Source organism: Alteromonas sp. NFXS44 (genome assembly GCF_040148705.1).
Taxonomy (GTDB): Bacteria; Pseudomonadota; Gammaproteobacteria; order Enterobacterales; family Alteromonadaceae; genus Alteromonas.
The window spans coordinates 1-461,373 of the sequence record NZ_JAGDEA010000012.1; the positions used below are offsets into that span (position 1 = coordinate 1).

Consider the following 461,373-nt stretch of genomic DNA (forward strand, 5'->3'; position numbering starts at 1 on the left):
ACTCTTCAATTAAATATATCGAAAAACTTTTATGAATCGTCGGTTGACACTCTTAACGAGTGCCCACACAGATTGTCTTGTTATAAATTTTTAAAGAACAATTGCTAACCTCGGCTAGCTGCTTCAGCGTTTCTCCCTGAAGCGGGACGCGCATTCTACGCGTTTCGTTTTCAGTGTCAACATCTTTTTTGAAATTTAATTTCTCAAGTATTTTCAGTGAAAACCGTCATAAACAACCATTACTAAGTCCTTATAACGACTTCTTCGTGAACCGTTTGACGTTCCCCGTCGAAGTGGTGCGCATTCTACGCATCAGAGATTTTTCGTCAACCCCTTTTTTATCCTTTTTGACCTTTTTATTCGAATTCAAAGTCAAACGCCTGGTTTTCCAACAAAAGTCTATTTTTTATTGGTCTTTCGTCTACTATTTCATCAGACCATTGTTCAATTTGTTACAAATGAGTAAACTATGAGCAGCCTCCAACGTTTCACTAAAATAATTAAAGGTAGGTTTATGAAAGTAGGCTTTATTCAATGCGCAGTAATTAGCGCGGTATTCGCAATCGCAGGTTATCTCATCGTTTCTTCCGCTAGTCTGGAAGCGAGTCTTCCTGTCACCGTTGCAGTGTCTTTGCTTATTAGCGGTATCGTTACACCCTGGCTTGCATCTCTGCTGAGTTCGTCTTCAACGTCCTCTACAGTGAATGCTGATGTGACTTCTGAGACTTCTGAGACTTCCGGAGAAACAGCCACTTTATATGTAGGTAATCTTCCATATAAAGCGAACGAAGATGCAGTGAAAGAATATTTCAAGGATTACATCGAAGTTCAGAGTGTTCGTCTTATGAAGGACCGTCGTACTGGAAAACGTAAAGGGTATGGATTTATCGAAGTCATTACCCGCGACGTAGATTCAGCTATTACGGAACTGAACGATAAAGTATTTCTGGAAAGAACGTTGAAAGTACGTGCTGCAAGGGAGAAAGGAGAAACCGAGTAGTCGTACTACACAAGCATTAAAGAACCCCGGCATGCCGGGGTTCTTTTTTATCTGAATATTGAATTGGGCATCACTACTTTAATAGTCCGCCCGTATCTTTCAGCTTTCGCTTGCCGGAGGCTCTACTGGCTGAGTTTTCTGCTGCTCGCCCGGCATTGCGTCAAGTAAACGCTGATTAAAGCTATGGAAACGATTTATAGCAGATACTAAATCAGGCACCTGCACATCCTTCATTTCGTTGATCAGGCCATTTATCAGAGTGTTGAAGTCTTCACCTGAAGCCAGTTGTTGTCTCGCCGAATCAAAGACGTTAAGCATCTTATTCAGATATTGTGCAACAGGCTTCGCTTCATCGCCGTGGGAACCGGACTCGCTGCCGTCTCGATAATGCTGAATAGCACCGTAAGTTTTCACAACTTCCGTTTGCTGCGTTCTGTTCAGTTGCAATGCGTAACCCGTAAGTTCCTGATCATCAAAACCCAGTTCCAGCGCTTTCTCAAACGCCTTATCCAGATCGCCACCAAAGAACGTATCAGCCAGATCGTTAACGGATTCCACTAAATCTGCAATGGCCGTTAATTCACCTTCATCCAGCTCGCCTTTCAGAGAGAAACTGATCCCCTGACGATCAAAGTACGAGTAAGAAGTGCTATCTGTAGCGACGACATTCTGATAACCATTACCGTCACCACCCTGCCCCTGCTCAGTCGTATAAGCGACGGTTTGCTCGCTGGCATATTGATAAGCCCTCAGACTCTCAAAGCTCAACTGCACTTCATCACCATCTCTGGTACGAATTGTCAGACTGGCAGATTCTGAGTTGCTGCTGTTAACGTTCAGAGCTGATGCAACACCACCTGCAGCAAGTTGATCTTCATTCTGAATACCGAGCAGATCAGACTCCAGTGCATTAATGCGGTATTCGATGAGACTGCGGCTCCTGTCGATGCCTGTTGAGATATCATCATTCATCAGGCCTCCCAGATCTTTTTCTGCCATGGCAATTCCCCGGGAAACCCCTTCTCTCGCCTGCGAAAAAAGATTACCGAGTTTCTCTTCATCCGCACCACCTCTTGCAGCGCCCTGAATGACACCACCGACAAAACGCAAAACGTTTTTTGCCACTTCCTCAAAATCAAATAAAGAGGTTTCCTTCTCTTTATCTGACGTATCATCTTTTGCAAACTTACCACGCTGTCCGTCAACGGTAACCTGTTGCTCCATTGACGAACTGTAGACTTTCAGGCCAATGGTCGTCTGCGAACTACTGACGCTTACCATTGCGATTTGCCGCTGCTGAAATTCAGCAGCCTGACGAAGTCCATCCTGCTGTAACTGCTTTTTGATTGCTTTATTAGGGTCTTCAGGTGCCTTCTGTTCTGCAACAGCCGGCTTCTGCTCACTAACAAATGCCTTAATTTCACCCACGTTCATAATGTTGTCCTCACTAACCTCACATTAGTTATCGGCAGACTTAACGAATTGTTTAATTTTAATGCAATCTCAGAACAGTGTTTGCACAAATAATTTAAGACACTACAATGCGCAGCCCGGCAAACAAGATGAAGCTATAACCATGACAACTCAGACACACAGTCAGCAATATACCGCGCAGTTAGACGAGAAGATCTCGCGACTGTCACAACTACTTGATCAATATGGTCAAACTGAGATGTCTGTGTTTGCCTCTGAAGAAACCGGCTACCGCATGCGGGCAGAATTTCGGGTATGGCATGATGGCGATGACTTGTATCACATCATGTTCAACAGCGAGACGAAAGAAAAGTATCGCGTTGACACCTTCCCGCCGGCAAGCGATACCATCAATGCTGCTATGCAAACTTTAATGACAGCACTTCGTCCCAGCCGGGTACTGAGAAAGAAGTTATTTCAGATTGATTATCTGAGCGGGTTGTCAGGTGAGCTGGTGATAAGCCTTTTGTATCACCGTCAGCTGGATGATGAATGGGAAACGGCTGCGCGGGCGATGCAAGATACGATGTCTGACACCTTCGGTACAGTGAATGTTATCGGCCGTGCACGTAAGCAGAAGAAAATTCTGGGCAATGACTTTATCATCGAATCGCTGCCGGTAAACGGACGACACTATCAATTCAGGCATATCGAAAACAGCTTTACCCAGCCGAATGCAAAAGTGAACTGCCGCATGATCGAATGGGCATTGTCTGTGTGTGAAAACACCAGCGGCGATCTGCTTGAAATGTACTGCGGAGCCGGTAATTTCTCACTGCCTATGGCCAGCCAGTTTCGCAAAGTCATCGGCACTGAAATCGCCAAACCTTCAGTGAACGCTGCGCAATTTAACATTGAAGTGAACAACATAGACAATGTGGAGATTGTTCGTCTGTCTGCTGAAGAATTTACGGAAGCATTAAGAACCGGACGTCAGTTTTCCCGCCTTAACGGCATTGATTTATCAGGTTACAACTTTACGACGGTGCTGGTTGACCCGCCAAGAGCCGGTCTTGATGAAGAATCACTGAAGATGATTCAGGACTATCCGGAAATTATTTATATTTCCTGTAACCCCGACACGCTGGCAGCGAATCTGGCGACATTGTCGCAAACCCACGATCTGGTGGCGTCTGCCTTGTTCGATCAATTCCCTTTTACGCACCACATTGAGGCCGGCGTAAAACTGGTGAAGAAAAACCGTTAATTACTCACTTCTGACTTTCCGGGGGCGATAGACTTTTGCCCCCAACTGTACAAAACGCAATTGCGCTTTTACCCTGTGGCCAATTTCCTGCCTCAACGGCACATCCACTTCTAATGCTTCAGCTCCGGCACTGAATACAAGCCGGACCATGGCTTCTGCCTGAAGACTTGCCAGTTGATGCTCTGCGCCCTGACTTTCCACAATATAATCAGCCAGTTCTTCAATAAAATGCTGAATTTCCCTCAGTACTGCCATCCGGTACGCAGTTGAAGTGCCGGTGTGTTCACGGAGCAGTAATCTGAACACGTTTGTATTGGCGGTAATAAATTCCATGAAGGTATCGACCGACGTATCGATAACCCCGCCGCCACTGGCGATACGGCGTCTTGCCTGACGCATCAGTTGACGGAGTGCAAGACCCGCCTCGTCCACCAGCGTCAGACCGAGTTCGTCCATATCTTTAAAGTGACGGTAGAAAGAAGTCGGCGCAATACCGGCTGCACGGGAAACTTCACGCAAACTGATAGCAGACAAACTGCGCTGCTCATCGAGCAAACCAAAAGCAGCATTGATAATATTCTGGCGGGTTTTTAATTTTTGCTCCTGACGACTCACCGCCAACTCCTTCTTTTCATTCCGGATACCTGTAAACGGTAACGATTGTACCTTACCCCGGCGATGACGGCACATCAGTTTCACAAAATCTTCACTATACTTAAAGCTGAAAATGTCGCTTTTCCCTTGCCTGCGCCCGGTGAAAACGATAAATTAGCGTACAGTTGTAAGCCGAGTTGTTATCATGAAAAAACCACCAATTATCCTGACCAATGTTCTGGTATTTATTATTACCGGTGCAATTGCGTTACTGGCAGTGCCCCTTTGGGCGGTCACCATGGGATTCGACACCACGGAAGTGGTGACGGCTGTCGTATTATTTTATTTCACCGGTATGTCTATTACTGCCGGCTATCACCGTCTGTGGTCTCATAAAACCTATGACGCCAATATTGTTGTACGGGTCATTCTCGCCATCGGCGGTGCAATGGCATTGCAAAACAGTATCCTGCACTGGTCTTCCGATCACCGTATCCATCACCGTCATGTGGATCAAAACGACAAAGACCCGTACTCAGCTAAAAAGGGCCTCTGGTTCGCCCATATTGGCTGGATGCTGAGAGAATATCAGTCTCATCGCTATGACGATTACAGCAACTGCCGGGATTTACAAAAAGATCCGGTGGTTGTGTGGCAACACAAGTATTACCTGCCTATCGTGCTTGTCGCAAACTTCGGGATCACAGGTTTGCTTGGCTGGTTGAACGGCGATGTACTGAGTATGATTCTTTTTGCCGGTGTATTCCGTTTATTCATGGTCCACCATGTCACTTTCTTTATTAACTCGCTGGCTCATTTCTGGGGCAGTCAGCCTTATACCGATAAAAACACAGCCCGTGATAACGGTATCCTGGCATTTTTCACTTTCGGCGAGGGGTATCATAACTACCATCATATTTTTGAATATGATTACCGTAACGGTATTTACTGGTGGCAATTCGATCCTACCAAGTGGCTTATCCGCGGCCTGTCTTATGCCGGATTGACTACAAATCTGCGCCGGGTTCCGGAAGAGCGTATTGAAAAAGCCCGAGCAGCCATGCAACTTCAGCAAGCCAATGCCAGACTTGCCGCCCTGCCGGATGCCGATGAGTTATTACAAAAAGTGCAGGCTGAGTATGAGTTATTAGTACAGAAGATGTCTGCCTATTATGCCGCGAAAAAACGTCTTATGAATGTACGTAAACGGTGCCTGAAGCGCTCGGTTGAGCGACTGGAAATTGACTTCCATTATAAGGAACTCAAACACGCACTGGCCCTTCAGAAAGAAAAGTGGCTCCAGTTACAGACACTTTCACCACATCTGGTCTGAACTCAGCCCGAAACGCCGCTATTTAGCGGCGTTTCTGTTTCTCCTTCTTGCAAAATCAATAATATAGGCAACACTTAGGTGATGGATTGCTCTTGCTGTTTTCTCTGCATTTTTTGAAATAAGAGTCCTCGCTTTTCCTTTATCAGTACGGACGGATGCATGAGTGATGAACAGCTTTTTACCTTTTCCCCGGAGCCTGAACCGGACGACAGTAATATTCAGTCAGGAGAATGGTTAGTTCTTAGTGTTGAAGACGATTTGGGCTATCAACAATCCCTTAAACTGGGCTTAAGCGGCCTTAAAGTGCGGGGCAAACCGCTTAAGTTTCTGACCGCAAACTCTGCGGCCCGGGCCTCCACCATTCTGGCAGAAACCGACGATATTGCGGTGATCCTGCTGGATGTTGTGATGGAGCAGGATAACGCAGGCTTGTTCCTGGTAAACACCATTAGAACCGTGTTAGGTAATTCCCGTGTGCGGATTATCCTGCTCACCGGTCAGCCCGGTATGGCTCCCCGTCAGGACACATTTAAAGAATACGATATTGATGAGTACTGGAACAAAGTTGAACTGACAGAAGAAAAGCTGAGAGGCATTGTTTCCAGTAACATTAAAACCTGGTCCAATCTGAATGAATTGTACGTGGCCAAACGCGGACTGCAAATGATTGTGGATGCCTCCAGGGCCCTGACGTCAAAGCAGGATGTCGGAGAGTTTACGTACACCGTGCTTAATGAAGTATCCCGGGTCATTGGCATTCCTGAAACTGGTGGTGTGGTGTGCGCCTACCGTCCGACCATGGCGTCTATGGAACAATGCGAAGTGGTAGCATCAAGTGGTGACTTCAGCCGGTCTGACGCCAGTATGCTGTCAGACCTATTAGGTGAATATCAGGCTCACGCGAGTTCCGGATTGCTGAAGGCCATCGACACTGCTCTGCACACCCATGAGCATCAGTTTTATGAAAGCTGGTCAATTCTCTACTTCAATACGGCAGATGTAGACAACAATCACTATCTTGTCATCGTCCAGTCTCCCAAACCTCTGGAGCAAAGCCACATTACACTGCTGATGGTGTACAGCGAAAACATCGGCAATGGTTTCGTTAACCTGGCATTGCTCAATAAACTGTCCATGCTGGCTTATTTTGACGAAACTCTGCAAATTCCGAACAAAAACTGGCTGCACCGCGAAATAGTGAATATGTCACTGTCTGATTTGCATTCAACCTCGCTGGTTTTGGTGAATATGACAGATTTCTCAACCAGTGAAATCACTCTGGGCACAGATTTCAGCCATGCCCTGCTTGCCGGTTGCCTGAACGAAATGAAAAAGCGCTGTCAGAAAGCGATGACGATTTGTTATCTGGGTGATGGCTTTTTTGCGCTGCTTTATAAAACGGAAAAAGTGTCTCAGGAACCATCATTAAGCCAGTTAGCCGAACTGTCGGTGTATGTCGATAATGTTGAGCAACGGGTCACGAACCGAATCAGCCATCTGGCAGTGAAAGATTTAGAGCTGGACGATTTACGTAAGTCATTGAAAACGGCGCAACTGGTGCATAACTCACGGAAACGGCGGGACCATTCCGTACAGACCATCACACGACAGTTGCTTGACGAAATGGGCACCCGCCACAAGCTGCTGAAATCTTTGTCTGATGCCATTGCCGACTCTCACCCGTTCTTTCTGGTTTTCCAGCCGAAAGTGGATCTGAAAACCGGTGTGACAACCGGACTGGAAGCGCTTATCCGCTGGCGCACCGGAAGTAACGAAATAATTCCGCCGAATGTATTCATCCCTCTTGCTGAAGCATCCGGATTAATCACCCGTCTGGACAGCCTGGTGATGGAGCTTGCTGTCTACGCTGCAAAAGTGCTTAAAGAGTCAGGGCATAACTTCTCTGTGGCGTTTAATGTGACCCATGCCGATGTGATAGCACCAAACTTCATTCCTGCACTGGAAAACGCACTGGCTACCCATAATGTGCTGCCGGAGCAGGTAGAGATAGAAATCACTGAAACTCAGGCCATGGAAGATTATGAGGATATTAACCCGATACTTAATACGTTGATGAAAATGGGGATCAAAGTCAGTATTGATGACTTTGGTACAGGCTATTCTTCGCTGGCTCACCTCAGTACATTGTCGGCCTCAGCACTGAAAGTGGATAAGAGCTTTGTTGATACACTAAATACCGCGACCCCGAACTCTCCTGATCATATTCTGGACATGGTACACAGGCTATCAGAACAATGTCATTTTCAGGTTGTTGCTGAGGGCATTGAAACTGAAGGACAACGGGAAGCGTTGTTGAGTAAAGGTTATGAAACCGGACAAGGTTTTCTGTTTGCCCGTCCCATGGCATTACCCGACCTTATCGACTGGCTTAACGGACAGCGGCGATGAGTGAGAAAAAACACTGGCAAAGGGCCTGCTGGTTATATCTGTGCAACTTTATTTTGTCTGTACTGACTGGCTCACTGGTGTATCAGTGGTTTTATGAAAAGTCCATGCAAACACTAAGATTGGAGCATGCAACCGTCATATCTTCAGTCAATACGGCTTTAAGTCAGGAACTTGGCGATTTAACTAACGTCGCACGCCTCGCTAATGAACACCTTGTAGATGTTTTATCAAACGGTCAGCAAGAAGAAACGGAAGCTCAATTGTTTCTGCGCATCGGCCGGGTGCTTAACAATGTATCGCAAATGCGATGGCTAAGCCCCGAAGGGATTGAGACCGTGCGGGTAAATTTTCTTGACGAAGGTATTCAGATTGTCCCGCCGGAACAGCTCCAGGATAAATCCACACGATATTACTTTAAGCAGGCACAGCAAAAGCCGGCAGGGAGCATGACGCTTTCTTCCATCGATCTGAATATGGAAAATGGTGTGCTGGTCACGCCCTTTCAGCCAACTGTGCGGGCAATCCTGCATACATTTCCTTCTCATCCTTTGGGAGAAGGTTTTCTGGTTTTTAATTTTGACCTGACGTCTTTATTCGATCACCTGAAAACCTTTGAAGAAACACAAACGCAGCTTTTGATTTCCGAAGGTGCCATTCAATGGATGCTGCACCCTGATGCAGAAAAAGAATGGACCGCCAGCCGCGGGATCACGCCTGCGAACATTAAGCTGGCTCAACCTGATATTCTCGAGAAACTAAAAAACAACAAAGCTGTTTCCCTGGTCTCCGGAGAAGAAGATGCGTTGTTCAGCGGTGCAGCCTTGCAATTAAGAATGAAGCATACGCACACGGTTGACCCGTACTTCATTCTCACCCGCACACCCGCCAATTACCACGGTTTGCTGGTAAAAGATGCGCTGTTACCGGGATTAATTTCTTTCGTTTGCTGCTTTTTTATTGCCGGCTTACTGATTACCCGGGACCTGAAACAATTATCCCATGTTACCCATCTGACAGATCAGCTGTTAACGGAGAAACAGGATTTGAAATCCGCTCTGGATAAGCAAACCCGTCTCCGTGACGAACTGGTCGAGTCAGAGAAAATGGCGTCTCTGGGCATGCTGGTAGCCGGTGTCGCCCATGAGCTGAGCACCCCCATTGGCGGCACAACCATGTGCGTATCGGCCATTGATAACCAACTCGACGCGCTGGAAAAGAAAATCAGTACCGGACTGACCCGCTCAGATCTCGATGCTTTCGTGGCATATACCAGGGAAAGTGTGGCCCTGTCTAAGCATAACCTTGAACGTGTAACCGAGCTCATTAAGCGGTTTAAACGGCTGGCGGTGGACCGCGGAAGCGAAACGCCGGTGAAGTTTTCTCTGCACAGAGTAGTGGGTGATCTGGTCCGCACACTGGAAGCTCAGGCAAGCGCCAAACGGGTAAAACTAACAGCAGACATACCGGAAACGCTGGAAATTGTGAGCTTCCCCGGCCTTTACTCTCAAATATTACAGAACCTTATCACCAATGCCTTTGAGCATGCTTTTGCGAATAAACGTCTTGGGGAAGTATGCATCACCGCCCGTGAGAAGGGGAACAGTTTCGAAGTCAAAGTCAGAGACGATGGCTGCGGCATTCTGGATGAAATTCAGCACACTATTTTCGAGCCTTTTGTGACTTCAGCCCGCAACAAAGGCAATACCGGTCTTGGTATGCACCTCGTCCACCAGTGGGTCACTAATTTGCTCGGCGGCAGGATTGTGTTTACGTCTAAAGAAGGCAACGGCACAGAATTTATCATGACCTTTCCGCTGGCGTTGCCTGACGCTAAAAATGCATGATGAAACCGGAAATGGGCAACGGAAACTTTGTCTTTCTTATCAGAATGTTGCTAGACTTTGCATGACACTATTCCAGTCCAGCAACGTATCTACCGGTTCCCGCCGGTACAGCAACCATTGAGTATTTTCGACCATGACAAAGAAAACAGCGAAAGTCGCAGAACCTTCTTATCAGTTTGACGCCATTGTGATCGGCACCGGACCCGGTGGTGAAGGTGTGGCCATGCAGCTGGCCAAAGCCGGTCAGAAAGTCGCCGTTATTGAGCGCTACGAAGCCGTCGGCGGTGGTTGTACTCACTGGGGCACAATTCCATCAAAAGCTCTACGTCACTCTGTCAGTCGTTTGATTGAATACAATACCACTTCACTGTTCTCGGAAAATCAGGTTGCCCGCCACGTTACTTTTCAGGACATCATGAGTCATGCAAGCGGCGTGATTAAAAAGCAATCCCGTTTGCGTACATCGTTTTATGACAGAAACCGGGTAAGCCTGATCCACGGTGAAGCCAGCTTTGTTGATAAAAATACAATACAAATTGTGCGTCCCGACGGCTCAAAGGATCTCATCACTGCACGTCAGGTTGCCCTTGCAACCGGTTCACGCCCTTACTCACCTAAGGATATAGATTTTAATCACCCCCGTATTTATAACTCAGACACCATTTTGTCGCTTAAGCATGAGCCGCAAAACATCATTATTTACGGTGCCGGTGTAATCGGTTCTGAATACGCCAGCATTTTCCGGGGTATGGGTGTGAAAGTAGATCTGGTGAATATGCGGGATCGTCTGCTGTCATTCCTTGATGCAGAGATCTCTGACGCCCTGAGCTATCACTTGTGGAACAACGGTGTGGTTATCCGTCACACTGAAACCTATAAGAGCGTACAAGGCCATGACGACTGTGTGATCATGGAACTGGAGTCTGGTAAACGCATGAAAGCAGACTGTCTGCTGTTTGCTAACGGCCGTACCGGTAATACTGACATGCTCAATCTCGATGCGGTTGGGCTCAAAGCCGACTCCCGGGGACAACTGCGGGTAGATGAGAATTACCGTACCGAAATCGATAATATCTTCGCGGTCGGTGATGTGATTGGTTACCCGAGTCTGGCTTCAGCAGCCTACAATCAAGGCCGCTCTGCCGCAGAAGCAATGATTTCCGGTAAAGCAAACTCTGGCCTGGTTGAAGACATACCCACCGGTATTTATACAATTCCTGAAATCAGCTCTGTGGGTAAAAATGAGCAGGAACTGACTGCTTTAAAAGTGCCTTATGAAGTAGGCCGCGCCCAGTTTAAGCACCTTGCCCGCGCGCAAATTGCATCCACCACCGTGGGCAGCCTTAAAATACTCTTCCACCGTGAAACCAAAGAAGTATTGGGTATTCACTGCTTCGGAGAGCGGGCATCTGAAATCGTGCACATCGGCCAGGCAATCATGCAGCAAAAAGATGGCGGGAATACGATTGATTACTTTGTAAATACCACCTTCAATTACCCTACCATGGCAGAAGCATACCGGGTGGCAGCATTAAACGGGCTCAACCGGATCTTCTGAATCCGGTTTCTTTACACATCTGCCCGCTTTTGCGGGCACAAAAAAACCGGCGTAAAAAGCCGGTTTCTCAGTCCAGAACAAATTAGCGGTTCATTGCTAAGCTATTTTTAGCCTGAAGCACGTCTCTGTGAGCTACGATATCGATTTGCATTTTTTCAGCATCGAAAGTCATTGTAGCAATGGCATAGTCGCCAAAGTTTTCGCTCGCCTGCTCTGTTACTTGTTGTTGTGCATCGCGGTAACGAATGTTGTTGCTGATTTGATCAGTCATACATTGGTTATTCATTTCGAATGTTTTCGCATCCATACAATCGAAAAGCTGGCTTTCACCAGACTCCGCATGCGCAACACCAAACGACGTTAAGAGCGCGAGGCCAATAATTGTTTTACGCATGTGATTACTCCTGTGATACAGTGGATACTGTTATGGTAAAGCATACTGTATAAACGGTGGTCAGTCAAATTCAGATCACATCAATATGACAATAATGTGACACAGTGAAATATTTCCGGATTTAATTGGAAGTAGCAGAGGAATCCCTCGGTGGTACTGAGTTCAGCTATCGCCTGAGAAGCCTGAAGAGCAGCAAAATCAGGCATCTGATAACATTATAGTCACAATGTGATAAACCCGCGTATACGAAGATTAGCCGTTCCCAATCTTTTCAGAAGTGACAACCAGCCATTTCCCGTCATTATTTAGTATTAATCTGAATACCAAAAATAGCGAAAATATACGTAATTTACAGGGTCAGGCAGGGACGATGCTATTCATCGTCACTCTCATTATTTTTAGCAATCAGAAATGCTTTCAGATCATCAAAGGGCATGGGTTTGGCAAACAAAAAGCCCTGAGCTTCGTCGCAACCGAGCTTAATCATAAAGCTGGCCTGCTCACGCTTCTCCACGCCCTCAGCAATAGTCACCAGACCAAGCTTGTTGCCCAGTGTCACTATAGTTTCTGCAATGACTGCATTTTCGCCGGGCTTTATGTCCTTCACGAATGAGCGGTCGACTTTGAGCCGGTCCAGCGGCAGTTTCTGCAGATAACTCATGGAGGAGAAACCGGTACCAAAATCGTCAATTGCAATGGCAACGCCAAACTCTTTAAGCAGGGTCAGTGCGTCTATGACAATTTGCGGTTCATCCATCACCACGCTTTCAGTGATCTCCAGTTCCAGTCGTTTAGGTGAACAGCCATAGCGTGTCAGTGCACTTTTCACCTTATCCACAAACAAACGATCTCTGAACTGCGGAATAGATACATTGACCGCTACGCGGATATCATCAAAGCCACTGTCTGTCAGCTCTTTTATGCGCCGGCATGACTCTTCTACCACCCAGTGACCGATATCGACAATTAAACCGGAATACTCAGCCATGGGCACGAACTCGGCTGGCGAAATATATCCGCCCTTACCGTCAGGCCAGCGTAGCAGGCCTTCAACACCGATAACCTTTTCACTGACAAGGTCCACCTGAGGCTGAAACCACAATTGCAACACCCGATCCTGAAAATCGGTGCGTAATTGCCTGATCATATTTAACTGGCGGGTTGTTCGCTGTTCAAACTCAGGCTGATAATACTCAAAGTTATCAGCCAGCTTTTTCTTCGCCCGGTTGAGGGCAATATTGGTTCTCTTCAGCGTATCGATACCAATGCTCTTGTCAGAGCCAATCCGGTAGAGACCGATGGTCACATTGACAGGTAAAGTATGGTCGCCGGCGGTGAAGCTTTCAGAGAACACAGCGTTTATCGCCTGCGGTGTGACCTGCAACTCAGAACCAATTAAACCGAAAACATCTCCCCCGATCCGGCTTTTAATCACCCGCTCGTCAAAGCCCGCTTCCAGTCTTTCACCAATGGCCTTCAGCAGCATGTTGCCCGCTTCCTGACCCAACCCGTCGTTGATATCTGAAAAGTGATTCACATCCACCAGTGCCACACACAGATCGGCGGCACCGGATACAGAGGGCCGGTCCAGCATATTGATAAATTCATTCCGGTTGGGCAACCGGGTCAGCCAGTCACGGAAGGCTGCATTTCTTAATTCGTGGAAAAGGTTAACGTTCTCGTAGCCCACCGAGATACTGGAAAGAAATACCTCGAGCAGTTGCCGGTCGACCTGAGTCAGCTCTTTATTCATATTCATATAAACAGCCGCTTCAAAACCGGAACTGTTCAGATACAAAATAGAGCTGTGATTTTCAAGAATGTGTTTTTTAAGGCGTAAACTGCGATTGATATTCTCAACAATGGCAGGGTCTTCAATGGTTTCTACAGGCTCATTGATAAAGCTGGCAAAGTTACCCGCTGCACCGAGTATGTAGACACCATTGTCGTCTCTGTCGAGGACTGAGCCCGCCCGCGCGCACACCACACCTTCAGCTTCCAGTCCGAGCAAGGAACTGATTTGGGTCACGATTCCCTCACAGAATCCCTTCACCGAGTGTTCTTCAAGCAAGTTGGAAGCAGAGGCGATGATTTTCTGCAGGCCCAGACGGCTTTGGTTGATGGTCAGAATTTGCTGGTACGAGCGCACTGACGACAAAACGGTAGTCAGCAGCTTACTGCGGGTCAGCTCTGTTTTCGTTTTATAATCGTTGATGTCATAGGTGCGGATCACGTGCTCTTCCGGGGCGTACCCGGGCTGTCCGGTACGCAGTATTATGCGGGGCTCCGGAAGGTCAAGATTTTCACGGAGATATTGCACAACCTGCAAACCGGCATCATCGGTTTCCATCACTACATCCAGCAGGATAATAGCCACGTCCCTGCCATGTTCTTCAAGTAACGCTTTAGCCTGCTCACCGGAATAGGCGTGCATAAAATTCAGCTTTCTGTCACTGACGATTAAATCTGCCAGCGCCAGTCTTGTAACTGTATGAATTTCCTCATCGTCATCGACAATAAGTACATTCCACACCTTGTGGATCTGAGGCTCTAACTCCGGATGTGCTTCTTCATCTAAGAAAATAAGCTCATCATTTTCATAACCAGCCGATGACATCGAATATCTATCCTTATATACCGCCTCATTTAATCGTACTCGCTGGCTGTCTTTTTGCAAGTTATTCGACAAGTTGCTTAACCTTTGCGGCGGGCGTACAGTACCAGCAGACTTTACAAGAACGCTATCTCTATGAAAGTAACGGATTCCGGTCAATCCCCTCCTCTTCAGCCGGCTGTCACGGTGAAAACTGAAAAGTCCTCCGGGACGCAGGCAGAACCCCGTAAAAGCAGCACGGCTTCACGCTCTGCCAGTGACAATGCGCAACGTATACAGTCGTTGTTTGCCCGTGCAGGCATAGGTCACAACATGATTCTGCCGGATGAAGCTGCCCGTCAGCAGGCGATAAAACGCAGAAATGATATTCTGGCGTTGTCGCGCATAAAAAACCTGCAGGCCATCATGGATGTTGCATTGAGTGTCAGCTTAACGGAGACCAGCAATGAACCGGTTGATCCCGACTGGTTTTATGCATTTTCCCGTCTGGCAGAGAATATTCACTCCCCCGCGATGCAGGGACTATGGGGAAAAATTTTTGCTGTTGAAGTCAGTAAGCCAGGCGCTTTTTCCCTGCGTACACTGGAAACACTAAAAGTGCTGACCCAACGGGATGCAGCAATGTTTACCAGAGCAGCCTCTTTGTCCTGCTTGCGTCAGGGAGATACCGTGCCCCGCCTGATCACCGGCTATCACCGTAAGCCCGGTTTCTGGCGTTTATTTGGTCACCGTCAACCCGAGGCTGTAAACCTGGCTGCCTATGGTCTGAGTTATCCGGATCTGCTTGCCCTTATCGACATGAAACTGATATTCGCCAGCGAAATTGAAAGTGGTGAATTACCGGTGTCTGAAAGTATTAAATGGCGTTGCGGTAACGACACGTTTACTGTAACCCCATCCGGTCAGGGACTTGCCTTTGTATACTATAAATTTACCAGTACCGGTGCAGAGCTTGCCAGACTCATAACCAGACATAATGCATCGGCATATGTGGATGCACTTAAGCAACGCCTCAGCCAGGCTTTCATTATTGAATAACCGGGTAAATAAAAAAGGGCGGCATACCAGCTGGCAGCCGCCCTTCCTGATCCTCTGTAAACAATCAGATACCGTCACCGAATTCGTGCAGGCCACATTCCCGCTTCAATCCGAAGAAGCGTGTATCCTGCTCACTCATGCCCTCTTGCAGAGACTGAGTAGTATGCCAGTCACCAATGGACACATAGCCTTCTTCCCATAACGGGTGATACGGCAAATCGTTATCTTTCAGATAGTAGTGCAAATCTTTATTCGACCAGTCGATGATCGGATAAACCTTGAACTGATTGCCAACTTTCTGCAGTACGGGTAACTTTTCCCGGGTATCAGACTGACTTCTGCGTAAACCGGCAAACCATGTACCCGCACCGAGCTCTTTCAGCGCCCGTTGCATCGGTTCAACTTTGTTCATCCGGTTGTATTTCTCAATGCCTTCGACACCCTGTTCCCACAAACGGCCAAATCGGGCTTCCTGCCAGGCGGAGGTCATGTCAGAACGATATACCTTAAGGTTCAGATTAAGCTTTTCGGTGAGCTCATCAATAAACTTATAGGTTTCCGGAAAAAGATAACCGGTATCCGTCAGAACCACGGGAATATCCGGCATTGCTTTAGTCAGCAAATGCAGCATCACCGCAGACTGTGCGCCAAAACTGGAAGACAAAATCGCGTTGCCGGGCAGCATTTTCAGTGCCCGGGCAATACGGTCAGCCGCATCCATGCCTTCCAGCTCTGCATTAATTGCTGCAATCTCCGCCGCACTGGTATCCAGTGACAGCGGTGATGTGGTGTCGATTAAGGTATCAGTCATAGAAATCTCTTGCTGAGTCAACAACAGGCGCAATGATGCCTGCTCTGACGACGTAGTCACCGAACGCTTCACCGCTTTCACGTTCTTTCGCCCAGCGACCAATCAATGTATCAAGTTCCGAGAAGATCTCATCTTCACTGATGTTCTCCTGATACATTTTCGGAATACGCGTACCTTCACGGTTACCGCCCAGGTGCAGGTTGTATTTACCCGGACCTTTACCCACCAGCCCAATTTCGGCCAGCATGGCGCGGCCACACCCGTTAGGACATCCGGTAATACGGAAGATAATGCTGTCATCTGCAACGCCATGTTGTGATAACAGTCCTTCCATGCGGTCAACCGCTTCCGGCAGATAACGCTCAGCTTCAGCCATCGCCAGCGGACAGGTTGGCAACGACACACAAGCCATGGAGTCGAGCTTCTGGTTAGATGTATCGTCTTCAATCAGCTTGTGATCGCGGGCGATTTTTTCAATCACAGCTTTCTGATCCGCCGGTACACCTGCAACAATCAGGTTCTGATTTGCGGTCATCCGGAAGTCACCTTTGTGGATCTTCGCGATTTCCTTACAACCGGTTTTCAGCGGACGGCCCGGGAAGTCAAGAATACGGCCATTCTCGATGAACAGAGTCAGGTGGTACTTACCATCGATACCTTCAACCCAGCCAAAGCTGTCACCACGGGTAGTAAATTCATACGGGCGGCTGTCAGCAAAGCTCACACCTGCACGTTTTTCCACTTCCGCTTTAAAGTTTTCAACGCCCACACGCTCAAGGGTGTATTTGGTTTTCGCGTTCTTACGGTTAACACGGTTACCCCAGTCACGCTGAGTCGTTACCACTGCTGCCGCTACATCCAGCGTATTTTCCAGCGGGATGAAACCAAAATCAGTTGCTTTACGGGGATACGTTGACTTATCACCGTGGGTCATAGCCAGACCACCGCCAACCAGTACATTAAAGCCCACCAGCTTGCCGTTTTCAGCAATAGCGACAAAGTTCAGATCGTTAGCGTGAACATCCACATCGTTTTGCGGTGGGATCACAACGGTAGTTTTGAACTTACGTGGCAGATAGTTATCACCTAAAATCGGCTCAACCGGCTTCTCAGTAGATTCAACTTTCTCGCCATCCAGCCAGATCTCGGCATAAGCACGGGTTTTCGGCAACAGGTGCTCGGAAATCTTCTTCGCCCACTCATAAGCTTCTACGTGAAGCTGAGACTCTACCGGATTGGAAGTACACAGTACGTTACGGTTCACATCACCGGCAGTAGCAATAGAGTCGATACCGGTACTGTTCAGCGTCTGGTGCATCAGCTTGATATGCGGCTTCAGTACACCGTGAAACTGGAACGTCTGACGGGTAGTAAGGCGAATACTGCCGTACATGGTGTGCTCTTCAGCAAACTTGTCGATAACCAGCCACTGCTCAGGAGAAATAATACCGCCGGGTAAACGGGCACGCAGCATCACGTTATGCAGCGGCTCAAGCTTCTGTTTTGCGCGCTCAGGACGAATATCGCGGTCATCCTGCTGGTACATACCGTGGAAGCGGATCAGCTGAAAGTTATCAGCCGTGAAGCCACCGGTGAGATCGTCTTTCAGATCCTGCTCAATGGTGCCACGTAAATTATTACTTTCACGCTTCAAACGTTCGTTGTCGGCCAGTTTGCCTTCAACAATAAAAGGAGACTTTTCGTTACTCATTAATAAACATCCTTCTGATAACGTTTCGCTTTGCGCATGGCAACTAAATACTCTTTGGCGTCGTCTTCAGACTTGCCGCCGTGCTGCTGAATAATTGATAACAATACAGCTTCAACATCTTTTGCCATGTGGGTTGCATCACCACACACATAGAAATGTGCGCCGGCTTCTAACCATTCGAATACGTCTTTACCGTTTTCGATCAGACGGTGTTGCACATAAATCTTTTCTTTCTGGTCACGGGAGAATGCCAGTGTGATCTTGTCAACCAGACCCGATTTCACGTAGCCCTGCCACTCAACCTGATAGAGGAAATCCTGAGTAAAATTAGGATTACCGAAGAACAACCAGTTCTTACCGTCTGCACCTTGTGCGTCACGCTCTTGCATAAAGGCACGGAACGGCGCAATACCGGTGCCCGGCCCAACCATAATAACTGGCGTATCCGGGTTTTCTGGCAAACGGAAGTTGTCATTTTTCTCAATGTACACTTCCACTTCTGCGCCTTCTTCCAGACGTTCACAGAGGAAGCCGGATGCGCCGCCCTGATGGCGTTTGCCAAAGGCTTCATAATCAACATGAGCGATGGTCAGATGCACTTCGTCTTCCACTTCATCCTGACTGGAAGCAATGGAATATAAACGGGGCGTCAGCGGACGCAATGCATCAGTCAGTACCTGCGCATCAACCTTTGCAGGATGTTCCCGTACGATATCGATGATCTGACGCTCAGCCAGATAAGTCCGTAACTGAGCAGGATCTTCGATCAGCGCAGCCAGAGCATCAGAGCCGGTAGCCTGCTGATAAGCCTTGACGAAAGTCGGATAACTCAGCGTCAGTTCCAGCTTCCCGGCGAGGGCATCTGCGATAGTCGTTGTAGCATCTGCCACTTTCACTTCTTCACTGCCGCTTAAGCCGGTGAGAGATAACATCTCTTCAACCAGTGCCGGAGCGTTTTTAAACCACACGCCCAGTGCATCACCAGCACGGTACTGAATACCGGAATCTACCAGGCTGATTTCAACATGACGGATGTCTTTAACAGAATCGCGGCCGGTAATTTTTTGCGACCCGATAAGCGTAGCTGCAAAAGGCGCCTTTTTCGTGTAGGTCTGCTCTGCACTGCCGGCGACTGCCGAACCTGACTGCACAGCAACCGCAGCGCCTGCCGGGGCACCGGCGAAGTCGTCCTTCAACGCAGCAATTAGCTGCTCACCCCAGCTCTTCGCTGACTCTTCGTAATCAACATCACAGTCCTGACGTGCAACAACAGCCGAACCGCCAAGTTTGCCTAAACGCTCGTCAAAGTCTTTGCCTGTCTGACAGAAGAACTCGTAGCTACTGTCACCCAGACCCAGTACCGCATATTTCAGACCATCCAGCTTAGACGCCTTTTTGCCACCTAAAAATTCGTGGAATTCCACTGCATCATCAGGAGCATCACCTTCACCGTGTGTGCTGACAAAAACAGCCACGTGGGTTTCAGCTTTGATCTGGCGGGGCTTGTAATCAGCCATGCTAATCAGTTTACTGGTATACCCTGCCGCTTCGGCCTGCGCCTGAAACTGCCGGGCAACACCTTTTGCATTACCCGTTTGCGAGCCATAGAGAATGGTGAGCACCGGGGCATTGCCCGCTGCCGCCGCCGGCGCTGCTAACTGAGGTGCAACAGCACCACCCTGCGCGGCAGCCATTCCTGCTGCGTAACCACTTACCCAGGTAAGCTGATCACGGTTTAAGCCTGCAATGGCCTGCGTAATCGCATTCCATTGTTGCTCATTGAGCACCGCACCGGGTGCTTGATTTTGATTCGAATTCGCTGACATAACTCATAAGCCTTATTGAGATAGCGTAAAGGTATCGACTTTTTTTGAGAAGAGAAAAGAATAAATCACACTTTTTTATGCTCTAAAGTTTCTAAAAAGCACTCTTGAAATGTGATCACCCTCTAAAAGACAACTGCCGCAAGCAATGCTTACGGCAGTTTTACAATCGCAGATTAGTCCGGCGGTTTTATCTGACCAGCCGGTCAGCGGGATCAGAAGTGGATTTCAATACCCGCAAACGGACCATCCCAGCTCATATCAGCATAGGCACCGTCAAGATCATCCAGATCCACTTCCACATTCCGGTAACCAGCCTGAATCGTCATGTCTACTGCCAGGCTTTCAATAAAGGAATATGTCAGCGCAATCTGATAGTCACTGAAGGTATGATCGCCAACCGACAGATAATTCCCTTCGGCATAAGCGCCCAGACCGGTAAACGGCAGGCCTACAGCAACCCGTGAATAAGCCATGGGGATAACACCGGAAAAAGGCAGCTCGCCGCTGGTCTGTGTATCAGCATCATTGACAAACAATGTACCGTCGATGTATTTGCCTGTCAGACCCAAATCAAAACTGACCAGGTCGTTGTCAAACAGCTCGTAATACAGTGTCAGATCGGTGGTGGACATTTCTACCTGTGTATAAATATCACTGCCGGTGGTGTACAAGTCGCCATCAAAGGTGAAACTGGTTTGTAGCGCAGTGGTGCCATCTGAGTCCAGCGTAGTGTAGTTCACCTTCACGTTTGGCAAAAACGGCACCGGATGTTCAACAGCGATATATAAGGAAGAGTTTGCCTGACTGTCAAAGTTGAAGTCAGCCATTGTGCTGTCATTGGAAAATGTGCCGTCATCAGCAAAGCCGCCTGACGTACTTGTGCGCCATCCCTGACCACCGAGATAAAGACCGGCCAGTGTGTCTGCCATTACAGGCGATGCAGATAAAGCTGCAGCGGTAGCTACTGCCATAATGCATTTTTTCATGAATTATCCTTGATTGAGAAGTTCAGTCAGTTCGATTAGTGCTGCATTAGCACGGGAAATATAATTCGCCATTACCAGTGAATGGTTCGCCATCATACCGAAACCATCCCCGTTTAAAATCATCGGACTCCACACTGTTTGTTGTGTAGCTTCCAGTTCACGGATAATTTGACGCAAACTGACCAGCGCGTTTTTGTCTTCCAGTACATCCGCAAACTCAATTTCCACCGCTTTTAAGAAGTGTAGCATTGCCCAGGTAGCACCGCGGGCCTCATAAAAATTATCGTCCAGCTTCCACCAGCTGGTTTTCACCACTTTTTCATTCACAGTCGGTGTAGATTGTCTGGCATTTTTATCACCGGCAAGATCTGTATTCATCCGCGATGAACCTACACTGGCGCTCAGACGTTGAGAGTAAGACCCCAGACGTTTTTCAACCTGTTTCAACCAGTCCCGCAGGTTATCGGCGCGGGTATAGAACTGACCGTCGCCGCGGGTCGGGTCTACCAGTTCTGCTCTGTAGGCTTTTAATGCCTTAATACCGTTGCGGTAAGATGACTCTGCAGACGGTAACGCCCAGCTCCGGCTGTTTACGTTAAATTCCGGCTGTGCTTTTGTCAGATTCGGGCTTTCAATAGACTGGGACTGAGAACGGCTGAAATCTTTGCGCATGGACAACGACAAATCACGGATCATTTCCAGTGCACCATATTCCCAGGCAGGCATATTGTCTAAAAAGAGACCGGGAGGCATGACATCATTTGACAGATACCCGCCAGGCTTATCCAGCATACGTTCAGTAACCAGAATCAACGTGGTCGTTACAGTGTATCCGGGCACTTCAGTTTGAGTGGGGTTTTCTGCTGTTGCAGCGACAGACTGTCTTACATCAAATGTGTCAGGCTCGACACTCCAATACACGCCAATTAACCCAAAGAGTAAAAACAGGATCAGCACAGTTGCTGAGATCGTTTTGGTGTTTAAGTATTGTTTAATGCTCAACGTTAATATCCTTTTCTAATGACAAAATGGGCGTTGTAAACGCCCATTTATTACCATGTACCTGCACTTTAGCATCATGACGGCGAATTTTCGCCTTAATTTACTTCGCTTTTCCATCACTTAATGATTCGGATACACCGTTCGGGATTGACGGGGACGGCGGAACAGCCAGATGACGGCTGCCACCAGTAACACTGGCCATAGTGCACTCAGCCCCATCACCAGCAGTGCTGCCACACAGGCAAAGACAGCCAGAGCGAGCGTCCCGAACACACTCAGTGCGACAATGAACCCGATTGCAACAAACACCAGACCCACCGCCGATGCTGCGGCAAAATTTTCTAACGGCGACAACATATCGTCACCCATCATCAAATGAATACCCCACCAGTCATTAAACAGATTGCCAAAGGCGTAAACAAGGATCAGTGCAATGATGACAGCCATAAATGCATTTTTCATTACGCCCACCTTGGTAACAGAAATGTTGCTGCGATATAAGCTATTAATACCGGCACATGAAACAGGATCAATCCGGCAACAGCGGCAACTCTTACCCAGGTCGCATCCACATCAAGGTATTTTGCCAGGCCTGCACAGACGCCACTTATCACGCCGTTGCCGGTATCGCGGTAGATTCGTTTATCAGTTTGCGGAAATTTCATCATATTCTCCTGTATGGCCGGTACGCGCCACCCGGCGCATAGCCGTATCAATTTCAGTTATCGTTCAGGCTGCGCGTTTTTTCTTCATGGCCGCCAGTTCAGCATCTATGGCATCGCTGGTTTCCAGCGCTTTAAACTGAGCTTCCAGAGACTGCCCGCTGCCATCGGTGACATCATAGGCATCAACCTGCGCTTCCAGGTGCTCAATACGCTGTTCGTAGCTGTCGAAACGCGCCATTGCCGATTCAATTTGCTCGCTGTGAGTAACACTGCGGGCTTTCAGACGCACGCCGGCATTCTGTTTTCTTGCCACCAGACTCTTTTGCTTCTGACGGGCTTCAGCCAGCTTTGCGTGCAGACGACCGGTGTCTTCCTGAATACCGCTTAACATTTCAGTTAACTGCACTTTTTGAGATTCAATGGCTGCCAGCTTGTCGTTGAAAGCGTTTTTCTGTACCAACGCTGCCCGCGCCAGATCATCCTTGCCTTTATCCATCGCCAGCTCAGCTTTTGCCATCCAGCTGTCAACATCCTTCTGAAGCTTTTCAGCCTGACGATCGAGATACTTTTCTTCAGCCAGATACTTCGCAGCCACGGAGCGCATTTCCACCAGCGTTTCTTCCATTTCCTGAATGATCAGGCGAATGACCTTCTCAGGATCTTCCGCCTTATCTAACATGGCATTGATGTTCGCCTGTACGATATCTGACATTCTTGAAAACATACCCATTGTGTTTCTCCTTTAACTGTCTTGTTTGTTCGGTTACACAATAGTTATTACAATGCCCGTGCCAGATATTTAAGACATTGTTTTAATTAAAATTTATATATTAAAGGATCATTATTCGGGGAAATTATTTGAAACCATGAACACAGAATGGCGAATATGACTATAGGGAGTGGTTAATTTGACCAGGCAAAGAAACGCTCTGTTAAAGAACGCTTCTTAGCCGGATGTTCGCAGGTTTGATCAGAATTTAAGACTAAAATTGACACCATATGTGACAGGGTCGCCGGGATACACGGCACCATTACTGGTTGTCGCTACCGCTGCATACTCTTCATCCAGCAAGTTTTTCGACCACAGCGCAATGCTGCACTCTGTTTCACTACCCCAGTTATATCCCACGCGCAGATTAACGATATCTGTTTCGTCTCTCACAAGCGCCTCAGTATTGGCAAGATCATTATATTGTTTGTCCGTGTAAGCATACTGCACGTTCACAATCAGCTCACCTGTTCTCAATGCTTTGAAATACTTAGCATTGACTCCGTAGCTTAACGGCGGTGCCTGTTTTAATTCCATTGAGCTGTTAATCAACATGGCTGCAGCGGGAGAAACGCGTTTGTACTTACCTTCTGTGGTACCAAGATAGGCATCAAAGGTCAGATCTTCAGTCGCAAGCCAGGTCGCTGCAACTTCAATACCGTAGGTTTCCACATCTCCGGCATTCACCCGCGTGACGCCATTCTCAGTAGTACCATTTATCTGGAGGTCGGTGTAGTCGTTATAGTAAAAGTTGGCGTTTAATCTAAATGACTTTGTCAGATCACTTTTAAACCCTGCTTCGTAAGTTTCTACGGTTTCCTCATTCACCGGCTGAAAGCCATCGGTAGACCAGCCTCCGGATTTGAACCCGGTTGTTATGGAAGCATAGAGCATAGTGGCCTCATTTAAATCATAGGCTGCCACCAGTTTCCACGACAGATTACCCCAGTCTTCTGACTGTTCTCCGGTGTTCGCTCTTCCCTGCGCACTCCAGTAATCCTCACTCGCCTCTGCTGTATAATGCTTGTCTTCAAATGTATATCGTAATCCACCAGTGAGCTTTAAGGCTGATGATACGTAGTGCGTATACTGACCAAAGACAGCCGCTGATTCGGTTATCAAATCAACATCACTGCTTCCGAAAAAGAACTCTGAATACTGAGAAGCATCCTCTCTGTACAAATAGAGTCCTGTGAGCCAGTCATAATTGTCACCTTGTTTAGCAAAGCGGAACTCCTGGCTGATCTGGTCCTGATTAATTTCCTGCAGAAACGGCGCGATCACGATAGTCAGCATTTCATGCTCAAAAGCACGGTATGCGGTGATTGAATCAAACGTCACATCACCAAATTGCCGGTGCGCTTTGAAACTGCTTCCTCTTTGATGCAGCCTGTTATAAAACTCGCCCAGCTGAGTATCGCCATTAATCAAAGCACTGACCGGAAACTCCGACTGCGATGTTGTAAACCAGTTTCCGTCTTCATCGTCTCTTAACACCGGATAGCCCGGCTCAGACAAGTCACGGAGAAAATCAGCCTGCCAGGCTAAATCCCAGATATCGCCATAGTACTTCAAAGCAACCCTGGCCCCGGATTTATCCACATCCCCCAGCCTTTCGCCATTATCCAGATTGGTAATAAAGCCATCGCGGTTTTTAGAAAACACCGAAACTTGTCCTGCCAGATTAGCAGACAAAGCCTTGTTCACCAGCAAATATCCGTTAACGATACTGTCTGAGCCGGCAGTGAGGTTAATTGTAGTATGATCATCAAGAGAAGGCTGGCGGGTCGTAATTCTGATGGCTCCCCCGTTTGAATTCCGGCCGTAAAGGGTGCCCTGAGGACCGCGCAGAATTTCAATTCCCTGTATATCCGCAAGATCAGTTAATGCTGCTGTCTGGCGGCCAATATAGATATCGTCGATATAAATGCCGACAGCAGGATCGGCCCCCACTCTCGACTCATCCTCTCCGATCCCCCTGATGAATACTTTCATCCCTCCGGTGGAACCGGGATTTTTGGCAACATTAATATTCGGAACAGTCTCGTTTATCGATAATGTGTCTGTCATGTTTCGCAGTGCAATATCCTGTTCAGATAATGCCGTAATAGCGATAGGAACTTCCTGCAAATTTTCTTCACGGTGTTGTGCCGTAACCGTAATTTTCTCAAGTTCCTGAGCATATGCGTTTTGAAGGCAAAGTCCGACAGATAAAGAGAGAAGTGACTTAGCAAAAATTGATGGCCGGGGATACTGTTTGGCTGACTTCATTTATCTTCCTTTTCAATGAATTAAGATATATCTATATATCATTAAAACACTGATAGCAATCAACCAGGGTACTGATTTGATGGAATATTATTAGAACCAGACTGAAAGGTCAGCTATAAAACACTGATTGTTCTGTTTTAATCCGGAAGATAAATTTTTACAAAAAAACAGGCAACCGTTTAAGATTGCCTGCAACTTCGTTCTGATAATTTTTGATGCTGAATTCGCATCTTACAGCAAGCCATAAGCTTACTCTTCTTCAGATTCAGCGTGTTCAGGTTTTGATTGTGTCCCGCTTGCAGCAAGATCAGTCACACTCACTGACCCCGTCTTTGTTTCATCCGACAAACTGAAGTTATACGTTGCGTTAGCAACAGACTGGCGTACGCCATTACTGATTTCTTCGCCCGCCATAGACACGGCCTGATCAATCATGCGACCAAGGAACGATTCAACAGCACTTTCCTTTGCCATCGCCTGTGAGCTTAACATCGCAGCAGTTAATACAAGGCTGGTTAATAGTGTTTTCGCTTTCATGGTGTTTCCCTCTGGTAATGTTTTAAATAAAGCCGTACCCACTGCGACGACAAGTTACCTGAGAGATAGCGAGAGACGTGCCAACCTCCAAAAAAATTTTATACCATTGATTTATTTAACATTTAAACTAGCCCTTGGAAAAATCCGATCAGTTCAAAAAACGAACAACACTACAAGTTAGCGAAATAAACCACCCACGTTGGTCTATTCCGCTACCCGTTCTGACTGAGATTCAATATCTCAGTCATCCCGCTTATTGCTGGAAACCGGTTTATGCGATTCGCTTACCGGCCATATTCTGAAGCATGTCAGGATGGCTTTTTAAATATGCCGGGCGCTGGCGAAGACGGGAGATATAATCCTGCATCTTAAGAGACGGAGTAAACCACCCCACTTTAGATGCAAAGTTCAGCAAACCGCCAAAGATCACATCAGCCGCAGTAAATTGCTTACCGGTTGCCCAGTCAGAATCTGGCGTTAATGCTTCAATAGTATCGATGATCCTCGGCATATCCCCCCAGCCGGCCATGGAAGCATCGGGATACTCAATATTTGCAGCGGCCAGCGTAAACGCGGGTTCAATAGCGCTGCCTGAAATAAACAGGATCCGGTAATACAATCCGCGCTCAGCAGACCCGGCAGCCGGCGCCATATCCTTCTGCGGATATTTATCCGCCAGGTAAGCGCAAATAGCAGCGGTTTCTGTAACAACAGTATCGCCATCAACCAATACAGGCAGTTTCTTCATCGGATTGATACGGTGCAGCTCATCCAGTTGCGGATTCTGTATGCCAAAATCAATACAAACCCGTTCGTGCTCAACGCCCAGTTCTGCAAGCATCCAGTCGGTCATGGCACTTCTGCTTCTTGGATTATAAAAATGTTTCATGATTTTCCTTCCCTATAATGTAATTTAACTGCTACCAAACTCAGGTCTCATTACGCGGCCTGAAGGCCCCGCACTCGCCATACCGGAAAGTGTATAGATAATTATGCCGTTAAATGGCATATTAAAAATATGGCGAATAAAAGCTTCACTAACCGGACTGACAGGCGGAGCCGCCTGATTGGCTTATTGCAGTCTGAGGAATACTGGAAAACCGCGGACTTACGTGAACAGTTGGGGGTCAGTCAGCGCACACTTATGCGGGAACTGTCAGAACTCAGGGAGGCCGGTTACCCGGTGGAATCCGACCGCGGAAGGGGCGGCGGCATACGGCTGTCTGGTCGCTGGGGCATAGACAGGCTGAATCTGACTCACCGTGAAGTCATTGAACTTATCCTCGCGCTGGCCATTATGGAGAACCTTCAGTCGCCGCTGCTTACGGGAAATTTAAAACACATCAAACAAAAGTTGTTTCAGGCGTTTCCGCAAAAGCAGCGTCATGTGGTCAGTGATATCCGCAAAAGAATTATGGTGGGAAATAACGCAGCGGCCAACATTGCATCGCACTATGGCGCACCGGCGCCTGATATGTCGGAAGAAATAGCAGAAGCGTTTCTGGGTCGTCACTTACTGGAAATCGACTATCAGGCAGAAAGCAGCGACATGACCAGACGGGTTATTGAAATCCACTACGTTCTGCTGAACTGGCCAATCTGGTATGTCATTGCCTGGGATCATTTAAGGGATGCCACCCGTGTATTCCGCATCGACCGGATAAAACGGGCCTGCATTGTAAAAGGTCATTTCAGGCCCCGACCGAAGGATACCTTCGCGACCATTTACGCGCCGTTTTTTAAAACAATTTAGTACTGCTATTCCGTTACACGGGAATCGAAGGCTTTTGCCTGCGCCTGCTCTACCTGCTCCAGCGCATTCATCAGAAGGTTTGGATCACGCTTTTTGCCCGTGCCATTCTGGCTTAAATAACGGCGCCAGATGCGCCCGCCGGCCTGTCCCTGGTACAAACCCAGCATATGACGGGCAACGTGCCAGGGCTTAAACCACTCATCGGTTTGGCGTTCAATGTACTGCTGCATAATGTGAACAATTTCGCTGCGGGATTTCACCTGTGCATCGTCTCCAAAAACCTGTTTATCAACGGAAGAAAGCAAATAGGGATTAGAATAGGCTTCCCGCCCCATCATCACGCCATCAACTTTATTTAAGTGTTCCAGGGTATCGCCCAGGGTTCTCACACCACCGTTAATACTGATATTAAGATTGGGGTGGGTTTCCTTAAGCTGGTAAACACGGGGGTAATTCAGCGGTGGAATTTCACGGTTTTCCTTGGGGCTCAAGCCCTTTAGCCAAGCTTTACGGGCGTGCACAATAAAGGTATCGCAGCCTGCATCTGCCACAATATCAACAAACCTGGCAAAACCTTCGTATTCGTCCATATCGTCAATGCCAATACGGCATTTAACCGTTACCGGAATATCCACTGCCGCCTGCATAGCTTTCACACAGTCAGCCACCACTTCAGGTTGTGCCATCAGGCACGCACCGAACGCACCGTTCTTGACCCGGTCGGAAGGACACCCTACGTTAATATTGACCTCATCATAGCCACGTGCCTGCGTCATTTCAGAACACCGCGCCATATCGGAGGGATCACAGCCGCCCAGTTGCAGCGCCACCGGATGCTCATCTTCGTTGAAAGCCAGATAATCGCCTTTACCGTAAATCAATGCGCCGGTAGTGACCATCTCGGTGTACAGCAAGCTGTGTTTTGAGATCTGACGCAGGAAATAGCGGCAATGTTGATCAGTCCAGTCGAGCATTGGAGCGACTGAGAATTTTCTGTTGTTTGAAATGTCAGACATGGAACTTACAACCTTGATTTATATGTGAAAAAGTAAATCTCATCGCATTTTTACCAGTTTCAAAATGTATGACATTTCCGTCGTATTCCGATGATTTTTCCCCTTCAAGTAAACAACAGGAATACAAAAACATGGCGTTTTACTCAAAAAACAAACGGCTTCGCGGAGATCGAGCCGTGTATTCTACTTCTGTAAAGCAGAAAAACAAAGGCAAGATAGTCAGCCTGCGAACAGATGTAACCTTAACAAAAAAATAGAGTAATAAAGCAAAACAAGGGGCCTTTTCCGGCCCCTGATGATTTCAAATTAAAACTCTTGTACTGCAGGGCGTAACACAATTTCGTTGATATCCACATCGAGTGGCTGCTCAATAGCATACGCAATCGCTCTGGCAACTGAATCTGCCGGGATAGCCTGTTTGTAAAAATCCACCACAAAATCAGAACTTGCCTGGTGTGAAGAGCCGTATTTTAACTCAGAATCTACAGCGCCCGGTTCAATTGACGTGGTACGAATGTTACCGCCAACCTCATGGCGAAGCCCTTCGGATATAGCACGCACCGCAAATTTAGTTCCGCTGTACACGGTTCCGCCAGGGCTGAATACTTTTAAACCGGCAACTGACGAAATATTGATAAAGTGGCCTGATTGCTGATCTTCAAATACTGGTAACGCAGCGGCGATCCCGTTGAGTACACCTTTGATATTAATGTCGATCATGCGATTCCATTCATCCACTTTCAGCTCTTGCAAAGGTGCAATAGACATCAAACCGGCGTTATTAATAATAACGTCCAGCTTGCCATAGGTTTGCACAGCCAAATCCACCAAGTCCTTCACGCTTTCTAACAACGTAACGTCCATTGTGTTGAAAGTTGCTTCACCGCCTGCACGCTGAATATCCGCACAGATCGCCTGCAGCTTTTCGGTTCGTCTGGCACCCAGCACCACCTTTGCACCCCGGCTCGCCAGAAGACGGGCGGTCGCTTCACCCAAACCACTGCTGGCACCAGTAATAACAACGACTTTACCTTGAATTGAATCACTCATATTTATCTCCGGATAAATTGTTAAATGCACGATGCAGACAAATTATCTGGTATGGCTGTATTCCAGCATATGAATTTGATACGCTTTCAGAATTCCAAAAACAGGAATAATAAGAATGAATAACAAACTGGAAATGTTGCGAATTTTTAGTGTTGCGGCAGAAAATCAGAGCTTCAAAGAGACAGCGGTAAAATTAAGTATTTCGCCTCAGGCTGTAACCCGCGCCATAAAGGAGCTCGAAAACTTGCAGGGCGAATTACTGTTTCACAGGAATACACGCCACATGCAGCTGACTCACTTTGGCCACCGCCTGTTCGATAAAGCAAAACCGCTTATCAGAGAATTTGATGCTTTATTTGCGCACAACGCCAAAGAGGCAAATGAAGGACTTGCAGGAAAAGTCAGAATTGCTGCTCCTCTTGGTTTCGGGCGCTCGGTTGTTACCCCGATTGTGGTGCAATTACTGAAAAAATACCCAGACATCAATATAGAACTTATGCTCAGTGACAAGCGTGCTGATGTTGTAGAAGAACGAATCGACATTGGCTTGCGGATTGGTTTTATCCGTGACAATCGCTTCATCGTCAAGACTCTGGGGCAAATAGAATTCTTTGTTGTGGCAGCGCCGGAACTCATTCAACAACAAGGGAGACCGCAAACGCCGGGCGATTTACAACACCTTCCCACTTCATCAGTATCAGACCCCGGCACAGGTCGCACATGGCCCTGGTATTTTAATTTGGCCAGTGAACAGTATTCTTTCAACTCACGTATTGTTTTTGACGATGCAGAAGCGGAATTCAAAGCAGCACTGGATGGACTGGTCTTTGCTCAGGTTCCCGGTTTTCTGGCAAATAAAGAAATCCGGAGTGGCAAACTGATGCGGGTATTGAACGAATTTGACCCTGAACCCTGGACGCTGTTTATTTACCGCCCCCAGAGAGGTCCTGTGCCTAAACGGGTAAGGTTAATATACGACGAGCTGGTAACAGAGATTACTGCCAGCCTTAACTGAATCCTGCCGGCCACACCTACGATTCAAACGCCCGTTCAGCCGGCATAACTGTTTTCTTTCTACGTTTAGATTGCCCCAGCACCACACCACTGAGAATAAGGCCGCAGGCCATTAGTTGGGTTTGTGTGAGGGTTTCGTCCAGCAACCAGTACGCAAAGCCAATTGTATAAACGGGAATGAGGTTACTGAAAATGGTGGCTTTGCTTAAATCCATTTTGGTAATGGCGATGTTGTAAAGCAGATAGGCGCCTAAGGTCACGCATACGCCGAGGAAGACGATAGCGTAAAGCGCAGGGCCGGCGTGTAATGGCGGCACATCCTGACTGAATGCCAGCGGCATGAAGAATATCGCACCGGAAAACGCCTGTAAGGACGTTAGTACCAGCGGAGAGTAGCGGGTAGACAGTTTCTTCACACAAACACAGTACACCGCAGAACATGCCATAGCAGCCAGCTCAAGGGTATTGCCCAGCACAGGATTACTGGCGTGAGCATTTTCTTCAGCCGCCCAGCTTAGCCAGACTAAACCGGCAAAAGCGACAACAAAACCTGCCTGAGCCGTGATAGTCATACGCTCTTTTAAAAAGATAAACGCCAGTGCTGCCGCCATAGGCGGTAAAACCGCTGTGACCATCCCGGCCTGTGCAGCCGAGGTGTACTGTAATGCCATGGCTTCAAAAACGAAGTACAAACAAGGCTCTGCGGCAGACATCAGCAGCAGTAACTTCCAGTCGCCTTTCTGATAAGTAAATCGGCTCAGGCCCTTCCACATCAGCAGAAAACAAATGCTTGCCACCACCATACGCAGAAAAATTACCCACATAGGCGAGTATTCGGCAAACGCGATTTTCAGCGCAATGAAAGAGCTACCCCACAACATGGTAGCAATGAGCAGCAGAATAAAAGGAAGCATAGAGAAACGGTCCGGTAAAAACAGCGGCAAGTTTAACAGAGGACGAAGATAAAACCTCTAACCGGACCGCAAATATTAGCAGTAACCAGTTACGGTTTCTGTGTCAACCGGAACTGCATATTCACCTGCAAACCACCTTTATCTGACAAGCTGAATGACATATCGCCGTCGTTCAGACGAACAGCTTCTGCAGCAATAGCGAGGCCAAGGCCAAGGCCGCCGGTGTCGCTGTTACGGGCGCTGTCAGTGCGGTAGAATGCATTGGTCAGCTTTGATAAATCTGCCGGTTCCACACCCGGCCCGTCATCTTCAATTACAATAGTCAGTTGACTACCGGCGACAGTACAAGCCAGAGAAACGGAAGAGTTTGCGTATTTAAATGCGTTTCGCACCACATTCTCGATGGCAGTGAGAAAGGGCTCTTCGTAAATACTGAGCGTGCCGTCAGCAAGAGCATGCTGCCACGTGATCCCAAGTTGTTGCGCCTCGAATGCAGCATCTTCACACAAATCATCCAGTAATGCTTTTACCGTAATGTCTGCTTTGCCCTGCGAGATAGCCCGGGATTCCATGGTGGTGAGATCGGATAAACGCTGAATATGCAGGTTGAGCAGTTCATTTTCTTTTTCTGCCCGTTCCAGCAGCGGGATCAACGAGGGGTCCGCGCATTTTCTGCGAACCAGTGCCAGTGTCATTTGCAGCCGGGTAAGCGGCGTGCGCAATTCATGAGAAATGTCGGCGCTCTGGCGTTTCTGATTCTGAATGAGTGCAGCTATTTTGCCGGTCATATCATTGAACTGGGCAAACAAGCGGGTAAAAGGTGATTCCCCGCTTCGACGGCCGCCTTTGTCCACAGACTGACTGTATTCGATGCGGTGATTCAACTGCCCCTGCCCCACCGCAGTGAATGCGTCACCCAGCCGGTTCAGCGGTCGGGCAATAGAACGTACCAGTAACCAGCTCATCAAGCTGGTCACTACCATAAAAATACCCAGCATCAGCCACCACGGTACGGCTCTGAAAACATCCAGAGGCCGTGGTCGTTCCGGACGCCATAACACCAGTTTCCAATCTGGCCTGGCGGTCAGAGAGACCGGACCTACTAGCCGAGTCCACTCCAGATTAATTTCCCTTTGCTGTTCTTTTTGAATGAAATACCAGAAGCGCTTGCTGTTGAATTCTTCGGTGAGGGAGCGCCGCAAAGGCATACTGCTTTGCACCACGTTAAGCTGTTTATCAACAATGAGCCATTGATAAGATGTGCGGGTTTCCAGTTGTTCCAGTTGCCGGGGGATACCATGAGGATCTGCCGGGCGGCTGAGAAGAATGTTATCAATTCTCTGTGCCACATTATTCAGCAAACGACTGTCCCGGCCTGACAGCGGCTCGTTTTCATTGATTTCCTGCAGGATAAACGCCGGAATGGCGATGGACAGAATACACACCAGTAGGGTAAGCCAGAACCAGCCCAGTACTTTCAGATTAAAATTGCGGACAGCACCGGTCATCAGGCAAAAATTCCGTAACCGCGCCCGCGCTGACTTTTAATGTCTACCTGTGAATTTGCGGCAGTGAGCTTTTTACGCAGGTTACTGATGTGGGTGTCGATACTGCGGTCGAAAGCCTGCAGGCGTCGTCCGAGACACGCCTCGGATAGCTCTTCTTTGGTGATAAGTTCTCCGGGCTGCAAGCACAGATGCTTCAGTAATGCATATTCGCTGCCGGTGAGATCCAACACTTGCGACTGACAGGTCACCACCATTTTCTGCACATCAATGCTGATATCGCCAATCGGGATAACAGACTTTTTCGACAAACTGGCCGGTTCGTCTGTTGCGGCTTTATCGCCGGTACGACGGATAATTGCCCGGATACGCGCCAGTAATTCGCGGTCGTTAAACGGTTTCGCCAGATAATCGTCAGCACCCAGTTCCAGCCCGAGCACTTTATCAAGGTCGTCCCCCCGGGCTGTCAGCATGAGCACCGGTAATTCACTTTTCTGGCGGATGGCTTTAAGCACGTCCAGCCCGTTGAGGCCGGGCAGCATTACATCCAGCAATACCAGCTCGATATCGCTGCGGGCCAGAGCTTCCGCAAGGCCAGACTCGCCATCGGCACAGTGAGTCACGTCGTAGCCGGACATTCCGAGAAACTCAGTGAGTAACTCTGCCAGCCCTTTATCGTCTTCGATTAATAGAATGCTCATGTCAATACGTCGTCTGTCAATGCTATGTCAACTTGCTTAATACAGGGTCAATAATGCCTGACTTTTCATATGTTCACACGAGATTTGCACTTCTTAACGTTACGTGACATTCAGCGCGATAGTATGTATTCGTCCTCATTGTGAGGTAGCAGATTTTCAGGAGAACTTTATGAAACGTTCGATTAAAAAATTAAGCATTGTAGGCGTTGCCGCTCTTTTCATTGGTGCGGGTGTAACAGGCTTCGCGTTAGCAGCAACCGACGCAGCAGCAAAAACTGAGCGAATGGAGAAAATGGATCCCCCGCTGGTACCGCCGCAAATGCACAGAATGATGAAAGATGTTGAGTTAACGGCTGATCAGGAAGCAAAACTTGAAACGCTGAAAGAAAAGCAGAAAGCATTGCGTGATGAATTCTGGGCTGTATTCACAGAAGAACAGAAAACACAGATGCTGCAGGATATGATGCACAGACCACATAAAGACATGCGCGGACCCCGTGGCGACAAACGTGGTAGTGACAAGTTTGACAGAGGCGACCGTAAAAAACGTGGCGAAGGTAAAGAGGTTGAAGCACCGGCAGAGCCGCAATAAATCCCCCTTTTATCATGTATCGAGAGGTCGCGGTTGCGACCTCTTTCATTTCAACTTCTTAAATAAGAATTATTCTCAACCTTTCACTTAATGCCCGGTGCAGGTAAACTGCACGTTCTTCATTTACAGAGTCTCGCCACTGACATGGAAAAAATCTTTATTATCGCAGCGCGCATTGAAGCATTTACCTGGTTCGGTCTGATCACCGGTATGTACTTCAAATACAATCTTGAAGTCACTGACCTGGGTGTCTGGTTATTCGGCCGTCTCCACGGTATCGCCTTTCTGATTTATTTTGTGGTTGCCATTGTTGCAGCGGTCCGCCTTCGCTGGAGCGCGCGGCACAGTATCCTGGCCATTCTTGCTGCTGTTCCGCCACTGGCAACTTTGCCGCTGGAAGTCTGGTTTACAAAAAAGGGGATTCTGTCCGCCCCTGCAGCGAAACAATCTGAAGCTGCCTGAATTTTAAAAACCGGGGTTTAGAAACAAAAAACGCGCCGGTGCATTGCTGCACGGCGCGCCTGAAATGCGGTGAAGTGCTTTACATCAGCCTTTAGCGACCCGCTCAGCGTCGAAAATTTCAATCCAGTATCCGTCCGGATCTTTAATGAACGCGATATTGTTCATCTTTCCGTCAGACAACCGCTTCTGAAACGCAACACCCAGTGACTCAAAACGCTCGCAGGCAGCCTCCAGATCCGGTACGTGAAAGCCTATATGACCAAAACCGCGGGGATCGCTATTACCATTGTGATAGGTGGTTTCTGTGGCGGTGTCGCCCCAGTTGTGTGTCAGTTCGAGCATGGCCGGACGACCGAAAGTTTGTGCTGTGCGTCTGGTGTCATCCTCACTGATATCAGAGAAGTCTTCTCCGTGGGTCAGGAAGTACAGACTGAACTCCATGTCGGGAAAATCGAGCTTTTTGAGTAAAGTCATACCCATAACACGGGTATAAAAGTCCAGCGAACGGGCCGGATCCGCGATGCGCAACATGGTCTGATTAAATACAAATCCGTCAGTTGCGGGATCTTTACGTTCACACAATCCGTCTGCCTGTTCGAAATGTCGGCTCATAGCAGTATCCTTAATTTACCGGTAATTGAAGTATTCAAAAGTGGGGCTGCGACACGGTTTACCAAGGGGCAGTCACCGCAATTTCAAGTGCATTCAGCATCACCACCACTTACTGATTTACGGGATAACTGGCCAACAGTTCACCTACGAGTTCGGTCAGGGATTGCTGAATAGAAATACTGTCACTTTTCTCCAGTTCGGCGCTGCCGGTGGCGCTGTAAATAAACTGCCCGTCTTTAATCACATCAATCTGCAAATTCTGATAAACAGACACCTGTTCACCTACAGGCACAGTAAAAATACTGCCCAGGGATATTCCCCCTGAACGGCCAAACGAACCGGTTCCCAATCCGAAACTCACAGACTTACCGTCCTCCTTTCTGGCTGTGGAAGGCAGAAATGCGACTTTGACGTCAGCGTTATCCGGGCTTGCCGCTGTCAGTCCTTTTGCGGTCATCACATCAGTAATAGTGGTACGCAGATAATTCTCTATGGTGGGATTCATAGCGTTCAGCGGCGGTTCAACAGAAAAAGTGCGGATAGCAGAAAAGTTCTGTGCTTCGTCCATGTTGATTTGCGGTTTATTGGATGCACAACCCGACACCAGAAATACAAAAACGGCACAAAGTAGTAAACGAAGTGCCGGATAACGACTCATTAAGGATTTATCCATATGGAATCTGCCAGTTAACCATTTTAAATTTTAACGTGTGCGGTGTAAAAACCGATCGCTTTTAAGACCCTGCCCGGCGGCAGTTGACTTAACACCGCCAGACGAAATCAAACAGAAACAAGACGAACGGTATTCGCTGACCGGCGTGATGCTGTATGTTTTCATTAGCCCGGCAGACAACGAGCTTAAGGCTTGTACCGTTGCCGGTATAATCATAAGAACGACAAGGAACTCACTATGCTCATTCGTCCACTCGCCCTTGCAGGCGGTCTGGTTTCGGCGTTGACCTTTACTGCACATGCAGCGCAACTGCCCGACACACTGCAATATAAAGACACCTTCAATCTTGAATACGCCGCGTCTCCGTTTTTCAGTAAAGACGGAAAATCAGTTTACTACGAACGCCGTGCTATGGATATTATGAAGGACCGCACACACAGCACACTGTGGGAGGTCAGCACTGACGGTAAAAAGCATCGTCCGGTGATTGCCGGCAGCGCGAATGTACGTCAGGTTACATTGTCCCCTGACGGCACCATGCTGGCTTATCTTTCAGATGAAGATGGCAGCAATCAGCTTTATGTGCGCTATCCCGACTCCGGCCAGCAGGCCAGACTCACAGAAGTATCAAAGGCCCCCGGTAACCTTACCTGGTCCCATGACAGCAAACATCTGGCGTTTACTATGTTCACACCGGTAAAAGCCAAACCGCTGTTTACAGCTATGCCGGAAAAACCCAAAGGTGCAGACTGGGCGCCTGCCGCCAGTATCATACAGAAAACAGGATACCGTGCTGACGGCAAGGGGTATTTACCTGACGGATTCAGTCAGATTTATATTCTGCCGGTATCCGGCGGTACGCCCCGCCAGCTGACTACGGGTAATTACCCTAATGACGGTCGCCTGGCATTCACCCCTGACGACTCGGGGATCTATTTTTCTGCCAACCGTTCAGAAGACTATGAATTGTCTCCTTTTGACAGCGACATATACCGTGTTGATATTCAGTCTGCTGACGTCACAGCGGTTACTGATATGGCCGGGCCGGAAGAGTCACCCATGCTGAGCCCCGACGGCAAGTATCTGGCCTTCAAACAAATTAATGATAATAAAAAAGCTTACCAGTTCAGCGACATTGTAGTTTTGAATCTGGAAAGCGGAAAACTGAGCCGTCTGACGGGCTCTCTTGACCGTTCAGTACAACAGGTCGAATGGGCAGATAACAGCAGGTCACTGTATTTCTCTTACCTTGATCACGGCGAAACCCGCCTGGCCAGTGTCAGTCTGAAAGGTGATGTTACCCGTTTCGATGCCACCACCGGCGGTCAGTCTCTTGGCAGACCCTACACGTCAGGAGAATTTGCTGTTTCTGCCAACGGAGAGCTGGCGTTTACTCAGGATGACCCGTTAAAACCGGCGGATCTGGCACTGCTTAAGAAGAAAAAAATCACTACCCTGACTAATCTGAACGATGATGCGCTGGGACATCTGAAGCTGGCGCAGGTAGAGACATTGCCGGTGAAGTCATCTGCCGATGGCCGTGATATTGATGCCTGGATTGCATTACCTCCGGGTTTCGATGCAACCCAATCTTATCCGCTGATCCTCGAAATTCACGGTGGCCCCCACGCCGCTTACGGCCCGCACTTCTCAATGGAAATCCAGCTCATGGCAGCGCAGGGTTACGTTGTTGTATGGTCGAATCCCCGTGGAAGTTCGTCTTACGGTGCAGAGTTCGGCAACCTGATTCATCACGACTACCCGTCTGACGACTTTACTGATCTGATGGATGTCACTGATGCTGCAATCGCAAAAGGCTTTATTGATGAAAAGAACCTGTTCATCACCGGTGGCTCCGGCGGCGGTGTACTCACGGCGTGGTCAGTAGGAAAAACCGATCGCTTTGCTGCAGCCGTGGTAGCCAAGCCGGTGATCAACTGGATCAGTTTCGGCCTGACTGCTGACGCGTATCCGTATTTCACTCAGTACTGGATGCCGGGTAAACCCTGGGAAGCCTTTGACCATTTATGGGCACATTCACCGCTTTCTCTGGTGGGCAACGTGAAAACCCCCACTATGCTACTTACCGGCGAATCAGACTACCGTACGCCAATCAGTGAATCAGAGCAGTTCTATCAGGCACTGCGCCTGCAAGGTGTAGACTCGGCGATGGTCAGGTTACCGGGGGCGTCTCACGGTATCGCTTCCCGTCCTTCGCGCCTGATCCAGAAAGTGGGTAACATTCTGGCCTGGTTCGACAAATACCGTAGCGGCAAACCTCAGGAATAAACGCCTGCGGTTTCCTGTCAATCACGCCCGGCTCGCCGGGCTTTTTTGTCTTTTTTAGCCGCTTTTAAAGAACAATTTAACGGGAAATCACGTATTGTAACTTCTGATAGTCATACTAATGATTTATAAAGACTTATTACATTGATATGAAACATAGATTTAGTTAAATTCTGTGATACCCGACGTTTTCCTTTTTAGCCTCTGAGAGCACCATGGCAGCAACAAAAGACTTACGCCGCACCAAAACGCTTCTGTTTGATATTTTAAAGCCGGAAGCAAGCTTTTTTTACCTGGCTATCGCTTATGGCCTGATGATTGGTTTACTGACCCTCGCCGTACCGTTTGCGGTACAAACCCTTATCAACACCGTGGTTTATACCGCTTCAGTCAGCGCGGTTCTGGTGATCAGTACAATCCTGTTCTGTACCCTGCTGCTGTACGGATTATTCAGTGCCCTGAGAACACGGGTTATGGAATATTATGAGCGCCGGATCTACAGCCGGCTGACTGCCGATCTTGTACTGAAAACCATTCAGGCTCCTCATCAGTTTTTTGAAGGCCGGAAAAACAGCACGATTACCCATCGTTTTTTTGAAGTAATGACCTTTCAGAAAAATATGCCATCACTGATGGTAGACGGTTTCGCACTTCTGCTTCAGATGCTGGTAGGTATCACACTGGTTTCTTTCTATCACCCGTTCCTGTTTGTCTTTAACGTAGTGATCATCATTTCTATGTATTTTATCTGGCGGATGTTAAGTACACCTGCGAAAAATACAGCTATCGACTTGTCTGATTCTAAATATGCCACCGCAAAATGGCTCAGTGACATTTCCTCTGCTCACGTATTTTTCAAATCCAGCCGGCATCTTGACCATGCTGCTGAGAAAACGGAGGCTATCATCAGTCGTTATGTGAATTGTCACGCCGGACATTTCACTTTTACCTTTTCCCAGGCCGTACTCTTCCTGATCGTCTATGCGCTTGCCAGCTCCGCCCTTCTGGGACTGGGTGGTGTACTGGTTGTGCAGGAGCAATTATCTGTCGGTCAGCTTGTTGCAGCCGAACTGATCATGTCAGCGGTGTTTCTTGGTATTTCACGGTTCAGTGTATATTTGAACCTGTATTATGAATTGTATGGTGCGGCAGAGAAGCTTAGTGCCGCACTGAATATTCCTCAGGAAGATGTACAGTCTTCCGATAACGAAACCTTTACCCGTAACGATCTCCACTTCCGTCAGACTGTGCTGGTTCAGCAAAACGAGTCTGTGGAAATTGATATGGCCTTGCGGGAAAACGGAAAATACTACGTCGTCACCGGGCAGGCATGGCAACAACGAAAACTGATGACGGTACTTAAACGTTATGAAACGCCGGAGTCTGGCTGGGTAGAACTGGGAGGCCTTGCATTAACGGATTACCAGACCAGCGAGCTGCGTCAGGCCATTGCCATTGTTGACCGCTCTCTCATTATTGAATGTTCAATTCTTGAATATTTGCGCATGGATGCCCCGGATGCTTCCGAAAAAGCGATTCGGGAAATCTTTCGCGAACTGCAACTGGAACCGACACTGGCGAGGCTGGAAGACGGCTTGCAAACCAGCCTGTCACAGTTGGGCCATCCCCTTCAGCCCATGGAGTTTTTGTTATTGAAACTGGCTGCCGCCCTGTTGTCAAAACCGGGGGTAATTGTGCTGAACCAGCACTTTGATGCCATTCCTGAAGCATACAGATATAAAATTCTGAAATACCTCGATACCCAGCCGGTCACGGTGATGTACTTCACCAGCAGTCCGATTCAGGAAGTCTTTGATGCCACCATTGTGTTAAATGGTGATTCACAGTTGCTTTCCCATGATGTGCTCGCTGACAAGGAGGAATTGTGATGAATTACTCTGATCAGCAGGAATTCATGAGCAAAATGAAGACGCTTTCGCAACAGACTGTGCCGACCTGGTACAGAAAAGTGGCGTATATGCTCTTTCTTCTTATCGCAGTCACCGCCGCAATATTGTACTTCGCGCCCTGGCAACAAACGGCTTACGGTACGGGAACTGTAAGCACGCTTAATCCGGCAGACCGCGCTCAGCCCATATCCGCACTGGTCCCCGGGCAAATAAAAACCTGGCATGTACGGGAAGGACAAAAAGTAAAAGAAGGCGATCCCATTGTAACCCTTGTCGATACAGATAAAGCGCTGGTTGAACGCCTTCAGGCCCAGGTAAAAGCCGCAGAGCTTAAACTGGATGCTGACCTGATGGCCGTGGAAAATGCCCGCATAAACCTGGATCGTCAGAAACGGTTAAATAAAGAAGGTCTGGTCTCGGTCCGCGACATTGAAGTGGCGGAAAACACGTTACAGGAAAGACTGGCGACAGCCGCTCAGTCTGAGCAAAGCCGGAACTCACTGAACTCGTCGCTGGCAAGGCAATCCACTCAGACCAAGTACGCTCCTCAGGACGGTACAGTAACCCAGTTGCACTCCGGTGGCTTATCCACGCTGGTTAGTGCGGGCGCGGTGCTCGGATATTTCATTCCCGAAGGTGTCGAGCGTATGGTGAGGGTAAAAGTAAACGGACTGAATGCGCCGCTGGTCACAACGGGCCGGAAGGTGCGGCTGCAATTTGAAGGCTGGCCAATCTTCCAGTTCAGCGGCTGGCCGGGCACATCTATAGGTACATTCGGTGGCCGGGTGGCGATTGTTGAACCGGTGGCAGACCGCAACGGACTGTTTAATGTATGGATTGGACAGGATCCGCAGGAAAAGCCCTGGCCGGAAGAAACCTTTGCCCGTCTGGACAGCCGGGTCAATGCCTGGATCTTGCTGGAAGAAGTCAGTATTGGCTACGAACTCTGGCGACAGCTGAATAACTTCCCGCCTGAAAATGTCAGGTCAGATACAGAACAAACACCACGGTAAGTATGCATGTTGAGGTATTTTTCTTTTTTTACTGCCAGTTTTCTGCTGCTGTGTCTGAACGCTCAGGCACAGCAACAACCAACGACTGCAGAAACAGTACTGCAGTCTATTCTGCACAATCATCCTAAGTTGCTCGAGCTTGAAGCCAAAGGTGGTCAGCGCCGGCAGGAACTGGCTTACGCTGAAGCGGCATTTGATGTGCAACTTGAGCAGGATACAGCCCTCCGCACCAGCGGTTACTACAGCGGTGATTATCTGTCTCAGCGGGTTGTCAATCCGCTGGGAACCGCCAATGCTAAGGTGAAAGCAGAATACCGTATCGGTAACGGTACTTTCCCCTATTACGAGCGTTATTATGAAACGCTGACCGGTGGTGAAGCCAGTATCGGTTTTGCCATGTCGTTGCTGCAAAACCGGGAGACTGATAAAAAACGGATGGCCATCGAAGATGCCAGAGTGAGTATGTCTCAATGGGATGCAGAAGCCGCCCTGGCCCTGAACGAACTGGTTTACAACGGCTTATCGGCTTATCTGGACTGGTACGAAAGTCATCTGAATGAACAGATATACGCAGCCCTGGTGAAGACCACCGAGACCCGTGGAAACGCCATTAATACCAGGGTTGAAGAAGGGGATCTTGCGCGCATCACCCAGACAGAATTTGAGGTCACGGTGATGCAGCGTAATCTGGCTTTACAGGATGCCAGAAGGAAGGCCGCACAGGCGAGAGAGAAGCTGGCTTACTATTACCGCGATGCGCAATTCCGTCCGGTCAGCACAGCAACCCTGAATACTGTCCCCGGTGATATTCAGTGGCCCTGGATGAGTGCTGCGGTTAAGCCCGCGTTGCTGCAAAGCCTGATTGCACAGCATCCTGCTCTCACCAGTTTGCAGGCAGAAATGCAACTGGCGAAAAACAAGCTGCGACTGGCAAAGAACGCGCTCTTACCCACGCTGGATGTTGAAGCAAAGCTGGCGCGGGATATCGGCAGCGGACCGGAGAACCTGACCGGTACAGAAACAAAAGTCGGCCTGCAATTTTCCATGCCGCTGGGCCGTCGCCAGGCAAAGGCTGATGAGGCAAAGGCATCGTTAAAGTTACGTGAAATTGAAGCCGTGGTGCAGACCACACAGGATGCACTTGAACGGGATATGGCAGTGGGTTTACAGGCACTGCAATACGGCAAAACCATGGCTGAACTGCAACAGCAGCAGGCGGTATTAACGGAAAAGCTGTTCAGTCAGGAACAAAAACGGTTTGAAATGGGTGACAGTGACCTGTTCTTGCTAAACAGCCGTGAATCACAGGCAATATCAGCACGTCTCAATGCAGTGAAAGCAGAAATAGAAATTAAGCGGATTGTACTGGGAATATACTATCAGACCGGTTTGCTCGCCCAAACGCCTGATACCTCGCTGTAAAAAAGAAAAGCCACCCCGCAGGGTGGCTTTGAAGTTGCAGGAAGAAGGGCATCACTTCCTGCAAGAGGTTACTGTACAGACAGCTCCCTCAACCGTGGTGCAGGATTCATCGCTACACTCACTTTTTCAGCCACTACAGGCGAGTCAAGGGAATAACTGGCACCAGACTGAATATTGTCAGAGGCAGCGCCAACGTGGATATTGTATTCACCCGCATCGGCCACCCATGCCCGTTGTGCTTCATTAAATGAAGCCAACAGCTTAGGTGTTATCGCAAACTCAAGGGTTTGCGACTGTCCCGGTGCAAGCTCGTTTGTTTTCTCAAATCCCTTGAGCTCTTTGACCGGTTTTTCACTGCCCGGCGCAGAGATATAAAGCTGAACCGCTTCCTTCCCTGCTGCTTTTCCTGAATTAGTGATGGTCACCGAAACGGTGAACTCACCAGCGTTCTTTCCGGCCTTCACAATCGCATCGCCATAATCAAAACCGGTGTAAGATAAGCCGTAACCGAAGGCATAAGCCGGTTTCACATTGAATGCGTCGTAATAGCGGTAGCCAACATAAATGCCGTCGTTATAGTCGAGTTGTGACTCTTTACCCACGAACAGACCAATGTAAGGGTCTTTCACGTCCTCTTCAGATGTGGGGAAGCCCGGAAATGTGCTGGCTGATGCCAGGTCGGCATATTTAACCGGAAAGGTCGTTGCCAGTTTGCCTGACGGATTGACTTTACCGGTGAGCACATCAGCCAGTGCATTACCGGCTTCCTGACCGCCCTGCCAGGGCAACACAATCGCGTCGGCCTTGTCACGCCAGCTGGCCGTTTCAATAACGTTTCCGATATTCAGCGCGACAACCACTTTCTTGCCATTAGCATGAAACGCAGCGGAAACACGGTTTATCAAATCCTGTTCAGTCGCATTCAGGTCAAAATCGTTATCAACGATACGATCCTGGAACTCACCGGAATTCCGGCCAATGGTGATAAGCGCCACGTCGTTTGACTCTGCCATGCTGGCAATCTGTGCATCAGACGGCGTGTATTCCGGTAAAGGAGGTTGCAGCTCGAAGAAATTTTTCTTCGGCGGACGTTTGGCGTCTTCCGCTTTCATGAATGCTTCGTAGTCTGCCTGTAATGCTGCATCTACTTTCAGGGAGCTGTTTGCCAGCCCTTCCACCAGCGATACGGTATACGCTTCGTTCACGTCGCCGCTGCCCGTGCCGCCGGCGATAAAGGCATAAGACGTGTTACCGAATGCGGCTACATTCTGAGCACCGGTAAGCGGTAAGGTTGCCTGCTCATTTTTAAGCAGAATAACCCCTTCTGCAGCAGCACGGCGGGCCACTTCAGCATGCGCTTTCAGATCAGGCTTATTGCTGTACTCATATTCATTAAAGGTGGGAGACGACAGCATTACAGTAAAAATTTTGCTGAGGTTGCGATCAAGCACGGCTTCTTCAAGCTGACCGCTTTCCACCGCCTGTTTAATGTTTTCACGCTGATCCGGCATGCCGGGCATAATCAAATCATTGCCCGCCTGCATTTGCGCTGCAGCATTGTCACCGGCGAACCAGTCTGTCATAACCAGGCCTTCGAAGCCCCACTCTCCGCGCAGAATATCTGTCAGCAGCTTTTCGTCCTGAGAGGTGTAGACGCCATTCAACTTGTTGTAGGACGTCATGATCGCCCACGGCTGTGCCTGTTCAACGGCGATCTCAAATCCACGCAGATAAATTTCGCGTAATGCACGTTCATTGACGTGGGAGTCCATCCACATCCGGCTGGTTTCACCGCTGTTCGCCACAAAGTGCTTGATGGTTGCACCCACACCATTAGACTCAATACCGTTAACAATAGACGCGGCCATATTGCCGCTCAGAAACGGGTCTTCAGAATAATATTCAAAGTTCCGGCCACCCAGCGGGTTATAGTGAATGTTCATTCCCGGTGCGAGAAACAGGTCGATACCATATTCTTTAACTTCTTCCCCCATGGCCGTGCCAACGGCGTTCAGCAGCTCTTTGTCCCAGCTGGAAGCCAGCAGAGTTGCAATAGGAAAGGCAGTGGCGTAGTACTTATTTTCATCCCCATCACGCTCAGGAGAAATACGCACACCGGCAGGTCCGTCGGCCAGTACCAGTGCGGGAATACCTAATTCATCGATGGCGAACGTTGAACCGGCAGCGCCCGGCACTTTTTCCGATCCGCCAATATTGTCCACTCTGAAGCCCGTGCCGGTAACCAGCTTGATTTTCTGATCCAGCGTCAGCCTGCTGATCAAATCAGCCACACGCTGTTCAACGGGCAGACTGGCATTTTCATAGACGTCCTTCTGACCGTTACCATTTAAATCACGGAATGCTGCTGTTGTTGATGCAGAGTCTGCAGGTTGCTCATTTGCACAACCTGCTAAAGCTGCAATCGCACATGCCAGCACAGTTTTCTTCAGATTTATTTTCATTTCACTCACTCATGGTTAAAAAAGGGAGCTGCGGAACAGCCCCCGGTTAGCCATTACTGAAACTTGTACCCGAAGCGGACACCAACAAGACGGGGATCAGCAAAGGTTGCTGTTCCTGTGTTGAAATCGCCGCTCGGGCCAACGTTTGACAAAGTAATGTTGTTTTCAAGATTCTTAACAAAAGCCTGTGCGTACCAGTCTCTGTCAGGACTGTTGTACGTCATGGTCAGGTCTGTTTTGGTAAAGCCGGGCTGTCGGAAATTTGCACGCAGTGCACTGCTTAAGATTTCATACTCTGCACTCCAGCGGGTGTTCAGAGCGAAACTCAGCTCACCACCGCTTTGCATTTCCATGGTGTACTGATAACCGGCAGTAACGGTCCATTCAGGAGAACGCGACAACCGTTCGCCGGCGAAGCTCACACCTGCTTCCTCATCTAAAATCCACTCATCATAAGAAGCATCCAGTAATGTCACTGCTGCATTAAAACGGTGATTTACATCCGGGCGATAGAAAGTATCCAGTTCTGCACCGTTGATGGTGGCTTCTGCCGCGTTAGTGGTTACCTGACAAGGGCCGCCACATACATAACTTAACTGCGAAAGCTGCAGATCCTGATAGTCGTAACTGAACACGTTGGCGTTAATAGTCATCTTGTTGTTCAATACGCGGGTTTTGATACCCAGCTCTGTAGACGTCAGCGTTTCCGGGTCATAGTAGACTGCGGCTTCAGGCAGCGGACTGTTACAACCTGTTGCGCCTTCCACACAGCCGTCATTAAATCCGCCGGCTTTGTAGCCTGTGGCAATACTCCCGTAGAGCATGGTGGCATCACTGATATCGTAATCTACGCCAAGCTTCCACGTAGTTTTTGAATACTCACGGTCTGCGTAATTAAGCGAATCAGGTAGCGGATTGTCGTCGCTGGCCTCGAAGTTCAGCTCTTCGCCAAGGTTTTTGTGAAAAATCGTGGCACCGGCACGGGACTTTTGATCCTTCGTTGTGCGGATACCGGCAGTCAGGCGTAAGTCATCAGACACGTTGTAAGTCGCCTGACTGAAAAAGCCCAGCGAATCAGCTTTGGTAGGGTTTTGCGGAAAGCCGAAAATATAGCCGTCTTCACCCGGCGTCGGGTTGATCAGACCGATAATGTCGAGGCGGATCCCGGACTGTTCTTCAAAATAGTACAAACCCGCCTGGGCCAGCCACTTGTCGCTGTTATACGCTATACGGAATTCGTGAGACTGCTGCTCATAAGTACCTGAGAAAGGCCCGTCAACCCAGTAATCGGTTTTGCTTGCCGCATCGCCACCCAGCAATAGAGGTAACATTTCGTCACGGTCAAACTCGCGGTAGCTGCCAAGGTAGTTGAAGGTCAGCGCATCGTTTAACAGCCAGGTGAAATCCCCCATCACACCCCAGGTAGAGTTATCTGCATACACATCAGGGAAGTATCCGGCAGCCAGTGTTTGCTGATTATCTGTGCCGCGGTTTACATAGACAGGCGATACGCCCTCGCCGGTTTCTGTCGTCGACGGATCGGTGAAGGGTGTTTCAAAAAAATTGTGTACCGGTACAGATGCCATATTGTTGCCTTTCATCTGCGAGTAATCACCGCGAATCAGCAAGGTCATATCTTCGGTGAAGTTGAACAACCCTGACAGACGGATTGACCGGTTATCTTTGAAATCGGAGATATCGACAGCCTCAGTACCATCAAATGCTTCGTATTCGACATAGTTGTCGCGTTGATCGATATTCACTGCAGCACGGAAAGACACGCTGTCGTTTACCGGCATATTCACAATGCCGGTGAACTGGCGGGTATTGTAATTACCCAGCGTCATGTCAGCAGAGGCCTCAAAAAACTCATGGGGTTTGGCCGAAATAACATTTACCAGACCAGCAGTGGTGTTCCGTCCGTAAAGCGTGCCCTGCGGACCACGCAGTACTTCTACGCGATCTATATCGAAGAACGACACTTCCTGCGCCTGAGGTCTGGCAATGTAAATGCCGTCAAGCATAAATGCTGCAGAAGGATCTCCCTTCTCGGTGTTATCCGTACTGGTAACACCACGGATAGTAATTTGAAGTCCGTTGGTCCGGTCAATAGAAACGTTCGGAACCGTTTCTGCGAGCTGTGTAGGGTTGGTTATCCCCTGGTCACGCAGTTGTTGCGTGCCTAATACCGACAACGCCACCGGCGTTTTCTCTGCGGCAGTGGCGGTACGGTTCGCAGTAACCATAATTTGTTCGTATTCAGGCTCTTCCTCAGCGGTTACCGGCGCTTGCTGTGCAAACACCTGGGAATGGAATAAGCCGCCGGCGATAACTAAGCCAAGTGTTATTTTGTTTAATTGTTGTGGTTTCATTGTGTGTCCCTCAATCCTGTAACGGTTGTTTGATTGAGCAACGGCAGGAACGCTAACCGGCAGTTTGACTACCCATAACACTTTGCCGGTTGAAATCACTGCTGTTTTGCACCCGATATCCGCAGACAGTGAACATTTCCCGAGTCGTTGCCCTGAATAAAATACCACCAAAAGAGACATCGATGTCAATATTAAAAATAACATTTTTTTAACCAAAAACGATTGAATTAAACATTATTTATGTGCAATAAATAGCAAAATATCGCGTACAAACGCTTATACATCGCAGATTATGCAGTATTTTACATTCACATTCATTCTTTAAAAAATACGATTGTAAATTTTCTTAAAGAATTATGACATCGATAGACATTCAACTTCCGGCTAATACCGGAAGCAAGAAGTAGGGAGAGTTCATGTTAAACCGCATCTTACTGCTGGCATGTTTGCTGGTCATTCCTGCCGCACAGGCTGATGTACCTGAAACCCTTAAGCAGGATGCTATCTGGTACGGGGTAGCATATTACGATGAGTACATGCCCTACGATCGTCTCGATAAAGACATTGCCATGATGAAAGCGGCCGGGATAAATATGGTGCGCATAGGCGAGTCGACCTGGGGCACCATGGAGCCCCGTGAGGGTGAGTTTGATTTCAGCCATCTCGACAGAGTGCTCGATGCCATGCACAAAGCTGGCATCAGCGTGATTATCGGTACACCGACTTATGCCATTCCGGCATGGATGGCAAAGCAATACCCTGATGTGCTTGCAACCACCGCAGCCGGTAAGAATAAGTATGGCGCACGGCAGAATATGGATATTACCCATTCTGATTTTCGCCGGCTGGCTGAGAGAATGATAAGGGCCATGCTGACCCATGTCAGCGATCATCCGGCGATTATTGGCTATCAGGTCGATAATGAGACCAAGCATTATAAAACCAGCGGAAAACATGTTCAGGCGGTATTCGTTGAGCACCTGAAACAAGAGTTCGGCACTCTTGAAGCAATGAATGACGCCTTTGGCCTGAACTACTGGAGCAACCGCGTAAACAGCTGGGATGAATTCCCTGAGGTTCACGAATCGGTATACACCGCACCGGTAACATCAATCAACGGCAGTGTGACTGCCGCCTTTGCTGCTTTCCAACGCTCTCTGGTAACAGAATATCTGGCCTGGCAGGCCGGTATCGTAAATGAGTTTAAGAAGCCGGGCCAATTCGTCACACAAAACTTCGATCTCGACTGGCGTGGCTACTCTTATGGTATTCAGTCTTCTGTCGATCATTTTGAGGCAGCAGCAGCGATGGACATTGCCGGTGTGGATATTTACCACCCCGGCCAGCATCAGCTTACGGGCAACGAAATTGCTCTCGGGGGTGATCTTGCCCGCAGCATGAAAGACGGACAAAACTACTTTGTCATCGAAACCCAGGCGCAGGGCTTCCCGCAGTGGACGCCCTATCCGGGGCAGTTGACATTGCAGGCTTTCAGTCACATTGCCAGCGGTGCCAACATGGTGGCTTACTGGCACTGGGCTTCGACCCACAATGCCATTGAAACCTACTGGAAAGGCCTGCTAAGTCAGGACTATGCAGAAAATGCCACTTACAACGAAGCCCGCACCGTAGGCAACACACTGGCAAAACTGGGCGACAAAATAACCTCACTGAATAAGCAAAACGAAGTTGCCATCTTGTTCAGCAACGAAGCCCTCACCGCATTCAATGAGTTTTCCTTCGGCTGGGGCGCACCGCAAAAATACAATGACGTACTGCGCCCTTTCTATGACAGCCTTTACCGGGCCAATATCGAAACAGATTTTATTGATCCGTCAAACTTCGCAGACAAAGCCGCGAACTACAAAATGATTGTGATCCCCGCCCTGTATTCTGCCAGCGATACGCTGCTGGAAGCCATTTCGGACTACGTTAAAAATGGCGGTCATATTGTGGCGACGTTTAAACATGGCTTCACCGATGAAAATGTGAAAGTGCGTGCTTCAGTCCAGCCTGGCAACATGACTGATATTTTCGGCATCCGTTACTCGCAGTTTGTTCACCCTGAGCGCGCCTCACTGAACACCGCCATCATACCGGAAAGCATCGCCGTTGAACCACTGAAATGGTGGATGGAGCTGATTACCGCTGACACAGCTGACGTACTGGCAACTTATGAACACCCTGTTTGGGGCGACTATGCGGCTGTCACACGTAATCAGGCGGGAAAAGGAACGGCAACTTACATAGCAACGATGCCGTCAGACAACCAGATTGATGCTCTGTTACGCCAGGCGGCAAACGACGCCGGCGTCATTTTGTCAGACAACCAGTTCCCGGTAATTGAGAAAAAAGCAGTAAATCAGGCAGGCAACACGCTCCACTTTGTTTTTAATTATTCTGAAAACGAAAGTGAAGTGAAGATTGATAACCTGAAAGGTATGGATCTGCTGACCGGCTCTTCATTGTCAGGCCAAAGCCCCGTTACCCTGCCCCCCTGGGGAGTTGTGATAATCGAAGAAAAGCGTTAAATTTTGCCCTGAATGCGCTTACAATTGCTCAGAACAATAAGAAAAGTGGTCGGGCGCATTGTTTACCCGGGCATCCCGTACCCTACACGCGGAAGTGCAAAAGATGAGTAAAGCAACAATTGGTGATGTGGCAAAAGCCGCCGGTGTTTCAAAGAAAACGGTCTCCCGGGTGTTAAATAACGAACCCGGAGTGCGCAAAGAAACCCGTGATGCCGTTACCACCGCGATCAAAAAATTAGATTATATTCCTAACCTGAATGCCCGAAGGTTAAGAACCAATCAATCTTATCTGATTGGTGTACTGTATATCGATTATCCTACCAACTTTTACGGCAGCCTTATCCTGAACGGCGCGATAAAAGCCTGCGATAAGCTGGGCTACGATTTATTGATTCGTCCCTTTGCATCAGAAAATCCCGCAGGTGAAATTGCCACTACCTTGCGGCACATGGTTGAACGTTCCAACGTTGACGGATTCATTGTCGTACCGCCTTTGTGCGAAGATCAGGCTGTTATCGCAGCATTGGAAGAAACGGGCACGCCTATTGTCAAAATTGCATCTCTGGATGATACATCCTCGTATTGCCTGCACAGTGATGAGGTAGAGGGCGCACAACTTGCTGTGGAACACCTGATTAATCTGGGTCACAGCAAAATCGGCTTTCTCAACTACCTGGTAGGTCACGCAGCCGGTAAATGGCGTTACGAGGGCTATCAGCAGGCGCTGACAAAATACGGCATCAAAGAAAATCCGGACTGGGTTGCACAGTTTGTATACGGTGAGAATACGTTGGAACAGGCCTGCCGGAAATTGCTGTGTCAGGAAAACCGCCCCACCGCTATTTTTACTGCCAACGATGCCTCTGCGGCCGTGGTATACCGGATTGCCTCCCAACTGAAATTGCGTATCCCGTATGATCTGAGTGTAGTAGGTTTCGATGACGACCCTGCGGCCCTTAACCTGTGGCCACCGCTTACCACTATTAAGCAACCTGTTGCCGAACTTGGCTACAATGCGGCGACTATACTGATAGAACAAATCATCCGTCACCAGGCGAAACGTGAATTACCCCTTTCACCTTCTGAACTGGTCGTCCGTAACTCAACCGGTCCGTTGCTGGAGTAAGCACAATCAGACAACAACCTTCGGAACTGGAAAATGCATTAAGCCGCAAGTCCCGCTGTCAGTACCGGCTGATATGGATTCAGCTATTCACGTTACTGACTCTGGCGGTAGTGTTCGGTTACACCTGGCTGAATTTTGATGATTTGTATGTGCCTTACCGCAGCGCCTACCCTAATCTCAGCACGCTTTTTTCACCTCTTAACATGGTGGTAATTACTCTGCTGGTTGCGGTAAACGGATTTGCTGTCTATCAAATCCGTCATGCCCGTGAGCAACTGGCGATCAGCGCTTATGTTTTACTTAATAAAATGGTTGAACAGCAACAATCGTCTCATCCCGACTGGCTGAATGCTTTTCTTGCCGCTGCAGGACTTCCTGCAGACTATTCATTTGTTCTGCTTAAGAAAATGAAAATGCGGCATTTTATGACGATGTCCGGCGCTATCAATAAAGCGGTCAGCGAACACAAAGCCGCCTGGATTGCACTCAGCCGCCAATATTGACGTCGTCTGACCGTCTCAAACTTATCCATTAGACTAATATATTGCTACCGGTGGGCGATGCTGCTGGATCAGGTTTTTCTTTCAGGGTACATTTGTACCAGGTAAGGACGCCGCACTGTCAGGAGGAGCGGACAAATGGCAAAAGATAAGAATAATGATGCACCTCAGGCATCAACAGCTGACAAATCAGAATTAGGTCAGCTCCGTGAAATTTTGTTCGGCCAGTCCAGCCGGGATTTTCAGCAGCAACTCGCATCTCTGGATGAAAAACTGGAAAGTAGTTTTTCAGCATTGAATAAAAAACTGGAAAATCATGTGGCTTCGCTGAATAAAACCATTGAAACACAGTTTGCTGCACTGTCTGAACAACTCTCAGCCGACAATACGCAACACCAGCAAGCCCAGGAAAACCTGAAAGGCCTTCACGATACGCTGAAATCTGAGCTTGAGATGGCTGAAGCCGCCGCGCAGGACGACACCAGTAAACTGGAAAGCAAGCTATCCAAAGAAATGGATGCCATGGAAACCTTGTTCAACAAACGTCACGAAGCGCTGTTAGAGCGTTTGCAGCAAGTGACCGAAGAATTGTCTTCCAGCAAAACCGACCGCAAAACCCTGGCAAGCCTGCTGTCTACCATGGCCTCGAATCTTGCCACTGATCAACCCTGACGCCCATGAGCAATTTTGTGCCGCCAACGGATGAGGATGCGCACACAATGGACGACGTCAGGTCGTTAATCATTGGTGGGGATGAAAAATTCGTAGAAAATATTGTCAGACGCAATGCAAAAGGCATGGTGTCTGATGTGGTATCTGAAGCACTGAATGAGCGTGAGAGTCAGGATGGCTCAGTGAACAAAGTGCTGGTCCCCCTGGTCGAAAAATCACTGCACCGCTCAGTGGAAGCCAACAGTGATAAAATTGTCGGGGCACTCTACCCTCTTGTCGGCTCGCTGATCAGAAAAGCCGTATCAGCGTTTCTCATCGAATTCATTGAGCGTACAAACACCCTTATAGAACACAGCTTTTCAGCTAAAAGTGTGAGGTGGCGCTTTAAAGCCTGGCGCTCAGGTGTCCCCTATTCTGATTATGTTGCTTCGCAAATTTATCAATATCAGGTGCATCAGGTGCTGGCTATTCACCGTGAAACCGGCACCCTGTTAAATAGTGTCACCAGTCATCCGGGAAATGCGAAAGACGGTGACCTGATTTCTTCCATGCTGGTTGCTATAAGCGATTTTGTCGCTGATGCATTCAGTCAGGATAATCAGGCAGAAGAAACCGAACTGGGAGAAATTAAAACCGACGATTTTACCCTGCTTATTAAGGTCGGTCCCCAAGTGATTCTTGTCGCTGCTGTCAGCGGCCATGTGTCGCCACGCATGCGACATAAACTGCAGGACACTCTGGAAGAGTTTCATCGCTTTTATCAGTCACCACTGCAAAAATACCAGGGCGACAACGGTCCGTTCGCCACCAGCGATGCCATGCTGCAGGAATGCCTGATCAGTGAGCAAAAAACGACGCAGGAAAAGAAAAAACGGGCCGGTGCCGGTGCATTTATTCTCGCCGGACTATTGGTTGTTGCCGGCTATCTGGCATTTTTACGCATCGACCTTGCCATCACGTCATCCACCATCGCTAAGAGTGAGCCTCCGGCCGGCATTGTGATGCTGAACACACAAACAGACGGCAATCAGATTATTCTCTCAGTATTAAGAGATCCGGCGGCCACCGGGGTCGCGCAATGGCTTACAGGGCTCGACATTGACTCTTCCGTTGTCGACATCAAAGAAACGTCGTTTGAGTCAAAAGATGATCGTCTTATCCCGGCGAAAGTACAACAGCTGGCCTCGCGTTTTCCTGCACTGACGTTCACCAACGATGAACAGCTGGCACTGTCCGGCACAATCAGCACTGGTGAATGGCAACGATTCCTCCGCGCTCTGCACAGCATTGCGGGCATTGAAACCGTATTCCCGGATACCACCAAAGTAGTTCTGGAAGAAAGCACTCCCGTTAACGATGCATTAGCACTTAATGCTCTGGCCGGGTCTCTGGCAACCACACTGTCAGGTTACACGTTGTTCTTTGATATGAACCAGTCCCGGTGGTCGAAAGCGAATGATGCGACTATTGGCGATATTGCCCAAACTATCATTAACCTGCAAAATATCGCTGAACAATCAGGGCAAACCCTCAGTGTATTTATTCTCGGTGGCAGCGATAATTCGGGTACATCAGTCAAAAATATGCTATTGAGTGAATCACGTGCCCAGTCAGTGAAGCAAGCTCTGACTGAAGCGGGCGTGGAACACGCTGTGCTGCACACCAAAGGTTTGGGACAACTGGATTTAGCCCGCGGCAGTAATAGCCGGATGGTATTCTTTCATGCTCTGTTAACACCTGCAGAGGCTGGTAAAGGGAAGAAAACAGGATCAGAAGAAGGTAACCGTCAGTGATACAAAAAAAGATCTGTCTGCTAGGCCCGACCGGAGTGGGTAAAACCAGCCTGGTAAGACAGTTCGTCGATGGCATTTTTTCAGAGAAATATCTCACTACTATCGGCGTAAAAATCGACAAAAAAGAAGTCACCGCGCGCGATAAAACGGCCCAGCTGCTTATATGGGATATTGAAGGCGTTGACCGCTATTGTGGTTTTAATCCACGCTACCTGCGTGGTGCCGCAGCCTTTGTCATTGTGGTTGACCAGACCCGCTCCCAGTCGTTGCTTGAAGGTATGGATATTTATGAGTCGGCGCGGGCAGAATTTCCTGATACGCCGGCCTTTTTTGTCGTCAATAAAGCAGACCTTCCCAGTGAATGGTACTGGAGTGAAGACGAAGTCGCTGAACGGGAGAATTTGTTCAGTGCCGCCATTAAAACCAGCGCCAAAACAGGCGAAAATGTTGAGCGACTCTTTCAGGAGTTAGCGGAACTTACGGTGTAGATATGGACATTTTCCACCTCAATGCACTTGGCATCACGGACTGTGCATTATTTGAGCTGAATGAGCGTGATGAGCTGAATTGCCTCACACCAACGGTGCATTGGGTAACCGACCTTGTGAAGGTCAACGAACTGTCACTGGATATTGAATCCGTGCGCAGTCTGTTTCTCGAAGATTTTCTTATTGATGCCTGCGATTGCTGGGCAACTTCCCTTCCTGCAAATCTGACTTCAGGCTTCTGGACCGAAACCACAGAACATGAATCCCTGCGCCTTGAGGCTATCGCTATCAACGATGGAAAAGGCGGACGATTCCTGGCCATCAAGAACGTCAATAAAGAATTTGCCTACCGCCAGCAATCCCTGCAATCTGCCAGAGAATTACTGCTAACCCACCATGCGGTGATCAGCCAGCAGGATTACCTTACTGAAAAATTACAGAAAGCGCTGAAAGAAGCGCGGGAATGTAAGGGCCAGCAGCAGGCCATACGCCAGACAATTCACCATCTCAGTACAGGCGTGGTGATACTGGACGCCAACAAACAACTGTTTCTGGATAATGGCGTGGCACGACAGTTTTTCCGTGCACAGAATGCAGATGTCTGCGTTCACCGTTTGTTGCAACTGATAAAAGATGTTCAGCTGGATGAGATGTTTTTATCGACGCTGGAAGAAAGACAAACCGCCTGGCGCGGCGAAGTATTCTGGATGAACTCTCCTGATGGTGGCCGGTGGCTGCAACTTACCATCGCCCCGGTGATGCAGCATATTCATGTTTCTCACTGGGTATTTTTGCTGACCGACATGTCACATATCCAGCACACCAGTCAGTACAGTCCTGTGCAGCTGGACAAAGATTCACTCACTCAAACCCTTTCCCGTCAGGCATTGAAAAAAGAAATGACAGCCTGGGTCGAAAAGGACGAAAACTTTGGCCTGTTTGTCATTGATATCTGTGAATTCAGAAAGGTCAATGAAAGCCTGGGCTACCGCTCCGGCGACGATATTTTAAAGAGTGTGGCAAAGCGTTTACACGGCTTTGTTGGTGAAGAGGGCCGTCTGGCCAGAATTGGCGGCAACGAATTTGCGGTGATGACACCGGTGAGCGCAGGTAATGAGACTGCGTTGTACGATATCGCCAGAGGCATAACCGGTGTTCTCGAACACACCTACCTGTCTTTAGGCAGTATTCAAACCACCTTATCCACCAACATTGGCATGGCGACGTTCCCTGAACATGCCAAATCGCCCGAGGGTTTGATGCAGAACGCCGGCTACGCTCTGCAATTTGCCAAATACGCAGGTAAGAATAAAGTCACACTCTTCCACCCCATGCACAAGCAAAAACAGGTTGAACTGGCCGAAATGGAAGCCGCGTTTGCCAGAGCGATTGTAGAAGATACGCTGGATATTTACCTTCAGCCTATTGTCGACTTATCTTCCGGCAAGCTGCTCAAGTATGAAGCTCTCGCCCGCTGGAAGAGAAACGATGAATATGTGCCGCCGGATGTATTCATTTCGCTGGCGGAACGTTCTGAGCTTATTTTCCCCTTTGGTGAATGGTTGCTGGATAAAGTGTGCAGCACGGCCAGACGAATGATTCGCTATGTGCCTGATGTACGTATTGCCATGAATATTTCCGGCCGCCAGATCATATCGCAGGATTTCACCGGCAACATTCAGGCAGCGATTAAAAGACACGGTATTTCAGCATCTAACCTGGCCATCGAGATTACTGAAACCTCGTTCATCAACAATTTAAATACTGTTGCAGCGGTGCTGAAAACCTTGCGGAATATGGGTGTTACCATATCGATTGACGATTTTGGTACAGGATTCAGTTCGCTAGTTTACTTAAAACAGTTGCCTCTGGATGAGCTGAAAATTGACCGCTCATTTATCCGGGATGCCATGACCAGTGAAGGCGACCGGGCGATAATCAAAGCCATTTTAGGGCTTGCCGGTAATCTGAATTTGCAGGTGGTGGCTGAAGGTGTGGAAACCGGCGAACAACAACACTTCCTGCTTGATGAACAGTGCGTGTCCGGTCAGGGCTATTTATTCGACCATCCCTTACCGGTAGAAGAGATTGAAAAGCGCTTCGCAGCCGGCTGATCTGCCTGCTGCGAAGAACTGACTATACCTCTTTATAACCCGCCTATGCCCAAATGGCTGGCATGAAATTGCAGGTGTTCTTCGATAAAAGACGCGATGAAGAAATAGCTGTGGTCATAGCCTTCATGCATATTCAGCGTCAGTTGCGTATCACTCTTCTGAGCTGCATTAATCAGAGCCTGAGGCTTTAATTGTTCTTCAAGAAACTGATCGGCACGTCCCTGCTCCACCAGTAACGGAATGTAGTGTTGCTTCTCAGCAAGCAGAATGGCTGCATCATAAGCTTGCCAAGCTGATTTATCGTCACCCAGATAGCCGCCCAGCGCCTTTTCACCCCATGGGCAATCTGACGGATTCGCAATCGGACTGAACGCTGATACAGACACATACTGCTGCGGATTACGCAAGCCGATAACCAGCGCGCCATGTCCGCCCATGGAATGCCCGCTGATGGCCTTCTCACGTGTCACCGGCAGGTTTGCTTCAATCAGAGCAGGTAACTCCTTCGTGACATAGTCATACATCTGATAATGTTCATTCCAGGGTGCCTGTGTCGCATTAACATAAAAGCCGGCCCCTTTACCCATGTCATAGGCTTTGTCTGCATCGTCAGGCACATCATCTCCCCTGGGGCTTGTGTCCGGCGCCACAATCGCCATACCCAGCTCAGCAGCCATCTTCATTGCGCCGGCTTTCTGCATGAAGTTTTCATCAGTACAGGTTAATCCTGACAGCCAGTATAAAACCGGAACGGGATTTTCTGCGCTGGCAAAAGGCGGCAGATAAACCGCAAAGGTCATTTCACAATTTGTTGTTTTTGCTGCATGGCGGTAGCGGCAATGACGTCCACCAAATGCACGATTTTCACTGATTAATTCCATATTTTTCTCTATTGTGCTGCCAAATTACGTGTAAATCCTTATTTCCCGGTATAGGGTGTATCGGATTTTAGATCAACATCGTTTACACTAAGCACCAAAATTCAGAGGTGAATGACGATGCTTAAAGCTGTTGGCTATCATTTGCGTGGCACTGTGTCAGTGCTGGGCTATTTTTTCAATACGGTTTTCTGGTTTATCCCTATTTTTATACTATCCCTGTTAAAACTGCCACCGGTGCAGTGGTGGCGGCGAATAGTGTCTTATCCTCTGGATGCCTGTGCGACAGCATGGATAACCGTTAACAATCTCAACCAGCGTCTGCTCAGCCGCACCCGCTGGTCTGTTAACGGGATCAGCAGCCTGGCCCCTGACGACTGGTATCTGGTGCTCGCCAATCATCAGTCCTGGGTCGACATTCTGGTATTACAGCGTATTTTTAACCGTAAAATACCGTTTCTCAAATTCTTTCTGAAACAGGAACTTATCTGGGTTCCGGTACTGGGTCTGGCCTGGTGGGCGCTGGATTTTCCGTTTATGCGCCGCTACAGCAAATCGTTTCTGGCGAAAAACCCGCACCTTAAAGGCAAAGATATGGAAACCACCCGTAAAGCCTGCGAGAAGTTTAAGTCGAAGCCGGTAAGCATCATGAATTTTGTAGAAGGCACCCGTTTTACAAAAAGTAAGCATGACAGACAAGCCTCGCCTTTTATCCACCTGCTCAAGCCGAAAGCCGGCGGTGTTGCCTTCGTACTCAGCGCCATGGGCGAACAACTGCACAAGCTGATCGATGTCACTATCGACTACCCTGCAGGCGTACCAAGTTACTGGGATTTCGTGTGCGGTAAAGTAAAAGAAATTCGCGTAAATGTGTCGGTAATGCCTATCAAAGATATTGTGCAGGGCGGATTTTTCAACGACACCTACTTCACTGATCCCGCGCAAAAAGCCCGTTTTCAGCAATGGCTGAATGAACGCTGGCAACAGAAAGACCAGCACCTGGCTGCATTAAACTCAACACAGGCTCCGTTATGAGAAAGTTACTGGCGCCCCTGATATTTGTTATTCACACGCCGTTGCAAATTATCAATCTGGGGTTCTGGGCGTCGATCATTATCAGTTGCGGATTGCTCAAGCTGGTGCTTCCGGTACCGGCCATACGTCATTTGCTGATGGGCTTTATGCATTTTGCTATGCAGTGTTTTGGTTTCATCAGTGTGTTGCTGATCAAATTGTTTAATCCGGTAAAAGTGATTTACCGCATCGACGGCACATTATCAGTGGAGAACTGGTATCTGCTGATTGCTAATCACTTAAGTTACCTCGATATCATTCTGCTTATCGACTTTTCCCGTAAACGTATTCCGCCGCCCAAGTTCTTTCTTAAACAGGAACTGATTTGGCTTCCTTTCGTCGGTCTGGGCGCATGGGCGCTGGATATGCCGTTTATGAAACGGTATTCGCGGTCTTATCTGGAGAAATATCCTCACAAAAAAGGGCAGGATATTGATACCACCCGCCGCTCCTGTGAGAAGTATAAAACCTCGCCCACAACGGTCATCAATTTCGTCGAGGGCACACGCTTCACCCGCGCGAAACACCAGCTCAGAAAAAGCCAGTTTGCCCATTTGCTGCCACCAAAAGCTGGGGGAATTGCCTTTACACTTGCTACCATGGGCGATCTTTTTACCAATCTGCTGGATATATCGTTATTGTACCCTGATAACGAAGCCCATCCGATGATGTCCATGCTGAGCGGCCAGATGACCCGCATCATTATAGACGTCAACGTACTGACTGTACCGGTGGAAGCGCAGGGAGATTACTTTGCCGACGATTCATTCCGGAGCCGGTTTCAGCACTGGCTGAATGAGTTGTGGATAAATAAAGACAGCAGGATTAATCAGTTACTGGAGCCCTGAACGTGCAGATTGCATCTTCAATCAGAGACACCTTTGTACACACTATAAAAGACATATTTCCGGACCTCACCACAGATACCCTTTTATACAACACCCTTGCGATCTCCGGCATTCTGCTGGTTGCAGCGGTGTTTTATATTGTCAGTCGTATACTGCTGAAAGTGCAGATCGCCATGCTGGTGAAACGCAGTAAAAACAGCTGGGACGACGCATTACTGAATCACGGTTTCTTCCGGCGATTAACGCACCTTGTTCCGGCCATTGTGATTTTTCTGCTGACGCCGGTACTTATCAATGAAGAAAACCTGTTACACGGGTTCATGATAAAAACCTCCATGCTGTACATGATGATTACAGCGCTTATCGGCTTATTTGCCCTGCTGAACACGGTTCAGGATGTGTATAACGCATCTTATCTGGCCAAACGGGCATCAATAACCGGCTTCATTCAGGTCGCCAAACTATTCTTCTCAGTCATCGTATTGTTGCTGTGTGTTTCACTGATTGTCGACAAGAACCCGCTCCTGATCATGTCAGGCCTGACTGCACTGGCCGCGGTACTGTTACTCATTTTCCGTGACACCATTTTAGGCTTTGTGGCAGGTATTCAGATTGCAGCGAACCGGATGTTTAACACCGGAGACTGGATCCAAATCACCAAATTTGAGGTGGACGGAGAAATACTGGAAATCGGTCTGACAAATGTGAAAGTGCAGAACTGGGACAAGACCATTTCTACGCTGCCCAGCTATTCACTGACAACAGAAGCGGTCAAGAACTGGCGGGGTATGCAGGAGTCAGGAGGTCGCAGGATCAAGCGCTCGGTTTACATCGATATTCATTCCATCAAACTTTGCGACAGCAAGATGATGGCCCGCTTTAGTAAGATCCGCTACATCTCAGAGTATATCGATAAGAAAGTAAAAGAACTGCAGGCGTATCACAAAGACTATTCCATTGATGAGTCGGACCTGCTGAACAGCCGCCGACTTACCAACATTGGCACTTTCCGCGCATATCTGGAAGCCTATTTACAGAAACACCCCAATATTAATCAGTCACTGACTCTGATGGTAAGACAAATGCCCCCTAACGAGTTGGGGTTACCACTGGAAGTTTACTGCTTCAGTGCGAAGAAAGAGTGGGTTGCCTATGAGAAAGTACAGGCAGATATCTTCGATCATATTATGGCAATGCTGCCCATGTTCGATTTACGGGCTTACCAGCGGGACAGCCATTTAATGCTGGCCAGTCACTATGACGATGCCCCGGAAGCCATTTATGAAGGCAAAAGGGAATCAAAGGATAACGCTGACGGAGAAGAAAGCTCAGCGGGAGACCGTCCGCAATAGCAGAGACAGTTAAGGCTTGCCGTCACCGGCAAGCCTTAATCAATGGGAGTATCTGAAAGGATTTTCCGGCACAGAGTAAATCTGCCGGAAACATCAGGAAAGGGCGTATGCCATCAGTACGCAAACTACCAGGCCTGACACGCCGAAGAAACCATATTCAATTTTCTCCTGCATACCTTCCGCCCCGGCTTTAGCACTCATGAATCCCATGATAATACTGGACATACCCAGTACAAAAGCAATCAGGCCGGCGCCAAAACCAACAGCACTTATCCACTCACTCATCACATTACCCTTCACTGTTCTTTTCATTTTTAAACCTGCCTGTCGTACAGAGGACAAAGATCAGGTTTTCAGTCTGCTTGTATTATGCAACAAAATCCTGAAAATGCGTAATTAATCATCACTCAGTGCAAGGTCTGTTTGATCCTGGTCAATTACGCCACTTTATCGGATTTTACACTAATCCACAGAGTAAAAATGCGATCTCACTCTATTTAAAACATAAGCAAACCATTGATAAATAATGATTTTTAAAGTTGGCCTCAGGGTTGCTATATCAGCACAAACGTTACTGAATCATTCAGGCTGTTTACCGGAACATCACCCGCCGGACAAGCTGCCGCAACCGACAGATTTTAAAAAGGAAGAGACATGAAAACTTTAGCTGTCCTGACAATGACCGCTGCCCTCTGTGCTTCACCCGCCTTCGCAGGCATGGACTCTGAGCACTGCGATATGAACCTGCAGGGCGATGTTAACTGGCAAAAAGGCGTACTGACGCTCTTTACGGCCAACGACGAGCATGTGGTGATTAATGGTTCAGGCCAGATGACTGTAAACAACCGCTCAGTGTCACTGAGCAGCGAGCAGCAACAATGGGTGAATGACTATTACCACAACATTGAAACGGCAATTCCAATGACACTGGAAATTACCTACGACGCACTGGAACTTGCCGGCAACTCCATCAATGAAGCCTTCGGTGAACTGCTGGGAGAGGACAACGGCATCGTGACGGATTTAAATGGAATGTTTGCCGGTTTGCGTACTGAAATGGACGGCCATTTTTATGATGCTGACGGTGAAGTCCGTATGAACAGTGAGGATTTCGAAGAAGATGGCTGGATTTCAGAACGCTGGGAAAACAAATTTGAAGACCAGGTAGAAAACATCATTGCCAATTCCACCGGCCGCCTGCTGATTGCTATCGGCAAGGCCATGCTAAGCGGTGACGAAGACTTTGATAACTTTGAACAACACATGGAAAACTGGGAAGAAGATTTCGAACAGCGTGTTGAGGCAAAATCTGCGGCTATCGAAAAACGCGCTGACGCCCTGTGTGAAGTACTGAAAAAAGCCGATTACGCCGAGCTTAAAATGCAAAAACATATTCCGGGCCTCGAAAACCTGAATGTGCTGACCATCAACAGTGACTCTGATTTAAAGATGTAAAAAAACGTATCGTGCTACACTGCCGGAAACTTGTTTTCCGGCTTTTTTATGTCTGACATATCTGCAAACTCAATTCACTCCCTTAACCTCACACTGTGTGGCTGTGGGTGGCTGGGTCAGTTCCTGGTTGATGCATTGCCTGAAGCAACCATTACCGGTACAACCCGTTCACAGGAAAAGGCAGACGCGCTGCTCGAAAAAGGCGTGACCCCGGTGTTGTTCGCGCTGGGTGATGATGCCACATCACTGATAAAACAGAGTGCTGACAACGCAGTAATACTGAATATTCCGCCGGGACGAAAAAAAGCGGTGGGTGATGACTTTACCCGCGCAATGACGGCTCTGGCGACTGACTTCCTGAACGCAGGGGCAAAGAAGCTTATTTTCATCAGCACCACTTCTGTGTTCGGGAATGCTGAAGGAGAGCTGACAGTCAACGCCCCTGTAGCGCCGGCTACAGATTCAGGCAAAGTGCATTGCGACATCGAAAGGTTCTTACTGGCCGGGCAGGATCCCCGCGTTCATGTGGTTCGTCTGGCCGGACTGGTGGGAGGTTCCCGTCATCCGGCAAAATTCCTGGCCGGTAAAACGCTGGATAAAGGCGAGCAGGCGGTAAACCTGGTGCACGTGTCTGATGTGGTTAAAGCCCTGACTTGTATTCTGAAGGAAGATGACAGTACCTCAACGTTTCCCCCGTTGATGCAGCTCTGCAGTCTGGTGCATCCCCGCAGGGATGACTACTACCGTTGGGCAGCAGAGGCTCTGACGTTGCCTGCACCGCAATTCAGTGCTGAACATAATAATGCTGCTGACGGGAAGAAAATCCTCAGCAAAGACTGCTGGGAAGCACTGGGACTGACGCCGGAATACGCCAGCCCCTTTGACATGCTTTGAATCGTTAGCCGAACAGGCTGTGACCGAAATACTTCACAGCCACGGTATTGATAAATACCAGCAACAGGATAACGGGAATGAAAGTCCCCACTGACACATCAACATACTTCTCGAAGAAGCTGCCTTTGTAATTCTCTGCACCTTCATCCAACGCTTTGTTGAAGTTATGTTTCTTCCAGCGATAGATAACGAAGATACAAATTAAGAAGCCGTTCAGCGGTAGAATGGTGTCGTAAAACACGTCATACACCACATCAAAGAACGATTTCTTCGCACCGGCATAGCTGACGAACTCAGTCAGAAACGCGTTGTAACCGAACGACAGTGCACACAGCACCGCAAGCACAACCATCAAAACACCCAGTACAAACAGTGCAGGCTTCCGCCCCATGTCTTTCTCGTCCATCAGCGCTGCCACAGGCACTTCGAAAATCGAAACCAGTGAGGTGATAGCAGCAAAAAACACCTGCAGGAAGAAAATCGCAGCCACAATACTTGCGCCGGTATAGCCAATGGAGTCCTGCAAAGCGAGGAATATCTTAGGCAAGAATGTGAAAATCATACCGATTGACGATTCGCTGAGTTCGTCCGGATTGGTATTCGGATCGAATGAGAAAATTGCCGGCAAAATCATCAGGCCCGCCGTAAACGCCACAGCCGTATCAGTCAGGGCCACCAGCTTGGCAGACCCGGGCACATCAGCACGCTTATCGATATAGCTGCCGTAGGTGATCATGATCCCCATACCCAGTGACAGGGAGAAGAATGCCTGAGACAGGGCCCCGTTAATCACCGATGCATTGATTTTAGAAAAATCTGGCACCAGGTAGAACTCTACGCCTTTCATGGCGTTGTCCTGCATAAGTACGAAGCCCACCAGCAACAGCAGCATGATAAACAATGTTGGCATCAGCAGCTTGGCCGCTTTCTCGATACCTTCTTTGACACCACCCTGCAAGATCAGATAGACCACAGCCACAACACCGGCCATGTAAACAAAGATTTTTTCGCTGTTTATAAAGGTGCCGAAGGTATCCGGGTTAGCCAGAATATCTAAATCACCGGTGATGATTTCATACAGATAGCCGAATATCCACACCGTGATCACCAGATAAAACACGGCAATCATAAACGGCGTAATAATCGATAACCAGCCGGCCAGCTTCCAGTGCGTGGCGTTATTACTCAAATCCCGGTATGCACCTAAGGGGTCTTTTCTGGCATGACGGCCCACTGACATTTCTGCCAGCATTACCGGCAAACAGATAGCCACAACGAAAATGGCGTACATCAGCAAGAAAGCGCCACCGCCATTTTTTGCAGCGCCCACCGGGAACCCGACCAGGTTACCGATACCTACCGCAGACCCGGCTGCGGCTAGAATGAATCCGATGCGCGATCCGAACTGTTCTCTCGCCCCGCTCATATCATCTTTCCTCTTCACTTATTGTTATAATCGGGTGGTGATGATTTTATATTCTTCCAACGAAGATTATTGTCGTTCACACGTGCGACAACCGGATTACCCTGAGTCATTCCGGCTGTCACCTTCCCCACACTACCTGCACTTTTAGCTGTGCCTGGGCAGTTATATCGTTGTCATTTTCACGCGGATATAAGGGCGAATAGTATCAGCGTCCCTGCCGAATGTCCCGTATTTGAGCGCTGGAATGGCCTGTTCCGGCCCGGTTCAGTGTAGTGATCTCTTACCAGGGAACAGGTTTGTGCGCCCAGTCGATGAAATGCGGATTATTTTCCGGCGTCGCTTTGTCAATGAAATCAAGTAACTGTGAAGCAGTAAAGGCAGGCGTAAAGAGTTTTCCCTCAGGTACGTTGCCCTGAAATGGTTCTGACAACGCACTGTCCACTGTGCCCGGATGGTAGCTGATAAGCACCGTATTTTTACTCCGGCGGGAAAATTCTGCAGCCGCGGTTTTCAGCATCATATTCAGTGCCGCCTTTGAGGCCCGGTAGCCATACCAGCCGCCCAGCCTGTTATCACTGATACTGCCCACCCGGGCACTTAAGCATGCAATGGTACTTCTCTCTTTATCCAGCACATTCACCAGTGCTTTCAGCCAGATTGCCGGTACCACAGTATTCACCGAAAAGTATGCCAGCAGTTTATCTGCACTGATGTCTTCGATTTTCTTTTCAGGACTTACCGCCGTGCCGCATGCGTCGCCATGCAGGACCCCGGCGGTACAAATGACTGTCGAAAATACGATGCCACGTGCTTTCTGTTCAGCCGTCCATTGGTTTACTGCTTCTTCATTTGCAGATTCCAGCGTGATTGCTGTCACATTGTCGGCTTCAAAACTCTGCTGGTGTTGCCTTGCGACGGCAAAGACACGGCTTTGAGGCTCTCTGGCGGCCAGTGCTTCTGTCACTGCCCGCCCGATAGCACCACCGGCGCCAATAATCAGGTGGGTATGTGCCATATTATTTGTCCGTCCTGTAACCGCACTGGCCATCATCACAGGTCCGGCGGCGGCCGGTGAGCAAATAGGAAATGGTATAACGGTTTCTGGCGAAAAGGTTGTAGGCCATGTCGGCAACAATGCGGATCACCGGCCAGCGAAGAGGCGCGTAAAGCCAGCCCAGCCCTACAGCCTGCCAGGCTGCGTGGGTAGCGTCCAGTCCGGTAACCATTTCACCGTTATCCAGCTCTACGTGAATTCTGGCATCCAGTTGTGCTCTGTCCAGCCCGGGATAATGCTCACTAAAGGCAGGATCCTGAATATCTACCAGTTGGATCCTGTCATGCTGATCACGCTTTTTGATATGAGACATTTCAGCACAACATAATGGGCAGTAACTGTCATAAAAGATTTTCATGATTTCTCCGTTTACCGGGGCCTGAATCACCGCCGGCCCGATGTACCACTTTACCTGTATAATAGTACGCGGTTGCACATCATTCAGAGATTAAAAAAGCGTAACTTGAGGTTGAAGTCAACGACTAACGTAACCACATTACAGGAAATCTGATAACAGGAGCTTTAATAATGGCAACGACAGAAACTGCGACACTCGGCGGAGGATGCTTCTGGTGTATTGAATCGGCATTCAACAGTGTGGAAGGCGTAATAAGCGCTATTTCCGGATATGCCGGCGGACACGTTGAAAATCCTTCCTATGAGGCCGTCTGTAAAAAAGATACCGGGCATGCTGAAGTCGTGCGGGTTGAATTTGATCCGGCCAGCATTTCTTACCGTGAAATCCTCGAAATTTTCTTTGCTTTGCATAATCCCACGCAGGTTGGCCGCCAGGGGAACGACACTGGCCCGCAGTATCGCAGCGCAATCTTTTATCATTCCGAAAGCCAGCGGGATGAGGCACAGAAAATTATTCAGGAAATTAATGACGATCAGATTTGGCCGGACCCCGTCGTTACTGAGGTAACGGAAGTTAATAATTACTATCCGGCAGAAGACTACCACCAGAATTACTTCAAAAATAATCCGCAGAATCAATACTGCGCAATGGTAGTGGCACCTAAGCTGGCTAAGTTTAAAAAGACGTTTGCTGCCAGATTGCGTTAACTCTGCATCCCGGCACATTCATTTATCAGGCAGCCTTCAGGGCTGCTTTTTTTTGCACAATTTACAGATGTCTGCATGTTTTTCTTACCCGCCAGCCATTTTGCCTCTGTCGCAATCCGTTAAAAATCCTCTGCAGCCCGCTTTCTAAAAGGCGAAAAGAGAAAAACGTTACAGCCGGTACGTGGTTTGCAGCTATTAATTCACTAACTTAGAGGCTGCCCGCTCAGAGAGTCTGCAGCCGTAAACGACTAAAGCAGGAGAAATCATGAGTAAGAGTAATGTTGCTGCATTTACTGCACCGGGTATGAAAAAAGACGCTGCGAAAAAAGCTGTTGCTGTGCTTGAACAACGTCTGGTGGCACTGCTGGATTTACAGCTTACGCTGAAGCATATTCACTGGAACGTGGTTGGCCCGAATTTTATCGGTGTGCATGAAATGCTGGACCCGCAGGTCGATGCCGTGCGCGGTATGACAGATACCATTGCAGAACGGATTGCTACCCTTGGCGGAGTACCTCACGGTACGCCTAAAGCGATTGTTGAAGGTCGTTCATGGGAAGACTACAAGATTGGCAAGGCACTGGTCACTGATCACCTGGTAGCGCTGGATGCCGTGTACAACGGTGTGAATGGCGACCACCGTAACGCTATTGAAGAACTGGGAGAGCTGGATCCTGTATCTGAAGATATGATCACCGGCCAGTTGGCTGATCTGGAACAGTTCCAGTGGTTCGTAAGAGCGCACATTGAATCTGCCAGTGGTGAACTGAAAAGTTAATCAGCTTTTAACCCGTTGGACTTATTAGTCAGGGCAGTGCCGCAGGACGCGGCACTGCTTTTTTATTTGTTACTCAGTTAAACCATGCCGGATCTAACGGCAACGAAAACAGCAAAGGTGCCATTGCTTCATAACTGGCTCTGTTACTGTCACACTGAATGTTCTTCAGATAGTTTTCCTTCCAGGGATCGTTTACCAGATAAAGTGTGTTACCCAGAACCGTTAAACCTTCTATGGATGCATTGTCCATCCGCTCTTCCGTACTGCAGTTATCACCTGATGCCGGAGCGGTGAAATGTAACGGGATGCGTTTTGTTTCTTTTTCAGGATCAGTACTGAGCACCCACAATTCATTATCATTACGCGCAGAAGCCAGCAAGTAACCCTGTTCACCTTCCCCGGCATACCATGCCAGACCATTCAGAGGATGATTTCCGCTGTCAAAAACAGGTACAGCGAGTCCGGGATCCTCCACCGGAACAAAATCTGTGGTATCCCAGAAGTCGTCATTCAGGGTTAATGAAAAGATACGGGGCTGTCCCGCTGCGTCCTTTTCCAGTCCGAGATACAGGGTGTTATCTGCGCTCATCGCCAGTCCCTCAATGCCGTCGTTGGGGTAGTCCCCCACTTTCAGAGACAGCGGGAATTGCAGCGGCCTGACACCTGTCATTGTGGTGCCGAACTCATGGCGCTCAAGCCGCACCAGCAATGACGGATAATCTGTCGAACCGGTATTCTGATAACGCTGCTGGCATCTTACCGACAATGCGCCGGTGCGGGTGGCATCTTCGGTTACGGTATAGAAAACGCCTGGCTGAGCGGGGTCAGCGACCAGCGCCTCAAGATCAGGCGCATCTGCCAGATAACCTGAAAAACAACTGCGTCTGACAGTGGTGCCAATACGCATTTTTTCTTCATCACTGGTTACCGTTGCAGTTTGAGGGTCAATAAAATGCAACCTGCGCTGCATGTCTGCGCCGGCACTGGCATCAGACAAGGACACCAGTTTCCCTTCCCACGCGGTAAGGGCAGATGTTTGCGGATCGGCCATTACATTCCCGCTTTCATCTTTTATCCACGTGCCCTTAGCCTCCGGCGACGTGACTTTGGTAGCCGTGATTACTTCAACTTGCTCCGGCGCTTCGCTGCATGCACCAAGTGCAAATACCGCCACACCGGCCAGGCCAATAATTTGTTTCATTCTTTTCCTTTAACCCGTTGAAGAATTGCGAAATAATTTAAAACGTTTATGAGTATATCACTGTAAGAAACTCACCCGCGAATCTCATCAAAACACAGGAGCTTTACATCGTCATGTCATCTTTACCACTGGTAGTGGCGGGGCCGGTTCTCAGGCACACCCACTCGCAGGGCTTCACACTTTGGCTTGTTACCAGTGAACGGGTTGATGCACAACTGATATGTAATCAGCAGCAGACAGAATGCGCTCAGCATACCGTACAGGCCGGTGAACGGGCATTCGTTACTTTGCTGGAAGCCAACCTGGCTTCACCACTCACCGCCGGCAGTTTAAACGAATACGAACTGCGTTTTGCGTCTCAGTGTCAGCAAAGTCAGTGGGATAATGAAAAGCAGACCGTGTTGTTTGAAGGGCAATCAGCCCTGTCTTTTTACTGGCAACCGGCACTGACAAACGTGTTACACGGCTCCTGCCGGAAACCTCATCATGATGAAAAAGATGCGCTTACCCGTGTTCACGGATTAATTGAAGAGGAATTCAGTGGCGGAGCCTGCCGGCCTGACATGCTGCTGTTGACCGGTGATCAGGTATACAGCGACGATGTCGCCGGTCCAATGCTTCAGGCGATACAACAAGTCAGTACTGCGCTGGGACTTTTCGGTGAGCCCCTTGAAGGCGCAGTGGTGGACCACAGTGATGCACTGACCTCTCACTCACTGAATTACTATCAACGGGACGAAATACTGCCTAAGATCGCCATGAACACGGCACTGTCGAAGCTCTTTTTCGGCGCCAAGAAAAAGCCGGTGTTTACTTCAGTAAATGCAAAAAACCATTTGATTTCATTTTCAGAAATCATGGCCATGTACATCCTGGTGTGGTCACCGGCGATGTGGCGCGACATCAAATTTTCAGACAGTGACATCCCTGAGCCCTACAAAGCTCAGTTTAATCAGGAACTGACAGTGATTCAGGCTTTCGCAGCCACCTTGCCGGAAGTACGCCGTTCCCTGGCACATCTGCCTGTCTATATGATATTCGATGATCACGACGTGACCGATGACTGGAATCTGACCCGTGGATGGGAGCAGGAAGTGTATGGTCATCCCCTGTCAAAACGTATGGTGGGTAACGCACTGATGGGTTACTGGCTTTGCCAGGGCTGGGGTAACCAGCCGGATAAATTCACAGACATTATGGAAACTGCTGCCGGCGTTTTCACTCCCGCCGGCCTGAAGGAACATGATGCCTTCATTGATACACTGCTGGATTTTGAAGAATGGCACTACACCCTGGAGACGTCACCGCCGGTGTATGTGATGGATACCCGAACCCGCCGGTGGCGTTCAGAATCCAGTCTGAATAAGCCATCCGGTTTGATGGACTGGGAAGCACTTTGTGAATTCCAGCAGGCATTAATTGGAAAGGAAGCGGTGATTGTGGTGTCTGCCGCCCCCATTTACGGCGTAAAGATGATTGAAGCCATCCAGAAAGTATTTACGTTTTTTGGCAAAGCACTCACCGTAGATGCAGAAAACTGGATGGCCCACCGTGGCACGGCCAACGTCATTCTGAATATTTTCCGCCATTATAAAACGCCGCCGGAATTTATTATTTTGTCCGGCGATGTGCACTACTCTTTCGTGTATGATGTGCGCCTGCGGTTCCGCCGGAACAGCCCCCATATCACTCAGTTTACCTGCAGCGGTATTAAAAATGCGTTTCCTGAAGGACTATTGCGCTGGCTGGAAAGATTAAACCGGTGGTTTTATGGTCATAAATCGCCGCTGAACGTGTTTACACGGCGCCGGAATATGTCGGTAAGATCACGCTCTCCCGATGGCATCGACGGTAAAACCTTGTTGAACCGCTCTGCAATCGGCCAGCTTGTTTTAAACAAGAATGACACCACTGTAATTTGCAAAGCGTTGTGCAGTAACGGGGATACGGTAGAATTCCCGCCCAGGAAAGAAGAATAGAGGTAAAAGAATGAGCGATGAAGCCCTGTCCATCGGTTTGTTTTATGGTTCCACCACCTGTTATACCGAGATGGCAGCCGAAAAAATTCAGGCTCAGCTGAACAGTATTTTTGATGCGCAGGTCGTCAGCGTTTTTAATATCAAAGATACTGCGCTGCAACAGGCAGAAGCTTTCGACATTCTTATATTCGGCATCTCCACCTGGGACTTTGGTGAGCTGCAGGAAGACTGGGAGTCCAGTTGGGAAGACGTGCACAAGCTGAACCTTGCCGGTAAAACTGTTGCCCTGTTCGGACTGGGTGATCAGTTCGGCTATGCCGACTGGTTCCAGGATGCGCTGGGCATGCTGCACGAAGCCCTTGAGCCGTCAGGTTGCCGCTTTATCGGTTTCTGGCCCAATCAGGGCTATGAGTTTGCCGAATCAAAGGGACTGACGGAAGATAAGTCTCAATTCGTCGGCCTTAGCCTCGACGATGAAAATCAATTTGATCAAACCGATGAGCGCATCAACACCTGGTGCCTTCAGCTGTTAGATGAACTCGCCGGCTAACGCCTCTTCAGGCAGACTCCACCGCGAGTTCTACCGCAACGGTCCATCCCACCGCGACGGTGCGGACGTCAGCTTTAATGACATCCGCAAGTTATTTAATTTCTCTGCGATTACCATTGGTAAATGGGTCACGGCTGAAGAACAGCAGCTTGCCGCCAATTTGTTCTTCGATGCACTGTACGATCTGATCGAAATATTACAAATAAACGAACAGGTGATCTCACTGAACGGCTCATTATCGCTGGCGTTTGGCAGTGGCGGCCAGAAACACGCCAGCGCCCACTATAACAGTGCTAAGCGTCAACTGGCTCTGGCAAAGAATGCCGGTGGCGGCGCACTTGCGCACGAATGGTTTCATGCCTTCGATCACTACATTGCATCCCGTGTTTTTAGTGATCTGCCGCCGGGATCATTTGCCTCTAAAGCCTGGCTGGACAGTGCGCCAATGCGTGCCCATCCCTTAAATGATAAGCTCTGCGAGTGTTTTCAGGCTATGTTCCTGAACGATCAAAAAGCACCGAATGATTATCTTTTGCGATCAATAGAGGCTGATCGCGCGTTAAAAATGTATTACTATGCTATGCCACAAGAGATGGCGGCGCGGGCATTCGAAGCTTGTATTCAGGATCATCCCGTGAAGAATGCGTTTCTTGTGCAGGGAACAAAAAAGTCTGCTGAGGCTAGACTTGGTATTTATCCTCATGGTAATTTGCGTAAACAGCTTAATGATGCATTAATGTTGTATTTTTACCAGTTGGGTAAGGCCCTGACTAAAAAATCATCGTAATAATATAACTCACCGGTGATTTTGGCTAAAAAGCCAGCAACAAGTGTTAAGAATGGTGTCTGTTTATTACAAAATGCTACCAGTTTTGATAACAAACAGTATACTAGGGTGCTCGAACTTAAAGAGAAGAATGACTACGAGATGAAAAGAAAAAAGCATACCAGTGCCGATGACGAGGCTCAGATTGACATGACCCCCATGTTGGACATCGTGTTCATCATGTTGATCTTCTTCATTGTTACCACCTCTTTCGTGAAAGAGAAAGGTCTGGACGTAAACCGTCCTGATGACAGCCAGGCAAACAACAACAAGCCTTCTAAATCACTGTCTATCCGTATCGACGCGAATGGCGTGATTACAATGGGTGGCCGTGAAGTTGATATCCGTCGTGTTGTTGCGAACGCGCAAACGTTCCTCGCAGAAAACAACACTGACTCTGCAGCGATTCAGGCAGAAGAAAATACTGAACACGGTATCGTTGTTGAAGTAATGAACCAGGTTAAAATTGCAGGTATTGAAAAGGTATCTGTTCTGGTGAAAGAATCCTGATCATCAGTATTTCTTTTCTATCAAATTAAAAACGCGGCTTTTGCCGCGTTTTTTGCGTCAGTATTGTTCAACATACTTTCCTTTGCTGGTGTTGACCGGCCAATTAACATACAATCTTTACGTTATCTTTATTCATGCCTGAAATCATAAAAGGGAAGCATTCGGGCAAGCTTAGCGGAGCGTTTATGCGTCATTTACGTTTAAAACATCTTTTCATCGGATTGTTATTCGGCAGCCAGCTGGCCAGTGCCGCGCCTGTGTATCTGAATGAAGCTTTTGATTTCAACGCGTACATCATGGAAAACATGACAGGCACTCAGTCTGATGTAGAGGGTACGCTGGCTGTAGGTGGCGACTTAAACCTGCAGCATTATGGTATTGGTCTCGAACTGCCGGAAAATGGTCAACAAAACACCCTTACAGTGGGCGGCAACGTCACCATGCGGGATGCCCGTATTTACAATGGTGACGCCGTTGCCGGTGGCACCATTGATATCGACAGTTCTGTTGGCCTGTATGGCGTTAATGCAACGAATAATACGCACAGTTTTTATAATGACAGCTCCTTTGATTTCACCAGTATCAATCAGGATCTGCTGACCACGTCTTCGTTGTGGGGCGCTTTATCAGACAATGCTACCACCACGGTAACCGGAAACGGCTCAGACGTGTGGAGTATCAGCTTTGATGGCAACAGCGATTTTAACGTGTTCTCTATTGATGCCCCGACCCTGTCTGCAGCAAACAAAAGCATTTATCTGAACGTTGATACAGACAGCTACAACATCATCAATGTGACCGGTACAGATGTATCTTTGTTTAATACCGGTTTTTATGGCGCAGACGGTAATAAGATTGCAGATAATCAGCCCGGGGTTTACCGTCACGACGGTACGTACGCGAATAATGTGTTATTTAACTTTGTTGATGCCACATCACTGACCCTGAACGCCATCGGCTTTAAAGGCAGTATTCTGGCTCCGCTGGCAGACACCGTGTTCTATGACGGGCATATTGATGGCAATTTTATTGTGAAAAGCCTGACATCGCCTGTGGGCACGCTGACAGGCCAGATTAATAACTACCAGTTCGGTAACTTTACAGTCAGCGAGCCTGGTGGCGCGTTGTTTTTCGTCATCCTGATGGCATTTGGTCTCCGCCAGTATTTATTAAAAAGCAAAGCCTTTTAATTCCACAGACGACCCTATCAATGTTTCGCTGGTTACGCCCTTTCGCGGGGCGGCATACCAGCGAAGCTCAATACCAGCATACGTTGCCTGATACGCCACAGCATGTGAGCGGCTGACATAACCCGCCAGCGACCAGTGATTACCAAACAGATACTGACCTTCAAGCAACAACTCTCCGTTGACGCCTGACACATTGGTTGACGGTAACACCGTGACTGAATCTTCAGTTAACGGAAAGCGCGGCCCGCCATTCTGGTTGATAGAAGACCAGCCAAGACTGAAACGCCCTCTTAACTGCCACAATTTACCTTCAGCGGTCAGAAGGTCAGTGCTGACCCCGGTACTGAGGAATCCCTGCGGACTGAAATAGCCGCCATGTCCGGCCGTAAAACCACTTAAATCGTGATCATACTGCTGCCAGCCGAGATACGGTGCCACACGGAAATAGTCCAGCCAGTGTTTCTTATCACCGGATAACTCCCTGCTTACTTCAAAACGCAGGCTGTGCATGGTGTTATCCTTCACCTGCTCCCCGTCAAGCATAGCGGTTTCTGCTGACAAAGATGCTGACCACACATCGTTCAGCGCCATAACCCCCAGTCCTCGCAGACCTGTTTGCATAACACCGCCCCACGCTGCGCTACTGTCACGTAATAAGGTATCAAACCAGGTGCCGGTTTGACTGAGAACACTGTCTTTTCTGCGTTCTCTGTAAGCCAGACCTGATACTAAGAAATCAGCCTGATACCAGGTAGTCCCTAAGGCACCGGTCAGACGGGTGGAGACAGGCTGATCAAGCTGCAAGTACCCGGCCTGACCATACCAGGTCCAGTCCTGTTCCTGACGGCTTAAGGAAACATTGATGCCCTGCCCGGCCTGCTTTGCCTCACCGGCAAAGTCAGCATCAGATAAGCCAGTCCCAAACCAGCTGCCGGCATCCGGTGTCCCGCTGAACACCTGCTCGTGACGCACGCTGACATCGACACGGGTATCTTTAAAGACATCAGTGAAGCCGGTATAACCGGCATGCTCATCAAGATGACCAAGCCCCCTTTCACCGCTACGGTGACGGGCTGATAAGCCGGCATAAACCTGCAAATCGCCGGCGGTTGATTCCTTTGCCGGATTAGCATTGTAACGGTCAGCCAGGTCGAACTGTTTTCTCCCGAATGCCTGTCCGCCTTCCTGACGGCTGATAAACGTGGCAATAAAGGGGTACTTTGCTGACAGCGGCATCAGCGCTTCAGCATCGTAATCAAAACTGTGAATAACGGCAGACTGAACCTCTTCATCAGCCGGGGAATCTCCCAGCACAGACAGAAACACCTTCGAAGCAGCCGCTTTATTACCACTTTCATCCAGTGCCCAGCCGTACAGCATTGCCTGGTCACGGCTGAGAAGGTTACGATCTTTGAGGGATTCTGCAGCACGGATGCTGGCTGCATAATCTTTCGCTTCCCATGCAGCAGTTTGCTGTGAAGACAGTCCGTCACGGCACCAGGTTGTTAATTCAGTCGTGGCAGGCGTCGTGCAAGCCAGTGCAAGTGCATCTTCACTGTGTCCCTGCCCGTCGAGGCTCAATACCTCACCGTAACGGTTACCGGTTATCCTGAATAAAGATCCCGAGCGGATAAACTCACCGGCATCAAAAGCCTGCCAGGCAGCACCGTTTATCAGTGCGGGAACTTGCTGTGGCCATGCATCATAAAGCGCTTGCAACCCGTTAAAATCGTCTGCGGCCATAGCCTGAAAGCTGAGTGCATCCACAGCCGCACCAATGGCATCTTTTTTCTGTCCGGCACTGCCTTCATTGACCAGAGAGAACAGGGACATGGCTTCGTTATATTGCTGCCTGGCCATATAAATCCAACCGGTCAGTAACAAGTCCGCGTCATTGTGTTTGCTGCTAGCTATGGTTGCAGCACGGGATACTGCAACGACAGAAAGCCTCTGCCACTGCTTTTCTTTCATCGCTGCCAGCCGGCCCATAAATGCCGCATCGGGGTCTTCTTTAACGGTCTCTTTTTTTCTTTCAACGGGGACCACCGGCTTTACCGGTTTATTCAGCAAGCTGATAGCCTGCTTAAGAGACTCTTCCGGCTGCCAGTCAGGATAACGGTTTTGTAAACGCTGATATTCAGCGTTCGCCAGCGTCACTTGCTTATGTTTAATGTGATACCACACGCCGGTGAGATCCGGCGCTTCAGCCGCTTGAAGAGGCGCATTCAGGCCCAGAGTCGTCAGTACTGCTACGGTTAAAAGTGACAACTGCTTAACGGCCATGCCGGTTTCCTTCTTGTATTGCCAGACGGCTAAGCATAATGAGACTTGCTGAATAGTAATCAAGCTCACCGTTAAGGGTAAATACACCGGCGGCGTTATCCCCCTTCACCGGCTCACCATAAAGCTGTGCCGTCGCGGCACTTGCCGCTTTCATGCCCGGCGTCAGGGGATATTCAGCCACCGCACCGGTAAGTAAGTTTTTAGTTGCCGGTGCAGCGGTATCTGCCCAGTAATCCAGAAAAGGCTTCGCTACCTGCTTATCAATATTTTGCCAGCCAAGTTGCAAAGGAATACGACAGGCATTGAACCCGAACTCAGGGTTTACTACACCTTCAAGACTGATGCCATCGTCTGTCACTCTTAACCAGTCCGGGGTTAATGACCATTGGTTATTACTCTGCTGTATAAGTGAAATGCCCGATACGGCCAGATCGTCCCAGGTTTCATCGCCGGTAGCATCAGCGGCAGCATTCAGCGCAGGAAATACCCAGTAGGATAAATTCACCTGCACATCGCCGTTGGGGTAAACAAAACCATTTTCCCCCGGCAGCAACAGCACGTAAGGATGCTTAGCCACGACCATAGTGGCCCTTACAGCCTCCAGAATCGCCATGGCTGATTTGCGGTACACAGGTTCCTGCCATTTATCTGCCGCTTTAATTAACGCCCAGGCGATAAGTATATCCCCGTCCGAGGCGTTATTGGGATCATCCACACAGGTTCTGTCCTGTTGAGGACACGGCGTGTACCGCCAGCTGAACAGCTTATCGGCCCGCTGTAAGGTAGTGGCTGTCCACTGCCATAATTCGTCAAACCGTGCCTTGTCGTCAGCCGCCACAGCGAACAACATACCGTACCCCTGCCCTTCACTGTGGGACACATTATTGTTACCGGTGTCGACAATACGACCCTGGTCGTAAAATCTGGCCGCGTAGGTGTCCCAGGCGAGGGCGAACTCACTTTTGCGTGCAGGAGAGCAAGCAGTCATCAGCACCGCCACAGAAATAAAAACAAAGCCAAACCGTCTCATCACCATTGGTCCTGCATCTTGTTATTCCGGCGGCGTAACAACCAGTAAGCAATGAATGAACAGAACAGGACCAGCACAATAAACGCAATTAGCCAGTACCAGGGATGGTTCGACAGCCACATGCGGGTTTGCAGCCAGCTATCTTCAAATTTTCCGACCACGTAAACATCGGCAACCTGCATCACCAGCGCCGGCTGCTCAGGGTTTTCCCAGGCAAAGAAGTCTCCCCCCAGTTGCCCCCAGATGGAAGGTGAAATCAGATCCTGCACACGGTCATTGAGTTGTAAGGGGGTATCAGCGGCCATCATAAATATTGTGCCGGTACCGTCACTCTGCGGATTCTTTTGAGCAATCAGGACTGCCAGATCGCCCAGCCCGCTTTGCTGCACCGTCACACCGTGCATAATCAGATTCTTATGCTGTTTGTCTTCTGCCGCTTCCCGCAGACGGTTGTGCAGCATGTTTTGCAGGCGGTAGGGCCACTTTTTGGCACTCTCCAGCGACGCGCCGAACGCAGTGGCATACCCCTGCGGTACAGAGTCCGGTGTGGTCATCAAAAATGCGGTATCGGTTGTCGTGCCGGGCACGCCTTCAATAACGTGAATATCGGGAAGCAGCGTACCTGCTGTCTGCGCCAGTTTACCGGCCAGTGTCAGTGCACCACCGGTCATGTCCGGCCGGGTCACGTAAATATCAGCAGACTTGCGCACAACAGATGCCATGGGGTAAGCGGTTTCCCCAAACAATCGCAGATCAGGCTGCCTCGCCACATGTCCCGCTTCCGGCAGCTCTATTCGGCTGTCAGGTAACAACTGGAAGTAAAGATGACGCCCTGCCACATCATCACACACCACATCCGTAATAGGTGCACGCATCGCCACGTCGAAATCGAGACGGTTGCGGCCTCCTTTCAGGTGCCTTGCAGGCACATTTAACTGATACTTGCGGAAGGAATCACCATTGGGATTTGATAACGGCAATCCATGCACCAGTTTGCCGTTTATCAGTACATTCATCATTGAACCCTGACCAAACTCAGCACCGTAGGCAAAATCCAGCAACAAGGTTACCGTGGCATTTTCAGGCACATAGAAATCCGCCGGTAAATTGAATTCAACTCGCTTGGTAGTAGCAGTTTCTCCGCGGTATTCCGCACCACCGTCGCCCATATCCTGAAAAGAGTAACTTTCCCCGGGTGTCAGGGTGTCGGCCTCCAGCGGTACCTGATTGCTGGCAGTCTGGAAGCCGTCAATAAGAATAAAGGGATCCGGATTCAGTGCATCATCCATCAGAGCCAGTGTGGTTGCAGCACGCTGCACCTGCCCCTCATTTGTACCGGACACAATCAGGCGCTGCCGCGCCGGCACCAGCACCTTGTCATCCACCACAATGGCTGGTGTGGACTCGATACCTAAATATGCATCTCCGATTTGATTGAAGGTTTGCTCAGATAAAAACGGACGCAAAGAAGACGCCGTTCCCACTACCACATGTAAGGCTTCCATCAACCTGTTATCAAGATAAAAACTGCTGATGCGATAGCGTTCCGCCTGTTCATCACTCCACGGGGTCAGATCATCTCTGGCCGGCAGCGCACGGGTATTGTCCAGCTCGCCATGGCGGATTGCCAGATTTTGGTAATCTGCACGTAGCGCCAGCGCCTGAGCGACCAGTGGCAATGCAGTGGTGAGAGTAGATTGTTCAGCTCCGGACGCAGTAAACAATGTGACGCCCTGTTGCCGGCCGATACCGGGATTAAACCGGTTCTTTAAATCAGCCAGCACGGCCGGGCCATTAACTGCCGATGTTTCTACAGACAGCACCGAACGGTATAAATCGATTTCACTCCACAATTCCGGCGCGGCGTTATCAACACACTGATTGGCATAATGCTGACTCACAGCAAACGTCAGGGTATTGAATCCTTCACGCCAGAGTTCAGCAGGAATATCAATTTCCGGACGGAAATTCGGCGCATTAGGATCCAGCGCAATCTGACTGATGGTGGCATTGTTAAACCGGACTGCCAGAACCGAACGCTGCCGGATGAGAGCGATAGAATTCACCGCCCGCATGTCCAGTGTGGCTTTCTCCACCTTCAAACCACCGGACAATGGCACAGATAATTCAAATTCTGCCACTGCCCCTTCCATTCTCAATGTACTGTCACCTGCATACAAATCAGACAGTCGCACTTTGTGGGTTTCTGCTGCTATTGCCTGACTTAGCAGACTCAGGCCAAATAACAGGACGAAAACCATTTTTTTCATTATGTGCTTCCTTTAGCTGTGCGCATCTTTTGCCAGTAGCGGCGGCTGTTCAGATACAAATGCTGAAATGCCGGTCTGACACTTACCCTCAGTACATGTTTAACGCCGAACCAGTAGGACACCGGGCGGGTTCTGCGACGCTGGAAACTCTGCCAGCGCCGGCTGTCACCCAGAACAAAACGGACGATCTGGTCAATATTACCTTCGTCCTGAACAAACTGAAATCGTACAAATTTATTGTCAGGAGATACAGACAGCACCTGACACGGCAGGCGGACCTTGCCTAAGTCACCTTCTCTGTCTGTGATCAGCGTCACTTTCTCCGGCAATCCGGCAGTGTCGCCGCTCAGCCTGAGCTTTGCGCCCCCCATAGACAAATCAATCAGGTGACCGGTCCAGGCATTCCCATCAGAGCCGATAAGGCTGATGTAATCATTGGCCGGCAAGCGGGCCTGTTCCCGCACTTGCTTACGCTCTACCAGCACACCCATTACACTGACAAGCAACAACAGATTAAATGCGTTCCAACCCAACACCACGGCGGTGAGTTCACGGGTAAGGGGTTCATTCACCATTTTCACCACACCGGCTACCATGGCAACGCCCACCAGCAACAGCAATGCATAAAATACACCGGAAAGAGGCGAAATAAAGGTTTGAGTCAGGTTCTCCCCTTTCGGGGTCACTACAAACGATGGCGCTCGGGGATTCCTGAACACTTTAGTAAGCGCCCTGAGAGTGAAGATACACTGCAGGATCTCATAAAGCTCTGATACCAGCGGCCATCGGGTTTTACCGAATAACATGGTGGAAAGCATGTAAGTCGCAATAACGTGGGGCATGGTGTAAGCCATGATCTCAGTCATAGAGGCGTGGTAAACCTGCATGCCGAAAACCAGATAGGCCAGCGGCATTAAAAGAAAAATAATACGTGCGAAGGGAAACAGCCAGAACAGAATTGAACTCATATAGCCCATACGCTGATGCCAGCTCAGCTTCTTTTCCATAAACGGCTTTTTCAGCAACAGGATCTGTGTCATGCCCTGCGCCCAGCGCATACGCTGCGTCACAAAAGCGTCGAAAGTCTCCGGCGCCAGACCGCTGACCATCGGGCGGTCTACATAAACGGACTCGTAACCCATAGCGTGCAAATCGAAGGCGGTCTCAGCATCCTCTGTGATCGACTCTCCGGACAGCCCTCCGACCATTTCAAGATGACTACGCCGGAGTACCGCCGCAGAGCCGCAGAAGAAGGAGGCTGACCAGAAATCCAGCCCCCGCTGAATGGTGCCGTAAAACATGTCGTTTTCTGAAGGCATTCTGCTGAATGCAGAGAAATAGTTCCGCTCCACCGGGTCGGGGTTCGCCATAAAGTGTGGCGTTTGTACCAGAAAAACTTTTTCGTTTTCCACCAACCAGGGCACGGTATGATCAAGAAAATCCATGGTCGGCACATGATCAGCATCCAGCACAACGATGAGTTCACCATTGGTTTCCAGCAGAGCATCGTTGATGTTCCCGGCTTTAGCATGATGATTCAGTTTGCGGGCATGATAATGTACGCCAAGCCGTTCACACATGGCCGACAGTTCAGCTTTGCGTGCCCCGGCGCGGTTTGCCGCTGCGACATCCTGCTGCGTGATTTTCTGCTCTGTACTGCCATCGTCAAGCAGATGCACAGCCAGTTTTTCCTGCGGATACTTCAACATCAGCGCCGCGCGCAGGGTCACTTCCAACAGTTCCGCAGGCTCATTGTAAGTGGGGATAAGCACATCAACGGTGGGTAACTTTTCTTCAGGAATATTGCGGATGGTTTTGAGAGGACGGCTCAATGGCAACGAATTCACAATACATCCCATTACATGGGTAATGCCGGCGTAAATTTCAGCCAGATAGAGCAACCATACAGCCACCAGCGACAAAACGTCTGTTGCCGTAAGGGTATACAGCCCGCGCCAGATCAGGTACCGGACAGTAAGCGCCAGGCCGAGGAAAATAGCCACCATGCGAAAAAACTGCTGATACTTGTGATAGGCCCGTGACTCCTGGGAACAGAGGTGCACGGCAATAAGGAGTACGGCGGAAACCAGTAACTGAGACCAGGCATCCATAGGCACCAGTAACAGCAAACCCAGCAGGCTTAAACCGGCAATAAAAACAATCACCAGCCCCCCGGAACGGGGACCGGAAACAGAATTTGAAAACAAATCAGCGCTCCAAAATGGGAACGCGGGTAACTGCTGAATAATTCCCGCGGTTAATCAGTACAAGGTGACTGTCAGTGACTTCAACTTCATGATTACTCTGGTAAAAACGTTTTGACAAAGCATCTCTGTGACGACGTTGCTCTTTAACCAGCAGATAGCATACCGGCTGCACCACACAACCGCTGAAGAAAGCAATAAACTCCAGCGTAAACAACCATACCGGTGATACGGGCGAGACAAACAGTGAAAAACACAGCATACAAAGGCTGATCACCACCACCACCAGCCAGATTGACATCATACGTTTAGCCCGTTGCAGGGCTTTCTCTGCCGCACAGAACTGCCGTAAACGGTTCTGCCATAAGTTCTCCAGTTGATAAACCGTGTTATCACCGAAGTGTTCAGTGCCGGAAAAACTCTCAGACTCACTGCTAAAAGCTTCGCCTTCACTGACCTGCAGCGGAAAATTATCAAACGACATTACACAAGGCTCCCGGAAATGTAGCGCCTTCCCGGATAACCGGAAAACCTGCTGATTTCTTAGATCATAGTTTAAAGCCGTGCCCTGGCAGGATAAATTCAACTTATGGCTGATACTTATATGAAGTTATAACACCAGAAAAATGGATTCAATGATGCGCTAAAATTTTAAGTAGAATTCACGACATAAGCGGCGAAATTCTGACGTGTACTCTCCGTTACCGTCCCGAATCGCCAGTTGCTTACTATCTAAGCAATTTCTTTGCCGTTTAAAACGCCAGGCGATCAGATAAGGCTGCTTATCAACCTCTGCACTGACGTACAGCCTTTGACTGGCGTACAGTCCGGCCTTTTCTGCAGTTTCAGTAATCAATGTTTCCCGGGAGGCAGGATATACGCAGTAGAAGATGCCGTCGTCAGTCAATTGACGGGAAACAACATCAAAAAGTGTAGCGGGCGACAAGCTGTCGTCAATTCTGGCGGTTGCCCGTTCTGTGGTCAGCGTTGTGTATGCCCGGGAGCCCCCGGACACTGATTCAAAGTAAGGCGGGTTCGTTATAATCACATCAAAACGGCCAGAGAATGCAAGGGAAGTGATGTCACCGGTTAACGCCTTTAACTGAGTTGACCAGGGGGATGCGGCAAAATTCTGTGCAGCCTGTGCGGCTGCCGGCCCGTCAATATCCACCGCCGTTATTTGTGCAGCAGAACTGGCCTTTTGCGCCATCATCAGAGCAAGTATGCCGCTGCCCGTGCCAATATCCAGCACCCGCTTTGCATTGCCGGGCTGCGCCCAGCTTCCCAGCAACATACTGTCAGTATTTACTTTCATGGCGCAGTTATCCTGGACCACCTCGAACTGCTTACAGCGAAATCCCCTTCCCATTACTGGCTGTCAAACTCCTGCAGAGTAATCATTTTATGGGCAACTTCCGTGGCAGACACAGGGCGGTATTTCTTCAGTGGCCCGGCCATAAACACACCCAGAGCAGGTGCTATCATTTGCCCGAAAGCTTCCAGCGGACGGCTTTCATTTCGCTCTCCCAGCAGTAATGAAGGTCTGACCGCGGATGCGTTTGGTAGTTGGGGCATCCGCATTAACGCATCTTCCAGTTCTCCTTTTACGCGCAGGTAAAAGTTACTGCTTTTCGCGTCTGCTCCCACTGAGGATATCCACACAAAACTGTCGGCGCGCTGCGCCCTGGTGAGCTGCGCGGCAACGTGGATATACTCGAAATCGACTTTACGGAAAGCCGCCTTTGAACCGGCCTGTTTAAGGGTTGTGCCTAAACAACAATAAACATGGTTAACACTGAAATAGCCCTGATAATCCTGTAACTGCTCAAAATCGATAACCAGCGGTGTCAGCTTACCCAGAGGATCGCTGAACAAGCTAGCAGGCACAGGTCGCCGGACCAGGATAGTAATAGAATCATATCTGGGATCGAGCAATAGCTGGCGAACTAACGCCTTTCCCACCAATCCTGTCGCACCCAGCACTAAAGCGGTTTTATTGCTATTCACCTTGTGTCATCCTTTAAATATCCGACAGACTTATATAACTAACGATTGCCAAAGATAATAATGAAAAAAACGTTACTACTCGGAGCCCTTATGCTCAGTTCACTCGTTCACGCCAAAGATCTATCCATCGAACGTATATTTGAATCACCGTCACTGGACGGAAACGCCCCGCGGAATTTGCAGGTCTCCCCTGACGGACAACGGGTAACCTTCCTGCGCGGAAAGCAGGAAGATTATGATCAGCTGGATTTGTGGGAATACCACATCCAGTCCGGCGAAACCCGCATGTTATTCGACTCAGCCACCCTTGCACAAGGCGACGGTGAACTGTCTGACGAAGAAAAGGCCCGCCGTGAACGTATGCGCTTATCCGGCAGCGGTATTGTCAGCTACCAGTGGTCAGCCGACGGCAAAGCCTTACTGTTTCCTTTAGGTGGTGACGTGTTTTATCACGAACTGGGAAAAGCAGGCGCCAGACAACTGCTTGATACGGACGCATTTGAAACAGATATCACTTTGTCTCCGAAAGGCAATTTCATTGCTTACATCCGTGATCAGAACCTTTATGTGAAAAACATTGCCAGTGGCAAAGAAACGGCGATTACCCGGGGCGGTGGCGGCAACATCAAATATGGTATGGCCGAGTTTGTTGCACAGGAAGAGATGGGTCGTATGACCGGTTACTGGTGGTCACCCGATGAAAAATACATTGCTTTTACCCGTGTAGATGAAAAGCCGGTAGACATTATTACCCGCTCTGAAATTTATGCGGACAGCATAAAAATGATTGAGCAGAAGTATCCCGCCGCCGGCACCCCGAATGTGGAAGTGACGCTGGCAATTCAGGAAATTGGCAGCGGTGCCCGTCAATGGGTGGATTTGGGCAAAGATAAAAATGTTTATCTGGCCCGCGGAGCCTGGATGCCATCCTCCGGCGTTTTCACCTATCAATGGCAAAACCGTACCCAGCAGGCGCTGGAGTTACGCGCTTATGATCTGAACAGTAAAAAACAGACTGTACTGATTAAAGAAAACAGTAATACCTGGGTTAATCTGAACGATGATTTGACCTTCCTGCCAAAGCGCAATCAGTTCATCTGGGCATCAGAGCGCGACGGCTACAAACATCTTTACCTGTATAACAATGATGGTTCTCTGGTAAAGCAGCTAACTAAAGGCAAATGGGTCGTGGATGAGCTTGAAGCCATCGATCCTGAAACGGGCAACATTTACTTTACCGGCAGGAAAGACACGCCTCTTGAGCGTCACTTATACAGTGTTTCAATTGATGATGGTGACATTCAGCGTATCTCAGAGAAAGACGGCTACCACAGCATCACTTTCTCTTCCGACGCCTCGATTTATGTAGACAGCATGTCAACGGTGAATCACCCTGCTCAGGTGAGTCTGCACAAAGCCCGTGGCGAACAAATTACCTGGCTTGAAGAGAATGCTGTAGACGAAAATCATCCTCTCAGTGCCTACATGGACAGCTGGACAAAACCTGAATTCGGCACCATTACCACTGACGATGGCGCAGAGCTTTACTATCGTCTGTACAAGCCGGAAAACCCGGAAAAGAAACACCCCGTAATTGTTTATCTTTACGGCGGCCCTCATGCACAGGTTGTGACTAACAGCTGGGGCGGAAACCGCGGCCTGCTGATGCAATATTGGGTAGATCAGGGTTATGTGGTGTTCAGCATCGACAACCGTGGTTCAAACTATCGCGGCAAAGCGTTTGAAGATCCTATTTTCAAGAAAATGGGAACGGTAGAAGTGGACGACCAGGTGGCGGGTGTGAAATTCCTGCGCACACTGCCGTATGTGGATGCTGACCGCATTGGTGTTCATGGTCACAGCTATGGCGGCTACATGACACTGATGTCGATGTTCAAAGCCGGTGACTACTTTGCTGCCGGTGTCTCCGGTGCGCCTGTCACCGACTGGCGTTTGTACGACACGCATTACACTGAACGCTACATGGGCAATCCGAAAACTGATGATGATGCTTACACAGCCTCCAGCGTCTTTCCTTACGCGAAAGACTTAAAAGGCGATTTGCTGATTTACCACGGTATGGCAGACGACAACGTACTGTTTACCCACAGCACTAAACTGTACAAGCATCTTCAGGATATGGCGATCCCATTTGAAACCATGGATTACCCGGGTAAGAAACACAGTATCCGCGGCAAAGAAACCGGTATTCACCTGTACAAGACCATCACCAACTTCTTTAACCGTAATCTGCAACCATCGAAAGCGGATTAAACAAAAAACGGGCTGCAATTGCAGCCCGTTTTGATTTCCATGCAGTCCGGATTTAACCGAACATCTGATTAGACAGTGCGTTCTGTACGCCCTGTGCGGCATTTTTGCCCAGCTCAATTTCAACTGGCGCATCCTGACCCGACACCCAGATTTTCAGTTCAGAATCCGTATCGAAGTGTCCCGCCGTTTCCACTACAAACTGGGTAATGGATTTGTAGGGAATTGAATGGTAATTCACTTTGCGGCCTGTCAGTCCTTGCTTATCAATGAGGATCATACGCCCTGAAGTGAAGACGATTAAATCTCTGACAAGTTTGTAAGCACTTACAACAGATTCACCTGCGCCCAGTACCGGTGCTAATTCTTCAGCCACAGCCTGCGCATCAGTTTCACTGGCATTACCTAACAACGCATCAAACAATCCCATGGGTTCTCCTTAAAATGACGTTTATGCCCGAAGCAGATTAACATTATCACGGGTATGCAGACGATTCATCAATGGTAGTGGTTTACCCAGAGCAAAACCCTGACCGTAATCGACGTTCAGTTCCCGTAATGCATCACAGGTAGCCTGATCAGTGACGAACTCAGCGATGGTTTTCTTGCCCATACTTTGCGCGATAGCACTGATCGCTTTCACCGTTTCATGATCGATACTGTCTCTGGCCATATTTTTCACGAAAGAGCCGTCAATTTTCACAAAATCGACTTCCAGATTTTTCAGATAGGTAAACGATGACATCCCTGCACCGAAATCATCCAGTGCAAACAGGCAACCTTTACTGCGTAAAGTCTCAATGAAATGTCTGGCTGCATTAATATTGGTTACTGCGGCAGTTTCCGTTATTTCAAAGCAGATTTTGTGTGCAGGCACTGTTGAGCGCATTACCCTGTCGACGATACCCGCGAGCCTCGACGGGTCGCCCAATGTCAGGCCGGACAAATTAATTGCCACTTTACCCAGTCTTTCCAGATGAGCAGGATGTGCTTCCAGTACCGACAAGGTGCGGTCAACCACCCAGCCGTCAACCTGATTCATCAGGCCATGTCTTTCAGCCAGCGGAATGAACAATGCGGGACTAATCAGCCCGCCATTGCCATCCGGCAGCCTGAGCAATATTTCGTAGTGTTCCAGCGCCTGCTCTGCTTTGTGCATTGGCACTATGGACTGACTGTGCAATTCAAACAGCCCGTGCTGGATTGCCCGTTGCAGTGCATGTAACACACTGCTTTCTTTATTCAGCCCGCTTCCGCAGCCATCAGGCTGATGCACCACATAGCGGTTGCGGCCCTGATATTTTGCCTGATAGCAGGCGTTGTCAGCCGCCTGGATCAGTTCTGCTGCTGAACCGCTGTTTTGATCTATAGAAATAACGCCGATACTGGCGCCTACATAGAAAAGCCGGTCTTCATAGATGAAACGGTATTCAGACACGGCTCTGATAATTTCATCAAGCTTTGCCGTAACTGCTTTCAGCGTTTGATTGGAAAAAATAATGCAGAACTCATCACCGCCAATGCGTGCCAGCAATTCATTTTCAGTAAGATGGCGGGCAAAAATACCGGCGACTTCTTTCAGTAAACGGTCGCCGGCGGGATGACCGCAGCTGTCGTTCACCAGTTTAAATCTGTCCATGTCGATAAAACACATCACACCGGTTTGCTCTCCCCGTTTAACGCTTTCAAGCAACACGTGCAGTTCGTTGTCAAAAGCATACCGGTTCACCAGTCCTGTGAGCTGATCATGACTGGCCTGAAACACCACCTCTTCCTGCAGAGCCTGCTCTTTTGTCACGTCCCTGGCAATCCCTTCCACGGCAATGAGTTTGCCGTTGTCGTCACACACCGGTGTGTCGGTGAATTCAATGACAAAAATCTCTCCGTCTTTTCCCTGATAATGAACAAGATACGGTTCAGGCTTAACCCCCTTTGCGATAGCATCTGTAACAGCGTGAATATTATCCGGTACGCGGTAAGTCAGACTGGCAGACTGTTCACAAAACTCGTCTGCACTCAATCCGGTGATGACGCTGAGTCCGGCACTGACAAAAACAAACCGGTGATCAGGTGTTCTGGTGTACACGAAGTGACGCTGCATGTTGTCCAATAAACGCCGGTAACGCTCCTCGCTTTTCTTTAAATCAATTTGTGCACGGAACCGCTCTGATACATCCCGCATGGTCAACGCCAGGGTTTCTCCCGCCTTCACCATCTGAATTTTCAGCCATCCTGCCGCCGTTGCATCTGTATCGACTTTTACGTAGGTCTCGTAAGGCACTCCCGAGTCTGACACTTCCTTTGCTGCGGTTGTCAGTTCCGGATGACCAAGAAATGCCATCAGGTAGTGCAGTGTGTGTGGCAATTGCCGGTTTTTCAAAGAGGGAAACAGTTCATAGCTAACGGTATTGGCTTCAAGCAGTACAAAGCCACCGGACGCGGGCTGGTAAATCATAAGTGCATCCAGACCGGCTTCGCTGGCTATCTGATAGCGTTTCTGGCTGACAGATAACCTGACTGCACCTTTTAACTGTTTATGGAAAATCCAGCTGACCAGCAAGGACATCAGCACACCCGCCGCGCCCAGCAACCATCCGGCGTCGAACCTGGCGGGCCGGCTCTGTATCTGCAGTGACCAGTTGCGGCCCAGAAAAGCAATATTGCCGGTTTCGACAATTGAACCGTCATCAGCAAAGTCACCGGCTTCCAGTAAGTGTGCATCGATATCGCGGATCATGAAATTAAACTGAGGCCCCACCAGCTCCCCGACCATGGCGTCGAGAATTTCACTGACATCGAAGGTGGCTACCAGGTAGCCCAGTTCAGGCTCCTGCGTACTGATGGCGCGGGCGTATACTAAGAAATAATGGCCACTTGTCTGCGACCGCACCAGCATACTCTGAAAATCATCAGACAGGTGCAGTGAAGGAAGCCTTAGCGGCGATTCTTTCCTTTCAGGCTTTGCAAAGCCGGTAGCTTCTGCCCCCTGCCCTTCCGGAATAGTCATCCAGCGGATCTTTCCGCTTCTGTCTGTCACCGACAATGATGTATAGCCGTGCTGAATATTCATCAGCGACACAGCCTGAACGTTGAACCAGTCAATTTCATTGGGAGAGAAAGCAGGCCAGGTTTGCATCAGGCTAATCATTGCCTGACGACGTTCTGCAGAAAACAGCTCCAGGCTGTTTTTCAGCTGACTGGCCAGTGAGGTGGCCTTGGATATACGTGACTGGCGTTCATCGTTTATGAGGTAAAAGCCTGCCGCCACGAACAGGAGACTCAATAACAAAAAGAGCATGAACGGGAGCAGGTAAACCCTGCTTTTCTTTCTTTCTGGCATCACATCACTACCCGGCTATGTTGAAACCGGGAAAAATACTACAAAAGTATGAAGTTTTTATTAAGTCGCAGCATCACAGAAACAGTGATAGTGTAGAAGGTTAAAATAGCGAAGACTATCAAGGAACAAAAGTGACAGATATCCGCCTTCCCACCTTTGATGACGTGCATGCGGCGTCATTACGACTTAAGGGAAAAGTAAGCCGCACGCCTCTGCTGGAATCCTCATTATTAAACCGCTGGCTGGGTCAGCGTATTTTGTTTAAGGCAGAATGCCTGCAAACTACCGGCGCATTTAAAATGCGCGGTGCAACAAACTTTATCAGCAAACTGGCAGAGCAAAATGCTCTCCCTTCACGCATTGTGGCAAACAGTTCAGGTAACCATGCCCAGGCTGTGGCTTATGCTGCTGCACAACAAAATATTCCGGCAACGATTTACTCCACTGAAAATATCTCTGCGGTAAAAGCCGCTGCGACTAAAAGCTATGGCGCGACGCTGGCTTTGTACCCCACCCGGCCTGAAGCCGATGCAGCGGTGGCCGAAGCAGCAAAAGAAGAAGGAACAGTATGGATCCCGCCCTTTGATCATCCGGATATTATCGCCGGTCAGGGCACAGCATGTATGGAAGCGCTGGAAGATGCCGGTAAAGTGGATGCCGTATTTGCGCCTTGCGGCGGCGGTGGCCTTATCAGCGGCACTTTGCTTGCTGCCAGAGCCCTGCAACCGGATGCTAAAGTCATCGGCGCGGAACCTCAGGCAGCCAACGATGCATCACGTTCTCTGCAAAGCGGTATTATTGAATCACTTCCGGGGCCGGCAAACACGCTGGCAGACGGTGCGGCCACACCTTCAGTTGGCTTGCATACCTTCCCGCTTTTACAGCAACTGGATGACTTTTACGAAGTTGATGAAATCCAGATTGCCTACTGGACCCAATGGTTACAACATTTGCTGAAACTGCATGTAGAACCCACCAGTGCCATGAGCATGGCAGCGGTAACTTCATGGGCACTGGAAGCGCCAAAAGGCCAGACCGCCCTGGTAATACTTACCGGCGGTAATATCAGCCAGCAGAGCATGCAAAAAATCTGGGCGACAGACTATTTACTTCAGCCACCTAACTTAACTGAACAGGAGCAGAACTAAGCCATGTCATTGTTTAAACGTTCATTACGGTGGAGTGCCGCCGTATTGCTTACTGCCTCATTTAACTCCCTCGCCGGTACGACATTAATCAATAATATCAGCGGCTACACCCTGAATAAGAAAGGCGAGCTGATCGCCTTTTCTTCTGTGCTGATAGAAAACGGCAAAGTGAAAAAGCTTGATCCGGAGTCTCCCCGCGCCGATGCAGTTGTAGATGGCCATAACAATGTCTTACTGCCCGGTCTTATTGATGCCCACGGTCATCTGCTTGGCCTTGGCAGCAGTTTACTGGAAGTGGATGTCCGTGAGAGTAAAAGTGCGCAGGATGCGGCAAAGCTGGCTGCTGCCTACGCATTTGCCAATCCGGAACAGCACTGGATCACTGGCAGTGGCTGGAATCAGGAAATGTGGCCGGATCGCAGCTTCCCGGACGCAGGCATTCTGGATAAAGCGATCCCGCGTCGCCCGGTGTGGCTGACCAGAGTTGATGCCCATGCAGGCTGGGCCAATTCAGCCGCATTAAAACTGGCCGGTATTACCCGTGATACGCCAGACCCGGTGGGCGGAAAAATTATGCGTGATGCCGGTGGTAATCCCTCTGGCGTGCTGATTGATAATGCCATGGGACTGATGGAAAAAGTGATGCCAGCCCCGGGCGCAGAACTTTACCATCAGCAGTTAAACGCCGCCGGTCAGCATTTGCTGTCCGTGGGTGTTACCGCCATGCATGATGCCGGTGTACCTCATCAGGTTTACGATTTTTATCTGGCCCGTGCAGCAGAACAATCGTTGCCGGTACGTATTTACGCCATGGTCAGTGCTACAGACAAAGACCTGGACGTCATGCTGGATAACGGACCGGTTCGCAGCAGTGACGATTTTCTGTTTATCCGCAGCGTAAAAGCTTATGGTGACGGCGCACTTGGAAGCCGTGGTGCGGCTTTGCTGGCTCCCTATACCGACGATCCGCATCAGACAGGTTTACTGCTTACCCAGCCTGAAGAAATGGCTCCCCTGTTCAGTAAAGTCATGAACGCCGGATTTCAACTTAACTTTCACGCCATTGGCGACCGCGCAAACCGTATGGCGCTGGATCAATTTGAAAAGGAAATGAAAAAACATCCTGATGCTGACTTCAGAAACCGTATTGAACATGCTCAGGTGATTCATCCCGACGATCTGCCGCGGTTTGCGAAGCTGGGTGTACTGCCTTCCATGCAGCCCACCCACGCTACCAGCGATAAGAACATGGCAGAAGACCGCCTCGGAAAGGAGCGCATGGCCGGAGCATATGCGTGGAAGACTTTGCTGGATTCAGGGATCCCCATTCCGCTGGGTTCAGACTTTCCTGTAGAGCTGGCCAATCCGTTTTACGGTATTCATGCTGCCGTTACCCGTCAGGACAGAAACAACCACCCGGTAAAGGGCTGGTATGCCCATGAAGCGATGACCGTTCAGCAGGCTTTCAGAGGCTTTACGCTGGATGCTGCCTACGCAGCACATATGGAAGACAGTCTGGGTACGCTGACCCCGGGGAAATGGGCTGACTTTATTCTTGTGGATCAGGACATCTTCGATGTGGATCCGAAAGATATCTGGCGCACCCGGGTGCTGCAGACCTGGACAGCGGGAATTAAGGTATTTGATGCTGAGCGCAACCAGTAACGGAAAACAGCGGATACAAGTAATTTGAAAGGGGCGCTTTGCGCCCCTTTTGTGATTTTATTCTACCGGATGATTAATCCCGGTCCTGCTCTTCAATATGTCTGAAGCGGGGAACCGTTTCTCCGTTCACTTCCACCTGCTCAGTGAACATAGTCAGCGGACGGACCCAAAGCCTTTTTTCACCATAATCCGGCCGGTACACCACCAGTTCCGATTCATCTTCCGAGTGTTTAGCCACACCGATGACAGTATAAAAGTTGCCTTTGTAATGTTGATACGTTCCTGGCACAACCGACTTTGACATATTATTCATCCTCCAGTGGCAATAGCAGCTGCTCTGCCGGCAAACCGCCGGCTAATCCAATGTGAATGCCCACCAGCCTGACACCCCGGCCTCTGGCCCGCTGCCACGCTTCATCCAGCAATTCATAAAAAAATGCTTCTTCGATATCGTGATGACGGTGCTCAACGGTGGTTTGCTGGAAGTCCTGAAACTTGAGCTTCACGCCCTGAGATTTTATCAGACATTTCCGCTCACCGGTCTTTTTTATATGCCCTTCAATGCGTTGCTGCATCTTCTCCCACAGTACAGGCAACACCGCCTTGCATTCACCAATAGTATGCAGATCGCTGCTGAAGGTACGTTCCACTCCGATTGATTTTCTTACCCGGCTGACATTAACATCCCGCTCATCCACACCGTGAGCACGGTTCCACAGCACTGAACCGAATTTTCCCAACTCCTTCTGCAGACGTTCAAAGGGATATTGCCGGACATCATTACAGGTATTCAGGCCCAGACGCTGCAACTTCTGCTGAGTGACTTTGCCCACGCCGGGAATTTTTGCCAGCGACATATTTCTGACAAACGCATCCAGCTTATCCGGTGTGATCACACATAACCCGTCCGGTTTATTTTCGTCACTGGCTACCTTAGCCACGAATTTGCATGATGCCACACCAGCCGAGGCAGTCAGATTCAGTTCTTCTTTAATTCGCCGGCGGATATCCTGTGCAATGAGTGTGGCACTGCCGTTAAACAAAGTGGTGTGAGTGACATCCAGATAGGCCTCATCCAGTGATAAAGGCTCGATGAGATCGGTATAGTCATTGAAAATTTCACGGATACGCTGACTCTCGCGGACGTACATATCCATTCTGCCGGGTACAAGAATAAGCTCAGGGCATAAACGCTTTGCGTATGCTGTTGCCATGGCAGAGCGCACACCAAATTTTCTTGCCGGATAGTTACACGTTGATATCACGCCACGGCGATCGGCGCTGCCGCCAATCGCTATGGGCTTATTGATCAATGACGGATTGTCGCGCATTTCAACTGCAGCGTAAAAGCAATCCATATCAACGTGAATAATCTTTCGCACTCTGCCACCACACTGTATATATGAACAGCATTTTAGCGGATTATGTCAACTATGCCAGTGCAAAGTTCAACACTGAATAAAAGGTCAAAATATTGCAAAAAGTTAATACAACAGGATTGTAAAACCTTATTGAAAAGATAAACTGGTAATAAGCGTAAAATTTAACCATTCATCAGGGAGGATGTTATGGCTGCTTTTTTACCCGCCTTTGAAAAAATGATTGATAACGAAGGGGGCTATACACTTCATCGTGTGGAGGGTGATCGCGGTGGTGCTACCTACGCCGGTATAGCCCGCAATTTTCATCCTGACTGGGAAGGCTGGCCACTACTTGATGCCGGCGTACCCGACAGTCAACTGATGCCTCATGTCGCAGCGTTCTACCAACAGCACTTTTGGGAACGGATCCGCGGCGACTTTATTGATTCTCAACGTGTAGCTGAAACCCTCTTTGATTTTGCCGTTAATGCCGGCCTGTCTGCAGCATCGAAACTGGCCCAGGAAGTTGCTGATGTGTATGTTGACGGGATCATCGGTACAAAATCCTTAAAGGCCATCAACAACATGCCACCGGAAGTATTTCTGCATGGCTATGCACTCAAGAAAGTCGCCCGTTATGCGGAAATTGTTAATCATAATCCCTCGCAAGCCAGGTTCCTTCTTGGCTGGATAAACCGGACGCTGAAAGGTATTGCATAGCAAACCTTTCCGGCTCCGCCCCCAGACACGCTATCGTCCCTTTTTCCTGATTACATCTTTACACAAAATTTAAGTTGGATTTGGGGATAAATTTGTTTTTATTTATCTTTTTCTTAACTTAAATTTTAGTCAGTTTTTGTTTCTCCGCTGCCCGTCATGCCTGGCTGGCACACCAATACCCTCATTTTTTATACGTATTAATTACTATTCATAGTTATGCGGCTATATGCGTAACTCACAATAGACTTAAGTAGTATGGATTTCGAGCTGCAGAAAAAAGCAGCGTTTACAACGTTTGTGCATAGCCGGTTTATTTCTCCTGAATGACAAACTGACGGAACAGTTTTTGTCATCACTAAAGCAGATAAACCGATGTGTACAGACCCGGTAAAAATCCCCCGTAGTAACACGCCACAGAGCGGGAGGGGATAACAACAAGACAGGAAAAAAATAATGTCCATATTACGCACATTACCATCCAAATCGTTACTCGCTACATCGTTAAGTTTAATCACATTAACCGCTACTGCAGCGTCTGCCGGCAACGGGCCGGTCAGTGTTACCCCTGAACCACTTACCTTTGAGCAGTTAAAGAACCTGCGCCAGGATCTGCGTTTACAGGAAAGCAATGAACGCTACATTGTCACCTTTAAAAATGGTAAAGGCGCAGTGGCGGGCAAAGGCAGCATTAATGCCAGTGATAAGGCGATGGATGTAGCATCAGTGAAATCTGCCATACAACAGGCAGGTGGCAAGACACTTAAAGTGATGGAACGCCATGGCATGGCTGTCGTCACATTAAATAAGAAAGCACTCAACGACCTGCGCAAGAATAAGGACGTTGATATCGCCCCTGATCCGGTGCGGGAGTTAATGGCCCAGTCCACGCCATATGGCTACACCATGGTACAGGCGAATCAGCTGATCCAGTCTGATACCAGCGCCCGCAAAGTCTGTATTATTGATACCGGCTATAATCTGGGTCATCCGGATTTACCGGGTACCAATGACGGGGTAACCGGAATTGGCAATAACAGTGCAGTGGGCAACTGGTATAACGATGGTAACGGCCACGGAACGCATGTTGCCGGTACGATTGCCGCCTATGACAATTCAGAGGGTGTGATCGGTGTCTATCCCGGTGCCAGCCTGCATATTGTGAAAATATTCAACGACAACGGTGACTGGACTTACGCCTCTGACATCATCACTGCTATCGACCAGTGTCAGGATGCCGGCGCTGATGTGGTTAACATGAGTTTAGGGGGTTCAGGCTCGTCTTCGGCAGAAGCGTCTGCCATGCAGGGTTTCACAGACGATAACATGCTGCTGGTCGCCGCAGCCGGTAACGCCGGCAACAGTTCATTGTCTTACCCTGCCTCCTACGATGCCGTAGTATCTGTTGCAGCAGTTGATTCCGGTAAAAACCGCGCCAGCTATTCACAGTACAACTCGAAGGTGGAAATTGCCGGCCCCGGCAGTTCAGTCTACTCCACCTATCCGGACAGCACCTACGCCACCCTGAGCGGCACATCTATGGCCACGCCACACGTCGCCGGTGCGGCGGCCCTGGTGTGGAGCTTCCATCCCCAGTGCAGCGCCACGCAGATTAGAAACGCGTTAAATGCCACAGCAGAAGATCGTGGCAGTTCAGGCAGAGATAATCAGTACGGTTACGGTATTGTCCGTGTAGCGGAGGCGAACAGCTACCTGAATAACAACGGTTGTGATGGCAGCGGTAACGGCGGTGGAGACCCGACCGATCCGGGTGTGGAACCGGTATCAGGACAATTAACAGGATTATCAGGTTCACGGTCATCCTGGGATCGCTACACCTGGGATATCCCGGCTGGCGTTTCCACGATGACAATTCAAATCTCCGGCGGCAGTGGTGATGCCGATCTGTATGTGAGATACGGCAGCCAGCCTTCCACATCGGCCTATGATTGTCGTCCTTACAAGAACGGCAACAGTGAGGTATGCACGTTTACTGCACCGGCTGACGGCACCTGGCATATCGGCCTCAGAGCTTACAGCACTTACAGTAACGTAACGTTAAGTTACAGCTACGAGTAGAAACAAAAATGGCCGGACATTCGTCCGGCCATTTTCATCATCACAGAGTGTATGCTGATAAACCTGAGTATTTACAGGATCTGGTTATCCTTCCACTCAGCAATTTTTTTCTGTCTGGCTTCTTCACGTTCCAGGCGCATCTTCTTACGATCACACGGCTCAGGACAATCACAGGCTTTCTCAATACCCAGTGCGCCTAAACCGCCGCAACTACCGGAAATGGACTTCTTCTGGATCAGATAACCCACAGCCATTGCCAGTACCATGGCAAGAAAAAACACAAACGCGAGGATAAATGTAGACATCATCGTCTCCTAATTCTTAACTTCAACCATAGTATCAAACTCAGGAGATGCATACTCCTCAAAGCCATCTGCTGTGCGACGAATTAAGAAAACGGCAAGATGTTCTTTCTCCGCCAGCGCTTTAGCTTCATCCCACCCCATCACATTGAACGCAGTGGCAAGGCCATCAGCAGTCATAGATGACGGGTCCACCACCGTTACCGATACCAGATTATGAGTAATGGGTTTACCGGTTCGGGGATCAATCAGATGAGAATAACGCTTACCGTCCATTTCATAGTAATTGCGGTAATCCCCTGATGTGGCAATGGCATTCGTACCAATAGAGACAATTTTCTGCACCGAGCGTTCCGTTGAGACCGGCTTCTCAATGGCTATTAACCATTCCTCACCATTCCCCCGCTCGCCTTTAACACGCATCTCACCGCCTATTTCCACCAGATAGTTGTGCAGATCATTTTCTTCCATAATCGCAGCAACCTGATCTACACCGTAGCCTTTGGCAATAGTCGACAGGTCGACATAAACCATTGGATGCGTCTTCTTCAGGCCCTGTTCTGAAATACTGATTTTATCCAGCCCGACATACTCACGGACCTCGGAAATTTGCTCTTCAGATGGCACCTTTTCAGGACGTTTGTTCGGACCAAATCCCCACAAATTCACCAGCGGCCCCACAGTTACGTCCAGCACGTTATGACTCAGCTTGCCGAGCCTGATAGCTTCAGTCACCACCAGTGAAGTTTCATCACTTAACGGAAATGGCGTGGTGTAACGATTCTGGTTAAAACGGGATAATTCTGATGTGGGGTCATAGGTCGACATCAGTTTATTAATTTCCACTAACCGGGCATCAATAGCCTCTTGCAGACCATCAACCTGACCACGATCATCCACTACATACTTAACATTGTATGTGGTGCCCATGGTATTTCCGTGTAAATGCACAACCTGTTTGGCTTCCTCACCACAGGCACTAAGAAAGAGTACAACGAAAGCAAGTACACTAAAACGCAGATACTGATTAATCACTTCTTATCCTTATCTATTAAAAAAGGGGGCGATGCCCCCTTTTTTAATTATACCGCTTGCTGATTAACCACCAAAGTCATCAAGCAGGATATTTTCGTCTTCTACCCCAAGATCTTTCAGCATGTTGATAACAGCTGCGTTCATCATGGGAGGACCACACATGTAGAACTCACAATCTTCCGGAGCAGGGTGATCTTTCAGATAGTTCTCAAGCAAGACATTGTGGATGAAGCCAGTGTAGCCATCCCAGTTGTCTTCAGGTTGAGGGTCAGAAAGAGCAACATGCCATTCGAAGTTTTCATTCTCGGCAGCCAGCTCATCGAAATCTTCTACGTAGAACATTTCGCGCAGTGAACGGGCACCGTACCAGAATGTGATCTTACGATCGGTTTTCAGACGACGAAGCTGGTCGAAGATGTGTGAACGCATAGGTGCCATACCTGCACCACCGCCAACAAACACCATTTCTGCGTCAGTTTCTTTCGCGAAGAATTCACCGAACGGACCAGAAATCGTGGCTTTATCACCTTCTTTCAGGCTCCAGATGTACGAAGACATTTTACCGGCAGGCAGAGTCAGGTTATTAGGCGGCGGCGTAGCAATACGCACGTTCAGCATAATAATACCTTCTTCTTCCGGGTAGTTCGCCATGGAGTAAGCACGGATAGTTTCTTCGTCGACTTTAGACTCGATGTCGAAGAAACCAAAACGCTCCCAGTCACCACGGAACTTCTCAGGAATGTCGTAATCTTTGTACTTCACGTGGTGAGCAGGTGCTTCAATCTGAATGTAACCACCAGCACGGAAAGGTACGCTTTCACCGTTAGGAATTTTAAGCTTAAGCTCTTTGATGAACGTGGCTTTGTTGTCGTTAGAAATAACTTCACAATCCCACTTCTTAACACCAAAGATCTCTTCTTCCAGTTCGATTTCCATGTCCTGCTTAATAGCAACCTGACATGATAAACGGCAACCTTCACGGGCTTCACGCTTGCTGATGTGGTCCAGTTCAGTCGGCAGGATCTCACCACCACCAGAGTGGATTTCCACCCGGCACTGACCACATGAACCACCACCACCACACGCGGATGATACGAAGATACCAGCATCAGCCAGGGCGCCAAGTAACTTTCCGCCGGGCTGAGTTGTGATGGCCTTTTCAGGGTCACCGTTGATCATGATGGTTACATCGCCGCTTGGCACAAGCTTAGACTTGGCAAACATGATGATGAAAACCAATGCCAGAACGATGACAATGAACATGCCAACGCCAAGTAACATTTCTATACTCATTTATATGCTCCTTTGCGTTATTACAGTGCGATACCAGTGAAAGACTGGAAGCCTAACGCCATCAGACCTGCGATCATGAACACAGAGCCCAGACCACGTACACCATCTGGCATATCAGCATATTTCAGTTTTTCACGAACAGCGGCCAGCAAAACGATAGCTAACGCCCAGCCCATACCACTACCTACACCGTAGACAATACTTTCAGTGAAGTTATATTCACGTTGAACCGCGAATGCCACACCACCGAAGATTGCACAGTTAACTGTGATAAGTGGCAGGAAGATTCCCAGTGCGTTGTATAACGCAGGGAAGAATTTATCTAACGCCATTTCCAGAATCTGTACTAACGCAGCGATAACGCCGATGAACGTCAGGAAGTTCAGGAAGCTTAAGTCTGCATCCGGGAAACCGGCCCACGCCAGCGCACCAGGAGCAAGAATGTTTACATAGATGATCTGGTTTACCGGTACAGAGATACCCAGTACCACAATAACGGCTACACCCAGACCCATCGCTGTTTTTACTTTCTTAGATACGGCCAGAAACGTACACATACCCAGGAATAAAGACAGCGCCATGTTCTCGATAAAGATCGAGCGAACGAATAAAGACAGATAATGTTCCACGAATTACTCCTTAGGCTCGACTTGTTCCGGACGGAAAGTACGGATAATCCACACCATGCCACCGATCAGGAAGAATGAGCTGAATGGCAGGATCAACAGGCCATTGCCCTGATACCAGCCACCGTTTTGTACCAGCGGCAGAATTTCGAAACCAAGAATGGTACCGAAGCCAAACAGTTCTTTGACTGTGCCAATACAAACCAGAATAAGAGAGTAACCCAGACCGTTACCAATACCGTCCAGGAAGCTCATCAGCGGAGGACTCTTCATCGCATACGCTTCTGCACGACCCATTACGATACAGTTGGTAATAATCAGACCTACGAATACCGAAAGTTGCTTAGAGATCTCATACGAGTAAGCCTTCAGGATTTGGTCTACCACGATTACCAGTGAAGCGATGATGGTCATCTGAATGATGATACGTACGCTTGACGGAATCTGGTTACGGATTGCCGAGATAAACAAGTTAGAAAACGCAGTTACGCTGGTCAGTGCCAGTGCCATAACCAGAGCCGTTTCCAGTTTTGTCGTAATCGCCAGTGCAGAACAGATACCCAGTACCTGCAGGGCGATCGGGTTGTTGTCTAAAATCGGTCCAAAGAGGACCTTTTTCATTTCTTTAGTGTCAGCCACGATAAGACCCCTTTATGAACGCCATGCTTGTTTCTTAAGGAACGGACCGAAGCCCTGCTCGCCTACCCAGTACTGAATCGTGTTTTCAACACCATTACTGGTCAGGGTTGCGCCGGAAAGTGCATCTACAGAGTAAGGATTATCAGGGTTAGCATTTTTCTTAACCTCGATAGCAACATCGCCGTTATCATACAGCTTCTTGCCATCCCACTTTGCCTGCCATGCAGGGTTTTGCACTTCACCGCCAAGTCCCGGCGTTTCTTTCTGCTGGTAGTAAATCAGTTCTTTCACAGTTTCACCGTCGGCATCAACTGCCAGGAAACCGTACATCAGATCCCACAGACCGCTACCGTGTACCGGCAGGATCACGCGGGTAACATCGCCGGCGTCATTGTGTACCAGATAGACACTGGCAACATTAGGACGACGTTGGAAGCCAACATTGCTGTTTACCACTTTCGTGCTTGTCTCAGTTACTTTTGCAGCTTTGTACATGTCGAAATCAGGTGAAGGCATTTCAGTGAATTCACCAGAGTCTAAGTCGACAAAACGGCGCTCAACAAACTCATCAAATTTTGCATTGATAGTGTCGTTGTTCATGCCAGTCTCGTACAGACCTGCAGCAGTAAGAATGTTTGTTTGCTTATCCAATTGGGCGTTTGTTTGTTGCAGTGAGCGCAGACCAACAGCCGCACCCGACACCACAATTGAACAAACCAGACAGACGGCAACTACTACGCCAACTGTTTTTCCTAAAGATTCTTTCTTAGCCGACACGAGCTACCCTCCGCTTGATATTGCTTTGCGCGACGAAATAGTCGAACAGTGGCGCCCACAGGTTGGCAAACAGAATGGCCAACATTACACCTTCAGGGAAGGCAGGGTTGAGGACGCGGATCAGTACCGTCATGAAACCAATGAAGATACCGTATGCCCACTTACCTTTATTGGTAAACGACGCTGATACAGGGTCAGTTGCCATGAAGAACATACCAAAGGCAAGACCACCTACAACGAAGTGCCAGTGAGCAGGCATTGCAAACATCGGGTTAGTGTCGCTGCCAATCATGTTAAGCAGAGTAGCAAAGAAGGCTACACCTACTGCAACACCGGCAACAATACGCCAGCTAGCAATTCGCATATACATGATGAACAGACCACCAATCATGATAGCCAGTGCAGAGACTTCACCCGCAGAACCTGAAATGGTTCCGATGAAACTGTTCATCCACTGATCCATGTTGCTGTAATCTAAGTTACCGGAAGCCGCCTGGCTTAAAGATGTAGCACCTGAGAAACCATCGGCTGCTACCCATACCTGGTCACCTGAAATTTGAGCAGGGTACGCAAAGTATAAGAAAGCACGGCCAGACAGTGCTGGGTTAAGGAAGTTACGGCCAGTACCACCAAATACTTCTTTAGCGATAACAACACCAAAAGTAATACCCAGAGCAACCTGCCATAATGGAATCGTTGCGGGCAGTGTCAGTGCGAACAGAACAGAAGTAACAAAGAAACCTTCGTTAACTTCGTGCTTACGAACTGATGCAAAAAGGACTTCCCAGAAACCACCTACTGCGAATGTTACTGCGTAGATTGGTAACCAGAAGCAGGCACCGTAGAAGAACAGGCCTAATCCGCCGGCACTGGCCAAATCACCACCTAATGCAGTGAAAATAGCTGCCTGCCAGCTGTCTGGTACAGTTGCACCGGCACCCAGCGCGTCTTGCGCTTGCAAACCGATGTTGTACATACCGAAGAACATGGCCGGGAATGTTGCCATCCATACCATAATCATAATACGTTTCAGGTCGATGCTGTCACGAACATGAGTACCGGCTTTGTTTACTTTACCGGGAGTATAGAAAACCGTTGCCGCTGCTTCATACAGTGCATACCACTTTTCATACTTACCACCCGGTTCAAAATCCGGCTCGATTTTTTCCAGATACGCTTTCAAACCCATGACTTAACCCTCTTTCTCAATGGTGCTTAAACAACTGCGCAGGATTGGACCGTAGCTGTATTTGCCCGGGCATACGTAAGTACACAGAGCTAAATCTTCTTCGTCCAATTCAAGGCAACCCATTGCCTGAGCACTGTCCGTATCGCCCGCAATCAAATCACGTAACAACAGTGTAGGAAGAATGTCTAATGGCATAACACGCTCATAGTTACCGATTGGTACCATTGAACGCTCTGAACCATTAGTGGTGGTTGTCATGTCGTAATCTTTCGACGACAGGTGACCTAAATAAGCACGGGTTACAGAGTGCTTATCAGAACCCGGCGTGATCCAGCCGAGGAATTTCTTCTCACGACCTTCTTTTAACGCAGAAACCTGTAAGTGATAACGGCCTAAGAAACCGTGAACACCTTGCGCTGTAGTACCGTTCAGGACAGAACCTGACACTGTACGTACTTCACCTTCAACCAGTTCACCGGCTGTCAGCTCTGCAATGTCAGCACCCAGAAGTGTTCTGACCAGGCGAGGATTTTTCGCAGCAGGACCTGCCAGCGAGACAACGCGACGGTTATCCAGTTCACCGGTAGTCACGGTAGCACCAAACGCAAGAACATCCTGGTAATTAACAGACCAGACTGTTTTCTTAGCGCCAACCGGATCAAGGTTATGAATGTGCGTACCCGCAAGACCTGCAGGGTGCGGCCCACCAAACTCAGCAACGTCTACAGTCGCATCACCGGTAGACACTGACGCGCCTGCGGCTTTACAAACGTAAACCTTGCCACCACTCAGTTGCTTCAGCACTTTCAGGCCGGCAACAAAGTCATCACTGCGCTCAGCGATGATTGCCGCAGGATCTGCAGCAAGGGGGTTGGTATCCATTGCATTCACAAAAATGGAAGCTGGTACAGAACCTAAAGCAGGTACTTTACTGAACGGACGCGTGCGTAACGCAGTCCACAGACCGGAGTCTACCAGTAAGGTTTGCAGTTGTTCCTGAGAAGCGTTTGCGATCTGGTCTGCAGCAATTTTCTCAAAAGTAACAGCTTCGTTACCTTCGATTTTTACTACTACAGATTGAAGAACACGTTTAGCACCACGGTTTACCTCTACCACTTCGCCCGCAGCTGGTGCAGTAAACTTAACGCCCGGATTCTTTTTGTCTTCAAAAAGAATCTGGCCTTTAGCCACTTTGTCACCAACCTGGACATGCATGGTAGGACGCATGCCAACATATTCTTCTCCCAGAACGGCAACGCGCGTGACAGCAGATCCATCGGAGATTTGCTGTTGCGGCGCTCCCTTAATAGGGAGGTCGAGACCTTTCTTGATTTTTATCATACGTAATCGCACTACTCTAATAGAAGAACCCTTATGCATGACTGCAGCATCCGCTGCCTGCATGCAGAAGCGCACTTACTAAATTAGGTATCCGTCACCTAAACTATTTATTGATTTTCCGTTGCAGCGTTCATGCACTCACCTTGCGGCGTTGCAAACCTCGATACGTGCCGGGATATTATCGTTATATTTTTATAGGGCCGGACATCAGCTGAAACCTGCACACATGCTATTGCCGGTGCAGTACTGAAGCGTGAGCCGGAAGCAGGGATATAAATACCCTCTACTTAACTACGGGATTTTAGCATTATCGCAGCACTTTAGGCTATGCAAATAATGGATTATCCACAATTTTTGTTAATTTTTAATATAACCACTGTGTGTTTTTCGCTATGTAATCGTTACATCCGCCTAAGCCAAAACTCTTCTATTGTAGTCTATCTTTGGTCTGACGCTTAACGGGGTCACACATTGTAATGCCATGACATAAGTCACTGGTTGGGATTGGCGGCGAAAGTCTACCACAAAGTTTTTCGAAACTGACTAAGACTTAACGCCTAATTACTGCGTGTTAACCCTTATTGCATAAATTTCATCCACATTGTCAAAACACACTTTGCAGATACATTAAAAAATGTATAAAAAAGCCGTCTGTCACGACGGCTTCTGCAAAATATTAATGAATTACCACTTCACCAGCGGATCTACATCGGCGTCGTAGTCAACACCGGTAATGTCAAAACCGAACAGTTTCAGGAACTCATGATGATAACCGGCATAATCGCTTAACTCGTGGAAGTTTTCCTGCGTTACCTGATCCCACAGGGCTTTAATTTTCGCCTGTGTTGCATCATTGGTTTCTTTACCGTCCATGCGGTAACGGTTCGCTTCGTCCAGTGTCGGGCTGTCGCTGTACAAGCACTCACTGAACAAGCCGGCGATTTGTTCGATACAGCCTTCGTGGGTACCTTCTTCTTTCATCACTTTGTAGATCAAAGAGATATACAGAGGCATCACGGGAATAGCAGAACTGGCCTGAGTGACCAGCGCTTTCAGTGAAGATACATTCGCTTCAACCAGTTTTTCTGTGTGCTTGCCAATAATCGCAGCAGCTGCGCGATCGAGGTCTTCTTTCGCTTTACCGATAGTCGCCTGACCATAAATAGGCCAGGTAAGCTCTTTACCGATATACGTATAGGCAGTGGTTTTACAGCCTTCAGCCAGAACACCGGCTTCGCCGAGGAAATCCATCCAGCGTTCCCAGTCTTCGCCACCCATCACTTTGATGGTGTTGTGAATTTCTTCATCGTTGGCAGGCTCTAACGTCACATCATGAACTTTGTCTTTATCTGTGTCGTAGGTTTTAGTGGTATACGCCTGACCAACAGGCTTGAGCGTAGACTTATAGGTTTCGCCTGAAACAGGATCGGTACGGCGGGGAGATGCCAGTGAATAAATGACCAGATCCACAGAACCCAGGTCTGCCTTAATTTGCTCAATCACCTGCGCCTTCATCTCGTCAGAGAACGCATCGCCATTTAAGGTTTTTGCGTACAGTCCGTTACTCTCTGCCTGCTGATGAAATGCAGCAGTGTTATACCAGCCAGCAGTAGCTGTTTTACGCTCAGACGGCTCTTTTTCGAAACAAACACCTAAGGTTTTAGCACCATAGCCAAAGGCGGAAGTGATCCGCGATGCCAGACCGTACCCTGTTGAACAACCGATCACTAAAACATTTTTCGGGCCTTCACCCTGAACGCCCTGCTGGCGAACGTATTCAATTTGCTCAGCTACGGAAGCTGCACAGCCTGCCGGGTGCGCATTTGTACAGATGAAGCCTCTGACTTTAGGCTTGATAACCATAGTAGTTTTTCCTTTATTAATTGTGCGCGTATTGTAATAGCGTCTGTCGGGATAACAACTCTGAGCAGATCCAGCTCTGAATTATTAAAGAGAAAAGTCGTCAAAGATGCAAAGAGCGGCAGTCAGATGACTGCCGCAGCAGGCAGTTAGCCCAGAATATCCAGCAGTTCTACATCAAATACTAATGTAGAGTACGGTGCAATTGCGCCACCCGCACCTTGTTCGCCGTAGGCCAGCTCGTAAGGGATAAACAGTTTCCACTTAGAGCCAACAGGCATCAGCTGCAGTGCTTCAGTCCAGCCACGGATAACACCGTTAACAGGGAACTCAGCAGGCTGACCGCGTTTGTAAGAACTGTCGAAAACAGAACCGTCAATCAGTGTACCGTGGTAGTGAACACGCACGTTGCTGTCAGCAGCAGGCTTGTCGCCTTCACCGGCTTCGATGATTTCATACTGCAGGCCGCTTTCAGTCACAGTGACTTCTTCACGCTCGGCGTTCTTTGCCAGATATGCTTCACCTTCTTCGATTACCGCTTTGCTCTGCTCAGCTTTAGCAGCCTGCATACGCTGATGGATTTCACCGAACGCATTACGCAGGGTATCGGTGTCAACCTGTGCAGCCTGGCCGTTAAACGCATCGCTTAACCCTTCTACAACTGCTTCTAGCGCAAGGCCTTCGAATGGGTTAGATTTAAGTTGCTCTCCCATTTGGAAACCAACACCGTAACTTGCTTGCGTTTCTACGCTGGTATATTTATCGGTCACATTGACTCCTGAAATTAAATTACAAGATTTGTTTATTTTTTGGGCTAATTATGACTACATTGAAGGCCAAGAAATAACCTGCCGGCAAGTTTACCATATCGGGCTGCAACATGCTTGGGGCTTGGGATTTGTTAAATGAACTTTTCATTAAGGTTTAATTTATAACTCAAAGTGGTTAGACAAGTTTAACAATTTTGAAGTAAGGTTATGGGCATATACAGTAGGAGGATGCTATGCAATCACACTATGATGCCGAACTGAAAGACACAGTCCGGTACTTGGGAAAAGTCCTTGGCGAAACCATTAAAGCTGAATTAGGTCAGGAATGGTTAGACCGCATTGAGACCATCAGAAAAGATGGTCGTTCTTCATTTCAGGGCGATGCAACCCGTAGCGAAAATCTGAAAGAAATTTTCAAAAATCTGACGGATTCTGATCTTTTGACGGTCGGACGAGCTTTCGCACAGTTCCTGACACTGGGCAATATTGCCGAGCAGGAATACAACAGTGCAATGAGTGTTGATGCATCTATGGATGCATTGTTCAAACACCTCGATAAAGCTGATCTGTCAGTTGAAAACGTACAAAAAGCAGTGTCGAAGCTGAACATCGACCTGGTACTCACGGCTCACCCTACAGAAGTGACCCGCCGTACGTTAATCCATAAGCAGAAAGAACTCGCCCAATGCCTGCAAAGCATTCACCAGGAATCTCTGGATGATCACGAGCGTACGCGTATTGAAACCCGTATCGCTGATCTGATTAGTCAGGCATGGCATACCGAAGAAATCCGTTCAGTTCGTCCGACGCCTGTTGATGAAGCACGCTGGGGTTTCTCCGTCATCGAAAACTCTTTGTGGGAAGCCGTACCGGATTTCCTCCGTGACCTGAATGAGCGCTTAAAAGCCGATTACAACGTTAGTCTGCCACTGGATGCAGCACCTGTGCACTTCAGTTCCTGGATGGGTGGTGACCGTGACGGTAACCCATTTGTTACCGCAAAAGTGACTGAGCAGGTTCTGCTACTGGCCCGTAAACGCGCCGCAAAACTGTTTGCCTCTGACCTAGACCGCTTACAGGTCGAACTGTCCATGTTCGATTGCAGCGCTGCCCTTCGTGAAGAAGTGGGCGAAGAAGCTAACGAACCATACCGCGCTCTGTTGCGTCCGCTGGTTCGCCGCTGTGGTGCTACCCGCGACGGTATTGCAGATTATCTGTCCGGCAAAAAAGTCGACCAGTCTGACTGGGTACAACATAACGATGAACTGCTGAAGCCTCTGTTACTGTGCTACGACTCACTGGTTGAGTGTGGCATGAGTGTAACCGCCAACGGTTTACTGCTTGATACCATCCGCCGGGTGAAATGTTTCGGTATTCACCTGCTGCAACTGGATGTGCGCCAGGATTCTGAGCGTCATGCTGATGTATTCAGTGAGATTACCCGCTATTTGGGTCTGGGTGACTACGCGCAGTGGAGTGAAGCTGACAAACAGGCATTCCTGTTACGTGAACTGAGCTCGAAGCGTCCGCTGTTCCCTGCCGAGTGGGATGCCTCTGCCGACGTGAAAGAAGTGCTGGATACCTGTAAGGTTATTTCCCAGCACGGCAAAGAAGGCTTCGGCATTTACATCATTTCCATGGCCAGTGAACCGTCTGACGTTATGGCTGTTCAGTTGCTGCTTCAGGAAGCCGGTGTAGACTGGCCAATGCCGGTGGCGCCGCTGTTCGAAACGCTGGACGATCTGAACAACTCTCCTGCCGTCATGCGCAAGCTGCTGTCCATCGACTGGTACCGTGGCTACATCAAAGGCAAACAGTTTGTCATGATTGGCTACTCTGACTCAGCAAAAGATGCCGGTGCACTGGCAGCGGGCTGGGCACAGTATGAATCCCAGGAAGCGCTGGTAAAAGTGGCGGACGAATTTGAAACCACACTGACACTGTTCCACGGACGCGGCGGTACAATTGGTCGTGGTGGTCTGCCTGCACACGCAGCTATTCACTCACAGCCTCCGGGCTCATTAGACGGTGGCTTCCGCGTGACTGAACAGGGTGAAACCATCCGTTATAAGTTCGGTATGCCTAAACTGGCGAAGCAAAGTCTGGGCATTTACGCATCGGCCATTATTGAAGCGATGCTGTTCCCGCCACCGGAGCCAAAACCGGAATGGCGTGAGCTGATCACCAAAATGGCAGCAAATGGTCGCGATAACTATCGCGGTACCGTTCGTCAGGACAAAGACTTTGTGCCGTATTTCCGTGTTGCCACACCGGAACAGGAACTGGGTAAGTTACCTTTAGGTAGTCGTCCTTCCAAGCGCAAGCCGCAGGGCGGGATTGAAAGTTTACGTGCGATCCCGTGGATTTTCGCCTGGGCGCAAACCCGTCTGGTACTGCCGTCATGGCTGGGCGTAATGCGTGCCATAGATGCAGTTAAAGCGGAGAGCGACCCGAAAGTGGTTGAGGAAATGTTCGCTGAATGGCCATTCTACCGGTCCCGTCTTTCTATGCTGGACATGGTATTCAACAAAGCCGATCCGCGTATCAGTGAAGCTTATGATGAGCGTCTGGTACCTGCGGAACTGAAACATTTCGGTAAAGCACTGCGTGATGAGCTGCAGGAGAGTATTGACTCGCTGCTGAGTCTCACGGGCCAGGAAAGCATCATGGATAAAGATCCTATGGGTAAAGAATCCATGAACATCCGCGCCGGTTACTTACAGCCTCTGCACTATCTGCAAATTGAGTTACTGGAACGTATCCGTGCCGCTGGTGACGACGCGCAAAACCCTGTGCTGGAACGTGCAATGATGGTAACCATCGCCGGTATCGCAATCGGTATGCGTAATACCGGTTAATCCGCCGTCAGCGTTTCCAAATGCAAAAGCCGTCATTAAGACGGCTTTTTTGCTTCTGTTACGGCTTGTCCGCCACACACACTTATAACGATACGGTTATGTCACCAATCTCCCCTTTACCGGCTGTATGGAAGGGCTGCTTAATCAGGGCATTCAGGTCCAGCGGGATTTTCTGATAGTTACGGCCGCCATCTTCCCGGGCAACTTCTACATTCAGCACAAGTTTCTTATCCGTAACCGGCCTTCCCTGTTCGTCAAATCCGTCCCAGTGTACGTGCAGAGGCTTGTTCTTGCGGGTCGCACCGGCAAAACCGTCAATGAAATCTTCATGTGTACGTCCAATTTTACGCCACCACACTCTTAATTCTGTCAGCCAGCGCTGGCTGTCTCCGCGAATTAATAAGCTTTTAACCAGCTGAGCATCTTCACCGGTAAGCCATACCGACGCATAGGGGCCATGATAATTACTGACATTAAAACGGGGCAGCGTCACATCGATATCCAGCGCAGTCACACCAGCATCATCCTTCCCCTGCCAGAAAGCAAAGTAGCCGTCTGACGTATTCACCCTGCCTTTCTTATCGGTGGTTTTTACCAGCACATCCTGTTTGTCGCTGAGTAAATCCTGCATCTGTGTTGTCGTGGTTATCACCGCAAGCTGAGCGGCCAGAGCCGCATCAAACACATTCTTCGCCACCACATGAGACGTTAAACCGGAGGAAGGCCAGCCATCACTGCTGTCCAGCACGCCGGCTTCCTTTGCACCGGCAACAACTTTTCTCGTGACAGTATTTATGACCGAACCGGAAAACGGCTCGTTATGATCAGCCACAGGTTCACCAAATAGCATACGCTCCTCCGGCGACGCCCCGTAAAAGGACACTGTGTCGTTCACCTGAACGGAAAACGCAGCCCCGGCACCGGCTTTCTCAGTGAGATAACCGGAAATCCGGTTAACCATCAGTGCATCACCGATAATGCCCACGTTCCAGAATGGTCCGTCAGGCATTGCCCCCGGCATAGTAAGTTGTGCCGGCGCAGTTAATGACACTGCCGTAACTCTGGATGCTCTCGCCAGTTTCCGTGCATCCCGCCGTTCCGGGGATACGTTCCCGGCAACGTACTGCTCCCAGTAGCGGTAAAGCGCACCATTACGGCAACTGACTTTCCCTTCTGTCAGTTGAAACCAGGCTTCACACTTTGCGATGCCCCCGTACAACCAGGATGGCAATTCATGTGTTCCCCCGCGGGAGAGTTCCGTCAGTAAGCTGCCTTGCGGGTCGACAGCCTCTGCGGTGTCGTGCATCAGTGCACTCAGCGCTTCCTGCTCAACCTTTGCATCGCCACTTTCCATGATAACCGTGACATCGTAGCCGGGCTGCTGAATGTGAAAAGATTGCTTTGCCGGCTCAGGTTGAGCTGAACCGGCGGCCTGAACAGTTGTCGCTGTCCAGGCACTCAGAAGGCAGATAATGAAGCGACGTTTCATGGATTACTGACACTCGCAGTTTGTGTTGCCTTGTCGTCATTATCGTTGCTTTCTCGTTCAAATACCGGGGCCGGATCGTCGATGGTGATGAAACCATCGCCGGTGGTATCGTAGCGGCTGAAGGAACGGAAGCCGGACTGCATGTATTCGCTAAATGTCATGTGTCCGCTCTCGTCTTTGTCCAGTACACCAAAACGCACGTAAGTCTGTTTTACCTGCCCCTCGTAGGTTTTTTCATACTGAGCGTCCAGACGATCTTCAAACTCCAGCACATATTCCTGCTCAGTCAGCACCTTATCGCCATTCTCGTCAGTACGGGCAAATTGTTCATCTCTTACAGCCTGAAATTCAGCCTTATCGACTTTGCCGTCACCGTTGGTGTCATATAAATCCATAAAGCCTTTGATATTATGCGTGGTCGGCATACGCAGCATGGGGCGCTGCTCAAGCTTTGGCTTTTCATCACTGTCTGCACTGCGGCCTTCGCGCACCGGGTCAGCATCAGACGCCAGAATCAGCCCGTCTTTATTCTGATCCATGAAGTCAAAGCCCCGTCCGCCCACTGCGTCCATTTCTGCTTTGGTGATTTGTTTATCGTCATCTTTGTCTATGGCGTTGAAACGAATATGTGTTTGTTTCACCGATGCTTTTCTGTCATCCGCCATGCGTGTTTTCATATGACCTTCCCACTCGTAAACATACTCATCTTCTTCGATGGTACCGTTGTGGTTGGTATCCGTTGCGGCAAAACGCTGTCTGCGGGCATCAACAAACTCTTCCAGAGACAGCTTTTCGTTGCCGTCCAGATCGTAGGTTAAAATAATACCGCTGGCACTGTGAGGGGCGGCCAGTGAGCAGGTGCTGGTAAGCAGGGTTAAAGCAGTAGCAATAAGAGACATACGGGTTTTCATGATGGTTTCCTTAAAAAGCTTCTAACGTCAACGTGGTTGTGTAGCTGTAAAGTGGCACCGCTTCGCCTTCAGGTGCAGCTTCTCTCACCCGGACCTGCAACAAGTACAGTCCCTGTTTATCCAGGATGGCCGATGCAACACCTTTTGAGTTGGTCGTTAGCTTTTGAAAATCTGCTTCTTCGCTGAACTGATCATTGGCCAAATACACCGTTACCGTCTGCTCAGCCAGCGGTTTACCTTCGTATTGCAACGTGAACTCAAAACTGTCCCCTGCAAACAAACCATTTGGGTGGGTCGCAGGCACGATCTCCAGTCCTTTGCCCGTACCGGCTAATACTTTTTCAGTAGGACCTTTCTTCGTCACATAAGCAACCGCGCTGGTCACCGACTGGAAGTGCTCTGTCAACACAGCCCCTTCCGGTAAAGGTTCTTCATTTCCTCTCACCGAACCGCGCTCACCATTCAAATCGTAAACGCGAAAAATCGCCCCCAACCGCTTACCGGTGGAAAACTTATAGGTCCCTTCCTGTTCCAGTGTCTGTTCAAGGACATTACGGGTTTTCAGATTCACCACCGTTTCTACAGGTACAATACTGCCATCGGGTTGCTCAACCTCGAAAGGTGCATTACTGATGGCCACTTCGGGCACAAAAAACTGCTCTGCGAATGACGCATCCAGCGTCATCGAGTCACGGCTAACCGGCTCAAAACTAAGCGGTTTCAGGTAAGGAGTGTGGGCGTTCGCTATGGGTGCAAGCATCATCATTGTACTTGCCAGTGCTAAGGATTTTATTTTCATTTTTTAGTACTTAGGTTGTAAAAAGTTTCCCGATCTTATTGCAAATAGGAATAGTTATCAATATCATCCTCAATCAAATCTAAGCGGCGATAGTGTTAAACACCTTTTCTGCGCATCGCATAACTCTCCCCTTTTCGCCACTTAGATCTAAATACTAATCATTTGCACTTTTATTAATATTGCACGGAGCCACTCATGAACTTCAAACGGTCAGCCCTGTTTTTTGCAGTCACGGCGATCTTGTCTGGTAATGTTTTCGCACAAGAAAAAGAACAACTCGCCACAACCAAAGTACAGAGCGAAGACAGTAAAGAAATGACATCCACTGCGGTTACTCTGGATGCTAAAACGCTGGCAGAACAATCAATTACCAACATCGAAGATACCGCCCGCTATGAAGCCGGCGTTCAAATTAATGATTCTGGAAACCGCTTCGGTGACGATGGATTCAATATCCGCGGTCTGGAAGGCGATGCTGTTGCCGTAACCGTAGACGGTATCTCTCAGGGTGAAACCCTTAACCCGTCAAGCTTTGCTGCTTACGGCATGTTCGGTTCGAGCCGTGGTCAGGTAGAACTTGAACACGTTAAAACCGTAACAATTTCGAAAGGTCCAAGTGCTGTCGCAAACGGCTCAGGCGCACTGGCCGGGGCAGTAACCTATGTCACTAATGATGCCGCAGATTTTCTGCCTGTGTCCGGCGATGCAACCGGCGGCAGAGTCAAAACCGGTTTCGATTCACGTTCAAACGAATGGTTGATCAACGGCTCTGTTGCAAACCGTACCGGCAATTTTGAAAGTCTGTTGCAATACACCCGTCGTGACGGCAATGAAACAGAAGCCCACGGCAACGGTGCAGATATTGCCGGACCAGCACGTGGACAGGCCGATCCGATGGATAACACTTCAGATGCCGTGCTGCTGAAGCTGGCCTATAACTTATCTGAAGATGCACAAATTGGTGTGGTTTACGAAAAAACTGACCGCTCTTCAGATGGCACGCCGTTATCCCGTGAACCGGCCGAAGGTGAAACTGCCAGCTATTACAATTTCAGCAGTAATGATGAAAATAACCGCGAGCGCGCGGGTATTTTCTATAAACAGGACAATGCCGGTAACCTTTTCTTCGACAGCATTGAAGTGAAAGCAGATTATCAGCAACTGTACACATCCGGCCTGACCTCTTTTCTTTACTCAAGCCAGGGTGCCGTGATCCTTCGTCAGGAAGATCGCAGCTTTGAACAGGATTCCACCAGTCTGAATATCGACCTTAAAAAGTCGGTTGAAGGGGATATCAACCATGACTTTGCTTACGGTGTGAATTATCAGTCTGTGTCCGTAGAAAACATCATGTACGACCGCCGCTACGATGGTGAAACCACCAGCGACCCGGTACTCGATGGTTACCCAATTCTGGATCAGGGTTTTGTTCCTGCATCAGATAAACATGTACTGTCTGTGTATGCTGCCGACACCATGGCACTGAACGAAGTAGTAAAACTGTATGTAGGTGCACGCTACGACAAAACAGACTATGAGCCGGAATTAAATGACAGTTTTTCCGATCCGCTGGGCCAGAGCGTTTCCGATGCACAGTTTAACGCGCTTATCGGTGAAGTAGGATTAAGCTATGAATTCGTTCCCGGTCAGGAAATTCAGGCAAAAATCAGTCAGGGCTATAAAGCACCGACGCTGCAGGAACTCTATTTTGGTACTAACTCCGGCGAAGAAATTACGGATACAGTTACCGGCACGGTGTATCAGGACATTGACGAAATATCGAATCCGAACCTGGATGCGGAAAAGTCTGTTAACTATGAAATCAGCTACCTGGCTCAGTTCGAACGAGGCTTTATCAGCCTGACCGCGTTCAGAACAAACTATACAAACCGCATCCAAAGCGAAACGTTTTCTACCCCTTATGATGCTGAAGTAAATATTGAAACCTGCAGTTACTACACCGGTACCTGTACAAGTGAAGTACTGACCGAAGACGTCTATACCCAGGCACAGAACTCCGGTGAAATAAAAGTAGAAGGGATTGAATTCAGTGCCTTTTATTTATTCACAGACAATATTACCGGTCGCCTGACGTATTCCGCCCTGGACGGTGAATACCTGTCTGAATACACACCGGCCAGCGAAGGTGATTTCGACTTCTACGATAAAGGGGACGATCTTGAGACTCTGGCACCTGACTCTGCGACGGTGAGCCTTGGTTACCTTTCAGACGAGCGCAATTGGGGTATTAAAGCCCACATTGTTTATTCAGCCGGAATGGATGAGTCTGATCAGAAGAGTTTTACCTCGCTGAACAATGGCAGTGGCCCTTTCTTCTACCCGCAAAGCTATACCGTGTTTGACCTTACCGGTTTCTATGCGATCACAGAAAACCTGACACTCACAGCAGCTATCTACAACCTGACAGATAAGGAATTCTACAACTGGGGTGTTGTAGACAATCTTCGCTCAGGTAATGGTGGTTTCTTCTCAGGTGTCAGCGGTACCGGTTACCAACGGTTCTCTGAACCGGGACGAAGCGCAAGTGCCTATATCACTTACACTTTCTGATAACCAAATTACTCTGATATGACGATAACCGGCCTGCTATGTGGGCCGGCTTCACTTCAAAAAATAATAATTCCCATTATCATATCCCTATCCTGCTTTGAATTATGTTACAAAGCCTGTATTCCCGAATTTGAGTAACACTATGCGATTTTCCCTTGGCAGTGCCCGGCAATGGCACTGGATTTCAGCCGCCATCTGTATGATTGGCATGTTCATGTTCGCCATAACCGGTATCACGCTTAATCACGCGGCGGATATTGAAGTCGCCCCGCAGGTAAGAAATGTTGAGGCGGAATTACCGGATAATGTGCTGTCTGATATCAGTGAGTTGCCTGAAGGCTCTGTCGCCCTGCCCGCTTCATTAAGAAATTGGCTGGCTGACCCTCAGCGCATCACGCCGCCGTCTGATAAGGAAGGAGAATGGGATGGTGTTGAGCTGTATGTTTCCTGGCCCGGTCCCGGTCAGGATCACTGGTTGTCGGTGGATACCGAAATGGGTGAATTAGTTTACGAAGGCTCAGATCGCGGCTGGATAGCTTATTTTAACGACTTACATAAAGGCCGGAATACCGGCACAGTGTGGCAATGGTTTATTGATATTTTTTCTGTGGTAGTGATTATTTTCACCGTCACCGGACTGCAATTACTGATAAAACAGGCGCCTCACAAAGCCTCAACCTGGCCGGTAACGGCACTGGGTTTCCTCATCCCTGTTTTCATTATGCTGGTTTTTATTCATTAAGGTATTCTGGTTGTGACCGAGTTTGAACGACTACTAACGGGGCTTTTCATGGTAGCGGCCTATTCCCTCTGGGTTGGCTATCTGTTCTGGAAACACAAAGGGAAGCATTTGCTGAGGCAGCACACTCAGGAAAGCAACATTCTGATTGCCTGGGCAAGCCAGACAGGTACCGCACAGGCACTGGCAAAAGCATATGCTGCAAACCACAGTGAATTTAAACACGGTTTACTGATGCCATTATCAGCCATCACACCGGAGCGTCTGAAAGAATTCGAAAGGGTTTTATTTGTAGTAAGTACTTACGGTCATGGTGAGCCGCCCGATAACGGACGTTCATTTTTCAAAGCCCTGAACCGCACCCGCAGGAACGAAACTGAATTATCTCATCTCGAGTATGAAGTCATTGCGCTGGGAGACAGTAAATATCCGCATTTTTGTGCTTTCGGTGAACATATCGATAAGCGTTTGAATGCATTGGGTGCCAGCCCCGTTGTGCCACTGGTTAAGCTTGATCACAGTAAAGGTGAGGAGACTGCCGCACTGGCACAATACTCATCTGCAAGTGTGGCTGTACCCGCGTATGAGGATTTCACGCTTATCCGCCGGCGACAACTCAACAGTGGTCCCCGTCACCCGCTTTTTGAAATCGATCTGCACGCCGGGCACAATGCTCAGCAATGGCAAGCCGGTGATATTCTTGATGTACTGCCTTTGAATACATCAGGGGAAATCGCCCGCAGCTACACTATCGCCTCTGTAAGCAGCGAAAGTAACATCATTAAATTGATTGTAAGGCTGGCGATAAAAGAGGACGGCCGTCAGGGCCTGACCTCAGGGTGGCTGACACAGCAGTTGAAGATGAACGACACAATTAAAGCCAGGTTGCATGTAAACCCCGCCTGCCACCTTACACTTAACAACAAACCACTACTTCTGATAGCTGCCGGCAGTGGACTGGCAGGTATCCGTGCTCAGTGGATGCAGGCAGCAGAGCAGCAACATACTGCGCCAGTCTATGTGTTATTTGGTGAACGCACGCGGGAACTTGATGACATTCTGTCAGAGGTTATTCCTGCACAGGCGCTGAACGCAGCCAATGTTAACGTGAAACGGGTATTTTCGCGTTGTCCGGACCACCCTATGTATGTGCAACAAGCGCTGCAGCAAAGCGAAGACGCGCTTCGTGATGTGGTAAACAATGACGGCCAGATATACGTCTGCGGCAGCTACGATGGTATGGGTGAAGGCGTACACCACACATTAATCAGGATGCTCGGAGAGGAACAGGTGCAACAGTTAACCGACAGTCACCGTTATCACAGGGATGTGTATTAAGTCTCTCTGATATCGTTCAGGAGCGCTGTCATCGTTAAATCATCCTGTACTTTCAAACAATTCATTCTGTGCCTGAAATCAGGGCATAAAAAAACCGGCTTTTGAGAGCCGGTTTTTCAATACATTATCGAAACGGGATTAGCCGTTTACGAATTCAACACCAATTTTGATGTCGCCACGCAGGCCTTCCAGCATGTCGTCTTTCGCTTTTTGTTCGAAAGCGCTCAGCTCGCCGTATGGCAGAATTTCTTCAACGCCGTTAGGACCTAAACGTACAGGGTGTGCGAAGAATGCCGCGTCATCGCTGTCGTCAGTTTGTACATAAGTGTACTCAACAACGTTTTCACCTTGCATTGCAGCAACCAGAGACAGACAGAAACGTGCTGCAGCCTGACCCATAGAAAGCGTCGCAGAACCGCCGCCAGCTTTCGCTTCAACAACCTCAGTACCTGCATTCTGGATGCGTGTAGTCAGGCTTGCTACTTCTTCGTCAGTGAAAGAAACACCTTCAACCTGGCTCAGCAGAGGCAGGATAGTCGTACCGGAGTGACCACCGATTACAGGAACATGTACGCTTGATACGTCCAGACCTTTCAGTTCAGACACGAAAGTCTCAGCACGGATCACATCCAGAGTAGTAACACCGAACAGCTTGTTCTTGTCGTAAACGCCTTTTGCTTTCAGCGTTTCAGCAGCGATAGCAACAGTAGTGTTTACAGGGTTAGTGATAATACCAACACAAGCAGAAGGACAGCTATCAGCAACACCTTCAATCAGGTTCTTAACGATACCGGCATTGATGTTGAACAGGTCAGAACGGTCCATACCAGGCTTACGCGGAACGCCGGCCGGAATAAGAACAACGTCACAACCGGTAAGCGCATCAGCCAGATCATCTTTACCATGACCGGTAACTTTCACCGCGGTGGGGATGTGGCTCAGGTCAACAGCAACACCAGGAACAACTGGCGCAACGTCATATAACGCTAATTCAGAACCTGCTGGCAATTGTGTTTTCAACAACAATGACAGCGCTTGACCAATACCACCGGCAGCACCTAACACGGCTACTTTCATACCATTTCTCCTATGGAATAGTTACTCGTCAAAAAAACGGAGCGTCACAGTAAATCAACGCGTAAAAAAACTCAATCACCCAATGGTCTTATGCATGCATAATGGGTATAAGCCGCAAGATTATGCAATAATTTGAATGGATATGCATAAATATTGCTTAAATGTGATGACTACGGCACAATAATAGCGGTTTGTACCCTTAAACACCAAATACGACAGGAAAATATGGCTAACGTAAAACAAGAAAAGATGATCAAAGCCTTCAAAGAGATCCTGAAAGCAGAAAGCTTCGGGTCTCAGGGTGAAATCGTTGAAGCACTGAAATCACAGGGTTTTGATAACATCAGCCAATCAAAAGTGTCCCGTATGCTGAGTAAATTCGGCGCGGTAAGAACGCGAAATGCCCGCGGTGATATGGTTTACTGTCTACCACCTGAACTTGGCATGCCTACGGCGAAAAGTCCGCTTAAACAGCTCGTGCTCGACATTGTACACAATAATGTGATGGTAATCATAAGAACCAGCCCCGGTGCCGCACAGCTTATCGCAAGATTGCTTGACTCTCTGAGTCAGAAAGACGGCGTGCTGGGTACCATTGCCGGTGATGATACGATTTTTATCGCCCCGGCTGACGTCACCCGTATTGAAGAAATTCGTCAACGCGTAGAGAACCTGTTCGAAAACGTCTGACACAGTTGCTATTGCACAAAGCACCTTTTCAGGTGCTTTTTTTATTCCTTCAGCATTGTACCCCCTTTGTAAATGGCGCGTTCATTCACGTCAAAAACGCCGGTGAATGAGTAAATTCGTCCCGCTTTTTCGCTTATCTGCCTTCTCATAAAACCGCGTTAACCCGACCTTAACCCACCTTGTCGTTACACTCTGCTTCAGCAAACTGACGGGAAAGCGCTTAGCGCCGTCAGCTCCGGATTAAACAAGGAATCACCATGAAGATCGCCACCACCCTCTGTGTTCTCACCAGCCTGCTTTCCCTTTCAGCCTGTAGTGACACAACACAAAATCAAAGCTCTGCGCCCCGCGCCACCGCCGTTAGCGCAATTACGATAGCCGCACAAACATTCCCGATTACCCGTACGCTGCAAGGCCGTGTTGTGGCACAACAAACCGCTCAGGTCAGGCCACAGGTGGGCGGCGTGCTCGAACAGCGTTTGTTTGAAGAAGGCAGTTTTGTAGAAAAAGGGCAACTACTCTATCAGATTGACGATTCGACCTATCGCGCCAGCGTGAACGAAGCGAAAGCAGACTTGGTGAGTGCCAAAGCGTCAGTGGAGTCAACCCGGCTTATTGATGAGCGCTACCAGAACCTGTTAAAGATAGAAGGTATTTCCCAACAGGATGCCGATAACGCCCATGCAGACCATCTGGTTGCGCAGGCCTCACTGGCTAAAGCGCAGGCAGCACTCGACTCTGCTAATGTGAATCTTGCTTTTACCCGCATTACTGCCCCCATCAGTGGCCGTACCGGTATTTCTAATGTGACCGAAGGTGCGTTGCTTACTCAGGGGCAGGACACTGCATTAACCACCATTCGCAAGCTCGACCCGATTTATATTGATATGACAGAAACCAGCGAAGGCGTGCTTGAACGCCGTGCGATGATGCAGCGTGAGGGCGTAACATCCGGCCCGGGTGATGTTATCGCCATGCTGGAAAACAATACTGAATATGATGAAACCGGCTCTTTCACTATGCATGAAGTGGCTGTTGATGAAGCCACCGGCTCTATTACCTTACGGGCGACGTTTCCCAATCCGGACGGCATTCTGATGCCCGGCATGTTTATCCGCACCAAAGTCACCATAGCGGTAGACGAAAACGCGATTCTTGTACCCCAGCAAGCCGTGCAGTTTGACAATAAAGGCAATGCTTTTGCGTGGGTAGCTTCCGGGAATAAAGCAGTGAAAAGGCCGCTGACATTGCAGGAAGCCACCGGGAATAAGTGGCTGACTGAATCCGGCATCAAGGCCGGTGAGAAAGTGATAGTGGAAGGCATCGACGGTTTGCAAGACGGTGCAGACATTACCGTTACCGAAGTCACGCTGAACGAAGATGGCAGAGTGGCAACGCCGAAAGCGAAAAATCAGGGAGGAAATGAGTAATGTTCGCCCGATTCTTCATAGATAAGCCCGTATTCTCCCGGGTTGTCGCCATTATTATTATGCTGGCGGGAACCGCTTCCATACTCTCTTTACCCATTGCCCAATATCCTGACATTGCACCACCTACTGTGAGCATCAGTGCCAACTACTCCGGTGCCGACGCCCAAACCGTGGAGAACAGCGTCACGCAGGTACTGGAACAGCAGCTCACGGGCCTGGATGGACTATTGTATTTTTCATCCTCCAGCTCATCTGCAGGTAGCGCCAGTATCTCACTCACATTCGAGCAGGGAACTGATGCCGATTACGCCCAGGTACAGGTGCAAAATAAAGTGCAACAGGTGAACTCCCGCCTACCCTCTGCCGTGCAGTCTGAAGGCGTGACGGTAACCAAATCGCAAAGCGACATGCTGCTTATTGCCGCCGTTTACGATGAAACCAACGCGGACTCAGAATTTGATATTTCTGATTACATCGCCTCAAACATGCAGGACACCATTGCCCGTACTGAAGGTGTGGGTGACATCAACGTGTTCGGTTCCCAGTATGCCATGCGCATCTGGCTCGACCCGGCAAAGCTGGCGGCATATGAACTGATGCCTTCAGATATTACCTCTGCGCTGAGCGCTCAGAACGTGCAGGTGCCCGCCGGTAAAATCGGTGACATGCCTTCGCCGGATACGCAGGAGCTGAATGCTACCGTAACGGCTCAGTCGATGCTGCAGAGTGTTTCCGATTTTAAAAACATCATAGTGAAGTCAGATCGTCAAGGCACCGATGTACGATTATCTCAGGTTGCCCGTGTTGAAATGGGCAGTGAATCGTACACGGCTGTTCCCCGTCTCGATGGTCATCCTGCATCCGGTATTGCCATTATGCTGGCTCCCGGTGCCAATGCACTAGATACATCAGAACGGGTTAAAGCGGTATTGAGTGATATGGAAAAGAATTTCCCGGACAACTACAAAATGGCGTTTCCGAAAGACGCTACCCCGTTTATCAAGTTATCAATTCTGGAAGTCGTGGAAACCCTGATCATCGCCATTGTTCTGGTGGTATTGATCATGTGGCTGTTCCTGCAAAACTGGCGGGCCACGATTATTCCTACCATTTCCGTGCCCGTGGTGCTTTTGGGTACATTCGGCATCATGGCCGCAATGGGCTACTCCATTAATACCCTGACTATGTTTGGCCTGGTGCTGTCCATCGGCCTACTGGTAGATGACTCCATCGTAGTAATTGAAAACGTGGAACGGTTGATGTCAGAGGAAAAGATGTCGCCCCGGGATGCCACTATCAAATCAATGAAAGAGATCACCTCTGCCCTTATCGGTACCTCCATTGTGATCTGCGCCGTATTCCTGCCTATGGCTTTTTTCAGTGGTTCAACCGGCGTTATCTACCGCCAGTTTTCGGTAACCGTGATTTCCTCCATGCTGTTATCGGTGTTTGTGGCGCTAACGCTGACCCCCATGTTGTGTGCATCACTGCTTAAAGATACTGGCGCAAGCCGTCAGACCGGTGGCTTTTTCGGCTGGTTTAACCGCATGTTCGATAAGTTTGCCGACAAATACAACCTGCGTGCAGTATCGGCGATTAAGCGACCTAAATTCTGGCTGGCCGGTTATGTGGTAATTATTGCGGTGATGGGCTTGCTGATGGTGAAACTCCCCTCCAGCTTTCTGCCGGAGGAAGATCAGGGTGATGTGATGGTGATGTTTAACTTACCTGCCGGCGCATCGATTACCCGTACCACCGCCATTGCCGATGAAATTCAGACTTATATTCAGGAAGAAGAGTCTGATCTGGTTGATCACTTCTTTACGGTTTCCGGCTTCAGCTTTTCCGGCAGCGGCCAGAACGCAGGTATGGGCTTCTTATCACTGAAAGACTGGGACGAAAGAACCGGCGACGGTGAATCGGCATCAGACATTGCTGGCCGCCTGATGATGAAGATGAGCGAGCTCCGCGACGGCAGTGTTATTGCTATGCTCCCACCGGTGATTCAGGGTTTAGGGCAAAGTAACGGCTTTACCTTCGAGTTACAGGCAGCGGCGGGCACGACCCGTGACGAACTGACAGAAATAAAGAATGCTATTTTACAACAAGCCCGTACCAATCCGCTGCTGAGCGGAGTGCGTGAAGGTACGCTAAGTGAAACCCCGCAACTGGATATCGATATTGATAACGAAAAAGCCGTTGCCATGGGGTTAAGTTTGTCAGATGTGGCCGACACCTTGTCTACAGCCTGGGCCGGTTCCTATGTTAACGATTTCCTGGACCGTGGCCGGGTGAAAAAAGTCTACATTGAGGGCGACAGTAACTATAGCGCCAAACCTGAAGATTTACGCCAGTGGCACGTGCGCGGTACTGACAGTGACGGCAATACCACTATGACCCCGTTCAGTGCTTTTTCCAGTTTCTCCTGGTCGCAGATGCCACAAACATTGAGCCGCTTTAACGGTCTGGCTTCCTACGAAATTCAGGGCAGCGCAGCGTCGGGCGTCAGTTCCGGCGAAGCGATGGCTGAAATGGAACGCCTTGCTGATGAAGTGGGCAACGGCAAGGTGACCTATGCCTGGTCCGGATTGTCCTATCAGGAAAATCTGTCCGGCGGGCAATCTGTTTACCTGTACGCCATTTCTATTCTGGTAGTCTTTCTGGCACTGGCAGCACTTTACGAAAGCTGGTCTATTCCATTCTCGGTAATGCTGGTTATTCCACTGGGATTAATTGGTGCAGCTCTGGCTGCCACTTTCCGTGGCCTTGAAAACGATGTTTACTTTCAGGTTGCGCTGCTGACCACCATCGGGTTATCCGCTAAAAACGCCATCCTGATTGTTGAGTTTGCCGAAGCCGCTTATGAAAAAGGGCAAAGCGCCGTGGATGCCGCTATTCACGCAGCAGCTCAACGACTGCGCCCGATCATCATGACGTCGCTCACCTTTATCTTTGGTATTTTCCCACTAGTTATCGCATCGGGTGCGGGAGCAAACAGCCGGATTTCCATCGGAACAGGCATTTTGGGCGGCACGCTTACCGCGACCTTGCTGGCCATATTCTTCATTCCCATGTTTTTCGTACTGGTAAGAACCGCGTTTCCAGCAAGAAAACCTGTTTATGACACTGCTGCGGATAAGGAGTAATCAATGCAACCTACACGTCATTTTAGCAAGTTATCTCTGTGCGCCGTCGTGGTCGCCCTGTCGCTGAGCGGGTGTGCAACTCTGGCGCCGGACTATGAGCGCCCTGCATCACCGGTGCCCTCTGAGTGGCCGACAGGCGAGGCTTACACTGATACAACGAATACTGAACAAAGTACGATTCAGGATGAAAATACCCCAGAAGATAACGCCATTTTGCAGCTTCCCTGGCAGTCGTTCATTACTGACGACAGAATGCAGAAAGTGATTCAGACGGCACTGGATAACAACCGCGATTTGCGACAAACCCTTGCAGATGTAGAGGCAGCAAGAGCCAACTATCGCATTCAGCGGGCTGAATTGTTTCCTACTGTGAATGCGAGTTTAACCGGTACGCGGGCGAAATCGTCAGACGGTTCGGTAAGTACCAGTTATGAAGCGGATGCTGGCTTAAGCGGATACGAAATTGATCTGTTCGGCAAAAACCAGAGCGCAACAGAAGCCGATAAGCAAAGCTGGCTTTATTCTGTGGAGACCGCCAGAGCGGCGAAGATCACGCTGATAGCCGAAACCGCCAATGCATGGCTAACGCTGGCGTCGGATCAGAGCTTGCTGAAGTTGGCAGAAGAAACCGCAGAAAACGCGCAGAAAGCCATGGAGATCACCCGCCGCCGTAATGAGCTGGGCGTCGACTCAAAAGTGGATGTGCTGGATGCGCAAACCACCTACCACACCGCAATGGCAGATATTGCCAGCTACACCACGCAGGTCGCGCAGGACATTAATGCCCTTATGCTGCTCGCAGGCAGTGGCGTAGATAAGCAATGGTTACCTGATGGTCTGCCGGAGAACGATGATTTCATTAGCGTGATCCCGGCAGGGCTGACGTCCGACATTTTACTCAACAGACCGGATATACTTGCCGCTGAGCATAACCTTAAATCAGCCAATGCAGATATCGGTGCCGCCAGAGCAAACTACTTCCCGTCTGTCACGCTAACCGCAACCGGCGGGCTGGCCAGTAATGTGCTGGCAGACATTTTTAGCGGTGGCGCGTCCACAATCTGGAGTCTTATACCTTCAGTGTCGGTGCCTATATTCACTGGTGGCGCCAACGATGCTCAACTTGATTACGCGAAGGCAAATCGGGACAAAATGGTTGCCGCTTATGAATACAGCATCCAAACCGCATTTTCTGACGTGGCAGATGCACTGGCAAGACGGGGCACCATTGCCCGTCAGCTTGGCGCGCAGCAGGATTTAGTCGATGTCGCATCAGACAGTTACCGCCTGTCACTGGCCCGCTATGAAAATGGCGTGAACAGTTTTCAGGATGCCCTCACCTCACAACGAACTCTTTACAGTGCTCAGCAGTCGCTGATTTCTACGCAGCAAATTGATTTAAGCAACCGCATTACCCTTTACCGGGTGATGGGTGGTGGTTTAGGAAACGTTGATGATGGCAGCGCAGAAACTGCCAGTGAGTAACTACTGAGGCTGGTTGTTTAACACGTATAAAAAAACCGCCGTAAAAAACGGCGGTTTATATGCTTTGTTTCTGAGTTAAGAAGCTGAGCTTTCTGTCGTCAGATTAGAAGTTGTAGTTAACACCTACACGTACTTCCCACAGAGACGCATCACCCATACGGGCTTCAGGTTCTGAGGCACCGACTTCAACAGTGTTGAAAAGCACACGCTCAGCGACACCCCAGTCGTCGTTCAGGAAGTTAGTGAAGTTATCAAATACGATAAATGCACTGGCACTGTGACCATCTGTGAAACCAGGCAGTTGCTGAGTTAGACGCAGGTCAATCTTGTTCCACCATGAACCGTCTTCACCGTTACGCTCTCCGCCAACTGGCAGCACGTTGTTACTGTCAAGATACACAGAACCGAACGTTGCATTTGAGTCTCCGCGAGACAACGTATAGCTGAAAGGCTTACCAGACTGGATAAGACCGAAAGCACCCAGAGTTGTGGGGTAACCGTCAATCAGTTCGATGTCATAGCTCACATTCAGCGTGAAACGGTGTTCAATGTTGTAGTCAGACAGCGAAGAAACCTGCTCATTCGGCGAGGTAAATGCACGGTACTGATAGTTAGAGAACGCCACAGAGCTGGTCATAGGCTGAACGTCTTCAGCATGGTTATACGCATAACCACCGGCCAGGTTGATGCCGTTTTCGTACTGCTTCATTACACCGAAAGATACCGTGTAAGAAGTAGACTCAACATCAGAGTTAGTCAGTACAAAAGAAGCGAGACGGTTACTTTCATAAATGGCATAACCATCATCTGTAGTACCAACCTCGTCCAGATCACCACGCAAAACAATTGCCTGGTTTTGTGTGCGGGACACTAACAGGTCGGCCTGAAGGATATAGTTGTCTTCAGTCTGGTGAGTCACGCCCAGTGCCATTTTAAGCTCTGACGGAATTTCGAAATCAGGGTCAAGATAGTTAATTTCGTTATTCGCTCCGGTACCTGCAGCAACGGCATTGTACATTTCAGATGGGATACCGTAACCGGGACCGGCTGGTACACCGTCTTCTACGCCAAGATACACCACGTCTGCGTCAAACAGTGAGCGTGAGCCGTCTGTGTAACCGTAGTCCCGGCCACGGGCACCAAACTGCAATACGTTGTTGTTTGAGAAGTTGTTAGATAACCAAACGTTAGGGTTACCACCTGAGAACAGACCCAAACCACCACGCAGTTCAGTGCTGTCGTTCAGGTAATAGTTAAAGCCGATACGTGGCTGCAGCAGACCTTCGCCATCCAGCGTTTCGCTGTTAGAGAAACCGTAGCTTTCTACGAATTCTGCATTTTCTTCCGGCGCTGAATCTGTGGTGTACCAGTCATAACGTAAACCGACTGTCAGAGTCAGGTCATCGTTAAAGGCAAACTCATCTTCCAGATACAGTGCGTTAATTTCATAGCTCCAAACCGCTGCTGCATCGTTAGGATCGCCGGATGGTGCGTTGTTGTAGTAAATCGCACCCGGTAAACCCGCTTCAAATGCTTCAATACCGCCGTAGAAACGCATTTCTGTTTCAGTGTGCTGAACGAACACGTTAAATACATCGAGGGCTTCGCGCTCGTAACCGAATGTAAGGTCATGACCATTATCCAGAGCGTAATAACCACGAAGAATAAGACCCGTCACATCGTAGTTCAAATCGTTAGCCTGACGGCTGTCGTCACCACCGATATACACAACAACGTCTTCACCGGTATCCGGGTTCTCAACGTAAATCTGCATTTCACCGAAGTTCATACCACCAACAGCACCGGTCTGGTTTTCCAGAGAGTTCTGACGGTTATCAACATCAAGGTAAGAGTAACGGATTTCGGTAGAGAATTTGTCGTTCCAGTCAGAGTACAGTGACAGGACGTGAGATTGTAATTCAGTCCCTACTTCGTACAGGTGGTTTTGCAGTTCAAATTCATCCAGATCACCATCGGACTCAGCAAAGAAGTTACCGTCGTTATAGTTGTAGGTATAGCTTAAACGGTGTGCATCATTGATGTTCCAGTCAAGACGAACAAGCAGCTTTTCATCTTCTTCAGGAATGCTGGTAGGCACCGGGCCCGGGTCATACTGGTACAGCTCGTTAGAAATACGGACGATTTCATCCAGATCTTCCTGACGCAGGCCAACTTCATTAATGGCACCGGAACCAATTGCGCCACGGGTAAAGATGCTTGAACCTTCATACTTTTCATATGAAACGAAACCGAACACAGTATCTTTAAGCAGCGGGAAGCCTACATTAAAGCCGTAACGCTTATCGCTGTAGCTTGGAGAAGCAATAGAATCACCTTCCAGTGAGTCACCTTGCAGAGAATCAGAACCGTAATCATAGAAAGCACCACCGTGGATTTCGTTGGTACCGGTCTTCGTAACGGCGTTGATATTACAACCTGTAAAGCCAGAGTAGATTACATCAAAAGGTGCAATTTCTACGGTAACCTGACTTAATGCGTCATAAGAGAAAGGCATACGGATAGTCGGATAACCGTTTGAGCCTAAACCAAAGGAGTCATTCATTTTTACGCCGTCAACAGTCAGGCTGTTGAAGCGGTTAGATTTACCCACACACTGAACAGGGTTCGAGTCACCACGGGTTTCGTCAACGTAAACCCGCGGGTCAATACGAATGATATCCGTGATGTTACGGTTAATAGCCGGCGCACTTTTCATCGACTCAAGATCGAAGCTGGCTGACGGTCCCATTTTACCGAATGCAGCAGCACCCAGCTGAGAAGCTGTAATTTGAATAACTTCAATGTTACTGGATTCTTCCAGCTGGTAATTAAAGTTAAGTGGTTCACCCAGAGTCAGGTAGATGTCAGAGACTTTGGTGTCATTAAACGTGTCAGAATCCACAGTAATTTCATATGGACCACCAACACGCAGACCACTCAGTGAGAACTGACCTGCAGAGTTGGTAGAAATGGTTTTCACAGCACCTGTTGGGATGTGCTTCAGGGTGATAACCGTGTCAGGTGCAGGGTTCCCCATAGGACCAACAATGCTACCTTTAATGGATGACGACGTCTCTTGTGCAACGGCTGCTGCGGTAAGACCAACAGACAATGCCACTGCAAGCGCAATGCGCGTGAGTTTGACGGGTGTGTTCATGTGTGTTTTCCCTTGAGTATTTTAATTTATCCGCATTCAGGATGCCTGCAGGCATATCGTGCTGAGCGGTTAAGACCTGAGTACCACACAGGATGACACTTTTATGACAAAAACAGCTTGCCGTGTTGGTTCCTGTACAGCGTATAGGCCAATCAGACCAACTGGTCTGAAACTGCCAAGACAACGATTAAAGTCCTTTTTTACTAAAATGCTTTTTCTGTCGTTTTCGACGCAAATCTATGGTTCTTTCCAACCGGTTCCGTACAAATAATAAAGTACGTTGCCAGTTTGCCGGAAAATTTTGGCATTTCATGCGCCGACCCCGTTTAATATTACTGGACATTATTTGTGCTATCCAGCAGAAATTTACGGTTTACTGACATAAAACGGTCCTAGTGAAGCAATATTTTGTGTCAGATTTATTACAGGAAAGAATTTGGATCGAAGTGTTATATTGCGGTGGTAAAAAACTAAAAAGAAAAAAGCCAGCTATCCGGAAGAAAGCTGGCTCTGAATGGACTGTCGTCAGGTTATTATTTTTATAATCCGTTAGTCATCTCTTATCAGAAGATGTACTTCACGCCTACCTTGATTCGCCAGGTTGACTCAATAGAATCAAACGAGTCGAAGTTGCTCAGGTTAGTACCGCCAAACGCTTCATCGTAAACGTACTGACCATTTTCGTTGATGTCGTAGTCATACAGCAGGTTCTGCGGATATGACAGGTCATATGTTTGACCCCACTCATCGTTCAGCAGGTTAGCAAAGTTGTCGATGTTCAGGTAAAACTTACCTTTATGACCTTCAACAAAGCCCGGGATTTCCTGAGAAATAGACAGGTCCATTGTCGTTACCCAAGGCTGAGTAGAAGTATACTTATCAGGGTAACCACCCGCCGCACCGGCAATACCGGCAGCTTCAGCATATTCCATCACTTCTTCGTACGTCAGAGTACTGTTCGCCCAATCTACCGCCGTATCATCTGCACCAGTTGGTACATAAGGCAGATAGGTGTCTGAACCAGCGAAGGTGTACTGATCACCCAGACCAACATCGTTGTACGCGCCCAGAGTCCAGGAGAAAGGACGACCTGAACGACGTTCAAAGAACATGGTTACGTTAGTGTTGTAACCACTGAAGAACTCGTGATCGTAACCTAAAGTCATAACCAGACGATGCTTGATCTCGTAGTAAGCAGTTCCAACCATCGGAACGTTACGGTTAACACCCACTTCGTACTGGTAGTTTGACTCAGCGGTAGAGCTGGTACCCGGGTTTGCTTCAGTGATATCAGTGTAAGTGTAAGCTGCGCTCCACTTGATACCGTTATCCCATGATTTGTTCAGCATGGTAGTCAGCAGAATATTACGACCGCCATCGTCTGAGTTAGTCAGCTGCAGATCATAGTTACCTTCGTACTCAGTACCGTCATACACGCTGTCCCAGATAATACGACCGCCATCAGCAGTACGTCTGCCGTTGTCTACGCGGGACAGGTCAACCCAGTATGCTGCGTTTTGCTTATCAGTATAGGTAAACTCAGTAGTCCACGCGAAGTCTTCGCCTACACCCGGAATATCAAAGGTGTAATCAGCGGCGATGTTATAACGCCAGTCTGAAGGCAGCTCGAAATCAGGATCGATCTGGTTAGTGCTACCAGCGCCTTGCGCAAGCTCAGCCTGCAGAGATGCTGGTACAGTAGTGAAATCAACTTCTGATGCATCGATGGAAGAAGATGTCGCGCCGTCTTTAGTTACACCATCGTTGGTGTAAGCATTGGATACCCAAACCAGAGGCATACCACCGGTAAAGCGCCCAATACCACCACGAATTGTCAGGTTTTCTGTGACGTCGTAGTTAAAGCTTACACGCGGCAGGAAGATGTTGAAGCCGTCCATGTTCTCTGTGTTAGAGAAGCCGTAAGTATTTACGAAGTTAGCGTTTTCCTGTGGCGTATCGTCAATTGTCAGATATTCATAACGCAGACCGGCAGTCACTTCAAAGTCGTCAAACAGTTCGAAGGTCGCATCACCGTACAATGAGTACTGAGTGCTGCTTACGTCGTAGGCAATATCCTGCACGTTGTTGGTGTAGGCATTGGAGTATTCAACATAAGAAGGCGCTTTGTTCTCAAAGTCTTCAATACTGTCGAAGGACCAGGTACCGGCAGAGTCACGACCGTACAGGTTGTAGTTCCAGGTATCTTCAATTTCAACACCGAACTTGTACTCTACGTCGCCAGCCAGATAGGTAGCGTGCAGACCGAAGTTCCAGACTTCGTTAGCCAGTTCGTTGGCCTGACGGTTTTCGTCCTGACCGGCAACTACAGTACCGCCTTCGGTCTGAATGTTAATTTCACCCCAGTTGGAGTTGGTATTAGAAGCTTGCTTGTATTCTTTGTAAGACAAAGAGGCTTCAGTCTGGAAATCCGCAGACCAGTCTGAATACAGGTGACCGGTGTAGAAGCGGTTGGTCTGTGCCATAGTCCATTGATTAGATAACAGACTTACTGTGTCTGAATATTGGGTATAACCATTGAGTTCAGAGGTGTCCTGATCGCTGTAGGTGAAATCAGCACGATGGTCGCTGTTGATGTTCCAGTCCAGTTTGATCAGGATTTTTTCATCTTCGTTTGGCGCTGGTGCACCACCGATTGAATCAGTCAGACCATAGGTATTTTGCAGAATGCTAACAACCTGATCCACTTCGGCATTAGTCACATCATGACCAGAACCTTCAAGATTGCTGAGGTTATAATCGAAGGCTACATCTTCTTCCCAATGCTCATAGGCACCAAAGAAGAACAATTTGTCTTTCAGGATCGGACCACCAACAGTAAAGCCGTATGACTCTTCGTCGTTGCTCACTTCAATTTCGTTGCCCGGATTCAGGCGATTGTCTTTCGCATCACCAGTCCATGGAACATTCTCAATGAAGGCTGTACCGTGGAATTCATTAGTACCTGACTTAGTGACTACGCTGATGTTACCGCCACCGAATTTACCGGCACGGGCACTGAACGGAGAGTAATCGATAGAAACCTGAGATACCGCATCCAGAGAAATTGGCGGACGGTTAGTCGGGTAACCATTGCCTTGCAGACCAAAAGTATCGTTTACGCCCACACCATCGATTGTCAGTCCGTTGTACTTAGGGTTTGAACCGGCTACTGACAGTTCGTCACCGTCTACGACTGCCAGCGGGTTAGCACGCAGTACGTCTTTGATATCACGGTTAAAGGTAGGCATTTTGTTCAGTTGTTCCTGACCGAACACTGAGCTTGAACCTTTATTAGCGAAGAAATCACGTGCACCGGTAACAGTGATACGTTCTACGTCGCCCTGGGCTTCCAGAGCCTGGTCAAGAACGAACGCATCGTTGATGTCCAGATAGACATCTTCAATAACGGCACTTTGAAACTTATCAGACTCGATAATAATTGTGTAAGGACCGCCAACACGCAGACCACGGGCAGAAAACTGACCGTCAGCGTTTACAGTCACTTCCTTTACCGTACCGGAAGGCTGGTGAAGAATAGTAATAACACTGCCCGATGCAGGATTACCCTGAGGACCCGAAATTACACCACGCATCGCAGAAGACTGGCCTTCGGCTGCAACTGCAGCAGATGCTACGCCTACTGAAAGCGCAACAGCCATCGCAATGCGATTGAACTTACTTTTAGTGAACATGTGTGTTTCCCTATCGTTTTTTAAAAACTCTCTGAACGTTGGGTTTTTATTTTTGTCCAACGGATCAAGATAACTACTTTCCCGTGATGCTGACTGGCCATGACCTCAGAAATATGACAGTTCATGACACTTAGGTTTTCAACTTCACGCACATCACGATTCAGAGTGAACTATCCGGCGACTTAACCCGGAAGAAACATTCACTCTAAAGAAATACTATCCAGTCTTATTTTTCACAGATAAACCGCCACTTCCCTCTGATACAACGGAAAGGAACCAGCCAACAATTGCTTGTTGGCTGGTAAGTTTTCTGACGCCAGGTGACCGCAAATTTGACCACTGTGGCTGCAACAACCTGCCTTCTTATTCTTCTTACAGGTATGTTTTTGTGATTCTGACCGGGGAAAAGCCATGCACTTTGGAGATTTGGCTTTTCCCCTGGTCATAATCGACAAACGGTAGCAACATCAAAACAGAGAAAATGGCGCTACCGGCATTAACTGGAAACGGCTGCAATTCTTCGCGAGTTTTATGTCAGCTTTATGACAGCAATGTAAACGAAGGAACGTCTAACACACTGACCATGCTGATTTTTTTATTATTATCCGGAACAAATGGTCCGGAAAATTTACGCAAAAACTTCAGAACGTGCAGCTTATCGCCAGCCCGACTATTCAACGCAGATTTTTTTCAGATAAACACCGCTTATTTGAATTCAGCTTCATTGATTTAAAGTTATTTAATTACAAATATTTACACGATTAAAATAAACTTACCTATTGCATTAAATAAGCTTAACTGGTGAAATTGCGCCAACAAATAAACCTACGTAAACTTATTCAAGTGGTCAGTTTTTCATTTTTGAAACAATACAGGGTCATCATCGTCGTGCTTATTGCTGCATGCTGCCTTGCCACAGGTTTTTTTCAAAAATTTAGAAATCTGCCCTTAATTGCGCCGCAAACTGGTCAGGTTTTGAGCTGCGAGGACCGTTTTTCGTCAAATGCAGACGATTTCGACATCTATCTGACAGAGCAAACCTTTTCAGAAAGTGCGCTTAAAGCTTTCTGTCAGAACCCGGTGATTAAACGTCAGTTTGGTAATGTGAGAATTACGGTGGGACAAAATGACTACGATACCTACCGCTACATTAACCACGGCGTGAGTGACCTCGCCCTCGTAAAGAACAATGTTGTCAGTGCCTTTGGTGCCAGTGAAATTTATGGCTATGAAGAAGTTGCCTCCCACCAGGACTATGCAGCCTACTTTATCGCTTTAAAGGAAAAGCCGGTGCTGTCTAAAGAGTATTTGCTGGGTAAGCGTATTGGCATACTGGATTATCCGAGCAGCCGCTCAGGCCATATTGTGCCTAAGAAGGTACTGAAAACTCTAGATTTGAATCCGAATAATGTAGAGCTGCATTATTACAGCTCTCATAAAGAGATGCGCAGAGCCCTGCTTTCCGGTGACGTCGATATTATTTCATCCTACTGGGATAAAAATGACGGCGAGATCCTGTCGCGCACTTATATCACACCGCTGGAAAACAGCGTAAAAGGCATGCGCTGGTACCTGAAAATGCAGACCCGCAACACAGATTTAAAATGCGCCGTGCAAAACGTAATTCAGGCCATTTCTGCCGCACAAAATAAAAAATACTATCAGCAGGTAGAACTGAAGGAGCCTTGTGTAAATGCAAACGCTCAGTGAAATGACAGCCTCTCAGTGGGGACGAACAGCAGCAGCCGCGCTCGGACTGTTTGCTCTGTTTCAAAGCTGTATTTTCGCGGGTCAGTTTGCCGGTGCCTGGCTTGATCGTCACCAGGCTATTGATAATGTTGAACGACGGATAAGTCTTGATCTCGCCTATCTGGATGTGGGCAACGAAACGCTGAAAACACCGGTGAATGATGCCGCGGTCCGCCATTATATGCGCCGCATTAATGCAACTCTGGCGGAGCAGTCTTACCCTCTTACAATCAGTGAAATCCAGCACGTTACTGCCACTGCAGAGCCGGTGGAAGAAACGGTTGAAACCGCCACATTCACGTTATCCACCGCAGAGCAAAATATCGACATTGGTTTGAGTCTTACCCCGCTATACTTTTCGGTGCAAGTCCATCCGCTGGCCATTCTGGCGGCTTTGATTGCTGCCCCGGTGTTAATTGGCTACAAACCGCGGGCCAGAAGTAAGCGTAAGTCTGCGAAAGAAGAAGCACCGCCACCGCCCCAACCTAGACTGGTTATCGACCTTAACACGAAATGTATCGGCAACGGCGCGGACGGCCGGGCTATCCTGATGCAAAACAAACCGTTCTGCTTTTACGCAGCGCTGGTCAGATATTGCATTGAAAATCCTGATGCGACCTTGCCGCAAAATAAAGATGTGCCCCAGGAACTCATAACCATTGCTAACCGGGTTTTCCTGCGCCTGATCGAACTGGGCCATACCAAACGTAAAAGACCGGACTTTAATGCCAATCTGGATAAAACCTTAAGTGAGATCCGTGCGGCGCTGGATGAAACCTTTGAGCCTTTCCCGGTGGAAAAGGAAAAATATTATCCGCCCAGAGCACAGGGTGAAGGCTCCAGATCCAAACAGCATTCTTACGCACTTCCCCCGATTACTGATGAGGACATTGTTATACTCGGAAAATAAGCCTGATTGCTCCACCAGCCCAGAGAAAACGCCGTATCCGGTACGGCAAGTATTAGCTCAGCCAGTTGTGTCCGGTCTGCAAAGACTGAACCACTTTTTGACTGTTCGTGAATTATACGTTGATTCGCGAGGGCCAAATGCGTATCTTTGCAGGAGGAATATCAGCCGTCCAGAGTTATGCAGTCGCCATTAATTATCGCTATATCCGGAGCTTCGGGCTCCGGGAAATCACTTTTTACTAAAAATCTGTTAAATGCCTTCAGTGCGCAAGGTCGCCCTGTACAAATATTACGGGAAGACCACTACTACCGTGCGCAGGACCACCTGCCAATGGAAGCGCGGGAGAAGAACAACTACGATCACCCTAATGCATTCGAACACGAATTGCTTAAGGCGCACCTGCAGGCATTGCGCAATGGCGAACCCATTGATTACCCGCACTATTGCTTTAAAACCCATACACGTTTACCGGAAACAGAGCGTCTGAACCCGGCTCCGGTAATCATTCTTGAAGGTATTATGCTGCTGGCAAGACCAGAGCTACTACCTCATTACGATGTAAAAATCTTCATCGACACACCTCTCGACATTTGCCTTATGCGCCGCATGATGCGTGATGTTAAAGAGCGTGGCCGTACCCTTGAATCCATTGCCAAACAATACGAATCAACAGTTAAACCGATGTACCATCAGTTTATCGAACCAAGCAGGTTCACAGCAGATGTCGTCGTTACACAAGGTGGCAAAAACCAAATCGCCCTGGATGTGATCAAGTCACATATACAACAGGCATTACAATAACAAAGGAACGTCATTATGGTGAGTTTACTGGGCATACTGCTATTGCCCGGAATTGCATTCTTATTGTCCTCTGCACGCCGGAATATTAACTGGCGCACAGTGGGCGGAGCATTCGCGATTCAGGCATTGATCGGCGCTTTTATTCTTTATTTTGAGCCGGGCATTCAATTACTGCTCAGTATGACTGACTTCGTGGGCAACATCATCGGCTACAGTCAGGAAGGTATCAATTTTGTTTTTGGCGTGGTCGGTGATAAATCCCTCGGCTTCATTTTCGCCTTCAACGTACTGCCGGTCATCATTTTCTTCTCATCATTAATTGCCGTCCTGTATTACCTCGGTGTGATGAGCTGGGTCATCAAACTCATTGGCGGCTTCTTACAAAAAGTACTGGGTACCAGTCGTCCTGAGTCCATGTCCGCCGCTGCCAACATTTTTGTCGGCCAGACCGAAGCCCCTCTGGTAGTACGCCCGTTTATTCCCCACATGACAAAATCTGAATTATTCGCTGTTATGGTCGGCGGCCTGGCGTCTATTGCCGGCTCGGTCATGGCGGGTTACGCCGGCATGGGTGTAGAGCTAAAATATTTGTTGGCGGCCAGCTTCATGGCAGCTCCCGGCGGCCTGTTGATGGCGAAAATCATGTTACCGGAAACTGAGAAAGCGAAGGACGGACTGGAAGAAATCGATGCGTCTGAAACCGGCTATGCTAACGTGTTCGACGCAGCTGCCAGCGGCGCAGCATCAGGCTTGCAACTGGCCCTGAACGTTGGTGCTATGTTGCTGGCATTCGTGGCACTTATCGCCATGCTGAATGGTCTTATCGGCTGGACAGGCACATTGTTTGGCTATGAAGATGTGACCTTCCAGGGCATTTTAGGCTACTTATTACAGCCGCTGGCCTGGATCATCGGTGTTCCCTGGGAAGAAGCCCGTCTGGCAGGCAGTTTCATCGGTCAGAAGTTTGTGGTGAACGAATTCGTGGCATACCTCGACTTCCTTAAGCATCAGAGTGAATTATCCGAAGTGTCTCAGGCAATCATTACCTTTGCCCTGTGCGGATTCGCGAATTTCTCCTCTATTGCTATTCTCATGGGAGGCATCGGTGCAATGGCACCAACACGCCGTAAAGAAATTGCACAACTGGGTCTGAAAGCGGTTTTCGCCGCAACACTGTCGAACCTGATGAGTGCATCACTTGCCGGCTTTTATCTCTCGCTTGGCTGAGCCGGATACACCCGGCACCGTAAAAAAGTGAGCGCGGCTCACTTTTTTAACCAGACAAACCAGACTAAATGGTCAGCTTTGTAACGAAAACTGACCACTTAACCTAACGGTAATTGACGTATATCAAAGGCCGTTACTTTTACGAAGACGCAGGATTCCCTATAATTCTCCGGTCATTTAATTAAGGTATCGTTATGCAATTAGAAGCTGTTGACTATCAGGCTCCCGGTGCACAGGAAGCATTCGTAGAATCCCTCCGTGAGACAGGATTTGGTGTACTGAAAAATCACCCAATCAGCCAGGCAATGGTGTCCGGCATTTATCAGTCCTGGCAAACTTTCTTCGACAGCGAAGAAAAAAATAACTACGTCTACAACAAAGGGACTCAGGACGGATTCTTCCCGCAAAGCGTATCTGAAGTGGCAAAAGGATTTACCAAAAAAGATATTAAAGAGTACTTCCACTTCTATCCCTGGGGTCAGTGCCCGCAAGCGTTGCGTCCTCAACTGGCGGAATACTACGCAAAAGCTAACACGCTGGCAGAAGAGTTACTGGGCTGGATTGAGAAGCATTCGCCGGCCGAAGTCAGTAAGCTGTACAGTCAGCCTTTGTCGAATATGATCAAAGACAGTGATCAGACCCTGCTACGGGTTCTGCACTATCCGCCGTTCCAGGGTGATGAAGAACCGGATGCTATCCGTGCGGCAGCCCATGAAGACATTAACCTTATCACCATTTTGCCCGCCGCGAACGAGCCGGGTTTACAGGTTAAAGGTAAAGATGGCAGCTGGATTGATGTACCTTGTGACTTTGGTAACCTTATCGTCAACATTGGCGACATGTTGCAGGAAGCATCAGGGCATTATTTCCCGTCAACCACTCACAGGGTGATTAATCCTGCCGGAACGGACATGACTAAGTCACGAATTTCATTACCCCTGTTCCTACACCCGCGCCCGGATGTGGTGTTGTCAGAAAGACATACTGCACACTCCTATTTGCAGGAACGTCTCAGAGAGCTTGGCGTAATTTAACGGGCGCTTTGTAAGTCAGACAGCTTACTCATATAACGATATTCATCCTGGCGGTTTTGCGCATGCTTAGCCGCCAGCTTCATGAAGTCAGCGGCGCGGTCTATATTGCCCAGCTCGTAGTGCGCCTTCCCCATTCCGAAGAAAATTTCATGGCGGCTGTTATCCAGCCTGCGGGCCCGGTTGTAATGGATAAGCGCCTGTTCCGCATCACCGAAATCCAGCGCCTCTTCACCCAGTATGAAGTGATAGAAAGGGTTACTTTCCCGTTTATTACGCACACTCCTGGCAATGTCTCTGGCTTGCGCTGTACGACCTTCGAGTTCATGCAGTAACGCCAGGTTTTCCCAGGCGGTTAAATTTTCACTGTCGAGCTTCAGTGCCAGCTCATAGCTTTCACGGGCGCTGTCCACTAATCCGTGGCGCCGGTACAACACCCCGAGGTTCACCCATGTGGAACCGAACTCAGGATAAAGCAAAGCAGCTGCACGTAAATACGCATAGGCTTTTATGTCGTCCTTGTTGAGCAACGCATCAGCACCTTTGTTGTTATAAAACATAGCTGTGATTTTCTCTTTGCTGATAGAATTACGGGGAAAGTGGGAGCGGATGGTCTGCGGATCAAAGTCCACATCGATGAAATGCGATGAAATCTGGTTCTTTCTCAGCGTGTCCGCAACGGATACCCGTAAATTAATATGACCATTGAGTAAATTTACTCCGCTGCGGCGGGTCCAGTACTCGGGAATATCCACTTCGTAGAATACTGCATTAAACCCGGCATAATCCGCCATGGCTTTCGCCATGATGGTCAGCGACAGGCAATTCGCGGCACGGTTCGCAAATGTCTCAGAAGCGATAGTGTTCGCATTGGTGATATAGCGGATCCCCAGTTCTCCGCCATCGAAGATTTGTCGGATCAAATTCTTAAGATTGTCTCCGTCGCCGGATAAAGGTGACTGTGAATTATCGACAAATTCTCTGGCAGCAGCATCAAGCTTAAAGATTTCGTCTGCGGATTCCGGCGTATACTCATGGTACTGAGTGAAGACGTCATCGTTGAGGGGCAATTCGCTGGCGGTAAAGGATTCCGGTAATGATGTACAGCCGGACATGAGGACAACAAACAGCATACCGGTTAAAAGTCGAATCTGCTTCATATCGTCACCCCTGCTCAATTGGCGTGACTTAAGTATAACCTATAACAATTACTTTACATTTAATTCACACTGTATATTCAACCATTCATCGCAGAGCAGGAAATCTCACCGGTAACCCTGATTATTTTCAATGTGAAGCGCAGATCCCTTTACAACAGTGACCAAAATCGGACATATTTTAACCTTACCGTCGAAATCTCACCGGAGATCTAATGAAACGTGTCGTGTTCAATCAGAAAGGGGGCGTGGGAAAGTCGACTATCAGTGCTAATTTAGCCGCGGAAAGTGCCAGAAACGGGCTCAGAACGCTGCTGGTCGATTTAGATGCCCAGGGAAACAGTACGTATTACTGCGGGGTGGATATAAACGATGACAGCCTCACTGTTGCAGATATGTTTAAACAGGTTGTTGGCTGGTTTTCCAAACCTCAGCCGCCATCGGCTTTTGTCAGACCAACAGCATTTGAAAACTTGTCTGTTTTACCCGCCCATCCCAGCCTTACCGAGCTGGAGCGGGAACTGGAAACCCGTTATAAGATGTTTAAGCTGAAGGAAACACTGGCAACGCTGGAGGAAGATTTTGACCGCGTGTACATTGATACGCCGCCCAATTTCAACTTCTATTCCAAGGCTGCATTAATTGCTGCAGACAGCTTCATTATCCCTTTTGACTGCGATGACTTCTCTGTTCAGGCCATCGACCGTCTGCTCGACAACGTTCTGGAATTGCGTACCGATCATAATCCGGAACTGGAGCTGGAGGGCATCATCATTAATCAGTTTAACCCGCAGGCAAAGTTACCGGGGGAACTGATTGCTTCACTCAAAGAGAAATCCTTACCTGTGCTGGACAGCAAAATTAACAGTACAGTAAAAGTGAAAGAGTCCCATTCTAAACGTATTCCGCTTCCGTACCTCGCGCCTTCACATAAAGTCAGTCAACAACTGGCTGCATTGTGGCAGGAACTGGAAGGACAACGCTGACCGGGTTGCCCCCTGCCCGTCGCTTTTCTTCTTTTTAAGGCTGACGACGCGATCTGTTCCTGCTTATCGTCAGCCCTCCCGGGACGGCGAACTTTTTTCTGTGCTGCCCGTAAATACCGGTAGTAGTATTAATTAATATACGGTATCACGTCGAATAGCCGCTTGTTTGCCGTGTATTGACAGAAAAATCAAACTTAAAGAAGTATCATTCTCAATATAGTCTACAATTAACTACCGGATTACGGAGTAACAATGCCTACACTACATCAGTACCTGCACTGCCCCTACTGTGTCCGCGCAGACATGACCGCTAACTATCTGGGTATAGAGCATAAAAAGTCGTATTTGCTTAACGATGATGAAGCGACCTGTCACAAACTTATCGGCGCAAAAATGGTTCCTATTCTGGAATTTGACGACGGCACGGCCATGGGTGAAAGCCTGGATATTGTCGAAAAGCTGATTGAAATGGCTCCTGCGGGGAAAAAGTTGTTACCGAAGACAGAACCGGAAAAATATACCAAACACACGGAATCCGTTTCGTTTGAAATAAACGCGCTGCTGTTTCCCCGTAATGTCATGATTGAGCAGCCGGAGTTTGCAACAGAAGAAGCCCGCGAGTATTTCAGGAACAAGAAAGAGAAATCCCTCGGTATGTCATTTGAAGAGGCTTTCGATAATACAGAGCAGTATAAAAAGGCAGTTGAAGTGGCACTGGCAGATATGCCCGCGCCCCCTTTGCCGGCTCAGCAAATGAACCAGTTGGGATGGAATGATATCTTTGTTTTCCCGGTTTTAAGAAACCTGACAATGGTAAAAGATTTGGCGATGCCCGATGAACTGGCTCAATATGTTGCTGCAGTGGCAGACTTAACAGATATAAAGTTGTACACGGATTTAGCTAAATAATCCGTTCATAGGAAATAAAAAAGTTGTACTTAAATTTGGCTTGCCGTTAATGTGGCATTTATAGTGGTCGAATGAGTACAACTAAAGGAGTAATCAGGTGGTAATCCGGTCGACTTCCCGCACACTGGCAGATTGTCATGTTCTTATCGTTGATGATCAGGCGTCAAGTCGTCTGGTCATGTCGACGTTGCTGGAGGACGTGGCCCGTTGTGATTCTGTTGCCAGTGCAGAAGAAGCCATGGAGTTTTGCAGCAGAACCCTTCCTGATTTAATCCTTATGGATGTGTTTATGCCAGATATGGATGGCCACGAAGCGTGCCGCCACCTGGCTAACAACCCCAAAACCCAGCATATTCCCGTCGTCTTCGTTACTGCTTCAGTGTCAGATGAGGAGCAGGAAAAGTGCTGGAATGCAGGTGGCGTGGATTTTGTGCAAAAGCCGGTTAATGCCACCACTCTGATTAATCGCGTAAAGTCTCACCTGGCCCATAAACTAAAAACTGACCTGCTTGAGCAGCTTATTTATACCGACAGGTTAACAAGTTGCTTTAACAGGCATTATCTTGAAGAAAGGTTGCCGGATATTGTCAGAGAGGCCGACCGCACAGGCACACCGCTCTCGATTGCGATTTTCGATATCGATTTATTCAAGCAGTACAACGACAAGTATGGTCACATTGAAGGTGACACCTGCTTGTGGAAAATCGCCAAAGCCTTAAAAAGCTCACTGCTAAGACCGATGGACAGATTAATACGGGTTGGTGGTGAGGAATTTCTGATTATCCTGCCGGGCACCCATGAAGAAGGCGCGCAAACAGTATGTGAGCGCATACTTCAGACAGTGAGTACTGAGCGTATAGTTCACGTCAGGTCTCCTTCCGGTTTTTTAACCGTCAGTGCCGGTGCTGCAACTTATCACCCGAATTCTGCAGACATGATTGATGAAACCATGCTTGCGGCCGATAAGTGTTTATATCTGGCAAAAGAAAACGGCCGTAACTCCTATGCGTTTGTCGGTCCGGACGGAGAATCACGGGTAGGTGCAGGATGAATGACTTTCCGGTATTAGATAAAGAAACCGCATTATCGCGGCTGGCAAATAATCACAGCCTGTATAACAAAGTGCTGGTCATGTTTACTGAGCAGGCCGGGGAGATGCTGACCATGCTGGAAGCATTGCCGCAAGACCAGATAGCAGATCAGCACCTAGCACTGCATTCACTGAAAGGATCTGCCGGAGAAGTGGGTGCCACCAGACTGTTCTACACCCTGCAGCAAGTTGATCAGACCCTGAAAACAGCGCCGGAGCATGTCACTGCAGATCAAATTGAAGATGTGATTGCGGAAATCCGGCGCATACTGAACATAACGGCTCCCGGTAACCCCGCCGACTGAATTCCGGCATCAGGATACCGCTAACCGGTAGCCCTTATTTTCTGAATCATCGCAGGGCTATGCCGTACTTCATGACAAAAGCGCAACAGTGCATCCAGTGAGTCCGGTTTTGCAATCAGGTAACCCTGGAAATAACGGCAACCCAATGCAATAAGTTTATCCAGTTGTTCTGCGGTCTCCACCCCTTCTGCGACCACGTCATACTGACATATACGGGCAATCGACACGATAGCATCCACAATCACTGCACTTTTCTCACTCTCCAGCGTCCACACAAAACTGCGGTCGATTTTAATTTCATTAACCGGCATATTCAGCAAATGTTGAAGAGAAGCATGACCAGTACCGAAGTCATCCAGCGATAACTTAACACCAAGATTGCGGATGGCCTGAATAGACTCAAAACAAATAGTGTTTACATCAATAAAGAAGGTTTCTGTGACTTCCAGACACAGACTGCCCGGCCTGACGTGATACTGCTCAATCAGCCTGCTGAGTTCTTCCGTAAACCGGGTATCCATCAGCTCTTTTGAAGAAATGTTTACCGATAAGACAAAATCCGGCTGCTGGATCTTCTGCAATGCCAGAATAGCCTGCTCAAGCACCCAGAAGTCTATTTCACGAATGAGACCAGCCTTCTCTGCCACTCTGATATAAACTTCGGGAGAAAAGCTCTTAAGGGGCAAATGGGACGTTCGCAACAACACTTCTGCACCGGCAATCCGGTTTTCCTCACTGTCGTAAACAGGCATAAATACAAGATGAAAGGCTTTGTTCGCCAGTGCGATCCGCAGCTCCTGCTCAACAAATCTCGCCTGACGATATTCCTTCTTGAGCTCAGGCTGATAAATTTTATAGCCCGGCTCATTGTCCATGATCGCGTCGATGGCAATGGTCGTCTGAGCGAGTAGTTCATCAACGGTCATCCCTCTTTCACCACGGGCAATCCCCAGCTTTACATCCAGTCTTAAATGCCCCAGTGAAGGAATATTCACCCCTTTCTGGGAAGCCGAGATTAAATTCCCGAAAAAAGCCTCGTTGAAATCTTTCAGTACCAGCAGGATATTCTCATCCTGCTTCCGGACCAGAAACGCTTCACGGTGTTTGTCCTGAGTGAATGGGCCAAATGTGGCTTTAATCAATGATGTGACCGTTTCCTTAGAAAATTCCCGTTGAAGGGCAAGGTAATTTCTCACCCTGATATTCACTATGGTCAGCGGACTATTCAGCTTACCCGGATACAGTCGCTTAAGACCATTCAGGTTAATAAATCCCGAGTCGGGGTCTCTGTCTGCGAGCAGTTGGAGCTTTTGCATCTCTACCCGCTTGACGACGACAAAGTGACACAGAAAAACCAGCATTACCGCAGGCCATATTAATGCGAGGAAAAGATTCACCGATGCAGGTGTAATAATGTGGTGTTTCAGCAACAAACTATTGAGATACAGTTTATAGCGACCGGGATCCAGTTTATTCAACGTTTCAACCGACACCAGAATACTGGCCACCGCAGACAAATCACTGGCCGCGATATCGTAGGGAACCTGATAAAGCTTTTCCCACCAGGCATCCACCACGATGCGCTCACGGTTAATGAGCTGTACACCGTCATCAGGTAAAAAATAAACGGACTGAAAGCGCTTGGTACTGAGATCGTTTTCGTCGTACTCAACGTCATCCCTCAGAGAAATAAATGTCACACCGGCTCGGTGCTGTGCCCCCGGGTTATCTGACTCAATGAATGCATCGACTTCAACTTCATCCAGATTCGCATATGAAGGCAGTGATAACGTGTTATCTGCACCGGTGTATTTGAATTTTAAACCGCATAATTCAAATAACCTTGGCTCAGACACAGAACAGTCGAGAACATAACCTGATTTCGTTTTTTCAAATTGACTTTCTTCCCGGTAGCCGGCGACATCTACCACGCTTCCATTTGCAAGCACATCTTCAATCACCAGATTAAACGGCGAATAGCTGAACGTCACCAGCATCAGACTGATAAAAGCAAGGCCGGAAAAGGCATACTTATACAGATGCAGTGAAAAGAGTGCTGAATGTAGTGAAGAAGGAGTTCTGCTGACCATTACCGGCAAATTTGTTAACTATTTATAAATCCAATAACCCATTGGTTAATGTCAATAATTTTACCGATATGACAGTTTTATAAAGTATAGTTTTCGATAAGCTGTTATGACCAACATGACGAAAAACTAAACTTTCGTTTAATAATACGGCGGGGAATCAAGCGTTTCCGCTAACAGAGCAAAAGGATCAAAATAATAAATTTATAAGCAATTTGCGCTGAAACAGCCAAAAGAATAACTAAAACAGAGAAATAATGAATATTTTGCGGATTATCAGCGGTTTGCTGAGAATATAGATTGTACTGCTTTGAAGTTTACTACAGAAGAGTATAAAAGAATGGTGCCCAGGGGCGGACTTGAACCGCCACGCCCGTTAGAGCACTAGCACCTGAAGCTAGCGTGTCTACCAATTTCACCACCTGGGCATAAGAGACTTTGTGTATCGGGCGTTTGCCCCGTCTCATTGTGGATGCGCAATTTACGGATGTTCGGTGTCTTTGTCAATCAACAAATTCAGGTTTTTTCCATTTTTTTGCAAGAAATGGCCTGAGTGTGCAGTAAATCGCCAACATTGACTACTTTCCCGCCATTCAGCACCTGATTTTGCGCAAACCAGAGTTGCAAGGTTGCCATGGCATCATCCAGCGCATTGTGAGCTGGTGCTGCAGGTAACCCCAGGCGCTGCCGGCAAACCGCTAACGTTGCACTGTTTGGCGGCAGTACTTCGTGGTGCTTTTTAAGTTGATAGACTGCCAGCTTTAACGTATCCAGTACCACCACCGGCGGACAGGATATTTGCTGAGCCGACAATGCCGCCTGTAACACGCTTAAATCCAGATTAGCGTTGTGACATACCCACAGATGCGTTCCGGCATAACCGACCAGTTGCTCCAGTACCTCTTTAATATGCGCCCCCTGCGCTATGTCGGCACCGGTAAGACCGTGGATGACCGGGCTTTGGGCAAGATCCGCACGGGTTCTGACAACTGAATAAAAGCAACGGCTGATATCTATGTGACTTCCCCGTCCTTCTACCCAGCCGGCAGAGGTAATTTGCGCTTCACGGACATCCAGTGATGTCAGTTCCAGATCAACGGCCAGCAACGGCAGTGTTGCCAGCGACTTCTCCGCCCAGCCTTCCGGCAGTGGCGGGGCTCCTGCCAACCAGCGCTTTAACATACTCAGCATGGTCAGCTCATGCCTCCGGAGAAATTCATCACCGCACCCTGCTGCGCTCTGTCGATAGCCTTAAACGCGGCTTTAAGCTGATGCTTTTCTATGGATGACAATGAAGAGACTGATACCCGGTTGTCTGTGACATTGCCGGACAACTGATGACGCCAGCGCAGACGGTTCAGAAACAGCCAGATATCCCGGAGATTTTGCGCATCTTTAGTCGACAATCCGGAACCTGACGGCAATGCCGCCAGCCGTGCCAGTGTAGAGGGCATGGTTAAGCCGTTTGCCAGCGCATAAATGCGGGCAAGATTATTGATGATTGCGATGGCCTTAACCTTCAAATCAATCACATCCTTTTCTTCGTAACCTTTCTCGTAAACAAATTTTTGAAACATCGAGAGAGGGACGGGAATATCATTATTGTGACGCGCCAGCGCAGCCAGAAACATCTTTTGCTTCAAAAGCGGCACTCTGACAAGTTGCATCTTTCTGAACAGCTCTGCGTCTCCCGCAGCACAGCGGGCATCCAGAAAAATATTAAAATGCATAATCGCTTTAGGCGTAGGTTGCCTGACCCATTCACCGGCTTCCTTCTCAGCCTGTGCCAGTGACAAACGCAATTCCGGATTCGATGCCATGATATTGCCGTCACATAACTTAATACCGCACTTCGCCAGACCATTGCACACATAATCCGCTATGCCTGCAAAGTAGTCTGCCTGACTGTCTGAGGGCGTGGTTTCCAGTAACAGACCATTATCCTGGTCTGAGCCCATTGTTTGATCTTCACGGGCCTGAGAACCATACACCACCCAGCTGTATCGCAACGGTGCCGGTCCATGTTCCCGCTGGTAATAATGTATCAGTTTGCGGGTCATAATATCCGTTGCCTGAGACAATACTTTACCGGCAATATCAAAGTCACCGGGCCGTTTTGCATGGGTGGCAAAGTAGTGTGGCATTTGCCAGGACAGGCGGGTAAGTTCATAAAGATTATCGGCTTTCGACAATTCACCGATGATATAAAGCACGTTACCCCGCTGGTGACGGACAATATCTGATGCGGTGATCATTCCCAGTGGTTTACGGCTGTTCCTGTCCACCACCGGAAGGTGATGGATATTACGTTCACTCATCAGTGCCATAGCGTCAAACATCGTCCGGTACTGATGAATCATGGCCGGCGTAGCCGTCATAATGTCAGCAACAGACAGAGAAATATCAGCGCCTTTTGCCACTACACGGTTGCGGAGATCTCTGTCGGTTACGATGCCTACCAGCTTTTCGTCACGGGTGATCAGCAAAGAAGACACCTTGTTTTCCGACATGATTTGCGCGGCCTGCTGAATACTGACAGATTCTGCCGCCTGAACAGGCTCATGTTCAATGACCTCATGCAGTGCCTTGTAGAGCCACATGGAGTTAGATTCCACGACAGCCTGATTTTGCAATGCGCCGGTACGGGTACCGTGAAAGAAATCAGCAATCGCAGGGAAACTCAGGGCACGATGAAACGCAGCGGCGGTGAAACAATACACCAGCCCTGGTTTATCGACTTTTACCGACAAGGGGTAATCTATGTTATCCTGCAATTTGGGATAACCGAAATAGTCTCCCTCGCTGAGGTGACGTTCACTCTGCTCTGCGTCTTTCACCGAAAACTGACCATTCTGGATCAGAAACAACCGCCCTTCATTTTCCTTCAGCAACGTCTCTGTGTTGTCAGCAGTGAGGTAAATCAGGCTGGCTTGTTTCGCCAGATTAATCATCTCCTCTTCGTTTAACTGATCAAAAGGTGCAGAGGTTTTCAGAAAGTCTGTGACTTGTTGTGGCACAACGCTCATTGTTTAATCCTCAAAAAGAATAAAGCTCACCGCTGAGGATGAGCTTTACAGTTTCTGTCGTCAGTAGTTAAGTGCAACAGGTTTTAGTGCGCTGACGCTTCACCTGCACCTTTCGGATAACGGATATCCTCTACCATTTGCTGGATTTCTTCAGGCGCTTCACCGGTCATCTTGAAGACAACGAAGGCAACCACGAAGTTAACAATCATACCCAGCGTACCGATACCTTCAGGTGAAATACCGAACCACCAGTTATCAGCCGTATTCGCTGCCGGATTCACAAACTTGAAGTAAATGATATAGGCCGCAGTGAACGCAATACCCGCCACCATACCAGAGATTGCCCCTGCACCATTCATGCGCTTGCTGAAGATACCCATGATAATAGCAGGGAAGAAACTGGAGGCAGCAAGGCCGAAGGCAAAGGCGACCACCTGTGCTACGAAGCCCGGCGGATTAATACCGAAGTAACCGGCAATTGCAATCGCCACACCGGCAGCCAAACGGGCATAGAACAGCTCAGCCTTATCGGTAATATTCGGTGCAAAGTTACGTTTCAGCAGGTCGTGGGACACTGAAGTGGAAATTACCAGCAACAGACCCGCAGAGGTAGACAGCGCCGCAGCTACCCCTCCAGCAGCAACCAATGCGATAACCCATGCCGGGAGATTCGCAATTTCAGGATTAGCCAGTACCATGATGTCACGGTCAACATTCACTTCGTTCTTGCTTGTTGGGTCATCAATGCTACCCGCTGCATAGAACATTTTGCCGTCACCGTTTTTATCTTTAAAGGTGATCAGGCCGGTTTTTTCCCAGTTCTTAATCCACGCCGGAGCCTCGGCATAATCAGTACCCGCCATATCAGGGCCGTTGATGGTTTCAATCATGTTTACACGACCGAAGGAAGCCAGTGCCGGCGCAGTGGTATACAGGATGGCGATGAACAGCAGCGCCCAGCCAGCGGATTTACGGGCATCACGTACTTTAGGTACGGTAAAGAAGCGAACGATAACGTGTGGCAGACCGGCTGTACCTACCATCAGGGCGAAGGTGATAAAGAACACATCAATGGTACTCTTAGTGCCGCTGGTATACTCGTTAAAGCCCAGTTCCACCGAGAGACTATCGAGTTTCTCCAGCATATATATCCCCGACCCGTCGGCCAGTGTGGCGCCGAATGCAGTTTGTGGCAGGATATGACCGGTAACCATCATGGAGATGAACACACAAGGTACAAGGTAAGCGAAAATCAGAACGCAGTACTGAGCAACCTGTGTATAGGTAATGCCTTTCATTCCACCCAGTACGGTGTAGAAGAATACGATTGCCATACCAATAACCACGCCGGTTACGATATCTACTTCGAGGAAGCGGCTGAATACCACACCCACGCCGCGCATCTGGCCTGCTACATAAGTAAAGCAAACGAAGATGGCACAGAATACCGCCACGGTACGGGCAGTCTGCGAGTAGTAGCGGTCACCGATGAAATCCGGTACAGTGAACTTACCGAATTTACGCAGGTAAGGTGCTAAACAAAGTGCCAGCAGTACGTATCCACCGGTCCAGCCCATCAGGTAAACGGCACCGTCGTATCCCATAAAGGAAATCAAACCGGCCATGGAAATGAATGAGGCAGCAGACATCCAGTCAGCAGCTGTCGCCATACCATTCACGACAGGGGGTACACCACCACCTGCTACGTAAAAGTCAGTAGTTGAACCGGCACGGGCCCAAATCGCAATGGCGATATACAGGGCGAAAGATGCGCCGACGATGATAAAGGTCAGTAATTGAACATCCATGGGCCTACTCCTCGTCTACGCCGTATTTTTTATCCAGTGCATTCATCTTTGCCATATAAACAAAAATAAGTACTACGAATACATAAATGGAACCTTGTTGTGCAAACCAGAAGCCCAGTTTGAATCCAAAGAATTGGATCTGGTTAAGTGCATCGGCAAAAATGATGCCTGCGCCAAATGACACAACAAACCAAATCACCAACAATTTGGCGAGGAGGGAGAGGTTCTCCTTCCAGTACGCCTGCTTGTCGTCTTCATTTCTAAATGCCATCTTTCCGTCCTCATGTCAGGTTAAGTGGATGTTTTATTTTTACATTTATCTAACGACCGGATTTTTGTGTGGCCTCAGTAATCTTTTTTCTGTTTACTTTTGTCAAAAACCACGCAAAAACCCTGTCGGGTCTCGCTTTTTCTATACTCTAGTCGCGGCTTGGCTTTCGAGGAATGAGACCATGGTCGTAGGTAGGAGGATTATAGAGTGAGTATAATACATACAGACATGTTAAAAGGATGTATATAAAACCATGACATTCGCCTGGGTTTCACTTGCACTGGTTTATCTGTTTTTTCTTTTTTATATTGCCAGTTGGGGAGACAAGAACTCACCCACCGCACGCTGGCTGACGTCTCATCCCGCTATCTATTCCCTTGCTCTGGCCATTTACTGCACCGCCTGGACGTTCTTTGGTGCGGTCGGATCTGCCAGTCGCGACACCTGGATATATCTGCCTATTCTTTTAGGGCCGGTACTGGTTTACGTGCTGGGCTATAAGTTTATTTATAAAATGACGCTGGTCAGTAAAAAGCAGCACATCAATACCATTGCCGACTTTATTGCCTCGCGCTACGGCAAACGTCAGGGTGTGGCGCTGCTGGTGACACTCATTGCACTGCTGGCGACCATTCCTTATATCGCGCTGCAACTTAAGGCCATCGGTTCAACATTTCAGCTACTGACGCAGCAACCGAACAGCCACTTCATCATTATTGTGGCAACCCTGTTTATCGCGATCTTTGCGATTTATTTCGGCACAAAACAAACCGATGTTACAGAGTACCGCCGGGGATTGATGCTGGCCATTTCGTTCGAATCCAGTATCAAACTGACCGCGCTGGTGCTGGTGGCCATTGTGGGTTACAGCGCCTGGCAAGCCACTGATAATCCTGAGCAGTTCAATACCTTTTTCAGCGACGAAGCCCTGTCGCAGTTCGGCTCTTACTCCTTTATATCCCAGACAATCATGGCCGCCGCGGCGGTAGTGTGCCTGCCAAGACAGTTTCACGTGGCAATTATAGATAACCTGAGCCTGGGCCACCTGAAAACAGCACGCTGGCTTTTTCCCCTGTATCTGGGGATCACCGCCGCTGTAATACCCGTCATCGCCATTGCCGGTAATGCCATATTTGCAGGGCAGAATGTGGAGCCCGATACCTATGTACTGAGCATGGCAATTTACTCGGAGTCAGCGCTGTTGCAGATCATCGTCTTTATTGGCGGGCTGTCGGCCGCCACCGCCATGATCATTGTCGCCACACTGACCTTAAGTACCATGCTGACAAACGACGTGATCCTGCCGCGGGTTCTGCTAACCAAACACAGTAACCCGGGCAATAAAGATTATGGGCGGCGTATCCGGCTGATCCGGCGTATTGTCATTGGCCTTATTCTGTTGCTGGCTTTTCTGTACCACCAGCAAATGACCAACAGCCGTTCGCTGCACTCCATCGGTCTGATTGCCTTTTCACTGGTGATCCAGCTCATTCCTGCCATTGTTGGCGGGCTTTACTGGAAACGTGCTCATGCTCACGGTGTGTATGCCGGTCTGGTTGCCGGACTGGTTACCTGGGTACTGTGGCTGGTGCTGCCGCTGGTGAATGACAGCGCGACCACGTTGCAACAAAACGAGCAAATCAGCCAGGGAGCACTAATCAGCCTTGCTGCAAATTTTGCTGCCTATATCGGCTTCTCGCTCTTTGCCCCTGCAAGATTAGTTGACCGGATCCAGGCTGAAGCCTTTGTTTCTCCGGCAGATAACAGAACGGCATCGAACCGCCGGCACAACACCCATGTGACCATTGCTGACCTCATTACTCTGTTGTCCACGTTTATGGGCAGCGGCCGGTGTGAGCAACTGGTGGAAGAATATCAGCAACTGAATCACTGCAAAATTAACCGTGACGAAACGCCCGATGAGTCCTTTATGGCATTTTCCGAACGGGCATTGGGCGGCGTAATCGGTGCATCCAGTGCTAAAGCGTTAATCGACTCCATCCTGAAAGGAAAGAAGCTGGATTTCACCGAAATCATTAACTTCTTCGACGATACGACTCAGGCAATGCAGTTCAACATGACTGCCCTGCTCACTTCGCTGGAGAATATGGATCAGGGGATCAGTGTGATAGACAAGCACCTGAACCTGGTTGCCTGGAATAAACGCTATACCGCGTTATATAACTATCCTGACGGCATGCTGGCAGTGGGTACGCCGATTGAAAAGCTGGTGCGGTATAACGCCGAAAAAGGTGAGTTCGGTGCCGGTGATGTGGAAATCCAGATAGAAAAACGGCTGGAACATTTACGCTCCGGTACGCCTCACCGGTTTACCCGCCAGCGCAGTGATGGCCGTGTGATTGAAATGGTCGGCAACCCGTTACCCGGCGGCGGCTTCGTAACCAGTTTCAATGACATCACCGGTCACATCGAAATTCAGCAGGCGCTGGAAGAGTCGAACATCAACCTGGAAGCCAGAATTAAAAAGCGTACGGAAGAAGTGCACTCCATCAATGCCGAATTGCGACTGGAAATCGAGCGCCGTTCAGAAGCAGAAAAAGAACTTATCCGCGCAAGAAAAGCCGCAGAAGATGCTAACGCCAGCAAAACCCGTTTTCTGGCGCTGGCCAGTCATGATGTTCTGCAGCCACTTAATGCAGCGAAGCTTTATGTGACCGCGCTGGAAGAAGCTGAACTTTCTGCACCGGTGAAAGATATCGTTACGAAGCTGAATCATTCTGTCACCTCCAGTGAAGCGCTTATCGGCACCCTGCTCGACATATCCCGTCTGGACCAGGGGGAGCTGAAACCTTCTGTGGAAGCCGTAAACCTTCCCGCCCTCTTGTCGCAGTTAACTGACGAAATGGGTATGCGGGCCAGGGAAAAAGGTCTCCAGTTGCGGGCCAGGATCCGGGACTGCTGGGTACTCGGCGACAAAACCTTCTTGTACCGTATTGTGCAAAACTTGCTGTCAAATGCAGTGAAGTATACAGAATCCGGTAAGGTACTGCTCACCGTGCGCCCAAGGGGTGATCGTGTGTTGATTGAAGTCAGGGATACAGGTATCGGTATCTCGTCTGAGCAACAGGGCATGATTTTCAGTGACTTTTACCGTACCCACGAATCCGCAGAACACGGTGTTGGCCTGGGTCTGGGGGTAGTCCGCAGACTCAGTCAGCAGATGCAAAGCAAGATACAGGTGTCCTCTGTGCCGGGCAAAGGCAGTTGTTTCACCCTGACCATGGGCCGTGCGTCGCCCCGCCGTCAGACTGACCCCGCCAAGCTGAGCCGCTCTTCGACCTTCAGAGGGGTCCGTGTATTGTGCGTAGATGATCAGCAGGAGAACCTGGATGCGCTTCAAACCTTACTGGAAAAATGGGGAGTAACAGTCGTGCTGGCGAACAACTGGGACGACGCCATACGTCAGGCAGATATATTCTCGCCACAAATTCTGTTAATGGATTATCAGTTAGGGCCGGGCCAGAACGGGCTTGATCTGATTGAGGCTATCCGCCGGCATCTGGATATCGTCGTGCCGGCATCCCTGGTCACGGCTAATCATGAAGAAAGTCTGATTGCACAGTGTAAAGAACAGGGCGTGAACTACCTCACCAAGCCTTTAAAACCTGCCAAACTGAGAGCGTTATTACAAAGTTTGACCCGGCATATAAAAGATAGCCGCAGGGAGCCACGGCAGCAGTAGATTGCCGGCTGGCTCCGGAGAAAAAATTTACGCTTTGGGCGGGGTTTGCACCTCGCCCTGAACGGGTGAAGTGGTCTGAACAGGCTGTACCGGCGTCTGGCTGTCGGCTGATTGCACGTTCGTACCATTAGCGGCAGTAACCTTACCTAATGTTCCCCAGCGCCCCTTCGGATTAACCAGAACAGGCCGGGTAAGGATAAGGTTATTCGGATACAGCACCGTTTCTCGATCTTGCGTGACCAGACGGGTGTTGAACAAATTGATGTCGGCTATGTAACCTTCAATGAAGTTGTCGCCATCGAGAATACGCACATAGTTCCCCCGCCGGTATGTCACATTCGTCAGCAGAATAAAGTATGCGGTAACGTTACTGATCAGCGACCAGTTCGCGAACAGGGCGACACCCAGTAAGGTAAGAATTGACGTAGACAGTACCAGCAGGCCGGAAATATCCACACCCCAGGCAATCAGTATTAACGCCAGGGTGACGGTGGCACTTAAAATCCTGGCAGTAAACAACCCTTTCAACGCACTGGAAGATTTGAGTTTACTCTTTTCTACATTCTTTTCGAGACGGGGGATGGCAAAACGGGTCATCAGCAAATAAAGCAACAGCATGACCGCTGTCCAAATCACGTTGGTCTGGTAAGTTTCCAGCCAGCGCGTCACTTGTTCCAACCACTGCATGGTAAGTTCCTGAACAGATGTTAATTGTCGCGTTTTCGCGGGCACAAAAACCGGAAAAAAAGTAAACCGGACAACCCCTGACCGGGTAACCTATACTGAGTTATCGACACGACAAAAAATGAAAATGGCAAAGAGGCAAAATTATATCACCTCTTATGTCCGGTTCGTATTATATTATTAACTAAAGCTTTGGTCTGTCTGTGTTTTCATCCGCACCTGTTCGCCGGATGCAGCAGCCCTTATTTTACCATTACAGGTGTAATAAAAATTATGCGTATCGCAATTTTGTCCCGCAATCCTAAACTTTACTCCACCCGCCGGCTACTGGAAGCAGGCAGAGAGAAAGGCCATGAAGTCGATATTATCGACACCATGCACTGCTACATGGATATTACCAGTGCCAGGCCTTCAGTAAGGTACAAAGGTAAGCGGTTGCCGTTCTATGACGCAGTAATACCCCGTATCGGTGCATCAGTCAGTTTCTACGGCACCTCTGTTGTCCGTCAGTTCGAAATGATGGGGACTTACAGTATTAACGAATCGGTTGCTATCAGCCGTTCGCGGGACAAATTACGTTCATTGCAGCTGTTATCCCGTAAAGGCATTGGTTTGCCACGTACAGGCTTCGCCCATCATCCGGATAACATTGAAGATCTGATTAAAAACGTGGGTGGCGCACCGGTGGTGATTAAACTACTGGAAGGTACTCAGGGTATTGGCGTGGTACTGGGGGAAACCCAGAAAGCCGCAGAGTCAATCATTGAGGCCTTTATGGGTTTGAATGCCAGCATTCTGATCCAGGAATACATCAAAGAAGCCGGTGGCTCTGATATCCGTTGTTTCGTTGTCGGTGATAAAGTGGTTGCGGCCATGAAACGCCAGGCGGCGCCCGGTGAATTCCGCTCTAACCTGCACCGGGGCGGCTCAGCCAGTCTGGTGCGCTTGTCACCGGAAGAAAGAAAAACGGCTATTGCAGCGGCAAAGACCATGGGTCTGAATTGCTGTGGTGTAGATATTCTCCGCTCTAACCATGGACCGGTGGTGATGGAAGTAAACTCGTCACCGGGTCTGGAAGGTATTGAAGCAGCCACCAAAAAAGATGTGGCGGGCATGATTATCGACTTTATTGCCAAATCAGCAAAACCGGGCAACACCCGTACACGAGGTAAAGGTTAATGGCAGAAAAAGCACTGGAAATTGGTGGTCAGCGTATTCTGCCCGGCGAAAGCAAAAAGATTGAGCTTGAAATGCCGCCGCTTTATACCGCTACCAACATGAGTATTCCGGTCTATGTAAAACGTGGTAAACGACCCGGCCCGACTATGTTCGTGTCGGCGGCTATCCACGGTGATGAACTGAATGGCATTGAAATTGTAGGCCGTCTTATTCACTCCAAAGCGATTGAAAGGCTTCGCGGAACACTTATCGCTGTTCCTATGGTGAATGTGTACGGTGTACTGAACCAGTCGCGTTACCTGCCTGACCGCAGAGATCTGAACCGCAGCTTTCCCGGCAGCAAAAAAGGCTCTCTGGCAGGCCGTCTGGCGAACCTCTTTTTTAAAGAAGTGGTGAGTAAGTGTGATATCGGCATCGACCTGCATACCGGTGCCATACACCGCAGTAATCTGCCGCAGATCCGCGCGAACCTGGACGATCCGGAAGTGCTGGGGATGGCGAAAGCATTTGGTGTACCGGTATTACTGAACGCAGATTTGAGAGATGGCAGTCTGCGTCAGGCCGCCAGCGAAGATGGCGTAAAAATTCTGTTGTACGAGGCTGGCCAGGCACTGCGTTATGACGAGTTTTCTATCCGCGCCGGCGTAAGAGGCATTATTAACACCATGCGCCACGTGGGCATGCTGAACAAGAGTCGCAGTAAAGGTCACGACATTAAACGCTTTATTGCCAGAGAAAGTGGCTGGGTGCGGGCACCGGAAAGTGGCCTGGTGAATCATATCGCCCAGTTAGGTGACCATATTGTTAAAGGTGACAAGCTGGCGACGATTTCCAATCCTTTCGGTGAGGTACTGGAAATTATGTACAGTCCTATGGATGGTGTAATTGTAGGTAAACAGAATATTCCGCTGGCGCAGGAAGGCGAAGCGATTTATCACATCGGCTACTTCAAACAACCGGACACGGTGGCTGAACACGTAGAATTACTACAGGATAACCTGGTAACAACCGAACAATCCCAACCCTAGGTTGACTACTTTTGTTAGAGGATCACTGATGCAAGAGCAACAAAAACGCTTGATAGGTGCACTGGAATATTGTGATTTACCCGAGCTGACCATTAACGACCTGACAATCCGGGTCGATACGGGGGCGGCAACGTCGTCATTACATGTCGATAATATCGACGAGTTCGACCGTGACGGCGATTTATGGGTGAGTTTCGATATTCATCCTGACATTCACAATGTAGACAGCATTGTGCGCCGTGAGGCGAAAGTCGTCGCCCGCAAGAAGGTGAAAAGCTCCACGGCAACCCTGGAGCGCAGATATGTTATCGACACGGAAGTGGTGATGTCCGGTGAAGCCTGGCGAATCCAGTTAACACTCACCGACCGGCGTGAAATGACTTATCTGATGTTGTTTGGCAGAGAAGCCATGAACGGGCGCTTTATTGTAGACCCGGAACATGAATTCATACTGACGGAAAAACGTCCCGCCGGATAATTATTTCGGCGGCTCAAGCTCAAGCTGGGAGGCAATCAGTACCGCCTGTGTACGGTTGTTAATGCCCAGCTTCTTAAAGATAGCGGTAACGTGTGCTTTTACTGTTGCTTCTGCGATATCCAGGTTATAGCCAATTTGCTTATTCAGCAAACCATCCCGCATGTAACACAGCACCTTGTACTGAGAAGGTGTTAACGAGGCCACTTTGTCGGCCAGTTCAGAAAACGCTTCGTCGACCTCTTCAATCTTTTCACTTACCGATTCCGGTAACCAGATATCACCGTCAAGAATAGACTGTACAGCATTAGCGATATCACCGGAACTGGCTGTTTTCGGAATGAATCCCAGCGCGCCTACGCCGACAATTTTAGAGATAATGGCAGCGTCCTCTGTACCGGACACAACGGCCACAGGAAGCTCGGGATAAAGTTTACGGATGTGCACCAGACCAAACATGTCATGGCTGCCGGGCATATGTAAATCGAGAAGAAGCAGGTCGATATCTTCTTTTTCGAGGATATCGACCGTGGTAGTCAGATCGCCGGCTTCCCGTAGAATGAGATCCGGCAGGGTTAACGATAACGCTCCCCGCAGTGCATCCCGGTACAGCGGATGGTCATCAGCAATCAGCAGCGTTATCATTCTTTTCCCTTATTTGTTTAAGCGCTCCTCGATGAGTGTATCAACAACGGAAGGATCCGCCAACGTTGAGGTATCACCAAGTTGCTCATGCTCGTTAGCGGCAATCTTACGCAGAATGCGGCGCATAATCTTACCTGAGCGAGTTTTAGGCAGTCCGCGGGACCACTGAATCATATCCGGTGTGGCAATCGGGCTCAGTTCCTGACGTACCCACGCACGCAGTTCTTTCGTCAGCGCCTCGTCTGGCTCAATACCTTCGTTAGGGGTAACGTACACATAGATACCCTGCCCTTTGATATCGTGGGGATAACCCACCACCGCAGCTTCAGCCACTTTAGGGTGAGCCACCAGCGCACTTTCAATTTCAGCAGTACCTAAGCGGTGACCGGAAACGTTCAGTACATCGTCCACGCGACCAGTGATCCAGTAGTATCCGTCTTCATCACGACGGGCACCGTCACCGGTAAAGTACACGCCTTTGTAGGCACTGAAATAAGTCTGGATAAAGCGCTCATGGTCACCGTAAACAGTACGGGCCTGGCTCGGCCAGCTGTCTTTAATCACCAGGTTACCTTCAGCGGCACCTTCCAGATCATTACCGTCTGCATCAAACAGCGCAGGCTGGATGCCAAAGAACGGACGGGAAGCCGAACCCGGCTTAAGTGGCGTCGCCCCCGGCAGCGGAGTAATCATCATGCCGCCGGTTTCTGTTTGCCACCAGGTATCCATAATGGGACAACGGCTCTGACCAATCACGCGGTAATACCATTCCCATGCTTCCGGGTTAATTGGTTCACCCACAGACCCTAACAGACGCAGAGAAGACAAATCGCAACCTTCCACCGGCGCTTCACCATGGGCCATCAGAGCGCGGATTGCAGTAGGTGCTGTGTACAGGCTGTTCACCTTGTACTTTTCTACTACCTGAGCAATACGGCGTACGTCAGGGTAAGTAGGCACACCTTCAAAGAATACCTGAGAAGCACCGTTGATCATTGGTCCGTAAACCATGTAGCTGTGACCTGTGATCCAGCCCACATCCGCTGTACACCAGTAAATGTCATCTTCACGATAATCAAAGGCGTACTTGAAAGTCATGGATGAATACAGCAGGAAACCACCGGTTGTATGCACTACACCTTTAGGCGTGCCGGTTGAGCCGGATGTATACAGAATAAACAGCGGGTCTTCCGCATTCATGACTTCCGGTTCGCACTGAGCTGAACAGTCTTCAGTAAGCTCGTCCCACACCACATCAACGTCGCTGTTGTAGTTAACATCGCCGCCGGTCAGCTTGTGTACAATGACATTAGTGATAGACGGGCACGCACCGTTGGCCAGCGCTTTATCTACATTCACTTTAAGAGGGACAGAACGGCCTGCACGGCGGCCTTCATCACAAGTGATAACAACTTTAGCTTTACTGTCGTTAATACGGTCAGCGATTGCATTAGGCGAGAATCCGCCGAAGATAACAGAATGCACCGCACCGATACGGGCACAGGCCAGCATGGCATAAGCAGCCTGCGGTACCATAGGCATGTATACCGCAACGCGGTCGCCTTTACCGACACCCAGCTTTTTCAGGCCGTTTGCCAGTTTACATACTTCGTAATGCAGTTCCTGATAAGTGATTTCCTGGCTGTCTTCAGGGGAATCACCTTCCCAGAACAACGCCGTTTTCTTTGCATTCTTCGCCAGGTGACGGTCGATGCAGTTGTAGCTGGCGTTGATTTCGCCGTCTTCGAACCACTTGATTGAAACGTTATCTGCGCCAAATACCGTATTCTTGGTTTTAGTTGGTTTCTTGTACCATTCTAACGTTGAAGCGTACTCTGCCCAGAAGCCTTCCGGGTCTTCTACAGAGCGCTTATACATCTGATCATACTGCTCTTGCGTCAAATGCGTGTTTTCCAGAATGTTGTCCGGTACAGGATACGTCTTGCTGGCAGTCATGGATAATGCCTCCGATGTCATGTTAATCCAGTAATAATTGTCTGTTAAACAGGGTAGCCATTCTAAGGTAAAGCAAAATGAGACTTTGGTCTTAGCGATTTTGCTCTTTTAAGACAAAAAGATACAACCTTAGTCTCATAGACCAACAGCCAGTTTGTTAATTCAGAGGAATACATCCTCTTTTGAAAAAATAACGAAAAAATCACAATTATCTTACCTTTAACCTGACTGCGTAAAAGAAGATAATCCGGATAAATTGCTTAACAGACCCGATGAACAAAAGCTGAAAGAATTCAGATAAACAGTGCCACCCTCAACGGCTATTTGCGCAACTGATAGTGAATATCACGCAGACAGCAGACGGGGTGGCAGGATGCCGCTAAAATTGCCTCAGAACTTAAAGATCACACCGGCACGTGCAACCACGGTTGTAAAGCTTTCAAAGTCAGAACCATACTCAGTATCAAAGTGAGTTAACTGAGCAAAAGTGGTCAAGCCTTCTGTAGCCTGATAGCCATAGTTAATATAGGCAGTCGTGTTTTCGTTCAGGCTGGTTGCAGACAGGCGATCACGGTCACCGGAGTCTACCGACGCACTACCGTAACCTACTTTCACGTTATGCCCTGCTGCCGGCGTCCAGCTTGCGTACATCATATAGCCACTCTCTGAGAAGCTTTCGCTGACCACACCGCCACTTAATGTCACTGCCGGCGCTACACCCAACGCATTCTGGTTGTTCAGTGCTTCACCGGTGTAGTATTCACCATTCAGGCTGACCGCTCCGAAGTTCAGTGTTGTGTACACCTTAAAGAGGTTGGCATCCTGGTTACTGCCTTCAACATAGCCCGGCTCATCTTCAAACTGCAGTTCGGCTACGTGTGCCGCAAAACCGATGACGTGGCCGGATATTTTGTAGTTAGCATCAACAGCGAAGCCCGGCATACCACCCAACTCATTATTATTTACACCACTGCTGCTCAGGTTACGGCCCTTACCGGTGATTGCGCCGGTCAGCGTTAAGTTATCAACCTTGTAAGTTGCACCCGCTTCCATGGCGAGGAAGCCGGAATTACCTGCGCGGTAACCATTACCAACCCAGTTGTAGCTGCCGCTGGATTTGATCCCTGATGCAGTAGACCATTTCTGGCCGGCAAACAGCGTCAGGTTATCGCTGTAATCGTAATAAAGCGTTGCCAGACGAAGTCTTGGCTCCTGCGCCTGCAATGCGGTTTGGTTAGTAAAGCCGTCTTCACCGTCAATGAAATCCAGCTCAAGCACACCGCGAATTTTATCGTGCTTCATATTCAGGGAGAAACGGGACTGGGAAGCCTGGAAAGATGTAGACTGGGATTCCAGATAATTCGTTTCTTGCGCAGTTGCAGGGGCACCGCCGAAAATATCCGTTCTCAGTGCATGTGTTGGTGCAACATGACTGTAAGTACTTCCGTAACTGCCGACACCCTGACTGGATGTCACGACTTCCGTTTTGATCATGCCTTTGAAGCTGAAATCATAAGCGTAGACAGGGCTACCCGCCAGGATAAGTGCGCACGAGGCTGCAATGCGTGTATACATGTGTTTTCTCCCGATTCATTTTTAAAATCAGATTTGGTTTTTAAATGGTGTTCTTTTTTCTTATTGAGGATAAAGCGAAGGGACGAACAGGTACGTCACCCTCAACCTTCTAACGAAAAATTAACATTAACAAAACAATTTCATTGTGAGACAAATTACAGCGGATTACCCTATAAATCGTGAATGTTGCGACCAAAGTCTTACGATTCAGGGAGGATACGAACTTTTTCCGGCTCATTTGTTGTTTTTGCTGTGACTTAATAAAATCAGTCACTTAATTATTGTTGATGAACCCGGATTCTGCGAGTTTTTTGCGGTGTAATCTGCATTTTCCGGCGGGGATGACAGGGCCGCTTCAGTTTGATGTGAAGCGGCGGAATGTAAATCACTGTGAAATGAAAATCACGGACAGCGGCATAATAAAAAACAATCCGGCAATATAAGCAGCACCGTAAATTTTACGTTCTGCTGCCAGACCGGCCAGTGATGATGACAGACTGAGTGGAATGTTACGCAGAAAGGGCAGACCAAATATCAGCAGCACTGAAAATATATTAAATAACAGATGCACCAGCGCAATCTGCATGGCAACACCACCCATCGGGCCGGTCACCGCCAGCGCAGCGATAAGCGCAGTAATACAGGTTCCGATATTTGCACCCAGTGTGAACGGATAAATATCACGGGCTTTCAGAATGCCACTACCCACCAGCGGAACCATCAATGACGTGGTGGTAGACGATGACTGGACCAGCACTGTCATTACAGCCCCGGAAGTAATGCCTGATACCGGCCCTTTGCCGATACTGGTGTGCAGAATATCTTTCGCCCTGCCTACCATAAGCACTTTCATGACTTTTCCCATCAGTGTGATTGATGCCACGATCAGCAAAACACCCAGCAGGATTTTAACGACCCCGGGATACACAGACGGCAGGAACATCAGGCCCTCTGTGACCCAGTGTACAACCGGTTCAGTGACCGCCTTTACCGGATTCACGCCGGACATTGCCACACTGTTGTCCATCTGCAGCAGCGAAACAAGATACTGACTGCTTTTTTCTAATATCCCTGTCGCCATTTCCAGCGGCAGGAAAATCATCACCGACATAACATTAAAGAAATCATGAATTGTCGCGGCATGGAAAGCCCGTCTGAACTCATCTTTGCGGGCTACATGCCCCAGGCTCACTATGGTGTTGGTAATACTGGTACCGATATTCGCTCCCATTATCATCGGCACAGCAATAGGTACGGGCAACCCGCCTGCAACCATGGCAACTATGATGGAGGTCACCGTGCTGGATGACTGAATGAGGGCGGTACTGACCATGCCGATGATCAGGCCCATCACCGGATTTGAGGCAAATTCGAATAAACCCCGCGCATGGTCAGCGGTGGCGAATTTAAAGCCACTGCCAATCATCGATACTGCCAGCAGCATCAGATAAACCAGGGCAAGGAGTACAAACCAGTTTTTTATTGAATGACGTGGCGTTCCTGCCGCAACCGTCGGTTCCATGTTGGTATGGGATAGCGTCATAATAAAGCATACACTCACTTATGTTCAGATAAGCAAGTGTATGGCGGATTTATGACAGCGAAATGAACGCGGCAGTCATGCCTCAGAAAGGAACAGGATACGCTCTGTAAACGTCTTCGATTTGGCGCAGTACGGCAGAATCCAGCGTTAAATTAAACGCATCAATGTTCTCTGCCAGTTGCGCTTCAGTGGTGGCTCCGATGATAGTTGCAGTGACTCCCGGTACCTGCTGACACCAGGCCAGCGCCAGTTGCGAAGGTGTAATCCCTGCACGGGAAGCAATTTCCACATAACGTCGTGTTGCATCGTGGGCCGGCTGCTTATCACGGAACAGCCCCTGACGCTGAACATACGTCCAGCGGGATCCTTTCGGTCTCGCATCGTCCAGATATTTACCGGCCAGCATTCCCGTTGCTAATGGTGACCATGGCAAATAAGCAATATCTTCCAGGTGACACATTTCAATCAGATAGGGTAAATCCTTTCCGTGCAGCAGGCTGAACTCGTTCTGAATGGATACCGGTTTAGGTATGCCCATCTCATCACATAAACGCAGGAAAGTATGAATGCCCCAGGGCGTGTCGTCAGACAGTCCCCAGTGACGGATTTTACCGGCATCGATGGCGGTTTTCAGACCGCTGAGGATATTGCGCATTCCTTCCGTTTCTTTTTCTTTATCGATGGTGGTGGGATCCACTTTGCCTGGCCAGTGCTTACCGAAATGCGGCGAGGTACGGTTCGGCCAGTGCAGCTGATAAACATCAATGTAGCTGGTCTGCAAACGCTTCAGCGAGCCTTCAATGGCTATGCCAATATTCTCAGCGTTGATAATATCGCCGTTACGGATCCAGCTGATACCGCTGCCTGCGATTTTAGTCATGATGATGAGCTCTTCACGCTGGCTCTGGTTGCGACTCAGCCAGTCGCCCATTTGACGCTCCGTATCACCGGATGTCGGCTCGTTCGGCGGTATCGGGTACATTTCAGCGGTATCAATGAAGTTTACGCCTCTGGACAGTGCCAGAGCCATTTGCCCGTCAGTATCCTGCTGGGTATTCTGAATGCCCCAGGTCATCGTACCCAGGCACACTTCAGAGACTGACAGCCCGCTGCTGCCCAACGTTGTATATTTCATATTGCAGTTAACCTGTTTCTTATTCATTTTGGTGTGGCAGTCTGCCGCTTAGCCTCATTTCGCCACAGAATTCTGTTCCTGAAGCCGGGCTTCGGCTTTCGCCAGCTTTTTCTCGATATCCCTGCGGGATTCCACCATCTCGTTTGCCAGCTCAGCCAGCGACTTAAATTCCGCAAACCCGAGCTGCCGGGTATCAATTTTCTGATATTGCCTTTTACAACGGTAAAAGAACATCACGAAATTAGCAAAAGCACGGTGAAATGTAGCGAAGCTTTTGACCAGCAGTAAAATCAATGCGATGGATGTCACTGCCGCAATCGACAAACTGTACACCCTGACTTTGTTTTGCTGATCGGTGATCAACGGCTGCAATGCGGTTTCCACACTTCGCAGCTTGTCCTCCACATCATGGGCCTGACGCCTGAAGGCTCCCTGCAGGCCATCATTGTGGGTGACGCCCATTGTCGTAACAGCGTCAGCCAGTTGATTAAATACCCGTGTGTAATCTGCCGTCAGAGTTTGTGCCTGCCCGTCATTACTGATCACCGCCGCATGCTGCAACTTTTCAAGGGCCTGACGTACAGCCTGACGGTGAAAGCTCTCACGGGTCAGCAGATAATTACGGGTAGCCAGTTGCAGGGCGACTTTCAGCTGATAAGCCTCACTACCATAGGCAAAAAATGGCACCCGCGACATGTCATCCTCAATGCCAGTGAGTTTGCCCTGAAAACCGGACTGGCGGGTTAACCCCAACTGACTTTGCAGGGTAACCACTTCACGGAACAGGCGCTGGTAATCATGCATGCTTTGCGCAAGTTCGCCGGTTTGCTCTACCGGCAACGCATAGTCGGCCAGCAACGGCGACAACCCGGCAAGATCATTATTAAATCGCTCAGAGCGCGCCGTGAACCGGTGATAGTAGTCCATCTGATGTCGCAGCAGGAAGTCTTTTTCGTGACGTCTTAATTGCAACAATTCCTGCTCCAGATGCAGCAATAAATTGTGTTGCTCATGCAAATGGAAGAGGCGCTTAGTGAATAAATGCTGGTTTACCACCAGCAAACTCATTCCTGACACGCAGATCAGGGTCATCAACATCAGGCGGGACTTAATGGAATCAAATTTCATGGCGAACACCATTTTTGTGGAAACATCTCAGGGTAACGCAGCTATGTGAAGGGATTGTTGCATTCGTCTGTCACTACCCGGCATTTTGCGATTCAACATAAGCATATGGGGGTAACCCCCTATAGCGGCGCAAAAAGCAAACAGCGACACTGTGTTTACAAAAGCAAAAAGCCGGAACCAATACTGGCTGGTAAACAACAAAGTGACGGAGCGACAAAATGAAAAAATTCACCCTCTCGGCCTTAGCGGCGGCGATGATAACACTTCCGGCAAAAGATGCACTTGCTGATGCGTACATTGGCGAACAAATGCAAACTACACTGACAACACTGGCTGAAAATACGCCTGTGATGGCTGTAGTCACCTACGAACAGCTGGACCCGCTGGCAGAAACCCAAATCCGCCAACTGCTCGATTTAGGCATTACAGAGGGTGTGCAGTTTAAAACGCTCCCCATCATCGGTGTACTGGCAACCAAATCTCAAATCGAACAGATTGCCGCGATGGACGGAGTGCGCTCTGTATTTGCCAACCGTCCGGTGAAATTTTTCAATGAAGTTTCCCGACAAATCACAGGCGTTGATCAGCTACAAAGTGACGACTTTATTACCCGCAACGGTATGAGCTTCACGGGTAAAGGCGTCACCATTATGGTGAACGACTCAGGTATTGATGCTACCCATCAGGATTTGTTTTTCGGCGATAAAGTCGTGGAAAACGTGCAGGCAGCCACCCATGCTCAGGCGCTGTCTCTCACCGGTGTCACCAACGGATTTACATTAACAGGTCAGCCAAATACAGATCTGAATTCAGGTCACGGTACCCATTGCGCCGGCACCATTGCAGGCAACGGCGTTATGTCTGACGGCAAGCACAAAGGGGCCGCACCGGATGCGGATCTTGTGGGTTACGGTTCAGGCGGCGGAGTGCTGATTCTTGATTCACTGGGCGGTTTTGATTTCGCTATCAGCAATTTATACAGCTATGACAGTCCGATTAAAGTTATCAGCAACTCATGGGGTTCCAGCGGCAAGTACGAACCGCTGGGGCCGGTTTCCATGGCAACTTATAAAGCCCATAAACTGGGGATCCTGAGTGTATTTGCTGCCGGTAACGATGGTCCCGGTGAAGACTCTCACAACCCTTACGCCCAAATCCCCTGGGGAATGTCAGTGGGTGCAGGCGACAAATCAGGCAAACTTGCGGACTTCTCATCACGGGGCCTGGCTTCAGAGTCCGGCTCATTCACGATGCCTGACGGTACGGAATGGACATACAACAATGATGTGACCATTGTTGCTCCGGGCGTGGACATTATCTCTGCACGGGCATCTACCAACCTTGTTGCCAATGGCGGCGATGCCGACCTTGGCGCAATGGAAGCCGAGTACGTGCCCTTCTACACCATGATCTCAGGTACGTCCATGGCCACACCCCATGTTGCCGGCATTGTTGCACTCATGCTGGAAGCTAACCCTGAACTGGATAATCTGACGATCAAAAAACTGCTTCAGGACACAGCAACGAATATGCCGGGTTACGAGCGCTGGGAAGTAGGTGCCGGCTATGTGAACGCAAAGGCCGCCGTGGCTGCTGCTCTGGATTACGATATGGACTACAGCGTTACCGTTAACAACCTGGCAGAAAAAACCTTTAATACGAATTCCCTCACCACTGAGTCTGATGATGTGACCACTCTGGATGTGTTCTATTCACCGGTGGGTGAACCTGATATTCAGTATTTTGAAGTGGGTGACGATGTTGCGCTGGTAAAAGCAGCCGCATCCACGCTGGCGAATCTTACAAAACTGGTTCTGGTTGCCCCTGACGGTACGGAGTATTTCGGCAATCTCACCACACCGGTACTGAGTGAAAACATGCGTGTTTCTGCCCCCGGCATGGCCGGCACCTGGGGCGTCTATGTATACGGTCTGACGTCATTATCCGGTGTGCAGGCTGACCCTCTGGGCCTGACCAACGGACCCGGCCTGCCGGAAAGCTTTTCTGTTGATGTGACTTACCAGCTGTCAGGCGGGTTTCAGGGCATGGATGATGTGGAAGGTCACCCTTACGCCGGCGCCATCGAATTTGCCGTCAGCGAACGCTTAATGGATGGTCTGAGCCCGAATAAGTTTTCTCCTGACAGCCAGCTTAAACGTCACGGTTTCGCGACTTACGCTGTTATGGGCGGTGCCGTAAGACAATATCGTGATTTGTTAAACGAACCGGCTCCGGGGCATTCGGGTATCCCGAAATCGAAAAAACCTTATATGGAATCTGTTCTGGTGAGTGGTGGTGCACTTAAAGATACCGACGGCTCCCAAAACCCCGTTTTGTTGGCTGACATGGATGTTGCCAACACTTACGGGACCTACAAGCGACTGGATGCTGCGTATTCCTTTGTTCAGATGCTTGGTCTTCAGGATGTGGCGACCGCTTTTGATCCTGCTGACGATATCATCGTTGAATATAAAGGAGAGCAAATTGTGCTCGCCGATCAGGATTCAATTCCTGATGAGCTGAAAGGCTATGTGCAACTGGCAATCACGTTGTCGCTGGTCAATGTTGAATTCGGTCTGACTCAGGGTCAGTTCGACTTAACACCGTCACTGACAGCCAGCTTTGATCCGGATGGCATGATAACACGGGCGCACTACGCAGTATTGGCTTCACGTTTCTTCACCCAGTACTACCAATAAAGTACCAGAAGCGTGGTAGTTATACTTGCTGCCACGCCACATCTGGTTTATTTTTAATCAATAGTTATGAGGTGACAACATGAAAGCAAAAGTAGTTCGCACGCTGGCCATCGCAGCTGCACTGTGTTTAACAATGGCACCAATGGCGAACGCCGTTGCTGTACTTCCCGATACCATTACCGTAACAGACAACCAGTTAAAAGCATCTGTTCAGGTGAGTAATACCATTGCCGTTGACCTGACCGTCAGTTTCGAAAAAGTCATTGGCCTGAATGCCAATACATTATCGGTCAGTGCAGAGTTACTCTCGCCGCTGGACAGTGCCATCACAGACAGGCTGGGTTCGGCTCTGATTGCACCGGCTGCTGCATTTCCGGTTATCGTGTCGCTGACACCGGATCCTGGCAGTGGTTTTGCCTTCGAAGGCATGGCCACCGTAGAACTATACACCAAAGCAATTCATTACACTCCGGATTTGCCTTTGCGTCTGTTTACTTCACACGCAGACGGCACTTTCGAAGATATCACCACGCTGGTATCTGCCGGCAGTATCCGTGCCCGTGGTAACACTGGTAAGTTTTCTGACTTCATGATCCTGCTCGACACCCGCACACCGGCAACCATTGTGGCAGACAAAGCCGCAGCACTGGATGCCTTCGTCAACGCGCAGAGTCATTCAATTTCAGCCCCGCTGCTGAGCACCGTGGAAAGCTTACTGTCTTCTTTGTCACTGGCCGTGTCCTCGCAGGATTACGATACCGCCCTGGACGAGACTGACGCCTTAATTACCGTGATTGAAAACAGTGACAAAGGTGCCATGCCGGATGTGTGGCAGGCATCAGACAGCCTGACAAATGTAAAAGGCGATCTGTTGTCCTCGCTGACCAGCCTGCGCTACGCGTTGCGGGTAATGTAAGGACCGGAATCATTTCACTATGCCTTTACAGTTAGCCATTGCCGGGCAAAGCGGAATTGTGACTGAACACAAGCTGCTGCCCGGCCGCCGCTATGTTCTCGGACGCAGCGAGCAGGCCGATATCATTATTCCCCACCCCCAGGTGTCACGGGAGCATGCACTGTTATGTGCTGAGAACGATGACAACTGGTCGCTGGACGATACCAGCAGTACCGGCTGCTACCTTAACGGACAACCGGTGTCGTCAATGCGTCTCGGCGATGCCCAGGTGCTGCACTTCGGCCCGGTAGCCTGTGAAGTGAAGCGGTTGAGCGACGACATCACCTTGCGCACTGATTCCGTTTCCGTATGGCGGCAACAACGATTAAACCAGCTGAAACAGGATCTGTCAGATTGCGACGACACCCGTTCACTGATTGAGATGGTGCAGAACTGCTTTACTCAAACCCTGCATTGCGAAAGGGCTGCCGTCATCTTTTGCGACAGTCAGGCCAATATCAGCTTTGCCGACGGACATCCCGAATGGATGAACGAAAACCGCTTTACCGGCAGCCGCACTGTGATCCGCAACGCCATTACGCAAGGTGAACCGCTTGCCATCGGCAATATCAGTGCAAAGCCTCACTATAATCAGCTAGCCAGTGTGGTGAACAATCATATCTGCGCGGCTGTATGTATTCCTCTTATCAGTGATCACGGTGTGACTGGTGTACTGTATGGAGACAACACAAGCGGCAGGCAGTATTTTACCGGCACAGAAGTGGCTTTTGCCCGCCAGATCGCGGATATTTTGTCATTACGTTTGTTATTCCTTTCTATCGAACATAAACTAACCTTGTTACGTCGTTCCTGAATTTATCCTTTTTCAGGATAATAAGGCTGGTTTTGCAGAATAATAATAATGGTGCGGCCCATGGTGACGCACTGGCTACTCAGCAATTGCAGAACGCTTCTCTTCTCGAGGCAGGTACAGTCCTGTCTGATCGTTTCCGTATCATTTCACACTTAGGTCAGGGCGCTCAGGCCAGCGTTTACTTCGCCTTTGACATGCTTCTGGATACACAGATTGCACTGAAATATATCCCGGGTGCAAACCGCCATCCTGAAAAAATGGAAGTATTGCGCAATGAAGTCCTCACAGGGCGGAAATTGCAACACCCGAACATTATCCGCATCCATGACATCTACACCCATCACGCTGATGCTTTTTTTACCATGGCTTATGTTGCCGGTGAACCGCTTTACGTGCGTCTCAATCAGCCGGTTACTGCCCGCCAGTTTGAACAATGGAAAGTGTCGTTATTGCGGGCTGTGGCGGCCTGCCATCACAGCGGGATCCGCCACGGTGATTTGAAGCCTGATAACATTCTGATTGATGAGGAAGACAATCTGGTACTGATTGACTTTGGCATTGGTCAGTCGGTAAACAGTGCGGAGCAGACCAGCGGTCATGAAAGCTTTACTGCACCGGAAATTCTTCAGACCGGCATACCGGCAGCCACATCAGATGTTTATTCAGCTGGCAAAGTGCTGGCGCTGGCGCTGGATGCGGTAATTTTCTCAGCGAAATCTATTCAGGACCGACGATGGGAACGGCGACAGCGGAATATGCTCAAAGCCATGACTGCCGTACCACCGCTGAAAAGGCCGGACATTGATACCCTGTTAACGCAGACGGAAGAAAAAAACCGGGGCAGAACAGGCAGAACTCTGCTTGTGGCTTCTGCGGTGCTGCTCATTGCTTTGGCCGGCCTCTACGCAGGAACCCGCTCCGCAGCCCCGATGCTCACAGGCACCCAACGGGTTGTGATTGTCTCCGCGCCGGATGTACCGGTTCTGAGTGTGATAAGTGCAATGACTGCCCTCCCCATCAGCACTTCACCTCAGTTTGATGTGCTGGACCCCGGAGAAACGGCTGAGATCAGCCGGAACTTGTCGTTAAAGCCGCTGCAAAACCGGGACGACCGTGCTGACCTTGCCATCACTCTGGATGCCGGAGTCGTTATTGCCCTGAATGCCTCAGAAGCATCATCATCCACCTGGCTTATCAGAGCGACCGGTTATGCCGGTATCTCTGACGACGTATTGTTTGATCTGGCTACCCCCTTCTCGGCTGACACACTGGCCCGCGATGCCGCCAGGTTTGCCGGTGAGTTATCTGAAGCGCTGGCCGGAGTGACAGATACACCGTCAGACGTACCGGACATGGCGTTTATAAGTGATGTAATTGCAACTATGTCACCATCATCCCCGGGTACCGCGGCAGAAGCACTCGCCAGTCTCCGGCAATCCGCACCAGACTATCCGGCAGCCTGGGTACTGTCAGCAGAGGAAGCGCTGAACGAAAACGATCTGGCCTCAGCCCGCACCTATCTGGACAGATTGTCAGAACTGTCAAACTCTGAGCCTTACTGGCAGTTGAAAGGCCAGTATATCCGCGCATTGCTCAACGATGATGCCAGTCTTGCACTGGAAGCAATTACCTTGCTGACTGACCGTTTTCCGGGTCGTGCAGAGTTACTGGCAGAAAAAGGAATGGTGCTGGAATGGAACGGTGATGCCGCCGGCGCAATGCAAGCCTGGCTGCAGGCAACAGAGAAAGCCCCCGGCAATGGTCAGTACTGGTTTGAACTTGCTCGCCTTAAAATCATTAACGGAAATATTAACGAAGCGATTAATAACGAGCTGACCAAAGCCCTCGTTGCATTCCGTATCAGGGGCGACAAAGAAGGCGAGGGGCTGGTATTAAATGCCTTTGGCGTGGCACACCTCAGACTGGCGGAATACGAAGCTGCCAGCCGTTATTTTATTGATGCACTCATGCTTCGCACAGCAGATACTTTTCCTGCTCAACGGGCAACTACACTCGCTAACCTCGCCAATGCATCGGCAGTACTGGGGAACTACGACACAGCAGAGGAAGCTTTGAATGAAGCATCAGATATCCTCGCCGATTTGGGTGACGACGAAGAGCTTGCTCACGTGCTTGATACACTGGGGTTCCTGTTCGAAGAGCAGGGACAGTACGCCAGGGCACTGATAAATTACAAAAGAGGCCTGGATATCCGTGCGTCCGGTAACAATCAGGGTGAAAAAGCGGCCAGTATGAGTAATGTGGCCTACATGCATTTTCTCACCGGCGACTTTTCACTTGCAGATATTTACTGGCAGCAGGCGCTGAACCAATTCATGGAAGCGAAAGATAAAGCCCATACGATCCGTACGCAGCAAAATATGGCCCAGTTGTCGCTGGTAAAAGGTGACTGGATAGCAGCAGGAAGGTTGCTGACCCTTACAGACGGCGCTTTGTCTGAAACAATGCACCACGAGCAGATGATCAATCACCTGCTCTATAGCTACCTGAACTTTGTTAAAGGTGATCTTGAGCAGAGCTTTACCCGCCTGGCAGAGGCCGAAGCGCTGGCAGTAGATACGACAGACGCCCGCTCGCTGGCTGAAATCACGCTGTGGCACGGTGAGGTTTGCCTGCTGATTGCAGACTTTACCTGCCTTAACCAACAAATCAGCAAAGCCACAGGTTCAGTCACCCATGAGATGACCGAACAGATGGCGGTGCTGAACTGGCTGAAGCTGGCCAGCTCACCACAACCAGCCGGCAATACTGCGACACTGACCGGTGATCAGCTTACAACGCTGTTTCCCGGCAATATTCCGGTATTGACAGAAATAAAAATTGCACTGGATCTGCAACAACGCCTGAACCTTGATAAAGACAGTCCGCTGATGCAACGGGCAGAAGCCTTGGTGAAGCCTGTTTATTATCAGTATTACCTACAACTGCTTTACTTGCAGGCTGAAGCCGGAGAAGACGTCACCGGGAAGCTGGAACAGGCGCTGGCCGCACACCCCGATTACTGGCGCAGCCACCTCTATTACCGGGAGCTGAAAGGTGAGCACAATAAGCAGCTTGCCAGCGAGTCTCTTGAGATTTGGTTGTCCCGTCTGACAGAAGATCAGGCCAGACAATACAGGATGACGTATCTTGAGCAGTGAACAGCAAACACTCATTGACGATATTCTCCGTCAGCAGCAATACCTCAGAAATCGTCTGGACGAGGAACAGCAGCAGCTAACCCTGATGGCCAAACGTTTGTGGGCACAGCAGGAAGCGGATAAGGCCAATCTGTCCCGTGAACTCCACGATGGTGTGGGCCAGTTGCTTACCGCCCTCACCCGCCGTCTGCATACATTGAGTGCCGCTGATCCGAAAATGGCAGAGCTTGCTGAACTGGCTAACCTGGCACTTGAAGACGTAAGGCAGCTGTCACGCATGATGAGTCCCGTCATTCTTGATGATCTGGGGCTCAAACCGGCGCTGAAATGGTTATGCCGCTCCCTGTTTGAAGAAGAGGCTATCCAATGTCGCTGTGAGATAACGATAAATTGTGATATCAGTAAAGATATCAGCACCCTGATTTTTCGCATCGCTCAGGAAGCATTGACCAATACCCTGAAACACAGTGAAGCTGAACTTGTAACGGTGCGGCTGCAAAACAGTTACAACACCATCCGCCTTGAAATCAGTGACAACGGGAAAGGCTTTCAGACCGGCCGCGTAAAGCAGGGTGTAGGCTTAACCAGTATTGCCGATCGTGCCAGGGCCTTTGATGCTACTCTGGAAATAGCATCCGCCTCCGGTGGCGGTACAACAACCACAGTGGTGATCCCTCTATGACTATAAAAATCGTGCTGGCAGATGATCATGTCATTATGCGTCAGGGGCTTATTCAGATGCTCGAAGCAGACGGTCAGTTTACTGTCACCGGCGAATGTGGTGACGGCGTGAGTCTGATCAACCTTGTGATCACACAAAACCCGGATGTAGTGATTATGGATATCTCCATGCCGGAAATGAGTGGCCTGGTTGCTATTGATAAAATCCTCACCCAGCGGCCGATGACACGGGTACTTGTGTTGTCCATGCACAATGAACGTGAATACATGGAAGCCATGTTTGATGCCGGTGCAAAGGGCTACCTTCAGAAGGAAACCTCCGCTGACGAACTGCTTTGTGCTATTAAGCAGATTGCATCAGGAAAAAGCGTATTTCCCGGCCTGGAAGGTGCAGCAGCCCCCGCATCAGGCAATATTGTGAATCCACTCAGTGTGCTGACCCGCAGAGAACGGGAAGTGTTTTTCCTTGTGGCGGCGGGAAATACCAGTAAGAAGATAGCTGAATTGCTGACGATGAGTCTCAAAACCGCCGAGAATCACCGTAGCAATATGTATAAAAAATTGAATGTCACCAGCTCTGCAGAATTAATCCGTCTGGCCGGCAAAGCCGGCCTGCTGGAATAATTAAAGCTGATCTCTGAGCGTGATACTGAAGGCGGTGTCAGCCCGCGTAACCGCGTTTGCAGGTACGAAGGAGGCAGATATGACCGGTTCCAAATCGAACCGCCCCTGTGTCACAGATAACTCAGGCTGCATAAGACCAAGTGCCAGAGCCTGCTGAACATAACCCCGCATTGACGGGCTTATCTCACCGGCATCGTCTATCTCCACCGCTTCCCCGAATACAATCGCCACTACCGGAGAGTCCGGGTCAAAGGCTTCGGCTTCCGCCTGCAATCCCAGTCCCTGTACCAGTGAGTAAGCCAGTTCTTCGCGGCTGACCAGATCACTTGCCCCAAATACCGTGGCAGAGTCATTCAGCATCACCGGTTTCATAGTTTGTTCGCGGTCTGATAGCAGTGTGCCTTCAGCTGACACGCTGTTTATTGAAGCACCATAACTGCCGGCATCAGCAAAATAAGACGCATTCCCTGACAACGTCTGACGCAGACTGGTTGCCAGCGTAAGGGTATCTGCCAGTTCAGCCCTGGTAATGAAACTGTCTGGTTTAAAGCCATTAGCAGTGGCGTCCATCAGGTGCCTGCTTACCACGTACTCAATAAAGCTCTGAGCGCCGTGCCCTTCGCTGTCTTCAATGCCCGTATAACCTGCCGTTTCCAGCAAACGGATATTGACGTCCACCGTACCGGGTACACCAACACCATTGGTGACGCCAAGCGGATCAAGAGACACTCCGCTTACACTGCCAATTCCGCGACTGTAAAGCTTCCATGTACCGGCCATACCCGGAGCCGCTGCGCCAACCGCTGAGCCTAATACCGGTAAACCAATACCAGACCCGTAACGGTTTCCGGCCGGGTCTTCCAACACGAATGCCGTACCGGTTTCAATAATCGCGGAAGCCAGTACCATTGACACATCCGCAGAAACATCGAAGGTTTCCGTCGGGCTCTCTCCCACCGGGATGTATGTCGTTTGCATAGTGAAACTGTCACCTTCAGTCACATTGGCAAATGCATTGAAGCTGCGGTTAAGTTTGACGGTATCACCGTAAACCTCTGTGCCATTGACAACAGCATTGACCGCAGCGTGGGCATTGACGTAACCGGCACCTGCTTCCCACGCACTTCGGCCCGCCATGGGCGTCGCTGTTTCCTGTAAAATATGTTTGACGTCATACCACTGCAAATCCGGATCTGCTTCCAGCATCAATGCCACAATTCCCGAAACATGCGGCGCAGCCATTGAGGTACCGCTGGACACTGTATAAAACGGCAGATGCTGCGGTTCAATCATATCTGCGTCATCCTGAGCACTCAGCCCTCCCAGGCTTGACGTTGACGCACGGGCAGAAATGACGTCTACACCGGGTGCTGTTACCGTGGGCCTGTCTTCCCAGGTAAATACCTCACCGTCAACAACCACTTCCCCTCCTTTGCCGTCAACGCCGCGGGAACTGAAATCAGCCAGCTTACCGTCTTTGTCGCCGGCAGCGACGGTTATCACCCAGGGGGCCTTCTTAAAGTTGCCGGTAATGGTGGATTCACCGGCACCGGAATTACCGGCAGAAAAGACGGTAATAATGCCGCGGTCTGCCAGTGCTTTGGTTGCTACGTTAGTTGGATCATCCGGATTAAAGGGCGTTCCGATATCACCGGTATTGCCAAAGGAGTTAGAAATAACGCGGATGTTATAATCGTACTGATGGGTCAGCGCGTAATCGAAGCCGCCGATGGTATCTAAAATAAATAAGGCTGCTCCTGAGCCGTAGCCGATGATATCAGCCCCGGGTGCCACACCGGCATGCAGTCCGCCACTTTTGGCCCCATTTCCGCCTACAGTGCCTGCTACGTGGGTACCGTGACCACCTCCGATGTCACTGTTGGCAACATTTTCCTGATATGTGACCGGCAGGATACTGCTGAAAGACGCAAGGTTGGTCTGCGCCAGAACGTTTTGAACAACATGATCCGGATAAGCGATATCTGAATGGGTGCCGTCTACACCGGAATCATTAACCACAACACCAATGCCACGACCGGAATACGGTACGCCACCGTTCCGCAAGCTACGGTCAGCCCGCATGGTCTGTACACCAGTAATTTGCGTGGACTCGTAATTTTCAAAATCCAAAGGAGCGTTGTGATAAACCGATACTACATCATCGCGGCTATACAGTGCATCTACCTGAGCTTTGGTCGCAAGAATGCCAACAATAGGCAAATTCTGCATTGAAACGCCGGTAGTGATACCAAGGGATTTAAGGGCATTAAGCTGCAGTGCTGATACCGGACCGGAACCGTCAAAGGTAACGATAACTTCCTGTAACTCAACAGGCGCTTCGGCAAGTTGTGCAGCGAGAGCGGAATCGAAAGTTTTTGCATTAACTACGCCGAAGGGCAAGGCACAGGTAACAGCAACGGAAAGCAGTGTTTTCTTATTTAATATTTTCATGGGTAACCTCACTTGTTTACACAACGAGTATTGCCCATTGACTATTTTACCGACATAGGGGATTACCCCTAATAATTTCAGTCTGGCTTGCAACTGACTCAGCCGGATAACAGATATAAAAAAGGCCGCTTGCGCGACCTTTTTCCGGACTAGTGTGTAGTCATCAATTACTTGATGATTTTAGCTACAACACCAGCACCTACTGTACGACCACCTTCACGGATTGCGAAGCGCAGACCTTCTTCCATCGCGATTGGAGCGATAAGGTCAACGACGAATTTCAGGTTGTCACCAGGCATTACCATTTCTACGCCTTCTGGCAGCTCAACGGCACCAGTTACGTCAGTTGTACGGAAGTAGAACTGTGGACGGTAACCTTTGAAGAATGGAGTGTGACGACCGCCTTCATCTTTAGACAGTACGTATACTTCCGCTTCAAACTGAGTGTGAGGAGTGATTGAACCAGGCTTAGCCAGTACCTGACCACGCTCAACGTCATCACGCTTAGTACCACGCAGCAGAACACCAACGTTCTCACCTGCACGACCTTCGTCAAGCAGCTTACGGAACATTTCAACACCGGTACAAGTAGTTTTAGTCGTATCTTTGATACCAACAATTTCTACTTCTTCACCAACTTTAACGATACCTTGCTCAACACGACCAGTTACAACAGTACCACGGCCTGAGATTGAGAATACGTCTTCGATTGGCAGGATGAACGGCTTGTCGATAGCACGCTCTGGCTCCGGGATATAGCTATCTAAAGCTTCGCCAAGCTCAACAATTTTCGCTTCCCATTCTGCTTCACCTTCCAGGGCTTTCAGTGCAGAACCTTTGATTACTGGCAGATCGTCGCCAGGGAATTCGTATTCAGTCAGAAGTTCACGAACTTCCATCTCAACCAGTTCCAGCAGCTCTTCATCATCAACCATGTCACATTTGTTCATGAATACGATGATGTAAGGGATACCAACCTGACGACCCAGCAGGATGTGCTCACGAGTCTGTGGCATAGGGCCATCAGTCGCAGCAACTACCAGGATACCGCCGTCCATCTGAGCCGCACCAGTGATCATGTTCTTAACGTAATCAGCGTGTCCCGGGCAGTCTACGTGCGCATAGTGACGGGTAGGCGTGTCATATTCTACGTGTGAAGTAGAGATGGTGATACCACGCGCTTTTTCTTCAGGCGCGTTATCAATTTGATCGAATGCCTGAGCTGAACCACCGTAAGTCTTTGCAAGAACAGTAGTGATTGCTGCAGTCAGAGTGGTTTTACCGTGGTCAACGTGGCCGATAGTACCCACGTTTACGTGGGGTTTCGTACGTTCAAACTTTTCTTTTGCCATTTTTCTCGTTTCCTAAGTTAAAAGTCCGACCCAATACAGACCGGACCGAACCTTCATTAAGATTTAGTTTCTTGATTCGATAATCGCTTTTGCAACATTGCTAGGCGCTTCAGAGTAATTGAAGAACTCCATAGAGTATGACGCACGACCCTGCGTTTGTGAACGCAAGTCAGTCGCATACCCGAACATTTCTGAAAGCGGTACTTTCGCGCGAACAATCTTGATCCCGCCTACACCGTCTTCCATACCTTCGATCATGCCGCGACGACGATTCAGATCGCCTACAACATCACCCATCCAATCTTCTGGAGTTGTTACTTCAACTTTCATAGTGGGTTCGAGCAATACTGGATTTGCCTCAGCACAACCTTTCTTGAAACCCATAGAGCCGGCGATCTTAAACGCCATTTCAGAAGAGTCAACATCATGATATGAACCGTCGAACAGTGTAACCTTTACATCAAGTACAGGATACCCTGCCAGCACACCATTTTGCAGCTGCTCCTGAATTCCTTTGTCTACCGCAGGAATGAATTCTTTAGGCACAACACCACCCACGATTTCGTTCACGAATGCGTAGCCTGCACCTTCTTCCTGTGGCTCGATACGTAGCCAGACGTGACCAAATTGTCCACGTCCGCCTGACTGACGGACAAACTTTCCTTCCGCTTCAACCTTGCTGCGAATAGTCTCACGATAAGCAACCTGTGGTTTACCTACATTACATTCAACTTTAAATTCACGCTTCATACGGTCGACAATAATATCGAGGTGCAGTTCACCCATACCGGAAATGATTGTTTGTCCGGTCTCGTCATCTGTGTGTACTTTAAACGACGGGTCTTCTGCAGCCAGTTTACTCAGTGCCATGCCCATTTTTTCCTGGTCAGGCTGAGATTTTGGCTCTACGGCGATGGAGATTACCGGTTCCGGGAACTCCATACGCTCAAGTGTAATAACATGATTCGGATCACACAAGGTATCACCGGTCGTCACGTCTTTCAGTCCGATGGCAGCGGCAATATCGCCGGCACGAACTTCTTTCAATTCTTCACGATCTTTTGCGTGCATCTGCACGATACGACCAAAACGCTCACGTTTTTGCTTCACCGGGTTATAAACAGTGTCACCTGTATTGACCACACCGGAATAGCAACGGAAGAACGTGAGGGTGCCCACAAACGGGTCTGTGGCAATTTTGAATGCCAGGGCAGAAAACGGTTCGCTATCGTCAGCATGACGTTCTGCTTCAGTTTCTTCCCCGTCGTCTAACACACCTTTAATGGATGGAATATCAACGGGTGCCGGCAGGTACTCAACAACCGCATCAAGAACGGCCTGAACGCCTTTGTTCTTGAACGCACTACCACAGGTAGCCAATACGATTTCATTGTTCAGTACGCGGGTACGCAGACCCAGACGGATTTCCTCTTCAGTCAGCTCTTCGCCTTCCAGGTATTTTTCCATCAGATCTTCGGACGCTTCAGCAGCCGCTTCGATCATCTCTGTGCGGTATTTTTCTGCTTTAGCAACCAGTTCAGCCGGAATGTCTTCATAGGTAAAAGTCATACCCATGTCTTCTGCATTCCAGTTGATGGCCTTCATCTTGATTAAATCGATGACGCCACGGAATTCTTCCTCTGCACCTATATTCAGTTGAATCGGTACACAGGTTGCGCCTAAACGTTTGCGGATTTGACCCACAACACGTTCAAAATCGGCACCGGCACGGTCCATCTTATTGACGAAAACCATGCGCGGTACACGATATTTATCAGCCTGACGCCAGACCGTTTCTGATTGAGGCTCAACCCCGGAAGACCCACAAAATACAACCACCGCACCATCAAGCACGCGCAGAGAACGTTCAACTTCAATGGTGAAGTCAACGTGCCCCGGCGTATCAATAATGTTGATACGGTGTTGATCGTACTGCTGCTGCATTCCTGACCAGAAGCACGTGGTAGCAGCAGAAGTGATCGTGATACCACGCTCCTGCTCCTGCTCCATCCAGTCCATGGTGGCTGCGCCATCATGCACTTCGCCGATTTTGTGTGATAATCCTGTATAGAACAGGACACGCTCAGTAGTGGTGGTTTTACCCGCATCTACGTGTGCGACAATACCAATATTACGATAACGTTCAATTGGGGTCTTACGAGGCATACGACTCTCTCAGTTTAAACTTTAATTACCAACGGTAATGTGCGAACGCTTTGTTCGCTTCGGCCATACGGTGAACGTCTTCACGTTTCTTAACCGCAGAACCTTTGTTGTCTGCTGCATCTAACATTTCAGCTGCAAGGCGTTGTGCCATGGACTTTTCGCCACGTTTACGTGCGGCTTCAACCATCCAACGCATACCCAGCGCGTTACGACGAACAGGACGAACTTCTACAGGTACCTGGTAAGTAGAACCACCCACACGGCGTGATTTAACTTCCACTGTAGGACGGATGTTGTCCAGAGCATCTTCGAACACGTCTAAGTGTGCTTTGCCGGTTTTTTCAGCAACAATATCAAGCGCACCGTAAACAATCTTTTCAGCAACTGATTTCTTGCCGTCGAGCATTACGACATTCATGAATTTAGCAAGCAGTTGTGAACCAAATTTTGGTTCTGGTAGGATTTTACGTTGACCTACGACTCTTCTTCTTGGCATTTTACAATTCTCCGTATGAATTCAGGGAAATCCCAAAACTCTGATTACTTCAGTTTGGCCTTACTAACGGAGAACCGTTAAGATTTAGGCCGCTTCGCACCGTACTTAGAACGGGCTTGACGACGATCGTTAACGCCTGCGCAGTCCAGAGTACCGCGAACAGTGTGATAACGAACACCTGGTAAGTCTTTAACACGACCACCACGGATAAGAACAACGCTGTGCTCTTGCAGGTTGTGGCCTTCACCACCGATGTATGAAGACACTTCGAAACCGTTAGTTAAACGTACACGACATACTTTACGCAGTGCAGAGTTTGGTTTCTTAGGCGTAGTGGTATATACACGAGTACATACACCACGACGTTGTGGGCAAGCTTGCAGTGCAGCTACGTTGCTTTTTGCAACTGGCTGACGACGTGGCTTACGCACTAACTGGTTAACTGTTGCCATTAACTAGCTCCTGTTAGTAAAAAATGAAAACCCGATCCATGGTCGGGTCTGTTAAACGGCTTATTGAATCTGAAGTTTGTTGTAAACGTGCTCTACATTTACCCGCCCCGAAAACAAAAAAACCGCGGCCCTTTTTCAGTATGTCTTCGCTAAATTAAGCAGACTTACCAGAAATTGGGTCGCGGAATTCTAATGATCTCATAAGCCAGTGTCAAGGTGTACAAAGGATAACCAGGCGATTATTCACGTTTGCATACCCTGAAAGCACTGAACGGCGAAATATCCACCGTTCAGTGACAAGCCTTACTCGTCTGATGCGTCTCCACCACTCACTTCAGCATTCAATGCTTCAGTCAGTGCCTGTTCTGCTTCTGCAGCGGATACAGACATCTCTTCAATGGCTTCAGCACGTTTCTGCATACGACGCTCGTGGTATGCGAAACCGGTACCGGCAGGGATCAGACGACCAACAATTACGTTTTCTTTCAGACCACGTAAATCGTCTTCTTTGCCCTGTACCGCAGCTTCTGTCAGTACGCGAGTTGTTTCCTGGAACGATGCTGCAGAGATGAATGACTCTGTAGACAGTGAAGCCTTAGTAATACCCAGCAGCTGTGTTTCATACAGAGCAGGCAGTTTACCGGCTTTTTCCATTTCACGGTTCGCGATCTTAACATGTGCCACTTCAACCTGTTCGCCTTCCAGGAACTGAGTATCGCCGGCAGCAGTAATAATACACTTACGCAGCATCTGACGGATTACCACCTCGATGTGCTTATCGTTAATTTTTACGCCCTGCAGACGGTAAACTTCCTGAACTTCGTTCACGATGTAGTTAGAAACCGCACTGATACCACGCAGACGCAGGATATCATGTGGAGACTCTGGACCATCGGCCAGAACTTCACCGCGTTCTACAGATTCACCTTCGAATACGTTCAGCTGACGCCACTTAGGAATCATCTCTTCGTAAGCATCGGCACTGTCTTTTGGTGTGATAACCAGACGTTTCTTACCTTTGGTTTCTTTACCGAAACCAATGGTACCGGAGATTTCAGCCAGGATTGCAGGTTCTTTAGGCTTACGCGCTTCGAACAGGTCAGCAACCCGTGGCAGACCACCGGTGATATCACGAGTCTTCGAGCTCTCCTGCGGAATACGTGCTAACACGTCACCGGCGTGAGCCAGTTTTCCATCTGCGGCTTCAATAGTTGTGAAGCTTGGCAGACGAATTTCCTGCAGGCCAGTCTCTTCGCTTTCCAAAATCAGCTTAGGCTCTTTGGCGTTAAATTTAGACAGGTCTTTAACAACAATACGTGTCAGACCGGTCAGTTCATCCTGCTGCATTTCAGTGTTGGAGTCGTCGATATCGGCAAACGAGATCTTAGACGGACGCTCAACAATGATTGGGTGACTGTGTGGATCCCAGTTTGCAACGATTTCGCCGGCTTCAACCGCCGCGCCATCATCAACAGACAGGATTGCACCGTAAGGCACCTTATAACGTTCTTTCTCACGACCATGACTGTCAATAACAGTCAACTCGGTTGAACGTGAAACGATAACCACTTTGTCGTCGGTGTTACGAACGAACTTAGCGTTATGCATTTTCAGGCTACCTGCAGTTTTAACCTGCACGCTGTTTTCTGCTGACGCTCTTGATGCCGCACCACCGATGTGGAATGTACGCATGGTAAGCTGTGTACCCGGCTCACCGATTGACTGAGCAGCGATAACACCAACAGATTCACCTTTAGCCACCATGTGTCCACGGGCAAGATCACGACCGTAACAGTTTGCACAAACACCGAAGTCGTTATCACAGGTGATTACTGAGCGAACCATCATCTGGTCAACTGAGTTCTGCTCCAGCATGTCTACCAGCGCTTCGTCCAGCAGCGTATTACGCTCAACCAGTACTTCATCAGAACCCGGCTTGATTACGTCTTCTGCTACCACACGACCCAGTACACGCTCGCGCAGCGGCTCAACAACGTCTCCACCTTCGATCAGAGGTGTCATTTTCACACCTTCGAATGTGCCACAATCGTCATTGGTGATAACCAAATCCTGTGCCACGTCTACCAAACGACGAGTCAGGTAACCGGAGTTCGCTGTTTTAAGTGCTGTATCGGCAAGACCTTTACGGGCACCGTGCGTGGAGATGAAGTACTGAAGTACGTTCAGACCTTCACGGAAGTTAGCCGTGATTGGCGTTTCAATGATTGAGCCATCCGGCTTCGCCATCAGACCACGCATACCAGCCAGCTGACGAATCTGTGCGGCACTACCACGGGCACCGGAGTCGGCCATCATGTAAACAGAGTTAAATGAGGACTGCTCTTCTTCTTCGCCTTTGGCGTTAATAACGGTGTCCGTTTTCAGATTATCCATCATCGCACGGGCAACTTTTTCGTTGGCGTTCGACCAGATATCGATAACTTTGTTGTAACGCTCACCGGCTGTTACAAGACCGTTCTGGAACTGTTCCTGAATTTCGATAACCTCAGCTTCTGCAGCTTCGATGATATCTTTCTTCGCATCAGGAATAACCATATCGTCGATACCAACAGACGCACCCGCGATCATCGCGTAGTGGAAACCGGTATACATGATTTGGTCAGCTGCAATAACAGTGTCTTTCAGACCCAGCGTACGGTAACACTCGTTAAGCAGTTTAGAGATCTGCTTCTTACCCATTGCCTGGTTGATGATTTCAAACGGCAAACCCTTAGGCAGGATCAGAGAGAAGATCGCACGGCCGACAGTGGTATCAGTCAGTGTTACTTTCTCAGTTTTTGTGCCGTCTTCAGCAATGTCATACTCAGTAATACGTACTTTTACACGTGCATGCAGTTCAGCAGCATCGGTACGGTACGCTTTTTCAGCTTCGTGCGGGCTGGTAAATACCATGCCTTCGCCGCGGCCGTTTACTTTGTCACGGGTCAGATAATACAGACCCAATACAACGTCCTGTGAAGGTACGATGATTGGCTCACCGTTCGCAGGAGACAGGATGTTGTTGGTAGACATCATCAGGGCGCGTGCTTCTAACTGTGCTTCAATAGTCAGAGGTACGTGAACCGCCATCTGGTCACCGTCGAAGTCAGCGTTATATGCCGCACACACCAGTGGGTGCAGTTGGATCGCTTTACCTTCGATCAGGGTAGGTTCGAATGCCTGGATACCCAGTCTGTGCAGTGTTGGTGCACGGTTAAGTAATACCGGGTGTTCGCGGATGACTTCATCCAGAACGTCCCAAACTTCCGGTGCTTCACGCTCTACCAGCTTCTTAGCAGCTTTGATGGTAGTCGCCAGACCACGACCTTCCAGTTTGCCGTAGATGAATGGCTTGAACAGTTCAAGTGCCATTTTCTTAGGCAGACCACACTGGTGCAGACGCAGTGTAGGACCAACTGTGATTACAGAACGGCCTGAGTAGTCAACACGCTTACCGAGCAGGTTCTGACGGAAACGGCCCTGCTTACCTTTAATCATGTCGGCAAGAGATTTCAGAGGACGCTTGTTAGAACCGGTAATTGCACGACCGCGACGACCGTTATCAAGCAGCGCATCTACCGCTTCCTGAAGCATACGCTTTTCGTTACGTACGATGATATCCGGCGCAGCCAGATCCAACAGACGCTTAAGACGGTTGTTACGGTTGATAACACGACGATACAGATCGTTCAGGTCAGAAGTCGCAAAACGACCGCCGTCCAGTGGTACCAGAGGACGCAGGTCCGGTGGCAGAACTGGCAGCACAGTCATGATCATCCACTCTGGCTTGTTGCCAGATTGCTGGAATGACTCAAGCAGCTTCAGACGCTTAGTGATTTTCTTACGCTTGGTTTCAGAGTTGATTGAAGGCAGCTCTTCACGCATTGCAGCAACATCTGCGTCTACGTCGAGGACTTTCAACAGATCGAAAACGGCTTCTGCGCCCATTTTCGCTTCGAACTCGTCACCGTGCTCTTCGAGTGCATCCAGATATTCTTCTTCGTTCAGAAGCTGGCTGCGCTCTAACGTTGTCATACCAGGTTCGGTAACAACATAAGATTCGAAATACAGTACACGTTCAATATCACGCAGAGTCATATCCAGCATCAGACCGATACGTGACGGCAGTGATTTCAGGAACCAGATGTGGGCAACCGGACTGGCCAGTTCGATGTGACCCATACGCTCACGACGTACTTTGGTCAGTGTCACTTCTACGCCACACTTCTCACAGATAACACCACGGTGCTTCAGACGCTTATACTTACCGCAAAGACATTCGTAGTCTTTTACAGGTCCGAAAATACGCGCACAGAACAGACCGTCACGCTCAGGCTTGAACGTACGGTAGTTGATGGTTTCAGGCTTCTTAACTTCACCAAATGACCATGAACGAATCATGTCAGGTGATGACAGACCAATTCGAATATTATCGAATTCTTCTGTCTTGTTTTGTTGCTTTAGAAACTTTAATAAGTCTTTCACATTACTCTCCCGGCGGAGTCAGTCTCTATAGCCCGGCGAACCGGGCCATCAAATCATACAATGGCGTTAGCCGTATTACTTTTCTTCCAGCTCGATGTTGATACCGAGTGAACGAATTTCTTTAAGCAATACGTTGAAGGATTCTGGCATGCCAGGCTCCATTCTGTGATCGCCATCAACAATGTTCTTGTACATTTTGGTACGGCCGTTAACGTCATCCGACTTAACAGTCAACATTTCCTGCAGGGTATAAGCAGCACCGTATGCTTCCAGTGCCCACACTTCCATCTCACCGAAGCGCTGACCACCGAACTGTGCTTTACCACCCAGAGGCTGCTGTGTAACCAGGCTGTAAGAACCGGTAGAACGGGCGTGCATCTTGTCGTCTACTAAGTGGTTCAGTTTCAGCATGTACATGTAACCTACCGTTACCGGACGTTCGAATTCGCGACCGGTACGGCCGTCGAACAATTGAATCTGTCCGCTTTCTGGCAGGTCAGCCAGTTTCAACATTGCTTTAATTTCTGCTTCTTTCGCACCAGAGAATACTGGTGTCGCAACAGGAACACCTTTACGCAGGTTTTCTGCCAGGCGACGTACTTCGTCATCGGTGAAGCTGTCGATGTCTACTTCCTGGTGATTCTCACCTAAGGTGTAAACTTCTTTCAGGAACTCACGCAGCTTAGCCAGTTCTTCCTGTTCTTTGATCATGCGATCAATCTTCACACCCAGACCGTGAGCCGCCATACCTAAATGGGTCTCAAGGATCTGACCGATGTTCATACGCGATGGTACACCCAGCGGGTTAAGTACGATGTCTACCGGCGTACCGTTAACATCGTAAGGCATATCTTCTACAGGGATTACTGTTGAGATAACACCTTTGTTACCGTGACGACCAGCCATCTTATCACCAGGCTGGATGTGACGTTTAACCGCGAGGTAAACCTTAACAATCTTCAGCACGCCCGGAGCAAGGTCGTCACCCTGGGTGATCTTGCGACGCTTGTTCTCGAACTTCTTATCGAAATCTGATTTGATTTCAATGTGCTGTTCAGCGATTTGATCCAGTTCGTTCTGTACATCTTCGTTAGTCAGAGGGATCTCTAACCATTTTTCACGAGGCATGCTGTCTAACTTCGCTTCATCAACGCCAGCGTTGATCAGCAAGTTACGTGCACGGGCAAAGATACCGTCGGCCAGGATATTGAATTCGTCAGACAGGTCTTTCTTAACCTGACGTAACTGCATGTCTTCAATTTCCAGTGCACGCTTATCTTTTTCAACACCGTCACGGGTAAAGACTTGTACGTCGATAACTGTACCGTGAACAGAGTTAGGTACACGCAGAGACGTGTCTTTAACGTCAGACGCTTTCTCACCGAAGATGGCACGTAGCAGCTTTTCTTCAGGGGTCAGTTGGGTTTCGCCTTTAGGCGTTACTTTACCAACCAGAATATCGCCGCCTTTCACTTCCGCACCGATATAAACAACGCCGGATTCATCCAGCTTGCCCAGTGCAGCTTCACCCACGTTAGGAATATCAGAAGAAATTTCTTCTGGCCCAAGCTTGGTATCACGGGCGATACAGCTCAGCTCCTGAATGTGGATAGTGGTAAAACGGTCTTCCTGTGCAACACGCTCTGAGATCAGAATCGAGTCTTCGAAGTTGTAACCATTCCACGGCATGAACGCGATACGCATGTTCTGACCAAGTGCCAGTTCACCTAAGTCTGTAGACGGACCGTCGGCCAATACGTCACCGGCAACAATCGGGTCACCAACGTTACAGGTAGGTCTCTGGTTGATACAGGTGTTCTGGTTAGAACGGGTGTATTTCGTCAGGTTGTAGATATCGATACCCGCTTCACCCGGAAGCATCTCGTCTTCATCTACTTTGATTACGATGCGGCTCGCATCTACGTAATCAACCATACCACCACGTTTAGCAACAACAGTTACACCAGAGTCAACCGCAACGGTTTTCTCCATACCAGTACCAACCAGCGGCTTATCAGCACGCAGTGTAGGTACTGCCTGACGTTGCATGTTCGCACCCATCAATGCACGGTTAGCGTCATCGTGTTCCAGGAACGGGATAATGCTGGCAGCAACAGAAACGATCTGTTGAGGCGACACGTCCATGTACTTGATTTCTTCTTTTGGCATCAGCGTGGTTTCACCACGGTGACGTGAAGGGATCAGGTCATCAATCAGTGCGCCGTTTTCATCAACTGCAACGTTTGCCTGTGCGATCTTGAACTGACCTTCTTCGATAGCTGACAAGTAATCAATCTCGTCAGACACAACGCCGTCAACGATGCGACGGAAAGGTGTTTCAAGGAAACCGAAGTCATTCGTACGGGCAAAGCTCGCCAATGAGTTGATCAGACCGATGTTCGGACCTTCAGGCGTTTCAATTGGACACAGACGACCGTAGTGAGTCGGGTGTACGTCCCGTACTTCGAAGCCTGCACGTTCACGTGTCAGACCGCCCGGGCCTAATGCAGAAATACGACGCTTGTGCGTAACTTCTGACAGCGGGTTGTTCTGGTCCATGAACTGAGACAGCTGAGAAGAACCGAAGAACTCTTTAACTGCTGCAGAGATAGGCTTCGCGTTGATCAGATCCTGAGGCATGACGTTGTCGAGGTCGCCCAGAGACAGACGCTCTTTAACCGCACGTTCAACACGTACCAGACCTACACGGAACTGGTTCTCGGCCATTTCGCCAACAGAACGGATACGACGGTTACCCAGGTGGTCGATATCATCAACTTCGTCCTTACCGTCACGGATAAGGATAAGTTGCTTCATTACAGAAACGATATCGTCTTTGTCCAGCGTACCTGAACCAACCAGTTCTTCACGACCTAAACGACGGTTGAACTTCATACGGCCAACAGATGACAAGTCATAGCGATCTTCAGAGAAGAACAGATTGTCAAACAGCGTTTCAGCAGCATCTTTAGTTGGTGGTTCACCAGGACGCATCATCCGGTAGATTTCTACCAGTGCTTCGAGGCGATTTGTTGAGCTGTCGATACGCAGTGTATCTGAGATGTATGAACCGTGATCCAGTTCGTTGATATACAGAGTTTCAAACTCTTTAACACCGGCCTGGCTTAACTCAGCCATCAATTCCAGTGTTACTTCATCGTTCGCATTAACCAGTACTTCGCCAGTTTCTTCGTTCACGTAAGTACGCGCGAATACACGACCGATGAGGTATTCTGCAGGTACTTCTAACTCAGTGATACCCGCTTTTTCAAGCGCACGGGTGTGACGTGCAGATACACGACGACCGGTTTCAACGATGACTTCGCCTTCGTTGTCTTTAATATCAAACTGTGCAGTTTCACCACGCAGACGATCAGGCACAACTTCCATCAGAAGCTTATTGTCCTGAATGCGGATTTGTACTTTATCGAAGAACAGATCCAGAATTTCTTCTGTCGTCATTTCCAGCGCACGTAAGATAATCGTTGCAGGCAACTTACGGCGACGGTCAATACGAACAAACAGGTTATCTTTAGGATCGAATTCAAAGTCTAACCACGAACCACGGTAAGGGATAACACGTGCGTTATACAGTACCTTACCGGAAGAGTGAGTCTTCCCTTTGTCGTGATCATAGAACACACCGGGTGAACGGTGTAACTGAGAAACGATTACACGCTCAGTACCGTTGATGACGAACGTACCGTTCTCTGTCATCAATGGAATTTCGCCCATGTACACTTCTTGTTCTTTGATGTCTTTAACCGTACCCGGCGCAGCATCTTTATCGAACAACACTAAACGAAGTTTTACTCTTAATGGGGCTGAATACGTGACGCCTCGAATTTGACATTCTTTAACATCGAAAACCGGTTCGCCCAGACGATAACTCACATACTGCAGCTCTGAACTGCCAGAGTAGCTCTTAATTGGGAAGACAGAACGGAAAGCAGCTTCCAGTCCGTACTGACCATCTGCATCGATTTCAATAAATTTTTTGAATGAATCTAGCTGAATTGAAAGGAGGTATGGAATTTCCAATACCTGTGGGTGTTTGCCAAAATCCTTACGGATACGTTTCTTTTCGCTATAAGAGTAAACCATGGGTTCCTCAGCCTGCTGATTTTTGACCCAACCTGCTGTCTGAACTAGTCAAACAACAAACTTCCACGACCCTTTTTCGGGGTAATTAAATAGCATACACCAAAATTTAACCAAATAGTTAGTTAAGACTTTGGTTTTCTGCTCATTTATTTAATTTCCGATGTGCTTTTGGTGGATACAGTAAAGGGTTAAAAACTGTACACCCTACAGCGCAAAAAGGCTGGTGGTCAATATTAACCACCAGCCTTGCCGTTTCAGGCAGGTAATCTAAGCAAATTAGATTACTTGATTTCTACTTCTGCACCAGCTTCTTCAAGCTCTTTCTTCAGTGCTTCAGCTTCATCTTTGTTCACGCCTTCTTTGATAGCTTTAGGAGCTGATTCTACCAGTTCTTTAGCTTCTTTCAGACCTAAACCAGTCGCGCCGCGAACTGCTTTGATTACTGCAACCTTGTTGCCACCGAATGAAGTCATTACAACGTCGAATTCAGTTTTTTCTTCAGCAGCAGCTGCTTCACCAGCTACAGCAGGACCAGCAACAGCAACAGCCGCTGCAGATACACCGAATTTTTCTTCAGCTGCTTCGATCAGTTCAACCAGTTCCATTACTGGCATTTCAGCGATCGCGTTTAAGATATCTTCTTTAGTCAGAGCCATTTCTCTAAACTCCCGGGATTAAATAGTTAAAAAAATCAATATGCCAAAAACGCCAATTACTTGGTGTCTTTGACCGCCGCCAATACACGCACAAATTTGGCAGGAACTTCGTTGATTGTTTGAACGAACTTGCCAACTGGTGCTTTGAAGGTCGCAAGCAATTTCGCAAGCGCTTCGTCGCGGGTAGGCAGAGCTGCTACTGCATCCAGTTTATCTGGACCAAGTAGACCACTACCGATTGAAAGTGCAGTTACTTGCAGTTTCTTATTCTCTTTTGTGAAGTCTTTGAACAAACGCGCTGCGCCGCCCGGAGCTTCAAGAGAGAAACCATAGATAAGCGGACCGGTTAAGGCGCTATCTAAATCTGCAAATTTACTGTCAGCCAATGCACGCTTAGCCAGAGTATTACGTACTACCTTCAGGTATACGCCTTGCTCACGGGCTTTAACACGCAGGTCAGTCAGTTCTGCAACTTCCATCCCACGGTATTCAGCAACGGCTACGGATAGAGCGCGAGTCGCAACTTCAGAAACTTCTGCTACGATCTCTTTTTTTGCTGCTAAACCTAGTGCCACTGAGTTCACCTCATAAAATCTGATGTTTGTTCAGGTTTTCCATCACGCCCATCAGTGTTCACAGATTGATATAACTTCTTGTGAAGTTATACCGCTCTACGGTGTTCGTTATCCCAGAGAGTCTGAGTCGAAACCACCGTCTGCGCAGGCTGTTGTATTAAGTTAAGCGTTGTTGCAAAAGTTCTCTTACCTCTTTTGCCGCTTAGCGCCTGCGGTCTTGGACGGGAGCCATAGTTATTCGCTTTTGGCGATATACAACAGCTCCAACCCATAACCTTCAAGAGACAGATGGACTATGCCACCTGTAAAAAGTCTTACAGACCTACAGTACCTTTATCAATAGATACGCCAGCGCCCATAGTGGTGCTCAGGCTGACCTTCTTGATGTACAGGCCTTTAGCTGAAGAAGGCTTAGCTTTCTTCAGTGCTTCCAGAAGGGCTTCCAGGTTCTCTTGAATCTGGTTAGCTTCGAAAGCAATTTTGCCGATGCTGGCATGGATGATACCATTCTTATCGTTACGGTAACGTACCTGACCCGCTTTAGCATTTTTAACTGCAGTTGCAACGTCAGGCGTTACAGTGCCAGTTTTAGGGTTAGGCATCAGGCCACGCGGACCCAGGATTTGACCCAGTTGGCCAACAACGCGCATGGCGTCAGGGCTGGCAACAACTACGTCAAAGTCCATCTCACCGGCTTTAACTTTCTCAGCCAGGTCGTCCATACCTACGATGTCCGCACCCGCTTCTTTAGCAGCTTCAGCGTTTGCACCCTGAGTGAATACTGCAACGCGAACATCTTTACCAGTTCCGTTAGGCAGTACAGTAGCACCACGTACGTTCTGATCAGATTTCTTCGCATCGATACCCAGGTTGATTGCTACGTCTACGCTTTCTGCGAATTTGGCAGTTGCCAGTTCTTTCAGCAGTGCAACTGCTTCGTTGAAATCGTAATCTTTAGTCGTGTCTACTTTTTCGCGGATCACACGAGCGCGTTTAGTCAATTTAGCCATTCGATTAACCCTCTACTTTCAGACCCATGGCACGGGCAGAACCCGCGATAGTGCGAACAGCAGCGTCCAGAGAAGCAGCAGTCAGATCAGGCTCTTTAGTCTTGGCAATTTCTTCCAGTTGAGCGCGGGTAACTGTACCAACTTTCTCAGTGTTAGGACGGCCTGAACCGCTCTTAATACCAGCCGCCTTTTTCAGCAGGTAAGAAGCAGGAGGAGTCTTAGTAACGAATGTGAAAGAGCGGTCTTCGTATACAGTAATTTCTACTGGTACCGGAGCGCCTTTCTCAAGACTTTCAGTTTTTGCGTTGAAAGCCTTACAGAATTCCATGATGTTCACACCTTTTTGACCCAGTGCAGGACCAACAGGTGGAGAAGGGTTAGCAGCACCTGCTGCAACCTGAAGCTTAATTAAGCCAGTTACTTTCTTAGCCATTTTAATGCTCTCGTTAGTGGGTATAACGCCTCGTAAATACTCGAGAATATTTACTCAATCGGCTTCCCGTTCGGTTTCGAAGGGCGCGTAATGTACAACAAATAGCCGCCTCATGCAACCCTATTAGCCACTTTTGTTCAAAGAATCAATCTCACCGCGCCAACGCTTCGGAGATAAACGCCTTCGCTATCGGTGACTTTTCAATTTCTCCTTTCACAAGGCTATTATGCCACCAGATACCTTCACTGTTAGCGAGTGCGACAAAAGCCAGCGCTTTTTCGGGAATTCTGACAATTACGCCTGAGAAGCCGTTCTCCGGATCCCAACCGGAATGCCACATGACCGTATGCCCCTTTATTGTTTGAAAGTACCATCCGTAACCGTAAGGGGCATCGCTCCCGTCACTGAAAGCAGGTTGTTTATTGAATTCCTGATCGACAGGAGCGGGTAAAATTGATTTGGTGTACAACGCATTTTCAAACTTCGCCAGATCCCGGATTGTCGACACCATCCCGGCGCCCCCTGCAATATACTTCGACGGTTGGGCTAACTTTGTTTTTTTTTCATCATCTGACACCTTAAATCCATCAGACATTCTCTGGTACACACTGGTTTTTGATGGGTCAAACATACTGGCCATTGTGTCGTTCATTCCTGCGGGAGCTAACACGTACTTATCTATCGCCTGAGCAAGCTGGTTGTGATATCCCTTCATCCCCTTTATGGTGCCCGCTAACGTATATTCTAAATGTCTGGATAGCCGTGAGTACATGATGGGATTGTACATAAATTCGCTTCCCGGCGTTCCGTTAATCTGGTGATGCAAAATGTGGTCAATGGTAATAGCGGCGTCGCACTTCATGCCTTTTGCGAAGGGAATTGACGTCCCTTTTAACCAATTACAGGTATCAGAAAAATCCGGGGTGCTGCTCGCAAGTTCATTAAGATTTACCTTCCCCGCACTGGCAAGGTGAAGATAAGCCAGCCCGACGAAAGGCTTTGTAATTGACGCTATCCAAAAGGGCGTATCAATGGTAACGGGTACTGCCCGTGATTCGTCAACAAATCCTGCTTCATATTTCCATACGATTTTGCCTTGCGACACCACCGCTGCTGACATTCCCGGTACGTTTTGTGTGGTGAAAAGTCCGGTAACTTCCGACTTGAGCGCTGACCAACCAGCGCTATTCTCAGCGCCATAAGCAGAAGAGATAGCTACGCCCGAAAGTGCTAATATTCTGAAAAATTTATTCATAAGCGAATTTCCAATTTTCTGACCAGCCTTTTCCGTGCAACCTTTAGGAAAGCGATGGCGTGACAAACATGTTCAATATTTAACCACACAACAGATACAAAAAAACCTGCCGGAGCAGGTTTTTTTCAAATACGCTTTGTGCGATTAACCTTTTTCTACCTGACCAAATTCCAGGTCGACAGGGGTAGAACGGCCGAAGATCAGAACCGATACTTTTACGCGGCTCTTTTCGTAATCCACTTCTTCGACAACGCCGTTGAAGTCTGCGAAAGGACCATCGGTAACGCGAACCACTTCGCCCGGTTCGAACAGAGTTTTTGGTCTTGGCTTGTCTGTATTTTCTTCCAGACGGTTCAGGATCGCATCTGCTTCACGCTTGGTGATAGGCATAGGACGGTCAGAGGTACCACCGATGAAGCCCAGTACACGAGGTACGCTCTTCACTAAGTGCCATGACTGCTCGTTCATTTCCATTTCTACCAGCACGTAGCCAGGATAGAACTTACGCTCTGACTTACGTTTCTGACCAGCACGCATTTCAACCACTTCTTCAGTAGGTACCAGTACCTGACCAAAGAACTTTTCCATTTCGTGCATTTTGATGTATTCAAGCAGCGTTTTCTTTACGCGGGATTCGTACTGCGAATAAGCCTGAACAACATACCAGCGCTTTTTATCTTCTGGTGCAGCGCTTTCTGATGCTGCCTGATTTTCTTCTGGTGTTTGATTCTCTTCAGACATCTTACACTCCAATTCCGGTGATGAAGGCAACTAAACGTACGATAATGCCGTCAAGGCCCCACAGCAGCAGTGCCATGATTAACGTCGCAGCCATTACGATTAGTGTTGTCTGGTTAGTTTCCTGACGGGTTGGCCAGATAACTTTACGCACTTCCATGCGGGATTCTTTGGCAAATGTCAGAAACGCACTGCCCTTTTCAGTCGTGGCCGCAATAAAGCCGGCTACAGCAACGACTGCAACGGCGACAAGCGCACGTACCAACACTGAAACCTCACCGAACATGTGGTTTGCAGCAATCAAACCGGCCAGTAATGCAAAGATCACTAACCATTTCATCATGTCCAACGGATTGGACGTACTTTCCGTTTTTTCGCTCATTTCACGATCCTAGCAATACTGCGTCGTCAGTCGCTACAACGTTCGCTATAGCATTTTAATTCTGGCAGGGGTGGAGGGACTCGAACCCCCAACCATCGGTTTTGGAGACCGCTGTTCTACCAATTCGAACTACACCCCTGTTGTCTGTACGGACAAATTTCAGTTGCACTACCCTTGTGAATTCTGAGGCGTTTCTTTAAGGAAAATCGCGGATTCGCAAGGGAGGGACGCGTATTATACCCATCCTCGCTACAGATACAACACTGGCTGTCATCAAAATCCCTCTGATGCAGTCAGTTTTGAATTACAAGGCCACTTACTCTTCTATCAACGGGGCGCTTTACTCTGTCTTTCCGGTACGGTTTCAATCCGTCTTTTTACCCTATTCAACACCGATGAAGCCACCGGTTTGGTGTGCCCAGAGTTTCGCATAAATGCCGTTACGGGCAACAAGCTCACTGTGTGTACCCGACTCCACAATCTCTCCCCTGTCCAGCACCAGCAGACGGTCCATTTGTGCAATGGTAGACAGCCTGTGGGCAATTGCCAGTACGGTTTTATTGTCCATCACTGAATTAAGACAATCCTGTATCGCCGCTTCAACTTCTGAATCCAGCGCCGAGGTCGCTTCATCAAGGATCAGAATGGGCGCATCTTTTAGTAGTACACGGGCAATGGCGATACGCTGTCTTTGACCGCCGGAAAGTTTCACGCCCCGTTCACCCACGTGGGCGTCATAACCGGTTCGCCCTTCACTGTCGGATAATGAAAGAATGAAGTCATGGGCTTCAGCTTGCTTCGCCGCTTCTATCATTTCTTCTTCTGTGGCGTCAGTACGCCCGTAGATGATGTTATCCCGCACAGAACGGTGCATCAGAGATGTATCCTGGGTCACCATGCTGATTTTTTCTCTTAACGTCTCCTGGGAAACAGACTTTACCGGTTGTCCGTCAATGCGAATTTCACCACTATTGGTATCGTAAAAACGCATCAGCAGATTAACAAGGGTTGATTTTCCGGCCCCTGAACGCCCTACCAGACCGACCTTTTCACCCGGCTTGATGGCAATATCTAATTGATTAAATACGTTAATGTCGCGGTTATCACTACCGGTATAGGAGAAGTTCACGTTATCAAAACGGATAGCGCCTCCTTTCACGGCAAGGGCGTCTGCATCCCCGGCATCTTTAACCTCAACGGGCTTCGCCAGCGTATTCATTCCGTCCTGTACCGTACCGAGATTTTCAAACAGCGATGACACTTCCCACATAACCCAGTGAGACATGCCGTTTAAGCGCAGTACCAGACTGATGGCCACAGCGATATCTCCCGGTGACACGATTTCATGCATCCACAGGTACACAGACAGTGCGCCGATAGCAAAGATGAGTATGGCATTAGCCAGTTCCACACAGTTTTCCAGAATGGTGACCAGTCGCATTTGCGGATAAACCGTTTGCAGGAAACCATCCATACTTTCTTTAGCGTAATCCGCTTCTCTGCGGCTGTGAGAGAACAGTTTCACGGTGGTGATGTTGGTGTAGCTATCGACGATACGCCCGGTCATTACGGCTCTTGCATCTGCCTGAGCTTGCGATACCGCTTTCAGCTTCGGTACCAGAATGCGCAAAATACCAATGTAAACGAAGAACCAGATGATGAGAGGCATGGCCAGACGCCAGTCCGTTGAGAAAACCAGTACCACCATTGATATGAAGTACACACAGATGTACACCATCAGATCCAGCAGTTTCATTACGGTTTCACGGACAGCCAGTGACGTTTGCATCACCTTGGTGGCGACACGGCCGGCAAATTCATTATGAAAGAAACTTAAACTCTGTCCCAGCAGATAACGGTGTGCCTGCCAGCGGATCCGCATGGGATAGTTTCCCATCAGCGATTGCCTGTTAAACAGAGAACGCAGCAAAATACAGCCGGGGATTAATACCAGAACCACAACCCCCATTCCCGCCAGGGTCCATATTTCGTCCTGCAGGAATGTGTCACGGTCATGGGCTGTAAACCAGTCTACCAGCTGACCCAGAAAGCCGAACAATGCTACTTCCAGCGCAGCAATAATTGCACTCAATAAGGATACAACAGCAATAATGCGCCACATTCCCCGTGAATAATGACGACAAAAAGCAACGAGCCCCTCTGGTGGTTGGGTCGGGGCTTCGTCAGGGAACGGCCTGGTCAGCCGTTCAAAAAATGAAAACATATGAGGGTCCGGGTTATTCTTTAAACCCTAGCTTAGTGAGGATGGATTCCACTTTTTCAAGATGATCATCTTGCCATTGTGCTAATGACACTGATGAATCCTTTTCATTTCTCTTTTTGGCGATATCCAGAACACTTGCTGCATCAGCCAGAGGAATAACCGCGATCCCCTCTTCGTCTGCAACAATGATGTCGCCTGGGTTCACAGTAACCCCACCGCATTCAACCGGCTGATTAAGGGGAGATAATACCTTCTTCGCGCCGGGTTTCGGACATACGCCTCTGGCAAAAACAGGAAATTCCATCTCCCGCACTTCCTGCACATCACGGATTACACCGTCGATAATAAATCCGGCAACACCCCGCTGCTGCGCGATGGCACATACGTTCCCGCCAGCCAGCGCGTACATATCATCGGCCTGCGCGACGATGATATCGCCCGGGTTTGCACGGTATATTGCGGCATGAAGCATAAGATGGTCGCCGGGTTCACACTTAACCGTAAAGGCAGGTCCGGCAATGCGTGGCACGGGTTGCCACAGTGAATGGATATCGTAGTGTAAAAACTGACTACGCGGCAATGCATCAGCATAATCGCACACAGAAACGGATAAAAACTCATCGTACATGGAGCCTCCTTTTCAGCCTGAGTGGTGAGTTGCTCTCCTCACTATATCAGGCTGAAAAAATAACCGCTGCCAAAAGCGGTGAATGTCCGCCATATACGAATCAGTGTGTAGTTTACCATCTTCTTAACCCAGTTTGCGGGCACGCACACGCTTGCCTTTAATCTTCCCTTCCCTGAACAGTTTTAATGCACGCTTCGCACTGCGCTCTTTCACCGATACGAAACTCTGAGAGTTCTGTACCTGAATCTTACCAATATCATCAGCAGCAATATCCGCGTCTTTCACCAGCGAGCCAAGGAAGTCACCGGGACGTAATTTTTCTTTTTTACCTGCATTCACATGCAGACAAACATATACAGGGCTGGTGATACGGTTTGCATGAAAACGGAGGCTCTGTGAGCCTTTCAGAGGAATTTTCATTTCCGCGAATGCTTCAATCTTTTCGAAGTGATCCTTCTCGCGGTCACTGACCAGTGAGACCGCCAGACCTTTCGCTCCGGCCCGGCCGGTTCGCCCTACACGGTGTGTATGGGTATCTGCATCTTCACTGACATCCACGTTAATCACACAGTCGACTTCCTTGATATCCAGACCACGGGCAGCGACGTCCGTTCCCACCAGCACTGACAACGCCTCAGCAGCGAAACGGGCCAGTACGTCGGTACGCTCACGTTGTTCCATTTCCCCCTGCAAACCGGCTACGGAAAATCCGGCAGCGGTCAGTTCATCCACCACTTCGGTTACGCGTTTACGGGTATTACAAAACAAAATCGCTTTGGTTGGCTGAATGGTGGTCAGCACGGCTTTTAAGGCATTGAGGCGGGTATGCTCTTCTACCGAATACGCCTGTTGCTCAATATCCGGATTCGCTACCACATCAGCCTTAGCAGTGAAGGTAAGAGGATCAGCGAGATATTTATTCGCCATCCGTTTGATACCGTCGGTCCAGGTAGCAGAAAAGAGTAATGTCTGCACCTGCTCAGCGGTGTAGGAAAAAATTTCATCTACATCGTCTGCAAAACCCATGTCGAGCATGCGGTCAGCTTCATCCAGCACCCGCGATGTCACGCCGCTCAAATCAATCCGGTTTTTCTGTAAATGATCAAGGATACGGCCCGGCGTACCCACTATCACATGAGCGCCATGTTTCAGAGACTGAATTTGCGGACCCATGGGCTCACCGCCGCACAATGTAAGCACCTTCAGATTCGACATACACTGCCCCACTGCACGGTATTGCTCAGCCACCTGTGCAGCCAGTTCCCGTGTGGGACACAGCACCACAACCTGAGTAGTAAATTCCGTGACTTCAACCCGGTTAAGTGTTGCCACCGCAAAAGCCACGGTCTTGCCGCTGCCGGTTTGCCCCTGAGCCATGATATCGCGGCCTTTCAGCGCCTGCGGTAGCGTACCGGCCTGAACCGGCGTCATTGACGGGAATCCAAGCCGGCCCAGAGCGTCCTGAAGCGGGGTGGAAATTGCGTGTAATTCTGAAAATTGTGTCATTGTGTCTTATCGATACTATATAAATACATGATGCCATCCCTGACCGAATAGCGGGTATTGCTGCGCTGGTTAATGTCTCTCGCCCAGCGCTCAGCCCACTGCAAATATTTCTCTGATTGTTTTAACCGGCTGGCAGCTTCTGTGAATTTTTCTACCAGCATCGGATCTGTTCCGGATTTCGACAATACCACCCAGGTAGTCACTTCACTGTGACGGGTAGCTAATTGTATGTGCTTACAACCGGCTGCACTTTGCCTGCATCCGTGGTCCATGGCGCCGGGCGATGCAAATGCCAGGTCAATATCTCCCTGATGCAGAGCTTCAACCACTTCTCCCCATGAATCGAACTCCACCACAGGCAGTCCCGCTTTACGGGCTATATCGCTGCGAAAGTCACGTTTGATTGTTCCTGTGACCTTACCTTTCGGAATATCGTCTATATTCTCCCAGGTTTCGTCGTCCAGCCCGAATAGTCCGTAACTATTGCGGGTTACCGGCGTTATCCAGTGGAAGAGTTCTTCACGCTCCGGGGTTCTGGCCACGGTAAATGCCAGCACATTAGGCTTTTGCAGAGATTCCCGTATTAACCGCTGCCAGGGCACTGGCAGCAAGGGGGCATCGACATCAGCTTCAATTAACAGTGCGCGCACTAAATCAGCATTATATCCCACCAGTTCCTGCCGCGAATTTAGTTTCGCGAAATCACCGGAGAGCTCCCCTAACACCCAGATATGCTCTGCTTTGTCGATACTCCGGGAGTCTGACAAATACAACACACCATCATCGGTACGGGCGATGAGACCGAAAGCCGTTAATTCACCCTGCACCTCATCGACGAGCTGGCGAAATGCCGGGGTTTGCCTGAACCGTTCTGCCGCCTGCGTGAGGGTCAAAGCCAGCGCTTCACTGCCCTCTGTCTTCGGCAGAACCAGGTAACTGACAGGTGTGCCGGTGGTGTAAGCCGGGATAAGTTCATCGCAATCCATCAGGGCTTGCGCGCACACCAGACGGACACCGGCCGAAGAAAAAAGCACACCTTCAACCCGGTCTCTCAGCAATGTGCCGATTGCCTGTTCCCAGGAATTCACCGCCAGTACGCCGGACACATTGGCTTGTCTGAGCAACTCATGACGGTAGTCATCGCGCATAACTGCAATGGAAGAAAGCTGGTTCAGCGACGATACCCCTGACCGGGCAAAAACACTTTCTTTTTTAATGTACAGTTGATTGGGCGTCGCCGTTACCGGCATGATCCAGTGATATTGGGATTCTCTTTGTGGCGTGCGTACCACCGAGGCCCCCAACTGATGCGGATTCTTTTTCAAATCCGCCAGCATGCGGGCAAAAGGTTCCGGTCTGATACTGTCTTCCAGCCCTGCTTCTGACAACACTCCGCGGATAAGACTGACCGTATACCCGCGTAATTCGCCATCCTGCATTTCCTCAGAAAACACAGGCACAGGACTGACAATAACCGACAATGGCTCAGCGTTAACAGAAACGAGAACGCTGGCCAGAAGACTCAGACCGCCGGTGAGCCATCTTAAGAAAGAGACTGCTCCAGCTTCCATTTAAGTGTCTTCCCTGCATGAAACGGTACCATTTCAGTGCCGTCCGGTAATGTAACCACTTCAGGCACCTGCCACGGAGAATTAACCAGCGTGATGGTGCCTTCATTTAATGGCAAACCATAGAAGTTCGCACCGTGAAGACTGGCAAAGCCCTCAAATTTATCCAGAATATTCAGCTCATCAAAAATTTCTGCATAAAGCTCAATAGCACTCCAGGCACTGTAACAACCGGCACAACCGCAGGCATTTTCTTTACGGTGTCGGGCGTGAGGCGCAGAGTCTGTGCCCAGGAAAAATTTAGGCGAGCCGGTGGCTACCGCTTCCTGCAACGCCTTCTGGTGAGCATTGCGTTTCAATACCGGTAAACAATAGTTATGGGGACGTACACCGCCAACCAGTAAATCATTACGGTTCAGCAGAAGGTGCTGGGGCGTAATGGTCGCAGCCACGTTATCACTGGCCTGCATCACGAATTCAGCGGCATCGGCCGTAGTAATGTGCTCAAATACAATCTTCAGTTCAGGAAAAGCTGCAACAATAGGACGCAGATGGGTATCGATAAACACTTTTTCACGGTCGAAAATATCGATGTGATTTTCCGTGACTTCGCCGTGGATCAACAGTAAAAGACCGTGTGCCTGCATGGCTTCGAACACTGGATAAAGTGCTTCAATGGCAGAAACGGCTGCATCAGAGTTAGTCGTTGCACCCGCCGGATATAATTTACAGGCAACCACCCCGGCTGCTTTTGCCGCTGCAATATCTTCAGCAGTCGTCTGATTGGTCAGATAGAGCGTCATTAACGGCTCAAACTGACTACCCGCAGGTCGCGCTGCTTCAATGCGCTGCTTATACGCAGTTGCCATTTCAGCATTGGTGACCGGCGGAACCAGATTCGGCATGACAATCGCTCTGGCGAAGCAACGGGCTGTTGCCGGTACGGTCTCGCCCAGCATATCGCCGTCGCGGAAATGTAAGTGCCAGTCATCGGGGGTGCGGATAGTTAACGTCTGCATCGGGTGTATTTTGCCTGTGTTGTCTGTTTCTCTGGCTAATTATGCCTGATAAGACGCCACTGTGCACGAATGTCGCGCACCTTGCTCAGGTAAAATGCGCGACAGTCTGACCCGGGTTTCAGGCTTTCTTTGTATAGGCGGCAATAATGACGATGCGGGTACCGTTTACACGGCCTTCGATATGAAGCGGGTTATCACTTAAGCCAATATTACGTACAGCCGTTCCCCGCTTTGCAGTGAATGTGGCGCCTTTCACGTTCAGATCTTTGACCAGATGAACGGTGTCACCGGCAGCCAGCGCGGTTCCGTTGCAATCCAGTGTCGGCTCACGGTTCAGATCCACCAGACCGGCCTCGCCCCAGGCACGCACATTGTCTTCCAGATACGCAATGTCCAGCAAATCCTGAGCCCAGGTCTCTGATTTCAGCTTATTCAGCATGCGCCACGCCGTCACCTGTACCGGTGCAACAGGCGACCACACGGCTTCGTTCAGGCAGCGCCAGTGGTCTGCATTTAATTCACTTTCGCCATTTAACTGGTCACGGCAAACCTGACACGCAGCGATATGCGTATCCGCTTCACTGTCAGGTGAAAAAGGCACTTCGTACAGTGCAACCAGGTCCTGACTGCCACACAACTCACATGCGCTGCCCGCACGGCTCATTACACGATTTTCCACAATTTACTCCGGTGAGGAAAAACCGCAATTGTAGCAGGGTTTTATTTTCCGTGCCGCTCATTCAGCACGGTGCACATCCTGTTTAACGTAGATCAACTTACCGGTGTCGTAACCCATTCCCTCTGCTTTACTTACCAGAGATCGCAGCAAATCCTCCTGCATCGACGGATTACGGGACAAGATCCACAAATAATCGTGGTCGGGACCGGTCACCATGGCGTACTGGTAGTCTTCATCCAGCGCTATCACTACATAGCTGGCATAGAAGGGCCCGAAGAAAGACACTTTAAGGTGCGCGGTTTGCTCATCTTCTACGAACAGGGCCTTACCTTCAGCCTCGTCCCATTTGTTATCTTCGCCGTCAAATCCACGGTTGATAACTTTCACACTGCCGTCTTCAGCCAGAGAATAAGTCGCCGTTACTTGTGTAAGGCCCTCTTCAAAGGAATGGGGTAATCTTGCAATCTCGTACCAGGTACCCAGATATCTGTCGAGCCGGAAATCTTTTACCGGCTGTATGCCCTCCGGTTTCGATGTACAACCGGAAATCGCAAAAAAAGCGAAAATGAAAAAAGTGAATAAACGCATAGCTGGCACTCTTACAATCAAATTAAACATGTTTAGCTTACATACGATTGCAAACCCGATCCGGATACCTGAAAACATGTTAATCTGGCAAAAATAAACAAAATCAATTCAGGACTTTGCATGTTATCTCACTACTTTCCTAACGCGAGTAAACTGGTCTACGGCTGTATGGGCCTCGGCGGTGACTGGGACAGCTCCCCGGTCACCCGTGAACATTACACGCAGGCCAGAGACGTCATCGAAACAGCGCTTGAAAATAACATCACCGTTTTCGATCATGCCGATATTTATACACTGACCAAAGCGGAACAGGTATTCGGGCAAGTGCTAAAAGATGCACCATCGCTGAAAGAGAAGATGATTCTACAATCAAAATGCGCCATCCGCTTTGAAGATGAAGCAGGTCCCAAGCGCTATGACTTTTCTGCCAAATGGATAACGGAATCTGTAGACGGTATTTTGTCCCGTTTAGGCATTGAGCAACTGGATATTTTACTGCTGCACAGACCTGACCCGCTGATTGAACTCAGCGAAGTTGCACAAACCATTCATGATTTGCAGGCTTCAGGCAAAATTAAACACCTCGGTGTGTCTAACATGCACGGTCATCAAATTGCATTTTTGCAAAGTGCACTGGATACACCCATTGTCGCCAATCAGCTTGAAATGAGCCTGGCATTCCGCGACTGGGTAGAAGATGGCATTACCACTAACAGTGTCCACAACCGCAACAAGGGCTATGCGCCCGGAACCATTGAACATTGTATGCTGAATAAGGTGCAGCTGCAGGCATGGGGAAGCCTGGCACAGGGCCGGTATACCGGCGGCAATGCTGAATTTGAAGAAGATGTTGCCACGGCGGCGCTGGTTACCAAACTGGCAGCAGAGTATGGTGTGTCACCGGAAGCCATTGTACTGGGCTGGCTGATGCGCCATCCTGCCGGCATTCAACCTGTGATCGGTACCACAAACCTGCAACGTATCAGGCAGTGCACAGAGGCAACTAACGTCACCTTAAGCCGTGAACACTGGTACGCTCTGCTTGAGTCAGCCCGCGGCAGTGATGTGCCCTGAGCAACTGACACCACCTATGTAAGGAGAGACCCGCCGGTGTCTCCTTTTTTAAGGACATTGTCCCGCTGAGGAACACCATGCTAAACGGCTTTCATCATGTTGCGATAATCTGCAACGACTATCAGGCTTCAAAAGCCTTTTACACAGACATACTGGGTTTCAGTGTTATTGACGAAAATTACCGTGAAGCACGGGATTCATGGAAGTGCGACCTCGCCCTGCCAGATGGCTCTCAGATAGAGTTATTTTCCTTTCCCGGCGCACCGGCAAGACCTTCACGCCCCGAGGCGCAGGGATTAAGGCATCTGGCTTTTAAAGTCAGTGATATTGATAAGGCTGTGGCGCAGCTGACAGCACATGATGTCAGCTGCGAAGATATCCGTACCGATCCCTACACACAAAAACGCTTTACGTTCTTTCAGGATCCCGATGGTTTACCACTGGAACTGTACGAAATTAACTGACACGTTATGCGTCATGGTCCAGCAGCGCCAGCGCGCCATAAATGCCCGAGCGGGTACCCAGCCCCGGCAGACAAATAATGTCGTCCAGACTCTTGCCCTGAGGGAAGACAATGTAGTCCTTCAGGCTGGCTGACGTTTTATAAACAATACGCTCCATCATGCCCGTTTTCTGCATTACACCGCCACCGAACACGATTTTTTTGGCGCTGAAACCTACCATCAGGTTATGGCACAATTGCGCCAGCACGTCGGCAAGTTTATCCCAGGCTTCGTGATCATCCGGCAGCGTATCAGACGGCTGACCCCAGATTTTACCCAGTGCCGTACCTGATGCCAGACCTTCCACACAATTACCGTGGAAAGGGCACACACCTTCTATGCCCTTTGGCGGGATGACTTTAAAATGGCCCATTTCAGGATGCACCAGACCATGCAGGGGCTTTCCGTTAATCACCACTCCGCCGCCGACACCGGTACCTACGGTTACATACACAGCCACGCTGGCTTCCTGCGCTGCACCCCAGCGATATTCCGCCAGCGCTGCAGCATTCACGTCGGTATCAATTTCAACCTCACAATCCAGTGCGCTGGCAAAGTAAGGCGCCAAAGACGCGAAGCTCCAGTGAGGTTTCGGCGTTTTGGTAATGAAGCCCCAGGTATCGGAGCTTTTATCCAAATCCAACGGACCAAAACTGGCAATTCCCACCTTCGAAAAGTGGTAGCCTCTGGCCCGCTGTGCTTCAAAGAAACTGACACAGGCAGCCAAGGTTTCTTCCGGCGTCGTAGTGGGTATGCGGATTTCTTCAACGATATGCCTGGCAGCATCCACAATAGCGCAATTAAACTTTGTTCCGCCGGCTTCAATAACCGCATAATACTGATCAAGCAGCGCCATATTCACTAGCCTCAATTTTTTCTAACTGACGTTGAGTCGGGTTCTTCAGATAATTAAATAACAGACCGGCAAACAGCAAACTGGCAAACACGGTGGCAACCATAAAGCCATATTTAGCATCGCCACCATTTGCGTCACTGACCAGTCCCATAATGAACGGACCGGCCGCTGCTCCGGCTGCAGTGAAAAAGAGTATCACACCCGCCACCGATCCGTGCTGATGTTTAGGAAAGCAACTGATGCCTTTGGAATTAAACGTCGGATAAATTACCGACATAAAGATGCCGGTAAGCGGGAACAGATAAAGTGCCACCTGCTTGCCTCCCATCAGACCGCCGGCAAAGCATACAACAATGGCGCCACTGAATAACATCAGTACCAGTGCCCAGTTAAAATGACTCATCATCCAGATCCCGACAAAACGTCCGGCAGCACGGAGAATGAAAAAAGCAGTAACAGAATAAATGGCCAGAGTTTGCGCCGTGCCGCCGGCATAACAATCATAAGTCGCTTTTAACGAGGCTGCGTCGCACACCAGATAACTTGGCATCCACACATAAATCGCACTTTCCGCAGCAACATATAAAAAGGCACCGGTGGAAAAACCCAGCGCATAGGGATTTTTAACCAGAGACAAACTTTGACGGACTGAGACTTTCTCAGCACTGTCGTCCTGATTGCGGGTATAAACCGGATATTTCACCCACACCGCAACCACTATCAGAAATGTACAGATCCCGCCGGCGATGATGTACAGGTATTGCCAGGGCACACCTTTATGGATAAGCCAGGCAACAATCAGCGGGCCGATTATCGCCCCCACTCCAAAGAAGGCCTCAGCACCGTTCATGGTAGCGGTATGCTGTTTCGTTGATGAGGAAATATCACCGATAAGCGCCAGCGCACCTGTTTTAAAAATACCCACCGCAATGCCGGATAAGGTCATCAGGCTGACAATAAAAACAAAGTTGTTGGCGATAAAGAAGCTGTAGCACGCCAGACCGAACACACTTAAGCCGATTATGATGGTGGTTTTACGACCAAGACGGTCAGCAAGAAACCCCAGTAACAACCCGGACATTGCAATACCCAGCATGGGCAGGGAATGCATCAGACTTGCCTGAGCATTCGTGACATCAAACGCCACTTTCACTTCTTTAATTATTTCGCCCACAGAATCTGATGTCATTGCGAACATCATAAACATTAAGTACGTAAGCCATCGAATGAACTGGCTGTTCGACTGTTGCATACGGCTGCCTCATAAACTGCAGATAAGGCAACCTGTGGCCCCTCACCTGAGGATTAAATTTCAACTATTAACATTTTTTTATCATCACCTCGTCTAAACTTAACCATTTAAACGTGTGAGACTTTTTCGATTAAGTGTAGATAATTTCTCCTGAGACACTAGAAATAAGTCATACAGAATGTTTTGCAAAAATCACTTAATCGTTTAAGATAAAGTAACAGAACGTACAAACTCTGTAAACATCATTGTGAATCAAATGTGAATTCCAAACCGCCATCTTCCGGTGTTTACAGTGAAAGGCAGGAGTATAAAATGAATTATGCCGCAGACAGTGAACAGTGTTTAAGCCGTATTCTGGCTTCTGTGGATCTGTCCATGCTCAGTAAGCGCGACAGTGCAACCTTTGTCAGTCGTCTGGAAGCCCACTTCCCCACGTTATTCCAACGTTATACCTTTGTGTATGGTCATCAGTATGACTGTTATTACCATCTGCAAAAACTGGTAGAGCTGCTGCGAGACGGACTAAAAGCCCGTAAGCCAAAGTTAAAACAGCAGGATGCTGCCAAGCTGAAGGATCCCCGCTGGTATAAAGGTCAGGAACAAACCGGACTCGCCTGTTACGTCGATCTCATGGGTCCGACACTGAAAGATTTGCACCATAAAATCCCCTACTATAAAGCGCTGGGGATCACCTACATTCATTTAATGCCACTGTACGATTCACCCGAAGGTGACAGCGATGGCGGCTACGCAGTTTCCGATTACCGCAAAGTGAACCCGTCACTGGGTAATATGAAAGATCTTGAAGCTCTGTCAGATGCGTTGCAGGCAGAAGGCATAGACCTGGTGCTGGATTTCGTTTTTAACCACACCTCAGACGAACACGCATGGGCAAAAGCTGCGCTGGCGGGGGATAAAACCTGTCAGAACTATTATTACCTGTTTGATGACCGTACCATTCCTGATCAATATGAGCGGGATTTACGGGAAATTTTCCCTCAGGTCCGCAGGGGCAGCTTCACCTACAACGACACCATGGAAAAATGGGTGTGGACGACGTTCAACAGTTTCCAGTGGGATTTAAATTACAGTAATCCGGAAGTGTTTAACGCCATCACTTCAGAAATGCTGTTTCTGGCAAACATAGGTTGTGCAGGACTGCGTCTGGATGCCCTCGCCTTTATCTGGAAGGACATGGGCACCAACTGCGAAAATCAGCCCAATGCCCACCGCCTGATCCAGGCATTCAACGCCTGCCTTCAAATCGTTGCGCCGGCCGTTGTATTCAAATCAGAAGCGATTGTGCATCCTGACGAGGTGGTGAAGTACATCAATAAGAAAGAGTGCCAGCTGTCTTATAACCCGTTATTAATGGCATTATTGTGGAACAGTCTCGCCACAAGAAAAACACGCCTGCTGACACAATCTCTGAAGAAGAGCTTTGTCATTCCTGACGACACCACATGGGTGAACTATGTGCGTTGTCACGATGATATTGGCTGGACATTCGATGACGGCGTAGCCCATGAGATTGGTGTTAACCCTTATGATCACCGTTACTTCCTGAACCAGTATTTCACCGGTCGTTTTGAAGGTTCGTTTTCGTCAGGTGTTCCTTTTGCAGAAAATCCGTCTAATGGTGATTGCCGTGTATGTGGTTCACTGGCTTCACTTTGCGGACTGGAAAAAGCACTGGTCAGCATGGATCAGAATGCCATCGACACAGCCATAGAACGTATGCTGTTGCTTTACGGCATTACCTTTTCTATCGGCGGTATTCCGCTTATTTATTCCAGCGATGAACTCGGTTTACTGAACGACTACAGCTACCGCGACAACCCGGCGAAGCGTCATGATGACCGCTGGGTAAACCGTATAGCGGTTACTGATGCGCATATTGAAAATGTGATGAACCAGGACAAAGCGCCGGCCGGCCTTAATGAAGCCTGCCAACGAAAAGTCTTTAATGGTCTGAAAACAATGCTGAATATCCGCAGGCAGCATGCCGTTTTCGGTGATGCCCGTACGGAAATTCTGGATACCGGTAATCACCATTGCTTTGGTTTTGTCCGCTACAACCAGCAGGGCCAGAAAATGCTGGGCCTGTGCAATTTCAGCGAGCATCCACAGCAGGTAAGCGGCAATATTTTGAATACTATCGAACATAAACCGGCCCGGGACTTGTTAAGTGACAGCAAGCTCAGTGGTCACGAACAGGCTATTTCACTGCGTCCCTATCAGTTAAGCTGGTGGCTTATCTGACCCTCATGCGCCGGCTTCCCCTATGCCGGCGCTTTTTCAAACCTTTTTAAGTTATTCATCGTAGTTATTTGAAAACCGGTGGTGAATAGTTCTTTACAATTCTGTAATTGGACTATAATCCCGTAAATGCTTTCATCTGATCCTCCTTATATGTCTTTTGCGGTTTTAGAAGTCCCGGCAACAGACGTGGAGAATTTAGCTGTTAATAACACTGTTAGTTGCAGATGCGACTGATATATCGATTTCTACGGAACAGAAATCGCGACTTCACTTTAAAATAAGGAAACGTTATGAATGCTACCCTGGAGCAAGAATATCTTTGCCCGCATTGTAGTCATATCAATGCCATTGAACTGGATACGCACCGTGAAATGTACCGTGAAATGTACACCACCTGTGACAAGTGCGGTTCTCATCTGGAAGTGGTACCCGCCGATGGTATCGGCGAGAAAATCAATCTTATTGTCTCTTTAGCATCTTCTGATATCGCGCTGCGATAATCTTCTTAAACATGCAAACTGCCTGTGTGCGCAGGCAGTTTTCTTAACCTTATTTAGTCTCTGAAGAATTCCTGACGAAGTAACGGGTCGGTAGTAAATTGTCCGCCGAGTGCAGAGGTTTTCGTGTAGGAATTGGTATCTCTGATCCCGCGGGCTTTTACACAGTAATGTGTTGCATCAATAGATACCGCCACATCCTCAGTGCCCGCCAGCGTCTGGATAGCCACCAGCACTTGCTGCGTGAGTCGTTCCTGCACCTGAGGTCGCTGGGCAAAAAAGCTCACCAGACGGTTCAGTTTCGACAAACCAATCACAGTATCTTTCGGGATATAAGACACTCTTGCCGTGCCGTCGATGGTGACAAAGTGGTGTTCACAGGTACTTGTCAGGCTGATATCTGTAACCTGTACGGGTTGATTGAGCTGCATCTTGTTCTCAATCACAGTGATCTTAGGAAAATTCCGGTAGTCCAGACCGCCAAATATTTCATTGACGTACATTTTCGCAATGCGCGCCGGCGTTTCAGCCAGACTGTCATCGGTACGATCTAACCCGAGCGTATCCATGATGTCTGTCATCGCCGCCTGAATGCGTGCGCGCTTCTCATCATCAGACAGACCATTCCGCACCAGGGGTGTTTCCAGTCCTTTCGCTTCAAGTGCATTTCTTACCTTAATTGCCGCAGGGGACAATCCGGGTTCGATTGCGTCACGTACAACTACTGCTTCATTTGATAACATTAGAAAAATTCCGAACAACCTGATTTTCATTTAACGAAAAAGGCTATACTTACAGACCACTTTTTTCGTCAGATGATAAAAATTTAATGACGAAACCAGGGGCGTTAACCTGATCATCCAAGGAGTTTGCTTTGCCCAGTCCAGTGCTGATAACCGGTGCTTCGCAGCGCGTTGGCCTTGCCATCGCCGAAAACCTGCTCACAAACAACTATCCCGTAATTGTAACATACCGTACTCATAAAGCTTCCATTGAGCGCCTTGAAAAAGCCGGTGCGGTGGCAATTTGTGCAGATTTTAGCACCGATGACGGCATCCTGCGATGTATTGAAGCGGTGAAAAGTCACACAACCAGCCTGCGGGCGGTCATTCACAATGCATCATCATGGGACTCAGAAAAACACAGCAAAGATTATGCGGCCCTGTTTGATGCCATGATGCAAATCCACGCGAAAGCACCTTATCTGATGAATATGGGATTGAAATCGTTACTGACAACCAAAGAAGAAAAAACAGATATCATCCACATAACCGATTTTGTGCAGGACATTGGCAGTGAAAAACATCTGGCTTACGCAGCCAGCAAAGCGGCACTGCATAACCTGACCTTATCATTTGCACAAATGCTCGCGCCGGATGTAAAAGTGAACACCATAGCACCGGCACTGCTGGTGTTTAACGAAGGCGACGATGAAGCCTATAAGCAAAAAGCGCTGGCGAAGTCGCTGATGCAGAGTGAGCCCGGCGCTCAGGCTGCGGTTGATGCAGTGAACTATCTGCTCAATGCATCGTACGTGACCGGAGAGACGTTGCAGGTCAACGGCGGACGCCATCTAAAATTCAACTGATTTCACCGTCTTTTATTTATCGCCATTTTGGGACGGGGTATACTTGCGCCGTCTACTAACTGATTCAACGGAACCGCAATGACGAACACATCTTCACCACTTATTCCTGAGTGGGAAGCCATCGATGCAGTGATCCTCGCCTGGCCCCATGACCAGACTGACTGGGCCCCCTGGCTTGAAGAAACAAGAGCCACTTATCTGCAGGTGATTGAGCAGGTGAATGCCGCCAAAGCCGGTGTCATTCTGCTGTGCCGTGAAAGTGATATTGCCGGCGTGCAAAGCCGCTTACCTGCCAGTGCGCGGGTTTTAATTGTGTCAGCTGAATTCAACGATACGTGGGCACGGGACTATGCTTTTTTAACATGCAGAGCCGCGGGCGATACAACCAGCCCCGGACAACCCGTTGAGTTTCAGTTTAACGGCTGGGGCAATAAATTCGATGCATCACTGGATAACCGGGTAAACCAGCGTTATCTGGCGGATATGTGTCAGCTTCCGCTGAAAGCCAGCGATATCGTTGCCGAAGGCGGCGCACTGGAAATTGATGAGAACGGCCACTTACTGTCAACGGCACAGTGCCTGCAAAATCCTGAGCGCAACGGCATAATGACCCTGGCACAATATGATGATGAATTCCGCCGGATGCTGGAGTGCTCTGCAGTGACCATTTTTCATCAGGGACACCTTGAAGGCGACGACACCGACGGTCACATTGATACACTGGTGCGTTTTACACCGTCACAAGGTCTGGTTATTCAGGCCGCGGATAACTGCCCTGAAGACAGTCATTTTGCCGGTCTGGCTGCGTTGTGTGAAGAGTGCGCGGATGCGTTCCCTGCCCATGAGCAATTCAGATTGCCGTTACCGGAAATGTATAACGATGACGGTGATCGCCTGCCAGCATCCTATGCGAATTTCCTGATTTGCAATGATGCGGTTTTACTGCCTGTGTATCAGCAGCCTCAGGACGCAGAAGCCATTGCTGTCACGCAGGCTGCCTTCCCTGATCACACCATCGTACCGGTGAATTGTGACACCCTGGTAAGACAATACGGCAGTCTGCATTGTATTTCCATGCAGGTTCCGGTTAACACATTGAAGCCTGCTGTACTGGCTCAACTGAATAAAGGAGTGACCCTCTATGCCTAAGAAATCCCTTAAAGTAGGTCTGGTTCAGCAGGCCGTTGCCAGCAACGATAAAGCCACCAACTGGAACAAAAGTGCAGAGCAGGTTGCTAAACTGGCCGCTGAAGGTTGTGAATGTATTTTATTACAGGAGCTGCATTCAACACTGTATTTCTGTCAGGAAGAAGACACGAATGCATTTGATTTGGCAGAGCCTATTCCCGGACCGGCTACAGACTTCTTTGGCGAGCTGGCAGAAAAACACAATATTGTGCTGGTAACCTCTTTGTTCGAAAAGCGGGGCTCCGGGCTATATCACAATACCGCCGTGGTGTTTGACCGCAGCAAAGAAATTGCCGGCAAATACCGTAAAATGCATATTCCTGACGATCCCGGTTTTTACGAGAAGTTTTATTTTACGCCGGGCGACATGGACTTTAAGCCAATTGAAACCAGTGTGGGTAAACTCGGTGTGCTGGTTTGCTGGGATCAGTGGTATCCGGAAGCAGCCCGCCTGATGGCAATGGCCGGTGCAGATTTATTGTTCTACCCCACCGCTATCGGATGGGATATGACCGATACGGAAGAAGAGCGTCAGCGTCAGCACGGTGCCTGGCACACGATCCAGCGCGCCCATTCTGTTGCTAACTCGCTACCTGTCATTGTGGCAAACCGTACCGGTTTTGAAGCCTCCCCGGTAGAAGGCGATCCGGGCATTCAGTTCTGGGGACAGAGTTTTATTTCCGGCCCGCAAGGTGAAGTGCTAGCACAGGCATCCGCCGACAAAGAGGAAACGCTGGCGGTAGAACTGGATATGGAAAGAACTGAAAAGGTAAAACGCATCTGGCCTTATTTCCGTGACCGTCGCATTGACGCCTATGAAGATTTAACTAAACGCTGGCGGGATTAATCCTCCGCCAGCCCGCAGGCTGCCGTCTTGCCTTCAGCGCAAACGGTGGCTTTTGCACTTATCCAGCTCATTCCCTACAAAATCACTGTCTTTAAATCTGGTCAGCGGAAACCACCTCACCGCATAAATATCATTCCCCGCAAGCAGCATCAGAGAAGGGAAAAATAATACTGCCCCGGCGAAGCGGAATGTAAACTGAAACAGCAGGAATGTGCTTACCAGCATGAACAAGGTTGCACCGTGTCGCCATAACCGGCTGACTCTGACAGGTTGCCAGCATTCACGGCACATAAACTTACCGCTGTTAGCGAGGGCTTTCATGCAAATACTGCGACTTTTGCAGCAGGGACAGCGACGATGTGTGTACATAGTGGCAGCATTCCGGTAGATAACTGCGTGCCAGTGTAGTACACCCGAAACAACAGGATAACTGTACTTTCAGTCAGGTTTACAGCGATATATCTTATTTTCGTACAGTAAAAAACATTGTCTATCACCGCGCTTAAGCAACGCGGTGAGCACCCCGCTGCTGACATCCAGGCCACCGGTGTACTGCCCGAAGGCAGGCATAATAAACAAGCCGTCATCGCTTACAAAACACTTACCGGAGAAACGTTTTCTGCCAACACAGGTGCGGGTTTTAGGGTGAAAATGGCCGATGATTTGCGCGGCCGGAGTTCTTGCACCGGAAGGCGTGTCTGCGGATTCATCCGGTTCGTGCTGCAGCCTGATATTGCCCCAGTGCAAAACATCGATTGTGCGGCCACCGGCACCGGCCGGGATCTCAGGGTCATGGTTGCCGGCTATCCATACCCAGTCTTTATATTGTGCCGTTAAACCAGCCAGCAGCTTTCTTTCTGCAATGCCCATGCGATCAAAGCCACCGGCATCATGGAAACTGTCCCCCAGGCAGATAACCTGTGCCGGCGCATAGTCTGACAGTATTTTCTGCAGGCGCTGCAATGTCGCCAGACTGTCCAGTTGTGGCAACGGGTTGGCAAACCGGCTCAGATAGCTTCCCTTTTCGAAATGCAGATCGGATACCACCAGCGCGTCCCTGGCCGGGCAATACAGCACGCCCCTGCCATCGGCAATAAACACCTGCTGCGCAAACCTTACCGGCACGGCCCTGTTGTGCGCTACCAGACGGTTAAGCTGTTCTTCTGTTATCGCCACTTAATTCCCTGCACTGTTTACCCGTTTCCGCCTGCTTCACCCGGCGCGTCACCACTTAACAAGGCTCTGATGTCTGCCATCATGTCTTCTGCTTCCTGATACAAACTGGCCTGCTCTATCACTGCATGTGAACCGGCGCCTTTCACCTGTTCACTGCGAACATCCAGCACAATGGGAATGGCCATGGGAGACACTTTGGGTAACGACACAAAGTGCAGTTTGTCATAAAACCGGATCAGCATGTCAGCCAGCCGTTTCAAATCCAGTAGTTCCCTCTCTGCGTCCGCACGGGTAACAGTCAGTAAAATATGGTCGGGTTCATGTTCCCGCAAGGTATCGTAAATCAGATCAGTGGAAAAGGTAACCTGCTTCATGGTTTTGTTGCTGCTGTGATAGCGTTGTTCTGTCAGGCCGCTGACCACGGCAACCTGCCTGAATGACCGTTTCAGCATCGGTGCATGCAGCATCCAGTCTTCCAGTTCGTCACCCAAAATATCCGGCCGGAACAATTGCTCCAGTTGCGCTTCTGTCACCTGCTCCAGCAAACACACAGACAAACCATAGTCGGTGACAGAAAAGCTCAGCGGTTTTAAACGCATTTTTTCCATGCGCCTCGTCATCAGCATGCCGAGAGTCTGGTTCGCCTTGCGGCCCTCGAAGGTATAAAACAATAAGTAGTTTGTCTTGCGGTAAGGAAACTGCTCAATCAGCACCCGCTTTTTGTCTGGCAGGGCCGAGAATGCCTGCTGTAATTCCAGCCACTCTCTCACCTGTGCCGGCAACGATGACCAGTCTGCCGGCGTATCCAGAATCTGCCTTACGCCCTCTGCCAGAAAAGTCGACATGGGCATTTGCCCGCCGGCGTAGGAAGGGATTTTCGGCTCTCCGCCTTTGGCGGGCTTTACGTGCAATTGCATGTCCCGGATGGCTTCGAATTTAAGGATTTCTCCGGCAAACATAAAGGTGTCGCCGGGCACCAGTTGCTGGGCGAAGTACTCTTCCACCTCACCAATAATTTTGCCCTGATTGCCCCGGCGGATGCGCTTTACTTTCAACCGTCCGGCTTCCACTATGGTGCCGATATTTTGCCGGTGACGCTGAATAACCCGTTTGGATGCGGGGCTGTACGTGCCGGCCTCCCGTTTTTCCATCCGCTGGTAACGCTCGTGTGCACGCAGGGCATACCCGCCGTCAACAGTGAACTGCCACAACTTCATGAAATCGGCGTAATCGATACTTTGATACGGTGCGGCGTCCAGTACCTGCCGGTAAATATCCTCCGGGTCTGCGGGCTGACTGCAGGCGCAATTGAGTATAAATTGCGGCAGGATATCCATCGCCCCGGGGAGCAGTGGCTCGCCATCCAGTTCACCTGCAGCAATGGCGTTCATCGCCGCCCTGCATTCCACCGCTTCAAACCGGTTAGCCGGCACCAGCAACGCCTTACTGGGTTCATCCAGCCGGTGATTTGCCCTGCCAATTCGCTGCAATAGCCGGCTGACACCTTTGGGTGCGCCAATCTGTATGACCAGGTCGATATCACCCCAGTCAATCCCCAACTCCAGCGCTGAGGTACTGACAATAGCCCGTAAACTCCCCTGCCCCATCAGGCTTTCGGTTTTGCGGCGTTGCTCTTTCGATAAAGAACCGTGGTACAACGCAATAGGTAAACCTTCACGGTTTTCTTCCCACAGCATCTGAAATACCAGTTCAGCCTGTGCACGGGTATTCACAAACACCAGTGTGGTGCCGGCCAGTTTAATCGCGGTGTAGACTTCTTCCATGGCGTAGCGTGCCATAAAGCCGCCGAACGGCATACGGTGCTCTGATTCCAGAAGGGTAATTTCAGGCTTCACCGCCTGCGGTACCTGAATCACTTCAGCCGGTTCCCCCGTCCGGCCAAGCCAGCCGGCAATAACCTCAGGGTGTGCAACCGTTGCTGATAACCCGACACGGTGCATATCAGGCGCAAGGGTTTGTAACCTTGCCAGTGCAAGAGAAGTGAAATCGCCACGCTTATTGGCAACCAGGCTGTGAACCTCATCAATGATCACCGTCTTCAAGTTTTTGAATATGGCCGGTGCATCAGCATACGACAGCAAAAGCATCAGTGATTCCGGTGTGGTAAGCAAAATATTCGGCGGTTTGCGCCGCTGACGCTGGCGTTTATGGGATGGGGTGTCTCCGGTACGGGTCTCAATGGTTACCGGCAGATCCATGGCCTCCACCGGTGCCATCAGGTTGCGCTGAATGTCGTTTGTCAGGGCTTTCAAAGGAGATATATACAAGGTGTGCAATCCTGCTACGGGATGGCGGTATAAATCAGCCAGAGAAGGCAGAAAACCGGACAGGGTTTTTCCTGCCCCGGTAGGAGCAATCAGCAATGTGGCGTTATTGTCCGCGACAGCCGGCAGCATACGACGTTGATAGTCGCGCAGTTGCCAGCCTTTACTTCTTAGCCACTGATAAAAAGGAGGTGGAAGTCTTTTTGCCATAAACCAGTTAGTTACGCATGAACAGCCCTGGCGGTTTCAGTCGCCCGGTATTAAATCAATGTCATGTTCTGCTTTGCTCACCGCACATCTGTTTAAGCGCCCGGAACGTACAACTTAACCAAACAGGTTTACGGAGTACAGAGTGCACCCACAAGACTGGATATCGGTAGAAGAGGCAGGATTATATTGTCATCCTGCGAAGCTCTACATCGACCCGATGCAACCGGCGGAAAACGCCGTGGTTACTCATGGTCATGCTGATCATGCGCGGGCAGGTCATCAACATGTATTCGCTTCAGCTGAAACCCTGGCGATTATGAAAACCCGCTACGGTGAGGAGATGGCAGAACGCACCACTGCGCTTAAGCCGGGCGTTCCCGTGTCATTGGGAGACAGTGCAGACCCTGTCACAATGACCCTCTATCCTGCCGGTCATATTCTTGGCTCTGTCCAGGTACTGCTGGAGTATCGCGGAAGCCGCCTGGTGATATCCGGTGATTACAAGCGTCGTCACGATCCTACCTGTCCGCCCTTTGAAGTGGTGCCCTGCGATGTGTTCATTACTGAAGCCACCTTCGGTCTGCCGGTATTCACTCATCCGCCAATCAGTCATGAAATCGAGAAGCTACTCACATCACTAAGCGTTTTCCCTCACCGTTGCCATCTGGTCGGCACTTATGCGCTGGGAAAATGCCAGCGGGTGCTTATTGGTTTGCGGGAAGCTGGCTATCACAAACCTGTCTATCTGCATGGCGCGCTGCTCAAATTATGCGAACTCTATCAGCAACAGGGTATAGCACTGGGAAAATTGATTCCGGTCAGTGACGTTGAGGATAAGGCCTCCCTTGCCGGCGAAATTGTTTTGGCCCCGCCGTCAGCACTGGCTGATCGCTGGTCCCGTTCCCTGCCAGATGTACGCACCGTGATGGCATCAGGCTGGATGCAGATTCGTGCCCGCGCCCGGCAACGCCAGGTTGAACTGCCCCTGATTATTTCCGATCACTGTGACTGGCCGGAATTGCTGCAAACCATCGAAGAAGTCTCTCCCAAAGAAGTGTGGGTGACTCATGGCCGCGAAGATGCACTGATGTATCAGGCAAATCTGATGGGTTTTAAAGCCAGAGCGCTTTCTATGGTCGGCTACGATGACGATGAGGAAACCGGCTGATGGAAGCATTCAGTGATTTACTTGAACAGCTTTATTTTACCAGCGGCACCAACGCCAAAGCCGCGCTGATTTCCCATTACATTGCTACCACTCCGGATCCGGACAGGGGCTGGGCAATCGCGGCCATCGCCGGTGAACTCAAATTCGATTTTTTTAAGCGCAATACAATAAAAACCTTGATGCTTGAACGCATCGACGAAAATCTTTTTGCCATGAGTTACGACTATGTAGGCGAGATGAGCGAAACGGTGGCGCACCTGTGGCAACCTGAAACTCAGCCCTCAGGCGATGTTGTGCTGCCCGGTCTGAATGAGATTGTCGAATCATTCCGCGAGGCGAAGCGGACAGAAGTAAAACCATTGCTCACCGCCCTTCTCGATAATATGACAGCCTCACAGCGCTGGGCGCTGATAAAACTGGGTACACGGGGGTTGCGTATAGGGGTTTCTGCCCGCAGCATTAAGCAAATCCTTGCCAGCTACGGTGAAGTGCCTGTAGAAGAAATTGAAGCCCTCTGGCATGGCGTCGAGCCACCTTACACTGAATTGTTGAACTGGCTGGAAAATAAAGGGCCGAAGCCGGATATTTCTGACCGGGTTACCTTTCATCCTGTGATGCTTTCCCACCCTATCGATGATGATACACGGGAAAAACTTGCCGCGGGCGAATGGCAGATTGAACCCAAGTTCGACGGCATCCGTGTGCAACTGGTATCGGCTCCTGCGGGCAAAGCCCTGTTCAGCCGCACCGGTGACGATATCAGTGGTTCGTTTCCGGATCTGCTGGACACCATCGATCATAACCTGGTACTCGATGGTGAATTACTGGTGATGCACGGCGATAAGGTCGATACCTTCAATCAATTACAGCAACGATTAAATAAGAAGAAACCATCCGCAAAACTTATGCAATCACTGCCGGTAGCAATCATGGCCTATGACCTGCTGGAACTTAATGGCGAGTCACTGATGGCCTTGTCATTAACTAAGCGTCGTCAGCGCCTGGCGGATTACATTAAAAAATATCCGGTGGAGCGCCTGCATTTATCTCCCACCTACAGTGTGAGTGATGTGGCTGAACTGGAGGCACTGCACAGGGATATCACAGAAGACACCTCCATTGAAGGACTGATGCTGAAACGCAAAGACAGTACCTATGTACCCGGCCGCCCAAAAGGGCTGTGGTATAAATGGAAACGGGATCCCCTGTTAATTGATGCAGTCGTTATGTATGCCCAGCGCGGACACGGCAAACGTTCCAGCTTTTATTCAGACTTCACCTTCGGTGCCCGGGAGGGCGATACACTGCTCCCGGTGGGCAAAGCTTATTCCGGCTTCACTGATGAAGAACTCAAGAAGCTGGATAACTGGGTACGCCGCAATGCAACGGGTCGTTTTGGTCCGGTAAGGGAAGTAAAAAAGGAGCTGGTGGTAGAAGTCGCGTTTGATGCTGTACATCCCTCAAGCCGGCATAAATCAGGGGTAGCTTTACGCTTCCCCCGCATTCACCGTATCCGCTGGGATAAACCTGCCGCAGAGGCCGATACGCTGGAAACCCTCAAGGGCCTGATTGAGAAAGCCCCTGAGCAACCAAAGTAAATACTATCAGGAATCAGCAGGCCGTCTGGCGTTTCTTACCGCTTTCGGGTGCATCAGCTTTTCCAGTTCCGACAAGTATCCGGCGATGTCGCTGTGCGTTTTTTTGTCATCTGTTACTGCGTTATACAGCCAGTGATAGGTATCTTCATAATCGTAAGGGCTGCCGTGTCCATCGAGAAACAGTTGCGCAAGTTGCATTTGTGCTTTTAAGTTACCCAGTGCTGAGGCTTCACGGAGATAAATGACTGCACGCTGTTTATCTGTTTGCACCAGGGTGCCTTTGGCATAGTACCGGCCCAGTTGCTCAAGCGCAGCCGGCAATCCCTGTTCCGATGCATCACGGATAAATCCAATCCCGCGCTCAGGTTCGGCATCCACACAGACCCCCCAGGCCAGCATATCGCCCCAGAGAAACTGATAAGCGGGCTCCTTCAGCACTTCTGCGTGGGCTTCAATATCCTGTACCAGCTGACAACGATCGGTGACCACCCGTGTAAGGTGCTCATTTTTGTTGATCATGTTGATAAGTTCATCCTGTGTGTACAGTTGCACGGCTTTGATCTCCTGAGCAGAAGACACATTAAGCCCGGCAACACACAGCAATGATGTAAACAAAAGAATTACGCTATTTTTCATGTGAAAACCTGAACTGTCATTAACCCCGGTGCCGGTGAACGATGCCGTCAGTATCAGGCATCGCACCGCTATGTTTAATTTATCGGCGGGGGACGGTAAAGCTTAAGCTGCAAGCTTAGTTCAGTTTCATCGATAATGCTGACTGGATGTGCCGGGCATGCTCTGCCAGGTCTACGCCCAGGTCGGTAAGATAGCCGCCGTCAGGCTGAGTAATGATCCCTTTTGAGTAAAGACGTTCTGCGGCGTGAACAACTGACTGGCTGGCGTCGTGATGAATTTTCAGTCCCTGCATGAGACTGGACGCCGGAAATTTAAGAAGAAGATTTAACTCGTCGACCATATCCTGATCTACTAACACCATTACACTCTCCTGACACTGTTATTGTTTGAGTGCACCACAGCAGGGTTAATTGTAAGGCAAATACTGCGGGTACATCCGCTATAACACTACCATTTGCAGCCGCTGTCCAGATTAATTTGTATCAACAACCTGCTGCTCAATTAAGTTTATGACACAAACCGGCATCCCCTGAAACGGATCCGGCCGTTAAGTGATATACTCCGGCTACCATTCTCAGGATGCAATAAACACGGAAACGATGAAATACAAAGATCTACGGGATTTTATTGAGCAACTTGAAGCCAGAGGCGAGCTGAAACGCATTACACAGGAAATCGACACCGACCTGGAAATGACGGAAATCGCCGACCGTACATTGCGGGCCAAAGGTCCGGCCCTGTTATTTGAGAACCCGAAAGGGTCAGACATGCCGGTACTGGCAAACCTCTTTGGTACGCCGGAACGTGTAGCGCTGGGAATGGGCCAGTCATCAGTATCGGCGCTCCGGGAAGTAGGTAAATTACTTGCCTACTTAAAAGAGCCCGAGCCGCCTAAGGGTTTGAAGGATCTCTGGGAAAAATTACCGGTGTTCAAACAGGTTCTGAACATGCCGGCCAAAGAAGTGAAGAAGGCGCCCTGTCAGGAAGTGGTGCTCAGCGGTGATGACGTCGACTTATCTAAGCTGCCGGTTCAGCGCTGCTGGCCGGGCGATGCCGCGCCACTGATCACCTGGGGATTAACGGTTACCAAAGGTCCGCACAAAAAACGTCAGAACCTGGGTATTTACCGTCAGCAGGTAATCGGGAAAAACAAAGTCATTATGCGCTGGTTATCCCACCGTGGTGGTGCACTGGATTTCCGTGAATGGTGTCAAACCCATCCCGGCGAACCTTATCCGGTGTCTGTAGCGCTTGGCGCCGATCCGGCCACCATTTTAGGTGCCGTAACCCCTGTGCCGGATACGCTGTCGGAATATGCCTTTGCCGGCTTGTTACGTGGCAGCAAAACGGAAGTGGTTAAATCAGTCAGTAATGACTTGCAGGTGCCGGCCAGTGCTGAAATCGTGCTGGAAGGTTATATCGCTCAGGACGAAGTAGCACCGGAAGGTCCCTACGGTGACCACACCGGCTACTATAACGAAGTCGATTCTTTCCCGGTGTTCACTGTTACCCATATCACCCACCGTCAAAAACCCATTTATCACTCTACGTATACCGGCCGTCCGCCGGATGAGCCTGCGATTCTGGGTGTAGCACTGAACGAAGTGTTCGTGCCTATTTTGCAAAAGCAATTCCCTGAAATCGTCGATTTTTATCTGCCGCCGGAAGGGTGTTCTTACCGCATGGCGGTCGTCACCATGAAGAAGCAGTATCCCGGCCACGCCAAACGGGTGATGATGGGCGTCTGGTCGTTCCTGCGTCAATTCATGTATACCAAATTTGTGATTGTGTGTGATGACGATGTGGATGCCCGCAACTGGGAAGACGTGATATGGGCCATTACCACCAGAATGGACCCTGCAAGAGACACTGTTCTTATTGAGAACACACCCATTGATTACCTGGATTTTGCCTCTCCGGTTTCCGGTCTGGGGTCTAAAATGGGTATGGATGCCACTAATAAAATGCCCGGTGAAACAGACCGCGAGTGGGGCACGCCTATTGTCATGGATGAAAACGTGAAACAGCGCGTGGATGACATCTGGGACAGTCTTGGTATTATGGACTGATTAGCGGTTGGGCGAATCTCAGTCTCCTCCGCCGCTTCGCCCACTCACAACACATTTAAACTACAGTGATAGGAAAATATGTCGGAATTTCAGTGTAAGGTTACGGCCATCACGCCGTTAACTGAGGTCGTTTATAAAGTTGAGTTAACGCCTGCGCAGCCGGTGGATTTTAAAGCCGGTCAGTACATCATGGTGCATATGGGCGGAAAAGATAAGCGTCCGTTTTCCATCGCTAATCCGGCTTATGACAATGGTCGAATCGAATTGCACATTGGTGCAGATGAGAAAAACGCTTACGCCACCGAAGTCCTCGACAAAATGCGTAATGAAGGTGAAGTCACCTTAAGTGGCGGTCACGGAGAAGCATCATTACAAAGTGATGGTTCAGACATGATTCTTATCGCCGGTGGTACCGGTTTTTCTTATACCTGGTCTATTTTGCAGCAGGCACTGAAAGATCATGCAACTACGCCGGTGACCCTTTACTGGGGCGGACGCAATCAGTCAGATCTCTATCTATTCGATGAACTGACAGCATTAGCGGCTAAGCATGACAATTTCACCTTCGCTCCGGTAGTAGAATTTCCTGAAGAAGGCTGGCAGGGTAAAACCGGTTGGGTTCACAAAGCTGTGATGACTGACTATCCGGATTTATCTGACAAACAGGTTTATATTGCAGGGCGTTTCGAAATGGCCAAAGTGGCACGGGATGACTTTGCAGCATGTGGCCTGTCCACCGGTAAACTCTTCGGTGACGCCTACGCCTTCATATAAAGCCACGCAACCATAAGCGTGGCACTTACAACAGGCTTGAAGGAGTGTTTATGCTACCACGCACACTGGTTGCTACTACCATGCTGCTGTCCGCTTCAGCGATAGCAGCCCCCACCGCTAATGACGATCCGCGCCTGCACGATATTGCTAAAGCAATTTCCGCAGACCGTATTGAAAAAGATATCACTACATTAGTTAATTTCGGTACCCGTCACACGTTGTCTGAAACCAAATCAGACACCCGTGGCATTGGTGCCGCCCGTCGCTGGATCCAAAAAGAATTCGAACACATCTCCGCGGAATGCGGCGGCTGCCTTGAGGTTATCACGGTCAGTGACACCATCAGTGGTGAAAAGCGAATTCCTGATCCGGTGGAGGTGGTCAATGTCATTGCTATTCAACGGGGAACCACCGATCCGGACCGCTACGTGATCATGTCCGGTGACATTGATTCACGGGTATCAGATGTGATGGATTTCACATCTGACAGTCCCGGCGCAAACGACAACGCCTCAGGCGTTGCCGGTACACTGGAAGCGGCACGGGTACTGAGCCAGTACAAGTTTAACGGCACCATTGTCTACGCCGCACTTTCCGGTGAGGAACAGGGTTTATTCGGCGGTAAAATTCTTGCCGCAAAAGCACAGAAGGAAGGCTGGCGCATCAAGGCCGTGCTGAATAATGATATGATTGGCAATATCGAAGGGGTGAACGGCGTTATCAATAACAGTACCGCCCGCCTGTTCGCTGAAGGAACCAGAGTCACTGAAACTGAGGCAGAAGCCCGTACCCGGCGTTTCACCGGCGGAGAAGTGGATTCCCCCAGCCGCAATCTGGCCCGTTATATTGATAAAATTGCTGATCAGTACATCGAAAATTTAGACACCATGGTGATCTACCGGCTCGACAGATTCGGCCGCGGCGGACACCACCGGCCATTCAATGATTTAGGCTATCCCGGCATCCGCATCATGGAAACCAACGAGAATTACACCCGCCAGCATCAGGACTTACGCACGGAGGACGGCATTGTATACGGCGACACCCTTGACGGCGTTGACTTCGACTATGCAGCCAAACTGACCGGACTGAATGCAGTAAGTCTGGCTGCTATGTCCTGGGCACCGTCACCACCGGCAGAGGTATCCATTGAAGGGGCGGTACAACCTTCCACCACGCTGAAATGGAAAGCCGCCGACAGCAAACAAAACCCTCAGTTAGCCGGTTATAAATTGTACTGGCGCTATACCGATGCACCGCAGTGGCAATACAGCAAATTTGTTGGTGACGTCACTGAAGCCACACTGGAAAATATTGTCATCGACAACTACTTCTTTGGTGTTGCCAGTGTCAGCAAGGACGGCATTGAAAGCCCGGTGGTCTACCCGGGCGCAGCCGGCAGTTTCGGCGAATAAGCCTGAAGTACAGCTTGCGACCCGTCTTTGCAAGCTGTCCTCACACTATCGTCAGGTTAAAAGCGTGACAGGTTGTCACGCTTTTTCTGTATTAATCCCCCCGGGACGCTACACTTTTTTAATAAAGCCGGTTACGGTAGACGACTCTGCCCGAATGACTCCGTACTGGCAGACGTATTTAGGAAGTATTTGATGATAAAGGTATTTAGCGGTTTAATTTTGACGACCCTGTTTTGTATGACGGCGCAGGCGGAAATCAAACTGGGCGCCTCTCCTCTCGCCACTTACATTGATAACGAAGGTGAGCCTGCCAGGCTGAACAGTATTGTCACTGAGGCCTTCAGGCGTATGGACACGGACGTGTCGTTGCAAGTGATGCGCAGGGCCTTTTTAGGCGGTGCACTGACTACCGGCCAGCTTAACGGAGAATATGCGTTTATCAGTCTTGATGGCAAACAGAGTAATGCCCTCTATTCAACGCCGTATCTGCCTTTATATCTGTATGCAGCCAGCAAACGTCCTGCGGTAAAAGAAATTAAACTGCTGCCTCAGTTACAGGACAGCCGCATTGCTATTGAGAACCGTTTTGCCAATACCACGCAGATCCGCGCTGTGCGCGAGGTGAAATGGTCCCGTACGCCCACTACATTCGATGCCTTTAAACAATTTGCTGATGATCGTACGCCCCTGCTGATGACTTCAGCTTTACTGATTGATGAATTTAACCTTTTACTGCTGGCAGATAACGAGGAACTGGTCTCCCGCTCGGCTGACGCCCTCATTACCAGCGGCTTCCACCTGATGCTGGCAGAGGATACAGCCGCTAACAGAGGCCTGATCTCAACATTTAACGACACTATTTCGCAAATGCAATCTGACGGCACCTACAACACCCTGTTAGGAAAGAGCTGGCTGAGTAAAGACATCAACAATGACGGCATTGCCGATTACATCACGTCAGAATCGGTTTTCCACAATACCACCCCGCCCTCTGCCGCAACGGCGTATCCACTGGACTCAACCCGCCCCGCCGCAGCCAGTGTGTATATGATTGACGGCAACCGTTACGATAACTGGCAGGATGCAGTAAACGCATTACAGGCACTGACACCGTCGGCGACGCAGCTCAGCCTGCTTGATGCCGATATATACAAAAAAATTATCCGGCAGTGGTAGTAAGAAACATTTTATTCTATAAAAAAATTAAACTAGCAAATTCTAACGGAACGCCTATATTTAAAGGGAGTCACCCGATAAATTTATTTTATCGTGGTGAACTAAATTTCTCTGTAACACGTTAGACATATTACTGTCATAATTATATGATAGTGACGGGTAAACCACAGGAGGGCTCATGAATATGCATGCATTAACCAAGTCATTTACGCGGTTTTTTGAGCGGAGCCATCCATATACAGTTGCATACTATATTGGAAGGAAAAATGCTGAGAAGATTTTTGATTGCAAGATCAAGAAGAAATCCAAGCTACTCGCTGACTCAAATCACTAGCGTCAACACCCGATAAACAGGCCTTGTTCACAAGGCCTGTTTTTATTTGTGCCGGAAAAAATTAAAAGAACGCCTGCAGTCCGGTTTGCGCCCTGCCCAGAATTAACCCGTGAATATCGTAAGTGCCCTCATAAGTATTCACTGTTTCCAGATTCAGCATATGCCGCATAACGTGGAACTCACCGGCAATCCCGTTGCCTCCGTGCATATCTCTGGCTTTACGGGCAATATCCAGTGCCTTTGAACAGTTATTCCGTTTAACCAGTGAAATCATCACGGGATCAAATGCGCCGGCGTCAATCAGTTGTCCCACCCGCAAGCTCCCCTGCAAGCCCAGCGCAATTTCCGTCTGCATATCCGCCAGCTTTGTCTGGAAAAGCTGAGTCTGTGCCAGTGGCCTGTCGAACTGCTTTCTGTCGAGACCATACTGCCGCGCAGCGTGCCAGCAAAACTCTGCCGCCCCCATAGCTCCCCAGGAAATACCGTATCTGGCCATATTCAGGCAACTGAATGGTCCTTTTAGTCCCCGTACTTCGGGAAACATGTTCTCCTGCGGCACAAATACGTTGTCCATAACGATTTCGCCGGTAACAGAGGCATTCAGCGACAACTTGCCCTTGATTTCCGGTGCCGACAAACCGGCCATGCCTTTTTCCAGCACAAAACCGCAAATCTCACCGTCCTCATCAGTATTTTTCGCCCATACCACAAAGATGTCGGCTACCGGTGAATTGGTGATCCACATTTTATTGCCTGTCAGTCTGTATCCACCCTGCACTTTTTCCGCGCGGGTTTTCATTCCCGCCGGATCCGAACCCGCATCCGGTTCAGTTAAACCAAAGCAACCAATAAATTCTCCGGTGGCCAGTTTGGGCAGATATTTTTCTTTCTGATCAGTGGTACCAAATGTCGCAATAGGGTGCATGACCAGTGAAGACTGCACGCTCATGGCGCTGCGGTATCCGCTGTCGACCCGTTCCACTTCTCTGGCAATCAATCCGTAAGAGACATAATTCACCCCGGCGCAGCCATAGCCATCAATGGTTGCGCCCAACAGCCCCGTTTCGCCGAACTGGCGCATGATGGCCGTATCGAAAGTCGCTGTCCGGTTAGCCTTGTCGATGCCCGGCATCAGTGCCGTCTGGCAGAAGTCCCTGGCCGCGTCACGGAGCATACGCTCTTCGCCGGTTAGCTGCGTTTCAAGATGAAAAATATCATTCCAGTGAGGATTAGCAGAGGCTGTCACGATGAATTCCTGTTGTACATTTAAACCTGCACACAGTATCACACGGGGGGCACCAGCGGATCACCTGTGAATCGAAAGACGGATCTGATTGCTGTCAACCTGATACAACACATGGTATTGCACGTTTTCAGCCTGCGCTCACAGATGAGTCAGGGGCATTTCAGTGGAGTATTTGATTTGTTCCATGGCAAAACTGCTGGTGACATCGCTCAAATCGATGCCGGATACCAGCCGCTTGTAGAAGTGATCAAAGCTTTGCATGTCAGTAACCAGCACTTTAAGCAGATAATCATACTCGCCGGACATGCGGTAAAATTCGACCACTTCTTCAAAAGAGGAAGCATGGCGGGCAAACTTGTCCAGCCACTGCGCATCGTGACGGGATGCCTTTACCTGCACGAACACTGTCATGGTTAAGCCAAGATGCATAGCACTGAGCAGTGCCACACGCTTGCTGATCAGCCCGTCGTTTTGCAGTCTCTGGATGCGGCGCCAGCACGGTGTCGTCGTCAGCCCCACCTGTTCTGCAATATCGCTTACCGGTGTTTCGCTGTTATTCTGTAACGCCGCTAAAATGGCCTTGTCGGTTTTATCCAGTACTGCTTTTTTCATCTGTGGCGTCCCGTATGCGCTGCTTTCGCCTATTATGTCAACCACAGCGCAATTGCCAAGCCTGAAAGCATCACTGCCAGTGAAGTAAAGAAGCTGTAGCGCATTTTCGGGACTTGCAGATATTCGTGGATCACGCTGCCAAGTACCGTCCACAAGCTGTTTGCTGCCAGTCCGCTTAAGCAAAACACAATGATGAGGGCCAGACTGTCTGTGACCACACGGTCGGGTGACACAAACTGGCTGTAGGCGGTGATCAACATCAGCCAGGCTTTGGGGTTCAGCGGGTGTACCAGTATGCCTTTAAAGAATCCGGGGGCAACAGCGCTGGCCCTGCGGGCTTCGGCGTGTCTGACCCGCCACAAGCTGTAAGCAAGATAGAGAATGTAGAACGTACCGGCCACTTTAATGAACGTCACCATCACAGGAAACTGCTGAAAAACACTGCCTAACCCGACGCAAATCGCCAGAGCATTAATCACAAACCCTGTTACCACCCCTGCCATTAGCGGCAGCGTGCTGCGTATGCCCAGTTGCACACTGGTGCCCAGCAAGGTCAGATTAGCCGGTCCCGGGGTAAACGTCATACTGACAGCAAACACCACCAGCAAACTCAGATTCTGCAATTCCATTTTCTTTTCTCTTAAACAACGTACTTAACATTACCAACATGATTGATATACTGATTGAGCAATCAATAAACACAAAAATATAAATTGTTACCCTATCAATGTGAGAGCAGAAAATGTGGAAACCGACAATTGATGCCACCAGCGACAAAAAGCTTTACCTGCAAATTTGCGACGGTGTGGCACAGGCTATTGTCAGCGGAGAGCTGAAGCGGGGCGAGCAGCTTCCCACCGTACGGGCACTGTCAGCGCTGCTGAATGTTACACCGGGAACCATAAACCGCGCCTTTGATGAAGGCGTACAGCGGGGAATCATTGAAAAAACACAGGGAAAAGGGACGTTTGTAAAACAGCAAAAACAAGGACGGACGATCAGTGCAGCGATGCTGCCCGGACGCAAAGATGTTTTCGACTTCACATTGAATCAGCCGGCCTGCCTGAATATTGAACCCATTCTTTCAACCCACCTTCAGAACCTTGCCCGTCAGAATGATCCCCGCCTGTGGTCGGTGTATGGCGATACCCGCGGACTGCCGGAACACCGGGAGAGTATGGCGGACTGGCTGAATCTGAGAGGAAATAACGCAGACCCGGAGAATCTCTTCCTCCTTTCCGGAGCCCAACAAGGCTTGTTGTCTTCCCTGATGTTGTTATGCAATAAAGGTGACACGGTAATGGTTCAGGAAACCACTTTCCCCGGGATCCGTGCCGTGGCAACACTGCTTGGATTGCAATTGCAGCCAGTGGCCATGGATGAGTACGGACTCGATCTCAACGACTTCAAAGCACGGTGCAAGCAGGCCAGCAGCCAGGTGCTGGTTATTCTGCCGACAGCGCACAATCCCACCGGAAAAACCCTCTCTCAAAGTCACAGGGAAAAGCTGGTGAAAATTGCCCGCAAATACGACATTTATCTGGTGGAAGACGATATCTATCTGCATGCAGAACCGGTTTTGTCACTGCAACAGCTTGCGCCTGAGCGCACTTTTCACGTATCGGGGTTTTCCAAGTGTGTCGCACCGGCGTTAAGGGCCGGCATGCTGGTTTGCCCGCCACAATTTACCGGTAGTCTGGCACGGGTGATACAGGCACAGAACTGGTTTACACCACCGGTAACTACCGAACTGGCTCACAGGCTTCATACAAGCGGCGATGCCGTTACCATTGAGCAGGCCAGGCGGGAAGACTGCATAGAGCGTATTGCGCTGGCCAAAGGGATTCTGGGCGAAAGACGTATTCAGTACGACCCGGTGAATTTGCACATCTGGCTGAAACATTCTCCGCGGCTTGATAATGCCGCCGTGATCAGCCGTCTGAACCAGCTGGGTGTTGATGCACTGCCATCGGTATTCTTCCATGTAACAGAAACGTCTTCGGCGCATTTACGTCTTTGTCTGGGCAATCTCAATCCTGAGAACTTACAACAAGGTCTGGAGATTATTGCCAGAGAGCTGAACCCGTCCTTGCCGGAACGGGCAATCATCTGATCGCCGTTTGCAGCCCGTCAAAGAATGGCCCGGGCAGTTTCCCGGTTCTCTGCTAACTTTATGTGGTCGAAAATAATACCTCAGGGGGAGAAAGAAACTTAATGAACCGGCTTTCTGCACGGAGTTTTCTGCTGGCACTGATTGCAGTAGCGTCACTGGCCAGTATTGTCCTGTTTGTTCCCTGGACTTTCCTGGGCTCCAAAATGGCGCCGTTACCCGCCAGCATCTCAGGGCAAGTCGACAATTCTCCGGCTCTTGGCCTCGACGGCATGATTGTATACATCGACGAGCAGGGGCAACCACCGGTTACGCTTACCGCCGGCTGGCATAACAAAGAACTCAGACAGCCGGCCAGTGGCGATGCCTATTTTAAGATTGCCAGTATCAGCAAGCTTTACCTGGCGGTTGTTGCAGTAAAACTGGCAGCTCAACATCACCTGAAGCTTGATAACACTCTGATGGACTATCTGCCGGAAATGGCCGCAGATATCCCGGGCGCAGCAAATATTACCGTTCGCATGTTACTTCAGCACCGTTCAGGCATACCGGATTATATTGATGCTGACGGCTTCGACTGGTTTTCCCCGCCAACGTCACCGGCAGATTTGCTCAGCTTAGTAAAAAATCGCCCTTTAGCGTTTACACCCGGCACGCGCTACAGCTATTCGAACAGTAACTATGTCATCGTTGCCGCCATAATCGACCGGGTGTCCGGCAAAAGTTACCGTGAACTCATTGATGATAAAATCCTCCGGCCGCTTAAACTGGAAAATACCTTTTTTTCGTCAAAAGAAGTGAATATGGCAAGACTGATGAGCGGCTACATTAAAGGGCTGGATGTAGACGTGAAACCCGTGTGGTTTACCGGTGCAAGCAGCGAGATGGTTGCCACTGCGGCTGACACCGGCAAATTTATCAGGGCTCTGAACAACGGTTCGCTGCTCACATCACAGGAGCAACGCATTTACGGCTCAGTCTATGAATTCGGCCATACGGGTTTACTACCCGGTTACAGCAGCATTGCAAGGTATCATCAGGATATCGATACCGTGGTGGTTCAGTTTGTCAATAACAGCGGCGATGACACATGGGCCTTAAGTGAAGCCAATTACGACCGTGTGGTTGCGATCATCCGTAAGCGGCGCAAAGAAAATTAAGCCTTCACCACCGCTGCCCGGTACCTTTACCCCGCCAGTAGTATGGTCAGCTCCTGGGCACCGAACATCACAATTTCAAATGCAATCAGAATGATGATGATCCATTCCAGAAACGAAGAGTGCTTGTGCTTCAGCTCATCAGCCAGCATCTCAAACAATTCATGAATCACATTCAGTTTGTTCGACAGTAAATCGACTCTCGGACGAATATCCAGATATTTCATTGTGGCATTATAGGCGTCTTCGAACTCAGGGTATTCCCAGAAAAATTCCGGCGTATCCAGCAAACCATAGTGCAGAAAAATATCGCTTTTGGTACTGAAAAGATGACCACGAATACTGGCCAGCTTCTGTCTGCTCAGATTAATTTTACCTGATTCAGCCAGTGCCTTAGGCAAATATGCATATTGCTGAATGGTCTTTTCCGCCTGATATTCATACTGATTCAGTTTGGTCGACTGCGCCAGCGCATGACTGACAGCCAGTCGCATCAATGCCTCACCGGCCGGAAGGGAAATCAGGTCGCCCTGCAATTTGAGTGACTCAGCCCCGGTGTTAAAACGCACATGCTCCTGATGCTCACAGGAAAGGGCATCACTGCTGATTTGCAGGCGATGCAAGAACGCCAGACGTTCGTCTTCGTCCACGCCCCAAAATACCAGCACGCCGTAGTCAAACAGCCATCCTTCTCCGCCCGGCAGCGGCAAATGTACAGCATCCCGGTAGCGTGTTCCGTGCTGAGACTGGCTTATTGTTGTGGCGTCAGATTCTGATAATACATACACTGAAACCCGATCATTTGAGAAATCCATACTGGCTTCCGACAGGTTAAAAAACGGGCTGATTATGCGCTCAATTTCAGTTATCACCTAGAAATATAAATTATTAATTTTCATAAAGTTACGATAATTACAACTCATATCTGGCATGCTTTCTCTGGCTCCTCATTGCACGGTCACCTTTTTCTCAGATAATTGATTTTGTCACCGTCACTGACTTACTATGAAATACCTGAAAAATTACGAGCGTTAATTATGAAAAAAGCTGTTTTCGCATTGATTGTATTAACTTTTACCCTGGCCGGTTGCGCCCCTGAAGTTGGCTCAAAAGCCTGGTGTGCTGATATGAAAGAAAAACCTAAAGGCGACTGGACGGCAAACGAAGCCGGCGACTTTGCCAAACACTGTCTGTTCAGCGACGACGATTAATCGTTACTCCCTTTAACCAGCGGATTGCTGAGCGGTCTCCGGCAATCCGATGTCATCCTGTCGGGCCGGTATCTGACACTGTCCGGCCTTATCCCCTGCGTTTACGTTCTCTGTCTATACTTAACTCTGGCATGGTTCGTGGACTATTTACTCCGGAATATGAGTATTTCTGAATACCGTTTTTACCGGATTCCGGAAAACTGTTTATTCCAATCAAAGGCTTAGCCTTATGCATCACAATTTATATTTTGCAGTAACCGGCGCAGATTTTTTCCGGTTTGTTTGACATGTGTCGCTAAACACCGACAACGTCACAACGGAAACAGCACCGCGAACGGTATTTGGGGACACGATGGCAAGGATCAGGGTTATTGACGGCGATATTACGCAACTGGAAGTGGATGCCGTCGTAAATGCAGCTAATCCAACGCTGCTGGGCGGTGGCGGCGTTGATGGTGCAATCCACCATGCTGCAGGACCGGAGCTTTTTGAGTATTGCAAAGCAGTTGGCGGATGTAAGACCGGTCAGGCTGTTTTAACACCGGGTTTTAATCTTAAAGCGCCGTATATTATTCATACCGTGGGGCCGGTATGGCGCGGCGGCATGAACCATGAAAGTGACTTGCTTTCCAAGTGCTACCGGAACAGCTTACGGCTGGCGAGTCAGCATAACATTCAAACCATTGCTTTTCCGGCGATAAGTTGCGGCATTTACGGATATCCGGTGAATTCAGCCTGCGAAGTTGCGTTGGGTTCCATCCGCTTTCACGCCAGCGGAACAGCACTGCCTCACACTATTTATCTGGTGTGTTTTGGTGAGGAAGTTAAATCCGGGTTTCGTCAGCTTCTGGGCTGACTATGACTGGCTGGTAAGACTGGCTGGTACGACTAAATACGCCTTGGAAAACACGCACTGGTAACATCGCATTCACACAAATGCTAAAAGTCGTAAAGATTGCGCACCAGCACCAGCCCCACCAGGCTGTACAAATAACAAACAACCCCTTACTTCCCTTTTCCCCCTCCGTATAATACGCGCTCTTCAAAAACGGAGGGCTTTCACATGCAAAAACCAAAACACAGTGTGGTTGAAGATATTTTTGCTTTAGTCAGTGCAGGGCTGTTCGTTGCCTTTGGCGTTTATTTATTTCAGTCGCAGGACCTGATGGTCGGTGGCGCTGCAGGGCTTGCACTGTTAGGAACTTATGCGTTACCTGTAGACTTCGGGGTGCTGTTTTTCCTGATCAACGTGCCGTTTTATGCCCTTGCGTGGACCCACATCAGCAAACGCTTCACCATAAACACGTTTATCTCCGTCTCTACCGTCTCAGTACTTACTGATCTTATCCCCCGCTTTGTGGATGTCAGCAGTGCTAATCCGGTTTTCACGGCAATATTCGGCGGGATCCTCATTGGCGTAGGCATGCTGATCATGTTCCGTCATACCTCAAGTCTGGGCGGTCTTGGTATTCTGGCGTTCTATCTTCAGCAACGTTTCTCCATCCGTGCCGGTACTTTTCAGTTGTCAGTAGACACCGTTATTTTGCTGTCTTCACTGCTGGTACTCGACTGGCGTCTGGTACTGATGTCGGTGCTGGCAGCGTTCTGTCTGAACATGGTGCTGTCCTTAAATCACCGGCCGGAAAGATATACTCTGCCGTCGTTATCCAAACAGGATGACAAACTGCCGGGTGCCGGCGAAGCCAGTTAGTCCGGGCGGACGTGCACCGCCCCCCACTCGGGACCATACATAGCTTCAATGATCTTCGCCCGGATATCTTCGGGCAGGAATGGTCTTATAGTACCGGCAAGTCCGCCGGCCAGTACCAGTTTCCCCTGACTTTTTTCCATGGCAATACGCGCTATTGATGATAAATAGTCCGTGCCGGAGCGGACAATATCTGAAGCATACACATCGCCCTTTGCCGCACAGTCAAACACAAGTCCGGCGGCGCCGGCAAACTCAGCCGGTTGCGCATAATTAAGTTTGTTCACAAATTCCCGGGTGGTGTCTGCGCTGAAATGTGCACAGACCGTTTCAGACAGCAGTGAGACCGGCAACACACCATCCAGCGCTTCCAGCGTATGCCGCACCGCTTCGCGGCCAAACCAGGCACCACTGCCTTTATCGCCAATATTAAAACCGTGGCCACCATACTGAATACAATCATTGCCACACAGTGCGGCTGCGCAGGAGCCGGTACCGGCAACCAGAACAGCACCGTTCTCACCACCGTGCGCCCCCACCAGCGCAGTATGCAAATCACTGGTGAAACGAAATGATGCAAAAGGATGCTGCCATTGACTGAGCAGTTCTGCGGCTTCTTTCACCGTTGCACCGGCCAGACCCGCACTCACATGACACTTTGCGAGCACCGCAGCGTCATTCTCATTAACCGCAACGCCTGCATTTTGCAGGGCAAAAAAAACCGACCGGATAATGGCCGGCAGGGCTTCTTTGCCAATCCGGGCCACATTAGCAGGACCGCTTATTCCCTCGCCCGCCGGTTCACCGTTTTCATCAAACACAACGGCCTTACACTTGGTGCCGCCGCCATCGACTCCGGCAATATACTGCTGGTTATTCATTTTAATTATTATTCTCCTGACATCTGGTCGCTGAAATCCGGCACCACGGCTAATATTAAAAGGTTGGGTTTGATATTTACCATTTATCGTTAATAAATGTCACTGCAAGGTTCCCGTTCAGGATTAAATTTCATTATAGAACAATACAACAATGATTTTTATGGCATGATGGCGTTCATGTCCAACGGACTGACAGGATTTTCTGATTGAAAACAACGATCAAGGATGTCGCTGAACTCGCAGGCGTATCCTTTAAAACCGTTTCACGGGTTGTGAACAAAGAACCCAACGTGAGCGAAGAAACCGTTGAAAAAGTGCAGGCTGCTATCAGGCAGTTGAATTACCGTCCCAATCCGGCAGCAAGAAACCTTGCCAGTGATAAGTCCTATTCTATAGCCTACGTCTATGACAATCCGAACGCTTATTACGTTATCGACATGCAAAAAGGCTTGCTTGCCGAATGCCACCGGAAAGACTACGAATTACTGATCCACCCCTGCGATGCTGGCGGAGAAGACATCGTTCAGGACATTCTTCATATGGCTACCCGGTCGAACCTGGCAGGTCTCGTATTATCTCCGCCTTTATCTGAAATGCCGGAACTGCTTACACAGATAGCCAGTTACGGATTACCGTTTGTCGGCATAGTTTCCGGTGAAGTACCTTTTGGTATTCACGGCAAATGGCTGTGTATTGATGATTTTCAGGCTTCCTGCGATATCGTGAATCACCTGATTCACCAGGGCCACAAACGCATTGGCTTTATCTCAGGCAACAGAAATCACCGTTCTACGCTAGAACGGGAACGGGGTTATCTGGATGCACTGGAAAATTATCGCCTGAATACCAGTGCAGAACTTAGAATAGACGGCGAGTATAATTTCGAAAGTGGTGTATCGGCTATGAAGCAGTTTCTCGCGCTGGAGAACCCGCCGACAGCGGTGTTTGCCTGTAATGATGAACTCGCCGCAGGTGCTTTGCTGGAAGCAAGACTGAATAATATTCAGGTCCCTCAGGACATGGCGATAGCAGGTTTTGAAAACAGTCCCTTTTCGCGGCAAACTTCTCCGGCCATAACAACTGCAGAACAGGATACCGTGGCCATAGCCCGTAAGGCCGCCGGCTTGCTCATCGACACCATTTCACAAAGCAAACGACACGCTAAGCCGGTATTTGAAGAAACGGACAGTATTTTTTATTGTCCGGAATTGATAATCAGAGATTCCACAACGAAAAAGCCCGGCAACTGAGCCGGGCTTTATGTCATTTCGCTTTAGGCGGCGTCGCCTTTGGCGCAGATCCTTGTTGATTAACGGGACGTGAATACGCACCTCTGTTCACTCTCGCTCTACTATAACCTGTTCTCATAACTTACCTCTTAATTGGTCAGAAACAGACTCCTTCTCCAGCAAGGCATCCGGCATGTATCAAAAATAAACTATAGGATGTGATAACAAACCTGGCCGTAATCCTTTCGGCTAACCTTGCTGACACCGCAACCCGCAGGAAGAATAGACAGAACTTGCAACGAATCTTAAATACTTTATTCTAAAGAATGGAGATAATTAGAATAAAAAAGCAGTCCGGAAGATGGAAATGAAAATGTGGAATCACTACCTGCTTGCGATATCAACGGTATATTGCGGCCAAACTGAAGCAAACACAAGCGCAATGTGCTCAACCCGCTTAAATTATCGCCGGGTAACAAAAGCCGGTTCTTTATGATCACCGGTGCATTCGGATACGTCAGTGCCCTGCTCGCTATCGCCGGCGTGCTTTACTATCTTGAAGCCTTCAGAAAGTGGCGTGTTTTCAGGTATCTGCCTGCCATTGTGCTGCTGTACTTTGTGGTAATGGTGTGTGCCAGTGCCGGGTTATGGGAAAAAACCGCTGCCATCAATGATACTTATAAAATGCTCAGGAATAACCTGCTGCCCGCGATGATCTTCCTGATGTTGCTGGAAGCCGACCTGCGCCAGATTAAGCGGCTGGGCTGGCGGATGATTTTCGCCTTTCTGCTTGCCAGTTTCAGTATTGCCGCCGGCTTCATTGTTACGTTTGCTCTGTTTCAGCACGGGCTGGCAGATAACGCATGGAAAACCTTCGCCGCGTTGTGCGGCAGCTGGATGGGGGGAACAGGTAACCTCGCAGCCATACAACTGGCGCTGGATGTGCCCGACTCCGCTATGGGATACACCTTGCTGATTGACTCCATTGATTATGCCATCTGGGTAATGGCATTACTGGCACTGGTGCCCTATGCAGCTCATTTCAACCGCTGGGTAAAGGCCGACAGCCGTGCGCTGGATGATGTGAGTGCAAGGCTGGCAGAATCCAAGGCGAACCAGACTCAGGTGTCAGGCGGCAATGTACTGATGCTGCTTGCCTTATCCTGCGTTGTCTCATCACTGTCCCAGTGGCTCGCGGCGATGTTGCCGGCCTCCGCTTATTTTTCTACTACCGCCTGGACTGTTGCACTGGTCACCCTGGCCGGGATCGCCGGCGCTGTTACTCCCCTTCGCCGCGTGGGCGGTGCAGATGTGGTGGCTACTGTACTGCTGAACCTGATTATTGCGCTTATTGCATCCAGAGCCAGTTTTTCAGAATTGCTGGAAGCGCCAGTGTATATACTGGCCGGCGGTTGTATCTTACTGACTCACGGGGTGATTATGGTTATTGCAGCGAAACTCTTCCGGCTGGATTTGTTTACCTGTGGCCTGGCGTCACTGGCGAATATTGGTGGTGTTGCCTCTGCCCCTGTACTGGCGGCCTCATACTCAAAAGCGCTCATCCCGGTTGGCGTATTAATGGCAATGCTGGGGTACATCGTTGGTACCGCCGGAGGACTGGCCGTGGGCAAGGTATTGTCAGTGATTGCCGGCGCGTGAATGACGCCGGCGGGTATTCACTAGACGTGTTTAACTATGCGGGGCACCCGCTGGGATAAGCGGGTGACAAGATCGTAAGAAATTGTCCCGGCGTGGCGGGCAACTTCATCCACTGACAGTTGATGTCCCCACAGTTCCACCCGGTCACCGGGCGCCGGAGCAGGAATATCAGTCACATCAATGGTAACCATATCCATCGACACTCTGCCCGCCAGTGCCGCACGGTGTCCGTTAACCATCACCGGTGTACCGTTGGGACATTGTCTGGGATATCCGTCGGCATAGCCGATACCCGCTGTGGCAATCACAGAACGGCGCTTCGCCTGCCAGGTATCACCGTATCCCACCGTTTCACCGGCTTCTATAGTGCGCAGAGCAATAATACTCGCCTGAAGCGTCATCACCGGCTGCAGATCCAGCCCGCAGGGTGTGTCCAGAGGCTCGGCGCCGTACATGGCAATACCGGTACGGTTCCAGTTTCCCCGCGCTTGCGGCCAGCCCACGGTCCCCGGGGAATTGGCAATACTGACTGCAAATCCGGTAGCTGCCCGAACCTGCTCAAAGGCATCCAGCTGCTTTTGTACCGACTGACTGCCCGTTTCATCACCGCATGCCAGATGCGTAACCAGCACGGTATCGTCAGTTAACATATCCCGGTACTTTGCCACCATGGGTAATACCTCATCACAGGCAAACCCGAGACGGTGCATGCCCGAATCCACTTTTAACCATATCGCCGGGCGACGATCAGAAGGGCACGCTTTCAACCAGCAAAGTTGCTCTTCGCTGTGAACAACCACAATGCAATTTTCCCGCGCAGCCACAGCGCATTCAGCCGCCTGGTGAGGGCCCTCAAGGATAACTACAGGAGCCTGAATGCCGCCTTCCCGTAACGCCAGCGCTTCTTCTGTAATAGCAACCGCAAACGCAGGAGAGACTTTACGTAATATCCGCGCCACATTGACTGCCCCGTGTCCGTAGGCATCAGCTTTCACCACCGCCATATTCTGTCCTTCACCGGCCAGAGAGGAAAGTACACGGAAGTTATGCAAAAGTGCGTCGGCGTGGATAACAGCCTGGGTTTGTCTGCTCAACGGCGGGGGCTCCTGATCTAAAATTTGCGCTGAAAGCTATCTTACAACGACGGGATAATTCCAGCTATACAAATTAATTGGAATAATCTATTCTGGGATTTCAATTGAATTAAAATAATGTAACAGGGCAGCATGTTAGAGCACTACGCGTTAGCAGACTTACTGGTTTTCGCCGCTTACGGTTTGCTTCTTATCGCCAGTGGCTGGCTGTTTAACCGCTCCAGCCGCTCAGCCAAAGATTACTTCCTCGGTGGCAACAGCATGCCGGTCTGGGTTGTAGCGATTTCTGTACTGGCAACGTCCCAGTCTGCTGCCACGTTTCTGGGAGGCCCGGATCAAGGTTACCGGGGCGATCTGACCTACCTTTCAACCAACATCGGCGCATTCATCGCCGCTTTCTTTGTTGCCGCATTTCTCATCCCGCGGTTTTACAAACACAATGTCTACACTGTTTACGAACTGCTGGAACAGCGCTTTGGTGAACAGGCTAAACAGCTGGCCGGGGCCATGTACCTTTCCGGCCGCGTGTTCGCCAGTGGCGCAAGGCTGTATATGGCAGCACTGGCTGTCGCCATGATTCTGTTCGGCAACATTGATGCATCCAGCGTCATTCTTGCCACCGTCATTATTACAGTCGCCGGGCTTGTGTATACGGTTTATGGCGGGATCCGCACAGTTATCTATTCTGACGTGTTACAGGCTGCGGTGTATATCTGTGCCGCGGTAGCCGTGATTGTAGCACTGTTAAATGCAATTCCGGCTTCTCTTGCTGATATCGTTAACGCCCTTCAGCATCCTGCGCCGGATACACCTTCAAAATTAAGGTTGTTCGATACACGGCTTGATTTCACTAACAGCGGCGTTTTTAGTTTGTTCTCTGTTTTTACCGGGTTTGTGCTTCTGAACATCGCCGCTTTTGGACTCGACCAGGATATGACGCAACGGGTGCTGACCTGCAAAAGTGCCAAAGAAGGCAGCAAAGCCATGCTGCTTTCGGTGGTGATGGTGATTCCGGTGATGTGCCTGTTTTTAATCATCGGTTTATTGCTGTTCGTTTACTATCAGCGTCCCGATTTAATGGCCGGAGGCAGTGGTGAAAACCCCGTTCCGGTATTTGCCGGTGAACCGGTCACCATATTCATGTACTACGTGCTCAGCGAAATTCCTGATGGTGTTCGCGGCCTGGTTACCGTGGGCATTCTGGCTGCCGCACTGTCTACGTTAAATTCCGGCCTGAACTCCATGTCCAGTGTTCTGATCCAGGACATGTACCGCCCCTGGCTGGCCCGCCGGAACACGCAAAAGAACGACGCTCACTTTGTCAAAGCAGGACGCTTCGCTATGTTATTAATGGCATTGTCATTAGGATTTATGGCGTGTCTGTGCTATTACTGGCAACAACATACCGACATGCCGCTGCTGCAATTTGCACTTGGCGTCATGGTTTTCTCGTACAGTGGTTTACTTGGCGTTTATTTCGTCACGCTATTTTCCCGCCGTGGAAGCCGGCGCTCGGTGATAGCAGCGTTGATCACCGGTTTTCTGGTACCCTTGTCCATGCAACCCTATATTATTGAGAGTATTTTGCCGGCCCGCCTGCAGTTTGAACTCGGGTTCACATGGCAACTGGTAGCCGGTACGCTCATATCCACGCTTATTTGTGCTATGGGTAATACGCCCGCAGGCTATAATAAAGATACGCAGCAACCGGAACCGGTTCAGTAACAGAACGCTGCCGTTAAAAATAACAACAAAACAATCCAAAGCAATAAAGCAGAGCAACAGAACTAAGGCAAATTATGCAGGCAAAAACAATCACCGGGACGTCAGACTTACTGGCACAGTTAAATAAAATTGTGTCAGAGGGCAGAAATCCCGCCACGATGGATATCGATTTGCTGTCGACAGAATCCATCCTGCATAAAATCAATCAGGAAGATGCCAAAGTAGCCGCAGCAGTGGCGACTGAAATCCCCCACATTGCCCGCGCTGTGGATGCAATAGTGGAAAAGCTGCAACAGGGCGGACGGTTAATTTATATCGGTGCCGGCACCAGCGGCCGTCTGGGTATTCTTGATGCTGTAGAGTGCCGTCCGACCTTCAGCGTGCCCGATACACTGGTGATGGGCATTATTGCCGGTGGCGAAAAAGCCATACAGCATGCTGTAGAGGGCGCAGAAGACAACAGCGCTCAGGGTATCAAAGACGTACAGGCCGTGAATCTTTGTGAAAAGGATGTACTGGTAGGTTTGTCTGCCAGCGGACGGACGCCCTATGTGGTCAGTGCACTGGAATATGCAAATGAGCTGGGCGCGGTCACCGCAGGTATCGCCTGCAGCCCGGGCGCGCCGGTGCTGACCACCGCACAAATTGCGATTTGCCCGGTGGTTGGTGCAGAATGCCTCACCGGCTCCACGCGGATGAAATCCGGCACGGCACAAAAGCTGGTGCTGAATATGCTGAGCACTGCCAGCATGATTCGTCTGGGTAAAACCTATCAGAACCTGATGGTCGACGTTAACGCCACCAATGAAAAATTAAAAGCCCGCGCTATCCGCATAGTAATGCAGGCTACAGACTGCTCCAGAGAAGAGGCATCAGAAGCACTCGATGCCGCCGGACATAAAGCCAAAGTGGCGATCATGATGATCCTCACCGGCAATGATGCCGCCAGCGCTGAGTCCATGTTGTCAGATCATAATGGCTTTTTACGCCGCGCTGTTGAGCAACAATGAAAACAGTCCTTTTTCTGCTGTGCCTCATCTCTGTAAAGGCACTGGCGGTGACTACAGGGGCTGAGCAACCCGCCGCTTTCCTCGGATTACTGAAAGACAAACAGGTTGCGCTGGTCGTTAACCAGACATCGGTTACCAAAGGTCAGCACCTGGTAGACGACCTGCTGTCCCGTGGCGTAAACATCACCAAAGTTATGGCGCCGGAACATGGATTTCGTGGTGATGCCGGCGCCGGCGAAACCATCAGCGACGGCGTGGACACACGAACCGGCCTGCCCATTTTGTCCTTATACGGCAGCACCAAAAAGCCCACGGCCACCATGCTCGAAAATGTGGATGTGCTGATTTTCGACATTCAGGATGTAGGCGCACGTTTCTATACGTATATCAGTACGTTACACCTGGTCATGGAAGCTGCTGCTGAAACAGGCAAAACGGTCATCGTACTCGACAGACCTAACCCGAACGGCAAATTTGTGGATGGCCCTGTGCGGGAAGCTGCCTTTACTTCTTTCGTAGGTATGGATCCTATCCCCCTTTTGCACGGCATGACCACAGGCGAACTGGCACTGATGATCAAAGGGGAAGCCTGGATTGAGCAGGCTGAGTCACTTGATTTGCACGTCATCCCCGTTAAAGACTACCGGAAGTCCATGCCATGGCACCTGGCTGTGCCTCCCAGCCCGAATTTGCCAAACGATACGGCAATCCGGTTGTATCCCTCACTGTGTTTATTTGAAGCAACAACTGTCAGTATCGGCCGCGGAACACCTTTTCCGTTTCAGGTTGCCGGACATGACCGGGTGGCACTGGGTACATTTACGTTCACGCCGCAAAGCCTGCCCGAAAGCGCCCCTCACCCGAAACTGGAAGGCAAAACACTGAAGGGGCTGGACTTACGCTCTTCTGCTACGGAGGGGTTTGATATTGCTTTGCTCCTTGAGGCGGAAAAGCAGTTTGAACAGCAGGACGAAACCTTTATCGACCGGCCGGATTTCTTCGATAAGCTGGCCGGTACTGACGCATTAAGAAAAGCCATCGAAAGTGGCCTGTCTGAGCAGGAGATCAGAGCAATGTGGCAACCTGCGTTAGCAGAGTTTAAGCAACAAAGACGTCCGTATCTGCTGTATCCTGAAGAATAATTTAAAGCGCTCAGTGCTGCTGCTTTTTAAATTCAGACACCGCTTCGTTAGTTTTCTCCAGCAGCTTTCGTCCCTGACGTGAAGCCTGGGTAAGTGCAATAAATAACATATCGATTATCAGTTCCTGCGCAGTACGGGCAAGAATCGACGCCAGTCGTAACGAGGCTTCTTCTGCTACCGAATACAGTTTTACTTCTGCCTGATCGGCAATGGTGTTCTGTCCGTACTTTGTGATGGAAATAACCGGAGTGTGATTGCGTTTTGCTTCAGTGACCACATTGGCCACTTCGCTGGTCGTGCCGGATTCACTGATCGCCACAACCACGTCGTTTTCACCGAAAGTGGCAGCCAGAGCAAGCTGAACATGTCCGTCAGCTTCGGCAATAGCAGAGATCCCCAGCTTCTGTAGTTTGTAGGCAAAATCTTTGCTCACCAGCGCCGAACCACCTACCCCGCAAATCATTACCCTTCTCGCATTCTTCAGCAGTTCAACAGCACGCTCAAAAGCCAGCATTTCATTCAGATTGCGGGTTTCATTCAGCACACTGATTTTACTCGCCACCAGCTTATCCGCCATTTGCTCAAAGCCATCAGATAGTGTGATTTTGCCGTGAATTTGCGTATTCGGCGTTTCTTTATTCAGCGAATCAATCACCGCCAGCTTGAATGCAGGATACCCCTTGTAACCCAGCTTCTGGGCGAACTTCACCACGCTGGACTGGCTGACACCCACGACGTTAGCCAGTTCCTGTGATGATAAGTCCCGCACCGCATTGGGCGAGTCCAGAGTAAACGTTGCCAGCTTAGACTCACTGGAAGAGAGCGCGTGTTTAATCGCCTTAATTTTAGTAAATGCAGACATCCGGAGTTTCACTTCTTAACAGGGTCTGTTGACCTTTGAATTACAGGGCGACAAACGGGCATCAGGAACGTTGCCATTCGTCTCAAAGAATTAATTATTCAAATATAAACCAGTTGAAGCGAATATCAAAATACCATTAAATAATAGCTATCTCTGAATCAATCTGACCACGGGTAAGATGCTTCAGTTCACCGACAAATAAGGACGTACCATGACCGCACACCCTCATCTGCCAGTTGCTGACATAGCGGCAAAATTTGATGAAATGCACTGGCCGTCTCTGAACAAAGCCCATCTGACAGCAGAGGATATTTCGCCGGTCATCAACCAGATAGCGGAACAATCCGGTATTGCACTGACGCAGATAGGTACATCTTATGAGGGTCGTCCGGTTTCCCGCTTTACGCTGGGCTCAGGAAAATGCGTCATCCTGGCCTGGACACAAATGCACGGTGATGAGGCAACCGCTACTGCCGCTGTTCTTGACTGGCTGCACATCTTACTGAACGGGCAGTTAAACGGGCTGCCGGAAAACTGGCAATCTCAAGTTACCCTGCACGTGATTCCCATGCTTAATCCCGATGGTGCGCAGCGACGCACCCGGGTTAATGCTCAGGGCATTGATATCAACCGGGATGCCAGAACGCTGCAGAGCCCTGAAGGTCAGATCCTGCAACAGCAGGTAGCCACATTATCGCCGGATATTGCTTTTAACCTGCATGATCAGAACCCCTATTACACCACAGGGGTATCAACGAACCCTGCAACCATTGCTTTTCTGGCCCCGGCGTACCATGAGGATAAGCATGTAGACGGGCCGAGGCTTCGTGCCAAACAGCTTATCGCCCATATGGCCGGTGTGCTCTCACACTTTATTCCTCAGTGCATAGGCCGCTATGACGACACTTATTCTTTCCGCTCATTCGGTGACAATATCGCTGCTTCCGGCGCCAGCACGATTTTGATAGAAAGCGGTGCAGCAATTAACGACCCCCACCGGCAGATTGCAAGGAAGATGAACGTCATCGGACTGCAAACCGCGCTGGAAAGCCTGCTCACCAACCAGTTCACACAATATTCGCTGGCAGACTATTACCGCATTCCGGACAACCGCGAGGACGGCCTGTGCGACGTAAAAATACATGACGTGACGCTGGGTAATGACAAGCCTTATGTAGCTGACATCAGCATAGTGACAGACCGCAAATCCGGAAAAAGCCGCATAGAAGCTATCGGTGATTTGCGCACGGTTTACGGCTTTGAAAACATTGACGCAACAGGACTGGCAACCCTTCCGCCTAAAGCCTTCACAGTCCACTCGGCTCTGACGCTTAACGATCAGAGTTATAAAGCCTTGCTGTCACAAGGTTACAGTTACTTTGTCGATGAAAAGGCATTACTTAATATCGACACTACCCTGCCTGTGCAGGTGTCAGACACCGATGAAAATGCCCCCGCAATCATGCCCGGGGAAGTGCCAAACTTTGTTCTGCAGCATGGAGCTACGGGTGAGATCAAAGAGGCCGTGATTCTTGGTGAGCGGATTGTTCTTTAAATAAACAGGGGCGCGAATGGCCAGTCACAGCGACTTGTTTTCTGCGCCCGCCCGCTGAATTAACTGAGATATTGCAGCGGCGTAAATCATAAAGAACAGAAAAAACGCGACTAACAAACCTGCTTGTGCAGCCCAGTTCTCCTTCGATGAAAGCTCACAAATGAGATACACCGATACAAGTAAAGTCAGTAATTGTTTTTTGCTTTTGACAATTGATTTTTCACAGTAAGTAACAACCCTGTTAGCAAGGTTCGCAGAAGAATACAGCGCTACAGGAATTACCAGTAAGCCCACAAACAATACGTCTATCACTATCTCTTTCAGTGTTGAAACTCCATTTTCATACCCATTTTCAGCTCTCGTGTTTATGCCGCGGCGACCGCCCCTGCTGTTATAGTTTTGTGCGCCGTGTTAGCTGATTATTGGCTCAGGAGTACAATTAACTCGTCAGGATTTGACACTATAAATTGGTATGTACTGCCATCATGTAATGAAACTTCGATTGCATCTGATGTTATAGGAAGAATACCCGCACCTTTACCAGAGCATTTTTCCACTTTTGAAATAAAGCTCCTTTCAATTTTGAGAGGCCCGGGCCCGAAATCTTTATTATATGGGGCAAAATGAACATCAGTTTCAGTAATCCAAAATTTCCCATCTGCTTTTGCAACACCATTTTGAATTGTTGCTGTAATCGACTTTAGAGTGGCATCTTGCATATATATTCCTTTATAAACGGTTGGATTAACCAGCTAACACCAGCGCAACGCGCAAAAAACGTAAGCTACAATATCAAGCGAAACGCAGGGAGCCCACGTGTTACTGTACCTGCGAGCCTGCGAGCGGCTTAATGTGATTGTTATACGCGCCTTTATACCGCCGCCAGATTATAGGGTGAGACATGTAAAGAACTTTGATATTGCCGCGTTTGCCATAAATCAAAAGCATTCTGCAAACGTAACCAATGGTCAGCTGAAGGCTTACCAAAGACCAGTTCCAGACGAAGTGCCATCTCTGGGGTGATGGCTCCTTTGCCATTAAGAACTTTTGACAGTGTTTTGCGGCTAACATCTAAATGCTGAGCGACATCAGTGATAGTGAGTTCCAGAGCTTCAATAACAAGTTCTTTGAGTATCTCACCGGGATGTGCTGGGTTATGCATATTCATTAGTGATAATCCTCGTAGTTAACTATTTCGACATCTCGTCCAACAAAGCGATAAGTAACTCTCCAGTTACCACTCACTCTGACAGACCAAATATCATTTCTGTTACCTTTGAGTTTATGCATATAAAGACCGGGCAAATCCATGTCATCAGACGTTTCAGCTTGATCGAGATTGGACAGGATAAGACGAAGCTTATTTTCATGCTTCTTTTGAATTCCTGATGTGGTTCCTTTAGCGTAAAACTTCTGAAGGCCTTTATGTATAAAACTCTTAATCATGCAGTTATTGTAACCTTATGGGTTACGGGTTGCCAGTGGAATTTTCGACGCGTATAGCGCCCTGCTTAGGGGCAGTTTACAGAAACATATGGACTAAAATTAGGAGCGAAGCGACAGAGCCCATATGTTACTGCTCCAGCGAGCTTGCGAGAGGCTTAATGTGATTGTTATTTGCCGTAAACCCAAATTCCGTGCTAACGTTTGTGTGTACACCTAGACGGAGTTGAAAATGGATACCCGCATACAATTCAGAGTAGACGAAGAAACGAAACGCCTTGCTCAATTAATGGCTGAAAGCCAGGGGCGCACTTTAAGTGATGCCTGTAGAGAGCTTACTGAAGAACTAGCTGAGCAACAACGCAAAGTTATGACGCATGACCAATGGCTTACCGAACAGGTTAACGCCGCGTTTAGCAAATTGGATAGTGGGAAAAGTGAGTTTGTTACTCATGAAGAAGCTTCCTTGGACATGGAAGCGCGAAAGATGAAAATTAGGAATATAGCCAAAAAATGATCGTTTGGGAAAAAGACTCATTGGACGATCGAGAAGTGATTTTCGAATTTTTATACGAATTTAACCCACTTGCTGCTGAAAAAACTGACACCATTATTGAGACTAAAGTTGAAAACTTGATACAGCAACCCTTGATGGGCGTAGAAAGAGAAGGAATACCTGGACGGCTTTTAATTATTCCAGAGGTGTCAATGATTGTTTCGTACTTCATAAGAAAAGACGTAATTCATATTCTAAGGGTTTTACACCAGAAGCAAAAATTCCCTGTAGGCAACTAACCCCCTAATAAGGGGCGAGTGACTTAATTTATTTGTTAGGGGCATGCAGATCTATTGGCTGCACGTTATCCAAGTTGATGTTTTGCTTTGCCTGCCAAAGTTCATAGTTGTCTTGCATACTAAGCCAACTTTCAGGGCTGCGACCTAATACCTTTGACAGCCTCAATGCCATTTCTGGCGTTACTGCACTTTTTCCCTTAACGACACGGTTTAGTGTTGAAGCGGCAACACTAAGATGGGTCGCAAGTGTCCTACAACTTATGCCGTGAGGTTCCATGTAGATGGACTCAATAAATTCACCGGGATGAGGTGGGTTATGCATATTCATTATGATAATCCTCGTAAATTAAGATGTAAGCATTACCATCCGTGAACTCGAAAGTTATTCTCCGGTTGCCGTTAACTGATATCGACCAAATATTTGACTTTTCTCCTTTGAGCTGGTGAAGAGAAAATCCGGGCAAATTAATGTCATCAATATCTTGTGCGGTGTGGATAGCAGCTAACTGCATGCGAAGTTTTTTCGCGTGCTTAGTCTGTATGCCTGGAGTTTTCCCTTTTTCGAAAAACAGCTTCAGGCCCTTATGTTTAAATGAGTTAATCATGGAAAGAGCGTAGCGCATTGCGCAACGCGGTACAACTTAACGCCTAACACCCACATAATGGGCAGTAACACATGGGCTAAAATCCGAGCGAAGCGATAGAGCCCATGTATTTTTGACCCCTGCGAGCGAAGCGAGTGTTAATGCGTTTATTATACGCAATTTGCCACATCTGTAGCGCATTGCTACAATGTAATGCAGAACCATTAGGAGACATATTATGGCAACCGCGAGCGTAAGACTAGACCAAGATCTAGTTGAGAAAGCTACAATTATGGGCAAAGCACTAAACCGAACTATGCCAAAACAGATAGAGCATTGGGCTAAGATAGGTGAAATGATGGAAGATAATCCAGATTTGCCTTACGAATTCGTAAAACAGGCAATTATCTCCAAAGCTGAAAAAGAGGCTGGAAAATTGGAGCCTTACGACTTTGGCTAAGATTACCAGTGTTTTACAGACAGCTAATTTTAAGAGAGCAGTAAAGAAGTTACATCAGAATCAGAAAAAAGACTTGGATAAAGCTGTTAAGGAACTAATGGCCGATCCTCTTCTAGGTGAGCAGAAAAAAGGCGACTTAGCCTTTCTTCGTGTGTACAAATTCAAGATGGTCAAGCAGTTAACTTTACTTGGTTACAGCTACGAGGATGGCACTGTAATACTTGAATTGATAGCACCTGGCTCTCATGAAAACTTTTATCGCGATGTTAAAAAGTTATTCTGACCAATTGCGTATAACGATCACATCACAGGAGGCAAAAGCTGAGCGAAGCGGTGCTTTTGACTTCCTGTGAATGTGTTTGTTAGCTCGTTTCCGCAAAGATTGATGGCCGGGCATTCGAATAAGCAACAAACAGCGAGTCTTTAAATCGATAATAGCGCTCTCTTATTTTAACAATTTCTGCACCGTAATCGTCTGTTACCAGATGGCCAACAAATTGACTTGGGTTATCGACACCATTGTCAATAGCTTTTTTATATGCATCTGCTGTATGTATCTCAAGCTCACCCGCTTGTACTTCAGCTAGAGCCTTCAATACAATTTCCCTTTGGTTTGAGGATGCAACTGCTTTTTTATATCGCCCCTCTAAAACAGGGTCTGTTCCTGATGCCGCTATTCCAGCAAGTGTATGATCTATATCGGTCACAGAAAGGTCTGTTCCTTCTTTTTTATAGGCCATTCTCAATGCGTACTTTCCAATGAGGTGGACCATATATGGGTGTCCCTGAGCTAGGCCAATTACTTTATCTGTAGCGTTGTCATCAAATCGTATAAAGTCATTAATACTCGCTTCTGCTCCCCGAATAATTTCTTTCAGCTCATCGTTATCCATAGCAGGCAAATGAATAATCCCGCCTGCAAAAAGCCTGTCGGACGATGCATGCTCTTTCATTAATTCCTGAATATCGTGAGCCACACCAACGATACAAAATTTAACGCCTGGTACGTTTGTTGCCAGAGCTTTTAAAAACGATGCAAACCCAGTCTTGTCTTGTATCTGATCGAATTCATCGATCACAAAAAGAAGTCCATTCTTGGCCATTTTTTGTTCAACTATGGCACTAACTACATTTGTAAAAACAGTCTCTACATCATGATCTGGTTGGGACGTTTCTGCTGCTGTTTCAGTAGCCTTCTCCCCACCTAAAGATGTAATCCCTATACTAAATTTCGGCTGATACTTCTCTAGAGATTTTCTAGCCTTGGGAATATCGTAAGACCAGTCTGATAGGCAGTCTTTATTGGTGAGAAGCTTTTCCAATAGTTCTTGGTGCGTAGAAATACTTTTTCCACACGCAAAGTATATTGGCAAAAAATCTAGCTTTTCATCAACATCAAGGCCAACTTTAGCTAGCAGCTCATTGTTACCAGTTGATATGTTTATGACTTGTCGTGAAAGCGACGACTTTCCAATTCCTCGATTTCCTATAATCGCGATATTTGTTCCTTCAGAAATCAAAGCGTAGTAGCAATCTTCAACTGGCTTTGTTCTACCTGCAAATCTATCGGCATCGGTTATTTCTTTTGCAGGGAAGAACGCGTTCTCCACTTGGGTAATTGTTGGTTTTCTTGCCATATTTTAGCCTTAGTAGTCCATTTGTTGAAATTACACTCTCGCAGAGCTAACACCCGCATAACGGGCAAAAGCGTGGTGCGAAAATGGCGAAGCCGCGCCACGTTTTTGTCCCAGTGACCGCAGGGAACGAGTTAATGCGTTTGATACTTATTGAGCCTTCTCCCCAGCTTAGCCAATTTCTTGGCTAAGCTGGAAGGCGACCAAACCAAAACGGAGAAGACTCAATGCAATTTTATACTAACTTACATCCTTTTTACTGCGGAATCGATCTTCATACCCGAATGCTCTACGTTTGCATTCTTGATGAGCGTGGAGACATTCTGGTTCACAAGAAAATTAAGGACTCACCTGAACAGCTTTTTACACTACTTTCTCCCTATCTGGGGAATATCGTAGTCGGTGCCGAATGTATGCATTGCTGGTATTGGCTCAGTGATTTTTGCGAACAGCACAACATCGACTTTATTCTTGGCCACGCCCTGTACATGAAAGCTATTCATGGCGGCAAAACCAAAAATGATAAAATTGACGCGTATAAGATTGCCAAGCTTATGCGGGGCGGCAATTTCCCTCTGGCTTATGTTTATCCGAAGGAAAAACGGGCTATCCGGGACTTATTACGAAGACGAACCCATGCCATGCGCCACAGTGCTGAATTAAAAGCCTTTGTTAAGAATGCGCTTGCCCAGTACAACCTGCCACTTCCCGAAAAATCAGATTTAAGTTACACCACCGGCCGGGATTCTATGCGCGGCTATTTTCCTGATCCACTGGTACAACGCAGTGTGGATATGAATCTGCGTCTGATTGAAATTTATGACCATGAAGTTAGCAGTATCGAATGTTATGTAGAGAAGATAACTAAAAATGACAACGGCCGTGACTATCATCTGCTACGTTCATTGCCGGGTGTCGGACGGGTTCTGGCTCTGACAATTCTTTACGAGATTGGCAATATCCAACGCTTTGAGAGTGTTCAGAAGTTCGCCTCCTATTCACGGCTGGTCAAATGCAAAGAGGAATCAGCAGGCAAAGCATACGGTACTCAGGGCAATAAAATCGGTAATGCACATCTTAAGTGGGCATTCTCGGAAGCAGCGGTGTTGTTCTTGAAAGGCAACCCGCGTGCACAAGCATATCTCGCTAAGTTACAAAAGCGCATGAGTAAAGCAAAAGCACTCTCGGCCCTGGCCCATAAACTCGGGCGATGCATGTATTATATGTTGAAGAATAAAACGGTGTTCGACAGTGAACGCTTTTTAGCAGGGTAAGTCGCGCAGGCGGATGAGCTGAAAATCTAACTGGTCGAATGGCGAGTATCATGTTTATCACTTATTTAGGCAGTAAACCTGCAATGTGATGAACTATACCGGTGTCCACAGCCACCACGCTTTGATTAGACATCCGCCTGTTGCGCAACAATACCCTGTGCTAAATCGCTTGCACCTGCACTGAGCCTTCCACTAACTGGCGAGAATAATCAGCCATTACGTTTTGAATAGTGCCAGCATCAGGTTAACCGATGAATGTCTAGTGCCCCCGCTCCCGCCACGGATTGCCCGGCAGCAGGCAGCGATGAGATCGCATTAAGAGAGCCTCTATATGTGTTTGCCGCAGGCGTTGCCTGACGATGACCATGACAGATGAAGTTAAGAGGTTTAGCACAGGGATTTGAACTGGCTGCTCACGCAGCCAGAGAATTGCTATTACCTATTGACCGGAGTTGGGCTCATATGTGTTAGATGCCTAAGTCCAAATAGTACCTGAACGATGACTTGATAAAACCACTGCGCTCGTAATATGCCTGAGTTGCTTCGCGAGCCAAAGATGTCGTTATTTCCAGCTGCGCGCAAGAACACCCCTTAGCTTTCTCTAATGCATGGTCAATTAGCCTTTTCCCGACACCATTACCTCTAGCGTATTCATCTACAACAAGCGAAGTTATACGGCAATTCTGCTTTTGAAGAGGAAAATAGAAAAAGTAAATAAGTGACATAAAGCCAACTACTTTGCCACGACATACTGCAACAAATAAGTCTGAATTAGGTTCTGGAGAGTCTATGGCTGATATTACTTCTGCAATATTGCAACGATATCCAAGCTGATCTAACAAAACTCGGATACTGTCCGCATGTATTGAACTTGCTTTTAAAATATCTACCAACGCCAATTTTCCCTCTGGCAATCTAACACCCACATAAGGGGCAGTAACACGTGGGCTAAAATCCGAGCGAAGCGACAGAGCCCACGTGTTACTGTCCCAGCGAGCCCGCGAGCGACTTAATGTGATTGTTAGGCTACGCTGCAGCATTCATTGACTGAACATACTCTTTTCTATACTCGATGTAGTTACCCAAAAAGCCTAAAGCTGCAAATAAGTAGTAGGCGACCCAGTATAATGATAAGAACTTTGATTTATCATCAGCAACCCGTTTTTCATTATCAATTGCACCACTTAACCTTTTGTCTTGATATATACCTTTTTTACAGTCGTGAGTCGTAGCTTGTTGTCCAACTAAGTCACAAGTTAATCTTTTAATGTCGTAATACATATGCTCGACAATAAATTGTGTCTGCTTCCTTTTATAATCGTCTTCAGCCCCCGAAAAGTTGTTAATTTGATTTTGCAAGATTGGAATTAGAAAAAGAACCCCGTAAAGACCGAATAACTGAAAATATCTATGTAGTTTTAATTTAAACACTTTCAATACCTCTAACTCTGTTGAAGTGTAGTTTGATCGAAGAGTAGCCTAACGCCCCACTTAGGGGCTCAAACACGGTGGCTATAATCGGAACGAAGTGACACAGCCACCGTGTTTGTGTCCCAGCGAGCCCGCGAGCGGCTACAGTGGTTTGTTAGGCTTGGTTTCTAGCTGTTCTGTATTTAATTTCATTTTAGATTGCTTAAAGTAATATGAGGTATCATAACCTGTCTGCCCATTCAAAATTTGACATATAGCTAAATCGAACTCTGTCGTTTCGAGTAATTCTCGTGATTTTGGTAACGGCAGAAATACTCGGCCTCCATCTACTAAAAGAATAATTTTTTCGAAGAGTTCCCCACCTTTGTAAGTAATGGAGACTTGGTGGCTAGATACTTTGGGATCGGGGTAAAGGTTACGGAGCCAACCTTCATTAAAATTATCTACTACAGGGTCATAATGTAGAGTCAGAATTAACGCTGGATCTTTCCTATACACTGCTATTTTCAGGTTTTCTTGCGATTTATCGTTAGTGTACCAATCACTAATTGGCTTAGAACGTGAAATTACTTTCTCAAGGTCTTCATCCACATTACCTTTGATGATTATTTTCTTAAGTGCTAGAGCAGCGAAAATTACCGTTAGCAGTACGATAAGTGGTTCGGGCCAATTACTTTGATTATCTATATTCCAAATTACTGCTATCGTTCCTATCACAAGCATTTGGTATTTTTCGATATGTACTAAAATATGTATACCACACTTCTTCAAGTATACACCTTTCATTAGCTCTAACGTTTTTACAGTTAATTTTAATGCATCCATGCTAATTCCTAGCCTAACACCCGCATAAAGGGCGCTAACACATGGGCTAAAATAGGAACGAAGTGACGCAGCCCATGTGTTAGCGTCCCAGCGAGCTTGCGAGCGATTTAATGCGATTGTTAGGTTTGCCCCAATACAACCTCTTTTTTACGAAGCCAATAAAACTTATTCTTTGGGTATATCAATGGACTCATTGTACTTACGCTTGAGATATTTAACGCTAGCATTTAGTTCTTTGAGTTCCTTGCCATACTCAATCCCCATGTCCCTGATGTTTTTTACTCTCTTAGATATAAGAAAGACAAATATGGGCACAGTAATCCATAGCAAAATGAGTATAAAATAAAATAGCGCACCGAGCGCGCCAACACCTGCAAATAAAGAATCCATTTAATTTATCCTCCCTAAAAACCTAACGCCCAGCTTAGGGGCACAAACACGTGGGCTAAAATCGGAACGAAGTGACACTGCCCACGTGTTTGTGTCCCAGCGAGCCTGCGAGCGACTATAGCAGTTTGTTATGCGATTTTGTTAAGATAACCTTGGATAGCCTGCTGGTGTTGCTGAAGGTTAAATTCATCTGGACAGCAACAATACAGAGGTTCGCGATAGACCAGCCCAAGGTAGCCAGAGATTAGCTCGAATTGACTTTTGAAACTAGCAGGCAATTCCGCATCTGTACCTGTAGCAACTACCGATATTGGCATACCCCGAAGCTTTCGACCTAGTTCTTTATTTACTGTTAGCAAATCAGTCATGCGGTCAAAGAAGGTTTTCATCTGTGCCGACATGGAATACCAGTATACAGGCGTAGCGAATACAACAAAGTCTGATGACACGATGCGTTCAACTAACGGAATGAAGTCATCAGATTTATTGCGATTTTCGTAATCAAAATATGAAATTGATAAATTTTGAAGATCAACTGTCTGGGCTTGCAGGCAATCTGCAATCACATGGGATAACTTTGCAGTATTACCATCAGATCTAGAGCTTGCTAAAACTACCAGAAATTTCAAATCGATATCCTTATCGCATAACGCCCCGCTAAAGGGCACAAACGCGGTGGCTATAATCGGAGCGAAGCGACACAGCCACCGCGTTTGTGTCCCAGCGAGCTTGCGAGCGATTTGAGCGGTTTGTTATTCGCGCGAGACACCTGCCCCACGCGGCTTTGCCGCCACCGCCTGCTAATACAAACTGTTGATTTAGATAATAACAATTACCTTAAAACAACAACCTGCCAAAAGCCAGATGATAAAACGGCAGTTTGATAAATGAGCGAGCCAGCAAAACTTGAGATGCCGATTGCTGGCGTTGCTGAGCTTAAAAGATAGGGGTGATTAAGTCGCTTTGAAAACCTAAACCGGCAGGCACTAGGACAACCTAGCGAAACTACCTTGCCCTAAACAGTTACCGCGACACTTTACATTTGAGGAAGACAACGGCGTATAACACCCAAATAAGGGGCACAAACATGGCGGCTACAATCGGAGCGAAGCGACACAGCCGCCATGTTTGTGTCCCAGCGAGCCCGCGAGCGACTTAATTTTTTTGTTATGTTCAATGCTAATTAGTCAAATATAAGACGTACAGCCCGCCTAAGACGGTAACAAACAAACCAATTCCGATAAGTCCAATAGGTTTTTCATACCATGATTTTTCAGCCTGTTTCATTTGAATAACTGCTTGTGTATTTTCAATAGCCACACGTAAATCCTCACGAATGAAAGTACCGGGTTTGGTTTCCTGAAGATGCTTACGGAGTACATTTTCAAACTGGTACAAGTCTTTCAAATTTGCTTCGTTTAGATCATTTCCCTTTGTTAAAGCAATAAGTTGATTTCGCTGAATTGAGGTTGGTTCAAAAGAAAGATGTTCCATTCTATCTCCTTGCACATAACACCCAAATAAGGGGCGCAAACACGTGGGCTAAAATCCCGAGCGAAGCGAGTCAGCCCACGTGTTTGCGACCCAGCGAGCGGAGCGAGTGACTTAATTTGATTGTTAGCTGCCATGCAACTTAGTGGCCTCGTATTATCCTAGACAAAAAATCGAAAGGATCTCCAATATGAAATTCCCAACTGCCGTAAAAGAAAAAATAGAGCATAGCGCCCAACGTAATCAGCAATATGATTTGACCTGGTCGAATTACGTACCATGGGGCAATTGACTCTCCCTCTCTATCGCTGAAATAGTGTATAAATTCCGCGATTAATCCAATGGTTGAAAATATCGCGTAGGCTAAAAACAAACCGCTAAAACGTGAATCTTGCTCAATAACTAAAAAATAATCGGTAAGCGCTACCCACCAACAAAGACAAATACCTGCGAATATACCCGATGGCGAATAGTCTGTTGTTTTACGAAATTCAAAAACTCCAACTTTATCGCTAGCTACTCCATAGGTAAACCATAAAATAAACAAGAGAGAAAAAACAAATGAACGCTCGTCTTCTTTGCTGAGATCAAACCCAACAAAACTCAAAAAAAGAACAGCAAAGAAAATAAAAATGAAATGAAAAAAGTTCGTTTTATCTAATGTGCTTTTATGTATGTATTTTTCCAATGTAACCTCAATTGCTTCCTTGCTGGCAGCTAACACCCGCATAAAGGGCGATAACACATGGGCTAAAATAGGAACGAAGTGACGCAGCCCATGTGTTAGCGTCCCAGCGAGCCTGCGAGCGTTTTAATGCGTTTGTTAGGTCTCAACTTGCGTTGCAAGAACTTCACATTGCATTTTAGCGCTCTCGTATTCTTTGATGTTGCCACCGTCAATAAATCGGTTTAGAGATTGAATTTTTAGTACTTGATGAGCCTTGATGGTAATATCTTTTTCCCATTCAACATAGTCGCCGAACACCTTATCTTTATAGCGTTTGGGAAACTGAAAATTTAACTCGATGTAATATTTATTACTACCAGCTATATCAGCACTTTCAAGTTCGGCGATATCGTAATGTATCGTTTTCCCCCTTTTGAAAACTAGATAAAAGTGAGAATCGGAATTGCATTTTGCTTCCCAGCTTTTCAACTCGTTGACAAGTTCATCTCCATACTCCTCGCGATCTTCTTTTTCAAATTTCCTTTCGCGCTCTAACTGAATAGAATCATAGATTGCTTTATATTTTTCTTGCTGAAGTGCTTCGCCTAGAAGTTTAGACACATCAGCCTGCCCCATTTTTGGGGATATCTTCAGTCCTAGCTGTTCACAAAGTTTAACCTGATTTCTGCTAGGAGGTTTTTTTTGCTTTCTTTTAAAGATATTAAACATACAAAGTCACCTCCCTTGTGACCTAACACCCACATAAGGGGCAGTAACACGTGGGCTAAAATCCGAGCGAAGCGACAGAGCCCACGTGTTACTGTCCCAGGGAGCTTGCGACCGACTTAATGTGATTGTTATGTTCGCTTATGCACTTCCTAGTCTTTTTCGCTTAAAATAAAAGACAAGGCTTCTGAGATTACACCTATGGAAGTGACCGCGCTTAACGTTAAATCCTTATCTAAAACGATATATTTATCAACGTTTTTGCCGAAGGACTTGAGCTGCTTATTAATACTTCCTTTGTTGAATTCCTTGATAAATTTTTTGCAGGAAGGTGAAGCTGTATCCTCTGACTCTGTGCATTCATCTGCAATGATTGCCAACTTACCTGAGTTTTCTGCAAGCTCTTTTAGTTCGGTCTTGTCGTTAGTGGCACTTGCTTGAGAGCATACGAACAGAAAGGTTATCGGTAATAACAATATAAAGAGCTTTTTCATAAACAATTCCTTGTAGAACATAACGCCCTGCTTAGGGGCGGAAACACATGGGCTAAAATTTAGGAGCGAAGCGACGCAGCCCATGTGTTTGCGTCCCAGCGAGCCTGCGAGCGATTACAGCAGATTGTTAGCTTTCAATGCTCAAATAGATTAGGGCGGCTAATAAAAACAACACTAATAGCATACCGATAACAATTGAGTAGGTAGCAAATCGTCTAATGTTTTGATAGCGTTTTTCTCCTTCTTTCACCCGTTCCCATTCATCTTTTAAAAACGGAGCCGCAATGTCTGGAATGTCATTTGCTTTCTCCATTGCCTCTTTATATTCCTTAGCATTAAAGGAAGCGTGTGTGCTTTTAATTGCTGATAGAAGTTTTGCCTCATGACTATCAGGCTCATTTGCCGCGTGCACAGGATTTAAACGCAGACGAATTTTGTTGTAGGTATTTACCGCTTTGAAGTAGAGCGGAGAGCTTTGTTCGAGGTAGTTTTCAACCTTACCTTTGTCGTTATGAGCTCGTAATCGAACTACTTCACGCATAGAAGCAGAATATTCTGAAATTTCTTCTCTTATTCCATTTATCCAATTTTGTCGGAATTCTGAAACTTTGTTCTCTTTTGAGCTAACAAGGTTCAAAAATGAAAAGAAGCCAGCCACGATTGCGGCTATTACTGCACCAATGCCAATATAGATTGAAGCTGGTATGTCCAAAAAATCCTCCTTGAAAGCTAACGCCCTGCTTAGGGGCGGAAACACATGGGCTAAAATTTAGGAGCGAAGCGACGCAGCCCATGTGTTTGCGTCCCAGCGAGCCTGCGAGCGATTACAGCAGATTGTTAGCTTTCAATGCTCAAATAGATTAGGGCGGCTAATAAAAACAACACTAATAGCATACCGATAACAATTGAGTAGGTAGCAAATCGTCTAATGTTTTGATAGCGTTTTTCTCCTTCTTTCACCCGTTCCCATTCATCTTTTAAAAACGGAGCCGCAATGTCTGGAATGTCATTTGCTTTCTCCATTGCCTCTTTATATTCCTTAGCATTAAAGGAAGCGTGTGTGCTTTTAATTGCTGATAGAAGTTTTGCCTCATGACTATCAGGCTCATTTGCCGCGTGCACAGGATTTAAACGCAGACGAATTTTGTTGTAGGTATTTACCGCTTTGAAGTAGAGCGGAGAGCTTTGTTCGAGGTAGTTTTCAACCTTACCTTTGTCGTTATGAGCTCGTAATCGAACTACTTCACGCATAGAAGCAGAATATTCTGAAATTTCTTCTCTTATTCCATTTATCCAATTTTGTCGGAATTCTGAAACTTTGTTCTCTTTTGAGCTAACAAGGTTCAAAAATGAAAAGAAGCCAGCCACGATTGCGGCTATTACTGCACCAATGCCAATATAGATTGAAGCTGGTATGTCCAAAAAATCCTCCTTGAAAGCTAACACCCGCATAAAGGGCGATAACACATGGGCTAAAATTAGGAACGAAGTGACGCAGCCCATGTGTTAGCGTCCCAGCGAGCTTGCGAGCGATTTAATGCGTTTGTTATGTGACGGCAGATGCAAATTAGTCCGGAACTGAGCTAACAAAGGCCTTCAACCGTGCTATAGATTGTTTAGAATCGATAACGCCATCTGCAAGATCTTCGCATATTCTAATTATTTCATTTCTAGAGCCAAATGGAACGGCCTCAAGAGAGTCGATGTCCCCACCAAGTTCTCTATGTGCATCATGGATACTATCGTAATCTCGTTTCTCTATAGTCTGGAGAATGAGTTTTTTTCTATCTTTGTTGTTCATTTATTCAAAGTCACATAACGCCTTGCTAAGGGGCAAATCGCCGGAGCGGAGCGCAGGTAATTTGTCCCGCTTGAGCAATTTGTTATGTTTTGATTACTCAAAAATGTTACCCCAGCCTGATTCGTGTTTTGATTCGAGAATATAGCGCCTGAATATTAAACCATGCCGTTTAACTCGAACCTCTTGACTGAAGAATTTATTGGGTATGGAGCGGACGTATTGAACGAATTCTCGCTTATCCTCGGACTCCATACACTCAAACCAATCTTGATAAAGGTCCTCGCCATCCTGAATGAAGGTCATCCAGACCTCTGCTAAATCGTGTTTTGGCCACTCTATGTACATTTCCTTTCTGCCGCTACAGAGTTTAATAGTGATATTTTCTGGATGCTCAATTAACTCGCCAGTGTATTCTGAGGCGATATCTGATGCTATTTCTTTTACTTCGCTCTCTGAAAACATCTATGGGCCACCGGAAACATAACACCCCACTTAGGGGCACAAATACGCAGGCTATAATACGGAGCGAAGCGAAGGGAGCCTGCGTGTTTGTGTCCCAACGAGCGCCAGCGAGTGACTACAGTGGTTTGTTAGCAGCCGACTTAGGCAAAACCCAAATAGATTACAAAAATAGCCACCGCAATAGGAAGTATTAAAAAGTTGATTGCGGTTTTTACGTCCTTTTTAAGCGCGGCACTTACCCCAATCAAACAATGAAATATTGTGATTAACGCTGAAAAAAAGCCAGTGATAATAAGTTTCACAGGGTAATCAATACCAGGATGAAACAAATAGGCAACTATAGCTGGCGGAACCAAAAGCGGTATCTCAGCCACAACCCAAGATGCTCGATTTAAATATTGAATGTATTTTTCGGTTAATTTCATCTAAGGCTGCTAACTACTAAATAGACACCAACACGGCGTGAACAACCACCCCACATTGGTGTAATTGTCTGTTTTCATTTCTCCAGAATATCTCAGAAGCCCCACCTTTAAAAGCTTGTGCGGTTTTGGTGCATTTTCGCGGGAGCAAAATGCACCGTTTGTGAAGTGAAATGTTAAATGGTGTAAAACCATCCCTCCAGCCAGTTTTCACGACTCTCACATATTCTTAAGCTGTTTTTATTTTGATAAGCATTATGAAATCAAAGTTTCTGCGGGAAGTGTATGAATTTATGTTGTCGAGAGGCTACGCCAAAAGAACCATAGAAACGTATTTAACGTGGATTACAGACTTTATCCGGTACCACAACTATGCCCGGCCTCAGGAGATGGACGCTCAGCATGTTGAGAGTTATCTGACTTATTTAGCTATTCAAAAACAGTGTGCGAAAAGCACTCAGGCAATCGCCCTTAACGCGCTGCTCTTTCTTTACAACAAATATCTTGATTTACCGTTGCCGGAAGACATGAGCTTTTTGAACAGTAAACGGGAGCGTAAGCTACCCGTGGTACTGACGCAATCCGAAGTCCGGGCCTTACTCGGGCGTGTCAGCGCACAACATTACCTGGCAGTTGCTCTGCTTTATGGTAGCGGTCTGCGGCTTATGGAGTGCGTAAGATTACGCACCGGAGATATCGACTTTGATTACAAATGTCTAAGGGTATGGTTCGGAAAAGGAGGAAAACATCGCATCGTCACACTTTCTGAATCTCTCATTCCGTTACTGACGTCACAAATCGGGCAAGTCGACCAGTTATTATCCCGTGATCTGACTGTACCGGAATTTTCCGGTGCCTGGATCCCGCAGGGGCTTCGCAAAAAATATCATTCCAGAAATAAAACGCTGGAGTGGCAGTATTTATTTCCTTCCAGGCGACTTTCCGTTGACCCCGAAACTAAACTGCTACGACGTCACCACATTGATGAAAAGCAGTTGCAGCGAAATGTAAAGCGGGCAAGTCAGGAGGCAGGCATAAAGAAACACGTTACGCCGCACACGTTAAGGCATTCATTTGCCACGCACCTGTTGGCGGCCGGGGCTGATATCAGAACTGTCCAGCATCAACTGGGGCATTCCGATGTGCGAACAACACAAATCTACACGCATGTGCTGCAACAAGGAGGAAATGGCGTGATCAGTCCGCTGTCACGCCTTATTTTATAGAATGAAGTGAGCACTTCCGGCAGTGCAAAACCTGTCGTCCGGTCAGGAGATGATGATGCGCTTGTAGGCCAGCAGGGAGCCGTCGTCATTTTGTTCGAGGTTGAACACATACTCGTTGTAATCACTGCCGAATACCGTGTCGTTGGTCAGGTATGTGTCTGGCGCACCGTGATTGATATAATCAGAATGGCTGGTACAGATATCTGTACAGAAATCATCATCAAAGCCAAACTGGGAAATCAGCTCGTCGTTGTTATTATTCTTCACTCTGAAGTGAATGTGAATGGCACGGCTGGCATACCAGCCCGGGAAGCAGGTCTTAAAGTTCACACGGCCACTGCTGTCTGTTACTGCAATGCCGCGAAACCAGCGCGATTGCAGCGCTTCACTGTCGTTCCCTGTACAAAAATAAGAATTGAACCCGTTGGTGTCACTGCTTCCTGTCGTATCGCCGGAATAAATGCCTTCCACATCGCAGTGCCACACTTCTATTTCATAGCCTGACAGCGGATTACATTGTTCGTCTATGAGTTGCAGGCATAACTGCATGGGCAAACCAGTTTGACCTTCTGAGATATCATCAAGATAGTCAGAGTCGAAATAGCATGGACCTTCCGTTTGCTGTCCGGTCAGTTCAACAGAGCAGGTACTGCTGTTTTCAAAAATGCTGTCAGCGGGGAAATCCGCTGTCATTGAATCTGTACCGCCACTCAGCCAACTGCCGTTGTCAGCCACAGTCGTTGTGCCTGTGCCGCTGCTGCCGGAGGAAGAACCGGTTGATGTACTGCCTGTTGATGTGCTGGTTGAAGACGAACTACTACCGCCGCTGCCACCGCAACCGGTGAGCAGGATCACCGGTGTCGCTACTGCCAGTGAAGCCAGAGATTTAAGGGTTTTTCGCCGCCCGTTAAAAAGAATAGGTTTGGTCATGGTATTTGCCTGCCTGAATAAAATGCATGAAATATAATATGCATCTTCGACGTCAATGGCCCGTAAACGTCATAAGCTTTACTTATCATTTACATAACAAAATGATTCAGCGTTACAGCCGGATAAACCAGTGCTTCCGGTACATCCACCATACCGGTAAAAACATCACACAAAGAAAGCTTACCGCAAACAAAAAAGAAGCATTGAAAGGCGAAAAATAGGGCAGGAACACAGACTGGTAAATCGCAGCTTTCAGGGAACCGGAGCCCGCCGGAATCATAAAAAGCAGGCGCGCAGCAATACCTGATAACATGAAAAATACAATACTGTTTGCCCCTGCGATAATAAAGGGCTGCGCCCAGCGTTGATAACCGCGCAAGTCTGTAATCCAGTGCAACAACGCCAGACACCCCATTGCGCAGCCTGCCGTTAATGCGGTAAAGCCCGGTGACCAGAGCGCTTTATTCACCGGCACCCACAGCGCCATGACGCCCCCGGCCAGAATGAGAATGATGCCTGCACCCGCCATTTTAAGTGCAGGCATTTCCGCTTCCCGTTGTAAACACAGGCCACACATTACGCCGCAGAGGCAGGTCGATACTGCAGGCATGGTGCTTAACAAACCTTCCGGATCAAAAGGAAATGGCATTGCAGTAGAATAGTAAACATGGTGCTTTCCCAACACGCCGGCATCTATCCATGCTGCGAGACTGTTGCCGTATGCCCACTGCCCCTGATGTAAGGTGCCGGCTGCATCAGCATAGGGAATAAACGTCATCGCCGCCCAGTACGCCGCTACCAGCAACACGGCGACAAACAGCAGTCCGCGAATACGCAGGCACATCGCCAGTATCGCAGTAAAAAAGTAAACCAGTGCCAGTCGCTGCAGAACCCCCATCACCCGGATATTTTCCAGCCGGTCCCGGACCCAGTCGAAATCCGGATTATAAGGATTGTAATAAAACAGCGCGAGGAACAGGCCACATAAGAACAGCAATACGCTGCGTTTCAGTATTCTTACCAGCATTGCTCCGGCTGAACCGCCTTGCTGACGATAAGAAGAAAAAGGGATTGCCACGCCCATGGCGAAAATAAAGAAAGGAAATACCAGATCTGTCGGTGTCAGTCCATGCCATTGTGCATGCAATAACGGCCAGTAAACGGTTTGCCAGCTTCCGGGATTATTCACCAGAACCATTAACACAATGGTAAGCCCCCGCAGTACGTCCAGGCAAATCAATCTCTTCATTGGCTATTCTTTAAGTTCGACATTAAATGATACACACCCGCCATTGGAATATTTTATTATTTACTTAGGAAATAATTGTGATAATTTGGTTATTTCATGCAGCATTAACCGGTAATAACATGTCACTCTTATCCCGACACTTTCGCTTTCTGGTCGCTACCTGCGCGGTTGCCACACTGATTGGCTGCGCCGGCGGTTACACCAGTATGCCATCGAAAAATACCGGTGAACGGGTGAAAGTGCTTGTTATGCACTTTACCGCGATAGATTACCAGAAAAGTGTGCATGCGCTGGTAGATGAAGGCGGGCTGAGTTCGCATTACCTGGTCACCGATCCGTCTGACCCCACGTTTCCGGGTGATGAGGCATCTGTGCTGCAGCTTGTACCTGAATCGAAACGTGCCTGGCATGCCGGTAAAGGTGAGTGGCAAACACGTAACCATTTGAATGATACATCCATCGGCATTGAGATTGTGAATGTACCTCAATGTCAGCGGGATAATGAGACAGCGGCCAGCCGGTCAGAACACGGCAGCAACCGCCTTTGTGTATTTCCTGATTATCACCCGGAACAAATTCAGGTGCTCATTGCGCTGGCAAAAGACATACTCGCCCGCAACCCGGACATTTCTCCCACCGCTGTTGTCGGCCATGCAGATATCGCATTTAACAGAAAAAATGACCCGGGCCCGCGTTTTCCATGGTATCAGCTGTATCTGGAAGGGATAGGCGCCTGGTATGACACCGGTACATTAACGACATACTGGCAACGCTTTAACCGCGCCCTGCCATCTGTTTCTTTAACGCAGGCTGCGCTGCGCACTTACGGATACGGCGTGGTGGAAACCGGCACACTGGATGAGCAAACCATCAATGCGTTGTCGGCGTTCCAGATGCACTTTGTGCAGGATAACGTAACCGGTGCGATTAACAGCCGCACAGCAGCCGCACTGTTCGCTTTGCTGGACAAGTATTTTCCGCAAAAGCTCAAAGCGCTGAATACCCGCTACGCCCGTGAAACGGCACTGAAAGCCGCACCTGCTGAAGAGAAGCGTCCTCAGTCAGGACATATTGACAGTGATTTCCCCCAACAAGAGCGTTCCAGCCGGGAAGAGGTGAACGACAAGGTCGCGTTTAAAGCGTACAAAGGACGCGGCGAAATCTTACTGACGCCGGCTACAACCATCAACGCCACGGTGAAGGTAAATGGCGAAACGCTGAACATTGCCTCTCCCCTGGAGGCCGGTCATACCTACAGTTATTCTCTGAAAAAGCGTACGCACAACGGTACGAACACCCTTGAGGTGCAAAGCGATTCAGAAAGCGACGCTTTGCACGTCACCATTCCCTGGCCTTCATTGACAGACGAAACGCAAAAATGGCAACAAGCCTTCAGACCGGTTGATGCGTTAATTCAGCAGGACATTGAGGATGGATTTCCCGGGGCCGTATTACTGGTTATCAAAGACGGCGCTGTGATTAAACGTACAGCCTATGGCAATGCGCTGCTTTACGATAAAACAGGCACCCGCCACGCAAAGCCGGAGCCGATGACACCGGGCACGCTGTTTGATGTAGCCTCTAACACGAAAATGTTTGCTACTAACCTGGCACTGATGAAACTGGTGTCTGAAGGGAAATTGAGTATAGATGCGCCGGTGTATCAGTACCTGCCGGAGTACGCCGGCGGTGGCCGTGAAGCCCGCACTGTCAGAGATTTACTGAGTCATCAGTCCGGCTACGGTCCTGAGGTGCGCTTCTTTGCCCCCGGCGAACGCTACGGTGAGTCTTTCCGCTCACGGGATAAAACACATACATCAACCTTATTAACCACTGTGGTACCTTTTCAGATAAGCAAAGGCACGCAGGCTACGTACAGTGACACCAACTTTATGCTGCTGGGACTGCTGGTTGAGCGGATAACAGGCATGTCTCTTGACCGTTACTGTGAGCAGTTTATTTACGGCCCGCTTCAGCTTAATCACACGGTGTTTAACCCGCTGAAAAAAGGGTTTGCACCCAATCAGATCGCCGCGACAGAAATAAATGGCAATACACGCAGTCACAATATCGATTTCCCCGGCATCCGCACGCACACGCTGCGGGGAGAAGTGCATGACGAAAAGGCCTGGTACAGCATGGGCGGTGTGTCGGGGCATGCAGGACTGTTCTCCACGGTGGATGATTTTGCCGTGCTGATGCAAACCTTATTAAATGGCGGTGGCTATGGACAGGTTGCACTGACCAACCGGGACACTATTTCACTGTTTACCGCTCCTTCCCCGCTGAATCCCGGTTTCGGACTTGGCTGGCGCAGGGGCGGCAACGGCAGTAATCGCTGGCATTTCGGTCCCTATGCCAGTTCACAAGCTTTTGGTCATACTGGCTGGACAGGCACGGCAACGGTTATCGACCCGGCGCAGGATCTCGGTATTGTGCTGTTTACCAACGCCAGACATACACCGGTTGAGAAACAAAGTACCGGCAACCTGCAGTTTGCCGGCAGCGAATTTGAAACCGCCAAATATGGCAGTGTGATAACCCGGGTTTACGAAGCAATACTCAATCACTGAGGTAAAAGTACTGGCAGAACCGGTAAGTTCTCAGTTAGGCTATCGCCACGCTTTTTTATAAAGCGTCACACTGCCCCGCGGACATAGTGCACTGAATCTCAGCGCCTGATTTGCGATCAATCATTAGAATAAAAGCAGGAACATTTTTCATGGATTGGGTTTCAATTATCCCGCCTCTCGTCGCTATTTTTGTGGTGTTCTGGAAAAAAGAAGTCATCATGGCCTTGTTACTGGCCGTTCTCTCATCAGAAGCGTTGATTTTATTGAGTGTGACCGGTGACGGCGTATTGCTGGCGCCGGTGAATGCTATCGAAAGAACCATCGACGTTGCCGCCAGTCCGGGTAATACCCGGATCCTCATATTCTCTATTCTGGTGGGTGCGCTGTTAGCCTATATCCGCGACTCAGGCGGTGTCACGGCTACCGTAAACTGGCTCACAGGCAAAGGCATTGCCAGAAGTAAGCGGCAGGTTGGCAGTCTGACGATGATCACCGGTGTTGCAGTATTTATCGAGTCTAATTTAAGTGTACTCACCGCCGGCATATTCGCCCGGGGTTTATTTGATAAATTCAAAATGAGCCGGGCACGCCTGGCCTACATCATCGACAGTACCAGCGCGCCGGTCTGTATTCTTATCTTACTGAACGGATGGGGTGCATTCGTCCTTGGCCTGCTGGACGGTTACGAGCTGGAGCAGTCTTCCGCCAGTATTCTGTGGGGCACAGTACCACTGAATTTCTACGCCCTTATCACTCTGGCAATTGTGGTGTACACCATAGTGAAAGATAAAGTGCACGGTCCGATGGCAAAAGAAGATGCCGCCATGACTCATACCGGTACTGTCATTGAGTCAGAACCGGCAACCAAAGTACGCTTTATGGTGGTGCCGCTGGTGCTCATGGTTGTCAGCATGGTGGGCTTTATGTTGTGGACCGGTGATGGCGTGCTGGCTAACGGCAGTGGCAGCAAATCTGTATTGTACGCCACCATTCTTGCTACCGTTGTCGCGTACTTCCTGTTAATTCTGCATAAGCGTTTTACCCACCACGAAGCTGTAGAAATTGGCTTTAAGGGGATGGGCGAACTGCTCCCGCTGGTGTCCATTGTATTACTTTCCATGACACTGGGAGCCAGCTTAAAAGTGCTCGGCACCGGTGTCTTCGTTGCCGGTATTGTGGGTGAGTACCTGCCTCTGGTATTAATTGTTCCCATGCTGTTTCTGGCCGGCGCGGTCATGTCGTTTACCACCGGCACCAGTTGGGGCACGTTTGCTATATTGATCCCCATCGGTGTTCCACTGATCCAGTCGTTAGGACTGCCACCCTCTCTGGTCATAGCCGCTATTCTGGGCGGCGGCGTATTTGGTGATCACTGCTCCCCTATTTCCGATACCTCAGCGGTATCGTCTATCGCGGCCGGGTGCGACCTGTTAACGCACATCCGTACCCAGCTTCCCTATGCACTTACCGCTGGCGGACTGACACTCGTTGCCTATGTCATCGCCAGCATCATTATGATTGGATAGCCATTATGCGATTACTTTTACTCTCGCTATTTTTGTTTGTGGCGGCAGGATGCTCCGGTGAAAAACCAACGGTATCTGCACCGGCTACGGAGGTTGAAACCAGCCTGCAGGCGGTGTCTATGCCTGATACCTTTGCCGCCGATGCTGCCATGGCAGTATTAAACGAAGGCGGTAACGCGGTTGATGCGGCCATCACGGCGCAATTTGTCCTGGCGGTGACCTTCCCTGAAGCGGGTAACATCGGAGGCGGTGGTTTCATGACCATCTTTTTCGACGATGAAGCTGCTTTTATGGATTATCGTGAAATGGCACCGGCGGCAGCCCACCGTGATATGTACCTTGATGAAAACGGTGACGTGAAAACCCTGGAATCGCTGTTTGGGGCAAAAGCCTCCGGTGTGCCCGGTTCAGTTGCCGGCATGTGGGCGGCACATCAGCGCTACGGTAAATTACCGTGGAACCGTCTGGTGCAGCCTGCTGTAGACCTGGCAGAAAAGGGATTTAATGTGCCGGCGAAACTGGCTGATCATATCACCCGCTACATGGCCAGACAGGAAAAAGAAGGGATCACCAGCAACTTTGGCGACTATTTCGGTGAAGCCCGCACTGCAGATGTGCTGTTTAAGCAACCTGAGTTAGCCGCAGCGCTGACCCGCATTCGTGACGAAGGTGAAAAAGGCTTTTACGAAGGCGAGACCGCCCGCATTATCGCCGGTTTCATGGGTGAAAATGGCGGCCTGGTCACAGAAAAGGATTTACAGGGTTACGAAGCTAAATGGCGCACACCGGTTGTTTATCCCTGGCAGGATTACAAACTCATCACGGCACCGCCTCCCAGCTCTGGCGGTGTGGCCGTTGCCCAGTGGATCAGTATGCTCAATGAAGTACTGAAAAATCAGTCTCTGCCTGCACAAAACAGTAAAGAGTATATTCATCTGATGTCTGAAATCGGTAAACGTGTGTTTGCTGACCGTGCCGAATACATGGGCGACCCCGACTTTGTCGAAGTGCCTGTAAAAGCGTTATTAGAACCGGCCTACATTACTGCCCGTGCCGGAGAAGTGGATCCTGAAGCCATTTCAGCGACAGAAGACGTGAAACCCGGCTTATATGAAAGTCCGGACACCACCCATTTCTCGGTTATGGACAAATGGGGCAATGCGGTAGCGAATACCACTACCATTAACCTGTCCTTTGGCAGTGGCGTGGTGGTAGAAGGTGCCGGCTTCCTGCTGAACGACGAAATGGACGACTTCAGTGCCAAGGCCGGCGTGCCTAACTTCTTTGGAGCCATCGGCGGTACCGCTAACGAAATCCAGCCGGGTAAGCGCATGCTGTCTTCCATGACGCCAACTATTGTGCTGAAAGGCGATAAAGTAAAACTGGTCACCGGCTCACCGGGCGGTACCACGATTATTTCTTCAGTGGCACAGTCCATACTGAACGCGCTGTTTTTTGATATGACAGCAGACGAGTCGGCAAACAGCCCCCGCTTCCATCATCAGCTCTGGCCCAAAGATACCATTGCGTATCATGCAGGCATGCCGGCGGACGTCGTAAAGGCGCTTGAAGCGATGGGTTACACCATGAAAGAAAGTAACTTTGGGGATGTGCACCTGATCAAGCGCACTGAAACAGGCCTGGATGCAGCCTCTGAAGCCAGAGGACGCGGTAAGGCAATTGTTGAAGAAGTGGAATTGTAGTCAGCTTACACGGGCTCAGTGGCCCGGTTAATGAGGCGCAGCACAACGCTGCGCTTTTTTATGTCTGTTACACAGCGAACAACTGAGAAAGCGATTTAAACGCCTTGAACTCCAGCGCATTGCCTGCAGGATCATGAAAAAACATGGTCGCCTGTTCGCCTGGATCCCCTTTAAAACGCACGTAGGGCTCTATAACAAACGATATTTCTGCCGCTTTTAACCGTTCAGCCAGTTTGTGCCAGTCTGCCATATCCAGCACCACACCGAAATGGGGCACCGGCACCGCGTGGCTATCTACTTCATTGTGCTGTGGTGCAGAGGGCATGGCATCAACGCAATGGGTTACCAGTTGATGGCCATAGAAGTTCCAGTCAATCCAGCGGGTATCGCTGCGCCCGCGCTCGCAGCCCAGTAAGTCTCCGTAAAACGCAGCAGCAGCGACTAAATCGTCAACGGGAATTGCAAGATGAAACGGTTGAGGCATGTGCTCTCCTTTATAATAATTTTTTCAACAGCCATAATTTAAATCGGGAATACGGGGCGTAGCGTACCGCTACGTCAAACTTCGAGGCTCTTACCATCACAGATTTAAGATGACTGAACGTATCAAAGCCATATTGTCCGTGATAGCGCCCCATACCACTGCTGCCGACCCCGCCAAAAGGTAAGTTGGCATTGGTCATAAACATCATCGTGTCGTTCACACACACGCTGCCCGCACTGGTTTGCGTAAGTACTTTGTCACGAAAGCCGTGATCTTCACTGAAAAGATACAGCGCCAGAGGTTTCGCCCGCCCGCGGATAAAGCCAATGCTGTCTTCTATGTTCTCCAGTTCGATGACCGGCAACACCGGGCCGAATATTTCTTCCTGCATCAGCGTACTGTCTGCCGGAGGATTTAACACCACAGCCGGGGCCAGCTTGCGTGTCCCGTCGTCCCGTTCGCCACCAATACGACATTGCAGATCCGCAATGAGCTGACACAGCCTTTCGTAATGACGGGTATTGACGATATGCCCGTAATCTTTGCTTTGCAAAGGTTCAGGCCCGTACTGCTTAGTGATTTCCCGTTCAAGGGCGGCAAGAAACGCTTCAGCAAACCCCTTCTCAATCAGGATATAGTCCGGGGCGATGCAGGTCTGGCCGCAGTTCATCCATTTACCCCACACTATCCGCCTGGCGGTGACGTCCAGCCTGCAACTGGCGTCAACAATACAGGGGCTCTTCCCGCCAAGCTCCAGCGTAACCGGCGTAAGGTGTTTCGCCGCTGCAGACATTACAATTTTGCCTACCGCTTCGCCACCGGTATAAAAGATATGGTCGAAAGGAAGAGCTAATAAAGCCTGCGTCTCCTCTTTAGCGCCTTCAACAACTGCCACGGCATCGTCTTCCAGATACTGAGGCAACAAGCTGGCCATTAATGCTGATGATGCCGGGGCCAGTTCTGACGGTTTGACAATGGCACAATTACCCGCTGCCAGTGCCGCAATCAGCGGCGCTAAAAGCAATTGCACGGGATAATTCCACGCCCCGATGATCAGCACTACACCCAACGGCTCCGGTTGCAGATAGCTGCGGGCCGGCTGCGCCGCCAGGGGCGTAGATACGTGACGTAAATCTGCCCAGCTGTCGATATGTTTGAGTGTGTGCTTGAGGTCAGAGAGTAAAAAGCCGGTTTCCGAAGTACGGGCTTCTGTTTCACATTTGCCTAAATCCTGATTCAGGGCGCGGTGAATGTCCTGCTCATGGGTAACAAGCATGGTCTTAAGGGCCAGCAACTGCTGTTTGCGCCAGCTGATATCACGGGTTTTATTGGCGAAAAAGGTGCTTCGCAGCGCTGCGAACGTTGCAGCATAATGCCCGGTGTCCTGAGAGGGCGCGTTACCGGTATCGATTACAACTTGTATAGATTCACTCCGCTGTTCAGCATTCAGAAGTTTACTTTACCGACAAAAAAGCCTGCTCGGAAGCAGGCTTTTCAGGTATTTATCTTTTCGCTTACGCGTCGTAAGGATGACGTAACACGATAGTTTCGTTACGGTCAGGCCCCGTTGATACGATATCAACAGGCACGCCGGTAATGGCTTCAAGGCGGGCAATATAGTTGCGCGCTTCCTGAGGTAACTTATCGAAATCAGTGACGCCGAAAGTCGTCTCTTTCCAGCCCGGCATTTCTTCGTAAACCGGAGTAACCAGGTCGTAGCCGTCAGCAGCCATAGGCGGAACGTCTTTCACGTTACCGTCTGCGTCTTTATAACCCACACAGATTTGCAGAGTTTCCAGACCATCCAGTACGTCCAGCTTGGTTAAGCAAAAACCGGTGATAGAGTTAATTTGCACAGCACGTTTCATCGCTACGGCATCGAACCAGCCGGTACGACGCTTACGGCCGGTGGTCGCACCAAACTCGTGACCTTTTACGCCCAGGTGCTCACCCACATCGCAAGCCAGTTCTGTAGGGAAAGGACCGGAACCAACACGGGTTGTGTACGCTTTAACAATGCCTAACACGTAATCCAGGTTCAGCGGACCAAAACCGGCACCGGTAGCAACGCCACCTACTGTGGTATTAGAAGACGTAACGTAAGGATACGTACCGTGGTCAATATCCAGCAGTGTACCTTGCGCACCTTCAAACATAATTGGCAAACCCGCTTTGTGGGCTTTGTCCAGTTCGTCGGTTACGTCAACAACCATGGCTTTCAGGATATCTGCCACAGCCAGCGCCTGCTTGAGGGTTTCATCGAAATCCACTGCCGGCTCTTTGTAGTATTGCGTCAACGTGAAGTTATGTACGTCCAGAACTTCTTTCAGTTTTGCCGCGAAATCTTCAGGATTGAAAAGATCGCCTACGCGCAGACCACGACGTGACACTTTATCTTCGTAAGCCGGACCGATACCACGACCGGTTGTACCGATTGCTTTGCTGCCACGGGCCTTTTCGCGGGCCACGTCCAGTGCAATGTGATAAGGCAGGATAAGCGGGCAGGCTTCACTAATTTTTAAACGTTCCCGCACAGGCACACCACGTTCTTCCAACATGGTGATTTCTTTCATCAGTGCTTCCGGGCTTAATACCACGCCGTTACCAATGATGCAGGTAACGTTGTCACGCAGAATACCGGACGGGATTAAGTGGAGGACGGTTTTCTCACCGTCGATTACCAGTGTGTGACCGGCATTGTGACCGCCCTGATAGCGAACCACGTATTTTGCGCGATCTGTTAACAGGTCTACGACCTTACCTTTACCCTCGTCACCCCATTGAGTGCCGAGTACCACAACGTTCTTTGCCATGAATCTAGTGTGTAAAAAAATTAGGCGGGGATTCTACCAAAGATTGCGACCTTTGATCATCTGTTTTATGCGCAAAAATAAGACAGACATAGTCTGAGCCATATTATTTTTTTATAAATTAACGATCGTTCAACGGGATAGATACACCAGGCTGACAACGCCAATCACCACCAGCACTCCTCCGACTTGTCTTAGACTATTGCTCGATTGCTGGCTTACAGAAAGCAGGTATAATCGCCAACGGTCAGGCATAATTAACGGTCCCAGCCCTTCAACAATGCAAACAATAGCCAGTGCCGGCCATAACCAGTCCATGCATTTCTCCTCATTAAGTTTGTTTTGGTTGCTGATGCACAACCCTGATGACGCCTGATCTTTTGACCGGAGACAACGTTAACACATTTGACCAGTTATATTTTGTCACAAAACCTCAAAATATCTGCTATATCAATACTGTAGTTATGCATTAAAGGATAACCAATGAGATTTCCTCTTCAGGGACACTATGCACTCGACGTTTCAGGCAACCTGCTTGAAGTGTTTGCAACGGGTGCCTGGAATAAAGCCACAGCAGAGGCCATGACAGAGGATATTCACCGGATGGCGCAAGGGTTTAACAATGAACCCTGGGGAGCCATAATGGACGGTCGCCGCTGGGTATTGTCTACACCTGAATGTCAGAATGTGCTGGCAAGGGGAATAAAGAAGAACATCACCATGGGTCTGACGCGATCTGCCTATGTGCTTGATGCGGGCATGGTGAAGCGGGCACAAATTGAACGAACCCATCCTCACCTGCGGGAAGACATTCGCGGAACAAATTACGAACGGGCTTACTTTTCCAGCTACTTCGAAGCGCTGTGCTGGCTTGCTGAAGGCGGTTTTACACCCTACCCGCAGCAAACCCCGCCGTCAGACAACGATTAATAGAGCAGGCTGTAAACCTTACGGCGGTACTCAGACTTCAGATTGTCGCCATCCGGCAATGCATTAATCATATCCAGCATCAGCTTTTTCGCTTCACCGAAATTCAAGTCTGTCTTTAGCACAGTAAATAACAATGCCAATGCTTCGGCAGATTTATGGGCCTGCTGTAACTGCACCGCTAATTCCACTTTCAATTGCAGATTATCGGGTTCAGCTTCTACCTGTGCGGTTAACTGCGTAATTTCCGGAGACTCAGCGGCCTGTTCTGCCAGTTCAACTTTACCGGTCAGCGTTTGATAGCGACTATCCTGGTCGACCAGAGTAATCGTTGCCAGCAGCGCCTTTGCAGCATCTACCGAACCGGTTTCCACCAGGCAGTCGATGTACATATAACGGGCGTTAATATTACCTTCGTTCATTTCAAAGGCTTGTTTGGCAAACGGGAATGCCGTTGCATAATCACCTTCGTAAATGGCTTCACCGGCTTTCGCCAGTAATTCATCTTCCGGGCTTGGCAGGTACTTACTCAGGAACTCGCGGATCTGGTCTTCACCCTGAACGCCGGCAAAGCCGTCCACCGGCTGGCCGTCTTTCACTACCATAACAGTGGGCAGACTGCGAATACCGAACTGCGCCGCGACTTCCTGCTGCTGGTCACAATCGACGCGGGCAAGAATTAAATTATTACCGTATTCAGACGCGATCTTTGCCAGTGTGGGAGAAACACTTTTCGACTCCTCGCTCCATTCTGCCCAAAAATCCACAAGTACCACTTTTTCCCGTGAATCCATCAGAATGACCTGCTGAAAATTCTCCGGAGTGATATCAACGGTATTGTTCGCAACTAAATTATCCATGCGTTTTTGCCTGTTCTGAATATTTGTTCAATGATATGGGTGCGTTAGCTGCAAAAGCAAGACTGACAAGCCCGCACTTCGGCGTTACACTGATAATCTCATTTTCTCAACCGGTACTTGCCTTTATCTATGTTGCCGCAATTAAAAATTCTAATCATTGAAGATTCAGCCGAACTGCTGGAACAGCTAGCCGGCAGTATTCGCTCAACCACAGAACTGTTTGACCGTCCCGACATCGAACTCACGGTTGTTGAGGCTGACAGGGTCCAGAGCGCACTGGAAATTGTTCACAACGACGGTGATATACAGGCTGTTGTTTTCAGTTGGGATACCGAAGTTAAAGCTTTTGAGATCGGCGAGACCGGCAACAGCAAAGTACAGAACAATGCAGTGGTTATCGAGGCGATAAAAAACATTCGTCCTGAGCTGCCCGTTTACGTGCTGGGTGATGCCATTAAAGGACTGGATATCGTTAACCAGACCACCGGCATGGAATCGTTCTTTTATCGCAACGATATTATCTCCGATCCTGAGTCTATTCTGGGTTATATCATTAATGATTTTGATGACCGCAACGAAACCCCGTTCTGGACTGCGTACAAAGAGTATGTACTTGAAGCCAACGATTCCTGGCACACGCCGGGACATAGTGGCGGCGCGAGCTTCCGTAACTCGCCCTACATCAGTGATTTTTACCGCTTCTTCGGCCGCAATGTATTCGTCAGCGACCTGTCAGTAAGCGTTGATTCGCTGGGTTCATTGTCTGACGGCACCCACGCCATTGGTCGCGCTCAGTCAGCACTTGCGGCTACTTTCGAAGTACGACATTCGTACTTTGTTACCAACGGTTCATCCACATCTAACAAAATCATTCTGCAAACCCTGCTGCGTGAAGGCGATAAAGTGATCGCTGACCGTAACTGCCACAAATCCGTGCACTACGGTATTGTGCAGGCACGCGCAATGCCGGTATATCTGGATAGCGTGTTTAATCCGGATTTCGGTATTTTCTCACCACCTCGCCTGTCACAGCTGAAAGAACTAATTGAAGAGAACCAGGACGCCAAACTGGTGGTGCTCACCGGTTGTACTTATGATGGTCTGCTTACAGACCTGCGTCAGGTGGTGGAACTGGCCCATTCCTACGGCATCAAGGTATTCATCGACGAAGCCTGGTTCGCTTATTCCCTGTTCCATCCGCAGCTGCGTCCATACTCAGCCATCTATGCTGGTGCGGACTACGTGACACACTCGGCGCACAAAGTGGTTTCGGCGTTCTCCCAGGCATCGTTTATTCACGTAAATGACCCGGATTTCGACGAGGATTTCTTCAAAGAAATTTACAGCATTCATACCAGCACATCGCCGAAGTATCAGCTGATTGCCTCTTTGGACGTGTGTCGTCAGCAGCTGGAAATGGAAGGCTACAAAATTATTAACGAACTGCTGAGCAATGTGGCGGAACTGAAAGAGCAAGTTGCACGCTTTAGCCGCATTCGCATTCTGGAAGCCAAGGATTTTGCCCGGGCATTTGACCATTTCGAGCAGGATAACATTGGTCATGACCCGCTGAAAATCCTGATTGATGTCTCGGCGCTATCCTATTCCAATCAGGAAATTCACCGTTTCCTGATGGATGAAGTGGGTCTGGAAATCGAGAAGTTCACCCACAGCACCATTCTGGTACTGCTGACACTCGGCGGTATGCGTTCGAAGATAGTGCGCCTGTACAACGCGCTGAAGAAACTGGATCAAGGCAAGGCAAGCCTGAACCGCAGCAAGAGCCGGCCGGCTATCCCTTCGAGCATTCCGGCGATTAATCTGGAAATGCTGCCTTCGACGGCGTTCTTTGGAAAGCGCGAACCGATCCCCTGGCAGGAAAGTGCGGGTCGAATTGCGGCAGGTCTGGTAACGCCTTATCCCCCGGGCATACCGCTTATTATTCCGGGCCAGCGTATAATGCAGGAACACATTGATTATCTGCGCTCACTGGCCAATCAGAAGCTCACCATCCAGGGCTTATACGACGGTGAGTTATACGTGCAGGCCGAATAGCGCTGCAGACAATAAAGCTCACTGTCCGGTGAGCTTTTCACTTTAAAGGGTAATGCCGGTAACAGCAGTCAGCCGGTTTACTCCGGTGATACCTTGAGCAACTTACCTTCCGGCGTGTCGGTCAGCAGATATAAATAGCCATCAGGCCCTTCAATCACATCACGGATACGTTCGTTTCTGTCACGGAGATATTCTGTCTGCTCACCAGGTTTTCCGCCCTCCATGTCAATGTGGCGAAGGTGTGTAAACTTGAGTGAACCCACCAGCAAATCACCTTTCCACTCAGGGAATTTGTCACCGCTGTAGAACACCATGCCGGACGGTGCGATAGACGGATCCCAGTAAACAACGGGCTGCTCCATGCCTTCCATTTCTGTTTTGTCAGAAATAATGTCACCACTGTAATCAATACCGTAAGTGATCAGCGGCCAGCCATAATTGTTACCTTTGCCCAGCAAATTCACTTCATCTCCGCCTTTCGGACCGTGCTCCATTGCCCAGACTTCACCGGTTTGCGGATGAACTGTCAGGCCCTGCACATTGCGGTGACCGTAACTGTATACCTGCGGCGCGTCACCTTTGGTGAACGGATTATCTTCCGGTACAGAACCGTCAGGCCAGATCCGCACAACCGTGCCCAGATGATTATCAGTGTTCTGCGCCTCTTTCATGTACTTGTAACGATCGCCCAGAGTGATGAACAGATGTCCCTCATTATCAAACGCTACGCGGCACCCAAAGTGAAAACCGTTATCCACCAGCGGTGAAGCTGAAAAGATGGTTTCGACATCAGTCAGGCTGTCTCCGGCGATCTTGGCTTTGCTGACACTGCTGCTACTGCCACCTTCACCCGGTTTGCTGTAACAAAAGTAAATGGTCTGGTTGTTTGCAAAATCAGGATCAGCGGTGATACCCAGTAATCCGCCCTGATTCACAGCAGCCACTTCCGGTACATTCTTCAGCGGAGCACTCAGGCCGGCAGTCTTGTCAAAAATACGGATGTTTCCTGCCCGTTCGGTAATCACCATTTTACCGTCAGGCAAAAAAGCCATTCCCCAGGGGTGAGAAAGACCGGTGGTCAGTTCTTCTACGTTCAGTTCTGTCGCCTGAGCAGAAAAAGCTGTGCCCAGCACAGCGGCCAGACACAGCGATTTAGTCCATGATGTCGTCATGTTATTTTTTATACCTTATTGAGGCAGCATCGCCCGTAACATCCATGCGGTTTTTTCATGTACACGCATGCGGTCTGAAACAAGGGCAGCTGAAGATTCGTCATCGGCATCCTGTGCCAGCTTCAGCACACTGCGGGATGTTTTCACAACGGCCTCATGACCGTGTGTTAACAAGCGTACCATCTCAGACGCTTCCGGCACACCCTCAACTTCTTCAATTGAAGACAACTCAACAAATGACTTATAAGTACCCGGCGCTGCAACACCTAACGTTCTGATGCGCTCGGCAATATCATCCACAGCAGTTGCCAGCTCGGTGTAATGCTCCTCAAACATAAGATGCAGTTCGCGGAATTGTGGTCCGGTGACGTTCCAGTGGAAATTATGCGTTTGCAGGTACAAGGTATAAGAGTCTGCCAGCAATCTTTTCAGTCCTTCGGCAATCTCAAAACGATCGTTTTCTGAAATTCCAATATCAATCTTGCTCATCGTACACTCCTTAGTGGAATAAATTGTTTTTGAATCGTTATGATTCAATAATAGCAATCGATAAAAATAAATAAAATCTATTTTATAGATTAGTCAGTTCAATTGTTTCTATCCGTTCTTCACGGTCAGTGATGATTACCATGATGATGATGATGCATTGTCTCCGAAGCATTGACTACCGGCACTGTCACCTTCTGTTCAGACCCGTCGCTGAAATATAAGGTCATGGGAAAAGCTGAACCGGCTTCCAGCCCTGAGACTAACCCGGTCAGCATAAAATGCGTACCGCCGGATTGCATAGCCACAGACTCTCCGGGAGCGACGGTTATCCCGTCTTTCAACTGACGCATTTTCATCATCCCGTCCTGCATGACAGTTGAATGTATTTGCACCTGTGCGGCCAGATCTTCACTGACACTGGCGCGGACAAGGATAACCGGCTGATCTGAGTGATTCGTGATTGTGGTGTAGACAGCGGCTGTTTCAGCCATCGGAAAGGTTGCTCTTGCCTGCGTGTTTGTCAGTTCAAACTGTGATGCCGCAGACGCTGCAGAAGTTAACAACAATGCCAGGAAAGAGACTGACAGTCTGAAAAACACAGACACGTTTTCGCTCCGGTGAAAGACGTTGGTTTAACACCATCTTAGGAGAGATAACCTGATTTAGGAAGTGTGCAGTTTGATTTACTGCAAGAAAACGAAGAATTTTCAGCGGATGCAGAGAGAATGGTGCCGACTGCCGGAATCGAACTGGCGACCTACTGATTACAAGTCAGTTGCTCTACCAACTGAGCTAAGTCGGCACACTCTCTAAAGCTTGCTGCGAACAGCGGATGCGTATTCTAGCGACAGAATTATTTCTGTCAAGACTCTATCTGCTTAAGTTTACGCGCTTCTTTTCCCAGTTTAGGGAAATACTCTGACGGTACATACTGGCCAAGCTCTTCAAGCTTACTTCCCAGTTCAGCATAGGATGCTGCCGTCACGTTAATATGGCCCATTTTGCGCTTTTCACGGACGGTCTTACCGTACCAGTGCAAATGACAGCCGGCTATCTTCAACAGATCACGGGAAAAGCTGCTGCAACCAATAATGTTAACCATGGCGCTGGGCCCGCGGGCTTCTGTATCCCCTAACGGTAGGCCGGTGACTGCGCGCAGATGATTTTCAAACTGACTGGTGTCGCTACCGCTCATCGACCAGTGGCCGGAGTTATGTACCCGCGGCGCCAGTTCATTGACCAGCAGTTCATCTCCGCACTGGAACATTTCCACGGCCAGCACGCCCACATAGTTCATGCCTTCAGCCAGCACACGGAAAATCTCTCCGGCTTTTTTCTGCAACGCTTCAGAGACGAACGGAGCCGGTGCCACAGACACATGCAGCTGCCCCTGGTGGTGCAGGTTCTCAGCCAGAGGGTACACCTTGATGTCACCGTCTTTATCCCGCACGCCAACCAGCGACAATTCGCGATCAAAGTTCACCATGGCTTCAACCACCAGAGGCACTTTTTTAAGATCAAGATTGCTCAGCGCCTGTTTGATTTCGGGAAGTTGCTCTTCGCTCATTAAACGCCACTGGCCATAACCGTCGTAACCGTCACGGCTGGCTTTGATGATCAGCTTATCGCCGAGTGCCGATACACAGTCTTCCAGCTCGTCGATATACGTGACTACCTGATGGGCTGCATTGGGTACATTCAGCGCATCAAGCAAACGCTTTTCTCTGACACGATCTGCCCCGACCAGGATGGCATTCATGGACGGATAGAGTTTTTCTGTTTTGCTGGCCTGTTCGAGCAGCCTTTCCGGCACGTGCTCAAATTCAACTGTCAGGGCATCTGAAGACTCTATGGCCTGCGCCAGACTGATATCCAGCGGACGCTTGCTGACAGGGTGTACAACCGTGTCATTACTGACTTCAACAGCCTGCACTTCAATACCCAGCGGACAGCCCGCAAGATACATCATTTGCGCAAGTTGACCTGCGCCGTACACCAATACTCTCATTCATCAAGCTCCAGATTACCGTTGCTCAGTACTGTATCTGTTTGTGTTTTTCTGAATGCAATGACAGCGTCCCGTACCGCTTCGTCCTGCAACGCCACAACCTGAGCAGCAAGCAAACCGGCGTTAGCGGCACCGGCATCACCAATGGCCAGTGTACCTACAGCCACACCTTTAGGCATTTGTACGATGGAAAGCAAAGAATCAATACCGTTCAGCGCTTTTGATTTCACGGGGCAGCCAAAAACAGGCAGATGGGTATGGGCAGCAATCATGCCGGGCAAATGCGCGGCTCCGCCCGCGCCGGCAATAATACAGCTGAAACCTTCGTCATGTGCAGTTTCGGCAAATTCCACCAGCAGATTAGGTGTACGGTGGGCAGAGACCACCTTTGCTTCAAATTCCACTCCGAACGATTTAAGCATCTTCGCCGCGTTTTGCATTGTCGGCCAATCAGACGTAGACCCCATGACAATAGCAACTTTAGCCATCGTGTGACTCCCCATGGTTTGAGACGTTGGTAAGACCCGCTGTTTGATGTGAAATTAATCAGGCGGATCAGAAAGCACGCGATTTTAGCATAAAATCTGATAATACCCACATTACCTGCGATGATAAGACTGTAATAAATAGATCCTTCGTTATATTTTATTACTATCAATAGTGAATTATTTATATTTGCATGAACCAGGGAGTCTTTATGCAATCTTTGACATTTCGTCTTCTGGAGGTCTTCCAGAGTATTGTCGATCACGGTTCTATCACTGCGGCATCCTCGGCGCTTTCTCTTTCTCAGCCCACCGTTTCGTTACAACTTAAAAAGTTGTCCGGTATTGTAGGCATGCCATTATTTGAACAGACATACGGCCAGTTGAAAATGACAGAAGCCGGAGAAGCCGTTTATCAGTGTGCACAGGAAGTGCTGGGCTCTCAGTCCAGACTGGAAAGTCAGATCCATGCGTTGAAAGGGGTGGAAATCGGTACCCTGAAGCTGGCAGTCGTAACGACAGCTAAATATGTGGTTCCACCCATTTTAAGCCCGTTCTGCCGGCAACACCCTAATATTGAAGTGCGTTTCACCGTGGGCAACCGCGCGGATATTATTGAGCGCATGCGCCACAACCGGGATGACGTGTACATTTTCAGTCAGCCGCCCCAGGACGACAACCTGATCTGTACGCCATTTTTACAAAACAAGCTGGTTGTTATCGCGCCGCCTGATTATGACGGCCCGGATAACTGTGATCTAAAAGACCTCATCAATCATAAATTCTTACTACGGGAATACGGCAGCGGTACGCGTCGGGCAATTCAGGATTACACTGACAACAAAGGGTTGGTGTTCCGGAATTCCATGATTATTGAAAGTAACGAAGCGATTCGTCTTGCGGTCACATCGGGGCTGGGTCTGGCGATTCTTTCCGAACACACTCTGGCGCACACGCCGCCGGACAGTGTGAGAATCCTCAACATCAATGACTTCCCGTTAGTAAACCACTGGCAAGCTGTGACCGTAAAACACCGTCAGATAAGCCTGGCAGCTCAGGCATTTCAGAAGGCTTTATTAAACGTGGAGTAATCACATGGCAAAAACGGGCGTAGAGAATGTCCTTGAAGAAATTGTTTCTGACGTACAGTCATTTCTGAAAAGGGACGCGTCAGCAGGCATCATCCTGATGGGAGCCACCCTTCTCGCGCTGATCATTGCCAACACGCCGTTAAACGGCGTGTATAAAGATTTTCTTGATATGAAGGTGACGGTGGCCGCCGGCAGCTTCGAAATCGACAAAGCCCTGCTGCTGTGGATTAACGATGGTCTGATGGCAGTATTTTTTTTCCATGTCGGGCTGGAACTGAAGCGGGCCGTGTGTGAAGGCGGCCTGTCTGATCCTAAAAATATTGTACTGCCGGCTGCCGGTGCTGTAGGCGGCATGATTATACCGGTTGCCATTTACCTTGCGCTGACCTTTGGTGCTGAAAATGCCATGGAAGGATGGGCCATTCCGGCTGCCACAGACATCGCTTTTGCACTGGGAATCATGGCACTGCTCGGCAGCAGAGTACCCGCCAGTTTAAAAATATTCCTGGTCACGCTGGCCATCATTGATGACATCGGCGCCATTGTCATCATCGCCCTTTTCTACACAGATAATATTTCTTTATCTGCATTGATCGTAGCAGCTGTTTGTTTACCCGTACTGTTCTGGATGAACCGCCGCAACGTTACCGACATTCCCCCTTATGTATTAATCGGACTGGTACTGTGGGCTGCCATGCTTAAATCCGGCGTGCATGCCACCCTTGCCGGTGTTGTTCTGGCTGCATTTATTCCGATGCGCGATAAAAAGGATACGGAATATTCACCGGTCATTCATCTGGAGCACAGCCTGAACAGCAGTGTCAGTTTTGTCATCCTGCCCCTTTTCGCTTTTGCGAACGCCGGCATTAACTTTAGCGAGATGGAAGCAGACGCACTGACACATCCGGTAACCCTGGGGGTATTTTTTGGTCTGGTTATCGGTAAGCAGCTTGGCGTGTTCTTGTTTTCATGGCTGTCGGTGAAAATGAAGTTTGCCAATCTGCCGGAAGATTTGTCATTCAGACATATTTATGGCTGTGCCCTGTTGTGTGGCGTCGGCTTTACCATGAGTCTGTTTATCGGTTCACTGGCATTCGGCGGCTCGGAAAAAGCCTTTGATGAACGTCTGGGCATTCTGGCGGGTTCACTCGTATCCGGCCTGCTTGGCTACCTGGCACTGCGGTTTATTGGTAACCCGAATCAGAAATCAGCCAAAGATGTTCAGCCGCCGGTTGAGCCATAGTGCGTCTTCCAGGTTTGCGCCAGCATGCTGAGTAATTGCCGGCGCTTAACCGGCTTACTCAGATAAGCATTCATACCGGCAGTCAGACAAGCCTGTTGATCATCCACGAAGGCATTGGCTGTCAGTGCAATCACGGGAATGCCCGCTTTCTCTGACTCAAGCCCGCGGATAGCTCGGGTTGCTTCGAACCCGTCCATTTCCGGCATCTGGCAATCCATCAACACAATGTGAAACTGCATCTGACGCACCGCCGCCACGGCCTGTTTACCGTTGGCCACACGTACGCACCGGATCCCTTTATTTTTCAGCATATCCACTACGATATGGGCGTTAATATCATTATCTTCCACCACCAGCACTTTCAGATTATCCGGAATAAACGCATCCGGCTCACTCTCTGCTTCAGGCTCCGCTTCAGCGATGTCAAAGGGAATGGTAACGGTAAAACTGGTGCCTTCACCGGGTTCTGAAGCAACCTCTATGGTTCCGTTCATCAGTTCAACCAGCTTTCTGGTGATGGGTAAGCCAAGACCCGTGCCACCATAAAGACGGGTCGTAGACGCATCTGCCTGAGCAAACTGCTCGAAGATATGTTCCAGTTTTTCAGTTGCGATGCCGGTGCCGGTATCCTTAACGGTGAGTGTCAGTTGCCTGTTTTCAAAGCCGGCGAGAACGGTGATTTCGCCTTCTGTAGTAAATTTCACCGCATTGCTCAGCAGGTTATTCAGCACCTGACTCAGCTTACCCATGTCACCACATAACATGTCGGGAAGTGGCGTAAGGTAGGTCATTGATGACGTCACACCATTATTAATGGCTGCATCCTGGTGAAGATGAAATGATGCTTCCAGCACTTTTTGCAATGAAAAATTCACCGACTCGGTTTGCATTTTGCCGGCTTCAATTTTCGACCAGTCGAGAATACTGTCGAGGATCATCAACAAATTGGAGGCAGACTGGGCAATCATGCCAATGCGCCTTGCTGCACCCCGCGGTAAGTCATCTTCCAGAAGATTATCGCAGGAGCCGATAATACCGTTCATCGGTGTACGGATTTCATGTGACATGTTGGCAAGAAACTGAGATTTCGCCACATTTGCAGCTTCCGCCTGTTTCACCGCAGCTTCCAGGTGCAGGGTCTTTTCCTCGACCCGTGAAGCCAGTGTCCGGTTCAGCTCTGCCAGTTCCAGGTTGAGCTTTCGTTGGGATTCCCGCGAGCGTTCTAAATCATCAAAGGCACCGAACAGCCGTCGCTGCATAGAATCAAACGCTGACTCCAGACTTCGTAATTCTGTTACCGGCAAACTCTCAGAGGGGACGATTCCCCCGCCCCGGTTATTAGGATCAAAGGCTTCAAACTGGCCGATAAGTTTTTTAAGGGGGCGGTTAACAACAGAAGCCAGGGCGAAGCCGGCCAGTAAACCGGTCACGGCAAATACCGCCAGCAATTCAAGCACGGTAATCAGCGATGAGTTGGTGAGTTGCAAAAAGCGCTGCCAGCTGTAAAGAATACGTACGTGCCAGCCGCTGCCCTCTATCTGCACACTTCTCACAAACCACGTTTCGTTATTAACCTTAGTCAGTGCATCGCATCCGGTGCCGCAATTGCCCAGAAGCGAAGGCATTAACGGCTGGGCACTGAGCACCTCTGAGCCATACACCAGCTTTCTTTCACTGTCTTCCACCAGCAACATAAAGCCATTAATGTTACTGCTCTCGAAACGACTGAAAGATGACAGCGATAATGACCCTTCCAGAATGCCGGTGACTTCACCGTCTGCTCCGGTTACCGGTGCCGACAAGGCGATAATCGGGTCCTGTCCGAACCCCCGACCACGAAACGCATCTGACAGATACGGTGTCCCGCTGGCGACGACCTGTGAAAAATACTCACGGCCGGACACGTCAAGCATGCCCGCATCAGTAGCTTTCGCAAGCAGCGTTTCAGGCCATGCATGGGTAATTTCCCCCTGCGCATTGGCCGTCAGAAAGGTAAGAAAAGCCGGACTGGATTCAGCCAGCCCGCTCAGTAAACGACCGGTTTGCACTGCGTCGGGTTGTGTAGCACCGGGCACGGCAGAGAGCGTACCGGCAGCAAAATTAATCGCCCGCTGATGGGTGTCGAGAAAATCTTTTACCTGCCCGGACAAAACATGAAGCCGCTGAGCCATATAAAGCTCTATCTGACTTTTCTGACGCTGCTGATATTGATGGATAAACGAATAGCTGACGCACAGCACCGCCAGAAAGAATAACGCGCTGAAGCAATAAGCCAGCAAATATTTAAAGTTAATGTCTTTTTTGAATGTGCCGGGATGCCAGGCCAGCCGGGTAAAAAGGTAGGCAAGGTGCGCTGATAGCACCGAAGATAACAGGCAAAACCAGGTCACTGAGACGGTGGTAAACGCCGCGGTATTAAAGCCGTTTTGCTCACTCCACTGCTGAAAAGCGAGGACAAGTACCGCCAGCGAACTGTAAACCCCGATGCCGGTTTTCAGTGGTTCGCAGGGCGATTGCCGCCTTTTGCAGAGCACTAAAATAAAAGGCAGTCCGGAGCAGAGAATAACAGGCAGTGTGACACCGTGAATAAACCACACCGGCGCCACAGCCAGAACGATGCCCGGAATGGACAGAGCTGCAGGCATTCGCAAAGCCATGAACACGGCAACAGGCAAACCGAATGCTGTTAAGCCGCCACTGATAAATGGCGGCGGTATCAGGTTAAGGCCGGCACTGAACAGTACCAGCAATAACCACTTTACAGTTTCTGATGTGCGCATACCGCATGAACTCTACGCATTAAGGGAAACTTAAAAGTTTAATCAGCCTTTGCCATGTAATCCAGTGTTAAATTAGTCAGCAATTTAACACCCAGCTTCATACCCTTGTCATCGACGTAGAAATCCGGAGTGTGGTGAGCAGGAGAATCCGCTTCCGGCACATCAAGAGGCTTACCGCCAACCCAGAGGAAAAGACCGGGGATCTGTTCCTGATAGAACGAGAAGTCTTCTGCGCCGGTTACTGCTTTGGCCAGTACCGCGCCGTCTTTTCCGGCAGTACGCTGCAGCGTAGGCAACATGTCCATCGTCAGTTCAGGATCGTTATAAGTAATGGGATAACTGTAATCCAGTGGCAGAGTCAGTTCAGCTTCAGCGCCCATGCTGTCAGCGATACCTTTAACCTTACGCTCCATCGCTTCATAAACATGTTCACGGGCAGCTTTGTCTAACGTACGGATAGTACCGACCAGTTCCACTTCACGGGGAATAATATTCGAGCGGTTACCACCATGAATGGCACCCACTGTTACTACAGCAGCATCATCAATCAGCTTGATCTCACGGGACACGATGGTTTGCAGTGACATAACCATTTGCGCCGCTGTCACGATGGGATCCACACTTTTCCACGGGTACGCACCGTGGGCCTGCTTACCGTGGATCACAATTTTGAACGGGTCAACCGCTGCCATGGCACCGCCCGGCTTGTAGCTGACTTTGTCGATGTCCAGATTCGAGCTGATATGCAGACCAAAGATCACGTCCACGTCAGGACTCTTCAACACGCCCTCTTTCACCATCACTTCAGCACCACCCAGTTCACCCGGAGGCGCACCTTCTTCAGCGGGCTGAAAAATGAATTTCACTTTGCCGCGCAGCTCACCTTTCATTTCTGTCAGAATTTTTGCAGCGCCCATCAGCATGGCCATATGGGTGTCGTGACCGCAGGCGTGCATTACCGGTACTTCTTTACCGTTATACTCACCTTTGGCTTTTGAACGCCATGGCAGTTCGTTCTCTTCCGGCACCGGCAGGCCATCCATATCTGCCCGCAGGGCAACCACGGGTCCGGGCTTGCCACTGTCAAGCACAGCCACCACACCGGTTTTGGCAACACCGGTTTCAACCTCCAGTCCAAGAGATTTCAGGTACTTTGCAACGTATTTTGCCGTTTCAAATTCGCGGTTTGATAACTCAGGATTTTCGTGCAGATGGTGGCGCCATTTGATCACTTCAGGCTCGATTTTATCTGCCATCGCAGCCACATCAGTTTGTGCTTGTGAAAATGAAGAAAACGCCAGCATGACTGCGGCGGAGAGGAGTCGTGTGTGCATGTTAATATTCCTTATTATAAGAATATTTACCCTATCTGAATCTGCACCAATTTAAAATCAGTTTTACAACACTCCCGCCGGTATGCGGCTGAGGCGGGATAAACAACAAACAATGCGGAATAAAAAACGGCGCCATGCAGGCGCCGCTTTTCGTATCCGGAAGGATTTAGCTCTTCTGACGCTTCATCGCATCAAAGAACTCATCATTGGTTTTCGTCATCGACAGTTTGTTGATGAGGAATTCCATGGCGTCAACTTCAGACATTTCGTGAACAATCTTACGCAGGATCCACATTTTCTGCAGTTCGTCCTGACTGGTCAGCAGCTCTTCACGACGGGTACCTGAGCGGTTAAAGTCGATAGCAGGGAATACACGTTTCTCTGCAATCTTACGGTTCAGGTGCAGTTCCATGTTACCTGTACCTTTAAACTCTTCGTAGATAACTTCATCCATCTTAGAGCCGGTATCGATAAGCGCGGTTGCGATGATAGTCAGACTACCGCCTTCCTCAACGTTTCGGGCGGCACCGAAGAAACGCTTAGGTTTGTGCAGCGCGTTGGCATCCACACCGCCGGTAAGTACTTTACCTGATGAAGGAATAATGGTGTTATATGCACGGGCCAGGCGGGTAATTGAATCAAGCAGGATAACAACGTCTTTCTTGTGCTCTACCAGGCGCTTGGCTTTCTCGATAACCATTTCCGCAACCTGTACGTGACGGCTTGCTGGTTCGTCGAAGGTTGAAGCAACCACTTCACCACGTACCAGACGATGCATCTCGGTTACTTCTTCCGGACGCTCGTCGATAAGCAGAACCATCAGCTCACACTCGGGGTGGTTTGCTGCGATAGACTGGGCAATATTCTGCAGTAACAGCGTTTTACCGGCTTTAGGCGGTGCAACGATAAGGCCACGCTGGCCACGGCCAATTGGCGATGCCAGATCCAGAACCCGGGCGGTAATATCTTCAGACGAACCATTACCACGTTCCATACGCAAACGGTCGTTAGCATGCAGAGGAGTAAGGTTTTCGAAGAGGATTTTGTTACGGGAGTTTTCTGGCTTGTCGAAGTTAACTTCACGGATTTTCAGGAGGGCAAAATAGCGTTCGCTATCTTTGGGTGGTCTGATTTTTCCTGAAATCGTATCACCGGTGCGAAGATTGAAACGTCGAATCTGGCTGGGCGATACATAAATATCATCCGGCCCGGCAAGATAAGAAGAGTCAGCTGAACGCAGGAAGCCAAAGCCGTCCTGCAAAATTTCAAGCACACCATCACCGAAAATGTCTTCACCGCCTTTGGCGTGGCTTTTCAGAATAGAGAAAATGATGTCTTGTTTTCTGGCGCGAGCCATATTTTCCAGGCCCATTTCTTCGGCCAGGGCAACCAACTCGCTAATTGGTTTATTCTTCAGTTCGGTTAAATTCATGTTGGTGGGTCTTTGTGCTTGGACTTCGCTTACGGGACGTTAGCCCCTAAATTAAAAAAAAAAGTTGGAATAGATGTTTGTCCGGGTCGGACTTAAGCAGAACGCTGCTCGGTTTGAGCATATATCCAAACGTTAGCACCTTAATTGAGGAGCGTCCACTTTTTTTGCCGCAATTGTTAAAAAAACTTTAATGCCCGATATTTACTTTGCACTAACCGGCACATACAGCAGCATCTGACAGACAAAGTTGTCACACGTTCACTGATGTGAAGGTTTACATTGTCAGCTTATATAAGTGATAGCGGTAATATGCTGTTATGTCCATTACCGGTTGTTGAGATGGATCAAATTGCAGAAGAACAGAGTATAAAAAAACCTGCCGGCAGACCGGCAGGTTTTTCTGATTCGGATGTTCCGTTAACGATTAAAGGTTTTCGTTCAGGAACTCTGTCAGTTGAGTTTTTGACAATGCGCCAACTTTTGTAGCGGCAACATTACCGTTTTTGAACAGCAGTAAAGTTGGGATGCCACGAATGCCATATTTTGGTGGCGTTTCATTATTTTCATCGACATTCAACTTACCAACTGTTAATTTGCCATCAAACTCGGTCGCAACTTCTTCGAGAATTGGTGCGATCATTTTACAAGGGCCACACCACTCGGCCCAGAAGTCAACCAGCACAGGACCAGCAGCATTGATAACATCTGCTTCAAATTTGTCGTCAGTTAACTTGATAATTTTGTCGCTCATTCTTTTCTCCAATATTTGGTCTGCTGCTGATTTGTCTCAGCTTTACCATTAGTGTTATAAGAAACCGTTTTTTAATGCAAGCACAGATAAGCTATAAGCTATGCAAACAACACATTTAACTGAAACACATTTTTCCGACTTGCCCATCAATACCAAAGTTGTTGAGGCATTGAAGTCTGCAAACTTCACTCATTGTACTCCAATCCAGGCACTTGCTTTGCCGCCCCTGCTAGAGGGACTGGATATCGCCGGTCAGGCACAAACCGGTACGGGCAAGACAATGGCATTTCTTGTCGCAACTTTCCACCACCTGTTGGAAAAAGCGCAAAATGACGCCAGTAGTCAATCCGGACCGCGCGCCATCATCATGGCACCTACCCGTGAACTTGCGGTTCAAATTTATAATGATGCCAAGCCGCTCAGCGAGCACTCCGGACTGTCACTTGGTCTCATTTATGGGGGCGAAGGATACCAAAGTCAACGCGAATCGCTAGAAGAAGGGGTAGATATTATTATCGGTACGACAGGACGCATTCTTGATTACTACAAACAAGGTGTGTTCTCGCTGGATAATATTCAGGCTGCCGTACTCGATGAAGCGGATCGCATGTTCGATTTAGGCTTTATTAAAGATATCCGTTTCCTGTTCCGCAGAATGCCTGCTGCCACTGAACGCCTGAGCATGCTGTTCTCAGCAACGCTGAGCTACCGCGTACAGGAACTGGCCTATGAGCATATGAACAACCCTACTCACGTGCAGGTTGAACCGGAGCGCAAAACAGCCACCCGGGTGTCTGAAGAACTGTTCTACCCGTCAGATGAAGACAAAATGCTTCTTCTGCTTACCCTGCTGGAAGAAGAATGGCCGGATAAAGCCATTATTTTCGCAAACACCAAGAGCGGTTGTGAGCGGGTTAACGACTGGCTGGCAGCAGATGGTTACCGTGTTGGCCTGTTAAGCGGCGATGTTCCGCAGAAAAAGCGTCTGTCGATCCTTGAAGACTTCACCAAGAACAATCTCGATATTCTGGTTGCCACTGACGTTGCCGCCCGTGGTCTGCACATTGATAAAGTGACCCACGTATTCAATTACGACCTGCCGGACGATGCGGAAGATTACGTGCACCGTATCGGTCGTACAGGCCGTGCAGGAGCCAGCGGTGCCGCTATCAGCTTCGCCTGTGAAAAGTACGCACAGAACCTGCCGGCGATTGAAGAATATATTCAGCATGCCATTCCTGTTACCGAATTTGACAGAACCGCATTACTGGATGATGTGACTGCACCGAAACCCCGTCGCCGGCGTACTCCGACTAACCGGAATTCGTCCCGTCGTGGCAACAGTCGCCGCAACAGCAACAATAAGAAACCGTCAAACCAGTAAAATCTATGCAGCCAGAACTTCAACATGATGCGGTTGTTCACGGCGAGTATTACGCCGCCGTGGACCTGGGTTCCAACAGTTTCCACATGGTGGTGGTGCATGTCGTGAACGGCAGTGTGCAAATCATCGGTAAAGTGAAACAGAAAGTCAGGCTGGCTGCCGGTTTAAATGACGATATGGAACTGGATGAAGTCAGCATGGAGCGTGGCTGGCAGTGTTTACAGACATTCGCCGAACGCCTGCAGGATATTCCCCGTTCCAATGTAAAAGTGGTCGCTACTGCAACACTGCGTCTGGCAGTAAATGCCGCGGATTTCATTCACAAAGCAGAATCCATTCTGGGCCACAAGCTCGAAGTCATCAGCGGTGAAGAAGAGGCGCGGCAGATTTATCTCGGGGTTGCGTATACCTCCGCGAATCAGGGCAATTCCCTGGTGATTGATATCGGCGGCGCGAGCACCGAAATTATCATTGGCAATGATATGCACCCTATCCACCTGGTCAGTCTGGATATGGGATGTGTCACGTTCATGGAACGGCACTTCCCTAAAGGCCAAATCACCCGGGCCAACTTCGATAAAGCACAACAGAAAGCCAACGCCCTTCTGGACAGCGTGGCTGATACCTTCCTGTGCTTTGACTGGCATAACTGTCTGGGCGCATCAGGTACACCACAAGCCATCACAGAAATCCTGGTCGCACAGGGGATCAGCGATGCTATCCGCCTTGATTACCTGTATAAACTGCGTGATGAATGTATCGCATGTGGTCATATCGACAACCTGAACATCAAAGGACTGGAAGAGTCCCGCAAGCCGATTTTCCCCAGTGGCCTGGCGATTCTGATCACCCTGTTCGAGCGCCTGAAAATCCGTGATATGAATATTTCCGGCGGCGCACTGCGGGAAGGTCTGATTTACGGCATGCTGGATAACCTCCAGGAAAATGACCGCCGCAGCCAGACCCTGAATCATACTATGAAGCGGTATCACATCGACCGCCACCATGCTGAGTCAGTGCGGGGCCTGGCACTGCGCCTGTGTCATCAGTTATGTGCGCAAACCAGTTTGTGCCACCTTGATACTGAAGCCGTGCTGGGGGCTGCAGCAACCCTGCATGAAATCGGCCTGCATGTTGAGTTTAAAAAGCATCATGAGCATGGTGCCTACCTGCTGACGTATATCGATTTGCCCGGTTACACCAAACTACAGCGTGTGGCGATACGCGACCTGGTAAAATGTCACCGCCTCGCAATCAAGTCAGACACTTTTTCTCATTACCATGAAGAAGTAAGGCCAATGCTGGAAGGCTTGTTACGGGTGTTAAGAATTGCCGTTGTGTTGTGTCTGCGTCGCCAGAACAAACACATTCCGGAGGTAGAACTGAAAGTGGACGGTGATGACTGGACACTGATCCTGCCACAAGGCTGGCTGGCGGCCCATCCGCTTATTAACGCTGAGCTGGCCAACGAAACCTGGTTACAACACCGTGCGGGCTGGAAGCTGCATTGTCTGTAACCGGTATTTACCGGGCGAAGTAAAACCGGCCTGTATCAGGCCGGCAGTCTCAGATGTGTCAGCGGGCGGTAGATATTCAGCCCTTCAGTAACTGCGCAGCCTGCGGCGCAAAGTAAGTCAGAATGCCATCTGCACCGGCCCGCTTAAATGCAAGCAGCGATTCCAGAATAACTTCATCTTCCTTCAACCAGCCATTAGCAAACGCCGCTTTGTGCATAGCGTATTCGCCGCTTACCTGATAGGCAAAAGTCGGCACCTTCAGCTCTTCTTTACAACGACGGACAATATCCAGATACGGCATGCCGGGTTTCACCATGACCATGTCTGCGCCTTCCTGCAGATCCATGGCAATTTCGTGAATAGCTTCATCGCTGTTTGCAGGGTCCATCTGATAAGTTTTCTTGTTACCGCCTTTGATGTTCGCAGCAGAGCCCACAGCGTCCCTGAAAGGACCGTAATAGGCTGACGCATACTTGGCAGCATAAGCCATGATGCAGGTGTTGTGGTGGCCGTCAGCTTCAAGGGCATTGCGGATGGCACCAATTCTGCCATCCATCATGTCCGACGGAGCCACGATGTCAGCGCCGGCTTCAGCATGCGACAGCGCCTGCTTTATCAGCGCATCCACGGTGATGTCATTTACCACATACCCGTCTTTATCGATGATGCCGTCCTGTCCGTGGGAAGTAAACGGATCCAGTGCCACGTCAGACATCAGCATCAGTTGCGGATAAGCGTCCTTTAACGCACGCAGTGCCTGCTGTGCCAGTCCCTGCGGATTCCACGCTTCTTTCGCACAGTCAGTTTTCAGCTCCATAGGCGTAACCGGAAAAGGCGCCAGAGCGGGGATCCCAAGGTCGACCCACTTACCGGCTTCTTCCACCAGTAAATCCACAGATAAACGTTCAACGCCCGGCATGGAAGGCACAGCTTCCCGCTGGTTTTTGCCCGGCAGAACAAATACAGGGTAAATCAGATCTTTTACCGTGAGCACGTGCTCTGCGACCATATCCCGCAATGCGTCCTGACTTCTGAGGCGGCGCATTCTTTTTGCCGGGAAAGGTGAAAATGTCATGATGATTCTCCAGAAAAGATTTCCGCGACAACCTGATTCCGCCCGTTTTGCTTAGCGCGGTACAACAGGCTGTCTGCGTACTTCAGTAAATCGAGTTCGTGTGCTTCACGCTGAATAACGGCACATGCGACACCGGCGCTCATCGTCAGCTGAATAACCTGGCCGTCAATTTCAACCGGCGTCTGCTCAATCATTCTGCGCATGGATTCCACGACTTGTCGGGCACCCTCAATGTCGGTGTTAGGCAAAATAATGCCAAATTCTTCACCGCCATAGCGGCATACATCGTCTGACGAACGGCGTAACTGTGATTGCAGTAAACGGGCAATATGACAAATACAGGCATCACCCGCAGCATGTCCGTATTCGTCATTAACCGACTTGAAGTGGTCGATGTCAATCATTGCGAGGCTAAGCTCAGTTTGTTCACGACGACTGCGCCGGCTCTCTGCCAGCAAGCGTTTATCAAAGTGCCTGCGGTTACGGATCCCTGTCAGTGAGTCGATGCTGTTAAGGCGCTCCAGTTCTTCGTTGGCCTGTGATAATTCGCGCAGTGCAATTTCCAGCTCCAGGGTACGTTCCTGCACCTTGTATTCCATTTCATCGGCATACTGACGCTGAATTTCCACCAAATCCTCCCGCGCCTGTGCAGATAGTTTTTCCTGCTCAAGGGCTTTACGGGACGATTCAAAGGCGGTTTCTTTTTGCTGGCTGTATCCAATGGCGATAATAAACGTCAGCAGTAAAGTTTCTACTGACGCCCCGAGCATCAGCAAATAATTGGACGGTATACTGGTGCTGAATACCCCCAGATTATCCAGGCTGGCAGATAAACCGCTGACCAGCAAAATACTCCAGGCAAAAGAATAGTACCTGGCGATGGTGTGCCCCCGCATGGCAAGCCAGATACCGATGGCCAGGGTAAAAATAACCACCAGCCCCAGCATTACCAGAAACACTTTGATAAGCCATGCATAGGGCAGAAACAGGCTGACAATGACATTTAACCCGAACAGGGCTGCCACCGCTTTCAGTGCTTTATCAATTTTCCGGCTATGGGAAGAAACTTCCAGTAAGGAGCGGGAAAACAGCATGGCAAACATAATGGCAGCATTGGCACAAATAGCGACGGCCCGTTGTTCAAACCAGCCCCACTGCGGCCACAAATACGCAAAGGCCTGACCGTTCAGAGTCGCCAGCGTCAGCGACAGCGAAATGACGTAAGCGGTGTAAAGTAAAAATGTGGCACTACGGGTGGTCAGAAAGAAGAAAAAGTTGCTTACCCCGATGGCCAGCAGGAAACCGAAGAACGCCCCCATCAGGTGACTCAGGCTGGAGGTATATTCGATGAATTCTGTCTTATTCCACACACGCACAGGCAATCTTACTGCCCCTGATGTTTTCACTTTCAGCACCACATCCAGCTGTGCGTAGCCCGCCGGGATGGTAAATAACATGGAGGGGTGACGTATATCCCACTCTGTAAACGGCAACGCATCGCCGCCATAAAGAGTCGCTACAGGGCCGTGCTGTTCAGGCGTAAAAAAAGAGACTTCTATGTTGTCCAGCAGCGGATAAGCCACTTCGAGTAACGCTTCTTCAGATAAAAGCGCATCACGTCTGACAGAGAAATTAAACCAGTGTACACCGTCCTGCATACCCAGATTTACCGGGTTGCTCACAGGCGTCCAGTCTACGGCGGCTATTTCGGAGTAACTTTGAATGGAAAAAGCAGATGCTGCTGACGAAGTATAACGAATTTCAGAAATGCGCTGCTGTTGATCGTCGGCGCGGATGTAGGGTTGCACAACATAAAGAAACAAGGCAACAACGGCCAGCGTTATTGCGATCAGCCACTCATCGTACCGGCGGACCATCCCCGTGTTCAATTGCATTTATTATTCTACCTTGCAACTTTGAATACCCTGCAAGTATTAGCATAACTGTTTTGTGCCAACTCTTCATAACTTATTTCTGTCAAATCAGCCAAATACCTACCAATTGATGAGATAAAAGCAGGTTCATTATTTTTTGACTTCGGACGATGATTTTTCGGAAATAAATAAGGCGCATCGGTTTCTAGAATTAACCGGTTAAGGGGTAACTGCTTCACCGCTTCTCTTAAGTCTCCGCCACGTTTCTCATCACAGACCCAGCCGGTGATACCGATATACAGACCCCGGTCGAGATAGGCCTGCATGGCGTCATGGTATCCGGTAAAGCAATGGGCAATGCCACCGGCCAGTTGCCCTTCAACACTGTCCAGACAATCTAATTGCAGTGCGAAAGCATCACGCTCGTGAAGATAGACAGGCTTATTATGTTTAACCGCAATCGCCAGTTGCCGGCGAAAGACCGATTCCTGAACATCACGGGGGGAAAAATCACGGTTAAAGTCGAGCCCGCACTCACCTACAGCAACAACACCCGGACAATCAAGGCGCTGTTCCAGACCGGTAAAGTCATCCTCTGTCATAACCTTAGCGTTATGCGGGTGACAACCGACGGTATAACAAAGGTGTTCAGGATAACGTTGATAAAGCGCTTGTGCATCATCCCACTCATCAGGCTCAGTGGTGATGATACAAAGTTTATCGACCCCTGCTTCTACAGCGCGGGCGATAACATCGTGGGGATTAAACCGGCGGTCAAGGAGGTTGACGCCGGCATCGAACCATTTCAACTTACTTGATCCGGCGTACGCCAATTCTGCCACTGGCGCCGGACTTCTTCAGATAGAAAGCGCCCAGTGCACCACGCTCCACCATTACGGTATCGCCTTTGCGGAATTTGTAGTTCACATCATCGGAAGTCTGACGCCAGACCATACCACTATCCAGCGTGATAATGTAGTCACCCCGCGGGCTGGTCGACACATCCGTAATAGTACCGGACATATTTTCAGGCAGATTCTCTGCCGCCAGGCGCTGTGCTTCCAGACCAAAGTCATCTTCCGTAATTTGTGGCTTGCTGGCAGTGGTAACCGGCTGACGCTTGGGTTGCTCGCTGGCAATGTCATCAACAGACTTGCCTGCTCCGGCATAGATGTTCATTGAACCGGCAACGGCGTCATAACAGATAAGACGTTTCAGGTCGTTTTTTTCGTTTTTACAAGCCTGCATGGCTTCAGTAACGGTTTCAGCCTGCGCCGTAAGTGATAAAGCGCCAATGAGGGCCACACCGGCCAGTTTTATTTTTGATTTCATTATTATTCCTTACTTGTCATCTTCAGATCGTCTGTCCCGATCTGTCTGAGCTAAATTGACTCAGAGTCGGACGATTGCTCGTCCTCATCATCTTCTTTTTTACCTGCGTAAAATCCACCGACGATGACGCCCACTTCAAATAAGAACCACATTGGAATTGCCAGTAATGTCTGGGAAATAACATCCGGAGGTGTCAGCAGCATGCCCAGTATGAAGGCACCGACCACCACGTAAGGACGTTTAGCCCGCAGCGTTGCCGCATCGGTCACGCCTGTCCAGCATAACAATATGATGGCAATCGGGATCTCAAATGACACCCCGAATGCGAAAAACAATTTAAGTACGAAGTTCAGATAACTGGAAATATCCGTACTGACGGTTACCCCTTCAGGCGCCACACTGTTAAAGAACGCAAAGGCGATAGGGAAAACCACGAAATAGGCAAACGCCATCCCCGCATAAAATAGCAGTGTGCTTGAGAATAACAGCGGCGCGACCAGCTTTTTCTCATTCTTGTATAAGCCCGGCGCGACAAAAGCCCAGACCTGATAAAGCACATAGGGAATAGCAATAAAAAATGACAGCACCAGCGTAAGTTTAAACGGTGCAAAAAACGGTGATGCAACATCCGTTGCAATCATGGATGTGTTTTCCGGCATCGTGCTCAGCAAAGGCTCAGCCAGAAGACGGTAAAGATCCTGAGCGAAATACGCCAGACACAAAAACACCAGCAGCACACTTGCCAGTGCGTGCAAGACACGGTTTCGCAGCTCAATCAGGTGCGAGATAAGAGAGTTAGCGTCAGACATTTACTTCTTTTTATAAGGTTCCTGCACGGACTTCGCGGCATCTTTAAGTTCATCGACGCTTTCTTTAAGTTCCGGCGCAATATCTTTAAGGCCCTGTTGCTCAGCCTTTTTCAGATTTTCATGCAATTCATGCACACGTAACTGGTGTTCCACTTCCTGCTTGAAGCCTGTTGCCATATTACGCACGCTGCGCACTGTTTTGATGGTGGAGCGCATTGCGCCGGGTAAACGTTCCGGCCCCAGCACAAGTAGTGCCAGCACTCCAATCACCAATAATTCCCAGAAGCCAATGTCAAACATCAGGATTTTTCTTTAACGTCTGCCTTGGACTCTGCTTCTACAGATTGCGCCTCGTTTTTGTTTTCAACGCGCTTTTCCTGTGAGAAATCAGCATCTGACTCTTCATCAGTTACTGCTTTCTTAAAACCTTTTACTGCACCACCAAGATCGGAGCCAATGCTCTTGAGTCGCTTGGTGCCAAACAGAAGAACAACAATCACTAAAACAATCAGCAATTGCCAGATACTAATTCCACCCATCAAAAAATCTCCTTTACATCAAGACCCACAGTATGCCACCGCAATAAGAACCTTTCACGACATAATTTACAATTGTGAGGTGAACCGTTTCATCTTTACGTTTTTATACTTATTTAAACTTTTGACGAATGCCTGATTTCACTTCATGCTAAAAACTGGATAGGAAGCCCGGGTCTGAAACCCTGAATTAATTTATGTCATGTATCGTGTTGTTACTGTGTGTTGCACTGCCCCGGCTGTCAGACGGAGACGTTGAGCGTCTTCCGGTTGAACAAAGCCAGCAGGCAGAAGCCGGTACAGATGAAAAACTCTGGTTCGATAACTGGCAACAGGAGCTAACCCGCTCCATGGACTACACCGCACGGCAACTCGACAGCTTTTTTGCTCTGGAAGGCAGTGACGCTTACCGTGATGCCAGGGCCGAAGGCCGGGTGAGCCTGGGCTGGGAACCCAGAACGCGGGACCTCAGTGAAATGGATTTACGTTTCCGGATCCGCGTAAAACTGCCGGCGCTGGAAGACCGCGTAGACCTGGTGCTCAGCGATAACGAAGATAACGATAACCAAAATACCATTAAAGCGGCAAGAGACCCGGTTGCCCGGAACCGCGATAACACAACCATCGCCCTGCGTTACCGTGCCAGTGACAATGCCAGAATGTCGTACCGTATCGGTACCGGCCGGCGGGGGCAAATTTATGCGAAAGCCCGTTTTCAGGATATGGCGCCGCTCTCCGATACAGTCGCCCTGTTTTACGACGCTGAAACCTATTATTACAACCGCGACGGACTGGGTGCTGAAATAGGAGCAACATTTCAATATCTCAGCCACGACGACCATGTATTCCGCTTCAACAACCGTTATTACTACCGCGATGAACACGAAGACTGGTTGTGGCGGCACGAACTGCAATATCTGCAACCGCTGACTTCACATTCCGCCGCTATCTATACCCTGTTTACAGAAGGACTGACAAAACCGTCAAACGAGCTCAGTGAGGTGTACACCAGCTTCCGCTACCGCATGAATCCCACCCGTGACTGGCTGTTTTACGAAATAGAACCGTTTATTTTATGGCTGAAGGAAGAAGATTTTAAACCTTCGTACGGGCTGGCTTTACGGGTGGAAGTGTATTACGGCAAAGGGGCATAAAAAAACCGGTATCACAGGGCGATACCGGTTTTGTCGTTCTTTTCACTACCGCTGATTTATGGTCTCAGCGCACGTTCACCGCGGGCTAATCCGCATACGCCGGTGCGGGATGATTCGATAATTTCTGCACATTCACCCATTGCAGACGCGAAAGCATCCAGCTTGTCTGATGTACCTGTGATTTCAATGGTGTAATTGCTGCCGTTTACATCAACAATACTGCCACGGAAGATATCACTGGTGCGCTTCACTTCAGCGCGGATCTCTTCAGTCCGTGTAGCCACTTTAATCAACATCAGTTCACGTTCTACGTGGGTGCCGTCGGTTAAATCGACCACTTTAAGCACGTCGATGAGTTTGTTCACCTGTTTGGTGATTTGCTCAATCACTTTATCATCACCGTGAGTGGTAATGGTCAGGCGAGACAAACTGGGGTCGTCTGTTGCGGCAACACACAGTGAATCAACGTTATATCCACGTTGTGAAAATACGCCCACGATACGTGACAGTGCGCCCGGCGCGTTTTCCATTAATACTGAAATAATTCTTCTCATCAGGTTCGCTCCGTTTTGCTCAGGCGCATGTCATCCATTGCACCGAATTTCACTTGCATTGGATAAACGTGTTCGTTCTGGTCTACAGCAATGTCCATGAATACCAGTCTGTCGGTATAGCTGAAACATTTTTCCATCGCGGCGTCGAGCTCATCGAGACGATCCACTTTGATACCTACATGGCCATAAGCCTCTGCCAGCTTCACAAAGTCAGGCATTGAGTCCATGTAAGAATGAGAGTGACGACCTTTATAAATCATATCCTGCCACTGACGTACCATGCCCAGCGCACGGTTGTTCAGAGAGATAATCTTCACCGGTAAGTTGTACTGCAAACAGGTAGACAGTTCCTGAATATTCATCTGAATACTGCCGTCACCGGTTACAACCACTGAGGTCGCTTCAGGGTGTGCGAACTGTACGCCCATGGCTGCCGGTAAACCAAAGCCCATGGTGCCCAGACCACCGGAATTGATCCACTGACGGGGCTTTTTATAAGGATAATATAAAGCAGCAAACATCTGGTGCTGACCCACGTCAGAACTGACGTACGCATCGCCGTTGGTGTGCTTGTACAAAGCTTCGATAACACGCTGAGGCTTAATTACCGTATCGCCCTGTTCGTACTTCAGGCACTCACGGCCGCGCCACTGGGTGATTTGTTGCCACCAGTCGCTGAGCTTTTCTTTCTGGCCGGAGAAATCCACATCAGCCAGTTGCTCAAGGATCTGATCAAGCACTTTATCCACACTGCCAACAACCGGAATGTGCGCATTAATGGTTTTTGAAATCGATGCAGGGTCAATATCCACATGAATGATTTCAGCATGAGGACAGAACTTTGAAACGTTGTTGGTAACACGGTCATCAAAACGGGCACCCAGTGCAATTATGCAGTCTGAATTGTGCATGGTTTTATTGGCTTCCAGTGTACCGTGCATTCCCAGCATACCGACGAACTGTTCATGGGTACCCGGCATAGCGCCAAGCCCCATCAGCGTGCAGGTTACCGGTGCATTCAGCATCTCAGCCAGCTCAATAACTTTACCGGATGCCTCACAGGCAACAGCACCACCACCCACGTACATCACCGGACGTTCTGCTTTAAGCATAGAAGCAACGGCTTTTTTGATTTGCTTCATATGGCCCTTTTCAGTGGGGTTATACGAGCGCATAGCCACTGACTCAGGGAATACGTACGGATGGGAATCCTGAACGTTTACAATATCTTTTGGCAAATCAACCACTACCGGGCCCGGACGGCCGGAGTTGGCAATATAAAAGGCTTTGGCAATGGCTTCAGGAATATCAACAGCCCGTTTTACCAGAAAGCTGTGTTTAACGATGGGGCGGGAACAGCCCACCATATCCGTTTCCTGGAATGCATCCTCACCAATGAGTGATGACATTACCTGACCGGACAATACCACCATAGGAATAGAGTCCATGTACGCAGTAGCAATACCGGTAATGGTATTGGTTGCGCCCGGACCAGAGGTGACGAGGACTGTGCCGGTTTTGCCAGTTGAACGTGCATAACCATCCGCCATATGGGCGGCCGCCTGTTCGTGACGTACGAGGACATGTTTGACATCATCCTGCGCAAACAGCGCATCGTAAATGTCTAAAACGGCACCACCCGGGTAACCGAACACATGTGTGACTCCCACATCTTTTAGCGCTTCAACCACCATGGCAGCGCCTGACATCATTTTCACAGTCAAATCTCCTGTATTATGGATTTGTGTCTCGTAACCTTATTAAAAATATATGCGGAATATACCGTAGCGCGGACTATAACGAAGGCATTAGAAAGATAAAACAAAAAAATGGCTAAAAGTGAGACATGTATCCCAATATATAGAATAAATAGGATGAATATCCCCATTTAGCTTATTTTACAGCCAAATATAGGATGGCGGTTACAACTGATTTACAAGTTAATCGTCATCTAACACGATATCGGTGTCGTCCGCAGTGCCACCATCGTCAGATTCTGTCAGTGCAACTTTTTTGGAGCCATAGATTGAGGCGGCTTTAGGTCGGTTAATACGTTTCTGGTACTTTAGCCACACTTTTTCTTCTGGTGAAGCCGGTTCGGTCTCACCATGAGCAACAGCAATGAAGCGCATATCCTGATCCGTTTCAGGTGTCAGCTTTCCATCTACCAGTGCTGCAATCACACTACCATTTTCTGCGAGAATTTTCGCTTCTTTTATCGAAAAATCGCCGGAACGTGCAAATCCGTAGGGATAATGCTTTTTATCCATAAACGGGCGCTTTATCAGACTATCACGAGTACTATTCGTCATACTAAAACCTGTTTGCTGCAATACTATTTGAGAACGGTTTCAGGCCATGTCACTCAGGCAACAGAGCCACTAACAAAACTTGTGCTTTTCGCATCACAACAAATAGTTTTTATGACGTTGGATGTCAAACAAAAAAAGCGGCACCAGCCGCTTTTTACACAGATCTTAATATTACTGTCATTTTTTCTTTGGCACCCAGGCCCAGCACATTTCACAAATCACCGGTTCGATGTGGTTTGCATCAGTCACCTTAACCTGAACAAGCACCTCACCTTTTTCTTCCGTCTGCATAAGAGCTATTTGTTCCGCAGTCAGCACCGCTTCTGCTTTCATATCGCCTTCAGCCCGCTTTACGTACTTCAGGTTCATGTATTTGATTAGCGGGAGTTTGTCTCCCGGCAGATTCACCCCGACGATAAAACCCGTGGCAGATTCCGCCAGCAAGCCCATGGCCGCAGCATGCACACTGCCAATGTGATTCTGAACCCGCTTACGGTTTTTAATCTGAAACGTGACCGAGGTGAGATCTGAAGCAAGAATATCCAGTTTAGCCGTGCCCGCGAGTTTAACCGTATGGCGGAACATAGCAGTCATCAACCGGCGGCTGATAAAGGAGGGGTATTTATTTGCTTTTAAAGCAAACTGTCTCAGTGGATTCGGTTTTGCCATCTTGCTTCCCTTATTCTGGTTAGACCAGTGAGAGTAGCCGCTGGTCAGATGAAAATCAAGTCATCCGACCAGCTTATGTGGCATGCACCAGCGCTCGCCGATATTCAGTAAGGCACACCGTTTTTCTCAAACTGAGCAGCCAGGTCTGTAAGATGCGCTTTGTATCTGCGCCAGTTTCCTACTGACTTTGCATTGATGGCTTCTCTTACCTGTACTTTACTGGCCGTAGATACCGGTTTATCGTTTTGCTCCACGTGCAAACACTTTTCCTCCCAGGGCAAACCGCAAAACCTGAGCAGCGTTTTAATTTCTCCGGCAGGGTCTGCAACCAGCGCTTCATAGGATTGCAGGTATATCTGATCAGGCGCCTGTTTTGCCCACCGCTGCATAAGATGGTAAAACCGGGTATACACCCGCCCAATCGTATCAATGTCATAGGCATAGCTGTAGTAAGGGCTGTTTATTGAAAACAACTGACGAAAGTTACCGGTACAGGTATCCATGGGATGACGGAGCATACACACAATGCGTGCCTGCGGCAGTGCTTTGCGTATAAGCGGTATATAAAAGAAATTAAATGGCAGTTTATCAACCAGATATGGCTTGCCGCCGGTAAGATGAGCGGTACGCTCAAGGTAGCGATTCCCCATGGCCGCGCTGTCTGCCTGCATCCCTTTTGTCAGCGTTTCAGCATCAAGCACCACTTGTGAGGGCGTGCGTACAATTTCTTTCACGCTGACCCCGAAATCCTGTAACTCACCGCCTGAAGCCACACGGGTATGGTTCGACAAAATACGCTCTGCCAGCGTAGTACCCGAACGGGGCATGCCGGTGACGAATAACGGGGTGTGCCGGCCTGTTACCGGTTGCGTGTTTACCGGCGGCTCAAGGTCAATGCGCTCCAGCATGTCGAATACCGCAGAAAAGTCGCTGTCATGATGCGGCAGTGTTGCCAGTTTTTCTGATTTCGCCCGCTTAAGAAGCGTAAACGCCTCGCCGTATTCCTTTTTTGCTTCCCATTCCTTCGTCAGTGCATGGGCCACATGCAATCTGCCGTCAATATCAGGGGGTTGACGCTCAGCCAGCCTGGCATCCAATGCTTCCAGCGCGGCTATCCTGTCCGGATTATCCGGGCTGGTTTCCAAGTCAGACAAGGCGAAATGTGCCTGACTGTATGCGGGCGCAAGGCGGATTGCCGTTTCAAATGCTTCCTTAGCCCGGCCAAAATCACCGGCGAACTTGGCAGAAACACCGGTATTGTAATAAAAAGCAGGATTATCCGGTGCCAGCTGAAGCGCTTTTTCAAAATAGTTAAGCGCAGTTTGATGATCACCCGCACGGCTTAATGCCACACCGGTAGTGTCCAGAGACAGAGCATCATCAAGTGCAGAAACCGGCGCGTTTGCCGCAGCGGCTTTCGCCTCTGTCATGTTGCCCTGAAGGGCATAACACTTCGCCAGATAAACATAAGTTTTTGCCGTTCCGCCAAGGCTCACGGATTTTTCCAGCAGGGCTGCTGCCTTGCTGATTTGCATCAGTTCAATGTGAATAATACCCAGCAGGAAATAGGCTTCTTCAAAGTCACCGGTTTGCCTGATGGCCTGCACAAGCGCCTGGTGTGCCTGCGGGTATTGTTTGTTGTTAATTGCCTGCTTCGCAGTCAGTAAACAGTGTTCTCTTATTTCCATCATAAAAAATAAAGGCACCTTAGCGGTGCCTTTAGCCTAACATAAACCATCCGTTACAGTTCGAACTGATAGTTGAATTTCAACCCGACGGTGCGTGGTGTTAACACGTAGTGGCCGTAGTTACGTAATAGTTCGGTACCGTTAGGTGTCATGGAGGCAAACGTCGCCAGTCCCATATCACCGCGGTCACGACGTACCGAAGTATAAGCGTACTTGTCGAACAGGTTATCAATGTAGAAAGTGACACTCCATGCATCGTCAGACAACTTCGCGTTGAAGTTACTGACTGCATAACCCGGCAGTGCCTCACCATTCTGGCGCAGGCCAACCGTCGAGAACACGTCATCCTGAGCGGTTAAGCCGTAGTTAAGATCCAGCATCTTGCCGTCCAGAACTTCAGTGGCGTAGTTTACACCGAATGAGAACTGTTGTTCAGGAGAACCCGGCAGGCGGTCGCCATCTTTACCGTCGTAGTAATCCTGCAATGCACTGCCCTGCTCTCCAAACACACCGAACAGGAATGGCGCATCAGCAGTCAGCCTGGCAATGGTTTTTGAATAGGTGGCGTAAAGGGTGATGTTATCGGTTGCCAGTGCACGCACCGAGATTTCAGCACCTCTGGAGTTAGCCCCTTCGGCATTCGTGGTAATGGGTTGCTGACCGTTAATGGTCGCACCGCCTACCTGTGCATCATCCCAGTCCACGTTAAACAGGGCAAGATTCAGCTGCAAACGGTTCTTAAAGTAGCTGCTCTTCAGGCCGAGTTCGTAGTTGGTAGTGGTATCCGGCTCGTAATTTTGCTCATCAGGCAAAGCACAAACAATCTGCGTGGCGATATCATCAATATCAGACGGGCAGGCACCAACACCGTTAGCACCACCAATACGGAAACCTTCACTTATGGTCACATAACCCATTGTGTTGTCATCGAACTGATAGCTGGCATTGAATTTAAACAATGTGCCTGAATCATCCGCCGGTGCAGAACTGTAATCCAGTTCAATGGAGTCTTCACCGCGACCTTCAAACACTGAGTAGTACAACGGTAAGTCTATAGCAGAGGCTGACTCGATGTCGTACTGATATGCACGCATACCCAGTGTCACATTGAGCTTTTCATTCACTTCGTAGCTGACTTCACCGTAAAACGCTGACTCCGTAGTTTCTGTGTTGCTGACTGAGTAGTATTCCAGCGAATCAGGACGATAGTTCCCGCCAACTTCCCAGACATCAATGGCATATTCATCAAAGCCCGGGGTAAATTCTTTACTGTAGCCGTCGTATTCCGTTTTATTGTAGTAGAAGCCTGCAATCCAGCTTAACGGGCCTTCCGCCTGTGAAACCAGACGCAATTCCTGAGTCAGAATTTTACGCTCATCCACTTCTTCGGTGTAGGCAGAAAACGCAGGAAACTCTTCATAGCTATAGTCCAGACGGATGAGCAGGTCGGTCTGATCCCGCTGACCAATTGCATCGAATTGGGAATAGCCGGTAGCAGATACCAGTTCAGCAAAACCCAGATCCGCTTTCAGCTCAAGGCTGAGTAATTCATCTTCTTTCTCACGGGGCTCTTCGTAGCGGTAAGCCGATTCATAGGGACCAATCACATCGCTCAGCGGATTATCAGCAGCCAGCGCATCAAATTGTGTAATTGAGCGTCCTTCAACTTCCTGCTTCTGATAGAAGTAGCTTAAAGTACCGTCAAGCCAGTCGTTCGGTACCCAGCGCAGCGCTATGCGGGCAGTTAACGTGTCTTCTCCGTTGGCATCTTCAACGCGGCGTAGATTTTCTGATACTGCCGCATCGTCGTTCCAATCCGGATCAGGCAGAGATACACCGCCTTCCCGCACTACGTAGTTGTAATCCAGAAAGCCCGGATTATTGAAATAGTTAAGCGACATGCGCACACCCATTTCACCGTCGATCAGCGGCGCGTTGAAAATAAAGCCGCCTTCACCGCCTAAAGAATCGCTTTCGCTGACGCTGTATGCATCTCCGAATACCTCTCCTGAGGTGAAATCCAGATCCACCGCTTTCGGAATATAACGGATAGCCCCGCCCAGTGTACCGGCCCCGTATAAGGTTCCCTGCGGACCAATAAGTACTTCAACACGGTCAACGTCAATAAGACGCATGTTCAGAAATAAAGGAATTTCACCGAAGTAAGTGGCGACCGTGCCACCATCAGAACTTGGACCGGAAGAATTGGTGTTCAGACCACGCACAATAACAGGAGAGTCAGAGCGACCGCCCTGATCGGTTACTGTCAGGCCGGGCACCCAACGGGCAACGTCATCGAGATCTTCAATATCCTGCTGAGCCATAACATCTGAAGTCAGTGCAGAGATATTAATCGGCACCTCCTGCAGTGAACCGCTGCGGCGGGTTGCAGTAACTTCAATCTTTTCGATTTGTTTTTCTGTGGCCTGAGCTTCCTGGGCCAGAACCTGCGGCGATGCCAGTGCCCCGGCAATAGCACCGGCTATAGCGGAATATACAAATCCGCTACGGGGAAATGATTTCATGTTTGTGTGTTCTCCTGAAACCGGATACGTCGTCCGGTCTGATGAATCTTGCGCTTGCAGACTTCACTTTGTTCACCCCGTACAGTGCGGAGTGAAACATAAAAAAGTGTCGCCGGGCGTGGCAACCGTATTGGCATACCGTTGCATATCACCCGAAGTGCACGTTTTGTGCCGTCTGGTTGTTTAATTTTACTGGAAAAGCTACGCCACAAACACTTAAAAATGAATAAAAATGCATATAAATGGAAAGATAATCTTCCAACACTATCCGTTCCGGCTGACCGCACCACACCGGCACGCCGTATAAGACATATCAAGCAAGACTTTCGTGCAACTTTAGCGGTTATTGCACCAGCATCGCGCGTCAAAAATTGAATAAAAATTCATTAATAAAATGTTAACGTGAATAAATCCCTGAATGTTTAATTTGTTTACCTGCCTTTTCTACGTTGAGTGGCAGCGGCAAGCTGAGTCCGGCAGCGTGTTCACTGCTTTCACGGTAGTCCCCGAAATCCCGGACACATTTAAATCGTGACTTCCTGCTAAGTCTGACCCGGTCAGGCTCAGTTTTTGCTGAGTTTTTTCTGACTATAAAACAGAACTGTTGTTTCCTACTCATTATCAGGTGGCGGTATTTATGGAATTAAGACCCTTTTTAGAAAAGTTGCCCAAGGCAGAGCTTCACGTACATATTGAAGGCACACTGGAGCCGGAATTAAGTTTCGCTCTGGCGCAGAAAAATAATGTGTCGTTACAGGCTAAGACACCGCAGGAAATGATTGCAGCTTATAACTTCCATGACCTGCCTTCTTTTCTGGATATCTATTATGCAGGGATGAGCGTGCTGAAAGATGAATCTGACTTTTATCAGCTCACCATGCACTATCTCCGCAAAGCAGCCACGCAAAATATTGTATATGTTGAGCTGTTTTTCGACCCGCAGGCACATACCAGCCGTGGTGTGAGTTTTGATACTGTGATAAACGGTATTCACCGCGCCCGCAGTGATGCCGCTGCTGAACTGAGTGTGCAGACCAATCTCATTTTATGTTTCCTGCGAGACATGTCTGCTGAATCCGCTATGGAACACCTGATGATGGCGCAACCCCACCTGGATAAAATCATTGGCGTGGGGCTGGATTCTGACGAAAAAAATAACCCGCCGGCTAAGTTCAGCGCTGTTTTTGAAAAAGCCCGTAGTATGGGCCTGAAACTCACCATGCACTGCGATGTAAATCAGGATAATACTCTGGAGCACATCCGGCAGGTGATAGAAGATATTGGCGTTGACCGCATAGACCATGGCGTCAACATTCTGGAATCTGAGGCATTATGTAACCTTGCCAGAGAAAAAAAGCTGGGACTGACCGTATGTCCTGTATCCAACCGCTTTGTAGTGCAGTCACTGACCTCTGCTGAAATCAAAAAGATGCTGCAATACGGACTGATGCCGTGCATCAATTCTGACGATCCGTCTTACTTTAGGGCTTATTTGAATGAGAATTTTATTGCCCTTCAGGAAGAAGGTGACTTTACCGTTAAAGAGCTGGTGACACTGGCAGAAAACAGTTTCAAAGCGAGCTGGTTACCGGATGCACAGAAACAGGCATACCTTGCAGATTTGCAGGATTATGTGTCGGAATATCAAGAAATATAGATGAAGAATTGGAGCGGGAAACGAGATTCGAACTCGCGACCCCGACCTTGGCAAGGTCGTGCTCTACCAACTGAGCTATTCCCGCAACAAAAAACTTGGTGATGACTGAAAAATTGGAGCGGGAAACGAGATTCGAACTCGCGACCCCGACCTTGGCAAGGTCGTGCTCTACCAACTGAGCTATTCCCGCAAACCGGTTCAGTCGTTTTGCGAAAGTGGCCCTTCGCAAAAGTGGAGCGCATTTTACAAAAATCCCAGCGATGCGCAACACTTAATTTGAATTTTTTTCGAAATACCGGTTCGTTTGCTTAAATCGTAAACACTTTTTCCCGGTAATACTGCAATTCCGCTATAGACTCACGGATATCGTCCAGCGCCAGATGCACACCTTTCTTCGTGAAGCCGTCGAGAATTTCCGGCTGCCAGCGCTTAACCAGTTCCTTAATCGTGCTCACATCTATACTGCGGTAGTGAAAATACGCTTCCAGTTCCGGCATATACTTCACCATAAAACGGCGATCCTGTCCGATAGTATTGCCACAAAGAGGCGATTTTCCCGCATCTACATAATCACTCAAAAATGCGATGGTTTGTTTCGCCGCTTCTGCTTCATCAATTTGACTCTCGCGGCATCTGGCAGTGAGCCCGCTGTTGCCATGCACACGGGTGCACCACTCATCCATACCATCTAAAATCGCATCCGGCTGGTGTACAGCTATCACCGGCCCTTCAGCCAGTATATTGAGCTGCGGGTCAGTGACGATAGTGGCGATTTCCAGCACCTTACAGGTTTCAGGGTCCAGCCCTGTCATTTCCATATCAATCCAGACTAAATTGCCATCGTGTTTTGTCATTCTAGTTTCCTCGTCTTTAACATGGCACACGGGCCTGACAAACGGTATCATTGGTCAAGTATACGTTAACTTTGCAGGAAATCGTGGCAAAAAAACCAAAACTGACACACCGCCAGAAGCGCCAGGTTGCAGCAAACCGGGCCCGCCGGCTGAAAGATAAAGCATCTGATCCTGAAAAGCAGATTGATGCCGCCAACCTGATCCCCGGCCGGGTTGTCGGTCGTTTCGGCAAGCACGCAGACGTTGAAGATCAGCAGGGTACGGTGTACCGCTGTCACATCCGCCGGACTATCGAATCGGTGGTTTGCGGTGATGATGTCCTGTTCGACACCGGTAATGAAAACGAGTCCGGTGTCAGTGGCGTGATTGAAATCGTCCGCGATCGCCGTTCCGTACTTACCCGGCCAGACTATTACGACGGCGTGAAACCCATCGCCGCGAATATCGATCAGATCATTGTTGTCAGTGCGGTAAAGCCCGATTTATCCCTGAATATCATCGACCGCTATCTGGTTGCCTGCGAAGATACCGGCATTGCCCCCGTTCTGATCCTCAACAAAACCGAGTTACTGAGCGACGAAGAATTCGACACGGTAAAACAGCAACTGGCGGTGTATGAATCTCTGGGTTACAGATTGATTTATACCAGTTGCAAGCGCGGTGACGGCCTGGACGAACTGAAAACCTGTCTGAATGACAAAGTCAGTGTTTTTGTAGGCCAGTCCGGTGTGGGCAAATCCAGTATCATCAATCAGGTGCTGCCGGATGCCGATGAACTGGTCGGTGAAATATCAGACAACTCCGGTCTTGGTCAGCACACAACCACCGCAGCAAAATTACTTCATTTCCCTGAGGGAGGCGATCTTATCGATTCCCCGGGCGTGCGGGAATTCAGCTTATGGCATATGCCGGTAGAGCAAATCACCCGCGGCTTCATAGAGTTTCGTGATTATCTGGGCGGTTGCAAATTCCGCGACTGCAAACACATGAACGATCCCGGCTGCCTCATCCGTGAAGCAGTAGAAGAAGGCAAAATCAGCAGCGCCCGCTTCGACAGCTACCACCGCATTCTGGCGACCATGGACGAACAGCGCCCGAGCTATACCAATCCGTTTTAAAAAAGCTGATACGTGCACAGCGCTGAAGAGTCGGATTTGGATGACAGAACCGTAAGCCCTTCCTGCCACGGAGACGGAATTGCCTGCGTGAACTATCTGGCGCAAAGATTGTAAAAGAATGGATGCCCGAAACGGGGAGCCCGCGAACGGGGGCGGTGTTGTCTGAGTGAACCGTCTGCCGCAGGGATGCGGCAGTCGAGCCCACAGGGATGTGTTTACGGCGTGTTCACGAAGATAGCGCCGCTCCCGGACAGAAGGGCTAACCGCTTTTAATCCATTTTCCCCTTCCGCTTATATCAAACACTGATGGCCCATAACGGTAAAGTGCATCCGTTTGTTTACAACTTGATGTACAATCATCCGCGACAGAAACTAGATAACTATTATTTTTCGGAGTGCCCGTGCTGGACTGGTTCAAGGTTAACCTTCAATATATTTTGCCCAAGCATCTTTTATCCCGCCTGATTGGTAAGTTTGCGGCTGCTGAAGCCGGCGGCGTGACCACAGCGTTTATCAAATTTTTCATCAAGAAATACAATGTGGATATGAGCGAAGCGCTGTATCCCCATCCGGAGCACTACAAAACCTTCAATGAATTCTTCACCCGTCAGCTGAAACCTGAAGTCCGTCAAATTGCAGAAGGTGATGATGTGCTGATCCAGGCAGTTGACGGTGCAGTCAGCCAGTTTGGTGACATTCATCAGGACAGTATTTTTCAGGCGAAAGGCCACAATTACAGCCTTACCACCTTACTGGGTGGCAAACCTGAACTGGCAAAGCCTTTCAAAAACGGTAAGTTCGCGACCATTTATCTGTCGCCGAAAGACTATCACCGTATTCACATGCCCGTTGAAGGCACACTGACAGACATGGTGTATGTACCCGGCGAGCTGTTCTCCGTTAACCCGCTGACTGCTGAAAATGTACCGGGATTATTTGCCCGCAATGAACGGGTAATCGCATTTTTCGACACCCCGGCAGGGAAAATGGCCATGGTGCTGGTTGGTGCAACCATTGTAGCCAGTATCGAAACCGTCTGGTCCGGTACAGTGACACCGCCTGCTGGTAAAAACGTGCAGCACTGGCAATACGAAAGCGATGATGAAGCAGCCGTTAAACTGGAAAAAGGCGATGAAATGGGCCGCTTTAAACTTGGCTCTACCATTGTGGTTTGCTTCGAAAAAGACCAGATTGAATTTGATGATATGGAAGCAGGCATGACTACCCGCCTCGGGGAAGTGTTTGCCCATGCGAAGGCAAATAAATCTGCCTGATTGTGGATCCTGTTAAACGAAGCCTGATAACGCTTCATATCACCGTTATCTTACTGGGCGGCACAGGCCTTTTTTCAAATATTATTCCCTTGAGCGCAACGGATATTACTTTCGGGCGCTCGGTATTTGCCTGTCTGTGCCTTGCTGTATTCATGCGTCTGGCCGGTGAAACCTTCAGACTGAACAACAAACGTGATTACGGTATTGCCCTGTTGCTGGGTGGTCTGATGGCCGTGCACTGGGTTACTTACTTCGCGGCGATGCAATACGCCGGTGTAGCAGTGGGTATGATTGCCCTGTTTACCTTCCCGGTCATAACCGTTCTTATTGAACCCTTCTTTGAGAAAATCCGGCTTGTCTGGCAGGACTTTTTCAGTGCGTTAATTGTTTTTGTGGGCGTGGCGCTGCTGGTGCCGGAAATATCGCTGGAGAACGAGGTGACATTGGGTGTGCTGACCGGTATTTTTTCTGCCGTGCTTTATGCCCTGAGAAACTTACTTCACCGCCAGCACTTTTCTCACTATTCAGGTGCGAAGGCCATGGCCTGGCAAATCCTGGTGGTGATAGCCTGCCTGCTGCCTTTTGCCAGTGAACACCTCAGTGATGCCACCTTTGATACATGGTTGCTGCTGGCCGTTCTCGGCTCCATGTTTACCGCAGTACCCCACGCGCTTATAGCAACCGCGCTCATCCACTTGCGGGCAAAAACTTTTTCTCTGATTGCCTGCATGCAGCCACTGTACGGCGTAATCCTGGCTATGCTAATTTTACATGAGTCTCCGGGCTGGAAAGCGTTAATAGGTGGCATACTGGTGACATCAGCCTCCATCTACGAAACCATGAACGCACAAAGGCTCCATAAACAGGACAAGTAAATGATAGTACTCGCTCATCGCGGGGCAAGTAAGGCGGCACCGGAGAACACGTTGCTGGCCTTCAGGCTCGGATTCGCCATGGGAGCACACGGTGTTGAGTTCGATACTTATCAGATCGGCGATGACATCGTGGTGTTTCATGACCGCTGGTTACACAGAACCACGAATGGCCGGGGGCGGGTTGCCGATCAAACAACAGACTATCTGCGCTCACTGGATGCCGGTCAGGGTGAGCGTATTCCGTTTCTTGCAGAAACCCTGGCGACCCTGCCTGAAGATGCATTATGCAATGTTGAAATCAAAGGGCTGACAGACACCTCCCGCTGGCTCAGCGCTTTTGACCGCGCTTGTGAAGAAAGTGGCGCCAGTACAAACTCCATGGTGATATCGTCTTTCAATCATCAATGGCTTGCAGAGATCAGCCGCGCCAGACCGGACCTGAAAACCGGTGCACTTACCGCCAGTATCCATACCGGTTTACTGCAGTTCGCAGACTCACTAAAGCCCTGGTCATTACACATTGCACTGGATATCGTTGAAGAACGTTATGTCAGGCGGGCAAAAGCCGAGGGCTATAAGGTGTTCGTCTACACTGTGGATAACCCTGAGGATATGCTGTTACTTCAGCAATGGGGCGTGGACGGGATTTTCAGCAATGTGCCGGACGTAGCATGCGAAACGCTGAATGCTACGCGACGGATGTGTTAACGATGTTATTTTGCGAGATGCTGAGATAGTACCGTATTGCGGCAACAGCGGCACTGGCGGCACAAACGCATGTTTATCCAGTGGCCGGCAACAATAAGCAGCGCACCGGTGGCAATGGTAAAGGGTTCGTAGTCGTGCCCGAATATATCTTTGAACCAGTAAATAACCCCGCCTGAAAATAACAGAACCAGCGGATAATATTGCCCGTGATAACGCACCGCGCCGTTAATCAGTGCCACAGCGCCTATCAGCATGGAAATAGTAAGAATGGTGCGCTCAAACCAAAGTTGCGCGAAGAACGTTGAGCCGATAAGCGGGATCAGCGGCAGCAACAAAGGCAAAGCAAGACAATGCAACGCACACAAGCTGGATATCCATATACCCAGCCTGTCTAATTTAGTCGGATTGTCAGCATCCTGAATTCGGGACATTTCTCGCCTCGCCAGCAAAAGGGACGTTATAATATAACAGTCTTGGCGAAATTCAAAATTACAATCCCAAAAAAAGGATTAATTCGGCGCGACCATCTGTGGCCTCATCGTGTCCTCTGACTTTTGCTGGGCCATCATCGCCGGTTCAGGCTCGAATAAATCGCTGACCGTCGACAGTCTGATCCCCATTTCCTCCAGCTCAGGCAAACGCTTTTGCAGGATTTTCATGGTCAGTCTGTGCGGATGAGCAATGGCTACAGCAGTCCCCGTTTCACGGGCAAGCAGCAACATACGATCGAACTCTTTTTCAATGGCCGCTTCGTCGATGACATGGTCGAGAAACACATGCCTTCGTGCTACCGGGATCCCGGCGTGCAATGCGGCTTCCTCCGCCACAGTTTTCACGGATGTACGGCTGTCTACAAAGAATAAATTTCGTTGCTTCAGCAAATCCATAAAAGAGCGCATCGGATTGAACATGCTGGTCAGCCTGCTTCCCATGTGATTGTTCACGCCAATCGCATAAGGCACACTTTCCATTGCACGGACAAATTGAAGTTCCATCTGAGTTTCAAACATACCTACGCGCAATCCGTCAGGCCCCATTTCCTGGCCATCAAAGGATTCCATCGGCATGTGTAACATTATATCCCGCCCCTGGGCATGAGCCAGTTCGGACATTTCAGTAGTCATGGGAGCATCAGGAAGAATCGAGAACGTCACTTCTCTTGGCAGGTCAAGCGCCCTGCGGTCAGAGAAACGATGTCCGATATCGTCGATAATAACGACGACTTTTGGTTGGACACTTGCAGCCGCGACGGGTAGACAGAAGAGTGCAAACAACACACCCAAAAACAACGCAAACCAATCAACCAACTGACGGTCAGTTCTTTTGAGTAAACAAATTTTTAGCAAGCGCACGCCTATTATTTTAATAGTGTAATTATAAGGTTCTTATGACCTTTGTTACCCTGCGTCCATACGGGTTATTTATTTAGTATTGCATTCCATACATATTGAGCATAACAGTGATCTTCGAAATATGAAATTTCAAATGCGCTTTTTTTGACATTTTTTGAACAATTTTTGAGGAGGCCGCTCAGTTCGCCGGAATATCAGAGATCCAGCCAGCTTGAGGGATTAAGAGCTTTGCCCTTGTGCCGGATTTCAAAGTATAGATTAGGATAGTTCTGTCCGCCACTTTGTCCGACTAAAGCAATCGTTTCACCATCGCCCACCGTATCTCCGGCTTGCTTCAGCAATGCCTGATTGTGACCATACACACTCATATAGCCCTGCCCGTGATCAACAATGGCTACCAGCCCGAAACCACGCAGCCAGTCAGAATAAAGGACACGGCCATGAGACACGGCTCTCACCGGTGTACCTTCTGCACCTTCAATGATAATGCCTTTCCAGCGCACCTGCCCCTGACGACGGGTTCCGAACAGCTTGCGTACTCGTCCGGAAGCCGGTTTCAACAACTTCCCTTTGTAGCCGGATAAACCCGCCAGTTCTGATTTCGCCGATTCCGCACGACGGCGCGCCTCATCAATGGCCCGCACAAGCGCTTCTTCGTTTTGCTTGAGCTCATCTACTCTGGCAGCATCACTCTCGATTTTTTGATTAAGTTTTTTCAGTGTTTCAGAACGATCTGCCTGACGGGCCAGCAACACTGCCTGCTGAGACTTCTGATCCGCCAGCAGGCTGTTCAGTGCTCTGGCTTTCTCCGAAAGCGCCTCATTAACCTGAACCAGCTGTTCCACATTCGAGCGGAAAGTGGTGATCTCCTTTGAGCGGGCTTTGCTCAGATACTGATAATAAGTCAGCACGCGTTCAAAGGTACTGGCTTCGTCCTGGTAAAACAGCATCTTTGCATAATCATAATTACCGGCCATGAAAGCACTGCGTAACTGATTCGCCAGCATGGTTTGTTGCTGCAGAATGGCCTTTCTCAGCGCTTCCTGTTCTGCTTCCAGCTTTTTTTGCTGTTCACGGTTATCAGCCAGTTGTACAGAGGTATCATTGAGAGATTTGGCCGTGGAGGCGATTTCAAGTTCAGATTGCTTCAGCGCTGCCTGCAATTCACCGGCATTCGCCTTATTGGCTGCCAGTGTCGCTTGTCTGGCTTTAAGTTCAGCTTGTAACTCAGCGAGTTTTGCCTGTTGTTGTTCCTGAGCATAAGCCTGAGGTAGCAGCACGGTGAACAGGCACAGCCAGCATAGGACACTGAGAAGAGGCCCGCGAACGGACTTTCCGGACGGACCGGCCTGATTGAAATTTTGTACACTCACCCGTTGCTTTGCCTCTGACAGCACCTGACTCTGATTCAAAGTCCATACTATATCAACGGGATAGAGGATTCATCTGCAATCGACTAATTCAATGATGCGCCGTCAGGCTGGTTTCTGTGCGGTTTTTCTATATACTTTGCAGTCGATTTTTAGTCTTCCATGTAAAGTAAGGGTTTTAGGAATGGAACAGCTCGTAGAGTTTGCCGGTAATAATATGCTGTTAGCCGGTGCGTGGGTCGCCTTAGTTGCAATGCTGATTTTCAGCTATGTCACAGGTTTCACTTCATCAGTAAAAGAAGTAAACACCCACGAAATGACCATGCTGGTAAATAAAGAAGACGCCGTTGTTTTTGATACCCGCGCGCCTAACGAGTTTAAAACCGGTCACATTCTCGGTGCCCGCCAGCTGAAACCTGAGGAAGTCAGAGCAAAAGATTTCAAAAAGCTTGAAAACGTAAAAGACAAACCCATTATTGTTGTATGTGCAATGGGTAACAGCGCACGCGGTATTGCAGCGGCCATGAACAAAGCCGGCTTCGCAAACGTGAAAGTGCTGAAAGGCGGCATGAACGCCTGGAACTCTGCCGGACTTCCGGTTGCCAAATAACGGGCCGGAACACAGGAGCAGATTGTGAGTAAAGTAGAAATTTATACCAAGGGGTATTGCCCTTACTGTCATCGTGCTAAAGCATTATTAGCGCAAAAAGGCGTAGCATTCGAGGAAATCGCAATTGATGTGAACCCTGAACTTCGCGATGTGATGATAGAAAGAGCTGACGGCGGTTGGACAGTACCGCAGATATTTATCAACGATACCCATGTGGGCGGATGTGATGACTTATTTGCTCTTGAATCACAACAAAAACTCGATGCGCTGTTAGCGCAATAATTTTAAGTTAAGAACGTATTTACTAATTCAGGAATTATCATGGCTGAAGAAAATCAGAACACCAATGGCGCAGAGGCAGGCCAGCAAGCCCAGGGTCCTCAATTCAATATTCAACGCATCTACACAAAAGACATCTCTTTTGAATCTCCGAATGCGCCGGCTATCTTCCAGAAAGAATGGAAGCCGGAAATCAAATTAGACATTGATACGTCTACAAATAAAATGGCTGAAAATGCATTTGAAGTTGTTTTATCTGTAACCGTTACTGCGACCGTTGGTGAAGAAACCGCGTTCCTGTGTGAAGTAGAACAGGCGGGTATTTTTGCGATTGCACCGGAAATGCCGGATCAGGCTAAAGCACCTCTGTTAGGTTCTTACTGCCCTAACCTGTTATTCCCTTATGCCCGTGAAGCTATTTCAAATCTGGTTAACCGTGGCACATTCCCGGCTCTGAACCTGGCTCCGGTTAACTTCGACGCTATCTTCGCCGCTTACATGCAGAAACGTGCACAGCAAGCGCAGGAAGGTGGTCAGAAGCTAGACGCTTAAGTCACTCTTTTATGAATACCGGTTCAGTAACCGTATTGGGGGCGGGGTCTTATGGCACCGCCCTTGCTTTTTGTCTGGCCAGAAATAACAACCCCACGTTGTTATGGGGCCGCGACGAAGCCCACATGCAGGCACTGGCAGACAGCAGGGAAAACGCCCGTTATCTGCCCGGCGCCAAATTTCCCGATGCTCTGACAGTAGAAGCCGATCTTTCCAAAGCAGTATCAGCCAGCCGCGACATTCTTATTGTCGTTCCCAGCTATGCCTTTAAAGATTTACTTAATACCATCAAGCCGATGCTAAAAGCTGATCACCGGCTGATCTGGGCTACTAAAGGTCTGGAACCGGGTACCGGCAGACTGTTGCGTGACGTTGCACTGGATGTATTGGGTTATACTTATCCGCTGGCAGTACTTTCCGGCCCGACGTTCGCAAAAGAAATGGCTGCAGGTCTGCCAACTGCCATTTCACTGTCGTCCACTTGTGAATCGCTGGTCGATGATTTTGCCCGCAAGCTGCATTGCAGCCGTTCATTCAGGGTTTACAAAAATCCTGATTTCATTGGCGTGCAACTCGGCGGCGCAGTGAAAAACGTTATCGCCATCGGTGCAGGTCTGGCTGATGGCCTTGGCTTTGGTGCCAATGCCCGTACGGCGTTAATTACCCGGGGACTGGCTGAACTGACCCGTCTTGGTGTTAAAGTGGGTGCTCAACCGGAAACCTTCATGGGAATGGCCGGTCTGGGTGACCTGGTATTAACCTGTACTGACAATCAGTCCAGAAACCGCCGTTTTGGTCTTGCGCTGGGACAAGGGAAAGACGTGGACACCGCCATGCGTGACATCGGCCAGGTTGTCGAGGGTTACCGCAATACCGAAGAAGTGCATGCACTGGCGAAGCAATATGGCGTGGAAATGCCTATTTGTGAGCAAATATATGCTGTGCTTTATCACGGTAAGCCGCCGAAAGAAGCCGCTCTGGCATTACTGGCAAGAGATTTAAAAAGCGAGTAGCACCAGCTACCCGCTTTTCTTCCCCTTTCATATAACCACTACAAGGTAACCAGTTCAGGCTTACCACCCGCTTCCTGATAAATCGTTGCGGCAGCTGATAAGGTCTGCTGATAACTGGTCATAACCGACAATTGTGCCGAGAACCAGCTTCGTTGCGCACTCAGCAAATTCAGAAAATCGATATCACCGGCTTTGTAACGAATTTCAGCTAACCGGTATAACCGTGCGTTGTTTTCCATTGAAGCGACATCCAGTTCATAAGCCGCTTTCAGGTATGCATAGTTGTCCAGCGAATCCAACAGTGACTGAGATGCGCTTAACGTGGTGGCGCGGTAGTTATTCCATGCCAGAGCCAGATCCACATCGGCAATCTTCTTACCGGCATCGATACGGCCACCGTCGAACAGTGTAGCGGCGCTGCTTATTGCGGCACTCACACTCCAGCCGGAAGCCAGATCGAGCAAATCACTGACTGACAAGCTACCGCTCAGACTTAATCCCGGCAGCCCCTGAATACCTGCCAGATACACATCAATATCAGCCTGCTTCAAAGCAATATCCGCAATCTGCACGTCTGGACGTTGCTTTAACACCGCAGCCGGCTGATACAATTCAATATCCGGCAGAACAAATGACAGCAGCTTTTCTTCACCACTGATGGCGGTTAAGGTTTCATCCCCCAACAGAACCGCAATGGCGCGGCGGCTCAATGTAGCCTGATAATTCACCCGTAACAGTTCGCCACGGGCACTGATCATGGTGTTCTGTTGCTGGCTCACCTCAATACCCGACGCATCCCCTTCCTGAAAGCGAATGTCCACCAGCTTATACAGTTGATCAGCCGCTTCGTAGTTTTGTTTTGCGATGACAAGGCGTTGCTCCAGTGACAACAAGGTAAAGTACTCGCTTGTCAGCAACCCCTGCACCTGCAATGCTGCACTGCGGCGGCTAAACTGCTGGCTGTCGATACTCAGCTTATTGCCAAGCTGAGTGGCTTCACGACTGCCCCATACATCAAAAGTGTAACTCACGCCCACACTGCCGGATGTACTGTTTGACTCCGTGCCGGTATCGAAGGTTTTTCCGCTGCGGCCGCTTGCACTGGCAGTAATATCCGGAATATTGTCGGCCTGACTCTGACGTAAAATCAGCTCAGCCCGTTGCAGCCGCAGTGCTGCTTCTTCCAGTGTCAGGTTACTGTCTGCCAGGCGAACCATAAGTGCATTTAATCCCTCAGAATTAAACACACTCCACCAGTTTTCCGCAATGTCTACGCCGGCGCCGTCCTGTGTATAAATATCAAAAACATCCGGCTGTGCTTTTGACTTTTGTCCGTCCAGGTCTGACGGCGTATAAGCACAACCTGTCATTAATGCTGCTATCAGCAAACATCCTGATTTCTTCAAAACTCAATCCTCTGACAACGCATCAATGGGGCTAAGGCGGGACGCCTTGAGTGCAGGAGCATAACCGAACAGTACGCCCACCAGCAGCGATGTAATAAATGCCAGTACAGGCGGTAGCAGTGTATAAGCCACTGAAATGGAAAACTGAGACACGATTAGGATCACCAGATACCCGAGCAGAATGCCCACACAGCCGCCGAGAATACACACCACCCAGGCTTCAATATTGAACTGTTTGAGAATATCAGCCGGCTTGGCACCGGTGGCCATCCGCAGACCAATTTCCCGTTTACGTTCAGACACATTTACCAGCATGATATTCATCACACCAATACCGCCAACAAATAACGATATGGCTGCAACAGACGCTAAAAGCCAGGTAAGTGTATTTTGTGTCTCGGTAACCGCCTCAACCAGAGAGTCAGTGGTAAACACCATCACATCTTCTGTACCATGACGTTCGGTAAGCACAGCAAGGACTGCATCCTTCACATCTGATGCGACTTCTGAACTGGCAGCTTTAATTGTGATGCCGCTCAGGTATTCACGGCCAAAAACCTTTAACCGTCCTGTTGTGATGGGGATCAGCACTTCGTCATCCTGATCACTACCACCGGCAGTTGCGCCCTTCGATTTTAATACACCAATCACCTGATACAGGCTGTTTGACATAAGTATGTACTTACCAACTGCCTGCATCTTATCGGTAAATAAGGTTTCAGCAACCGTATCACCTATCACCACAACCGGTGCATAATTGTTCACGTCTTCGGTGGTGAAAAATACGCCCTGCGCCATTTCCCAATCTTTCACGTGAAGGTAATCCGGCGTGGAGCCTTTAATCCTGCCGGAGAAATCATTTTCCCCATAGCGCATGGTATTGCGGGAAGAACGTTCCGGCGCAACGTAGGTCACGCCGGGAATATCACGTAATGCGTCAGCATCTGCCAGAGTCAGCGTCGCTACATCACCGGAATTGCGCATATTTTTACCGCCCGGCCGCACTGAAATCAGGTTGGTACCAATAGCTTCAATACGCTTCAGTACGTCCTGTTTTCCCCCTTCCCCGATTGCCATCATGGTGACCACCGCTGCTACACCAATGATGATCCCCAGCAGGGTGAGTAAGGTACGGAACCAGTTAAGCCGCAGTGATGAAAAAGCCATACCCAGTGCTGCAACGCCGGAAATACTTTTAAACGGTTTTATCGACGATGAATGTGCAGCAGATGTCGTCGCCGGCTTAGCAGCTTCCCCCGAATCAGACACGATTTGTCCGTCCAGCAGATGCACCTGACGCTGAGCATATTCTGCCACAGCCGGATCGTGGGTGATAAGAATGATGGTAACCCCTTCCCCGTGCAGTTCTTTCAGCAGATTGAGCAGTTGCTCTCCGCTGGCAGAGTCCAGTGCGCCGGTGGGTTCATCAGCCAGAATAACCTCAGCACCGTTTATCAGTGCACGGGCAACAGATACCCGCTGCTGCTGACCACCGGATAACTCACCGGGGCGGTGATCCTGCCGGTCACCCAGCCCGAGCTTGGCCAGTAACGCTGATGCCCGCTCCTCACGGACGCTCTTATCGGTGTTACTGTATATTGCCGGCAGCGCAACGTTTTCCGTCGCGGTGAGGCTGGCGAGTAACTGATAACGCTGAAAGACGAAGCCGAAGGTTTTCAGGCGCAGCGCTGACAACTGTTCCTGTGACAGCTTATTCACATCGTGGCCGTGAATGGTATAGCTGCCTGATGTGGGCGTGTCCAGACAACCGAGGATATTCATCAGGGTCGATTTTCCGGACCCGGACTGCCCCATGATGGCAACAAACTCACCTTTTTGGATCCGCAGTGAGACACCGTCCAGCGCCCTGACTTCTGTACCTTCAGTTTGATAACTGCGGGTTACATTCGCCAGTTCAATTAAAGGTACGTCAGCCACGTGGCCCCCTCATAGGCGGACCACCCATGGGACCGCCGAAACCACGGTCGTTATTATCTTTAGTGCCTGCGGCGGCAGATGCCTGTCCGGAAACAATTTCGTCACCTTCATTCAGACCGGATAAAATCTGAATTTCAGTGCGGGTGCTCACCCCGGTCTTTACCGGCTTTCTTACCAGTTCGCCCTGCTCACGGATCATGACAAATTTATCACGGGGAGGTCCTTTAACCGCTGCCAGCGGGACTACCAGGGTATTTTCTTCCTTCTCTTCGACAAAGAAAACCTGGGTAGTCATAGAGTCCATCAACGTACCTTCGGTGTTTTCCACATCCACCAGCACCTGATACAGCACTACATCATTAATAATGGTGGGTGTTGGTAATACCTGACGTACTACAGAGTGATATTTTTTACGGGTATTACCAATAGTGGAGAAGTACACCGGCATACCCCGCTTAATACTTTCCACATCAGCTTCAGAGACTTCTGCCCGTAATGTCATGGTAGTAAGGTCTGAGATCTGCAGCAGCTCCGGTGCGTTCTGGTTCGCATTTAATGTTTGTCCTTCACGTACAGCAATAGACGCTACCGTGCCGCTGATAGGCGCATAAATTTTTGCAAATCCCAGTGTCGCTTTATCACCGGCCAGAGATGCTTCGTCAGCTTTAATTTGCGCAATACTGGCTTTAATTTTTGAATCCAGTACTTTGACGTCAATACGGCTGCTGATAGCGGTATCAGCACTCACTGCATCCTGATCAAACAGATTATTGTTCCGTTTCTCACGCAGCAATGCCAGTTCCCGCTCAGCTTTAAGCTGGGCAAGGTTCGCGTTCTTCACATCCAGCGCAAATTCCGCGTTCTGTACCTGTGTTTCAAAAACTGTCGCATCAATTTCCACCAGCAAATCGCCGGCTTCCACCACATCACCTTCTTCCACATGGATTTTCTCAACCTGACCGGACACCTGAGCACCAACGACAACGTAACGTTTGGGTTCCAGTTGGCCCGTTGCAATGATGTTCTTTTCGATGGTACCGCGGCCAACCTGCGAAAATAAAAATGCGCTGGTGTCACGGGCGGGTGCTGCGAACATATTCCATGCAGCGTAGGCGGGTACAGCAATGACAACCAGTAACAGAAGCCATTTTACCCATCGGTGGGATCCTGGTGATAACACAGTCTTTCCTTAAGTGAAAATACCTAAAATACAAAAGCCCGCATCTTTACACTACGGGCTTTACACAACTTAACATTACTTCACAGTGGTCCACAGACAAGGCTGGACGGGGGCGTGACAATCAGATTATTTTTATCTTGCGCCTTCATATCCCGTTTGCCGCCAACTTTCGTAAACGAAAACTGACACGGCATTGGACAGATTCATGCTGCGGCTGTCTGGCAACATGGGGATGCGTACGCGTTGCTCCGGGGGCAAGGACTGAATAAACTCGTCGGGCAGACCACGGGTTTCAGGGCCGAAGATTAACGCATCACCTTTCTGGTATTTCACATCACTGTGAAACGCTTTACCTTTAGTGGTACAGGCGATAATGCGCGCCGGTTGTTCGCTTTCGAGATAAGCGTCCAGACTGGCGTGGCGCTTTACGTCGGCAAATTCATGGTAGTCGAGACCAGCACGTCTGACACGCTTATCGTCCCAGTCGAAGCCCAGAGGCTCTATCAAATGCAGGGAAAAGCCTGTGTTAGCACACAAACGGATAATGTTGCCGGTATTGGGCGGAATTTCTGGCTGGTATAAAACGATATCAAACATGGTCACATCACGAATTTTGCTGTGGAGCAAGGATACGGTGTGATAGGACATGAGACAAGCCCACAGCGGAGGAAGGGCGGTAGCTGTGGGCAGTTTTGGTGCAATGGACCTTTACAGTGCGTTAAGCACCCTGTTAGTTTGCGCCTGAGCAGCCCAGCGACGTGCACGTCGTTGCGCCACAGAGTTTCCGACGAACTCAACCACTTTGTCTGACAAAGGAGTGAAAGTGCTAATTGCATGCCCGTAAACAGAAGATAAATCTGTATTTTTGGGCGCTTGTAAACGCATTGTTCTTAATGAAGCATATTTTTGCATGATTTTCTGGCCTCGCATTGCTTTATAGGGCAACTTTTCTGTCGTTAAGTTTTATTTTGCAACGGTTCACTCTGATGAGTTTTCCCGTGTCTTATACGAAAGTATTGCATTAGCCATACCGCAATTTTCAGTGTCATTAAAATTTAATGAAAAACGAAGTCAGGTCAGTCATTTACAGAAGCTCGACCGGTCAGCAGAATACATTGCCGGCGACTCTGTCCCCCGTCAGTGTGTGTAAAATAGAGACACTTTTGCAAATCAGGCGAGAAAATCGAGGGTCCTGTTCATAGCAGGCTCGCGGATCCGGTCTGCTTCAATGAGAATTTCGTGATACGCCCCCTCACAGGAATGCAGAACAGCATCCGGCATGAGTCCGGCCACCCTTCGCTGCCTGCGGTTATCCACCACCGTATCGTCGCCGGCACTGAGAATTAACACAGGTTGCTTAATATCACCGGCATTATTCTCAATAAAATCCATGGCTTTCATGGCCGCTCTCAGCCAGTGAACGGTTACACCGCCAAGCTGGACCTCTGGCGTGTTTGCGTAAGTATCACGGAACAAACGGTATCGCAGTTCGCTGTGTGTGAGATGATTGGCATCGAAGGTAACCGGCGAGTAATCTTTTTGCCCGATAAAATAGCCTTCCTGTTGCCCGGCTTTCTGATAGCGGCGCTCCACCATATTGAGCAACGAATTGGCAATCCAGCCCGGTAACGCGGGACGTATACCGAACATGGGAGAACAAAAAACAAGTTTCTGAAACAATGACGGATGGGCCAGAGTCGTGAGTGCTCCAATCGCACACCCCATGCTGTGGGCAAGCAGGTAACGCTCTCCGTCAGGTTGTCTGGCCAATACCACCTCTGTAATGAAGAGGTGAAGGTCACTGACATAATCTGCAAAATCCCGGACGAAGCCCTGATGCGGATTAGCGGTCATTCTGTCCGACAGCCCCTGCCCCCGGTGATCCATAATGAAAACAGCAAAGCCCTGATTGTACAGGTCAAACATCACTTCCTGATACTTCAGGTACGCTTCAATACGGCCGCTGCTGATAACAATGGTAGCGGCAGGCTGTGCAGGGATACAAAGCGCATAAGCCAGCTTCACGCCGTCTCTGGCAGTCAGCACACCTGAGGTAACATGCTGCTGCCAGAACGCAGGAATGGCATCGCTGTTATGAATTAATGAGTGTTCTGTGGAGATTGTCCGGACCATGTATCACGCCCGTCCAGTGGCAGAGAAATGGTGACAGCCAGTCCACCGGACGCATTTCGGGTTGCTTTAATGTCGCCATGATGCATTTCCACTGCGGCTTTTGCAATGGCAAGTCCCAAACCAACCCCGCCGGACTCACGATCTCTGGCAAGACTTGCACGGTAGAACGGTGCAAATACAGAGCTGCATTCCTCTTCAGATAGCCCCGGGCCGTCATCCTTAACAACAACAGACCACTGCGACTCCTTCACAGAAACGGCTACCGATACTGAAGACTCCGCGTAGCGAATGGCATTTCTCACTACGTTTTCAACGGCGCTGCATAACAGCATACTGTTCACGTTAACGGTTTGCTGTGGCAATGCTGCAACCTCAAACAGGATGTTCCGGTTAGACGCTTCGAATCTGGCGTCGGCAAAGGTACGGTCAAACAGCACGCTTATCATCACCGGAGAGATTTCCGGCTTGCCGGACTCTGCCCGGGTTAATGTAAGCAACTGTCCGATCATCGAGTCCATCCGTTCGGCTTCCCGCTCTATCCGGGCAAGAGCCGCCGGATCTACGTTCTGTTGATGCGCCAGACCTACCGCCATTTGTAAACGGGCAAGAGGAGAACGTAATTCGTGGGAGATATCGGCCAGTAGCCGCTGCTGTCCTAACCACATTTGTTCGAGCTGCGATGCCATGGCGTTAAAATCGCGGGATAAACTTCCTAACTCATCACGTCTGCCATCGGCTTCCTTCACCCTGGCTTTCCAGTTACCCCCCGCCAGTTCACGACTGGTTTCCTGCAAGATAGTGATTGGACGCACCAGAGATCGGGCGAAAAGATAGGATAAGACAATGGTAATCACCAGTGCGATACAAAGAAAATATTTGAGTGGCTGCTGACTGTCGGGAGGCCCGTTCATCAGCGAAACATAAATGGCAAAATCTTTACCGTTAATAGCGACTCTGGCAGGTCCGATTGTCTCAAAATTCCCCCGCACCAGCGACAACGGTGAAGCCTGCTTAGCCAGCCTGGTCAGATCATCCTCTTCACTGCGCCTGACTGGCGGCCCTCCTCCCTGCACCATCGCGCCGTCATCAATGCCTACAGCGATAAGTCTGTGCCGGCTTATCCGGTCAGCTTCTTCCAGAATGCGGCGGGCGGGTTTAGCGCCGTCTTCCTGAATTACACGATTAATAGCAGCAACAGCACGGTTCAGGGCTTCCAGCTCACGCGCATCCGGTGCCCGGACTTCTGCGTTTTCATTGAAAAAACTCACCGCATAAAAAGTCACAACTGCGGTAAAAATAAAGGTTACCCAGAACCATAAAAACAAACGCCCGACTAAACGCCGGGCCGGATTGAAACGTGCAAGTGAATTCATGAAGCCAGTCTTAGTAAATATCCCGACCCGCGAATGGTTTTTATCTTTTCATCATTCGTGGTTTCAGCAATCTTCTTACGCAGATTACTGACATGCATATCGATACTGCGGTCAAAGGCCTGTAACTTCTTACCCAGCACCTTCTGGCTGATGTCATCTTTCGTGACCAGCTGACCGGCATTAACCATTAGTAAATGCAGTATAGCAAATTCGGTGTTAGTGAGTGTCAGCGCCACATTATGGCTTGCCACTGTCTGCCGGCTCATGCTCAGTGATATATGGTTTACAGACAAATCCTGTTGCTGCCTGGACTGGGTAGACATTTCCAGACGGCGGAAAATAGCCTTCACCCGCGCCACCAGTTCACGGTGATTAAATGGCTTGGGTAAATAATCATCAGCCCCGAGTTCCAGTCCGAGGATGCGATCATAATCATCGCCCCGGGCGGTTAGCATCAGTACGGGGGTTAAATGGCTGATACGCAATTTTTTCAGCACTTCAAAGCCATCCAGTTGAGGCATCATGACGTCAAGCAGGACCAGGTCAACAGACTCACCGGAGGTTGCCGCCGCCAGACCACTGTATCCGTCATTGGCCACGATGACACTGTAACCGGTTGCCTCGAGATAAGTTTTCAGCATGTCCGTCAGTTCACGGTCATCATCAATGATCAAAATAGACTGCTTTGTCGCTGTGGCGACCATCTCATTGCCTCCAAAATTCTGCGGCTTAAAAAAACGTTGGGTGTGCGTTGATGACATTGAACGTAATACTGACATGGAGAAAACGGTCTGTGTCATGGCATGGCTCCTGTCCTGCTGATAGTAAGTTTACCTGACTCCGACCACCGTAAAGACGCGGTGTCACCAACTTTACAGAAGCTTTACAGTATCACTAAACAACTTTGCAGAAATCCCGCCTACACTGACTTAACAATAAGCACGAGTCCACCGACGTTGGCACACACTTCAATGCCAACCGCCGGACCGGCGTAAACCGGTCCGGCTTTTTCTATTTCTCTTAATACTGCGGTTTCAGCGGCAAGTAATCTTCAGCGAAAAATAACGGCGATGTGATAATAAGATCAGCAGTCGCCGAAGAACACGCCACCGGCACATTCCATACCGAACACAGGCGCAGCAGCGCTTTTACATCAGGATCATGAGGGGCAGGATTAAGTGGATCCCAGAAGAAAATCAGTGCATCCAGTTTTCCTTCGGCAATGAGCGCTCCAATTTGCTGGTCGCCCCCGAGCGGACCACTCTTAAAACGTTTGATACTCAGTCCGGTATCATCTGCAATCAGACCACCGGTGGTACCCGTTGCCACCAGTTCGCATTTTTGCATACTGTCTAAATGTTTATTCACCCACGCAAGGAGTTCTGCTTTTTTATGGTCATGGGCAACCAGTGCGACGGTTTTTTTGTTCATTTTTGTGTCCTTTCTTTCTTACCACAGGCAGTAAATATGTGCGTATCGTGACAAAACGGTGCGCCACCGGACTGTCAAACAATCTTCATAGATACCATTTATATTACGAAATTCACCGCGCCCGGCACAGAGAAATATTTATACATATTTATTGCATATTTATTCGCAATAAGTATCATAGGCGACGGTTTAGTAATCTCTGCAGCATTCGATAGGCGCTCAAAGTCAGCCATGGCAACGTTTTATCGTGAAGACAGAGAAAATGACAGGACAATCTCATGATTCAACCAACCAGCAGGCCCGACCAGCAGGTTGACAAGGTAAAACAGTTTAGCTCTCCCCTGGCTGGCTACACATTGCATTATGTACACCGACGATCCGGTGTGGATTTGCTTTTGCGGTAGCGCACTTTTTACCTTTGTACGCGGGCGAATGAAAACAGTATCCCTTTCATTCGCGTACAAAGGTAGAAAGTGATTTTTTATCCCTCTACAGAATTAATTAAACCTATTATGTTAAAAGTATCAGTTATCGGAGCCAGTGGTTACACTGGCGCACAACTCGTTGATTTAGTTCATCGTCACCCTGCTATGGATTTGCTGGGCACCTATGTTTCTGAAAACAGTGCCGACGGCAATAAATCCATTGCTGCGATCCACGGTCAGTATGCACACCTGAGCCAGTACATGCTTACGCCGATGAATGACAGCACGTTAGACACACTCGCAGATACCATGGATCTGGTTTTCCTGGCCACGCCTCACGAAGCCAGTCACGACTGGATGGCTGCACTGAGTAAAGGCAAAGCCAAAGTACTGGATTTATCCGGCGCATTCCGCATTAAGAATACAGAAGTATTTGAACAGTTCTACGGTTTCAAACACACCTCAGAGGCGTGTCTGGATAAAGCGGTGTATGGCCTTGCTGAATGGTATGCCAAGGATATTGCGGCAGCGAAAATCGTTGCCGTGCCGGGTTGTTACCCCACAGCTTCATTGACAGCGCTAAAACCTCTGCTGGAAAACGGCTTGTTAGACAGTGCCGTGCGCCCGGTCATAAACGCGGTGTCAGGCGTCAGCGGTGCTGGCCGTAAAGCCGCACTAAATAACAGCTTCTGCGAAGTAAGCCTGCAGGCTTACGGCGTGCTGGGTCACAGACACACCCCGGAAATCGAGGCATGGCTTGGCACCGGTGTGATTTTCACCCCGCATCTGGGTAACTTTAAGCGGGGCATTCTGGCCACGATTACTGTGAAATTGAAGCCGGGCGCCAGCGCTGAGCAACTGTCATCTGCCTATCACACCGCCTATGAAGGCAAACCTGTTGTCCGCATTCGCGATACCTTCCCGAAAATTGATGATGTAGTGAATACGCCGTTTGTTGATTTGCACTGGAAACTGGATGCTCAGTCAGGCTATGCCGTTATTACCAGTGCCATCGACAATACAATGAAAGGTGCAGCCTCGCAGGCAATGCAATGTGCAAACCTGGTCAGTGGCCTGCCCGACGCTCAGGGACTGATTGCATAATGAAGTTGTCTCCTATTGTTATTAAAGTGGGCGGTGCGCTGCTTGAAGATGAAAATGCGGCGCTGTCATTACTGACTTCTGTCGGTGAAGTCATGAAGACCCGTCCTGTGGTCATCGTACATGGTGGCGGTCCGCTGGTTGAAACACTGATGGCCGCACTGAATTTGCCCAGCCAGAAAATTGATGGTCTGCGGGTAACACCGGACGAACATATGCCGTACATCTGCGGCACACTGGCCGGTAGCGCGAACAAAGCATTGTGTGCACTGGCAATTCGTAGCGGATTAACACCTGTTGGCTTGTCTTTATTAGACGGCAACATGGTAAGCTGCGAGCCGCTGGATGAAAAATACGGTGCCGTTGGCGTACCTTCGGCAAACAGCCCGGAACTGCTTAAAGCACTAACCGGCAAAGATCTGTTACCGGTAGTCAGTTCCATCGGCGCCAGTGCGCAGGGCCGTTTGCTGAATATCAATGCCGACCAGGCAGCCACCGTAATCGCCCAGTTGCTTGACGGCGAGTTGCTGCTATTGTCTAACGTCAAAGGCGTGCTTGATGCCGATAAAGCGCTGTTAAGCTCATTAAACCAACAACAAATAGACAGCCTGGTTGCCGGTGGTGTAATCACAGACGGCATGAAGGTAAAAACAGATGCGGCTCTGCTGGCAGCTTCGTCCCTGGGACGTCCGGTCACCATCGCAAGCTGGGATGCCAGCATCAGTGACATTTTAAATAAGGATACCGGTACGCGCATCGCGCCATAGCCGTATTGAGGATATTGACCATGAAACAGGATTTATTGTCCTTTGCTAACTGGACACCCGAAGACACGAAGGCGCTGTTAGATTTAGCCGTAACCATCAAGCAAAACCCGGCGAAGTACAGCCAGGTACTGGCAGGTAAGTCTGTTGCAGCACTGTTTGAAAAGCCTTCTCTGCGTACCCGCGTAAGTTTCGATATCGGCATTAATAAACTGGGTGGCCATATGGTTTACCTGGACGTACAGGGCGGCAAACTGGCCGGCCGTGAAGATAACGTGGATACCGCTGCCAATCTGGCGTGCTGGGCAGACGCCATTGTTGCCCGTGTATTCTCACACAGCACGCTGGAAGACTACGCAAAAGCAGCAAAAGTACCGGTGATCAATGCGCTTTGCGATAAGTATCACCCGTGTCAGGGTCTGGCTGATTACCTCACCATGTTTGAAGCGTTCGGAAAAACCGAAGGCTTGACTATGGCTTATATCGGTGACGGCAACAACGTAACCCATTCATTGTTAATTGTTGGCGCACTGCTGGGCTGCAACCAGGTTGTGGTTACACCGCCAGGACACGAAGCCGATCCGGAAATTGTTGCGCAAGCACAAGACATTGCCGCTAAAACCGGCGTTAAAATAGTGCAAAGCAACGATATTGATGCCGCTATCGGCGCTGATGTGCTTTATGCTGATACCTGGTTATCAATGGGCGATGATACGCCCCTTGAAGCCATTAAAGATAAATTTATGCCTTATCAGGTCAACGAAGCCCTGATGGAAAAAACCGGCGCACAATATGTCATGCATTGTCAGCCTGCTCACCGCGACCTGGAAATCACCGGTTCGCTTATCGACAGTGACAAATCACTGCTGATGCAGGAAGCAGAAAACAGAATGCATGCCCAAAACGCAATACTGACCAAACTACTAGGTTCCTGAGAGGACAGGTTTAATGAAAAAGAACGTGAATAAAGTCGTACTCGCCTATTCCGGCGGGCTAGATACCTCGGCCATCATTCCATGGCTGAAAGAAAACTATGACTGTGAAGTTGTGGCATTTGCCGCTGATGTCGGTCAGGGTGATGAAGAACTGGTTGGCCTGAAAGAAAAAGCTATCGCTTCCGGTGCCAGTGAATGTCATATCGTTGATCTGAAAGAAGAGTTCGTCAGCGAATACATTTATCCGACTATCACTACCGGTGCTATTTACGAAGGTGAATACCTGCTGGGTACCTCTATGGCCCGCCCTGTGATTGCAAAAGCACAGGTAGAAATTGCCCGTAAAGTTGGCGCAGATGCGCTGTGTCACGGTTGTACCGGTAAAGGTAACGACCAGGTACGTTTCGAGGGCACCTTTGCTTCTCTGGCACCAGATCTGCACGTCATCGCGCCATGGCGTGAGTGGGACATGGTGTCCCGTGAAGATCTGCTGGCGTACCTGGCAGAACGTAATATCAAAACGACTGCTTCTGCGACCAAAATCTATAGCCGTGATGCAAACGCATGGCACATCTCCCACGAAGGTGGTGAGCTGGAAGATCCATGGCAAGAGCCTACCAAACAGGTTTGGACACTAACTGTTGATCCGGAAGATGCACCTGACCAGGCGGAACGTGTCACTCTGTCTTTCGAAGAAGGTCGTCTGACGAAAGTGAATGATGAAGCCCTGTCGCCATACCAGGCACTGGTTAAGCTGAACACCATTGCTGCTGCACATGGCGTTGGCCGCATCGACATCGTTGAGAACCGTCTGGTAGGTATGAAGTCCCGCGGTTGTTATGAAACGCCGGGAGGCACAGTAATGGTAGCCGCGTATAAAGCGCTGGAAACCATGGTGCTGGATAAAGCCTCGCTTAAATACCGTGAACAGATTGGTCTGGAATACTCCCACGTGATGTATGACGGCCGCTGGTTCACTCCGCTGAATGATGCCCTTCTGGCCGGCGCTGCGTCTTTCGCTAAGCGCGTAACCGGTGACATCGTTGTGAAGCTTTACAAAGGTCAGGCAACCGTGACGCAACGTCGCTCACCAAACAGCCTGTACTCTGAAGATTTCGCAACCTTCGGTGCTGATGACGTATACGACCAGAGTCATGCTGAAGGCTTTATCCGCCTGTTCAGTCTGTCCAGCCGTATCGAAGCACTGAAAAAGCAGCAGTAACAGGAGAATATCATGGCATTGTGGGGCGGCCGTTTTGCGGCAGGCAGTAGCAACATGTTCCGGCAGGTGAATGATTCACTGCCGTTCGACAGAGTGATGGCAGCACAGGATATCCAGGGCTCCATTATCTGGTCACGCGGTCTTAAGAAAGCCGGTGTACTGACTGAAGACGAACAGGCGCAGTTAGAGTCTGCCCTGTCTGAACTGAAAGTACTGGCGGAGAAAGGCGAGTTAGATTTCGACGCCAGTCCGGAAGAAGACATTCACAGCTTCGTGGAAGCGGCACTTATCGATAAGCTGGGTGACATTGGTCGTAAACTGCACACAGGTCGCAGCCGTAACGATCAGGTCGCGACAGATTTTCGTTTATGGGTCCGTGAACACGTTGACTCGTTGAAAGCTGACTTAAAAGCGCTGATCCGCTCATTGCTGAATACCGCCAGCCGCCACCAGCAAGCCATTATTCCGGGGTACACGCACTTACAACGTGCCCAGCCCATTCATTTTGCACACTGGTGTTTAGCCTATGTGGAAATGTTCAAGCGTGACCTGGCCCGGATGAAAGACCTGAAAAAGCGCATGAACCAGTGCCCGCTCGGCTCCGGTGCGCTTGCAGGTACCACCTATCCGGTTGACCGTTATGAACTGGCGGAAAAACTGGGCTTTGATTCACCCTGCCTGAACAGCCTGGATGCAGTATCAGACCGTGACTTCGTGCTGGAACTGCTGTTCTGTGCGTCCACCAGTATGATGCATATTTCCCGTATGGCTGAAGATCTGATTTTCTACAATTCAGGTGAAGCGGGCTTCCTGCAACTGGGTGATGCGGTAACTTCCGGCTCGTCACTGATGCCGCAGAAGAAAAACCCTGATGCACTGGAACTGATGCGTGGTAAATGCGGACGTGTTTTCGGCAGCCTGCAAGGCCTGCTGGTTACCATGAAAGGTTTGCCACTGGCATACAACAAAGACATGCAGGAAGACAAAGAAGGTGCCATTGATACCGTAAACCAATGGCATATTTGTCTGTGTATTGCTGTTGAAGTGCTCGACTCACTGTCGCTGAATGAAGAGCGTTGCCGTGAAGCCGCCCAGCAGGGCTATGCTAACGCCACCGAACTGGCCGATTATCTGGTAGGTAAGGGCATTCCGTTCCGTACCGGCCATGATATTGCAGGTAAAGTGGTGCTGGCAGCCATCGACAAAGGCTGTGCCATCGAAGATTTACCGCTGGCTGATTTACAGGCCATCTGCGATAAAATCGAAGACGATGTGTATCCGGTACTGCAACTGGAATACGGCGTTAACCAACGCAATATTCTGGGCGGCACCAGCCAGGAAACAGTGACCAAAGCACTGTATCAGGAGCTGGAAAATCTGGATAAGCTGGGGTAACACAAAAAATGGTGTTAGCTCATCATGATGGCATAAAACTCTTTCGCAGCTCGCTGCCGTACATCAACGCGCACAGAGGAAAAACCTTTGTGCTGATGTTTGGTGGTGAGGCCATCGAACAGAGCAACTTTGCCAACATTATTCACGATATCGCCCTGCTCGCCAGTTTAGGTGTACGTCTGGTGCTGGTGCACGGAGCCCGTCCGCAAATAGACGAGCGGGTTAACATGCGGGGCATCGAGGGGCGTTTTCTTGACGGTGTCCGCATTACCGACAAGCAAACCCTGGAATGTGTCAAAGATGCCGCCGGTTCAGTGCGTAGTCACGTAGAAGCATTGCTGACCATGGGACTGCCCAACTCGCCTATGCACGGCGCGCAAATTCGCGTGTGTACCGGTAATCTGGTCGTCGCTAAACCTATGGGTGTACGTGGTGGTGTTGATTACGAAAATACTGGCCTTGTACGCCGGATTGATACCACAGGTATCAACGATCATCTGAATGATGGCTCGATTGTTCTGCTTTCTCCCATGGGGTATTCCACCACTGGAGAAGTGTTCAACTTATCCCATGAAGATGTGGCGACACAGGCTGCGATTGCGCTGAAGGCGGATAAAATTATCGTTTTCTCCAAAGACGACGGTATTCGTCATAACGACGGTAAATTACTGCGCACCATTGAACGTCCGCAACTGGAAGAGCTCATTTTTGAAGAGCAAATTCAGACTGAGCAAACGGTGTTAAGTGCACTGACCACCAGTGTGGCTGCCGGGATCCCCCGTGCTCACTGCATCAGCTATGAGACTGACGGTGCATTGTTGCAGGAATTGTTCACCCGTGACGGCGCCGGTTCGCTGGTGATGGAGCACCATTACGAGCAGTTACGTGGTGCCACCATTGAAGATGTGGGCGGTATCATTAACCTCATCAAGCCGCTGGAAGAAAGTGGCGCGCTGGTGAAGCGCTCCCGTGAACGCCTTGAGAATGAAATCAATCAGTTCATTATCATTGTGCGTGACGGCATGATCATCGCCTGTGCGGCGCTGTATCTTTATCCGGAAGAAGGCAAAGCGGAGCTGGCTTGTGTGGCAACGCATCCGGACTACCGTGGCAAAAACCGGGCAGAGCGCATTCTGGATGAAGTGAAACGTCGTGCACTGGATTCAGGCATTCACACCTTGTTCGTTCTGACTACGCTGACAGCACACTGGTTTCTGGAACACGGTTTCCGTCCTTCAGATCTCAGCGAACTGCCGCAGGCGAAAAAGGAACTGTATAACTTCCAGCGTAACTCGAAGATTTTCACCCTCGGGCTGTAATTTACTTTGTATCACAACCTGCCATCCGGCAGGTTGTTTTTTAAGACACTGTCCTCATCCCCTGAACAAATCAAATAGCAAAAGATAATCATTCTCATTAGTGGTAAAATCGGTCGTGGCATTTACCTGATTCGTTATCAGGCATCAATTTGCAGTCGCACTCACGTTTTCCGTTATTCAGGCTATCAATATGTTTATCAGAGTTTTGATTTTTTCACTTTTCAGTATGTCTCTTAGTCACGTCTCACCAGTAAACGCTCAACCGGATCTTACAATAACAACCGGTAAAACCGTGGCTGATACCGGCGCCCCTGGCTACCGCTTCACCCGTTTACAATTCACCAGACACGACGCAAAACACGATACGCAGAAAGCGTACCGGGTGAATCTGGCGATACCGGAAACACCGGCGCCGGAAGAGGGCTTTCCTTTACTCATCATGCTCGATGGTAATGCTGCACTGATGGAAGTGTCTGCAGACTTGCTTACTGAGCTGTCGCAAAGCGCAGCCCCGCCGGTACTGGCATTCCTCGCTCATGACAACGATCTGCGCATAGACGGCGATGCCCGCGCCTATGACTATACACCGGCCGTCAATGAATCTGCATTGAGTGCTAAAGAGCAACGTCCCGGCAGAGAATATGGTGGTGCAGACGGATACTTGTCTTTTATCACCGGTAAGGTCATTCCTGCCATTTCAGACAATACCCCGGTTAACCCTGAGAAGACGGGATTATGGGGTCATTCCTATGGCGGTATTTTCGTTTTGCACGCCCTGTTTACCCGGCCAGACAGCTTCGCGTTCTATGCCCCTGTCGATCCGTCATTGTGGTGGGGAGAAGGCTATATTTTATCTGAGGAGCATGACCTGCTAGCGGAAAGCCCCGCTGACATTAAAGACAAAAGCCTGTTAGTACTCACGGGTTCTGGCGGTGAGGCAAAACGCCGCCCGCGGGGAGATCGGGATGCCGCAACACTGGCTGCCGTATACAAAGCCAGAGAATCGGTTCCTGCCGGTGAAACCGCCAGAATGGTTGAACGTTTAAAAGCAGCCGGTGTTGATGCTCAAATGACTACGCTTCAGGGCCTCTCTCACGGAGAAACGCTGGGAGCGTCATTACCCTACGTGTTCAGACAGTTCGCCAGATAAACACTGCCCCTGATATCTAAGTTATCAGCCGCTGTTCTGTCTCAGGGACAGCGGCATCAGCGGATGCGCTTAATCTCAGCTTCATCCAGCTTGATGACATAGGCATTCCCACCAATGCCATTGAACTCCTCATCGGTCAGTACAATGGTATTGCTGTTATAAAACGCCACCGCTTCCTTTTGGGTCACGATACCTAAATCAATCCGTGAGACATCGCCGGAAAAGAAATTATCTCCTTCAAAATTCTCGAACAACCATAAGCTGGTGGAGTCCAGCAGAACCAACATATCCCTTTCAGGGTTTAAGGCCGCCGACGTGATCCAACAGAGTTTTTCCAGCGTGGTACAGGTTTGGAATGAGCCCAGCAATTCAGCTTCAAAGTTCGCAGCATAATCGCCGATGCGGTACAGGTTAGTCAGACCGTCGAAAGGAATAGTACGGTTTTTGGTAAACAGATACAGATTGTGGTCAAATTCCACGAATGCTTCCAAATCAAAATTACGGTGTTCCGGCGGGATTGGAGAACCGTCCATTTCCGGATAAGTAAATTTGATGATTTCAGCTTCCGTCGTATCGGTTTTAATATCGATTGGATTTTCTATTTTGTATACCGTCAGCCATTTTCTCGACTGATCGTTATTGCCGAAATCCCCTAAGAAAAAATGCCCGAAGGCATCCTGAGTCATATCTTCCCAGTCGATATTTTTCGCGTTGGTCACATGGATTTTGCGAACAATACTGCCGTCATCATCCAGTTGATAGAGCACCGGGTCATCGCCACCATCATTAATCGCCCATAACCGGTCTTTCTTATCGAACTCGATACCGGAAATCTCCCGCAGGTGGGGATCAAGATTAACGCGCTTTTTACTGTAAAGATCGTGCACAGCAGTGAGCGTAATAATGCCTGCCACGGACGCAGCAAGGCCAATAAAAGCAAACAGGATTTTTACCATGATGGATTACGGGGGAATTTTGTCACGCTAAAGATGGAAATGGATAATAACAGATTAAAGACAGGGCCCGGAAATTATTCCCCCGTCCCCAATCGCCGTGATTTCATGTAGTTCGCCAGCGCTTGTGCGTCTGTTTCTTGTAATTGCTGCAAAGCCCGGTAAACGCCTTGCTGATCAGCCTGTGACTTGTGCTGATTCAGTTTCTCTTTGCCTTCCAGCGTGTCCACCTGAATACGAAATCCGGTGGTTGCACCGGATAACTTATTCACATAGTCGTCAGACATAATACTTTTATCCCCGGTGAGTCCCGGATCGTAGGTTTCAACCAGTGCCATCATGGCGGCAAGGTTTGCCTCATCCTCAACAAGTTCCAGCGTCCCGTAAGCATGTACAGCAGCATAATTCCATGTGGGGACGTTTGGCTTACTGGCATACCAGCGGGGAGAAATATAGCTGTGAGGGCCGGAAAAAATCACCAGCACCCGCTGACCATCTGCTTCCCGCCACTGAGGATTTGCCTTCGCCATATGACCCAGCAGTTGCCCTTCCTGTTCACGAACCACAAAAGGTAAATGTGTGGCGGTGAGATCAGGTGTAATCATCACACCGAAGCTGTGCGCTCTAATGAACGACCAGGTTTGTCCGCCCGCAGGCATGCGCATGTTTTTAGGAATAAACATCAGGTTCCTGCCTCATGGATATCTTCATTAAGTTTTTTATGCAGCCAGAGCCGGCGGATGGTATTTAAATTCACCGCAATCAGGGTAAGTTCCAGCAGCGTGGTGCCTATAGACCCCACCAGTATATTATTAGTCAGCCAGCACAATGCACCAATAATGAAGGCAATGCGCATTGAAATGCCGGTGAGACAAAAAACCGCATAAGTACCTACGCAACTGCCGAGAATGGGGAACAAGTCTTTCCAGCTGTCTGCCAGCCAGATCCCCCACCCCATCGTAAAAGCAATGAACCAGAAAGCCACCACCGGCGAACTGGTTTTCAGCGATAATCCGGTTCGCAAAACGGCCAGCAGTGCGCTTACGGCTGCCGTAATGGCATTCAGAAGGAAAAAGTGGAAGGCATGATTAAGGTTCATCACCACCATCATCAATTTCAGATGCCGGTCGTCTTTTTGGTAAAAGCACAGTATGCCAAGCACAAAGCTAAGCAGCCCCACTGCCTGGGCAAAGTCTATCTCAGGGAGAGTCATGTAAGATGAGGGTAAACGCGTTGATACCGTTAAAGTATCAATTAAGCAGCCACCACGCAATGATTGTCCGGAGCCGGCTAGCTGGCCGGCTCAAATGTAAACCTCTGGTGTGAAATCTCAGATAACTCTGAGATGCTTTCACACCAGACAAGAATAAAAGAGCGGACAGTCCATTGCCCGCAAACAGGCTCAATTGTCAAAGTTGGCTATTGTTACTTCGTTAGCAGCAACCGTGACTTCTTTGACAGTTAAAAAAGAAAATTCGTTATCATCGTCGGTTTCAGGCTCGTCCAGATGACCCAGACAGGTCAGTGCCAGCGTGTAATCGCCGGCTTCCAGATAGCCCAGCCCGTAAGATGATTGATCGAAACTGGTCTCGGTATTAACCGTTGCAATAGCGACCGGGCGAAACTCAGTATCCGTGGCACTGGTGTCTGCATCATCCCCTAAGGAGGCCGCATCCAGACCCGTGCCTTCAAATACGTAAACAGCATTGCCGTAAGTAAAGTCAGACTTCACAGAACAAGCTGCCTGAGTCAGCAATGACTCCCCGACACGGCCTTCAATGCCGCCGGCTTCGCTGTTATCGACCAGGCGTATTCCCCGTGGCTTCAGGAACACCTCATCCTGACCTTGTGGATCTACCAGGCTTTTGCGTAAATCAAATTCGACGGTAAATGTCTGTTCCTCTCCGTCCAGCGCAGTAAAACCGTCTAACTTCACTTCACCGGAAGGTACGGACAAAGGCCAGGTGCCATCATCCATAACCACGTAAGACGCTTCAGACACAGGGATTCGAATTTGCGTGTATTCACCGGCGGGCAATTCAAAATCTTCTATCAACGATGCAAATGCATTTCCCTGAAGGGTAAGCAAATCTATCTCGCGGGGATCGCCGTTACTGTCTGTGACATCGATGGTGATTGCATCACCATTCCCGCGTAACTCAACGGTGCTTAAAAATACGACCACTTCACTGGCGTTATCCACCGGCGCATCTGAGATATTTAGTGTGAAATTAGAGAAAAACGTTTCTGTATCTTCGACCTGAGTCACTTCACTACCACTGCCACCACCACAGGCAGTCAGTAGCGAAACAAAAGAAATAATAAGAGCCGCGGGGCCTGCCTGCTTCAGAGCACGACTAATTTTCTGTGTATAGCGCTTCATTACTGCACCAGCTCCTGTTTTCATTATTATTCTCCGTTTTCTCTGCATTGCTGTTTCAATATCACTTAAATTCTATATAGGCGTTAACCAGAATTTGTTCCTGTGCCATGGTCATATCAAGCAGTGTGCCAAAGAAAAAAAGAGCATATAAAACAGAAAATTAACTAACAACACAGTGGGTGACTTAGTCATTTTTGAAGTGAAAACGTAGCGATGTACCGACACTTTAAGGCCTGTGCAGGCGGTTTTTTAGTTTACGTATGCGTTCGTTTACTTTTTAGCCGCAGAGCGTACAGTTTTTCTTCAACCTGTATGCAAAGCCGTTCACACCGAACGAAAGATCAATAAGTTAAGGGTACATGCAAGAAGTTAAATTCCTGTTCCTCCTGTCAGGTATTGTTGCTTATCCCATACTATGATCATTTTTTGATCAATTATCTTGTCCCATCTGGCCTGCAGTGCTATTTTGAATTTGTTGAGTCGTCAAAAGGGAATTGCGACCATCCCCGAAGCTTATGGATAAGTTCGCGCAGTCAACTCCGCCATCTTTTGTTCAACACCGGAATCGGGTGTTGTTTCTAATATCACCATTAATCCAGCCTGGTCCGGTTTACTCATTACACCTATCAGAGGAATTGATTGTGAAAAGGAATAATCCAGGCTCAGGTTGTGCATCCCAGGTACAATCCCTCGCCAAACCCGTTATAACCGTTATCAGCGCTTTGTTTTTTGCGACCGCCTGTATGTCTACCAGTCCTAAAATGGGCGGTAGTGATTCTGGCGCTGTAAGTGGTGGAGCCGGCGGGGCATCTGCAGCTAACAATAATACTCAGTTGGAAAACTGCGACGAGACCCTCGGTACACTCAGTGTGTTTGAAGACACCTCTTTACCCTGGTGGTCCGAATACCGCAGGACCTACCCCAAATTAGGCAGCACGATTCCGGTGATCCGCCTGATGATTCAGCAATCCAACTGCTTTGTAATTGTCGAGCGGGGCCGTGCTATGAATGCTATGAATACTGAGCGGCAGTTGATGCAGTCCGGTCAGTTGCGATCCGGCTCAAACATCGGTGGCGGCCAGATGGTTGCCGCAGACTATACTATCAGCCCTTCCGTGTTGTTTGCAGAAAAAACACAGGGCGGTAAAGCCATAGGCGGTGCATTATTTGGCGCGCTGGGCTCTATCGTGGGCGGCGGCTTCAGTAAAAACGAAGCGGCAACCTCGTTACTGCTCATTGATAACCGCTCCGGTGTTCAGGTTTCATCATCCACAGGCAGCGCAGCGAATCATGACTTCAGTCTGTTTGGGGGCATGTTTGCCGGGGCGGCAGCCGGTGGCGCCGGTGGTTTCTCGAAAACACCAGAAGGTAAAATGCTGGTAACTGCGTTTGCCGATTCTTACAACCAGATGGTAATGGCCCTGCGCACGTATAAGGCTCAGGAAGTAAAAGGCGGCCTTGGTAAAGGCGGATTGCTAACGGTAGGCGGCGCAGATGACGCCATGCCCGAAGCGTCTGATGCCGGTCCTATCGTTACCACAGCCACAACCACCACTGCCGTTTATGTAGACCCTACACCTACACGGGTGACCGTATCTGAACGTGAGTCGTACAACTTTGCTGTTGATGAGTATGATGAGCAGGCTTTCAACAAATATTACGACTGGTTAAAAACCTATGGTCCGATGATGACTACTTTCGTGTCCATAGATCCTGACAAAACAGATTCAAGCATATTCGGAGGTATGACTATTGCTTCTGTTGCGTCAATGTTGCTAACGCAACTGGATTCACAACGCATCGAGCTGGAAGCCTGGCCATATCAGGCAAGGGCTCAGGCCTGGAATAAAATGGGTAAACGCATTGAACAACATACAGAGCTCTTTGAACGTAACCGGATGCTCGCCCTTAAAAATGAAAAATTAGATCCGGATGTCCGCAACATCATCGAGAGCATTCAGGTAGTAACTAAAGAATCGCTCTTCCCTGAAGGGATTTAAGCAGAAAGGATTACCGCAGGAATTCATCTCGAAGGGGTTGCATCTTTAAAAACGAAAAGACCGTACAACTTGCGTTGTACGGTCTTTTTTATTCGCAGTCAATGCAGGCCGGCGCTGAATAATACCGGTATGCTATATACCGGTATTAGCGGCTCCGGCTCCTGTGCTTAAATACTTACCCGCTTATACGGGCGGTATTCGGCCTGCCAGAAATTTTTCTCAATACTCGCTTTCAGGGCCTCGTCCGTCATTTCCAGCGCCAGATCCTGCTCCATAGCCACTTTCGCCACGGCAAAGGCGATGTCTTTGCTCAGAGTCGCAATTTCAGTAAGTGGCGGCAGTAAGCAGCCTTCACCGGTATTAGCCATAGGTGATGCTGACGCCAGCGCATTACTGGCTGCCATCAACATTTCATCACTGATCAGCTTTGCCTTACCCGCAATAACACCCAGGCCAATCCCCGGGAAGATATAACTGTTGTTACACTGGGCAACAGGATACACCTTACCGTTGTACTCAACAGGTTTGAACGGGCTGCCGGTAGCAATGACAACTTCACCGTCTGTCCACTCAATAACCTGCTCAGGCCGGGCTTCAACCTGACGTGACGGATTACTCAACGGGAAGATAATGGGCAGTTCGCAATGACTCTTCATTGCGCGGATAACCTGCTCAGTGAACAGACCCGGCTGACCGGACACACCAATCAGCACATCAGGCTGAGCACAATGCATCACATCCAGCAACGACGGGAATTTACCGGAGAACGTCCAGCCTGCAATGTCTTCCTGACTGTGCTGCAGCTTCGCCTGGAAGTCACGTAAGCCTTCCATACCTTCGGTCAGCAAGCCAAAACGGTCAATCATAAAGACCTGCTTGCGCGCCTGCGCATCAGTCAGTCCTTCCGACACCATTTGCTGGATCAGCATTTCTGCAATACCGCAACCTGCTGAGCCGGCACCGACAAAGACCACTTTCATCTCAGACAATTTGCGCTGAGTGGTCCGGCAGGCTGCCAGAATGGTACCCAGAGTCACCGCTGCGGTGCCCTGAATGTCATCATTGAAACAGCAGATTTCATTGCGGTAGCGTTGCAATAAAGGCATTGCATTTGGCTGAGCAAAATCTTCGAACTGAATCATTACTTCCGGCCAGCGGCGTTTAACCGCTTTGATGAACATGTCGACAAATTCGTCATATTCTTCCTGACCGATACGCGGATGGCGCGCGCCCATGTACATCGGGTCATTCAACAGTTTTTCATTGTTGGTACCCACGTCCAGCATAACAGGTAACGTGTATGCCGGGCTGATACCCCCACAAGCGGTATACAGCGACAGTTTACCGATTGGAATACCCATGCCGCCGATCCCCTGGTCACCGAGACCCAGGATCCGCTCACCGTCGGTTACAACAATCACTTTTACTTTACGTTTTGTTGCGTTCCTGACGATATCATCCAGTTGATGACGTTCTTCCCAGGAAACAAAAAGTCCGCGGGAACTGCGATAGATGTCAGAAAACTGCTCACAGGCATCACCTACTGTAGGGGTGTAGATGATGGGCATCATTTCTTCAATATGTGACTGGATAAGGCGATAGAACAGGGTTTCGTTATTATCCTGAATGGCCCGCAGATAGATGTGCTTATTCAGAGCATCATCAAAAGAACTGTATTGCATGAACGCACGTTCAACCTGTTCTTCGATTGACTCATACCTTGGCGGAAGTAATCCGGTCAGGTTGAAAGAGGCCCGTTCACGGGCCGTAAAAGCACTGCCCTTGTTCAACAAGGGCGTTTCTAACAGTGAGGGTCCAGCGTGGGGTATATATAAATATCGGTTTGACTCGTCTGACATTGTTTATCCGATTTATTGTTGGGAATGTAGCCCGGCCAAAACCTTCTCGCCTAAAAGATTTCCTCTGGCTCGGGCGCTGTGTTTTCGTCACCTTGTGCAGGATCGACGATTTCATCGTCAAGCACGAACACCTTCGGTTCGGTGCCTTGCGCAAAGTATTCAAATAGTGTCGTATGGTCTGTTCGTCTGGTCAACTTTCCTGTGCCCCTGTCGATACGAACTCGTACCACTCCTTCCGGAATGGCCATCGGTTCTTCCGGCACACCATCGAGTATTTTCTGCATAAACCGGATCCAGGCAGGTTGCGCCGCTTTCGCGCCATCTTCACCACCAATCATGGCATTACCCAGCCAGTTAAACTTCTCAGGATTACGGTTAATCAGATTCTGATTACGGGTAGAACGGCCAAGATTACGGTTCATATCGTCAAATCCTACCCAGGCTGTTGCGATAATGTCCCGATGAAATCCGCTGAACCACGTATCCCGCGCATCATTGGTTGTACCCGTTTTGCCCGACAGGTCATCCCGCTGCAGAATATTTCTCGCCCGCCAGCCGGTGCCCATCCAGTACGTTTTCTTGCTCCAGCTGCCATTGGCACGTACACCGGTTCGCATCATATCAGCTACCAGGAAGGCATTTTGTGCACTGATCACTCTTGGTGCTGAGCGCTTTTCTGTTGAATCATCAGTTGTGACCGGCAAGCCTTTGCCCAGGCCGCCCTCAGCGTTCAGCTGGGCTTCCAGCATAGCCTCTACATTGTCTTCACTGTAGTCCTGAGCAGTCGCGCCCGCTATTTGCTCACCGCTTTCAGAGCACGGGTTGCACGCCCACGCCGGAGAGGCTTGCCACAATTGCTCTCCCTGCTCATTGAGCACACGGTCTATAAAGTATGGTGTAATCAGGTAACCGCCGTTGGCGATAACAGACATGGCCCTTATGACTTCCAGCGGCGTGTGCGCGCCGGAACCTAGTGACACGGTTTCATCGTTAGGCACTTCGTCTTTATCGAAGCCGAATTTTGCCAGATGCTCCCTGGCTTTTTGTAATCCAACACCCCGCAGCAAACGCACTGAGACCACGTTCTTCGATTTACCCAGTGCCACCCGCATACGGATTGGTCCGTCGTATTCCGGAGGTGAGTTCTGCGGACGCCAGGCCACACCGGTGGTGGCATCCCACTGATTAATCGGCGCATCATTAATGACGGATGCCAGGGTATAACCATTTTCCAGCGCAGCGGAATAGATAAAGGGTTTAATATTTGAACCTACCTGACGCTTGGCCTGGGTAGCACGGTTAAACTGGCTCTGATAGAAGCTGTAGCCGCCAACCACAGCCTCAGCCGCACCGTTATGAGGATTCAGTGCAATGAGAGCACCGCTGACCGCCGGAATTTGTGCCAGCCGCCACTGCTCGTCCTGCATGCGGATATAAATCACAGCACCGGGAGAAACAATATCCGATGCGGTTTCAGGTTCATCCCCCTGGCGGGAATCGGTAATGTAAGGGCGGGCCCAGTCGAGACCCTCCCAGTTAATCACACGCTCTACGCCATTCAGGTCGGTCACTGTTATCGACGGCTCTTCTTCCTGCGTGGCAGGATCAAAGACCTGCGTGACCACCGCTGGCACCAGCGGGTGGAAATGCGGCACCGCATCCAGCGCAGCCCGCACTTCATCCGGCGTCCATTGTTTGTTTTGATCGGTCAGGGCCAGAGAATTTTCTTCCGGCTCATCATCTTCATCTTTCGCAGGCTTGTTCCACAACCAGGTCACCGGACCTCTGTAACCATGACGTTCATCATAGTCGTGCAAATTACGTACTACTGCGTCCTGTGCTGCTTGCTGAATATCAGACGGCGCAGTGGCGTATACCTGATATCCCCCGGTTTCAGCCTCTTCCTTCCCGTAGATTTCAACCATCTCGTTGTAGATCAAATCAGCAAGGTACGGGGCGTCGAGATCTATTTCAGCGCCGTGTTTACGTGCCGTTACCGGCGCACCGGCGGCCTCACTAAACTCAGCCTTCGTGATAAAGCCCTCATCCAGCATACGCAATAACACAATACGCCGGCGCTCAACCGAACGTTCCGGCCGGCTTACAGGATTCAGCACCGATGGCGCCTGCGGTAAACCGGCAATCGTAGCGAGTTGGGCAAGGCTCAGTTCTTTTAAATTTTTACCGTAATACACCTGGGCAGCGGCACCGAAGCCAAATGCACGGTGACCAAGTTCAACCTTGTTCAGGTATAGCTCGAGGATTTCCTGCTTACTCAGCACCTGCTCCATGTGAATAGCAATGAAAATTTCTTTGATCTTACGGATGAAGGTTTTATCGCGGGTCAGGAAGAATCCGCGGGCGAGCTGCATGGTGAGCGTACTGGCGCCCTGCTGCTTTTCACCGGTGATAATTAAATTGAAAGCCGCCCGGGCCACACCAATAGGATCGATACCATAATGCTCATAAAAACGGCTGTCTTCGGTAGCAATTACCGCCTGAATCAATTTTTCAGGTACGTCCTCAAGTTTTACCGGGATCCGCCGTTTAACTCCATATTGAGAAATTAATTTTCCATCATAGGTATAAATTCTCATGGGTGTTTGTAAGCGTACATCCTTCAGGACAGTAACACTTGGCAGGTCTGGTTTGATATAAAAATAAATACCGGCAAGTGCCGCTACGCCTAGCGTGCCGCCAATAATTGCAATCAGAAAAAGGGATTTTATGTACTTCACGAAGTTTTCATTACCAAGAGTGTTACGCCGGTTAGTGTCAGAAATTTATACCTATGTACCTGTATCATAACCATACAGTTTAAATATTTTGCGTTACATTCTACCTTAGAGTATTAATTCTGAAATTCCGGACGCCAGCAAATGAAATCGCTGTTTAAGAAAAAGCTGCCACCTATTGTGGGCCTTGACATAGGCACTCGTCAAATAAAAGCAGTGTTGATTGAACGCAATGCCAAAGGCTTTGTGCTGCAGGCGTTCGCATGCGAGCCCATCTCGAAACGGGCGTTTTCCGAGCGTGAAATCAAAGATTTCGACGCCATCAGTATTACGCTGAAGAAAATTAAGAAAGTACTGAAAACGAAGGTTAAAGCGGTCAATATTGCCGTAGCGGGCTCGTCTGTGATCAGTAAAGTGGTACACATGGACCCGGAACAGTCTGATTTCGAACTGGAAGGTCAGATTGAAATCGAAGCAGACAGCCTGATCCCCTATCCTCTCGAGGAAGTGTATCTGGACTTCGAAGTACTCGGTCCCAGTAAAACCTACCCTGGCAAAGACAATGTGCTCCTTTCTGCTGCCCACAAAGACCTGGTCGACAGCCGTATCACTCTGGTAAGAGAAGTTCCCTTCGAACCTAAAGTGGTTGATATGGAAGGTTATGCGCTGGGTAATGCCCTGTTTTACTTCCATCCTCTGGAAAATGAGGACGAGAAAATTTGCTGTATCAACCTGGGTGCTTCACTGCTGCAAATCTGTGTATGGCAAAACGGTGAAGTGATTTACACCAAAGAGCATGCTTTTGGCATGAATATGCTGATTCAGGATCTTGCGGCCATCAATATGATGGAGCCCGACGAGGTAGAAAAACAAATTCTGCTGGGCACGCTGCCGGGTAACTGGCAACAGGATACCCTGCCCATTTTTGCTGCCAATCTGCAGCAACAGATCCAGCGGGCCATTCAGATGTACGTGTCTACATTACACGGTGATCGCCCGGAGAAAATTGTCTTCGCCGGCGGCGGTGCCACCATACCGGAACTTGTCGAGTCATTGAGACAAGACCTGGGTATGGAAATAGAAGTATTTAATCCTTTTGAAGGTATGACCGTTAATCCCAAACTCGATCAGGAAAAACTGGCGGCGCTGGCCCCCCAGCTTGCCCTTGCCGCGGGTCTGGCCAGCCGGAGCTTTAGCGAATGGCACATGTAAACCTGCTTCCGTGGCGGGAAAAGCAACGCCAGCAACAAAAACAACAGTATCTGATCCTAATTCTTGGCATCGCCATTTTTGTCGGTGCAATTTTCTGGGCTGTGGGTCAGGTCATTGATGCACAAATCCGTAATCAGAATTCCCGCAATAATTACCTCAAACAAGAAATTGCTGTTCTGAATAAGCAAATCGCGGAAATCCAGAAAATTAAAGAAGCGAAGAAAGCGATTGAACAGCGCATGGCACTGATTGAACAGCTTCAGGTCAGCCGGAACGTTGCTCCCTCGGTGTTTGATGAGCTGGCCAGGATCCTGCCAGCCGGTGTGTCTTTTACTTCCATGAGAAGACTGGGAAACAGTATTGAAATACAGGGGCTGAGTGACTCCAATAACCGCCTGTCAGACTTTATGCGCCGGCTTGATAACTCTCCGGTATTTTCGGGCGGTGAATTGTCATCTATTAAAGCAGACACATCGGCCAGTGACGCAGTAAGCGACTTCACACTTAAATTTAATATCAGCCCGGAAGTTGCACCACGCATTGAACAACCTTCTGCGGGAGGTAACAAAAAATGAGTTTTGATTTTAGTAAGCTGAAAGAACTCAATGAACTGGACTTCGAACAAGTCGCCATCTGGTCGAAAGAAGTCAAACTGGTGGTTATGCTGTTCGTGATTATCGTGGTCGGTGCATTGAGCTACTGGTTCATTGTAAAACCTAAGCTCCCGGTGCTTGAACAGGCAGAAATTGAAGAACAGGAACTGAAAATGCAGTTCCAGGCCAAATACCGTATCGCGGTGAACCTCAATGCTTATATGGAACAGTTAAAGCAAATTGAGGCCGATTTCTCTACCATGCTACGTTCACTGCCCACCAGTAACGAAACGCCGGGACTACTGGACGACATTACCTATGTAGGTACCACGTCAGGTCTTACCTTTAAGCTACTGAACTGGCAGCAGGAAGTGCCGAAAGAATTCTATACTGAATTACCTATCGAAATTGAGGTATCAGGCGGCTATCACAACTTTGGTGAATTTGTGTCTGAAATAGCCGATTTACCAAGGATCGTTACTCTGCACGATTTTGAGATTGTGCACGAAGCGGACCGTCTGAATCTGCAGATGCAAGCGAAAACCTACCGTACTTCCATGAATTCTCAACAGGGAGCAAAACAGCCATGATGTTAAAATCGTCACGTTTTGTTCTGCTTGCAGCACTGGTTTCTGTACTTTCTGCCTGTGGCGCACGGGTGGACGACCTGGTGTCGTATATCCAGCAGGTAAAAGCTACAACGCAGGTACAGGTTGACCCGTACCCTGAGTTCAAATCCCAACCTGCTTTTGAATATGAAGCCTCTTCTTTCAGAAGCCCATTCGCCCGTCCGGTGGATCGCACTTCTCCGGTGGTCGTCGCCACAAACAACAATTGTTTACAGCCTGATTTTGACCGCAGAAAAGAAGAACTTGAGAAGTATGGTCTTGATTCTCTGACGTTATCTGGCACATTTAGCACGCAGGGTGTACGCTGGGTATTGTTCAAGACCAACGAGGGCAGCCTGTTAAAAGCCCGTGAAGGAAGTCATGTCGGTTTGTTTTACGGAAAAATTAAGTCAATTGGCACCGAATCCATTATTATTGAACAATTGCTACCCGACGGAGCGGGATGCTGGCAACGGGAACAAACCACGCTGTCGATGAATGCAGCGGCAGGAGATAATAACAATGTCTGAGCGATACCTTTTCAATAAAAAGCTGCACAACCAGAGCCGCAGATGGCTTTGGGTGGGTGGCTCTGTGGCTGCGCTGGTGATTTTTAATGTCCTGGCTGCGCCGGCTATTGCCCAGGAACAGGAAACCGTACTGCTGGATCCTTACGCTGAAGTCGATAAGATCTTCAACTCAACCCTGACCAATATCGATTTTTCCCGTGAAGCCGACAATATGGCTGTCACCGTTATCGAATTTGATAACGACAACTTTTCGCCGCAACTCATTGAGGCACAGGGAAAACTCACCATCACTCTGCCAAAAACTGAACTCGGAGATGACCAGCTGGTTGAACTCGATGTAGTTCAGTTCGGCACAGAGGTGCAGTCTATTGAGACTTTCCAGGACGAAGAAAGTGCCAGCCTTGTAATCAATTACAAAGGCACCGTGCTGGCCCGCCACCGCAAGCAGGGCAATACGCTGCGTATTGAACTACAGCCAATGAGTAAAGAAGAACTGGCTGAACTTGATAAAGATCCGGAATACTCAGGCAAGCCTATTTCACTGGACTTCCAGGACGTACCGGTTCGTCAGGTGCTGCAAATCATTGCTCAAACCAATGGCTTCAACCTGGTAACCACAGACACGGTTACCGGCAACGTAACTATTCGCCTTGAAGGGGTGCCCTGGGATCAGGCACTGGCGATGATTCTCAAAATCAAAGGGCTGGATAAGCGTATGGAAGGCAATATTCTGCTGGTTGCTCCGGCAGAAGAGCTGACCGCGCGGGAAACTGCCCAGTTACAATCGAAAAAGCAGGTGTCAGATCTGGCACCGCTGACTACATCGAATATCACGGTGAATTACGCAAAGGCGGACGCCATTGCGCAAATTTTGAAATCGCAGGATGGCGGCATTTTATCAGACCGTGGCTCAGTCACAGTAGATGAACGCACCAACACGCTGTTGTTGAAAGATACTCAGGAGTCTATCGATGAAGCCCGCGCTGTTATTAATGCGCTGGATATTCCGGTCAAGCAGGTACTTATAGAATCCCGTATGGTCACAGTACGTGACAATGTCGATGAAGAACTCGGCGTACGCTGGGGTATCACAGATACCCAAAGCAACGGTGCGATTTCAGGTTCACTGGAAGGTGCTGATTCTGCCTCCTCTGGCAGTGTACCGGACATTTCTGACCGGCTGAATGTGAACCTGCCGGTAACCACCACAGGTGTGGCCCGTATTGGTTTTCAGATTGCCGATTTAATAGACGGTAACATCCTGGATTTGGAATTGTCAGCACTGGAGTCGGAGAATAAAGGTGAAATCATTGCCAGTCCCCGTATTACAGTCGCCAACCAGCATGAAGCTTATATTGAGCAGGGTACAGAAATTCCTTATGTACAGGCGACGTCCAGCGGCGCTACGTCAGTAGAGTTTAAGAAAGCGGTACTGAGTCTGAAAGTGACACCACACATTACCCCTGATAACCGGATCATTCTTGATTTGGTAGTTACTCAGGATACCCGTGGTGAAACGGTTGATACATCTACCGGCCCGGCGGTTGCCATTGATACGCAGGAAATCCAGACACAAGTGCTGGTAGATAATGGCGAAACTGTGGTGCTGGGTGGTATTTTCCAGCAAACCAGTACCTCAGATGTATCCAAAGTACCGTTATTCGGCGATTTACCGGTAGTTGGAAATTTATTTAAAAGAAACGCCTCTGTGTATCAGAAACGGGAGCTGCTCATTTTCGTCACACCGAAGATCGTAGCAGAATCTTTGTAAGACTTTTCACAACGTAACGTCAAAATAACCCTGAACGGCAGACCAGTTAACCGGTCTGTCGTTGTTATTTATAGCGCTAACGTGCTGATTTCAAAGTCTATCGATTAAAAGTACAACAAAACTTGCATCGCTGCCCGTGAAACTGAGATAATCCCGCTCTCGAAAATAAAGCGAGGTTTTAAGCGTTGTGCCTGTTGTTGAAGTGAACGGGCGCAAGTGAATGGGTAGTCCCGAAGGCAAGACCACTACCCCTAACAGAATAAAAGTTGTGATATAAGCAAATATGGCTGAAAAACGTAATATCTTTTTAATTGGCCCCATGGGTGCTGGCAAAAGCACCATCGGCAGACACCTTGCAGACGAACTTCACCTAGATTTTTTTGATTCCGACCAGGAAATTGAGCGCCGTACCGGTGCTGATATTACATGGATTTTTGACCTGGAAGGTGAAGAAGGTTTCCGCAAGCGCGAAGAAAACGTCATAAACGATCTTACGGACAAGCAAGGTATCGTGTTGGCGACAGGTGGCGGTTCAGTAACCAATAAAGCTGTGCGTAACCGTTTATCTGCCCGGGGTATCGTTGTATACCTGCAAACTACTATCGACAAGCAAGTCGCCCGTACTCAACGTGACAAGCGTCGTCCTCTGCTGCAAAAAGGTGAACCGGAGCAAATCCTGCGTAACCTTGCTGAGGAACGTAACCCGCTTTACGAAGAAGTGGCGGATTACATTGTTGATACTGATGATCAGTCTGCCCGTGCGGTAGCTAACCAAATCATCAGCAAAATCGGATTATAAGTAACATTCAGGAATAGGGGCGCTGCGTGATGTCGATGTTAACTGTAGAACTCGGAGATCGTAGCTACCCGATTCACATAGAAGCGGGCTTACTCTCAAAGCCTGCTGTTCTCTCTCCTTATATCAAAGGCCCGCTGGCTGTCATTATTACTAATGATGTAGTGGCACCGCTTTATCTCGAAAAAGCGAAAGCTGCTTGTGGCGATGTGCATATTGAAACCATCATTATCCCCGATGGTGAGCAACATAAATCTCTGGAACAATTCGGCGTTATCATGACACGTCTGCTGGAGATGAATGCTGCCAGAGATACCACCCTTATTGCGTTGGGCGGTGGGGTAATCGGTGATTTATGCGGATTTGCTGCCGCCTCTTACCAGCGTGGCGTTCCGTTTATACAGGTTCCCACCACCCTGCTCTCTCAGGTTGATTCATCCGTTGGCGGTAAAACCGCGGTTAATCATCCCCTTGGGAAAAACATGATTGGCGCGTTCTACCAGCCGGTTTTTGTCGCCATCGATACGGATACCCAATCCACCCTTCCGGCCAGAGAATTTGCGGCCGGCATGGCAGAAGTTATTAAGTACGGCATAATTTATGACAAAAATTTCTTCAAGTGGTTGGAAGATCATGCCGATAAGCTTAAAACACTGGAAACTAAAACACTGGCAGACGCCATCTACCGTTGCTGTGAGATAAAAGCAGACGTGGTAGCCAAGGATGAGCGGGAAGGCGGATTACGTGCCATACTTAACCTCGGTCACACATTTGGTCATGCTATCGAAGCAGAACAGGGATATGGAAATTGGTTACACGGTGAAGCCGTAGCAGCTGGTACAGTAATTGCGTGTCAGGCTGCAGAAGCACTGAATTGGATGGATGCGTCAGAAAGTCGTCGGGTTATTGCCCTGATGGCAGCGTTCGACCTTCCGGTAGCGGGTCCCGACAGCATGAACAAAGATGCCTACATGAAGCATATGCGCCGGGATAAAAAAGTCGAAGCGGGTAATATCCGTTTTGTTATTCCGCAAGGTATCGGACATGCGCTTGTGACTAAAGACGTCAGCGACGAAATTTTAACGCAACTTCTTCGCTGACCGGCAACCTGCGCATCAGTATCGCCAGACATTCAATGGTAAGTGCGTAACACCAGTAATCAGCTGAGGGTAATCAGGTGCAATCTGAATTGCATGAAAGACTGGAATATCTGGTCAACTATTCTTCACAACTAATTTTTGTAAGCGGGGATTCCGCTGCTCAGCAAAAAAAGACGCTGGAATCTTTTGTGTTCCAGCAACACGATGAGACAGAAATCGCCTACGTGACAGCCGATCCTACTATGGAGCTGTCAGATTATCGTCGTCAACTTTGCAGACAATTACTGGGTACACTGGTTGGCAGCTATATACGGCCGCTGAATGAGTTGCTTGCAGGGCTTAACGAGCACGTTGGTCCCATTCTCATAACCATTACCCAGGCGGAGCATGTACCGGACGAACTGCTTCAGGAGCTGTGGGATCTGGTACTGCAAAGCCGTTTTGCAGGCAATAAGCAACATTTGAATGTATTACTGTTCGGTGAGTCAACCTGGGCGGAGAGAGCCCGGAAATGGCTACCGGCAAAAAACACCGATACGCCTCTGCTTATAAGCAGTCAGTCAGTGGCGACTCAACAACCTGGCTCAGAGTTAGATACTATGATTGAGAACCGACGTAAGGCTTTTCACGAGCACCTGGCTAAACGCAATGGCCAGGAGGAACATCTGCAAACAAGAAGTACCAGTGTACTGGCTTCCCCTCTCTTCATTTCACTTGTCGCTGTGATGTTTGTTGCCGTTTTCGGTGGCCTGATTTACATGCAGTACGGCGATGATATCAAGGCCCTGTTTGACCCTATTGATGACCAATTCCCGCCAGTATCCTCCGTTGAACCGGGCTCGGCCTTTGATGAACTGAAAGATCCTGCAGAAAAAGCCGTGCAGGAAGATAAACCCGTCGTTTCCTGGGACAGGGCTGTTGCCGCTATCGATGAAAAAGACCAGACTCAATCAGCTGCTGAAGACAATGCCCAGCCGGAAGACTTACTCAGCTTTATCGAAGACGTGACGGCTGAGAAAGTGGAAGTGCCGGTATCGCAGGATACACCAGCAGAACCGGAGACTGACACAGGATCTGAAGCCTCATCTTTCAGTACCGGAAGCGATTTCTCTGACACAACCGCTGAAAACGCATCAGCAGACGAGTTAATTGCATCAATTACTGATACCCGTGAAGAGTTTGAAGAAGCGCCGGCACAAGTGCAGGAAGTGACACCGGTCAGAACCAGCATTCCCCGTGAGCCTATGGCATCAGCAGGTTTTGATGAATTTGTATCCGGCCGCAAGGTGCAGCCAGTTCAGCCAGAACCTCAAAGACGTTCTGAACCGGAGAAGCCGCTGATCACCGAGGCTAAAGTGGGTCGCAAACCTATGGTGCTGGAGAGCCGTCCTAAAGGACAAATCCGTGATATTCCGGAAGAACCGGCTCAGGTATCACAGCCCCCGGCTGACGAACCAGCCCGCATTGCTACCCGTACGCAAGTACCTGCAACTGAAACGGCACAGCCTGTCCGTGAGGTCGCAAGAGTGACACCTCCTGCCACACCTTCTGTAAGCCCCCGTGCGGCTGAGGTCACCGAATCCCGTACCAGTCCGGCGCCGTCTGCACCTGAGACACCGGCCAGAGCAGAACCGGTATTCAGTGGCAGTGGCAACTATGACAATGAACAACTGTTTAACAGTATTCAGGCAGACGATTACATCGTTCAGCTTGCCGGTCTCAAAGATGAAACCCTGATGAAAGAGTTCATCAAAGACAACAACATGGAAAGCTTCATCTGGATTTACCGCACTCAGCGTTACGGCGGTGACTGGTTTGTTATTTTATACAATGACAAATTCGACGCTTTTTCAGAAGCTAACAATGCTGTGGCCACCATCCCGCCTTTCCAGGGCCGTGAAAAAATCTTCATCAAGCGGGGTCGCAATGTTCTGGAAGAAATTGAAAAGGTAAGCCAATAATGGCTGTGAGCATCTGGGTAGACGCCGATGCCTGCCCGGTTGCCATTAAAGAAATCCTGTTCAAAGCCGGGCCGCGCACTAAAACCATGGTTACCTTCGTGGCAAACCATGGGATCAGGGTTCCGCCTTCCCCTTGGCTTACACGCCTGCAGGTGGAGAAAGGATTCGATATTGCCGATAACGAAATCGTACAACGGGTATCAGCGGGCGACCTGGTCGTTACCTCAGACATCCCCCTGGCAGACGAAGTCATCAGTAAACAGGCATGTGTCGTCACACCAAGGGGTGAAGAACTTACCCGCGAAAATATCCGCTCACGGCTGAATATCCGTGATTTTATGGACACCATGCGTGCAAGTGGCGTGCAAACCTCCGGTCCACCGCCATTGTCTCAGCGGGAAAGGCAGGCCTTTGCTAATGTGCTCGACCGTTTTTTAGCATCTGCCCGCTAACCTTCAACGTGTTTGTCGTTATCACCTGCAACTTTGCTGCAAATCTGATCGTTCCCGCTTTAATTCGCCGTTAAATGCGCCGGTTATTCGATTGCAGGTTGTGAGGATCACCGATGACAGATACAATCGATTATGGCTTTGATAGTCACTGAATATCCGGCTGGCCCGGGACAAATAGCAAATAACATCCTATAACACGTTAAAAACGTGATGTGCGCGTGGGTAACATTCAAAAAGCATGATGCAGAAGAAGAACCGGGCCTTCCTGAAGTGGGCTGGCGGTAAGTACAGCCTGGTAGAAAACATCAATGCCAAACTTCCTTCGGGCAATCGGTTGATTGAGCCTTTTGTTGGTGCTGGCTCTGTATTTTTAAATACAGACTTTAAGCGTTATTTGCTTAACGACATTAACCCCGATCTCATTAATCTGTACAACTTTCTGAAAGCCCAACCGGATGCCGTTGTACATGATGCGTCCCGCTTTTTCTCTGACAAACATAACGTTGAAGCCACTTACTACGCGCTGCGGGAAGAGTTTAATCACACTGCGGATGAATATTACCGCGCTATCCTGTTTCTCTACCTGAACCGTCATGGCTACAATGGCCTTTGCCGCTACAGCCTTGCCGGCAAATTTAACGTTCCTTTCGGCCGTTATAAAAAGCCTTACTTCCCTGAAGAAGAAATGATGGTGTTTGCCGAGCGCTCCCAAAAGGCGGTGTTCACCTGCTTACCGTTTGAGAAGGTGTTCAGTCGTGCCAGACGGGGTAATGTGATTTACTGTGATCCGCCTTATGCTCCCCTGAGCAAAACAGCGGCTTTCACCAGTTACGCATCCAAGAGTTTTGGCCTGGACTCACAGCACAAGCTGGCAGAGCTGGCAATTCGCGCCTCTAAGAAACGGGGCATACCGGTATTGATATCCAATCATGATCTTCCGCTGACCAGGAAGCTTTATGCCGGCGCGGAAATTTCGGAATTGTCAGTAAAGCGCTCTATCAGTCAGAAGGGTGAAAACCGCAAACCTGCGGCTGAGTTGCTGGCATATTTTGCTCCGGCGACAGATTTACCGCCCCCTAAACCCCGCAAACGCAGAAAGAAGCCGGTAAAACCGGTGCTGAAGCACACAGGTTTGAAGTAATACTCAGTTAATGATGGCGTTTACCAGACTCGCCAAACCCAACACCAGTAATGCAACGAATATCACACCGGTTACAATGAATCCGGCCAGCTTACCCTGATTAAAATCCCGCTCGTAATTTTGCTGGCTCTGCACACCAAATGCACTGGCGAGTACGCTCAGAATCATGGCGAAAAAGCCGGGAGATTTAGGTTTACCGCTGATAAGCATTATTTGCCTGCGGGTTGGAAATCTCTGTCTGAATTGCCATAGAGCAGTTCTAACAGGTCGAAGAAATGAAACTGATAAGATGTGGACTTACCGGACGCCCATTCCAGCCAGCTGACTTCAGTCATCATCAGCGCTGAACACTCACGGGGCAAGGCTGCTGCCTGAGTTACCGTTTGCGCTTCATCCTGAAAGTCGCATACAGCTTTTGTCACGGTGGCCGGATCGCAAAATGCAGCAGACAGCATGACTGCTATCGCAACGAGAGCACCTACTGGTTTTTTCACGCAGAAGCGTGATTTACGAAAGAAACTTATCTTTTCCATGATTGTCTTCGCCGGCTAAAAAGTAACCTTATTATAGCGACAATAAGAATTCTAACAAGCTGAAGTTAGTACAGGAAAAGTGGCTTTTTTTTCATCTTCGGATAACAGCGGGAGGCGAAGTTACCTTATGGCTGTATTTAAAATAAAAAACCCAGAGACAGATGCTCCGGGCTTTTACTCTCAACGTTATAAAAGAGGTATGTTGATCTTACAGTTCGAAATCTACACCGTAAGAAATAACATACTTGATTGAATCGTTATCCAGAGCGTCTCCCGGATATTCATCATCTAAATCTGTACCGGTAATGGCGAAAGTGAAACCGTCTTTCGCGATAGATACTGCCCAGTCTGCATAACCTTCAACACCGTTGAAAGCTTCTGCAAAGTCACCCTGGTGATAACCAACGTGCAGACCCAGCTCTGCACCGGAAGCTACCGGCATGCCGTAGTCCAGAGACACGTAAGAAGCCTGAGCAAAACCGAAGTCCTGGCCTTCGCCTTCATCAGCTTCAGTATTAGCCAGTAAGTAAAGGGTTGCACTGAAACCGCCGTAACCTACAGTACCGTAGATTTCACCGAAATCGAATTCAGCTTCTTCATCGTAGTTGTAGTACAGGTAACCGACATCATAAGTGAAGTCACCAGACTCACCTGAGAAACCGAAGTACAGATCATGCTCGTATGAGTACACGTCATCTGACGCATACTGAACATTAGATACCCATGTACCGGCATAGAAACCGCTTTCGTCAGCGTAGTCGATACCCCCCTGAATAGCAGGTTCGTTAGTAGTCTGAGTCAGACCACGCCAGATGTAGTTGTTTGTGACACTTACGTTCGCACTCAATTCTGCAAAAGAAGGCGCAGAAGTCAGTAAAGCTGCAGATGATACGGCAACAGCCAGCAACGTTTTTTGAATGGAAGTTTTCATGTGTTCTCCGTTGGATTTTATTTATGTACGTATTGAACGATTTCTGTCTTATTGTTTTTATTCAGCTTTCTCGTATAAGGCAAAACTAATGCCCATCTGATTAAAATCATAAATTTATGAATAACCAACTGATTACAATGAATTTTTATTCACAAAATTTAAATGTGACATTAAATAAAACCAAACAGCACCAATATGGTTCGCACTAAATATGAACAACATCACCATTTTGGTGCAGTCATTCATCCTATTTCATGACATTTAGTGAGAAATGTCATTGCGGCACTATAATTCGCACTTATTTGCGGTATCCGGCCCTGCTTATGCTGGCCGCAAACAAGACAAACGCGGTCTGCCGCGCTATTATCCGGTGCGTTCTTAAGAACATATAAGGTATGAAGCTATGAAAGAGTTTTTAATCGCCCCTTCTATATTGTCTGCCGATTTCGCCAGGTTAGGAGAAGACGTGGAGGCAGTGCTGGCAGCAGGTGCTGATGTAGTTCACTTTGATGTGATGGACAACCACTATGTCCCCAACCTTTCATTTGGTCCGATGATTTGCGAAGCATTGCGGAAATATGGCATTACCGCCCCCATCGACGTGCATCTGATGGTGTCACCGGTGGACGACCTTATCGAACAATTTGCCAAAGCCGGCGCCAGCTATATCAGTTTTCATCCCGAGGCGAGTCAGCACGTCGACCGTTCGCTGCAATTGATCATTGATAACGGCTGCCAGCCCGGACTGGTTTTTAATCCGGCCACCCCGCTTCATTACCTTGACCATGTCATCGACAAACTGCATCACATATTGATCATGTCGGTGAACCCGGGTTTCGGAGGTCAGTCATTTATCCCTTCAACCCTCGATAAACTCCGTGCAGTTAAACAGCGGGTTGAAGAAAGTGCTAAAAATATCCGTATTGAAATTGACGGAGGGGTAAAAACCGATAACATTCGTGCCATCGCAGAAGCCGGCGCTGATATGTTCGTTGCCGGTTCGGCAATATTTAATGCCCCCGACTATAAAAATGTAATTGACGACATGCGACGGGAATTAGCCGCCGCAAACAACGTCTGAATTCAGCAGGTACAGGTAATCAGGAAATGAGTAACAAACCCATTGTATTAAGTGGCTGTCAGCCCTCAGGACAACTTACTATCGGTAATTACATGGGAGCCCTCAAACAGTGGGTTGCCATGCAGGATGATCACGATTGCCTGTATATGCTGGTAGATTTGCATGCCATTACGGTGCGTCAGGAGCCCGCAGCGTTACGGGAAGCCTGCCTTGACGGGCTGGCCTTATACCTGGCCTGCGGCATTGACCCCGAAAAGAGCACCTTGTTCGTGCAGTCCCATGTACCCGAACATGCCCAGCTGGCCTGGATCCTGAACTGCTATACTCAGATGGGTGAGCTGAACCGCATGACTCAGTTTAAAGACAAGTCTGCAAAGAATGTAACCAATATCAATGCCGGCCTTTTCACCTACCCGGCACTGATGGCCGCAGATATTCTGCTATATCAGGCAAATCAGGTACCGGTAGGTGACGACCAGAAACAACATCTGGAACTGGCCCGTGATGTTGCCACACGTATGAACAATATCTACGGCGATATGTTTGCCATCCCTGATCCGTTCATCCCTGAATTCGGCGCACGCATTATGAGCCTGCAGGATCCCGGCAAAAAGATGTCTAAATCTGACGACAATCCGAAAAACTTCATCGGCTTGCTCGAAGATCCGAAAAAGCTCACTAAGAAAATCAAAAGCGCGGTAACTGATTCTGACGAGCAGGCACGCATTTATTTCGACACTGAAGAAAAGCCGGGTGTATCTAACCTGCTGACATTATTGTCTCTGTCTACAGGCCGTTCCATTGATGAACTGGTTCCTGAATACGAAGATAAAATGTATGGTCACCTTAAAGGCGATGTGGCTGCTGCTGTCGTAGCACTGCTTGAGCCAGTACAAACACGCTTCAAAGCATTACGGGAAGATCGTGCTTATCTTGATGAAGTCATGAAAAAAGGGGCAGAAAAAGCCTCTGCCCGTGCGGCTAACACACTGGATAAGGTTTACGACACTCTGGGCTTCATTCCCCGTCCACGCTAAGCCGGCACAATTTACGGAGTCAGTTTGTGTTGTTATTAATTGATAACTTCGATTCCTTTACCCATAACCTGGCCCGCTACTTCACTGAGCTGGGCCAGCAGGTAAAAGTGGTGCGTAACGACGAAATCTCCCTTGAGCAAATCGCCGCGCTGGCACCGCAATACCTGGTGTTATCACCGGGTCCCTGCACGCCGGATGAAGCCGGTATTACCCTCAGCGCCATTGACCACTTTGCCGGAAAAATTCCCATGCTGGGAGTTTGCCTGGGGCATCAGTCTATTGGTCAGGTGTTCGGCGGTAAAGTCACGCGTGCAGATAAAGTCAGGCACGGTAAGACCTCTGCCCTCTACCACAATAATACGGGAATGTTCAGCGACTTGCCCGACGGATACACTGTCACCCGGTATCACTCACTGGTACTTGAACCTGAAACCTTGCCGGACAGTTTGTCAGTAGAAGCCTGGTGTATTAACGAAAGTGGTCAGCGGGAAATTATGGCGATAGCCCACAGAACGCTGCCTCTGTGGGGGGTCCAGTTTCATCCTGAGTCACTGCTGACAGAGTATGGCCACGCTATTTTGCAGCGGTTTATTACGCTGGCAGATGCATAATATTCAGAAAGTATTCAAAAAAAGTCATACTCCGGCCGATAACAGGTTACTATGATTTTTCCGGTAGCCCGATATGCTTTCGTTTTCTGTACCCGACAGCACCCCGAATAAAAATGACGTACGCAGGAGCCGCCCGGTAGTGGAGCATACCCCTGACAACTTACCCCCAATCAATGAGAGGTTTGATAACCTGCTGATTGCGCCTGCGCGGGTGTCTCAGATGATGGGCCGCCGCAGTCCGGGGGAAGTGGCGTTTGCCCAGTCGGAACAGGGCGATGCCCGTCGCCGTTTGCTGCATGTTGAAAAAGTCGCCATTAAAAACAAACAGCTTCAGGCACAGTCAGAAGCCAGTGTGATGGACAGGGTAAATGCCGAACTTCACCAGTACGTTTTTGAGTTGCTGAAAGATGAAATAGACAATACAGAGATTGTGCTCACCTCTGTACTTAACCTGAGTCATGACGTTGCGCCGCTGCTGGATATTCTGTCAGTCAGGGCCACATCTATTTCCCGCATTGAACCTCATGCTGCGGCATTACCATGGCTCTACGATGACCTCATGACCGTGGTAAATGCACCTAAGTTTCGTCGTAAGGACTCTAAGGGAAAAGTGATTCCGGTGGAAACCTTACGCACGGCGCTGAGCTTTATCGGTATTGAAAACCTCCGTTTATTGCTGCCGGCCATGATTCTGCGCCGGGCTCTGCCGAAAATTACCGATCCCTATCCGGACATTAAAAATCGTATCACGCAATTCGCTCAGTCAACGGGTCTGACTATGCGCGCACTGGCTGATGATTATGATTTACCGCCCCATGAAGCCTTCACCGCAGGGATCCTGTCCCAGCTGGGGCGGTGTGCGGTGTCACGGTTATATTTTAAAGCCTTTGAACAGGCGCAGATTGCGTTGTTAAGAGAAGCGGAAATTGCAAAGGACACAGAACAGCACGGAGCGATGGCGAAAGTACAACCATCGGCAAATTATCTCATTGCTATGCAGCAGGAATTTTCTGAGCCGCTTACAGCGAGGCTGTTGGAGATACTGCAATTTAAACGTCTGCGCCTGGCGCTGCCGTTTATTGAAATCACAGAGAATGATCAACACCCTCACGATCTCACAGAGCTTTACAAGAAAGCCAAAGCTTATGCCGCTGTACGTATGTTGCACCAGGGTAAATTTCTGAACAAAGACGAAATCCCGCTGGCACTGCATAAAACGGGCTTTGTCAGAAGCGAACGTGACATTTTGAAATCCACCGACATCTTTCAGCTCCCTCTGATTGAGAATCCGCCTCTGGATTAACGTCTTTTGTGCACGAAATCGCCGTTTTTCGTGCACTTCCACAAAATTTAATCAAAAATTTTTACTGGATAATCATTCATACCGCTAAAATTTACGGTATGTCCTTCGCCCCGCCGCCACTTGCCCTGACTCAACTTATTAACAAATTGCATAAGCTTAGACAAATAAGCTGAATGCTTATGCACTTTTTATGCAAAACAAGCTAAAACCCTCTAAAAACAAGGCCTGCAGCGGGATTGCCAAGGTTACAAAGTGGCGATTAACTGGCATACTGTATAGCTAATTCGTACTTTTCGCATCCAACATCATCTGCACAATTTCACATTTGCACAGCGGATGCCCGATAAAAGAGGTAACTATAATGAACGTAACTCGCGCAACCTTTGATGAGGTCATGGTCCCTAACTACAATCCGGCCAACATGGTTCCGGTACGTGGTGAAGGGTCCCGCGTTTGGGATCAGGATGGTGCTGAATACATCGATTTCGCAGGTGGTATTGCCGTAAACGTACTGGGTCACAGCCACCCTGCACTGGTTAAAGCATTAACCGAACAGGGCAGCAAATTATGGCACTTAAGTAACGTTTTCACCAACGAACCTGCATTGCGTCTGGCAAAGAAGCTGACTGAAGCCACATTTGCCGAACGCGTTTACTTTGCTAACTCAGGTGCTGAATCTAATGAAGCGGCACTGAAACTGGCACGTCGCTATGCGCTGGAAAAATTCGGTGAAGAGAAAAACGAAATCATCGCCTTTAACAAAGGTTTCCACGGTCGTACTTTTTTTACTGTAACCGTAGGCGGACAAGCTGCATATTCTGATGGTTTTGGCCCTAAGCCGGGCGCTGTTGTTCACTGTGACTACAACGATCTTGCAGCATTTGAAAAACTGATTTCAGACAAAACCTGTGCGGTCATGATGGAGCCTCTGCAAGGTGAAGGCGGTATTATCTCTCCTGATCCTGACTTCGTAAAAGGCGTGCGTGAACTGTGTGATAAGCACAATGCACTGCTGATCTTTGATGAAGTGCAATCGGGTGTTGGCCGTACCGGCAAACTGTACGCGTACATGGGTCTGGACGTGACGCCGGATATTCTGACCACAGCGAAATCATTAGGCGGCGGCTTCCCTATTGGTGCCATGCTGACTACCGCTGAAATTGCCGCACACCTGAAAGCCGGTACTCATGGCAGCACTTACGGCGGTAACCCGCTGGCATGTGCAGTAGCCGAAGCTGCTCTTGACGTAGTGAATACCCCGGAAGTGCTAAACGGTGTAATCGAGAAAGAAAACCTGTTCCGTGAACTGCTGGGTGAAATCAACACTAAATACAATGTGTTCGAAGAAATTCGTGGACAGGGTCTGTTGCTGGGTGCTGCCCTGAACAAAGACTACGAAGGCCGCGCCCGTGACTTCCTGGTTGCTTCAGCTAACGAAAAACTGATGTGCCTGGTGGCCGGTGCCAATGTAGTGCGCTTCGCGCCTTCTCTGATCATTTCAGAAGAAGAAATCCGCGATGGTATGGCACGCTTTGAACGCGCTGTAGCCAGCGTAGTTAACGCCTGATAAACAACGGCTCCGGAAACGCGGTTATGTATATTATTCGTCCTATTAACACTGGTGACTACGACGCGCTGAACAACATCGCAGTGGAGTCTGGTATTGGCTTTACGTCATTACCGGTAAATGAAACGCTGCTGCGCAAAAAAATCCGTCGTGCAGAAAGCGCTTTTTCCGAACAGGTGGTTCAACCCGGCAATCAGTCTTACCTTTTTGTTATGGAAGATACCACCACCGGCACTGTGGTGGGCACCACGGGTATTGAGGCCGCTGTAGGTCTGGATGATGCGTTCTACCATTATCACATGGGCAAAGTTGTACATGCCTCCCGTGAGCTGAATATTCACAATACTGTGGATATTCTTTCTGTGTGTAACGACTACACCGGCGTCACCGAAATCTGCACGCTGTTTCTGCGCGAACAGGCAAGAGGCGGTATTAACGGCCGCTTCCTGTCTAAAGTGCGATTTTTGTTTATGATGGAGCACCGTGAACGGTTCTCAGAAACCATCATTGCCGAAATGCGCGGTGTCAGTGACGAAGAAGGTAAATCACCGTTCTGGGCCTGGCTTGAAGAGCATTTCTTTTCGCTGGACTTCCCCACAGCGGATTACCTTACCGGTATCGGCAATAAACGCTTTATTGCGGAGTTGATGCCCAAATACCCCATTTACGTCAATTTATTGAGTAAAGAAGCCCAAGCAGTGATTGGTCAGGTTCATGATAAAACCCGCCCTGCCCTGCTTCTGCTTCAGGAAGAAGGCTTCAGCTGCCGTGGCTACGTAGATATTTTCGACGCCGGCCCGACTGTAGAAGCGAATCTGAGCCATATCCGCACAGCACAGGCAAGCCGCAAGCTACCGGTGGTCATTGACGACCAGACGGCAGCACAAGGCGGACAGACCTGTTACATCATTAATACCTCTGTAGCGGATTTTCGCGCCGTTGCCACTGATTTGGCGGTCAGCGAAGAAAACAATGTTGCTGCCATTTCCCGCCAGGCTGCAACGGCACTAAATATAAACGAAGGCGACATGGTACGTTTTGCGCCAGTCAGCTTTCGGGACTAACGACAGGATTGATTCATGCAAACTACACACTTTATCAATGGTGAGTGGGTCGCTGGACAAGGACACACTATTCAGTCGGTTGATCCGGCAAAAGACCAGGTTATCTGGGAAGGACAAGCTGCCACCGCAGCACAGGTTGACGAGGCCATCGCTGCCGCGCGTAATGCGTTAACAGACTGGTCATTTCAAAGCTTTGACGAGCGCCTGACTGTCATCAAAAAATACGGTGAACTGCTGGCAGACAGCAAGCCTGAACTGGCTAAAATCATTGCCCGTGAAACAGGTAAACCTGAATGGGAAACGGCAACAGAAGTGGGCGCCATGACAGGTAAAATCGGTATTTCCGAAAAGGCCTATCATGAACGTACCGGTACTGTTGAAAACCCTATGCCCACAGGCCAGGCATTCATCCGCCATAAGCCCCATGGTGTGGTAGCCGTATTTGGTCCGTATAATTTCCCGGGCCACTTACCAAATGGCCACATTGTACCTGCGCTGATGGCGGGCAACACCATTGTGTTTAAACCCAGCGATTTAACGCCGGCTGTGGCTGAATTCATGGTGAAGCTGTGGGAAAAAGCAGGTCTGCCGGCTGGTGTACTCAATCTTGTGCAGGGTGAAGTAGAAACAGGCAAAGCACTGGCAACGCACGCTGGTATTGACGGTCTGTTCTTCACCGGCAGTTCCCGTACCGGTAAAATTCTTCACGAGCAGTTTGCAGGACATCCGGGCAAAATTCTGGCTCTGGAAATGGGCGGAAATAACCCGCTGATCGTAAAAGACGTTGCCGACACCGATGCTGCCGTTCACGACATTGTGCAATCAGCTTTTGTGACCTCCGGTCAGCGTTGTACATGCTCCCGCCGTTTATTCCTGCCGTCAGGTGCTGCAGGGGATGCCATCCTGAACCGCCTGATTGAAGTTACAAAAAACATCAAAGTTGGCGACTATGACGCGCAGGAACAGCCGTTCATGGGTGCGATGATTTCTGCCAAAGCGGCCAGAATGATGGTCGATGCTCAGGCGGAACTGGTTTCTCTTGGCGGCAAAGTGATTGTGGAACTGACTCAGCCGGAAGCAAACAAGGGCTTTGCAACACCTGGCATTGTTGACGTAACAGACATGCTTGATGCCTTGCCGGACGAAGAACATTTCGGACCGTTACTGAAAGTCATCCGCTACACCGATTTTGATGCAGCTATCAAAGAAGCAAACAATACCCGTTACGGTTTATCTGCGGGTTTCCTGGGCGACAGCGAAGAAGACTACCGTTATTTCTTCCAGCGTATCCGCGCCGGTATTGTTAACTGGAACCGCCCGATCACCGGAGCAAGCAGTGCAGCACCCTTTGGTGGTGTAGGCGAAAGTGGCAACCACCGCGCCAGCGCGTACTACGCAGCCGACTATTGCGCATACCCTGTAGCATCTGTTGAGCTGGAAAAAGTCACCCTGCCGGGTACATTAAGCCCGGGTTTAACGCTGTAGCAAAAGGACGCAGTTAACATGCATACAAATGTAGATACCTTATTTGACCGCCTGTGGGACAAATATGTGGCTATCACACCTTCAGCCCATAAAATTCATGCGCTGCTGGTGGGTGAGGAAAACAGTGACAGTATCGTGAACGATCATGTGGCGTTCCGCACTTTTAATCTCGACAAATGCCGGTTAGACAAACTCGCTGCGCACTTTCTGGCGCTGGGCTATGAGGCGAAAGGCGATTACGACTTTGAAGCCAAAAAGCTGACCGCAAAGCATTTCGAACACGCCGACCTGACTAAACCTAAAGTGTTTATCAGTGAACTCCGTGTAGAAGAGCTGTCAGAAGCCTCTCAGGCGATCATCCGTAAGCTGGTAGAGCAAATGGATGAAAGCATCACCACCAGCGAAACGTTTCTTTATTCAGGGCCTCAGTGGTCACTGTCCAAAGAAGACTACGATACGCTGCTGAATGAATCTGAATATGCAGCGTGGATGGCGGCATGGGGCTTTCAGGCTAACCACTTTACCGTGAGTGTTAACCACCTCAGCCAGACACAGTCTCTGGTTGATGTGAACACGCTGCTTAAGGAAGCGGGTTTTGTTCTGAATACCTCAGGTGGCGAAATCAAAGGTGGCGAAGACGTATTTCTTGCCCAGTCATCAACGATGGCCGACAAAGCCGGTGTTGAAATGAACGAAGAAACGGTTCAGATCCCATCCTGCTTCTACGAGTTCGCACAGCGCTACGAACTGCCTGACGGAAAACTGTACCAGGGCTTTGTTGCGGCGTCTGCTGACAAAATTTTCGAAAGCACAAACGCTAAGTAATTACACAGCAGATATCTACCGTATTTTCATTGGCAAAAGGCTGCTTCACCAAAGGTGAAGCAGCCTTTTTTATTTACGCCTGCCATCTTTGCAAAGGTCAGCCTGTTACCGCACTCTGTTCCGGTAATCTTGCAAGGAATTCACTGAACCCGGATGGCTTATCAAAATAGAAGCCCTGTAATAAATCCACCCTGGCTTCACGCAGTAACGGCAGGTATTCGGACAATTCCACCCCTTCCACTACGGTGTGAATTTCTAAACGTTGCAACATGGCAATAATACCCTGAAACAGCGCCAGCGCTTTCACGTCATGATGGATGTCTTTCAGCAGACTGCGATCCAGCTTTACCGTACTGAACTCAAACATTCTAAGATAACTTAACGCAGAGAATCCGCTGCCAAAATCATCCAGCGCCAGGTCGAAGCCGGCATCCCTTAACGCCTGAAGTGCACTAATTGCCCGCTGCTCATCCTGCATAAAAATAGACTCAGTCAGTTCTATTTCAATTAATGACTCTGACACCTTTTTTTCCGCACAAATGGCTTTCGCCTGAACGGGGAAGTGAGGATCTAACAACTGGTTGGCACTGATATTTACGGCAAGAGGCACAACCTGATGCTGCTGTGCCATAACGGTGAGGTAGTCACAGGCGCGGGACAAAGCCTGCAAGCCGATTTGTAAATCCAGCTGATTTGCCTCAGCCAGCGGAATGAAAATGCCCGGAGAGACGTTTCCGTGCATAGCTGACTGCCACCGGCACAATACCTCGCCGGATTTCAGCACACCCTGAACATCGTATTTACCCTGAATGTAGAAATCCAGGCTATCCTGCTCGATGGTTTTACGTAAATCAGACAGCATGCTGACCTGCGCCTTCATACTCTCCCATAACCCCTGCTGGTAAACACTCACCCGCCCTTTACCGCCAATCTTCGCCTGATACATGGCTGCGTCGGCATTCTGGATTAAGCGTTCAACGCTGCCGCCATCAAACGGATGACAGGCAATGCCGATACTCGCGGAAAGATGCAACTCGGTACTCTGCGCCTCAATTTTAAGGTTTTCTATCCCCTTAATGACAGATTCACCGATGGCGCTGGCACGATCTTCATCACAATCCGGCAATACCACCACAAACTCATCGCCACCCCAGCGGGTGACAGTTTTGCTGTTGTAATGTATGCGGGAAAGTACGCGGGCCACCTCCTGTAAACAGCGGTCACCGATTTCATGACCGGCGCCGTCATTGATTTGTTTAAACCCGTCCAGGTCGATAAACAAAAGCTTAAAATTCTGGCCGGATTCCAGTGCGTTTTCTAAAGCTTCATTCAGCCCGTTGCGGTTACTCAAACCGGTCAGATCATCATGCATGGCCATCTGACGTAAGCGGGTTTCATTAAACTTACGCTCTGATATGTCACGGACAGTAGCAATCAGATAGGGCTTTTTCTGATACTGGCTTTCAAACCGTGCCAACGATATATCTACCGGCAATTCCCGCTCATCAAGTGTTACCAGCGTCGTTTCGAAGCGTATTTGCTGATTTCCGTGCTTCGACAAATATTTGTCTGCATCAACGATCAAGTCCTTTAATGACCAGCCGAGGGTCATACTTTTATCCTGAACTTTGATAAGAGAAACGAATGCCTCGTTACACTCAGTGATGGAATAGTCGTCTGACAGCACCAGCATTGCTTCGCGGGAGCTTGCGAAGGCGGATGCCATCAGATGAAAGGTCTGCTCTGCTTCACGTTCGTAAGTGATGTCGCGGGTAGTGCCCACAATCCGCACTGCAGAACCAAATTCGTCCCGTTCCAGCACTCTGCCCCGTAAACGCATCCAGAGAAACATTTCGCGGAACCGGTAACGGAAGGCCACCTCCAGCCGGTCTTCGCCGCCATGCAGTACGATGGACCACTGAAACTCCAGATTGGAAATGTCCTCTTCGTGAATATTTCGAAGCAGGTCAAAAGGACTGCTTTCCCGCAGAGACTCTTTAGCGGAATGGAGTGAAAATGAACGGATGGTAATTCTGTCGTCACTGGCACGCCATTCCCAGTAAGACTCCTGGGCAGCCCACATGGCAAGACGCAACCGGGTTTCCGTTGCCTGACTCTGCTGAAGAGCGTCAAACAAGGCCTCGCTACGTTCAGTCAACAGGGCTTCCGCCTGTTCACGGGCACGCTTTTCCCTGGCTAAACGGCGCTCCAGCGCTGCAATCGCCTTGCTGTTTTTGTCCATTTCCACATCAGCTTTCAACGGTGATATTGAATTCATAGGTATGGGGCTTATCTGATTTTGCTTTTGTGCGCCGGATCGTTTGCCCGAAGTAATCGGCTGCACCGTCCATCAGACCTTCTGCCAGAGAATGCAATTCCCTGGTTGAGTAATATTCTAACAGCATGGTGTTATCCGTTTTTGACAACACTTTGAAAGTCGGTAAATCAGCATCAGGATAGAGCTTGCGGACCTGAACATGAATATCGTTGTCCAGCACACTGAGGGCATCAAGAATGCCGCTGCGCCCTGCCATCACCTGGCCATGGGAGGTTGCAAGACGGCCAAACAAATAGTAGCCGAAGTCATGCAGCAGTTCTTCTGCAGGCTTACCGGTTTTTTCCACCAGTACACCAACCAGTTTCTGCATTTCAGAGAAAGGGTAGTAACCTACCGAGGTGTAGGCACCATCATTTTCAAGGTTCGCCGCGACAATCACCTCATCAGCAAATTCCGGTGAGACCTTTTCTTCCAGCATTTCAACCAGCGTTGTGAACACAATCCCCAGCATACGGACATTCCTGTTTTATCCAATCTTATTAAGTGTAGCCCGGTAATACCGGGCCACAACTCAATAATTGGTCTAAACCGCAGCAGGTAAGCTGATTGCAGTCAGAGACTTAGGCGTCGTCGTTGCATTCGCTGTCTGTTTCAGGCGCAGCAGCTTTGGGTAGTTCAACTATCAGATCGTCTACCCGCTGCAAACCACGGGGAAGTTTGTTGCCCCGGCGTCCCCGCTCACCCTGGTAATGTTCAAGGTCTGCCGGTGACAGCGTCATGCTGCGTTTGCCAGCAACCACTTTCACCGATGCGCCGTCAGGTACAACGGCTAAACAGCACACAAACTCTTCACGGGTTTGTGCTTTCGCTGATGGGATATTAATGATTTTATTGCCTTTTCCTTTCGCAAGGCTGGGTAAATCCCGCAACGGGAACAGCAACATACGCCCTTCGTTAGAAATGGCTAAACACCAATCGGATTCAATATCATTTACCCGCTGCGGCGTAATCACTTTGGCTGCCGAGGGTAAACTTAAGAAAGCCTTACCGGCTTTATTTTTGCTGATCATATCCGCAAATTTGCCGACAAACCCATAACCGGCATCGGATGCAATGAGATATCGCTGCTCATCATCACCCATGAGTACATCAGTAAACTGTTCTCCACCCACTACGCTGAAGCGCCCGGTGAGCGGTTCACCCTGACTGCGGGCAGAAGGCAAACCATGGGCGTCACAGGAGAATGCACGGCCGGAGCTATCTAAAAACACCGCAGGCTGATTGCTCCGGCCTTTCGCGCTCGCCAGAAATCCGTCACCAGCTTTATAGCTTAGCCCTTCTGCGTCTACGTCATGACCTTTGGCGCATCGTGCCCAGCCTTTTTCCGACAGAACTACTGTGACCGCTTCGGACGGAATAAGCTCTTTTTCAGACAGGGCTTTGGCTTCGCCACGCTCTACCAGCGGCGAACGGCGATCATCACCATACTTCTCAGCATCAGCCAGAATTTCTTTCTTAATCAGCGTCTTTAAGCGGCGATCAGAACCCAGTAAGGTTTCCAGTTTCTTGCGCTCCTCTTCCAGCTCATCCTGCTCACCTTTAATTTTCATCTCTTCTAACTTCGCAAGGTGACGTAATTTCAGTTCCAGAATGGCTTCTGCCTGCTTATCAGACAGTGAGAACCGGCGCATAAGCTCTGCTTTCGGCTCATCAAAGGTGCGGATGATCTCAATCACTTCATCGATATTTAAGAAGGCAATCATTAAACCTTCTAAAATATGCAAACGCGCCAGCACTTTATCCAGGCGGTACTGAAGACGGCGGGTTACGGTGTCTTTACGGTAAACCAGCCATTCCGCCAGAATAGTGCGCAAATCTTTCACCTGAGGACGGCCGTCAAGACCAATCATATTCAGGTTTACGCGGTAACTTTTCTCTAAATCTGTAGTCGCGAACAAATGCTGCATAAGCTGTTCACTGTCCACACGGTTAGAACGCGGCGTGATAACAAGGCGGGTTGGATTTTCGTGGTCAGATTCGTCACGTAAATCACTTACCATAGGCAGCTTTTTCGCCTGCATCTGCGCAGCAATTTGCTCTAACACTTTGCCGCCGGAGGCCTGGTGAGGTAGCGCCGTAATAACAATGTCGCCACTTTCTTCAGTGTACACAGCGCGCATTTTTATTGAACCACGTCCGGTTTCGTAAATTTTCCGGATGTCTGCCCGCGGGGTAATTATTTCTGCATCGGTTGGGAAATCCGGTCCCTGAACATGCTCCAGTACGTCAGTTAATTCGGCTTTGCTGTCATCCAGCAGCATGGCACAGGCATTGGCGACTTCACGCACGTTATGAGGAGGAATGTCTGTGGCCATCCCTACGGCAATCCCTGTCACGCCATTTAGCAAAATATGCGGCAAACGGGCAGGTAAAACTTTAGGTTCTTTCAGCGTACCGTCGAAGTTAGGCATCCAGTCTACGGTGCCCTGGCCCAGCTCGTTCAGCAACACTTCACTGAAACGGGATAAACGGGCTTCGGTATAACGCATGGCAGCAAAGGATTTAGGGTCGTCCGGTGCCCCCCAATTTCCTTGTCCGTCTACCAGTGGATAGCGGTATGAAAACGGCTGGGCCATCAATACCATGGCTTCGTAACAGGCAGAATCACCGTGAGGGTGGAATTTACCTAATACGTCACCCACGGTTCTGGCCGACTTCTTATATTTTGCCGTTGCACTTAAACCAAGATCAGACATCGCATATATAATGCGGCGTTGAACGGGCTTTAAGCCATCTGCGATATGAGGTAATGCCCGGTCCATGATTACGTACATGGAGTAATTTAAATAGGCATCTTCGGTAAACCGGCGTAGAGGAAGTTGCTCAACCCCATCCCGGTTGATAATGATTTCGTCGCTCATGCGTTATTTTCGTTATGATGTGGTTCACTGCTTTTTAGCCATTGTGAGCCAATCCCCGCCGATACGCAATAAGCTGACAAACCGGGCGGTAATTTCATTATTGAAACAAAACGTTGAAGCCGCCTGTTCAGCCTTGCCTGCGGAACACCGCCCGCTCTACACTCGCTCCATTCACAGACGACTCATTAACGTGGACAGGGATGAAGCCTGAAGCAATTATTCTATGCCTTGCTGTTTCTTTGATAACAGCTTGTGCCGGTGTCAGAAGCGTGTCTGAAACACAGTCTGTGCAAGGTAAGGCAGCCCCGAAACCACTTTACCGTGACCCCGTTTATGACGGCGCCGCCGATCCTACAGTGATGTGGAATCCTCTCACCTCCAGTTGGTTCATGTACTACACAAACCGGCGTGCCAATATGCCAGACCCCGAAGGGGTTGAATGGGTTCATGGAACGCCTGTCAGTATCGCAGAGTCGACGGATGGTGGTGTGACATGGCGCTACAAGCGCAATGCTGTTATCAACTATCCCCACTCCGGTGATAACAGTATTACCTACTGGGCACCGGATGTGTTTTTTCACGAAGAAACCTGGCACATGTATCTCACCATTGTGCCCGGCGTATTTACGGACTGGGCTCATCCCCGCACCATCGCGCATTTCACCAGTACTGACATGCTGTCATGGCATTACGAGTCAACACTGAAGCTGGCCAATGAGAAAGTCATTGATGCCGATGTCATAGCCCTGCCGGATGGTGGCTGGCGCATGTTTTACAACAATGAGCCTGACGGGAAGTCTGTGTACTATGCTGACAGCGACGACTTGTATCACTGGCAGGACAAAGGCAAAGCTCAGCTGGCCAGTCGCGGGGAAGGTCCGGTTGCTTTTAAGTGGCAAGGTTACTGGTGGCTGATTGTTGATGCCTGGAGAGGACTGGCGGTTTACCGCTCTACTGATTTAACGCGCTGGGAACAACAAGCCGGCTATTTACTGGCGGAACCCGGAACAGGAAAAGACGACGGTATTAATGGGGGCCATCCTGATGTAGTGGTTGAAAATGACCGCGCCTGGCTGTTCTATTTCACTCATGGCGGCAGAGTGGGAGAGAATGCAGGGAAAGAGAATGCAGAGTCCAGACGCAGTGTCATTCAGGTCACTGAGTTGCAGTTTGAAGGTAACTGGCTGACTACTGACAGGAATGCGCCTGCGCTTATATCCTTACCGGCAAAATAATTTTTGAACCCGCCGGTTCAAATGTGAAATTTTTTTTACATTCCTGTTTACGCATTGTGAACCCTTGTGATTGAATTTGACTGTACTTTTCAGGATGAATCACAGTGAAACTAACCAATCCATTTGCAGGAATGCTTGCCGGCCGCACCGCTCTTTTTGCAAGCATCATTACCTTCACAGCTTTTTTCCTGGCAAGCTGTGCCAAATCCCCTCCTCCCCAATCCGAGCCTGACTATACCGCTTACCTGTTTGCGTCGTTCAGAGGCAACGGTGAGGACGGCTTGCACCTGGCATACAGCAGAGACGGTCTGAACTGGATAGCGTTGAATAACGATAATGCCGTTTTAACACCCGATGCCGGCACGAAACTGATGCGGGATCCCACGTTAATCAGAGGACCGGAATCTTTTCACATGGTGTGGACTACCGGCTGGGAAGACAAAGGTATTGGTATAGCTCACAGTGATGATTTGGTCACCTGGAGCGAACAGCAATTTGTTCCTGTGATGTCGTCCTATCCGGCCGCTAAAAATGCCTGGGCGCCGGAAATTTATTATGACGAAACTGAGCAGGAGTTTGTCATCTTCTGGGCATCGACCCTGGCCGGAAAATATCCTCAAACTGAGGCTCAGGCAGATAAAGGCTGGGATCATCGCATCTATGCAACACGCACAAAGGATTTCGCCGGATTTACCCCGACCACCCTCTTCTATCAGCCGGACTTTAATGTCATTGATGCCAACATTACGGCGCTGGATTCAGGATACGTGATGCTGGTAAAAGACGAGACCCGTTATCCTGCGGCCAAACGCTTACATACGGCTTTCAGTGATAATATCAACGGGCCATGGAGGTTCACTGAATCGTCTTTTTCTCCGGATAGTTTGTGGGTAGAAGGCCCGACGACGCTGAAGGTGAAAGACGGCTTCCTGGTGTATTACGATGCCTACATGACACACCGGTTTGGTGCTATGTTCACCAGAGACTTTATTCACTTTGAAGACAGAACGCCTCAGCTTAATTTGCCTGCCGGCACCCGTCATGGCAGTGCTATTCCCATTACCGAAGAAGAACTGCAGACACTGCTTAACGCCTGGGGTGACGACACAACGCACTGGTCAGCAGATTCACTTAAATCAGTGTGCAGTGGCGTACCGTTAACATGCAAACTGGGGGGCGGCACGGGCAATTACCGGGTCGCTGTTTCCGGCACACTGTCATCAGATATCTACGCAGAGAGCCGCAGAAAAATGTTCACTCCGGCGGTCGCCAGCGATATGCCTGCTAACCCCGGGTCTTCCACTGCTTACTTCGCGGTTAATGTGCGCGACCCGGAAGGCCAGCCCATTCAGGATGTCAGCGAGCCGTCAACGGATGGACTGAACCTTACCTTTATGCAGCCCCTTAATACCATCAGCAGTATTGAAGTTACACCAATGAGGAACAGCCGCTCCTTATTCATCATCGGTGATTCAACGGTGTGCGATCAAACGCCGCAATGGTCAAAGGCCAGCGAAGACCGCTATACCGGTTGGGGACAGTTGCTGCCAGCATGGTTGGCGCCGTCAATGACTGTCATTAACTATGCAGACAGCGGAGAAGGCACCGAAGCATTCTCTGTGCCCGATGGTGTGCTCTGGCAGAAAATGGCGGGACAAATCCAGCCTGATGACTGGGTACTGATCCAACTGGGCCACAACGATAAGAAAACCCCAAAGTCCGTTTACGTGTCACGATTGACCGGGTTACTTGAAACCATTCAGGGTAAGGGAGCACATCCTGTTGTGATTTCCCCCATGATCCGCAATCACAATATTTCTCTCACGCAACAGCACAACTACGGCGATCTGGTTGTGCGGGACGTGCTGCCTGAAATCACCACCTCCGTGAATGTACCCTACATTGATTTAATGTCGCTTTCCCATGACTGGGCCACCCGGCTGGGACAGGCTGAAGCACAAACCTATTTTGTGGATGACGATCAGACTCATTCAAACGAACACGGCGCAGGGATATTCGCTCAATTTATAGCGGATGAAATCAGCCGTAAGCAATCAGACCTGGCCAGTTACCTACGTGTATCGCAACATGACAAAGCAGAGAAATAATATGCCTTATCTACCACGCTTCTTACGCCCCGTTTTCGCGTTCTTCGTTACCAGTTTTTGTGCGGTGTTTTCTCTTACCGCACTTGCAGATGATGAAAAGCATCTGACACCAGCCACCATTTTTATCGCCGGCGATTCCACTGCAGCCACGTATAACAATGCTGATCACCAGGGCTGGGGAGCGGTTTTTCAGCAATACTTCGACGACAAACAAGTCACCGTTGATAACCGTGCCAAAGGAGGTCGCAGCACGCGGACCTTTATTGCTGAAGGGTGGTGGGACAAATTACTTAACGATGTGAAGCCGGGGGATATCGTGCTTATCCAGTTCGGTCATAATGATGCCAGCCCTGTGAATGACGCCTCCAGAGCCAGAGGGACATTGAAGTCTCTGACTGAAGAATACCGCGACATACACAATTTGCTGACTGACAAAGACGAGCGGGTATTTTCTTTCGGCCACTATATCCGTCAGATGGTGGCAGATGTCCGACAGAAAAAAGCCACCCCTGTTTTACTGTCGCTGACGGCCAGAAATATCTGGCATGGCGATCGTATCGAACGGGGCTCCGGTGAATATGGTGGCTGGATGCACAGTCTGGCCATGGAACTGCATACACCTTTTATTGATGTGACCAATGCCGCTGCTGATCAATTAGAAGCACTGGGCAAGGAAGAAACCGCTGCGCTTTATCCAAAGGATCATACTCACTTTCATACGCAGGGGGCAAAGCTTCACGCTGAAGTCGTTGTCGCTGCCCTAAAAGGCATGCGCCCGTTTCTTTCACCGGTATTGTATTCAGAAGCAGGTAATGCGGTTACTGCGAACAACTGGACGTTCGTTAATTTACCCGTGGTGCAAAATCAGGGACTGCGCAGTGTGTTTATGGTGGGCGATTCCACTGTCAGAAACGGTCGTGGGGATGGTGCCGGCGGTCAGTGGGGTTGGGGTGATTTTATTGCCGCCGCGTTACCTGATACCAATGTGAACTTTGTTAACCGCGCCGTTGGAGGCCTGAGCAGCCGGACTTTCGTCACCGGCGGACACTGGCAACGGGCACTGAATATGATGAAGCCCGGCGATATTGTGCTGTTACAATTTGGCCATAATGATGCCGGCGCGCTTAACGATGACTCCAGAGCCCGCGGTACCATTAAGGGCACAGGCATGGAGCAAAAACGTATTGAGAACATGCTTACCGGCGAACCTGAAGTTGTTCACACCTATGGCTGGTATTTACGTAAGATGATTGGAGAGGCCAAAGCGCAGGGCGTCATCCCGGTAATTTGCTCTCCGGTTCCCCGTAAAAAATGGGAAGACAACGACTTTCGTATTGCCCGCGCCCGTGACAGTTATCCCCAATGGGCAGAGGCGGTGGCCCGCACTGGCAACACGGCTTTTATCGATTTACACGAATTGGTTGCAAGCGCTTATGACGGTAAACCCCATGAGTTAATAGACAGCTATTTTGGTGATGCTCATACCCACACCAGCAAAGAAGGCGCAGAAATCACTGCAGCAATAGTTGCTGAGCGCTTAAAACCTATGCTGGGTCTGTAAACATGAGTGCATTGAATATCGGCGTACGCGCCCATGATTTTGGTCAGGGCAGTATTGAGGAAGTCTGCAACCGCATTGGCAAGTATGATGTGTCCTGCGTGCAACTGGCTTTGCCCAAGTCCTTTCCTTTTATGGGACCGGATGCAGGGCGTATTACACCGGGCTTTGCCAGCAAAGTGAAAAACGCCTTCGCTGCACACAATATCGATATTGCCGTGCTGGGTTGCTACATCAACCCGGTGCATCCTGATAAGCAAATCCGTGAAGTGTCGTTGCAATGGTTTGAAGAGCATTTGCAGTTTGCCAGCGACTTCGGTTGCAAAATTGTGGGAACGGAAACCGGCAGTATTAATGCAGATTGCCTATGGCATCCCGATAATCATTCAGAGAAAGCGTTTGATGAGCTGGTTACCTCAGTGAAAAGGCTTGCCCTGACCGCAGAGAAGTTCGGGGTAATCATCGGTATCGAGGGTGTAGCCCATCACCACATTATTAATACACCGGAACGTTTGTGTCAGTTGCTGGAGGCGGTGGACTCTTCTAATGTAAAAGTGATCTATGACCCGGTAAATTTCTTTCCGGTAAATATGCCTTTCTCTCAGGAGGCTGCCATGGATGAGATGTTTGCAAAGCTTGGACAGCAAATCGTCGCAGTGCACTGTAAAGACTTCATCACCAAAGACCACAAAAAATTCGGGGAATTACCTTCCGGCACAGGTGAGATGAATCACCGCTATCTTTTTACCTGGCTGGCCAGTTTTAAACCGGATATTCAGATCATTCTAGAAAATACATCTGCCGGCAACATCGACAAGGTACTTTCCTTTCTGGATAATCAATTGTAGTTCAACCCTTTTCAAGCGTGTTTGCTCAATCCTCTGTACCCAACCCTCCGGGCAAACACGCAATTTATCCTGTTATTTTTACACCGGCAATTCCCGCGAAATAATTGTAAACCAGCCGTCAAAACAGATTTAAAAACCTGTTAGTTTCATATATTGAATTTTTTGTACTTTTCCGAAAATAGTTCTGGCCACTATTGACCGGTAATTTTGACCCCGAAAAGCACGATGACTGACCTGACACACCGGTAAACGACATCAAAACTGCTTATTTTATTACCTTAAAAACCATTATTAATCATAACCTTAAACACACACCAACCGCTCTCATTTCAATTATGGAACTTTATAGTTAAAAGCTTATTTATCCCTTGACGGCTGATTGTGGATGAAAACGCTTGATTGGAAATGATTGGGCTGTGTTGACGGCTTTTTGGGCCGGGATTACCATCATTTTCGATGTAAACAAAATATTAAAAACATGTACGGAAGACTTACATCGAACTTGGCCGATAACAGCAAATCGAGGTTAAAATGAAAAACTTCAAGGACAACAGAAGAAACACAGGGCAAAACCCTACCCTTGCCCGCAAGCCACTTGCCACACTTATTTCAAACATACTGATTGCAGGATCCTGTGCGTCTCTTTCACTGGCAGCAGTGCCGGTATTTGCACAGCAGAATACCGCTACGCAGCAGGAAGACGCCATTAAGGTGTCCGCTATTGCTAATGCCAATAACGCTGAAACTGCAGAAGCAGAAAATGCAGATGACGAAACAGAAGTTATTGAAGTCAAAGGTATCCGTTTCAGTCAGCGTGGCGCTATCGACCGTAAGAAGATGGCAGGCACCATTATGGACTCCCTTGTAGCTGAAGATGTCGGCCAGTTCCCTGACAAAAACGTGGGTGAAGCCCTGCAACGTATTCCCGGCGTTCAACTTGACCGTGATTTTGGTGAAGGTGCGTCAATCAGTATCCGCGGTGTTGAACCCGGTTTGCTCCGTGTAGAAGTGAATAATGTATCAGCCCAGGGCTTCGGCGGCGACCGTGGTGTCGACTTCCGCGCCATGGCGTCAGAACTGATCCGCTCACTGGATGTAATTAAAGGTTCAGAAGCCCGGCTAACTGAAGGGGGTATCGGTGGTACCGTGCAGGTTAACACCCGTAAACCTAACGAGTTTACTGAGAACTTCCTGTCTGTGAACGCCGAAGGCCAGTACAACGACCTTACCGGCGAGCCCAATAACCGCTTTAACTTTGTTGGCGTATACAAATTTAATGAAGATTTCGGTGTACTGGCGAACGTGACCAGTGAGAAAAAGAACACCATGATCCATGCTATCCGGAATACCGAATGGATGCTGTTCGATGATTACGACAACACCGCAGAAAAGACGTTCGTGAATCAGGATTTTGCAGATATTACTGACAAAGCAGACTGCGCCACATCCAGTGATCAGAATCTGTGTGAGCAACAATGGTATGACTTCTCTCCCCGTATCCCCCGCTACGGTATCTGGGGTCGTGAGGAAGACCGGATCAGCGCCAACCTGATGGTACAGTACCGTTTCAATGATCGTTTCCAGACACATGTGGGTTACACCTATAACGATCGTGACAAGACCGCAACTGACCTGAACCTGCACCTGGAATCAGGTTCCGCCGCCCGTGTCGATCCGGCATCCGTAGTGGTTGATGACCAGCACAATGTGACCTATTTTGAGACCATTGCCGCCGGTGTAACCAACCGTACGCTGAATTTCGCCTGGGATCAGACAACGTCTATCTTCGAAACAGGTTTCGAATATGATGCCGATGTGTGGAGCGTAGAAGGCTTGTTCTCCAAATCAGACTCTACGCAGGACATTGATTCCCGGGATACCCACATTACTGCCGAAGGTCTTGCGGGCATTGCTGTTACGCTGAATGATGAAGGCATGCCGGAGTGGGATTTCAACGACGGCTATTTTTATAATGCCGATGACCCTACCGATACCTCCGACCGTTTTGATGTAAACGACCCGGGCAGCTACCGCTCACGCTCACGCTATAAATATGCACCGCATACCGATGAATCAGACGAAACCATGGCAAAACTGGATTTCACTTATGTGCCGGATTCAGATTTCATCACTATGGTGCGCTCCGGTGTGCAGTACACGAAACAGGAACAGATCAACGCCGATTATCAGTACAACATCATTCGTGATGTGGGTCAGGTATATAATGGTGTTGAGTGGACCGTTGATGACCAGATTGCGCTGATCAGCGGCAATACTTTCCAGTCAGATGAGTTGTTTGACGGCTACGATTTACCGGTAAGTACCGTAGGCTCTTATCAGGCCGTTGATACCCAGCCTTTCATCGATGCAATTCAGGCCATTTCGGACGACAACACAACCCGTGAAGATCTCGATGTGCGTTCAGGCAACTACGACGTATCGGTAGAAACACAGGCCATCTATCTGCAGGGTAACTTCGAGACTTACGTGGGTGAAATGCGTCTTTGGGGTAATGCCGGTGTGCGGTACGTTAAAACGAAAACGGCTGCAAACGGTAACGTTTGGGAACGGATTATTGTTGACCAGGTTGATGAGAATGGTGATGTTCTCACTGACCCAATCACCGGCGAAGACTTAGCAGGTGTGGAAGACCCGGATCATCCGGAGGATTTCGAGGGCCGTAAAACTGTTGACGGTGAATACAGCGACACGCTGCCAAGCATTAACGTGAACCTCGGCATCATTCCTAATGAGCTGGTGCTTTACATGGGTGCAGCAAAAGTCATGTCACGGCCAAAAACCACCGACTTGAACGTGAACGCTGACTGTACCATTTATAAAACACGACGCTCTGTTGAAGATGATATTCACGATTACTGTACTGCCGGTAACCCCGCTCTGAATCCGTATCGTGCGAATCAGTTTGATATTTCACTGAACTGGTATCCCGATGAGAACTCAGTCATCTCCGGTGCTTACTTCATCAAAGATATCACCAGCTGGATCATTGATGCAGAAACCCGTTTTGACGTAGACTTCTTCGGCGACGGTCGCCTGTTTGATGTGCGCCAGAAAATCAATAGCTCAGGTGTAACCACCAAAGGTATCGAACTTCAGGCTTCCACTGTATTCACCTGGTTGCCGGCGCCCTTCGACGGCTTCGGCGGTAGTGTGAACTACACCCGCATGTCTGCTGATGATGTTGGTTTGTTCAACCAGTTAAACGGTGAAGAACTGCCCTTCCCCTCACAATCTGAAAACAGCTATAACCTGACGGCGTTCTATGAAACGGATATGTGGAGTGTTCGCCTTGCATACAACTATCGCGACGAATACCTGGCATCGCCGGCAGACCGTTCCGGGAACCCCGTCTTCGTTGATGATTCCGGGTATCTGGACGCAAAAATTGTGTACAACGTCACAGAAAACCTGCGCTTATACGCTGACGGTCGTAACTTAACCGGTGAAGTGAAAACTTATACTGCAGGCCCGCACCGTTTATCAGATCTGCAGTGGTCCGGACGTGAGTACGCTGTAGGTGTGACTTACCAGTTCTGATACCGAAGTAATTAGCTATGTTACATAAGGCTTCCTGAGAGGAAGCCTTTCTTTGTTTACTCACCAGGAGCAACCTGTGGAAACCATCGCATTTGTAATGCAATTACGCCCCGGTTTTGAAGCGGAATATGAAAAACGCCATGATGAAATATGGCCGGAGTTGGTGACGCTACTGAAAGAGGCCGGAATAGAAGACTATTCCATTTTCCTTCATCCGCAAACGCTGCAACTCTTCGCCACACTTAAGCGCCCGGAAAATCACAAAATGGATACCCTGCCAGAGCAGGCTATAATGCAAAAATGGTGGGCGTATATGGGCGACATTATGGACCACAATCCCGATAACAGCCCCGTCAGCGCGCCACTGAAGCCAGTCTTTTATCTCAGATAGAGCAACACTTGAGATTTCGGTTAGCCGCACACCATTTTATTTAAAAATTATTCTTTACGCGGACTCATTTACAGAGTAAAAATGCGCCAAATTCGGGTAAGCCGGATCCTACTCTGCCAGCCTGTCTTGCAGCTTACTTTTTGTCATTGCCGGAGAACTCAATGGCATTTCAATATCCGCCGGTGAAGAGCTATTTCGACGCTGCATCATGCGATGCTGAGGTTAAGTTTGCCTTCGAAAAAGGGCTGCGTTATGCAGGCCACACTCTTATGGTACCCGAAAAGTTCAGTTATTTTACCCTGCCTCACCTGCATGATCGCTATGTGCTTTTTAATCAGGGTGATGGTTATGACATCGTGTCGAATGTTTGTCTGCACAGACAGGCAAAACTGCTTGAAGGCGCAGGGCGCACACGAAACATAATCTGTAAGTTGCATTGCTGGGGCTATGACAACCTGGGCACGCTGCGTGGCACACCGCAATTTGGCGAAAAGCAAACCGGTGCACTGAAAAAAGAGTCACTGGTAAACTGGCACGGCTTACTTTTCCGCGACCGCGCGCCTGACATGGACTTAGAAGCACTGGGTCTTAGCAGCTACATTAACTTCGATGATTATTTTTTCGCTGATCTGGAAACGGCCCGCTATAACTTTAACTGGAAGACATTCATCGAGATTTACCTGGAAAATTACCACGTATTCTCTATGCACCCGGGTTTAAAACAGTACGTGAAAGCCGACGACCTGGAATGGGAATTTGGCAATGATTTCTCAGTTCAGAAAGTGGGACTGGGACAGGATTTACTGAAAGCGACAACACCTCACTACCGCCATTTTCAGGATGCGCTGGCTGAGCGCTTCGCGGGCAACCTCCCCAGGTACGGTGCGATTTGGTGCTTTATCTATCCCAACATCATGATTGAGTGGTATCCCGAAGTACTGGTTGTCAGCACCGTGTATCCGGACGGCCCCCGACACTGTACCAACCACGTAGAGTTTTATTATCCGAAAGCATTCCATGCAAAATCGCCGGAATACTTCACGGCAGAGAAAAACGCCTACATGGAAACCGCTGAAGAAGATGAAGTGGCCTGCACACTGCTGGAAAAAGGCCGTGAAGCGCTTTACCTTTCAGACGAAGAAGAATTTGGCCCGGTAGACAGTTTTCTTGAAGCTGGTGTTGCCAGTTTTTATGAGTTTTTGACGCCGGATGATTGATGAGTGTATTGGTGAAGTATTGATACATCCACTGAATAGTCAGACAACGATACATTACCAGCTATTTCCCTGACGCCGGAAATTTGCTTTCCCGGTTCGGATTTATTTTCTTAAAGGGATAATCGGCCCCCCCCGGTTGGACACTGCCCTGTGGGAAAAAATTCAGTAACCCGTTCATATATAGGAGAACTCACCGATTCAATGTCGCTGGTTAATGTTACTTTTTTCCTAGGGAAGAAAAGCGACAAGGAAAGTTAAATTGAAGATAAGCCTCAATTCTCAATTCAAAAATGCCCATTCAACGACAGGTGCGTTTTTAAAGTCTTTAATTCTGGTCACTGCTATTGCAGGCACATTATGTCTGGCTGCATGCAGCGATAACAGTGATAACGTTGACGCAGAACAAACTGATGATGTGACTGGCATTTGGTTTGGTCAGGCAACGACAGTTGAAGGTAACCAGGAAAACGCAGTATTGGCAATTGCCCCCGGAGGGACTGCAGTTCTGTTTGCTGAAGAGTCCCTCAATATGTTTCTCTCTAACGGGGTTGTCAGCAGTAATGAGTTTACCTCTGAAGATACTATGTACTATCCCAGAGACGGTATGACGCGATATGGTTCAGTGCAGGCAAGTGCTGACGATGGAAAGCTCGATGGAGTAGCCCATCTGTCAGGTTCGGTTATTGAGTTCTCAGCTACGAAGCTTGTCGCACAGGATACAATTTCCCTCAGGGACATCGCAGGTAATTATTCGAGGACGTCGACAGATGAGTTTTCTACTTACACCCTCTCTGTTGCCATCGACGACGACGGTATGATCAGCGGCTCCAATAGTGTTGGCTGTCTTTATTCCGGAAATGTCGAACCTGTTGCCGGAATCAATGCTCTTTTTAACGTATCTATCAAGGTCGAATCTTGCTATGAAGACCTTGATTATCACGGCTTATTAGCCTTCGGAGTGTTCCCTTTCAACTATGACGGTGCCATAAACGAGAGAGAAGGAATTGTGATAGTTTCAGAAGACGAGTCAAGAGCATACCCGATGCGGCTATTCAGCCCTCAAAATTGATAGAGATCCACAGAGTGCAGGAATGAGCTTCGTAATGAGTAAAGCATTTAATTTTGTGAGTTTTGCCATGAATATCCATTTACATTGCTATTCTGAACCGCCTCTTCGCGGGTGTTTTCTGCAACCACATTGCTGAGTGTGACGTTGCTGACCGGCATTTCTGCCTGGCCTTCTATCTTACACAGATACCCGGCTTTGCCCACCCGGACGTTCTGCAAATGAATGCCGGAGATAGTCGTCAGTTTACGCTCGTAAGTGGGTACAAGATCTTTCCATTGATACAGTACATCTGTTGCTATGGTCAGTGCGCCGCCGTTGATGGCAGGTGCGGTGATATTCTGTACCACTATATTTCGTACATAACCACCTCTGCGCTCATTGGTTTTAATCAGCACCAGATTGCCCGTGCCTTCATACTTAAACGCTGCGCCGCCTTCAAAATGGCAATCATCAACAAACACATTTTCAATGCCACCGGATAATTCACTGCCTATGGCGATTAGCTGATGAGCCCGCTTTATCCGGCAATGCCGGATGACCACGTTTTTGCACGGCATGTTTAAGCGCCAGGCGTCCTGATTTCTGCCAGCCTTAATGGCTATTGCATCATCCCCCTGGTCAAACTCACAATGTTCAATCAGCAGATTCTGTGTCATTTCAGGATCAACGCCGTCATTATTGTGCCCGTACGCTTTTACCGAAACGCCGCGGATGACAACATGCTCACTCATGTAAGGATGCAGTACCCAGAACGGGCTGTTTTCGATATCAATATCTTCTATCAGCACGTGTTTACAACGATTGAAATGCACGAAGTGAGGACGCAGGTTGGCACCTTCATAATCCATTTTGCGGGCTTCCACCGGTTCGCCTTTCACTGCCATATGATAAAGATTCGCCAGCGCCTGCATATGTTCAGGCGGACGCTTATACCAAATTTTCCAGGTATCCAGGTTGGCAAAAAGCTTGCCCTCACCGCTGAGCGCAATGTGCTCGCATCCGTAAGCGTAAATAAGTGGCGAGTAGTTATAACACTCCATGCCTTCCCAGGATGTTTTTACAGCGGGTAAGTAATCCTTCGGATCCCCCGAAAAAGTAAGCTGAGCACCTTTCCGGATGTGCAAATTCACAAAGCTCTTTAAATGGATTTTACCGCAGACCCACTCTCCCTGAGGAATAATCACCCGTCCGCCACCAGCCTGATGGGCAGCATCAATTGCACTTGCGATCGCCCGGTTGTTGGCGTGCTTATCACCCGCGATGGCACCAAAGACGCGGATATCAAACTCCGGCGTATGAGCAAAGTCGGGAACAATGATATCCGGCATAGCAAAAGGCGAATTGGTCTTAAACGACTGCGTATTCATACCGGCCTGTGATGAGGTGATAACTGAAGATTGCTGACATGCAGCCAGCAAGGCTGCGGACGATGAGGCGAGCAGGAAATCCCGCCGGGAAAGACTTTGTCTATTGTTATTCCCCATGGCCAGCTTCTTTTAGCGCCCAAATTTTCAAATCGCGGTACTGAAACTTTGTCCACTGCATTTGCCGGAAGCCTAACTTTCCGTCCTGTAACGGCGGGCCGGTGTCGATGCCGTCTACCACGGGCATATCGTCGGTGTAATCGATAACGGTGCGCCCGTTGATTGAAAGCTGAATATGATTATTGTGCTTCACTAAGCGAATATGATTGATGCGGGTATCTGTTGCCGCTATGCCGGGCTCACCTTGTTGCAGTAACGAGAATGTGTTGTTTTTTCGCAGGTTAGCGTGTCCCCTTGCCGGATTGTGCGCAGCGTTCGCGTAATAAGAAATATGGTAACTGCGAATATCCCCGTTGGTATATTGGGTGAATGTGCCATCCCTCGGAGTAAGGCTTGCATCAAAAATATCTTCACCATGTATACCTTTTGCGGCAAAAAACACGATAACCAGTCCCGCATCTGTTTTCAGCGCCTGCGCATTCCACTCTGCAATGAAACTGTCAGGCAACGTCTCAGGCATCCAGAACACATGGTGACCTGCTTCGTCGGGCGACCACATTTGCATCCAACCATTCTGAAAGGCTGTCTGGCCCGGGCCTTCCATACGCCAGCCCGCCATATCCGCCTCCCGGGATAACGGGTTTTGATAAATAATGTCGCCTTTTGTCCATTTTTCTTCCACCACCTGTGCACTGGCAGTCATCCCCGGTGATGCATTACCACTACAGCCACAGACCAGTGAAAACAAAGCACCTGCAACAATACACGTTCTGACTGAAACCATACTCCCTCCTTGTGCCATAACACTATTTTTCAAATGTGAAACTCTTTGACGATTCACTGGCAATCACAACCGGTCAAATAGTGTTATTTTCGTTCTCGTATGATAGAAGTTAAACAAAGATTAACAAGTGGTTAATCTTTTTAGTTTCAGATTTGGTATTAAAGGAATCTCATGGACAGACGGCAATTCATCGTTAACAGCAGTATGGTGGCGTCCGTACCGTTTGCATTGTCAGCAACAGGTTGTGCTTCAACGGTGGCGGGGCAGGCAACAAGGCAACAGGCAATAAAGCCGGTAACGCGACTGCCCGGTGCACTGAGCTGGTTGGAGGGAGAACAACCCGCTTATCAACCGGGCACCACATTTGGCTATCCCTGGCCCCGCGGCGAATTACAAGCTGAAACGCCATTGTCACTGGTTCATGAATCAGGCATGCAGATTCCGCTGCAGTCCTGGCCCACCGCTTACTGGCCCGATGGCTCGGTTAAGTGGACTGCGCATGCTATTCCGGCAGACGCCCAATGCGGTGATGCGTGTAAAATAGTGAAAAGTAAACCCGCCACGCCAGCTAAGGCGGTATCCGTTGATGAATCGAATCAGCACATCAATGTAAACACCGGTGTCATACAGTTTTCTGTCCCCAAAAAAGGTTCGTCGTTAATCAGCACGCTCTCCCGCGATGGCAAAGTAACGGGGAAAGACGCCAAACTGGTGGGAATGCGCAAAGCGTCGCCTGATAACGACGCCACCAATGAGCATTTTGAATCTCAAATTCAACAGGTCGTTGTGGAACAAAACGGTCCGGTGCGGGCGGTAATTAAAGTAACCGGCATAAACCGCACTGCATCACAACGTGACTGGCTACCTTTCACGTTACGCATGTACGCTTATGCAGGCGGTGAAACCGTACAACTCACCCATTCATTTATCTTCGACGGAGATGCAGAAACCGACTTTATCAGTGGTTTAGGTCTCAGGTTTAACGTGGTGCAAAGAGACGAGCTATACAACCGCCACGTTCGCTTAGTGGGCGCAGACAACGGTTTATGGGGCGAGGCAGTAAGGGGCATCACCGGGCTACGCCGTGATCCGGGTGAAGCAGTCCGGAAAGCGCAAATTGAGGGTATTGCTCTGCCACCTGAGTCAGAGTGGGATGAACGGGTAACCAGCCGTTTGCATTACATTCCCGTGTGGAACGATGTCACCCTCACCCAGACAACGGCCAACGGTTTTGAAATCCGCAAACGTACCAAAGCCGGTCATGGCTGGATTGGTTCAGATCAGGGACATCGCGCCAGCGGCACTGGCTACCTCGGAGGCGTGTCCGGCGGGATCCTGTTTGGTATGCGGGATTTCTGGCAATTGCACCCGGTGCAAATTGATTTACGGGACACCGGTCAGGATGAATCTTCTGCCACTATCTGGTTCTACTCTCCTGAAGCCCCCGCGATGGATTTACGTTTTTACCATGACGGCATGGGTCAGGATACCTACGACAAACAACTCGATGCCCTGAATATTATCTACGAAGACTACGAGCCCGGATTCGGCGACGCGCATGGTATTGCGCGCACCACAGAATTTACCTTGGCCGTAACCGGCAGTACGCCATCCCGCCAGCAAACCATTGATATGGCAGCGGCAATCCGCGAACCGGCCAGACTCATTGCCGCACCGCAGGACTACCTGGCAGCCAAAGTATTCGGCGGCTCCTGGAGCTTACCGGACTCATCAACCCCTGCCATGAAGAAGATTGAAGATCGCCTGGCCTGGCAAGTGGAATACTATGCCGGGCAAGTGGAGCAACGTCACTGGTACGGATTCTGGAACTATGGCGACATTATGCATACCTACGACAGCGACCGGCATGTGTGGCGCTATGACATAGGCGGATATGCCTGGGATAACTCAGAGCTCTCGCCTGACCTGTGGCTCTGGCACTCCTTCCTGCGCACGGGGGATCCCACCACCTTCCATCTGGCAGAAAGAATGACCCGCCACAACCGCGATGTGGACATTTATCACGCTGGCCGCTTTAAAGGATTAGGCACCCGTCACAATGTGCAGCACTGGGGATGCAGTGCCAAGCAAATGCGGATAAGCACCGCGTCCTATCGCCGTTTTCACTATTTCATTACCGGCGATGACCGCACAGGTGATGTCCTCAGCGAAGTGACAGATGCGGATAAAGCGCTGGCCGTGCTCAACCCTACCCGCAAGGTAGAAAGAACCAATCCGATCCCCGGCCTGGCAAAAATGGGAGCCGGCACAGACTGGGGCTCTGCAGCCGCAAACTGGCTGACCGCCTGGGAACGTACCGGCGATGATAAGTACAGAGCACGTCTTGCGGATGCCATGACGGTCATCGGCAATCACCCTCAGGGCTTTTTCGCCGGCGCATTTGGGTATGATCCTGAGAAACAGGCGTTAGTACCTTACCCTGAAGCTGACCCAACCCTGTCTCATTTAAGTTCAGTGTTCGGCCTCATCGAAATGTCCACAGAACTTAATCAGCTCATCGATATTCCGGCTTACCGGGAAGCCTGGCTTAAATACGGCCGGCTTTACAGCGCGCCGGATGAAGAGCAGGAGGCAGCGCTGGGGAAAGTGATGCGCGGCAACAGCCTTACCGTGGCCCACTCGCGGTTAACCGCCTATGTGGCTGCGCAGGAAAATGATCCTGAACTGGCCAGACGCGCCTGGAAAGAATTCAGGCAGGAATGGGGTGGAGAGAAATCCATTGGCACAACCCGGGTAACGGGTCCTGAGGTACTCAACCCCGTTGATGAAGCCGCCTGGGTATCGACAAATGATGCCGCCCAGTGGGGCCTGGCCGCTATTCAGAATCTGGCGCTGGTGAAGTCAGCGCTTTCATAGAATGACGCGCTTTCACCAGTAAAGCGCAACAGTGTGTGGAAAAGGTTTGTGTCAGTCAAACCTACCCTTCGGGCGGCAGTTTTGCCGCCCTTTTTTCAACGTCCTTCCTTTTTTGATTTCACTTCGCTGAACCCTCTGTTTCAAATGTGAAATTAATGTCACATATTTTAACATTTCGATGTTAAGCCAATGTAAATCGAGGTAACGTGATTGAAATTGATTATTTCGGTAACGCCGTTACCCGTTTGGTTTTAAAGAAGGACTTATCATGCCTGCATTAGTTAACGACATCGCGTATTCCACCGTCCGGCAGAACATAGACAAACTCACCGATAATCTGGTGAACATCACCGATGAAACCGGAGAATTCTTACTAAAGCTGGAAGACGGCAGAGTGATAGACACCAAAGGCTGGAATGACTGGGAATGGACCCACGGCATTGGTTTATATGGCTTGCTTAAATATTGGGATATCACCGGCGACGATAAGGCCCGTGAAATTATAGAGGACTGGTTTGCTAACCGCTTTGCAGAAGGCACTCCCACGAAAAACGTTAACACCATGTCGCCCTTCCTGACACTGGCATACATGCAGGAACGTACGGGCAACCGCAGCTACCTGCCGTATCTGGATGTGTGGGCAGAGTGGATCATGGATGGTATTCCACGCACTGAAGAAAACGGTATCCAGCATATTGTTTTCAACTCGGTAAACTACCAGCAAATGTGGGATGACACGCTGATGATGAGTGTTATGCCGCTGGCAAAAATCGGCTTGCTACTCGACCGCCCTCATTATGTTGAAGAAGCTAAGCGCCAGTTTATGGTACACACCAAATACCTGGCTGATCGTAAAACCGGATTATGGTTCCACGGCTGGACATTCGACGGCCGTCACAACTTCGCTGACGCACTGTGGGCCCGTGGTAATTGCTGGGTCACCATTGCCATTCCTGAGTTTATAGAGCTGCTGGATCTCCCTGAAACCGACGCACTGCGATTGTTTTTGATTGAAACCCTGGAGGCTCAGGTCAAAGCGCTGGTTGAAACACAGCATGAAAGCGGTTTGTGGCACACACTGCTGGATGATCCCAGTTCTTACCTTGAAGCGTCTGCCGCTGCCGGTTTCGCATATGGCATCTTAAAAGCGGTACGCAAAGGCTACATCAGCGATGAATACCGCCCTTGTGCAGAAAAAGCCATCAAAGCCGTGCTTGAAAACATCGATGAAACCGGCGAGTTACAGCAGGTCTCGTTTGGTACGCCGGTGTTTGACACCTTACAGGGCTACAAGGATATTCCGCTGACGTCGATGCCTTACGGCCAGTCCATGGCGATTCTGGCACTCGTTGAGTACATGAACGCATACATCTGATTGATTTAATCAAGGAGGAGCGCACCATGGCACGACGCGAACTCAAACCGGTAAACTACGTAGCATACGGCCTCAATGATATTCTCGGGGCCGGCTCCATGGCCGTGATCAGTGGCTGGATATTATTTTTCTATACCACATTCTGCGGCTTGTCAGCCGTTCAGGCCGCCAGTATTTTCGCCATCGCCCGTATACTTGATGCAGTGGCGAGCCCGCTTATTGGTCATATTTCTGATGGATTAGGCAATACCAGACTGGGACGTCGTTTCGGACGACGCCGGGTATTTCTTATCTTCTCCATTCCTCTGTTACCCAGCTTTGCATTGATGTGGGTGAGTGGTCAGCATTATCTGTATTACCTTGTGACGTATGTCTTCTTCGAGCTGGTCTACGCAGCGGTCATCATTCCTTATGAAACCCTTGCAGCAGAAATGACAGATGACTATAAGAAAAAGGCCAAACTGGCCGGTGCCCGCATTCTGACGGGTCAGGTGTCAGCCATCCTGGCCGGCATTCTGCCAAGCTGGATAGTCAGTGCAGTGGGTGGCAAAGAGTCAGCCTCCACCTTCTTAATCATGGGTGTCATTTTCTCCGTGCTGTTTATGGTGGTTGTGTTCACCGTATGGCTTTTCACCTGGGAACGGGAAGTCGGGGAACAGGAGCTGACCAAAGGCAAAGGCTGGACGGTTTCCGGCACGCTCAAAGCGCTGTACACCAACCTTACCTCAACCATGAAGATCCGCGCCTTCAGGCTGCACCTGGGTATGTATCTGGGTGGTTACATCAGTCAGGACGTATTTAATGCCGTGTTCACGTATTTCGTGGTGTTCGCTATAGGCGGTTCTGTGGTCATTGCATCAGAAATGATGGCCGTAACCTATGTTGCACAGCTCTTTGCTGTCGCAGTCGCGATCCCCATGGTGATGAAATTTGGTCCGGCCCCCAGTTACCGTGTTGCCATTTTGCTTTACATCATTGCCATTGTCTCTCTGGTTGCCATGTATATCACCACCGATAACTTCAACTTCATGTGGCTGATGCTGGGCGTCATTGTTGCCGGACTAGGCCGGGGAGCACTGAACTACATTCCCTGGAACACATACAATTACATGGCTGATGTAGACCAGATTGTGACCGCCCGACGCCGTGAAGGCAGCTTTGCCGGCGTGATGACCTTTATCCGTAAAGCAACCCAGGCCGTTGCAGTGATGTCTGTGGGTATTATTCTGGAAGGCGGCGGCTTTATTTCCGGCGCAGAAACCCAAAGCAGCCAGGCCATTTCCACCATCGTCCTGATGCTCGCCATTGGCCCGGTAGTGGTACTCATTTTCGGCTTTTGGGTTTCGACTAAATTTAAGTTATCCAAAGAAACCCACGAAGTGCTGATGAACGAAATTGAGCACTTAAAGTGCGGAGCAACAACACCCACAAGCGAAGAAAACAAAGCCATTGTCGAAGACTTATCAGGCTTCGCTTACCGCGACTTGTGGGGTAATAACACGGTTGGTATTGCACAGGACAACGGTTCGTCAGCGGGGAGTCGTCATGAAAATGCCAATGTATAGAACATTGCTCACCGCAGCTGTTGCCCTGATGGCCGGGGCTTTGTCTCCGGCAGTCAATGCTGAAGACATTCCCAAATCATGGATTGATAAAGACACCGGCCACCGGGTAATACGTCTGTCTGAAGAACCCGGATCCCGTTCGTTATATTTTCATCAAAATGCCTACAGCGCAGATGGCAACAGCATGGTCATTTCGGTGGATAACCCGAGAGGGGTCGCCGTTGTTAATCTGAAAGACGGGACTGTTAAGCGGCTGTTTGAAGACCCTGACGCGGGCATATTGTTCATGGGCCCTGCCAGCCGTGATGTGTATGTGACCCGTATAGAAGGCGCAGGAAGTGGTGAAGTCGTTGCCAAAAATGAGCTGCAACAGCCCACAGAAGTTCTGGCTATCAATATAGACAATGGCCGGGTCCGGCATGTTGCCACCGTACCGAGGGGAAAAATTCATTCCATCAATAAGGATGAAAGCCTGCTCATTGGTGCATTTGCAGAGCGCGAATACAGCATTGAATCCGGTCCCCGCCACGCCCGTTTTGAAGCCCGTTATGAAGCGACCGGTAAAGATGGCAAACCGCTGACCTTTGCAGAAGCCAAAGAAGTGCGCATTAACGAGCGGCTGGAAGCACGTATTCCCATGGAAATGTTTGTGGTGGATACCCAAACCGGCGAACAACGAACCATACATAAAGCCACTGACTGGCTGAATCACATTCAGTTCTCCCCCGCTGACCCGGACAAAATCATGTTTTGCCATGAAGGCCCCTGGCATAAAGTGGATCGCATCTGGACGATGAATGTGGATGGCAGCCATATTCAAAAAATGCACACCCGCAGCATGAATATGGAAATTGCCGGTCATGAGTTCTTTGACCACAGCGGCAGCCGTATTTTCTACGACTTACAAACACCCCGCGGGGAAGTGTTCTGGTTAGCCAGTGTCGATCTTTCCTCAGGAGATCGTATCTGGCGGCACATGCCCCGTGACTACTGGTCAGTGCATTTCAACATTTCCCCCGACGGCAAGCTGTTTGCCGGTGACGGTGGCGATGAAGAAATGGTTGCCAGAGCAAAAGACGGTAAATGGATTTATCTGTTCAGGGATGAACCAGTAAACGATGTGGCCGGGATCAGTGCCCCTGATGCAGCGTCATTGATTAAACCGGCAACCTTACAGGCAGAGCGTCTGGTCAATATGGCTGACCACGACTACCGCCTTGAACCTAACGTTACCTTTACCCCTGATAACAAGTGGGTGGTCTTCCGTTCCAATATGCATGGCCCGGTGCACGTTTACGCCGTAGAAGTGGCCAGAGCACAACAACCTTAAGGAAACCGGTTATGTCTGTTTCATTTGATCTAACGAACAAAACAGCCCTGGTGACGGGCGCGAGCCGTGGAATAGGCCAGGCCCTCGCCAGCGGGCTTGCCAGTGCAGGCGCCAGAGTGGTCTGTGCCAGCAGCCGCGCCGGCGGGTGTGACGATACTGTTGCCCAAATCCGCGATAACGGTGGCGAAGCCACCGCATTGTCAGCCAATTTAAGTGACGCTGATGCAACACAAGCCCTCGCTGAAGAAGCGTTATCTGTGTATGGCGGCGTGGATATTCTGCTCAATAACGGCGGAACGATTTTCCGGGCACCGGCGACTGATTTTCCGCTGGATAAGTGGCAGGAAGTGATGCGGGTGAATATTGATTCTGCATTTATTTTGTCGCAAGCCATCGGCAAAACCATGGTAGAGCGCCAGTCGGGGAAAATTATCAATATTGCATCGATGCTGAGCTACAGCGGAGGCATAACGGTTCCTGCCTATACCGCCAGCAAGCACGCCATTGCCGGTTTAACCAAAGCGCTGGCCAATGAATGGGGCGCGCATAATGTGCAGGTTAATGCCATCGCACCGGGCTACATCCGTACCGACAATACTCAGGCCCTGCAGGATGATGAAAACCGCAGCACTGAAATTCTCAAGCGTATTCCTGCTAACCGCTGGGGCGAGGCGCAGGACTTACAGGGGGCAGCCGTTTTTCTTGCCAGCGCAGCAAGCAATTACATCAACGGACACATTCTGGCCGTGGATGGCGGATTCTTAGCCCGGTAACCCGTACCGGGCGGGATTGGCAGTTCCCTTCCGGCAGCGGATAAAGGTTAGCTACATAGCAAAAAAGGACACAGTTATGACAGAACGATATTTGATCCCCAGTGTGGTGCATGCCTGCGAAGTTTTCCGCTTGCTGGCCAGCAGAGATCGCGGCATGACCATGCAGGAACTGGAAGCTGCACTTGATCTGCCGCGAACCACGGTTTTCCGTTTACTGCGTACGCTGGTCGCCGAAGAGATGCTGGAAAAGCGCGGCAAAATTTACTTCTGTGGTGCCAATCTGATGCAGTTGGGTCTGCAAATCATTCACTCAGATCGCATGCAGCAAATGGCCATTCCTCATATTCAGCGTCTGGCCCTGCGTACCGGTCATACTGCGCATCTGGCTGTACCGAATCACGGTAAAGCGCTGATCGTCGAAGTGTTCGACAGCCCGAATCCGTTAATGGTATCCAAACGCCCGGGGGTAGAAGCCCAAATGCACTGTTCCTCAACAGGAAAGGTGTTTCTGGCGTTTTTGTATTACGACAATCTGGAACTGTTGCTGGCCGAACATCCTATGGAACAGCATACGCCGTTTACTATCACTAACATCGCCGATTTACGCAAAGAGCTTAACCGGGTACGGGCATTAGGCTATGCCGTTGACGAAAGAGAATATAACAAGGACGTACGTTGTGTTGCCGTTCCTGTGCGCAATAGCCTGGGCACCGTGGTGGCATCGGTAGGTATCACCGCACCGGCCGCTGTATTCCCCAAAACAGCCGTGCCTAAAGTGGCTGAAATGGTTAAAGAAGCGGCCAGAGGCATCTATAAAGATGCCTATCAGCTTGAACGGGTAAGCAATTAGGTCAGAGCCTGTGACAGCAGATACGCTTTTTACCACAACCACCCCGCACTGCCTGCTTGCCGGCGAAGTGATGGTGGAATTATCCCGCGCGGAAGCCGGATTATTCAGGCAGAGTTTTGCCGGCGATGTTTACAATACGGCGGTATATCTCAAGCGCTGCCTGCCCGCCTGCGAGGTGAGCATGCTCACCGCTGTGGGGCGGGATCCCTTTAGCGTGGCTATGAAACAAGCCATGGTTGAGGAAGGTATCAACACCGGCTTCATACTTACCCACTCCGAAAAGAGTCCGGGACTCTACGCCATTCATACCGACGCCAGCGGAGAAAGAAGCTTTCAGTACTGGCGTAATGACGCAGCAGCAAGGGAGTGGGTAACGCTGTGGCAGCAAACCCTTACCGGCTCAGAACCAACACCTTTACAGCAGGCAGATTTAATTTACCTGAGCGGAATTACACTGGCGGTGCTGGATGAAACCCAACGGGCTTTATTGTTCGACTGGCTGCATCAGGCAAGAGAAAACGGCACCAGAGTAGCTTTTGATCCTAACTACCGGCCGCAACTGTGGGCGTCTGTTGATGAAGCTGCTGTATGGACCCGCCGGGCTTACCGCATTGCTGATATCGCCTTTCCCGGCATGGATGAACACAAACGGCTTTTCGGCCATAAAGACTGTTTTGATGTGATGGATATTGTGGCTGGCTGGGGCGTGAAAGAAGTTGTTGCGAAGAACGGAACCGACCAGATACGCGTGCTGTTTAATGAAACCATGGTCAACATTCCCGTGATACCGGTAGCCCATGTTGTCGATACCACCTCGGCGGGTGACGGATTTACCGGCGGCTATCTGGCAGCCCGTCTCGACGGAAAAGGCGTCCGTCAGGCCGCGCAGCAGGGGGCTGATGTAGCGTCCACCATTATCCGGTTTCCCGGAGCCATTGTGCCGGAACCCGCTTTCACAGAGGCATTGAACCGGCTCCGCGACACAGAAACTACTGCCCGCCCGGAAACGGCAGGATAAACCGGGGTTCGTTGCCCCTTGTTATTTACGGAAAAATAAGAAGACCGCACATGCTTGAAAAACAACGGCATCAACTGATCATCAGCGCCCTGGATGAAACCGAATTTCTCAGCGTGAAAGATCTCTGCTCACAATTAAAATCGTCAGAAGCCACCATCCGCCGGGATTTAGTCAAGCTGGCGGCACTGGACAAAATCCGCAAAATTCGTGGCGGTGCGCAGGTAAAAGAGAATGCGGTACGGGATAGTAAACCCGGGCTTTCTGCCAGCATTTTTGCACAGGACAGAAGCCGTAATGCGAACACTAAGCGGATGATTGCCAAAGCAGCCACCCAGCTCGTTCAGGACGGTGAGGCCATCATTATAAACGGCGGTACATCGACGTTTATGATGGCCGAGTTCCTGGCGGACAGAAAACTGAACATCCTGACTAACTCATTCATTCTTGCCCACGAACTGCTGGAAAGCAGCCAGAATCAGGTTGCCCTGCCCGGCGGACAGGTTTACCGCCACCAGAGCATTATTCTCAGCTCGTTTGAAAACGATACGACGCAAAAATACCGGGGCAGCATGATGTTCATGGGGTCACCGGGGGTCAGCGAATTTGGCATCATGGAAACCGACCCGCTGCTGATTCTCGCAGAACAGAAGCTTCGCAAGCGGGCTGACAAGCTGGTGGTACTGGCTGACAGCACCAAAATCGGTGTGAAAGGCAACCTGCTTTTCTGTGGCCTGGAGGAAGTAGACATTGTAATCACCGACAGCCAGGCCAACCCTGAAGCCGTACAACGTATCAGGCAGCACGGCGTGGATGTCATGATTGTTGAGGCGTGTGGTTAATACCGCGCCTCAGTGTTTTCCCGCCGCAAGCCCCTCCGCCCAACATTAGTGCAAGTTGCACTCTCCATGCTCAACATTCAGCTAAATAGCATTTTTATTCACCAGAAATCATCTTGTATATATCTATAAGAACTGAAAACCCCGCTGCACTTTAACTGAAATATTAGTAAAGCCATCCTCATAAATACGAAATTCAACGCGATAAATAGGACACTCACACTATACAAAAGTATCAAAGGCAGACTTATTGCACCCGCAACCCTTAAATGTATAGACCTATTAAAATACTACCTGCATAAGGATGCGATAATGAAAGCCACACACACTGCTTCTCTTTCTCCGCTTTTCAAACGTTCCGCACTGTGCTTTTTCGTCACTGCGGCGATGTCTTCCGGTGCTGCTTTTGCTCAGGAACCGGCAAATGCCACAACACCGGCCAGTCAGTCAGATTCTGACCTGCTGGAGCGTATAGAGGTTACCGCCACCCGCCGCACCACCACACTGCAGGAAACGCCGGTGGCGATATCCGCATTGTCAGGCAAAACGTTGAAGCGAACGGGGATCACCAGTGTGAGCGAGTTCACGAAGATGGTGCCGGGAATGCGTATTGAGGAAAGCAGCCCCGGTAATCAGCGGATCAGTTTACGTGGCGTGACAGCACCGGGCGAAGGAACGGTGGGTATTTACTATGATGAAACGCCGCTGAGTGGCTCAGTGGGGGTTAGCAGTAATGCCGGAAGCCGCCCTCCGATGGCGTCATTATTCGATGTAAACCGCGTAGAAGTGGTTCGCGGACCACAAGGCACGTTGTATGGCGCAGGCTCAATGGGTGGTGCTATCCGTACTATCTTTAACAAGCCCATTGATGATTTCGAAGGCGCGGTAGAATTATCAACCGGTACCATTGAGCATGGCGGCACGACGTCATCAGTTGATGCCATGGTAAACGTTCCGCTGATTGAAGGTGTACTGGATGCCCGTGTGGTCGGTTTCAAGAAATCCAGTGACGGTTATGTTGATAACACGTTTCTTGGCATCGAAGACACCAACGATTACGACAAAGAAGGGGGGCGCATTATGCTGCGGTACACCCCAAGTGAAGATATCACGCTGGACGCCATGTACCTGATGGACTCCACAGAAGCCGGTAACGGCCAGTGGCATCCCACAGTTGGCGAATTTGAATCAGTATCACAAATCAACCAGCCCTTTGAAGATACAACCAAGTTATACAGCGCAACGCTGAACTGGGAGATGGATTTTGCCACGCTTACTGCCACTACCGGCTATTTTAAGCGCTGGACCGAGTTCAATATGGACGACAGTTATTACATCGACACGTACCTCACAGAAGACCGCTGTCAGTCGCGCTGGAACGACGGTACGGCCTGTGATGAAGCGACCCTGACGGAATACTACGATTACGTCAACGGGCTGACGCCGGCAGTGTTGCAGCACAAAGGGTATATGACCAACAAGACCCACGAAATCCGGCTGACTTCGAATATGGAAACTGCCATTGACTGGACTGTCGGTGCCTTCTATCAGAAACGGAATGACTACGTACAATCTCAGGATGGCGCAGCTGACGCTGCAACCGGCGAGCTGATCGAGCCGATGGAGCTGTTCTACCGCCGGTATATTCTGGATGATCTTGAGCAAAAAGCGGTGTTTGGCGAGGTCACCTGGCATACGACAGACAAGCTGGCACTGACCGTGGGTACCCGCTGGTTTGATTACGACAAAGTCGTCACCGGTGAAACCACTGATGCATGGGAACTGATCAACGCGTTTGAGAAGCCCCGCACGTCTCAGGAATTTTCCGAAAGTGACTTTATGTTCAAATTTAACGCGGCGTGGGAAGTTGATGCTGACATGATGATCTATGCCACTGCAGCAGAAGGGTTTCGTCCCGGCGGTGCGAATAACGTTATCGGACTGGAAGAAATGCTTACCGGCTATCAGTCTGATTCTTTGTGGAACTATGAAGCCGGTTTCAAAAGCTCCTGGCTAGACCGCGATGTGCAATTTAATGCTGCGGCTTATCTGATTGACTGGGAAAACATGCAGGTGCGCGGGCGGACGACAGACGGCGCGTTCTCCTTCTTATCCAATGCCGGGACAGCACAAATCACCGGCCTTGAGCTGGAAAGTGGCTGGCGCGTAACAGATGACTTCCTGCTTACCGGAAATATGAATTTCCTGAATGCTGAGTTAACTGCCGATCAGGTCAGTGATGTGATTTTAGCGCCGGGTCAGGATGGTGACCGTATTCCTTACATACCTGAAGTAACCGCCATGATTGCGGCCACCTGGACACTTCCGGCCCTGATTGACGGCTTCGACGGTTCAGTCCGTGCCGATGCCAACTATGTGGGCTCTTCCTACTCAGAACTGCGACCCGACGACACGTATTATCTGAAGCTCGACAGCTACACTCTGGCAAATGTCCGCTTCAACCTGGATAACTACGACAACGGCTGGGGTTTATCGCTGTACGTGAACAACCTGTTCGACAAGAACGCCATAACCTATATCAGCGGCAGTTCATCATATCCCAATGTGTTTGCCAGTAGCGCTCAACCCAGAACAGTTGGTATAACCGTACGTAAAGACTTCTTCTGACGGACACTCAGGCAATGGCACTACAGTGCGGTTGCCGGATAACAACATTAAAAAAGGAACAAATATGACTATTTCCAACGGGGCGTTTTTCACAGCAAAGCCCGTTAAATCCTTTAGAAAGCTGGCTCTGGGTTTGATGATCAGTGGCCTGCCTGGCACGTCTGCGCCGGTACTGGCACAAAACGATGCCGTACCGGCTCCGGTTGATGTGCTGGGGCACGCGCCGGGTGATGATTTTTATCTGGCGAATTACGAAGATTCACTGAAGTATTTTCATGCGCTGGCAGACAGCACGGATAAAATGCAAATGTTTACGGCGGGTAAAACCACGCAAGGTAAAACCTTCGAATACGCCATCATCTCCACACCGGAAAACCTGGCAAAGTGGGAAGAGTATAAAGCCATTTCACGCAGGCTGGCTGACTCCAGGGATCTAACAGATGAGGAAGCCCGGAAACTGGCTGCCACGTCAAAAATTATCGTTCATATTGATGGCGGCATGCACGCCTCTGAAGTGGCTGACCATCAGCTTCCTATCAAACTGGCTCATACCATGGTGACCCCGGGCGACCCGAAAATCAGCCGCATCCTTGACGATGTGATTCTGGTTTTATGGCCGACACTGAACCCGGACGGACAGGACATGGTGGTCGACTGGTATCGCCAGAACACCGGAACAGAGCACGAAACCAGCCCCATGCCGTGGCTGTATCAGGAGTACGTCGGCCACGACAACAACCGTGACGGCTACATGCTGAATATGACAGAAAGCCGCTCTGTCACCGCTCAGGTACAGGAGAATGCGCCGGCGATTTTCTATTCCCAGCATCAGAAAGCACCCTTTCCTGCCCGGATTTGGGTACCGCCGTTTTCAGATCCTATTTCAGAAAATATCGACCCGCTGGTACGACACTGGACCAGCCTGATTGGCATGCACATGATTGGCGAGTTCGAACACCAGCAGTTACCGGGAGCCATCGCGCAGGCCCGGTTTGATAACTGGTTCCCGGGCTTTCTGGATTACACCCACGCCTTCCGCCACACTATTTCCTATTTCACGGAAACGGCTCTTCACCTTTACGCCACGCCCTGGGAATACGATGCCAAAGACTTTCCGGATAACCGCAAGGATCTGAAGCCTCAGGTGATGTATCCGTCTCCGTGGAAAGGCGGCAAATGGACGCTGGGTGATGCCGTACACTATATGGAAGTGGCTTCGATCTCTACGCTGGATACTGCATCACGCTACCGCGAGCAAATCTTGTATGACCGCTATCAGTCGGGTCGCGATACCGTCGCCCGTTTTAAAGAAGAAGGGCCTTTTGCCTGGATAATTCCGGCTCAGCAACACGATTTATCAGAGGCCGGTGAACTGGTTGAAGTCATGCTGCGCCAGCAGATTGAAGTGTATCAGGTAAGTAAATCCGCTACATTTGGCGACACCAAAGTCGCTGCAGGCAGCTGGGTTATTCCCATGGACCAGCCGTTCGCCGGACTGGTACAGGAGTTATTTGAACGTCAAACGTATCCCGCCACCTTTGTTGATAAAGACGGCCTTCCGGAAAATCTGCCCTACGATGCCACAGGCTGGACTTTACCCCTGCAAATGGGTGTGGATACAGTAGCGCTGACATCCAAACTGTCTGACCGCGAAAAGAAGAAACTGAAAGCCATAACAACAGTAGATCTGCCCTCCGGCATTGAAGGCCGGGGGAGCGTATTTGTGGCTCCTCAGGATCAGAATGCCAGCTTCGCTCTCATTAATGCAGCCCTTGCAAAGAGTGCTTCGGTAAGCCGCGGAATGCATGACAAGCAACCCGCATTCTTTATTTCAGGGATAGAAAAAGATAGCGCTGAAGCGCTGGCCACAGCCCACGATGTTACTCTGCAAGGCACTTCCCGCGTACCTGAAAATGCACAGGCAATAGAAACAGCGAGAGTTGGGCTCTACCGTCCGTGGAAACCGTCTATGGATGAAGGCTGGACCCGTTGGATATTCGAACAGTATGGTTATAACCCGGTTACCCTTTACAACGACGATATGAAAGCCGGAGATTTACTGTCGAAAATTGATGTACTGGTACTGCCGGACATTGATTTAAGCTGGATCACCGAAGGCTTCAGTGCGCCTAAGAACGACAGCTGGTATAACCGTACCGGTGGTGCCACAGAAGATCCTGTACCGGCAAAATATGCCGGAGGCATCGGTTCAGAAGGTGCGCAGGCATTACGGGATTTTGTTGCCCGTGGCGGTAAACTCATTGCCTTCAACCAGGCGTCTGATGCCGCTATCAGCTTGCTGGGACTGCCGGTAAAAAATGTCCTCGCCGGTGTGGGCAGCGACGTTTTCTATTGTGCCGGTGCACTGGTACAAACCGAACTGAACAAAGAAGCTGACAGTGCAGCCACACTGGGGCTGCCGGATGACCCGGTGGTGATGTTCTCACACGGCCCTGCCTTTGATACGTTACCCGGCTTTGACGGCACCATATTGTCTTCCTACCCTGAAGAAGGTGACGTATTGCTGAGCGGTGTGTTGCTGCACCCTGAAGCGATAAATGGCAAAGCGGCTGCTATGGAAGTGAATTACGGTGACGGCGAGGTGTACCTGCTGGGCTTCCAGCCTCAATGGCGCGCCCAGTCACACGGCACGTACAAGTTTATCTTCAACAACCTGTACAAATAACGCTGCAACGCATAATTATGCAACCGGCTCTGTCGACGACTGAGCCGGTATTTTTGTTTCCTTTCCCAAATTATGTCTATACAATAAATTTATCATCTTCCTAACGGTAGCTACCATGACATCACATACAGCATCGCTTTCTGACTATACCCTTTTTGCCCGTCATGTATTGCTCCCTGACGGCTGGCATCAGGATCAGCGCATCAGTATTGCCGGCGGGAAAATAAGTCATATCACACCGGCAAGCCCTGAACCTTCAGATCTTGTGATTGATGTGCTGCTTCCCGGCATGCCGGACCTGCACAGTCACGCGTTTCAAAGAGGGATGGCAGGGCTTGCAGAAGTGAAAGGACCGGGCGCAGATTCGTTCTGGACCTGGCGGCAGGTCATGTACCGCTTTTTAGAAAAACTCACACCGGACGATCTTACTGCGATTGCTACCCTTGCATACATCGAAATGCTGGAGAGCGGGTTTACCCGTGTGGGCGAATTTCATTACCTTCACCATGCGCCTGATGGTAAACCGTACGGCCAGCCCGCCGCCATGAGTGATGCCATCATCGATGCTGCCATCGATACCGGCATCAACTTGACAATGCTTCCGGTTTTCTATGCACACAGTGGTTTCGGCGGTCAGGCACCGGAAGCTGCACAGCAACGCTTCATTCACAGCACTGACGACTTCGGTAAACTCTATGAGCATATTGAACGCCGGCTGCTGACTACAGACGGTGCCGTAACCGGCGTAGCCCCCCACAGCTTACGGGCAGTGACGGCAGAAGAGCTGCAGTTTTTAACATCGCTGGGGAACGGACCGGTTCACATTCACATTGCTGAGCAAATGAAAGAGGTGAACAGTTGTCTGGCCCATTACGGTGCCCGTCCCGTTCAGTGGTTGCTGGACAATCAGCCCGTGAATGCGCGCTGGTGTCTGGTGCATGCTACTCACCTGGATGACGCCGAAATTTCCGGTATTGCACGTTCACAAGCTGTCGCCGGGTTGTGCCCTGTTACCGAAGCCAATCTGGGCGACGGTCTGTTTCCGCTTAACCCGTTCCTGGAAGCCGGCGGCCGCATTGGTGTGGGTTCAGACTCCAACGTAAAAATTGATGCACCGGAAGAGTTGCGACTGCTGGAATATGGTCAGCGCCTGCAACTGCAAAACCGGAATGTAAGCCAGCGTCTTGCAGGTGAACGCTGTGGTCAGTCTTTGTGGCAACAAAGCGTTGCCGGCGGCGCTCAGGCACTGGGCGTTGCTCCCGGATTGCAACCCGGCGCCTGTGCCGATATGGTTTCTTTGAAAATCAGCGGGTTACCCGATATGCTAAGGTCTCACGATAATATTATCGAGCAACTGGTTTTCTGTCACAATAAAGACCTGATTGACTGTGTGTGGGTAAATGGCCGGCTTACAGTAAAAGAAGGCCGCCATGCCGGCAGAGAACACGCGCAACGCGCCTTCATTAAGACCATTAACAGAGTATTTCAGTAATGCCGCCAGAACCGCAGGAAAAAGGGGTCAAAGATACGCTGCACCAGACAATCTGTAACGACATTCGTCAGCAGATCCTCTCGGGCACCTGGCCTCCGGGTCACAAAATCCCTTTTGAGCATGAGCTTGTTGAGCGTTACGGGTGTTCCCGTATGACGGTAAACAAAGCCATTACCTCTCTGGTAGATGAAGGATTGATTCACCGCCGCCGTCGTGCCGGCTCTTTTGTAGCGCGTCCGAAAATTCAGTCTGTCATTGTGGATATTCCTGATATACAAACTGAAATCGCTAACCGGGGGCAGCCATACGGCTTCTCTCTGTTATCACGGCGCAAACGCACCGCGCAGAAACGGAAAACAGAAGAACTGGAACTGGGTGCAGACAATCCGTTACTGGAATTACGCTGTCTGCATCTGGCAAGTAACCGGCCCTTTGCACTGGAAATGCGTCTCATCAACCTGAATGCCGTGCCTGAGGCTGAAGGCATCACGTTTGAGGATGTGTCGCCGGGTCACTGGCTGCTTGAACATGTAGCATGGAGTAAAGCCCAGCACCGTATCTCTGCCATTTCAGCCAATGCAGAGCAGGCTGAAGCGCTGGGTATTGAAGAAGGTACAGCATGTTTGTTGCTGGAGCGTCAGACATGGCGTGGCGGCGAAGGGATCACCTACGTAAGGCAGTTATTTCCGGGCGATGCCTATAATCTTCTCGCCCGTTTCTCACCCGCTTTCGGTTAACCGCAGCCTCGCTTTTATAAAGGCTGCGGCTTCCGGCTATAACAACATGGCAGCCACCCAACCGCCTGCCAGCAAGGGTAAATTGTAGTGTAAGAAGGTAGGTACAACCGTGTCCCAGATATGGTTGTGCTGACCGTCTGCATTGAGTCCGGCAGTGGGTCCCAAAGTGGAATCTGAAGCCGGAGAGCCCGCATCGCCCAGTGCACCTGCCGTACCCACCAGCGTGACAATGGCCAGCGGGCTAAAACCCAGTTGCAAGGCCAGCGGCACAAAAATCGCAGCGATAATCGGGACAGTGGAAAAAGAAGAACCCACACCAAGGGTGATCACCAGTCCCACCAGTAACATCATCAGCGCGCCTAACGCCTTGCTGTTATCAATCAACGCCGCACTGGTATCGACCAGAGACTGAATATCTCCGGTTGCACGCATCACTGCCGCGAACCCGGACGCTGTGATCATGATAAAGCCCACGTTGGCCATCATCTTCATGCCTTCAACAAAAACATCATCGGCCTGCTTCCAGCGGATAACCCCGCTGATACTGAAGATCACAAAGCCCACCAGTGCACCCAGCACCATAGAGTCAAACATCAGTTGCACCACAAATGCAGTAATCACAGCAACACCTGACACCGCCAGTGAACGGCCACTGTATTTCACCTCTGTATGCTCAGCCCGTTTCAGCTTTTTATCACTGTATTCCCGCGGTTTGCGATAGCTGATAAACACAGCAACCAGTAAACCGGCCAGCATGCCAAGGGCAGGCAATGCCATGGCACGGATGACAGATACACCGGACACATCAGCGCCGCTTTCCTGCAGATTTACCAGCAGAATGTCGTTCAGATAAATGGAACCGAAGCCCACCGGCAGAAACATATACGGGGTGATCAAACCAAACGTCAGCACGCAGGCAATCGCCCGGCGGTCCAGCTTTAGCTTTTGCGTGACCAGCAGCAGAGGCGGTACCAGCAAAGGAATAAAGGCAATATGAATAGGAATGAGGTTTTGCGAGCATACCGCCATCACTAACAAAGCAGCCATTACGCCATAACGGATATTCCGTGCCAGCGCGGGATTTTCCCCCTGCTTCTTATTAAGTTTTTTCAGTACCTGTCCGGCCAGCAGATCAGGAATACCCGAGCGGGAAATTGCCACCGCAAAGGCCCCCAGAAAAGCATACGACAGTGCTACCGTCGCGCCTGCACCCAGTCCGCTGTTGAAGTTATTCAGCGTGCCTAAGGTACCCAGACCACTGAGCAGGCCACCCGCAAACGTCGCGATAATAAGCGCTATAACTACGTGCACCCGCGCCAGACTTAGCGCCAGCATTATGCACACCGCAATCAACACTGAATTCATGCTTACCTCTTATGTCTATACTTATATTAATGGTGACAGGCAATTTTATTTTTATTGTTCTGTTATATCGGGGGCTGGCAATAAATACAAGACGTAACATAGATATTGCGGTGAAATGGATAAATATTTGGATTTATATGACTATACATATTAAAAATTGTTGGCTATATTAAATTGAAATAGCGTCCACAGAGACAAGCGCATGAAGCAACAAGCTGAAAAGATTTGGGTGAATGCAAGGCTGGTAACCATGGCCGATCCCGCCGCCCCTCTGGCGATAACAGAAGACGGTGCGGTCGCGATGGCTGATGGCAAAATTCTGGCCGCCGGTCCTGCTGCCGCCGTCACTGCGCAGTATCATTCTGATCAGGTTATTGATTTACAGGGCTTGCTGGTGACACCCGGCCTCATCGACTGTCATACCCATCTGGTATATGCAGGCAGCCGTGCCAATGAATTTGAAGCCAGGCTGGAAGGGACCAGTTACGCTGACATCGCCGCACAAGGTGGCGGCATTATGTCTACGCTCACCTCAACCCGCGCCGCATCAGAACAAACCCTGCGGGATGAAACCCTGCCCCGCCTCGACAGCCTGCTTGCACAGGGTGTGACGACGGTAGAAATAAAATCCGGTTACGGACAGGATATTGAGTCTGAACTTAAGCAGTTACGGGTTGCACGGTCACTGGCGCAGCATCGTGCAGTGTCAGTCTCCCCCACACTGCTGGCCGCGCATGTGGTACCGCCGGAATTTAAAGGCCGCGCTGACGACTATGTATCGTATGTGTGCGAACAGTTGATACCGGCTGCTCTGGCAGATGGCAACATTGATGCAGTGGACGCATTTTGTGAGCACATTGCCTTTACGCCACAGCAAACCAGCCGGATTTTCGACACTGCCAGACAGGCCGGGATCAAGGTAAAACTTCATGCCGGACAACTGTCTGATAATGGCAGCGTGTCGCTGGCAGCTAACTACCAGGCACTGTCTGCCGATCACATTGAATTTGCCACCGCGAAAGACGTGAAAGCCATGGCCGCTTCCGGCACCGTAGCAGTGTTGTTGCCGGGTGCCTTTTATTGCTTGAGAGAAACACAGAAGCCACCGGTTGAATTACTGAGACAACATAATGTCCCGATGGCAGTTGCTACAGATGCCAATCCCGGTACATCGCCGGTAACGTCACCACTACTTATCATGAACATGGCCTGTACCCTTTTCGGACTTACCGTTGCTGAAGCATTCAGCGGTATGACACTTCATGCCGCCGCGGCGTTGGGTCAGCAATCTCAGACCGGCAGTCTGGAAGCCGGAAAGTACTGCGACCTTGCCTGCTGGGACGCACCGTCACCGGCACACCTTATCTATCAAATCGGACTTAATCCCTTACGTCGCCGAATCTTCAGAGGACTGGAAAAATGACAACAATAATAATGCAACCTGGTCAGGTATCACTTAAAGACTGGTGTACGATTTACGAAGGCGCACCGGCTGTTCTGCACGAAGATGCATTACCCGCGGTGATTGCCTCAGAACAGGCAGTACAGCGCATTATCGCCCGCAACAAACCGGTATACGGTATTAATACCGGCTTCGGAAAACTGGCGAATGTGCGTATTCCTGATGATCAGCTGGCACAACTGCAGCACAATATTGTCATTTCCCATGCTGCCGGCGTGGGTGAGCCGGCTCCGGTTAACGTGATCCGTTTGATGATGGCGCTTAAACTGGCCAGCCTGGGACACGGTGCATCCGGTGTGAAGCTGGAAACGGTTAAACTGCTGGAAGCTTTCCTCAATGAAGGGATTACCCCGGTTGTACCGGAAAAAGGCTCAGTCGGGGCATCCGGCGATCTTGCGCCTTTATCTCATATGACTATGGCGCTTATTGGACTGGGCGATGTGCTGGTCGACGGCAAACAAATGCCTGCCGCTGACGCCATGGCTAAAGCTTCACTCACGCCGCTCAGCCCCGGGCCGAAGGAAGGTCTGGCGCTCCTCAATGGTACCCAATACTCTACGGCTCAGGCCCTTGCAGGACTGTTCGCCGCACAACATGGCTTCGCCACCGCACTTATTACCGGTGCCATGTCTACCGATGCGGCCAAAGGCTCAACCGCCCCGATGGATCCACGCATTCACGCCTTGCGTGGTCACCAGGGCCAAATCACCGTAGCTGCAGCGCTGCGTGAGCTTCTGGAAGGCAGTACAATCCGTGACTCTCATCTGCAATGCGAGAAAGTGCAGGACCCTTACTGCCTGCGCTGTCAGCCCCAGGTCATGGGTGCCGCTTTTGACTTACTGAATCAGGCCGCTACCACCCTGCTCACTGAAGCCAACGGTGTGTCAGATAATCCCCTCATTTTCAGTGATACGGATGAAGCCCTGTCAGGGGGAAATTTTCATGCCGAACCAGTTGCCTTTGCAGCCGATATGATTGCCATGGCCGTGTGCGAAATCGGTTCTTTAAGCGAGCGGCGTATTGCCATGCTGGTTGACCCTGCGCTGTCAGGTCTGCCGGCATTTTTAACGCCCCGTCCGGGCCTGAATTCAGGCTTTATGATCCCGCAGGTTACTGCAGCGGCCCTGGTATCTGAAAACAAACAACAGGCATTCCCGGCCAGTGTGGACTCCATCCCCACCAGCGCGAATCAGGAAGATCATGTTTCAATGGCCGCGCACGGTGCACGCAGACTGGCTGGAATGAACACCAATCTGCAGCATATTCTGGCCATAGAATTGTTGATCGCGGTACAGGGCATCGATTTGCACGGTGACATGAAAACCAGTCCTCATCTGGAAACCGTCAGACAAACTCTGCGTAGTGAAGTCCCTATGTTGCAGGATGACCGCTACATGGCAAAAGACATGGCAGCCGCCTTTGCGCTCGTAGCAGGCTCAGACCTCACAGGACCGGTCGCAGAGATATTTAACCCGGCGCAGTCCGGCGGAGCGTCAGCATGAGCACTGACTGGCTGGAAATCAGCGAGGGCAATGCGCCCCTTGTGCTGAGTATCCCTCATACCGGACTGACCATACCGGATGAAATAGCACAACAGCTCCAATGCGATAAAGAAACGGCACTGGCTGACACAGACTGGTGGGTAGACAAACTATACAGTTTCGCGCCTGAACTCGGTATTACCGTGGTGCGCAGCCATATCTCCCGCACGGTCATCGATTTAAACCGGGACCCGTCCGGTGTATCGCTTTATCCGGGCCAGACCACCACACAACTTTGCCCGCAGGAACGTTTTGACGGCGTACCGTTTTATCCCGCACCGCTTTCTGAAGAAGAAACGGAATACCGTAAAGCCACGTGGTTTGTGCCCTATCACAACGCATTGTCCCACCAGCTGAACCGGCTTAAGCGTCAGCACGGGCAGGTCGTTCTGTTTGATGCCCATTCCATCCGCTCAATGTGCCCCCGTTTATTTGAAGGTGAATTACCGGGCCTGAATCTGGGTACAAACACAGATAAAAGTTGCCACAGCGACTACGCCACCATTGCATTTTCTGCGTTGCAAAGCAGCGTACATTCTGCGGTAAGCAATGGTCGCTTCAAAGGCGGCTGGATCACCCGTCACTACGGCAATCCGGGACAAGGTATTCATGCACTGCAACTGGAAATCGCCCAGCGCTGCTACCTGCGTGAGCCGGCAGAACCCGGCCGCCCGCAATACGATGCGTCTTATGCTGCTCCGCTTCAAAACGAATTAAAACAGTTACTCTCCCGGCTGATTGACCGGGCAAAATCCTGAGGAAAGATCATGACAACATCCCGAGTAATCCGTGCCCCGAGAGGCAGTGAACTGAACGCTAAAAGCTGGCTGACCGAAGCGCCCCTGCGTATGTTGATGAACAACCTGGACCCGGAAGTGGCAGAGCGTCCCGAAGATCTGGTGGTTTACGGCGGTATCGGTAAAGCAGCCAGAAACTGGGAATGCTTCGACAAGATTGTCGATACGCTTAAAAACCTGAATGACGATGAAACCCTGCTGGTGCAGTCAGGGAAGCCGGTGGGAGTGTTCCCCACCCACGAAAATGCGCCGCGGGTACTGATTGCCAATTCCAATCTTGTTCCCCACTGGGCGAACTGGGACACCTTTAACGAGCTCGATAAAAAAGGCCTCATGATGTACGGCCAGATGACCGCCGGCTCATGGATTTACATCGGCTCTCAGGGCATTGTTCAGGGCACCTATGAAACCTTCGTCGAAGCCGGCCGCCAGCATTTCAACGGCGATCTGGCAGGACGTTGGATCCTGACTGCCGGACTGGGCGGTATGGGCGGAGCACAGCCTTTAGCGGCCACCATGGCCGGCGCCTCCATGCTCGCTATTGAGTGCGATGCTACCCGCATTGATATGCGCCTGCGCACCCGATATCTGGACGAAAAGGCAGAGACACTGGATGAAGCTCTGGCCATCCTTGAGCGGGCAAAAGAAAACGGTAAACCGGTATCGGTAGGCCTGTTAGGAAATGCAGCGGAAATACTGCCGGAAATGGTTAAGCGTGGCATTAAGCCGGATATGGTTACCGACCAGACATCAGCCCACGACCCGGTTAACGGCTACCTGCCTGCGGGATGGACGCTGGAAGAATGGCGTGAGAAACGGGTGAGCGACCCGGCAGCAGTGACTGCAGCAGCGAAAGTGTCTATGGCGGAACATGTAAAAGCGATGCTGGCCTTTGATGATATGGGCATCCCTACCTTTGATTATGGGAATAACATTCGTCAGGTGGCTTTGCAGGAAGGTGTAACCAATGCCTTTAACTTCCCGGGGTTTGTACCCGCTTATATTCGTCCGCGCTTTTGTGAAGGTGTAGGGCCATTCCGCTGGGTTGCCCTGTCAGGCGACCCGGAAGATATTTACAAAACCGATGCCAAAGTAAAAGAGCTGCTGCCTGATGACGCTTCATTGCACAACTGGCTGGATATGGCGCAGGAACGGATCAGCTTCCAGGGTTTACCGGCACGCATTTGCTGGGTGGGACTGGGCGACCGTCACCGTCTCGGACTGGCGTTCAACGAAATGTACCGTAACGGCGAACTGAAAGCGCCGGTGGTTATTGGCCGTGATCACCTGGACAGCGGTTCTGTGTCGAGCCCGAACCGTGAAACCGAAGCCATGATGGACGGTTCGGATGCGGTTTCCGACTGGCCCCTGCTCAATGCCATGCTGAATACAGCGGGCGGTGCCACCTGGGTATCGCTGCATCATGGTGGTGGTGTGGGCATGGGTTTCAGCCAGCATTCAGGTGTTGTGATTGTGTGTGACGGTACTGAAGAAGCTGACAAGCGCATTGGCCGTGTGCTCTGGAATGACCCGGCCACCGGCGTGATGCGTCATGCTGATGCAGGTTACGAACTGGCACAGAAATGTGCGCAGAAACACGACCTGAATCTGCCCATGCTTAAATAACCGTCAAGCCTTCCGTAATGCGGAAGGCTAATTTTACAGATAGCAGCAATTTACACCCTGTTTTTTGTACAAACGCGCCTGTTGGTGGTTTAATAGGCGCACGTTTTTCCAACCAGCTTATCAAAAATGCGCGCAGTACTGTGGTCCTGGTTCAGCATCTTGATGTTTTTTGGGGTGTGCACTGCGCCGGCTCAGGCACAGACTACCCATCAGCTCATCAATGAAAATATTGAAACCAGCCTGACGGACAATTTTGAATTTTACTTCGAGACAGACACGCAGCTGACTATCAGTGAAGCAATCAAGCGTCGTCCTGATTTCCGTTTTTACACCGACCCGAATCCTAACTTCGGTTTTCAGTCCCGCGCATTGTGGCTGGTTACCAAATTCAACAACACCAGTAATACCCGTGACTGGGTATTCAATATCGATTTCAGCCAGTTGGATAAAGTCGATTTTTATCTCGTCAGAGGCGATGAAGTCTTAAAGCAAAGTCATCAGGGTAAGCTGCAAACCGAGCAGATATTCCGCGTACCGACCATGCGGGCTGAGCTGCCGGTGGACGCCCCGCTGGAGTTATACCTGCGGGTTGAAAGTTCCTCTTCCAGTCTGATTGTACCGTTATCTGTGGAGCCGGAAACCCGCCATAGTTTCGGCGTACAACTGGACAGTCTGTTGTGGGGATTGTTCTACGGCGGCCTGATCATTCTGGCAATATACAACTTCGCGCTGTTCTTCGGTTCCAGAGAGCCAAGCCTGGTCGCTTATGTGGGCTACATTGTGGCGGTATTGCTATGGCAATTTGTCTGGGGCGGCCATCTTCACCTGATATTCCGCGACGGCTTTGACCCGTGGTTTGCTGCGCATACAGAGATGATTTTCGTCATCATCGGGATCAGCTCCGGGCTGTTCGCGGTTACCTTTCTGGAAACCAAAAAACATGCCCCGAATGCCCATCCGATGATCATGTCTCTGCTGGTTTTGCAGGGCGTTATCGGCGCAGGCTGCCTCATCGATTTGCTGCCTCACATCTGGAAGAATAACCTGGTGTATGGCGTGGGTATGATTGCGATTTGCAGTTACATCTATGCCGGCTTTGAGGCTTACCTTAATAAGTTCAAACCCGCCCTCTATTTCATCTTCGCCTGGGGCATGCTGGCCAGCGGCGCAATTGTGGGCATTCTGAGCTTACTGAATGTTCTACCTTCCAATGACTACACCACATACTGCTTCCAGGTAGGCGTGTTTATCGAAGCCGGGTTGTTCTCTTTCGCCCTCATGGAAAAGAGTCGCAATCAGCTGGCCTCTGAGGTCAGTCAGGCAACCAATGAGCTTCGCAATAATATGGAACTCATTGAAGAGCAGAATGCCCGTCTGGACATTGCCCGCAAAGACGCTATTAAAGCCAGTAACGTAAAATCTCAGTTCCTGGCCAATATGAGCCATGAAATCCGTACGCCTCTCAATGCCATTCTCGGATTCAGTAAAGAGCTCACCCATGTTGCCCTGCCAGTGGAACAACAGGAGCAGGTTCGAATCATCAACACAGCGGCGGATAACCTGCTGGGTATCGTCAATGACGTACTCGACTTCTCTAAAATTGAGGCCGGCAAACTGCAAATTAACAATCAGCCATTCTCACCGAACCAGTTACTGGAAGACATGGTGACGCTGATGTCTAAGTCTGCCCACTCCAAGCGGCTGGAATTTGTTTTTGATACCGGCCCGTTACCGGAAAAACTCATCGGCGATGTATTCAGAATCAAGCAGGTACTGAACAACCTTCTCAGTAACGCACTGAAGTTCACCTCTTCCGGCACCATTACCCTTACAGTGAAAGGCACGTCCCTCCCCCACGGCATCCATGAATTGCACTTCCGGATTGAAGATACCGGTATTGGTATCAGCCGCCAGGATAAGAAAAAGCTGTTTAATGCCTTCTCCCAGATTGATGATGCGTTGAACCGCAGTTATCAGGGCACAGGGCTTGGCCTGGTTATCTGCCGGGAGCTGATTAAACTGATGCGCGGTACACTGGATTTAAACAGTGTTCCCGGGCTTGGCAGTGTCTTTGACATTCGTCTGCGGGCGAATCAGCTTAGTCAGAAATACAGTCTGACACCAAGCGCCGAATGGATTGGAAAACGGGTTGTGGTATTCGACCCTGTACCGGACACCCGCAGAGCCACAGCCTCCATGCTCACCGCGCTGGGAGCCAGGGTGACATCAGCAGATTCCGTAGCCTTTCTGAACATGCTGGATATACATCCTGATTTGCTGTTTGCTACCGTACCGGTTTCCCATCTGGAGAAGCGGAACACGTACCTCAGTGAACTGGTGGAGTTTCCGGCGAAGAAACGCATCCTGTGGTATTCCGGCCCGGAACCGTTCAACCAGTATCCCAGCCTGACCCAGCACTTCCATGAACAGGTAAGAATGCCTGTCACACTCACCAAACTGGAAAGCCTGCTGCATCAGAAAACAGCCCGTCGCCGCAATCCGATGCAGGATAAGATGAATAACCTGCCTAAGGCACGTATTCTGGCTGTTGATGACATGGAAATGAACCTTAAGCTGTTGCATACCTGGCTGGATCACTCGCCGGTCAGTCTGACCACGTCTATGAGCGGGCAGGATGCCGTTAACCGTTGTCAGAGCTCGGAATATGATCTCATCCTGATGGATGTTCAGATGCCGGGTATGGACGGTTTGCAGGCATCAAGACTGATCCGCAAAACGGCTCTGAATATGGGTACCCCCATCATTGCAGTCACCGCCCATGCTTTCAAAGAGGAACAGGAAAGGCTACTGGCTTCAGGTATGGACGATTATCTGCCCAAGCCTATCGAAATGGGCGCGCTTCTCGATTTGATTAAGCGCTGGTGTCAGAACGCCACCCCGACAGCCATGGCTTTACCTACTCTGGACTGGCAACTGGCGGTTAAACGCACCCACCAGAACCCGGAAGCTGCACGCTCGTTACTGGGGGATTTTGTGGTGTTGCTGCCGCCCACCATTTCCACATTAAAATCGATGTGGAAAGAAAAAGACTTCGACGGCCTGAAGGCGGAAGTGCACAAACTCCACGGAGCCTGCTGCTACACCGGTGTACCGAAGTTACAGGAACTGGCTTCAGAACTGGAAATCGCGCTGAAGCTTGAGCAAAACTTCCTGATTGCAGAGCATCTGCCTGCTCTGCTGAATGAGTGCGAAATATTAATGACAGAAGCCAGACGCTTCCTGGAAGAAATGAATTACACCTTTCCCTGAGCCGGTGACTGAGGGGAAGGTGCAGGCATCAACCTGCCTGAGTATTCATAAGCCTGTCCTGACGGGCTTGCTGGCACTGGCGCATAAAGCGGGCAAAGTCAGCAGGTTCACGGTCAATATCAGAGGCGGCAATAAACACATCATACCCCAGCGACTGACGAAGCTGAGACATTCTGTTCGCCAGCATGGCTTTAACGCCGGTAAAAGTTTGATTGTCTGCAGTGGTGTAATGTTTATCATCAAACATTTCCTGCTCGAAACAGGCACCGGTTTTACAGTTTTTTTCACCCCTGTGAAGCAGCAACGGACGTTGCTCCATCAGTAAATGGGTGGCCAGCCGGGGGGAAACATGATTTAAGAACGCACCGTAGTCTTTAATCCGGAAACCTACCGCTTCAAGCTCCACCTGTTCTAAACCCTGCTGCACCCGCGGGCAGTCTATACGCTGCACGTTATCCCACTGTAACAGCCAGTTGCCCAACCGGTGATGATAACGGATTTCCTGCGGAGAAATTTCGATACTGAACTGAGGCTCTCTTACTTTGAAGCAGCCGATGAGCAGCGATACAATCGACGCACTGGTCAGGAAAATAGCAGCCAGAAACAGCCAGTCCGGCAGAAACTTCATCCATATTGCCGACATTATCAGTCCGGCCACACCCAGCACCAGTGCAGTGATGCCGTTACCCTTTGACGTTGCCCTGACATAAATAGGGTCAGAATCAGTTCCAGACATAAAAATACACCACAAATACGATAACCGCCCAGATGAATATCATACGCATACGCCTGCACTGCGGACAGTCAGTCCGCCACCATGAACGGGATGGTTTGTTTGCCTGCGGTCGCTTTGTCACATTCATCCGGTGATTATCTGAAGAAAGTTTGATTTTACCCCGGCCTGCGCAGAAAAACTCATAAACCTATTTAAGGTTCTTATCTCTACACATCGCCGGCTTTTTGATAAACTGTTCAGGTTTATTTTGTTTGTTGAGAGCACTATGTCACAGTTTACCGGCAACCATATCCTTTCGGTCAATCAATTCGATCGTGATGCCATCGAGAAAGTCTTTTCTGTGGCCCATTCCATGGAGCCTTATGCAAAGCGTCAAAAGCGCACTACGGTGCTGGACGGCGCCATCCTGGGTAACTTATTTTTCGAACCCAGCACACGTACACGGGTAAGTTTCGGGACTGCCTTTAACCTGCTTGGCGGAGAAGTACGGGAAACCACCGGCATGAGCAACTCTGCGCTGGCGAAAGGTGAATCGCTTTACGACACGGCCCGTGTATTAAGCGGCTATTCCGACATTATTGCCATGCGTCATCCGCAGGCGGGCTCAGTAAGCGAATTTGCTGATGGCAGTCGTGTACCGGTTATCAACGGCGGTGACGGCGCAAACGAACACCCGACTCAGGCATTACTGGACTTATTCACCATCAAGCGTGAGCTGGAATACAACGGCAAAGGCATCGACGGACTCCACATCGCTATGATTGGTGATCTGCGCTATGGCCGCACCGTACACTCTTTGTCGAAACTGCTGTGTCTGTATAAGGATATCCACTTTACACTTATCGCACCTGCAGAGCTGGCCATGCCGGACTACATTGTCTCTGCCATTGAAGATGCCGGTCACAAACTGACTATCTCTGAGCATATTGACGGCACGGTAGATGCGGACATCTGTTATCAGACACGCATTCAGGAAGAACGCTTTCCCTCTCAGGAAGAAGCCAATAAATACCGTGGCCGCTTCCGCCTCAACCAGTCTATTTACACTAAGCACTTCCAGTCAAAAACGGTGATCATGCATCCACTTCCGCGGGATTCCCGTATGGAAGCTAATGAGCTGGATAACGATTTGAATACCAACCCGAACCTGGCCATCTTCCGGCAGACCGATAACGGCGTGCTGGTGAGAATGGCACTCTTCGCGCTTACACTGGGTGTTGAAGATCTGGTCGCGAAATATGAACGCGACGTGGTTTGGTACACTAACAAGAGCCAATAAGCATTATGTCAAAATCTGAAGTCCTCTTTGCCCGCGCGCAAAAAACGATCCCCGGTGGCGTAAACTCCCCGGTCCGTGCCTTTAAAGCGGTAGGCGGCACACCCCGTTTCATTACTAAAGCAGACGGCGCTTACATCTGGGATGCTGACGACAATCAGTACATTGATTACGTGCAGTCCTGGGGCCCCATGGTGCTGGGTCATAACAACGATAAAATCCGTGAAGCCGTTATCAGCGCAGCACAAAACGGATTAAGTTTTGGTGCGCCTACAGAATCAGAAATTATCATGGCCGAAATGGTCAGCAGCATGGTGCCGTCAATGGAAATGGTACGCATGGTTAATTCAGGGACCGAAGCAACCATGTCGGCAATCCGGCTGGCCCGTGGCTATACCGGCCGCAACAAGCTGGTTAAATTTGAAGGCTGTTACCACGGTCATGCTGATTCACTGCTGGTTAAAGCCGGTTCCGGCGCACTGACACTGGGCGTACCGAGTTCACCGGGTGTGCCTGCGGATGTGGCGCAGCATACGCTGACGGTGGAATACAACAACCTTGAAAGCGTTGAAGAAGTCTTCCGTGAACACGGCGATGACATCGCCTGCATCATCGTTGAACCGGTTGCCGGCAACATGAACTGTATTCCGCCTGTAGAAGGATTCCTTGAAGGCTTACGTAAGATCTGTGATGACCACGGCAGTGTACTGATTTTCGATGAAGTGATGACAGGCTTCCGTGTCGCCAAAGGCGGTGCACAGGCAAGATACAACATCAAGCCGGACCTTACCTGTCTGGGTAAAGTGATTGGTGGCGGTATGCCGGTGGGCGCATTCGGCGGCCGCCGCGACATTATTGAACATATCGCCCCTACCGGTCCGGTTTATCAGGCAGGGACTTTATCAGGTAATCCGGTGGCTATGGCAGCCGGCCTTGCCGCACTGGCTCAACTTGATGATGACGCCATGTATGAAGGGATTTTCGCTCAAACACAGGCACTGGCAGACGGTTTTCAGGCTCTGGCGGATAAACACGGCATTCCTATGACCACCAACGTTGCCGGCAGCATGTTCGGCTTGTTCTTTACCGGTATTGACCGTGTGACGAACTACCAGCAGGCCATCAACTGCAACCAGGAACAATTCCGGGTGTTCTATCACGGCATGCTGGACAACGGTGTTTACCTGGCACCGGCATCTTATGAAGCAGGGTTTGTGTCAAAAATGCATACTGCAGACGTAATTGATAAAACACTCAGCATTGCTGATAAAGTGTTAGGCTCTCTGTAGTGTTGGATATGTGGTGACACCATGACGTTAAGCTGGCTACTCATTTATGGTCTTATCGCTGTGGGCGGTGTTGCCGCATATTTCCTGTTCAGACAGTCTGCACAAATCCACGAACTGAAGGCTGAACTCGACAGAACACATCCGAAGAAAACGCCGGTTTCTGATACCCCTGACGGCCGCGAAGCCAGTTACATCGAAAAAGCTAATGAAGCGATGCAACTGAGTAAAACCTTCCAAAAATTCGTCCCCCGTCAGTTCGTTGAACACTTTGCCAAACATGGCAGCGGAGCCACACTGGAACTGGGACATGCAGACGAAGATGAAGTGGCTATCCTGTTTTGTGATATCCGCGGCTTCACCGGCTTGTCAGAGCATCTCAGCCCGCAGGAACTCATGGGCTTCCTTAATTCCTATTTCCTGCGAATGAATGATCCTATTCACCAGAATCGTGGATTTATCGACAAATTTATTGGCGACGCCATCATGGCGCTATTCGACCACCCGGGCGGCACCGCCAAAGATAAAGCCCGCGACGCCCTTCAGGCTGCTATCGATTTACGTAAAGCGCTGGTGATGTACAACTCTCACAGGGATAACTGTGAATATCTGCCCATTAATATCGGGATCGGTATTCATTTCGGGCCGGTGATCATTGGAACTATCGGTTCAGATGACCGTATGGACACCACGGTACTCGGCGACAGTGTGAATATTGCTTACAGACTTGAGTCTCTGACCAAAAAATACAATGCAGACATTATTGTCAGCGCACAAACCCTGGAAACGGTAGGCGCGGGCTATCCGGTTAAAACCCGTTTACTTGACTGGGTTAAAGTGAAAGGCCGGCAAAGTGCCATTGAGGTGTATGAAGTGCTCGACCATCTGAGTGAGGAAGAACAGAAAGCCAGGCTCTCTGTACAAACACAAATCACCGCCGGACTGGCCTGTCGTATGCGCAGGGAGTGGGACGACGCCATTGCTCACTTCATGAAAGCCAGAGATATCAATCCGCAGGACCAACTGCCTCAGCATCACATTGATGTGTGCCTGCAATACCGTAATTTAACGCTCAGTGAAGACTGGGACGGTGCATTGAAGCTGCACCACTAGCCTGTTATTTTTTTGCGTGCTCGCGGATAAAGTTAACCGGCGGCGCAAAGAAAGATGCTCCGGTTTCCGCACTGGTGTAATCCAGCCAGCGGTCATAATCACCGTCTCCGGTCCCGAAAACCTGGCTGTGCAACATAGACTTGAAAGGCCGTGCACTGGCTGAACAGCTCACAAAGAAAAGTCCCTGAGTTGTCAGATCTCCGTAAGGCATTCCCTGCTTAATTAACCCCGGTAAATCATCATCAGGCCCTTTCGCCGACGCGCGGATACAATGAGACATGGGGTTTTGCTCCTGACTCACCAGGTTGTGTTCCCGGGTCAGACCAATAATTTGTTCCTGCTGGCGGGCGGTAAGACTTTCCCAGCGTCGTAAATCGTGACGGTAACGTTGCACATGCACGTAACTGCCGCCGTTAAAAGCCAGTTCGTCATTATCGATAATGCCGGTTTTACGCCGCTGCATTCCACGCGGATTGTCCGGCGCATAGATAAAACCATTCAGATCACGGCCATCGAGATAACGGAAACCCCTTACCTGCTCCACCAGCTCAACGTGCAGCCTGAGCAGCTCCATCACTTCCATGCCTACCGCATGACAGATGTCAGCACGGTCAGCACGTATTTGAATAAACAGGTCGCAGGGCGTGGAAGGGGCAGTGCGATCTTCACACTGCATATCCGGAAACGGAGCCAGTTCAGTGGGAATAAAGCCCGGATACAATTCAGACCAGAAACCGGCACCGATGGCAATCATGCCGGTGAGCATGGCTTCATAGTGCTCGTTTTCGTAAAAATCGAATATATCCAACACGCGGGCAAGCTTTCCCCTCACCGTTTCTGCATCGTCATCCACGACATTCAGCAATAAATATTGCGCATGCAGATTCGGTTCGGCGCACACCCCTTTTTGAGGTTGACTCATGACATCCTTCCGTTTGCCCGCTGATTATTGATTTATGGGCATTTTCCCGGGCCAGTAACTAATAGTGTGGCTCAATACCCCGCGGCTTGTCCATCTTTTCGGCTTTCAGAGGCACCGAAATACACACCCCGCTGACTATCCAGCATAATTGCCTGATAACCGCCGTAGATCCCGACGGCAGGTTGCAGAGTGTGACCTCTCTCCATCAGTTCACGTTTAACTGTTTCACTGAAGCCTGATTCAAGATGTACCTGACCGCCATCCAGCATGAGATGTCCGGTAGGACTGCTGGAACCGGAATGTAATATACGGGGCGCGTCACCGGCTTCCTGTAAGTTCATGCCAAAATCAATCAGGTCGACGATGATTTGTGCATGCATTTGTGGCTGCGTGGCACCGCCCATTACACCAAAGCTTAACCACGGCTTACCATTGCGCGTAACGAAGGCAGGAATAATCGTGTGGAAGGGACGCTTGCCCGGTGCATACTCATTCGCGTGTCCTTCCTGCATGGTGAACAGCTCCCCCCGATTCTGCAGCACAAAGCCCAGTTCCGGCGGCGTCATGCCTGAGCCCATACCACGGTAGTTACTCTGGATCAGAGACACCATGTTGCCGTCTTTATCGGCGACAGTCAGGTACACGGTATCACCTTCGTACACACCGGCATCATAGCGTTTGGCCGCTTTTTCCGGATTGATAAGTTGCTGCCGCTCTGCGGCGTAGTCTTTAGACACCAGCCAGTCTACGGGCACTGAAGTAAATGCCATATCTGCATAGAATTTTGCGCGGTCTTCAAATGCCAGCTTTTTCGCTTCAACGAAAGTGTGAATGTAGTCTGCTGAGCCGAATCCCATCCCTTCAATATCGTAACGCTCAAGAATATTCAGGATTTGCAGAGCAGCAATGCCCTGTCCGTTAGGGGGTAATTCCCATACATCGTACCCCCGGTAATTCGCGGATACCGGTTCGACCCACTCTGACGTATGGCTGGCCAGGTCATCTAAGGTAAGGTAACCGCCCTGCTCTTTCATGTAGGCAGCGATTGTCCGCGCAATATCGCCTTTATAAAAGGCATCTCTGCCGCCGGTGGCGATTTTTTCGTAGGTGGCAGCCAGTCCGGGATTTTTAAACACATCCCCTTTTTTAGGTACTTTACCGCCTGGCATAAAGGTTTCAGCAAATCCGTCATATTGACCAATCCGGTCGGCATTCATTTGCAGGTAATACGCAATGAGTTCAGAAACCGGAAAACCATTACGGGCATATTCAATAGACGGAGTTAAAATGGCAGTAACAGGCAGAGAGCCGAACTTGCTGTGCAGCTCAAACCAGCCATCCACAGCCCCGGGAACCGATACCGGCAACGGACCAAATGAGGGCACTTTATTGAGCCCTTTTTCTGCAAACACGGCTTTGGTCAGGGTACGGGGTGAACGGCCGGACGCATTCAGACCATAGAGTTTCTTCTCTTCTGCACTCCACACGATAGCAAACAGATCACCGCCGATACCGCTTCCGGTGGGCTCCACCAGACCAAGCATGGCATTCGCTGCAATCGCTGCGTCGATGGCATTGCCACCCTGCTTAAGAATATCCAGCCCCACCTGGGTCGCCAGAGGCTGACTGGTGGCTACCATCCCGTGCTGTGCAATGACCTCGGAACGGCTGGCAAACATTTCACCGGTGATCCGGTCGTATGCCCCGGCAACGGCAGACACGCCCAGTAACACTATACCGGTAATAACCGGCTTCAGACTCTTTTTCATCAGTCGCAAATGCATTTCCCCGCTCTGTCTATCCGCTGTAAAAATTACCGGCTTTGTGTAAATTCATATTTATCACACTCCGCCCTGCAATTCATCCGGGCCGGCCAGAAAACAAAAAATGACGAATTAACGCGAAGTTAGCCCGTTCACTATACTTTAGTTTAAAGGTGGAACTAAGTTTGCAGTAATTTTGCGGATTTATTCACTGTTTTTCTAACAGACTCACCACGAGCCGTATCTGTGGTTGGAAATTAACCCGTCCCGCAGGGACATGAACCGACAGAGAGACGACGCCATGAGCACTGATTTTAGTATTGTTACTATTGTTAAGCGACGTACCCAGCAGTTGTCTAACCTGATTAGCAGCATAGAACGCTCTACACTTTTACCTAAAGAAATGGTGATTGTGTGGATGGCTCCGCCAAGTGACGAATCACTATTAAGTAGCGAAAACTTCCCTATCGTGCACCGTTTTGCAGCAAGTGATGAACTTCCGATCCCAAAAGCCCGTAACCGTGGTTTCGATACCTGCAAAACCGACAAATTTATTTACCTGGATGTGGACTGCATCTGCCCTGAATCTTTACTTCAAGATCTGGTCCGTTCACTCGCCATCGGTAAGGTTGTCACTGCCAATGTATGCCAGCTGGATAAAAAAGCGGAAGATATCAGCGAAAGCTATGTGCAGCAGCTTGCCCTTCCTCAGGCCACTGCCGCAGAAAAAGTCCCGTTTGTGCAGTTCGATACTAATATCTTCGGTATCACCCGGAAGGATTATGAGCGTGTAGGCGGGTTCGATCTCGATTATCACGGCTTTGGTATCGGCGATTTGGATTTTGCTGCACGTTGCAGTCAGGCAGGCCTTTATCTGGTTAACACCGGCCGTCATGTATTCAAGCAATTCCACGCCCACTACAACCCGCCGGTAAATCACTTATGCGATATCGTATCGAACGCTGAAGTGTTCAAACAGAAATGGGGCGCGTATCCGTCCTGTGATTTGTTCGCCCGCTTCGCTGAACTCGGGCTTATTAACGCAGATTACGAAGAGTCCGGTATGCGTGTGGTACGTCTGGTCACAGACGAAGAGCTGGCGACTTACCTGGTAAAAGAACCGGACAGTGTGGCGTCAGAAGGCACATCAGCTCCGGCTGGTACGTTAACCCGTACAGGTACATTGAAACAGACAGCCTGAAGTAAGCAATTTCGCGGGGGCCGGTTCCCCGCGATTGATTCTTCACAACGAAAACACCCGGCATCTGCCGGGTGTTTTGTTTTTCAGTTTAATTGCCCGTAACCGGGCAACTGTTACTTATCTTCCAGAGGCGTATCTTCGGTGATGGGCACCGCGTTAACGTCTGTATCCAACGCTTCCACCGCTTTTCGGACACCTGCAGCGTAGTCAGGATGTACTTTTTCAAGAACAGCGTACCAGCGCTCTTTTACGCCGTCTGAACATGGCCCCATCGCGGCAGCATAGTTCTTGTACAACCTTTCTTTCTGCTCGTCAGAGAACATGTTGTAAAGGGCTCTTGGCTGCACGTAATCAATGTCCGATTCTTCCTGATAATAGCGGTCAGCATCGCCATCGATGCGCAGCGGTGGTTCCGGATTCTTGATTTGAGCCACCGGACCGTTGTGCTGGTTTGGCTCGTAATAGGCGTCAGGATTACCAAAATCATTGGTAAAGAAGCGCATCGCACCGTCTTTATGATAATGGTTCAACTCCGCTTTCTTCGGCGCATTAGCCGGTAAGGCTTCATAGTGAGTTCCAAGACGATAACGGTGAGCATCTGCATAGGAGAACACCCGGGCCTGCAGCATCTTGTCAGGACTGAAGCCGATACCGGGCACCACGTTTGACGGGCTGTAGGCTGCATTCTCAATCATCTGGAAGTAGTTTTCAGGCACGGTGTGCATTTCCAGTTCGCCCACTTCAATCAGAGGGAAATCACCATGAGGCCACACTTTGGTGAGGTCGAAAGGATTATAAGCCTGCTTCCCTGCCTCTTCTTCAGGCATCACCTGAATGTACAGAGTCCATTTAGGATATTTGCCGTCTTCGATGGCATTGATTAAGTCTTCCTGGTAAGACTCGCGGGTTTTACCTATGATCTCTTCAGCCTCATCATTGGTGTAATGTTCATGCCCCTGCTGTGTTTTAAAGTGGAATTTCACCCAGAAACGCTCGCCTTTGGCATTCCACATACTGAAAGTGTGTGAGCCGTAGCCGTTCATGTACATAGGGTTCTTAGGAATACCACGATCAGACATCAGAATGGTGACCTGATGCACAGACTCAGGTTGTCCGGCCCAGAAATCAAACATCGCTTCCGGGCTGCGAAGATTCGTTTTCGGATGGCGCTTTTGAGTACGGATAAAATCCGGAAACTTAAACGCGTCGCGGATAAAGAAGATTGGGGTATTGTTACCTACCATATCCCAGTTACCTTCTTCGGTGTAAAACTTAAGACTGAAACCTCGTACATCACGCTCGGTGTCAGCAGCGCCTGATTCCCCTGCAACGGTAGACCAGCGACTCAGCACTTCGGTCTTTTTTCCAATCTCAGAGAACAGGTCGGCACAGGTGTACCGGGTAATGTCGTGGGTCACTGTAAATGTACCCTGCAAACCCCAGCCTTTGGCATGCACCGTACGCTCAGGAATACGCTCCCTGTTCTGGTGTGCCAGCTTTTCAACAAGCTGATAATCTGTCAGCAGAACCGGACCTCTTGCGCCCGCTGTTTTGCTGGTTTCGTTAGATTCGACGGGCGCGCCCGCGCTGGTGGTGAGAGTTGGTTTTTTACTCATAACGGTCTCCTGGGAAAAGCACGATAGTTGGTGTAACTATGCGTACAACAGAGAGCCGGAAAACGACCAATCTATTTTTTAAAAGATGTTAATTATTTATTTCTATTAAACAGAAAAAACCCCGCAGATGCGGGGTTCAAATTTTGGTGAGTTGAGCATTATGCTTTTGTTATAGGTTGCCCAATCAAGTCTCCGTGTTGAAGATTAACGACCTGAAGTAAAATCAGGATATGCTTCCAGACCACATTCAGCAACGTCAACACCTTCAAATTCTTCTTCTTCAGAAACCCGGATGCCCATTACAGCTTTCAGGATTACCCAAACAATCAGACTGGTTACGAATACCCATACAAAGATTGTAGCAGCACCTAACAGCTGACCACCGAAAGTAGAACCTTCGTTAGTTACCGGCACCAGTAACAGACCTAACAGACCGACTACACCGTGAACAGAGATAGCACCTACAGGATCATCGATTTTCAGTTTGTCCAGGAACACGATGCTCAGAACAACCAGCAGACCACCTAATGCACCGAAAAGTGTTGCCATCAGAGGCGTTGGCGTTGAAGGTTCAGCAGTAATAGCTACCAGACCAGCCAGTGCACCGTTAAGAACCATAGTCAGGTCAGCTTTACCGAACATTACGCGGGCCAGCAGCAGCGCAGCAATTGCACCACCGGCGGCGGCAGCATTGGTGTTCATGAATACAACCGCAACAGAGTTAGCACTTTCTACAGTAGCTGTTGCCAGAACAGAACCACCGTTGAAGCCGAACCAACCCATCCACAGAATGAATGTACCTAAAGTCGCCAGAGGCAGGTTAGCACCCGGGATAGCATTTACTTTGCCATCTGCAGTGTATTTACCTTTACGGGCACCAAGTACCAGTACACCGGCTAACGCAGCAGCAGCACCTGCCATGTGAACAATACCGGAACCTGCAAAGTCAGAGAAACCGTTGTCGCCCAGTACGTACATACCGAATACAGACTCACCGCCCCATGTCCATGCACCTTCCATTGGATAGATGAAACCAGTCATCACAACTGCGAATGCCAGGAAGGCCCACAGTTTCATACGCTCAGCAACCGCACCGGATACGATAGACATTGCCGTGGCAACGAATACTACCTGGAAGAAGAAGTCAGCTGAAGGCGCGTAGGTAGCCGGTTCTTCTGCAACACCTGTTGCACCGTCACCAACAATACCGGAAAGGAATAATGTGAAGTCACCACCGCCGTACATGATGCTGTAACCGCAGATCATATACATGGTACAGGCAATGGCATACAGCGCCACGTTCTTGGTCAGAATTTCAGTGGTGTTTTTAGCACGAACCAGACCCGCCTCAAGCATGGCAAAGCCGGCAGCCATCCACATGACTAACGCACCGCAAATAAGGAAATAGAAGGTATCTAATGCATACCCGAGTTCAAATGTGATTTCCATTGTTTTCTCCGCAATTTCTTATTGTGTTGTTTTACAGCGCGTCTGCGTCAGCTTCGCCGGTACGAATACGAACAGCATGTTCAAGGTCGTAGACGAATACTTTACCGTCACCGATCTTGCCCGTTTTTGCTGCGCCAACGATGGCTTCTACCAAACGCTCAACCTGGTCTGCCTGAACGGCAACTTCCAGTTTTACTTTTGGTAAGAAATCCACCTGATATTCGGCGCCGCGATATAATTCAGTGTGTCCTTTTTGACGTCCAAACCCTTTCACTTCGGTAACGGTAAGACCGTCGATACCGATCTCTGAAATGGCTTCACGAACATCATCCAGCTTGAATGGCTTGATGATAGCTGTGACTAGTTTCATGTGTTGCTCCCAAATAATGGTTGTTTGTTTTCGCTTTTAGCGGGGGTTGCTGAAGTAAACCAAGTCCTATGCCACAAATTTTAATCTATAAAAAACAGATATTTATGCATTAAAACGAATGGAGAGCTTAAAAATTACGCACCATGATCGTGCGAAGGCAAAATAACGCACCACAATTGGGCAACCAAAATCGTGCTTGTGTAAAGACCGGGAACTTCATCTTATTTCAGCGGTCTTCTGTCGCGTATGGAAACCACGGACACCGCTTTCTTTGCCCCTCAAAGGCCAACATTTGATCCACCCCGCTCAGGAAAGAAAAGCGGGGTCTTTGTTGTGTCTGTTATTATTCACCTTATATTGCTTGCCGCACTGGCGCTGATGGAAAGTAAGCGCGATATTCCGGAGCCCGTGGTCAGTACGCCCATCACGGCGACGTTAATCCGTCTGCCACAACCTCAGACCGTCCGGGAACCGGACACACTACCGGAAACCATTCCGGAAGCATCAGTGCCCGACAAGACTGAACCTGCCGCACCGGAGTCCAAACCAACTCAGGAACAGGCAGCCCCGCCTGACATCAAAACACCGCCGGCAGTAAAAGAACCGCCACAGCAACAACCTGTGCAACCTGAAACGTCAGAGCCGGTTCAACCGCCTGTCTCTTCTGTTATCGCGCAGCCGGCTGCGCCAACAGATTCAGGCACGGTTTCAAACAGACCATCATTAACATCGCGCCGTGCTCTGGATGCTTTTTTCAGCCGGCAACAGGCTGCCAGTACACAGCAGGATGCTGAGCAAGTAGCCAAAGAACTCAGGCGGGCAAAAACGTCACCGGATATCAGCGATCCCCGTAAAGGCGCAGAAAAAGAAGATCCTCTTGCCCCGCCCCCTGCCGTTGAAGTGGATTGCAGTAGTAAAACCACGCAAACCCTGGCATTTATTTCACGTTTTACCGGTGGACGGGCGACCTGTTCAGACAGGGGCAAAGGGTTTGAGAAATTTATTGATGCGCGGATAAATAAAGGGGTCAAAGAAGAAGAGAATCAAAATTAGTCTGTATTGCGTATAAGGGCTTCTACAGATAACCTATGCCCCGATTCTTTTTGAGGAAAACCTATGGCAGCCGCTAACCTACTCGCCCTGATTGATGATATCGCTACTTTGCTGGATGACATTTCCGCCATGTCTAAAGTGGCTGCGCAGAAAACTGCCGGGGTACTGGGTGATGATCTTGCATTAAATGCCAACCAGGTTCAGGGAGTACGTGCCGAAAGAGAACTGCCTGTGGTTTGGGCTGTGGCAAAAGGCTCACTGCTCAACAAAGTGTTCCTTGTACCTGCAGCGCTGCTTATTTCTGCTTTTATTCCGGTTCTGATCACCGTCATGCTGGTCATTGGTGGTCTGTACCTGTGTTTCGAAGGGGCTGAAAAAGTATTGCACCGGCTTTTCCATAAAGAAGATGAAGCAGAGCGTGAAGCCAGAATTGAAAAACTCTCACAGGAAAATATTGATCTTGTGGCGCTTGAGAAAGACAAGATTAAAGGCGCCATCCGGACTGATTTTATTTTGTCCGCAGAGATTATCGTCATTGCACTGGGTAGCGTGCAGCAGGCTGATTTTGTTACTCAGGTAGGTGTATTGTGCGCATTGAGTGTGGGGATCACCGCCGGTGTGTATGGTCTGGTTGCCGGCATTGTGAAAATGGACGATGTCGGTCTGTATCTGCTCAGAAAATCACTTACCGGCGGCTACAACGGTTTTCAGCGTGTCACTGGCCGCGCCCTGCTCGTTGCTGCGCCTCTGTTAATGAAAACCCTCGCTTTTGTCGGCACCATTGCTATGTTCCTCGTTGGCGGCGGCATCCTTACTCACAATATTCCGTTTATGCACCACCTCGCTGAATCCATTAATCACAGTGTGGAGCAACTCAGCTTTGTCATCTCCCTTATCACCGATGGTGTGGCTGGTTTGATTGCCGGTTCGGTAATTGTGGGTATTGTTTCACTGTTTTCTAAAAAGAAAGACGCGCATTAAGCTGCTCTGATGTTGTCGGGGCGGCAAACTATGCCCCGGCCACAACCAAAATCATCGCGGGCTGACTCACCTGTCAGCCCCGTACATCATACCTGGTCAAATTCGCCAAATAGAGTTTTCAAAATTACTAATTCTTAGTGCTTATACTATTTACACTTATCAAAGCTTTTCCACACAGACAAAATAAAACGTTTAAAATCAACACTTTAAAATTTTTTTTCGTGTTGGCACAACTATCGCTAAAGTTAATGCGACTTAACAATTAACTGCCGGGAAGTCAGTAAGAGTGCAGTTTATTAACCTTAACTTTGGAGAAATTATGTTTACTTTACGTCGTCAATTCACTGCACTTGCACTTGTTGCTACTTCTGTTCTGTCTGTACCGGCAATGGCTGAAACATCATTGCAAAGCCAGCTTCAGGGCTATTTATCTGAGATGGTTGAGCAACAAATCGATAATGTGCGCACAGAAATCCTGTCTGAAGTGACTCAGCTTGTGGCCAACACTACGTACCAGGCCGAACCTGAAGTAGCTGAAGAAACACTGGTTGCTGACATCAAGATCCGAGATCTTAAACAGGAAGATGTGATGTCTTCTGAAGACATCAAAGGAGAGTAATGATGATGACATCAGGTGCGTTGTTGTTGCTTGCGCTGGGACCGGTTGTCGCGTACCTCGCCAGCGCAGTGTTATTCAGCGGTGTGCAACACATTGCAGACCGCTTTCACTAATCCCGACGAGCTCCCGTAGGGCCTTCCCTGAGTCAGATCTGGTAGCGGGACAGATTTTTACTGAGCCGTATGTCGCTGCCAGTTCTGACTACAGGGCTTTTTCGATAAGAAAAAGCCTTAGTTTCCAAACAAACGTTCCCACCAGCTTTTCTTTTCTTTGCCCGGAGGCGCTACAGGCTTACCGTAGCAATCCTGCGCCGGCGGCGGCAGTACATCAAGAATAGCCGGCACACTCATGGAGTCAGGACAGCCGGCAATGGTCAGTGCACCCGTCTGACTGTCGAAATGTGCAATACCTAACCCTTCCGGAAAACGTCGTGACAGTGACTTGGGCGACTGACTTTTCTGATAGTTTACAAACACAGGTAAGGCCCCGCCTGCACCGGTTAACAGCACTGGCTGGTTATCATCATTCCCTACCCATACAGTTGCCACATTATTCCGGTCAAAGCCGGTAAACCAGCTGTCGCGGTAATCATCTGTGGTGCCGGTTTTACCGCCCATGTTGATATTCGGGAAGTTACTGCCCACACGTTTCGCTGTACCTTCAGTGGTCACTTTATACAACGCGTAGTTCAGCAGGTATGTCGCGGCCTCATCTACCCGCTGGGAATAGTAATCGGCATTCTGCCATACCAGCCGGTTATTCGAAGAAACAACCGATGTCACAGTATGCAGCGGAATATAACGGCCATTGTTCGAAATGGTCTGATACATCTGGTTAGTTTCCAGCGGCGATAACGACATGGCTCCGAGTGTCATAGCCGGCACCTCGCGGAAGTCACTCTCTACTCCCAGCCGGTGAATGGTTTCTGCCACATTGTCGAGCCCCACTTGCATACCGAGATTTACCGTAGGCACATTTAACGATTCTGTCAGACCTTCAATCAGAGATACTTGTCCACGGAATTTCTTATCCGCATTCAGGGGTGACCAGGTTTGTCCGCTACCGTTTTCCAGTGTAATGGGTTCGTCCTGTAACGGCGTGGCCAGATTAAACATCACCGGGTCTTCAAGAGCAGTGAGATACACTGCCGGCTTAATGAGTGATCCCACCTGACGTTTGGCATCCAGCGCACGGTTAAACCCTTTGAAGCTGGTATCTTTACTGCCCACAATGGCACGAATTTCACCACTGGCGATATCCGTCACAATCATCGCGGCCTGTAACTCAGCTTTGCGATCTGACTGCAAACCTTTCAGTGTGTTTTCAACCGCTTTTTCAGCCCTGCGCTGGGCGTATATATCCAGCGTGGTAAATACCTTCACCCCGGAGTCACGCAGGGAAGGATCGGCAAGAATGGTGTTCAGTTCACGGCGCACTTTATCCATAAAAGCAGGATGTTTCCCGCTGGCTAAGCTCGCGCCGGACGCCAGACCTACAGGAGAGTTAATAGCAAATTCGTATTGCTTACGGTCGAGTTCGTTGGCTTCAAATAAAATGCGCAACACCAGATTACGCCGCTCAATAACCCGTTCCTCGTAGCGTCTCGGATTGTAATAGGATGGCCCTTTTATCATGGCCACCAGCGTGGCGATTTCAGGTACGCTGAGTTCATTGGCCGGCCGGTCGAAATAGAAATAACTGGCAAGGCCAAACCCGTGCACAGCCATGTCACCGTTCTGACCCAGAAAAACTTCGTTCAGATAGGCCTGTAAAATTTCATCTTTGCTGTAACGGGCATCGATGATGAGTGCCATCAATGCTTCTTTTATCTTCCGCGTCAGCGCTTTTTCCCTGGTGAGGTACAGGTTTTTCACCAGCTGCTGCGTTAAAGTACTGCCACCCTGAACGGTTCTCCCTGCCTGAATGTTGGCAACCAGTGCGCGGAGAATAGAAAGTGGTGCGACCCCGTGGTGCTTGTAGAAATCTTTATCTTCGACAAGGATCAGGGCTTTCGGCAATAAAGGCGGAATTTCATTCAGCTTCACCAGCATACGGTCTTCGCGGCTGCCACTTACCATCCGCGTGACAAGCCAGGGCTCCAGACGAATTTTCGGCAGTGAAATACCGGCACTGTCATCGCGGATACTGCTGATGCGGCTGCCCTGCCAGGTAATGGTGATCTGACGCAAAGGCTCATCGCCGTCAGGAAAACTGAAAGCCCGTCGCTGAACCACCAGCTTATTGCCGGTATAACGATATTCTCCGCTACTATCGGGATTGGTGACCTTCCGGTAACCAAGCAGTTTCAGTTCATCCAACACTTCTTTTGGCGTGATTTCCAGCGCTTCAGATAACACCAGCGGCCGGGCAAATATTTGCGCCGGGACTTCCCATTTATTGCCTGTAAAGGTGTGCTTAATCTGGGCATCCAGATACACCATGTACCCTGCCAGCACCACGAACCCGACAATACATAACTTGAACAACAGCCCGGGCCAGCGACGGCGGGGCTTGCTGCCAATTTTCTTTGGTTTATTAACTTTCGTCTGTTTTTTAGCCACTTATCATGCCAATATAGAAAACGTCAAAGGGGATTTTGCGGTTTTCGCGGCTGAATTTCCAGCCTGAAACTAACCGTGCAAATCATTGTCATCTTGCAGTAATCTTATGATTACGCCAGAACAATCAATCCGGATGGCCCGGAAGGCGCCAGAAAGGAGTGAAACATGAAAATTTCCATCGATATCGACCTTTCACCCAAGGAAGCAAGAGAACTCATGGGATGGCCGGATATGAGCAAACTTCATGAGGCCACCATCTCACAACTCAGCGAGCAAATCAAAAGCGGAAATCAGGAAGCCATGATGTCCATGCTGAAGCCCTACCTGGACGGCAGTCAGCAAGCATTCTCATTTTATCAAAAGATGCTGGAAAGCATGGCAACCACAGGAACCAGCAAAAAATAAGCACGGAGGTTTTTTGTGCACGAGCAGGACAAAGATCATATTCTGGACACATTGAATCAATACGCACAGCAGTTTAACGCCATGGTTCATAACATTCTGACGAAGAAAAATAGCAGTGAGGAGACATCCGCTATGTTCGACCCGGAAAAGTTAGGTTCGCTGCTGTCAAATGACACGGTAGAGGTAGATTCGGCAAAGCTTATCCAGACGCAAATGGATTTCATGCGTCAACAAACTGAATTGTGGCAGCAGGCGACTAAGGCCATGTTGGGAGAGAATGCCCATCCTGTTATGCAGGAAGAAAAAGGCGACCGTCGTTTTTCTCATACAGACTGGCAGGACAATCCCATATTCAGCTACATGAAGCAGGCTTACCTGATTAATTCCAAGATGTTGCAGGGCATGATTTCATCCATGCATTTCAAAGATCCCAAGTCGGAAGAACAGGTAAAATTCTACACCCGTCAATATATCAACTCGGTATCACCGACCAATTACTTACTGTCAAACCCGGAAGTGTGCGAAGAAATTCTGAAAACCAAAGGCCAGAACATGGTGAAAGGCATTGAGAATTTCATGCGGGATCTGGAAAAGAGTCCTCTTGAAGCGTTCAAAATCACACAGACCGATATGGATGCCTTCGAGTTAGGTATCAACCTGGCTACCACCGAAGGGCAGATCGTTTATCAGAATGATTTGATGCAATTAATTCATTACACGCCGAAGCATGAGAAAACCTTTTCGACGCCAATACTGTTTGTGCCTCCTTTCATAAACAAATACTACATTCTTGACCTCGACGAACGTAAGTCCGTGGTAAAAGGCCTGCTTGATGCCGGTTTTTCGGTGTTTATGATTTCCTGGGTCAACCCGGATGCAAAACTGGCGGATCAGGATTTCTTCGATTACATGAAGAAAGGTCCGGTGGAAGCCCTAGGTGTAGTTTGTGATATCACCGGTAAGAAGAAAGTGAATATGGTGGGCTTTTGTGTGGGCGGCACATTGCTGAGCGCAGCAACGGCTTATCTGCGTGCGAAAAAAGACACCCGCATTGAGTCACTCACTTTACTGACCACCTTGCTGGACTTCAGTGAACCCGGCGAAATCGGTAATTACCTTACCGAAGATGCATTACCTGTAATGGAGCAGAACGCAGACATCAAAGGTATTTACGACGGCCGCATTCTGGGCCTGAGCTTTAGTTTGCTGCGGGAAAATAACCTTTTCTGGTCGTATTTTATTAATAACTACCTCAAGGGCAAAGACCCTGCTGCGTTTGATATTTTATTCTGGAACAGCGACGCCACCAACATCACCGCGGCCTGTTTTAAGCAATACATCCGCACCATGTACTGGAAAGATAAACTGAAAGTGCCGGGGGCGGTAGAAATAGACGGCATTCCTGTCGACCTTGGAAATATTGATGTGCCGGTGTATTTCCTGACTACTCTGGCAGACCACATTGTGCTGTGGCAGGGCGCCTACAAAGGTACGCAACTGGTATCCGGCGATACACGCTTTGTACTCGCCGGGTCGGGACACCTTGCAGGGGTAATTAACCCGCCTGATCCGGGGAAATATCCGCACTGGATTAATGACAATCTGCCGGCAAGTGCCAGCGAATGGTTTGATGGTGCTGTGAAGCAGGAAGGCTCATGGTGGCCAGACTGGCATGCATGGTTGCAAAGTCACCGGAAAACGAAAGTGAATGCCCCGCAGCCCGGTGAAAATGAAAAATATCCGGCCATCGAAGCAGCTCCGGGCAGTTACGTGAAAAAACAGCTGGGATAAACCGGCAGACAAAAAAAAGGGGGCGTTCAACGCCCCGCTTTGCTTCTGTCTACATGAGGATTCAGTATTACGATTCGCTATTTTGTGTTTTAGCGATGTCCAGTACGCGGGATCTTAGTTTTTCATCCGTTTGTACCAGTTGTGCAATGGTCGTGTAGGTTTGCACCTCAAGACCGGTTTTTTCAATTTCTGTTACCATTTCAGTTTGTGCAGCCTGCTGAATTTGCTGCATCTTCTCAGGTGTTTCATCACCTTTCAGTTCAGACTGATATTTATCTGCAACATCACTGACCGCATTCATCGCGACAGTAAATTTCTCAAGAGTTACATCATCGAAATCCTGCGACTGTGTCATCGGCGCACTTGACGGGGCAGCCTCTTTGGTTTCCTGAGCAGCCTGTGCAGCGAAATTTAACGTGCAAGCAACAGCGAGGCTCATCACAAGTGATTTGACAAGTTTAGTCATAATAATCTCCGGTTTCATTTGAATTGCCTGAAATGCGTTATCTTCAAATGAATGTGATTAAAAGAAAGATAATCCGGCTATTCAGGCTCTCAACAGTCATACAGCGATAACTATGCCAATCACGATTTAATCAATAATTTCAGTAAGTTAACAAAAATCAGATTTTCTTATCAGTGAAAAAGGTAGTCAGAGTGTCGCTTATTTTCACACCTTTTAGGTTGCCGCAGCGGTATTTTGTGCGTTACTCTCATTTCAGCATCGCCGGAGGTAACATTATGATCATCATTAAAAAATATCCTAATCGCAGATTGTACGACACATCTCAGAGTCAGTACGTTAACCTCGATTATATAAAGGCGTTAATCAATGAACGTCAGGAATTTAAGGTGATTGACTCCAAAAGCGAAGATGACATTACCAAGTCATTATTGCTGCAAATCATCAGTGAATCCGAAGCCAACGAAAATCAGTCACTGTTGACAAATTCGTTACTCAAACAACTAATCCGTTATTACGACACTGACATGCAGGACTTTCTGCGACAGTACCTTGAACAATCTCTTGTTACCTTCATAGAGCAACAGGATCAGGTGCAGGGAATGATGAAAAATATGATGGATAACACGCCCTTCGGGATGTTTAACAAAATCATCGAACAGAATATGGATGCCTGGAAGAAGAACCAGAAGTAAGTATCACATACTGGCAGGGGAGCAATTCTCCTGCCCCAGAACAGACAGACCTGCCACATTTCCTCTTCAATGCTGCAGAGCAGCATAAAAAGCTATTTGCTTATTAAATAATCGTCTAAACATTCTTGCTGCACCGCAACATTTTTGTTGATCTCTTCAAATGCCCTGGTTAATATCTAATCAAATCTTGCTGCAACGCAGCAGAAGGACTTCATCAACTGGTCGGGAGAAGAGTATGTTTGGCAAGTTTTCAGAACAGCTGAAAAGTACCACTAAACCGGTACATACGCTGTTTGCTGTGAATACAAAAACGCTGGAAAGTCTGTCTCAACACCAAACTACGTTATTTACGGGTTTGCTGAGCGACAGTGTTCGTTACATTGAAGCGGTAACGAAACAAACAGAGTTTAAAGGTGTAATGACAGCGAATTCTGAACTGGCTGAGTCAGTGCGTGAACGCATGACCAGCGCCTCAAAAGACACCTACTCCACCCTTAACGCCATGCGTGAAGAGATGACCGAAGTGATGGCGGCCAGTCTGGCCACCGCGACTGAAGAAACCAAAGAAACAGTTGAAAAAGCGACAGCAGCCGTGAAGAAAACCACGAAAGCTGCCGCACCGAAAAAAGCTGCGCCTGAAGCCGCGAAAGCGCCGGTAAAGGCAGCAGAGAAAATGGCTGAAGAAACAAAGGAAACTGTTGAAAAGGCCGCTGAAGAGACAAAAGCCGTTGCTGAAGAAGCAAAGGAAGCGACTGCTGAGGCAAAACCTGCTGCAGCAGCAAAGAAACCAGCAACACGTACCCGTCGCACGACTGCTAAAAAGACTGCGACAACGACTAAATCAACTAGCTAACTTACCCCGGAAACTGGAGACAAGTAATGTTTGAGCAAATGAACGAGCAAATGAAAAGCGCAATGAAGCCGATGACTGACCTTGCGACATTGAACATGAGTACAATGCAGGATCTGGCAGAAAAACAGAACGCCCTGTATTCTTCTCTGTTATCTGAAAATATGTCTTATTTTGAAAAAGCTTCTCAGCAGAAAGATCTGTCTGGTCTGGCTGAAATGAACAAGGCATATGTTGAAACTATTCAGGAAACTGTTACTGATGCAGCGAAAAGCTCATATGCAGTAATTTCTGATGCACAGCAGAAAGCTGGCGAGATGTTCAAAGGTTTAAGCGACGAAATGACTGCGAAATTCCAAAGCGCAGCAAAAGCATAAGTCCCTCCTGAGCGGCCTTCAGAGGCCGCTCAGGTTACCCCACATCAAGTGAACCTTTTCATCCCCCAAAAGGTCTTAGCCCCAGCCAGTATTTGAGGAGAGACGTAATGAATTATCAGGCTTACGATTATTTGACGCGCGGCGCATACATTATGCACGAGGGTTTCAGTCTGCTTAATGATATTGCGAACCATCCTTCCAATCTTTTCGCACATACCTTACCCGGCCGCATAACCCGCGCTTCGCTGGAAACTGCCATGCGGCTGACACAACGCTACGAGAAGCTGGGATTTAATATCGACGAAATCAAAATCGACGATAAACGCCATAAGGTGAAAGAAGAAATCGTGTTGAGCAAGCCGTTTTGTGATCTCATTCATTTCAACCGGATCGGTGTGAAAGATGATCACAAGGTCTTGCTTGTTGCGCCTTTATCCGGCCATTTTGCTACCTTGTTGAAAGGCACGGTGGAAGCGCTGCTTCCGGATCACGAGATTTATGTGACTGACTGGGCTGATGCCAGAGAAGTACCGCTGGAAGACGGTCCGTTCAGTTTTGATTGCTATGTGAGTTATCTTATCGAGTTTCTTGAGTTCTTAGGGCCTGGCACGCACTTAATGGCGATATGTCAGCCTACTGTTCAGGCTTTAATCGCCACCGCAGTGATGGCCGGACAGAAAAATGCCTGTGTGCCCAAGTCGCTCACTCTCATGGCGGGCCCCATTGATTGCTCTAAGAATCCTACACGGGTGAACGAGTTCGCTCAGGAACATCCGATGAACTGGTTCCGTAATGTGGCGATTATGTCGGTACCTTATGGTTATCCGGGCGAAGGTCGTCAGGTGTATCCCGGTTTCATGCAGCTGGGCGGTTTTATCAGTATGAACCAGCAAACTCACATGAAAAAGTATCAGAATTTCTTCCAAAATCTGGTATTTGGTGAAGAAGAAGATGCTGATCGTTTCCGCGCCTTTTATGATGAATATCTGGCGGTACTGGACATGCCCGCCGAGTTCTATCTTGAAACCATTGAACGGGTATTCAAGAATAACGAGATTGCCCGCGGTGCGATTACTTATCAGGGTGTTCCTGTAGATTTTGAAACCATCGACAATACTGCTCTGCTTACCGTAGAGGGTGCTGATGATGATATTTGCGGCTTAGGACAAACAGAAGCTGCACAGGATATTTGTAAAAATATTCCGAAAAATATGCGTAAACATCACGTACAACAGGGAGCCGGTCATTACGGCATCTTCAGTGGATCTAAGTTCCGCAAATCGGTACGCCCGGTTATCACTGATTTCATCCACAAGTACGCATAAGCCCTCCCAGACAAATAACTCTTTCCTGCAGCGTTCCTGATCTCACCGGCGGAGCGCGCCGTATTTTCCCCATGTTTCCCTCGCTCCCGGGGGCTCAGATAAGGTAGCATGAACGCCTCATCAACAAAGGTAATATGCAATGTCTAAATGGATGCCGCGTAAGCTTGGTTTTTCAATACTGTCACTGCTGACAGCGACTTCTTCAGCTTATGCCAATACAGATTTTGAACAGTGTAAAACACAGTTATCTCAGCAAGCCGTAGAACAGGGCGTGAAAGAAGAAACGGCAAAGGCCGTGTTCGCCAACATTCAATATCAGCCCCGCGTGATCTCGCTGGACCGCAGCCAGCCTGAATTTGTACAAACCTTTCCGGGCTACTACAGCAAACGCGTTACGGCATGGCGCATCGGCAAAGGCCGGGAGATGTACGCTAAACATAAAGAACTGTTAAGCAGCTTAAGCCATAAATACGGTGTGCCCGCCCATTATCTGGTGGCATTTTGGGGGCTGGAAACCAATTTTGGTGGTTACAAAGGTAAGATGAATGTACTGAATTCACTGGCGACTCTTGCCTGTGATGAAAGACGTAGCAGCTATTTTTCCAAAGAATTAGTCACTGCGGTTAAGCTTCTTGAAAGAGAATCTTTAGATCAGACCAAAATGGTAGGTTCCTGGGCAGGCGCCATGGGCCATACACAATTTATGCCCTCAGCGTATATGAACTATGCGATTGACGGCGACGGCGATGGCCAGATCAATCTGTGGGACAGTGAAGAAGATGCCCTCGCTTCAGCGGCTAACTTCTTGTCCCAATTAGGCTGGCAACCCGGATTCCGTTGGGGAAGGGAAATTCAGTTACCGGATAATTTCGATTATCGCGAAACGGGATATAAAAACCGGCGCAGTATTACTGAGTGGAACGAAAGCGGGATCAAAAAAGCAGACGGCAGTGCGCTGGGTAACAGTGATGAGAAAGGATATGTCGTTGTACCTGCCGGTCATAACGGTCCGGCGTTCATTGCCTACCATAACTTCCGTATCATCATGCGTTGGAACAATTCCGAATTCTACGCCATCGCCGTAGGTAAGCTGGCTGACCAAATTGCCGGTGAAGCCGGTATTGATAAAGCGTTACCGGAATTACCGGCTTATACCAGGGATGACATTTTGAAACTGCAAACAGCGCTTAATGCCTCCGGTTACGATGTAGGTAAACCCGACGGTATTATCGGACCGGCAACCCGCGCAGGGATCCGCGAATATCAGCTGGCCAGCAACCTGATTGCTGATGGTTTTCCGGGACTGGATGTGATGAAAGCGATTGGTGTGTTGCCGGATGAACTCAAAGAGAGCGACGGCAATAAAGAAAGCGAGTAGCTGAATCCGGATACGGTCAGTTCACAGAGCACGGGCGTGCTCTGTGAACATTGTAACCGTACAGCTTAGTACATGTGCTGTCCGCCGTTAATGGACAATGTAGAACCGGTAATAAATCCGGCTTCATCGCCTATTAAGAACATAACACTACGGGCGATGTCTTCAGGTTTCCCCAAACGACCCACCGGAATTGTTGCAATGATCTTCTTCAATACTTCTTCCGGTACCGCACGCACCATGTCAGTATCAACATAACCCGGCGCAATAGCGTTTACGGTTACACCTTTACCTGCACCCTCAAGTGCCAGCGCTTTAGTAAAACCATGAATACCGGACTTAGCTGCCGCATAGTTAACCTGGCCATACTGACCAGCCTGACCGTTAACCGAACCGATATTAACAATGCGACCAAAACCACGGGCGCGCATTGAATCAATCACTGAGCGACACGTGTTAAAACAGGAAGCGAGGTTAGTTTGAATAACGGCATCCCATTGCTCAAAATTCATTCTGTGCATGGTGCCGTCCCGGGTGATCCCGGCATTGTTGATTAGAATATCCACCGGACCATAATCTGTCGCGATTTGGTCAATTGCTTCTTTCGTTTTCTCAAAATTCGAGACATCGAACTTAAATGAAGGTATGCCTGTGCGTTCAGTAAACGCCTTAGCCGCTTCATCGTTACCACCATAATTTGCCACAACAGTGTAACCCGCATCTTTCAACGCTACACAAATTGCTTCACCTATTCCCCGGGTGCCACCTGTGACCAGTGCAACTTTGCTCATTTCGTCTCCCTCAAATGTTGACTCATATTTGTACAACAATTCTATATAAGCATGCTTGATGAGACGTTGACAACGGAAACCTGAGGACTTTTTGCGCGGGGTCAATGCCCGTGTCTAGATGAATGACTATAGTGAATAAGAAACTTCTTACTTATCATGCAGTTGAAAAAATGAACAAGTATTTAGCCATTAACTGGTCAGAGGATCTCTTTTAATAACAAATACTTGCATAATAATTGCAACGCGTAAATTAGTTGTATACACCGTTCAAACATGATTAAAGTTGTAAGACGGGTACAATAGTTCAGGAACAACCACCTGTTTATTTTCGGGGCTTCATTGAACGTCCGGCTTCAGCTTCCATGGGATTATCAGGCCACCGGTGTTTCGGATATCGCCCTTTCATTTCTTTCTGCACAGCAAGATAACTACCCTGCCAGAAGCCTGCCAAATCCGATGTCGTTTGTACTGGTCTTCCCGCCGGAGACAGCAACTCAAGTGTGATGACTTTTGCACCGTCCGCAACAGTGAAAATATCTGCACAACCAAACATTTCCTGCAGTCTGACCGGAAGCACGACTTCGCCGTTTGACCGGTAGACCAGTTTCCTTTTTTCACCGGAAGGCACGGTGATGCTCAGTGGCAAAGCATTGTCCATGGCATGTTGCTGGCTCCACGGAAGTGACTGGTGTAGCAGTGTCGCCCAGGACAGGCCGGCAAGCTGCTCCCAACTTTTAAACGAAGATAATCGTGCGGAAATATCACTACGGTCCAGAAGCGACAATGGTGACTCAGGTTTTTTCCATACCGGCGGGCTGTCGAAAGCTTGCGGTTGATGTAAGTCACACCCGCAGGCCATTTGATACCGGTACCACCATTGCCAGTCTTTTTCACTGAAAGGCCACGCGGATAACGGCAATCCTTTCAGCAACGATACCCAGGCCTCACCGCGAATGCGGGCCGGCACGTTAGCTGCCGGTTCACTGCTAAACACTATTTCATGGAAACCTTCGGTTTTGCGCGCTTCCATTTGCTTCTTCTGACTGTTGTACGTCACCGTATCTTTAAGTTTGAAAGCCTGCGGATATAACTGTCTTAATAGGGTTTCATTAACAGGTTCGGCCTGACGAATGATCACGTCAGAGCCGTTAACCTGCCCTTCCTTAACCACCAGCCAGTCAGACCTTTCAACCATGCCTTCAGGCAGAGCAGCACCCCGGCCACTGGCCAGCTTATAATCACTACCCTGCTTACGTCTCGCAACCCGCTCAGGAAAAGCCAGCGCGAGACACACTGCAACAGCTTCACCAGTTAACTTTCGGGGCTCTGCTTTCAGTGAGATGCCAAGTGCAGATGCAAACCGCGAGGCCCTGGCTTTCAAACCGGATAACTGGGGTTCTGCCAGTTGTTCAAGCCAGGCTGATACGTGAAATTGGCGCTCAGAAGCCGAATGCTCTTCACAGGCAGCCGCCACATAACAGGCAACATCCTCCAGTTCAGGCAGGCGCGTCTGCGCTCCGGCTTCTTTTGCCTTCACTAACATATTTGCCAGAGCCGGGTGCACCGATAATTTGTTAAGTCCGCGACCATGTGCTGTTAACGTACCATCGCGGTCTACGGCACCGGCTTGTTGCAGGCGGTGTAATGCTGCTGCAGATTGCGCCTGAGAAGGAGGCGTCAACATGCGCATATTATGCAATTCAGTTCCCCAGGCCAGCGCATCCAGAGTAAGCGGGGAGATATCTTCACGCAAAATTTGTGGCAGCGGGTATTTTGCCAGTCTGTCATGCTGCTCTTTCGGCCACATGCGATACACTTTCCCTGGCCCCAGGCGCCCTGCCCGTCCCTTGCGCTGAATAGCCGATGCCTGTGAAATCATCTGCGTATTCAGGCGGGTAAATCCGGTGGGAGGATGGTAATTAGCGACATTTTCAAGACCGGCATCTATGACTACTTTAATGCCTTCAATCGTCAGGCTGGTTTCGGCAATATTAGTAGCAAGAATGATTTTTCTCATTCCCCGGCTATCCGGTAAAATAGCGGCAGTTTGCCGTTGTTTACTCAACGCGCCATACAGAGGATGCACCACATATTCAGATGCATTCAGCCGCTGTTCCAGCAAGGTGGCAACTTTGTTAATCGCGCCTGCGCCCGGTAAAAAAACGAGAATATCGCCGTCATCCTGTGCAAGGCTGAACTGAATTTGCCTGGTAACCTGCTCATGCAAAGTATGGCTTTGTACCTGACCGGTATAGACTTCCTCTACCTCAAACTGCCTGCCGGCAGATTTCAGCACCTTGGCATCGGGCATCAGCGTCAGTAATTCATCCACATCGAGAGTGGCAGACATCACCACCAGAGATAAATCTTCCCGCAACCCTTCCTGTACTTCCAGCGCCAGCGCAAGACCAAAGTCACTGTGAATACTGCGTTCGTGAAATTCGTCAAAGATGATTAAGTCAACACCTGCTAATTCCGGGTCCCTCTGGATACGGGCAGACAACACACCTTCTGTGACAATCTCCAGACGTGTTTGCTTACTGACCTTACTTTCACCGCGGATACGGTAACCCACAGTTTGTCCGGTTTCCTCTCCGAGCAATGAAGCAAGGTAAGCTGCCAGATTGCGTACCACAACCCGCCGCGGTTGCAACATGACAATGCGCCCCGGAACAAGCTCCAGCAGTGCCAGAGGCAGTACGGTAGATTTGCCCGCCCCGGGCGGTGCACCGACAATGACATTGCCGGCGGCAACAGCAGTTATCAGTTCAGGGATCAGGCCTGCGGCAGGTAATTTAATTTGCATAACAAGAAAACAGGTTCAACAGATAATCTGGCAAGTATATACCTGTGCCCCGGAAGAAATACATAAAGTCATTGATATGTCAGCCACTTCCGTTTAGATTTTAGACTGTAAGCGAACTGTTTTTATTTTCCGGATACAGTTTTACTTTCATATATTCAAATTTCGTATCAGATAAATGAAGTGAGTAAATGGATTTACAGACCATCATTATTTGTACGGCCATTGCCAGTATGACATTGTGTTTTACTATGGGCATGGCCTGGCAAAGTCACAAGGCATCAAACTATATCTTCCACTGGATGTGTGCCGGCGCCTGCTTTCTCGTCTCCAACCTTACCGCTTTTGTCTGCATTAAATTCGACGTACAAGGCCTGCTGCACCCGGGAATAGCGAATGTGTTATACATGGCAGGCCATGCTTTTATCACCTCTGGTATTGCCCTGTACATATACGGTAAAGCACCGCCTTATCTGGCAACCGGTGTGGCGCTTTTCACCCTTCTGCTCCATCTGAGTCCGGATTTCAGAGGGTCGGTTGATGCCAGATTTATTATCCTGACTCCCGTTGTAGTGATGCTCAGTGGCGCTTCCATTAACATGTTGTGGCACACCGCCATGCGTAAAAAGGGGAGATTCCTGTGGCCACTGCTTATCACAATTACCATTTTCGCCCTGCAGATGTTAATACGCACTGTGGCGTTACTCACTTCTCACGACGCACTGGCATTTACCGGTAACGACATATTTCAGATTGCAGGCTCGCTGGCCGTTATTACTTTTATTTCAATGCTGGCAGTAACATTAAATTACGTCATCAACGGCGAACATCAGCAGATGCTGAAAAAGCTCTCGGACACGGATTTCCTCACCGGCTGGCTGAACAGAAAAGCACTTGAGCCCTGCGCACTTTCATGCCGGGAAACAGCGCAGCGGACAGGACACACTTTCGGCATCATCATATTTGACGTTGATCACTTTAAAGCAATTAACGATAAATGGGGTCACCATGCCGGTGACGTTGCTCTGCAGCAAATAACATCGCGGGCAAAAGACATTGTCAGAGACGAAGACAACTGTTTCAGGATCGGCGGCGAAGAATTTCTGATTATTCTGACACGTTGTAATGCAGAACAATTGCAGCGGGTGAGTGAACGATTGCGGCAGTCTGTGGCAAGCCGGCCGGTGATGATGAACGATAAGCCAATGAATATTACAATCAGCATAGGCAGTGCGTTAAGTCGTCACGATGATTCAGGCTGGCAAGCGCTGTTTGACCGTGCTGACAAAGCACTTTACCAGTCAAAAGCAGAAGGCCGGAATACGGTCAGCATTTCTGAACCGGAGCATACCGCTGAAGCATGGCAGTAAATTAACCCGGTTTACTTTGAATCCCCTGCAAGCCTGGTTTACTGTACGCCTTTCACAGAAAAACACGGGTTACCGCAATGCGTTCATTTATCGGCCTTGATCTTTCTTTGCAGGAGAAGCTCGCGCTTTCCGGCTGGCGGGAACGGGCTCTTCCGACTGTAGCGCTCAGGAAAACAGGTGCCATTGTCGCTCACGGTCAGAAAGCCCCGCCTGCTGCGGTGCCACCTGAGAACTATCACCTCACGCTGGCATTTCTTGGCGACATCAACCAGAGACAGCATGAAGCACTGTTACACGCACTGGACGACGTCGCTGCAGAACCTTTTTCTGTGGCCCTCAACACCACCGGCGTGTGGGACGGACCTAAAATTTTATATGCGGGCCCTGATGAGCCGTGCCCGCCATTGATGCATTTAGCTAAGTGTGTACGTAAAGCCGCCCGTGAAGCGGGAATACCGCTGGAAAACCCTGAATACAAACCTCATGTCACTGTTGTCAGGAAGGCCGGCAGCGACCAGCCTGCCCCTCTGTTGCCTCCGGATATCAAACTGCAATTCCGTGACTTTCACTTTTTTGAGTCTGTCTCTACGCCATCAGGTGTCCGCTACCCCGTGCGGCACTCCTGGTCTCTGGAGCCTGATATCTCCGTTCGCGAGCGATTGCGGCGGGGTCTGGTATGAGATATATCAATTGAGGCTTTACAGATGCCAATTGCATGGGTAAAACAACACACTGAATTCAACAACCTATTTGTCAGAGCCTTTACATCTCATGCAACAAACTTTTCGTCTTGTAATCGATTGTCCGGACCAGATTGGCCTTGTCGCCAGAGTTTCCCAGTTCCTTGCCAGTCACGGGGCAACTATCGTCGAGGCTAATCACCATACCGACCTGCAAACCGGTCGCTTTTTTATGCGCCATGAAATCGGGGCTGACTCAATCAAACTGGACTATGACGGGTTTGTAAAAGCGTTTACACCCGTTGCAGATGAATTCCGGATGAACTGGAAACTGACCGACTCCCGCGTAAAACAGCGTGTTGCTCTGCTGGCCAGCCTTGAATCCCACTGCCTGGTAGATTTGCTGCACCGCTGGCACACCGGCGAACTGCACTGCGACATTCCGGTGATCATCGGTAATCACCCACAGATGAAACAGTTTGCTGACTGGTACAAAGTACCGTTCCATTGGGTGGATTTTAAAGCTCTGGGTAAAGAACAGGCGTTCTCGCAGATAGAAACGCTGATCAGCGAATACCAAATTGACCTCACAGTACTTGCCCGATTCATGCAAATTCTGCCGGATACGTTGTGCACGAAGTTACAAGGTAAGGCGATTAATATTCATCACAGTTTCCTGCCGTCTTTTGCCGGTGCAAGACCTTATCAACAGGCCTATGATCGCGGTGTTAAGCTGATTGGAGCCACGTGTCACTACGTGACCAAGGATCTCGATGAAGGCCCTATCATCGAGCAGAGCGTAAAGCGCATCAGTCACAGCGATTCAGCCGCAGACATGGTCCGCAAAGGCAAAGATTGCGAAGTGACAGCGCTGGCCCACGGTGTGCGTTATCACCTGGAAGACCGGGTCATTATTCACCGCAACAAAACTGTGGTCTTCGCGTAAAGACCACAGTCCACCGTACCTGTCCCGGAACCCGTCGTCGTTATATGGCCCTCAGCGCCGCATTCTTATACACTGAACCGCTGATAATAACGACGATGGAACTCTATAATGAAAAAATTTACCGCCTCGCTGACAGCGCTGGCTGTTGCGCTTACCCTCGGCGCATGTTCTGACCAGGCAGCCAACCAGGCTGCAACGACCTCACCGGATGCAAGTGCACAAACGCAGCATCAGTCTCCGGAATTTGACAATGTGTTACTGCAACCCTTCCCCGGGCCTTACGGCGGCGTTCCTCAGTTCGACAAAATGAAGGTTGAAGATGTTAAGCCAGCCCTGAGAAAAGGAATGGCACTTAACCTGGAAGAAATAGACGCCATTGCAAATAACCCTGAACCGCCTACGTTCGACAATACGATTGTCGCCATGGAACGTGCCGGCAGTGCACTGGACCGTGTATTCCGTTACTACGGTATTTTCAGCTCGAACAAATCCAGCCCTGAATTTCGGGATGTGCGGGCAGAAATGTCTCCGGAACTTTCCGCATTTTCAACAAAAATCACCCAAAATGAAGCGCTGTTTAAGCGCATTAAAGCGGTTTACGAAAGTAAAGAACTGAAATCGCTGACGCCCGAAGAACAACGTATTACATGGATCACCTACAACAGCTTCGCCCGTAACGGCGCAACCCTGGATGGTGACGCAAAAGCACGCTATGCCGAAATCAACAAAGAGCTGGCTACGCTGTACAACCAGTTCTCAACGAATGTGCTGGCCGACGAAGAAAACTACGTGACTTATATCACCGCGGAGCAGCTGGGCGGCCTGCCTGATTCATTCGTAAAAGGTGCAGCCGCTGCTGCAAAAGAACGCGGCCAGGAAGGTAAGTATGCAATTACTAACACGCGCTCATCTATGGATCCTTTCCTCACTTACAGCACAGACCGGGCGCTTCGTGAGCAGGTGTGGAACACCTACTACAACCGTGGTGATAACGGCGATGAATATGATAACAATGACATCATCAAACAAATCCTGACGCTACGTGATGAACGGGTCGAATTGTTGGGGTATGACAATTACGCCCAGTGGCGTTTAGAAGACCGTATGGCAAAAACACCTGAGAATGCCATGGATCTGATGATGAAAGTCTGGCCGGCAGCCATTGCGAGGGTAGACGAAGAAGTGGCTGACATGCAGGCTATCGCTGATGAAGAAGGCGCAAACATTACTATCAAGCCCTGGGATTACCGTTTTTATGCCGAAAAAGTACGTAAAGCTAAATACGACCTGGACTCAAACGAAGTAAAACAATATCTGCAACTGGATAAACTCCGTGAAGCGATGTTCTATGTCGCCGGCCGTCTGTTTAACTTTGACTTCACACCGGTTCCTGAAGGTTCGGTACCGGTTTTTCACCCTGATGTGAAGGTATGGGAAGTAAAAGATAAGGACAGCGGCAAACTGATTGGTCTCTGGTATCTCGATCCATTCGCACGCCAGGGCAAACGCTCAGGAGCATGGGCGACTACATACCGCAGTTACACCACCTTTGACGGTGAAACCACTGTGCTGGCTTCTAACAATTCTAACTTCGTTAAAGGCCCTGAGGGCGAACCCACGCTAATTTCCTGGGATGACGCCAATACCTATTTCCACGAATTTGGTCATGCCCTGCATTTCCTGTCTTCAGATGTGGAATACCCCACGTCCCACTCCGGTGTACGTGACTATACCGAGTTTCAGTCACAATTGCTTGAGCGCTGGCTTACCACTGATGAAGTCATCAATAACTACCTGGTGCACTACAAAACCGGCGAGCCTATCCCTGCGGAACTGGTAAAAAAAATTAAGAATGCAGCCACCTTCAATTCCGGTTTCGGAACAACCGAATACATGGCGTCGGCAATCATGGATTTGCTGTATCACACCACCGATCCTGAGAAGATTGACCCTGATGCCTTTGAACGGGATCAACTGAAGGCGCTGGATATGCCTGAAGAGATTGTGATGCGTCACCGCAGCACACAGTTCGGACATGTATTCTCCAGTGAAGGTTATGCAGCAGCGTACTATGGCTACATGTGGGCAGACGTTCTCTCTGCGGATGCAGCGGAAGCATTCGCAGAAGCGCCGGGCGGCTTCTACGATAAAGAATTATCGGCAAAGCTGGTGAAATATCTCTTTGCTGTCCGAAATGCAATGGACCCGGCCGAAGCTTACCGTCTGTTCCGTGGTCGCGATGCGCAAACAGATGCCCTGATGCGAGCACGTGGTTTTCCGGTACCTGAGTAAACCGCTTAACAACGAAAAAGGGGCGATGATGATAATCGCCCCTTTTTTTATCAGCCTCTCAACACTGAATTAAAAGCTTACGCGGTAACCCAACTGCACCTGATTATCGTAGCTCTTGTCCTGAGACAAAGTGATATCTGATGTATCGCCGTGCCAGGTTTCTCTGCGAACAGCAAACGACATGGTGTGGTTTTCTTCAGCACCTTCCGTTTCCAGATACACTGATACGGTGTTGCTGTCAGGCAGAGCGAAAGAGCCGCTTACCGGTAAATCAATATCATGAGCAGGACGTACGCCGGACGCTACCCCAACCCGGTAAGCTGGTTGTTCCCACCAGGTAATCAGTTCATACGCTCTCGATGTCACCCGTTGACTGAAGACACCAAAGTCCATTACAGCGCGACCGTAAGATGCCACTGCTTCAAGATTAACTGAATCGCTGATTTTGGTTGCCAGACTCAGTTTGTAATCTTTCTGACGGCAGCCATTAAACCTGATTTTATTTTTCGACAGGGAAACGGAGATATCACCGGAGTAATCAAGTTTTTCTTCCAGCCAGGCTTCAGCCTGGTCACCAATAGAAGAACTAGCCAGACATACCTGAGGTGTCAGCAGGGCACAAAGTGCTAATGTGGTTACCTGTTTCAACATGGTTCTGCTCCGCTTTATTATCATTCTGCAAAGGGCTTACCTCAGCGAGTGATTAAAGTATAAGCAAACGGGCAGCTTTTTGGGTATATAAAACCATCCTCAATTAGTCTAACTATACCCAAAAAAATATCAGTGTGTTGATTTTATAGCCATTAATGAAATTTTAGCTTTGCGAGTTTTGCAGAGGTATAAGGCGTGCTTTCCTGTGAAATCCACACGTTACCGTCAGGACCGTAGCAAACACCTTCGACCTGCGCGAATTGTGAGAGAAAGTCGACTGTCTTAAGCTGATAGTCACCACTGACAGTGGCGATGAAAGGTTTAAACATGCCCAGGGCATTACTGCGGTAACCGACGAGGACAAATTCCTGTGTGTCACCGTTCCAGTCTGCGCCGGTGACAACGCCGGGAAGTCCGTCTACTGACGTAAATGGAGTAAGTACTTGCTTAGCTTTTATATCCTGTAAAACGTATACGTGTGACTGCTCCGTAGCCCAGCTTTTTGAAAACAGGATCAGTTTTCCATCCCGCATTGTCATGGCTTCACCATCATAATCGTGAGCATAGGGAGCATTTTCCTGCGGCGTATTACCTGCGTAGGTAAAACGCCGCTTTACTGCTTCCTGCACGGGGTCTGCACGGTTAATTTTATAGACGGTGAGTGATTTATGCTTACCGGCATTATTTCCGATGTCACCAATATAGAAATATTCATCGTCACCGGTAATGGCTTCCCAGTCACGGTTTTTTGCATCCAGCGTCACCCTTGCGGTCAGCGATCCATCCTGTCCAAGGGTAAACAATTCCGGCTCATTGCCAGAGTCATTGATGGTGTAAATACTGTTGCTGTCGCAAAACAGGCCCGATGTTTCCTTCAGCGCGTTATCCAGCGTATAGGTAGACAGCACCTCAACACCATGTTGTGGATCTGCTGACACACTGCAACCTGCCAGTAACAATAACGGGCTTAAAATGAAAACAATACGGTTCACTGATATTCTCTTTCTGCTGTAAATAAGGTTAATCTAAATAAAACAATGTGATATGCACAAGTTCAGACTACTATACCATTGTGACGATTATTTTTTGCAATGGTTAACGATAAATCCGCTTTGACCTGAGGTCAGTATAAAAGCCGGAAAATAATAAATATGCCGGGCATCAGCGGCATAGCTTCAACTTTAAGAAGGAACACCACGTGTCAGACCCGTTATTAAGCCTGGTCAGTGTCGGCCTGCTGTCTATATTCTGTCAGTTTCTGGCTTATAAAATACGCCTGCCAGCCATTTTACCTTTGCTGATAACCGGTATTATCGTTGGTCCGGTATTTGGCGTGCTCGATGCAGACGCACTGTTCGGGGATCTTCTGTTTCCAGTTGTATCCCTGTCGGTGGCCATCATCCTGTTTGAAGGTTCACTGACACTAAAATTCAGTGATATTGCGGGTCACGGCAATATGGTGAGAAACCTGTGCAGCGTTGGCGTGCTGGTCACCTGGGTGGTGGCAACCATCGCTGCCCATCTGAGCCTGGATTTATCCTGGCAGCTTGCAGCCCTGTTTGGTGCCATCGTAACCGTAACAGGCCCGACGGTCATTGTGCCGATGATCAGAACCGTCAGACCGAAAAGTAACATCGCTAACATATTGCGCTGGGAAGGCATTGTCATTGACCCTATCGGTGCGCTTCTGGCGGTGCTGGTTTACGAGTACATTGTGGCCTCTCAGGACACGGCGCTGATACATACCCTGGTGGCGTTTGGTAAGACGGTAGGTATGGGCACCGCCCTTGGTCTGGCCGCCGGCTACCTGCTTGGTCTGTCGCTACGTAAAGAACTGATCCCCCACTATCTGCAAAACACCGCCGTTCTCACCCTGATACTGGGTGTTTTTGCTATCTCTAATCATGTAGCCCATGAGTCAGGCCTGCTGGCGGTGACTATTGCCGGTATGGTACTTGCAAATATGAAAAATGTGGACGTGGAAGACATCCTGGAGTTTAAAGAAACCTTAAGTGTTCTTCTGATTTCCGGCCTGTTTATTATTCTTGCGTCACGGTTGAATCTCGATTCTGTGTTCGAGGTCGGCTCCGGCGTCATTGTGGTTCTGGTAGCCATTATGTTTATCGCCAGACCTCTTTCAGTACTGGCTTCCTCTGTGGGCACAGGACTAAACTGGCGTGAACTGGCGCTGATCAGCTGGATAGCGCCCAGAGGTATTGTAGCGGCAGCCGTATCTGCACTGTTTTCTCTGAAGCTGGAGGAAATTGGCTATGAGGGTGCAGGGGTTATCGTTCCCATCGTCTTTGTGGTCATTATTACCACCGTCGTTGTGCAGAGTCTGTCATCTAAATCTGTGGCCAAACTTCTGAAGGTTCGCTCCCCTGCGCCAAACGGCTTTTTAATTTTCGGCGGCAGTAAGTTCAGCCGGATGCTGGCAAAAGAACTGAAAGCACATGATTTGCCGGTTTGTATTGCCGATACCAACTGGGATGCCATTAAAGAAACCAGAATGATGGATATTCCGGCCTATTTCGGTAACCCCATGTCGGATCACGCAGCGCGAAGCCTGGATTTAGGTTTATTCGGTACTGTACTGATCATGTCTCCCTACAAACAACTTAACCCTATGATTGCTTATCATTTTGAGTACACCATGGGCAAAGATAAAGTGTGGGGCTTAACCAACAACGAACAAAGTGCACGGCCATCGCATCAGGTCAGCACCCAGTATGCGCAGAAACTGACACTGTTTGCTGAGGGAGTCACATACGGATACCTGGCCTCTGCAGTCTCTCATGATGCATCCGTGAAAACCACACGCCTGAGCGAAGAATTTACTTTCGAAGATTATTCAGCAAGATACGGCGACAGAGCTATTCCGCTGATTGCTCTGGACGAAAACGGACGTTCTCATGCATTTTTGAATGGTAAAGATATTGCGCCGAAAGCAGGATGGAAATTAATCAGCTTGATCATACCGGAGAGTGAACCGGTGTGAGGCCAGAACGGCACCCTACCCTTGGGGCAGGGTGCCTCTCCCTGGAAATAACGTGTATTCAAGCGCTCCCCTCTATTATTATTATTGGATGCGTTGTTGTTTATTTTTTACTTGAGCTACACCGTCGGCGCTTATGAAAGCAATAGACAGACCAACTTTTAAAATAACATAGTTATCAGTACCTTATGCTTTTTACAGGGCATTTACCAACCATTATCCGCTGTTGACGCACCAATAGCACGCACCATTTCAATTCACATGCACCAAAAAGGCTCAAAGGGATGAACGGATGACTTCCAGTGTCTTCCCGGTCGCGCCCCGGTTTGCACTGATCACTGCAAATCCGGCCTCGCCCGCCACACGGGCAGCATCGGGAGAATCAAGCAACGTTTTACAACAGGCGGCGAGTTGCGTTGCATCTTCTACAATGCTGAGCGCACCACATTCTTGCAGGTACTGGCAAATAAGCGGATTGTTATAAACGTTGGGTCCCATGAGCACCGGTAATTTCTGTGCAGCCGGCTCCAGGGCGTTGTGACCACCTTTATCCGCAAGACTGCCACCGACAAAGGCAATGGTGCCGAATGTGTACGCCGTATTGAGCTTGCCCATTTCATCTACCAGCAAAACATCAGTCTCACTGCTCACCTGCGCGCCCGGTGAAGCTGTGCGGAGGTAGTGCAACCCTGTTTGTTCCAGCAGATCCGCTACACGGGCAAACCGCTCCGGATGCCTGGGTACAAGAATGAGTAATAAATCCGGAAATCCGGGCTTCAGGCTCTGATAAGCATCAAGTAAGGCACTTTCCTCACCTTCATGAGTACTACCACCAATCAGTACCCGGCGGGCGTTTTTTTCAAGTCCGTAAAATGATGCACCGGCATCCGGTGCAGCCATTGCCTGGTCGAACTTTATATTGTTAGTAAGTGTTAACTTTTCTTGTTTGATACCGAGAAACTGGTAATTTTTAAAGTCTCTCATGCCCTGGGCACATACATGGGAAAGCTTGTGGAGCATGGGCTCAAACAGTATTTTCAATTTCTTATATCGTCTGGCGGAGCGATCTGTCATACGCGCATTAATCACTACAACCGGAATGTCTCGACGCCAGCAACTATGGATCAGATTAGGCCACAGCTCCACCTCAGTGATCAGCACCATTTTGGGCTTCACCCGCCGCAGCATGCCCGCCATAGCCATGTGTAAATCGTAGGGTAAATAGAAGTGGTGAACAGTATCTTTGAATATGGATCTGACCCGCGCCGAACCGGTGGGCGTGGTGGTGGTTATCGTCACCGGTGTTTCCGGTTCTTCTTTCATTAACTGCTTAATCAGCACAGACGCCGCAACCACCTCGCCTACCGACACACAGTGAAAAAGGTATCCTCCCGGTGCGGCTGGAGGACGTACAAAACCAAATCGCTCAAACCGGCGATGGTTATATTCTTTATTTCTTCTCTGCCCGCGAATGATGAGATTCAGAAAAGCGAACGGAACGATCAGCGCCAGCACTAGTGAATAAAACCAGCGAAACAACGTCTCACTGAGGCCGGGCCGGTATTGGTTTTTGCGGGCAGTCATACGTACTCTGCGTCCTTTCGTCATTAAACTGTCGTGAAGCTTTGTTTAACTAAAAATCAGTTTTCAATTATTGTGTTTGTTATGCCGGACAAGAGTCACAAGCCTGCTGTACTTCTGGTTAAACTAAGCGCCATCGGTGACATTGTAATGGCCTCGGGTTTGCCATCCAACATAAAATCCTCACTAAATGCTTCACGCATTGTATGGCTTACCGAAGCACCCTATGCCAGCTTTATTGCTGCTCATCCTGATGTTGACCAGGTTATTCCCTGGCCGAAGAAAGAATGGTCAGCACTGGCAAAAAAAAAGCGCTGGTTGAGCCTCTGTCGTGCTGTAAGAGCATTTAAGACAGAACTGTCATCACATCACTTCGATATCGCTATAGATGCACAGGGACTGCTTAAAAGCGCCTTTTTTTGCTGGTTATCCGGCGCAGGCCGCCGCATAGGGTTTAAAAGCAAAGAGCACAGTCACTTACTACTCACAGAATCACTGAATAAACCGGACTCTTGTGACATCAGCTCGGAGTACAAAGCACTGGGGCGCTATCTTGGTGCAAATGACTTCACTATGACACTGCCCGCCTCCCCGCCGGCTGTGCGCCAGGCGCAGGATGCCCTTGCTGCCAGCGGTATCAGTGACGATTATATCGTTCTGTGTCCCTTCACTACCCGTCCTCAGAAACACTGGCCGGTGCAGCACTGGAAAGATGTCATAGCGTGGTTAAACATTCATGACAGTCTTCCGGTGATTATTGCCGGAGGGCCCGACGATGCGGATACGGCGTCAGAACTGGCTTCAGACAAAGAACATATATTCTCTTTGGCGGGACAACTGTCTCTTGCTGCCAGCGGGGCCATTCTGGCAAATGCACGTGCTGTAGTTGGTGTGGATACGGGTTTGACTCACCTGGCGATTTGTCATCAGCGACCTGTTCTGGCCCTGTTCGGTTCCACCTGTCCATATACGAAAACAGATAATCCGGATGCCACAGTATTGTACGAAAACTTACCCTGCGCCCCCTGTAAGCGTAAGCCGGTTTGTAACGGAGCCCACGACTGCATGCGGGCTATCACGCCACAAAAAGTCACTGCATGGCTGGAGAAGTGGCTATGACGATAAAGGTGATGCATGTGGAGCTTGGCAGACAGTTGTATGGCGGTGCCAAACAGGTTGAATATCTTATCAATGCGTTGCCCGAAGACACCATTACCAGCCACCTGATGTGCGCATCAGACAGTGCCATTTCTCACATCCCGGCGCCCGGCTGTATCAAGCATCCGGTCCCTTACTCCGGCGATACGGATCTCAGGTTTCCTTTCCGCCTTTACCGGCTTATAAAAAGTCTTGAACCGGATATTCTGCATATTCACAGCCGCCGGGGCGCCGATGTGTGGGGCGGCCTGGTGAGTTCACTGTGCGGTATTCCGGCTGTATGTACCCGCAGGGTAGATAATAAAGAGACTGCACTGGCTGCAGTGAAGTACCGGCACTACAAAGCTGTCGTCAGTATTTCACGGGGTGTACATGATGTGGTGTCACGGCATTGCAAACAGATCCTGCAGCCTGTGATCCACTCGGCAGTCGATCTGAATGACTTCCGCTACAGCAGGGACGCTGAGTGGTTTCGGGAAAAATATGACATCCCAGCTAACCATAAGGTCATCGCAAACTTCGCCCAGCTTATTCCGAGGAAAGGTCAGAAAGATCTCATCATGGCCATGCAGGCAGTAATGGCCCGCAGGCAGGATGTGACCTGCTTACTGTTCGGTAAAGGTAAACAACAGGCTGCGTATCAGCAACTGGCAGATGACTCCGGAGCCGGTAAAAATATCAGGCTGTGCGGGTTCACATCAGATGTTCCGCGTATTTTGCCAAATATTGATGTGATGGTTCACCCTGCTTATGCAGAGGGCCTTGGCATAATCCTGCTTCAGGCCGGGGCCTGTAAAGTCCCCATGATAAGCTGCCCTGTTGGCGGCATTCCGGAAATTATCCACAACGAAAAAACCGGCTTACTGGTTGAGCCCGGAGACCCGCCTGCACTGGCGCGGGAAATTCTTCGTTTGCTGGATAGCCCGGCAGAAGCCCGCGCTCTGGCTGAAAACGCGTTTCATCATGTGCAGCAGCATTTCAGTATCGCCGCCATGGCGGATGCTTACACGGGCCTTTATAAAAGTCTCGTATAGAGGATTCTCTTGCCGGCTATATCATTTCCCCTTGTCACATTACCCGTTGAGATCTAATATACGTAACTAGTTACGCATATTGTGGAGTTTGGGAAATGGGTGATGTTTTACAACTGGCAGGTGCAGCTGCACTGGGCAGCCGGTTCCGGAGATTGTCTGAAAAGCTGGTTGCACAGGCCAGTGAAGTCTATAAAGCGTATAACGTTCCAATGGAACCAAGCTGGTTCCCTGTCATGTATAGTCTGATGCAGGAATCGCCTTTAAGTGTGAGTACCATTGCAGAAATTACCGGCCAGTCTCACCCGTTTGTCAGTAAAACCACCGCTCAGATGAAAAGCGCAGGATTACTTGTCACCCGCCCTTCTGAGCTGGATAAGCGGATGCAACTGCTTTCATTGTCAGATAAAGCTCTGACGATGCAGCCGGTGCTTGAAAAGCAGATAGCCGACATCGGCAATGCCCTTAATTCAGCACTGAACGACGTGGCGCCGGACTTCCTTGAACAGCTGGGTGCCGTAGAAAACCTGCTGTCACAAACGTCTTTGCTGGGCCTGATAAAACAAAAGGCAACACGGGGATTCCGCGTAATTGACTATTCCCCTGAGCATCGTGATGCGTTTTACCAGCTCAATAAGCACTGGATAGAACGCTATTTCACCATGGAAAGCTCAGATCATGCCTCGCTGGGGGACCCCGAAAATTACATTCTTAAAAAAGGGGGCCATGTTTTGCTGATGCAAAATCCTGACGGTGATATTTGCGGAACGGTGGCACTGATAGCCATGGATGATGACTGCTATGAACTGGCTAAAATGGCTGTGGCAGACAGCGAACAGGGCCAAGGTCTGGGAGCAATCCTCGGGGAAGCTGCCATACAAAAGGCCCGTGATACGGGAGCGAAGAAGCTTTACCTGGAAAGTAACAGGAAACTGGCACCGGCTATCAGCCTTTACCGCAAACTGGGATTCAAAGAAGTGGATAAACCCACACCTTCCCCCTACGCGCGGTGTGATATTCAAATGCTGTTAATGCTGTAAGTTGATACGGGAAACACTTTAACGGGCATAAAAAAACCGCTGCAAGTGCAGCGGTTTTCAGTATTACTTAATCAACTGGCAATTAAGCTTCTGCAACAATAACAACCTTAACAGATGTCATTACTTCAGAGTGTAACTGCAGGTCGATGTCGTATTCGCCAGTTTCACGCAGTGTACCGGTAGGCAGTTTAACTTCTGCTTTAGATACTTCAACGCCGGCAGCAGTGATTGCTTCAGCGATGTCACGTGTACCGATTGAACCGAACAGCTTGCCTTCGTCACCAGCAGGAGCAGCGATAGTCACTTCACCCAGTTCAGCAACTTTAGCAGCACGAGCTTCAGCAGTAGACAACTGGTCAGCGATTTTTGCTTCCAACTCTGCGCGGCGAGCTTCAAACTTTTCAACGTTAGCTTTAGTTGCAGGAACTGCTTTACCCTGTGGGAACAGGAAGTTACGCGCAAAACCAGCTTTAACGTTAACTGTATCGCCCAGACCACCAAGGTTAGCGATTTTGTCTAATAAGATGATTTCCATCTAAGTTACTCCTTCGCCAATTACTTGTTGTGTGAATCTGTGTACGGCAGCAGTGCTAAGAAACGCGCACGTTTAATAGCAGTAGACAGCTGACGCTGATACTTTGCACTGGTACCAGTGATACGGCTAGGAACGATTTTACCGCTCTCAGTGATGTAGTTTTTCAGTGTAGCAATATCTTTATAATCGATTTGCTCAACACCTTCTGCAGAAAAACGGCAGAACTTACGACGTCTGAAAAAACGAGCCATGATAGATCTCCTTACGCGTTGTCTTCAGTGGTTTCAGTTTTCTTTTCCGCGCGCTCACCGCGTGGAGCAGAATCGTCACGACGCTCACGACGTTCTTCCTTCATCATTGGAGAAGGTTCAGTCACAGCGTTCTTCGTGCGCATAACCAGGTTACGCAGGATCACATCGTTAAAGCGGAAAGCATTTTCCAGCTCGTCAACAGCTTCTGCAGTTGCTTCAGCGTTGATCAAAACGTAGTGTGCTTTGTGAAGCTTTTCGATTGGGTAAGCCAGTTGACGACGGCCCCAGTCTTCCAGACGATGGATTTGACCACCTTCTTGCTTCAGGATAGTGGTATAACGCTCGATCATACCAGGTACTTGTTCACTCTGATCAGGGTGAACCATAAATACGATTTCGTAATGACGCATTACACGCTCCTTACGGTTGTAGCCTCGACAGTACAGCCAAACTGTATAGAGACAAGGAACTAGATAGGTTTGATGGCTGTAAGGGCGCGCATTATATAGATCAATTGTTCACCAGACAAGCAAATTAACCATGTGCCGTGCATTGTCTTCAACCACGGCACATGCCGTCTGTGCGTTAACACAGACTGTGCAATCCGGTAAGCACGGCTTTACAGGGCGATATCTGCCACTTCAGATTTTTCAACCACTGGTACACCCGCTTCCGGTACCGGCGCTTTCCCGGTTGCAGCAACCGGCTTTTTCAGATGCAGGGTCTCGCTGGTCGCATTGAGCTCATCCAGTGTTGCGTTCACATTACCATTCAGCTTGGTGCCATAGGACGGGATAATCGCTTTCAGTTGAGGCAGCCATTCACCGGACAATTTGTCAGGAAATGCCTGCTCCATCAGATTAAGCATAATTGGTGCTGCGGTAGACGCGCCGGGCGATGCCCCCAGCAGTGCCGTCAGAGACTTATCTTTCGACACAACCACTTCGGTACCAAATTGAAGACGACCACCGGTTTGCGGATCTTTCTTGATGATCTGTACACGCTGACCGGCGGTGATCAATTTCCAGTCTTCTGCTTTCGCTTCAGGGTAATACTTCCGTAACTCTTCCAGTCTGTCTTCGTCATCCAGCATTACCTGACTTATCAGGTATTGCACCAGATTAAAGTTATCCAGACCCACTTCTGTCATGGGGATAAGATTAGACATCGTGGTTGAGTGAATCAGATCCCACAACGAACCATTCTTCAGAAATTTGGTAGAGAATGTGGCAAAGGGGCCGAACAATACGATCTCTTTGCCATCGATGCGGCGGGCGTCCAGATGGGGAACCGACATAGGCGGAGCACCTACCTCAGCCTGCCCGTAAGCTTTCACTTTATGATTTGCGACAATTTCCGGGTTATCGGTATACAGGAACTGACCACCCACCGGGAAGCCGCCATAACTTTCTGCTTCCGGAATACCCGAAGCCTGTAAAAGCGGTAACGCTGCGCCACCGGCACCAATAAAAACGAAATTTGCATCAACGGTATATTCCTTATCTGCCACTAAATCGGCAATCAGCACATGCCAGGACCCGTCTTCATTCTGGCTCAGCCCGCGCACTTCAGAGCGCTGGCGCAGCTCAAAGTTATCCTGAGATTTCAGCCCGTTCACCAGCTGACGGGTGATCTCTCCGTAATTCACATCGGTGCCGATGACGGAGCGGGTCGCTGCAATTTTTTGCTGCGGATCACGCCCGGCAATTAAAAGAGGCGCCCATTTGCCAATTTGGGCCGGATCTTCGCTGTAATCCATGCTGTTGAATAAACTGTGCTTCTGCAACTCAGCATAGCGGGCGCGAAGGAAGTTCACATTGGTGTCGCCCCAGACGAAACTCATGTGGTCAACGCTGCGGATAAACGACTCAGGATCATGCATGTGACCATTTTCAACCTGAGACGCCCAGAACTGCCGGCTTATCTGAAAAGCTTCATTGACCTTCACAGCTTTATCGATATTAACCGAACCGTCTTCCTGTTGCGGTGTATAGTTAAGTTCCATCAAAGCAGAGTGGCCGGTTCCGGCGTTATTCCAGCCGTTTGAACTCTCCTCGCCGGGACCGTCCAGACGCTCGGCCATCATCATGGACCACGACGGCTCAAGTTCCTGCAGATAAGTCCCCAGGGTTGCACTCATAATACCGCCACCGATTAGCAGCACATCAACTTTGCTACTGGCTTTAATGTCTCTGCCAGAATCATCTTTTGCCGAAGAATAGATGAACGAAGCGGCAACCACTGCCACTAATGAGCAACCGGTAATTGCACTTTTTGAAAATCGCATAGGAACTCCTGGTATACGAAAAGGGAGAATGCTGGAAACACGCATGCTGCGGCACTCAGATCAATGCCAGCTTGAATAGCATAATTCGGTAAACAGGAGCGGTTTTATCGCCGACTGGCATAAATGAAAAGTTAATATACGGGCCGGAAAAACTCACTTTCCTTTTATTAACAAGCCATTTATCTGCTCATCACTTTTTTCACTTTTACGATCAGGGCTTATAAAAGTCTCGTGGCGGGGCTGGCAACTACGCATAAAAAAGCCGCGATAATTCGCGGCTTTGAAGGTTTATCACTGTAAAGCTTAACGGAAGTCCGTCAGAGTATTCTGGCCGATTTCACGTACCCAGATATTACGGAAACTCACAGGGTTACTGTGGTCCTGTAACTGAATAGGTGCACAACCATGCGCTTCATAAGAAGGTCCGCCAATCCATTCCGTTTTACCTAAGATTTCAGTGTGGTTTTGTACCAGCACACCGTTAATTAAAACGGTCAGGTAACCCGGTTTCACCAGTTCATCACCGTCAAACTCAGGCGCATTGAAAATGATGTCGTAACTCTGCCACTCACCCGGCGGATTGACCGGGTTAACCAACGGAATAGCCTGCTTGTAGATGCTGCCGGCCTGGCCGTTGGGGTAAGTTTTATTGTTATAAGAGTCCAGAACCTGAACTTCATAACGCTGCTGCAGGAAAATACCGGAGTTGTTGCGCTGCTGGCTTTCCAGCCCCTCAATATCCTCAGGCGTTTTCCACTCGGCATGCAGTTGCACGCTGCAGAAAGACTGCTTGCTGACAATGTCACCGGTGCCTGGTTTTACGGTTAGCGTGCCATCTTCTACCGTCCACTTCGCTTCACCACCTTTCAGTGATTCAAAAGCGGATAAGTCAGAACCGTCAAACAGTACCACCGCATCAGAAGGTGCTTTACCCGGCGCGGTTTCAACCATAGCAGGAACAGGTTCCCACACTTCGGATTTAGCAGCTTGCTCTTCCGGACTCAGTTCCTTCGCCACTGACGCTGTTGACGCCAGTGACAGTGCTAAGCCGGATAGCAATGTTGTTTTTGTCATCTTTTTCATTATGTGCCCTTAATATTGAAATGATGGTGTTGGTGAAAAGGCTACCTCAGGTAGCCCAGGCTCTGTCACCTTTCTTATAAGGGATATCTTCGTATTTAGTCGGAATGGCAACGTAACGCAGTACTTTCGTCGAGCCAACTTCTGACGTGAAGAACGAGAACAGCACCAGTTGCTTGATCAGCGAGAAGTAATGAGGAGCAACCAGCTCTTCATCCCATGGCGCTCCCGCATTAGGATTGCTCATGGCTACATCACCCCAAATGCCTTTCTTAGCATTATAGGCTTTAGCTTCTTCGTCGAGCGCAGACAGCAGTTCCATCTTCTGCTCAGCAGAAAGTAACAGGAAGTCTTTGCCATACTCTTTTTCAGCACGCTTCTTCAGGGTTACCAGGCCTTCTTTGAAGGTTTTCTGCATAGTCGGGTGATAGCAGTCTGCTACCAGTACGGCCATACAGCTACCTACGTCGGCGTCTTTTGCTCCCGGTGTGTCGGTACGGGGAAGGATAACTTCGCCCAGTTCGTTGAAGAAGGCTACGTCTTCCTTGCTGAAACCGGTGTCGGACAGGGGCACCACTGGCAGATTTTCATAAGCCAGCGCTTTGCCACCTACAAATGCAACACCTGTGGCAGCAGTGATAAATTTCAATAAATCACGACGGTTCATGGCTACAGGTTTCCTTTTTTCAGTTCGTCTACTGCAAAGTCTGCTGCACGGGCAGTCATTGCCATGTAGGTCAGAGACGGGTTAACACACGATGCTGAAGTCATTGCCGCACCATCGGTCACGAACACGTTTGGTGCATCCCAAACCTGATTGTGCTTGTTAAGTACTGAACTCTTCGGATCGCGGCCCATACGCGCCGTACCCATTTCGTGAATACCCATACCCGGTGCGTAATCAGCATCATAACCCTGAACATTTTTAAGGCCAGCAGCCTCAAACATGTCAATGGCGTCCTGCTTCATGTCTTTACGCATTTTGTATTCGTTTTCACGGATCTTAACGTCCATGGCAAGTACCGGCAGACCCCATTTATCTTTCTTCTTGCTATCAAGATAGATACGGTTGTCATGATGCGGCAGCATTTCACCGAACGCTGTCATACCAATAGTCCAGTCACCCGGCTCAGACATCGCATCTTTCAGGTTAGACCCCAGACCAAGCTCGGCGATGTCTTTACGCCAGCCACCGCGGCTTGCAGAACCCTGATAACCGAAGCCACGTACGTAATCACGCTTGTCGCCATCCCAGTTACGGAAACGGGGCACATAGAAACCAGCCGGACGACGGCCGAAGTAATAGCTGTCTTCGTAGCCTTCAACACTGGCGCTTGCGCCTACGCGGAAGTGGTGGTCCATTACGTTGTGACCCAGCTCGCCAGAGCTGCTGCCCAGACCGCCTTCCCACACATCAGTTGCTGAGTTCATCAGCAGCCATGCAGAGTTAAAGGCAGAGGCGTTTACGAATACAATTTTACTGTTGAACTCGTAAGTCTCGTTAGTTTCCGCATCAATGATTTCAACACCGGTTGCACGTTTCTTATCTTTATCGTATTTGATTTCTTTTACGATTGAGAAAGGACGCACTGTCAGGTTACCGGTTGCCATTGCTGCCGGCAGCGTAGAAGATTGAGTTGAGAAATAGCCGCCAAACGGACAGCCTAACCAGCACTTGTTACGGAACTGACAACCCACACGGATATCATTAATCCCCTGGGTAATGTTTGCAGAACGTGAGTGGATGAAATGACGTGAACCACCAAACGCTTTCTTAACCCGGGCAGCAACATCTTTCTCAACCGCATTCAGCGGAATAGGAGGCATGAAGTGACCGTCAGGCAGAACGCTCAAGCCTTCACGGGTACCACTGATACCAGCATATTTTTCAACGTAGTCATACCATGGCGACAGGTCTTCATAACGAATTGGCCAGTCAACGGCGATACCTTCTTTGCCGTTAGCCATGAAATCTTCCGGATTCAGACGGTAGCTCTGACGTCCCCATAACAGTGAACGTCCACCCATTTGATAGGCGCGGTACCAGTCAAAGCGCTCTTTTTCAATGTATGGCGCTTCCTGCTCATTAGCCCACATACCAAGCGTCATTTCATTCAGCGGGTAATCGCGGGAAAGTGCAGGATAAACTTCTTTCATGTCCTGCGTAGCCAGGCCCCGGTGAGGATAGTCCCAGCTTTCTTTATGCGCATTAATATAATCTTTAACGTGCTCAATATTTCGGCCACGTTCCAGCATGAGTACTTTAAGGCCTTTCTCGGTCAGTTCTTTGGCAGCCCAGCCGCCACTGATCCCCGATCCGACAACGATCGCATCATAGTTATTACTTGCCATGTTTTGTCCCCTTAAACACGTCCGGCAAAAGCGTTTCTACTGATCAGACATCACAAATGCGGATCGCCTGGTTAAGCGACTTCAGTTTGCCTGCCTTACTGTCTGGAGTTGGAATAAATTCCTGGGCCAGATACCCGTCAAACGGTAAATCCTTAATCGCTTTCGCAATGGCCGGATAATACAGTTCCTGAGAGTCATCAATCTCGTGACGCCCCGGCACACCCGCTGTGTGGTAATGCCCGAAATACTGATGGTTGTCACGTATGGTGCGAATGATGTCACCCTCGCTTATC

392 protein-coding genes and 5 tRNA genes (1 of these 397 only partly in view) are annotated in these 461,373 nt (G+C 49.3%); 188 read left to right on the top strand and 209 right to left on the bottom strand.

What is annotated here, in order from left to right:
• Positions 1-514: 514 nt before the first annotated feature.
• Complete coding sequence (locus tag J3369_RS17190; RefSeq protein WP_349589217.1) at positions 515-1,000, top strand: RNA recognition motif domain-containing protein; 486 nt, start codon at positions 515-517, stop codon at positions 998-1,000.
• A gap of 99 nt (positions 1,001-1,099) precedes the next feature.
• On the opposite strand, the gene J3369_RS17195 is transcribed toward J3369_RS17190, so the two are convergent.
• Positions 1,100-2,434, bottom strand: a complete 1,335-nt coding sequence (locus tag J3369_RS17195) for a DUF5610 domain-containing protein (RefSeq protein ID WP_349589220.1) — start codon at positions 2,432-2,434, stop codon at positions 1,100-1,102.
• A gap of 142 nt (positions 2,435-2,576) precedes the next feature.
• Here J3369_RS17195 and trmA point away from each other — a divergent pair, with 142 nt between their 5' ends.
• Complete coding sequence (trmA, locus tag J3369_RS17200) at positions 2,577-3,680, top strand: tRNA (uridine(54)-C5)-methyltransferase TrmA (protein ID WP_349589223.1); 1,104 nt, start codon at positions 2,577-2,579, stop codon at positions 3,678-3,680.
• Here trmA and fabR read toward each other — a convergent pair whose 3' ends face one another.
• A complete protein-coding gene (gene fabR, locus J3369_RS17205; protein WP_349591041.1) occupies positions 3,681-4,295 on the bottom strand; it encodes an HTH-type transcriptional repressor FabR in 615 nt (204 codons plus the stop codon).
• 184 nt (positions 4,296-4,479) lie between these two features.
• Here fabR and J3369_RS17210 point away from each other — a divergent pair, with 184 nt between their 5' ends.
• The 4 genes from J3369_RS17210 to sthA all read left to right on the top strand — a co-directional run bounded on the left by J3369_RS17210 (position 4,480) and on the right by sthA (position 11,418).
• Complete coding sequence (locus J3369_RS17210; protein WP_349589225.1) at positions 4,480-5,607, top strand: acyl-CoA desaturase; 1,128 nt, start codon at positions 4,480-4,482, stop codon at positions 5,605-5,607.
• A gap of 159 nt (positions 5,608-5,766) precedes the next feature.
• The gene (locus J3369_RS17215) at positions 5,767-8,016 is read left to right on the top strand and encodes an EAL domain-containing protein (RefSeq protein WP_349589227.1); all 2,250 of its coding nucleotides are present in this window, start codon (positions 5,767-5,769) and stop codon (positions 8,014-8,016) included.
• Positions 8,013-9,860: a sensor histidine kinase gene (locus tag J3369_RS17220; protein WP_349589229.1), complete on the top strand. Its 1,848-nt coding sequence runs from the start codon at positions 8,013-8,015 to the stop codon at positions 9,858-9,860. The genes J3369_RS17215 and J3369_RS17220 overlap by 4 nt, the downstream gene beginning before the upstream one ends.
• Before the next feature lie 133 nt (positions 9,861-9,993).
• Entirely contained in the window at positions 9,994-11,418 is a 1,425-nt protein-coding gene (sthA, locus tag J3369_RS17225) for a Si-specific NAD(P)(+) transhydrogenase (protein ID WP_303574822.1), read from the top strand.
• A gap of 82 nt (positions 11,419-11,500) precedes the next feature.
• On the opposite strand, the gene J3369_RS17230 is transcribed toward sthA, so the two are convergent.
• Both J3369_RS17230 and J3369_RS17235 read right to left on the bottom strand, forming a co-directional pair.
• Positions 11,501-11,812, bottom strand: coding sequence for a pyridine nucleotide transhydrogenase (locus J3369_RS17230; protein WP_349589232.1), 312 nt, complete (start codon positions 11,810-11,812; stop codon positions 11,501-11,503).
• 373 nt (positions 11,813-12,185) lie between these two features.
• Positions 12,186-14,429: an EAL domain-containing protein gene (locus J3369_RS17235; RefSeq protein ID WP_349589234.1), complete on the bottom strand. Its 2,244-nt coding sequence runs from the start codon at positions 14,427-14,429 to the stop codon at positions 12,186-12,188.
• 132 nt (positions 14,430-14,561) lie between these two features.
• Here J3369_RS17235 and J3369_RS17240 point away from each other — a divergent pair, with 132 nt between their 5' ends.
• The gene (locus tag J3369_RS17240; protein WP_349589236.1) at positions 14,562-15,464 is read left to right on the top strand and encodes a TIGR03899 family protein; all 903 of its coding nucleotides are present in this window, start codon (positions 14,562-14,564) and stop codon (positions 15,462-15,464) included.
• A 64-nt stretch (positions 15,465-15,528) separates the two neighbouring features.
• On the opposite strand, the gene J3369_RS17245 is transcribed toward J3369_RS17240, so the two are convergent.
• The 11 genes from J3369_RS17245 to J3369_RS17295 all read right to left on the bottom strand — a co-directional run bounded on the left by J3369_RS17245 (position 15,529) and on the right by J3369_RS17295 (position 26,931).
• Positions 15,529-16,275, bottom strand: a complete 747-nt coding sequence (locus J3369_RS17245; protein ID WP_349589238.1) for a phosphoadenylyl-sulfate reductase — start codon at positions 16,273-16,275, stop codon at positions 15,529-15,531.
• The gene (gene cysI / locus J3369_RS17250; RefSeq protein WP_349589241.1) at positions 16,268-17,986 is read right to left on the bottom strand and encodes an assimilatory sulfite reductase (NADPH) hemoprotein subunit; all 1,719 of its coding nucleotides are present in this window, start codon (positions 17,984-17,986) and stop codon (positions 16,268-16,270) included. Before cysI ends, J3369_RS17245 begins: the two co-directional genes overlap by 8 nt.
• Positions 17,986-19,812, bottom strand: a complete 1,827-nt coding sequence (locus tag J3369_RS17255; protein ID WP_349589244.1) for an assimilatory sulfite reductase (NADPH) flavoprotein subunit — start codon at positions 19,810-19,812, stop codon at positions 17,986-17,988. Before J3369_RS17255 ends, cysI begins: the two co-directional genes overlap by 1 nt.
• A gap of 212 nt (positions 19,813-20,024) precedes the next feature.
• Entirely contained in the window at positions 20,025-20,798 is a 774-nt protein-coding gene (locus tag J3369_RS17260) for a TIGR04219 family outer membrane beta-barrel protein (RefSeq protein WP_119502511.1), read from the bottom strand.
• A gap of 3 nt (positions 20,799-20,801) precedes the next feature.
• Complete coding sequence (locus J3369_RS17265; RefSeq protein ID WP_349591044.1) at positions 20,802-21,794, bottom strand: DUF2333 family protein; 993 nt, start codon at positions 21,792-21,794, stop codon at positions 20,802-20,804.
• 126 nt (positions 21,795-21,920) lie between these two features.
• The gene (locus J3369_RS17270; protein ID WP_349589247.1) at positions 21,921-22,262 is read right to left on the bottom strand and encodes a hypothetical protein; all 342 of its coding nucleotides are present in this window, start codon (positions 22,260-22,262) and stop codon (positions 21,921-21,923) included.
• Positions 22,262-22,465 (bottom strand): PspC domain-containing protein, encoded by a 204-nt coding sequence (locus tag J3369_RS17275; RefSeq protein ID WP_303574932.1) that lies wholly within the window; start codon positions 22,463-22,465, stop codon positions 22,262-22,264. Before J3369_RS17275 ends, J3369_RS17270 begins: the two co-directional genes overlap by 1 nt.
• A gap of 64 nt (positions 22,466-22,529) precedes the next feature.
• Positions 22,530-23,195: a phage shock protein PspA gene (gene pspA / locus J3369_RS17280; protein WP_349589249.1), complete on the bottom strand. Its 666-nt coding sequence runs from the start codon at positions 23,193-23,195 to the stop codon at positions 22,530-22,532.
• A gap of 240 nt (positions 23,196-23,435) precedes the next feature.
• Entirely contained in the window at positions 23,436-25,505 is a 2,070-nt protein-coding gene (locus J3369_RS17285) for a TonB-dependent receptor (RefSeq protein ID WP_349589251.1), read from the bottom strand.
• Between the two features lie 249 nt (positions 25,506-25,754).
• On the bottom strand, positions 25,755-26,042 hold the full coding sequence (locus J3369_RS17290) for a hypothetical protein (protein WP_349589254.1): 288 nt from the start codon (positions 26,040-26,042) through the stop codon (positions 25,755-25,757).
• Between the two features lie 271 nt (positions 26,043-26,313).
• Positions 26,314-26,931: a glutathione S-transferase family protein gene (locus J3369_RS17295; RefSeq protein WP_349589257.1), complete on the bottom strand. Its 618-nt coding sequence runs from the start codon at positions 26,929-26,931 to the stop codon at positions 26,314-26,316.
• 129 nt (positions 26,932-27,060) lie between these two features.
• On the opposite strand from J3369_RS17295, the gene J3369_RS17300 reads away from it, so the two are divergent.
• Positions 27,061-27,795 (top strand): helix-turn-helix transcriptional regulator, encoded by a 735-nt coding sequence (locus tag J3369_RS17300; protein ID WP_349589259.1) that lies wholly within the window; start codon positions 27,061-27,063, stop codon positions 27,793-27,795.
• A gap of 5 nt (positions 27,796-27,800) precedes the next feature.
• Here J3369_RS17300 and dusA read toward each other — a convergent pair whose 3' ends face one another.
• Entirely contained in the window at positions 27,801-28,811 is a 1,011-nt protein-coding gene (gene dusA, locus J3369_RS17305; RefSeq protein ID WP_349589262.1) for a tRNA dihydrouridine(20/20a) synthase DusA, read from the bottom strand.
• Positions 28,812-29,117: 306 nt separating this feature from the next.
• Positions 29,118-29,861 (bottom strand): SDR family oxidoreductase, encoded by a 744-nt coding sequence (locus J3369_RS17310; RefSeq protein ID WP_349589264.1) that lies wholly within the window; start codon positions 29,859-29,861, stop codon positions 29,118-29,120.
• Between the two features lie 115 nt (positions 29,862-29,976).
• On the opposite strand from J3369_RS17310, the gene J3369_RS17315 reads away from it, so the two are divergent.
• Positions 29,977-30,876 carry a LysR family transcriptional regulator gene (locus J3369_RS17315; RefSeq protein ID WP_349589266.1) on the top strand — a complete coding sequence of 300 codons (900 nt, stop codon included), beginning with the start codon at positions 29,977-29,979 and terminating at the stop codon, positions 30,874-30,876.
• Positions 30,877-30,892: 16 nt separating this feature from the next.
• Here J3369_RS17315 and J3369_RS17320 read toward each other — a convergent pair whose 3' ends face one another.
• The 3 genes from J3369_RS17320 to J3369_RS17330 all read right to left on the bottom strand — a co-directional run bounded on the left by J3369_RS17320 (position 30,893) and on the right by J3369_RS17330 (position 33,995).
• Positions 30,893-31,789, bottom strand: coding sequence for a DMT family transporter (locus J3369_RS17320; RefSeq protein ID WP_119502517.1), 897 nt, complete (start codon positions 31,787-31,789; stop codon positions 30,893-30,895).
• Positions 31,790-31,878: 89 nt separating this feature from the next.
• Positions 31,879-33,297 (bottom strand): ATP-binding protein, encoded by a 1,419-nt coding sequence (locus tag J3369_RS17325; protein WP_349589270.1) that lies wholly within the window; start codon positions 33,295-33,297, stop codon positions 31,879-31,881.
• Complete coding sequence (locus tag J3369_RS17330) at positions 33,297-33,995, bottom strand: response regulator (RefSeq protein ID WP_349589272.1); 699 nt, start codon at positions 33,993-33,995, stop codon at positions 33,297-33,299. Before J3369_RS17330 ends, J3369_RS17325 begins: the two co-directional genes overlap by 1 nt.
• Before the next feature lie 169 nt (positions 33,996-34,164).
• On the opposite strand from J3369_RS17330, the gene J3369_RS17335 reads away from it, so the two are divergent.
• The gene (locus tag J3369_RS17335; RefSeq protein ID WP_349589274.1) at positions 34,165-34,587 is read left to right on the top strand and encodes a hypothetical protein; all 423 of its coding nucleotides are present in this window, start codon (positions 34,165-34,167) and stop codon (positions 34,585-34,587) included.
• 144 nt (positions 34,588-34,731) lie between these two features.
• Positions 34,732-35,049 (top strand): DUF3817 domain-containing protein, encoded by a 318-nt coding sequence (locus J3369_RS17340; RefSeq protein WP_349589276.1) that lies wholly within the window; start codon positions 34,732-34,734, stop codon positions 35,047-35,049.
• A gap of 84 nt (positions 35,050-35,133) precedes the next feature.
• On the opposite strand, the gene gloA is transcribed toward J3369_RS17340, so the two are convergent.
• Positions 35,134-35,661, bottom strand: a complete 528-nt coding sequence (gene gloA, locus J3369_RS17345; RefSeq protein ID WP_349589279.1) for a lactoylglutathione lyase — start codon at positions 35,659-35,661, stop codon at positions 35,134-35,136.
• Between the two features lie 109 nt (positions 35,662-35,770).
• Entirely contained in the window at positions 35,771-36,334 is a 564-nt protein-coding gene (locus J3369_RS17350; protein WP_349589282.1) for a DUF4136 domain-containing protein, read from the bottom strand.
• 237 nt (positions 36,335-36,571) lie between these two features.
• On the opposite strand from J3369_RS17350, the gene J3369_RS17355 reads away from it, so the two are divergent.
• The 4 genes from J3369_RS17355 to J3369_RS17370 all read left to right on the top strand — a co-directional run bounded on the left by J3369_RS17355 (position 36,572) and on the right by J3369_RS17370 (position 42,965).
• On the top strand, positions 36,572-38,623 hold the full coding sequence (locus tag J3369_RS17355; protein ID WP_349589285.1) for a S9 family peptidase: 2,052 nt from the start codon (positions 36,572-36,574) through the stop codon (positions 38,621-38,623).
• 212 nt (positions 38,624-38,835) lie between these two features.
• Entirely contained in the window at positions 38,836-40,509 is a 1,674-nt protein-coding gene (locus tag J3369_RS17360; RefSeq protein WP_349589288.1) for an ABC transporter transmembrane domain-containing protein, read from the top strand.
• Positions 40,509-41,543 carry an efflux RND transporter periplasmic adaptor subunit gene (locus J3369_RS17365; RefSeq protein WP_349589290.1) on the top strand — a complete coding sequence of 345 codons (1,035 nt, stop codon included), beginning with the start codon at positions 40,509-40,511 and terminating at the stop codon, positions 41,541-41,543. Before J3369_RS17360 ends, J3369_RS17365 begins: the two co-directional genes overlap by 1 nt.
• Before the next feature lie 6 nt (positions 41,544-41,549).
• Complete coding sequence (locus J3369_RS17370) at positions 41,550-42,965, top strand: TolC family protein (RefSeq protein WP_349589293.1); 1,416 nt, start codon at positions 41,550-41,552, stop codon at positions 42,963-42,965.
• 68 nt (positions 42,966-43,033) lie between these two features.
• Here J3369_RS17370 and J3369_RS17375 read toward each other — a convergent pair whose 3' ends face one another.
• Positions 43,034-45,427: a glycoside hydrolase family 3 C-terminal domain-containing protein gene (locus tag J3369_RS17375; RefSeq protein ID WP_349589295.1), complete on the bottom strand. Its 2,394-nt coding sequence runs from the start codon at positions 45,425-45,427 to the stop codon at positions 43,034-43,036.
• A 53-nt stretch (positions 45,428-45,480) separates the two neighbouring features.
• Entirely contained in the window at positions 45,481-47,799 is a 2,319-nt protein-coding gene (locus J3369_RS17380) for a TonB-dependent receptor (protein WP_349589298.1), read from the bottom strand.
• Positions 47,800-48,215: 416 nt separating this feature from the next.
• Between J3369_RS17380 and J3369_RS17385 the strand changes: the two genes are divergently transcribed.
• The 7 genes from J3369_RS17385 to J3369_RS17415 all read left to right on the top strand — a co-directional run bounded on the left by J3369_RS17385 (position 48,216) and on the right by J3369_RS17415 (position 57,023).
• Positions 48,216-50,330, top strand: coding sequence for a beta-galactosidase (locus J3369_RS17385; protein WP_349589301.1), 2,115 nt, complete (start codon positions 48,216-48,218; stop codon positions 50,328-50,330).
• A 103-nt stretch (positions 50,331-50,433) separates the two neighbouring features.
• Entirely contained in the window at positions 50,434-51,456 is a 1,023-nt protein-coding gene (locus J3369_RS17390) for a LacI family DNA-binding transcriptional regulator (RefSeq protein ID WP_349589303.1), read from the top strand.
• A 110-nt stretch (positions 51,457-51,566) separates the two neighbouring features.
• Positions 51,567-51,959, top strand: a complete 393-nt coding sequence (locus tag J3369_RS17395) for a hypothetical protein (protein WP_349589306.1) — start codon at positions 51,567-51,569, stop codon at positions 51,957-51,959.
• Positions 51,960-52,094: 135 nt separating this feature from the next.
• Positions 52,095-52,628, top strand: a complete 534-nt coding sequence (locus tag J3369_RS17400; protein WP_349589309.1) for a hypothetical protein — start codon at positions 52,095-52,097, stop codon at positions 52,626-52,628.
• A 5-nt stretch (positions 52,629-52,633) separates the two neighbouring features.
• Positions 52,634-54,421 (top strand): OmpA family protein, encoded by a 1,788-nt coding sequence (locus tag J3369_RS17405; protein WP_349589311.1) that lies wholly within the window; start codon positions 52,634-52,636, stop codon positions 54,419-54,421.
• Positions 54,418-54,909, top strand: coding sequence for a Rab family GTPase (locus J3369_RS17410; RefSeq protein WP_349589314.1), 492 nt, complete (start codon positions 54,418-54,420; stop codon positions 54,907-54,909). The genes J3369_RS17405 and J3369_RS17410 overlap by 4 nt, the downstream gene beginning before the upstream one ends.
• Before the next feature lie 2 nt (positions 54,910-54,911).
• Positions 54,912-57,023, top strand: coding sequence for a putative bifunctional diguanylate cyclase/phosphodiesterase (locus J3369_RS17415; protein WP_349589317.1), 2,112 nt, complete (start codon positions 54,912-54,914; stop codon positions 57,021-57,023).
• A gap of 32 nt (positions 57,024-57,055) precedes the next feature.
• Here J3369_RS17415 and fghA read toward each other — a convergent pair whose 3' ends face one another.
• The gene (fghA, locus tag J3369_RS17420; protein ID WP_303574865.1) at positions 57,056-57,904 is read right to left on the bottom strand and encodes an S-formylglutathione hydrolase; all 849 of its coding nucleotides are present in this window, start codon (positions 57,902-57,904) and stop codon (positions 57,056-57,058) included.
• Between the two features lie 117 nt (positions 57,905-58,021).
• Here fghA and yihG (J3369_RS17425) point away from each other — a divergent pair, with 117 nt between their 5' ends.
• Genes yihG (J3369_RS17425) through J3369_RS17435 form a run of 3 tightly spaced genes read left to right on the top strand, consistent with a single transcriptional unit; the run spans position 58,022 to position 61,175 of the window.
• A complete protein-coding gene (yihG, locus tag J3369_RS17425) occupies positions 58,022-58,936 on the top strand; it encodes a 1-acylglycerol-3-phosphate O-acyltransferase, YihG family (protein ID WP_349589320.1) in 915 nt (304 codons plus the stop codon).
• Entirely contained in the window at positions 58,933-59,823 is an 891-nt protein-coding gene (gene yihG, locus J3369_RS17430; RefSeq protein ID WP_349589323.1) for a 1-acylglycerol-3-phosphate O-acyltransferase, YihG family, read from the top strand. The genes yihG (J3369_RS17425) and yihG (J3369_RS17430) overlap by 4 nt, the downstream gene beginning before the upstream one ends.
• A 2-nt stretch (positions 59,824-59,825) precedes the next feature.
• Positions 59,826-61,175 (top strand): mechanosensitive ion channel family protein, encoded by a 1,350-nt coding sequence (locus J3369_RS17435; RefSeq protein ID WP_303574868.1) that lies wholly within the window; start codon positions 59,826-59,828, stop codon positions 61,173-61,175.
• Between the two features lie 93 nt (positions 61,176-61,268).
• Here J3369_RS17435 and J3369_RS17440 read toward each other — a convergent pair whose 3' ends face one another.
• Complete coding sequence (locus J3369_RS17440; protein WP_119503482.1) at positions 61,269-61,460, bottom strand: hypothetical protein; 192 nt, start codon at positions 61,458-61,460, stop codon at positions 61,269-61,271.
• 369 nt (positions 61,461-61,829) lie between these two features.
• Here J3369_RS17440 and J3369_RS17445 point away from each other — a divergent pair, with 369 nt between their 5' ends.
• Both J3369_RS17445 and J3369_RS17450 read left to right on the top strand, forming a co-directional pair.
• Positions 61,830-62,630 carry a DUF2884 family protein gene (locus tag J3369_RS17445; RefSeq protein ID WP_349589329.1) on the top strand — a complete coding sequence of 267 codons (801 nt, stop codon included), beginning with the start codon at positions 61,830-61,832 and terminating at the stop codon, positions 62,628-62,630.
• Positions 62,631-62,678: 48 nt separating this feature from the next.
• Positions 62,679-63,524: an NAD-dependent epimerase/dehydratase family protein gene (locus J3369_RS17450; protein ID WP_349589332.1), complete on the top strand. Its 846-nt coding sequence runs from the start codon at positions 62,679-62,681 to the stop codon at positions 63,522-63,524.
• A gap of 4 nt (positions 63,525-63,528) precedes the next feature.
• Here J3369_RS17450 and J3369_RS17455 read toward each other — a convergent pair whose 3' ends face one another.
• From J3369_RS17455 to J3369_RS17465, 3 genes are all read right to left on the bottom strand, one after another.
• Positions 63,529-64,950 carry a sodium-dependent transporter gene (locus J3369_RS17455; RefSeq protein WP_303574870.1) on the bottom strand — a complete coding sequence of 474 codons (1,422 nt, stop codon included), beginning with the start codon at positions 64,948-64,950 and terminating at the stop codon, positions 63,529-63,531.
• 280 nt (positions 64,951-65,230) lie between these two features.
• Complete coding sequence (locus tag J3369_RS17460; protein WP_303574871.1) at positions 65,231-65,965, bottom strand: SDR family NAD(P)-dependent oxidoreductase; 735 nt, start codon at positions 65,963-65,965, stop codon at positions 65,231-65,233.
• Position 65,966: 1 nt separating this feature from the next.
• Positions 65,967-66,362 carry a thiol-disulfide oxidoreductase DCC family protein gene (locus tag J3369_RS17465; protein WP_349589335.1) on the bottom strand — a complete coding sequence of 132 codons (396 nt, stop codon included), beginning with the start codon at positions 66,360-66,362 and terminating at the stop codon, positions 65,967-65,969.
• Between the two features lie 170 nt (positions 66,363-66,532).
• Here J3369_RS17465 and msrA point away from each other — a divergent pair, with 170 nt between their 5' ends.
• Positions 66,533-67,069: a peptide-methionine (S)-S-oxide reductase MsrA gene (gene msrA / locus J3369_RS17470; RefSeq protein WP_349589338.1), complete on the top strand. Its 537-nt coding sequence runs from the start codon at positions 66,533-66,535 to the stop codon at positions 67,067-67,069.
• A 265-nt stretch (positions 67,070-67,334) separates the two neighbouring features.
• Positions 67,335-67,847: a DNA starvation/stationary phase protection protein Dps gene (dps, locus tag J3369_RS17475; RefSeq protein ID WP_349589341.1), complete on the top strand. Its 513-nt coding sequence runs from the start codon at positions 67,335-67,337 to the stop codon at positions 67,845-67,847.
• A gap of 73 nt (positions 67,848-67,920) precedes the next feature.
• Here the strand turns inward: dps and J3369_RS17480 are convergent, their stop codons facing one another.
• Positions 67,921-69,048, bottom strand: a complete 1,128-nt coding sequence (locus tag J3369_RS17480; protein ID WP_349589344.1) for a hypothetical protein — start codon at positions 69,046-69,048, stop codon at positions 67,921-67,923.
• Between the two features lie 113 nt (positions 69,049-69,161).
• Here J3369_RS17480 and J3369_RS17485 point away from each other — a divergent pair, with 113 nt between their 5' ends.
• From J3369_RS17485 to J3369_RS17505, 5 genes are all read left to right on the top strand, one after another.
• Positions 69,162-71,027, top strand: a complete 1,866-nt coding sequence (locus J3369_RS17485) for a metallophosphoesterase family protein (protein ID WP_349589346.1) — start codon at positions 69,162-69,164, stop codon at positions 71,025-71,027.
• Between the two features lie 10 nt (positions 71,028-71,037).
• Positions 71,038-71,577, top strand: a complete 540-nt coding sequence (fldB, locus tag J3369_RS17490) for a flavodoxin FldB (RefSeq protein WP_119502549.1) — start codon at positions 71,038-71,040, stop codon at positions 71,575-71,577.
• On the top strand, positions 71,561-72,364 hold the full coding sequence (locus J3369_RS17495; RefSeq protein WP_349589349.1) for a CLCA_X family protein: 804 nt from the start codon (positions 71,561-71,563) through the stop codon (positions 72,362-72,364). Before fldB ends, J3369_RS17495 begins: the two co-directional genes overlap by 17 nt.
• Positions 72,365-72,505: 141 nt before the next feature.
• Positions 72,506-72,913: an ExbD/TolR family protein gene (locus J3369_RS17500; protein WP_119503483.1), complete on the top strand. Its 408-nt coding sequence runs from the start codon at positions 72,506-72,508 to the stop codon at positions 72,911-72,913.
• Between the two features lie 185 nt (positions 72,914-73,098).
• Positions 73,099-74,103 carry a choice-of-anchor A family protein gene (locus J3369_RS17505; RefSeq protein WP_349589352.1) on the top strand — a complete coding sequence of 335 codons (1,005 nt, stop codon included), beginning with the start codon at positions 73,099-73,101 and terminating at the stop codon, positions 74,101-74,103.
• On the opposite strand, the gene J3369_RS17510 is transcribed toward J3369_RS17505, so the two are convergent.
• From J3369_RS17510 to J3369_RS17540, 7 genes are all read right to left on the bottom strand, one after another.
• Entirely contained in the window at positions 74,083-76,386 is a 2,304-nt protein-coding gene (locus J3369_RS17510; protein ID WP_349589355.1) for a cellulose synthase subunit BcsC-related outer membrane protein, read from the bottom strand. The two genes, J3369_RS17505 and J3369_RS17510, sit on opposite strands and share 21 nt — an antisense overlap.
• Positions 76,376-77,416, bottom strand: coding sequence for a family 8 glycosyl hydrolase (locus J3369_RS17515; protein WP_349589358.1), 1,041 nt, complete (start codon positions 77,414-77,416; stop codon positions 76,376-76,378). The genes J3369_RS17510 and J3369_RS17515 overlap by 11 nt, the downstream gene beginning before the upstream one ends.
• On the bottom strand, positions 77,416-79,686 hold the full coding sequence (locus tag J3369_RS17520; RefSeq protein WP_349589361.1) for a cellulose biosynthesis cyclic di-GMP-binding regulatory protein BcsB: 2,271 nt from the start codon (positions 79,684-79,686) through the stop codon (positions 77,416-77,418). The genes J3369_RS17515 and J3369_RS17520 overlap by 1 nt, the downstream gene beginning before the upstream one ends.
• A complete protein-coding gene (gene bcsA / locus J3369_RS17525; protein ID WP_349589364.1) occupies positions 79,686-81,893 on the bottom strand; it encodes a UDP-forming cellulose synthase catalytic subunit in 2,208 nt (735 codons plus the stop codon). Before bcsA ends, J3369_RS17520 begins: the two co-directional genes overlap by 1 nt.
• Before the next feature lies 1 nt (position 81,894).
• Complete coding sequence (locus tag J3369_RS17530; protein ID WP_349589366.1) at positions 81,895-82,374, bottom strand: hypothetical protein; 480 nt, start codon at positions 82,372-82,374, stop codon at positions 81,895-81,897.
• 159 nt (positions 82,375-82,533) lie between these two features.
• On the bottom strand, positions 82,534-83,205 hold the full coding sequence (locus J3369_RS17535) for a tRNA1(Val) (adenine(37)-N6)-methyltransferase (protein WP_349589368.1): 672 nt from the start codon (positions 83,203-83,205) through the stop codon (positions 82,534-82,536).
• Positions 83,206-83,258: 53 nt separating this feature from the next.
• Positions 83,259-83,897, bottom strand: a complete 639-nt coding sequence (locus J3369_RS17540; RefSeq protein ID WP_349589370.1) for an NAD(P)H-binding protein — start codon at positions 83,895-83,897, stop codon at positions 83,259-83,261.
• A 60-nt stretch (positions 83,898-83,957) separates the two neighbouring features.
• Between J3369_RS17540 and J3369_RS17545 the strand changes: the two genes are divergently transcribed.
• Positions 83,958-86,171 (top strand): S9 family peptidase, encoded by a 2,214-nt coding sequence (locus tag J3369_RS17545; protein WP_349589373.1) that lies wholly within the window; start codon positions 83,958-83,960, stop codon positions 86,169-86,171.
• 52 nt (positions 86,172-86,223) lie between these two features.
• On the opposite strand, the gene J3369_RS17550 is transcribed toward J3369_RS17545, so the two are convergent.
• Positions 86,224-86,598, bottom strand: a complete 375-nt coding sequence (locus tag J3369_RS17550) for a PH domain-containing protein (protein ID WP_349589375.1) — start codon at positions 86,596-86,598, stop codon at positions 86,224-86,226.
• 21 nt (positions 86,599-86,619) lie between these two features.
• On the bottom strand, positions 86,620-89,508 hold the full coding sequence (locus J3369_RS17555; protein ID WP_349589377.1) for a putative bifunctional diguanylate cyclase/phosphodiesterase: 2,889 nt from the start codon (positions 89,506-89,508) through the stop codon (positions 86,620-86,622).
• A gap of 140 nt (positions 89,509-89,648) precedes the next feature.
• Here J3369_RS17555 and J3369_RS17560 point away from each other — a divergent pair, with 140 nt between their 5' ends.
• Both J3369_RS17560 and J3369_RS17565 read left to right on the top strand, forming a co-directional pair.
• On the top strand, positions 89,649-90,656 hold the full coding sequence (locus J3369_RS17560; protein WP_303574936.1) for a serine/threonine dehydratase: 1,008 nt from the start codon (positions 89,649-89,651) through the stop codon (positions 90,654-90,656).
• A gap of 3 nt (positions 90,657-90,659) precedes the next feature.
• Positions 90,660-92,321, top strand: coding sequence for an amidohydrolase (locus J3369_RS17565; RefSeq protein ID WP_349589380.1), 1,662 nt, complete (start codon positions 90,660-90,662; stop codon positions 92,319-92,321).
• 73 nt (positions 92,322-92,394) lie between these two features.
• Here J3369_RS17565 and J3369_RS17570 read toward each other — a convergent pair whose 3' ends face one another.
• Both J3369_RS17570 and dinB read right to left on the bottom strand, forming a co-directional pair.
• A complete protein-coding gene (locus J3369_RS17570) occupies positions 92,395-92,625 on the bottom strand; it encodes a DUF1653 domain-containing protein (protein WP_303574887.1) in 231 nt (76 codons plus the stop codon).
• Position 92,626: 1 nt separating this feature from the next.
• Complete coding sequence (gene dinB / locus J3369_RS17575) at positions 92,627-93,703, bottom strand: DNA polymerase IV (RefSeq protein ID WP_303574888.1); 1,077 nt, start codon at positions 93,701-93,703, stop codon at positions 92,627-92,629.
• Between the two features lie 186 nt (positions 93,704-93,889).
• Here dinB and J3369_RS17580 point away from each other — a divergent pair, with 186 nt between their 5' ends.
• A complete protein-coding gene (locus J3369_RS17580) occupies positions 93,890-94,402 on the top strand; it encodes a glycoside hydrolase family 108 protein (RefSeq protein ID WP_303574889.1) in 513 nt (170 codons plus the stop codon).
• Positions 94,403-94,855: 453 nt separating this feature from the next.
• Positions 94,856-96,478 (top strand): S8 family serine peptidase, encoded by a 1,623-nt coding sequence (locus J3369_RS17585; RefSeq protein WP_349589385.1) that lies wholly within the window; start codon positions 94,856-94,858, stop codon positions 96,476-96,478.
• A gap of 71 nt (positions 96,479-96,549) precedes the next feature.
• Here J3369_RS17585 and nqrM read toward each other — a convergent pair whose 3' ends face one another.
• From nqrM to bamJ, 10 genes are all read right to left on the bottom strand, one after another.
• Positions 96,550-96,783, bottom strand: coding sequence for a (Na+)-NQR maturation NqrM (nqrM, locus tag J3369_RS17590; protein ID WP_119502567.1), 234 nt, complete (start codon positions 96,781-96,783; stop codon positions 96,550-96,552).
• Between the two features lie 9 nt (positions 96,784-96,792).
• Positions 96,793-97,812 (bottom strand): FAD:protein FMN transferase, encoded by a 1,020-nt coding sequence (locus tag J3369_RS17595; RefSeq protein ID WP_502877489.1) that lies wholly within the window; start codon positions 97,810-97,812, stop codon positions 96,793-96,795.
• A 66-nt stretch (positions 97,813-97,878) separates the two neighbouring features.
• Positions 97,879-99,108, bottom strand: a complete 1,230-nt coding sequence (nqrF, locus tag J3369_RS17600; RefSeq protein ID WP_303574892.1) for an NADH:ubiquinone reductase (Na(+)-transporting) subunit F — start codon at positions 99,106-99,108, stop codon at positions 97,879-97,881.
• 20 nt (positions 99,109-99,128) lie between these two features.
• Entirely contained in the window at positions 99,129-99,737 is a 609-nt protein-coding gene (gene nqrE / locus J3369_RS17605) for an NADH:ubiquinone reductase (Na(+)-transporting) subunit E (RefSeq protein WP_349589390.1), read from the bottom strand.
• Between the two features lie 3 nt (positions 99,738-99,740).
• Positions 99,741-100,373 carry an NADH:ubiquinone reductase (Na(+)-transporting) subunit D gene (locus tag J3369_RS17610; RefSeq protein WP_303574894.1) on the bottom strand — a complete coding sequence of 211 codons (633 nt, stop codon included), beginning with the start codon at positions 100,371-100,373 and terminating at the stop codon, positions 99,741-99,743.
• Between the two features lie 12 nt (positions 100,374-100,385).
• Positions 100,386-101,150, bottom strand: a complete 765-nt coding sequence (locus J3369_RS17615) for a Na(+)-translocating NADH-quinone reductase subunit C (protein ID WP_349589394.1) — start codon at positions 101,148-101,150, stop codon at positions 100,386-100,388.
• Positions 101,140-102,339: an NADH:ubiquinone reductase (Na(+)-transporting) subunit B gene (locus J3369_RS17620; RefSeq protein WP_349589397.1), complete on the bottom strand. Its 1,200-nt coding sequence runs from the start codon at positions 102,337-102,339 to the stop codon at positions 101,140-101,142. The genes J3369_RS17615 and J3369_RS17620 overlap by 11 nt, the downstream gene beginning before the upstream one ends.
• Positions 102,340-102,342: 3 nt before the next feature.
• Positions 102,343-103,680: a Na(+)-translocating NADH-quinone reductase subunit A gene (locus J3369_RS17625; protein ID WP_349589399.1), complete on the bottom strand. Its 1,338-nt coding sequence runs from the start codon at positions 103,678-103,680 to the stop codon at positions 102,343-102,345.
• Positions 103,681-104,364: 684 nt separating this feature from the next.
• Positions 104,365-105,543, bottom strand: a complete 1,179-nt coding sequence (gene fabV, locus J3369_RS17630) for an enoyl-ACP reductase FabV (RefSeq protein ID WP_303574897.1) — start codon at positions 105,541-105,543, stop codon at positions 104,365-104,367.
• 146 nt (positions 105,544-105,689) lie between these two features.
• Entirely contained in the window at positions 105,690-106,310 is a 621-nt protein-coding gene (gene bamJ / locus J3369_RS17635) for a BamJ family beta-barrel-assembly machinery protein (protein WP_303574898.1), read from the bottom strand.
• Positions 106,311-106,543: 233 nt separating this feature from the next.
• Between bamJ and ppc the strand changes: the two genes are divergently transcribed.
• Positions 106,544-109,168: a phosphoenolpyruvate carboxylase gene (ppc, locus tag J3369_RS17640; protein ID WP_349589402.1), complete on the top strand. Its 2,625-nt coding sequence runs from the start codon at positions 106,544-106,546 to the stop codon at positions 109,166-109,168.
• Between the two features lie 82 nt (positions 109,169-109,250).
• Here the strand turns inward: ppc and J3369_RS17645 are convergent, their stop codons facing one another.
• From J3369_RS17645 to J3369_RS17655, 3 genes are read right to left on the bottom strand one after another with little or no spacing between them, the layout of a single operon-like run.
• Positions 109,251-110,657, bottom strand: a complete 1,407-nt coding sequence (locus J3369_RS17645) for a DUF2271 domain-containing protein (RefSeq protein WP_349589404.1) — start codon at positions 110,655-110,657, stop codon at positions 109,251-109,253.
• On the bottom strand, positions 110,654-111,568 hold the full coding sequence (locus tag J3369_RS17650; RefSeq protein ID WP_349589407.1) for an EF-hand domain-containing protein: 915 nt from the start codon (positions 111,566-111,568) through the stop codon (positions 110,654-110,656). Before J3369_RS17650 ends, J3369_RS17645 begins: the two co-directional genes overlap by 4 nt.
• A gap of 10 nt (positions 111,569-111,578) precedes the next feature.
• The gene (locus J3369_RS17655; RefSeq protein WP_349589409.1) at positions 111,579-112,367 is read right to left on the bottom strand and encodes a DUF4198 domain-containing protein; all 789 of its coding nucleotides are present in this window, start codon (positions 112,365-112,367) and stop codon (positions 111,579-111,581) included.
• 195 nt (positions 112,368-112,562) lie between these two features.
• Here J3369_RS17655 and J3369_RS17660 point away from each other — a divergent pair, with 195 nt between their 5' ends.
• The 3 genes from J3369_RS17660 (at position 112,563) to J3369_RS17670 (ending at position 117,015) form a co-directional block, all read left to right on the top strand.
• On the top strand, positions 112,563-114,938 hold the full coding sequence (locus J3369_RS17660) for a TonB-dependent hemoglobin/transferrin/lactoferrin family receptor (RefSeq protein WP_349589411.1): 2,376 nt from the start codon (positions 112,563-112,565) through the stop codon (positions 114,936-114,938).
• A gap of 142 nt (positions 114,939-115,080) precedes the next feature.
• Positions 115,081-115,680: a PepSY-associated TM helix domain-containing protein gene (locus J3369_RS17665; protein WP_349589414.1), complete on the top strand. Its 600-nt coding sequence runs from the start codon at positions 115,081-115,083 to the stop codon at positions 115,678-115,680.
• Positions 115,681-115,728: 48 nt separating this feature from the next.
• A complete protein-coding gene (locus J3369_RS17670; protein ID WP_349589417.1) occupies positions 115,729-117,015 on the top strand; it encodes an NADPH cytochrome P450 oxidoreductase family protein in 1,287 nt (428 codons plus the stop codon).
• A 138-nt stretch (positions 117,016-117,153) separates the two neighbouring features.
• Here the strand turns inward: J3369_RS17670 and mdh are convergent, their stop codons facing one another.
• The gene (gene mdh, locus J3369_RS17675) at positions 117,154-118,092 is read right to left on the bottom strand and encodes a malate dehydrogenase (RefSeq protein ID WP_349589420.1); all 939 of its coding nucleotides are present in this window, start codon (positions 118,090-118,092) and stop codon (positions 117,154-117,156) included.
• Between the two features lie 225 nt (positions 118,093-118,317).
• On the opposite strand from mdh, the gene argR reads away from it, so the two are divergent.
• From argR to J3369_RS17695, 4 genes are all read left to right on the top strand, one after another.
• Entirely contained in the window at positions 118,318-118,782 is a 465-nt protein-coding gene (argR, locus tag J3369_RS17680) for a transcriptional regulator ArgR (RefSeq protein WP_119502583.1), read from the top strand.
• 257 nt (positions 118,783-119,039) lie between these two features.
• The gene (locus J3369_RS17685; RefSeq protein WP_349589423.1) at positions 119,040-120,212 is read left to right on the top strand and encodes an efflux RND transporter periplasmic adaptor subunit; all 1,173 of its coding nucleotides are present in this window, start codon (positions 119,040-119,042) and stop codon (positions 120,210-120,212) included.
• Complete coding sequence (locus J3369_RS17690; protein ID WP_349589425.1) at positions 120,212-123,358, top strand: efflux RND transporter permease subunit; 3,147 nt, start codon at positions 120,212-120,214, stop codon at positions 123,356-123,358. Before J3369_RS17685 ends, J3369_RS17690 begins: the two co-directional genes overlap by 1 nt.
• Before the next feature lie 3 nt (positions 123,359-123,361).
• Positions 123,362-124,843 (top strand): efflux transporter outer membrane subunit, encoded by a 1,482-nt coding sequence (locus J3369_RS17695; protein WP_349589428.1) that lies wholly within the window; start codon positions 123,362-123,364, stop codon positions 124,841-124,843.
• A gap of 103 nt (positions 124,844-124,946) precedes the next feature.
• Here J3369_RS17695 and J3369_RS17700 read toward each other — a convergent pair whose 3' ends face one another.
• The gene (locus J3369_RS17700) at positions 124,947-128,000 is read right to left on the bottom strand and encodes a TonB-dependent receptor (RefSeq protein WP_349589430.1); all 3,054 of its coding nucleotides are present in this window, start codon (positions 127,998-128,000) and stop codon (positions 124,947-124,949) included.
• Between the two features lie 563 nt (positions 128,001-128,563).
• Positions 128,564-131,692, bottom strand: coding sequence for a TonB-dependent receptor (locus J3369_RS17705; protein ID WP_349589433.1), 3,129 nt, complete (start codon positions 131,690-131,692; stop codon positions 128,564-128,566).
• A 975-nt stretch (positions 131,693-132,667) separates the two neighbouring features.
• Between J3369_RS17705 and J3369_RS17710 the strand changes: the two genes are divergently transcribed.
• The 5 genes from J3369_RS17710 (at position 132,668) to J3369_RS17730 (ending at position 137,413) form a co-directional block, all read left to right on the top strand.
• Positions 132,668-133,402: a PhnD/SsuA/transferrin family substrate-binding protein gene (locus tag J3369_RS17710; protein WP_349589436.1), complete on the top strand. Its 735-nt coding sequence runs from the start codon at positions 132,668-132,670 to the stop codon at positions 133,400-133,402.
• Entirely contained in the window at positions 133,386-134,351 is a 966-nt protein-coding gene (locus J3369_RS17715) for a hypothetical protein (RefSeq protein WP_303574912.1), read from the top strand. The genes J3369_RS17710 and J3369_RS17715 overlap by 17 nt, the downstream gene beginning before the upstream one ends.
• A gap of 177 nt (positions 134,352-134,528) precedes the next feature.
• Positions 134,529-135,152 carry a uridine kinase gene (gene udk / locus J3369_RS17720; RefSeq protein ID WP_119502591.1) on the top strand — a complete coding sequence of 208 codons (624 nt, stop codon included), beginning with the start codon at positions 134,529-134,531 and terminating at the stop codon, positions 135,150-135,152.
• Between the two features lie 15 nt (positions 135,153-135,167).
• The gene (locus J3369_RS17725) at positions 135,168-136,379 is read left to right on the top strand and encodes a NupC/NupG family nucleoside CNT transporter (protein WP_119502592.1); all 1,212 of its coding nucleotides are present in this window, start codon (positions 135,168-135,170) and stop codon (positions 136,377-136,379) included.
• 194 nt (positions 136,380-136,573) lie between these two features.
• Positions 136,574-137,413, top strand: a complete 840-nt coding sequence (locus J3369_RS17730; RefSeq protein WP_303574913.1) for an isopenicillin N synthase family dioxygenase — start codon at positions 136,574-136,576, stop codon at positions 137,411-137,413.
• Here the strand turns inward: J3369_RS17730 and J3369_RS17735 are convergent.
• Positions 137,410-138,570 carry a tetratricopeptide repeat protein gene (locus tag J3369_RS17735; protein ID WP_349589441.1) on the bottom strand — a complete coding sequence of 387 codons (1,161 nt, stop codon included), beginning with the start codon at positions 138,568-138,570 and terminating at the stop codon, positions 137,410-137,412. The genes J3369_RS17730 and J3369_RS17735 overlap by 4 nt on opposite strands.
• Before the next feature lie 212 nt (positions 138,571-138,782).
• Here J3369_RS17735 and J3369_RS17740 point away from each other — a divergent pair, with 212 nt between their 5' ends.
• The 4 genes from J3369_RS17740 (at position 138,783) to J3369_RS17755 (ending at position 141,857) form a co-directional block, all read left to right on the top strand.
• Positions 138,783-139,553: a ParA family protein gene (locus tag J3369_RS17740; RefSeq protein ID WP_349589444.1), complete on the top strand. Its 771-nt coding sequence runs from the start codon at positions 138,783-138,785 to the stop codon at positions 139,551-139,553.
• Between the two features lie 252 nt (positions 139,554-139,805).
• A complete protein-coding gene (gene grxB, locus J3369_RS17745; protein ID WP_303574916.1) occupies positions 139,806-140,462 on the top strand; it encodes a glutaredoxin 2 in 657 nt (218 codons plus the stop codon).
• A 97-nt stretch (positions 140,463-140,559) separates the two neighbouring features.
• A complete protein-coding gene (locus tag J3369_RS17750) occupies positions 140,560-141,513 on the top strand; it encodes a GGDEF domain-containing response regulator (protein ID WP_349589448.1) in 954 nt (317 codons plus the stop codon).
• Positions 141,510-141,857, top strand: coding sequence for an Hpt domain-containing protein (locus J3369_RS17755; RefSeq protein ID WP_349589451.1), 348 nt, complete (start codon positions 141,510-141,512; stop codon positions 141,855-141,857). The genes J3369_RS17750 and J3369_RS17755 overlap by 4 nt, the downstream gene beginning before the upstream one ends.
• 20 nt (positions 141,858-141,877) lie before the next feature.
• Here the strand turns inward: J3369_RS17755 and J3369_RS17760 are convergent, their stop codons facing one another.
• The 6 genes from J3369_RS17760 to J3369_RS17785 all read right to left on the bottom strand — a co-directional run bounded on the left by J3369_RS17760 (position 141,878) and on the right by J3369_RS17785 (position 149,049).
• Positions 141,878-143,947, bottom strand: coding sequence for an EAL domain-containing protein (locus J3369_RS17760; RefSeq protein WP_349589454.1), 2,070 nt, complete (start codon positions 143,945-143,947; stop codon positions 141,878-141,880).
• 338 nt (positions 143,948-144,285) lie between these two features.
• A tRNA-Leu gene (locus tag J3369_RS17765) sits at positions 144,286-144,372 on the bottom strand.
• Between the two features lie 88 nt (positions 144,373-144,460).
• The gene (locus J3369_RS17770) at positions 144,461-145,135 is read right to left on the bottom strand and encodes a 3'-5' exonuclease (protein ID WP_349589457.1); all 675 of its coding nucleotides are present in this window, start codon (positions 145,133-145,135) and stop codon (positions 144,461-144,463) included.
• A gap of 2 nt (positions 145,136-145,137) precedes the next feature.
• Positions 145,138-146,970, bottom strand: coding sequence for a DUF294 nucleotidyltransferase-like domain-containing protein (locus J3369_RS17775; RefSeq protein WP_349589460.1), 1,833 nt, complete (start codon positions 146,968-146,970; stop codon positions 145,138-145,140).
• Between the two features lie 83 nt (positions 146,971-147,053).
• Complete coding sequence (locus tag J3369_RS17780) at positions 147,054-148,778, bottom strand: sodium:solute symporter family protein (protein WP_303574922.1); 1,725 nt, start codon at positions 148,776-148,778, stop codon at positions 147,054-147,056.
• Between the two features lie 4 nt (positions 148,779-148,782).
• Positions 148,783-149,049 (bottom strand): DUF4212 domain-containing protein, encoded by a 267-nt coding sequence (locus J3369_RS17785; RefSeq protein ID WP_303574923.1) that lies wholly within the window; start codon positions 149,047-149,049, stop codon positions 148,783-148,785.
• Positions 149,050-149,302: 253 nt separating this feature from the next.
• Between J3369_RS17785 and J3369_RS17790 the strand changes: the two genes are divergently transcribed.
• Positions 149,303-152,752, top strand: coding sequence for a PAS domain-containing hybrid sensor histidine kinase/response regulator (locus J3369_RS17790; protein ID WP_349589464.1), 3,450 nt, complete (start codon positions 149,303-149,305; stop codon positions 152,750-152,752).
• Positions 152,753-152,779: 27 nt separating this feature from the next.
• Here J3369_RS17790 and J3369_RS17795 read toward each other — a convergent pair whose 3' ends face one another.
• Positions 152,780-153,439 (bottom strand): mechanosensitive ion channel domain-containing protein, encoded by a 660-nt coding sequence (locus J3369_RS17795; protein ID WP_349589467.1) that lies wholly within the window; start codon positions 153,437-153,439, stop codon positions 152,780-152,782.
• 270 nt (positions 153,440-153,709) lie between these two features.
• On the opposite strand from J3369_RS17795, the gene rimK reads away from it, so the two are divergent.
• From rimK to J3369_RS17810, 3 genes are read left to right on the top strand one after another with little or no spacing between them, the layout of a single operon-like run.
• Positions 153,710-154,615, top strand: a complete 906-nt coding sequence (gene rimK / locus J3369_RS17800; RefSeq protein WP_119502605.1) for a 30S ribosomal protein S6--L-glutamate ligase — start codon at positions 153,710-153,712, stop codon at positions 154,613-154,615.
• Positions 154,615-155,643, top strand: a complete 1,029-nt coding sequence (locus tag J3369_RS17805) for a succinylglutamate desuccinylase/aspartoacylase family protein (protein ID WP_119502606.1) — start codon at positions 154,615-154,617, stop codon at positions 155,641-155,643. The genes rimK and J3369_RS17805 overlap by 1 nt, the downstream gene beginning before the upstream one ends.
• A gap of 28 nt (positions 155,644-155,671) precedes the next feature.
• On the top strand, positions 155,672-156,121 hold the full coding sequence (locus J3369_RS17810) for an ATP-dependent zinc protease family protein (protein WP_119502607.1): 450 nt from the start codon (positions 155,672-155,674) through the stop codon (positions 156,119-156,121).
• On the opposite strand, the gene J3369_RS17815 is transcribed toward J3369_RS17810, so the two are convergent.
• The 6 genes from J3369_RS17815 to J3369_RS17840 form a co-directional block, all read right to left on the bottom strand.
• Positions 156,122-156,763: a response regulator transcription factor gene (locus J3369_RS17815; protein ID WP_119502608.1), complete on the bottom strand. Its 642-nt coding sequence runs from the start codon at positions 156,761-156,763 to the stop codon at positions 156,122-156,124.
• A gap of 9 nt (positions 156,764-156,772) precedes the next feature.
• Complete coding sequence (gene acs, locus J3369_RS17820; RefSeq protein ID WP_119502609.1) at positions 156,773-158,719, bottom strand: acetate--CoA ligase; 1,947 nt, start codon at positions 158,717-158,719, stop codon at positions 156,773-156,775.
• Positions 158,720-159,109: 390 nt separating this feature from the next.
• Positions 159,110-160,294, bottom strand: a complete 1,185-nt coding sequence (locus J3369_RS17825) for a hypothetical protein (protein ID WP_303574927.1) — start codon at positions 160,292-160,294, stop codon at positions 159,110-159,112.
• Between the two features lie 385 nt (positions 160,295-160,679).
• Positions 160,680-161,816 carry a Na/Pi symporter gene (locus J3369_RS17830; protein WP_502877490.1) on the bottom strand — a complete coding sequence of 379 codons (1,137 nt, stop codon included), beginning with the start codon at positions 161,814-161,816 and terminating at the stop codon, positions 160,680-160,682.
• Positions 161,817-161,919: 103 nt separating this feature from the next.
• On the bottom strand, positions 161,920-162,972 hold the full coding sequence (locus tag J3369_RS17835; RefSeq protein WP_349589474.1) for an aldo/keto reductase: 1,053 nt from the start codon (positions 162,970-162,972) through the stop codon (positions 161,920-161,922).
• Positions 162,973-163,026: 54 nt separating this feature from the next.
• Positions 163,027-164,100 carry a chemotaxis protein gene (locus J3369_RS17840; protein WP_349589476.1) on the bottom strand — a complete coding sequence of 358 codons (1,074 nt, stop codon included), beginning with the start codon at positions 164,098-164,100 and terminating at the stop codon, positions 163,027-163,029.
• Positions 164,101-164,318: 218 nt separating this feature from the next.
• Here J3369_RS17840 and J3369_RS17845 point away from each other — a divergent pair, with 218 nt between their 5' ends.
• The 6 genes from J3369_RS17845 to J3369_RS17870 all read left to right on the top strand — a co-directional run bounded on the left by J3369_RS17845 (position 164,319) and on the right by J3369_RS17870 (position 173,034).
• A complete protein-coding gene (locus J3369_RS17845; protein ID WP_349589479.1) occupies positions 164,319-166,799 on the top strand; it encodes a S8 family peptidase in 2,481 nt (826 codons plus the stop codon).
• A 79-nt stretch (positions 166,800-166,878) separates the two neighbouring features.
• The gene (locus J3369_RS17850; RefSeq protein ID WP_349589481.1) at positions 166,879-167,715 is read left to right on the top strand and encodes a DUF6689 family protein; all 837 of its coding nucleotides are present in this window, start codon (positions 166,879-166,881) and stop codon (positions 167,713-167,715) included.
• A gap of 19 nt (positions 167,716-167,734) precedes the next feature.
• Positions 167,735-168,568 (top strand): FHA domain-containing protein, encoded by an 834-nt coding sequence (locus tag J3369_RS17855; RefSeq protein ID WP_349589483.1) that lies wholly within the window; start codon positions 167,735-167,737, stop codon positions 168,566-168,568.
• Between the two features lie 32 nt (positions 168,569-168,600).
• Complete coding sequence (locus tag J3369_RS17860) at positions 168,601-171,729, top strand: protein kinase domain-containing protein (protein ID WP_349589485.1); 3,129 nt, start codon at positions 168,601-168,603, stop codon at positions 171,727-171,729.
• Positions 171,719-172,411: a sensor histidine kinase gene (locus tag J3369_RS17865; protein ID WP_349589487.1), complete on the top strand. Its 693-nt coding sequence runs from the start codon at positions 171,719-171,721 to the stop codon at positions 172,409-172,411. Before J3369_RS17860 ends, J3369_RS17865 begins: the two co-directional genes overlap by 11 nt.
• On the top strand, positions 172,408-173,034 hold the full coding sequence (locus J3369_RS17870; protein WP_349589489.1) for a response regulator: 627 nt from the start codon (positions 172,408-172,410) through the stop codon (positions 173,032-173,034). The genes J3369_RS17865 and J3369_RS17870 overlap by 4 nt, the downstream gene beginning before the upstream one ends.
• Here J3369_RS17870 and J3369_RS17875 read toward each other — a convergent pair whose 3' ends face one another.
• The 22 genes from J3369_RS17875 to J3369_RS17980 all read right to left on the bottom strand — a co-directional run bounded on the left by J3369_RS17875 (position 173,035) and on the right by J3369_RS17980 (position 201,801).
• Positions 173,035-175,485, bottom strand: a complete 2,451-nt coding sequence (locus tag J3369_RS17875) for a S8 family serine peptidase (protein ID WP_349589491.1) — start codon at positions 175,483-175,485, stop codon at positions 173,035-173,037. It lies immediately after the preceding gene.
• 167 nt (positions 175,486-175,652) lie between these two features.
• Entirely contained in the window at positions 175,653-176,837 is a 1,185-nt protein-coding gene (gene tuf, locus J3369_RS17880; protein ID WP_349589493.1) for an elongation factor Tu, read from the bottom strand.
• Positions 176,838-176,900: 63 nt separating this feature from the next.
• A complete protein-coding gene (gene fusA / locus J3369_RS17885; RefSeq protein WP_349589495.1) occupies positions 176,901-179,003 on the bottom strand; it encodes an elongation factor G in 2,103 nt (700 codons plus the stop codon).
• Positions 179,004-179,028: 25 nt separating this feature from the next.
• Complete coding sequence (gene rpsG / locus J3369_RS17890) at positions 179,029-179,499, bottom strand: 30S ribosomal protein S7 (RefSeq protein WP_070123208.1); 471 nt, start codon at positions 179,497-179,499, stop codon at positions 179,029-179,031.
• Positions 179,500-179,576: 77 nt separating this feature from the next.
• Entirely contained in the window at positions 179,577-179,951 is a 375-nt protein-coding gene (gene rpsL, locus J3369_RS17895) for a 30S ribosomal protein S12 (protein ID WP_070123207.1), read from the bottom strand.
• Between the two features lie 303 nt (positions 179,952-180,254).
• Complete coding sequence (gene rpoC, locus J3369_RS17900) at positions 180,255-184,436, bottom strand: DNA-directed RNA polymerase subunit beta' (RefSeq protein WP_303575486.1); 4,182 nt, start codon at positions 184,434-184,436, stop codon at positions 180,255-180,257.
• A gap of 75 nt (positions 184,437-184,511) precedes the next feature.
• Positions 184,512-188,540 (bottom strand): DNA-directed RNA polymerase subunit beta, encoded by a 4,029-nt coding sequence (gene rpoB / locus J3369_RS17905; RefSeq protein WP_303575488.1) that lies wholly within the window; start codon positions 188,538-188,540, stop codon positions 184,512-184,514.
• Between the two features lie 281 nt (positions 188,541-188,821).
• Positions 188,822-189,196 carry a 50S ribosomal protein L7/L12 gene (gene rplL / locus J3369_RS17910; protein ID WP_303575489.1) on the bottom strand — a complete coding sequence of 125 codons (375 nt, stop codon included), beginning with the start codon at positions 189,194-189,196 and terminating at the stop codon, positions 188,822-188,824.
• A 56-nt stretch (positions 189,197-189,252) separates the two neighbouring features.
• Positions 189,253-189,771: a 50S ribosomal protein L10 gene (rplJ, locus tag J3369_RS17915; RefSeq protein WP_349589499.1), complete on the bottom strand. Its 519-nt coding sequence runs from the start codon at positions 189,769-189,771 to the stop codon at positions 189,253-189,255.
• A gap of 314 nt (positions 189,772-190,085) precedes the next feature.
• Positions 190,086-190,781, bottom strand: coding sequence for a 50S ribosomal protein L1 (gene rplA, locus J3369_RS17920; RefSeq protein WP_303575493.1), 696 nt, complete (start codon positions 190,779-190,781; stop codon positions 190,086-190,088).
• A gap of 4 nt (positions 190,782-190,785) precedes the next feature.
• Positions 190,786-191,214 (bottom strand): 50S ribosomal protein L11, encoded by a 429-nt coding sequence (rplK, locus tag J3369_RS17925; protein WP_303575495.1) that lies wholly within the window; start codon positions 191,212-191,214, stop codon positions 190,786-190,788.
• A 151-nt stretch (positions 191,215-191,365) separates the two neighbouring features.
• Positions 191,366-192,469, bottom strand: coding sequence for a serine hydrolase domain-containing protein (locus J3369_RS17930; RefSeq protein WP_349589502.1), 1,104 nt, complete (start codon positions 192,467-192,469; stop codon positions 191,366-191,368).
• Between the two features lie 144 nt (positions 192,470-192,613).
• The gene (gene nusG / locus J3369_RS17935) at positions 192,614-193,210 is read right to left on the bottom strand and encodes a transcription termination/antitermination protein NusG (RefSeq protein WP_349589504.1); all 597 of its coding nucleotides are present in this window, start codon (positions 193,208-193,210) and stop codon (positions 192,614-192,616) included.
• A 1-nt stretch (position 193,211) separates the two neighbouring features.
• A complete protein-coding gene (gene secE / locus J3369_RS17940; protein ID WP_119502620.1) occupies positions 193,212-193,589 on the bottom strand; it encodes a preprotein translocase subunit SecE in 378 nt (125 codons plus the stop codon).
• 62 nt (positions 193,590-193,651) lie between these two features.
• Positions 193,652-193,728, bottom strand: a tRNA-Trp gene (locus J3369_RS17945).
• Between the two features lie 243 nt (positions 193,729-193,971).
• A complete protein-coding gene (locus tag J3369_RS17950) occupies positions 193,972-195,813 on the bottom strand; it encodes an ABC transporter ATP-binding protein (RefSeq protein WP_349589507.1) in 1,842 nt (613 codons plus the stop codon).
• 13 nt (positions 195,814-195,826) lie between these two features.
• Positions 195,827-196,441, bottom strand: coding sequence for an RraA family protein (locus tag J3369_RS17955; RefSeq protein ID WP_349589509.1), 615 nt, complete (start codon positions 196,439-196,441; stop codon positions 195,827-195,829).
• Between the two features lie 123 nt (positions 196,442-196,564).
• On the bottom strand, positions 196,565-197,947 hold the full coding sequence (gene dbpA / locus J3369_RS17960; protein ID WP_349589511.1) for an ATP-dependent RNA helicase DbpA: 1,383 nt from the start codon (positions 197,945-197,947) through the stop codon (positions 196,565-196,567).
• Positions 197,944-199,518 carry a substrate-binding periplasmic protein gene (locus tag J3369_RS17965; RefSeq protein WP_303575507.1) on the bottom strand — a complete coding sequence of 525 codons (1,575 nt, stop codon included), beginning with the start codon at positions 199,516-199,518 and terminating at the stop codon, positions 197,944-197,946. The genes dbpA and J3369_RS17965 overlap by 4 nt, the downstream gene beginning before the upstream one ends.
• Positions 199,491-200,534, bottom strand: coding sequence for a dihydroorotase (pyrC, locus tag J3369_RS17970; RefSeq protein ID WP_349589514.1), 1,044 nt, complete (start codon positions 200,532-200,534; stop codon positions 199,491-199,493). Before pyrC ends, J3369_RS17965 begins: the two co-directional genes overlap by 28 nt.
• 118 nt (positions 200,535-200,652) lie before the next feature.
• A complete protein-coding gene (locus tag J3369_RS17975) occupies positions 200,653-201,216 on the bottom strand; it encodes a PhnA domain-containing protein (RefSeq protein WP_349591049.1) in 564 nt (187 codons plus the stop codon).
• Positions 201,217-201,270: 54 nt separating this feature from the next.
• On the bottom strand, positions 201,271-201,801 hold the full coding sequence (locus J3369_RS17980) for a lipocalin family protein (protein WP_349591052.1): 531 nt from the start codon (positions 201,799-201,801) through the stop codon (positions 201,271-201,273).
• Between the two features lie 120 nt (positions 201,802-201,921).
• On the opposite strand from J3369_RS17980, the gene J3369_RS17985 reads away from it, so the two are divergent.
• Together J3369_RS17985 and gloA2 are read left to right on the top strand one after the other, a co-directional pair.
• A complete protein-coding gene (locus tag J3369_RS17985; RefSeq protein ID WP_349589516.1) occupies positions 201,922-202,875 on the top strand; it encodes an aldo/keto reductase in 954 nt (317 codons plus the stop codon).
• A 77-nt stretch (positions 202,876-202,952) separates the two neighbouring features.
• Positions 202,953-203,339 (top strand): SMU1112c/YaeR family gloxylase I-like metalloprotein, encoded by a 387-nt coding sequence (gene gloA2, locus J3369_RS17990; protein WP_303575512.1) that lies wholly within the window; start codon positions 202,953-202,955, stop codon positions 203,337-203,339.
• Positions 203,340-203,343: 4 nt separating this feature from the next.
• Here the strand turns inward: gloA2 and J3369_RS17995 are convergent, their stop codons facing one another.
• Together J3369_RS17995 and J3369_RS18000 are read right to left on the bottom strand one after the other, a co-directional pair.
• Positions 203,344-204,234, bottom strand: coding sequence for an ROK family protein (locus J3369_RS17995; RefSeq protein WP_349589518.1), 891 nt, complete (start codon positions 204,232-204,234; stop codon positions 203,344-203,346).
• Positions 204,221-205,441, bottom strand: a complete 1,221-nt coding sequence (locus J3369_RS18000) for an MFS transporter (RefSeq protein ID WP_349591054.1) — start codon at positions 205,439-205,441, stop codon at positions 204,221-204,223. The genes J3369_RS17995 and J3369_RS18000 overlap by 14 nt, the downstream gene beginning before the upstream one ends.
• Positions 205,442-205,798: 357 nt before the next feature.
• Here J3369_RS18000 and J3369_RS18005 point away from each other — a divergent pair, with 357 nt between their 5' ends.
• Positions 205,799-207,748, top strand: a complete 1,950-nt coding sequence (locus tag J3369_RS18005; protein ID WP_349589520.1) for an alpha-amylase family protein — start codon at positions 205,799-205,801, stop codon at positions 207,746-207,748.
• 290 nt (positions 207,749-208,038) lie between these two features.
• Positions 208,039-208,248: a hypothetical protein gene (locus J3369_RS18010; protein WP_303575518.1), complete on the top strand. Its 210-nt coding sequence runs from the start codon at positions 208,039-208,041 to the stop codon at positions 208,246-208,248.
• A gap of 53 nt (positions 208,249-208,301) precedes the next feature.
• Here J3369_RS18010 and folE read toward each other — a convergent pair whose 3' ends face one another.
• Positions 208,302-208,988, bottom strand: a complete 687-nt coding sequence (gene folE / locus J3369_RS18015) for a GTP cyclohydrolase I FolE (RefSeq protein ID WP_349589523.1) — start codon at positions 208,986-208,988, stop codon at positions 208,302-208,304.
• 131 nt (positions 208,989-209,119) lie between these two features.
• Between folE and folM the strand changes: the two genes are divergently transcribed.
• The 3 genes from folM to J3369_RS18030 all read left to right on the top strand — a co-directional run bounded on the left by folM (position 209,120) and on the right by J3369_RS18030 (position 211,868).
• Positions 209,120-209,833, top strand: coding sequence for a dihydromonapterin reductase (folM, locus tag J3369_RS18020; protein WP_349589525.1), 714 nt, complete (start codon positions 209,120-209,122; stop codon positions 209,831-209,833).
• A 78-nt stretch (positions 209,834-209,911) separates the two neighbouring features.
• Complete coding sequence (locus J3369_RS18025; protein ID WP_349589528.1) at positions 209,912-210,982, top strand: agmatine deiminase family protein; 1,071 nt, start codon at positions 209,912-209,914, stop codon at positions 210,980-210,982.
• Positions 210,975-211,868: a carbon-nitrogen hydrolase gene (locus J3369_RS18030; protein WP_349589530.1), complete on the top strand. Its 894-nt coding sequence runs from the start codon at positions 210,975-210,977 to the stop codon at positions 211,866-211,868. The genes J3369_RS18025 and J3369_RS18030 overlap by 8 nt, the downstream gene beginning before the upstream one ends.
• 33 nt (positions 211,869-211,901) lie before the next feature.
• Here the strand turns inward: J3369_RS18030 and J3369_RS18035 are convergent, their stop codons facing one another.
• From J3369_RS18035 to J3369_RS18045, 3 genes are all read right to left on the bottom strand, one after another.
• Positions 211,902-212,189: a hypothetical protein gene (locus J3369_RS18035; protein ID WP_349589532.1), complete on the bottom strand. Its 288-nt coding sequence runs from the start codon at positions 212,187-212,189 to the stop codon at positions 211,902-211,904.
• Positions 212,190-212,306: 117 nt separating this feature from the next.
• Positions 212,307-213,044, bottom strand: a complete 738-nt coding sequence (gene pdeM / locus J3369_RS18040) for a ligase-associated DNA damage response endonuclease PdeM (protein ID WP_349589535.1) — start codon at positions 213,042-213,044, stop codon at positions 212,307-212,309.
• Between the two features lie 17 nt (positions 213,045-213,061).
• Entirely contained in the window at positions 213,062-215,539 is a 2,478-nt protein-coding gene (locus J3369_RS18045) for a ligase-associated DNA damage response DEXH box helicase (RefSeq protein ID WP_349589537.1), read from the bottom strand.
• A gap of 142 nt (positions 215,540-215,681) precedes the next feature.
• Between J3369_RS18045 and J3369_RS18050 the strand changes: the two genes are divergently transcribed.
• Entirely contained in the window at positions 215,682-216,707 is a 1,026-nt protein-coding gene (locus tag J3369_RS18050) for a ligase-associated DNA damage response exonuclease (protein ID WP_303575534.1), read from the top strand.
• Positions 216,707-218,305 carry a cisplatin damage response ATP-dependent DNA ligase gene (locus J3369_RS18055; protein WP_349589540.1) on the top strand — a complete coding sequence of 533 codons (1,599 nt, stop codon included), beginning with the start codon at positions 216,707-216,709 and terminating at the stop codon, positions 218,303-218,305. Before J3369_RS18050 ends, J3369_RS18055 begins: the two co-directional genes overlap by 1 nt.
• Positions 218,306-218,311: 6 nt before the next feature.
• Here the strand turns inward: J3369_RS18055 and J3369_RS18060 are convergent, their stop codons facing one another.
• Positions 218,312-218,941 carry a tetratricopeptide repeat protein gene (locus J3369_RS18060; protein WP_303575538.1) on the bottom strand — a complete coding sequence of 210 codons (630 nt, stop codon included), beginning with the start codon at positions 218,939-218,941 and terminating at the stop codon, positions 218,312-218,314.
• Positions 218,942-219,056: 115 nt separating this feature from the next.
• Positions 219,057-219,302 (bottom strand): TIGR02647 family protein, encoded by a 246-nt coding sequence (locus J3369_RS18065; RefSeq protein WP_119502642.1) that lies wholly within the window; start codon positions 219,300-219,302, stop codon positions 219,057-219,059.
• 238 nt (positions 219,303-219,540) lie between these two features.
• Between J3369_RS18065 and ubiD the strand changes: the two genes are divergently transcribed.
• The 4 genes from ubiD to J3369_RS18085 all read left to right on the top strand — a co-directional run bounded on the left by ubiD (position 219,541) and on the right by J3369_RS18085 (position 224,375).
• Positions 219,541-221,010, top strand: a complete 1,470-nt coding sequence (ubiD, locus tag J3369_RS18070) for a 4-hydroxy-3-polyprenylbenzoate decarboxylase (RefSeq protein WP_303575541.1) — start codon at positions 219,541-219,543, stop codon at positions 221,008-221,010.
• A gap of 78 nt (positions 221,011-221,088) precedes the next feature.
• Positions 221,089-221,784 (top strand): NAD(P)H-flavin reductase, encoded by a 696-nt coding sequence (gene fre / locus J3369_RS18075; protein WP_349589544.1) that lies wholly within the window; start codon positions 221,089-221,091, stop codon positions 221,782-221,784.
• Between the two features lie 80 nt (positions 221,785-221,864).
• Entirely contained in the window at positions 221,865-223,199 is a 1,335-nt protein-coding gene (locus J3369_RS18080) for a M28 family metallopeptidase (RefSeq protein ID WP_349591057.1), read from the top strand.
• Between the two features lie 192 nt (positions 223,200-223,391).
• Positions 223,392-224,375, top strand: a complete 984-nt coding sequence (locus tag J3369_RS18085; RefSeq protein WP_349589547.1) for a transporter substrate-binding domain-containing protein — start codon at positions 223,392-223,394, stop codon at positions 224,373-224,375.
• Between the two features lie 395 nt (positions 224,376-224,770).
• Here the strand turns inward: J3369_RS18085 and J3369_RS18090 are convergent, their stop codons facing one another.
• From J3369_RS18090 to J3369_RS18100, 3 genes are all read right to left on the bottom strand, one after another.
• Positions 224,771-225,883 carry an acyl-CoA dehydrogenase gene (locus J3369_RS18090; RefSeq protein WP_349591060.1) on the bottom strand — a complete coding sequence of 371 codons (1,113 nt, stop codon included), beginning with the start codon at positions 225,881-225,883 and terminating at the stop codon, positions 224,771-224,773.
• A 210-nt stretch (positions 225,884-226,093) separates the two neighbouring features.
• Positions 226,094-226,567: an Lrp/AsnC family transcriptional regulator gene (locus tag J3369_RS18095; RefSeq protein ID WP_181013636.1), complete on the bottom strand. Its 474-nt coding sequence runs from the start codon at positions 226,565-226,567 to the stop codon at positions 226,094-226,096.
• A 32-nt stretch (positions 226,568-226,599) separates the two neighbouring features.
• Complete coding sequence (locus J3369_RS18100; protein WP_119502647.1) at positions 226,600-227,196, bottom strand: LysE family translocator; 597 nt, start codon at positions 227,194-227,196, stop codon at positions 226,600-226,602.
• A 113-nt stretch (positions 227,197-227,309) separates the two neighbouring features.
• Between J3369_RS18100 and J3369_RS18105 the strand changes: the two genes are divergently transcribed.
• Positions 227,310-228,680, top strand: coding sequence for an aminotransferase-like domain-containing protein (locus J3369_RS18105; protein WP_349589551.1), 1,371 nt, complete (start codon positions 227,310-227,312; stop codon positions 228,678-228,680).
• Between the two features lie 101 nt (positions 228,681-228,781).
• Entirely contained in the window at positions 228,782-229,837 is a 1,056-nt protein-coding gene (locus J3369_RS18110) for a serine hydrolase domain-containing protein (RefSeq protein WP_349589554.1), read from the top strand.
• A 26-nt stretch (positions 229,838-229,863) separates the two neighbouring features.
• Here J3369_RS18110 and J3369_RS18115 read toward each other — a convergent pair whose 3' ends face one another.
• A complete protein-coding gene (locus J3369_RS18115) occupies positions 229,864-230,649 on the bottom strand; it encodes an RMD1 family protein (RefSeq protein ID WP_349589557.1) in 786 nt (261 codons plus the stop codon).
• Positions 230,650-230,871: 222 nt separating this feature from the next.
• Between J3369_RS18115 and J3369_RS18120 the strand changes: the two genes are divergently transcribed.
• From J3369_RS18120 to J3369_RS18130, 3 genes are all read left to right on the top strand, one after another.
• Positions 230,872-231,045: a DUF3012 domain-containing protein gene (locus tag J3369_RS18120; protein WP_349589560.1), complete on the top strand. Its 174-nt coding sequence runs from the start codon at positions 230,872-230,874 to the stop codon at positions 231,043-231,045.
• A 352-nt stretch (positions 231,046-231,397) separates the two neighbouring features.
• Complete coding sequence (locus J3369_RS18125; protein ID WP_303575557.1) at positions 231,398-231,901, top strand: O-acetyl-ADP-ribose deacetylase; 504 nt, start codon at positions 231,398-231,400, stop codon at positions 231,899-231,901.
• Positions 231,902-232,108: 207 nt separating this feature from the next.
• Complete coding sequence (locus tag J3369_RS18130) at positions 232,109-232,756, top strand: YitT family protein (RefSeq protein WP_349589563.1); 648 nt, start codon at positions 232,109-232,111, stop codon at positions 232,754-232,756.
• Here the strand turns inward: J3369_RS18130 and J3369_RS18135 are convergent.
• Positions 232,753-233,634, bottom strand: coding sequence for a glucosamine kinase nucleotide-binding domain-containing protein (locus tag J3369_RS18135; protein WP_349589566.1), 882 nt, complete (start codon positions 233,632-233,634; stop codon positions 232,753-232,755). The two genes, J3369_RS18130 and J3369_RS18135, sit on opposite strands and share 4 nt — an antisense overlap.
• A 206-nt stretch (positions 233,635-233,840) precedes the next feature.
• Here J3369_RS18135 and J3369_RS18140 point away from each other — a divergent pair, with 206 nt between their 5' ends.
• Positions 233,841-234,884: a LacI family DNA-binding transcriptional regulator gene (locus tag J3369_RS18140; protein ID WP_349589569.1), complete on the top strand. Its 1,044-nt coding sequence runs from the start codon at positions 233,841-233,843 to the stop codon at positions 234,882-234,884.
• 471 nt (positions 234,885-235,355) lie between these two features.
• Positions 235,356-236,522 carry a DUF819 family protein gene (locus J3369_RS18145; protein WP_349589571.1) on the top strand — a complete coding sequence of 389 codons (1,167 nt, stop codon included), beginning with the start codon at positions 235,356-235,358 and terminating at the stop codon, positions 236,520-236,522.
• Positions 236,523-236,542: 20 nt separating this feature from the next.
• Here the strand turns inward: J3369_RS18145 and alr are convergent, their stop codons facing one another.
• Positions 236,543-237,616 carry an alanine racemase gene (alr, locus tag J3369_RS18150; RefSeq protein WP_349589574.1) on the bottom strand — a complete coding sequence of 358 codons (1,074 nt, stop codon included), beginning with the start codon at positions 237,614-237,616 and terminating at the stop codon, positions 236,543-236,545.
• 132 nt (positions 237,617-237,748) lie between these two features.
• On the opposite strand from alr, the gene J3369_RS18155 reads away from it, so the two are divergent.
• The 3 genes from J3369_RS18155 to J3369_RS18165 all read left to right on the top strand — a co-directional run bounded on the left by J3369_RS18155 (position 237,749) and on the right by J3369_RS18165 (position 241,493).
• Complete coding sequence (locus tag J3369_RS18155; RefSeq protein ID WP_349589577.1) at positions 237,749-239,341, top strand: sodium:solute symporter; 1,593 nt, start codon at positions 237,749-237,751, stop codon at positions 239,339-239,341.
• Between the two features lie 74 nt (positions 239,342-239,415).
• Positions 239,416-240,351: an N-acetylmuramic acid 6-phosphate etherase gene (gene murQ / locus J3369_RS18160; protein WP_349589579.1), complete on the top strand. Its 936-nt coding sequence runs from the start codon at positions 239,416-239,418 to the stop codon at positions 240,349-240,351.
• The gene (locus tag J3369_RS18165; protein ID WP_349589581.1) at positions 240,348-241,493 is read left to right on the top strand and encodes an exo-beta-N-acetylmuramidase NamZ family protein; all 1,146 of its coding nucleotides are present in this window, start codon (positions 240,348-240,350) and stop codon (positions 241,491-241,493) included. Before murQ ends, J3369_RS18165 begins: the two co-directional genes overlap by 4 nt.
• A gap of 10 nt (positions 241,494-241,503) precedes the next feature.
• Here the strand turns inward: J3369_RS18165 and J3369_RS18170 are convergent, their stop codons facing one another.
• Positions 241,504-242,355 (bottom strand): MurR/RpiR family transcriptional regulator, encoded by an 852-nt coding sequence (locus J3369_RS18170; RefSeq protein WP_119502659.1) that lies wholly within the window; start codon positions 242,353-242,355, stop codon positions 241,504-241,506.
• A gap of 211 nt (positions 242,356-242,566) precedes the next feature.
• Here J3369_RS18170 and J3369_RS18175 point away from each other — a divergent pair, with 211 nt between their 5' ends.
• Positions 242,567-243,910, top strand: a complete 1,344-nt coding sequence (locus tag J3369_RS18175) for a M14 family zinc carboxypeptidase (RefSeq protein WP_349589584.1) — start codon at positions 242,567-242,569, stop codon at positions 243,908-243,910.
• Between the two features lie 24 nt (positions 243,911-243,934).
• On the opposite strand, the gene J3369_RS18180 is transcribed toward J3369_RS18175, so the two are convergent.
• The 4 genes from J3369_RS18180 to J3369_RS18195 all read right to left on the bottom strand — a co-directional run bounded on the left by J3369_RS18180 (position 243,935) and on the right by J3369_RS18195 (position 245,356).
• Positions 243,935-244,222, bottom strand: coding sequence for a hypothetical protein (locus tag J3369_RS18180; RefSeq protein ID WP_349589586.1), 288 nt, complete (start codon positions 244,220-244,222; stop codon positions 243,935-243,937).
• Between the two features lie 107 nt (positions 244,223-244,329).
• A complete protein-coding gene (locus tag J3369_RS18185) occupies positions 244,330-244,629 on the bottom strand; it encodes a hypothetical protein (RefSeq protein WP_349589589.1) in 300 nt (99 codons plus the stop codon).
• Between the two features lie 152 nt (positions 244,630-244,781).
• Positions 244,782-245,078, bottom strand: a complete 297-nt coding sequence (locus J3369_RS18190; protein WP_039219423.1) for a HigA family addiction module antitoxin — start codon at positions 245,076-245,078, stop codon at positions 244,782-244,784.
• Positions 245,078-245,356 carry a type II toxin-antitoxin system RelE/ParE family toxin gene (locus J3369_RS18195; RefSeq protein ID WP_349589591.1) on the bottom strand — a complete coding sequence of 93 codons (279 nt, stop codon included), beginning with the start codon at positions 245,354-245,356 and terminating at the stop codon, positions 245,078-245,080. The genes J3369_RS18190 and J3369_RS18195 overlap by 1 nt, the downstream gene beginning before the upstream one ends.
• Before the next feature lie 229 nt (positions 245,357-245,585).
• Here J3369_RS18195 and J3369_RS18200 point away from each other — a divergent pair, with 229 nt between their 5' ends.
• Positions 245,586-245,870, top strand: a complete 285-nt coding sequence (locus J3369_RS18200) for a type II toxin-antitoxin system TacA family antitoxin (protein ID WP_349589594.1) — start codon at positions 245,586-245,588, stop codon at positions 245,868-245,870.
• Positions 245,867-246,148 (top strand): type II toxin-antitoxin system RelE/ParE family toxin, encoded by a 282-nt coding sequence (locus J3369_RS18205; protein WP_349589596.1) that lies wholly within the window; start codon positions 245,867-245,869, stop codon positions 246,146-246,148. Before J3369_RS18200 ends, J3369_RS18205 begins: the two co-directional genes overlap by 4 nt.
• A gap of 28 nt (positions 246,149-246,176) precedes the next feature.
• Here J3369_RS18205 and J3369_RS18210 read toward each other — a convergent pair whose 3' ends face one another.
• Both J3369_RS18210 and J3369_RS18215 read right to left on the bottom strand, forming a co-directional pair.
• Complete coding sequence (locus J3369_RS18210) at positions 246,177-246,476, bottom strand: HigA family addiction module antitoxin (protein WP_349589599.1); 300 nt, start codon at positions 246,474-246,476, stop codon at positions 246,177-246,179.
• Positions 246,463-246,753 carry a type II toxin-antitoxin system RelE/ParE family toxin gene (locus J3369_RS18215; protein WP_349589602.1) on the bottom strand — a complete coding sequence of 97 codons (291 nt, stop codon included), beginning with the start codon at positions 246,751-246,753 and terminating at the stop codon, positions 246,463-246,465. The genes J3369_RS18210 and J3369_RS18215 overlap by 14 nt, the downstream gene beginning before the upstream one ends.
• 217 nt (positions 246,754-246,970) lie before the next feature.
• On the opposite strand from J3369_RS18215, the gene J3369_RS18220 reads away from it, so the two are divergent.
• Positions 246,971-247,192 carry a TA system antitoxin ParD family protein gene (locus tag J3369_RS18220; protein ID WP_012518669.1) on the top strand — a complete coding sequence of 74 codons (222 nt, stop codon included), beginning with the start codon at positions 246,971-246,973 and terminating at the stop codon, positions 247,190-247,192.
• Positions 247,185-247,475, top strand: a complete 291-nt coding sequence (locus tag J3369_RS18225; RefSeq protein ID WP_349589605.1) for a type II toxin-antitoxin system RelE/ParE family toxin — start codon at positions 247,185-247,187, stop codon at positions 247,473-247,475. Before J3369_RS18220 ends, J3369_RS18225 begins: the two co-directional genes overlap by 8 nt.
• A gap of 79 nt (positions 247,476-247,554) precedes the next feature.
• Here J3369_RS18225 and J3369_RS18230 read toward each other — a convergent pair whose 3' ends face one another.
• Positions 247,555-248,829 (bottom strand): nSTAND1 domain-containing NTPase, encoded by a 1,275-nt coding sequence (locus tag J3369_RS18230; RefSeq protein WP_349589607.1) that lies wholly within the window; start codon positions 248,827-248,829, stop codon positions 247,555-247,557.
• A gap of 224 nt (positions 248,830-249,053) precedes the next feature.
• Here J3369_RS18230 and J3369_RS18235 point away from each other — a divergent pair, with 224 nt between their 5' ends.
• Positions 249,054-250,100 (top strand): IS110 family RNA-guided transposase, encoded by a 1,047-nt coding sequence (locus J3369_RS18235; RefSeq protein WP_349589609.1) that lies wholly within the window; start codon positions 249,054-249,056, stop codon positions 250,098-250,100.
• Between the two features lie 467 nt (positions 250,101-250,567).
• On the opposite strand, the gene J3369_RS18240 is transcribed toward J3369_RS18235, so the two are convergent.
• From J3369_RS18240 to J3369_RS18300, 13 genes are all read right to left on the bottom strand, one after another.
• A complete protein-coding gene (locus J3369_RS18240) occupies positions 250,568-250,999 on the bottom strand; it encodes a GNAT family N-acetyltransferase (RefSeq protein ID WP_349589612.1) in 432 nt (143 codons plus the stop codon).
• Between the two features lie 127 nt (positions 251,000-251,126).
• The gene (locus tag J3369_RS18245) at positions 251,127-251,531 is read right to left on the bottom strand and encodes a hypothetical protein (protein ID WP_349589614.1); all 405 of its coding nucleotides are present in this window, start codon (positions 251,529-251,531) and stop codon (positions 251,127-251,129) included.
• Positions 251,532-251,672: 141 nt separating this feature from the next.
• Complete coding sequence (locus J3369_RS18250) at positions 251,673-252,356, bottom strand: hypothetical protein (RefSeq protein ID WP_349589617.1); 684 nt, start codon at positions 252,354-252,356, stop codon at positions 251,673-251,675.
• Positions 252,357-252,521: 165 nt separating this feature from the next.
• Positions 252,522-252,746 (bottom strand): hypothetical protein, encoded by a 225-nt coding sequence (locus tag J3369_RS18255; protein WP_349589619.1) that lies wholly within the window; start codon positions 252,744-252,746, stop codon positions 252,522-252,524.
• Between the two features lie 128 nt (positions 252,747-252,874).
• A complete protein-coding gene (locus tag J3369_RS18260) occupies positions 252,875-253,375 on the bottom strand; it encodes a flavodoxin family protein (RefSeq protein ID WP_349589622.1) in 501 nt (166 codons plus the stop codon).
• A 550-nt stretch (positions 253,376-253,925) separates the two neighbouring features.
• Positions 253,926-254,240 carry a hypothetical protein gene (locus J3369_RS18265; RefSeq protein ID WP_349589625.1) on the bottom strand — a complete coding sequence of 105 codons (315 nt, stop codon included), beginning with the start codon at positions 254,238-254,240 and terminating at the stop codon, positions 253,926-253,928.
• A 139-nt stretch (positions 254,241-254,379) separates the two neighbouring features.
• Positions 254,380-254,967, bottom strand: a complete 588-nt coding sequence (locus tag J3369_RS18270) for a hypothetical protein (protein WP_349589627.1) — start codon at positions 254,965-254,967, stop codon at positions 254,380-254,382.
• 93 nt (positions 254,968-255,060) lie between these two features.
• Positions 255,061-255,633, bottom strand: coding sequence for a hypothetical protein (locus J3369_RS18275; protein ID WP_349589629.1), 573 nt, complete (start codon positions 255,631-255,633; stop codon positions 255,061-255,063).
• Between the two features lie 149 nt (positions 255,634-255,782).
• Positions 255,783-256,124 (bottom strand): hypothetical protein, encoded by a 342-nt coding sequence (locus J3369_RS18280; RefSeq protein ID WP_349589631.1) that lies wholly within the window; start codon positions 256,122-256,124, stop codon positions 255,783-255,785.
• 127 nt (positions 256,125-256,251) lie between these two features.
• The gene (locus tag J3369_RS18285; RefSeq protein ID WP_349589633.1) at positions 256,252-256,836 is read right to left on the bottom strand and encodes a hypothetical protein; all 585 of its coding nucleotides are present in this window, start codon (positions 256,834-256,836) and stop codon (positions 256,252-256,254) included.
• A 125-nt stretch (positions 256,837-256,961) separates the two neighbouring features.
• A complete protein-coding gene (locus J3369_RS18290) occupies positions 256,962-257,546 on the bottom strand; it encodes a hypothetical protein (protein ID WP_349589633.1) in 585 nt (194 codons plus the stop codon).
• A gap of 472 nt (positions 257,547-258,018) precedes the next feature.
• Complete coding sequence (locus J3369_RS18295) at positions 258,019-258,387, bottom strand: hypothetical protein (RefSeq protein WP_349589635.1); 369 nt, start codon at positions 258,385-258,387, stop codon at positions 258,019-258,021.
• A gap of 140 nt (positions 258,388-258,527) precedes the next feature.
• Positions 258,528-258,812: a hypothetical protein gene (locus J3369_RS18300; RefSeq protein ID WP_349589637.1), complete on the bottom strand. Its 285-nt coding sequence runs from the start codon at positions 258,810-258,812 to the stop codon at positions 258,528-258,530.
• Positions 258,813-259,066: 254 nt separating this feature from the next.
• Between J3369_RS18300 and J3369_RS18305 the strand changes: the two genes are divergently transcribed.
• A complete protein-coding gene (locus J3369_RS18305) occupies positions 259,067-260,035 on the top strand; it encodes an integron integrase (protein WP_349589639.1) in 969 nt (322 codons plus the stop codon).
• A gap of 42 nt (positions 260,036-260,077) precedes the next feature.
• On the opposite strand, the gene J3369_RS18310 is transcribed toward J3369_RS18305, so the two are convergent.
• Together J3369_RS18310 and J3369_RS18315 are read right to left on the bottom strand one after the other, a co-directional pair.
• Positions 260,078-260,965 carry a dioxygenase family protein gene (locus J3369_RS18310; protein ID WP_349589641.1) on the bottom strand — a complete coding sequence of 296 codons (888 nt, stop codon included), beginning with the start codon at positions 260,963-260,965 and terminating at the stop codon, positions 260,078-260,080.
• Between the two features lie 112 nt (positions 260,966-261,077).
• A complete protein-coding gene (locus tag J3369_RS18315; protein WP_349589644.1) occupies positions 261,078-262,214 on the bottom strand; it encodes an acyltransferase family protein in 1,137 nt (378 codons plus the stop codon).
• Between the two features lie 119 nt (positions 262,215-262,333).
• Here J3369_RS18315 and pbp4b point away from each other — a divergent pair, with 119 nt between their 5' ends.
• From pbp4b to ggt (J3369_RS18330), 3 genes are all read left to right on the top strand, one after another.
• Complete coding sequence (pbp4b, locus tag J3369_RS18320; protein ID WP_349589647.1) at positions 262,334-264,787, top strand: penicillin binding protein PBP4B; 2,454 nt, start codon at positions 262,334-262,336, stop codon at positions 264,785-264,787.
• Between the two features lie 149 nt (positions 264,788-264,936).
• Entirely contained in the window at positions 264,937-266,313 is a 1,377-nt protein-coding gene (locus J3369_RS18325) for a Na+/H+ antiporter NhaC family protein (protein ID WP_349589649.1), read from the top strand.
• A 5-nt stretch (positions 266,314-266,318) separates the two neighbouring features.
• A complete protein-coding gene (gene ggt / locus J3369_RS18330; protein WP_349589652.1) occupies positions 266,319-268,016 on the top strand; it encodes a gamma-glutamyltransferase in 1,698 nt (565 codons plus the stop codon).
• Positions 268,017-268,083: 67 nt separating this feature from the next.
• Here ggt (J3369_RS18330) and J3369_RS18335 read toward each other — a convergent pair whose 3' ends face one another.
• From J3369_RS18335 to J3369_RS18350, 4 genes are all read right to left on the bottom strand, one after another.
• On the bottom strand, positions 268,084-268,500 hold the full coding sequence (locus J3369_RS18335) for a VOC family protein (RefSeq protein ID WP_303575640.1): 417 nt from the start codon (positions 268,498-268,500) through the stop codon (positions 268,084-268,086).
• A 10-nt stretch (positions 268,501-268,510) separates the two neighbouring features.
• Entirely contained in the window at positions 268,511-269,911 is a 1,401-nt protein-coding gene (locus J3369_RS18340) for an aldehyde dehydrogenase family protein (protein ID WP_502877491.1), read from the bottom strand.
• 103 nt (positions 269,912-270,014) lie between these two features.
• The gene (locus tag J3369_RS18345) at positions 270,015-271,313 is read right to left on the bottom strand and encodes an adenylosuccinate synthase (protein WP_119502677.1); all 1,299 of its coding nucleotides are present in this window, start codon (positions 271,311-271,313) and stop codon (positions 270,015-270,017) included.
• A gap of 129 nt (positions 271,314-271,442) precedes the next feature.
• A complete protein-coding gene (locus J3369_RS18350) occupies positions 271,443-271,628 on the bottom strand; it encodes a DUF2065 domain-containing protein (RefSeq protein ID WP_119502678.1) in 186 nt (61 codons plus the stop codon).
• Between the two features lie 165 nt (positions 271,629-271,793).
• On the opposite strand from J3369_RS18350, the gene J3369_RS18355 reads away from it, so the two are divergent.
• Positions 271,794-272,240, top strand: a complete 447-nt coding sequence (locus J3369_RS18355; RefSeq protein ID WP_303575642.1) for a hypothetical protein — start codon at positions 271,794-271,796, stop codon at positions 272,238-272,240.
• Here the strand turns inward: J3369_RS18355 and J3369_RS18360 are convergent.
• The gene (locus J3369_RS18360; protein WP_349589657.1) at positions 272,237-273,097 is read right to left on the bottom strand and encodes a tetratricopeptide repeat protein; all 861 of its coding nucleotides are present in this window, start codon (positions 273,095-273,097) and stop codon (positions 272,237-272,239) included. The genes J3369_RS18355 and J3369_RS18360 overlap by 4 nt on opposite strands.
• Positions 273,098-273,226: 129 nt before the next feature.
• Between J3369_RS18360 and J3369_RS18365 the strand changes: the two genes are divergently transcribed.
• Complete coding sequence (locus tag J3369_RS18365; protein ID WP_349589659.1) at positions 273,227-275,152, top strand: aminotransferase class V-fold PLP-dependent enzyme; 1,926 nt, start codon at positions 273,227-273,229, stop codon at positions 275,150-275,152.
• A 77-nt stretch (positions 275,153-275,229) separates the two neighbouring features.
• On the opposite strand, the gene J3369_RS18370 is transcribed toward J3369_RS18365, so the two are convergent.
• From J3369_RS18370 to purE, 6 genes are all read right to left on the bottom strand, one after another.
• The gene (locus J3369_RS18370) at positions 275,230-276,324 is read right to left on the bottom strand and encodes a PQQ-dependent sugar dehydrogenase (RefSeq protein WP_349589662.1); all 1,095 of its coding nucleotides are present in this window, start codon (positions 276,322-276,324) and stop codon (positions 275,230-275,232) included.
• Positions 276,325-276,339: 15 nt separating this feature from the next.
• On the bottom strand, positions 276,340-276,813 hold the full coding sequence (locus J3369_RS18375) for a Dps family protein (protein WP_119502683.1): 474 nt from the start codon (positions 276,811-276,813) through the stop codon (positions 276,340-276,342).
• Between the two features lie 125 nt (positions 276,814-276,938).
• Positions 276,939-277,418 carry a copper chaperone PCu(A)C gene (locus tag J3369_RS18380; RefSeq protein ID WP_349589664.1) on the bottom strand — a complete coding sequence of 160 codons (480 nt, stop codon included), beginning with the start codon at positions 277,416-277,418 and terminating at the stop codon, positions 276,939-276,941.
• Between the two features lie 121 nt (positions 277,419-277,539).
• A tRNA-Thr gene (locus J3369_RS18385) sits at positions 277,540-277,615 on the bottom strand.
• A gap of 60 nt (positions 277,616-277,675) precedes the next feature.
• The gene (locus J3369_RS18390; protein ID WP_303575647.1) at positions 277,676-278,821 is read right to left on the bottom strand and encodes a 5-(carboxyamino)imidazole ribonucleotide synthase; all 1,146 of its coding nucleotides are present in this window, start codon (positions 278,819-278,821) and stop codon (positions 277,676-277,678) included.
• The gene (purE, locus tag J3369_RS18395; protein ID WP_119502685.1) at positions 278,818-279,309 is read right to left on the bottom strand and encodes a 5-(carboxyamino)imidazole ribonucleotide mutase; all 492 of its coding nucleotides are present in this window, start codon (positions 279,307-279,309) and stop codon (positions 278,818-278,820) included. Before purE ends, J3369_RS18390 begins: the two co-directional genes overlap by 4 nt.
• Positions 279,310-279,518: 209 nt before the next feature.
• Between purE and J3369_RS18400 the strand changes: the two genes are divergently transcribed.
• Together J3369_RS18400 and nhaA are read left to right on the top strand one after the other, a co-directional pair.
• A complete protein-coding gene (locus J3369_RS18400) occupies positions 279,519-280,397 on the top strand; it encodes a LysR family transcriptional regulator (RefSeq protein ID WP_161599179.1) in 879 nt (292 codons plus the stop codon).
• 4 nt (positions 280,398-280,401) lie between these two features.
• A complete protein-coding gene (gene nhaA, locus J3369_RS18405; RefSeq protein ID WP_349589669.1) occupies positions 280,402-281,640 on the top strand; it encodes a Na+/H+ antiporter NhaA in 1,239 nt (412 codons plus the stop codon).
• On the opposite strand, the gene J3369_RS18410 is transcribed toward nhaA, so the two are convergent.
• The 4 genes from J3369_RS18410 to trxA form a co-directional block, all read right to left on the bottom strand.
• Positions 281,619-284,420 (bottom strand): ATP-binding protein, encoded by a 2,802-nt coding sequence (locus J3369_RS18410; RefSeq protein WP_349589672.1) that lies wholly within the window; start codon positions 284,418-284,420, stop codon positions 281,619-281,621. The two genes, nhaA and J3369_RS18410, sit on opposite strands and share 22 nt — an antisense overlap.
• A 38-nt stretch (positions 284,421-284,458) precedes the next feature.
• On the bottom strand, positions 284,459-285,754 hold the full coding sequence (locus tag J3369_RS18415) for an amidohydrolase (protein ID WP_349589675.1): 1,296 nt from the start codon (positions 285,752-285,754) through the stop codon (positions 284,459-284,461).
• Between the two features lie 166 nt (positions 285,755-285,920).
• Complete coding sequence (rho, locus tag J3369_RS18420) at positions 285,921-287,186, bottom strand: transcription termination factor Rho (protein ID WP_349589678.1); 1,266 nt, start codon at positions 287,184-287,186, stop codon at positions 285,921-285,923.
• A gap of 424 nt (positions 287,187-287,610) precedes the next feature.
• Positions 287,611-287,937 (bottom strand): thioredoxin TrxA, encoded by a 327-nt coding sequence (gene trxA, locus J3369_RS18425; RefSeq protein WP_119502691.1) that lies wholly within the window; start codon positions 287,935-287,937, stop codon positions 287,611-287,613.
• 100 nt (positions 287,938-288,037) lie between these two features.
• Here trxA and rhlB point away from each other — a divergent pair, with 100 nt between their 5' ends.
• Both rhlB and J3369_RS18435 read left to right on the top strand, forming a co-directional pair.
• Positions 288,038-289,321 (top strand): ATP-dependent RNA helicase RhlB, encoded by a 1,284-nt coding sequence (gene rhlB / locus J3369_RS18430; protein ID WP_349589681.1) that lies wholly within the window; start codon positions 288,038-288,040, stop codon positions 289,319-289,321.
• 5 nt (positions 289,322-289,326) lie between these two features.
• Entirely contained in the window at positions 289,327-290,838 is a 1,512-nt protein-coding gene (locus J3369_RS18435) for a Ppx/GppA phosphatase family protein (protein ID WP_303575653.1), read from the top strand.
• A 76-nt stretch (positions 290,839-290,914) separates the two neighbouring features.
• On the opposite strand, the gene hemB is transcribed toward J3369_RS18435, so the two are convergent.
• From hemB to tatA, 7 genes are read right to left on the bottom strand one after another with little or no spacing between them, the layout of a single operon-like run.
• A complete protein-coding gene (gene hemB / locus J3369_RS18440) occupies positions 290,915-291,913 on the bottom strand; it encodes a porphobilinogen synthase (protein ID WP_349589684.1) in 999 nt (332 codons plus the stop codon).
• Positions 291,910-293,808: a diguanylate cyclase gene (locus J3369_RS18445; RefSeq protein WP_349589686.1), complete on the bottom strand. Its 1,899-nt coding sequence runs from the start codon at positions 293,806-293,808 to the stop codon at positions 291,910-291,912. The genes hemB and J3369_RS18445 overlap by 4 nt, the downstream gene beginning before the upstream one ends.
• 8 nt (positions 293,809-293,816) lie before the next feature.
• Positions 293,817-294,596, bottom strand: coding sequence for a TatD family hydrolase (locus J3369_RS18450; protein WP_349589688.1), 780 nt, complete (start codon positions 294,594-294,596; stop codon positions 293,817-293,819).
• 1 nt (position 294,597) lies between these two features.
• Positions 294,598-295,119: a hypothetical protein gene (locus J3369_RS18455; RefSeq protein WP_349589691.1), complete on the bottom strand. Its 522-nt coding sequence runs from the start codon at positions 295,117-295,119 to the stop codon at positions 294,598-294,600.
• A gap of 50 nt (positions 295,120-295,169) precedes the next feature.
• Positions 295,170-295,928 (bottom strand): twin-arginine translocase subunit TatC, encoded by a 759-nt coding sequence (tatC, locus tag J3369_RS18460; protein ID WP_349589693.1) that lies wholly within the window; start codon positions 295,926-295,928, stop codon positions 295,170-295,172.
• On the bottom strand, positions 295,929-296,228 hold the full coding sequence (gene tatB, locus J3369_RS18465) for a Sec-independent protein translocase protein TatB (RefSeq protein WP_119502699.1): 300 nt from the start codon (positions 296,226-296,228) through the stop codon (positions 295,929-295,931). It lies immediately after the preceding gene.
• Positions 296,228-296,467 (bottom strand): Sec-independent protein translocase subunit TatA, encoded by a 240-nt coding sequence (tatA, locus tag J3369_RS18470; protein ID WP_119502700.1) that lies wholly within the window; start codon positions 296,465-296,467, stop codon positions 296,228-296,230. Before tatA ends, tatB begins: the two co-directional genes overlap by 1 nt.
• 194 nt (positions 296,468-296,661) lie before the next feature.
• Here tatA and J3369_RS18475 point away from each other — a divergent pair, with 194 nt between their 5' ends.
• Positions 296,662-297,618 (top strand): hypothetical protein, encoded by a 957-nt coding sequence (locus tag J3369_RS18475; protein WP_349589697.1) that lies wholly within the window; start codon positions 296,662-296,664, stop codon positions 297,616-297,618.
• Between the two features lie 56 nt (positions 297,619-297,674).
• Here the strand turns inward: J3369_RS18475 and ilvN are convergent, their stop codons facing one another.
• From ilvN to J3369_RS18505, 6 genes are all read right to left on the bottom strand, one after another.
• Positions 297,675-298,172, bottom strand: a complete 498-nt coding sequence (gene ilvN / locus J3369_RS18480) for an acetolactate synthase small subunit (RefSeq protein WP_119502702.1) — start codon at positions 298,170-298,172, stop codon at positions 297,675-297,677.
• Positions 298,172-299,890 carry an acetolactate synthase 3 large subunit gene (locus J3369_RS18485; protein WP_349589700.1) on the bottom strand — a complete coding sequence of 573 codons (1,719 nt, stop codon included), beginning with the start codon at positions 299,888-299,890 and terminating at the stop codon, positions 298,172-298,174. The genes ilvN and J3369_RS18485 overlap by 1 nt, the downstream gene beginning before the upstream one ends.
• 222 nt (positions 299,891-300,112) lie before the next feature.
• The gene (locus tag J3369_RS18490; protein WP_349589702.1) at positions 300,113-300,484 is read right to left on the bottom strand and encodes a MaoP family protein; all 372 of its coding nucleotides are present in this window, start codon (positions 300,482-300,484) and stop codon (positions 300,113-300,115) included.
• Positions 300,485-300,661: 177 nt separating this feature from the next.
• Positions 300,662-301,153 carry a DUF4442 domain-containing protein gene (locus tag J3369_RS18495; protein WP_349589705.1) on the bottom strand — a complete coding sequence of 164 codons (492 nt, stop codon included), beginning with the start codon at positions 301,151-301,153 and terminating at the stop codon, positions 300,662-300,664.
• A gap of 104 nt (positions 301,154-301,257) precedes the next feature.
• Complete coding sequence (locus tag J3369_RS18500; RefSeq protein ID WP_349589708.1) at positions 301,258-302,844, bottom strand: tetratricopeptide repeat-containing sulfotransferase family protein; 1,587 nt, start codon at positions 302,842-302,844, stop codon at positions 301,258-301,260.
• A 50-nt stretch (positions 302,845-302,894) separates the two neighbouring features.
• Entirely contained in the window at positions 302,895-305,366 is a 2,472-nt protein-coding gene (locus tag J3369_RS18505) for a TonB-dependent receptor (protein WP_349589711.1), read from the bottom strand.
• Positions 305,367-306,003: 637 nt separating this feature from the next.
• Between J3369_RS18505 and add the strand changes: the two genes are divergently transcribed.
• Positions 306,004-307,023 (top strand): adenosine deaminase, encoded by a 1,020-nt coding sequence (gene add, locus J3369_RS18510; RefSeq protein WP_349589714.1) that lies wholly within the window; start codon positions 306,004-306,006, stop codon positions 307,021-307,023.
• 9 nt (positions 307,024-307,032) lie between these two features.
• Here the strand turns inward: add and J3369_RS18515 are convergent.
• The 3 genes from J3369_RS18515 to orn all read right to left on the bottom strand — a co-directional run bounded on the left by J3369_RS18515 (position 307,033) and on the right by orn (position 307,877).
• Positions 307,033-307,108 (bottom strand) — tRNA-Gly (locus tag J3369_RS18515).
• Between the two features lie 29 nt (positions 307,109-307,137).
• Positions 307,138-307,213: transfer RNA gene (locus tag J3369_RS18520), tRNA-Gly, on the bottom strand.
• Positions 307,214-307,331: 118 nt separating this feature from the next.
• Positions 307,332-307,877 (bottom strand): oligoribonuclease, encoded by a 546-nt coding sequence (gene orn / locus J3369_RS18525; RefSeq protein WP_349589717.1) that lies wholly within the window; start codon positions 307,875-307,877, stop codon positions 307,332-307,334.
• Positions 307,878-307,960: 83 nt separating this feature from the next.
• Here orn and rsgA point away from each other — a divergent pair, with 83 nt between their 5' ends.
• The 4 genes from rsgA to J3369_RS18545 all read left to right on the top strand — a co-directional run bounded on the left by rsgA (position 307,961) and on the right by J3369_RS18545 (position 311,852).
• On the top strand, positions 307,961-308,995 hold the full coding sequence (gene rsgA, locus J3369_RS18530) for a small ribosomal subunit biogenesis GTPase RsgA (protein WP_303571999.1): 1,035 nt from the start codon (positions 307,961-307,963) through the stop codon (positions 308,993-308,995).
• Between the two features lie 401 nt (positions 308,996-309,396).
• On the top strand, positions 309,397-310,269 hold the full coding sequence (gene asd / locus J3369_RS18535; protein WP_349589720.1) for an archaetidylserine decarboxylase: 873 nt from the start codon (positions 309,397-309,399) through the stop codon (positions 310,267-310,269).
• A 2-nt stretch (positions 310,270-310,271) separates the two neighbouring features.
• Positions 310,272-311,144 (top strand): DMT family transporter, encoded by an 873-nt coding sequence (locus J3369_RS18540; RefSeq protein WP_349589723.1) that lies wholly within the window; start codon positions 310,272-310,274, stop codon positions 311,142-311,144.
• Complete coding sequence (locus tag J3369_RS18545; protein WP_349589725.1) at positions 311,145-311,852, top strand: glycerophosphodiester phosphodiesterase; 708 nt, start codon at positions 311,145-311,147, stop codon at positions 311,850-311,852.
• 5 nt (positions 311,853-311,857) lie between these two features.
• On the opposite strand, the gene J3369_RS18550 is transcribed toward J3369_RS18545, so the two are convergent.
• The 3 genes from J3369_RS18550 to J3369_RS18560 form a co-directional block, all read right to left on the bottom strand.
• On the bottom strand, positions 311,858-312,283 hold the full coding sequence (locus J3369_RS18550) for a MerC domain-containing protein (RefSeq protein WP_119502713.1): 426 nt from the start codon (positions 312,281-312,283) through the stop codon (positions 311,858-311,860).
• A gap of 78 nt (positions 312,284-312,361) precedes the next feature.
• Positions 312,362-313,159 carry a divergent polysaccharide deacetylase family protein gene (locus J3369_RS18555; protein WP_349589728.1) on the bottom strand — a complete coding sequence of 266 codons (798 nt, stop codon included), beginning with the start codon at positions 313,157-313,159 and terminating at the stop codon, positions 312,362-312,364.
• A gap of 239 nt (positions 313,160-313,398) precedes the next feature.
• Positions 313,399-314,493 carry a murein hydrolase activator EnvC family protein gene (locus J3369_RS18560; protein WP_349591065.1) on the bottom strand — a complete coding sequence of 365 codons (1,095 nt, stop codon included), beginning with the start codon at positions 314,491-314,493 and terminating at the stop codon, positions 313,399-313,401.
• Between the two features lie 265 nt (positions 314,494-314,758).
• Between J3369_RS18560 and J3369_RS18565 the strand changes: the two genes are divergently transcribed.
• The 4 genes from J3369_RS18565 to gpsA are packed head-to-tail and all read left to right on the top strand — an operon-like array spanning position 314,759 to position 317,028.
• A complete protein-coding gene (locus J3369_RS18565) occupies positions 314,759-315,184 on the top strand; it encodes a rhodanese-like domain-containing protein (RefSeq protein ID WP_119502715.1) in 426 nt (141 codons plus the stop codon).
• A gap of 24 nt (positions 315,185-315,208) precedes the next feature.
• Positions 315,209-315,466, top strand: a complete 258-nt coding sequence (grxC, locus tag J3369_RS18570) for a glutaredoxin 3 (RefSeq protein WP_349589731.1) — start codon at positions 315,209-315,211, stop codon at positions 315,464-315,466.
• Positions 315,467-315,505: 39 nt separating this feature from the next.
• On the top strand, positions 315,506-316,015 hold the full coding sequence (secB, locus tag J3369_RS18575) for a protein-export chaperone SecB (protein WP_119502717.1): 510 nt from the start codon (positions 315,506-315,508) through the stop codon (positions 316,013-316,015).
• Positions 316,016-316,026: 11 nt separating this feature from the next.
• A complete protein-coding gene (gene gpsA / locus J3369_RS18580) occupies positions 316,027-317,028 on the top strand; it encodes an NAD(P)H-dependent glycerol-3-phosphate dehydrogenase (RefSeq protein ID WP_349589734.1) in 1,002 nt (333 codons plus the stop codon).
• A 38-nt stretch (positions 317,029-317,066) separates the two neighbouring features.
• Here gpsA and J3369_RS18585 read toward each other — a convergent pair whose 3' ends face one another.
• The 9 genes from J3369_RS18585 to J3369_RS18625 form a co-directional block, all read right to left on the bottom strand.
• The gene (locus J3369_RS18585; RefSeq protein ID WP_349589736.1) at positions 317,067-318,434 is read right to left on the bottom strand and encodes a TolC family protein; all 1,368 of its coding nucleotides are present in this window, start codon (positions 318,432-318,434) and stop codon (positions 317,067-317,069) included.
• A gap of 3 nt (positions 318,435-318,437) precedes the next feature.
• Positions 318,438-320,372 carry a MacB family efflux pump subunit gene (locus J3369_RS18590; RefSeq protein WP_349589739.1) on the bottom strand — a complete coding sequence of 645 codons (1,935 nt, stop codon included), beginning with the start codon at positions 320,370-320,372 and terminating at the stop codon, positions 318,438-318,440.
• Positions 320,365-321,552, bottom strand: a complete 1,188-nt coding sequence (locus J3369_RS18595) for an efflux RND transporter periplasmic adaptor subunit (RefSeq protein WP_349589742.1) — start codon at positions 321,550-321,552, stop codon at positions 320,365-320,367. The genes J3369_RS18590 and J3369_RS18595 overlap by 8 nt, the downstream gene beginning before the upstream one ends.
• A 132-nt stretch (positions 321,553-321,684) precedes the next feature.
• Complete coding sequence (gene trmL, locus J3369_RS18600) at positions 321,685-322,149, bottom strand: tRNA (uridine(34)/cytosine(34)/5-carboxymethylaminomethyluridine(34)-2'-O)-methyltransferase TrmL (RefSeq protein WP_349591068.1); 465 nt, start codon at positions 322,147-322,149, stop codon at positions 321,685-321,687.
• 111 nt (positions 322,150-322,260) lie between these two features.
• Positions 322,261-322,464: a hypothetical protein gene (locus tag J3369_RS18605; protein ID WP_349589745.1), complete on the bottom strand. Its 204-nt coding sequence runs from the start codon at positions 322,462-322,464 to the stop codon at positions 322,261-322,263.
• Between the two features lie 258 nt (positions 322,465-322,722).
• Entirely contained in the window at positions 322,723-323,685 is a 963-nt protein-coding gene (locus tag J3369_RS18610; protein ID WP_349589748.1) for an alpha/beta fold hydrolase, read from the bottom strand.
• Positions 323,652-325,058, bottom strand: coding sequence for an ATP-binding protein (locus J3369_RS18615; protein ID WP_349589750.1), 1,407 nt, complete (start codon positions 325,056-325,058; stop codon positions 323,652-323,654). The genes J3369_RS18610 and J3369_RS18615 overlap by 34 nt, the downstream gene beginning before the upstream one ends.
• Entirely contained in the window at positions 325,055-325,762 is a 708-nt protein-coding gene (locus tag J3369_RS18620; protein ID WP_349591071.1) for a response regulator, read from the bottom strand. The genes J3369_RS18615 and J3369_RS18620 overlap by 4 nt, the downstream gene beginning before the upstream one ends.
• 316 nt (positions 325,763-326,078) lie before the next feature.
• Positions 326,079-326,489 carry a methylglyoxal synthase gene (locus J3369_RS18625; RefSeq protein ID WP_303572012.1) on the bottom strand — a complete coding sequence of 137 codons (411 nt, stop codon included), beginning with the start codon at positions 326,487-326,489 and terminating at the stop codon, positions 326,079-326,081.
• 512 nt (positions 326,490-327,001) lie between these two features.
• Between J3369_RS18625 and argC the strand changes: the two genes are divergently transcribed.
• The 7 genes from argC (at position 327,002) to J3369_RS18660 (ending at position 334,800) form a co-directional block, all read left to right on the top strand.
• Complete coding sequence (argC, locus tag J3369_RS18630) at positions 327,002-328,018, top strand: N-acetyl-gamma-glutamyl-phosphate reductase (RefSeq protein ID WP_349589754.1); 1,017 nt, start codon at positions 327,002-327,004, stop codon at positions 328,016-328,018.
• Positions 328,018-328,782, top strand: a complete 765-nt coding sequence (gene argB, locus J3369_RS18635) for an acetylglutamate kinase (protein WP_349589757.1) — start codon at positions 328,018-328,020, stop codon at positions 328,780-328,782. The genes argC and argB overlap by 1 nt, the downstream gene beginning before the upstream one ends.
• 20 nt (positions 328,783-328,802) lie before the next feature.
• A complete protein-coding gene (locus J3369_RS18640; RefSeq protein WP_119502725.1) occupies positions 328,803-329,714 on the top strand; it encodes an ornithine carbamoyltransferase in 912 nt (303 codons plus the stop codon).
• Positions 329,715-329,727: 13 nt separating this feature from the next.
• Positions 329,728-330,936 carry an argininosuccinate synthase gene (locus tag J3369_RS18645; protein WP_303572014.1) on the top strand — a complete coding sequence of 403 codons (1,209 nt, stop codon included), beginning with the start codon at positions 329,728-329,730 and terminating at the stop codon, positions 330,934-330,936.
• Between the two features lie 12 nt (positions 330,937-330,948).
• Positions 330,949-332,331: an argininosuccinate lyase gene (gene argH / locus J3369_RS18650; RefSeq protein WP_349589760.1), complete on the top strand. Its 1,383-nt coding sequence runs from the start codon at positions 330,949-330,951 to the stop codon at positions 332,329-332,331.
• Positions 332,332-332,339: 8 nt separating this feature from the next.
• Complete coding sequence (gene argA / locus J3369_RS18655) at positions 332,340-333,650, top strand: amino-acid N-acetyltransferase (RefSeq protein ID WP_349589763.1); 1,311 nt, start codon at positions 332,340-332,342, stop codon at positions 333,648-333,650.
• Positions 333,651-333,942: 292 nt separating this feature from the next.
• Complete coding sequence (locus tag J3369_RS18660) at positions 333,943-334,800, top strand: alpha/beta hydrolase (protein WP_349589766.1); 858 nt, start codon at positions 333,943-333,945, stop codon at positions 334,798-334,800.
• A 56-nt stretch (positions 334,801-334,856) separates the two neighbouring features.
• Here J3369_RS18660 and J3369_RS18665 read toward each other — a convergent pair whose 3' ends face one another.
• The 4 genes from J3369_RS18665 to J3369_RS18680 all read right to left on the bottom strand — a co-directional run bounded on the left by J3369_RS18665 (position 334,857) and on the right by J3369_RS18680 (position 338,160).
• Complete coding sequence (locus J3369_RS18665; RefSeq protein ID WP_119502730.1) at positions 334,857-335,756, bottom strand: hypothetical protein; 900 nt, start codon at positions 335,754-335,756, stop codon at positions 334,857-334,859.
• A gap of 74 nt (positions 335,757-335,830) precedes the next feature.
• Entirely contained in the window at positions 335,831-336,436 is a 606-nt protein-coding gene (locus tag J3369_RS18670) for an FMN-binding negative transcriptional regulator (protein WP_349589769.1), read from the bottom strand.
• On the bottom strand, positions 336,436-337,026 hold the full coding sequence (locus J3369_RS18675) for a YgjV family protein (RefSeq protein WP_349589772.1): 591 nt from the start codon (positions 337,024-337,026) through the stop codon (positions 336,436-336,438). Before J3369_RS18675 ends, J3369_RS18670 begins: the two co-directional genes overlap by 1 nt.
• A gap of 129 nt (positions 337,027-337,155) precedes the next feature.
• Positions 337,156-338,160, bottom strand: a complete 1,005-nt coding sequence (locus J3369_RS18680) for a DUF4382 domain-containing protein (RefSeq protein ID WP_349589775.1) — start codon at positions 338,158-338,160, stop codon at positions 337,156-337,158.
• A 617-nt stretch (positions 338,161-338,777) separates the two neighbouring features.
• Here J3369_RS18680 and J3369_RS18685 point away from each other — a divergent pair.
• Entirely contained in the window at positions 338,778-340,136 is a 1,359-nt protein-coding gene (locus J3369_RS18685) for a CsgG/HfaB family protein (RefSeq protein WP_349589778.1), read from the top strand.
• A 167-nt stretch (positions 340,137-340,303) separates the two neighbouring features.
• Here the strand turns inward: J3369_RS18685 and J3369_RS18690 are convergent, their stop codons facing one another.
• Entirely contained in the window at positions 340,304-341,995 is a 1,692-nt protein-coding gene (locus tag J3369_RS18690) for an NAD-dependent malic enzyme (protein WP_349589781.1), read from the bottom strand.
• A 50-nt stretch (positions 341,996-342,045) separates the two neighbouring features.
• The gene (locus J3369_RS18695) at positions 342,046-344,733 is read right to left on the bottom strand and encodes a penicillin-binding protein 1A (protein WP_349589784.1); all 2,688 of its coding nucleotides are present in this window, start codon (positions 344,731-344,733) and stop codon (positions 342,046-342,048) included.
• A 141-nt stretch (positions 344,734-344,874) separates the two neighbouring features.
• On the opposite strand from J3369_RS18695, the gene pilM reads away from it, so the two are divergent.
• From pilM to J3369_RS18745, 10 genes are all read left to right on the top strand, one after another.
• A complete protein-coding gene (gene pilM, locus J3369_RS18700) occupies positions 344,875-345,942 on the top strand; it encodes a type IV pilus assembly protein PilM (RefSeq protein ID WP_119502735.1) in 1,068 nt (355 codons plus the stop codon).
• Positions 345,930-346,517 (top strand): PilN domain-containing protein, encoded by a 588-nt coding sequence (locus J3369_RS18705; protein ID WP_119502736.1) that lies wholly within the window; start codon positions 345,930-345,932, stop codon positions 346,515-346,517. Before pilM ends, J3369_RS18705 begins: the two co-directional genes overlap by 13 nt.
• Complete coding sequence (locus tag J3369_RS18710; protein ID WP_119502737.1) at positions 346,514-347,125, top strand: type IV pilus inner membrane component PilO; 612 nt, start codon at positions 346,514-346,516, stop codon at positions 347,123-347,125. The genes J3369_RS18705 and J3369_RS18710 overlap by 4 nt, the downstream gene beginning before the upstream one ends.
• Entirely contained in the window at positions 347,122-347,673 is a 552-nt protein-coding gene (locus J3369_RS18715; protein ID WP_232373409.1) for a pilus assembly protein PilP, read from the top strand. Before J3369_RS18710 ends, J3369_RS18715 begins: the two co-directional genes overlap by 4 nt.
• Positions 347,666-349,444, top strand: a complete 1,779-nt coding sequence (locus J3369_RS18720; RefSeq protein WP_349589789.1) for a type IV pilus secretin PilQ — start codon at positions 347,666-347,668, stop codon at positions 349,442-349,444. Before J3369_RS18715 ends, J3369_RS18720 begins: the two co-directional genes overlap by 8 nt.
• Before the next feature lie 283 nt (positions 349,445-349,727).
• Positions 349,728-350,243: a shikimate kinase AroK gene (gene aroK / locus J3369_RS18725; protein WP_119502739.1), complete on the top strand. Its 516-nt coding sequence runs from the start codon at positions 349,728-349,730 to the stop codon at positions 350,241-350,243.
• Between the two features lie 29 nt (positions 350,244-350,272).
• A complete protein-coding gene (aroB, locus tag J3369_RS18730) occupies positions 350,273-351,340 on the top strand; it encodes a 3-dehydroquinate synthase (RefSeq protein ID WP_349589791.1) in 1,068 nt (355 codons plus the stop codon).
• A gap of 77 nt (positions 351,341-351,417) precedes the next feature.
• On the top strand, positions 351,418-353,301 hold the full coding sequence (locus J3369_RS18735) for an SPOR domain-containing protein (protein WP_349589793.1): 1,884 nt from the start codon (positions 351,418-351,420) through the stop codon (positions 353,299-353,301).
• A gap of 5 nt (positions 353,302-353,306) precedes the next feature.
• Positions 353,307-353,753: a YaiI/YqxD family protein gene (locus tag J3369_RS18740; protein ID WP_202980730.1), complete on the top strand. Its 447-nt coding sequence runs from the start codon at positions 353,307-353,309 to the stop codon at positions 353,751-353,753.
• Positions 353,754-353,991: 238 nt separating this feature from the next.
• Entirely contained in the window at positions 353,992-354,894 is a 903-nt protein-coding gene (locus J3369_RS18745; RefSeq protein ID WP_349589796.1) for a Dam family site-specific DNA-(adenine-N6)-methyltransferase, read from the top strand.
• Between the two features lie 3 nt (positions 354,895-354,897).
• On the opposite strand, the gene J3369_RS18750 is transcribed toward J3369_RS18745, so the two are convergent.
• From J3369_RS18750 to J3369_RS18760, 3 genes are all read right to left on the bottom strand, one after another.
• Complete coding sequence (locus J3369_RS18750) at positions 354,898-355,104, bottom strand: DUF2970 domain-containing protein (RefSeq protein WP_349589798.1); 207 nt, start codon at positions 355,102-355,104, stop codon at positions 354,898-354,900.
• Entirely contained in the window at positions 355,104-355,427 is a 324-nt protein-coding gene (locus J3369_RS18755) for a hypothetical protein (RefSeq protein WP_349589800.1), read from the bottom strand. The genes J3369_RS18750 and J3369_RS18755 overlap by 1 nt, the downstream gene beginning before the upstream one ends.
• A gap of 208 nt (positions 355,428-355,635) precedes the next feature.
• A complete protein-coding gene (locus tag J3369_RS18760) occupies positions 355,636-356,358 on the bottom strand; it encodes a TorF family putative porin (protein WP_303572029.1) in 723 nt (240 codons plus the stop codon).
• A 403-nt stretch (positions 356,359-356,761) separates the two neighbouring features.
• Between J3369_RS18760 and rpe the strand changes: the two genes are divergently transcribed.
• From rpe to J3369_RS18800, 8 genes are all read left to right on the top strand, one after another.
• Positions 356,762-357,439, top strand: coding sequence for a ribulose-phosphate 3-epimerase (gene rpe, locus J3369_RS18765; protein ID WP_349589804.1), 678 nt, complete (start codon positions 356,762-356,764; stop codon positions 357,437-357,439).
• Positions 357,440-357,465: 26 nt separating this feature from the next.
• Complete coding sequence (trpS, locus tag J3369_RS18770) at positions 357,466-358,476, top strand: tryptophan--tRNA ligase (protein ID WP_119502748.1); 1,011 nt, start codon at positions 357,466-357,468, stop codon at positions 358,474-358,476.
• A 26-nt stretch (positions 358,477-358,502) separates the two neighbouring features.
• Positions 358,503-359,087, top strand: a complete 585-nt coding sequence (locus J3369_RS18775) for an anthranilate synthase component II (protein ID WP_349589807.1) — start codon at positions 358,503-358,505, stop codon at positions 359,085-359,087.
• 73 nt (positions 359,088-359,160) lie between these two features.
• A complete protein-coding gene (locus J3369_RS18780) occupies positions 359,161-360,390 on the top strand; it encodes an HDOD domain-containing protein (protein WP_349589811.1) in 1,230 nt (409 codons plus the stop codon).
• Positions 360,391-360,751: 361 nt separating this feature from the next.
• A complete protein-coding gene (locus J3369_RS18785) occupies positions 360,752-361,957 on the top strand; it encodes an aspartate aminotransferase family protein (protein WP_349589813.1) in 1,206 nt (401 codons plus the stop codon).
• Between the two features lie 26 nt (positions 361,958-361,983).
• Entirely contained in the window at positions 361,984-363,021 is a 1,038-nt protein-coding gene (gene astA, locus J3369_RS18790; protein WP_349589815.1) for an arginine N-succinyltransferase, read from the top strand.
• Positions 363,022-363,036: 15 nt separating this feature from the next.
• On the top strand, positions 363,037-364,506 hold the full coding sequence (gene astD / locus J3369_RS18795; protein WP_349589818.1) for a succinylglutamate-semialdehyde dehydrogenase: 1,470 nt from the start codon (positions 363,037-363,039) through the stop codon (positions 364,504-364,506).
• An 18-nt stretch (positions 364,507-364,524) separates the two neighbouring features.
• Positions 364,525-365,331 carry a DUF1338 domain-containing protein gene (locus tag J3369_RS18800; RefSeq protein ID WP_349589820.1) on the top strand — a complete coding sequence of 269 codons (807 nt, stop codon included), beginning with the start codon at positions 364,525-364,527 and terminating at the stop codon, positions 365,329-365,331.
• Positions 365,332-365,428: 97 nt separating this feature from the next.
• On the opposite strand, the gene J3369_RS18805 is transcribed toward J3369_RS18800, so the two are convergent.
• From J3369_RS18805 to parC, 3 genes are all read right to left on the bottom strand, one after another.
• On the bottom strand, positions 365,429-367,609 hold the full coding sequence (locus J3369_RS18805) for a putative bifunctional diguanylate cyclase/phosphodiesterase (protein WP_349589822.1): 2,181 nt from the start codon (positions 367,607-367,609) through the stop codon (positions 365,429-365,431).
• Positions 367,581-368,120 carry a heme NO-binding domain-containing protein gene (locus tag J3369_RS18810; protein WP_303572038.1) on the bottom strand — a complete coding sequence of 180 codons (540 nt, stop codon included), beginning with the start codon at positions 368,118-368,120 and terminating at the stop codon, positions 367,581-367,583. Before J3369_RS18810 ends, J3369_RS18805 begins: the two co-directional genes overlap by 29 nt.
• Positions 368,121-368,229: 109 nt before the next feature.
• The gene (gene parC / locus J3369_RS18815; RefSeq protein ID WP_349589824.1) at positions 368,230-370,530 is read right to left on the bottom strand and encodes a DNA topoisomerase IV subunit A; all 2,301 of its coding nucleotides are present in this window, start codon (positions 370,528-370,530) and stop codon (positions 368,230-368,232) included.
• A gap of 269 nt (positions 370,531-370,799) precedes the next feature.
• Here parC and J3369_RS18820 point away from each other — a divergent pair, with 269 nt between their 5' ends.
• The 8 genes from J3369_RS18820 to J3369_RS18855 all read left to right on the top strand — a co-directional run bounded on the left by J3369_RS18820 (position 370,800) and on the right by J3369_RS18855 (position 382,514).
• Positions 370,800-371,765 (top strand): family 43 glycosylhydrolase, encoded by a 966-nt coding sequence (locus J3369_RS18820; protein WP_349589826.1) that lies wholly within the window; start codon positions 370,800-370,802, stop codon positions 371,763-371,765.
• Positions 371,766-371,869: 104 nt separating this feature from the next.
• Complete coding sequence (locus J3369_RS18825) at positions 371,870-373,873, top strand: GDSL-type esterase/lipase family protein (RefSeq protein WP_349589829.1); 2,004 nt, start codon at positions 371,870-371,872, stop codon at positions 373,871-373,873.
• Position 373,874: 1 nt separating this feature from the next.
• Positions 373,875-375,434: a rhamnogalacturonan acetylesterase gene (locus tag J3369_RS18830; protein ID WP_349589831.1), complete on the top strand. Its 1,560-nt coding sequence runs from the start codon at positions 373,875-373,877 to the stop codon at positions 375,432-375,434.
• A gap of 2 nt (positions 375,435-375,436) precedes the next feature.
• Positions 375,437-376,279: a sugar phosphate isomerase/epimerase family protein gene (locus J3369_RS18835; RefSeq protein WP_349589833.1), complete on the top strand. Its 843-nt coding sequence runs from the start codon at positions 375,437-375,439 to the stop codon at positions 376,277-376,279.
• A gap of 531 nt (positions 376,280-376,810) precedes the next feature.
• A complete protein-coding gene (locus tag J3369_RS18840; protein WP_349589836.1) occupies positions 376,811-379,837 on the top strand; it encodes a TonB-dependent receptor in 3,027 nt (1,008 codons plus the stop codon).
• 76 nt (positions 379,838-379,913) lie between these two features.
• Positions 379,914-380,228 (top strand): L-rhamnose mutarotase, encoded by a 315-nt coding sequence (gene rhaM / locus J3369_RS18845; RefSeq protein ID WP_349589838.1) that lies wholly within the window; start codon positions 379,914-379,916, stop codon positions 380,226-380,228.
• A 161-nt stretch (positions 380,229-380,389) separates the two neighbouring features.
• On the top strand, positions 380,390-381,445 hold the full coding sequence (locus J3369_RS18850; protein WP_349589840.1) for an aromatic ring-hydroxylating oxygenase subunit alpha: 1,056 nt from the start codon (positions 380,390-380,392) through the stop codon (positions 381,443-381,445).
• Between the two features lie 259 nt (positions 381,446-381,704).
• Positions 381,705-382,514 carry a hypothetical protein gene (locus J3369_RS18855; protein ID WP_349589843.1) on the top strand — a complete coding sequence of 270 codons (810 nt, stop codon included), beginning with the start codon at positions 381,705-381,707 and terminating at the stop codon, positions 382,512-382,514.
• Between the two features lie 47 nt (positions 382,515-382,561).
• Here J3369_RS18855 and J3369_RS18860 read toward each other — a convergent pair whose 3' ends face one another.
• Both J3369_RS18860 and J3369_RS18865 read right to left on the bottom strand, forming a co-directional pair.
• On the bottom strand, positions 382,562-383,998 hold the full coding sequence (locus J3369_RS18860; RefSeq protein ID WP_349589846.1) for a glycoside hydrolase family 28 protein: 1,437 nt from the start codon (positions 383,996-383,998) through the stop codon (positions 382,562-382,564).
• Entirely contained in the window at positions 383,988-384,782 is a 795-nt protein-coding gene (locus tag J3369_RS18865; RefSeq protein WP_349589849.1) for a DUF1961 family protein, read from the bottom strand. The genes J3369_RS18860 and J3369_RS18865 overlap by 11 nt, the downstream gene beginning before the upstream one ends.
• A gap of 171 nt (positions 384,783-384,953) precedes the next feature.
• Between J3369_RS18865 and J3369_RS18870 the strand changes: the two genes are divergently transcribed.
• The 12 genes from J3369_RS18870 to hutC all read left to right on the top strand — a co-directional run bounded on the left by J3369_RS18870 (position 384,954) and on the right by hutC (position 402,949).
• A complete protein-coding gene (locus J3369_RS18870) occupies positions 384,954-387,659 on the top strand; it encodes an exo-rhamnogalacturonan lyase family protein (protein WP_349589851.1) in 2,706 nt (901 codons plus the stop codon).
• A gap of 268 nt (positions 387,660-387,927) precedes the next feature.
• Complete coding sequence (gene bglB / locus J3369_RS18875; RefSeq protein ID WP_349589854.1) at positions 387,928-389,034, top strand: beta-galactosidase BglB; 1,107 nt, start codon at positions 387,928-387,930, stop codon at positions 389,032-389,034.
• Between the two features lie 26 nt (positions 389,035-389,060).
• Complete coding sequence (locus J3369_RS18880) at positions 389,061-390,599, top strand: MFS transporter (RefSeq protein WP_349589857.1); 1,539 nt, start codon at positions 389,061-389,063, stop codon at positions 390,597-390,599.
• The gene (locus tag J3369_RS18885; protein WP_349589860.1) at positions 390,586-391,929 is read left to right on the top strand and encodes an oligogalacturonate lyase family protein; all 1,344 of its coding nucleotides are present in this window, start codon (positions 390,586-390,588) and stop codon (positions 391,927-391,929) included. The genes J3369_RS18880 and J3369_RS18885 overlap by 14 nt, the downstream gene beginning before the upstream one ends.
• Positions 391,930-391,940: 11 nt before the next feature.
• Positions 391,941-392,702 carry a glucose 1-dehydrogenase gene (locus J3369_RS18890; RefSeq protein WP_349589862.1) on the top strand — a complete coding sequence of 254 codons (762 nt, stop codon included), beginning with the start codon at positions 391,941-391,943 and terminating at the stop codon, positions 392,700-392,702.
• Between the two features lie 76 nt (positions 392,703-392,778).
• Positions 392,779-393,552 (top strand): IclR family transcriptional regulator, encoded by a 774-nt coding sequence (locus J3369_RS18895; protein WP_119502766.1) that lies wholly within the window; start codon positions 392,779-392,781, stop codon positions 393,550-393,552.
• Between the two features lie 10 nt (positions 393,553-393,562).
• Complete coding sequence (locus tag J3369_RS18900) at positions 393,563-394,570, top strand: sugar kinase (RefSeq protein WP_349589865.1); 1,008 nt, start codon at positions 393,563-393,565, stop codon at positions 394,568-394,570.
• A gap of 50 nt (positions 394,571-394,620) precedes the next feature.
• Entirely contained in the window at positions 394,621-395,409 is a 789-nt protein-coding gene (locus J3369_RS18905; RefSeq protein WP_119502768.1) for a DeoR/GlpR family DNA-binding transcription regulator, read from the top strand.
• Between the two features lie 309 nt (positions 395,410-395,718).
• Positions 395,719-398,034, top strand: coding sequence for a TonB-dependent receptor (locus J3369_RS18910; protein WP_349589867.1), 2,316 nt, complete (start codon positions 395,719-395,721; stop codon positions 398,032-398,034).
• 64 nt (positions 398,035-398,098) lie between these two features.
• Complete coding sequence (locus J3369_RS18915) at positions 398,099-400,720, top strand: M14 family metallopeptidase (RefSeq protein WP_349589869.1); 2,622 nt, start codon at positions 398,099-398,101, stop codon at positions 400,718-400,720.
• Between the two features lie 115 nt (positions 400,721-400,835).
• Positions 400,836-402,212, top strand: a complete 1,377-nt coding sequence (locus J3369_RS18920) for a formimidoylglutamate deiminase (protein ID WP_349589872.1) — start codon at positions 400,836-400,838, stop codon at positions 402,210-402,212.
• Positions 402,212-402,949, top strand: coding sequence for a histidine utilization transcriptional repressor HutC (hutC, locus tag J3369_RS18925; protein WP_303572061.1), 738 nt, complete (start codon positions 402,212-402,214; stop codon positions 402,947-402,949). Before J3369_RS18920 ends, hutC begins: the two co-directional genes overlap by 1 nt.
• Positions 402,950-402,985: 36 nt before the next feature.
• Here the strand turns inward: hutC and J3369_RS18930 are convergent, their stop codons facing one another.
• Positions 402,986-404,314: a Na+/H+ antiporter family protein gene (locus J3369_RS18930; RefSeq protein WP_349589876.1), complete on the bottom strand. Its 1,329-nt coding sequence runs from the start codon at positions 404,312-404,314 to the stop codon at positions 402,986-402,988.
• A 202-nt stretch (positions 404,315-404,516) separates the two neighbouring features.
• Between J3369_RS18930 and hutI the strand changes: the two genes are divergently transcribed.
• The 5 genes from hutI (at position 404,517) to J3369_RS18955 (ending at position 413,010) form a co-directional block, all read left to right on the top strand.
• Positions 404,517-405,737, top strand: a complete 1,221-nt coding sequence (hutI, locus tag J3369_RS18935; protein WP_349589879.1) for an imidazolonepropionase — start codon at positions 404,517-404,519, stop codon at positions 405,735-405,737.
• Positions 405,734-407,278, top strand: coding sequence for a histidine ammonia-lyase (gene hutH / locus J3369_RS18940; protein ID WP_349589881.1), 1,545 nt, complete (start codon positions 405,734-405,736; stop codon positions 407,276-407,278). Before hutI ends, hutH begins: the two co-directional genes overlap by 4 nt.
• Entirely contained in the window at positions 407,275-408,075 is an 801-nt protein-coding gene (gene hutG, locus J3369_RS18945) for an N-formylglutamate deformylase (protein WP_349589884.1), read from the top strand. The genes hutH and hutG overlap by 4 nt, the downstream gene beginning before the upstream one ends.
• Positions 408,076-408,084: 9 nt before the next feature.
• Complete coding sequence (gene hutU / locus J3369_RS18950) at positions 408,085-409,740, top strand: urocanate hydratase (RefSeq protein ID WP_349589886.1); 1,656 nt, start codon at positions 408,085-408,087, stop codon at positions 409,738-409,740.
• A gap of 162 nt (positions 409,741-409,902) precedes the next feature.
• Entirely contained in the window at positions 409,903-413,010 is a 3,108-nt protein-coding gene (locus tag J3369_RS18955) for a hybrid sensor histidine kinase/response regulator (protein ID WP_349591075.1), read from the top strand.
• Positions 413,011-413,038: 28 nt separating this feature from the next.
• Here the strand turns inward: J3369_RS18955 and J3369_RS18960 are convergent, their stop codons facing one another.
• A complete protein-coding gene (locus tag J3369_RS18960; RefSeq protein ID WP_349589888.1) occupies positions 413,039-413,746 on the bottom strand; it encodes a DUF2982 domain-containing protein in 708 nt (235 codons plus the stop codon).
• Positions 413,747-414,011: 265 nt separating this feature from the next.
• Between J3369_RS18960 and J3369_RS18965 the strand changes: the two genes are divergently transcribed.
• The 3 genes from J3369_RS18965 to J3369_RS18975 are packed head-to-tail and all read left to right on the top strand — an operon-like array spanning position 414,012 to position 417,421.
• Positions 414,012-415,025, top strand: a complete 1,014-nt coding sequence (locus J3369_RS18965) for an aspartate carbamoyltransferase (protein ID WP_349589890.1) — start codon at positions 414,012-414,014, stop codon at positions 415,023-415,025.
• 5 nt (positions 415,026-415,030) lie between these two features.
• Positions 415,031-416,311 carry a glutamate-1-semialdehyde 2,1-aminomutase gene (hemL, locus tag J3369_RS18970; RefSeq protein WP_349589892.1) on the top strand — a complete coding sequence of 427 codons (1,281 nt, stop codon included), beginning with the start codon at positions 415,031-415,033 and terminating at the stop codon, positions 416,309-416,311.
• A 21-nt stretch (positions 416,312-416,332) separates the two neighbouring features.
• The gene (locus J3369_RS18975) at positions 416,333-417,421 is read left to right on the top strand and encodes an adenylate/guanylate cyclase domain-containing protein (RefSeq protein WP_349589894.1); all 1,089 of its coding nucleotides are present in this window, start codon (positions 416,333-416,335) and stop codon (positions 417,419-417,421) included.
• A gap of 4 nt (positions 417,422-417,425) precedes the next feature.
• Here the strand turns inward: J3369_RS18975 and J3369_RS18980 are convergent, their stop codons facing one another.
• Entirely contained in the window at positions 417,426-418,343 is a 918-nt protein-coding gene (locus J3369_RS18980) for a Dyp-type peroxidase (RefSeq protein WP_119502783.1), read from the bottom strand.
• A gap of 71 nt (positions 418,344-418,414) precedes the next feature.
• Positions 418,415-420,112, bottom strand: coding sequence for a gamma-glutamyltransferase (ggt, locus tag J3369_RS18985; protein WP_349591077.1), 1,698 nt, complete (start codon positions 420,110-420,112; stop codon positions 418,415-418,417).
• A 271-nt stretch (positions 420,113-420,383) separates the two neighbouring features.
• Between ggt (J3369_RS18985) and J3369_RS18990 the strand changes: the two genes are divergently transcribed.
• Positions 420,384-421,307: a glycosyltransferase family 2 protein gene (locus J3369_RS18990; RefSeq protein ID WP_349589897.1), complete on the top strand. Its 924-nt coding sequence runs from the start codon at positions 420,384-420,386 to the stop codon at positions 421,305-421,307.
• A 113-nt stretch (positions 421,308-421,420) separates the two neighbouring features.
• On the opposite strand, the gene J3369_RS18995 is transcribed toward J3369_RS18990, so the two are convergent.
• From J3369_RS18995 to glnK, 3 genes are all read right to left on the bottom strand, one after another.
• Positions 421,421-422,923, bottom strand: coding sequence for a catalase (locus J3369_RS18995; RefSeq protein WP_349589900.1), 1,503 nt, complete (start codon positions 422,921-422,923; stop codon positions 421,421-421,423).
• Positions 422,924-423,127: 204 nt separating this feature from the next.
• The gene (locus J3369_RS19000; protein ID WP_119502788.1) at positions 423,128-424,372 is read right to left on the bottom strand and encodes an ammonium transporter AmtB; all 1,245 of its coding nucleotides are present in this window, start codon (positions 424,370-424,372) and stop codon (positions 423,128-423,130) included.
• Between the two features lie 31 nt (positions 424,373-424,403).
• Positions 424,404-424,742 (bottom strand): P-II family nitrogen regulator, encoded by a 339-nt coding sequence (glnK, locus tag J3369_RS19005; RefSeq protein ID WP_349589904.1) that lies wholly within the window; start codon positions 424,740-424,742, stop codon positions 424,404-424,406.
• 333 nt (positions 424,743-425,075) lie between these two features.
• Here glnK and J3369_RS19010 point away from each other — a divergent pair, with 333 nt between their 5' ends.
• The 3 genes from J3369_RS19010 to J3369_RS19020 all read left to right on the top strand — a co-directional run bounded on the left by J3369_RS19010 (position 425,076) and on the right by J3369_RS19020 (position 427,395).
• Positions 425,076-425,795: a hypothetical protein gene (locus J3369_RS19010; protein WP_349589906.1), complete on the top strand. Its 720-nt coding sequence runs from the start codon at positions 425,076-425,078 to the stop codon at positions 425,793-425,795.
• A 63-nt stretch (positions 425,796-425,858) separates the two neighbouring features.
• Positions 425,859-426,776 carry a DUF808 domain-containing protein gene (locus tag J3369_RS19015; protein WP_349589908.1) on the top strand — a complete coding sequence of 306 codons (918 nt, stop codon included), beginning with the start codon at positions 425,859-425,861 and terminating at the stop codon, positions 426,774-426,776.
• 319 nt (positions 426,777-427,095) lie between these two features.
• Positions 427,096-427,395, top strand: a complete 300-nt coding sequence (locus tag J3369_RS19020) for a hypothetical protein (RefSeq protein ID WP_349589910.1) — start codon at positions 427,096-427,098, stop codon at positions 427,393-427,395.
• 230 nt (positions 427,396-427,625) lie between these two features.
• Here the strand turns inward: J3369_RS19020 and mrcB are convergent, their stop codons facing one another.
• Positions 427,626-429,956 carry a penicillin-binding protein 1B gene (gene mrcB, locus J3369_RS19025; RefSeq protein ID WP_502877477.1) on the bottom strand — a complete coding sequence of 777 codons (2,331 nt, stop codon included), beginning with the start codon at positions 429,954-429,956 and terminating at the stop codon, positions 427,626-427,628.
• 165 nt (positions 429,957-430,121) lie between these two features.
• On the opposite strand from mrcB, the gene J3369_RS19030 reads away from it, so the two are divergent.
• A complete protein-coding gene (locus J3369_RS19030) occupies positions 430,122-430,361 on the top strand; it encodes a DUF6489 family protein (RefSeq protein ID WP_119502794.1) in 240 nt (79 codons plus the stop codon).
• A 15-nt stretch (positions 430,362-430,376) separates the two neighbouring features.
• Complete coding sequence (locus J3369_RS19035) at positions 430,377-432,152, top strand: PHA/PHB synthase family protein (protein WP_349589912.1); 1,776 nt, start codon at positions 430,377-430,379, stop codon at positions 432,150-432,152.
• 67 nt (positions 432,153-432,219) lie between these two features.
• Here the strand turns inward: J3369_RS19035 and J3369_RS19040 are convergent, their stop codons facing one another.
• Positions 432,220-432,618, bottom strand: coding sequence for a DUF4168 domain-containing protein (locus J3369_RS19040; RefSeq protein ID WP_349589914.1), 399 nt, complete (start codon positions 432,616-432,618; stop codon positions 432,220-432,222).
• Between the two features lie 275 nt (positions 432,619-432,893).
• On the opposite strand from J3369_RS19040, the gene phaR reads away from it, so the two are divergent.
• The 5 genes from phaR to J3369_RS19065 all read left to right on the top strand — a co-directional run bounded on the left by phaR (position 432,894) and on the right by J3369_RS19065 (position 437,240).
• Positions 432,894-433,310 (top strand): polyhydroxyalkanoate synthesis repressor PhaR, encoded by a 417-nt coding sequence (phaR, locus tag J3369_RS19045; protein WP_119502797.1) that lies wholly within the window; start codon positions 432,894-432,896, stop codon positions 433,308-433,310.
• A 235-nt stretch (positions 433,311-433,545) separates the two neighbouring features.
• Positions 433,546-434,163: a phasin family protein gene (locus J3369_RS19050; RefSeq protein WP_349589916.1), complete on the top strand. Its 618-nt coding sequence runs from the start codon at positions 433,546-433,548 to the stop codon at positions 434,161-434,163.
• 26 nt (positions 434,164-434,189) lie between these two features.
• The gene (locus J3369_RS19055; protein ID WP_119502799.1) at positions 434,190-434,537 is read left to right on the top strand and encodes a phasin family protein; all 348 of its coding nucleotides are present in this window, start codon (positions 434,190-434,192) and stop codon (positions 434,535-434,537) included.
• A 107-nt stretch (positions 434,538-434,644) separates the two neighbouring features.
• On the top strand, positions 434,645-435,862 hold the full coding sequence (locus J3369_RS19060; protein ID WP_349589918.1) for a polyhydroxyalkanoate depolymerase: 1,218 nt from the start codon (positions 434,645-434,647) through the stop codon (positions 435,860-435,862).
• 139 nt (positions 435,863-436,001) lie between these two features.
• The gene (locus tag J3369_RS19065) at positions 436,002-437,240 is read left to right on the top strand and encodes a lytic murein transglycosylase (RefSeq protein ID WP_349589920.1); all 1,239 of its coding nucleotides are present in this window, start codon (positions 436,002-436,004) and stop codon (positions 437,238-437,240) included.
• A 65-nt stretch (positions 437,241-437,305) separates the two neighbouring features.
• Here J3369_RS19065 and phbB read toward each other — a convergent pair whose 3' ends face one another.
• Together phbB and hrpB are read right to left on the bottom strand one after the other, a co-directional pair.
• Positions 437,306-438,028, bottom strand: a complete 723-nt coding sequence (gene phbB / locus J3369_RS19070) for an acetoacetyl-CoA reductase (RefSeq protein WP_349589921.1) — start codon at positions 438,026-438,028, stop codon at positions 437,306-437,308.
• Between the two features lie 322 nt (positions 438,029-438,350).
• Positions 438,351-440,834 (bottom strand): ATP-dependent helicase HrpB, encoded by a 2,484-nt coding sequence (gene hrpB / locus J3369_RS19075; protein ID WP_349589924.1) that lies wholly within the window; start codon positions 440,832-440,834, stop codon positions 438,351-438,353.
• A gap of 188 nt (positions 440,835-441,022) precedes the next feature.
• Between hrpB and J3369_RS19080 the strand changes: the two genes are divergently transcribed.
• The 4 genes from J3369_RS19080 to J3369_RS19095 all read left to right on the top strand — a co-directional run bounded on the left by J3369_RS19080 (position 441,023) and on the right by J3369_RS19095 (position 446,119).
• Entirely contained in the window at positions 441,023-442,201 is a 1,179-nt protein-coding gene (locus J3369_RS19080) for a GGDEF domain-containing protein (RefSeq protein ID WP_349589927.1), read from the top strand.
• A gap of 77 nt (positions 442,202-442,278) precedes the next feature.
• Complete coding sequence (gene thpR / locus J3369_RS19085; protein ID WP_349589930.1) at positions 442,279-442,881, top strand: RNA 2',3'-cyclic phosphodiesterase; 603 nt, start codon at positions 442,279-442,281, stop codon at positions 442,879-442,881.
• A gap of 91 nt (positions 442,882-442,972) precedes the next feature.
• Positions 442,973-443,827, top strand: a complete 855-nt coding sequence (gene purU, locus J3369_RS19090; RefSeq protein ID WP_349589933.1) for a formyltetrahydrofolate deformylase — start codon at positions 442,973-442,975, stop codon at positions 443,825-443,827.
• A 108-nt stretch (positions 443,828-443,935) separates the two neighbouring features.
• Complete coding sequence (locus J3369_RS19095) at positions 443,936-446,119, top strand: M3 family metallopeptidase (protein ID WP_349589936.1); 2,184 nt, start codon at positions 443,936-443,938, stop codon at positions 446,117-446,119.
• A 69-nt stretch (positions 446,120-446,188) separates the two neighbouring features.
• On the opposite strand, the gene J3369_RS19100 is transcribed toward J3369_RS19095, so the two are convergent.
• A complete protein-coding gene (locus J3369_RS19100) occupies positions 446,189-446,770 on the bottom strand; it encodes a hypothetical protein (protein WP_349589938.1) in 582 nt (193 codons plus the stop codon).
• Positions 446,771-446,922: 152 nt separating this feature from the next.
• Entirely contained in the window at positions 446,923-447,762 is an 840-nt protein-coding gene (locus J3369_RS19105) for an NHL repeat-containing protein (protein ID WP_349589940.1), read from the bottom strand.
• A gap of 206 nt (positions 447,763-447,968) precedes the next feature.
• On the opposite strand from J3369_RS19105, the gene J3369_RS19110 reads away from it, so the two are divergent.
• Complete coding sequence (locus tag J3369_RS19110) at positions 447,969-449,768, top strand: cation:proton antiporter (RefSeq protein ID WP_349589943.1); 1,800 nt, start codon at positions 447,969-447,971, stop codon at positions 449,766-449,768.
• A 273-nt stretch (positions 449,769-450,041) separates the two neighbouring features.
• Here the strand turns inward: J3369_RS19110 and waaA are convergent, their stop codons facing one another.
• Positions 450,042-451,349 (bottom strand): lipid IV(A) 3-deoxy-D-manno-octulosonic acid transferase, encoded by a 1,308-nt coding sequence (gene waaA, locus J3369_RS19115; protein WP_349589946.1) that lies wholly within the window; start codon positions 451,347-451,349, stop codon positions 450,042-450,044.
• 81 nt (positions 451,350-451,430) lie between these two features.
• On the opposite strand from waaA, the gene J3369_RS19120 reads away from it, so the two are divergent.
• The 3 genes from J3369_RS19120 (at position 451,431) to J3369_RS19130 (ending at position 454,575) form a co-directional block, all read left to right on the top strand.
• Complete coding sequence (locus J3369_RS19120; RefSeq protein WP_349589948.1) at positions 451,431-452,465, top strand: glycosyltransferase family 9 protein; 1,035 nt, start codon at positions 451,431-451,433, stop codon at positions 452,463-452,465.
• Positions 452,462-453,538, top strand: coding sequence for a glycosyltransferase family 4 protein (locus tag J3369_RS19125; protein WP_349589950.1), 1,077 nt, complete (start codon positions 452,462-452,464; stop codon positions 453,536-453,538). The genes J3369_RS19120 and J3369_RS19125 overlap by 4 nt, the downstream gene beginning before the upstream one ends.
• Positions 453,539-453,633: 95 nt before the next feature.
• Entirely contained in the window at positions 453,634-454,575 is a 942-nt protein-coding gene (locus J3369_RS19130; RefSeq protein ID WP_349589953.1) for a bifunctional helix-turn-helix transcriptional regulator/GNAT family N-acetyltransferase, read from the top strand.
• A gap of 82 nt (positions 454,576-454,657) precedes the next feature.
• On the opposite strand, the gene rplI is transcribed toward J3369_RS19130, so the two are convergent.
• The 8 genes from rplI to J3369_RS19170 form a co-directional block, all read right to left on the bottom strand.
• A complete protein-coding gene (gene rplI / locus J3369_RS19135; RefSeq protein WP_303572095.1) occupies positions 454,658-455,110 on the bottom strand; it encodes a 50S ribosomal protein L9 in 453 nt (150 codons plus the stop codon).
• A gap of 20 nt (positions 455,111-455,130) precedes the next feature.
• Positions 455,131-455,361, bottom strand: coding sequence for a 30S ribosomal protein S18 (gene rpsR / locus J3369_RS19140; protein ID WP_070126454.1), 231 nt, complete (start codon positions 455,359-455,361; stop codon positions 455,131-455,133).
• Positions 455,362-455,372: 11 nt separating this feature from the next.
• The gene (gene rpsF / locus J3369_RS19145) at positions 455,373-455,771 is read right to left on the bottom strand and encodes a 30S ribosomal protein S6 (protein ID WP_119502814.1); all 399 of its coding nucleotides are present in this window, start codon (positions 455,769-455,771) and stop codon (positions 455,373-455,375) included.
• Positions 455,772-455,980: 209 nt separating this feature from the next.
• Complete coding sequence (gene mqo / locus J3369_RS19150; RefSeq protein ID WP_349589957.1) at positions 455,981-457,648, bottom strand: malate dehydrogenase (quinone); 1,668 nt, start codon at positions 457,646-457,648, stop codon at positions 455,981-455,983.
• A 303-nt stretch (positions 457,649-457,951) separates the two neighbouring features.
• On the bottom strand, positions 457,952-458,722 hold the full coding sequence (locus J3369_RS19155; RefSeq protein ID WP_349591081.1) for a 3-keto-disaccharide hydrolase: 771 nt from the start codon (positions 458,720-458,722) through the stop codon (positions 457,952-457,954).
• Positions 458,723-458,777: 55 nt separating this feature from the next.
• Positions 458,778-459,395 (bottom strand): gluconate 2-dehydrogenase subunit 3 family protein, encoded by a 618-nt coding sequence (locus J3369_RS19160; RefSeq protein ID WP_119502816.1) that lies wholly within the window; start codon positions 459,393-459,395, stop codon positions 458,778-458,780.
• 2 nt (positions 459,396-459,397) lie between these two features.
• Entirely contained in the window at positions 459,398-461,080 is a 1,683-nt protein-coding gene (locus J3369_RS19165; protein WP_119502817.1) for a GMC oxidoreductase, read from the bottom strand.
• A 43-nt stretch (positions 461,081-461,123) separates the two neighbouring features.
• A protein-coding gene (locus J3369_RS19170; RefSeq protein WP_119502818.1) for a hydroxypyruvate isomerase family protein crosses the window boundary here: on the bottom strand, positions 461,124-461,373 show its end. It continues 638 nt past the right edge of the window; 250 of the gene's 888 nt are visible here — the last part of the coding sequence; its start codon lies beyond the right edge, outside the window; its stop codon occupies positions 461,124-461,126.

Coding starts and splice junctions, on each gene's coding strand:
- J3369_RS17190 (WP_349589217.1), top strand. CDS start 515: ATGAAAGTAGGCTTTATTCAATGCGCAGTAATTAGCGCGGTATTCGCA.
- J3369_RS17195 (WP_349589220.1), bottom strand. CDS start 2,434: ATGAACGTGGGTGAAATTAAGGCATTTGTTAGTGAGCAGAAGCCGGCT.
- trmA (WP_349589223.1), top strand. CDS start 2,577: ATGACAACTCAGACACACAGTCAGCAATATACCGCGCAGTTAGACGAG.
- J3369_RS17210 (WP_349589225.1), top strand. CDS start 4,480: ATGAAAAAACCACCAATTATCCTGACCAATGTTCTGGTATTTATTATT.
- J3369_RS17215 (WP_349589227.1), top strand. CDS start 5,767: ATGAGTGATGAACAGCTTTTTACCTTTTCCCCGGAGCCTGAACCGGAC.
- J3369_RS17220 (WP_349589229.1), top strand. CDS start 8,013: ATGAGTGAGAAAAAACACTGGCAAAGGGCCTGCTGGTTATATCTGTGC.
- sthA (WP_303574822.1), top strand. CDS start 9,994: ATGACAAAGAAAACAGCGAAAGTCGCAGAACCTTCTTATCAGTTTGAC.
- J3369_RS17230 (WP_349589232.1), bottom strand. CDS start 11,812: ATGCGTAAAACAATTATTGGCCTCGCGCTCTTAACGTCGTTTGGTGTT.
- J3369_RS17235 (WP_349589234.1), bottom strand. CDS start 14,429: ATGTCATCGGCTGGTTATGAAAATGATGAGCTTATTTTCTTAGATGAA.
- J3369_RS17240 (WP_349589236.1), top strand. CDS start 14,562: ATGAAAGTAACGGATTCCGGTCAATCCCCTCCTCTTCAGCCGGCTGTC.
- J3369_RS17245 (WP_349589238.1), bottom strand. CDS start 16,275: ATGACTGATACCTTAATCGACACCACATCACCGCTGTCACTGGATACC.
- cysI (WP_349589241.1), bottom strand. CDS start 17,986: ATGAGTAACGAAAAGTCTCCTTTTATTGTTGAAGGCAAACTGGCCGAC.
- J3369_RS17255 (WP_349589244.1), bottom strand. CDS start 19,812: ATGTCAGCGAATTCGAATCAAAATCAAGCACCCGGTGCGGTGCTCAAT.
- J3369_RS17260 (WP_119502511.1), bottom strand. CDS start 20,798: ATGAAAAAATGCATTATGGCAGTAGCTACCGCTGCAGCTTTATCTGCA.
- J3369_RS17270 (WP_349589247.1), bottom strand. CDS start 22,262: ATGAAAAATGCATTTATGGCTGTCATCATTGCACTGATCCTTGTTTAC.
- J3369_RS17275 (WP_303574932.1), bottom strand. CDS start 22,465: ATGAAATTTCCGCAAACTGATAAACGAATCTACCGCGATACCGGCAAC.
- pspA (WP_349589249.1), bottom strand. CDS start 23,195: ATGGGTATGTTTTCAAGAATGTCAGATATCGTACAGGCGAACATCAAT.
- J3369_RS17285 (WP_349589251.1), bottom strand. CDS start 25,505: ATGAAGTCAGCCAAACAGTATCCCCGGCCATCAATTTTTGCTAAGTCA.
- J3369_RS17290 (WP_349589254.1), bottom strand. CDS start 26,042: ATGAAAGCGAAAACACTATTAACCAGCCTTGTATTAACTGCTGCGATG.
- J3369_RS17295 (WP_349589257.1), bottom strand. CDS start 26,931: ATGAAACATTTTTATAATCCAAGAAGCAGAAGTGCCATGACCGACTGG.
- J3369_RS17300 (WP_349589259.1), top strand. CDS start 27,061: ATGGCGAATAAAAGCTTCACTAACCGGACTGACAGGCGGAGCCGCCTG.
- dusA (WP_349589262.1), bottom strand. CDS start 28,811: ATGTCTGACATTTCAAACAACAGAAAATTCTCAGTCGCTCCAATGCTC.
- J3369_RS17310 (WP_349589264.1), bottom strand. CDS start 29,861: ATGAGTGATTCAATTCAAGGTAAAGTCGTTGTTATTACTGGTGCCAGC.
- J3369_RS17315 (WP_349589266.1), top strand. CDS start 29,977: ATGAATAACAAACTGGAAATGTTGCGAATTTTTAGTGTTGCGGCAGAA.
- J3369_RS17320 (WP_119502517.1), bottom strand. CDS start 31,789: ATGCTTCCTTTTATTCTGCTGCTCATTGCTACCATGTTGTGGGGTAGC.
- J3369_RS17325 (WP_349589270.1), bottom strand. CDS start 33,297: ATGACCGGTGCTGTCCGCAATTTTAATCTGAAAGTACTGGGCTGGTTC.
- J3369_RS17330 (WP_349589272.1), bottom strand. CDS start 33,995: ATGAGCATTCTATTAATCGAAGACGATAAAGGGCTGGCAGAGTTACTC.
- J3369_RS17335 (WP_349589274.1), top strand. CDS start 34,165: ATGAAACGTTCGATTAAAAAATTAAGCATTGTAGGCGTTGCCGCTCTT.
- J3369_RS17340 (WP_349589276.1), top strand. CDS start 34,732: ATGGAAAAAATCTTTATTATCGCAGCGCGCATTGAAGCATTTACCTGG.
- gloA (WP_349589279.1), bottom strand. CDS start 35,661: ATGAGCCGACATTTCGAACAGGCAGACGGATTGTGTGAACGTAAAGAT.
- J3369_RS17350 (WP_349589282.1), bottom strand. CDS start 36,334: ATGGATAAATCCTTAATGAGTCGTTATCCGGCACTTCGTTTACTACTT.
- J3369_RS17355 (WP_349589285.1), top strand. CDS start 36,572: ATGCTCATTCGTCCACTCGCCCTTGCAGGCGGTCTGGTTTCGGCGTTG.
- J3369_RS17360 (WP_349589288.1), top strand. CDS start 38,836: ATGGCAGCAACAAAAGACTTACGCCGCACCAAAACGCTTCTGTTTGAT.
- J3369_RS17365 (WP_349589290.1), top strand. CDS start 40,509: ATGAATTACTCTGATCAGCAGGAATTCATGAGCAAAATGAAGACGCTT.
- J3369_RS17370 (WP_349589293.1), top strand. CDS start 41,550: ATGTTGAGGTATTTTTCTTTTTTTACTGCCAGTTTTCTGCTGCTGTGT.
- J3369_RS17375 (WP_349589295.1), bottom strand. CDS start 45,427: ATGAAAATAAATCTGAAGAAAACTGTGCTGGCATGTGCGATTGCAGCT.
- J3369_RS17380 (WP_349589298.1), bottom strand. CDS start 47,799: ATGAAACCACAACAATTAAACAAAATAACACTTGGCTTAGTTATCGCC.
- J3369_RS17385 (WP_349589301.1), top strand. CDS start 48,216: ATGTTAAACCGCATCTTACTGCTGGCATGTTTGCTGGTCATTCCTGCC.
- J3369_RS17390 (WP_349589303.1), top strand. CDS start 50,434: ATGAGTAAAGCAACAATTGGTGATGTGGCAAAAGCCGCCGGTGTTTCA.
- J3369_RS17400 (WP_349589309.1), top strand. CDS start 52,095: ATGGCAAAAGATAAGAATAATGATGCACCTCAGGCATCAACAGCTGAC.
- J3369_RS17405 (WP_349589311.1), top strand. CDS start 52,634: ATGAGCAATTTTGTGCCGCCAACGGATGAGGATGCGCACACAATGGAC.
- J3369_RS17415 (WP_349589317.1), top strand. CDS start 54,912: ATGGACATTTTCCACCTCAATGCACTTGGCATCACGGACTGTGCATTA.
- fghA (WP_303574865.1), bottom strand. CDS start 57,904: ATGGAATTAATCAGTGAAAATCGTGCATTTGGTGGACGTCATTGCCGC.
- yihG (WP_349589320.1), top strand. CDS start 58,022: ATGCTTAAAGCTGTTGGCTATCATTTGCGTGGCACTGTGTCAGTGCTG.
- yihG (WP_349589323.1), top strand. CDS start 58,933: ATGAGAAAGTTACTGGCGCCCCTGATATTTGTTATTCACACGCCGTTG.
- J3369_RS17440 (WP_119503482.1), bottom strand. CDS start 61,460: ATGAGTGAGTGGATAAGTGCTGTTGGTTTTGGCGCCGGCCTGATTGCT.
- J3369_RS17445 (WP_349589329.1), top strand. CDS start 61,830: ATGAAAACTTTAGCTGTCCTGACAATGACCGCTGCCCTCTGTGCTTCA.
- J3369_RS17450 (WP_349589332.1), top strand. CDS start 62,679: ATGTCTGACATATCTGCAAACTCAATTCACTCCCTTAACCTCACACTG.
- J3369_RS17455 (WP_303574870.1), bottom strand. CDS start 64,950: ATGAGCGGGGCGAGAGAACAGTTCGGATCGCGCATCGGATTCATTCTA.
- J3369_RS17460 (WP_303574871.1), bottom strand. CDS start 65,965: ATGGCACATACCCACCTGATTATTGGCGCCGGTGGTGCTATCGGGCGG.
- J3369_RS17465 (WP_349589335.1), bottom strand. CDS start 66,362: ATGAAAATCTTTTATGACAGTTACTGCCCATTATGTTGTGCTGAAATG.
- msrA (WP_349589338.1), top strand. CDS start 66,533: ATGGCAACGACAGAAACTGCGACACTCGGCGGAGGATGCTTCTGGTGT.
- dps (WP_349589341.1), top strand. CDS start 67,335: ATGAGTAAGAGTAATGTTGCTGCATTTACTGCACCGGGTATGAAAAAA.
- J3369_RS17480 (WP_349589344.1), bottom strand. CDS start 69,048: ATGAAACAAATTATTGGCCTGGCCGGTGTGGCGGTATTTGCACTTGGT.
- J3369_RS17485 (WP_349589346.1), top strand. CDS start 69,162: ATGTCATCTTTACCACTGGTAGTGGCGGGGCCGGTTCTCAGGCACACC.
- fldB (WP_119502549.1), top strand. CDS start 71,038: ATGAGCGATGAAGCCCTGTCCATCGGTTTGTTTTATGGTTCCACCACC.
- J3369_RS17495 (WP_349589349.1), top strand. CDS start 71,561: ATGAACTCGCCGGCTAACGCCTCTTCAGGCAGACTCCACCGCGAGTTC.
- J3369_RS17500 (WP_119503483.1), top strand. CDS start 72,506: ATGAAAAGAAAAAAGCATACCAGTGCCGATGACGAGGCTCAGATTGAC.
- J3369_RS17505 (WP_349589352.1), top strand. CDS start 73,099: ATGCGTCATTTACGTTTAAAACATCTTTTCATCGGATTGTTATTCGGC.
- J3369_RS17510 (WP_349589355.1), bottom strand. CDS start 76,386: ATGGCCGTTAAGCAGTTGTCACTTTTAACCGTAGCAGTACTGACGACT.
- J3369_RS17515 (WP_349589358.1), bottom strand. CDS start 77,416: ATGAGACGGTTTGGCTTTGTTTTTATTTCTGTGGCGGTGCTGATGACT.
- J3369_RS17520 (WP_349589361.1), bottom strand. CDS start 79,686: ATGAAAAAAATGGTTTTCGTCCTGTTATTTGGCCTGAGTCTGCTAAGT.
- J3369_RS17530 (WP_349589366.1), bottom strand. CDS start 82,374: ATGTCGTTTGATAATTTTCCGCTGCAGGTCAGTGAAGGCGAAGCTTTT.
- J3369_RS17535 (WP_349589368.1), bottom strand. CDS start 83,205: ATGAAAGTAAATACTGACAGTATGTTGCTGGGAAGCTGGGCGCAGCCC.
- J3369_RS17545 (WP_349589373.1), top strand. CDS start 83,958: ATGAAAAAAACGTTACTACTCGGAGCCCTTATGCTCAGTTCACTCGTT.
- J3369_RS17550 (WP_349589375.1), bottom strand. CDS start 86,598: ATGGGATTGTTTGATGCGTTGTTAGGTAATGCCAGTGAAACTGATGCG.
- J3369_RS17555 (WP_349589377.1), bottom strand. CDS start 89,508: ATGCCAGAAAGAAAGAAAAGCAGGGTTTACCTGCTCCCGTTCATGCTC.
- J3369_RS17565 (WP_349589380.1), top strand. CDS start 90,660: ATGTCATTGTTTAAACGTTCATTACGGTGGAGTGCCGCCGTATTGCTT.
- J3369_RS17570 (WP_303574887.1), bottom strand. CDS start 92,625: ATGTCAAAGTCGGTTGTGCCAGGAACGTATCAACATTACAAAGGCAAC.
- J3369_RS17580 (WP_303574889.1), top strand. CDS start 93,890: ATGGCTGCTTTTTTACCCGCCTTTGAAAAAATGATTGATAACGAAGGG.
- J3369_RS17585 (WP_349589385.1), top strand. CDS start 94,856: ATGTCCATATTACGCACATTACCATCCAAATCGTTACTCGCTACATCG.
- nqrM (WP_119502567.1), bottom strand. CDS start 96,783: ATGTCTACATTTATCCTCGCGTTTGTGTTTTTTCTTGCCATGGTACTG.
- nqrF (WP_303574892.1), bottom strand. CDS start 99,108: ATGAGTATAGAAATGTTACTTGGCGTTGGCATGTTCATTGTCATCGTT.
- J3369_RS17620 (WP_349589397.1), bottom strand. CDS start 102,339: ATGGGTTTGAAAGCGTATCTGGAAAAAATCGAGCCGGATTTTGAACCG.
- J3369_RS17625 (WP_349589399.1), bottom strand. CDS start 103,680: ATGATAAAAATCAAGAAAGGTCTCGACCTCCCTATTAAGGGAGCGCCG.
- fabV (WP_303574897.1), bottom strand. CDS start 105,543: ATGGTTATCAAGCCTAAAGTCAGAGGCTTCATCTGTACAAATGCGCAC.
- ppc (WP_349589402.1), top strand. CDS start 106,544: ATGCAATCACACTATGATGCCGAACTGAAAGACACAGTCCGGTACTTG.
- J3369_RS17645 (WP_349589404.1), bottom strand. CDS start 110,657: ATGAAACGTCGCTTCATTATCTGCCTTCTGAGTGCCTGGACAGCGACA.
- J3369_RS17650 (WP_349589407.1), bottom strand. CDS start 111,568: ATGAAAACCCGTATGTCTCTTATTGCTACTGCTTTAACCCTGCTTACC.
- J3369_RS17655 (WP_349589409.1), bottom strand. CDS start 112,367: ATGAAAATAAAATCCTTAGCACTGGCAAGTACAATGATGATGCTTGCA.
- J3369_RS17660 (WP_349589411.1), top strand. CDS start 112,563: ATGAACTTCAAACGGTCAGCCCTGTTTTTTGCAGTCACGGCGATCTTG.
- J3369_RS17665 (WP_349589414.1), top strand. CDS start 115,081: ATGCGATTTTCCCTTGGCAGTGCCCGGCAATGGCACTGGATTTCAGCC.
- J3369_RS17670 (WP_349589417.1), top strand. CDS start 115,729: ATGGTAGCGGCCTATTCCCTCTGGGTTGGCTATCTGTTCTGGAAACAC.
- mdh (WP_349589420.1), bottom strand. CDS start 118,092: ATGAAAGTAGCCGTGTTAGGTGCTGCCGGTGGTATTGGTCAAGCGCTG.
- argR (WP_119502583.1), top strand. CDS start 118,318: ATGGCTAACGTAAAACAAGAAAAGATGATCAAAGCCTTCAAAGAGATC.
- J3369_RS17685 (WP_349589423.1), top strand. CDS start 119,040: ATGAAGATCGCCACCACCCTCTGTGTTCTCACCAGCCTGCTTTCCCTT.
- J3369_RS17690 (WP_349589425.1), top strand. CDS start 120,212: ATGTTCGCCCGATTCTTCATAGATAAGCCCGTATTCTCCCGGGTTGTC.
- J3369_RS17695 (WP_349589428.1), top strand. CDS start 123,362: ATGCAACCTACACGTCATTTTAGCAAGTTATCTCTGTGCGCCGTCGTG.
- J3369_RS17700 (WP_349589430.1), bottom strand. CDS start 128,000: ATGAACACACCCGTCAAACTCACGCGCATTGCGCTTGCAGTGGCATTG.
- J3369_RS17705 (WP_349589433.1), bottom strand. CDS start 131,692: ATGTTCACTAAAAGTAAGTTCAATCGCATTGCGATGGCTGTTGCGCTT.
- J3369_RS17715 (WP_303574912.1), top strand. CDS start 133,386: ATGCAAACGCTCAGTGAAATGACAGCCTCTCAGTGGGGACGAACAGCA.
- udk (WP_119502591.1), top strand. CDS start 134,529: ATGCAGTCGCCATTAATTATCGCTATATCCGGAGCTTCGGGCTCCGGG.
- J3369_RS17725 (WP_119502592.1), top strand. CDS start 135,168: ATGGTGAGTTTACTGGGCATACTGCTATTGCCCGGAATTGCATTCTTA.
- J3369_RS17730 (WP_303574913.1), top strand. CDS start 136,574: ATGCAATTAGAAGCTGTTGACTATCAGGCTCCCGGTGCACAGGAAGCA.
- J3369_RS17735 (WP_349589441.1), bottom strand. CDS start 138,570: ATGAAGCAGATTCGACTTTTAACCGGTATGCTGTTTGTTGTCCTCATG.
- J3369_RS17740 (WP_349589444.1), top strand. CDS start 138,783: ATGAAACGTGTCGTGTTCAATCAGAAAGGGGGCGTGGGAAAGTCGACT.
- grxB (WP_303574916.1), top strand. CDS start 139,806: ATGCCTACACTACATCAGTACCTGCACTGCCCCTACTGTGTCCGCGCA.
- J3369_RS17755 (WP_349589451.1), top strand. CDS start 141,510: ATGAATGACTTTCCGGTATTAGATAAAGAAACCGCATTATCGCGGCTG.
- J3369_RS17760 (WP_349589454.1), bottom strand. CDS start 143,947: ATGGTCAGCAGAACTCCTTCTTCACTACATTCAGCACTCTTTTCACTG.
- J3369_RS17770 (WP_349589457.1), bottom strand. CDS start 145,135: ATGCTGAGTATGTTAAAGCGCTGGTTGGCAGGAGCCCCGCCACTGCCG.
- J3369_RS17775 (WP_349589460.1), bottom strand. CDS start 146,970: ATGAGCGTTGTGCCACAACAAGTCACAGACTTTCTGAAAACCTCTGCA.
- J3369_RS17780 (WP_303574922.1), bottom strand. CDS start 148,778: ATGGATGTTCAATTACTGACCTTTATCATCGTCGGCGCATCTTTCGCC.
- J3369_RS17785 (WP_303574923.1), bottom strand. CDS start 149,049: ATGGCATTTAGAAATGAAGACGACAAGCAGGCGTACTGGAAGGAGAAC.
- J3369_RS17790 (WP_349589464.1), top strand. CDS start 149,303: ATGACATTCGCCTGGGTTTCACTTGCACTGGTTTATCTGTTTTTTCTT.
- J3369_RS17795 (WP_349589467.1), bottom strand. CDS start 153,439: ATGCAGTGGTTGGAACAAGTGACGCGCTGGCTGGAAACTTACCAGACC.
- rimK (WP_119502605.1), top strand. CDS start 153,710: ATGCGTATCGCAATTTTGTCCCGCAATCCTAAACTTTACTCCACCCGC.
- J3369_RS17805 (WP_119502606.1), top strand. CDS start 154,615: ATGGCAGAAAAAGCACTGGAAATTGGTGGTCAGCGTATTCTGCCCGGC.
- J3369_RS17810 (WP_119502607.1), top strand. CDS start 155,672: ATGCAAGAGCAACAAAAACGCTTGATAGGTGCACTGGAATATTGTGAT.
- J3369_RS17815 (WP_119502608.1), bottom strand. CDS start 156,763: ATGATAACGCTGCTGATTGCTGATGACCATCCGCTGTACCGGGATGCA.
- acs (WP_119502609.1), bottom strand. CDS start 158,719: ATGACTGCCAGCAAGACGTATCCTGTACCGGACAACATTCTGGAAAAC.
- J3369_RS17825 (WP_303574927.1), bottom strand. CDS start 160,294: ATGTATACACGCATTGCAGCCTCGTGCGCACTTATCCTGGCGGGTAGC.
- J3369_RS17830 (WP_502877490.1), bottom strand. CDS start 161,816: ATGGAACCGACGGTTGCGGCAGGAACGCCACGTCATTCAATAAAAAAC.
- J3369_RS17835 (WP_349589474.1), bottom strand. CDS start 162,972: ATGAAATATACAACGTTGGGCAGCAGCGGGCTGTCAGTCTCTGAAGTG.
- J3369_RS17840 (WP_349589476.1), bottom strand. CDS start 164,100: ATGAAATTTGATTCCATTAAGTCCCGCCTGATGTTGATGACCCTGATC.
- J3369_RS17845 (WP_349589479.1), top strand. CDS start 164,319: ATGAAAAAATTCACCCTCTCGGCCTTAGCGGCGGCGATGATAACACTT.
- J3369_RS17850 (WP_349589481.1), top strand. CDS start 166,879: ATGAAAGCAAAAGTAGTTCGCACGCTGGCCATCGCAGCTGCACTGTGT.
- J3369_RS17855 (WP_349589483.1), top strand. CDS start 167,735: ATGCCTTTACAGTTAGCCATTGCCGGGCAAAGCGGAATTGTGACTGAA.
- J3369_RS17870 (WP_349589489.1), top strand. CDS start 172,408: ATGACTATAAAAATCGTGCTGGCAGATGATCATGTCATTATGCGTCAG.
- J3369_RS17875 (WP_349589491.1), bottom strand. CDS start 175,485: ATGAAAATATTAAATAAGAAAACACTGCTTTCCGTTGCTGTTACCTGT.
- tuf (WP_349589493.1), bottom strand. CDS start 176,837: ATGGCAAAAGAAAAGTTTGAACGTACGAAACCCCACGTAAACGTGGGT.
- fusA (WP_349589495.1), bottom strand. CDS start 179,003: ATGCCTCGTAAGACCCCAATTGAACGTTATCGTAATATTGGTATTGTC.
- rpsG (WP_070123208.1), bottom strand. CDS start 179,499: ATGCCAAGAAGAAGAGTCGTAGGTCAACGTAAAATCCTACCAGAACCA.
- rpsL (WP_070123207.1), bottom strand. CDS start 179,951: ATGGCAACAGTTAACCAGTTAGTGCGTAAGCCACGTCGTCAGCCAGTT.
- rpoB (WP_303575488.1), bottom strand. CDS start 188,540: ATGGTTTACTCTTATAGCGAAAAGAAACGTATCCGTAAGGATTTTGGC.
- rplL (WP_303575489.1), bottom strand. CDS start 189,196: ATGGCTCTGACTAAAGAAGATATCTTAAACGCGATCGCTGAAATGCCA.
- rplA (WP_303575493.1), bottom strand. CDS start 190,781: ATGGCTAAATTGACTAAACGCGCTCGTGTGATCCGCGAAAAAGTAGAC.
- rplK (WP_303575495.1), bottom strand. CDS start 191,214: ATGGCTAAGAAAGTAACTGGCTTAATTAAGCTTCAGGTTGCAGCAGGT.
- J3369_RS17930 (WP_349589502.1), bottom strand. CDS start 192,469: ATGAATAAATTTTTCAGAATATTAGCACTTTCGGGCGTAGCTATCTCT.
- nusG (WP_349589504.1), bottom strand. CDS start 193,210: ATGTCTGAAGAGAATCAAACACCAGAAGAAAATCAGGCAGCATCAGAA.
- secE (WP_119502620.1), bottom strand. CDS start 193,589: ATGAGCGAAAAAACGGAAAGTACGTCCAATCCGTTGGACATGATGAAA.
- J3369_RS17950 (WP_349589507.1), bottom strand. CDS start 195,813: ATGTTTTCATTTTTTGAACGGCTGACCAGGCCGTTCCCTGACGAAGCC.
- J3369_RS17955 (WP_349589509.1), bottom strand. CDS start 196,441: ATGTACGATGAGTTTTTATCCGTTTCTGTGTGCGATTATGCTGATGCA.
- dbpA (WP_349589511.1), bottom strand. CDS start 197,947: ATGACACAATTTTCAGAATTACACGCAATTTCCACCCCGCTTCAGGAC.
- J3369_RS17965 (WP_303575507.1), bottom strand. CDS start 199,518: ATGGAAGCTGGAGCAGTCTCTTTCTTAAGATGGCTCACCGGCGGTCTG.
- pyrC (WP_349589514.1), bottom strand. CDS start 200,534: ATGCAGACGTTAACTATCCGCACCCCCGATGACTGGCACTTACATTTC.
- J3369_RS17980 (WP_349591052.1), bottom strand. CDS start 201,801: ATGCGTTTATTCACTTTTTTCATTTTCGCTTTTTTTGCGATTTCCGGT.
- J3369_RS17985 (WP_349589516.1), top strand. CDS start 201,922: ATGTTATCTCACTACTTTCCTAACGCGAGTAAACTGGTCTACGGCTGT.
- gloA2 (WP_303575512.1), top strand. CDS start 202,953: ATGCTAAACGGCTTTCATCATGTTGCGATAATCTGCAACGACTATCAG.
- J3369_RS17995 (WP_349589518.1), bottom strand. CDS start 204,234: ATGGCGCTGCTTGATCAGTATTATGCGGTTATTGAAGCCGGCGGAACA.
- J3369_RS18000 (WP_349591054.1), bottom strand. CDS start 205,441: ATGTTTATGATGTTCGCAATGACATCAGATTCTGTGGGCGAAATAATT.
- J3369_RS18005 (WP_349589520.1), top strand. CDS start 205,799: ATGAATTATGCCGCAGACAGTGAACAGTGTTTAAGCCGTATTCTGGCT.
- J3369_RS18010 (WP_303575518.1), top strand. CDS start 208,039: ATGAATGCTACCCTGGAGCAAGAATATCTTTGCCCGCATTGTAGTCAT.
- folE (WP_349589523.1), bottom strand. CDS start 208,988: ATGTTATCAAATGAAGCAGTAGTTGTACGTGACGCAATCGAACCCGGA.
- J3369_RS18025 (WP_349589528.1), top strand. CDS start 209,912: ATGACGAACACATCTTCACCACTTATTCCTGAGTGGGAAGCCATCGAT.
- J3369_RS18030 (WP_349589530.1), top strand. CDS start 210,975: ATGCCTAAGAAATCCCTTAAAGTAGGTCTGGTTCAGCAGGCCGTTGCC.
- J3369_RS18035 (WP_349589532.1), bottom strand. CDS start 212,189: ATGAAAGCCCTCGCTAACAGCGGTAAGTTTATGTGCCGTGAATGCTGG.
- J3369_RS18045 (WP_349589537.1), bottom strand. CDS start 215,539: ATGGCAAAAAGACTTCCACCTCCTTTTTATCAGTGGCTAAGAAGTAAA.
- J3369_RS18055 (WP_349589540.1), top strand. CDS start 216,707: ATGGAAGCATTCAGTGATTTACTTGAACAGCTTTATTTTACCAGCGGC.
- J3369_RS18060 (WP_303575538.1), bottom strand. CDS start 218,941: ATGAAAAATAGCGTAATTCTTTTGTTTACATCATTGCTGTGTGTTGCC.
- J3369_RS18065 (WP_119502642.1), bottom strand. CDS start 219,302: ATGGTGTTAGTAGATCAGGATATGGTCGACGAGTTAAATCTTCTTCTT.
- ubiD (WP_303575541.1), top strand. CDS start 219,541: ATGAAATACAAAGATCTACGGGATTTTATTGAGCAACTTGAAGCCAGA.
- fre (WP_349589544.1), top strand. CDS start 221,089: ATGTCGGAATTTCAGTGTAAGGTTACGGCCATCACGCCGTTAACTGAG.
- J3369_RS18080 (WP_349591057.1), top strand. CDS start 221,865: ATGCTGCTGTCCGCTTCAGCGATAGCAGCCCCCACCGCTAATGACGAT.
- J3369_RS18085 (WP_349589547.1), top strand. CDS start 223,392: ATGATAAAGGTATTTAGCGGTTTAATTTTGACGACCCTGTTTTGTATG.
- J3369_RS18090 (WP_349591060.1), bottom strand. CDS start 225,883: ATGCTCCGTGACGCGGCCAGGGACTTCTGCCAGACGGCACTGATGCCG.
- J3369_RS18095 (WP_181013636.1), bottom strand. CDS start 226,567: ATGAAAAAAGCAGTACTGGATAAAACCGACAAGGCCATTTTAGCGGCG.
- J3369_RS18100 (WP_119502647.1), bottom strand. CDS start 227,196: ATGGAATTGCAGAATCTGAGTTTGCTGGTGGTGTTTGCTGTCAGTATG.
- J3369_RS18105 (WP_349589551.1), top strand. CDS start 227,310: ATGTGGAAACCGACAATTGATGCCACCAGCGACAAAAAGCTTTACCTG.
- J3369_RS18110 (WP_349589554.1), top strand. CDS start 228,782: ATGAACCGGCTTTCTGCACGGAGTTTTCTGCTGGCACTGATTGCAGTA.
- J3369_RS18115 (WP_349589557.1), bottom strand. CDS start 230,649: ATGGATTTCTCAAATGATCGGGTTTCAGTGTATGTATTATCAGAATCT.
- J3369_RS18120 (WP_349589560.1), top strand. CDS start 230,872: ATGAAAAAAGCTGTTTTCGCATTGATTGTATTAACTTTTACCCTGGCC.
- J3369_RS18125 (WP_303575557.1), top strand. CDS start 231,398: ATGGCAAGGATCAGGGTTATTGACGGCGATATTACGCAACTGGAAGTG.
- J3369_RS18130 (WP_349589563.1), top strand. CDS start 232,109: ATGCAAAAACCAAAACACAGTGTGGTTGAAGATATTTTTGCTTTAGTC.
- J3369_RS18135 (WP_349589566.1), bottom strand. CDS start 233,634: ATGAATAACCAGCAGTATATTGCCGGAGTCGATGGCGGCGGCACCAAG.
- J3369_RS18145 (WP_349589571.1), top strand. CDS start 235,356: ATGATCACCGGTGCATTCGGATACGTCAGTGCCCTGCTCGCTATCGCC.
- J3369_RS18155 (WP_349589577.1), top strand. CDS start 237,749: ATGTTAGAGCACTACGCGTTAGCAGACTTACTGGTTTTCGCCGCTTAC.
- murQ (WP_349589579.1), top strand. CDS start 239,416: ATGCAGGCAAAAACAATCACCGGGACGTCAGACTTACTGGCACAGTTA.
- J3369_RS18165 (WP_349589581.1), top strand. CDS start 240,348: ATGAAAACAGTCCTTTTTCTGCTGTGCCTCATCTCTGTAAAGGCACTG.
- J3369_RS18170 (WP_119502659.1), bottom strand. CDS start 242,355: ATGTCTGCATTTACTAAAATTAAGGCGATTAAACACGCGCTCTCTTCC.
- J3369_RS18175 (WP_349589584.1), top strand. CDS start 242,567: ATGACCGCACACCCTCATCTGCCAGTTGCTGACATAGCGGCAAAATTT.
- J3369_RS18185 (WP_349589589.1), bottom strand. CDS start 244,629: ATGCAAGATGCCACTCTAAAGTCGATTACAGCAACAATTCAAAATGGT.
- J3369_RS18190 (WP_039219423.1), bottom strand. CDS start 245,078: ATGAATATGCATAACCCAGCACATCCCGGTGAGATACTCAAAGAACTT.
- J3369_RS18195 (WP_349589591.1), bottom strand. CDS start 245,356: ATGATTAAGAGTTTTATACATAAAGGCCTTCAGAAGTTTTACGCTAAA.
- J3369_RS18200 (WP_349589594.1), top strand. CDS start 245,586: ATGGATACCCGCATACAATTCAGAGTAGACGAAGAAACGAAACGCCTT.
- J3369_RS18205 (WP_349589596.1), top strand. CDS start 245,867: ATGATCGTTTGGGAAAAAGACTCATTGGACGATCGAGAAGTGATTTTC.
- J3369_RS18210 (WP_349589599.1), bottom strand. CDS start 246,476: ATGAATATGCATAACCCACCTCATCCCGGTGAATTTATTGAGTCCATC.
- J3369_RS18215 (WP_349589602.1), bottom strand. CDS start 246,753: ATGATTAACTCATTTAAACATAAGGGCCTGAAGCTGTTTTTCGAAAAA.
- J3369_RS18220 (WP_012518669.1), top strand. CDS start 246,971: ATGGCAACCGCGAGCGTAAGACTAGACCAAGATCTAGTTGAGAAAGCT.
- J3369_RS18230 (WP_349589607.1), bottom strand. CDS start 248,829: ATGGCAAGAAAACCAACAATTACCCAAGTGGAGAACGCGTTCTTCCCT.
- J3369_RS18235 (WP_349589609.1), top strand. CDS start 249,054: ATGCAATTTTATACTAACTTACATCCTTTTTACTGCGGAATCGATCTT.
- J3369_RS18250 (WP_349589617.1), bottom strand. CDS start 252,356: ATGGATGCATTAAAATTAACTGTAAAAACGTTAGAGCTAATGAAAGGT.
- J3369_RS18255 (WP_349589619.1), bottom strand. CDS start 252,746: ATGGATTCTTTATTTGCAGGTGTTGGCGCGCTCGGTGCGCTATTTTAT.
- J3369_RS18265 (WP_349589625.1), bottom strand. CDS start 254,240: ATGGAACATCTTTCTTTTGAACCAACCTCAATTCAGCGAAATCAACTT.
- J3369_RS18270 (WP_349589627.1), bottom strand. CDS start 254,967: ATGCGGGTGTTAGCTGCCAGCAAGGAAGCAATTGAGGTTACATTGGAA.
- J3369_RS18275 (WP_349589629.1), bottom strand. CDS start 255,633: ATGTTTAATATCTTTAAAAGAAAGCAAAAAAAACCTCCTAGCAGAAAT.
- J3369_RS18280 (WP_349589631.1), bottom strand. CDS start 256,124: ATGAAAAAGCTCTTTATATTGTTATTACCGATAACCTTTCTGTTCGTA.
- J3369_RS18295 (WP_349589635.1), bottom strand. CDS start 258,387: ATGTTTTCAGAGAGCGAAGTAAAAGAAATAGCATCAGATATCGCCTCA.
- J3369_RS18300 (WP_349589637.1), bottom strand. CDS start 258,812: ATGAAATTAACCGAAAAATACATTCAATATTTAAATCGAGCATCTTGG.
- J3369_RS18305 (WP_349589639.1), top strand. CDS start 259,067: ATGAAATCAAAGTTTCTGCGGGAAGTGTATGAATTTATGTTGTCGAGA.
- J3369_RS18310 (WP_349589641.1), bottom strand. CDS start 260,965: ATGACCAAACCTATTCTTTTTAACGGGCGGCGAAAAACCCTTAAATCT.
- J3369_RS18315 (WP_349589644.1), bottom strand. CDS start 262,214: ATGAAGAGATTGATTTGCCTGGACGTACTGCGGGGGCTTACCATTGTG.
- pbp4b (WP_349589647.1), top strand. CDS start 262,334: ATGTCACTCTTATCCCGACACTTTCGCTTTCTGGTCGCTACCTGCGCG.
- J3369_RS18325 (WP_349589649.1), top strand. CDS start 264,937: ATGGATTGGGTTTCAATTATCCCGCCTCTCGTCGCTATTTTTGTGGTG.
- ggt (WP_349589652.1), top strand. CDS start 266,319: ATGCGATTACTTTTACTCTCGCTATTTTTGTTTGTGGCGGCAGGATGC.
- J3369_RS18335 (WP_303575640.1), bottom strand. CDS start 268,500: ATGCCTCAACCGTTTCATCTTGCAATTCCCGTTGACGATTTAGTCGCT.
- J3369_RS18345 (WP_119502677.1), bottom strand. CDS start 271,313: ATGGCAAAGAACGTTGTGGTACTCGGCACTCAATGGGGTGACGAGGGT.
- J3369_RS18350 (WP_119502678.1), bottom strand. CDS start 271,628: ATGGACTGGTTATGGCCGGCACTGGCTATTGTTTGCATTGTTGAAGGG.
- J3369_RS18355 (WP_303575642.1), top strand. CDS start 271,794: ATGAGATTTCCTCTTCAGGGACACTATGCACTCGACGTTTCAGGCAAC.
- J3369_RS18360 (WP_349589657.1), bottom strand. CDS start 273,097: ATGGATAATTTAGTTGCGAACAATACCGTTGATATCACTCCGGAGAAT.
- J3369_RS18365 (WP_349589659.1), top strand. CDS start 273,227: ATGTTGCCGCAATTAAAAATTCTAATCATTGAAGATTCAGCCGAACTG.
- J3369_RS18370 (WP_349589662.1), bottom strand. CDS start 276,324: ATGACGACATCATGGACTAAATCGCTGTGTCTGGCCGCTGTGCTGGGC.
- J3369_RS18375 (WP_119502683.1), bottom strand. CDS start 276,813: ATGAGCAAGATTGATATTGGAATTTCAGAAAACGATCGTTTTGAGATT.
- J3369_RS18390 (WP_303575647.1), bottom strand. CDS start 278,821: ATGAGAGTATTGGTGTACGGCGCAGGTCAACTTGCGCAAATGATGTAT.
- purE (WP_119502685.1), bottom strand. CDS start 279,309: ATGGCTAAAGTTGCTATTGTCATGGGGTCTACGTCTGATTGGCCGACA.
- J3369_RS18400 (WP_161599179.1), top strand. CDS start 279,519: ATGCAATCTTTGACATTTCGTCTTCTGGAGGTCTTCCAGAGTATTGTC.
- nhaA (WP_349589669.1), top strand. CDS start 280,402: ATGGCAAAAACGGGCGTAGAGAATGTCCTTGAAGAAATTGTTTCTGAC.
- J3369_RS18410 (WP_349589672.1), bottom strand. CDS start 284,420: ATGCGCACATCAGAAACTGTAAAGTGGTTATTGCTGGTACTGTTCAGT.
- J3369_RS18415 (WP_349589675.1), bottom strand. CDS start 285,754: ATGCACACACGACTCCTCTCCGCCGCAGTCATGCTGGCGTTTTCTTCA.
- rho (WP_349589678.1), bottom strand. CDS start 287,186: ATGAATTTAACCGAACTGAAGAATAAACCAATTAGCGAGTTGGTTGCC.
- trxA (WP_119502691.1), bottom strand. CDS start 287,937: ATGAGCGACAAAATTATCAAGTTAACTGACGACAAATTTGAAGCAGAT.
- rhlB (WP_349589681.1), top strand. CDS start 288,038: ATGCAAACAACACATTTAACTGAAACACATTTTTCCGACTTGCCCATC.
- J3369_RS18435 (WP_303575653.1), top strand. CDS start 289,327: ATGCAGCCAGAACTTCAACATGATGCGGTTGTTCACGGCGAGTATTAC.
- hemB (WP_349589684.1), bottom strand. CDS start 291,913: ATGACATTTTCACCTTTCCCGGCAAAAAGAATGCGCCGCCTCAGAAGT.
- J3369_RS18445 (WP_349589686.1), bottom strand. CDS start 293,808: ATGCAATTGAACACGGGGATGGTCCGCCGGTACGATGAGTGGCTGATC.
- J3369_RS18455 (WP_349589691.1), bottom strand. CDS start 295,119: ATGAAATCAAAAATAAAACTGGCCGGTGTGGCCCTCATTGGCGCTTTA.
- tatC (WP_349589693.1), bottom strand. CDS start 295,928: ATGTCTGACGCTAACTCTCTTATCTCGCACCTGATTGAGCTGCGAAAC.
- tatB (WP_119502699.1), bottom strand. CDS start 296,228: ATGTTTGACATTGGCTTCTGGGAATTATTGGTGATTGGAGTGCTGGCA.
- tatA (WP_119502700.1), bottom strand. CDS start 296,467: ATGGGTGGAATTAGTATCTGGCAATTGCTGATTGTTTTAGTGATTGTT.
- J3369_RS18475 (WP_349589697.1), top strand. CDS start 296,662: ATGTCATGTATCGTGTTGTTACTGTGTGTTGCACTGCCCCGGCTGTCA.
- ilvN (WP_119502702.1), bottom strand. CDS start 298,172: ATGAGAAGAATTATTTCAGTATTAATGGAAAACGCGCCGGGCGCACTG.
- J3369_RS18490 (WP_349589702.1), bottom strand. CDS start 300,484: ATGACGAATAGTACTCGTGATAGTCTGATAAAGCGCCCGTTTATGGAT.
- J3369_RS18495 (WP_349589705.1), bottom strand. CDS start 301,153: ATGGCAAAACCGAATCCACTGAGACAGTTTGCTTTAAAAGCAAATAAA.
- J3369_RS18500 (WP_349589708.1), bottom strand. CDS start 302,844: ATGATGGAAATAAGAGAACACTGTTTACTGACTGCGAAGCAGGCAATT.
- J3369_RS18505 (WP_349589711.1), bottom strand. CDS start 305,366: ATGAAATCATTTCCCCGTAGCGGATTTGTATATTCCGCTATAGCCGGT.
- add (WP_349589714.1), top strand. CDS start 306,004: ATGGAATTAAGACCCTTTTTAGAAAAGTTGCCCAAGGCAGAGCTTCAC.
- orn (WP_349589717.1), bottom strand. CDS start 307,877: ATGACAAAACACGATGGCAATTTAGTCTGGATTGATATGGAAATGACA.
- J3369_RS18545 (WP_349589725.1), top strand. CDS start 311,145: ATGATAGTACTCGCTCATCGCGGGGCAAGTAAGGCGGCACCGGAGAAC.
- J3369_RS18550 (WP_119502713.1), bottom strand. CDS start 312,283: ATGTCCCGAATTCAGGATGCTGACAATCCGACTAAATTAGACAGGCTG.
- J3369_RS18565 (WP_119502715.1), top strand. CDS start 314,759: ATGGAACAGCTCGTAGAGTTTGCCGGTAATAATATGCTGTTAGCCGGT.
- secB (WP_119502717.1), top strand. CDS start 315,506: ATGGCTGAAGAAAATCAGAACACCAATGGCGCAGAGGCAGGCCAGCAA.
- gpsA (WP_349589734.1), top strand. CDS start 316,027: ATGAATACCGGTTCAGTAACCGTATTGGGGGCGGGGTCTTATGGCACC.
- trmL (WP_349591068.1), bottom strand. CDS start 322,149: ATGTTTGATATCGTTTTATACCAGCCAGAAATTCCGCCCAATACCGGC.
- J3369_RS18605 (WP_349589745.1), bottom strand. CDS start 322,464: ATGCAAAAATATGCTTCATTAAGAACAATGCGTTTACAAGCGCCCAAA.
- J3369_RS18610 (WP_349589748.1), bottom strand. CDS start 323,685: ATGGTCCGGACAATCTCCACAGAACACTCATTAATTCATAACAGCGAT.
- J3369_RS18615 (WP_349589750.1), bottom strand. CDS start 325,058: ATGAATTCACTTGCACGTTTCAATCCGGCCCGGCGTTTAGTCGGGCGT.
- J3369_RS18620 (WP_349591071.1), bottom strand. CDS start 325,762: ATGGTCGCCACAGCGACAAAGCAGTCTATTTTGATCATTGATGATGAC.
- J3369_RS18625 (WP_303572012.1), bottom strand. CDS start 326,489: ATGAACAAAAAAACCGTCGCACTGGTTGCCCATGACCATAAAAAAGCA.
- argC (WP_349589754.1), top strand. CDS start 327,002: ATGTTAAAAGTATCAGTTATCGGAGCCAGTGGTTACACTGGCGCACAA.
- argB (WP_349589757.1), top strand. CDS start 328,018: ATGAAGTTGTCTCCTATTGTTATTAAAGTGGGCGGTGCGCTGCTTGAA.
- J3369_RS18640 (WP_119502725.1), top strand. CDS start 328,803: ATGAAACAGGATTTATTGTCCTTTGCTAACTGGACACCCGAAGACACG.
- J3369_RS18645 (WP_303572014.1), top strand. CDS start 329,728: ATGAAAAAGAACGTGAATAAAGTCGTACTCGCCTATTCCGGCGGGCTA.
- argH (WP_349589760.1), top strand. CDS start 330,949: ATGGCATTGTGGGGCGGCCGTTTTGCGGCAGGCAGTAGCAACATGTTC.
- argA (WP_349589763.1), top strand. CDS start 332,340: ATGGTGTTAGCTCATCATGATGGCATAAAACTCTTTCGCAGCTCGCTG.
- J3369_RS18665 (WP_119502730.1), bottom strand. CDS start 335,756: ATGGTAAAAATCCTGTTTGCTTTTATTGGCCTTGCTGCGTCCGTGGCA.
- J3369_RS18670 (WP_349589769.1), bottom strand. CDS start 336,436: ATGTTTATTCCTAAAAACATGCGCATGCCTGCGGGCGGACAAACCTGG.
- J3369_RS18680 (WP_349589775.1), bottom strand. CDS start 338,160: ATGAAAACAGGAGCTGGTGCAGTAATGAAGCGCTATACACAGAAAATT.
- J3369_RS18690 (WP_349589781.1), bottom strand. CDS start 341,995: ATGTCAGACGAGTCAAACCGATATTTATATATACCCCACGCTGGACCC.
- pilM (WP_119502735.1), top strand. CDS start 344,875: ATGAAATCGCTGTTTAAGAAAAAGCTGCCACCTATTGTGGGCCTTGAC.
- J3369_RS18705 (WP_119502736.1), top strand. CDS start 345,930: ATGGCACATGTAAACCTGCTTCCGTGGCGGGAAAAGCAACGCCAGCAA.
- J3369_RS18710 (WP_119502737.1), top strand. CDS start 346,514: ATGAGTTTTGATTTTAGTAAGCTGAAAGAACTCAATGAACTGGACTTC.
- J3369_RS18715 (WP_232373409.1), top strand. CDS start 347,122: ATGATGTTAAAATCGTCACGTTTTGTTCTGCTTGCAGCACTGGTTTCT.
- J3369_RS18720 (WP_349589789.1), top strand. CDS start 347,666: ATGTCTGAGCGATACCTTTTCAATAAAAAGCTGCACAACCAGAGCCGC.
- aroK (WP_119502739.1), top strand. CDS start 349,728: ATGGCTGAAAAACGTAATATCTTTTTAATTGGCCCCATGGGTGCTGGC.
- aroB (WP_349589791.1), top strand. CDS start 350,273: ATGTCGATGTTAACTGTAGAACTCGGAGATCGTAGCTACCCGATTCAC.
- J3369_RS18745 (WP_349589796.1), top strand. CDS start 353,992: ATGATGCAGAAGAAGAACCGGGCCTTCCTGAAGTGGGCTGGCGGTAAG.
- J3369_RS18750 (WP_349589798.1), bottom strand. CDS start 355,104: ATGCTTATCAGCGGTAAACCTAAATCTCCCGGCTTTTTCGCCATGATT.
- J3369_RS18755 (WP_349589800.1), bottom strand. CDS start 355,427: ATGGAAAAGATAAGTTTCTTTCGTAAATCACGCTTCTGCGTGAAAAAA.
- J3369_RS18760 (WP_303572029.1), bottom strand. CDS start 356,358: ATGAAAACTTCCATTCAAAAAACGTTGCTGGCTGTTGCCGTATCATCT.
- rpe (WP_349589804.1), top strand. CDS start 356,762: ATGAAAGAGTTTTTAATCGCCCCTTCTATATTGTCTGCCGATTTCGCC.
- trpS (WP_119502748.1), top strand. CDS start 357,466: ATGAGTAACAAACCCATTGTATTAAGTGGCTGTCAGCCCTCAGGACAA.
- J3369_RS18780 (WP_349589811.1), top strand. CDS start 359,161: ATGCTTTCGTTTTCTGTACCCGACAGCACCCCGAATAAAAATGACGTA.
- J3369_RS18785 (WP_349589813.1), top strand. CDS start 360,752: ATGAACGTAACTCGCGCAACCTTTGATGAGGTCATGGTCCCTAACTAC.
- astA (WP_349589815.1), top strand. CDS start 361,984: ATGTATATTATTCGTCCTATTAACACTGGTGACTACGACGCGCTGAAC.
- astD (WP_349589818.1), top strand. CDS start 363,037: ATGCAAACTACACACTTTATCAATGGTGAGTGGGTCGCTGGACAAGGA.
- J3369_RS18800 (WP_349589820.1), top strand. CDS start 364,525: ATGCATACAAATGTAGATACCTTATTTGACCGCCTGTGGGACAAATAT.
- J3369_RS18805 (WP_349589822.1), bottom strand. CDS start 367,609: ATGAATTCAATATCACCGTTGAAAGCTGATGTGGAAATGGACAAAAAC.
- J3369_RS18810 (WP_303572038.1), bottom strand. CDS start 368,120: ATGCTGGGGATTGTGTTCACAACGCTGGTTGAAATGCTGGAAGAAAAG.
- parC (WP_349589824.1), bottom strand. CDS start 370,530: ATGAGCGACGAAATCATTATCAACCGGGATGGGGTTGAGCAACTTCCT.
- J3369_RS18830 (WP_349589831.1), top strand. CDS start 373,875: ATGCCTTATCTACCACGCTTCTTACGCCCCGTTTTCGCGTTCTTCGTT.
- J3369_RS18835 (WP_349589833.1), top strand. CDS start 375,437: ATGAGTGCATTGAATATCGGCGTACGCGCCCATGATTTTGGTCAGGGC.
- J3369_RS18840 (WP_349589836.1), top strand. CDS start 376,811: ATGAAAAACTTCAAGGACAACAGAAGAAACACAGGGCAAAACCCTACC.
- J3369_RS18850 (WP_349589840.1), top strand. CDS start 380,390: ATGGCATTTCAATATCCGCCGGTGAAGAGCTATTTCGACGCTGCATCA.
- J3369_RS18860 (WP_349589846.1), bottom strand. CDS start 383,998: ATGGGGAATAACAATAGACAAAGTCTTTCCCGGCGGGATTTCCTGCTC.
- J3369_RS18865 (WP_349589849.1), bottom strand. CDS start 384,782: ATGGTTTCAGTCAGAACGTGTATTGTTGCAGGTGCTTTGTTTTCACTG.
- J3369_RS18870 (WP_349589851.1), top strand. CDS start 384,954: ATGGACAGACGGCAATTCATCGTTAACAGCAGTATGGTGGCGTCCGTA.
- bglB (WP_349589854.1), top strand. CDS start 387,928: ATGCCTGCATTAGTTAACGACATCGCGTATTCCACCGTCCGGCAGAAC.
- J3369_RS18880 (WP_349589857.1), top strand. CDS start 389,061: ATGGCACGACGCGAACTCAAACCGGTAAACTACGTAGCATACGGCCTC.
- J3369_RS18885 (WP_349589860.1), top strand. CDS start 390,586: ATGCCAATGTATAGAACATTGCTCACCGCAGCTGTTGCCCTGATGGCC.
- J3369_RS18890 (WP_349589862.1), top strand. CDS start 391,941: ATGTCTGTTTCATTTGATCTAACGAACAAAACAGCCCTGGTGACGGGC.
- J3369_RS18895 (WP_119502766.1), top strand. CDS start 392,779: ATGACAGAACGATATTTGATCCCCAGTGTGGTGCATGCCTGCGAAGTT.
- J3369_RS18905 (WP_119502768.1), top strand. CDS start 394,621: ATGCTTGAAAAACAACGGCATCAACTGATCATCAGCGCCCTGGATGAA.
- J3369_RS18910 (WP_349589867.1), top strand. CDS start 395,719: ATGAAAGCCACACACACTGCTTCTCTTTCTCCGCTTTTCAAACGTTCC.
- J3369_RS18915 (WP_349589869.1), top strand. CDS start 398,099: ATGACTATTTCCAACGGGGCGTTTTTCACAGCAAAGCCCGTTAAATCC.
- J3369_RS18920 (WP_349589872.1), top strand. CDS start 400,836: ATGACATCACATACAGCATCGCTTTCTGACTATACCCTTTTTGCCCGT.
- hutC (WP_303572061.1), top strand. CDS start 402,212: ATGCCGCCAGAACCGCAGGAAAAAGGGGTCAAAGATACGCTGCACCAG.
- J3369_RS18930 (WP_349589876.1), bottom strand. CDS start 404,314: ATGAATTCAGTGTTGATTGCGGTGTGCATAATGCTGGCGCTAAGTCTG.
- hutI (WP_349589879.1), top strand. CDS start 404,517: ATGAAGCAACAAGCTGAAAAGATTTGGGTGAATGCAAGGCTGGTAACC.
- hutH (WP_349589881.1), top strand. CDS start 405,734: ATGACAACAATAATAATGCAACCTGGTCAGGTATCACTTAAAGACTGG.
- hutG (WP_349589884.1), top strand. CDS start 407,275: ATGAGCACTGACTGGCTGGAAATCAGCGAGGGCAATGCGCCCCTTGTG.
- hutU (WP_349589886.1), top strand. CDS start 408,085: ATGACAACATCCCGAGTAATCCGTGCCCCGAGAGGCAGTGAACTGAAC.
- J3369_RS18955 (WP_349591075.1), top strand. CDS start 409,903: ATGTTTTTTGGGGTGTGCACTGCGCCGGCTCAGGCACAGACTACCCAT.
- J3369_RS18960 (WP_349589888.1), bottom strand. CDS start 413,746: ATGTCTGGAACTGATTCTGACCCTATTTATGTCAGGGCAACGTCAAAG.
- J3369_RS18965 (WP_349589890.1), top strand. CDS start 414,012: ATGTCACAGTTTACCGGCAACCATATCCTTTCGGTCAATCAATTCGAT.
- hemL (WP_349589892.1), top strand. CDS start 415,031: ATGTCAAAATCTGAAGTCCTCTTTGCCCGCGCGCAAAAAACGATCCCC.
- J3369_RS18975 (WP_349589894.1), top strand. CDS start 416,333: ATGACGTTAAGCTGGCTACTCATTTATGGTCTTATCGCTGTGGGCGGT.
- J3369_RS18980 (WP_119502783.1), bottom strand. CDS start 418,343: ATGAGTCAACCTCAAAAAGGGGTGTGCGCCGAACCGAATCTGCATGCG.
- ggt (WP_349591077.1), bottom strand. CDS start 420,112: ATGAAAAAGAGTCTGAAGCCGGTTATTACCGGTATAGTGTTACTGGGC.
- J3369_RS18990 (WP_349589897.1), top strand. CDS start 420,384: ATGAACCGACAGAGAGACGACGCCATGAGCACTGATTTTAGTATTGTT.
- J3369_RS18995 (WP_349589900.1), bottom strand. CDS start 422,923: ATGAGTAAAAAACCAACTCTCACCACCAGCGCGGGCGCGCCCGTCGAA.
- J3369_RS19000 (WP_119502788.1), bottom strand. CDS start 424,372: ATGGAAATCACATTTGAACTCGGGTATGCATTAGATACCTTCTATTTC.
- glnK (WP_349589904.1), bottom strand. CDS start 424,742: ATGAAACTAGTCACAGCTATCATCAAGCCATTCAAGCTGGATGATGTT.
- J3369_RS19015 (WP_349589908.1), top strand. CDS start 425,859: ATGGCAGCCGCTAACCTACTCGCCCTGATTGATGATATCGCTACTTTG.
- J3369_RS19020 (WP_349589910.1), top strand. CDS start 427,096: ATGTTTACTTTACGTCGTCAATTCACTGCACTTGCACTTGTTGCTACT.
- J3369_RS19030 (WP_119502794.1), top strand. CDS start 430,122: ATGAAAATTTCCATCGATATCGACCTTTCACCCAAGGAAGCAAGAGAA.
- J3369_RS19040 (WP_349589914.1), bottom strand. CDS start 432,618: ATGACTAAACTTGTCAAATCACTTGTGATGAGCCTCGCTGTTGCTTGC.
- phaR (WP_119502797.1), top strand. CDS start 432,894: ATGATCATCATTAAAAAATATCCTAATCGCAGATTGTACGACACATCT.
- J3369_RS19050 (WP_349589916.1), top strand. CDS start 433,546: ATGTTTGGCAAGTTTTCAGAACAGCTGAAAAGTACCACTAAACCGGTA.
- J3369_RS19055 (WP_119502799.1), top strand. CDS start 434,190: ATGTTTGAGCAAATGAACGAGCAAATGAAAAGCGCAATGAAGCCGATG.
- J3369_RS19060 (WP_349589918.1), top strand. CDS start 434,645: ATGAATTATCAGGCTTACGATTATTTGACGCGCGGCGCATACATTATG.
- J3369_RS19065 (WP_349589920.1), top strand. CDS start 436,002: ATGTCTAAATGGATGCCGCGTAAGCTTGGTTTTTCAATACTGTCACTG.
- phbB (WP_349589921.1), bottom strand. CDS start 438,028: ATGAGCAAAGTTGCACTGGTCACAGGTGGCACCCGGGGAATAGGTGAA.
- hrpB (WP_349589924.1), bottom strand. CDS start 440,834: ATGCAAATTAAATTACCTGCCGCAGGCCTGATCCCTGAACTGATAACT.
- J3369_RS19080 (WP_349589927.1), top strand. CDS start 441,023: ATGGATTTACAGACCATCATTATTTGTACGGCCATTGCCAGTATGACA.
- thpR (WP_349589930.1), top strand. CDS start 442,279: ATGCGTTCATTTATCGGCCTTGATCTTTCTTTGCAGGAGAAGCTCGCG.
- purU (WP_349589933.1), top strand. CDS start 442,973: ATGCAACAAACTTTTCGTCTTGTAATCGATTGTCCGGACCAGATTGGC.
- J3369_RS19095 (WP_349589936.1), top strand. CDS start 443,936: ATGAAAAAATTTACCGCCTCGCTGACAGCGCTGGCTGTTGCGCTTACC.
- J3369_RS19100 (WP_349589938.1), bottom strand. CDS start 446,770: ATGTTGAAACAGGTAACCACATTAGCACTTTGTGCCCTGCTGACACCT.
- waaA (WP_349589946.1), bottom strand. CDS start 451,349: ATGACTGCCCGCAAAAACCAATACCGGCCCGGCCTCAGTGAGACGTTG.
- J3369_RS19120 (WP_349589948.1), top strand. CDS start 451,431: ATGCCGGACAAGAGTCACAAGCCTGCTGTACTTCTGGTTAAACTAAGC.
- J3369_RS19125 (WP_349589950.1), top strand. CDS start 452,462: ATGACGATAAAGGTGATGCATGTGGAGCTTGGCAGACAGTTGTATGGC.
- J3369_RS19130 (WP_349589953.1), top strand. CDS start 453,634: ATGGGTGATGTTTTACAACTGGCAGGTGCAGCTGCACTGGGCAGCCGG.
- rplI (WP_303572095.1), bottom strand. CDS start 455,110: ATGGAAATCATCTTATTAGACAAAATCGCTAACCTTGGTGGTCTGGGC.
- rpsR (WP_070126454.1), bottom strand. CDS start 455,361: ATGGCTCGTTTTTTCAGACGTCGTAAGTTCTGCCGTTTTTCTGCAGAA.
- rpsF (WP_119502814.1), bottom strand. CDS start 455,771: ATGCGTCATTACGAAATCGTATTTATGGTTCACCCTGATCAGAGTGAA.
- mqo (WP_349589957.1), bottom strand. CDS start 457,648: ATGCGATTTTCAAAAAGTGCAATTACCGGTTGCTCATTAGTGGCAGTG.
- J3369_RS19155 (WP_349591081.1), bottom strand. CDS start 458,722: ATGACAAAAACAACATTGCTATCCGGCTTAGCACTGTCACTGGCGTCA.
- J3369_RS19160 (WP_119502816.1), bottom strand. CDS start 459,395: ATGAACCGTCGTGATTTATTGAAATTTATCACTGCTGCCACAGGTGTT.
- J3369_RS19165 (WP_119502817.1), bottom strand. CDS start 461,080: ATGGCAAGTAATAACTATGATGCGATCGTTGTCGGATCGGGGATCAGT.